Below are 453972 nucleotides of genomic sequence, written 5' to 3'. Positions count from 1 at the left end.
AGACCATGGGGCTGACGGGGCGAGCCTCACGCAGCCGGGTGATCTGGCGGGGCGGGTCGAAGGGGCCTGCGTCGCGTTCGGTCAGCAGGCCGTGCGGGACGGGGACCGTGTGACTCATCGAATTTCCTTTCGTGGCGGCTGTTGCGACCACATTCGCCGACGGGCCTGACACACGACTGACACGGCTCTGACACCGACCACGCCCGAGTCATGGTCGGTGGCGGGATCACCGCCCGGCGGTCTCGGAGGCCGTTCCTCGACACCTTCTACGCCGCGTCAGCAGCCGGAGAGCTGCCCATCGCCCGTGGCAAGATCGGCCGGGTGCAGATCGGGATGCTCGGATCATTCGAGGTTCGCACGGATGACGGAATCCTGGCCGACGTGCCCGGCGCCCGGCTGCGCGCACTGTTGATCGCCCTCGCGCTCGAACCAGGTCACGTCGTCCCGAAGGCCACGCTCGTCGACTGGATTTGGGGTGAGCGCCCGCCCGCCGACGCCGCGAATGCCTTGCAGCGCCTGGCGTCCCGGCTGCGCAAGGCGCTGCCGGAAGGGGCGGTCGAGGGACAGCCGAACGGCTATCGGTTGACGGTGGAACCCGACGCCGTCGACGCCGTTCGGTTCGAACGCCTCGTCGGCCAGGCCCGCAATGAGGACGATCCACGCCGGTTGCGCGAGGCCCTCGCGTTGTGGCGTGGTGCGGCGATGCAGGACGTCGGTCTGCAGGACAGTGCAGCGTTCGACACGGCGGTCACCCGGCTCGAGGGGCTACGCCTGGCTGCCATGGAGGATCAGTTCGATGCGGAGATCAGCCTCGGCCACGGCGCGAAGCTGGTCACGGAACTGACCGACTTGGTGGCCGCGCACCCGGTACGAGAACGGCTCGTCGCCGCGTTGATGCGTGCCCTCGTCGCCACCGGTCGCGACACCGAGGCGCTGCTCGTGTACCAGCGCACGAGGGAAACCCTGGCCGACACGCTCGGCGTCGACCCCTCACCGGAGCTGTCCGCGTTGCATGTCGCGCTACTGCGGGGCGAGGTGGGACGGCGGGAGGAGAACCGGAAGACCAACCTGCGGGCCGAGCTGACCAGCTACGTCGGCAAGGACGCCGATGTCACCGCGGTTCGCGACCTCATCGCCGGACATCGGCTCACCACCCTGACCGGGCCGGGCGGCTCGGGGAAGACCAGGCTGGCCACGGAAACCGCGCGCACGCTGCTCGGCGACCTCCCGGACGGGGTCTGGTTGGTGGAACTCGCAGCCATCGGCGCGGACGGCGACGTGGCGCAGTCGACGATCGCCGCGCTCGGCCTCCGGGATGCTCTGCTCGGCGGCGCACCGAGCGCGGAGCTGACGGACCGACTCGTCGCCGCGATCCGGGATCGGGAGGCGCTGCTGGTTCTGGACAACTGTGAGCACGTGATCGAGTCGGCGGCGGCCTTCGCCCATCGGGTGCTCGGGGAGTGCCGACGGCTGCGGATCCTGGCGACGAGCAGGGAACCGCTCGGCATCACCGGTGAGGCACTGTGGCTGGTCGAGCCGCTGGCCTTACCGGAGGCGGACGCCGGCCCCGGCGAGATCGAGTCCTCCCCGGCCGTCCAGCTGCTGCGGGACCGGGCAGGCGCGGCCCGCAAGGACCTCGTGGTCGACGACCACACCCTGTCGACGATGGTGCGCGTCTGCCGGACGCTCGACGGGATGCCGCTGGCGATCGAACTGGCCGCGGCCAGCTTGCGCACCATGTCCGTCGATCAGCTCGCCCACCGGCTCGACGACCGGTTCCGCGTGCTCACCAGCGGTAGCCGTACCGCGTTGCCGCGGCACAAGACGCTGCGCGCGGTGGTCGACTGGAGCTGGGAGTTGCTCACCGACGCCGAACGGATGGTCCTGCGCAGGCTCTCCGTGTTCACCGGCGGCGCGAGCCTGGAAGCGGCCGAGCGGGTCTGCGCAGGCGATGCTGTCGAGGCGGAGCAGGTACTCGAGTTGCTGACCGCGCTCGCCGAGAAGTCGCTGCTGCTCACCGAGGGCGACGGCGCGCCGCGCTACCGGATGCTCGGCACGATCAAGGAGTACGCCGGCCAGCGGCTCGCGGAGGCAGGGGAATCGGATCTGGCCCGCCGCGCGCACCTCGCGTACTTCACCGAACTCGGCGAGACCGCCGAGCCACATCTGCGCCGCGCCGAGCAGTTGGAATGGCTCGCCACGCTCGAGGCCGAGCACGACAACATCAGTGCCGCGATGCGCGGTGCGCTCGCGGCTGGTGAGGCGCAGGGGGCGATGCGGCTCGCGGCGGCCGCCGGCTGGTACTGGTGGCTCGGCGGGCGCCGGGCCGAAGGCATCGAGCTGATGATCGCGGCCACCGACGTCCCCGGCGAGGTGACCGATGACGTCCGGGCCATGACGTACGCAATGGTGGTGCTCTTCGTGACCTCCGGGCCGGGCGGTGAACACCAGGGCGCGGAATGGATCCACAAGGCGTACCGGTTCGGCAGGCTCAGTCAGCGCCACAACCCCGTGTTGGACCTGGTGGTGCCGCTCGAACGCATGCTGCGGGCGCCGGACTCCGCAGTGTCCGCGTTCGAGTCGTTGCTGGACAGCGAGGACCCCTGGGTACGCGCACTGGCCCGCTGGCAGGTCGGCAAGATGCTGATCATCATCGGGCAGGGCGCGCAGGACACGGAGACGCACCTGGAGACGGCCCTCGCCGAGTTCCGGGCGCTCGGCGAACGGTTCGGGATTTCGATAGCCCTGTCCGAGCTGGGTGACCACCTCGCCAAGCGTGGCGAGTTCGCCGGTGCCTGTGAGCGTTACGAACAGGCCGTCGCGGTCGTCACCGAGGTCGGTGCCATCGAGGATGTCATCAGCCTGCGGACCAGGCAGGCCCTGCTGTACTGGCTCGACGGTGACCGGGACTCCAGCACGGACGCCATCGCCGAGGCCGAGCGGATCTCCGCAGGTGTCACCTGGCCGTACGCACTGGTCGAGGTGGCGCGCGCCAAGGCGGAGCTCGCTCGCTGGGGCGGTGACGCCGAGGAGGCCCGCCATCAACTCGGCCTCGCGACCGTCCTTCTGGGCGACGACGCAGATGAGCCGACCATCCGCGCGGGGATACACGACGTGCTCGGCTACCTGGCCGACGATCTCCGTGAGGCCCGTACCCACCGCGTCGCTGCCTGGCAGGCGGCGACCGAGGCGGGACACGCGTTCTTGATCGCCCAGATCCTCGTCGGGATCGCGGACCTGGCGGATCGTCTCGGCCTGTACGAACAGGCGGCGCGGTTGCTCGCGGCAGGCGTCGGCGTACGCGGACTGCCGGATCGCTCTCGCCCGGACGAGGCCAGGATCGAACGGGACGCGCGGCGTCACCTCGGCGAAGCACGGTTCGCCGAGGTGACGCGGGAAGGTACGCAGGCGAGATGGTCGGAGCTGGTCGAGGTCACGCTCGCTTCGTGAGGGTCAGCTCGCTGCGCGTTGGATGATGATGTCGCCGTGCCGCGTGCGAGCGTGGACCATGACCTTGTCGTCCGACGGGCCGGCATCTCCCTGCGAGACGAAGTTGTGCACCGCCCCTCGATCGCTGTTGACGTCGATGGAGGCAGCGGTGCCCTCGCTGATGCCGACCTCGATGTCTCCCGATCCGTTGATCAGCTTCGCCCGGCCGCGCGTCATCCGGCCGATCCGAATGGCACCGCCGGCCTGCGTGGCGGTGATGTTGCCGTCGGCGCGGTCGATGTCGAAGTTGCAGCTGCTGCTGCTGAGATCGAGGTCGGTGCAGGCGTGGCCGATCCAGACCTGCCCGCCCGAGGTCGAGAACCCGACCGTGCCCTCGACCTCGCCGATCCGCATCGCGATCGCCCCGCCGTCGATGTTGGCGCACCCGGCGATGTGGCCGATCGTGACCTCACCGGACGCGATGCTCGCCTGCAGTGCGTCGACGCGATCCAGCTGGACCTGACCCGACGCCATGTGCAGCTCGCACTCGCCGAACGAGCCGTCGGCGTGCACGGCCGAGTACGCCAGGTACGTCGCCAGGTTGGAACCGGTGGGCAGGTCGATCGTGATGGCGACCGACCCCTTCTTGCTCCCGGAGACGGTCGTCTTGATCGACAGCCGACCGTCGGCGAACTCGACCTTGGTCCTGTCGGCCACCTTGACATCCGACCGGTTCGACTCGTCGATGGGCTCGACCAGCACCACGGTGTCGGTCCGGTCGCTCGCGGTGACCCGCACCTCCGCTCCGGCGACCTCCACGGTCGCGGCGATGGGACCCGGCGTGGCGAACTCGAAGGGCTTGCGGAGTGACGAAGCTGCAATCGCTGAAGTTGTCATGCGACTACTGTCATCGGCCGGCCTGACACCGACCTGCCCCCGACCTGACACGACTCCTGACACCACTCCTGACACGGCGGGCGCCGCCTACCGAGGACTGCCTGATCTGAACGACACCACAGCAAAAAACCCTCTCGCTCGTGTTGTGAGCGAGAGGGTTGCTCTGCGTGTAAATCCGCAGGTGAGAACGCGAGAATCGAATTCCTGGTGGAGCTGAGGGGAATCGAACCCCTGACCTACTCGATGCGAACGAGTCGCGCTACCAACTGCGCCACAGCCCCGGCGTCCGTCGTTCCCGCCGGACGTTGAAAGCCTACCAGTCGGTCATTCGCCCACCGCATGCCGGTAGTCACGTCGGGCCGGGCCGGCGAGATCGTGCAGCTCGGGGTCGTCCTCGGTCGCCTCGACCAGTGCCGTACCCGCAGGGAGCGGCGGGGGCGGAGCCGGGCGCAACCGGGGCAGTGCGGGCTCGCCCTCCACGGCGTCGGCGGATGACTCACCACGCACCCGCTCCCGGCGTTCGCGGCCATGGTCGTCGTCGTGGTCGTGATCGGCGTCGTCGTGATCGGCGTCGTAGCCGTCGGCCTCGTAGCCCTCGTCGTCGTAGTCGTCCTCGTCGTACCGGTCGTCCGCCGGCCGACGGCCGGCCTCACGGCCTCGGCGGGCCCACTCGTCGAGGTCGGGGTCATCGGCCGCGCGCGGACGCCGCGTACCCGCCATCCGCGAGGCTCGGCGCTCCCGGATCGCCTCCTCCAGCCGCACCTGGCGGCGCAGGTAGATCAGGTACCCGATGAGCAGGACGTCGACAGCACCGTGCAGCCACCAAGCACTGGGAACTGCGATCGCCGCGATCACTCCACTGAGGATCGCCACGATCAGCATCGAGAGCACGACCCGCTGCCGGAACGCGTAGCGGGCCTTGGCGGCGACCGCGGCGGCCTCGGGGTCGAACCCACCACGACCGGGCCGGTATCGCGGCGGCGGGCGCTCCCACCCGTCGTCGCCGCGGACTCCGGGGTCGTCGTCCGCCTCATGGTCGTCGTCGCGGGACTCGGGGCCGTCGTAGTCGTCGGCGTCGTAGTCGTCGGCTTGGTGGTCGGCTTGGTGGTCGTCGAGGCGGTCGTCACGGCCGTCGCTGTAGGCCTCGCCGGGCCGGTCGCCGTCCCTGTCGTCGCTCCCGCCGGCGTCCCGGTCGTCCCGGTCGTCGATGTCGTCCGGATCGTCGCGGTCGTCGTGGTCGGTCCGAGTCGCCGTGGGGTGCCCCTCGTCCACCTGGTCCACGTCCTCGTCCACGTCCACCTCCAGTTCGCTGTCCACATCCGGACCATGTCGCCGCCGGGGCCGCTCGAGAACGCGGCCGGATAGCGCCGCCACGGTCGGGCGCGCCACCTCCTGACGGTGCCGGGCGATCGCGGGGACGAGGATCAGCAACCACAGGACAACCAGGCTCGCGAAAATCATCGAGCTCGGCACGGCTGCTTCCTCCCCACGGCGCAGTCCGGTCGCGATCCCGGTCTCCCCGGCCGGAATCACACCCCAAACGGCAACGGTAGTGAGCGAGAGCGAGCGACGGGCGGCGACGCGCCGTAAGGGATGACATCACTGCTGAGCAGGAGGTGATCGCTGTGACAGTTGTGACTATTGTGAGGTGGGAAACCGGCGGGAATGGTCGCGGAGTGTGGTCAGACCCTTTCGGCCCGGCCCTCCATCACGAGCCGGGTGGTCAGGCCGCCCGTCTTCTCGAGATCTTCCACGGTGAGCGCGTAGCAATAGTGGTCGCGCCATGCGCTGTCGACGTCGAGGTAGCGCCGGAACAGCCCTTCCTTGCGGAAGCCCAACTTCGCCAGCACGCGGATACTCGCGAGATTCTCCGGCCGCACGGTCGCTTCCAGCCGGTGCAGCCCGACCCGGCCGAAGCAGTGGTCCACCACGAGTGCCACCGCGGCCGTGGTGACACCGTGGCCGGCCACGGAGGAGTCGACCCAGTACCCGACGTAGGCCGAGAGCAGCGGCTCTCGCACGATGTTGCCGACCATCACCTGCCCGACGAACCGCCCGTCGAGGGTGATCGCGAACGGCAGCACGGCCCCCCTGCGGCCGGCCCCGCGCAGCTGGAGCCACCGCGCAGGCCACTCGCTCGCGGCGTGTCGCTGGGCCCAACCGCCCGGCATGCTCGGTTCCCACGGTGCGAGATATCGCTCGTCGCGGATCCGGATGGCCGACCACATCCTGCCGTCGCGGAGACGCACAGGCCGCAGCGCCACCACACCGGCAGAGACCCGGAGGCCCCCGAGCGAGGCAGGCCAACCGGGGTGGCGCCCCGCGATCGGCGCCGGGTAGGCATGGGCCATCGCCGACTCAGGCGGGGGCCGGCAGGAACGCCACGCTGACCACCTCGTCCACTGTGGCCTCAGTGACGTTCTCCGGCAAGACGATCAACCCATTGGCCTCGGAGATCGAGGACAGCAGGTGCGTTCCGGACGTGCCGAGCGGCTGCACGAGGTACTCGCCGGTGGCCTGCTCGCGCAGCAACCGACCGCGCAGGTAGCCACGACGCCCCGATGGGGAGCTGACGGGCGAGGTGAGCCGGGCCGAGAGCAGGCGCCGGTGCGGGTCGGTACGGCCGAGCGCGAGGCGAAGCAGCGGGCGCACCAGCACCTCGAACAGGAGGAGCGCGGTGGCCGGGTACGACGGGAACAGGAAGGTCGGAACGCCCTCAGGGCCCAGCCGGCCGAACCCCTGGGAGGAACCGGGATGCATCGCGACGCGGGTGGTGTCCAGCTCCCCGAGATCGGAGAACGCGGCGTGCACCTCGGCACCCGCGCTGCCGCCGACGGCCCCGCACACGACGATGACGTCGCTGAACGGGAGCCGGCCCTGGATGGCTGCGGTGATCTCGCGGGCGTCGCCACGCACGAGACCGGCCCTCGACGTCTCCGCCCCGGCCTCACGGGCGGCCGCGGTGAGGGCGTGCGAACACACGTCGGCCACCTGCCCGGCGCCCGGGGTGCGGGCGAGGTCCACGAGCTCGTCGCCCACGGAGATCACCGAGACCCGCGGCTTGGGGTGCACGAGCACCTTGTCGCGCCCGGCGGCGGCGAGCAGGGCCACCTGGGCCGCCCCGATCACCGCGTCCCGGCGCACGGCGACGTCACCGGGTTGAACGTCCTCCCCGACCCGTCGCACGAACGCGGCCGACGGCACGCCCTGGTGCACGGTGAGGCGGGCGCTCCCCGCGTCGGTGTAGCCGACCGGGACGACCGCGTCGGCCAGTGTGGGCAACGGCGCCCCGGCCGTGACCCGCACGGCCTGCCTCGGCTGCAGACGCAGCGGCTGCCGCGACCCTGCCGGGATCTCCCCCACCACGGGCAGGGTGACCGGCTGCATCTCGGTCGCACCGGCCAGGTCGACGCTGCGCACGGCGTAGCCGTCGATCGCCGCCTGGTCGAAGCCGGGCAGCGGCCGTGCCGTGACGACCTCCTCCGCGCACCGCAGCCCGTGCGCCTCGGAGATCGCCACCCGGACGGGCGCCGGCTTGACCGCACTGGCCAGCACCCGCTCGAGCTGCTCGTCGACCGATCGCACGGGTCAGCCGTTCAGGCGTGCAGCCAGCCAGGCGCGCAGGTCGGGACCGTAGTCCGGATCCTCCAGCGCGAAGTCCACGAACGCCCGCGCGTAACCACCCGGGTTGCCAAGGTCATGCCGTCCCCCTCGATGAACCACCACGTGAACAGGGTGCCCTTCGGAGATCAGCAGCGCGACGGCGTCGGTGAGTTGAAGCTCACCCCCTGCACCCGGCGTGATCCGGTCGAGCGCGTCGAAGATCGTCCGGTCCAACAAGTACCGTCCGGCGGCTGCGTAGGTCGAGGGTGCCTCGTCCGGTGCCGGCTTCTCGACCATCCCGTGCACGCGTTTGACGTCGTCATCGGCGGTGTCGGTGACCTCGAACACGCCGTAGGCCGCGATCTGCTCGCGCGGCACGTCGAACGCGCACAGCACGCTGCCCCCGTGCTGCTCGCGCACCTTCGCCATCTTCGCGAGCACGCCCGTTGGCAGGACCAGGTCGTCGGGCAGCAGGACGGCGAAGGCCTCCTCGTCGTCACCGATCGCGTCGCGTGCGCAGCCGACCGCGTGGCCGAGGCCCTTCGGCTCGTCCTGCGTGACGGTGCGCACGGTGATCAGCTCGTGGGCGCGGCGGACCTTCGCGATCAGGTTCTCCTTGCCCCGGGCCTGGAGCTCCTTCTCCAGCTCGGAGGAGTCGGCGAAGTGGGCCGCGATCGCGTCCTTGCCGGGGGACGTGACGATCAGCAGCTGCTCGGCCCCCGCCTCGGCCGCCTCCGCCGCCACCAGCTCGATGCCCGGGGTGTCGACGACCGGCAGCAGTTCCTTGGGGACGGTCTTGGTCGTGGGCAGGAATCGGGTGCCCAGACCCGCGGCCGGAACCACGGCCGAGCGAAACGGCCGAGCCGCTTGTGCCGATGGTTCGGTCGAAGCCTCTCTCATGGTCGGCGAGCCTATCGGCGCCGGTAGCGTGGCCGCGTGACGGCACGCGCGAATCGGACCGAACGGGCGGTCGTCGCCGCGAAGGTGGAGTGGCGGGCCCGCCTCCTCGCCGCGCGCCGGGCCATCCCGCCCCACGTGCGGACGGAGCGGGCGGTGGCGCTGGCGCGCAGCGCGGTGGACCTGGCCGCCACCACCGGTGGACCGGTGTGCGCCTACCTCCCGGTGGGCATCGAACCGGGCTCACCCGAGCTGGTGGCGGCCCTGCACGCCGCAGGCCACGAGGTGCTGCTGCCGGTTGTGCCCGCGGTGCCCGGTCCGCTCGACTGGGCCCGGTACGACGGCCCCGCCGCCACCGCGGCAGGCCCGCTCGGGCTGCAGGAGCCGACGGGGCCGCGGCTCGGCCCTTCCGCCGTGGCCACGGCCCGCCTGGTGCTGGTTCCCGCGCTGGCCGCCGACCGCAGTGGCCGCAGGCTCGGCCGGGGAGGCGGCTACTACGACCGCACCCTCCCGCTGGTGGCCGATGACGTGCCGCTGGTGGTGGTGCTCAACGACGACGAGCTCGTGGACGAGTTGCCTGCCGAGCCGCACGACCGGCGGGTGACCGCCGCACTCCTCGCTGATGCCGGTCACACTCCGCTGAGAGGCGATCCTCTCGGGAACAGGAGCTGATCCCCGCAGGTTATGCTGGCACTCAGTGCGTTCGAGTGCCAGCTCGTCCAGTGCCAGTCCGGAGGGACACGTGCCGACCTACCAGTACGCCTGCACCGCCTGCGACCACAGGTTCGACGCGGTGCAGTCTTTCAGCGACCCCTCGCTGACCGATTGCCCCGTGTGTTCCGGGCGCCTGCGCAAGGTGTTCTCGTCCGTCGGCATCGTGTTCAAGGGCAGCGGGTTCTACCGCACCGACAGCCGTTCGGGCGCCACCGTGCCCGAGACGAAGACCGAGACGAAGAGCGAGAGCAAGTCCGAGTCCAACGGCTCGGCCGCCTCGTCGAGCAGCAGCAAGGAGAGCTCCTCGAGCACCTCCTCGTCGACCAGCTCCTCCTCGTCCAGCAGCACGCCAGCCGCAGCTGCGTCCTGACCTCCGGGGCAGGGTTGTCCACATCCCGGACCGGTTGTCCACAGGATCGGTGATCGCCCCGTCGTGAGGGCCTGCGCGACCTAGCGTCGAGGCCATGACGACGGTCCGCCTCGGCACGCTCCTGGCGCGTCCGGGGTGGCGCAGGCTGGCCCTGCTCCGCCGGGTGGCGGCCGCGGTGCTCGTAGCTGCCGCCCTCGTGCTGGCCCTTGCGCCGCAGCCCGCAATGAGCGGCACCCCGGTGGTGGTCACCACCGCCGACCTGCCAGCGGGCTCCATCCTGCGGGCCGAGCACCTCACGGTCCGCCAATGGCCTGCCGCCCTCGCTCCCGCAGGCGCGGTAGGTGAGATCCCGGTCGCCGACGGGCGTGTGCTCGTCGGGGCCGCACGCGCCGGTGAGCCTCTGACCGACGTCCGGCTGGCCGGAGCCGGCCTCTCCCCCGCCGGGTCCGCCGGCGCCACGGCCGTACCGGTCCGCTTGGCCGACGCCGGGGTCGCGGCGATGCTCGTGCCCGGCAGCCGCGTCGACGTCGTCACCGTCGGCGCCCGCACCGACGAGCCTGTTGTGCTCGCCGCTGCCGCCACCGTGCTGGCAGTGCTTCCCGAGGACGGCGGCACGTCCGGGCGGCTGGTGCTCGTCGCCACGGCGCCGGGCCAGGCGGCACGGGTGGCGGCCGCTTCGCTCACCGAACAGGTCGCCGTTACCCTCCGCGCGTGATCAAGGGTTTCAAGGACTTCGTCCTTCGCGGCAACGTCGTCGAGCTTGCCGTCGCCGTGGTGATCGGCGCGGCGTTCGGGTCGATCGTCACCGCCTTCACCAACGGCATCATCCAACCGTTGATCAACACGGTCACGCCGCCGAGCAGTCCCGGGTTCGGCGTGCAGCTCGTCACCGGCAAGCCGAGCACTTACATCGACTTCTCCGCCGTCGTCACTGCTGCGCTCAACTTCCTCATCGTCGCCGCGGTGGTGTACTTCGTGATCGTCTACCCGCTCAAGACCATCCAGGAGCGGCGCAGGCGGGGCATCGAGACCGGTCCGGCCGACCCCACCGACATCGAGCTGCTCACCGAGATCCGCGACCTGCTCCGCGAGCGCCCGCGCAGCTGACCACCGCCGAGGCCGGTCCGTCAGTCCCGATCGTGGTGCGGCGGCCGGTTGGCGAGCAACTCCTCGTCACTGGTCGTCGACACCGGCTCGTCGCGGGCGTCCCGCTCGTCGGACGTGGTGGTCGGCAGCACGTCCCCGAACACCTCGTCGAGTCTGCGTCGTTTCCGATCCGGAGCGTCTTCCATCCCGCCATCCTGCATCTCTGGTGCGACTATGGGGCGATGGGACTCACGGAGAAGGCCAAGGAGTTCGCTGACCGCCTGTTCGAGAAGCTGGAGTTGTTCGGGGAGCGGGCTGCCACCAAGGTGGCCGAGTTCTCGGGTGTGGCCCGGGAGAAGGCCCCCGGCTACCTCGACCGCGCCGCCGATATGGCTGGTAAGGCCGTCGAGAGCACCGCGGCGCGGGTGGACAAGGCCACCGGCGGCAAATACCACGACAAGATCGAGGGTGCCAGCACCAAGGTGAGCCACACGCTCGACCGCACCCCGGGCACCGCAGCGCCCGGCAGCGCCACACCGAGCGCACCGCCGGCGTCCGCGGCGGGAGGGCCGGTGCCCCCGGCGACCACCACACCTGACACCACCAAGCCGGATGAGCCCGGCACGACCAGGCCCGGCGGTCCCGGCCCTGGCACCATCCCTGGCCCGACGCGCTGACCTCCGGCCTGCAGGGCCGAGCGCTCAGTCGAGCCCGGACAGCTCCGAGATCACGTGCCCGACGAGCGGCGTAAGGGTGGCCATACCGTCCCGTACGGCTGCACGCGAGGGCGCGAGGTTCACCACGAGCGTGCTGCCCGACACCCCGACGAGCCCACGGGACAGACCGGCATCCACCGCGCCCGCCGCGAGCCCGGAGGCGCGGATGGCCTCGGCGATGCCCGGGATCGGGCGGTCGAGCACTCCTGCGGTCGCGTCGGCGGTGACGTCGCGCGGTGAGACACCGGTGCCTCCCACGGTGACCACGAGGTCGACTCCACCGATCACTGCGGTGTTGAGAGCGTTGCGGATCGCCACCGGGTCGCCGGGAACCACGACCACCGCGTCGACGACCAGCTTGGCCTCCTCGAGCAACTCCGTGACGAGAGGTCCGATGGCATCCTCGCGTTCCCCGTGGCTCACCCGGTCGTCCACGACCACTACGAGAGCTCGTCCGATCTGGGGCGGTGCCATCTCCATGGCGCTCACCGTAGCGGGGTGGACCGGGCCGCCATGGCACCCCTTCTGCTTACTGACCGCGAACGGCGACTGACCCCGCGACCCTGCTCAGCTCTCGGCACCGGCCGTGGTCGCCAGCGGGAGGAACACTTCGAACCGGCAGCCTGGCCCGTGGTTGCAGGCATGAATGTCACCGTCGTGCGCTTTGACGAGCCCGCGGGCGATCGCGAGCCCGAGCCCGCCGCCAGAGCGTTCCTCGGGAGTGCGGGCCGTCACCCCGCGGAACGCGACGTCGAAGACGCGGTCCAGGTCCTCCTCCGGGATCCCGCCGCAGGCGTCGTCGACTCGCAGCCACGCCTTGTCGCCCGACACACCGGCCATGACGACGACGGAGCCGTCGGGCGGCGTGTGCCGGATCGCGTTGGAGAGCAGGTTGCGCACCACCCGTGCGAGCTCGGGATCGCTGCCCCGCACCACCGGCCAGGTGCCGTGCACATCGGCCCGCACCACGACGCCCTTGCGGGCAGCGGCGACCCCTTCGACGGCCACGGCCTCGGACACCACGTCGTGCAGGGGGACGGCGGACAGCGTCAGCTGGAGCGCGCCTGAGGTGATCCGGGACAGCTGGAACAGGTCGTCGACCATCCCGGACAGGCGCACGGTCTCCCCACGGATCCGCCGCGCGTAGTCGGCGACCTCGTCGGGCTCGGCCACCACGCCGTCGGCGAGCGCCTCGCTCATCGCGCGGATCCCGGCGAGCGGGGTGCGTAGGTCGTGGCTGATCCAGGCCACCAGCTCGCGGCGGGAGGCCTCGGCCGTCCGCTCGGCGTCACGCGCCTCGTGCAACCACATGACGTCGCTGGCGATGCCCCGTCCGAGCATCATCGCCGCGGGCACGGTGACGACCGCAACTGCCGCGCAGACGACGACGGCGCCGGCGAGCAACGGGGTGTACATGAAGCCGCTGACGCCGATCACGCCCACCAGCGCGGCGAGCACAGGTACCAGCACGAGCACCGTGACCGCTGCGGTGATCGAGCGGCGACGCATCCGGTGCAGCACCACCGCGCCGAGGGCGGCGACCGGCACCGAGAACGCCAGCGCCACCGCCACAACGACGTGTGGCTGCTCATTCACGGGGAGCTGTGCCCGTCGTAGCGGTAGCCGACCCCCCAGACGGTCGAGATGCGCGTCGGCTTCGTGGGGTTGGCCTCGATCTTCTCCCGCAGCCTGCGCACGTGGACGGTGACCGTGGACTGGTCGCCGAAGTTCCAGCCCCAGACCTGCTCCAGCAGCTCGGCCCGCGTGAAGACCTGGCCCGGCCTGCGCACGAGGAACGCCAGCAGGTCGAACTCCCGCACGGTGAGCGCGAGCGCGCGGTCACCGAGCGACGCACGTCTGCCCAGGACGTCCACGCGCAGGTCGCCGTCCTTGACGTGCGCGGCTTCCGCCTCGCGCACAGCAGGCACTTCTCGCGACCGGCGCAGTACCGACGCGACCCGCAGCACCAGCTCCCGCGGGCTGAACGGCTTGGTGACGTAGTCGTCGGCGCCCAGCTCCAGGCCGAGCACGCGATCCTCTTCCTCACCGAGCGCGGTGAGCATCACGATGGGCAGATCGGCCGACTCGCTGCGTAGTCGCCGGCAGACCTCCAGACCGCCGAGGCGGGGCAGCATGAGATCGAGGATCACGATGTCGGGGACGCGCCCGGCCACGGCGTGCATGGCCTGCTCGCCGTCGCCTGCTACCTGGACCAGGTAACCCGAGCGGTCCAGGTAGCGCGTCACCACGTCCCGCACCATCACGTCGTCGTCGACGACGAGGGCGAGCGGCTGGTCGGTCACAAGAATCCCCGCACAATACGAGGCTAACCGTACGAGCGGGCCACGGACGGCGGCTCGAACGACGTCACGGATCGGTAAGCGTCACCGGTTCCTGAATCGCGCCGGCGCTGGGAGGGGGTGCCGGCGCCGACGCGATCCACTTGTCCCGGCTGCGGGGCACCGCAGGCGGGACTTCCGGAACGGAATCATCCCCACATGGGTCTCGTCAACCACTGCGAGCACATGAGCGGTCACTGTCAGGACGCCGCGCCGAGTGTCACGGAGACCGACCGATCGGCGAGCTGGATCTCAACTACCTCACCCGGTGCGCGAGACCGTACCGCGGCTTGCAGTCCGTCGCCCGCCAGAATGCGCTGGCCGTTGAAGCCGATCACCAGGTCACCGGCCTTGATACCGGCGGCTTCGGCGGCGCTGCCCGGCGCCACGCCCTGGATGCGGGCCCCCGACACCTGAGGGTCGTTGCTGACGTTCACGCCCAGGACCGCACGGGATGCCTTGCCGGTGCGTTGGAGCTCCTCGGCCACCCTTTTGGCCTGGTTGATCGGCACGGAGAAGCCGACGCCGATCGATCCGCCCTGCTCCCCGGTGGTGGCGATCGCGGAGTTGATCCCGATCACGCGGCCCTGCATGTCCACCAGCGGGCCACCGGAGTTGCCGGGGTTGATCGCGGCGTCGGTCTGCAGCGCGTTCAGCACGGTCGCCTCGCTGGCAGCCTGGTCGCCGCCCACGCTCACGGGACGGTTGAGCGCGCTGATGATGCCGGTGGTCACCGTGCCACCCAGCCCGAGCGGCGAACCGAACGCCACGACCTGCTGGCCGACACGCACGGAGTCGGAGTTGCCCAGCTCGACGGTGGTGAGCCCGTTGACGCCCTGGGCCCGGATCAGCGCGAGGTCGGAGCTGGGGTCGCGGCCGACGATCGCGGCCTGCGCGGTGGCGCCGTTCTGGAACACGGCGGTGACCCGGCCCCGGTTGGCCGCCGGTTCCACGACGTGGTTGTTGGTGAGCAGCAGCCCGTCGGCGCTCAGGACCATCGCCGAGCCCTCACCGCTCGAACCCGCGCCCTCCACGCGCAGCTGGACCACGCTCGGCAGCACTCGTTCGGCGACGGCCTCCACCGGGCCCATCGGCAGCGCGTTGTCCGCGACCTCCGGGAGCGGGGCACCGAGCACGCCGCTGGAACCGCCGGTCTGCCTGCTCTCGGCGAGCGAGTAACCGACCGATCCCCCGACACCTCCGGCGAGCAGCACCCCGGCCAGGCCGATCGCCACCAGCCGGCCGGTGCCCCACTGGCGCGGCGGCGGGGACGGCGGCGGGTAGCCGGGCCCGTTTCCTGCGGGGTAGCCGACCGTGCGGTAGGGATCGGTATGCGGGTCACCGTGGTAGGTGGGCCCTCCGCCGTAACCGCCCACCCCGACCGGCGGCACGCGATCATGCGGCCCAGGGGGCGTCGCGTGGGGGTCGGGGGTCTCGTTCGCCATTGGTCCCACCGTGTCCGAGAGTTCCGAGTTCGTGACGGTCGAGCCTATGAGGCAGCCGGGAACTCGGCGAGGTGAGGCCGTCAGAAGCGCGGTTGGCGCCCCGGCAGGCGCACCGCCAGCAGGGCTCCGCCCTCCGGGGCGCGTCCGGCCCACACGGCGCCGCCGTGCCGTACCGCAACCTGGCGGACGATCGCCAGGCCGAGGCCCGAGCCGGGCATCGTGCGTGACGTGGCCGCACGGTAGAAGCGGTCGAAGACCCGCGGTAGGTCCTCCTCGGCGATGCCGGGCCCGGCGTCCGCGACCTCGAGCACGATCCACCATTCGTCGAGCGGACGCATCTGCACCCGCACCCGGCCCCCGGGAGGGCTCCACTTCGCGGCGTTGTCGAGCAGGTTGAGCACGGCCCGTTCGAGCGCGGTCGAGTCGCCCACGAGCGTCCACGGCACGAGCATCGGCACGAACTCGACGTCCCCGGCCCGCCGGCGGGCCCTCTCCAGCGCGCGGAGCACCACGTCGGTCAGCTCCAGCGGCTCGTGCACCACCAGGGGAACGTCGTCGCGGGCCAGTTCCACGAGGTCACCGACGAGCGTGGACAGCTCGGCCACCTGAGCCTGCACGTCCTCGAGGATCTCCGCGCGATCGGAGTCGGGAAGCGTGGGTGCACCAGGCCTGCTGGCCGCCGCGAGCAGTTCGAGGTTGGTGCGCATCGAGGTCAGCGGCGTGCGCAGCTCGTGGCCGGCGTCGGCGACGAGGCGGCGTTGCTGTTCCTGGGACGCGGCGAGCGCGCCGAGCATGTCGTTGAAGCTGCGGGTGAGCCGGGCCAGCTCGTCGGAACCCTCGACGGGGATCGGCCGCAGCTCCCCAGTGGCGGCCACCCGCTCGGTGGCGGCGGTGAGCCGGTCCACGGGCCGCAGCCCGGCCCTGGCGATGAAGAAGCCCGCGAAGGCGGCGAGCACCACGCCGATCCCGCCGACGATCGGCAGGGCCACGCCAAGCTTGGTGAGCACCTGCTGGGTGGAGTCGAGCCGCTGCGCGATCACCAGGGCCTGCCCCGGGCCTGCCTGCACGGCCACCACGCGGTACTGGATCCCGTCCTCGGACGCCGTGCGGGCCGAGGATGTCTCGACACCCTGCGCGACCGCCAGCTCGTCGACCCCGAGGGGCGGTGCCGACGCCTGGCCCTCCGCGGAGCTCGCCCGTCCGTCGGAGAGCAGGAGGGCGAGCCGGATGTCGCCGGCGCCGAGCACCTCGGTGGGGATGGTGGCCAGCTGCCGGGGGTCGGCCAGCTCGCTCTGGGCGGCGGCGGACGCGCGCTGCAGCAGGTTGGCGTCGAGGGTCTCGAGGATGTTGGCGCGCACCGTCACGAATGCTGCGATCGACACCAGCACCACTGCGAGTGCGGCCACCAGCGCGGCCAGGATCCCGATGCGAGCGCGCAGTGACACCTGGTCGAGCGCGGCGATGCGCGGGATGGAGCCGTCCGGACGGCCGTGGCGCATCGGACCGGTGGGGGCGTTCGCTGCCGCGTGCTGGTCGGCGGGCGGACGCGCGGCCGCAGGGCGCGGCCGTACGCGGTCGCTCAGCGCGAGGAAGTACGCCCGCGCGCGCTCACCGACCGTCGCGATGCCTGGCCTCACGGCGGCGTGTCACGTAGGACGTATCCGACGCCCCGCACGGTGTGGATCAGCCGGTGCTCCCCGTCCGCCTCGGTCTTGCGGCGCAGGTATCCGATGTACACCTCGAGCGCGTTGCCGGTGGTCGGGAAGTCGTACCCCCAGACCTGCTCGAGGATCTGGGCGCGGGTGAGCACCCGGCGCGGATGGGCGAGCAGCAGCTCCAACAGGGAGAACTCGGTGCGGGTGAGGCTGATCGACCGGTCTCCACGACGAACCTCGCGGGTGTCCTGATCGAGGCTCAGGTCGGAGAACTCCAGCGTCTTGCCGTGCCCGTCGGCGAGGGCGAGCTCCTCGGGGGTGCGGCGGCGCAGCAGCGCCCGCAGCCGCGCGAGAAGCTCCTCCAGCGCGAACGGCTTGGGCAGGTAGTCGTCGGCGCCGGCGTCGAGCCCGGCCACGCGGTCCGAGACGGCGTCGCGCGCGGTGAGCACGAGGATCGGCAGGTCGTCCCCGCCGCCCCGCAGGCGACGGCACACCTCCAGGCCGTCCAGGCGAGGCATCATCACGTCGAGCACCATCGCGTCCGGGCGTTGTGCGAGCACGGCGTCGAGCGCGGCCTGCCCGTCGTTCGCAAGCTCGACCTGGTAGCCGTTGAACGCGAGCGAGCGGCGCAGCGAGTCGCGGACGGCCCGGTCGTCGTCGACAACGAGGATGCGCATGCAGCCAGTGTGACCTGCGCGTCTGAGACGCGCCTGAGAGGTACTTGTGCAGAGCACCACGTGTTCGCGCCCGCCGTCCGGTATTCGGTCACACGAGATTGCGGCGCCGGTAGAGCCACGTTGAGCCCGAGGCGGCAACAGCCAGGATGCCGACCGTCCACGCGAGCGCCACCCAGCCCTGCCCGCCGATCGGCGTGCCGGTGAGCAGGCCGCGGACCGTCTCGATGACGGGCGTTATCGGCTGGTTCTCACTGACGGCCCGCAGAACCGACGGCATCGTCGCCGTCGGCACGAACGCGCTGCTGAGGTAGGGCAGGAACAGCATCACGAAACCCAGCACACTCGCCGACTCCACGCTCTTCGCGATGAGTCCGATCCCCGCCGCGACCCAGGACAGCGCGAGCACGTACAGCAGCACCAGCCCGGCCGCGAGCACCCAGTCGGTGAAGGAGCCGGTGGGCCGGAAGCCCATGGCGACCGCGGCCAGGACGACGATCGTGGTGGAGACCGCGTTGCGCAGGACGCTGGCGGTGACGTGCCCGGTGAGCATCGCCGAGCTGCGGATCGGCAACGACCGCAACCGGTCGACCATGCCGCTGGCGCGGTCGGCGGCCACCGACATCGCGGTGTTCGCCGCGCCGTAGCCCGTGCACAACAGGACGATCCCGGGCACCACATAGTTGATGTACTCCGTGCCGGTCTCGATCGCCCCGCCGAAGACGTAGACGAACAGCAGCATCATCAGCAGCGGCAGGGCGATCGACACGATGAGGGTGTCGAGGTTGCGCCGGGCCAGGCGCACGTTGCGCCCGATCAGGGTCGAAGCGTCGCTGAACGCGTTCGTGACTCCGCCGTGGGCCGGCGACAGGGCTGTGGACGGGGCTGTCGTGATGGTCGACGTGGTCGTCATGGTGGTCCTCCGGTCGGGGTGGTGGTCAGGCGGGAACGGCGGCACGGGTCTGCTCGCCGGTCGGGGCGGTCACCGCGAGGAACACGTCGTCGAGGGTGGGCCGGTGCGAGGTCACGCGCGCGACCGCGATCCGCCCGCCGCGCAGTTCGTCCAGCACCCGGTGCAGGTGCTCGGCGCTGCCGTCGGAGGCGACGCTCAGCACGAGTCGCTCCGGATCGGTCGGGCTGCCGCGCCCGGCGAACAGGTCGGCGGCGCGGGCGAACTCGATGGGGTCGTCGAAGTGCAGGTCCACCCGCTCCCCTCCGACCTGCGCCTTCAATGCGTCGGCGGTGCCGGAGGCGGCGACCCGCCCCTTGTCGAGCAGCACGATCCGATCGGCGAGGCGGTCGGCCTCCTCGAGGTACTGGGTGGTGAGGACGATCGTCGTCCCGGCCCGCACCAACTCCGTGATCGCTGCCCACATCGTGCTGCGGCTGGTGGGGTCGAGGCCCGTGGTGGGCTCGTCGAGGAAGATCACCCGCGGCGCGGCGACGAGGCTCATCGCCAGGTCGAGCCGGCGGCGCATGCCCCCGGAGTAACCCTTCACCGGCCGGTCCATCGCCTCGACGAGGTCGAACCGTTCGATCAGCTCCAGTGCGCGCCGGCGGGCTCCCGCCCGGCCGAGATGCATCAGCCTGCCGATCATGACGAGGTTCTCGCGGCCGGTCTGCTCGTTGTCCACGGCGGCGTACTGGCCGGTGAGGCTGATCGCCGCGCGCACCTTCGCCGCCTCGCGGACGACGTCGTGGCCTGCGACCGTCGCACGGCCCCGGTCCGGCCGCGAGAGCGTCGTGAGGATGCGGACGGTCGTGGTCTTCCCCGCTCCGTTGGGGCCGAGCAGGGCGAGCACGGAGCCCTCCTCCACCTGCAGGTCCAGCCCGTCCAGGACCACGGTGGGCCCGTAGGCCTTGCACAGCCCCGATGCTTCGACGATCATCCCGACCCCCTTCTGCGTATGAGATACGCAAGAAAGCGTATAGCCTACGCAGTAGCGAGCGGAAGCCCCTTCCTAGACTTGGCATCCGGCCGGCGAACGAGAGGGCGACATGGCGGACGACACGGACCTGCCGGAGGAGGTCGCCCTGCTGTGGGGACTGCGCGAGGCGCCCCGCAAGGGGCCGAAACCCACCCTCACGGCTGCCGACATCACGCGCGCGGCAGTGGCGGTTGCAGACGCGGAGGGCCTGGCGGCCGTCTCGATGTCCCGGGTGGCGTCCGAGCTCGGGAACTCGACGATGGCGCTCTACCGCCACGTGCGCAGCAAGGACGAGCTGCTCGTGCTCATGGCGGACGTCGCGCTGGGAGACCCCCCGGACCTGCCCGCCGACGGTGACTGGCGATCGGGTCTGACGCTCTGGTCGCACAGCATCGTGGCCGTGGCCAAGCGTCACCCGTGGTTCGCCCGGCTACCGATCACCGGACCGCCGGTCGGCCCGAAGAACCTCGCCTGGTTCGAATCCGCGCTGGCTGCCCTCTCCGGAACCTCGATCGAGGAGGGCGAGAAGGTGGGCATCGTGATGAGCCTTCTGACCTATGTGCACGGTCAGATCCGGCTCGGCTCCGAGCTCGCGGCGGGATACGCGGAGAACCCGGACGCGTTCAGCCGCCAGTACGCCGCCGTGCTCGCCCGCGTTGTGGACCCACGCCGGATGCCTGCGCTCAGCAGGGTGGTGGCGGCCGGGGTGTTCGACGTCGACTCACTGCTCGACGAGCAGGATGCCGACGCGGAGTTCGACTTCGGACTCGTGCTCTTCCTCGACGGAGTCTCCGGCTACCTCGCCGGGCACGACCCGTCGTCGACGGTCAGCGCGCCCACTCCGTGAGCACCTCCTGCGCGTCGCCGACCACACGGGCGTGGAAGGCGGGGTCGAGGGGGCCGTCGGGGTACAGGTCGACGTTCACACAGTAGGCGCCCGCCTCGCGGGCGGTGGGCGCGAGCCAGGAGGCCGGGGCCACCCGGCCCGAGGTGCCCACCGCGAGGAAGAGGTCGCACTCCGACGCGAGCTTGCGTGCCGTGGTGAGGGCCTCCGGGTCGAGCATCTCGCCGAACAGGACCACCGCCGGACGCGCCGGCTCCGCGCACTGCGGGCACTGCGGCGGATCCGTGCGCTCGGCCTCCTCCCGCGGGCCGATCCAGCCGCAGAAGTCCTCGTCGAGACAGCGGGCCCGCCCCGCGGAACCGTGGATCTCCACGACGTCATGCGACCCCGCCCGCTGGTGCAGCTCGTCGACGTTCTGCGTGATCACCGAGGCGCCCGCGTCGGCCAACGCCCGGTGGGCCGCCGTGGGCCCGGAGCGGGCGGCGACGTGGAACATGCCGCCCCAGACCGACCACAGGGCGTCGACGTTCGAGGGCAGGAGCTGCGCGTGCATCGCCCGCTCCATCTCCGGCGAGAGCCGCCACAGGCCGTCCGGCCCGCGAAACGTCGACAGGCCGGCCGCCACGCTGATCCCGGCGCCGGTGAGCGCGCAGACCCGGGTGAACCGGTCGCGCGGCGCAACCTCGACGAGCGTCTTGACGTCCACGAGCGCTTCGGCCTCCTCTTCATGCCTGCTTCGAGCAGGCCCTACAGGGATCATCCCATTGTGCGAATCATGGAACGCCCGTTCGAGGAGCGGTGCCGTCGTCAGGACGTCCGGGAGATGGTCTGCACCAGCAGCACCGGAACGGTCGTGCTCCCACCGATCTGCGTCTTGTACGTCAGCGACCCCATCACCGTGACCTCCGCGGTGAACTCGTCGTCGACCACGATGTCCTCGAGGTCGGCAGCATCTCCGCCCAGCATCGTGTTCGTGTCGTAGTCGTGGGCCTGCTTCTGCCGCACCCCGTCCACCGACGCGCGGAAGGCCGTGGTTCCTGTCGCCGCGTCGAACTGCGTGACCCGCCCGTGGACGATCACCCGCTCGCCGACGTGAGCGTCGGGGTTCTTCGCGATGACCAGCCAGTCCCGTGAGCTGAGCTTCCGGTGCGACTCCGCGGGCGCCGAGGGCGGCGGCGCAGCCGGAGCCTCGGGCTGCAGCGTGACGTGGACGGGGTCACCTGCCCGCTGCTTCGTACCCGCCGCCGGGCTCTGACCGATCACCGGCTGCGTCATGAGGGCGTCGTTCCGGGCGAAGGTCACGTTCAGTACCCCGGCGGCACCCAGAGCCTCCGAGGCCGCGTTCCCGGTCTTGCCCGACAGGTCCGGGACCGTGACCGGAACGTCAGCGGCGGTGGGAGCACGACCCGCGGCCGGGACGAAGCTGTCCGCGGCGGCGGCATCGGCTGCCCGCCGGGCAGCTCCGTCGACGTTGACGGCCACGACGACGACGCTGCCGACGACCACCAGGCCCGTGAGGATCGCGACGACGACCGGCCAGGCTCCACGACGCAGCAGAGGCGGCCTGCCGCCTTGCGCCGGCGCCGCCGACCCCTCGGTCGGCGGATCGATCTGTGGGTGCTGCGGCGTCCACGGTGCGGTCATGGCGAGGGTGTCCCTGGGAGTCGCGGTCTGTGCCTGCCTCCTTGTCGCGGCCCTGATCGCCGCCTGTTACCCGGCGCTCACGGGATCATCAGCCCTGATGAGCACGCCGGGCACGTGACATCCCGCGTCTGCACGCCGTGCTCGATGCGGTCGCGTTCACAACCCCGACGCCCCCTGGACCGGGGCACCTGCACCTGGCGCCGCTACGATGTTCATGGCTGCGCCCTCGTAGCTCAGGGGATAGAGCATCGGTTTCCTAAACCGTGTGTCGCAGGTTCGAATCCTGCCGGGGGCACCAGGCGCTATCAGCGAGAATCGGCCCCCTACCTGCTGAACAGGTCGGGGGCCGATCTTGTTGTGTCCGGTACTGCCCGGCCGTGGTCGGGCGGTTGCGGCCATCCGTGCCGACGGTTGTGCCCGTGTCGTGCCCGCGGCACGAGATCCCTGTCATCGAGGAGTCTCTGGTCGAGGAGGCGTGATGGGCGGGAGGGCCGACGGCCCAAGCTCTCGCCGGCACGTTCCCTGACGCGGCCCTCGGCACACGTTGGGCACTCGCCGAGTGCGGCATGCGCCCCGAATTTCGCTGGGTAAAGCGCCGACGCCGACGGACGGGTCCCGCAGCTCGGACGAATCTCGCAGGGATCGAATACCTGGCGTCCGTCAGCTGTCCGAGCAGACGGTCCCGGCACAGTCGAGGCACGAGCACCCTGTCGCTCTCAGTTGCCCGCCCCTCCGGTCGCGAAGGCGGCAGGGGCTGTAGTGCCTGGCTGTTCAAGGTTGCAGACGGTGCCGTCGGCGGGTAGGACGCCGTCGATCAGGGTGGCGTCCACCGCGGCGTCGACACACGGGACGGTGCCGTAGGACCCGTGACCGACGCCCTCTCGCGTGAGCAGGACCGCGGAGTCCAGGGTCTCGACCATGGACTCGGCCCAGTGGTGTGGGGTGACAGGGTCCAGCCGGCCGCCGACCACCAGTGCCGGTGGGGCGCCGGCGGCCGTGAGCGGCGCGGTGACACGGTCCTCGTTCGGCGCCGGCCACAGGGCGCAGTTGAGCGCGCTGTAGGCGGCGCGGGTGCCGATCCGCTCGGCCGCCGCGACGACCTCGGTGGCAGCAGCCGTGTGCGCGGCGACGTCGGTTGGCGTCTGCCAGTCGGCGCATCGCACCGCGGTGTGGACCTCGTGCATGGCGGTCGGGACCCCGAAAGGTGAGACCGTGATGCTGGTCCACAGGAAATGCAACAGCGTGCCGTCACCGTTCTGTGCGCCCAGCAGGGCCGAGGTCAGCACCGGCCAGGTGGCCCGGTCGCCTGCGAGGCCCCGGGCGGCCTCGAGCGCCATAGCGCCATCGAGTATGCCGCCCGGTGTGACGCCCTCGACCGGCGCCACCTGCAGCGGCTTCGCCTCCAGCGCGACGATCAGCGCGTCGAACGCCGCTTCCGGGTCACCGCCGCCGAACGGGCATACTGCCGCACTCTCGGTGCGGCAGGTCTCGAACCACGCGTTGAGCGTCCGCTCACTGGCCACGGCGACCTCGTTGAGAAACTCGAGGGAGTCGCCGAACCAGAGTCCGGTGTCGACGGGCGCGTCGAGCACCATCTGCCGGACGCGGTCCGGGAAGAGCGTGGCGTACACGGGGCCGACCACGGTGCCGTACGAGATGCCGTAGTAGGTGATCTGGTCCTCGCCGAGCGCGGCCCGGATCCGGTCCATGTCGCGGGCGACGTTGTCGGTGGACAGGCTTGCCAGGAACTCGATGCTCTGGTGCGCCGCGCAACCATCGGTGAACGCGGTGGCGTCGGCCAGCAAATCGGGCAGCGGCTTGCCCCCGGGAACGGCCGGGTCGGACCCGGTGCCCGCTGCCTCGGCGCGCTGCTCATCGGTGAGGCAGCGGACGGCACCGGACTGCCCGACGCCGCGGGGATCCATCGCGATGACGTCGAACCGGGCGAGCAGGTCGGGCGAGAACGTGCCCGGGGCGCCTGCGGTGGCGGGCATGTTCCGCAGCGTGTCCGTGGCGGCGACCCCCGGCCCGCCCGGGTTGAAGAACAGGCTGCCGATGCGCTGCGTCGGGTCGGTGGCCCGGTGCCGCATGACCGCGAGTGGGATCTGCGCGCCGTCGGGCTCGGTGTATTCCAGCGGCACCTCGACGGTGGCGCAGTCGAGGTTCGGTCCGCACTCGTTCCACGCGATCGGATCGGGGGCCGAGATGGACGAACTGGCGTCCGGCATCGTCGCCGATGCGGCACCGGCCCCAGCGGCCCCACCGGCGCACCCGGTCAGGAGCAGCGCGGCGGCGGCGACGGCCGCGCCGCTCCGGGATACCGCCCGTCTAAAGGGCAACATGATGCTTGCTCCAGTCATGGTGTCGCGCGTATCGATAGGTGATCCGGCTCGGGACGATCTTCGCCATTCCCTGATCCTCATTGGTCGCCGGCTCAGCGCCACTCGCTTCCGTGCAGAGGGGTCAGGAGCACCACCTTCCGCGGCCCGGCGTACATCGATTCGCTGGCCGCGGCGTACTCCCGGTAGAAGTCGAGCCCGAGGACCTCGTTCTGGAAGGTGTCCCAGTCGGACCAGCTCTCGACGAGCTGGATGGTGTCGGGATCGTCGACGGTCTCGTAGACGTAGAGGTATCGGCACTCCGGCAGGGCCCGCGCCTGATCGATGACCTTGTCGAGAGCCTCGCGGTACTCCTCGCGGCACTCCGGACGGATGGAGAGAGTGACGTGCATGGCAAACGGCTTCCGCATGGTCACCTTGTTCTGTGGATGCGAACAACATGTCAAGCACGACCGAACACCCGGCCGTCGCGGCACACTCCAGCCCATGAGAGCGGGACCACACGCCACGGCTGCCGGGCGCGCGCCGACCTCACCCGAGCGGGCCGCGGTGTGCCGATCCGGCGCTCACCCGGAGCCTCGGCGCGCCGCGATCGATGCGAACAGCGCCGGTCGCAGGCCTGTCAGCTCCCGGTCGATCCGCTGAGCCAGCGCACGTACCGCAGGCCTGTGCGCCCGCAGCTCACGCCACCCGAACATGGTGTTCACGTTGCCGTCGATTGCGAGCACGGCCAGCAGGGCCTCCTGGAGCGGGACCGCCGCGGGACCCGTGCCGGCTCGGACCACCTCCCGTACACGCGCCCGGAGCGCACTTACCGGCCCGGGATCGGGGACCTCGATCCGACGTGTCGGGATCAGCCTCAGGATCCGGCGACGCTCGACCCTGACGACCCCCGCGGCGGCGAGCTGATCGCAGACGGTCCCCTCGGCCTGGTGCCATCGCCGCTCCAGCACCTCGAACCAGCGGCGCGGACGGTCCTGAGGAACGTCGCCGAGCACCTCGGCGAGGAACGGGTGCAGCGGCGTTGCCACCGTCGCGTTCGTCCGCTCGGCCCGACCGTCCAGGTCGCGCAGCAGCCCGGCGATGCGCAGCTCCGCGATCGCGGCGGCCCGCAGCAGCGACCCGCGGACCGCGGCACTGGCATCGTCCAGCCTGGCTCTGGCCGGGTCGTGGCTGAGCAGGAAGAGCTGGTGCGGCAACGGAGCCTCCGCCGCGGACCACGGCCGGCCCGGGTCGGAGGCTGGGTCGGAGATGGACACCCCTGCATCTGACACGTGGACGTCGCGGCACAGTCCAGTCGGTGGCCCGGTCCGCGGTCGGTGATCCGGGCCACAAGCACGACGAAGGACGTCCAGGACATAAGGGACTTCTACCGACGCGGACGCACCGCCGACGACGCGAGCCTTTCGAGGTGGCAGGTACGAGACGCCGCACGTCATCCGCCAGAGAGGCCATCATGTCCGACACCGACCTGCGGGAGCTCTCCCAGCACTCCATCGAGGAGTGCGTCGGTGCAGCCGCAACCGGTGCCACGGTCGAGTACGCCGGGTACCCCTTCCACGAGGTCCGTGACGGACGGGCGCTACCAGGAGATGAACCACCTGATCGACACCCCGGCCGTGCGACGACAGCCGGGCGTCTGCCGACAGGGCGCGATCGACCGCGGTCCGGCGCCCTTCCGGTGCTCCTGTTGGTCGCCCTGTCGTCCGGGTCCGCGTCGGCCGATCGGCACCGGCCGGCCGGCTTCGCTCACCTACCCCGGACACCGCGTGGTGCCCGATCGGAGTTCGGTGGCCTGATGCCACGCGGCCGGCGTGCCGAACGGTCGCGCGGCACCCGGGCTTGACCGTGCCGTCGCGGCACGATGTGGGATGGAGCCATGTCCTGGAGCACCCGTGAGCTCGCCGAGCTGGCCGGGACCACCTTGCGGGCGGTGCGGCACTACCACGAGCTCGGCCTGCTCCCCGAGCCGGAGCGGCGCGCCAACGGATACAAGCAGTACGGCGTACGGGACCTCCTGCGCCTGCTGCGGATCACGCGCCTGGTCGGCCTCGGCTTCTCGCTGGCCCAGATCGCCGCCATGGGCGAGGACGAGCACCCGCCGGCGGAGGCACTGCGCGCCATCGACGCCGAGCTGGCCGCCACCATCGAGCGGTTGCACAGTGTGCGGGTGGAGCTCGGCCTGATCCTGGGCAACCACGCGCCCGTCGACCTGCCGTCCGAGGTCGGGCCGGCAGCGGACGGGGTGGCGCTGTCGGATGCCGACCGCGCACTCGTCACCGTCATGACCCGGGTGGTGGGGTCACATCGTCTGGCGGCCTACACCGAGCTGCTGCGCAGCGTGCCGACCGACCCGACCGACGCCGAGTTCGACGCCCTGCCCGCCGACGCCGACCCTGCGGCGCGGCAGGACCTGGCCGCGCGGATGCTCCCCCACATCCGCCGGATCCGGGCCCAGCACCCGCTGTTGATGACGCGGGCCACTGGCGCCCGTGGCGAGGAGCGACGGGTCAACGAGACGGCCGCGGCCGTCATGGCGGAGTTCTACAACCCGGCGCAACGCGATGTCATCCGCCGGGTGAGCGAGCTGTTGCGGGACGAGTGACCCCGGCCAGATCGGGGCCGTGATCTGCTCATCGTCGTGCATCGCCCGCGCGAACTCGCCGATGGCGGTGGTGACGTGGCGCCTGCCGCAGCCCAGGGAGCCGCGGAAGTTGACCTGGAGCACGGCGTAGCCGGGGTTGGCCAGGAACCGGAGCCTCCGGGATGTAGCCCGAGGTGCGGGGGACCCGTCCTGCTAGCGGTTTGTCGTCGCACGGTGCGGGCAGCTCACCGGGACCGGGCGAAGGCCCGGAACCGCAGCAGCCAACCGGGCACCCGATGCAGGGGCACCGGCCGTGGCCACTCACCCGCACGCAGCCACGCCTCGGTGCCGCCGTCGACGACGATGACGCTTCCGCACAGGAAGGCCGCCGCGGGCGAGAGCATCATCATGACCCACTCGGCGAGGTGTCCCGGGTCACCCACACCGCCGACAGGCACAGGCAGCGAGCGGAACGCCGCGGCCGCCGCCGGACTGAGGTGTGCCCGTTCCCCGTCGAGCAGCGGGGTCGCTACCGGACCGGGCGCGAGCACGTTGAGCCGGATCCCGGCCCCGGCCCACTCCGGGGTCACGGCCGCGCGTCGGGCCCACTCGGCCACCGCGGACTTCGACGCGGCATAGGCGATGTTCGGCGCCACCGGCCCGGCCAGCCGCAGCGTCCGCACTGCCCGGTCGACCTTCCCGGCGAGGAGCGCCCGGACGACGTGCCGGGGGACGCCCGGGGTGATGGTGGCCGAGTTGCTGCCGAACACCACTGCCCGGGCAGCGCCGGTCGCCGCGAGCGCGGGCCGCAGCGCCGCCAGAAGCTCCACAGTGCCCAGGTGGTTGACCTGCATGATCCGCCGCGGCCGGTCGGGCCCCGGTACCGGACTGATCCCGGCCGCCAGTACGGCGCCGTCGAGCCTGCCTCCCGACCACTCCAGCACTGCCTCGGCTGCGGCCGCACGGCCCTCCGGCGTACCGAGGTCGGCGACGACGTCGACGTCGCGCAGATCCACCCCGATCACCGGTCGCCCGGTGGCGCGCAGCCGCTCGACAACCGCGGCACCCATCCCTGACGCCGATCCCGTCACTACGTACCCGCTCAGCGGAGCCCCCGTCACGTCCCGGTCGACCCTGCGCCGACACCACCACCCGACACCGTGCCGCCGCGGCACACACAAGCCGGACACAGCGACCACGGGGTGTGGTGCCTCACAGCGGATTGAGCATGCCGTGGCGGCACGGCCTTCCCTGGTCCCCGAGACGAGCGACGACCTGGGAAGAGGACATGTCCCCGACCGACCGGCACCCCGACGACGTCGAGCCCGACGCCCCACCCGACGACACACCCCCGACCGCGCCCCTCGCCGCGCTGACCTCCGCAGCGGGCGAGCCGGGACCGACCGTGCTGGACCGCATGGGCGGTCCGATGGGTGTCCTCCACTCCGCGATCCCGGTCGTCGTGTTCGTAGCGGCGAACGCATTCCTGTCCCTGCCGTTGACGATCGCCGTCTCGGTCACCGCCGGTCTCGTCCTGTTCGGGTTCCGCCTGGCGCGTGGGGAGCGGTTCACCGTGGCGATCGGGAGCGTGCTCGGTGTCATCGTGGCCACGGGTCTCGTGGCGCTGACAGGTACGGCGCGGAACTTCTTCGCGATCGGGATCTGGCTGGCGCTGGCCGGCATGGGGACACCGCTGACGGTGCTGGCGGCACTCGTCATCCTGTGGGCGTCCCGACGCAGCACCAGGCGGTTGATCACACCTGGTCCATGACCGCCGAGGCCGCGCCGGACGCCTGCGCGGCCGGGTTCTCGGTGCGCAGAACACCCTGCTGCTCGCCGCCGTCGGGCCGGCGGGGCTGCGTTTCGCCGGAGTACTGCTGACGGCACCGGCCTCGGCTCAGATCGACGTCGTCGCGTCGAGGACGACCCGATCGACGTCGGTGCCGATGGCCTAGTCTCACGACCAGGTGCGGAGGGCTCGGCCTGAGTCGGACGGGGCATGGATCTGGCGAAGCTGCTGGGCCGGCGCGCCGAGCGCGAGGCCGTCGAACACCTGCTCACCGAGGCTCGGGCCGGGCGCAGCGGGGTGCTGGTGGTGCGCGGGGAGGCGGGCATCGGCAAGACCGCGCTGCTGGAGCACACCGTGGCGACCGCGACCTCGTCGGGGTTCCGGGTGGAGCGCGCGTGCGGCGTCGAGTCCGAGACGCAGTTCGCGTTCGCCGGTCTGCACCAGCTGTGCGCGCATCTGCTGGACAGGACTGGTGCCCTGCCCGAGCCGCAGCAGGCTGCCTTGGGTGTGGCGTTGGGACTCCGCAGCGGTACCGCACCGGACCGGTTCCTGGTCGGGTTGGCCACCCTGAACCTTCTCGCCGAGGTCTGCGAGGACGGGCCGCTGCTGTGCCTCCTGGATGACGCCCAGTGGTTGGACCAGGCGTCCGCCGAGGTTCTCGCGTTCGTGGCGCGGCGGGTGGTGGCCGAGCGGGTCGGGCTGGTGTTCGCGCTGCGCGACCCCGGTGAGAGCGACGTCCCGGCGCTCACCGGGCTTCCCGAGCTGCGCCTGAACGGGCTCGGCGAGGCTGACTCGCGGGCGCTGCTGGCCGCCGCGGTCCGGACACCGCTGGACGACGAGGTGCGCAACCGGATCATCGCCGAGGCGCGCGGCAACCCCCTGGCGCTGCTGGAACTGCCCCGGAGCGCGGAGCACGCGCGGCTGGCCGGTGGGTTCGGACGGCCGGACGTCCTGGACGTCCCGCGCCGCGTCGAGGACGCCTTCCGCCGCCGCTCCGGTGATGTGCCCGCCGAGACCCGGTTGCTGCTGCTGGTCGCCGCGGCCGAGCCGACCGGTGATGTGGCGCTGCTGTGGCGCGCAGCTGGACACCTGGGGGTCGGACGCGAGGCAGCCGGGCCGGCGGAGACGGCCGGGTTGGTGGAGATCGACACCGTGGTGCGGTTCCGGCATCCACTGGTGCGTTCGGCGGTGTACCGGGCCGCGACGCCGACCGACCGGCGCCGCGTGCATCGTGCGCTGGCCACCGCCACGGACCCGCGGTCCGATCCCGACCGGCGGGCGTGGCACCGTGCGCAGGCGGTGTCGGGCGTCGACGAGGAGGTCGCCACGGAGCTGGAGCGTTCAGCAGGTCGGGCCCGCGCCCGGGGCGGGCTGGCCGCTGCGGCCGCGTTCCTGCAGCAGGCAGCCGAACTGTCGTCCGAACCCGCCCGCCGTAGCCGCCGGGCCTTGGACGCCGCGCACGCCAAGCACGAGGCCGGAGCATCTGAGGCCGCCTCGAAGCTGCTGGCGATCGCGGCCGCCGGGTCGCTGGACGCCCTCCAACGCGCTCGTCTCGAGCTGCTGCGCGCCCAGATTGCGTTCCACCTGACGCGCGGCGGCGAGGCGCCGGGCATGTTGCTGGACGCCGCCAGGACGCTCGCCCCGCTGGATGCCACGCTGGCCCGCGAGACGTACCTGCATGCGCTCGACGCGGCGATCATCACCGGCCCCCTCCGGTACGGCCGCGGGGTGCCGGAGGTGGCCGAGGCGGCACAGGCCACGCCCGCTGCTCCAGGGTCGCCAACGCCGATCGATCTGCTGCTCGATGGACTGGTGACGACATACACGCAGGGGTACGAGGTGGGCGTGCCCGGGCTACGCCGGGCGCTGGATGCGTTCGGCACCGACAGCCGTCGCTCGCTGTGGCTGGCAGGCCGCACCGCGGCAGCGCTGTTCGACGACGAGCTGGTCCACATGCTCGCCGGCCGGAACGTCCAACTCACACGCGAAGCGGGCGCGCTGGCCGAGCTCCCCGCCGCGCTCATCTTCCAGTCCGCCGCGCTGGTACTCGCGGGCGAACTCGCCCACGCCGCCGAGCTCGCAGCCGAGGAGACCGCGATCACCCGGGCGACCGGCGCTGTTCCGCTACGCCACGCCCGGCTCCTCCTGGCTGCGTGGTGCGGCCGCCGAGCCGAGGCCGCGGAACTGTTCGCGGCCAGCGTCCAGCAGGCGACCGGACGGGAGGAGGGCACCGAAGTCACGTTGGCCCACTACTCGATGTCCGTGCTGTACAACGGCTTGGGCGACTACGCGGCAGCGGTGGACGCCGCCACGCGGGCGTCCCAGTCCTACGAGTTGTCGCACCGCAACCTCGCCCTGCCCGAGCTCATCGAGGCGGCCGCCCGCGCCGGCCAACCGGAGCGGGCGGCCGCTGCCGTGGAGCAACTCACCTCGCGAGCCCGCGCCAGCGCCACCCCCTGGGCACTCGGGCTGGCCGCCCGCTCACAGGCGCTGACCAGCACCGGGACCACCGCCGACGAGCATTACCGCGAGGCCATCGACCGGCTCGGAAGCTGCCGGATGGCCACCCACCTCGCCCGCACCCACCTCGTCTACGGCGAGTGGCTGCGCCGCGGCGGCCACCGTCACGACGCCCGCGAACACCTCCGCATCGCCCACGACATGCTGTCCGACATGGGCGCCGAGGCGTTCGCCGCCCGCGCCGCCCGCGAGCTCCGTGCCACCGGCGAGCACCCGCGCCACCGAACCGCCCGACCCGCCGACGCACTCACCGCCCAGGAGCTGCACATCGCCAGGCTGGTCGCCACCGGAGCAACCTCCAGAGAGGTCGGCGCGCAGCTGTTCCTGAGCCCACGCACGATCGAAGCCCACCTGCGCAGCATCTTCCGCAAGCTGGGCATCACCTCCCGCCGGCAGCTCAAGGAGATACGGCTCCCCTGACTACGGTCCGGCTCGGCTTCAGCTGATGCCCGCTGCGTCCAAATGACGTCCAAACGACCGACCAGTCCGACCGACCAGTCGCATCGTCACAGGTCAGAACCGCTCCGGCAGCTTCCTGCGCGACGATTTCCTCAACCGTGTTTCGCAGGTTCGAATCCTGCCGGGGGCACCGACACCAGCTCGCAGGCCGGCCGGCGGCAGGCGGCGCCGGCGGAACCGCCACGCCGGTCGCGATCGGCACCGTGAAGTCGATCTCCGGCTCCGCACTCACCCTCACCAACTCCGCCGGGGCGGTGGTCACCGTGACGGTGCCTCCGACCGCGACCGTCACGGCCACGTCCATCACCAGCCACCGGACCGGCCCTGCTCTCCACAACGCACAACCGCAGGATCACCGTGACCGGGTTTGCACCCGCCGCCCCTCCACCGCGGCGCGCGGGACCCGGCGGCGGACCCCGGACCGATCCCCCGTAGCGGCAGAAGATCACTGACTTCCTGCAGGCCGCGGGCATCGCGGTGCCGACGATGGATCCGACCGGCTGGGTAACCATTGGAATGCCGTGGGGCGGGAGCCTGATCACGATCGCGGCTCCCCTGGTGATCAGGTCCCCAGCCGCGAGGAGCTCGCCGCCGGGGTTTCCGGCTCGAGACCGCCGGCCCGGATGATCAGCAGGTTGGCCGCGACGACCAGCACGAAGAGCATGCCCAGGACACGGTGGTCCAGGTTCCACAGGGCCAGGCCTGCCAGGCCGAAGACGGCGATCTTGACGATCGCGGCCACCACCGGGCCGCCGTAGTTGGCGGTGGGCGCGGCGAAGAGTCCCCAGATGACTGCCGTGAGGACTGGCAGGCCGACAGCGAGAAGCAGCCGGACCGGGGTGCTGCTGCCGAAGCGCCACCCCCAGAACGCGAAGATGCCGAGCGCAACCAGCTCGACCACGAAGGCCAGCCCGAGATTGCTCCAACGCCAGAGTTCCTGCATCGCCCGCACCCCTTACCGAATTCAGAGAGCACCGCTCTCGGCTACGACCACCGTAAGCGATGGCAACGAGAAGCGCCAGAGCACTGCTCTCTAAAATTATCACCGCTCCGTGCGCGTGTCGGCGAGCTATGCGCCCGTCGAGGGAGCCCTGGACGTGCTGCTCGCCGCCAAGCAGTACGACCTGGGCAACCCGCGGCAATGGCGCGCTCTGGCTCCACGCGGCGCAGCCGGACCTGCGGCCAGGCCGAGACCCCGCCCAGCGGTTTCGCTGCGTGTGCGCGTTCAACCCGGCAGCGACCCGATCTCCGGCAACCGGCACCAGCCGACCGAGGTCGTGCGAGCGGGCGGGGACCGGGGTTGGCCGAGACGGCCGCCGGAACCCGCACCGCAGAAGTACTTGGCCAGGGGCGCGCAGGATCGCTTGTGGGCGCGGACGTTGTCGCTAGTGGTGGCCCGTTGAGTACGGCAGCGTTCAAGCTACGCCGACCGGCGGCGGCGCCTTCCCGCCGGGGGCGATCGCGGAACAAGCACTCAGCAGGATCAGCCCGACCAGGACGCCGACGACCACCTTCGACCACTTCCTTCTCGATTTCGGCGGCGGCCCGCAGTTGTACGACACATGCTGCTCCAGGTAACTCGGACTCGACATTCTGCGTCGCCTTTCGGTCGCTATCCCAGAGGAGTTGTCGGCCGGGTTGGATCTATAGGTCCGGCGCGGGTGCAAGTGTGGACGAGTTCACCAGCGCAGCAGCCTGCTGCCCCGCCATATCAACGAGCCAGCCCAGCTCCGGTTCCGATATAACACCTTCGATCGACTGCAGAACCGCGGACCTGACGTTATCCGCCAAGTTCTTCCATAGTGGATTCCCCGACTCGATCTCTCCATTACGGAGATCACACTCGGCGGCAAGCGCGAGTAGTTCCACGACGACATGTTCGTACTGTTCCCGCATCCTCGCCTCTTTCCGAGATAACAACAGCGATCTATCGGCACACTCATCTTGACCAGCGGGGCGTCGAACAATCCTCGTCTCTCGGACAGCGGCCCCCAGCCCCGTCCCAGGACGCCGGCCAGGCCGGAGTCGCCGCCTCTGATTTGCCTGTGTCGCCGTGGCCGTCACGGTCGGATCTGCTGGAGTCATCGCGGCTGGAGTCGTTGCTGCTCGAGCGGCCGGAGTCGTCATCGGAGCCGGCGTTGAACGAGTCGGCTACATCGCTACCGGGCGCATCGCCGCCGGAACCGCCCTCCGGCGCGATGACGCCTGGGCCGAGAATGCCGGGGAGGAGACCGCCGGGCGTTGGCGAAGCGGAGCCGGCGCCCAGGGCCGGCGCACTGCTCGCGCCGGTCGCTCGGGGGGCGAGAGCGACAGGTTCAGCAGAGACGGTTTCCGCTCCCCCCGGTGGCGCCGATCCCCCGGCCCCGCCGAAATCGGGTGCCGCGGCGTTGCGCAGATGGCCGGACCCGCCACGACCGATCCCCGAGCGCGACGTGATCGGGGGCGGGAGGGATGAGCCGACTCCCGGTGTGGTCGCCGCGGACCGCTCGGCCACGGACAACGTGACCCCCTGCGCGTCCACCCACCCGCCGTCCAACGACGGCACGACGCGCTGGGCCCCGACGACGTTCTCCACGTCGGCAGTCGTGAACATCGCTGCGACGGCGAACAGGACGCCTGCGGCGGCCGTGGCCCTGTACAGGACGTTCCACCGTGGGGGTTGGAGTGGCCCGACCGGAGGTCGAGAGTGTCCACGCGGCTGGAGCGGCCGGTCGGCCGCATGGGGGGCGCGACCCTCGCGGCGCAGCAGGGTCCCCACCGAGACCGATGCCGGCGGCCCGTAGTCCACGCCTACGGGAGAGTCCGCGCGCAATTCGCCGCAGCAGGTGATCAATTGGGCGACGGAGACCCTGTTCGAGGATCCATGACGGTGTCGGTTCGAGTGGGCGGGCGATTCCACGTCGGGGCCTCTCCGAGATGGGCGAGCTGTCGGTGGAGATGTCTTGCAGTGGGGGTCGTCTTCCTACCCGCGTTCGTCATTCGCCTGCTAGGTGCTATTGGTCCGCTCGTCGCCTCTCACCTGAACAGCGGAGATGACCACTCGTCCCACATGGAGCGCCACTCACCGCTCAGGATGCGTCAGTCGTCGACCGTGCGCGTGTTCTTACCGGGCCATACGGCGTACTCCGAGGCAGGAATCGCACCGTTGGCTGTCGGCGGCAGATCGTTCGCGCGGCGACCCGCCATGACAGTGGGTGACGGGTCTCAGGGCCCATCTGTGCGACAGCCGCAGGGTCCGGGGCGCAGTGATTGAGTCCGACAGGGCGGCTCCAGTTTCAGCGCGGCTGATGTCAGACAGCACCCCAGTGCCCCGAACGACCCGTGGTCGGCGAGCACGGCCCTCACGGGCCGGCCAGTCGCAGACTCCATGCACCCGCCACCGGGGTGGCCGACGCAATACCCAGAGACAACCTGACCAACCCGAAACCGTTCATCCGGACCGCCACCACCGAAGAGATCCTCGCCAAGGTCCGCATCCTCCAGGTCGACACCAAGAGACTCGTCGACAACAACGCAACGTAACGACCGCAGAATCACGAGGCACTAACGGGCGAACCTCCGCCCGGCACGTGCGGGAACGATGCGTACAGGACCAGACGGTCCATGACACGAACGAGTGGTCGACCGACGATTTCGGTAACACTCATCTCGGCCGATGCGAAAAGCCGACGTAAACGTCCCCCGCACATGATCTCGTCCGGTTCGACCTCCGACGAACCGGCGCTCTCCCCAATCATGATCGCCGTGCGGTCTGCCGGCGGACGTGAAAGGACGATGACCCGTATGACCCGAACAGTCGGATCAGGCCCTGCTGTCGAATGTCCGTCCCCAACTCGAGCGGTCGACGCGGTGCCGCGGCTCTCTGTCGGCGTCGCCACGCGCGACGAAGCAGACAATGTGACTATGGGGGGATTGGTGTGACCGAACAACTGTCGGCGCCGATTCCGCACGGCATTTCCACGTCTGCTGACCGGCCGCGTCCATTCGTCGACGTCGAGTTGATCATACCTGCCCTCAATGAGTCGGCCAGGTTGCCGCGCACGCTCGCGCACAGTGTCGAATTCCTCCGCGACCAGCCCTGGTCGTCCCGACTCGTCATCGTGGACAACGGCAGCGTCGACGACACCCCGGCCGTGGCCCGCCGCGTCGCCGCCGAGCTCGCCGGCGAGGTCCCCGTCGAGGTCGTCGGCTGCTCCCGTCCGGGAAAGGGCGCTGCGGTGCGCCGAGGCCTGTTGAGTAGCAGCTCCCGATTCGTCGGCTTCTTCGACGCCGATCTCGCCACTCCGGTCGAGACCCTCAGCACGGCGGTCGAGCACCTCGAGGCCGGAGCCGCCGCGGTGATCGCGTCGCGCCACCTGCCCGAATCGAGCTTCGTGCGGCCCCAGCAGTTCGGCAGGCGAGCCGGCGGCGCAGCCTTCCGGCTCCTCGCGCGCGGTGTCGTCCCTGGCGTCCGCGACACGCAGTGCGGATTCAAGCTCTTCGAACGGGACGCCGCGATACGTGCGCTCGTCCGCTGCCACACGGAGGGTTTCGCATTCGACGTGGAACTGCTGCACCACGTTCATCAGAGCGGGGGAAGAATCGTCGAGCTGCCGATCGCGTGGACCGATTCCCCGGACTCCCGGTTTCATCCGATACGTGACGGCGTTCCGAGCTTCGGCGCGATCCTGCGAATGCAGAAAGCGATGTCCGCGTGAATGCCGTGCACGGGACCGCGGTCGAGCAACTGGTGGGCGCACGTGTCCTGGTCCTGAACTGGCGCGATGTGCGCCACCCGCTCGCCGGTGGGGCGGAGCAGTACATCCATCAGATCTCCCGCCGCTGGGTGGCCGCCGGGGTGCACGTCTCGTGGCTCACCGCCCGCCCGAGTGGGCAGCTGGCGCGCGAGACCATCGACGGGATCCACGTCACGCGCGCAGGCGGAGATCTCACCCTCTATCCCCGCGCGGCCCTGCGCCTGCGGCGCCTCCGTGGCGGCGTCGACGCGATCATCGACTGCCAGAACGGCATCCCGTTCTTCGCGCCGGCCTTCTCGCATCCGGATGTGCCGATCGTGCAGGTGGTGCACCACGTTCACCAGGACCAGTTCGCCACGCGCTTCGCCCCGCCGATGGCCGCGATCGGACGCTTCCTGGAGGGCCGCGTCGCCCGTGCCGTGTACGGATCGCGGGCGACGGCCGCCGTCTCGCCGTCGACGCGGGTGGAGCTGCGCCGCAGACTCGGCTTCACCGGACCGATCTTCGTGGTGCCCAACGGCACGATCGACGTGCCCACACTCAGCGGTCCGCGCGACCCGGATCCCACGCTCGTCGTCGTCACGCGGCTCGTGCGGCACAAGCGGGTCGACCTACTGCTCGGCGAGATCGCCGGTGTCGCGCGGCAGGTGCCCCGGCTGCGGGTCGAGATCGTGGGCGACGGGCCGGAGCTCCGGCGGCTGCACGGCCTCGTCGTCGACCTCGGCCTGCAGCGGACCGTGACCTTGCACGGCTACCTATCCGACGCAGAGCGGGACGGGCTGCTCCAGCGAGCCTGGCTCACCACGTCGACGTCGGCAGCCGAAGGCTGGGGGTGCTCGATCATCGAGGCGGCAGCGTGGGGCGTGCCCTGCGTGGCGCTGCTCGTTCCGGGCGTCCGGGACTCCGTGGTCGACGGGGTCACCGGCTGGCTGGTCGAGCGCCCGGCACAACTCCGGGACGTCGTGGTGGCAGCGCTGCGCGAGCTCGCCGAGGAGGACCGGGCACGCGAGATCGTGGCGGCCTGCCAGGCGTGGGCGCGCTGCTTCAGCTGGGATCGCAGTGCGGAGCTGCTGGCCGGCGTTCTGCTCGACGAAGCAGGCCGGGCCGCCCGCGCCAGGACGGGCGCACCGGAGCGGCGCAAGGCGCGCTCCGACATCGCCACCGTCGCATCGTTCCCCCGCCGCGACACGGTGGACTGGCGAGAGCGGCTACGGATCACCGATCAGGTCGTGGTCGACGACGATCGAGTCACCCTGCTCCTCAACGGCTGCGACGACTTCGACGCCGCCGCGCTGCTCCGCCGCCACGGCGTCCTCGACGCCACCACGCGGCTCGCCACGCGCGAGGACCTCCTCGCTGGGCCGGACGTCGCGCCACACGGCCGGTTGGGCCGCGATCGGACGGCCACAGGCCTGCAGTGACACTGACAACGGAACAATCTGCGGTCCGGAAGGCCGAGGCGGCCAGGCCACGGCGGCCGCGGGACGCGGGCCTGGGCGTTGGCGTGGGCAACGTCGCGCAGCACAGCACGCTGCTGGCGGTCTCCGCGGGCGTCGTCGGCGTCCTCAGCTACGCCTGCAGCCTGCTGATGGCCCATCTGCTCCCGCCCGCGGACTACAGCCGGTACTCGGCGGCGGTGATGCTGATCGGGATCGTCGGCATCGTGGCGAACGCACTCGTCCCGCTCCCGCTCGCCAACGTGGTTCGCCGCTTCGCCCGCCGCTCCGACGAGCGCCGGGACGGGATGGCCTTCGCCGTACTGGTCTCGCTGATCACCGGAGCAGCTGCAGCGGTGGTGACCGGCGGCATCACCGCCGCGTTCGCACCGGCGACGGTCGCGATCGCCGCCGCGCTGGCTGCGCTGGTGCTGTTCGCCGTGGCACCCGCACTGGGCTGGCTGCAGGGCGAGCTCCGCTTCGTGCGCTACGCCGTCGTGTCGATCCTCGAGGTCACAGTACGGCTGATGTTCAGCGTGCTCGCGATCGCTGTCGCGTGGGGCACCCCGGGTGCGCTTCTCGGGTTCGTCGTGGGCGCACTGGTACTGCTGTCCGGGCCGGGTGCGCTCGCGCGCGACATCGCCTGGCGCCCCGGCGTGCTCCGCGAACAGGCCCGGTGGGCAGAGACCGGCGACATCGCACTCACCCAGTTCGTGGTGTCCGCGCTGGTCGGCGCCGACGTCGTGCTCCTGGCGTTCGTCGGCGACGGGTCGACGACCGACGCGGGCTACCAGGCCCTCTCGACGCTCGCGAAGGGGCCCGTCTACGTTGCCGCGGGCACCGTGCTGGTGGTCTTCCCACTACTCCGCTCCGTCGGTGCGCGCGTGGACGAGATCCTCGACGCCGCCCTGCGCTCCTTCGGCAGGCTCGCGCTGCTCGCGGCGTGCGTGCTGGCCACCGTGCCCGCCGAGCTCGTGCTACTCGTCCTGCCCGCGCGATACGCCGACTCGCTCGAGCTGCTGCCCTGGCTCGCCGCGGCCGGCATCGGCTACGCGGCGATCACCGTGCTGACCACGGTGCTCCTCGCGCTACGGGCCTACCGACGCAGCCAACTCGCGCTCCTCGCCGCAACGCTGCTCATGGCCGCCGGGTTCGCCGCAGGCTGGCACCTGGGCGGGACGTACGGCCTCGCGATCGGCTCGGCCGTAGGCGCACTCGCGGCAGCGGCCGTGCTCACCGCCATCGCCGCGCCCTACCTGCCGCCGGGCATCGGCCGCGCCACCGTCATCGGCGCCACAGGCTGCGCGGTCCTGACGGCCGCGCTGCTCCTCGCCCGCCCGTCCCCGGCGGTGTGGCTGGTGATGGCAGCCGTCGCGGGCTGGGTGACGTTGCTGTCCGGGCAGCGCCGCGATCGGTCGGCCGTCCCGGCGCCTGCCGCGCCGCCGGTCGATCGGGCCACGGGCAGTCCCGGGCTGCGCATCCTCCATCTGGCGACCGCGCACAACATCGGAGGGCCGCCGGCCGGCCACCCGCTCAACCGGCGTATCGCGAAGTCCCACTCCGTCACCGTGCTCGCGCCACGGGCGCCCGGCCGCAGCGCTCGCGTCCGCGACGGCGTGCAGTACCTGTACGCCGGGGGAGGCAGCCGCCCGTTCACCCGCGCCCTCGGCTTCCTGACGGCCGTCCCGGCCGCCGTCCGCCGGTACGACCCCGACCTCGTCGTCACTGACCTCGAGACCCTCGGCTCGCTCGCCACCCTCCTCGTCCGCGGCCGCCCCACGGTCGGCGTGACACCGCGGGAGGAGGCCCCGCACGCCTCCCTCGCCGTCCGGCTGGCCGCCCGCCGACACACTCGGGTCGTGGCCCGGCCGGACCAGCTCGACCAGCTCCCGGCTTCGGCCCGTCACCGCGCGATGCCGGATCCGGACGACCGCGAACACCGGGCAGCGCTGCACACCCGCCCGCGGCTCGGCTGCCACGTCCTGTACCTCGCCGGGGACGGCAACCGGTGGGAGACGAACCTCGTGCTGGCGGCGTGGGCGAAGGTCGCCCCCCGGGTCGACGGCGACCTCGTCCTGTGCACGGGAAATCGTGACCTCGTCGAGGCGGCCACCACAGTGACCACGCAGCTGGGGATCGCCCACCGGGTGCGCGCGCTGGCCCCCACAACCGGGCTGCTCCGGCTCGAACGCCTCGCAGCGGCTCGCGTCGTCGTGCCGGGAATCGCGTCCGGCAACCGCGTCGCGCTCGCGCTGGAGGCGCTCGCGACCGGAACGCCCGTCGTGGCCTTCGACGATCCGGTGCTGCGCCCGATCGTCGGGCCCACTTGCGGGGTGCTGGTCCACCGGCGCGACGTCGCTGCGCTCGCGACCGCCCTCACCGACGTCTACACGGCCGAGAAGCGCATCACGGCGTGGGCCGGCCGGGCCCGGAAGCTCGCCTCGGACCGGTTCTGCGACCTCGTCGCCGCCCGCCGGCAGGAGGTGTACGTCGCCGCCGCGGCTGCTGCCGACGCCGAACCGGACCCCGCGCCCGCGGCCGAACCGGCGCGCGCTGCTGCAGAGCCGGACCACCGGGAGATCCTGAGGAGAGCGTGGACCCGGCATCGTGTCCTCGCCGTGCTGGCTCCGCTCGTCGTGGTGCTCGCCGCCTTCGGGGTACGCGCGGTCGGGGTGACCCGCAGCTTCGAGCTCTGGGTCGACGAGATGCTCTACGCCGAGCTCGGCCGCTCGGTCAGCCTCGGCCAGCTCCCGAACCTCCCGGACGGGCCGTTCTTCCTCCACCCACCCGGCGCGTTCCTCCTCGAAGGGATCGTGATCCAGCTCTTCGACCTCACCGGCGACAGCATGAGTCTGGTGTTCCAGCTGCGCTGGCTCACCGTCGTCCTGGGGGCGGTGTCCGTCGCGCTGGCGTTCCTGCTCGTACGCCAGACCACCGGGCCGGCATTCGCCTGGACCGCCGCGGCCGTTCTCACCTTCGAACCATTCGTCCTACGCAACAACAGCCGCGTCTTCCTCGAAACCTCTGCCACGGCCCTGGCCCTGGCCGGAATGCTCGTCCTGGTCGTCGAACTCACCCGGGGCCGGGGCCGGCCGCGACCACCGGCGCTCCTAGCAGCAGGCCTGCTGCTCGGCTTCGCCGTCCTCACCAAGGACGTGATCGCGCTGTACACGATCGCCCCGGTGCTGCTCGCCGCGCTGTGGCGCCACACCCTGGACCGCCGGACGGCCGGGGTCATCCTCGGAGCGGCAGCGCTCCCGTATGCGCTGTACCTGGCCGCGGTGCTGGCAAGCGGGCACTGGGCCGACTGGTGGACCCAGAAGTTGGGCGGCGTCGCCCGCGCGTCCGGGGCGGTGCAGGACACGGGGTTCAACGCGCCCGGTTCGCCCAGCCTCGTCGAGAGGCTGATCGACCAGGTCGGGCAGTTCGGGTCCAGCTACCTGCTGCTGCTGGCATGCCCGGTCGCCGGGCTGCTCGCCTGCTGGAGCACACGCCCGGAGCGACGGCTGGTCGGACTGGCGGCGCTGTGCATCGGCGGGTTCGGTCTCTACAGCGCCGCGTTCGGCACGTTCGAGGAGCAGTACGGCTACCCGGTGATGATCGCCGGTGTCGTCGCGCTCGCCGTGGTCGCGGCCGAGTACCTGGAGCGCAGGCCGGCGCGTGTGCCGGCGGTCGCGACGGTGGGCGCGCTGTTCACCGGGCTCGTCGTCCTGCTGGGTGTGCGCGCGGAGACCACTGTGGACGACGGCTTCGAACAGGCACGCCTGTGGGTGGAGGCGAACCTCCCGGCGGACGCCAGGGTCAGCGTCACCAACAGCACCGGTGAGTTCGCCTTCGCCTCCGACCCACGCTTCGGCGTGTGGCCGTCGGCACCGCTCATGGAAGCGAACGGGGCCGAGTACATCCTGACCCAGAGCCACCCCACCGAGCAGGGCTACGGCTACGCCCAGCCCGAGATGCTCGACTGGCTCACCGCGAACGCGCAGCCGGTCTTCCGCGCCGACGGGCCAACGAACGGAAGCACCGTCATCTGGCACGTGACCCCGCAGGCCATCGAGCAAGGCGCCCTGCAGGACGTCGGCGAGCCGTCACGCACCTACGAGACGGAACGGTAGGCGCCGGTGAACCTCCTTGCCCTGCTGCTCAGGCGGCCGCTCTCCTCGATCCTGGCGCTGCTGCTGGCGACGGCCGCTGTGGCGTTCTCGATCGGGGCGGCCCGGCAGGCCGACGGGATGCGCTTCGGCGTGCTCGGGTCCGGCTGTGCCGAGGAGCGGGTCTCACAGCTCGCTGCGGCCGACGTGGACCTCGCCGTCGTGGACGTGCGGTGGGACCGGTTCGAGCCCACCCCCGGACAGATCGACCCCGGCTACGTCCACGCCCTGACGAGCGCGGTCGAACGCTGCCGGGACGCCGGCGTCGGTGTCGTCCTCGGTCTAGGCCTGCAATACGCGCCGGCATGGGTTGGTGCCCTGCCGGGCGGCAGGTACCGCAACCAGTACGGGATCGACCGGACCGGGAGCGTGCCGAACGTGATCTTCAGCGCCGAGGTGCGCAGTGCCGTCGACCACTACGTCGAGCGGCTCGGCGCCACCGTCCCGTTCGGCGAGATCACGGCGATCCGGGTCGGCACCGGAGAGGCGGGCGAGCTCGGTTTCCCCGGCCGCGTCTACGGGAGCGACTCCGACAACTCTTTTTGGGCCTTCGACGACGCCGCGCAGGGCGGCGCGGGCCTCGCCGAGGGTGTCGAGCCGACACCTCTTCCGGGTTGGCGCCCCGGCGACCGGACACGCGACGGAAGGGACGTCACCGCCGAGGACGTGGCCGGCTGGTTCGGGTGGTACACCGAGTCGGCCGCCGAGGCGATCGTCTGGCAGATCGAGCTCCTGCGCAGGCACGGCTTCGACGGAGAGATCCACATCCCCCTCGCGGGCCGGGGCGTGCTGCCTGCGGATCTTTTCCAGGCCGTCGGCACGCGCCTGGACGGCACGGCCGACCGGGACGGCAGCCTCGAGCGTGGCCTGTTCTACCCCGACCAGCTCGACCGGCTGGGTGCGCTCGCCGCGGACCTGGGCGGCGGGGCGATCTTCGCGGACGTGACGGGCATCGGCGACGCGACAGCTGTGCAGGCGCGCCGGTTGAGCCCGCCGCAGGACACCTGCCGGCCCGAGGACGCGCGCGAGGACCCGCGGCACGCGCCGGGCGTGGCGGACTGGTCCGCGTTCCGGTGGACGGTCGCGAACGCCAGGCACGCGGGCCTGGGCGTCGTCGGGGAGAACCCGGGCTCGCCGGACGCCCCCGGTACCGGAGGCGACGACGACTCCGAAGGACTCGCCGCGCAGATGCAGCACGCTCCCCGCTACGCCGCCGAATGCGGGCTAACGGCCTTCTTCTGGGCCTTCGAAGACGACTTGTTCAGCGGCCCCGGCGAGGTCGACATCACCACCTACGCCACGACGATCGGGAGCTACCGCAATGGCAACTGACACGACGATGCGCATCCTGCACTTGGGATTCGAGGATCCCCGCATGCCCGGAGCGGGCGGTGGCTCGGTCAGGACGCACGAGATCAACCGGCGGCTCGTCGCCGCCGGGCACGACGTCACCGTGCTGACCACCGGCTACCCGGACGCCGTGGAGCGGGTGCAGGACGGTGTGCATTACGTGCCCGTCGGCGCCGGGCGGGGAGCGAACCGGCTCAGCCGGCTCGCCGGCTACATCACCGGGCTCCCGGCGGCCGCCCGCCGGTACCCGGACGTGGATCTGGTGGTCGAGGACTTCTTCGCGCCCTTCTCGACGATGGCTGCGCCATTGTGGACCGGGCGGCCGACCATCGGGATCGTCCAGTGGCTGCACGCGCGTGAGAAGGCACGCCAGTACGGACTGCCGTTCCACGTCGTGGAGCGGGCCGGGGTCCGCAGGCACCACCACCTCATCGCGGTCTCGCACGGCACGGCCGAGCGACTGCTGGCGATGAACCCACGGCTGCGCGTCGACGTCATCGGCAACGGGGTCGACCCGCAGGCCTTCGCGACCACGCAGCGCATCGGTAGCGACATCCTGTTCCTCGGCCGCCTCGAGCTCGTCGGCAAGGGCCTCGACCTCCTCCTGGACGCCTGGTCGAAGGCCTGCGCCCACGTCGAGGGTCGGCTGATCGTGGCCGGCGGCGGCCCCGACGAGACACGGGTCCGGGCACGGGTCGCGGAACTCGGCCTGTCCGACCGGGTCACGTTCACCGGATGGGTGTGCGGAGCGGAGAAGTTCCGGCTGCTGGCGTCGGCCCGGTTCGCCGTGGTGCCGTCCCGCCACGAGACCTTCGGCCTCGTGGCGCTCGAGGCGTTGGCCTCGGGCACGCCCGTGATCGCCTTCGACATCCCCTGCCTGCAGGAAGTGGTGCCACTCGGCGCCGGCTGGCGGATACCACCGTTCGACGTGGAGGCGCTCGCGGACCGGATCGTCGAGGCCCACGCCGACGACGACCAGCTCGCCGCGGCAGGCCGCACCGGGCGGGCGTTCGCCGCGGGATACGACTGGGATGTCCTCGCCTGCCGGCAGGCGGACGTGTACCGAGCCGCGCTCGACGCGGCGCCCGTCCACTGAGGACCGAGGATCGACCGTGCCGCTTCCTCCTCATCTCGCCGCGTCGTCGTCCATCGACTCCGCATGGCTGTTTCTCTCCCCGCACCTCGACGACGCCGTCCTGTCGTGCGGGGCGTTGATCGCCGAGTTCGCGCCACGCCGCCCCATCACCGTCGCCACGATGTTCACCGCGGCCGGTCCGGCCCCGCACACACTCGCGGCGTGGTCGTTCATGCGCCAATGCGCGGCCTCCGACGCCGCCACGCTGTTCGAGGACCGCAGAGCGGAGGACCGCGACGTCATCCGTGAGATCGGCGCCGACCCCGTCCACCTCGGCGAGACCGACGCTCTGTACCGGAGGCGGTCGGTGCCCGAGTCTGTGGAGCGGTTGGGGGCACGCGTGCCCGAGCTGGTGCACCGCTACCCGACCTTCCGCTTCGACATCGCGAAGGGACGGGTGTCCCGCGGCGACCGCACGCTCATCCGGCAGCTGCGTGCGCGAGTGGCCGAGCTGATCTCCCAGACCGCTTCCGAACTGGTGTTCTGCCCGGTCGGCGTCGGCAGGCACGTCGATCACCTGATCACCCGCGCCGTCGGCGACGTGGCCGGTGAGCGCACCATCTACTACTCGGACTTCCCCTACAACCAGGTCGCACAGGCGGACCAGGCCTTCCTCACCAGGCGCGATCTCATGCCGTGGACGTGGGACGACGGGATCGGAGCCAAGGAACGGCTCATCCGCGGCTACCGGACGCAGGCCGACGCCCTTTTCCCGGCCGGTCATGTTCCCGCGGCAGCCGAGGTCTACTACTGCCGACGGCGACACATGCTCGGCTAACCGCCCAACGGCAGTGCCGACGCGCAGCCAGACGCAGGATGAGCACCGCCGGGTCCAGCGCGTCGTGCAGGTCGGACACGCGAAGTCACATCGTCAGGCCGAGGGCGCCGAACCGTCGATCGCGCCAGATGCTGCGGGACCGCTCCTCCGGGTACCGAGCGACGCTGGACCGAGCGTCATACACGCGCGCGTCTCGCTCGTGGGGTGTGTAGCGGGCCCAGCCGGGATCGCCGGTGGCGGCGAACGACAGGTGCTCGGCCCGCATCAGTTTCGACAAGCCACGGGCCTGCGCCACGGCGTCCGAGCCTGCTTCCGTGAGCCCCGTCTCGATTTCGGCGGTGCCGAAGACGAGCAGGGTGTCGAGGCTGTGCGAGGCGCCGAGGGAGTTGAACCCCCAGCAGAGCTCGTAGAGCCACACCCGAGCTCCACCGGCGTGGGCAGCCTCGGCGAGGTGGAGGGCCGGCATCCGCCACAGCCAGTCCGACATGGCCGTATCGCGCAGCTCGATCGGAGGGACGAACGGGTAAGCCGCTCGGTACCGCTGCACGCCCGGCGTCGGTGTCAGCACGTTCAGCAGCGTGTCCACCTCGGCGTCGTCGACGGGCGCCTCGCCGAGGCGGGCGGCGAGCAAGCTGAACTCGTCACGGGTGTGCCCGACAAGCAGATCGACATCACGCGCCGCGCCATCGGCGAGCGCGGCCCACGGAGACGCCGGCAGGACCTCACCATCCACCACCGGGGAGAACGGCGTAGGCGTGTACGCCACCGAACCCCACCGGCCCACGCGCTGCGGAAGACGGTCGGTCACGGAGCGGGCCGCCACGACGAGATCATCGGGTGCGACGGCAACCAGGTCCCCGACCCGGGGCGAGCAGCCGAGTTCGGCGCTGACCTCCGTCGCGACGTCCGCAGCGAGATCGGGAGCGAAGAAGGTGCCCGGGAGGCTCTGCAGGATCGCGCGACGGAACAGGCCGACCGCCTCGGGCATCACCAGCAGCGCAGCGATCGAGCCCGCTCCTGCGGACTGCCCGAAGACGGTGACGTTGCCCGGGTCACCGCCGAAGGCGGCGATGTTGTCCTGTACCCACCGGAGTGCGGCTACCTGATCGAGCAGACCGCGGTTGTCCGGCGCGCCGTCGAGCCGGGCGAAGCCCTCGGCCCCCGTTCTGTAGTGGGCGCTCACCACGACCGCGCCGTCTCGAGCCGGCTCCGCGCCCGCGAGGTGCGGGTTAGCGGTGTCGCAGTTCAGGTACGTGCCACCGCTGATCCACACCAGGACCGGAAGGCCGGTCCGACCCGGATCGGGCGTCCAGACCGCGAGGCTCAGCCAGTCCACTCCCTCCGTCGGCCGGCCCGGCTGCGGCGGGGGCGGGCCGAACCGAGTGGCATCACGCACCCCGTCCCACGGGACGACGAGGCGGGGGGCGGCGAATCGGTTCCGCCCGACGGGGGGCGCGGCGAAGGGCACGCCGCGGTACACGGCTACCCCGTCTTCCCAGCTTCCTCGGACCGTCCCGGCGGACGTGCGTACCTGAGTGGTCATGATCTGCACCCTCACACCGCCTTCTGGCCCGGTCACGCGGATTTCGCGCGGCGGACGCAGGTGGCGCCCGCGAGGTCTATTCAGTCCAAGCCGCTACGAGACGACCTCTGTGGCGCAAGAAATGCATTCCAGCACCGCTGCGCCAGGCAGTTCCGATGCCAGGATGAATACGTACTTGGTGCCGGAGTCCCATGCCGCCGAATGTGGCGTCATGACCTCGAACGAAACCGCACCGGAGTCGGCGACGGGTATTACCACCCAGCCGACGCTGACCACCGCCGGCATGATCACGGTGCTGCTGGGTGCGGCATTGCCCGTCATCGACTTCTTCATCGTCAACGTCGGATTACCGACGATCCAAACGGACCTGCACGCGTCCACGGCGACCTTGGAACTGGTCGTGGCGGCCTATGGGGTCGCGTTCGCCGTGCTGCTCGTCCTCGGTGGGCGGCTCGGCGACGCCTTCGGGCGCCGCCGCCTGTTCCTGCTCGGCCTCGCACTGTTCACGCTCACGTCGCTGGTCTGCGGGATCGCGCCGAACGGGGTGACGCTGGTGCTCGCCCGCGCCGCGCAGGGTGCAGCTGCAGCGCTGGTGATGCCGCAGGTGCTCTCGATCATCCAGGCCGGCACCACGGGCGAACACCGCTCCCGCGCTCTCGGCTTCTACGGCGCGACCAGCGGCATGTCCTCGCTGGTCGGCCAGCTGTTCGGCGGTTCGCTCGTGGCCGCCGACCTCTGGGGCACCGGCTGGCGACCGATCTTCCTGGTCAACGTGCCCATCGGGCTCATCGGTCTGCTCCTGGCCCGGCGCACCGTGCCCGAGAGCCGTGCGACGAACCCGGCCGGCGTCGACCGCTGGGGCACCGCGCTACTCGCCGTGTCTCTGCTGTCGCTCCTGATCCCGCTCACGGAAGGCGGCAGTCTCGGCTGGCCGTGGTGGACGCTCGTGTTGCTGGTCGCCTTCCCGTTTGCCGCGTACGGGTTCTTCCGCGTCGAGACCCGGCTGGAGGCCCGGAGCAGGATGCCATTGCTGCCGCCTGCGCTGCTGCGCACGGCGAGTGTGCGCCACGGACTGGCAGTCGCGATCCCGTTCTTCTGCGGGTTCGGCGCGTTCATGTTCGTTTATGTCGTCGCCCTGCAGGACGGCCTGCACTTCGGCCCTTTCGACTCGGGCCTGGCGCTCGCACCGAATGCCGTGGCGTATTTCTCGATGTCGCTGATCAGTAGCCGCCTGGTTGCCCGTTACGGCCAGAAAGTGGTGGTCGCCGGCAGCGCGATCGGCGCACTCGGTTTCGCTGCGCTGGCCGGCACTGGCCTTTTGACCTGGCCCAACGTAGCAATATGGGAGCTGGTCCCGGCGATGATGGTCATCGGCCTCGGCAACGGGCTGGCGCAGACCACCCTGTTCCGCGTCGTGCTCTCCCGCGTTCCCACCGACCTCGCGGGCGCAGGCAGCGGCGTGCTGACCACGACGCAGCAAACGTCGATGGCACTGGGTGTCGCGGTATTCGGCGGCCTGTTCGCCGCGCTGAGCAGCGGTGGACCGCTGGATTTCGAAGGCGCGTTCGCCCTGACGTTCGAGGTGCTCGCCGTCTTGCGAGTGGCCGTTGCCGTGCTCGCGCGCAAACTTCCGGACCCCCGGCAGAACGGTGGCGGGCCGGCCTGAGGCCGCCGGGGTCAGCCGAACGTGCGGGGCAGCTTGGCCGCGGTTTCCCCGTCGGCCGGCGTATAGGTGGACACGGTGACCTCCGAACGGCTGCCGGCGTAGAGGTGCGCGACCGTGAACGTGAGCAGGCCCGCTTCGGGGTGCTGGTAGCGCTTCTCCCAGACCGGCTCGCCGGTGACGTCGTGCCGGGTCCACAGTCGCTCGAAGAGTGGCGACTCCGCGCTGAGCCGTTTGACCAGCGATTTCCACGATGGTTCGGCCACGTGCTCTGCCATTGCCGCGCGGAATCCCGCGACGACCCGCGGCACGTGGCTCTCCCAGTCGAGCGTTCGCGCGCGCCAGGCCGGGTTGAGCAGGCACTGCACGAGGACGTTGCGGTCCTCGAACGGGATCGCATCGACATCACCCATGAGCCAGGTGTAGCCGCGGTTGCATCCGAGCAGGTCGCAGCGTGCGTTGCGGACCACGACGGGGTACGGGTCGAGCTTCGCCGTCATCATCCGCATCGATGGTGTGATGGCGTTGCACACGCTGTCCGGCGGCGGCTCCGGCGCGCCCGCCAGTGTGAAGAGGTGCGCGTGCTCGTGCGGATCCAGGCGCAGGGTCCGTGAGATCGCCGCGAGGACCTGCTCGGAAGCGTTGATGTCGCGCCCCTGCTCGAGCCACGTGTACCAGGTGACCCCGACGCCGGCGAGCTGCGCCACCTCCTCCCGGCGCAGGCCGGGCGTGCGACGGCGGCCGCCGACGGGCAGGCCGACCTGTGCGGGCGTGATACGGGCGCGCCGGCTGCGCAGGAACGCGCCGAGCTCACCACGGCGGACACGTTCTTCGACGGCGGAGTTCATCGCCCCAGATAAGCACCGCCCGCATCCTGGTACCAGGTGGTTGCAGTACCAGGATGAACCCGCTCTCCCAGCGCACACGCGCCATGTACGACCTGCCCGCCGGGGCAGACGCTGCGCGGCCCGCTCCACGCATTATTCCGAACCCTCAGCTCGTCCGACTGCAGGCTGACATCTGAGAGCGCATATCGGGGAATTTGTCGGATCCTAGGGGCGAACAGAGAGCGGGCCAAGCTTTTCGTGAGCGCGATCACTGTCGCCCGTGCGCGTCTATGTCGATTTCCGTATAGATTTCCATGCGCGTCACGAACCCCGTTGTATCGTCATTACAGCCAGAAGGCGGAGGTGCGACGCGTGACGCGTGGCGATTCGCGCTTCCGTTGGCCTGGACGAGGTCGTACGGAGGGGCAATGACCATCATTAACTCGAACAAGCTGACGCTTTCAGGAGTCACGTCATCGGCAGATTTCGAGGTATTTCTTCCCGAGCTCGACGGTGACCTGCTCCTCGACCAGGACGAGGAGTGGTGCGAAGTACTGGTCGACGGACGGCGCGATCGCATCCGGTTCCACGACTACCACCGCATCTACGACATCCCCGGAATGTATGAGCGCCTCTTCTACGACATGCTCGAATGCGTCTCCCCCCGCCTGGTCCGCGACCTGCTCGCCACAGCACTGGCCGACCACGCGATGAACCCCGAGAACCTGCGCGTGCTCGACGTCGGCGCAGGCAACGGCATGGTCGGCGAAGAGATCCGCACACTCGGCGTCGAGACCGTGCACGGCGTCGACATCCTCGAAGAAGCCGCCGCCGCTACCCGACGCGACCGCCCGAACGTCTACGACGACTACCTCGTCGCCGACCTCACCGATCTCACACTCGAACAACACGATGTCCTCGTCCACGCCGACCTCAACACGATGACCACGGTGGCCGCCCTCGGGTTCGGCGACATCCCACCCGCAGCCTTCGTCGGCGCCTTCAACCTCATCGAGACACCCGGCCTGCTGGCATTCACCATCAAGGACGACTTCCTCCGCGACAACGACCCGAGCGGCTTCAGCCGGCTGATCCAACGCATGCTCGCCGAGAAGACGATCGTGCCCCTGGCCGTCAAGCACTACCGGCATCGACTGTCGGTGCACGGCAAGCCGCTGGACTACATCGCCTTCGTCGCACGCAAGACGGGCGACGTCCCGGTGGCCTGGGTCCGCTGACCGGCCGCTGCCCCGCTCGGACGTCCACACAGCGCTGTTCACGCAGAGGTGGTGGGGGTCAGCGGCGGAACCGGGCCGCCAGCGCCTCCGTGCTGTCGCGCCGGCCGTAGGCGACGATCGCGGCGAGCACCAGGACAACTGCGGGTAGCACGGCCAGGATCCCGCCGCCGATCGCCAAGGTGATCGTCACCGCACCGATCATCAGCAGGACGAAGCACAGGGCGGCCAGCCCGGTGAGGCGTGGGATGAACATCGCGATCGCACCGGCCAGCTCCAGCGCGCCGATGATGTACATCCCGGGCATCCCGAGCCCCATGGCCTCGAAGCCCGCGACGTTCTGCGCCTCGGCGGTGAGCTTGCCGAACGCCGAGAAGGCGTAGACGGCGGCCAGGACGACCTGCAACGTCCAGAGTGCGATGTTCCCGGCGCGACTGCGGTTGGTGGTGGCGGTGGACGTCGAGCTCGTCATCGGTCTGCTCCATCGGTGTGGTTCGTGAACTGCGGTCGTCGTCAAGACCGGACAGAGCGGACAAACTCATCGGAGCTTGCTCGGGCGAGGTGATTGCCCAGGTCGTGCGGGTGGTCACGGCAACGCATGTGGCGCGCCGGCGCGGGGTCATCGCGGTCCCGTGGTGGTCCACGCTTGCCATGGGGCGAGCGTCAATGCGCAGCCGCTGGGACCATGGCTTCCCCGACGGCGGGAGGCGCAGAAATGTCCTTCGCACCCGGAATGATCGCCCTGAAGCCAGGCGAGGGTCGTCGCGTTGATGCGATTGGCAACGTTCGCATCAACAAGGCCGTTGGCGCCGACACGGGCGGCGCGTGGGCGCTGGTCGAGGTGCAGGTCACCGGCGATGGTCCGCCGCTGCACACGCACGATCACGAGGACGAGGCGTTCTACGTGCTGGAGGGCCGCGCGCGGGTCTGGGTCGGCGATGCGGAGTTCGAGGCCGAGGCTGGCAGCTTCGTTCTCGGACCCCGCGGAGTCCCGCACACTTTTGCGGGACAACCGGGCGGCGACCTCAAGCTGCTGGTCTTGATCGCGCCGGCGGGGTTCGAGCAGATGTTCGACGAGATCGCGCAGTTGCCCGGAGATGAGCAGCAGGATCCGTCCGTGCTCGGCCGAATAGCCGCGCGCTACGGAGTGCAGATCCTCGGCCCACCCCGTCGATAGCGGCGCACGCAGCGAACGCTGGGGACGGCCGGAAAATCCGTGGACGATCGCTGTCCCCGTCGTCATCGTGGGCGCCGTGCGACAGGAGGACATCTGGGACGTCGAGACCGCTCAGCGTTACGACACGCCGGGCACCGGGATGTTCGCTGCCGACGTCGTGGGGCCGACCGTGGACCGGCTCGCCGAGCTCTCCGCTGGTGGGCGGGCGCTGGAGTTCGCGATCGGAACCGGCCGCGTGGCCGTGCCGCTCGCCGAACGAGGAGTGCCCGTCACCGGCATCGAGCTATCCCGCCCGATGATCGACCGGCTGCGAACGAAGGTGGACGAGGCGACGATTCCGGTGGTCGTCGGCGACATGGCCACGGCAGTCGCCCCCGGCTCGTACACATTGGTCTACCTCGTGTTCAACACGATCGCGAACCTGCTCACGCAAGCCGAACAGGTGGCCTGCTTCCGCAACGCGGCCCGCCACCTGACGCCCGGTGGCCGGTTCGTGATCGAGCTGTGGGTTCCCGAGCTGCGAGCGCTCCCCCCAGGTCGGCAGGCCACGGTCGGCCATAGCGAACCCGGCTACATAGGACTCGACACCTACGATGTCCTGAACCAGCACGTCGTGTCGCACCACTTCCGGTTCTCCGACGGACGGCAAGCGGAGCTGTTCCGCACCCCGCACCGCTACATCTGGCCCGCCGAGCTCGACCTCATGGCCCAGCTCGCCGGTTTCGAGCTGCAATCGCGCCACGCCGATTGGGCCGGGTCGGAGTTCACGGCCGAGTCTCCATCCCACGTGTCGGTCTATCGTCTTCCGCCGCACGGGACCGGGCGAACCTGACGATCGTCGACTTCGGGGTCGTCGCACCGATACGGACGACCTGAGCCATTTATCCGATCGCAGTTGCATGACCGGCTATTCGCTATGAGCGCGAGCGAGGGTACTCGCAGCAATAGGCACACTTCGCCGGTAAACCTTCCGTTCATCGAGAATGCAGCCTAGTCTCAACGCTACTAGCAACTCGTCGCATCCAGCTCCGGCTAGCGATGCGAATGGCGCTGCACTCTGGATGTAGAGCGTCGTTTCTGCTTGCGCGATCGACCGCACAAGCGGTGATTCGTGCGTTGCCGGAACGATCGGCGTGGTGGTCGGGGATACACCGGCGACTTGCCTCGATCGCAAAGGAGAACTGATGTACGCGGTAATTGCGACCGGGGCCAACGAACCGCTGTCCTTCGTGGAACGTGACGTGCCCACGCCCGGCCTCGGTGAGGTGCTCGTCCGCATGACCGCGTGCGGGGTGTGCTTCACCGACCTCAACCTGACACGAGGCCACTACCCGTTCGCTCGCTTCCCCGTAGTTCCTGGTCACGAGGTCACCGGCGTCGTGGAGGCCGTCGGGTCGGCCGTCACGTGGCCGACGGTGGGCACAGCCGTCGGGGCACAGTTCCTGTACGGCTCGTGCGGGCATTGCGACTACTGCGTCCGAGCCGAGCAGATCCTCTGCCCGGCCAAGCGGATCACCGGCATCGTGACCGACGGCGGATACGCCGAATACGGTGTCTTCAAGGCGGGGTTCCTCACTCCGTTGCCGGACGGGCTGGACCCCGTTGCGGCAGCTCCGCTGATGTGTGCGGGCATCACCGCGTTCAACGGGCTGCGGCAGGGTGGGATCCGCGCGGGGTCCCGCGTTGCGGTCATCGGCGCCGGCGGGATCGGCACACTGGCGATCCAGTACGCCGTGGCCATGGGGGCACGCGTCGCTGTCGTGGGCTCGTCACGACGTGCGGAGGAGAACGCGCGGGCACTCGGCGCGGAACGGTTCATAGTGACCACCGAAAACGATCCGGCCGCCGAACTCAAAGCCTGGGACGGTGGTGCGAACCTGATCCTCAATGCGGCTCCGACCACCGCGGCGGCCGCAGCGGTGTTCGGCGGCCTCGCCCCGGACGGCACGCTCGTCCTGTGCGGATATGACAACGACCCGTTGGTTCTGCCGACCCAGCCGATGATTCTCAATCGGCTACGTGTCGTTGCCAACCCCTCGGGCTCGCCGCATGACCTGCGCGACACCCTCGCCTTCTCCGCGGCCCGAGGAATCGTGCCCGACGTCATCCCCATCCCACTCAAGGAAGCTCCCCAGACTCTGGAGGCAATGGCCTCCGGGGGCTTGAACGGCCGCAGGGTCATCGCTTTCCAAGGAGTTGCGTAATGTCGGTCGACATCAATTCGGGCAGGCGCGGCATGCTGATCGGCGGCATGGAGATGCCGGCCGCTTCCGCCCGCACCACCGACGACATCAATCCGGTGACCGGTGATGTCTATCTGACGGTGCCTGCCGCGGACGCATCCGACGCGTTGGCGGCCATCGAAGCGGCCGACGTCGCATTCCCCGGCTGGGCCGCCACCGCGCCGTCGGTCCGCCGCACTCTGCTGACCCGGGCGGCCGACCTGCTGGAGCAGCGCGAGGAAGAATTCGCCGAGATCCTTGTTCAGGAGACCGCCGGCACCCGCGTGTGGGCGAAGTTCAACATCCGGATGGCCGCGGAACAGCTCCGCCAGGGCGCCACGATGGCGACCAGGCAGACCGGCGAACTCCTCGCCACCGACGTGAGCGGCGAGTGGTCGATCGCGGTCCGCGAGCCTGCCGGTGTGGTCGTGTCGATCGTTCCGTGGAACGGGCCGCTGATCCTCTGTGCCCGGGCGATCGCGGTGCCGTTGGCCGTCGGCAACACCATGGTCATCCGGCCGAGTGAGGACGCCCCGGTCACCAGCGGGCTGTTTCTTGCCGAGGTACTGACGGCCGCCGGACTGCCTGACGGGGTCGTCAACGTGGTCACCAACGATCGAGCGGACGCGCCGGAGGTCATCGAGGCGCTGATCGCTCACCCCCGTGTGCGTCGATGCAACTTCACCGGATCGACAGCGGTCGGAAAGATCGTCGGGCGGCTCGCCGGCGAGCACATCACTCCCGTCCTTCTCGAACTCGGCGGCAAGAACCCGATCCTCGTACTCGACGACGCCGACGTGGACCAGGCTGCCGAGCAGTCTGCCTTCGCCCGGTTCATGAACTCCGGCCAGATCTGCCTGTCGGTGGACCGGATCATCGTCGACCGATCCATCGCGGCGCGGTTCACCGAGAAGTTCCTCGAGCACGTCGCCGCTCTCGCCAAGAACGGCCCGGATTCGCCCGACGCCATCATCGGGCCGATGATCCACGCGCGAGCGGCTGCCCGCGTCGCGGAGCTCGTCTCCGATGCCGTGGTCAAGGGTGCGCAGATCCTGTTCGATGCGGGCCCTGTCGACGGGGCGTTCCACCCGCCGACGGTCCTGACCGGCGTCACGCCGGACATGCGGATCCACTCCGAGGAGATCTTCGGCCCGGTGGCTGTGATCTACACCGTCGACTCCGAGGAGGAGGCGATCACGCTGGCCAACGACACCGAGTACGGACTGTCCAGCGCCGTCTACACCGAGAACGGCACACGCGGGCTGATGGTGGCGCGGCGGCTGCGCCACGGCTCGGTCCACATCAACTCGCACACCATCGCCGACGAGCCACAGGCTCCGGTCGGCGGGGTCAAGGACAGCGGTTTCGGCCATTTCGGCAGCGACTGGGGCGCAGAGTTCTTCACCGAGACCCGTTGGGTCACCGTGGCCGCTCCACGTGCCGGGACGCGGTAGTCGGCCCGAGCCCCTGTCCGGGACGAGGCGCCATCGAGTCCGGCACTTTCGGCGGTGAAGCCCCCCGTAGGACCCGCTTTCACCCTTGGTGGGCGGGTCCCGGGCGGTCGCAGCGGTAGAGCATCCCGACGGGGAAGGTCCCCATCGACGAGCCGCGACGCCGACGCCGAACCGTCCGGCCGATCCCGGGAGGCGCCATGTACCACGCCGACAACACCCGCAGGCCAGGACCGAGCGGGCTCGCCCGCTGGGCCATGGCGGCTGTGCTCGCGTGCATCGCAGTTGCGGGGTGCGCTCCCGGCGCCGCCCCGCCCCCGGCGGCGCCGCCGGCCACCACCCCGGCTACGGCTGCTCCTCCCCCCGCGACGTACTCCGCGACGCTGTGTGCAGCAGCGGCGCAGTTCCAGTCCGCCGCCAACGCCATCGTGGAACTCGACGCCACCAAGGTCGGAACGGAAGGTGTCAAGGCGGCTCTGCAGAACCTCGGGTCCGCCGGGCGCAACCTTGCCAGCGAGGCCAAGGAACAGTTCGGCCCGCAGGTGGACAACCTGAACCAGGCGATCGAGACGCTGCAGGTCACGACCGCCGGGCTCAGTGACCAGAACAGCCTGTCGGCCAAACTCGGCGCACTGACCGCCTCGGTCAGCGGTGTCGAGCAGGCAGCCAAGCCGATCATGGACAGCATCCGGACGGGTTGCCCCTCGGTGCCTCCGGTCGTGACGCCTACCGGGTGATGACGCTTCGGCCTGCGGTCACGCCTGGTGGGCCGGCTGGTCGCGGTGGATGCCGAAGGTGAGCAGGTCTGCCATGCCGAAGCCCGATCCGGTGACGGGCAGGGCCGGCTCCCAGTCCGGTTCCAGGCTCAGGTAGCTCGCCGGGTCGGCCCGCAACAATCCGATCAGGACCTCCGCCACGATCCGTCCGCCGACCGGGCCGAGCCGATCGCCGGCGCCGCGGTGCTCAGCCTCCTTGAGGATGTAGAACCACAGTGGAGTGCCGTGCGGCCAGGCCTGCCCCAGCTCGTCGTCGGTCAGCGGAGTCACGCCGAGGAGCCGGGCGACCGTCTCGCCGCTGGGCAGCCCGGTGGTCTCGCCACGCAGCAGGTCCCGTACCGCCAGTGAGCGGTAGGCCGCGGCGTCGACCTCGCCTGTGACCTGCTCGGGCAGTCCGATGAGGCTGGCTGCGAGCCGGCCGTCGATGCGTTTGGCGCGCTGCGCGGGCGGGCGGCCGGGCACATCGAAGACCTGCGTGAGATCCAGGCGCCGGTCGGCGGGCAGCGGACCGAACCCGACCAGGTCGGGAAAGAGCGGCAACGCGGGACCGTCGTCGACGAGGCGGTAGGTGTGCCGGATCTGGCCGTGGCCGTAGCGGAAGGCCGCGTCGGCGAACTCCAGCGGGATGTACGCCTCCAGGGACGGCGGCGCGAACCACCGGCAACCCTCGGCAAGCACCTGCTCCACCAGGCCCGCCCCGACGAGCCGAGGCAGGAAGTCGTGGACCACGATCCACTGGTAATGCCAGGTGAGGGTGATCCGCGCCCTGTCGAAGACGTCGGCCTCGGGCACCCCGTTCTCCCGCAGCCAGTCGACGATCCGATTGTGCGCGTGCAGAAGGGCGACGTGCAGGCTCAATGAGAACAGATGCACGTCGTTGCGGGGGTCGCCGATCAGAGCCACGCCCTGCTGGTTGCGCGGCACGTCGCCGCCGTCCGGCCCGAGCAGGAACTTCGCCGGGTCGCCGTGATCGAACAGGTAGGGCGAGCCGATCGGACCGTCCGAGTAGACGATCTCCAGGTTCAGCTTCGGAGAGCGGGCGTTGCGCAGTTCCTCGGGACCGACGCCACCCGTGATGGGAGAACGGTCGGCGGTGATGTCATGGGCGATCAGCTGGCCGAAGAACGGCCACCCGGCTGCCTCGGTGGCGTCGTCCCCGTCGGGGCTCAGCTGGTCCAGGACCGCGGCGGCGTCGCAGATCCCGCCGTCGCTGCCCGCGCGCATCAGCAGCTGCGGGTCGGTGCCCAATGGCTCCAGGCCCGGGAACATGCGCCCGTAGCGGGCCGCCCCGGTGGGCCGGTCCACGGCACGTACCAGGCTGAGGCAATGGTCGCGAGCGGCCACGCGGCTTCCGTGGTGGTGCGACGGAGCGCTGCTCACCTGCGGAGCGTATGCCCGGGTGGCGCCCGGATCAGGCCTTTCGGGCAGATGCCCACCTGATGTGACGCTCTCGGGCGCCTCGGTCGGTGGATGGTCGCCGGGTCGGGCGCCACCTTCCGGGGCCTCCACCGCGCCGAGGCCGAGCTCATCGAACGGCGGGGGCGTCGTCGCGTCCGGATCCTCGACGTGATGGGAGAGGTGGTCGACGGACATGAGTGCTCCCAGCTGTTCGGGCGGTGCTCCGGAGTCACCGGCTCCAGCTAGGACAGGACGACCCGCGGTTCTGTGACAACTGGCCGCGCTTTCCGGACCGAGACGGGTGGTGGCCTCGGTCGCTGTCGCGTTCGCGACCACGACCACCAGAGGAATTGGGCTGCTCGCCCGCCCATTAGAGACGTACCTACTAAACTCGCGACGACGGGTGGCAGTGATCGCCCCTGAACGGAGCGCTAGGAGTAGCAGGTGGTCACCCGAGCGAGACGGAACGAGACCGACCCTGATCTCGGAGTCCTTGCCGGGCGTCTGCTCTTCGCGGTGCAGAACGAGCTCTTCACCTCTCTCGCCAAGGAAGGCTTCGACGACCTGCACCCGCGCCACGGCGCCGTTCTCGCTTACCTCGACGAAGGCGGAGTCCGCGCCACGGAGTTGGCCCGGCTCTCAGGCCAGCACAAGCAGGTCGTCGGCACCATGATCGACGAGCTCGAGGCTCTCGGCTACGTCGAGCGCAAGCCCGATCCCGCGGACCGCAGAGCCAAGCTGGTCTGCCCCACAGAGCGCGGACTGGCGCAGGCACGTGCGGCCGACAAGATCATGTCGGCGATTCAGGAACGGCATGCGCGTCGTATCGGCCGCGACACCTTCACGATGTTCAAGGCGGCACTGATCGACGTCACCGATCATCAGCGCCGGCAACAGGCCCACTAGCGATCCGTCGCCTGCGGCGGCCACTGCCTCTCTGAACGTTTCACCCCGTTTGTTCGGCCCGATCCGACCGCGGAACCTCTCATTCAGGCGCTGATCCGTGCGTCGCGGTGGTCAGCCGTGACCCGCAGGGCGACGAGAACACCGACGGGAGCACACATCGCCAGGACGGCCCAGGGCACCGGGAGCCCCACCGTGGTTGCGGCCGCGATACCGATGAGGACGGCGCAGGCGGCGAGAACGTAAGCGGTCTTGCGGGCGAGCGCGGGATCGAGCGGCGAGTGCAGCGTCCAGGTGAGCAACAGGAACACGCATACGGGCACCGCGACCGCGAACCCCACCAGCCCGGCAGAACCGGCGATGGGATGGACGAGCATCTCAGCCACCACCTCCAACCCGGCACCGAGCGCCGCGAGCGCGGCGAAGATGCCGTAATGGCCGTAGCTCCACCAGAACGCGCGCTCCCGATGCTGAGCGAGCCCTATGCCGGCTGACGTGCGGAAGTACAGCCACCAGCAGCCGAACAGCAAGATGAGGCCACCACCCCCCACGAGCACGGTGGCGAGGTCGACACCCGCTTCCACGGCAGGAGCGAGCGCGCGGGAGGACGCAAGCACGCTCTCGCCGAGGACGATGAGCGTGAACAGGCCGTGGCGCTCGGCGATGTGGTCCGGATGCCAGGTGATGCCGTTACGCCGTTCCGCCCAGACGGGCACGGCCAGCTCCGCGGCGACCAGCACGAAGAACCCGACGATGCCGGCCGCCTCCGGTAGCGCCAGCCGGGCGATCCATCCGACCTGCACCACGGCGATGCCCGCGGCGTAGCGGTGTGCCGTCGCCCGGTGGGCAGGGTCGTCGTGTGCTGCGCGCAGCCACTGCACCACCATCGCCACGCGCATGATCACGTAGCCGATCGTCACAGCGGTCCAGTCCTGCTCGTTCAGCGCTGCGGGGACACCCGCGGCGAGCACGAGCACTCCGCCCATCTGTAGCAGCGTCACCAGGCGGTACGGCGTGTCGTCGGAGTCGTAGGCGGAGGCGAACCAGGTGAAGTTCATCCAGGCCCACCAGATCGCGAAGAACACCATCAGGTAGCCGAGCAGCCCCTGCGCCGCGTGATCCTCCGCGATCGTGTGTGCGAGCTGCGCCGCGGCCGCAGCGACCGCCACGACGAACGTGAGGTCGAACAACAGCTCCAGCGGCGTCGCCGCCCGGTGGCGCTCACCGGTGTCCCTGGCAACCATCGGCACCCGCCACGGACGACCACCACTGCGTGGCGACACCGCCGCCGAACCGTCGCTCATCGTGCACACCGTCCTCTCCACCAGCGGGGCACATCCAGCAGCAACCTGTTCCTGGCGATGGCCGGGACGGGGCTACCCGAGCACAAACCTGCTTGCGCATCCAAGCGGAATGGGCCGCCACCGGCTCGGCAGCTGGAAGCGCCTCCCTCCCCTGACCTCGAAATCGACCGAACTCGGCACCCTCACGGCGTTTGTGCCGCGCCGGTCACTTCGTCGTACTCGGCCCGGTCACTCTAGTCAGCACCAGTGATCGTCATGGAAACGGACCAAGTCGCCCAGTCGACGAGAAACACCTTGCCCGACCCGTTCCGCCGCTGCCCGTATCGTGCCGATGGTGCGTCGCGCGCGTCGTGTGCCGGCGGGCACGGTCAGGTGGGTGGGCCGTTGAGCGTCACGAGCCGACTCGGGGGGTACGGATGAGCGAGAGCGATCCTCATATCCACGTGCAGTCGAACCTCAGCGCCGACGCCGCGGTCCGCAACAAGATCGCATCGATGTTCGGCCTCGCGAGCGACCTCCCGAGCGTCGTCACGACAGGATGCGAGCTGCGGGTGCCCCGTGCGATGACGTCTCCACTCCCGGCGCGGGTCACGTGCCTGGCGTGCCGCGAACACGCTCACCGACAGCACCTGCGCTCCGCCGAGCAGCTCGAACACCTGAGCCGCATGCCGGGAATGAACGCCAGCAGCGCACAGGCACAACAGGCTGCGGGCTGGCATCGCGACCTCGCCGCGAAGTTCTCCGCCACCGGTACCTGACGGGACCGAGGTGAGCGCAGCCACGTCGCAGCGCACGTGGTGACCTCGCAGCGTCCCGGCCTGCTGCGAGGACACGCGACGGGCTGCGACGTCGCTGCGCCTGTCCCACGTGGTCACCGCCACTTATTACCCTCGCAACAAAATCCGGGGTCGTCCGACCTGGCGCTCCGCCCGTACTTAGACTCGCGCGCGGTGTCGGCGAATCGCCCGGCACAGGGGGCAGGAGAAGGAATCTGGTGACCGGTTTCGGGGGCCGGCCCGTGCGTTCTGTGTGGGTCGGATATGTGGTCATCGCAGTCGTCGTCGCCCTGTGGGCAGCCCTGGTCGCCTGTGGCGACCGCGGTGACCACACGGGGCCGGCTGCGACCGACTTCGTGGCGATTGCGGACGTCTCGGTCGCGGCACCGGCGGCGGCACCGGAGAGCGGCGGCTCGACCGGCACATTCCGTGAGGACTGCGGTCGCAACCAACGGGGCATCCACAACTCCGACAACGTCATCATCTCGCCCGGGGTGACCGGTGGCGCCCACCACGCGCACGACTACGTCGGCAACGTCTCGACGAACGCCTTCTCCACCGACGCGAGCCTTGCCGCGGCCGACACCACCTGTGCGGACGGCGACCGCTCCACCTTCTTCTGGCCGGTGTTGCTGGCACCGGGGGGATCGGCCGGCCAGAACAGCTCGGGCCACGGTGGCAACCTCTGGATCCAGGTTCCGCAGTCGGTGCTGATCGAGTTCCGCGGGAGCCCGGTGAGCAACGTCGTGGCGATGCCACGCTTCCTCGACGCGTTCACGGGCAACCCGCACGCCGTCACGGAAGGCGGTGCAGGCGCCGAGCACGTGCAATGGAGCTGTTCCGGCGATCGCACGCGCGTCACCCGGCAGTACCCGCTCTGCGACGAAGGCCAGCAGGTGATCCGCATCTTCGACTTCCCGAGCTGCTGGAACGGCAAGACACTCGACAGTCCGAACCACAAGTCCCACCTCGTCTACCCCGACGCGGGCGGCGCCTGCCCGGGCGCGACGTTCCCCGTGCCGCAGCTGCACATCGAGCTCGCCTACGCGGTGCCGACGGGCGCCCAGTACGCCGTCGACTCGTTCCCGGAGGAGTTGCGCAACCCGATCACCGACCACGCCGGGTTCATCAACGTCATGCCGGATGAGCTCATGACAACGGTGGCGGAATGCATCAACTCCGGGCGCCAGTGCAGTTCGTGAGTGCGCACCCGGAGTTGATCAGAAGCTTGCTGCCATCCCGGACCTGTCAGTAGCCGGAGCTACCACCGGAGTCCTGCCCGTTCCCCGACTGGTCGTTTCCGGAGGCCGGCGCAGGCTGGGGTCCCCCGTCGGACTGCTGCGAGGACTGCTGCACGGCGCCGGTCTTGCCGCCCTTCGGGTTGATCGCGAACCACGTGTCGCCGACGCCCTGGCCCTTGATGTCGCCGGGCTGCTGGTCCTTCGAGAAGTAGTACACCGGCCATCCGGCGATCGTCACCTGGCAGGTGCCGTCGGGGCGCTCCACGTAGCCGACCGTGGACGCGTCGACTCCGACGTTGTAGATCTGCCCGGGGGACTTGACCAGCAGCGGCGGCCAGGTCTTCGCGCAGTCGCCCTGGCAGTTGGACTTCGACGGCTTCGCCGTGTCCTTGTCGAAGCGGTACAGCGTCATGCCGTCGTTGTCGCTGACGTACGTGCCGATCTGGGCGTTGACCACCGCCTGCAGCTGGATCTTGTTCGAGGCGTGGTCGGGGGACAGCGTGATCTGGGTCGTGGAGGCCCCACCGTAGATGTCGACCTTGCCCTGGGTGCGCACCACCTGGGGCGCCTCGGTCGCGATGACCTGACCGAACTGCGACCCGTCGGCAGGCGCCTGCTGCTCGGCCGACGGGGCCGGCGCGACCGCTGCGGGCGGGGCGGCGGCCTGAATGGGGGGCGGCGCCGGGTTGCCGCAGGCGGCGAGGGCGGCGAGGCCGGCAGCAACGATGACGGCCTGGCGGGCGAGGGAGCGGAGCGCCATGAGGATCTTCTCTCCGGGGAGGTTTGCGGGCCGGTCGCTCCGACCCGTTCGCGCTAGCACACGGAACCGAAGCCCAGGTGGTTCGACTAGTGATCCATCCCACGCCACGCGGCAGGTAGAACCCGGACTCTCCCTCACGCCCCAGGGCCCGGCTCCGTGGCGAACCCGCTACCGGCAGCGATGCCGACTGCGCCGGAACCGCGACAAGCAGGTCGAACCGGACCGCCGATCACGCGACCAGCGGTCCGTCCTCCTGCTCCGGGCTGCGGCAGCCAGAACGAGCACGCCCTTTGGTCAGGAAAACGTGGGTCAGATCATCCAGTCCTGAACCCGCGCTCCGAACGAGCCGTGTGGTGTGCGGAAGTCGATCTGAAGCTCGTCGGCACAAGCGAGGTGGTCATGTCCTGCCAGTTCTCCCGACGGCGTTGCCGCCGTACGGCACATCGCCGCTCCGGCGGTGGTCGGGGGCGTTCTGCTCCGCCAGGCAGTACGACGAGAAAGCCGCCAATAATTTCGCGAAGATCCAGTGAACCTCACCGACCCCAGCGACGTGTCCTGGGTGGCCGGCGCTCCCGGCTCGGGTTGTCGAAGGTGAGGGTTTCGGTAGATGACGGTGTTCACGCCGCAGTCGGCATTCGAGGCCGACCCGCCGCCCACGAGGGCGGCTGCAGCGGTGTGTATCGCCCGCCCGGGCCCGAACCTCGTCGAACAGCCAGAGCGCCTGTGCCTACGGGGATACGTCGTGGTTACCGCCGACGTGGCCGGCGGAGCTCCCACTTCGTGGGGCGCGGGGAAAGGGAAACGTGCGTGGTCGGGATGAGAACGGCGCGTCGGCCAGGGGGCGCCGACGAAGCCCTCGTGCGCTCCCTCTTCGAGGAGCACGGAAAAGCGATGCTTGCCTACGCGACGAGGCTGACCAGTGACCGCGCCGCCGCTGAGGACGTCGTCCAGGAGGCACTCGTGAGAGCGTGGCGACATCCGGACTCCCTCGTGAACGGGAAAGGTTCGGTACGCGGCTGGCTGCTCACCGTGGTCCGCAACATCGTCACCGACCGGATCCGAGCCCGAAACGCGCGACCCGCCGAAGTGCCGGAGTCGCCGACCAACGTCCCGGTCGAGCGAGATCATGCGGACCGTGTGGTCGACACCATGGTCGTGCTCGATGTGCTGGGCCGGCTGTCCGCCGAGCATCGCGAGGTGCTCGAGCAGGTCTATCTGCAGGGGCGGTCGGTCGACGAAACTGCCAAGGAGCTAGGTATCCCGCCCGGCACCGTGAAGTCCCGGTCGCACTACGCGCTGCGGGCATTGCGCCAGATGTTTCCCGAACGGCGAGTAGGGATGGAAGGAGCTGCCTGATGAACGCGGCACGTGACCATGCAGACATCGATTCCTACGTCGCGGACGAACTGGGCCCGGAGGAGAAGAAGGTCGTCGAGGACCACCTCGGCACCTGTTCCGAATGCAGGGAGGAGGTCGACGTGCTTCGCGAGCTCCAGCAACTGCTGGCAGACGTACCCCCCGAGGTGCTGTTGGACGGCCCACCTGAGGACGCGGACCTACTTCTGCAACGGACACTGCGGCAGGTGAGAGCAGAGTCCTCTCAAGTCGAGGGCCGGCGCCGATACCTGGCCGCCGCGGCGGCCGCGGCAGTGGCGGCCGTAGCGCTCGTCGGGGGTGTTCTCGTCGGCCGGGTGACTCTGAGTGAGAACGGGCAGAGCATCGCCGCAGGTCCGGCTCCTGGCTCCACGACGGCCGCGCCTGCCACCCCCGGCACCCGCTACGCGAGCGCTACCGATCCGTCCACAGGTGCCCGGGTGACCGCTGCCATCGTGCCTGCGGCCGGCTGGGTTCGCGTCAGCGCGGCGGTCACGGGCATTCCCGCGGGGCAACGCTGCCAGCTCGTGGTGGTGGCCAAGGACGGCACCCGCGAGACGGCGGGCGGCTGGCTGGTCTCGGAGCAGGGCTCCACCGGCGGAACCACGCTCGACGGGTCGGCGTTGATCGCCCCCGAGGACGTGGCCGGTGTGGTCGTGCAGAACACGGGAGGGAAGCAGTTCGTGGAGGCTAAGGTCTGACGCGTGGCAGATCAGCTCGTCCCCGATGACTTCGTCGTCCCGACGGGCCTGATCACCGAGCGGTTCCGGCTGGAGCCGCTCGGGCCGGAGCACAACGCGTCCGACCACGCCGCCTGGACCAGCAGCATCGACCACATCCGGGTGACTCCGGGGTTTCCTTATGGGGACTGGCCTCCGCTCTCCGGCATGACACTGGAGGCGAACCTCGCCGACCTGGAAGGCCACGCGCGCGACTTCACTCAACGCACCGGGTTCACCTACACCGTCCTCGAACCCGAGGACGGTGAGGTGATCGGGTGCGTCTACATCTACCCCTCCCGGACGCCCGGCTTCGACACGGAAGTGCGCTGCTGGGTCCGTGCGGACCGGGCCGAGCTGGACGGGCCGCTGGCGCAAGCGGTCGAAGGGTGGCTGAGCAGCGCGTGGCGTCTCGGGAGTCTCGACTTCCGCGGGCGCTGAGGGTCGCTTCCTCGCTCAGAACCGTACGAATCACGCGAAACACACTTGTGCGCGCCCCGGCCCCGCGTAACCGAGCAAGCAATCCGACGATCAGTGGCCGAAATCGGCAATACCCACTCCCGGTTTGTCAACCGCCGCTCAGGGCTCTCTCGGCGGCCGCTGCCGACGTTTCTTGATCGGGTTTTGTTCGACCTTTTCCGGGTATGCCCGCCTGCCGGTTGCGGGCCCGATGTGCCGGTTCTAACCTTGCCCAACCTGCGCCTAAGTCCGAATCAATTGTCCTCAGCCGCAGAACGGGTGGTTCCCGTTCGTCGGAAGAGCAGGAGATCGACATGGCCACACCGGACGAGAGCGGCACCTCGCGAACCGATGTCGGTTCCCCGCCCACAACTCCCGGCATCCCGCAGCAGCGACCTCCGAGCGAGACCAGGACGCCCGCTGGGACTGCGCCGGAGCAGAGAACTCCCGCGGGTGGCGCCGGCTACGCACCCGACAGCGGTGCAGCACAGGGCCCACCTGCCGGCCGCCACGCCGCGGTCGACAGTGCGTCCGAAGTGCCGGCGGGGCGCGACCGCGTGCGCTGGGGCCCGGTATGGGCCGGCGTCATCGTCGCCCTGGCGGTGTTCGTCGTGCTCCAGCTCTTCTTCTTCGCCGTGGGCGTGCTCGGGCCGGGCTACGGCGGCAACACCACGGGCGGGATCGTCAGCGGCATACTGGCGTTGATCTCGTTCTTCATCGGAGGCCTGCTCGCCAGCGCCTCCACCGCCTGGCGAGGCGCAGGCGACGGCCTGCTGCACGGCGTGCTCGTCTGGGCGTTGAGCATGCTCGGGATCCTCATCCTCGCCTTCATCGGCGGCAGCTCGGTGCTCGGGCCGCTGGCCGCCCTCCTGGGCGCCCAGCAGCAGGGCATCGTCATCGACCCCGTGCTGGTGCTCAGGTCCGCACGGTCGGCAGCGGGCTGGGCAGCGCTCGGCCTCGGGCTGTCGGTCGCCGCAGCAGCGATCGGCGGAGTGGTCGGCTCGAAGCTCTGGCCGCGCCGGCCGAAGTCGGTGGAGGGCGAGCTCAGTCAGCGTGGATGACAGTCCCGACGTTCTTGCCGGCGAGCGCGAGCGTCAGGTTCCCGGGAACGAGCCCGTTGACGACCTGGATCTCCCGCACGTGCTTGGCGCGCGTCATCAGCTCCAGCACGAGCGGATCGACGGGCAGTTCCGCTCGGTCTCGGCCGAGTAGCTCGCCGACCGCGATCCTCGTGCCGGACCCGTTGGTCCTCCCGCCTGCCGGCCCGTCCGCATCCTTGACGTAGACGAGCTGCGCGGCTCCATAGGCGTCGGCCAGCAGGAACGCACCCGCGTCGCTGCGGTGCGGCGGGATCTTGCCCACGGGAGGCGGGAACTCGTGCACCCCGTAGGGCGGGTAGCCGTTGGCCACCACGGCCCGGCTCGCCGACAGGTGCGTGGCCAGTTGGTTGGCGACCGTGCCGTGCGGCAGGTAGGAGACACCGTCGGCCGCCAGGAGGGCGGCCAGCAGGTGCGCGTTCTGCTCGGCCTCGGTGGCTGCCAGGCCACCGAGCACGCCGGTGGGCATGCCGAGGTCCAGACCCACGCCGAGGATGTGCCGCGCCCGGACCCCGGCGCCCGTCAGGATCAGCATCCGGTGCTCGGCGAGTGCGGCGCGCAGCTCCCCCACGAGCGGGATCACGGCATCGCGCCCCCTGTCCATGATCGTGGTGCCGCCGATGGCCACCACCCGCAACCAGGGCAGCACCCGGATCACCGGCCCGTCGACCGGCCGCACCAGCTCGCGGTCCAGCAGTGTCTGGCGCATCAACAGCGAGGGGACGTCCTTGGCCGCGACCGGCTCGGCCGACGTGGCGCCTGGCTTGGTCATGGGGTGCTCCGTGGGTGTCATGCGGCGGTGATGATCGAACCGACGTGCTCGCCGTCGAGCGCGCGGCGGACCAGTTCGGGCCGCAGGCCGTTGACGATCTGGACCTCGCGCACGTGCCGGGCGTGTCGCATCAGCTCCAGCACCGGACGCTCGATGACCAGGTCGGGGAGGTCCATCTCGATCAGCTCGTCGACCGTGGCCCTCGGGATGAACGTGGCGGATCCGTCGTTCTTGGGGTTGGCGCTGTAGAGCCCGTCCTCGTCCTTGACGAAGATCATCTGCTTGCAGCCGTAGGTCTCCGCCACCAGATAACACCCGGCGTCGGTCCGGTAGGGCGGGATCACGCCCTCACCCGGGACCCGCTGCCACAGGTCGTAGGGCGGCATGCCCGAGAAGATCACCGCTCCTGACTCCGCCATCTGCAGGGCGAGCACGCCGAACGCCGACGGTCCGACCGTCGGCACGCCGTGTTTCGCCATCAGGTAGCCGAGCATGTGCGCGTTCTGGCCGGCGACCGCGGCTCCGACCTCGCTCAGCACGCCGGTCGGCATGCCCAGCTCGGCGGCCAGCGCGTAGACGTGCCGGGCCCGCGTGCCACCGCCGGTGCCGATCAACATCTTGTGGGTCCGCTTGGCGGCCACGAGTTGGTCGACGACGGGGAACACCGCGGCGCGTCCCCGATCGATGAGGCTCTGGCCACCGATCTTGAGCACGCTGACGTCGGGCAGGATCGCGTGATCCTCGACGGCCTCGGTCGCACGATGTAGCTCCGGGTCGCTCAACGAGCGCGACATCAGTAGCTCCGCCAGGGACGCGGCTCCAGTCATGAACCCTCCTCGACCGCCCGTTTCCGCAGGTCAGTGGGCACTGTAACCACGACTCCGCAGGATTGACGACACCCGCTTCGGGTGGCCGGACCGAATATGCGGACCGTCACCCGGTGTGCCGGACGCAGCAGCGCGGGCATCGAGCAACGCGTTCCTCGGCGGCGACTTCCCGCCGCATTCGGGTGGATCCGGGGCAGCCGCCGGGGCGTCGTACGGTACGGCGGACAGAAGGGACGATCATGGCCGAGCCGTACCCACCGATCGAACCGTACGAGCACGGGATGCTCGACGTCGGTGACGACAACCTCGTGTACTGGGAGACCTGCGGCAACCCGGACGGCAAGCCGGCACTGTGGGTGCACGGTGGCCCCGGCGGCGGCTCCACCGCCAACGCGCGCCGGAAGTTCGACCCCGCCCGGTACCGCGCCGTGCTGTTCGACCAGCGCGGGTGCGGGCGCAGCCTCCCGCACGCGAGCGACCCGGCCACCGACATGTCGGTCAACACCACGGACCATCTGATCGCCGACATGGAACGGCTGCGCGAGCACCTCGGCATCGACCGCTGGCTGCTCTGCGGGGGTTCGTGGGGAAGCACGCTGGTCCTCGCGTACGCCGAGCGGTACCCGCACCGGGTGTCGGAGATCGTGCTCGTCAGCGTCACCACCACGCGGCGTTCGGAGATCGACTGGCTCTACCGCGGGGTCGGGCGCTTCTTCCCCGAGGAGTGGGAGCGGTTCCGGGACGGTGTGCCGGAGGCCGACCGCGACGACGACCTGGTCGGGACCTACGCACGCCTGCTGGAGCACCCTGACCCGCTCGTCCGGGAGCAGGCCGCCCTCGACTGGAGCGCATGGGAGGACGCGGTCCTCTCCCTGGAACCGAACGGCAAACCCGCCCCGTTCAGCGACCGCCCGTCGGCCGACATGCTCGCCCTCGTCCGCATCTGTGCGCACTACTTCGCCAACGGCGCATGGCTGGAGGAGGGTGCCATCCTCCGTGACGCCGGGCGGCTCGCCGGCATCCCCGCAGTCCTGATCCACGGGCGCCTCGATCTCAGTGGGCCGCTCGACACCGCATGGGAACTCGCCAAGGCATGGCCGGACGCGCAGTTGCACGCGATCAGCGATTCAGGCCACAAGGGCAGCGACACCATGAGCGACCGCCTGCTCGGCGCTCTCGACGACTTCGCCCGATAGACGAGGCGGCGGCGTGCTCGAACTGCTGAAGGTGCTCATCGAGACCGTGACCAAGGCACTTCCCGCGGCGGGTTCCGCGGCGCGGCAACGGCGGCTGAACGAGATGGGCGCCGAGCTGTTCATGCTGTACGCCCAGCTCAACGAGGCGATGCTCTGCGCAGAGGACATCGTCCAGAACCTCCGGGCATACGTCAGCAGAATGACGCAGCACCTGGAACACGGGAACGATCCGTACGCCCTCACGGCCGGCACCTGGATCCGCGATGTCGTGCAGCAACAACGTTTCACCCTCGGCCGGATCGGCTCGACGATGAACCGGCTGAGCACGCAGCTGAACATCCTCGCCCCCGGATCGATCGCGCGGCTCGCGCCGCTGCTGCGCGGCAAGGCCAACGCGCTCGACAGCCTGTTGACCGTCATGTCGCGGGGCGGGTTCCCGATGACCGAACCGTCGGCGGAGCAGCTCGCCCGGCTGCAGGAGCTCGGCCACGACGACGCGGCGTTCGACGAGCTCGACGCCGTGCGGTCGGTGCTCGAGCGAGGGGCGGTGTCGACGCTGCAGCGCTGGGACGAGCCCGTCTACCGCGAGGTCGTCCGGTACCTGGCGCACGAGCGCCCCGAGGAGCGCGTGCGCGAGATCCGCGCGCTCCTCGAAGAGATCAGGCAGGTGCTCGACAGCACCTTCTCGCTGCAGGACGTACTGCTCAAGGTGGGAGACCGCCGGTTCCGGACAGACTACGACGGTGACCACTTCTCGGGATGAAGGTGACTCCCACTAGTCTGCGGCGCGAAGACCGCCGATCCGCACCTAGAGGTGAAAATGCTCGATCTGAGCGTCTCCGCGATTCCGGACGGCACGACGAAGCGCGGTGAGCTGGCCGCCTGCCCCTCGTGTTCCGCCCCGGCACCTCCCGCGTTCATCCGGTTGACGGAGCTGCCGGTGCACGGCACCGCGGTGTTCGCCAGTGCCGACGAGGCCCGCGCCGTCACCACGGGAGACCAGGAGCTCGCCCTCTGCGGCACCTGCGGCGTCGTGTTCAACCGGGCCTTCGACATGTCCAAGCTGGACTACACCGGTGAGCACGAGGAGTCCCAGCACCTGTCTCCCCGCTTCGCCGCGTACGCCGCCGAGCTGAGCGAGCAGTGGGTGAAGCGCCACGAGCTGCTCGACCAGCACGTCGTCGAGATCGGCTGCGGCGCAGGCGACTTCGCCGCCGAGCTGCTCCGTGCCGGGGTCGGGAGCGTCACCGGGATCGACCCGCACTTCGGCCCCGAGCGCGTTCCCGCCGACCTCGCGCAGCGGCTGCGCGCGGTGCCCGCGTTCTACTCCCCCGAGATGGTGGAGCCCGGCACCGCCGCGGTCGTCTGCCGGCACACGCTCGAGCACATCCCCGAGCTCGCCGTGTTCGGGGCGGACATCCTTCGCGGGATGCGCACCGCCGGCGTTCCCGTGCTGCTCGCCGAGGTGCCCGACCTCGGCCGCATCCTCACCGACGGCGCGTTCTGGGACCTGCAGTACGAGCACTGCTCCTACTTCACCCCCGCCACCCTGGGCGGCTACCTGGGCCGGCTGGGGTTCGACGTGCTCGACGTGCGCACCACCTACACCGACCAGTACGTGGTGGCCGAAGCCGCGCCCGCGACCGGCGACACCGCAGGCGAACCCGGCCCGGCCGCCGAGCTGGACCGGCTGCACCAGCTCTGCGAAGGGTTCGCCACGCACACCATCGGGCGGATCACCCACTGGGGTTCGTGGCTCGACGACCGCCGCGCCGCAGGCGACACCGTCGTCGTCTGGGGTGGTGGGGCCAAGGGCCTCACCTTCCTCAACATGCTGCGCGAGCACGCCGACGCGGTGTCCGCGGTGGTCGACATCAACCCGGGCCTGCAGAACCACTACATCGGCGGGCTGGGGCTCCCCATCGTCGCGCCCCGCGATCTCGTGTCGGCACCGCCGCGAACGGTGCTGCTGATGAACCCCGTCTACGTCGACGAGGTGCGCGCCCTGCTCGACGAGCTCGGCCTGCAGACCACCGAGCTCATCACGGTCTGACGCTCCCGGCTCCTCGGCACCTGCCGTGCGGCGGATCGTGGCGGCCAACGCCACCCCCGCCGCACCGAGTCGCCGAGCGAGCCGGCCTTCCCGCACCTGCTCGGCATTGCCGTATCGCGATTCGCGATTCGATCCAGCGCGTTGCTTCGTCGCGGCGGATGGTGGCGCGATCGCACGCTGGAGGCATGTCTCCTGGTCGCCGCTACGGCTTCGGCTTCTGGTCCGTCGCTGCTGTGTTCCTGACGGTCATCGCGTTCTCGACGGCCCCGGGCCCGCTCTACACGCTCTACCGTGAGCGGGACGCCTTCTCGGCGTTGGTCGTGACGATCGTCTACGCCGCCTACGCCGTGGGCGCTGTGGTCAGTCTCGTCCTCGCCGGGCACCTGTCCGACTCGCACGGCCGACGGCGTGTGATCGTGCCGGCGCTGCTCATCGAGATCGCGGCAGCCGTCGTCTTCCTCTTCTGGCCCGCACTGCCCGGGCTGATCGTCGCGCGGTCCCTGACCGGACTCGGGGTCGGCGCCTTCACCTCCACGGCGACGGCGTGGCTGGGCGAGCTCCATGCCGCTCACCGTCCCCGGGCGACGAACCGCCGGGCCCAGGTGGTCGGTACCGCGTCGAACATGTGGGGCTTCGGCGTCGGGACGATGCTGTCCGGTGCGCTGGCCCAATGGGCAGGCCATCCGTTGACCGTCCCGTACCTCGTGTTCGTCATCGCGCTGGTGGTCGGGCTTCTGCTCGTGCTCGCTGCGCCGGAGACCCGGGCTCCGATGAGGCCGCGAACCCGGTACCGACCCCAGCGCGTGTCGGTACCGCACCACGTCCGCGGCCGCTATCTGGCGGCTGCGACCGGCATGTTCGTCGTCTTCGCCGCGTTCGGTTTGTTCACCTCCGTCGCGCCGAGCTACCTGTCCGGCCCGCTCCACCACCCGTCGGTCGCCCTCGCCGGCACCGTGACGTTCGTGGTCTTCACCTCCGCGGTCGCAGCACAGCTCGCCACCTCGATGATCAGCGTGCCCCGCCTCCTGACCACGGGGATCCCGATCCTCCTGGTCGGGCTGGCGCTGCTGGTGGCCGCGGTGTGGCTGCCCACGCCGAGTCTCGCCGGCTTCCTCACCGGTGGGGTCGTCACCGGACTGGGTGGGGGCATCCTGTTCCGGGGCACCCTCAGCACGGTCGTGACGCTGGCTCCGGAGAACGCCCGCGCCGAGGCGCTCGCCGGCCTGTTCGTGGCCGGCTATCTCGGCCTGACGATCCCGGTGATCGGCTTGGGTCTGCTGATCCGCTACAGCACCCCGCAGGTCGGTCTGCTGGTGTTCGCGACGGCCCTCGCGCTCGCGGTCATCGCCACGGCGCCGGCGCTGCTGTGCCGCACCGGCGTCGCCGACGAGAGGACGCCCGCCCCGCTTTTCTCCGAAGTCTCAGCATTCTCGCTGGCCACAGCCGTTCGAGACGGCCACGAGCGGTGATTTCAGGTATGCGAGGCTTCGTCACGGCCGTGTATGCAGATCGCTAGACTCCCGCGAAGCGATCATCGCGATTGACATGTGGTCGTCGACGAGGCCGCCGTTGGAGGAGAACCGTGATGGCTGGCCGGGCAAACAGAACCGGCAACGCAAGCACGTACGGCGTGCCGGACATCGATCGGACCAAGGCTTCGATCGCGCGTGTGTACGACTACATCCTCGGCGGCAAGGACCACTTCGAGATCGACCGGCGGGCCACCGATGCGATGTACGCGGTGGATCCGAACGCCGGCCAGCTCGCGAAGGACAACCGCAACTTCCTGCGCCGGGCTGTGCCCTATCTCGTGCGCGACGTCGGCATCCGGCAGATCATCGACATCGGCTCGGGCCTGCCCACCGTCGGCAACGTCCACGAGATCGCACATCGCATCGACCGCAACATCCGCGTGGTCTACGTCGACAACGACCCTGTCGTGATCGTCCACGGACGAGCCTTGCTCAGCCGGGAGAACACCAGCACCGTGATCGCCGCCGACGCCCGCGTCGCAGAGTCGATCTTCGACGATCCGGACGTCGCCGAACTGATCAACTTCGACGAGCCGCTCGCGGTGATCGCAGCGAGCGTCTTGCACCACCTGACCGACGACGACGTCTATCCGGCAGTGGAGGCGATCCGGGAGCGGCTCTCCCCCGGCTCGCACATGTTGATCAGCCACTTCCTCGACGACGACGAGGAACGCGCGAAGGCACTCGAAAAGGCCTTCCTCGAAGGCGGCCTGGGCACAGGCCGCTTCCGCACGTGGGAAGACCTGTACCGCATGTTCGAGGGGCTCGAGATGCTCGAGCCCGGCCTGGTGTACTGCAACGACTGGCACGCCGACAGGCTCACGCCCACCGACAGCGCCGTGCACACCCTGCTCGCCGCAGGTCTGGCCCGGAAGCCGGGCTGAGCCGGCTCAGTCGTCGAGGAGCTTCTTCCGCAGGATCGCCTTCGTCTCGGCCGGAGTCTCGGCCTGCACGCTCACCCGCTCCATGACGGCGAGGTAGTCCTCGACCTCCGGGCGCTTGTCGAGGTAGATCGCACTGTTGAGCTGCTCGAGGTAGACGACGTCGGGCAGGTCGGCCTCGGCGAACCGGAGAATCGTGAAGGGACCGCCTGCCGCGGCGTGGATGCCGAACTCGAACGGGAGAATCTGCACGGTGACGTTCGGCAGCGACGTCATCTCGAGCAGATGCTCGATCTGGTCGTGCATGACCCGCCGGCTGCCGAAGGGCCGGCTCAGAGCGGCCTCGTCGATCACGGCCCAGAGCTGGGGTGCCCCCGGCTCGGTGAGCATCTTCTGGCGGTTCATCCGCAGCCGCACCCGCCGGTCGATGTCGTCGGCGGACTCGTCCTGGTGACCGACCAGGATGACGCTGCGCGCGTACTCCTCACTCTGCAGCAGGCCGGGCACGAACTGCACCTGGTAGGTGCGGATGACGCTGGCCGCCTGCTCGAGCCCGAGGTACGTCTCGAACCAGCTCGGCAGGAGGTTGCTGTCCTGGTGCCACCAGCCCCGCGAGTTGGCCCGCCGGGCCAGGCTCAGGTACTCCTCGCGCTCCCCGGCCTCGGTGACGCCGTAGAGCGAGAGGAGGTCGACGATGTCGCGTTCCTTGAAGCCGACCCTGCCCAGCTCCAGGCGGCTGATCTTGGCGTGGGAGGCCCGGATGGCGTCGCCTGCAGCTTCGCGCGTGATGCCGTTGGCCTCGCGCAACCGCCGCAGGTGCGTGCCGAGGACGATGCGCAGGACGGTAGGCCCACCCTGCTGGATGGGATCGGGCGGACCCAGTGGAGATCGGCCTGTCGGCTCTGCTGGCACAGCTCACCTTTCACGACGAAACTGCATGATCCGGCCTTCCGTGATCGACGAGCATAGACCGTCCTTGTCGACCGTGACCGATCTCCTGTGGATCAAGCTATGAGGTCGTCGAACTCGCCGTCCTTGGCTCCTCGGATGAAGGCAGCGATCTCCGCCCGCGTGTAGAGGAGCGCAGGGCCTCGCGGGTCGCGCGAGTTGCGGACGGCGATGGTGCCGCAGTCGAGATGAGCGAGCTCGACGCAGTCGCCGTTGGGGTTGCTGGCCTGGCTCTTCCGCCAGGCGACGGAGCCGAGGAGATCAGCAGCGACGCTGCTCCCGTCGTGGTGGTGCATGTCCGACCCTCCGACTGGTTCGGGCCTCCCCCGCGTCTCCGCCGGGGAGCGTGCCTTGCAGATGCACTTGCAGATGCTGTTGCAGACAGCTTTGCAGATGCTGTTGCAGACACTCTTGCGAATGCAAGCGTGACGGTGCAAACTGATCTTGGACGACGTGCTCTCGGGCACATGCGGACGCAACTGTGTGCGGACGGGGGGCCGTGAACAGATCACACCAGTCGACGGCAGTCGGCGTGTTGTCGATGGCGACGACCGTCTCGGTCACCTGTGTCACCGACGGGCGCGCTCACGCCGTGCCGGACAGCGAACTCACTCAGGGCGTGGCCCACGACAGCGGCTACTACTCGGCGGTCTGCGGCCACATGGTCGCTGCTGCTCCGATGTGTGCCCCGGACGGCGAGCCATGCCGCTCATGCAGCGACCTGTGGGACAAGCGCAACGCACGTCGCCGTCCCCAGCGGTCACGCTTCTTCTTCCGCTGATCGCCGCGAACCCCGCCCGAGCACCCTTCGCGGGGCGATCGCGCCGGTCGCGCGGTGATCGCCGCTAGCCCTTGAGCGCGCCGCTGAGGCCCGCACTGCGCAGGAACGTCCGCTGGAACACCAGGAACAACACCATCGGGATCAGCGCCGAGATCGTCAGCGCCGCGAGCAGCACGTCCAGCTCGGTGGAGCGCGCCAGGGTCGGCAACCGCACGGAGAGCGGCTGGACGTCCGGGTCGGGCAGCACGAGCAGCGGCCAGAGGAAGTCCTTCCAGGCCGAGATGAACGCGAACACCGACACCACGCCGAGTATCGGGCGGGACATCGGTAGCAGCACCGACCAGAAGACCCGGTACGGGCCGGCCCCGTCGATCCTGGCCGCGTCGAAGATCTCCTGCGGCAGGTTGTCGAAGAACCGCTTCGTGAGCAGCACGTTGAAGGCGTTCGCGCCGGCCGGTAGCCACACCGCCCAGAACGTGTTGATCAGCGAGACACCGAGCAGCGGTGGTTCGAGCACGGTCAGGTAGAGCGGCACGAGCAGCACGACCGCGGGGACGAACAGAGTGCTGAGCACCAGCCAGTACAGCACCGGCCCGTACCGGGGTCGCAGGATCGAGAGCGCGTAGCCGGCGGTGGTCGCGACGACCAGCTGCACGAACCATGAGCCCGAGGCGATGATCAGGCTGTTGGCGACGTGCAGGTCGATGTGCACCCGCGACCACGCGGTGGCCAGGTTCGCCCAGTCCACCCCGCTGGGGAACAGCGCCATCGGGCTGCGGAGGGTGTCCTGTGTGGTGCTGATCGAGGCCTTGACCAGCCACAGGATCGGCCCGAGCCCGATCACCAGCAACAGCAGCAGAACCACCGTGTGGATGACCCCCAGCGCGAGCCGCACCGAGGGCGTCCGGCGCTCGGCGTCCGAGACGATCCCGCGCGGCGGCTGCTCGGCGGCCCGTCGCAGCGCCCTCCGGGCCGGCCGGCGGCCGGCGGCTTCGGCAGCAACGGGCCGCGGGCCGCTCGAAACCGCGGGCCGCGTGCTGGTCGGCGTGCTCATGAACTGCTCCAGGATCGGGTTAGCCAGAAGTAGAGGGCGGACAGCGCAGCCAGGAACACCGCGAGCATCAGGCTCAGTGCGGTGGCCGCCCCGTAGTCGCCGCCGAGGCTGGAGCCGAAGGCATAGTTGTAGATCAGCAGCAGCACGGTGAGGGTCGAGTTCGCCGGCCCGCCCCCGGTGAAGAGGAAGGGTTCGAGGAACACCTGCGAGGTGCCGATGATCTGCAGGATCAGGGTGACCAGCAGCACCCCGCGCAGTTGCGGCAGCGTGATGTGCCAGATCTTCCGCCAGATCGACGCGCCGTCGACGTCAGCGGCGTCGTACAGGTCAGCGGGCACTCCGATCAGCGCGGCCAGATAGATGATCACCGTGCCGCCGGCCGCCGCCCACGTGGCCTCCAGCACGAGGGACGGCATCGCGGTGGTGGCCGACTGCAGCCACTGGTACGGGCCCAGGCCCACCCAGCCGAGGATGGTGTTGAACACCCCGTCGGGGCGGGCGTCGTAGAAGAACTTCCACATGAGCACGGCCACCACGGGCGGCACCACCATCGGCAGATAGGCGATCGCGCTGAACAGCCCGCGGTACCGGCGCACCTCGCTCATCAGCACGGCCAGCACGAGCGGGAGCGGGTAGCCGAACACGAGCGCGATGAGCGCGAACATCCCGGTGTTCTGCACCGCGGTCCAGAACAGCGGATCGCCCAGCACCGACTCGAAGTTCTGCAGCCCCACGAACTCCGGCGCGGTGACCAGGTTGGTCTGCTGCACGCTCATGACCGCTGCCCGGACGATCGGCAGCCACGAGAACACGCCGAAGATCACCAGCAGCGGCAGCAGGAAGACCAGCGTGCTCAGGCCACCGCGCCGGACCCAGGTGCGCATGCTCAGCCTCGGTCGATGATCGCCTGGACATCGGAGTCGGCCGTGCGGAGCAGCGCGTCGATGTCGGCGCCCTGGTCGGTCAGCACGGCCTGTACGACGGAGTCCAGCACGGCGTACATCTCCTGGGTGCGCGCCGTGGGCTCACCGGCGAGGTCCTGGTCGAAGATCCCGTCGGAGAAGAAGCGCATCTGGTCGAGCGGCACGTTGACGTACTGCTTGATCCACTCGTTGTACTGGTCGAGCGTCGCTCGGTCGAAGACCGGCAGCTCCGGCAGGCCGACCGGCTGCTCGCTGTCGGCCAGTGTCTTCGCGTCGAGCACCGCGGCGTCCTGCTTCAAGTACTTGGCCATGTAGTAGAAGTCGATCCACTTCGCCCCGGCGGCCTGCTGCTCGGGCGTGGCCTTGACGTTCACCGCGGCCAGCGTGCCGCCGCCGAGCAGGCCCGCCGAGCTCCCTGGCGCGAGTGGCAGCACCGAGAGCCCGTAGTCGTCCGGGTTGATGTTGTTCTGCTGCACCAGCGACTCGTAGATGTCGGACCCGCCCATGATCATGCCGATCCGGCCCGCGGCGAACTCCTGGTTGATCGTGCCCCAGTCGTAGAGGAAGTTGCTCCCCATCGAGTTGTCCTGCCAGCGCATCTCACGCAGCCGGGTGAGCGCCTCACGCGCGGCCGGGTTGTCGATCGTGGCCTCCACCTTGTCGCCGTCGACCTCCTGCATCCGGCCGCCGAGGGCGTAGGTGAGCGAGGTCAGCATCCAGCCGCCGGTGTTCTCCTCGGTCATCTGTGCGTAGCCGGCCTGCCCCGTGCGTTCGGCGATCTGCCTGGCGTAGCTGCGCACCTCGTCCCAGGTGGTCGGGGGCTTGTCCGGGTCGAGCCCGGCCTGGGTGAAGAGGGTGCGGTTGTAGTGCAGGCCGACGCCGTAGGCCGCCGTCGGCACGCCGAAGATCCCGCCGTCGGCGCTCTGCCCGGACCGCAGCACGGTCTCGTTGAACTTGTCGGCGTATCCGAAGCCACGGACGTACTGGGTGAGGTCGGCGAGCTGGCCGCGCTCGATCAGCGCGCTGCCGTCGGTGAAGGGCACGGTGAAGACGGTGGGCAGGGTGCCCCCGGCGAGCTGCGCGGTGAACGTGGGGCCCGTCCACTCGTACTCCTGGCTGGTCACGTCGATGTCCGGGTTCGCGGCCTCGAACTGCCTCACCTGGTTCTCGAAGGCATCGAAGGCGGCTTGCTCGCTACCGGGCTTGAGGCTGACGACCGAGATCGCCGTCTTCCCACCGGCGCTCGGATCGTCGGTCGAGCCACTGCATGCGGCCAGGAGACCTGCGACGACCAGCGCCGCCGATGCCACGGTCGCGGTCTTCCGGATGGACCTCATCGTCACTCCCTCTCGTTGCGCAGCCAGGCGGCCGTGTCGGTGGGTAGCTCGCCGTTCGGCAGCGGTGCGCTCGACAGCAGCACCGCGGTGTGCCCGGGGAGCGCCACCGGCCCGGGCGAGAGGTTCACGACGCAGGTGAACGACGGGCCGCGCCGGAACGCGAGCACTCCGTCGGCGGAGGACAGCCACTCCATCGGGCCGTCCCCCAGTTCGGGTTCGTCGCGGCGGATCCGCAGTGCGGCCCGGTACAGCGCGAGCATCGAGCCGGGGTCGGCCTCCTGCGCGGCGACGGTCAGCGCCGCCCACTCCGCAGGCTGCGGCAGCCACGTGGCCTGGGTCCCGGGCGGGGAGAATCCGAACGGCGGCCGGTCGCCCGCCCATGGCAGCGGAACCCGGCAGCCCTCCCGGCCGGGGTCACGGCCGCCGGAGCGCAGGTACATCGGGTCCTGCCGCAGCTCGTCGTCGAGCTGCTCGAATTCGGGCAGGCCGAGCTCGTCGCCCTGATAGATGTAGAGCGACCCGGGGAGCGCCGCCGACAGAAGTGCGGCCGCCCTCGCGCGCCGCACGCCCAGCTCGGGGTCTGTCGGAGTGCCCGCCCGCTTGGCCGCGAACGAGAATCCCGACTCCGCACGGCCGTAGCGCGTGACCGGCCGCGTGACGTCGTGGTTGGACAGCACCCAGGTGGCGGGCGCGCCCACCGGCGCGTGGGCGGCCAGCGTGGCGTCGATCGACGCGCGCAGCTGTGCGGCGTCCCAGGGACGGGCCAGGAAGTCGAAGTTGAACGCCGTGTGCAGCTCGTCGGGTCGCAGGTAGCGCACGAACCGCTCGACGTCGGGCAGCCAGATCTCGCCGACCAGGATCCGGCGGCCGGGGCCGTGGTCGGCCGGGTACGAGTCGGCGATCTCCCGCCAGCCGCGGTAGATGTCGTGCAGTTCGTCGCGATCGGTGTTGGGGTGCTCGCCCGGTCCCGGGTCGGCCGGGATCTCCGGCAGCGCCGCGTCCTTCACCAGCAGGGCAGCCGAGTCGATCCGCACGCCCGCGACGCCGCGGTCGAACCAGAACCGCAGCACGTCCTCGTGCTCGCGACGGACGTCGGGGTGGCTCCAGTTCAGGTCCGGCTGCCCCGTGCTGAACAGGTGCAGGTACCACTCGCCCGGGGTGCCGTCGGCGTTCTTGGTGCGGGTCCAGGTGTCACCGGCGAACATCGACGGCCAGCGCGTCGGCATCTCGCCGCCACCCGGACCACGGCCGGGACGAAACCAGAACCGGGCCCGCTCGGGCGAGCCCGGCGCTGCGGCCAGCGCGGCCTGAAACCAGGGGTGCTGGTCGGACACGTGGTTGGGGACGACGTCGACGATCGTGCGGATGCCGACGGCCAGCGCGTCCCTGATCAGGTTCTCCGCCCCGGCGAGCGTGCCGAACGCCGGATCGATCATGCGGTAGTCGGTGACGTCGTAGCCGCCGTCGGCCATCGGCGAGAGGTACCAGGGCGTGAACCAGATGGCGTCCACCCCGAGATCGCGCAGGTAGCCGAGGCGGGACCGGACGCCCGCCAGGTCGCCGACACCGTCGCCGTCGGCGTCGGCGAAGCTGCGGGGATAGATCTCGTAGATCACCGCATCGCGCCACCACTGCCCGTCGCGCGCAGCCCACCCGTCCATGCGCCCCCGCTCGCATCACCCGATCGTGTGCGAGGACGGTAGCGACGGCCGTCAGAATCCAGCAAGAGTTCGACGATTTCGAGTCGATTTCTCTACATGATCATGGCTTCACCGGTCCGGTCGAGGAGCGGACCACCAACTCCGGCTCGTACATCAGCTCGGCGGTGCCCACCGCGCTGCCCTCGATCTGGTGCACCAGCAGGTCGACGGCAGCTCGGCCCATCGCCTCGATGGGCTGGCGGATCGTGGTGAGTGCAGGGTCGACGCAGCTCATCAGCGCAGAGTCGTCATATCCGATCACCGAGAGGTCGCCGGGCACCGACAGTCCGCGCCGGCGTGCCGCCCTGATGGCGCCGAGGGCGAGCGGGTCGCTCGCACAGATGACCCCGGTGACGCCCCGGTCGAGCAGCCGCATCATCGAGGCCTGCCCGCTCTCCAGCGAGAACATCGCGTGCTCCACCAGTGCGGCCTGCTCGGCCTGACCGGCCCTGGTGTTGGCAGTGACGAACGCGGCGAGCTTGCGCTGCGACGGAACGTGCGAGGCCGGCCCGAGGAGCAGTCCGATCCGCCGATGACCCAGCGCCACCAGGTGGCTGAACGCCTGCTCGACGGCCGCACCGTCGTCACAGGACACCTGTGGGAGACCCAACGCGTCGACGGCGGCGTTGGTGAGCACGGTGGGCAGCTTGCGCTGCAGCAGGAGCCGGTAGTGATCGTGCTTGGCGTCGGCCTCGGTGTAGAGACCGCCTGCGAAGATCGCGCCGGACACCTGCTGCTGGAGCAAGAGGTCGACGTACGCGGCCTCACTCACGCCGCCTGCGGAGCTCGTGCACAGCAGCGCGGTGAGGCCCTGCTGGGCCAGTGCACCCCCCACGACCTCGGCGAACGCCGGGAAGATCGGATTCTGCAGCTCGGGGAGGACCAGGCCGACCAGGCGGGCGCGTTCGCCGCGCAGGCTGGTGGGCCGCTCGTAGCCGAGCACGTCGAGCGCGGTGAGCACAGCGTCGCGGGTGGCCTCGGAGACTCCGGGCTTGCCGTTGAGCACCCGGCTGACCGTGGCCTCGCTGACGCCGACCTTCTTCGCCACCACCGCCAGCCGCCGCGTCATGCCGCAACCCTAACGCATGATCTTGCAAGACCTTGCAAGACTTACGTGCTCTTGCAGACCCAGGGCCGGCGCTCTCCGGTCGTCGGGTTTCGCGCTGACGAGCCAAGAGTCCGCGCTTTCGGAACGGAATTCGGCCTGCCACTCCATCAGGCTGAGGAAGAAATTAACTTCTGAACAGCGCCGACACCCAACAGAAGAGGAATTGATCCGAATGGCTGTGAATCGGGCAGGAACGTACACCCTGCGGGCTTCGACCGAATTGGCAAGGAAGTACCGAGCCGGCGGCAGGTGGCGGGATACCGGTCTCATCAACGATCTTCGAAAATGGCGTGACGCCACTCCCGATGCGGTGGCGATCGACGCCTTCGGATCGGAGGGGCGGCGAACAACCGTCACCTACGGTGAGTACGCGCATCTGGTGGAGAGATTCGCCGCCGCGCTGTACGAACTCGGCGTCCGGCCCGGCCAGGTGGTGGCCATGCAGTTGCCGAACTGGTGGCAGTCCTGCGCCATGTACCTGGCGGCAGCCCGGCTGCGCGCGGTCATCGCTCCCGTCATGACGACGATCCGGCGACGCGAGCTCGAACGGCTTCTCGCGCGGGTGGACGCCGACGTATTCGTGACCATCGACGAGTGGGACGGGTTCGACCATGCCGCGATGGCACGATCGGTCGCCCCGCATCTGCCCGGACTGCGCAAGCTGGTGGTCCTCGGCCGGGCCGAACCGGGCGCCGAGATCGAGTTCGGCGAGTTCTTCGAGAACACGCCGTGGGAAGAGCGCCATCCCGTTGCGTTGGACGACGCGGAAGAGGATCCGGACGCGGTGTCCATCGTCCTTTTCACCTCGGGCACGTCGGGGCAGCCCAAAGGGGTCCTGGGAACCCAGAACACGTGGTACGCGGGCTCATCGGGACTGGCCGAGGCCGAATCGATCACCGCGGCGGACGCCGTCTTCACCCCGCACAGCGCGATGTACAGCCTCGGAACCGTCTTCTCCCTTCACATCCCGTTGCAGACCGGTGCGCGTGCCGTGCTGCTGGACACCTGGTCGGGGGCAGCGGGCCTGGCGGTGCTCGAGCAGGCCCGGGTCGCGGTCATGATGGCCGCGCCCAGCTACCACGACCAGCTCGTGGCCGCGGCGTCGGAGCGTCCGACGAGGTTGCCGTCGCTGCGGGTCATGGCCGCCACCGGCACGAAGATCCCCAGCCGGGTCGTGAAGAGCGTGATCGAGACCTTCGGAATCGGCCTGCGTTCGGAGTGGGGAATGACCGAGGTCGGCTGTGCGACCATCACGAGGGCCGACGACCCCATCGACTGGACACTGCAGAGCGACGGGCGACCCTTCCCCGGCTACGAGCTCGACATCCGCTCCGATGCGCCGGTCACCGTGGAGCAGCCGGGCCGGTTCTTCGTCCGTGGCCCGGCGGTGTGCCTGGCCACCGTGCGAGGCGAGGACAACCAGCTGACCGTGATCAGGGAGCATGACGACGGCTGGTACGACACCGGCGATCTCGCGACCTGGGACGGGCACGGTGGAATTCGCCTGATGGGAAGGGTCGCCGACCGGGTCGGCGGCGCATTCATGATCCCGATCGCCGACGTGGAAGACCTGTTGATGCACCATCCGGCCGTCGAGGACGTCGCGGTGGTCGGCTACTTCGACGAGCACGGTGCCGAGCTGGCGTGCGCCGTGATCATGGTCCGCGGTGAGATCGCGCCGACCCTGGAGGAGCTGCGGAACTACCTCAGCGCGCAGGGTATGACGGACTGGTATCTGCCGACCCGGCTCGAACGGCTGGACCGACTGCCGAGGAACTCGACCGGAAAGGTCCGCAAAGAACTGCTGAGAGCGTGGTTGAACGGTGCCGCGGACGCGCAGGATCTCTCCTGGCGATCCTTGTAAGGGGATTGTAAGAACACCGTCCTGGATTAATGGATCACGCTCCCACCACTATCACAAACACGGGGTGCCGGTTCAGTAGCGTGCGTGCGTAGCATGACATGATGGCCGACAATGATCTGCTGGCTGGGGATGCGGCGGCGGAGTCCTGGCAGCACACCACTGATTTCACCCAGGCCGAGATGTGGTGTGGGTCGGCGTTGTATCCGCACCAGCGGCTGTTCCGGCTCGGTGATCCGGAGCAGTTCTTCCTCCGGCAGTGCATTGTCGACGCCGGCCCGATCACGATCAGCGACATCACCTTCGGCGCCGACGTACGAATGGACTGCGGCTCGTTCCACGGCACCTACCACGTCAACCTGCCGCTGTCCGGCCGAATCCAGTCCGAGCATCGGGGTACGCAGGTCGTGATCGATCCGACGCGGGCCGGGGTCTACATACCCGACGGCGACACGTCGCTGCCGCGATGGGGAGCCGGGAGCCGACAGCTGTGTGTGAAGATCGACCGGCTCGCGGTGGAGGAGGCGCTGGCGGCCCAGCTGGAGTACGGAAGCGCGCCGGTCGACCGGCAGCTCCTGCTCTCTCCCTCCCTCGACATCACCCGGGGCGCCGGCCGTGACTGGGCCCAGCTGGTGCTGCTGCTGCGCCGGCAGCTGGCCAGGGACGACGGTCTGGCCCGCGAGCCGCTGATCGCCCGGCCGCTGGTCGACGCGCTTATCCATGGCCTGCTCCTGGCCACCGACCACGGTGGGCGCGCGGCGCTGGCTGAGGAACCGGTCGCAGCGGCCCCCGCAGCGATCCGGGCCGCGGTCGAACTCATTCATGCCCTGCCCGCAGAGCCGTGGACCACCGCCGGATTGGCCGGCCGCTGCTTCGTGAGCGTGCGCTCCCTGCAGGAGGGCTTCAAGCGCCACCTGAACACCTCGCCGATGGCGTACCTGCGCGCGGTACGGCTACGGCACGCGCACGAGGAACTGCGCGCGGCCGACCCCGCCCTGGTCACGGTGACGTCGGTGGCCACCAGGTGGGGCTTCGCCAACCTGGGCAAGTTCGCCGCCGCGCACCATGCCCTCTACGGAGAGAACCCGCGCGAGACCCTCCGCCGAGCCAGATAGGCGACACCTCGCGCGTCCGAGGCCGACCAGCCCGCGAACGTGGCTCAGCGGCGCGCGCGGAACCGGAACCGGTCGCCGTTGCTCTCCACCTCGGCGTCGGTGAACCCGGCGGCGGCGAGCCGGGAGGGCAACACATCCGGGTCGACGGGGTTGAAGATGTCGTCCACGTGCAGCGCCCGCCGGGGCGGGGTGTCCTCGCCGTCGGTGCCGAGCAGCACACCGCCCGGCCGCAGCACGCGGGCGATCTCGGCCAGCGCGCGGTCCTGGCTTTCGGCGTCGGGAATGTGGTGCAGCATCGTGAAGCAGAACGCCGAGGAGAACCGGCCGTCCGGCAGCGGCATCGCGGTGGCATCGGCGGTGACCACGTCCACCGGCTTGCCGCTCATGCGTTCCCGCAGCGCCGACGCCAGTACCGGGTCGATCTCCACCGCGGTGACGCGCGGCGCGCGCTCCACGAGCAGATCCGTGACCAGGCCGGGGCCGGCGCCGATCTCCAGCACGTCCTCCCCGAGCAGGAGGTCCTCACCCAGCACCCAGGGCAGCAGGTCGTCGGCCACGAGCTGGGCCCACTCGGCGCTGGCGCACAGCCGCAGGTGTTCCTCGTTCACTACGCCATGACCCCCCGCCCGGCGAGCTGCCCTGCCAGCGCCGCGGCCGCCTGTTGCAGCAGCGGAACGGTGCGTTCCACCACCGCCCACGTCACGCGGGTCTCCGGGCCCGACACGGACAGCGCGGTGGTGGAGCGCCCACCGGGAACGGCGACGGCGACGCAGCGCACGCCCACCTCCTGTTCGGCGTCGTCGACGGCGTAGCCCTGGTGGCGGACGCGGTCGAGCTCGCGGGCGAGCCGGTCGGGATCGGTGATGGTGTGGGGGGTCTGGGCAACCATGCCGGCGCGCATCAGCATGGCCTGCACCTGTGCGGGTGGGAGCTGTGCCAGCAGCACCTTCCCCACGCCCGTGCAGTGCACCGGCACCCGGCGGCCGACCTCGGTGAACATCCGCATCGAGTGCCGCGACGGGACCTGCGCCACGTAGACCACGGCGTCGCCGTCGAGCATCGCGAGGTTGGCCGTCTCGCCCGCCTGATCCACCAGCTGGGCAAGCTGCGGGCGTGCCCACTCCCCCAGCATCCGGGACGCGGCCTCACCGAGCCCGATCAACCGCGGGCCCAGGCCGTAGCGCCGGGACGGCAGCTGCCGGACGTACCCCGACGCCACGAGCGTGCGGACGATCCGGTGGATCGTGGGCAGCGGCAGCCCGGAACGGACGGCGAGCTCGGAGAGCGCGACGTCGCCGCCTGCGTCCGCCATGTGCTCGAGCAGGGCGAACGCCCGGTCGAGGGACTGCACGCCGCCACTGCGGTCGGGTTGCGCCACACCAGCCATGGTTCTCCGGTTCAGGATCCGCCGAGTTGCGGGACCTGGCAGGTTATCCGCCAGGCCTCATTCCCCTTTCCACGTTGCACGCTCCTTGGCCCCGAAGGAGCGAACCGCGGCCTGGAAGTCGGCGCTGCCGTACACCCGCGCCACGATGTCGTCGCCGTTCGGGAGCCCGGCCCGGCGCAGCCTGACGAGCGACTGCTTCGTGGCCCACATGCTCAGCGGGGCGTGCGACGCCAGCGCGTCGACGGTCTCCGCGAGGGACGTGTCGAGAGCCGCGGTGTCGTCGGCGAGCTGGGTGACGAACCCCGCGGTGTGCACCTCCTCCGCGCTCAGCAGGCGGGCCCGCAACAGCATGTCGAGAGTGCGCGCCGGGCCGAGGTGCCCCAGCAGAAGGGCGTAGGTGTCCATCGACAGGCAGTTGCCCAGGGTGCGCGCGACCGGCACCCCGAACCGTGACGCCGCGGTGGCGATGCGGAGATCGCAGGCGGCGGCGAGGGCGAGGCCACCACCGATGCAGTAGCCGTCGACAGCAGCCACGGTGGGCACGGTCGTGTCCTCCAGCCTGCGCACGACGCGGCTGATCCGCTCCTCGTACGCCACGCCGGTAGGCCCGTCGAAGCCCTCGAACTGGGCGATGTCGGTGCCCGACACGAACGCCCGGCCCCCGGCGCCACGCAGCACCAGCACTCTGACGTCGTCCTCTGCGTCCGCCCGCTCGCAGGCGTCGTGCAGGCCCTCGTACATGGCGAACGTCAGGGCGTTGTGCGACGCAGGCCGGTTGAAGGTGACGCGCAGGACGGGTCCGTCGCGGTCGACGAGCAAGTCACTCATGGCGCCATCGTCCCGAGCAACGCATCCATCTCGGCGTCGGTGTACCCGACCTCACCGAGGACGGCGCGTGAGTCGGCCCCGAGCGCCGGGCCCGCACCACCCCGCCGGGCCGGCGTGGCCGACAGCCGCATCGGCGAGCCGAGCTGACGGACCGGGCCGACATCGGGGTGCTCGGCGTTCCAGAAGAAGTCTCGGCGCGAGAGGTGGGGATCGGTGAACACCTGGCCGTAGTCGTTGATCGGCGCGCACGGGACGCCGGCGATGTCGAGCGCCGCGACGACGTCGGCGGCCGTCAGGGCCGTGGTGGCCTTCTCGATCTCGGCGACGAGCTCCGCGCGATGGGCGTGCCGGCCGTCCGAGTCGACGTAGCGGGGGTCGGCGTGCAGGTGCGGCAGGTCGAGGGCCGCACAGAGCCCGTTCCAGGTCTTCGGCGTGATCGCGCCGACCGTCACCCAGCCGTCCGCGCACCGCACCGCCTGGTACGGGGCCTGCGCCTGGTGCGCGGAGCCCAGTGGCCGCCCCACCTCCCCGGTTGCGAAGTACTTCCCGGCTTCCCACACCGCGAGTGACACGCCCGACTCCAGCAGCGAGACGTCGATCTGCTGGCCCCGGCCGTCACCGTGCGGCTGGTCCCGGTGGTGCAGCGCGGCGGTGACCGCGAGTGCCGTGTAGAGCCCGCAGACGAGGTCACAGATCGGCACGCCCACCTTCACCGGGTCGCCGTCGGGTGATCCCGTGATGCTCATGAGCCCCGAGCGCGCCTGGGCCATGATGTCGAGCCCCGGCAGTGCTGCCAGCGGCCCGTCCTGCCCGAAGCCGGACGCCGAGGCGTACACGAGTCCGGGGTTGAGCTCGGCGAGCTCGTCCGGTCCGAGCCCGAGGCGCCGCATCGCACCGGGCCGCAGGTTCTCCACGAGCACATCGGCGCCCGCCACCAGCCGCAGAAACGCTTCGCGGCCTGCCTCGGACTTCAGGTCCAGCGCCACCGATTCCTTGTTGCGGTTGAGCCGCGCGAACGGCGAGCTGTGCCGCGAGGAGTCGGAGCCCTCGAGGAACGGGCCGGTGGAACGGGTGGGATCAGGGGCTGCCGGGTTCTCGACCTTGATGACCCTGGCGCCCAGGTCGGCGAGCTGCATGGTGGCGAAGGGGCCGGCCATGAAGACGCCGATCTCGAGCACCGTGACGCCGGCGAGCGACCCCTCGGACGCGCTCTCGTGCTGCATGCCTACAGCCAACCCGGCACCACCAACAGCAGCCACGTGATGGGCGGTGCGACCGCGACCATCGAGAAGCCCCACCGCATCAACCGGCGGTAGACGTAGTCGCGCCGGTCCTCCGGGGCGTTGGCCGTGACCAGCGCACCCGAGGTGGAGAACGGGCTCGAGTCGACCACCGACGAGGAGATCGCCAGCGCGGTGATGAGACCGATCGCTCCCACCTCACCCGCGAGCAGGAACGGCACGGCCAGCGGGATCAGGGCGCCGAGGATGCCGGTGGTGGAGGCGAACGCCGACACCGCGGCACCGATGTAGCAGACCACCAGCGCCGCGAGGAGCGGCACGCCGATCGCGGCGACCTGGTTGCCGAGGAAGTCGACGGTGCCGATGTCCTGCATGAGGTTGACGTAGGTGACGATTCCGCAGATCAGCAGCACCGTCGGCCATGCGACCTGGGCCACCGCGCCCTTGTAGGTGTGCGGGGCGAGCAGCGAGAGCAGTACCGCGGCGGTGACGGCGAGCAGGCCCACGTCGAGCTGGAAGGCCAGCGCCCCGATGGCCACGCCGATCAGCGCGACGAGCGTGAGCGAGCGGTTCAGGTCGAGCGAGGTGACCGGCGGGTGCTCGCCGTCGGTGAAGCTTGCCCCCGTGGCGCCCGAGGTGGTGGCCCGCGCGGCACCCGGCCCGTCGGAGGCGCTCTCGCTGGTGCCGGGTTTGCGAAGGGAGACCGCCGCGGCGTCAGCGGTCTCGTCCGTGGTCCCGCCGCTGGTGTCCGCGACTCGGCCGAGGAGCTCGCGGCCACCGAAGAGCAGGAACACGACGATGTTGAGCAGCACGTTGAACACGAGGCTGCCGAGGAACAGGATCAGCGGGCTGCCGGGCAGGTTGTTGTCCGCGACGACGCCGTTGGTGATCACGCCGAAGATGCTGAGCGGGGAGAACCCGCCCGCGCTGGCCCCGTTGATGATCGACAGGCCCATCAGCACCGGGTTGATCTTGTGGCGGACCGCGAAGCCCATGCCGACCGGAGCGATGATCGCGACCGCGGCGGGCACGACGGCGCCGAACGCCGTGAGCAGAGCGGTGACGAAGAACATGATCCAGGGGATCAGGGCGATCCGGCCGCCCACGCCCTTCATGGCCACGTGCACGAGCCAGTCGACGGTCCCGTTGGCACGGGCGATCGCGAACAGGAACGTGACCCCCACGAGGATCACGAACAGGCTGCCGGGGAAGCCGGCGAAGATCGCGTCGGCGACGTCGTCCGGACTCCCGGGGATCGCCAGCGTCCCGATGACGAGCGCGGCGACGAGCGAGATCGCGCCGAGGTTGATGGGGAGCACGGTGGCGAGGACGAACGCCGCCACCAGCGCGAGGATCGATATCACCTGGTAGGACATGCCACTTCCTCACGACAGGGACGCCAATGTTCCGTAATGCGGAAGACGGTTTCCGTGTTGCAGTATGGTTCGGGTCACACTGCCAGGTCAAGGGCTGGCACGCACGATGAGCAGTGGTGGTGGGAGCACGCACATCCGTCACACGAACTGTCACCCCTGCCCGCTATGCGGTAGATGTCTTCCGCAAAGCGACAACGAGGACGCACCTGGAGGCATCGATGAGTCCGACCGGCGGGCGTCACTTCCTGCAGATCCCGGGCCCGACCAACGTGCCGGACCGGGTGCTGCGGGCGATGGCGGCACCCACGATCGACCACCGCGGCCCGGAGTTCGCCGAGCTCACGAAAGCCCTGCTGCCGGCGCTCGGCCCGGTATTCGGCACCACGGCGCCGGTGGTGATCTACCCGTCGTCCGGCACGGGCGCCTGGGAGGCGGCCCTGGTCAACACGCTGAGCCCCGGCGACCGCGTGCTCATCGGCGAGACCGGCCAGTTCTCGACGCTCTGGGCCGAGCTCGCCGGACGGGTCGGGCTCGACGTCGAGGTGATCCCGGGCGACTGGCGCCGCGGCGTCGACCCTGCCGCTGTCGGCCAGCGGCTGGCCGCCGACCCCGAGCGCACGATCAAGGCCGTGTGCGTGGTGCACAACGAGACCTCCACCGGCGTCACGAGCCGCGTGCCCGAGGTCCGAGCCGCCATCGACGCCGCCGGGCACCCCGCCCTGCTGCTCGTCGACACGATCTCCTCGCTCGCCTCCATCGACTACCGGCACGATGAGTGGGGCGTGGACGTCACCGTCGCGGGCTCGCAGAAGGGCCTCATGCTGCCGCCCGGGCTGGGCTTCAACGCGGTGAGCGAGAAGGCCCTCGCGGCGTCGCGCTCGGCGGGGCTGCCGCGCAGCTACTGGGACTGGGCGCCGATTCTCGAGGCGAACGCCCGCGGGTTCTTTCCCTACACACCCGCCACCAACCTGCTCTACGGCCTGCGTGAGGCGCTCGCGATGCTCACCGAGGAGGGCCTGCCCGCCGTGTTCGCCCGCCACCAGCGCCACGCCGCGGCCACTCGTGCCGCCGTGCGGACGTGGGGGCTCGAGGTGCTGTGCGCCGACGAACGGGAGTACTCCGGCTCGCTGACGGCGGTGCTGCTGCCCACCGGCCACGACGCCGACGCGGTGCGCCGGATCATCCTCGAGCGCTTCGACATGTCGCTCGGCACCGGGCTCGGGCGGCTCGCCGGCACGGTGTTCCGGATCGGGCACCTCGGCCACTTCAACGACCTGACGCTGGCCGGCACGCTGGCCGGTGTCCAGATGGGACTGCAGCTCGCCGGGGTGCCGATCAAGCCGGGCGGCCTCGACGCTGCGCTGGAGCACCTTCGGGATGTCGCATGAACGAGCTTGCAAGCGAATCAAGGTCACAGCGCGAGCTTGCGCAGGCACTTTCCCGGGAGATCGAGGGTGAGGTCTCCTTCGACGACTACACCCGCCACCTCTACTCGCGCGACGCGAGCATGTACTCGATCACGCCGCGCGGGGTGGTGGCCCCGCGGCACGCCGGCGACGTCGTGGCCGCGGTGAGGCTGGCCGCCGAGCACGGGGTCGCCGTGTTGCCCCGCGGGGCAGGCACCAGCCTGGCCGGGCAGACGGTCGGCGACGCACTGGTGCTCGACTTCTCCCGGCACATGAGCACGATCCTCGACCTCGATCCGGAGGCCCGTACCGCACGCGTGCAGCCCGGGGTGGTGCAGGACCAGCTCAACCGCGCCGCGGGCGAACACGGCCTGATGTTCGGTCCCGACACCTCCACGTCCAACCGCGCCACGCTCGGCGGGATGATCGGCAACAACTCCGCGGGCAGCGGCTCGGTGCGCTACGGGATGACGATCGACCACGTCCGCACGCTCGACGTGGTGCTCTCGGACGCCACCACCGCGCACTTCGCCCCGGTCGACGGGGCCGAACGCGCCCGCCGCGCCACGGCCGCCACCTTGGAGGGGCGGCTCTACCGCGACCTGCCCGCACTGGTCGAGGAGTTCCGCGACCCGATCGCGACCGGGTACCCGGGCTTCTGGCGCCGGTCGGGCGGATTCCGGCTGGATCGGCTGGCAGCCGCCGCGAGCTCCGACCCCGCCACCTTCGACCTCGCCACGTTCGTGGTCGGTTCGGAGGGCACGCTCATGGTGGCCACGGAGGCGACAGTGGGCCTGGTGCCCAAGCCGAAGCACACCGTGATCGCGGTGGGCCACTTCCGCTCCACGCCCGCCGCGATCGCCGCCACTGAGGACGCGCTGAGCTGCGACCCGTCGGCCGTCGAGCTGATGGACCGCACGATCCTCGACCTCTCCCGGGAGCGCATCGAGTACGCGGCCCTGGGCACGATCCTGCAGGACGACCCCGACGCGCTGCTGTTCGTCTCCTTCACCGGTGACGACCCGGCGGAGCTCACCGGGCAGCTCGACCGGCTCACCGCCCTCTGGGAGCGCCACAACCACGGCTACCACACGCTTCGCGCCGAGACGCCCGCCCAGCAGGGGGCGCTGCTCAAGGTGCGCAAGTCGGGCCTCGGGCTGCTGATGGCCGCGGGCACGGGCACGAACCGGCCGCTCGCGTTCGTCGAGGACACGGCGGTCGATCCCGCGAGGCTCGCCGAGTACACCGAGCGCTTCGCGAAGGTGCTCGACCGGCACGAGCTGCGGGCCGGGTTCTACGGCCACTGCTCCGTGGGCTGCCTGCACATCCGCCCGTTCGTCGACCTGTCGCGGCCCGACGAGGTGGTGCGCATGCGCGCGGTGGCCGAGGAGATCCGCGACCTCGTCACGGAGTTCGGCGGCGTCAACTCCTCGGAGCACGGCGACGGGCTCGCCCGCAGCGAGTTCAACCGGGCGCTGTTCGGTGACGACCTCTACGAGGCGATGCGCCGCGTGAAGGGGATCTTCGATCCGGAGAACCGGCTCAACCCCGGCAAGATCGTCGACGCCCCGTCGATGACCGAGAACCTGCGCGACGCGGCGCTGACCCCGGCGCCCTTGCTGCGCACCGCGCTGGACTTCACGGTGGTGGCCGGCGGCTCGGGTGGCATGCGGGGCGCCGCCGACCGGTGCATGAACATCGGCGTGTGCCGCAAGAGCGACGCCGGCGTGATGTGCCCGTCGTACATGGCCACGCGCCGCGAGCACGACTCCACGCGCGGCCGGGCTAACGCCCTGGTCAAGGCGTTGTCGGAGCCGGACCCGCGAGTCGGGCTCACCGACGAGGGCCTGCACGACGCGCTCGATCTGTGCCTGATGTGCAAGGCCTGCAAGAGCGAGTGCCCACTGTCGGTGGACATGGCCACGCTGAAGAGCGAGGCCCTGCACCAGGCGCACCAGGTCGAGGGCACGCCGCTGCGCTCCCGCGTCTTCGGCGCGATCCGGCGGCTCAACCGGCTCGGCTCGGCCACCGCACCGCTGTCGAACCTGCCCGGCCGGGTCCCCGCGCTGCGCACGCTGATGGGTCGCACCCTCGGCATCGCGCCGCAGCGCCCCCTGCCGGTGTTCGCCCGGCGAACCCTGCCCCGCTGGTTCCGGCGGCGGCCTGCCGCAGCGCAGACGAACCGGGGTCCGCTCACCTTCCTCGCCGACTCGTTCACGAGCTTCACCGAGCCCGCGGTCGGGATGGCCGCGATCGAGCTGCTGGAGCGCGCCGGCTGGGACGTGCGCCTCGAGGACTCCGGCTGCTGCGGACGCGCGGCCTTCTCGAAGGGCCTGCTCGACCAGGCGAAACGTCAGGCGTCCGGTCTGGTCGACGCGCTCGGCGCAACGTCAGGGCCGATCGTGGGCGTGGAGCCGTCCTGCCTGCTGACGCTGAAGGACGAGCACCGCGCCCTGCTCGGCGACGACCCGCGCGTCGCGGACGTGGCGGGCCGCGCGCGGCTCGTCGACGAACTGCTCGTCGAAGCGATCGACAGCGGGGCCCTGAAGCTGCGGGAGAACGCCTGGCCCGCGGGGCAGCGCATCCTCTTCCACGGGCACTGCCACCAGAAGGCCGAGGTGGGCACCGCGGCCACGGTGGCGCTGCTGAAGCGGATCCCGGGGGCCGACGTGGTCGAGCTCGACGCCGGGTGCTGCGGGATGGCGGGATCGTTCGGGTTCGAGGCCGAGCACTACGACGTCTCGATGCAGGTCGGCGAGGACCGCCTGTTCCCGGCCGTCCGAGCCGAACCCACGTCCACGATAGTGGCCGCGACCGGGGTCTCCTGCCGCCAACAGATCGCCCACGGCACGACCCGCAAAGCCCACCACCCGGTAGAACTCATCAGGGCAACCTTGGCCCCTTGAGTTATGGAGCCGTAGAGCTGTCCGGGACGGCCTCCCGACAGCACTACGGCTCCGTTCTGCGGGGGCTCGTCAGTCGCGGGACAGCACGGCGGTGAGTGCTCGGCGTAGGTCGGCGCCCGGGTCGTCTGCCAGCGCGGCTGCGCGCCAGGCCACGTGGGTATCTGGGCGGACCAGCACGCAGCCGTCCTCGCCGACCTCGCGGGCGCGCGCCCAGTCGTCGTACAGATCGATGTACTCCCGGCCCGGTCCGATCACGTGCGCGACCACCTCGATGCCCAGCTCCTCCGCAACCTTCGCCGCCGCCGTTGCCCACTCCTCGCCCGCGATGCCGGTGAGCAGGCAGAACCGGCCCTTGCCGGCCAGGTCGTGGGTGGAGACACGGCGCCCGTCGCGGCCCAGCCACGCGTGCGGCAATCGGGCGCCCGGCCAGGTCGTCGGGTGGTAGTACAGCTCGCGGTCGCGGGTGTACTCCGGCTCCGTGGTGCCGTCAGGCGCCACCGCACCGGACACGTACCGCTGGCCCAGCTCCACACCGTGCGCGTTGAACTCGTAGTTCTTGAGCTCCAGCGCCGCCCGCAGATCTGCCCGCTGCCGGGCCGCCTCCGGGGTGTTCGCCGCCCGCGCGTCGATGTGTCGGCGCATCAACTCCGGATCCGACTCCCCGGTCAGCCCGAGTGCGTCGAAGATCGGGCCGAACTCCTCGATGCTCTTGTTCGCCCGCAACACGATCTGCTTGCCGACCGGCGCGCGCTCCACGTCGTAGCTGTCGAGCAGCGCCTCGCCGGCGGTTCCGCGCAGCACGTAGGCGAGCTTCCACGCCAGGTTGTAGGCGTCCTGGATCGAGGTGTTGGACCCCAGCCCGTTCGACGGCGGATGCCGGTGCACCGCATCCCCCATGCAGAACACCCGCCCCGCCCGGTACCGCGTGGCGTACATCTTGTTGTTGCCCCAGAGCGAGACCGAGCGGATCGTCACCGGGATCGTGTCGTCGCCGATCAGCTCGTGCGCGATCCGGCTGGCCATCTCGTCGTCGACCTCGGGTGGCGGCTGGGTGATGTCGTAGCCCCAGACGATCAGCCACTCGTTCCACGGCCGCACCATCCGCACCAGGCCCAGCCCGATGCCACCGACCTCCGCGCCGGGCTGCAGCACCCAGTACAGGACGCTCGGCCGGTGCTCGACCAGGTGCGACAGGTCCGCGTGGAAGACGATGTTCATCGAGCCGGCCACGTCCATCTGGCCCTCGAACGGCAGGCCCACGTCGGCTGCCACCGCGCTGCGCCCGCCGTCGGCGCCGATCACGTACTTGGCGCGGATGTCGTACTCGCTCCCGGTCACGCGATCCCGCACTGTCACCGTGACGCCCTCGTCGTCCTGCACGAGTCGCAGGTACTCGGTGTCGAACCGGATGCTGCTGCCGCGGGAGGCGGCGTGGCCGATCACGATCGGCTCGAGGAAGGTCTGTGGAATGTCGCAGTTGGGCGACGGGCTGGCCAGCGTGTAGTCGGCCTCCCGCGCCGGGTGCGTACCCCAGGTGCGGACCCGTCCGATCTCGTCTCCGGCGAGGCTGGTGCAGAACACCGTGTCGCCCATCAGGTCGTGCGGCGTGCCCTGCGCCAGTACGTCATCCTCGATGCCGAGATCGCGGAAGATCTCCATCGTGCGCTGGTTGGTGATGTGCGCCCGCGGAGTGTTGGCCGTCCAGCGGTACTTGGTGACGACCATGTGATCGACGCCCAGCGTGGCCAGGGCGAGTGCGGCCCCGCCGCCCGCCGGGCCGCTGCCGATCACCAGGACGTCGGTCCGCAGGGTCTCGCTCATGGCCTCGCCTCCAGGACGATGTCGAAGTTCAGGCTGGTCCAGGCGGTGTCGAGGACCCGGCCGTCGGGGGCAGCGCCTGCCGGGTGCTCGGCGAACTCGACGACCAGGCTCTCCTTGACGCCGAACACCGCGTCGCGGTCGAGGTACGGATCGCCCGCAGCGAAGACGTGCGTGATCAGGGTGCGGTGGCCCGGCGCGTCGACCTTGAAGTGCAGGTGTGCCGGACGCATCGGGCCGCGGCCGGTGGCGGCGAGCAGGTCGCCGACCGGGCCGTCGTCGGGGATCGGGTAGGGCGACGGGCGCACCGACCAGAACGCGTACTCCCCGTCCGCCCCCGAGCGCAGCCATCCGCGGCCGGCCGACCGGTCGCCGTCGTACTGCACGTCGTAGAAGCCGTCCTCGTCGGCTTCCCACACCTCGATCCGGGCCCCGGCGAGCGGCGACCCGTCCGTCGAGCGGACGCTGCCGGTCACCCGGCACGGGGTGCCCTTCGCGCCGCGGGCGATGTCGCCACCGATCGGCACCTCGGGAGCGCCCTCCACGAAGAACGGCCCGAACACTGTCGACTCGGTGGCCCCCGGCGAGGCGGGCGCGTTGATCCCGACGGTGAGCATCGAGAGCCCGAGCACGTCGGAGAGCAGGATGAACTCCTGCCGCTTGTCATCGGTCGTGTGCCCGACGCGGGTCAGGAAGCCGATCCCCGCCTCCCATTCCTCCTGCGTCAGCCGGACATCCCGCGCGAACGCATGCAGGTGCCGCGTGAGGCTCTGCACGATCTCGCGGAGCCGCTCGTCCTTCGTCCCGGCGAAGCTGGCGACGACCTCATCGGTCACCGCCTCCTCCCGCTCCTGCTGGGTCACGTGTCCTCCCCACTCCACGCGGCGCGCACAAGCCGCCGCAGTGCCCCGCCACCGACCGGCACGGGGTTGTCTTCCGGTACCGCGGGCTCGGTGAGCGCCGCGACCTCGTCGATCTGCTCCTCACCCAAACCCAGCTCACGCAGGCCCCGAGGCACGCCCATCTCGTCAGCCAGCTCCCGCAGCCCGCCCACCGGATCATCGACACCCAGTGCTCGCGCGACCCGCGCCACCGCATCGGGTGCTCCGGGTGCGTTGAACGCGAGCACGTGCGGCAACACCACGGCATGAGTGCGCGCATGCGGCAGGTCGTAGGTGCCACCGAGCACGTGACACAGCTTGTGGTGCAACCCCGACCCAGCAGCCGCGAACGCGCTGGCCGTCAGCCAGGCGCCGCGCAGCAACGCGACCGGATCGTCTTTACGCAACCCGACCACGATCGCGGCGATCCCGTCCTCGGCAATGGCGGTACTCACGGGATTGCGCCGCGGCGCCCAGAACGCCTCGACGCCGTGCGCGAGTGCGTTGAAGCCACTCGCGACGGCCAACCCTCGCGGGAGCGAGGCCGTCAACTCCGGGTCGTAGACGACCACCCGAGGCAACACGGCGGGATCGACGCCCGTGGTCTTGCGACCATCCACCGTCAGACCCCAGACGGGCGTGACCTCCGAACCCGAATACGTCGTCGGCACGGCGACCACCGGGATACGGGCCGTGAGCGCCACGGCCTTGGCAGCGCCGGTGGTCGACCCGCCACCGATGCTCAGCACGCCATCGGCCTTCACGGCTGCGGCCACTGCCCGTGCGGCCTCGGCAGTGGCAAGCGGTACGTGCTCGCGCACCGCGGTGAACGTCGCAGCGATGCGATCGCGGAGCGGCGCGACGAGCGAGCGGACGCGCTCCGCGTCGCGCTCCGAGGCCACGAGCAGCAGTCGGGTGGCGCCGAGCCTGCCGACCTCGTCGGCGAGCCGGGTGCGCGCCGCGCCGGCCCCGAAGACGATCCGCGCGGGGTGCGCCTCGTAGGTGAACTCCCGCACCGTATGCCTCCCAGCCTCGCCTCGTCGCACGGGTCACAGTGAGGCCAAATCTGCTATTCGTCCAATACCGGTTATGAAGGCCGGCCATACGATGAACTATGGACCTGCGACAGCTCCGGTACTTCCTCGCAGTCGCAGAGGAGCGCTCCGTCACGCGGGCGGCCACGCGGCTGCACCTCACGCAGCCCCCGCTGTCGGCTCAGCTCGCACGGCTGGAGCACGAGTTGGGTGTTGCGCTCTTCGTGCGGCACCGGCGGGGCGTCGATCTCACCGAGGCCGGCCGGCACCTCGTCGACCACGCCCGGCGTGTGCTGTCCGATGTGGATGCTGCGGCGGAGTCGGTGCGGCGCACCGGGCAGGGCCGAAGTGGACGGCTGGCGCTCGCGTTCGTGCCGGCGACGGCATGGTCCGTGCTGCCGCCGCTGCTGAGCCGGTTCCATGCCGCGCGACCCGACGTGGAGTTGCGTTTCCTGGAGGGCCACACCGACGCCGTCGCCGAGCACGTACGTTCTCGCCGCGCGGATCTCGGCTTGGTGCACCTTCCGCCCGGTGGGGCCGCGAGCGGCGTCGGGCCCGACCTCGACGTCGCGGTCGCGCGCCGGGAACCACTGGTCGCCGTGGTTCCGCGGGCCCGCGCGGATGCTCTCGGCGACCGCATCGACCTCGGCGACCTCGCCGGCGAGCCGTTCTTCTGCCCGGGACGAACCGTGTGGGGCGGTCTCGCGCCACACCTGCTGGGAGCGTGCCGGCTCTCGGGTTTCGAGCCCGCGCTGCACGAGGTCGACCTCGTCCAGTCCGCGGTGGCACTCGTCGGCGCGGGTCTCGGTGTCTCGGTGCTACCGGCATCCGTGGAGCGCGTGTGCGGACCGGACGCGGTGACGCGGCCGCTGACCCGACCCGTCCCGGTGGTGGAAACGGGTCTGCTGCGCCGGCGTGCCGACGCCCCCAGCCCTCCGGCACAGCGTTTCCTGCGGCTGGCACTGGACACTCCGGAACCCGACGTACTGGGCCCCGCATTCGCGCGCACCCGCCGGCAATGAGGTGCCCGGCGGTGCTCACCGCCTCACTCGGCGCGCCGTCCTCGCCAGCCACCCGGAGCGTTTCCGCGACAGCTTGGGCACCGGCATCTTCCGACGCCACCTGCGCCCTTCCTTCCGCAGGCCCTTGCGGACGTCGCGCGATCGTGGGAGCAGCAGCCGGAACCCCACGCCGTAGAGGCGCAGCGCGGCGAACCCCAGCAGCAGGCCGACCGGCATGAGAAGGACCGTGACGCACAGCACGAGCGCGACGACGAGGAGAACCGTCGCAACGAGCCAGAGCAGGACTCCCCCGAACACCCGGAGCACCCTCATCGCCACCGCCATGAACTCGGAGCCGACCGCGTTGATTCGCGTAAGCGGAATAACCGCTGGTCTCGCCGCCTAATCCAGGCATTTCGCCCGATACCGACGGTACTTTCGCTTCATCGGCCCGCCCGAGAGTGCCGCTCATGCGGCAATCGGGCCGTGATCCATCCGTACCCCGCGGATGGCATGATCGCCCCGTCGTGGCCGTGGGTTCGCCCCGTGCCGGCAACCGCGATAGGAGCTAGTGGGGCGTGCTCGGACACCTCGTGCGGATCTCGGCGGCCGGCCTCGCGGCCCTGCTGCTCGTCGTCGGCCTCAGCGGCTGCACGATCACACCCGTTCTCCCCGACGCCCGGCCCGTCTCCACGGACCAGGCGCATGCCCAACTCTCGGCACTGGTCGAGCGCGCGCCCGCGTCAATGCGCGGCTACTCCCGCGATCGGTTCCCGCACTGGTCGAGCCAGGGCAAGGGCTGCGACACCCGTGACCTCGTGCTGGAGCGCGACGGCACCGACGTCGTCGTCGACTCTCCGTGCAAGATCGTCAAGGGCACCTGGCACTCGCCCTACGACGATGCGACCTGGACGGACCCGGCGGATGTCGACATCGACCACGTCGTGCCGCTCGCCGAGGCGTGGCGCTCCGGCGCGGCGGACTGGGACGACGAACGACGCGAGGCGTACGCCAACGACCTGGACGGCCCCGGGCTGCTCACCGTCACCGACAACGTCAACCAGGCCAAGGGTGACCAGCCGCCGAACCTGTGGAAGCCCAAGCTCACCGAGTACTGGTGCACCTACGCGGAACTCTGGATCGAGACCAAGTCGAAATGGGATCTTTCGGTAACCTCCGCCGAACGCTCCGCGCTCCTCGACATGCTGAACAGGTGCTGACGATGTCCTCTGAGCACAGTTCCCTCATCACCGCACCACCAGGCGGTGTCTGGACCGACGACGTCGGCGTGATCACCGGCGCCCTGGAGCTACGCACCACCTGCGCCGACGACGGCGAGGTCCAGGTCAGCGTCCGGTACGAAGAGGCCGACGAGTGGTACACGGTGCGCGGCGGCAAGGCCGAGCTGCACGACCCGGCCGATGCCGAGGTCCTGCACTCCGTCCTGGCCGCCGTGCTCGACCGTCCCGAGGGCTGACCTTTCTGTTGACACCCGAGGTCCACCCCTCGCACTGTGTGCGCCAACAGTGCCCACACGAACGGGGGACAGCGGGTGGACGCGGAGAGAACGCCGGCCGTAGCTGCTGCCGAAGTGCAGTCCGAGCCGGAGCAGCTGCGGCGGGTGGCACTCGCCAGCGCGGTCGGCACGACGATCGAGTGGTACGACTACTTCATCTACTCCACCGCCGCGGCGCTGGTCTTCGGCTCGCAGTTCTTCTCGACGCTGTCGCCCGCCTCGGCCACGCTGGCCTCGTTCGCCACGTTGGGCGTCGGGTTCCTCGCCCGTCCGGTCGGCGGGATCCTGTGGGGCCACTTCGGCGACCGGATCGGCCGCAAGGCGATGCTCGTCGCGTCGCTGGTGCTCATGGGTGTGGCCACGGTCGGGGTCGGGCTGCTCCCGACCTTCGACCAGATCGGCGTGGCCGCGCCGATCCTGCTCGTGTTCCTGCGCCTGCTGCAGGGGCTCAGTGCTGGTGGTGAATGGGGCGGCGCCGCACTCATGGCGGTCGAGCACGCTCCGGAGGGGCACCGCGGCAAGTACGGGTCCTATTCACAGGTCGGAGTACCGGCCGGGCTGATCCTCGCCCAGCTGGTGTTCGTCGTCATCGACGCGACCATGGACGACCAGCAGTTCGCGAGCTGGGGCTGGCGGTTGCCGTTCCTGTTCAGCATCGTGCTCGTCGGCGTCGGCCTCTTCATCCGCCTGCGCATCGAGGAGAGCCCAGTGTTCCGGGCGCTCAAGGCCGAGCAGGTGCGCGCCCGCCTGCCCATGATCGACGTCCTGCGCGAGCGTCCGCGGGAGCTGGTGATCGCCTCGGTCAGCTTCATCGCCAACACGGCCATCGGCTACGTCTTCCTGGCCTACCTGCTCTCCTACGGCACGTCGGTGCTCCGCGTGAGCCGCACGACGATGCTGGTGGTCGTGATCGTCGGCAGCATCTCGTGGCTGGTGAGCATCGTGGTGTCGGCGATCTGGTCCGACCGGGTGGGCCGCAAGCCGGTCTACCTCGTGGGATCAGTGCTGCTGGTGGTGTGGCCGGTGCCGTTCTTCCTGCTGGTCGACACCCGCTCGACCGCCCTGATGATCATCGCCGTGATCGTGCTGACGATCGGGCTCGGCGCGTCCTACGGACCGCAGTCGGCCCTGTTCGCCGAGATGTTCGAGCCTCGGTACCGCTATAGCGGCGCCTCGTTCTCCTACGCCGTGGGTGCGGTGCTCGGCGGTGGCTTCGCGCCGCTCGTCGCCACCGCGCTCCAGACCTCCACCGGTACGTCGCTGTCTGTGTCGGCCTACATGGTGGGCACGGCCCTGATCAGCCTCGTCGCCGTGCTGGCCATCCGCGAGACCTGGCGCGTGGCGCGGTAGCGGCCGGGCTAGAGCGGATCGGTGGAGCGGCCGAAGTAGGTCGAGTCGGGCTGGGCCGGCACCGGGATCTCGTGGAAACCCATCCGGCCGTAGAACGCTCCCGCCCGGGTGTTGGTGCTGGCCATGCCCAGGTGCACGGCTGTGATCCCGGCCCGGGCCAGTGCTGCGAGGAAGGTGGTCATCAGTGCCCGTCCGTTGCCTGCGCCCTGGTACGCGGGCAACAGGTCGATGTGGAGGTGGGCCGGGTACGCCGCCACCTCGGGCACGAGAATTCGCTCGGGCTGGTGCAGGAGAGCGATCATCCCCTCAGCCCGTGTCGCCGGACGGCCGGTCGGCGGCGGGTAGCGCCGGCTCAGCGTGGGCAGCCACTCCCGCCGGAGCCACGTGACGTACGCCGGTGTGTCCGACGTCCCGAGCACGTAACCGACGGCCTGGCCGCCGTCGTCGACGACGAATGCGAGCTGCGGCTCGTACTCGACGTAGGGCAGGGCGAAGATGTTCGCCAGCAGCTCGGGATCGGGGTACAGCGCGCGGGCGTCCTCGCCGGCATCCCCGGTGCGGACGCAGATGTCGACCAGCGCGCTGCGGTCCGCCGGCCGGTAGGGGCGGACTACGGGCATGTGCTCACCGTAACGGCTTACGTCACTCCACCTCGTCGTCGGCCGGGCTTCCCCTTCCCAGAAGCGCGAGCGCCTCGAGCGCTGCGGCCAGCACCGGCACGGGCGGGGCCGCGAGTGCGAGGCGCACGGCGCTCGGCGCATGAGCCGCGCCCACCGCGAAGGCCGCCGCCGGGGTCACCGCGATGCCGCGCCGGGCCGCCGCAGCCACGAACGTCTCCGCCCGCCACGGCGCGGGGAGCTCCCACCAGCAGTGGTAGGAGGAGGGGTCTGTGCGCAGCACGAACCCCGCGAGCCGCTCGGCGACCAGCGCCTGCCGGGCGGCGGCATCGGCGCGCTTGGCCGTCTCGATCGCAGCCACCACCCCGTCGGCCATGAAGCGGGTGGCAGCTTCCAGTGCGAACGCCTGGGGCGTCCATCCGCCGGACCGCAGTGCGACGGCGATCCTGTCGTGCACGGCAGCGGGCGGCACCACGAACCCGAGGGTGAGACCGGGTGCGACGCGCTTGGACAGGCTGTCGACGAGAACGGTCCGCTCCGGCGCGAACGCCGCCAGCGGGGCCGGGGCGTCCCGCAGGAACGCGTAGATCGTGTCCTCCACGGCCATCAGATCGCGCTCGGCGAGCACCTCTGCGAGCGCAGCGCGGCGAGCGGGCGTCATCGTCGTGCCGAGCGGGTTGTGCAGCGTGGGCTGGAGGTAGACGGCGTCGAGCCGCCCGGCGGCACGCACGGCGTCGGGCAGCAGGCCGCCGTCGTCCGTCGGGATCGGGACGAGCTGTATCCCGAGCCGGGCCGCGATGCCCCGCACCACCGGGTACGTCAGCGCCTCGACGCCCAGCCGTCCGCCCAGTGGCACCAGCGCGGAGACGGCCGCGGCGATCGCCTGCCTGCCGTTGCCTGCGAACAGCACGCCGTCCGGCTCCGGGGTCCAACCCGTCCGCGCCAGGAGAGCGGCTGCCGCCCCGCGGGCCGTGGGGGTGCCGGTCACCGTGGTAGCCGTGAGGGAGGCGCCGAGCACGCCGGGTCGGAGCAATCCCTCGATGATCGGTGCAAGCATCTCCCCCTGCTGCGGGAGCACGGGGATGTTCATCTCCAGGTCGACCCGCCCTGCGGCGGCGGGCTCGGCCAGTGCGAGACCGGGCGCGGGAGGGGCTGCGCGCACGAAGGTGCCGCGGCCGACCTCGCCCGTCACCAGGCCGCGGTGCGTCAACTCGGCGTACACGCGAGCGGCTGTGGACACCGCGATGCCTCGGTCGCGGGCGAACCGCCGCTGGGTGGGCAGCCGGTCACCGGGTCGCAGCCGGCCCGCCCGGATGTCGGCGGCGACGGAGTCGGCGAGCCTGAGGTAGCTGTCCACAGTATTGCTCCGAGGCTATTGAAAGTATTGAACGCCGATATTGCACCGGGCAGACTGCGAGCGTCAACGAGAGGAGCGACGATGCGCACCATCGGCCTGGACCGTGTGACCCTCGCCTACGACGACGCAGGTCCCGAGCGCGGCACTCCGCTGCTGCTCGTACACGGGCACCCCTTCGACCGGACGATGTGGCGCCCGCAGCTGGAGCGGTTCGCGGCCGAGCGCCGTGTGATCGTCCCCGACCTGCGGGGCTACGGGGCGAGCCCCGGAGCGGTGGATGGTTGGGCCGACTTCGCCGACGACCTCGTCGGCCTCCTCGACGGGCTGCGCGTACCGCGTGCCGTGGTGGCGGGCCTCTCGATGGGCGGCCAGATCGTGCTGGAACTGCAGCGCAGGCACCCCGGCCGGGTGGCGGGGCTCCTGCTGGCCGACACCACGGCTGCGGGCGAGCCCGACCGCGATCAGCGCCTGAGCATGGCCGGCAGGCTGCTCGACGAGGGCATGGATCCGTACTCGGTGGAGGTGCTCTACCGGATGGTCAGCCCGCAGGCCTCGGGCGCTGTCGCCGACCACGTGCTCGCCATGATGCGGGCCACCGACCCGGTCGGCGCGGCGGCGGCCCAGCGCGCCCGGGCCGACCGGCCCGACCATCTCCCGCGGCTCGGGTCCGTGGCCGTACCGACCGTGGTGGTCGTCGGGGCCGAGGACGAGTTCACGCCCCCTGCCGATGCACGCGCGATCGCCGAGCGCGTGCCGGGCGCCGAGCTGATGGTCATCGACGGAGCGGCCCACTTGCCCAATCTCGAGCAGCCCGACGCGTTCAACGGCGCATTAGGCCGTCTGCTCGAGCGTGTGGACCATTCGGACGACCGATCGGCGATCGCCGGCGACTGATCACCGGCGGAATGATCGAAAACGCCACGCGGTCCGAACCCTGCCCCCTAGCCTCTGACCTGCTCCAACCCCGGCTGCGGAGGTCACGCTGATGCAGGTTCCACGGTGGATGCTGCTCGTCGTCGCGGTGGTCGTGTGGGCGGTTCCCATACTCGGTGCCGACAGCGCCGACGCAGCGCGCTCCGACGCCGTTGCCCCTGCCGCTGATCCCCGCAAGGACGCCACGTCCGACTCCGCGAAGCGGGAGGCCTCGCGTGACTCCGACGGGGAGGAGTCCTCTCCGAAGGCGGAGGCAGCGGAGCAGGAGGCGGCGGCCGACGAGAAGACCGAGGACGCCACGTCGGCCGACGACTCCGGGAAGCAGGTCGCACCGGTGGGCGCCGACCTGTTGGCAGTGGTCAAGGGCCGGGGTGCCACGACGAGCGTCACGGACACGTCCGAGCTCGAACGGGCATTGGGCGCCGCCCGGCCCGGCGACACGATCCGGATGGCCGCCGGCACCTACGAGCCGGTCGTCATCAGCCGCTCCGGCACCGCGTCCGCGCCGATCACGCTCACCGGCCCCAAGGGCGCCGTGATCACCGGGAGCGGCAAGGGCTACACCGTGCACCTCGACGGTGCGAGCCACTGGCAGCTCGTCGGCTTCGCCGTGTCCGGCGGCGGCAAGGGGATCATGACCGACGGCAGCAAAGGCCTTCTGCTGGACTCGCTCACCGTGAGCGACACCGGCGACGAGGCGGTGCACTTCCGCGGCGGGTCCAGCAACAACACCATCCAGCGCTCGACGATCCGCAACACCGGGCTGAACCAGCCCCAGTTCGGCGAGGGCGTCTACGTCGGGAGCGCGAAGAGCAACTGGAAGAAGTACAGCGGCGGGCAGCCGGACCTGTCGATGAACAACCGCGTCGTGGGCAACACCTTCCAGCGGATCACCGCCGAGAACGTGGACGTCAAGGAGGAGACCCGCGGCACGCTGATCGCCGGCAACCGGTTCGACGGGTCGGCGATCAGCGGCGAGAACTTCGCCGACTCGGTGGTCGACGTGAAGGGCTACGACAGCACCATCACCGGCAACGTCACCACGGGCAACGCTCCGGCGCTGAAGAACATCATCGAGACGCACGTGATCACCGAGCCGGAGACCTCGGGCTGCGGCAACCGCATCGAGAACAACCGCGTCGAGGGCTTCCGGCCGGCGGGTGCGCTGGTGGCGGTCGACAAGAAGTGCGAGTGAGTCGTCCTGCCGTCCATCCCCCCAGGACGCTGTCTCAGCCGCGCGCCAGCACCGCGCGCAGCACCCGGTGCAGCTCCGCCGCCGAATCCTCCACGAGGCCTGCCGAGCGCCACGCGACGTAGGCATCGGGCCGGACGAGCACGCACCCGTCCTCCTCCACCTCTCGCATCCGCGCCCAGTCGTCGTACAGATCGATGTACTCCCGGCCGGGCCCGATCACGTGCGCGGCGATCTCCACACCGAGTTCCTCGGCCGCCTTCGCCGCCGCACCGGCCCACTCCTCGCCCGCGATGCCGGTGAGCAGGCAGAACCGGCCCTTCCCGGCGAGATCGAGGGTGGAGACGCGGCGCCCGTCGCGCCCGAGCCAGACGTGGGGCAGACGCGCCCCCGGCCAGGTGGTGGGGTGGTAGTGAAGCTCGGGGTCGCGCGTGTACTCCGGCTCCGGGGTGCCGTCCTGCACCACGGCCGCTGAGGCATACCGCTGCCCCATCTCCACGCCGTGGGTGTTGAACTCGTAGTTCTTGAGCTCCAGCGCCGCGCGCAGCTTCGTGCGCTGGAGCGCGGCTTCCGGGGTGTTGGCCCCGCGCGCCGCGATGTGTCGGCGCATCACCTCCGGGTCGCTCTCGCCGATCAGGCCGAGTGCGTCGAAGATCGGGCCGAACTCCTCGATGCTCTTGTTCGCCCGCAACACGATCTGCTTGCCGACCGGCGCGCGCTCCACGTCGTAGCTGTCGAGCAGCGCCTCGCCTGCGGTGCCGCGCAGCACGTAGGCGAGCTTCCACGCCAGGTTGTAGGCGTCCTGGATCGAGGTGTTGGAACCCAGCCCGTTCGACGGCGGATGCCGGTGCACCGCATCCCCCATGCAGAACACCCGCCCGGCCCGATAGCAGGTGGCGTACATCCTGTTGTTGCCCCACAGCGACGTCGAGCGGATCGTCACCGGGATCGAGTCGTCGCCGACCATCTCATGGACGATCTTGATCGCCATCTCGTCGTCGACCTCGGGCGGCGGCTGCGCGATGTCGTAACCCCAGATCACGAGCCACTCGTTCCACGGCCGGACCATCCGGATGACACCCATGCCGATACCGCCGACGTCGGCCCCCGGCTGCAGCACCCAGTACAGGACGCTGGGCCGGTGGGCCACGTACTGCGACAGGTCGGCGTGGAACACGATGTTCATCGAGCCGGCGAGGTCCATCTGGCCCTCGAACGGCAGCCCGACATCGGCTGCCACCGCGCTGCGTCCGCCATCGGCGCCGATCACGTACTTGGCACGGATGTCGTACTCGTGACTGCTCAGCCGATCTCTCACCGTGACGGTGACCCCGTCGGCATCCTGCACGAGGCCGACGAACTCGGTATCGAAACGGACCCGGCTGCCCCGCGACGCGGCGTGCCCGATGACGATCGGCTCGAGGTAGGTCTGCGGGATGTCGCAGTTGGGTGAGGGGCTCGCCAGCCTGTAGTCGGACTCGCGTGCCGGGCTCGTGTACCAGGTGCGGACCCGTCCGATCTCGTCGCCCGCGAGGCTGGTGCAGAACACCGTGTCCCCGAGCAGTTCGTGCGCGGTGCTCTGGGCAAGTACGTCGTCCTCGATGCCGAGATCGCGGAAGATCTCCATCGTGCGCTGGTTGGTGATGTGCGCCCGCGGAGTGTTGGCCGTCCAGCGGTACTTGGTGATCACCGTGTGATCGACGCCCAGCGTGGCCAGGGCGAGTGCCGCACCGCCACCGCCCGGGCCACTGCCGATCACGAGCACGTCCGTCTGAAGATCCTCGGTCACGAGCGCGACCCCAGCACGATGTCGAACTGCACCGAACTCCCGACGGCCGCGTCCGTCAGAGCTCGCTCGCGATTTTCCCGTTCGCTCACTGCCATTCCCCTGTCAGCGCCATTCCCCGTCACGGCCGATCTCAATTCCCTTCGCCTCCCCATGCGGCACGCACCAATCGCCGCAACGCCCCCGTGTCGGCAGGCACGGGGTTGTCCTCCGGTACCGCGGGCTCGGTGAGCGCCGCGACCTCGTCGATCTGCTCCTCACCCAAACCCAGCCCACGCAGGCCCCGAGGCACACCCATCTCGTCAGCCAACTCCCGCAGCCCACGAACCGGATCATCGACACCCAACGCTCGCGCGACCCGCGCCACCGCATCGGGCGCTCCAGGCGCGTTGAACGCCAGAACATGCGGCAACACCACGGCATGAGTACGCGCATGCGGCAGGTCGTACGTTCCACCGAGCACGTGACACAGCTTGTGGTGCAACCCCGACCCAGCAGCCGCGAACGCACTCGCCGTCAGCCACGCACCACGCAACAACGCGACAGGATCGTCCTTACGCAACCCGACCACGATCGCCGCGATCCCGTCCTCGGCAACCGCCGCGCTCACCGGGTTGCGCCCGCTCGCCCAGAACGCCTCGACCCCATGCGCCAGCGCATTGAAACCACTCGCAACGGCCAACTCCCGCGGGAGCGACGCCGTCAACTCCGGGTCGTACACGACCACCCGAGGCAACACGACCGGATCCACGCCCGTGGTCTTGCGACCATCCACCGTCAGACCCCACACGGGCGTGACCTCCGAACCCGAATACGTCGTCGGCACGGCGACCACCGGGATTCGGGCCGTGAGCGCCACGGCCTTGGCAGCACCGGTGGTGGACCCGCCACCGATGCTCAGCACGACATCCGCATCGGCCTCGGCCGCGGCGGCGCGGGCGGCTTCGGCCGTGGCGAGCGGCACGTGCTCGCGCACCGCGGTGAACACTGCAGCCACCCGCTCTGAGAAGGGGGCGACGAGCTCCCGCACCCGGGCCGTGTCTCGTTCGGATGCCACCAGCAGCACCCGCCGGGCCCCCAACCGCTCGATCTCGGGCGCGAGCCGGGTGCGCGCCGCCCCGGAGCCGAACACGATTCGTGCAGGAAGTGTGTTATAGGCGAATTCCCGCATTTTCGCTCCCCCACGACACGAGTTGCCTTCACCATGCGCGATGGCCGGCCATCCGTCCAATACAGGTTCGGATAGCCGGCCATGGATGCGGCATAAATCTGCAGAAACTGCGGTGCGCGGGGTGGGAATCGTCCAGATCGGCGCGGACTACGGCGTGGCTCGCCGGATCGCGAGCCAGCCTCCGCCTCCGAGCACGATCGCGATCACCAGCGGGTAGACCACCAGCAGCAAAAAGATCGACTGGTCGGTGAAGAACGAGCCGACCACGGGCCACCAGCGCTGCCAGGTGACGACGATCGCGACGCCGGCCAGCACCAGCACCGTGCCGACGGCCAGCGCGTAGACGCCGGGCTGGCCCCATCGCTTGAAGACCACGCCGATGAACACGCCGATCGTGGAGAGCGCCACGAACGGAACGGTGTACACGAGCCATTGTGCAAGCAGGTTGTCCTGAACCAGGAACGGGAGGGCGAAGAACTTGACGTTGACCCCCCACCCACCGGTCGCTGTCTCGATGCGCCCCATGATCAGCAGAAGCAGACCGAAGAGCACCGACTGCGTCCCGACCACGAGTCCCGTGCCGGCATAGAAGGCCCGCCGGGTGACGCTGAGGCCGAGGGCGAAAGGAAACACCTGCGTCATCGTCTGTAGGTGCGCCATCAGCATCACCATGTAGATCGACAGCACTGCCCCCGTGGTGCGGCCTTCCGGCGGCGTCACGTCCCCGATGGCCGCGAAAAGCCCCACGTTGAGTACCAACACCAAGAGGAGCAGCAGCGGCGGAAAGGCGAAGATCCAGAACCAGTTGACCGTCTGGATGCGTGCGACGTCGAACACCCGCTTCATCGGGCACCCCCTTCTCCGGCGCCGGCACCCACCGGCTGCCCGTTGCGCGGAACGTTCTGCTGCGTCGTGCGGACCACGAGCTGCTGCAGCGACACCGGCTCGAAGTCGAGGCCGCCCACGCTCGGACGGTCGGGAATGCCGGAGACCGTGGCGCGCAGGAAGCCGCCCACCTCCTCGCGGTGGAGCACGGTGCGCCCGGCGACGAACGACTCGACGGAGGCGCGCGGCCCGGTGACGGTGACCGCGCGGGAGCGCAGCGTCTCGGCGTCCTCGTCGATGAGAATCCGCCCCTTGTCGATCAGGACGACGTGCTCGATGAGATCACTGACCTCGTCGATCAGGTGCGTGGACAGCACGACGGTGCGAGGGTGCTCGGCGTAGTCGGCGAGCAGCCGGTCGTAGAACATCTGCCGCGCCACGGCGTCGAGGCCGAGGTAGGGCTCGTCGAAGAACGTCAGCGGGGCGCGCGAGGCCAGCCCGATGATCACCCCGACGGCCGACAGCATCCCGCGCGAGAGCTTCTTGATCGTACGGTTGCCCGGCAGGGCGAAGTCGGCCATCAGCTCGGCGGCGAATGCGGCGTCCCAGTTCGGGAAGAGCAGCTCCGCGGCGCGAATGGCGTGCTTGACGCGGAAGGTGTCGGGATACTTCTGGCTCTCCTTGATGAAACACACACGGTTCAGCACTGTGGCGTTCTCGTAGGGATGCTGTCCGAAGACCTCCACCGTGCCGCTGGTCTCGAAAGCCTGGCCCGTGAGGATCTGCATCACCGTGGTCTTGCCGGCTCCGTTGCGCCCGAGCAGGCCGTGAATCTGATTCTCGGCCAGCTCCACACTCACCCCGTCCAGCGCGGTGACCTGGCCGTACCGCTTGGTGACGCCATTCATGCTGATGACGCTCATCGCTCGCCCTCGCTGCGCTCGGCCGGCCCATCAGGAGACGTCACCGTGCGCGGGCGCTGTGACACTGATTCGCTCGCAAGCTCGCTCATCCCTGGTCCCCCCAGACATCGATCATCTTCTTGATCTGCTCGGCGTCGATGCCGAGCTTGCGGGCCTCCACCAGCAGCGGGGCCAGGTATTGACGCGCGAAGTCCTCGCGGCGGCGCTCCAGCAACTGCGTCCGGGCCCCGGTCGCGACGAACATTCCGATTCCTCGTCTCTTGTAGAGCAGCCCGTCCGCCACCAGTTGGTTGACGCCCTTGGCTGCCGTGGCCGGGTTGATCCGGTGGAAGGCCGCCAGATCGTTGGTCGAAGGCACCTGTGCTTCCTCGGCCAGTGATCCGTCGACGATCAAGCTCTCGATCTGCTCGGCGATCTGCGCGAACAGCGGCCGCCCGTCGTCCTTCACGCCGACCACCGACCTCGTCGGTCCGTCGGTTCATTACTCATGTAGCTAACCATGACGGTAACGGGGCGCCTTGTCAATCGAGAACATGAGAGATCAGCGGCGCGGCCGGACCCGCAGCCGCCGCGGGCCCCTGACTTGCTAGGAGCGTCCGTCCCGCCGCACACCGACCACCGAGCACCCGGCGGCGAGCGCCGCAGTGAGCAGGGCGTCGCCATGGTGGACGGGCACCCGCACGACGAGCCAGCCCGGTCCGGTGCGGCAGTCGTCCACCGGCGGAAGGCGGCTCAGGACGTCGGCCGCGCCGTCGGGACAGAGCAGCTCCACCACCGTGTGCCCGATCGCGTGTACGTCGCTCTCGGCCGTGGCCGGGCTCAGCATGCCGTCGGCGAGACGCAGCACCGTGGCCGCGGGCAGCGCGCCCGCACGTCCCGTGTGGTCGGCGACGAGCATTCCGGCACCGCGGGCGAGCTCGGCGCCGAGCCGGGCGTCGAGCGCCGCGGCCGCCGACGCGTCCAGGTTCGACCACGGCTCGTCGAGCACCAGAAGCTCTGCACGGCACGTCAGGGCTTGAGTGAGGCCCACCTTCTGCGCGTTGCCCGTGGAGAGCCGGGCGACCGGAGCGTCCAGGTCGCCGGTGAAGCGGAGGGCGTCGAGCAGCTCGTCGGCGTCGCGTGCGGCGTCCTCGGGGCGAGTACCGTGCAGCGCCGCCATGTGGCGCAGGTACGCCCGGACGGGCATCCGCGGGGATGCCGGGAAGGCGCCGGGCAGGAACCCGACGACCTTCGGCCGGCCCGAGACCGTTCCCGCTGTCGGGGCGGCGCACCCGGCGACGATCCGCAGGAGCGTGGACTTGCCGGTGCCGTTGCCGCCGACGACCGCCACGGGGCGCCCCGGCGTCAACTCGAGGTCGACGCCGGCGAGGACCTCGAGCCTGCCGCGGTAGCGCTTGCGGACACCGGCAAGACGGATCATGTGCGTTCAGATGTCCGCACGCCGCTCCACGAACGTCTGTGCCACCTTGGTGAGCTTCATGTTCAGCGACTGCGAGGCCGAGCGCAGCAGGTCGAACGCCTCGTCTGCGGAGATCTTGCGGCGCTCCATGAGAATGCCCTTGGCCTGGCCGATGATGTCGCGCGTGTTCAGGGCCTCACGCAGCTGGGCGGCCTCCAGGTCGGCGGCCGTGCACGCCAGCGTGGCCGCGAGTGCTGTGGAGGCGTGCGCCGCCAGCACGAGCGCGATCTCCCGGTCCTGCTCGTCGAGGCCACCGACCTCGTGCGAGTAGATGTTCAGCGCGCCCATCCGCGGAGCGTCGCCGCCGTGGGGGAACATGCCCACCGCGAGGATGCTGCCCACACCCATGCCGACGGCGGCGCGCCCGAACCGCGGGAACTCGGGGCAGTCGCCGAGGTCGGAGCAGTAGGTCATCCCGAGCCCGGCCATCCGGGTGGCCTCCACGCACGGACCCTCGTCGAGGCGGTACTGCACCTCGTCGAGCTCGGTGGCCAGCGGATCGGTCTCGACAGGCGTGTGGAAGCCGCCCGGCGCCCGCAGCGTGACGCTGACGAGGTCGGCACCCTGCACCGCGGATCGAGCAGCCTCCACCACTCGCTGCAGCACACCGTGCACCGACGCCTCGCCCACGAGCTTCGCGGCGAGATCCACGAACTCTCGCGCGAGCGGGCCCGCGTCCGCGAGGTCCGCGGAACCGTCCGAACCGCCGGCGGCGAACCGCTTCCGATCCTCGGCCCACTCCTGCTCCGTCGTCACGTCCACCTCGATCATCCGGCTGGCTGCCGGCCCGAAACGGCAACCGGCGCGGAAGCTTGACCCAGAGCGCGGTGGCAGGGCAAGCCGGGGGGCAGAGTGGCCGACATTCGGACGCACCTGCGCCGCCGAACGGTCGAACATGCTGGTCAGGAAACGAGGGCACGGGCGCGAATCCGACGCACCACGAGGATCACCAACCCGACGACGAGGAGCCCGAGCACCACGTAGCCGATCGGCCCGAGCCAGCCCTCCACGTGGTCCCAGTTCTCGCCCAGCACCCACCCGAGCCCGATGAACACCGCGTTCCACACCCCGCTGCCGATCGCCGTGAGCAGCACAAATCTGCCCAACGGCATGCCGGAGACGCCTGCGGGAATCGACACGATGCTGCGCACGAGCGGGACGCACCGGGCGAGCAGCACCACCTTGCCCCCGTGCCGCTCGAACAGCTGGTGCCCGCGCTCGATGTCCTTCCGGCTCGCGAGCACGAACCAGCGACGGTCGGCCAGGCGGTGGAGACGGTCGTAACCGAGCCAGGCGCCGAGGCCGTAGAGCACCAGCGCCCCCAGCACCGAACCGGCGGTCGCCGCAGGCCACACGGTGAGGACGCTCAGCGCTCCGGTGCGCGCGCGGAACCCCGCCAGGGGAAGGATGACCTCGGACGGGATCGGCGGAATCAGGTTCTCCAGCAGGATGAGGAGCCCCACACCGACTGCCCCGAGACGGTCGACGATCCCGAACACCCAGTCGGCCACATGTCCATGATGCCCGATAGATCCCACTTCAACCGTCCGCGCGAGGGCCGTCCACCCGGCCGTGCCACACCGAGCGGATCTCGTCGCGAGCGCCATACTTCTGCGCGTGAGCGTGCGGACAGTCGGTGTCGAGGAGGAGTTCCTGCTGGTCGACCCGGAGACCGGTCGGCCGCGCGCGGTCGGCAATGTGGCGCTCGCCGTCACCGACTCCGACGAGGACGAGCTGACCGGCGAGCTGCACCGCGAGCAGCTGGAGACCGGCACGAAGCCCTGCCACACCCTCGACCAGCTGGGGGCGGAGCTGCGCTCGGCCAGGGTGACCGCCGCGAGCGCGGCAGGTGACGTCGGGGTGGCTCTCGCCGCGCTGGCCACATCCCCGCTTCCGGTGGAACCGACCGTCTCCCCGTCGCGCCGCTACGAGGAGATGGCCCGCCGCTTCGGACGTACCGCCTACGAGCAGCTCACCTGCGGGTGTCACGTCCATGTGGCGATCGAGTCCGCGGAGGAGGGCGTCGCCGTCCTGGACCGGATCCGGCCCTGGCTGGCCCCGCTCATCGCGGTGAGCGCGAACTCTCCGTTCTGGCTCGGCGAGGACTCCGGCTACGCCAGCTACCGCAGCCAGGTCTGGCAGCGGTGGCCGTCGGCGGGCCCGTACGGGCCGTTCGGCTCCGTTGCCGCCTACCGGCAGTTCGTCGACTCGGTGCTCGCCACCGGGACGGTGCTGGACGAGGGGATGCTCTACCTCGACGCCCGCCTGTCGCGGCAACACCCGACCGTCGAGATACGCGTGGCCGACGTGTGCCCGGAACCCGACGACGCCGTGCTGGTCGCGGCGCTCACGCGCGCGCTCGTCCAGACCGCGATAGGAGCGTGGCGGGCGGGCGAGGAGCCCGACCCGGTGCGCACCGAGGTGCTCCGGCTCGCCGCGTGGCGGGCCGGACGCTCCGGGATGGAGGGCGACCTGCTCGACCCGGGAACCTGGCGCCCCGCTCCCGCCGCCGACGTGGTCGGACGGCTGATCGAGCACGTGCGACCGGCACTGGTGGACGCAGGCGACCACCACACGGTGCACAAGCTCCTGAAAGGCCTGCTGGATCGGGGCACAGGCGCGAGGAGACAACGCGAGGTACTGGAGCGCACCGGCGACCTCGCTGCCGTCGTATCCGATGCAACGAGCGGCACTCTGCCCCATTAGGTTCGGGCGAGAGTGCCGCTCGTTCGACGCGTCAGGCGGCGTCGGCCGTCCGCTTGCGGAGGCTCTCCGGCACCTGGAAGCGCTCGCCGTACTTGCGTGCGAACTCATCAGCCCGCGCGACGAAGCCGGCCACGCCACCCGGGTAGCCCTCGACGTACTGCACGACCCCGCCCGTCCAGGCAGGGAAACCGATGCCGAAGATCGCGCCGATGTTGGCGTCGGGCACCGAGGTGAGCACGCCCTCGTCAAGGCACTTCTGAGTCTCGATCGCCTCGACGAAGAGCATCCGCTCGGCGAGCTCGTGCAGGTCGACGTCGTGGTTCGTCGCCCCGAGCTCGGTACGCAGACCCGGCCACAGCCGCACCCGCTTGCCCTCGGCGTACTCGTAGAAGCCCGCACCCGAGCTCTTGCCCTTGCGGTCGAACTCCCCGACCAGCCGGTCGATCACGGCCTCGGCCGGGTGCCCCTTCCACGTGCCGCCCGCAGCCTCGAACGCGGCGCGCGACTCGTTGCGGATCTTCTGCGGAAGCGTGAGCGTCAGCTCGTCCATCAGCTGGAGCACCGGGGCCGGGTAGCCGGCCTGCGCCGACGCCTGCTCGATCGTCTGCGGGTCGATGCCCTCACCGAGCATCGCCACGCCCTCGTTGAGGAAGGTGCCGATCACGCGGCTGGTGAAGAACCCGCGGCTGTCGTTGACGACGATCGGGGTCTTCTTCAGCCCGATCGTGACGTCGAACGCCTTGGCGAGCGTGGCGTCGGACGTGCGCTCGCCACGGATGATCTCGACGAGCGGCATCTTGTCCACCGGGGAGAAGAAGTGCAGCCCGATGAAGTCGCCCGGGCGGTCGACACCCGCGGCGAGCTCGGTGATCGGCAGCGTCGAGGTGTTGGAGCACAGCAGCGCGTCGGGCTCGATGTACTTGGCGGCCTCGCGGAAGACCTCCTGCTTGAGCTGCACCGACTCGAACACCGCCTCGATCACGATGTCGCAGCCCGCGAGGTCGTTGTAGTCGCCGGTCGGGGTGATGCGCTGCAACAGCGCCTCACCCTTCTCCAGGGTGGTCTTCCCGCGCTTGACGCCCTTGGCGACGAGGCCCTCGGAGTAGGTCTTGCCCTTCTCCGCCGCCTCCAGCGAGACGTCCTTGAGCACGACCTCCCAGCCCGAGAGCGCGCAGGAGTACGCGATGCCCGCGCCCATCATCCCGGCGCCGAGCACCGCGACCTTGCGCGGCTGCCACTTGTCGTAGCCCTCGGGACGGGACTTCCCGCCGTTGATGGCCTGCAGGTCGTAGAAGAACGCCTTGGTCATGTTCTTCGAAACCTGACCGGTGACCAGCTCGACGAAGTAGCGCGCCTCGATGCGGAAGGCGGTATCGATGTCGACCTGCGTGCTCTCCACCGCCGCGGCGAGGATGTTGCGCGGGGCCGGCATCGGGGCGCCCTTGAGCTGCTTGCGCAGGTTGGCGGGGAACGCCGGGAGCATCGCGGCGAGCTTCGGTGTGGCCGGGGTGCCGCCGGGCACCTTGTACCCCGGCTTGTCCCACGGCTGTGCGGCGTCGGGGTTGGCGGCGATCCAAGCCCGCGCCTTGTCGAGCATCTCCTCGTGGCCGGAGGCGAGCTCGTCGATGATGCCGATCTCGACCGCGGCAGCGGGCTTGTGCCGCTGGCCCTGCGCAAGCACCTTCATGAAGCCGTCGGCGATGCCGAGCATCCGGGTGATCCGCACGACCCCGCCGCCACCGGGCAGCAGGCCGAGCGTCACCTCGGGCAGCCCGTAGACCACCTTGGGGGCGTCGAGCCCGATGCGGTGGTGGCAGGCCAGCCCGATCTCCAGGCCACCGCCGAGGGCGGTGCCGTTCATCGCCGCCACCACCGGACGGCCGAGTGTCTCCAGCCTGCGGAGCTGCTTCTTGACGGTCATGGAGTTCTCCATGACCGCCCCGGCGTCGGCCTCTGTGGCCTTGCTCATCGAGTCGAGGTCGCCGCCTGCGAAGAACGTCTTCTTCGCCGACGTGATGATCACGCCGGTGATGTTCTCCTTGTCGGCGACGAGCGCGTCGACACACGCGCCCATCGCCGCGACGTACCGCTCGTTCATCGTGTTGGCGCTGCGGCCGGGGTCGTCGAGGGTGACGACGACGATCCCGTCCTCGCCGCGCTCCCAGCGGACGGCCTGTGGCTCGGTCACGGTTGCAGGTTCCCTTCTCAGGAGATGCGCTCGACGACAGTGGCGATACCCATGCCGCCGCCGACACACAGCGTGGCCAGGCCGTAGCGGAGATCCCGGCGCTCGAGCTCGTCGACGAGCGTGCCGAGGATCATCGCGCCGGTGGCACCCAGCGGGTGGCCCATGGCGATCGCGCCACCGTTGACGTTGACCTTGTCGTGCGGGAGGTCGAGATCGCGCATGAACCGCAGCGCGACGGCCGCGAACGCCTCGTTGATCTCGAACAGGTCGATGTCCTCGACGCTCAGGCCGGCCTTCGCCAGCGCCTTGCGGCTGGCCGGCGCCGGGCCGGTGAGCATGATCGTGGGGTCGGCTCCGGACAACGCGGTGGAGACGATGCGGGCACGCGGAGTGAGCCCTGCGGCCTTGCCGGCGGCCTCGGTGCCGATGAGGCACAGCGCAGCGCCGTCGACGATGCCCGAGGAGTTGCCGGCGTGGTGGACGTGGTTGATCTTCTCGACCCAGTGGTAGCGCTGCAGCGCCACGGCGTCGAACCCGCCGGCATCGCCGATCATCGCGAACGACGGCTGCAGGCCCGCGAGGCTCTCCAATGTGGAGCCTGCCCGGATGTGCTCGTCGCGGTCCAGCACGGTGACGCCGTTGCGGTCCTTCACCGGCACCACCGAGCGGGCGAAGTAGCCGTTGGCCCACGCCTTGGCCGCGCGGGTCTGCGACTCGACCGCGAAGGTGTCGACGTCCTCGCGGGAGAAGCCTTCGAGCGTGGCGATGAGGTCGGCGCCGATCCCCTGCGGCACGAAGCCCGTGTCGTAGCTGGTCTCGGGGTCCATCGCCCAGGCGCCGCCGTCGGAGCCCATGGGCACCCGCGACATGGCCTCCACGCCGCCGGCGAGGACCATGTCCTCCATCCCGGAGCGCACCTTCTGCGCCGCGACGTTGACGGCCTCGAGGCCCGAGGCACAGAAGCGGTTGAGCTGCACCCCCGCCACGGTGTGCGGCAGCCCGGCCGTGATCGCCGCGGCCTTGGCGATGTCGCCGCCCTGGTCGCCGATCGGCGACACGACGCCGAGCACGACGTCGTCGACGGTGGACGGGTCCAGATCCGGGAACCGGTTCCTGAGCTCGTGGATCAGGCCGACGACCAGTGAGATGGGCTTGACCTCGTACAGGGAACCGGATGCCTTGCCGCGGCCGCGCGGCGTGCGGACGGCGTCATAGATGTACGCCTCGGGGATCTCGCTCATGCGAACCTCTCATCGACGGCCGAGCTCATTTCCACTTTTGTTACAGTAGCACTGTCACATAGGTCAAGCCGTGACGTAATGTGACGCCATGGTGGCCACCTTCGGTCCTGATCAGGGCGATCTCATGACCATCGACCAGCTGGCCGAGCGCTCGGGAATCACGGTGCGCAACATCCGGTTCTACGCCGGGCGCGGGCTGATCCCGCCGCCGCAGCTGCGCGGGCGCACCGGGCTGTACGGGCCCGACCACCTGGCCCGGTTGGAGCTGGTGAGCGAGCTGTCCGCGCTGGGGTTCACGCTCTCGGCCATCGAGGGCCACCTGGAACGCCTGCCGGCGAGGGCGGGCGCGGCCGAGCTCGCCCTGCAGCGCGCCCTGCTGGCTCCCTGGGTGCCCGAGGAGATCGAGGAGATCGATCGCGCCGAGCTGGACCGCCGCGCCGGGCGCACCTTGTCCCACGACGAGCTCGCAACGCTCGTGGAACTCGGCGCCGTCACCCCGCTCGACGACGGCCGGGTGCGGCTGCACGGCACCACCGTGCTCGGCATCGGGGTCGCCGTGCTCGATTCCGGGCTGCCCACCGAGCTCTGGGAGCACGTTCACCAGCTGATCGAGCAACACACCACGGCCCTCGCCGAGGACCTGATGAAGCTGTTCCAGGACGAGATACTGCAGCCCTACCGCGACCGCGGCCGTCCGGCGGACGAACGCAGCCGGCTCGCCGCCGCCCTCTCACAGCTCAAACCCCTCACCATGCGCGGTGTCATGACGGCGTTCGGACGGGCGGTCAACAAGACGATCCGCGAGCGCATCGGGTAATCCCTCGGGCCATGGACGATGATCGGGCCGCACACCACGCCATCGCTCATGACGACGAGAGGAAGGACGGACGATGAGCCGTAATCCGTACGACGAACTGCCCGAGGTCGGGTCGTTCACGGTGACGAGCAGCGACGTCACCGACGGTCAGGCGCTCGACAACGCCCAGCTCAGCGGGATCATGGGAGCCGGTGGCCAGGACGTCTCGCCACAGCTGGAGTGGAGTGGGTTCCCGGAGGGCACCCGTTCCTTCGCCGTCACGGTGTACGACCCCGACGCCCCCACCGCCTCCGGCTTCTGGCACTGGGCGGTGCTCGACATCCCCGCGTCGGTCACCTCGATCCCGAGCGGCGCAGGCGACGACAACGGCTCCGGTCTGCCCGACGGGGCCATCCAGCTGGCCAACGACGCCGGCGCGAAGCGCTTCATCGGCGCGGCCCCGCCGCCCGGACACGGCCCGCACCACTACTACGTCGCCGTGCACGCCGTGGACGTCGACAGCCTGGGCGTCCCGGAGGGCGCCACTCCCGCGTTCCTCGGCTTCAACCTGTTCAGCCACACGCTCGCCCGCGCCGTGATCGTCGGGACCCACGAGAACAAGGGCTGAGGTGGGCGAGCTCTTCAGCCACCCCGTCGCGGTCCGCTACCTGGAGGTCGACGCCCAGGGCGTGGTCTTCAATTCCTGGTACCTCGCGTACTTCGACGACGCGATGACCGCGTTCCTCAAGGCGCGGGGCCTCCCCTACAGCACGATGGTGGAGGCCGGCTACGACGTGCAGCTCGTGCGCTCGGAGATCGACTGGCGCTCCGGCGTGCGCTGGCAGGACGAGATCGAGGTGGTCGTGGCCACCGCGCGCATCGGGCGCACCAGCTTCGCCCTGGACTTCGAGGTGCGCCGGGACGGCAGCGAGGTCACCTGCACGGGCCGCACCGTCTACGTGGTGATCGCCACGGACGGCTCGGGGAAGCGGGAGATCCCCGCGCTGATCGCCGACGCGCTGGGCGAGCCCGCACCGTTGCGCGCCTGACGCGCGTCAGGGCAGCTCGTAGTCGAACGTGTAGGTGTGCTCCCCTTCGGGAGTCTTGACGATCGAGAGCTCGCCGCGAAGGCCCCTGAGGTCGCCGGTGGCGGAGTCGGGCACCACGTCCACGCGGAAGTCTCCGCCGCCGGCACTCCCGGCCGCCGAGTGTCGGAACACGAAGGTGCCCTTGCGGCCGTCGATCTCGCCGCGCACCCGCTCGATGCCGACGTAGGCCGCCGAGCCCTCCTGCGCAAACGCCTGCAGCAGCTCCGCGTCGCTCGTGCCGGCGATGCCGCCCTCGAACGTCTTCGAGTTGCTCACCCGCACCAGCTTCGCGCCATCGGCGTCGTCGATGACCTCTTCGTCCCAGCGCGTGAGGTCGAACCGTCCGCTCGTGCTCGTCATGCCGCGATCATGCCCACCGTGTTCGCGTCGGGATTGGACGAACGCGACAGCCGCACGGTCAGTGTCGGGCACGGGGTATCGCAGCATCCGAGCGACCCCTCACGCTCGGGCGGCCGGACTGCCCCGTGCCCGACAAGCTCTCCTTCGCTGTCCCAGGCTGAGAGCGCAGCTCGGACCGACCCGGAAATGCGGTTGATCCATACGCCACCGTATGGTCTCACCGTACGCTAGCGTACGGAGGTGGCAGAGCGAAAGCGGCTGACCGCGGGTGACTGGACGGTGGCAGCACTCGACGCCCTCTCCGAAGGCGGGCTCGCCGCTGTGGCCGTGGAACCCATCGCCGTTCGCCTGGGCACCACGAAGGGCAGCTTCTATTGGCACTTCAGCAACCGGGACGCGCTGCTCGAGGCGGCGTTGCTGCGATGGGAGCGGGTCAACACCGAGGAGGTCATCACGCTCATCGATGCGGAGCCCGACCCGCACAGCAGGCTCCGCAAGCTCCTGGACCTGACACTGGCGCACCCCGCTGACCAGCCCGTCGACCGGGCGATGCTCACCCTCCAGGCCAACGCGAGCCACCCGCTGGTGGCGCCCGTGTTCGCCCGGGTCACCCGGCGGCGGATCGACTACATCACCGGGCTGTTCGCTGCCGCAGGCTTTCCGCCCGACCCGGCCCGCAGGCGAGGCTTTCTCGCCTACACGGCCTTCCTCGGGCACGTGCACCTGGCCTCCACCACCCCCGAGCTCGTTCCCCAAGGGGCCGACCGGCGCGACTACGTGGAATCGGTGGTCGCCACGCTCACCAGACCGTGACGACCCTCACTCACCCCCGCGTGACGGACTCCAGGTAGCGGGCCGTCCAGCCGTCGGCGGCGCGACGGCTCCACAGCTCCGTCACCGCCGCGGCCTCGTCGGCGTACCGGGAGGTGCGCTCCAGGGCGTCACGGCGCAGCTGCGCCTTCGTCAGCGCGAACGTGTCCGGTGGCACCTCCGTGGCCATCGCCCTCGCCGTGGCGACGGCCTGTGGGAGCACCTCCTCCGGCGGCAGCACGCGGTCGACTAGCCCCATGGCCAGCGCTTCGGCCGGCGAGTAGGTCAGGGCACCGATCGTCAGCCTGCGCGCCGCCACGTCGCCAACGGTGTGGCGCAGCACCTCGATCGCGATCCGCGGGAACGGTGGGCCCACCCGGGCCTCAGGCACCCCGATCCGCCCGCCGCCCTCGGCCATGAGCCGGACGTCCGCGCAGGCGGCCAGCACGCAGCCCCCGGCGATCGCATGTCCGTTGAGCGCGGCGACCACGGGCTTCGGCAGCTCGAACACCGCCCGGAACGACTCGCACAACGCCGGCAGGAACCGCTCGACGTACGGCCCGCCACCGGCCAGGAACCGCTTCAGGTCGACACCTGCCGAAAAGGCGCGGCCCGTTCCGGTGACGACGACGGCCCGGACGGCGCTGGTGGCGAGGGCGCGGAACCGCTCCGCGATAGCGTCACACAGCTCGACATCCATCGCCCCGACCGGACCGTGGTCGAGCCGCAGTACCGCGACGCGAGCGTCACCGCTGCCGTCATCCTCCAGTTCGATCACGCCCGAAACCTACGCGCCGTCCCATCCCATGGCACGCTGCGCAGGAGACCGTCCAGAGCAGAGAGTCGAGGGAGAACATGTCGCAGAAGGTGCGCGGGGTCGTCGCTCGCAAGAAGGGCGAGCCGGTCTCGCTTGAGACGATCATCGTGCCGGATCCGGGCCCGGGTGAGGCCGTGGTGAAGGTGCAGGCCTGCGGCGTTTGCCACACCGACCTGCACTATCGCGAGGGCGGGATCAACGACGAGTTCCCGTTCCTCCTCGGCCACGAGGCGGCCGGGATCGTCGAGTCCGTGGGCGAGGGCGTCACCGACGTCGAGCCGGGGGACTTCGTGATCCTCAACTGGCGCGCCGTCGACGGCACCTGCCGTGCGTGCCGCCGCGGTGAACCCTGGTACTGCTTCTCCACCCACAACGCCTCCCAGAAGATGACGCTGGAGTCGGGCGAGGAGCTCACCCCCGCTCTCGGCATCGGCGCGTTCGTCGAGAAGACGCTGGTCCACGCCGGGCAGTGCACGAAGGTGAATCCTGCGGTCAAGCCGGAGGCGGCGGGCCTGCTGGGCTGCGGAGTGATGGCCGGCATCGGCGCCGCGATCAACACCGGCAAGGTCGGGCGCGGCGACTCGATCGCCGTCATCGGCTGCGGCGGCGTGGGCAACGCCGCGATCGCCGGTGCGAACCTGGCCGGAGCCAGCACGATCATCGCGATCGACGTCGACGACCGGAAGCTGCAGTGGGCGAAGGAGTTCGGCGCCACCCACACCATCAACTCGCGGCAGCAGGATCCGGTCGAGGGTGTGCAGGCGCTGACCGACGGCAACGGCGCGAACGTCGTGGTCGACGCGGTCGGCCGGCCCGAGACGTTCAAGCAGGCGTTCTACGCCCGCGACCTGGCCGGCACCGTCGTGCTCGTCGGCGTGCCGACGCCGGACATGACGATCGACCTGCCGCTGATCGACGTCTTCGGCCGCGGCGGAGCCACCAAGTCGTCGTGGTACGGCGACTGCCTGCCCAGCCGCGACTTCCCGATGCTCGTCGACCTGCACCTGCAGGGACGACTGCCGCTCGACAAGTTCGTCAGCGAGACGATCGGGCTCGAGGACGTCGAGGCCGCGTTCGAGAAGATGCACAAGGGCGAGGTGCTGCGATCGGTGGTCGTGCTGTGACGCCCCCCGGCCCGATCGACCACGTCGTCACATCCGGGACGTTCTCGCTGGACGGCGGCACGTGGGAGGTGGACAACAACGTCTGGATCGTCGGCGACGAGAACGAGGTGCTCGTCATCGACGCGGCCCACGACGAGGAGAAGATCGGAGCGGCCGTCGGCGGGCGGCGCGTTGTGGCCGTCGTGTGCACCCACGCCCACGACGACCACGTGAACCGGGCGCCCGCACTGGCCGACCGGTTCGCCGCCCCGATCCTGCTCAACCCGGCCGAGGCGCCGCTCTGGGAGATGACCCACCCGAACCGGGCGCCCGACCGGGAGCTCGCCGACGGTGACGTGCTGACCGCGGGCGGGGTGGAGCTGCGGGTGCTGCAGACGCCCGGGCACTCCCCCGGGTCGAGCTGCCTGTACGCGCCCGAGCTCGGCACCCTCTTCAGCGGCGACACCCTGTTCCAGGGCGGGCCGGGAGCGACCGGGCGGTCGTACTCCAGCTTCGACACGATCATCGAGTCGATCCGGGAGAAGCTGCTGACACTGCCCGGCGACACGGTCGTGCGCACCGGCCACGGCGACCCGACCACGATCGGCGAAGAGGCCCCCCACCTGGAGGAGTGGATCGCGCGGGGTCACTAGCCCACCCCGACCGTCGTCGCAGCCTGTCGTGCGACCTCGCAGCGTGTCGGCGCGCTGCGAGGTGACCACAGGTGCTGCGACGTGCGCAGAGTCCGATGTAGCACTCTAGTGCTACATTTGTTGCGTGGGTGACCCTGAGAGCATCGGCATCCGCGAGCTGCGTCAGCACGCCTCGCGGTACGTCGCCATGGCCAAGGCCGGGAAACGGGTGCCGGTCACGGTACGGGGCGAGCTGGTGGCGTATCTCGTACCGGCCGAGGAGCCGACCTCGATCCTCGACCGGCTGGAGGCGGCCGGGCAGCTGCGGCGAGGCCGCGGGAACCTGATGGCTCACATGCCACCGCCGCCGGCTCCGCCGGGCACTCCACCCCTGAGTCAGGTACTGCAGGAGATGCGCGACGAGGAACGCTGGTGATCTATCTGGACACCTCGGCATTCCTGAAATCGGTGTGGGAGGAGCGCGAATCCGCCGCGCTTCTGGACGCCATCGCGGACCGACCGACCATCTCGAGTGCCCTCCTCGCCATCGAAGCGCGACGCAGCACCGTGCGAGTTGACGCCGCGCTACTGCCGCGAACGGATCTCCTGCTCGGCGAGGTGACGCAGGTCGACCTGTCACCTGCGGTGCTCGAATCGGCAAGTCGTATGCCCGATCCCCGCCTGCGCACGCTCGACGCCATCCACCTCGCCACGGCGCTGCTCGTGCGGGAGGAACTCTCCGTCCTGCTGAGCTATGACGAGCGGCTCCTGGACGCGGCCGCGGCTCACGGGATCCCGACGGCAGCCCCGGCCTGACCAGTCACATACCGGGACGCCAGACCCGCTTCTCGGTGACGACAGCCGTGACCAGGTCGGCAGGCGTCACGTCGAACGCCGGGTTCCACGCCGCGCTGACCTCCGGGGCCATCTTCACGCCACCCACGACGAGAACCTCCTCGGCGGCCCGCTCCTCGATCTCGATGGCGGCGCCGTCGGGAGTGGCAGGGTCGAGCGTCGACTCCGGTGCCGCAACGACGAACGGGATGCCGGCCCGCGCCGCGGCCAGGGCCAGCGGGTAGGTGCCGATCTTGTTGGCGACGTCACCGTTGGCAGCTACCCGGTCGGCGCCGACGACGACCGCGTCCACGAGCCCGCGGGCGATGATCGAGGCGCCTGCCCCGTCCACCACCACCCGGAACGGCACCCCCATCGCCGCCAGCTCGACGGCGGTGATCCGCGAGCCCTGCAGGACCGGGCGGGTCTCGTCGGCGACGACGTTGGCGACCCGGCCCGCCTCGTGCAACGACCGCACCACGCCCAGGGCGGTGCCCCAGTCGACGCAGGCCAGTGCACCGGCGTTGCAGTGCGTGTGCAGGCGCAACGGCTCCGGGCCGCACAGTTCGGTGAGCAGCTCGGCGCCACGGGCACCGATGGCGCGGCAGGCTGCGATGTCCTCCTGGAGCACCGCTTGCGCTGCCGCGAGCACCGCCTCCGGGCCGTCGGCCGCGGCGGCCATGGCGCGCCGCACCCCCACCGCGAGGTTCGCTGCGGTCGGCCTCGCCGCGGAGAGCCGGGCCGCCACGGCCGCCAACTCGGCACCCGCAACGGACCTGGCCGCGAGCGCGACCCCGAGAGCCCCGGCCGCACCGAGCGCCGGGGCGCCACGCACGACGAGCCGGCGGATCGCGTCGACGAGCTCGTCGGCATCGTCGATGTACACGATCCGCAGCTCCGGTAGCGCTGTCTGGTCCACCAGCGCGATACGGCCGTCCACCCAGTCGATCGTCCGCGGCAGCACCGATCGAGCGTAACGGTCCACGGACGTGATCGGGTTACCGTCGAGAAGTGTCCTGGCCCGATGCCGACTTCCCTGCCGACCCCTACCCCGGCGCCGTCCCACCGTCCTCCTTCGTCCATCTCGACGAAGTCTCGTATCCGGTACGCCCTGATCCACGGGCCGGTTGGCTCGTCTCCACCGTCGGCGAGGCGCCACTCGACACATGGCTCGCCGGCCACGGCTGCGCGCCCGCCGCGGAGCGCGTGCCCGTGCTCACCTACGGCTCGAACCGCTGCCCGAGCAAGATCACGTGGTTGCGCCGCGAGCTCGGGCTCGGGCCCGACCCGGTGGTGGTCCTGCGCGCCCGCACCCGCGACGTCGCCGCTGTGTGGGCCGCCGGGCTCCGCCACCGCGACGGGCAGCGCCCCGCGGTGCTGGCGGCATCCCCGGGGACGGTCGAAGATCACGCTGTGTGGCTCGCCACGCCGGAGCAGATCGCGGTGCTCGACCGCTGCGAGGGCCGCGACGAGCGATTCCGCCTGGCCCGGCTGCGCACGGGCGAGGTGGACCTCGAGGACGGCACGCGCTTGGACGCCCCGTGGTGCTACCTCGGGCACGCCGCCATCCGCCGCCCGCTGCTCGTCGACGGGACGGCTGTGCGCTGCGCGGACGTGTCGCAGTTCGCTGCCCTCGATCTGACGGGGGACGCCGCTCCGGGCGACGGCCTCGACGCCTTCACGGTGCACGGCGAGCCGCACCCCGACGAGTGGCCTGCCGCGCTCTTCGCCTACGGCCTGCTGCAACCGGGCAACCCGTCGTGGGACCGCCTCGCCCCCCACGCGGCGGGCGACCCCGTGCGCGGCACTGTCAACGGCACCGTGCTCGACACCGGACGCGGCTTTCCGGCGCTGCTCCCGGGCACCGGCGACCGTGCTCCCGGCTGGCTCGTGCCACTGCGCGATCCGGTCGCCGCGTTCCCCGCCATCGACGAGTACGAGGGCCCCGAGTACCGGCGCATCCGGACAGCGGCGGGGCCGGAAGAGCGGTCCTGCTGGGTGTATGCGTGGCAGGCACCGTCCCACGGAATGCCCCGGCTCGCGGCGGGATGGCCTCCGAACGACTGACCTGTGGCCGCCGTCCGTCCTGCATCGACGATCCCTCCGGGCTAGCGTCGGGCGCCGTATGCGGATTTGGGCGGTGAACAATGAGTGACGACGAGCGACCGGATGTCGCCGATCAACCGGATGTACGGACGGTGCGGCGGGCCGTGGCCGGCGCGGCCATGGGCAACGCGGTGGAGTGGTTCGACTACGCCATCTACAGCTACCTCGTCACGAGCATCGGGCTGAACTTCTTCCCCGAGGCCAGCCCCGCGGCACAGACGATGCTGGTCTTCGCCGGTATCGCCATCCCGTTCGTGCTGCGCCCCTTCGGTGGGGTGTTCCTCGGCCCGCTCGGCGACAAGTTCGGCCGCCGCCGCGTACTGGCCGTCACGATCCTCATGATGTCGGGCTGCACGTTCTTCATCGGCCTCATTCCGAGCTACACCACGATCGGCATCGCGGCGCCCATCCTGTTGCTGCTCGCCCGGCTCATCCAGGGCTTCTCCACGGGCGGCGAGTACGGCGGCGCGGCGACGTTCATCGCGGAGTACGCGCCCGACCGCAAGCGCGGCTTCTACGGCAGCTTCCTCGAGTTCGGCACGCTCACCGGGTACGTGCTCGGCGCGGGCATCGCCACCACCGTCCAGCTCTCGCTGTCGGACGAGGCGCTGAACTCGTGGGGCTGGCGCATCCCGTTCCTGATCGCCGGACCGCTCGGCCTGATCGGGTTCTACCTGCGGAACCGGCTCGAGGACACCCCTGCATTCCGCAGCTGTGAGCGCGCGGGCGAGACCACCCAGGCGCCGTTCAGCGAGGTCCTCAGGACGTACTGGCCGCAGATCATCAACCTGATCGGCTTCGTGATCCTGCTCAACGTCGCCGACTACACGTTGCTGACCTACATGCCCACGTACCTGACTCAGGTGCTGGAGATCAGCGACACCGAGGCGTTGATCGTCATCATCGGCGTGATGATCGGGATGATGCTCGTGATCGCGCCGGTCGGCGCGTTGTCGGACCGGGTGGGCCGCAAGCCTCTGCTGCTCACCTCGGCGGTCGGGTTCCTGGTTCTCGCCTACCCGGCCATCGCGCTGGTGGGTATGCGCGACCCGCTCCCGGTGACGGGCGGAATGGTGATCCTCGCGGTGCTGCTGGTGCTGATGCTGGGCACGATCGGCTCGGCGCTGCCGGCGATGTTCCCCACGCGCAACCGGTACGGGGGCTTCTCCATCGGCTACTCGGTCTCCACGGCGTTGTTCGGCGGCACCGCCCCGCTGGTCATCACCGCCCTGATCGACCGCACCGGCAACACGGCCGTGCCGGCCTTCTACCTCATGGGCGCGGCGGCGGTCGCGATCATCCCGATCCTGCTCATGCCCGAGACCGCGCGTATCTCGATCAGCCACCCCACGCAGATCCCGGGCACGGAGCCCGCCGACTCGGGCAGCGCTCTCGTCCGGTGACGCCCCGAAGGCGCCGCTCGCACAGGGCGGCGTGCTTGGGTGACAGGTGTGGATCACACAATGGGCTCGCGGCTCAGCGCCGCACGTGTTCTCGTCACGGACGCCGCGCTCGCCGACGGGCATTCCCCCACCCTCGTTCCGGGCGTGTGGCTCCTGGCGGAGCACGGAACGGTGACCGGCCTGTGGACCGAGGGAGACCATCCGGATCCTCGATCACTCGGCGACGTCACGGTGATCGACGGCGCGGGCACGTCGATCGTGCCGGGCATGGTCGACTCCCACGCGCACGTGTCGATGCCCGGCGGGGCCCGCTGGATCGAACGCGGCGGGGACCCGCTGGACGAGCTGCTCGCGGTCGGTGAGGAGAACGCCGAGCTGATGCTGCGTGCCGGCATCCGATGGGCCCGGGACGTCGGCTCACCCCGCAGGCTCGACCCCGGGAGCGGCGACGAACGGGCCGTGAGCCTGCTCCTGCGCAACCGGTGGCAGGGCAGGCAGGATCGTCCGTACATCCGCGCGGCGGGCACCTGGGTCAGTCGCAAGGGCGCTCTGCCAGAGGGTCTGACCGTCGAGGTGGAGCACGGCGCCGACCTCGTCGGGGCGGTGCGGCAGCAGCTCGACGAGGGCGCCGACCTGGTCAAGCTGTACCTCGACGGGCCCGACCTCGATACTGCCCCGTTCACCGTCTCCGAGGTCGGCGCGGCGGTGCAGGTGGCCCACGATCGCGGTGCCACGGTCGCCGCCCACGCCACGGCTCTCTCCGGCAACCGCGTCGGCGCGGAGGCGGGGGTGGACAGCCTCGAACACGCCTACGAGCTCGACGACGACACGGTGGCCCTCATGAAGGCGGGCGGCGTCGCGATGGTCGCCACGCTCTCCGTGCTGTACTCCTGGTCGACCTTCGCGCAGACCACGGCCATCCCCCGGTTCACCGAGGCGGATGCACGCCGGAAGATCCAGGACCGCCAGGAGGTCGCACGGGCGAGCGTGCGGCTCGCCGACGCCGGCGGCGTCACGATCGCCGCGGGGTCCGACTTCGGGGGTGGCTCGTTGCGTGCCAACCAGCTCGCCTGGGAGGTGGAGGCGCTCGTCGCGGCAGGGGTCTCCCCGCAGACGGCGCTCGCGGCGGTGACGTGGCGCGGAGGCGACCTGCTCGGGATCCCTCACGCCGGGCGGCTCCGCGTCGGCGACCCCGCCCACTTCAGCCTCGTGCACGGCGACCCGCTGTCGGACCCGACCGCCCTCTGGCGGGTCTGGCTCACGCGATGACGGCAACGAGCGGTCTCCGGCGCTGCGGTCAGGCGCCTGCTGCCGCCGTGGCCGGGACGCTGCGGCCGATGCGGTACAGGCGCGCCGCGTTGCCGCCGAGCACCGCGCGCTTGGCGGCCGTGTCGAAGCGCGGGTAGCGATGGCGCAGCTCGTCGGGGAACCGGTACCCCGCGAGCTCGCGCACCAGCCGGCCCGGCCGCACCAGCGGGTACCCGCTGCCGAAGAGCAGCCGCTCCGGCCCGTACGCCGCGAGGAGCTGCCCGAACGCGTGGGCGAAGTCGAGTGAGTCGGTCCACGGCAGGATCTCGGTGAGCAGGACGTAGACGTTGGGCAGCTCCGCCAGCCGGCAGAGCCGGGGCCCGGGCAGGCACCCCGCGCCCAGCACGAACCGGATGTCCGGCAACGCCCGGGCCAGCTCCCGGAACTGCGCCACGTCGAACCCGGCGGGTGCCACCCGCTCGGCCGCTCTCGTCCGCGCCGGAAGGGCGGAGCCCGCCCGCACGGGCTCCGCCCATCCCGGCACCCGGGGCGGGCGGTCCCGCGCCACCCCGGGCGGTGATGTGGGGCCGCTGTCCTCGCGCCGCCACGGCGCGGGCAACGTCGAGGGCCCGACACCGATGTGCACGACGTCCGCCCCGGCCGCGCCGCACCGGGCGAGGGTGCGGCGCAGCCATGGGTCGCCCAGCCGTTGCCAGCCCGCAGGCCTGCGCCGTTCGCACAGCGTCAGCCCTCGCAGGTCGAACCGCCGCACCCGTGGACCGAGCCCGCGCGCCCCCGGCTGCCCGCCGCCGGGGTCGAGCTCACCGCTCAGTACGAACCGCCCGGGCATCCACCCGGCGACCTCCGCGTGCCACTCCAGCGGGCTGAAGCCCAGCACGAAAAGGTCGCCGAGCACCACGGGCTGCAGCACCGCCCGGTCGACGTAGCCGCCCTCGAAGACGTCACGCGTCAGGCTGTGCTCGGAGACGCGCTCGACGTCGTGGGGCGGCAGGCCCGCACCGTCGAGCTCACGGTGCCTGCGCAGCAGGTCCGTGGCATAAGCCTCGCCGTCGGGAATCGCCTGGTTGTGCGGGCTCGCGTCCCACACGTGCACCTGGGCGTCGATGACGAGGATCCGCTGGCCCCCGACGGTGAACATGGCGCGTCTAGCCGACCGACGGGCCGAGGCCCAGCGACTGCGGTGTGCTGGAGTCGGGAGACGGTTGCGGGATGCCCTCGTCGAGCGGCCCGAACTCCGTCATCAGCGACTTGTTCCAGGGCGTGACCTCCTCGGCCACCAGCGAGTTGGTGGTCAGGATCAGCCCCGCGACCGATGCGCCGTTCTGCAGGGCGGAGCGCACGACCCGGAGCGGGTCGATGATGCCCATCTCCACCATGTTCCCGTAGCGGCCCTCCAGAGCGTCGAAGCCCTCGTCGACGCCCATCGCCGTGACCTGCTTGACCACGTCGTCGCCGTCGTACCCGGCGTTCGAGGCGATCAGGTGCACGGGCTCGGTGAGCGCCTGGCGCACGATCTCGACGCCGATGCGGTAGTCGCCTGCGACGTCGAGCTTGTCGAGCACGGGCTCGGCATGCAGCAGCGCCGAGCCACCGCCCGCCACGATGCCCTCTGCGATGGCCGCCCGCGTGGCCTGCAACGAGTCGTCGACGCGGTGGCGGACCTCCTTGGCCTCCGCGTTGGTCGGGGCCCCGACCCCGATGATCGCGGCCTTGCCGGAGAGCCGGGCGATGCGCTCCGAGAAGAAGTCCTCGTCGGTGCCGATCGTCGCGCGGGACAGCTCGGCGCGCAGCTGCGTGAGCCGCAACTCGAGCGCCTCACGGTCTCCGCCGCCGCCGATGATGGTGGTGTTGTCGCTGGTCACCCGGACCTGGGTGGCGCGGCCGAGGTGCTCCACCGTCATCTGTTCCAGGGAGAACGACGAGCTCTTGCTGTGCACCTTGCCGCCGCACAGCGCGGCCATGTCCTCCAGCAGGTGGATGCGCTTCTCGCCGAACCCGGGCGCCTTGATCGCGACGGTCTGGAAGACGCGGTTGACGTGGTTGTGCACGAGCATCTGCAGCGCGGTGCCCTCGACCGTCTCCGCGACGATCACCAGTGGGCGCCGCTCGGCACGCATGATCTTGTCGAGCACCGGCATGATCGACTGGACGTCCTTGATCTTCTCTGCGGAGAAGAGGATGTACGGGTCCTCGACGATCGCCTCGAGCGTGCCGGGGTTCGTCACCATGTACGGCGAGACGTAGCCGTTGTCGAACTCGAAGTCCTCCACGAACGACACCGACAGGCCCAGCAACGGCGAGTCCTCGACGGTGACGACTCCGTCGTCGCCCACGGTGTGCAACGCCCGTGCGACGGCCCGGCCGATCGCGTAGTCGTCGTTGGCGGAGATCGCGGCGACGCGCGCGTAGTCCTCCTCGGACGACACGGGGTGCGCCACCTCGGCGAGCCGCTCGACGAGGGCGGCGACCGCGGTGTCGACGCCGCGCTTGACCAGCACCGGGTTGCCGCCTGCCGCGATGGCCTTCATGCCCTGCCGGACGATGGCCTGCGCCAGGACGGTGGCGGTGGTGGTGCCGTCGCCGACGGTGTCGTTGGTCTTGACCGCGGCTTCCTTCACCAGCTGGGCGCCCATGTTCTCGAACGGGTCGCGCAGATGGATCTCGCGAGCGATGGTCACGCCGTCGTTCGTGACCTCGGGGGACCCCGTGATCTTCTCCAGGATGACGTTGCGGCCCTTCGGGCCCAGAGTGCTCTTGACGGCCTCGGCGAGCTGGTCGACGCCGGCCTGCAGGAGGCGGCGACCTTCCTCACCGAAACGCAGTTCCTTGGCCATAACGGGGACCTCCAGAGACGTTGGTCTGCGGCGCGGGTGCGGATCAACGAAAGAGCCGGGCCGCCGCCGGCGACTCCGGCGGCGGCCCGGACCTGGTTACGAGACGGGCTTGAGGTCGAAGTCGATGTACTCGGCCGCGTCCTCGGGATTGGCGAACATGATCGTGCGGTCGTCGAGGTGCACCATGCGTCCGTAGTGGGTGGACATGGCCTCCTCGAACTCGGCCGCGTTGAACCAGCCCTCCTCCTCGCCGGCTTCCTCGTCGACATCGGCGTAGATCAGGTCGAACTTGCCCTGGCCGTCGACACGGATCATCGACGGCAGGGGCGTCACCTTGACGTTGTCGATTCTGGTCAGCACGTTCGAGATGAGGACGCCGACCTGGCTGTTCATCAGGGTGAAACCGCACATGTTCGACGCGGTGTTGTTCGATTGGAAGCGGCTCTCGGCCGCGCCGGTCGTCGGTGTGGTCGTCACTGCTTCAGCTCCTCGGGGGTCTGGAGACCGAGATCGCTGCAGATCCCGGCAAACCGGTTCTTGGCCCTGTCGAGGCCGTCTTCGAAGCGCGGCGGCTTGTGATCGACGGACGACCAGAGCGGCTGCATCGTGCGGGCCGCCTCGAGCGCCTGCGGCACCCACTTGGTCAGCCAGCCCGACATGAGCTGCCTGTTGTGATCGGCGAACTCACGGTCCTGCACGAGCGGCCCGAAGCACGAGACCGTCCAGCGCAGGTCACGCTGGGCGTAGTCGTACTCCCCGGCACCCATCACCGTGGGGGTGACGAAGTCGCCGTGCGGCGCCGCGGACTGCATCACGAGGTTGCTGCGGAACAGCTCGCCCACCAGCGGCTCGAACACGACGTTGGCGGCGAAGATCGCCTCGCCCCAGTCGTCCTCGACAGCCGTGAGCGCCTCGGTCAGCTTGCGGGCACCCTGCCACTCGTCGTCGTTGTTCCACGCGTCGAGATGCGCGACGCCGTCGAACCCGTCGATCTCCTCGGTCAGCGTGAGGTTGTACAGCGCCAGATCCTGCGCGAACCGGATCTTGTGCGCGCTGTTCACCGCCATCGCCGTGTTGTGCATGTTCGTCGGGCCGGAGCGCTCGTTCGACGCGAACACGTAGAGCCCGAGGATGTGCTCGATGTGCATCCACGCACCGACGTGACGCTCGACGAACCGCACCCAGTTCGGAGCCCAGAAGTCGAACGCCTTGGCGTTGCGCGCGTTCTCGACGTTCTGGTTCAGCTGCCGGACAACGTTGGCGTTGTACCGGTAGATGGTCTGTTCCCACTCCTCGTTGGGGTCGCGGAACTCGTGCCAGCCGTGCGCAGGCCAGTTCTCCACGGGCAGGCCGCCGGTGCCGATCCCACGCTGGGGCTCGGGCAGGTCCACGCCCCAGGCCTTGAGCTTGGTCCAGTGCAGCGGGTAGCCGGTCTCGCCGTCGGCGAAGCCGTAGATCCAACCCTGCGTCAGGTAGTGCCGCGGGTCGGGCTGCACCTCGACGGTGACGTCCTCGTAGTGGGTCTGCTTGCGCTTCGCGGGTGAGAAGTAGTTGTACCGACGGGCGCTGGCGCCCGAGTCGGGGAACTCGCGCGCCCCAGCCTCTGCGTCGGTGAAGACGGGCTTCGGGACGCTGCGTTCTGGGCGCTCGGTGGTGGTCATGGGCCGTCCTCGCCTTCCGGTTCACCAGTGGTGGTGAACTTGTCGTAGAAGATCTGGTTCTCACTCACTCCCAGCGCGGTCAGCGTTGCGATGGCCGCATCCACCATCGGCGGCGGACCGCAGACATAGGCATCCACTCCTCCCAACCCGGACTCACGGCTCTTCACGACCTCGGTGATCAGGCCCGTCGCCCCACTCCACTCGTCGTCCGCCGCCGGCTCGGACAGCGCGGGGACATAGGTGAAGCCGGTCAACCGGCCCCCGAGTTCGGCCAGCTCCTCGGTGAAGCAGAGGTCGCGCAGCCCACGAGCGCCGTAGTAGAAGGTGACCTTGCGCTCGACCCCTCGTTCGGCCATCGACCTCAGTAGTCCGAGCATCGGGGCCATCCCCGCACCGCCGCCGACGAACAGCAGGTCGGACGTGCGGCTCTCGCGGAGGGTGAAGGTGCCGAACGGCGCCTCCACCTGCAGACGGTCCCCGACCTCGACCTTCTCGGCGAGGTACTCCGAGAACAGCCCGCCCGGGTAGATCTTGATGACGAACTCCAAGAGACCGTCCCGATTGGGCGTGTTCGCCATCGAGAACGACCGGCTCTCGTCGGTGCCCGGCACCTTGAAGTCCATGTACTGCCCGGGGAAGAACTTGATCTCCTCGGGCTCGACGAGACGCACGACGAGGTGGCGCATGTCGTGCGTCACCGCCTCGTTGGACACCACCTCGACCGTTCCGGTGCGCAGCGGGAGCCCGCCCCGGATGATCTCCTCGTCGTAGTTGAGGAGCTCGATGACGAGGTCCTCGTAGGCGTGCGCCCGGCAGAGCAGCGTCTGCCCCTCCTCCCTCTCGAAGTCCGGGAGCGCGAAGGTCGAGTACTTGTCGAGCTCGATGTCCTCACCTTCGAGGACGAAGGACTTGCACGCCGCGCACTGGCCTTCCTTGCAACCGTGCATGAGCTGGACACCCTGCTCGGCCGCAGCCCGCAGGATGGTTTGGTCCTCGTCGACCTCGATCTCGATGCCGACCGGTTCGAACCGGACGACGTGCTTGTCACCCAACTGATCTCAAGCCCTTCGGCTCGTGGGTCGGTGCTCAGGAACGAGCAGGGAACGAGCAGGGCCAAGCAGGGGGAGGGCCGTTCGCGCGACCCTCCCCCCTCGCCTGACCCGCGCTCAGGCGTCGGTAGGTGCCGGACGTCCGGCCGGCCCCTGGCGGACGTAGTCGGCGTGGAACGCCTGCCGCTCGTCGTCGCTCATCTCGTTGAGCACGACGTTCGGGCTCAGCAGCGGGGGCATCCGCCGCATGTGGTCGAGCGTCCACATCTTCTTGGGGTCGAGATCGAGATGCGGCTGCGCCGTCATGGTCTTGCCGTCGTCGCGGACGAAGCCCATGTCCTTGACCACGTCGGCCCAGTTCCACCCGTGGTAGAGCGTCTCCCACTCACGGTGGCCGACCAGCCGGCCCATGTTCGGCGTCTCCCGGCCCTGGTAGACCGGCCGGAAGGCCTCGACGTCGGTCCACCGGCAGACCTCGTGGCAGTACGTGCGCCACTGACCGTTGACCTCGGCCATGACCATGTCCTCACGCACCAGGCACGGGACCATGCAGGTCCAGCAGCGGTGCGGGTAGACGTAGTCCACGTCCTCGGCGACGATCGCGTTGTGCCCGTTGGGCGTGGCGAGGCGGGAGTAGTTCTCCCACCACTTCCCGTACTTGTCGTACCAGCCCGGGTACTTGTACTCGAACCACTCGAAGTCCTCGTCGGTCATCGCGTCGATACGCCAGTAGTTGGCGAGCCAACCGGTGGCGAAGAACTGCGCGACCTCGTGGACGTAGCCCTTCTCCCAGATCTGCTTCCACGCCTCTTCGACGAGGTCGTGCGGGATCGTCAGGCCGTACTTCTCCAGCGGCACCAGGTAGGACCGGTAGTAGTCGTCGTAGATCCAGCGACGCCACATCTCCGCGTAGGACTCGCGGTCCTTACGGCGGTCCTTGGTGCCGTACTCGATGAACGTGCCGATGGCGGCGTCCACCACGCGGTGGTTGTTCCACCACGCATAGCGCAGGTCGCGCTCGAGAAGCTGGCGGTTGTCCTCGTCCGACAACGCCATCAGCAGGGTGGCGTAGCCGTTGGAGATGTGCCGCGACTCGTCGGACTGCACCGAGTGGAACACCGTGGGTAGCAGATAGTCGCCGTTGGCCGCCGCCTCGGCCGGCATGGCCACGAACAGCGTGTTCGTGAAGGCCGTCTCGGCGACGATCGTCAGGTAGATGCTGGCCGCGGTGATGGCGTCACCGGTGATGAATCCCTCGGCGAACTGCCGGCCGATGGTGCCGCAGTAGTCGCTCTGGAAGTTGCGCAGGCTGTTGTTGAAACCCGCCGGGTCGATGTAGTTGTTCATGTAGAGCCGCTTGAGGTTCTGCTGGATCGTGCTGTGCCGAACCTCGTCGATCATCTGGATCGCCTGGCCGTTGTGCAGCTCCGGGTTCGGAACCACGTGGAACAGCATCGGCATCGATCGGGCGGCAGAGATCTCGGGCAGCGGGATGATGGACAGGAACAGCTTCTGCCATTCCAGCCACCGTTCCTGGACCTGGCGGAACATGTTGCCGCGGATGGCGCCGTCCTGCGCGCCGTACACGCGGTTGTCCTTCTCCTCCTCCATGGGGAAGTAGGACCGAAGAACCTGCTTGAGCGGGTCCTTCTTGGCGGCCTTCCGGAAGGTGTAGTCGGTGCCGTACTTCATGTACGGCTCGTGGTACTGCGGCTCCCAGGCGAGTTCCTGGATCTTCTGATGAGCCTTCGCCAGACTCTGCCGACTCACATCGACTCCTCACGTTGTGGTGGGCCGCGGACCGGCGTACGCGCCGTCCGCCTGCCCGGAGTCACCCGGACGGGCGGGAGCACACGCCGCTCCCCGTGGTCTGCCCCCGTTCCGCGGTGCCGGTCCGTGCGCGGGTGGCGCCGGCAGCGGAGGTGGACCCGAGCCGCCGGTCCGGGCCCGGCCGCGCGGGCACCCCGAGTCCGAACCTTCGCCTCGTGCCCGGAATCACACCGCCCTGGCCGTCACCCAGAGGTCTCAATATGAGACGGTTGCCGATTGCTCCCCCCAGCCCGTCTCACTGCTGCGGTACCTTCGGCGAGACGCAAGGTTCCGCATCGTCGCGAGACGCCCGCTGCGCCAAGGGAGAGCACGCGCTTGGTCCGATCGAACCACGCACTCCCGCCTCGACGGACCGATAGGTCCGCCGAGGTACTCGTGCGTGCACGCACGTCCTTCCTGGTCGACGACCATGTGGAAGAGGGAACGGTCCGCGACACGATCCTCGCGTCGTGGACTCGCTCCAGAGAGTGGGACGTCGCCACCGACAGTGTCGAACTGTCGTGCGATTTCGACACCGAGCCCGACTCGCCGCTCGTCCGGGCCGCGGCGCCCATCATGGCCGACGTCGCCGACCAGCTGGCCGGGGAACCGGTGAGCCTCATCCTCACCGACGCCGACGGCGTCGTACTGGAGCGGCGCACCGGCGACTCGGGGCTGAACCAGCACCTCGACAAGGTCTGGCTCGCCCCCGGTTTCTCCTACGCCGAGCGCTTCATCGGCACCAACGGGATCGGCACCGCCTTGGAAGGGCGCGGTCCCGCACAGGTGTTCGGCCACGAGCACTACGTCGACCACCTCGCCGACCTCGCCTGCGCGGGCGCCCCGATCTGGCATCCGGTCAACGGCAAGCTGCTCGGCGTCGTCGACCTCACCTGCTGGCGCCCGGACGCGGGTCGTTTCATGTCCACCGCGGTGGCCCGGATCGCGCGCCAGATCGAGAACGCCCTGCTGGACCAGTCCGGCCCGCGGGAGCTCGCTCTGCTGCACGACTACCTCACCGCATGCCGGCGTGGCCGCGGGGCGGTGCTGGCCGTCAGCCCCGACCTGGTGATGCTCAACGACAGCGCCCGCGCGCTGATCGACCCCACTGACCAGGTCACACTGCTCGCCGGGGCCACCGAGGCGCTGCGTTCCGGCCGCCGGCTGCTGCTCGTCGACCTCCCGAGCGGGGCCGTCGCCCGCGTGCACTGCCGTCCGAGCTGGTCGGACCGCGACACGGCCGGCGGCGTCCTGACCGTTCAGCTCGCCGCGCCCGAGATCGCCCGTCCCCGCCAGGGCCCGACGCCCCCGACGTCGTCGCAGCTCGCCGTCGGGACCGGGGTGCTCTGGATGAAGTGCTGCCAGGCCGTCGACCGCCACTTCCGCAACCGGGAGTGGCTCGTGCTGGAGGGCGAGCCGGGCGTCGGGAAGAGCACCATCGCCCGGGCCACCCACCAGCGGCGCACCCCGGCCGCGCACCTGCGCCTGCTCGACGCCGACGACTACGGGCCGCGGTGGATCGCCGAGATCATCGACGAACTGGAGAACGGCAGCGGCACGCTCGTGCTCTCCCACGTCGACCGGCTTCCTCCCGATGGGCTGCAGGCTCTCGTCGACGCCCTCGAACCGCACCGTGAGTCCACCGACCCCGAGCGCCCCTGGGTCGTGGTCACCGTTGGCCCCGGCGGCCTCGACTCGAGCGCCCTCCTGGAGTCGTTCCCCCGCACCGTGGTGGTGCCGCCGCTGCGTCACCACGTCGAGGACGTCGCCGAGTTGGTCCCCCACCTGCTCGCGCGGCTCACGCGAGGAAGCGACCTCACCTGTTCGTCGGAGGCCATGCGTGTGCTCATGCGGCACCGCTGGCCCGGCAACGTCGAGCAGCTCTACCAGGTGCTGCGCAAGGCCGTCGCCCGTCGCCGGTCCGGCGTGCTGGCGGCGGCGGACCTGCCCCCTGAGTGCCGGGCGATCACCCGCCGGGTGCTCACGCCGCTCGAGGCCATCGAGTGCGACGCCATCGTCAACGCTCTGCTGGACAACGACGGCAACAAGGCAGAGGCGGCCCGTCACCTGGGGATGTCGCGCGCCACGATCTACCGCAAGATCCGCGGCTACGGGATCTCGACGCCTGGTCTCGAAGCCGGAAGCCGGGGTTGACCCGGACGATCAGACGTGACCGTCGCCGGTGGCGCCGCCGTAGGTCGCGATCTTGTACTCGGTGGCGGCCAGCGACAGCGTGAACTCACGGATCTGGCGCCGGACCGTGTCGCGGTGTTCGAGCAGCATCTCCAGCCGCTCGGGCACCGTGTCCTCCCCTGCGTCGACCAGCTCCACGTAGTGCTGCAGGTCCCGGATCGCCATTCCGGACAGCCGCATGCGCGTCAGGAACACCAGGCGCCGCACCACCGCAGGCTCGTAGACACGGTGGCCTCCCGCGTCCCGGCCGACCTCGATCAGACCGATCCGCTCGTAGTAGCGCAATGTGTGCGGCGAGAGGTCGAGCAGGTCGGCCACCTCGGCGATCGACATCGGCTCCTCGACGCCGGTGACGTCGACGAGCCGGTGGATCACCTCTACCGACATCGGTCCGTCCACCTCGCCGAGCGCGCTGAGCGCCCTGCTCATCAGGTCCTCGGTTGCCATCGTGGTCAAGATTAGATCGGCCGGACCGAGGGCACGGCGTCGGCGAAGTCGGCGCCGACCGCGGCCTGCCGCCACCGCTCGAGCTCGTCGAGGCCGCGGCGGTAGGACGCGGAGATCCGCTCGACCGCCTCGCAGCCGAGTGCAAGCCGCAGCGGCAGGTCCGAGCCGTGGACGAGGTCGACCAGGATGTCGCCCGCGCGGGCCGGGTCGCCCTGCTGCATCCCGTCCGCGGCTGCCATGTCCACGCGAACCGCGGCGAGGACGCCTGCATAGGTGTCGCTCGCCTCAGCGAAGCCGAGGACGCCCGGCGCGTTGAACGACGTGCGGAACCGGCTCGGCTCGACGATCAGCACGCGGATACCGAACGGCGCGACCTCCCCGGCCAGCGCCTCCGACCATCCCTCGAGCGCGAACTTGCCGGCCGAGTAGGCGCCCACGCCGGGAAACGACATGCGTCCGCCCTGGCTGCTCATCTGGACGATGGTGCCGCTGCCCTGCTCCCGCATGGCAGGCAGAGCGGCGCGCACGAGCGCGGCCGGGCCGAACAGGTGCAGGTCCATGAGGTCACGCAGGGTTGCCTCGTCCACTTCCTCGGCAGCCCCGACGAGGCCGCGTCCCGCGTTGTTGACCAGCACGTCGACGCGGCCGAACCGGTCGAGTGCGGCCCGGATGACCTCCGGCGCACGGGCGGTGTCACGGACGTCGGCGGCGATCGCGGCGAACCGGTCGGGGTGGGCCGCGGCGAGGTCGGCCACCGCGTCCGGCCGGCGGACGGCGGCGACGACGCGGTCCCCCGCAGCCAGCGCGGACTCGGCCAGCCCGCGGCCGAGGCCCTGCGATGCGCCGGTGATGATCCAGGTCGATGGTGTCGTTCCAGGGGTTGTCATGCCGGCGAAGCTAGGTCTTCGAGCGCGCTCGAACGCAAGCCGCGACGTCCGACGGCTGCGCGTCTCACGACGGCGAAAAGCGCCTTGACCGACCAGTAGGGTCACTCGCGTGCTGGACATTGGGGGGATCTCGAAGCGATTCGGATCCCGGCAGGCACTCGCGGACGTGACCTTCGCGGTGCGGCCAGGCGAGGTGTTCGGGTTCGTCGGCAGCAACGGGGCCGGCAAGACCACGACAATGCGGATCGTGCTCGGCGTGCTCGAGGCCGATGCGGGCGAGGTTCGCTGGAAGGGCTCCCCCATCGACGCCGAGCTGCGCAGGCGCATCGGGTACATGCCGGAGGAGCGGGGCCTCTACCCGAAGATGCGAGTGGGCGAGCAGCTTCGCTACCTCGCCCGTCTGCACGGGCTGAGCGCCGCCGAGGCCACGGCTTCCGTGCAGCACTGGACGGAGCGGCTCGGGGTCGCCGAGCGGGTCGGCGACGAGGTGCAGAAGCTGTCGCTGGGCAACCAGCAGCGCGTGCAGCTCGCCGCGGCGCTCGCGCACGACCCTGAGGTGCTGGTGCTCGACGAACCGTTCTCCGGTCTCGACCCCACGGCCGTCGGCGTGATGAGCAGCGTGCTGCGGGACAAGGCCGACTCGGGCGTGCCCGTGATCTTCTCCAGCCACCAGCTCGACCTGGTGGAACGCCTGTGCGACCGGATCGGGATCATCGCGGCCGGACGGATGGTCACCGTCGGCACCGTCGGGGAGCTCCGGGCGCGCGACGGCATCGTCATCGACGTGTACGGGCCGCGCCCCGGCTGGGCAGACGCCCTCTCCGGCGTCGAGCTCGTGGCAGGCGACGACATCGACCACACGCGGGTGCGCCTCGCCGAGGGCGTCGACGACCAGGACGTCCTGCGCGCGGCACTGGCAGCAGGCCCGGTGCACGAGTTCCGGCGCTGGCGACCCCCGCTCACCGAGCTCTATCGCGACGTCGTCGAGGCCGGACCCACCGCCACGACCGAGCCCGGGGATGTGCCCGCGGCATGACGGCCCCGCTCGGTCCCCGGCAGGTGGTGCTGCTCGTCGCGCGCCGCGAGTTCGTCTCCCAGGTCAAGTCGCGCGGCTTCGTGATCGGGATCGTGATCACGATCGTCCTCTTCGGCGGCCTGTTCCTGCTCTCGGCGTACATCAGTTCCGAATCCGACAGCAAGACCCTCGGTGTCACCCGGCAGACGGCGGCGCTGCAGCCGGAGCTGGAGCAGTCCGCCAAGGCCCAGGGCATCGACCTCACGGTGCGCACGGTCGACGACGGGGCCGGCAGGCAGCAGGTGGACGCGGGTGACCTCGACGCCCTGTTCACCGGCGAGTCCGGCGGCTACGAGCTGCTCGGCCTCGACTCCGTGGACAGCAGGCTGCAGTCGCTCGTCTCGTCGGCCGTGCAGCAGCAGACCCTGACGTCGGCCCTCACCGGAGCCGGGATCGACCCGGCACAACTCACCGCCCAGGCGAAGGTGAGCGTGGACACGCTCCAGCCGGTGGACCCCGAGTCCGGGCAGAAGCTCGCACTCGCACTGGTCGGGGTCATCCTGTTGTTCTTCACGCTCAGCGGCAACGGTCAGGTCGTGGCCACGGGAGTGGTGGAGGAAAAGCAGAGCCGCGTGGTCGAGCTGCTGCTTGCCACCATCAAGCCCTGGCAGCTCATGGCCGGGAAGATCATCGGGCTGGGTGCCGTCGGGCTGCTGCAGCTGGTGATCCTGAGCGCGATCAGTGCGGGGAGCGCCAGCGCCGCAGGCCTGCTGACCGTGCCGACCGCCGCCGTGGGGATGTTCGTCATGGTGGTGGTCTGGTACCTGCTGGGGTTCTTCCTCTTCGCGGCCCTCTACGCCGCGATCGGGTCCACCGTGTCCCGCCAGGAGGAGCTCAACTCGGTGGTCGCACCGATGATCTTCCTGCTTCTCATCCCGTTCGTACTGACCCTGAACCTGCTGCCCAACGACCCCCGCAACGGCGTGGCCGAAGTGCTGTCCTTCGTCCCGTTCTTCTCCCAGACCGTGATGCCCGCCCGCTATGCCCTCGGCGTGGCACCGCTGTGGCAGGTGCTGGTGTCCGCGCTGATCGCGCTGGCCGCGATCGTCGTGGTGGTGCGCCTGGCCGGGCGGGTCTACCGGAACTCCGTGCTGCGCACGGGCGCCAGGGTGAGCCTGCGCGAGGCACTGACCAACCGCTCCTGACCCCGCCCGCTCCCGAGCCGGGGCCGAGTCAGCTCTCGGTGCGCTTCTTCGGCGCCCATTCGGTGAACCCGGCCGCCTGGGCGTCCGCCGCGGAGCGGAACCAGATCTCCGCCTTGGTGCGCCGGAAGTACGGGCTGGCGGGCGAGTGGAAGAGCAGGGAGCTCGTGCTGGCCTTGATCGTGTACTCGGGGTCGGGCGCCGAGCCGTCCGGGCCCGCGGCGACCGCGCCAGGGGGCAGCGTGGACGTCTGCGGTGACGGCGACGGCTTGCGCCGGCGCGGCGACGGCCGGTCCGATCGGGGGGTGGCCCTCCGCGGAGGCGCCGGAGTGAAGAGCGAGTGCGGCTCCGGCTCCACCGGCCGCGCCCACGAGACGGCGGGCTGCACCGGCAGGAGCTCGGTCTCTGCGTCGTCGGGCGAGGTCGTCGAGCCGGTCGTCGCATCCGCGGCAGGAGCAGCAGGTGCAGCGGGAGCGGCAGGAGCAGCAGGAGCAGCGGGCTCGGCAGGAGCGGCGGGCTCGAACATCGAGGCGGCCGTCTCGGACGCGGGCGGCGTCTCCGGACCCGACGTGTCTGGCGCCTCTTCTGCGGCCGGAGCAGGCACGACCGGCTCGTCCGGCACGGGCACCGCCTCGGCGGCCTGGGCCACAGAAGCTGCACCCGGCTCGGGCTCCACCGGCGCCGCCGGAGCGGCCGGCTCGCTCGCCTCGGGCGCCGCCGGGACGGTCTCGGCCGGCTCCACCGGCTCAGCTGCAGCCGCGGCCACCGGGGCGGGCGCCTCGGGCTCCACCGGGACGGCTTGTGCCGGGGGCGTCGAGGGCGCGTCGGTCGTCGTATCGGAGCCGACTGTCACCGGAGACGGAGCGATCGTGGCACTCGCGCGCGGTGGGGACCGAAGCGGCTGCACAGGCGCCGGAGGCACCAGCGCGGGCACGGGTTGCACTCCCGGCCACGGTTGCACGCGGGCGTTGGCGGCGGCCCGACGGGACCGGACGAACCAGATGGCAAGACCCAGCAGCAGCACGACCAGCCCGAGCCGACCGCGACGCCGCGGCGACCGCCTCACGTCTTTCCCGGCCATCGCCCACCCTTCTTGTCGCTGTGTTCCGAAGGGTAAGGTCGTCGCCCATATGGAGCAATTAAGCGGGTCGCGTAGTAGTTCCCCGCGGGCTCCGGATCAGCCTCTCGTGGCCTTCACCCGCTCGTAGCGCGCCAAGGCCTCCTGTCGCTCGGCCTTGTGGTCGACGATCGGCTCCGGGTAGCCGTCCGGCACGCCGCCGGGCAGCGTCCACGGTTGGTGAACGGCCTTTCCCGCCACATCTCGTAGCTCGGGGACGAACCGCCGCACGTACTCGCCGTCCGGGTCGAACTTCTCCCCCTGCAGCACGGGGTTGAAGATCCGGAAATACGGAGCCGGGTCGGTGCCGCTCCCGGCCGTCCACTGCCAGCCGTGCTGGTTGGACGCCAGGTCCCCGTCGACGAGCAGCTGCATGAAGTGACGCGCACCGCGCCACCAGGGCAGGTGCAGATCCTTGACGAGGAAGCTCGCCACGATCATCCGCAGCCGGTTGTGCATCCACGCCTGCTCCCGGAGCTGGCGCATCCCGGCGTCGACGATCGGGTAGCCGGTACGGCCCTCGCACCAGGCATCGAACCGTCTGTCGGCCTCACGGCCGGACGCGAGCGGCAGCGCGTCGAACGCGCTGTCGTAGTTCGCCCTCGCGGAGTCGGGGCGCTGGAACAGGACGTCGGCGTAGAACTCCCGCCACGCCAGCTCGGTGCGGTAGGTATCGGCCGACGCGGAGCGCCGGGACGCCAGGTCGGCGAGCATCGTGCGCGGATGGATCACCCCGTACTTGAGGTACACCGACATCCGCGATGTGCCCTCCTTGTCGGGCCGGTTCCGGTCGTTCCCATAGCCGGACACCCCTGCGTCGAGGAACTCGTGCCACCGGGCGAGCGCGGCGTCCTCGCCCGCGTCAGGGAGATCGGCGTCCACCTGCTCGTCCTTCGGGACGCTCACCGTGCGAGGGCCGCCACGCCGCTTCGCGGGGTCGAGCCACGTGACGGTCGAGGCGTCGGTGTCGGCAGGCGAGCGCCATCCGTGCTCGGCCCAGGCCCGCCGGAACGGCGTGAAGACCCGGAACCCCTCACCGTCGCCCTTGCGCACACGGCCCGGCGCGACCGCGTACGGCGACCCGGTACGGACGAGCTCGAGACCCTCGGCGACCAGCGCCTTCTCGACCGCCTCGTCACGTCGCACCCCGTACGGGCCGAAGTCGGCCGCGATGTGCACGGTGGCCGCGTCGACGGATGCCGCGACCGCGGGCACGACGTCGGCCGGGTCGCCGCGCACGACGAGGAGCCGCCCACCGAGATCCCGGTCGAGCGCGCGCAGCGACCGGTAGAGGAAGGTCCGGCGCGCCGGGCCGGACGGTCCGAGCAGCGCCGGGTCGAGCACGAACAGGGCGAGCGACCGGCGCGCGGCCGCGGCCGCGGCGAGGAACGTGGGCTGGTCCCGTACCCGCAGGTCACGGCGGAACCAGACGACGGCTGTGTCACCCATGGGCCGACGCTAACGGCGGAGAGCACATCCCGCGCGTCGACAACCGCCGAACGCCGACGGGGCCGGATCGCTGACGCCGGACGTCAGCGATACGGCCCCGCTGGTGTGGGAAATGACCTCAGCGGTTACCCATCGGAACGTAGGGACGCTCCGAGGAACCGACGTAGAGCTGGCGAGGGCGGCCGATCTTGGTGGTGGGGTCGTTGATCATCTCGCGCCAGTGGGCGATCCAGCCCGGAAGGCGACCGAGAGCGAACAGAACCGTGAACATCTTGGTGGGGAAGCCCATGGCCCGGTAGATGACGCCGGTGTAGAAGTCGACGTTCGGGTAGAGCTTGCGCTCGATGAAGTAGTCGTCGGCGAGCGCGCGCTCCTCGAGTGCCTTGGCGATGTCGAGAAGCTGGTCGGTGACCCCGAGCTTCTTGAGGATTTCGTCGGCGCTCTGCTTGACGATCCTCGCCCGCGGGTCGTAGTTCTTGTAGACGCGGTGCCCGAAGCCCATCAGGCGGGCACCCTTATCCCTGTTCTTCACCCGCTCGACGAACGCGTCGACGTTGCCGTCCTCCACGTCGCGAATGCGCTGGAGCATCTCCAGCACGGCCTGGTTCGCGCCGCCGTGCAGCGGACCGAACAAGGCATTGATGCCGGCCGAGATGCTCGCGAAGAGGTTGGCCTGCGACGACCCGACGAGCCGCACCGTGGACGTCGAACAGTTCTGCTCGTGGTCGGCGTGCAGGATGAGCAGCACGTCGAGGGCACGTGCGAAGTCAGGGTCGATCTCATACGGCTCGGCCGGGAAGCCGAACGTCATCCGGAGGAAGTTCTCGACGAGACCGAGGGAGTTGTCGGGGTAGAGGAAGGGCTGCCCGACCGACTTCTTGTAGGCGTACGCCGCAATCGTCGGCACCTTGGCGAGCAGCCGAACTGTCGACAGCTCGACGGCGTCCTCGTCGAACGGGTCGAGGCTGTCCTGGTAGAAGGTGGACAGTGCGCTGACGGCGCTCGAGAGCACCGGCATCGGGTGAGCGTCGCGCGGGAATCCGTCGAAGAACCGTTTGAGATCCTCGTGCAGCAGAGTGTGGCGGCTGATCTTGTTGGTGAAGGCGTCGAGCTCGGACTGGGTCGGCAGCTCCCCGTAGATGAGCAGGTAGCTGACCTCGAGGAACGAGGAGCTCTCGGCGAGCTGGTCGATCGGGTAGCCCCGGTAGCGCAGGATCCCGGCGTCACCGTCGATGTAGGTGATCGCCGAGCTGCACGCTGCGGTGTTGCCGTAGCCGGAATCGAGTGTGACCAGCCCGGTGGAGGGCAGGAGCTTGCTGATGTCGAACGCGGACGCGCCCTCGGTACCAGCGTGAATAGCCATCTCGTGCTCACCGCCGGGGTGGCGCAGAACAGCGGTCGTGGTCTCGTCGGCCATGTGGAGGTTCCCTCGCACTCTTCGTTTCGTGGTTGGCCGCAACGCTAGTGCTCGATCGGGTGAGTGCGCCCGACGAAACATGTGACGTGGGGCGCTCAGCCCTTGGTGAGCCGTTCGGGGTCCACGTCCACTCTGCCGACCACGAGATAGTTGATGACCCAGAGTGCTGCGCCCACCGCCAGCAGGATCCCAGCCAGCGCGAACTGCTGCAACGGCCGACCGGACAAGGGCGTGGCCAGGAAGCCGCAGAGCACGATGCCGACGTAGGGGCTCCAGGTCGGCGCGCGGAAGTGGTTGTGCTCCACCTTGTCCTTGCGGAGCACGAGCACCGCGATGTTGACGACGGTGAAGACGGCCAGCAGGAGCAGGGCCGTGGTGCCGCCGAGCTGCGTGATGTCGACACTCCCCACCAGGATGATCGCGATGACGCTGGTGAAGACGATCGCGAACCAGGGCGTCCGGCGGCCCTCGTGCACCCTGCCGAACACCCGCGGGAGGACCCGCTCGTTCGACATCCCGTAGAGCAGGCGGCTCGCCATCAGCATGTTGATCAGCGCAGAGTTCACCACCGCGAACAGACCGATCACGGCGAACACGCCGAGCGGGAACCCGGGCGCCCCCACCTCCAGCACGCGGAAGAGGGCGCTGCTCTTCGCCGCGGCGAGGTCGTCGGCCGGCACGAGCATCGAGGACAGCACCGCGATGATCACGTAGATGGCCGCGGCGACCGCCATGCCGAGCAGCATCGCCCGCGGGAAGATCCTCGGCGGGTTGTGGCATTCCTCGGCCATGTTGACGGAGTCCTCGAAGCCGACCATCGCGAAGAACGCCAGCGATGTGGCGGCGGTGATCGCGATGAACGCGGTGGTCTCCCCGGTGTTGATCTCCACGAGCCGGGACGGCTCCCCCGCTCCCCCCGCCACCGCGACGATGCCCACACCGATGATGAGCAGCAGGCCGGACAGCTCGATGAGGGTGAGCACCACGTTGGCCTTGACCGACTCCCCGACCCCGCGGAAGTTGATCAAGGCGAGCCCCACGATGAAGGCCGCGGCCACGGCCCAGGTGGGCAGCTCGATGAACTGCCGCAGATAGGTGTCGGCGAACGCCTTGGCCGCGGTGGCGGCGGACGTGACCCCGGACGCCATCACCGTGAACGTCACCATGAAGGTCAGGAAGTTGATGCCGAACGCCTTGTGCGTGTAGAGCGCCGCGCCGGCCGCCCTCGGGTACTTGCCGACCAGCTCGAGGTAGCTGAATGCCGTGATGAAAGCGACGATGAAGGCCAGCAGGAACGGCACCCACAGCGCGCCGCCGATCACGCCGGCCACCGATCCGGTGAGCGCGTAGATGCCGGTGCCGAGGATGTCGCCGATCACGAAGAACAGCAGCAACTTCGGACCGATCGCCCGCTTCAGAGCCGGCTGGCCAGTGACCGTGCTCACATCAGTCATACGATGATGGTGACTGCTGATGCGCCCTACGTCATCCGGTGGCCGTCCGGTTTGTCAGGATCGAGACCTGCCCGTCATATGGTTCACGGCCGATCGGCGGCCACCGGCGCGCGGTAACGCCAGAACACGGGGAACACCGCGACCACGACGATCGCGAACACGATCGTCGCGAAGCCGCCCGCCGCGACGGCCGCCGAGGGGCCCACCGCGGCCGCGGCAGGCCCGTGCCAGAGATCCGCGAGCCGCGGTCCGCCGACCACCACCACGGTGAACACGCCCTGCATGCGGCCACGCATGTCGTCGGTGGCGACCGTCTGCAGCATCGAGTTCCGGAACGCCGAGCTGACCATGTCGCCCGCGCCCGCCACGGCGAGGAACAGCACCGCGAACCACAGCGAGCCCGACAGCCCGAACAAAGCGATGCCGACCCCCCACGTACAGATCGCGAACGTGACCGCCACGCCCTGCCGCCGCACGTGCGTCAGCCAGCCCGAGAACAGGCCGGCCACCACCATGCCGATGGGTATCGCGGCGAACAGCAGCCCGAGGGCCGGGCCACCGGCGATCGGGTCGCCGAACACCGTGTGCGCCATCTCGGGGAACACCACCCGTGGCATACCGAAGCCCATGGCAACGACGTCGATGAGGAACGACACCAGCAGGACCTTGTGCAGTGCGACGTAGCGGAACCCCTCGATGACCTGGCGGGCCCCGGCGCGGCGTGTGACCGCCTTCTCCGGCGGGAGCGAGGGGAGCCGCCAGGTGGCCCAGAGGGTGGCGAGAAGCGCGATGGCGTCGATGAGATAGAGCGTCGGCAGCCCCACGACCGGGATCAGGACGCCGGCCAGGAGCGGGCCGGCGATGGCGCCGACCTGCTGCACCGTCATGTTGAGCGCGTTGGCCGCCGGTAGCTGCTCGGCGGGCAGCAGGCGAGGGATCACCGCGTTGCGGGTGGGTTGGTTGATGGCGAGGAGTGCGGTCTGCACGGCGAACAGGACCAGCACGCTCCACACGCCGCCGACGCCGCTCGCCGCCGTCACCCACAGGGCGAGCGACGACAGCGCGATCCCCCCGCCGGAGGCCAGCAGCAGGACGCGCCGGTCCATCACGTCCGCGATGGCGCCGCCCCAGAGCCCGAAGACGACCAGCGGCACGAGCCCGAACACGCCCGTCAGCCCGACGTACGCCGACGAGTCGGTGAGCTGGTAGATCTGGGTCGGGACGGCCACCACCGACAACTGAGAGCCGACCACGGTGACCACGCCGGCACTCCAGAGCCGCCGGTAGGCAGGCGTACGCAGCGGGCGGGTGTCGGCCAGCGCGCTACGGGCGATCACGCGCAACCGCTGAGTGGTGAAGGCGGTGCGCCGCGTCGGCGCGTCGGGGCCTGTGTCGATCCGCCCGGTTGGAGCTTCCGGACCCAGGCTGCTCGGGCGGGTGGGTTCGTCGGGTCCGGGCATCACTCGGATACGAGTACCACCTCTGTACCGAGAGTTCCGACCAACACCTCAACCGGACAAACCGCCGGCTGCCCTCGGGCCGAGCCCGGAACGCGACCTTCACCTGCGCATCCACGAACGACGAGCCGTGTCCCCGGATCGCCGGGCCCGGATCGCGCGGGCGATGAGTGCCGAGGATCACGGTGGCCGGTGTCCCCCGGCCGGCGTCACGGCGCCAGGCGGCGCACCCTCCAGCTGCGATCGTGACCGTCGACCTCGAAGCGCAGCCGGTCGTGCATCCGGTTGGCGCGGCCCTGCCAGAACTCCACCTGCTCCGGCACGAGCCGCCAGCCGCCCCAGTGCGGTGGCGCCGGAACCGCGGCATCGTCGGCGAAGCGGCGCGTGGCGGCTTCGAGCGCGTCGTCGAGGGACCGGCGGTCGCGCACCACCGTGGACTGTGCCGACGCCCACGCGCCGAGCTGCGCCCCGCGCGGCCGCGTGGCCCAGTACTTCTGTGTCTCCTCCGGCGCCACGAGCTCGACGGGACCACGGACGTGGACCTGCCGGTGCATGGTGTACCAGGGGAAAGTGACCGAGGCGTAGCGACTGAACCGCAGGTCGTGGCTCTTCTTCGAGGTGTAGTTGGTGTAGAACACCACTCCCCGCGGATCCACGGCCTTGCACAGCACGGTCCGCGACGACGCACGGCCGTCCGCACCAGCTGTGGCCAGCACCATCGCATTGGCTTCCGCTATTCCGGCCTCCTCGGCCTCGACGAGCCAGCGGGCCAGCTGCTCGTGCCAGGTCGGAGCCAGCGCGGCGACGTCGAGCTCCGCGCTGTCGTAATCAACACGCATCGTCGCCAGTTGCTCCGCCATGCCGCGCCTCCCCGGGTTCTACGAGGTCACGCTATGACCCGGCGGTTTGGTCCGATAGATCCGGTGACGGATCCCACCCCGTCTGCCCGTTGCCTCCGTAGGCTCGCCGAAGGCAAGGTGACGCGACCGCGTCGACCGTGCACGTCAACTGTGCCGGACGGCCGCGATCGGCGCGCCGGCCCGGACGCACTCCGCCGGACGGCGAGCGAAGCCCGGCCGATGACGCCACCGGTGCCTTCGGCCGGTGAACCCTGTCGGGCACCACGACGAGGAGGACGCGGTGACCACTGCGCCGATCCCATTGGGCACGACCCCTTCCGGCACCGCGGAAGCCTCGAAAGCGCCGGCCACGGCCGACCATGAGATACCCCCGCCACCGCCGGGTTTCACACCAGGACTCGAAGGCCACGTCGCCTTCCGCACGGAGATCGCGGAGCCGGACAAGAACGGCGGTGCCCTGCGCTACCGCGGCGTCGACATCGAGGACCTCGTCGGCAAGGTGACGTTCGGCAACGTCTGGGCACTGCTCGTCGACGGCCGTTTCGGACCGGGCCTGCCTCCCGCCGAGCCGTTCCCCATCCCGGTGCACACGGGTGACGTCCGCGTGGACGTGCAGGCCGCGCTCGCGATGCTGGCGCCGTACTGGGGCTACCGCCCGTTGCTCGACATCACCGAGGACGAGGCCCGCGAGCAGCTCGCAAGGGCGTCGGTGATGGCCCTGTCCTACGTGGCCCAGTCGGCCCGCGGGATCGGCGTACCTGCGGTGCCGCAGTCGCGCATCGACGAATGCAGCACGATCACCGAGCGGTTCATGACGCGCTGGCGCGGCGAGCCGGACCCGGCGCACATCAAGGCCGTGGACGCGTACTGGGTGTCGGCGGCCGAGCACGGGATGAACGCCTCCACCTTCACCGCGCGCGTCATCGCGTCCACCGGTGCCGACGTCGCAGCGTCGCTGTCGGGGGCCATCGGGGCGATGTCCGGGCCGCTGCACGGCGGAGCCCCTGCCCGGGTGCTGCCGATGCTCGAGGCGGTCGAGCGGTCCGGCGACCCGAAGGCACTGGTCACGGGCATCCTCGACCGCAGGGAGAAGCTCATGGGCTTCGGGCACCGGGTCTACCGGGCCGAGGACCCGCGGGCCCGCGTGCTCCGTCGCACGTGCCAGGAGCTGAAGGCCCCGCGTTACGAGGTGGCGGTGGCGCTGGAGCAGGCAGCACTGGGTGAGCTGCGCTCCCGGCGCCCCGACCACCCGATCGAGACCAACGTGGAGTTCTGGGCCGCGGTGATCCTCGACTTCGCCGAGGTGCCGCCGCACATGATGCCTGCGATGTTCACCAGCGCCCGCACGGCCGGGTGGTCGGCGCACATCCTGGAACAGAAGCGCGAGAACAAGCTCGTGCGCCCGTCCGCGCAGTACATCGGCCCCGGCCCGCGCAGGCCGTCCGAGGTCGAGGGCTGGGACGAGATCAAGCACAACTGACGGCCGCGCCGGCCCCGGGTCACGCCGGGGCCGGCAACGGCATCCGTCGCACCAGCAGCGAGAGCACGCCTGCCACCACCGCCAGCGCTCCGCCGACGTACCAGGCCATGTCGTACGCGCCCATCTCGTCGCGCACGATCCCCGCGCCGAGCGCCATCAGGGCCGCCCCGACCTGGTGGGAGGCGAACACCCAGCCGAACACGACGGGCGCGGACGCGCCGAAGAGCTCCCGGCACAGCGCCATCGTGGGCGGGATCGTCGCCACCCAGTCGAGCCCGTAGAACACGATGAACGCCACCATGTTCGCCTGGATGTCGGGCCCGAACAGCCACGGCAGCGCGAGCAACGAGAGCCCGCGCAGCACGTAGTAGGCGAGCAGCAGCAGCCGGGGATTGACGCGGTCGGTGAGCCAGCCCGACGCGATCGTGCCCGCCACGTCGAAGATCCCGACGAGCGCGAGGAGCCCTGCCGCGGTCGTCTGCGGCATCCCGTGGTCGTGAGCTGCGGGGATGAAATGCGGCTGGATCAACCCCATCGTCGTGGCGCCACAGATCATCATCCCCAGTGCGAGGTACCAGAACGGGCCCGTCCTGGCCGCGGTGGCCAGCGACCGCACTGCCAGCCGCGCCGCGCCCGACCGCACCGGGTCCACGTCGTCGGCCTCGGTGCCGCCGTAGGGCGCCACGCCGACGTCGCGCGGGCGGTCGCGCAGCAGCCACATCACGAGTGGGGCCACCGCCAGCGCCGCGGCCGCCACGGCGAGAGCGGCGGGTCGCCAGCCGTACGCCGCGGCGAGCTGCGACACGAGCGGAAGGAACACGAGGCCGCCCGCCGCGCCGCCTGCCGTGAGCACGCCGGAGACGAGCCCGCGACGGGCGACGAACCACCGTCCGGTCACGGTCGCGACCAGCGCGAGCGCCATCGAGCCGGTGCCCAGGCCCACGAGCACGCCCCAGCACAGCACGAGCTGCCAGCTCGCCGTCATGAACACGGTGAGACCGCTGCCCGCTGCCACCACGACCAGCGCCACCGTGACCACGGAACGGATGCCGAAGCGCTCCATCAGTGCGGCCGCGAACGGCGCCGTCAGCCCGTAGAGGGCCATGTTGACGGCGGCGGCGAGCGAGATCGTCGAGATCGACCAGCCGAACTCCATGTGCAGCGGGTCCATCAGCACGCCGGGGACGGCCCGGAAACCCGCGGCGCCGACCAGCGCCAGGAACGTCACGGCCGCGGCCCACCAGGCGGGATGGATGCGACGCGTGCGCGCCGGCGTACTGAGTTCGGTCACGCCGGTAAGGATCAATGCTGCACACTCACGACGAAAGTGGCCCGATAGCCATCATGTGTAAGGATTCGGCCATGGCCCTCCCCAACGGACAGGCCCGCTCCGACGTCCATGAGGTCGCCGTGCTCGCCCTGCCCACCGTCGTGGCGTTCGAGCTCGGCCTGCCCCACCGGCTGCTCGGCGGGGCCGTCGACGACGACGAGCGCCCGCTCTACAAGGTGCGCGTCGCCACGCTGGACGGCGGACCGGTCCGCACCTCGGCCGGCTACCAGGTGCTGCCCGAGCACGACGCGTCGATCCTGCGCACGGCCGGCACCGTGGTCGTCCCCGGGATCTACGGCGGCACCGCGCGGGAACGCGGCGAGCTCGAGCCGGAGCTCGCCGCCGCGCTGCATGGCCTCGACGCCCGCATGGTGTCCATCTGCACCGGGGCGTTCGTGCTCGCCGCGGCAGGCCTGCTCGACGACCGCCCGGCCACCACCCACTGGATGCACGCCGCGGCGTTCCGGGCGATGTTCCCGGCGGTGCTGCTCGATCCCGACGTCCTCTACGTCGATGACGGCGACGTGCTGACGTCCGCGGGGAACGCGGCCGGAATCGACCTGTGCCTGCACATCGTGCGCCGCGACCACGGCGCCTCGGTGGCCAACCGCGTGGCACGGCGCAGCGTGGTGGCTCCGTGGCGCGACGGTGGGCAGTCCCAGTTCATGGAACCGCTCCCCGACCCCGACGGTCCCGGCACCGCCCCCACCAGGGCATGGGCCCTGGAGCGCCTCGGCACGCCCCTCGCCCTCGCCGACATGGCCGCGCACGCCGCGATGAGCGTGCGGACGTTCACCCGGCGGTTCCGCGACGAGACCGGACTCAGTCCCGCACGCTGGCTCGCGATGCAACGGGTGGCCCTCGCGCGGCGGCTGCTGGAGACCACCGACCTCCCGGTGGAGCGCGTCGCGGCCGTGGCGGGGTTCGGCACCGCCACGTCGATGCGCCTGCATCTGCACGCCGCCATCGGGGTGTCCCCGCTGGTCTACCGGCGCACATACCGCGGCGACGGCGTCGCCGCCCAGGACGATCAGCACAGGTCCGGACGGGTGTCCCGTCACGATTCCGTGAGTACCCACACCCGGCTCGACACGCCAACGGCTGCGACACTGGAGCGGTGACAGCCTCGACGACAACCGACCTGAAGATCCCCGCCGAGCTCAAGCCCGCCGACGGGCATTTCGGCTGCGGCCCGTCCAAGGTTCGCCCAGAGCAGCTCGCCGCGCTCGCCGACGCCGGCGCCGCTGTGATGGGAACGTCGCACCGGCAGAAGCCGGTGAAGTCGCTGGTCGGGCGCATTCGCGCCGGGCTCGCCGACCTCTTCTCGCTACCGGATGGCTACGAGGTCGTGCTCGGCAACGGCGGCACCACGGCGTTCTGGGACGCTGCGGCATTCGGCCTGGTACGGCAGCGCGCCCTCCACCTGGCCTACGGCGAGTTCTCGTCGAAGTTCGCCGACTCCACCGGCGGCGCCCCCTTCCTGGGCGACCCGGTCATCGTCAAGGCGGACGCAGGCAGCGCCCCCGCCCCCACCTCGGACCCGTCGTGCGACTTTCTCGCCTGGGCCCACAACGAGACCTCCACCGGCGTCGCCGTTCCCGTCGTGCGTCCGGACGGCGCCACCGACGGCCAGCTCGTCGCGATCGACGCCACCTCGGGTGCAGGCGGGCTGCCCGTCGACATGAGCAATGCCGACGTCTACTACTTCGCGCCCCAGAAGGGCTTCGCCTCCGACGGCGGCCTGTGGATCGCGTTGATGAGCCCCGCCGCCCTGGAGCGGGTGGCCGAGATCGCGGCCACCGACCGGTGGATCCCGCCGTTCCTGTCGCTCGCCACGGCCGTCGACAACTCGGGCAAGGACCAGACCTACAACACGCCTGCCGTCGCCACCCTGTTCCTGATGGCCGACCAGATCGACTGGATGCTCGGGCTCGGCGGCCTCGACGCCTGTGTCGCCCGCACCGCCGACTCGTCGGGGCGGCTCTACACCTGGGCCGAGAAGTCCTCGTTCGCCACGCCGTTCGTCGCCGACCCGGCACACCGGTCGCAGGTGGTCGGCACGATCGACTTCGCCGACTCGGTGGACGCGGCGGCGGTCGCCAAGACGTTGCGGGCCAACGGGATCGTCGACACCGAGCCTTACCGCAAGCTCGGGCGCAACCAGCTGCGCATCGGCATGTTCCCCGCGGTCGAGCCGGACGACGTGCAGGCCCTCACCTCCTGCATCGACTGGGTAGTCGAGCAGATGGCCTGACCGTCCACCGGTCGCGTCCTGTATCGATCTCCATCGGTAACACTGGGTAGTCGAAACCGTAATGTCGGATCAGTGCGCCTCTGAGGCGAAAACGTGCAATGCTGCGCGCGGGGGAAGCGCTGACCGGGGCAGCGTCGACGTGAGGCGACGTTGCACCGGCCCGGCGCGCCTCCACCTCAGGTTGCGATTCGGCAACTACCGTCACCCAGACGGGGAGAACGAGAGCGGGGAGGCCGTCGATGCGGGCGCTGCGGGTCGTCGGGATCACCGAGAGCGGCGGTGAGATCTCCGTCGTTCTCGAGGATCCTGTTCGCCACGAGCGCTTCACCGTACCGGCGGATGAGCAGTTACGTGCTGCCGCACGGGGAGACCTCTCCCGGCTCGGACAGATCGCGATCGAGTTGGAGAGTCAGTTGCGCCCTCGCGAGATCCAGGCCCGCATCCGTGCCGGAGCATCCGTGGAGCAGGTCGCCACGGCCGCAGGTGTGCCACTGCAGAAGATCGAACGCTTCGCGTACCCGGTGCTATTGGAACGTTCCCGCACGGCGGAGGTGGCGCAGCGCGCCCATCCGGTGCGCGCCGACGGACCCGACACACGCATGCTCGGCGACGTCGTCGCGCACACCTTCGGGCTGCGCGGCCAGAACTACGGCGAGGCCGAGTGGGACTCGTGGAAGGGCGAGGACGGCCGCTGGGTCGTCGCGCTGTCCTGGCGCGCGGGCCGGTCGGACAACCGCGCGCACTGGACGTTCCAGCCCGGGGCGAACGGCGGCACGGTCACTGCTGTGGACGAGCACGCCAGCGACCTGGTCGAGGGGTTGCCGGCGCGGCCGCTGCGCACCGTCGGACCGGTCATCGAGCTCGGCCGCACCGAGGAGGTCCCGGAACCACCCGCGCCGAACCACACCGAGGAGCTGCGCGCAGCCGCCTCTGACACCGTGCGCGCCAGCGGGCGCATCGACAGCGGTCGCGACCACACCGCTTCCGAGACGTCACGCGCGGCTGAGCGCCCTCTCGCCCGCCCCGCGCCCGAGCCTCGCCGGGCCGCGCCGCCTGCTCAGCGCCAGCCGCCGGCCGAGCCCCGCACCACTCCTCCGCCGGCTGCCCCGGCTGCGAAGCGCGAGCAGCCTGCTGCGCCCCCGCGGTCCGAGAAGCCGGTGGCCGAGCCTGCCACCGAGCAGCCCGCGGCCGAGGAGCCGGCCGCGAGCCAGCCCGCGCCCGAGGCGCCCGCCACGAACCGGCGCACCAAGAAGGGCAAGCCGGTGATGCCGTCCTGGGACGAGGTCCTCCTGGGAGTGCGCGGCCAGCGCTGATCGCCGGCCGTTCAGCCCAGCAGCCCCAGCAGCAGCACGAGCCACGCCGCCACCAGGCCTGCCGCCGCGCCCATCGACGGCCAGCGCCAGAACGGCGTGGCCCGCAGCAGGTATAGCGACGGGGCCAGGCCGAGCCCGACGAGCAGGTTGGCCGGCACCCACAGCAGCCCGAACGCCTCGGCGAACGCGCGGCTGAGCGCGATGTCGGCGAACGCGATGAGCACCGCGCAGAACGCGGAGACGGCGAGTCCCGTGGCCCAGGGCGTCGGTCCGGTCGGCTCGCCCGACGTCCGCGGGATCGGGCCGGTGGACCCCACCTGGATCCACTCGACCTCCCCGGTGATCGGATCGGTGAATTCCACGGAGCGGCCGAGGTGGTCGGCCACGCGCGACGCCAGCTGACGCCCGCGGCGTTGTAGAAGCTCGAGCTCGCGTGGGCCACCGGAGCGCGTCACCGACACCGCGAACGCCGCCCACTCCCGCAGCGCCTCCTGCAGATCGCGTGGCAACGCAGGGTCGCCCGGCTGTCGTTCCCCGAGTACGACCCGGCCCCCCGCGACGAGCTCCACGGCCTCACCCTACGACCGATCCCACGGCGTGGAAGGCGACGGCGGCCGCGGTCGCGACGTTCAGGGAGTCCACCCCGGTGGTCATCGGGATCCGGACCCGCAGATCCGCCGCGGCCAGCGCCTCGTCCGAGAGACCGGGGCCCTCCGCGCCGAGCAGCAGCGCGACGCGCTCTCCCTGCAGCCCCGACGCCGTGATCGGCACGGCGTCAGCTGCCGGTGTCAACGCGGCCACCCGCAGGCCCGCAGCCCGCAGCACGTCGAGCGACGCAGGCCAGGGGCCGGGCAGCTCGGTGAACGGCACCCGCAGGACGTGTCCCATCGAGACGCGCACGCTGCGCCGGTAGAGCGGGTCGGAGCAGCGCGGCCCGAGCAGCACCGCGTCGACGCCGAGCGCGGCCGCGTTGCGGAACAGCGCGCCGAGGTTCTCGTGGTCGTTCACACCTTCGAGCACCGCCACGAGACGTGCGTCGCGCACCAGCGCCGCCGGGTCGGGCGGCGCCGCCCGATCCGCCACCGCGAGCACCCCCCGGTTGAGATGGAAACCGACGACCTCGGCCATCGTCGGGGCGTCGGTGGCGTAGGCAGGCACCTCCAGCCCGGCAAGATCGGTTGCGAGCTCGTCGATCCGCCGCCGCACGCCCAGCAGCGAGCGCACCGGGTACGGCGAGTCGATCATGCGCCGCACCACGACGACCCCTTCGGCGATCACGAGGCCGCGGCCTCCCGGCCGGTCCGGGCGTCGGTCGGCGGCCGTGAGGTCCCGGTAGTCATCCGCCCGTGGGTCACCCGGATCGTCGAGAGTGATGATGGTCGCCACGCTCCGAATCGTCCCAGCCGCGGCGTGTCGGCTCCGTCATCCGGTCGGCCGTAGCGGCGGGTTCACCCACCGTGTCACGGTTGACAACCGCCCGGAGGCGCCCGCCGCCCGAGGACTGCTCGGTCCGAGCATCGAGACACTCCGGCTCGGCCCGGGGGCAGGAGGCACCGCACGCATGGGCCAGGACGTCGACCGGCGAACGTTCAGTCGACGGGACAGACAGCAGTACCGGGCGAAGGTGCAACGCTGCCTCGACGTCCTCGCCCTGATGCTGCGGGAGCACCCGTTCGCCCGTGACGAGCCGATGACGGGGATCGAGGTGGAGCTCAACCTCGTCGGCCGCGACTTCGAACCATCCCTGACCGGTGCCGACGTGCTGGACGCGATCGGGTCGTCGGAGTTCCAGTCCGAGCTCGGCCGCTGGAACCTCGAGCTGAACCTGCCTCCCCGGCCGCTTCCCGGCGACCAGTGGCGCCACCTGGAGCACCAGCTCCTCGACGAGCTCGCCGTCGCCAGGGCGAAAGCACGGGACTGCGGCGCCCTCCTGGCCGTGATCGGCATCCTCCCCACCCTCGAACGCCGCCACCTCGTGCCCGACGCTCTGTCGCCCGACCAGCGCTACGAGATGCTCAACGAGCAGATGCTCAACGCCAGGGGCGAGCCGATCCGGCTCGACATCGCAGGCGACGACCCGTCTGGCAAGCACGGGGTGGAGCCCGAGCACCTCACTGCCGACTTCGACTCCATCGCCCCCGAGGCGGCCTGCACCTCCATGCAGCTGCACCTGCAGGTGCACCCCGACTCGTTCGCCGGGTACTGGAACGCCGCGCAGTGCCTGGCAGGCGTGCAGCTCGCCGTCGCCGCCAACTCCCCGTTTCTGCTCGGCTCCCGGTTGTGGGCCGAGACGCGGGTCCCGCTGTTCGAGCAGTCCTGCGACGTGCGCACACCCGAGCTGCGCAACCAGGGCGTACGGCCGAGGGTGTGGTTCGGCGAGCGCTGGATCACCTCGATCCTCGACCTCTTCTCGGAGAACGGGCGGTACTTCCCCGCGCTGATGCCCGTCACCGAGGACACCGACCCGATGGCCGAGCTGCACGACGGTCACGTACCCGGCCTCGACGAGCTCCGGCTGCACAACGGCACCATCTGGCGCTGGAACCGGCCCGTGTACGACGTCGCAGACGGGATGCCGCACGTCCGCATCGAGAACCGCGTGCTGCCGGCCGGACCGACCCCGATCGACATGGTGGCCAACGCGTTGTTCTTCTACGGGCTGCTGCGTGAGCTCGTGGAGGCCGAGCGGCCGCTGTGGAGCTCGATGTCGTTCGAGGCCGCCGAGGAGAACTTCACCACCGCAGCGCGGCACGGCATGGAAGGCCCGCTCTACTGGCCGGGTAGCGGCTGGATCCGTCCCGACGAGCTCGTTCTGCGCAAGCTGCTTCCGCAGGCCGCCCAGGGGCTCCGCCGGTGGGGCGTCTCCGCCGAGGTGAGCGATCGCTACCTCTCGGTGATCGAGCGGCGCTGCCTCAACCGGCGCACAGGGGCGGCCTGGCAACTCGACACCGTGGCTGCTCTGGAGGCCCGCGGCGCCGACCGGCACACGGCGCTGCGCGGCATGCTCCAGCGCTATCTCGACTCCTCAGCGGCCAACGAACCGGTGAGCGACTGGCCCGTCCCGGCCTGACCGGTTCGGCCCGTTCACCATCGCAAAGCCCTTTCCCGTTCCGCCCCGCGGCGCTGCGCCCCGCTCCTAGTGTCGATCCCGTTCCGATCGCGGCCGATCCCAGATAGCCGCAGGTCGACCGGCCGATCCGGTCGTCCTCACCACTAGTCCGCGCGCCCCGGCGCCCCGCTGCGGGTGCGATCTCGCGCGCCCGCAGAACGGGGGGACCATGCCCGATCGACCCCATCCAAGCCTTCGCAGGCGCGGGGCCGCGCTCCCCGGCCACGGCCGGTGACGGCCGTGGCCCGTTTCCGGCTCTTCGGCCGCGCCCCGACGCCGGCAAGTCCGTCGCCCGCGCCGCCCGGCCCCGGGGCCTGGCCCTACGGCCCTCCGGGTCCCTACGGGCCGCCGCCCCCCTGGGGTGCCGCCGGCCCACCACCGGTCGGTGCGGGTGCCCCCTGGCCCGCTCAGGTCGCCGGACCGGCCACGCGCGCGGCCCGCCCGGTGCCGCCGCGAGGTGCGCTACCACCCGCGGATCCCCCGACCGATCCCTACGGCTTCCCGCCGATCCCCGCCGTCCCGGCTCCCCGACCACCCGCACCCCAACCGCCCGACTGGTGGGGGCAAGCAGCGCCACCGCCGCCCGGCCCACCCACGCCCCACCCGGCCGAGGCGGCCGCTCTGGCCGGCGCCTTCGCCGTCGACTACCTGTCCTGGGACGAGGAGGACCCCCAGCGACGGGGACGGGTGCTGCAGGACTATCTGGCCGCCTCTGGCGCCGACCCGGCGCATCTGGGCTGGTCCGGCCACGGGCGGCAGCGCGCCGAGTTCGCGCTGCCCGGCCGGGTGAGCCCCGACGGCGAGGGGCGGGTTCTCGTCGACGTCCGAGTCCGGGTCACGCCGTATCGCTGCGTGGGCGAGCGGGAGGCCGACCGGGCCACGGGCACCGGTCCGGAGCCCGGGAGCACCGTCGGCACACCCGCGTCCGCCCCCGCTCCCACCGGCCGCGGCTGGCGCGGCCTCCCGTCGTCCTGGATACGGCTGAGCGTCGCCGTGGTGTCGGAGGGCGGCCGCCTCGTTGTCGACGCCGGCGAGGAGACGCTCGGCGAGGAGCCTGAGCCGCAGCCGTCGGCCGCCATCGCTGCCGACGACCACACGCTCGCCGACGACGACCCGCTCAGCGAGCCCCGTGCGGCAGGTGCCTGGTGAGCACCGTCCGCAAGCCCGTCATCGTCGGGCTCGCCGCGGGCGACGGCGCCACCACGCTCGCCGCCGCCCTGCACGCCCACGACGGGGGGCGGCTCGAGGCACGCGCCGCCCGCGGAGCCGACATCGTGGTGTGCCGCCGGGCGTCGCTGCGGCAGGCCGCCACCCTCGTCTGCGCCCCGGCCCGCCCACGTCCCATCCTCGCGGTCACCCTCGGGCCGGGCGACGAGCCGGAACCGGCAGATGGCCTCCACCACCCGCTGCACCAGCGCTTCGAGACCGTTGTGGCGCTCCCGCACGTGGCCGAGTGGCACCACCTGACGAAGACCCACTATGACGCCGCCGCCGTACTGGCCCAGCCCCCGGAGCAGCTGACCAGCCCGCTGCGCGAGCACGCCGCAGCGCTGCGCGCGCTCGTCGCGGCCCTCGTCGGGTCGGGCCTGCTCGCCAGGCCGGTGCCGCCGCTGCTCGCCCGGCCGAGCACAGATCTGCCGAGGGCGATCCCCGTCCCGGTCATGCGGCCGGTCGACCGAGCGACGCAGTTCCAGCCCGTCCTGATCGCCGCGCCACGCCCGGTCGTCCCGGTGCCCGTGTCACGCCTCGAACCGGACCTGGAGCCCGACGACGAGGCGCTCGAGGCCGAGGCCATCGGCGAAGCCGTCGCGGTGGGACGAGCGGGGTGAGCGGTGACACGATCGTCCCGGGTGCCCGGCCGAGTGACGCCGGTCCTTCTCGCGCTGGCAGGCCTGCTCCTGCTGGGAGCTGCGCCGGCGCCCGTGCCGCCGTCGGTGTCGGGTGTGGCCGTCGAGCGCGTGCCTGCGCTCGCCCGCGAGTCGCTCCCGCTGATCACCGAGCTGACCACGACGCAGTGCCCCGAACTGCCACCGCTGTGGGTGGTGGCCCAGGTTCAGGCGGAGTCCGGCTGGGACCAGGCGCTGGAGTCCGAGCGCTCCGGCGGACCGGCCGGGCTGTACCAGTTCAGCCGCGGCAACTGGGAGGCCGCCGGTGGGCAGGCCTGGCGGTCGGACCCACCCCACCCGGACGACCAGGTCCTCACGGCGCAGGAGCATCTCCGGGTCGCGGTGCCGTGGGTCTGCGCGAACCTGCGAGCCGTCACGGCGCACCTGAAGTCGACCGGCAAGCAGGCCGCCCCGCTCGACGCCATGCTCGTCTGCCACATCGCGGGGTGCGGCCGGGTGACGAACAGCGCCACCGGCATACCCGCGGCCGGGGAGGCCGGCTGCGGCGAGCGGTGCGCGCAGGTGGTGCGGCGCTACATCGCCGCGGTCCACAGCAACCTGGAACGGTTCGCCGCGCCACCCCCGCCCGCCTCCGCCCCGGTGCCGGCCCCGGCCGCTGCTCCGGCGGCGTGGACCGGTGGCGCCACCGCCTGCCGGCCACCCGACCCCACCGGCGACGGATGTCTCACCGGGGCCACGCGCCACGGTCTCGAAGCCGCCGCGGCGGCCTTCGGCAGCTGGTCGGGCGGCCCCCTCATCCACTCGGCGGGCTGTTGGGACAAGCACGCCTGGAACCCGCGCAGCGACCATTCGCGTGGCCGCGCGTGCGATCTGTTCCCCACGTCCGCGGGCACGTTCCCCAAGGGGGCCGAGCTGGACAACGGCTGGCTGGTCGCCAACTGGTTCCGCGCCAATGCCGAGCCGCTGCGGGTGAAGTACCTGATCTGGCAGGGCCGCTACTGGGACCCGAGCGTCAAGGACGACGGCGGGTGGGGCCGGCGCTACACGGGCGGCGGTGTCTACGACGTCCGCGATGCCACCGGCGGCCACTTCGACCACGTTCACGTGAGTTTCCGGGAGTGACGCCGTGAAGCGTGGAGACCGCCGAGTGCCCCTGCTGGCCGCATTCGCCGCCGCCGCGGTGGCCGTGATGGCGCTGGTGCTGGTGGGAGGCGCGGCCGCCGGTGTCGTGCCCCCGTCGGGCGACCCCCCTCTCGGCGGCACGCTGAGCGAGGACGACCGCGTCGCGCTCGACGCGCCGACCGTGCAGCGCGGCGCCCCGCCCCTCCCGGTCGACCCCGGCGTCGACCTCACCGATCCCGAGGCCGTCGCCCGGGCCTACCTCGCCGCCGCCCACTCCGTCACGCCGGCCGACACGGGCCGCACGCACCGGCGCGCGGCGGGCTACGCGGCGCCGGACACGGCGCCGGGGGCCGTCGGCGAAGTGGTGCTCGATCCGCCGCCTCCGGGCGCTCTGCGCACCGCCGCGGCCACCGCGCTGGAGCTCGTGGCCGTCGACCACGACGACGTGCGGCGCGGTTACCGCGCCGAGGTCGGCACGGCCACGGGGCCGCCCGGTGGCGAGGTCGTGGTCGAGCTCGTCACCCGCTACGTCGTGCTGGCCCGCCAGGCGGACGGCCGGTGGCTGGTGGCCGCCGACTCCCCTGCCACCCCCGATCTCCCCTCCGGGGAGCACTGATGCGACAGGAGTGCCCGTCATGAGCTTCCAGGAGCTCGAGGAGCTGGTCCGGAAGTACCTGTCGACCGGCATCGCCGTGGTGGTCATCCTCGTCGCGCCCGGCACCGATGCCGCCACCGGCGACGCACTGCCGTCGGAGCCGTCGATCAAGGTCATCGAACCCGGAGTGAGCGACTCCCTCGCCGCCGCTGCCGACGGCGCGGAGCCGGCCGACACCACCCCGGACGAGCGCACCGGCGCCGCCGGTCGCGACCCCGAGCGCAGCAGTGATGCCGATTCCGGCGACACCGGATCGAGCGGCAGCCCTTCCGGATCCGGCTCTCAGGACAGTGGCGACGACCCGTCCGAAGACACCACGGACAATGCTCCGCGCTCCACCGACGGCTCGGACGAAAGCTCGGCCGAGAACGACGACGACACTCGGGACGACGACCGGAACGACACCGGCGACAACGACGCCAGCAGCAATACCGGCGCCGACAACGACAGCAATGAGAGCGACAGCAGTGAGAACGACAGCGACGAGAGCGACATGAGCAGCAGGTCTGGCGACGAACGCGGCGACAGCGCCTCCGACTCCGATACCGACAGCAAGAACAGGGGAAACGAAGCCGACAGCGATCGCTCCGGCACCGCCTCCCGCTCCGGCAGTTCCGACTCGGACTCGGACTCGGGCTCTTCCGACTCAGGCCATTCGGACTCCGGCTCCGACAGCGGTTCCGGTAGCCGCGCCGACGGCTCCCGCAACTCGGTCGGAGCAGGCTCAGCCACCGGATCGAGTGCAAACGAAGGCACCACAGCGGCGGAGCAGCACGGCTGGGGCACTCCCAACCGGGAGGACGACTTCTCCAACGGCACCGACCAGTGGGACATCTACGACGGCCCCGGCCACGGCGGGAATGGCACCCGCTCGCCGTCGGCCGTCTCCGTGGAGGACGGGATCCTCACGATCACCGGTGATTCCTCCGGCACCACGGCCGGAATGGCGTGGAACCCGGGCCAGAAGTACGGCAGGTGGGAAGGCCGGGTGCGGGCCCCGGTATCGGATCCGTCCTACAACGCGCTGCTGCTGCTCTGGCCCGACGCCGAGGACTTCCCGGTGGGCGGAGAGATCGACTTCATGGAGATGATGGACCACACTCGCCAGAAGACCGACATCTTCATCCACTACGGCAAGGACAATTCGCAGGTGAACGGCTCGGTCGAGATCGACGGCACCGAGTGGCACAACTGGGCGGTGGAGTGGACGCCGGAGGCGATCACCGCATACGTCGACGGCGAGGAGTGGTACCGCACCACCGACAGCAGCATCTTCCCGCCCGGACCGATGCACCTGTGCATCCAGCTCGACTGGTTTCCCGAGGGCGACACCCCCAAGCAGTCGATCATGGAGGTCGATTGGGTGCGGCAGTATTCCCTCGACGGCTCCACGAGCGATACCGGCACCACCGGTAAGCGCAGCAGCGCGAGCGAAGACGACGACAACGGCAACGAACGCGGCTCGGCAGACGACAACAGCCAGAAGAGCGACGAGCGCGATGACAGCGACGAGGGGGACCACAATGAGAGCCCGGTGCGAGAACTGCTCCGTCGGCTGTTTTCGTGGCGGTGACCCGTTCGTGACCCACTCTCAGCATTCGCACAGTGGTGTCACATTACGGTTTCCGGCGTGGCCGACACGCAACAGCTGACCATGCCCGACCCACCGGACACTCCACCGCCGACGGTCAAACGCCGGACGGCCATCGTCATGGTGGCCGTCGCGGTGGTGGCCGCGTTGCTGGGAGTGCTGATCGGCGTCGCGGTCAGCCAGGGCGGGGGTGACGGCGGGCAGACACCGGCCGCCGCACCGGCCGACGAGGGCATCGACACCCGCGACCCGATTCGCCCCGAGGGCCGCTCCACCCTCGACCCGAGCACCCGTTCCGACACCGAGGCCGCGATACGGAACAACTGGCCGCTCGTGGCGAACGACGAGTTCGACGGCACCGCGCTGAACACCGACCTCTGGTCCGCCTACAGCGGGGAGACCACAGGTGGCGTCGGCCAGCACGATCCGGACAACATTTCAGTCTCGAACGGAACACTGAAGATCACCAGCCACGGCTACTCCTCCGGAGGCATGGCGTGGTCGCAGGGCCAGCAGCACGGACGCTGGGAGGTGCGGGCCCGTGCGCAGCAGGGCACCGGCTACGGCGCGGTCATCCTGCTCTGGCCGGACGCCGAGGACTGGCCAGAGGGGGGCGAGATCAACTTCATGGAGATCCCCAAGGGACAGCGCAACGAGAGTCACTTCGTCCTGCACTACAGCGAGGACAACAGCCAGATCGGCACCACCACACCCGGCGACTTCACCCAGTGGCACAACTACGCCGTGGAGTGGGGTCCCGACCACGTGGCCGGTTTCATCGACGGTCAGGAGATCTTCCGCAGCACCGACCCGAAGACCATTCCGCCGCGCCCGATGCACCTCGCGATGCAGCAGGACATCGGCCCGTATGGCAAGGACTGGATCCCGCCGATCGACGACACCACCCCAGCGCAGGTGCAACTCGAGGTCGACTGGGTGCGTATCTACGCCCCCTGAGACGGGCGGACCGAACCCAGAACGTGCGTCGGGGCCCTGGCCTGTAGGCCAGGGCCCCGACGCGATCCCGAACTGACGCGTCACTCCCACCACGAAGCGACGTAAGGAAGGTTAGCCTGCCCTTCCTCGGATCGCAAGGGCTCTACACGCCGAACAGTCCCCGCAGCGGCCCCACCGCGAAGTAGCCGGCGAAGGCCACGGCCACCACCCACATCAACGGGTGCACGGTGCGGACACGGCCGGTGGCCGCGGCCAGCACGACGTAGGCGACGAAGCCCGCTCCGATGCCGTTGGCGATCGAGTACGTGAACGGCATGACGACGATCATCAGGAAGGCCGGCAGCGCCACCCGGAACTCGGTGAAGTCGATCTGGGTGATCTGCCGCATCATCAGCGCCCCCACGATCACGAGCGCCGGCGCCGCGGCCTCGATCGGCACGATCGAGTAGAGCGGGGTGAAGAACATCGCGAGCAGGAAGAGCAGGCCGGTGAGCACGTTGGCCAGGCCGGTGCGTGCACCCTCCGCGATGCCGCTCGCCGACTCGACGTACACCGTGTTCGACGACGCCGAGGCCGCGCCACCGACCACCGCGCCCATGCCCTCGACGATGAGGGCCCGGCCGACACGGGGCAACTGACCGTCCGGCCCGACGAGCCCGGCCTGCTGGCCCAGCCCGGCCATCGTGCCCATCGCATCGAAGAAGTTGGCCAGTACGAGCGTGAACACCAGCAGCACGACCGTGATCAGGTCGAGGTGGACGAACGCGCCGAAGGACACGGCCCCGACCAGCGAGAGGTCGGGCAGGCCGATGATGCTGTCGGGCAGCGTCGGCACCGACAGTGCCCATCCCTTCGGGTTCGTGCCCGCCGACGGCCCGGCGTGCACGATGGCCTCGACGATGATCGCCACCACCGTGGTGCTGATCACCCCGAGCAGAATCGCGGCCCGCACCCGGCGCGCCACGAGCACGGTGGTGATCAGCAGCCCGATCACGAACACGAACGTCGGCCACGACGCGATCGAGTTCTGGATGCCCAGGCTCACCGGCACGGTGGTGCCGGCGGCGTCGGATATGCGCCGTACGAAGCCGGAGTCGACCAGCCCGATGAACGCGATGAAGAGCCCGATCCCCACGGCGATCGCCGCCTTCAGCTCCGGCGGCACGGCGTTGAACACCGCCGTGCGGAACCCGGAGGCGGCGAGCAGCACGATGATCACACCGTCGATCACGACGAGACCCATCGCCTCCGGCCAGCTCATGATCGGAGCGAGCGTGACGGCGACGAGCGAGTTGATTCCGAGTCCGGTCGCGATCGCGAACGGATAGTTGGCGACGAGCCCGAACAACAGCGTCATGATCCCGGCGACCAGCGCGGTGACCGCGGCGACCTGCGGGATACCGAGAACGTTGCCCAACGCGTCCGGCTTGGCACCCGGCCCGCTCGTGGCGATGCTGCCGAGGATCAGTGGGTTCAGAACGATGATGTAGGACATCGTCACGAAGGTGACGAGCCCGCCGCGCAGCTCACGACCGACGGTGGAGCCACGCTCGGACACGTGGAAGAGACGTTCGAGCACGCGCTCACCGTAGATCGCCAGGCGGACGGACGTAGGCTGGAAACATGGTCGAGCCACCGCCGCTCTCCCCACGGCTGAGCCATGTCGGCACCGTGGCGGTAGTGGGCACGACGCTGTGGCTCGTCGGGGCCGTGGTCCTGCTCGCCGCGTGGGCCCTCACCGGCCGGCCGCTGGACATCTGGTTCGCCACATGCGTCGCCGGAACGCTGCTCGGCGCGTTCGGATACGGGGTCTACTCATGGCAGCGGGCGGCCGTACGGCGGGGGTCGCGCAGCGCCCAGCAGGGCCTGGAGTGATCTTCTCCCACCGCATTAGGCTCGGGCCATGACCGACCGACCCATCGCCGTCGTCACCGGCGCCAGCTCGGGCATCGGGGCCTCCACGGCCTACGCCCTCGCGAAGGCCGGCTTCCACGTCGTACTCGGAGCGCGCCGCGTCGACAGATGCGCCGAGATCGCCGCCGCGATCGACGGCACGGCGGTGCGCCTGGACGTCACCGACCCCGAGTCGGTCGCTTCGTTCGCCGCCGCGGTTCCCGTCTGCCGGCTGCTGGTCAACAACGCCGGTGGCGCCAAGGGCCTCGAGCCGGTCGCGGAGGCCGACGAGGAGGACTGGCGCTGGATGTTCGAGACGAACGTGATCGGCACCCTGCGCGTCACCAAGGCGCTGCTGCCTGCGCTGCTCGCATCGGGCGACGGGCACATCGTCACGATCACCTCGATCGCGGCCATCGAGGCCTACGACAACGGCGCGGGCTACACCGGGGCCAAACACGCACAGGCGATGCTGCATCGCACCTTGCGCGGTGAGCTGCTCGGCCAGCCGGTGCGGCTCACCGAAGTCCTGCCCGGACTCGTGGAGACCGATTTCTCCCTCGTGCGTTTCGACGGTGACGCGGACCGGGCAGCGGGCGTGTACCGCGGCATCGAGGCGTTGACGCCCGACGACGTCGCCGACGTGATCGCGTTCGCCGCCACCCGTCCGAGCAACGTGAACATCGACCAGATCGTCGTCAAGCCGCGCAACCAGGCGAGCGCCATGCGGATGAAGCGGGAAGGCTGATACCGATGCTGATCGAGTCCGGTGCCGCGCTCGAGAAGGTGGGTTCCGGAGCCGTCTGGGCCGAAGGTCCGGTGTGGCTGGCGGAGAGCAGGACGGTGCGCTTCAGCGACATCCCGAACAACCGGATCCTCGAGTACTCGGAGCACTCCGGCGAGCTCAGGGTGTACCGCGATGACGTGGAGTTCACCAACGGCCGCACCCTCGGCCTCGACGGTTCGGTGGTCCAGTGCTCGCACGGCAGGCGCGCCGTGGAACGGGAGCGCGACGGCGTCGTCGAGACGATCATCGACAGGTGGGCGGGGGTGCGGTTCAACTCGCCGAACGACGTCGTCGTCAAGAGCGACGGCACCATCTGGTTCAGCGATCCCTCCTACGGGATCCAGAAGCCGGGTGAAGGCCACCCTGGCGAACTGGAGTACCGCGACCACTACGTGTTCCGGTTCGATCCGCGGGACGCGTCGGTCACCCCGGTCGTCATCGACGTCGAGATGCCGAACGGGCTCGCGTTCTCGCCCGACGAGTCGCTGCTGTACGTCGCCGACTCGGGCGTCTCGCCGCCCGACGGCCACCGCGACCCGAACCGGCCGGGTGGCCATTCGATCCACTGCTACGACGTGTTCGACGGCAGGCGGTGCAAGAACGGTCGCGAGTTCGCCGAGGTCGACCCCGGGCTGCCCGACGGGATTCGGGTGGACGAGACCGGCAACGTGTGGACGTCGAGCCTGGACTCGGTGCAGGTGTTCGACCCGGCCGGCAATCGGGTGGAGCGTGTGCCCGTGCCGGAGAAGATCGGCAACCTGTGCTTCGGGGGTGAGGACGGGCGCACCCTCTACATCGTCGCGACGTCGAGCCTGTACCGGATCCGCACCACGGTGCGGGACGCCGCGGCGGTGCTTCGCGGAGCGGCCGAGGGCCGGTAGCCGGCCCCCGCTACGTCGTCTCCTCGGAATGCCTGCGCTCGGTGGCCGCGTCGGCGGGCGCATTGCCCTCCACCGCGTCCACGACCCGCTCCTCGGAGTCGCGCAGGATCTCGACGGCCGCGGCCCGCCGGTCCTCTCCGCCGCGCTCGACCGCCAACTCCTCGGGGAGGGGTTCGGCGCGGGTGATCGCCTGGTCGCTCAGATCATCGGGACGCATGCCGGCGCGTACCCGCACCAGCCGGGAGCGAACCGCCACTAGCGTCGCGTTTCCTCGGCGCTAGAGGGCGGAGAGCTTCTTCCACTGGTCCCAGCTGAGCGTCCAGTCCCAGATGTCGCCGTCACGCGCGGAGAGTTGGACGGGAGTGCCCGTGACCTCGACCGGGTCGCCGTAGAGCGCCGTGTCGTAGTAGGCCTTCGCGTTGTCGATCGAGAGGTTGACGCAACCGTGGGTGACGTTGTCGGAGCCCTGTGCTGCCGCCGATGCCGGGTTGGCGTGGATGAACTCGCCGTTGTTGCTGATCCGCACCGCCCACTGCTCGACCGTGTCGTAGTTGTACTGCTGGCTGACCATCCGCTTGTCGGTGAACTTCTCGCTCACCACGTGGATCCCCGAACGCGTGTTGCGGTTGGGGTCGGTGCCGAGCCCGTAGCTCGCCGGGAAGTCGGCGATCTGGTTGCCGTCGCGCATGACGATCATCCGGTGGCTGTTGACGTCGGCCTTGACGATCTGCGCGCGACCGATCTCGAAGGTGGACGTGACGTCGGCGGCGCCGTAGGCACCCTGCCCGTAGGCCACGCCGAAGAGGTCGGCCTTGACGGTGACCGTGGTGCCGCTCGGCCAGTACGCCTTGGGGCGCCAGTCGACTCGCGAGCCGCCGCCCTCGTCGGGCAGCCAGCCCCACGAGCCCTCGACGGGCACCGACGTGCTGACCGACAGGGCGTGCTCGACCGCGGCCCGGTCGGCGACGTGGCCGTTGAACTGGATGCGCACCGGTGCCGCGACGCCGACGGTGCGCCCGTCACCGATGTTGAGCGTGCCGCGCACGGTCTTCGCGGGCGAGAGGGTGGAGAACGATCCGTTCACCGGCGCGGACTTGCCGTCGGTGCCGACGGCGCTGCCGCTCCAGGTGTAGGTGGTGCCGTAGGCGAGGGGATCCGCGGTGGTCCACTCCGTGTGCTCGCTGTTGAACGAGCCCTTGACCGCCTTCCCCTTCGGACCGGTGAGGGTGACGTCGTCGAACTTGCCCTCGCGGACCGTGGCCGTGGCCTTCGCCGTCGGGTTGGTGCTGTCCGAACCGGCCGCGGGCGAGAAGGAGACCTTGGCCACAGGAGCGACGTCCTGCGGAGGGCCCGGCTCCGGCTGCGATGCACTCGAGACCGTCTCCATGGCCTGCCGTCCGGCCGCGGTGGCCGCGGTGACCACACCCAGCGAACCGATCAGCACCACTGCCAGGACCAGCAGGATCCTCTTCATGAACTTCCCCTCACAGCACTTCCCGCAGGGAGAGAGACGCCCGGACCCCCCGTCCGGTTGCCCTACAACGCTGCTATGCGGAGCGTACGCATCGATCAGATCCGGCAGCCGACCAGCACCGGCTCCGGCACCAGTTCGATCCCGAACCGTTCCTGCACACCACGCCGCACGTCGCTCGCCAGCGCGAGCAGGTCGGCGGTGGTGCCGTCGCCTCGGTTGGTGAGGGCGAGCACGTGCTTGTCGGACAGCGCGACGCGCCCCCCGGGCCCGGGATGGCCCCTCCGGAACCCGGAGTGCTCGATCAGCCAGGCCGCCGGGACCTTGACCAGTCCGGGACCGGCCGGCCAGCGCGGTGCGCCCTCCGGCGCCTCGGCCTCCGGGACCACGGGGTTGGTGAAGAACGAGCCCGCGCTCCAGGTGTCGTGGTCGGTCGCGTCGAGCACCATGCCCTTGCCACGGCGTAGCTCGAGCACGGCCTCCCGCGCCGCCGCAGCCGGAACCCGCGAGCCGGGCTCGACGTCGAGCGCCCTGGCGAGTTCCGGGTAGCGGATCGGCGCGCTCGTGGCGTCGGTGGAGAGGGTGAGACGGACGCGCAGCACGATGGCGTCGTCGCGGCCCTTGAGAGCGCTCGTGCGGTACCCCAGGCCCAGTTCCTCCGCAGGCACGTGCTCGCGGACGATTCCGGCGCCGCGGTCGTAGAGGTCGACGTCGACGAGCAGTTCGGCGATCTCCACACCGTAGGCACCGACGTTCTGCACGGGGGTGGCGCCGGTCCGGCCGGGGATCCCGGAGAGGCACTCCAGCCCGCCCAGCCCATCGGCCACGCAGGCCGCGACGACCCCGTCCCAGTCCTCGCCCGCCTCGACCGTGAGCACCACGGAACCGTTCTCGCCGTGCTCCACGGCCCGTCCGGTGCTGGCGATCCGCACGACGGTGCCCTTCCACCCCTCGTCGGCGATGACGACGTTCGATCCGCCGCCGAGCAGCAACAGGGGCTCCCGGGATGTGTCGGCCGCTCGCACGGCCTCGACGACTGCCTCGGCAGAGGGCGCGGCGACGACCGTGCGCGCCGGACCGCCGAGCCGCAGCGTCGTCAGCGGGGCGAGCCGCGTGGCCACTTCAGGTACCGGCACGAGGGTCAACGGTAGCCTCCCCGTATGCCACGGGAATTCGACTACCGCTCGACGTGGCCGTACCCCGCCGACGAGGTGTACGCCACGATGACCGACCCCGAGTACCTACGCGCGCGGCTGGCGAAGATCGGGGGCCCGGGCGCGGCACTCCTGGAGCACCACCCCGATGCCGACGGCGTGCGCTACCGGCTGCGGCACGGCCTCGACGCGCAGGACATGCCGGCCGCGCTCCGCACGGTGCTGCCGGGAAACATCACCATCGAGCGCGCCGAGAGCTGGAAGAAGCAGGGCCCCGGCCGCTACGACGCCACGGTGGCGGTGACGATCCACAACACGCCCGCGTCAGCGGCAGGTGGCATGCAGTTGCACGACGCCAACCCGGGCAGCGAGCTCCTCCTGCGCCTCGACATCAGCGTCAAGGTTCCCCTGATCGGCGGCCGGATCGAGGACGTCGTGGTCGGGCGGATCGGTGAGCTGTTCGACCTCGAGACGCAGTTCACGCGCGAGTGGCTGGAGCAGCGACACTGACCGCTCGGGCCCCCACCCGGGCGCGGCGCCGCCGGAAGGCGGTGTCCACCAGCCAGAACGCAAGCCCGATCGCCGGCAGCACCCCGCCGAGCACCGACACCCCGAGCCAGCCGTTGCTCGCGTAGGCCGCCGCCGACAGGCCGCTTCCCACCGCGCCGCCGAGGAAGTAGAGCGTCATGTAGGCGGAGTTGAGCCTGCTGCGTGCCTCGGGCCGCAGCGCGTAGACGATCGCCTGGTTGCTGACGTGCACGCCCTGCACGCCGAGGTCGAACAGCAGCAGCCCGATCGCGAGGGCCACCACCGCGCCGGCCCCCGGACGGGCACCCTGGCCGATCAGTAGCCAGGCCAGCGTCGAGACGAGCAGGAACCCGCCAACCGCGTGGTGCGCCCAGCCGCGGTCGGCCAACCGGCCTGCGAACCGTGCGGCCGCCGCCCCCGCCACGCCGAACAGGGCGAAGAGTCCGATGGCGCCCTGTTCGAAGTTGTGCGGCGGCGCGGCCAGCATGAAGCCGATGCTGGTCCAGAGGGCACTGAACGCCGCATAGCTCGTCGCGCTGTAGACCACCCGCCAGCGCAGCACCGGCTCCTCGCGCACCAAGCTGACGACCGAGCGCAGCAGCGCGAAGTAGTGCATCTTCGTGGCGGGCGGCAGCACCGGCAGCGTCCGCCACAGCAGGATGACCGCCACCGCGGTGAGCACGGCGCCGAGCACGAACACCGCACGCCAGCCGAGCGCTTGCGACACCAACCCCGCCACGACCCGCGAGACCAGCACGCCGATCAGCAACCCGCTCATCACCGTGCTGATCGTCTTGCCCTGCTGGCCCTCCGGAGCGAGGTGTGCGGCGAATGGGACGAGCACCTGCGCGGCCACCGTTGTGAGCCCGACGAGCGTCGCGGCCGCGCCGAGGACGGTCAGCGACGGGGCGATGGCGACGACCACCATGCCTGCCACGGTCATCGAGAGCATCGTGACGACGAGCTTGCGGCGTTCCAGCAGGTCACCCAGGGGAACGATGGTGGCGAGCCCGAACGCGTAGCCCAGCTGGATGAGCGTGAGGACCACGCCGACCTGCGACGAGGTGGCGTGGAACGCCTCGGCGAGTGCGTCTTCGAGGGGCTGGGCGTAGTAGTTGTTGGCGACGATGACGCCGGTGGCGAACGTCATTGCAGCCACTGCGCGACGCCGGGTGCCGGCTCTGTCGTCGGTGCCGTTTGCCCGTGAAGTCACGGAGAACAGGATGCTCTGCGGCCGAGCCGCCGAGGGCATGCCGTCTGCCACACCGCGACGGCCACAAGGCACGATCCCCTTGTGGATGCGACCGCCGACCAGCGCTATGTGATCACCTTGAGCTGTCCCGACACCACCGGAATCGTGGCGAGGATCGCAGGCTTCCTCGCAGACGCCGGCGGCTGGATCACGGAGGCGGGCTACCACTCCGACCCGGACACCGGATGGTTCTTCACCCGCCAGGTCGTGCGCGCCGACTCGCTCCCCTACGGCGTCGACGAACTGCGGGACCGCTTCGCCGAGGTCGCGGCAGAGCTCGGCGGGCAGACCGACTGGACGGTCACCGACACCGCGGTGCCCAAGCGTGCCGTGCTCCTGGTGACCAAGGAACCGCACTGCCTGCACGACCTGCTGGGCCGCGTCGCGGCCGGTGAGCTGCCGGTGCAGCTCGACGCCGTGATCGGCAACCACGACGAGCTGGGCGGGATCGTGCGCGCGCACGGCGTGCCGTTCCACCACGTCGAGTTTCCACCGCCGGGCAACGTGCGGTACGCGGTGGAGAAGGAGAAGGCGTTCGACGAGCTGAGCGGGCTCGTCGAGGGCTACGACCCCGACGCGATCGTGCTCGCCCGCTTCATGCAGATCCTTCCGGCACAGGTCTGCCGGGCGTGGGCCGGGCGGGCGCTGAACATCCACCACAGCTTCCTGCCCTCGTTCGTCGGCGCCCGGCCCTACCACCAGGCGTACGCACGCGGGGTGAAGCTGATCGGCGCCACGTGTCACTACGTCACGCCCGACCTGGACGCCGGCCCGATCATCGAGCAGGACGTGATCCGGGTGGACCACAGCGACACCGCGAGCGACATGGTGCGCCGCGGCCGTGACATCGAGCGGCTCGTACTGGCCCGCGGCCTGCGGTGGCACCTGGAGGACCGGGTGCTGGTGCACGGCAACAAGACGGTGGTCTTCCGCTGACGACGCCCTGAACGCACGAACGGCGCTCCCGTCCGTGAGTATCGGACGAGAGCGCCGTTCGTTGGGGGTAGGGAATCAGGCGGCGGTAGCCACCTGAACCGGCTCGAGAGCCAGCTTCAGGACCTCGGCGACGTCTGCCACCGGGTGCACCCGCAGCTCACCGCGCACCGACTCCGGCAGATCGTCGAGGTCGGGCTCGTTGCGCTTCGGGATGATCACGTCGGTCAGCCCGGCCCGGTGCGCGGCCAGCAGCTTCTGCTTGACCCCGCCGATCGGCAGGACCTTGCCCTGCAGCGTGACCTCACCCGTCATCCCGACGTTCGACTTCACCGGTCGCCCGCTGGCGAGCGACGCGAGGGCCGTGGTCATCGTGATGCCGGCGCTCGGCCCGTCCTTCGGCACGGCGCCCGCCGGCACGTGGACGTGCAGCTTGCGCGACGCCAGGTCGCCGGCCAGGCCGCGGGAGCGCAGGTAGCTCAGCGCGATCGACACCGACTCCTTCATGACGTCACCCAGCTGGCCGGTCAGGGTCAGACCAGGCTCGCCCTCCATCGAGGTGGCCTCGATGAACAGCACGTCCCCACCGGCACCGGTGACCGCGAGCCCGGTGGCGACACCAGGCACGGACGTCCGCTCCGCCGTCTCCGGCGTGAACTTCGGCCGGCCGAGGTAGCCCACCAGCGCGTCCGCGTCGATGTGAACGGGCCGCTCGACGTCTTCCCCGTGCGGAGCGTCAGCGGAGCGCGCATCGGCACGGGCGTCGATCTGCACGGCGACCTTCCGCAGGACCTTCGCCAGGCCACGCTCCAGCTGCCGCACACCCGCCTCGCGCGTGTACTCGGCGGCGATCATGCCGAGTGCGACCTCGGAGAACTCGACGTCGGACGGCTCCAGGCCCGCCTTCTCGACCTGGCGCGGCAGCAGGTGGTCGCGCGCGATGGCGACCTTCTCCGCCTCGGTGTAGCCGTCGAGCGTCACGATCTCCATCCGGTCGGCCAGCGGGCCGGGGATGGCCTCGAACACGTTGGCCGTGGCGAGGAACAGCACGTCCGACAGGTCGAGGTCGACCTCGAGGTAGTGGTCGCGGAACGTGTGGTTCTGCGCAGGGTCGAGCACCTCGAGCAGCGCCGCGGTCGGGTCGCCCCGGAAGTCGCTGCCGACCTTGTCGATCTCGTCGAGCAGCACGACCGGGTTCATCGAGCCCGCCTCGCGGATGGCCCGCACGATCCGGCCGGGAAGCGCGCCGACGTAGGTACGCCGGTGCCCGCGGATCTCGGCCTCGTCCCGCACACCGCCCAGGGCGACGCGGACGAACTTGCGGCCCAGGGCCCGCGCGACCGACTCACCCAGCGACGTCTTACCGACACCGGGCGGGCCGACCAGCGACAGAACGGCACCGGACCCGCGGCCGCCGACCTTGTCGAGGCCACGGCGGTTGCGCCGAGCCCGGACGGCCAGGAACTCGATCAGCCGCTCCTTGACGTCGTCGAGGCCGGCGTGGTCGGCGTCGAGGATCGCCCTGGCGGCCACGAGGTCGTCGGTGTCCTCGGTGGTCGTCGTCCACGGGATGTCGAGGACGGTGTCCAGCCAGGTACGGATCCAGCCCGACTCCGGGCTCTGGTCCGACGCGCGCTCCAGCTTGCCCACCTCGGTGAGCGCGGCCTTGCGCACGTGCTCCGGCAGGGCGGCGTTCTCGACCCGCGTGCGGTAGTCGTCGGCGCCCTCGGGCTCGTCGTCACCCAGCTCCTTGCGGATCGCGGCCAGCTGCTGGCGCAGCAGGAACTCGCGCTGGGTCTTCTCCATGCCCTCGCGGACGTCGTTGGCGATCTTCTCGGAGACCTCCTGCTCGGCGACGTGCTCGCGCGTCCACTCGATCAGCAGCTCCAGCCGCTTGACCGGATCGGTCTCGGCGAGCAGCTGGGACTTGTGGTCCAGGTCGAGGTAGGACGCCCAGCCTGCCGTGTCGGCGAGCTGGCCGGGGTCGGTGATCTGCTGCACCGAGTCGATGACCTGCCAGGCACCCCGCTGCTGCAGGATCCCGATGACGAGGGCCTTGTACTCCTTGGCGAGCTCGGTCGCCTTGCCCGTGACGGGCGGGTCGGGGATCGGAGTCGCCTCCACCCACAGCGCGGCACCGGGGCCGGTGACACCGGACCCGATCTGCGCGCGGCCTTCACCGCGCACCACGGCCGCGCGCTCCCCGCTGGGGAGCCTGCCGACCTGCTCGAGGACGGCGATCGTGCCCACTGCGGCGTACTTACCGTCGAGGCGCGGAACGATCAGGACCTTGCGATCGACGCTGTTCGCTGCATCGACCGCCGCCTGCACATCCGGCTCGTCGAGCCGGACGGGAACCACCATGCCGGGCAGCACCACCGAGTCGGCGAGCGGAAGCACCGGCAGCTTCAGCGTCTCTGTCATGCCCCAGTCAACGCTTACACCGTTGAACGAATTCCAGCTCTCAAGTAAGTCCGCCAGCAGCGAACACAGGAAGCTTGAGCCGCTTCCGCTCAACCCACCCGACGCACTATGGAGCCGTAGAGCGGTCGCAACCCCCCGCCCGGCAGCTCTACGGCTCCGTAGTGCGTTTTCCCAGGGCTTCCAGTACTTCTGCATTTTGCAGACGGGTCGTCAGCTCTCCGGGAAGGGCTAGCTTCGAGTGCCGCACGCCGCTCCCGATCACGACGGCAGGGGCCGCTGCCACCGCTGCGTCGACGAGCACCGGCCAGTCCTCGGGCAGGCCGATCGGCGTGATCCCGCCGTACTCCATGCAACTGCGCGCGACGGCGTCGTCCATCGGCGCGAACGAGGCCTTGCGGGCGTTCAGCCGCTTGCGGACCAGCCCGTTGACGTCGGCACGCGTGGTGGCGAGCACCAGGCAGGCCGCGTAGCGCGTCTCCTCGCCGCGCCGACCGGCCACGACCACGCAGTTGGCCGAACCGTCGAGCGGGGACCCGTAGGCCTCGCAGAATGCCGCTGTGTCGGCCAGCCCCGGGTCGATCTCCGCGACACCGACCAGCGCGGCGTCGGCAGGATCGAGCAGCTTGAGGGCATGGGCTACGGGCTCACCCAGCAGATCGGGACGGTCGAGCGCGGGGACCGCCTCCAGCGAGCCGAGGACGGACCAGGCACTCACCAGCGATTACCGCCGCCCTGCACGCCCACCACCGCGGGCTTGACGTCGACGATGTAGACGAGCACGGCTACTAGAGCCGCCAACCAGAACAGGGTGCCGCTGCTGCGCGGACCTCCCTGGAACACGACCAACACCAGCACACTGGCACCGGTGATCCCGAGCCAGGCCGGCTTGGTGAGCTTGTCGGCCGCGGTGAACGCGTCGGCACGCTGCATCAAGGCGTGAATGAAGGCGTAGGCACCCACGGGGATGGCCAGCAGCCACAGCGCCCACAGCACCCAGTCATCGAGGTCGTACAGCAGGCTCACACGGGCAGCCTACCCTGGACGACCACGACACAGCGCCCCCGAGGAGCAGGAGAACCTCGGGGGCGCTGTGCGGATCGGGTCAGCTCTTCGGACCCGTGCCGTTCGTCGTGCCGGTCCGGCGGGTGGCCGGGCGGCGGGTGGCGTCCTTGGGAGCCGTGCGGTTGGCGGCCCTGCGGGTGGCACTGCGGGCGTCGTGGGCCAGCTCGTCGCCGGCCTCGTTGATCGCACCGGCCGTCTCGGCACCGGCCTTGGTCACGGCCTTCGACGCATCAGCGCTGACGTCGGTGACCTTGTCGGCGGTGCGCCCGCTGATGCGCTTGCTGGCGCGGGCCACCCGCTCGCCGGTGGACCGGGTCTGGGTGGTCACCGTGGCCAGGGCCTTGGTGGCGGCATCGTGGGCGTCGTCGACCAGGCCGTCGACACGAGCGTCGAGCTTCTCCGTGTAGGAGCCGAACGTCGCGAGTGCCTGCTCCACCTGGGGCTGCTTGCGGATGCGTCCCCAGGTCTTCTCACCGCGCTCCGCGAATCCTGCGTAGGCCTGCTCGGCCTGCGCACGCAGCTCGGCGACGGTCTTGCGCAGCTCCTCGGAGGACAGGCGCTGCGGCAGCTCGGCGACGCGGTGCTGCACGTCCTCGGCCTGAGCCGTGGCACGCGTGCGGGCCACCATGGCGCGGGCACGAGCAGCCTCGGCGGCCTTGGACACAGCGGCGACGGCGATCTCGCCTGCGCCCAGGACGGCGAACAGCGGGGTGCGGGCGACCTCGGCACGCTCGGCGGCGCTCTTGGTGGCCTGCTCACGGGCCTTACGGACGTCCGCGGCGGTAGGTAGTGACACGGGCATGATGATCACTCCTCGTCAGGATGGTTCGGTGGTGTGGCCGGGGGCGACGTGCTTGCCGCCCTCCTGCCGGAAGGATTGGTAGATCTCGAGGAGCACCTGCTTCTGGCGCTCCGTCAGGGTCGGATCAGCGAGCACGGCGTCGGTGACGTCGCTCGCCGGCCTTTCGTCGAGAATCCCGGCCTTCACGTACAGGGCCTCCGCGGAGATCCGCAGACCCTTCGCGATCTGCTGCAGGATCTCGGCCGACGGCTTGCGCAGCCCCCGCTCGATCTGGCTGAGGTAGGGGTTGCTGACGCCGGCAGTGCGAGCCAGCTGACGCAGCGACACCTGAGCGCTCTCCCGTTGACTGCGGATGTAGCCGCCGATGTCGTCGACGGCCTGGCCGACGGCCTGGCCCGCCTGCTCGACGACCTGGCCGACATGCTCGACCGCGTGTCCGACGCGCTCCCCGGGCCCGTCCTGTCTTGGGGCCCTCGGTACTGGCACGTCCGATCACCTCCCGTTCGCGCAAGCGACTTTACCCACGAACGCTAGCTGTTGCAAGCACAGAGCTTGCACGTTGCGTGGCCTTCGTCACCGGTTCGAGCAGCGCGGACTCACCGCAGGCCGAATTAGGTGTGCTTGCTAAATACTGCACCTATACGACGGGAGATCGCTGTGTGCGATCTGACAATTGCGGAGAGCCACCAGCGCTACGAGCCGAACGCCAGCTGACCGACCGTGTAGATGACGAGCCCGGCGAGCGCACCGACGACCGTGCCGTTGATGCGGATGAACTGCAGGTCACGCCCCACCTGCAGTTCCACCTTGCGCGAGGTCTCCTCTGCGTCCCAACGTTCGACGGTGTCGGTGATCAGCGTGGTGATCTCCGCCCGGTAGTGCCGCACGACGTAGCCGGCCGCGTCGGCCAGCCAGCCGTCGACCTTGTCGCGGAGCTCCGTGTCGTTGCTGAGACGCGTGCCGAGTGCGATGAACCCGTCGCGTACCCGGTTGCGCAGCGCGCTCGATGGATCGGCGGCGGCGTCGAGGATCATCACCTTGACCGTGCTCCAGGCCTGGCCGATGAACTTCTGCACGTCCGGGTGCCCGATGATCTGGAACTTGATCCGCTCGGCGCGCTCGATCGTCTCCGGGTCGCGCTGCAGGTCGGTGGCGAACTCGACGAGAAAGCGGTCGACCGCCTTGCGTAACGGGTGCTCGGGGTCGGTCTTCACGTTCCACGCGAAGTTCTGCACCTCGAGGTACACCCGGTCGGCGATGAGGTCGTCGACGAACCTGGGCGACCACGACGGCGCCCTCTCGTGCACGACCCGCAGGACCATGTCGTGGTTGGCCGTGACCCAGTCGTATGCGCGGTCGCACACCAGATCGACCAGGCGCAGGTGCGACCCGTCGGCCAGAACGCCCTCCAGCACCGTGCCGAGCGGCGGCCCGATCGGGCGTTCCAGGAGCTTCGGCACGAGGATCTGCTCGATCACCTCCTGCACGTCCTCGTCGCGCAGCACGGTGACGACACCACGGGCGGCCGTGGCGAGCTCGGCGGTGATGCGGGAGGCGTTGGCCTCCTGGCCGATCCACGCACCGACCCGCTGCGACACCTGGACGCGGGCGAGCTTGTCGCGCACCACGTCCTCGGACAGGAAGTTCTCCCCGACGAAGTCGCCGAGGCTGTCGCCGATCATGTCCTTCTTCGTCGGGATGATCGCGGTGTGCGGGATCGGCAGCCCCAGTGGGCGCCGGAAGAGCGCGGTGACGGCGAACCAGTCGGCGAGCGCGCCCACCATCCCTGCCTCGGCCGTGGCGCGGACATACCCGATCCACGCCGGCCCGTCATTGACCTCCCACCAACGGGACACCAGGAAGATGACCGTGGCGAGCAGCAGCAGTCCGGTGGCGAAGCGCTTCATCCGCCGCAGGTCACGCGCGCGGGTGGCGGCGTCGATCCGGCCGAAACCCAGGCCGACCTCGACGACAGGTCGCGGGAACGAGCCCGCGGGGCGCTTCGCCTCCGGCGCTTCCGATCCGGGGCTCTCCGAGATCTGCACGAACCCATACTGCCTGCCCGACCGCAGTCTCGTTGTCCGGAACTGGGTCTGGCCGGGGTCGATGGTGTTCCACCGACCCCGGCCACGTTCGTGGTGCGGCCGCACGGCGAGGGATCCCCCCTGGGACTAGCCCCCCTCGGGCGCCACACCACCGGCGAGCCCGGGTCCCCCCGGCGCGGCGCGACGAGCCGCGTCAGCGGGAGGTGAGCCGGGTGCCGGCTGCGCGGTCCGTCAGAACCGCAGTCCGACCGCCATCGCACCGGCGGGCCGCTGGGCGCCCGGGTGCAACTCACGGTCGGCCCGCCACCGAACGGCATCGGCGGCGGCATGCACGATCAGGCCCGGCGACGGCACCCGGTAGCCGGTGAGCGCGGGCGCGACCCGCCAGTGCACCCAGCCGTCGGGCACCTGGGACGGCGGAGCCAGCACCGCGGCACCAGCGGTGTGGAGGGCGACGCCGGCGGTCTCGCTCAGCTCATCCGTGAGCGCGCCACCGGTGGCGACCGGGAACCACCACGACCCGGTGGGCGTGGCCGCGACCGGCACGACCGCTCCCGCGGCGCGCAGCTGTGCGCAGACCTGGCGCCCACAGGCCGCCGGTACCTCGATGACATCGAGGGTTGAGCCGGTGATCAATAGGAGCGACGTGGCCGACTCCTCCACCACGGGCCACCCGTGGTCGACGAACTCGAGCGCCGCCGCACGCAGCTCCGCGCCGTACACCGCGCGGTAGCTGTCCCAGCCCGGCATCTTTGACCTCCGATGGTGTGCGAGCCCGCCCGGTTGGCGTGTCTCTGTGAGGCTCAACACTGAGCATGACGGCTCCGACACGCGTTTCAGAGCCCGCAGCGGCGACCGAGCCCGACTCCGAGACGAGCGGGAGCGCCTCCGGACGTAGTCCGTTCGGCCCTCGTGAACGGCGGGCGACCGGTAGGCGTCGGGGGATCGACGGCTGGTCCGTGTGGAGGTATGTCGCTTGTCGCCGGTTATCGTCGGCCAGCGGCTGGAACGATGCTCCGGTGCTGATGATCACCGGTGGGACGGGCTATCTGGGGAGCGCACTGGTCGAGCTGGCCGTGCGGGAGGGGCACGACGTCCGCGTGCTCGTGCGAGACCAGGCGAAGGCGGCGGAGCTCCTACCCGATGGCGTGGACGTCGTGGTGGGCGATCTGGCCGACACCGATGCGGTGCGCCGCGCCGTGCACGGCTGCCACGCGGTGCTGCATCTCGCGGGCTCCGTGGAGAGCTCGGCCGAGGCGACCCGCAGGGCCAACGTCGAGGGCACACGCTCGGTGCTGGCCGCCGCGACGGACGCCGGGGTGGCGCGCTTGGTCTACACCAGCAGCAGCGCGGCGGTGATCGACTCCTCGGGACTGGTGGCCGAGTCCCCGACGGGGGCGCACGCCCTCACCGACCCCTATTCCGTGAGCAAGGCCGCCGCCGAGGAGCTCGTGCTGACGGCCGCCGCAGGCGGCATGGGCGCGGTCATCGTCAACCCGGTGAGCATCTACGGCCCGAGCCCGCGGGGGCCGTTGTCCTACAACGGTCTGTTCATCGCGGCCGCTCGTGGCGAGGTGCCGGCCGTGGTGGACGCCGCCGTGGGATGGGTCCTCGCAGAGGACGCGGCAGCCGGGCACCTGCTCGCCCTGGAGCGGGGCGAGCCGGGCCAGCGGTACGTGCTGAGCGGAGAGGTGGCCACGTTCGGCCGCGTCCTGCACGCCTTCGCCGACCACGTGGGTGGCACGCGGGTGCGCACGCTGCCGCCGGGCTCATCACTCGGGGAGGACGCCGACACGTACGCCCGCCGCTCCGAGGTCTACGGGCACCTGCCGCCGGTGCGGGTGGACGACGCGGGCGCGCGGGCGCTGGGCTTCTCACCGGTCGGTGTGGACGAGGGTGTGGCCCGCACGGCAGCGTGGGCCGGGGGCAGCTGACCGACCGACCTAGTGCCGAGGAAACGAGGTCGTCTTACCCGCCTCCGACGCCCAGACGGCGCCTCGCGGCGTTGTCGTCGGCCCCGATACAACAGCGGTATCGGCGCCTCCTCCGCCTTGCGATCCATCCGCCTGGACACCGGATCCGGGCAAGGAACCCCGTTTCCACGACACTGGAGACGCCGATGCCGGCGCCCATGACGGGCGCCGGCATCGAAGCTGCGATCCGAGAGAGGCTCTCTCAGATGGGGCGGACCGTGTCGGCCTGCGGGCCCTTGGCGCCCTGGCTCGCCTCGAAGGAGACGCGCTGGTTCTCCTCCAGGGTGCGGAAGCCGTCCGACTGAATGGCCGAGTAGTGGACGAAGACGTCCGGGCCGTTGTCGTCGGTCGCGATGAAGCCGAAGCCCTTCTCGGCGTTGAACCACTTGACGGTGCCCTGCGGCATACCTGTTCTCCATACGTGAAGCGGACCCTGCCGGCACTGTGCCGACTGGGGGCTGCACGGGAACACCGACGAACGCTTGAAACCTCTGCATCGCCTGTGAAGCCCACCGTCACTCTCCACGGACGCTTCACAACGATCGAGGAAGACACGACTGCAACCGCGGCAGAACCTATCACGGGGGCCTGCGAGCGCGTGTAAGTCGATTCGGCCGATGGTTGGTTCGCATGGCCAAAGCGAAAGCCGCCCGTTGCCGTACCGTGACCTTTGTTCCCCGGCCCTGTGACGAAGCGAAGGATCCACATGCCCCCTGTCCTGCAGGAACGCCCGCCGGCCGCCGCCCTCACCGAGGGCCGCAAGTCCGACACCGAGCAGGCCCTCGTCATCGCGTTCATGGTGATACCGCTGCTGGCGGTGGCCGCCGCGGTCCCACTGGCCTGGGGCTGGGGACTCAGCTGGCTCGACGTAGGCCTCGCCGCGGCGTTCTACGTCCTGAGCGGGCTGGGCGTCACTGTCGGGTTCCATCGCTACTTCACACACGGTTCCTTCAAGGCGAAGCGACCGTTGCGGATCGCCCTCGCCGTGGCGGGGAGCATCTCGTTCCAGGGCAGCGTCGTCGGCTGGGTGGCCGACCATCGGCGCCACCACGCCTTCTCCGACAAGGACGGCGACCCCCACTCACCCTGGCTGTTCGGCACCGGTCCGGCGGCTCTCGTCCGCGGCTTCTGGCACTCCCACATGGGCTGGCTGCTGGGCCGCGACCGCACCAACGCACGCCGCTTCGCGCCCGACCTGCTGGCCGACCGTGACATCGCGGCGGTCGACCGGAGCTTCATCGTGCTGACGCTGGCGAGCCTCGGCCTGCCTGCCCTCATCGGCGGTCTGGTCAGCTGGTCGTGGTGGGGCGCCCTGACCGCGTTCTTCTGGGCCGGCCTCGTGCGGGTGGCGGTGCTGCACCACGTCACCTGGTCCATCAACTCGATCTGTCACATGGTGGGCGACCGCCCGTTCGCCGCACGTGACCGCTCCGGGAACGTGTGGTGGCTCGCCGTGCTCTCGTTCGGCGAGTCGTGGCACAACCTGCACCACGCCGACCCGACCTGCGCACGGCACGGGGTGAAGCGTGGGCAGGTGGACATCTCCGCCGCCGTCATCCGGGTCTTCGAGAAGCTCGGCTGGGCCCACTCCGTGCGCTGGCCAACGGCTCGCAGGCTGGAGCGGCTCTCGCGGTGAGCCGACCCGGGGCCGGCCCCGCTACCGGGCCGGCTCCGGCACCAGGCCGCTCTCCAGCGCGCGGAAGACCACGTCGAGCAACTCGTGCAGGTTGCCGCCCTCCGTGAGCCAGCGCTCGTAAGCGGCCAGCGCCACGCCCAGACTGGCGTGCCCGATCGTCTGCGGCACGAGATCATCGGGCGACAGGCCGAGTCGCGATGCGGCGTACTCCGCCACCACCCGACGCCATTTCGCGTAGCGCAGTGTCGAATGGGCCTGGAGCGCAGGTGTGTCGAGGATCAGCCGCAACCGCCGCCTGTGCCAGGGTTGCTCGTCGGGATGCACCTCGTTGAAGTCGAGGACCGCGCGCCGGACTCCCGCCATTATCGGCAGATCCGAGGGAAGCGCAGCGAAGGTCCGGCGCATCCGTTCGAGCTCTTCGTCGAACGCACCCCACGGAATGTCGTTCTTCGAGCGGTAGTAACGGAAGACGGTGCGACGCCCGATGCCCGCAGCATTGGCAATGTCGTCCACCGTGGTGGTGTCGAAGCCGCGTTCGCTGAACAGCTCCAGCGCAATGTGTTCGATCTCGTACCGCGTGGTGACGGGACGGCGGCCGGCTCTGCGGGCCGGAGCCGTGTCATCCATCGGGTGTGCGGACATGTCGAATTCCTCGGCGGGCGCGAGCACTAGCGGCCACAAACCGCCTGATCGTCCCACGGCGAGCCGATGGGCACCGGGCCGCGCCGCCGCAAGCCCCGGCCGTCAGGGGCGGCGATACGGCGAGGGCCGCGCGGTGCGAGCCCCTCCCGGTGCGCTCGGCACGGCGGAGAGCCCCATCCGCACGGTGTTGCGACCGGCATGCTTCGCGCAGTACATCGCGGCATCGGCCACCTCGAGCAGCCGCCCCAGCTCGTTGCCGTCGGCCGGCATCATCGCGCCGCCGATGGAGACGCTGAGGTGGTCGATCACCGCCTGCCCCACCGGGTCGGCGAGGTCGACCCGCAGCGCCCTGATCCTCCGGCGGATGCGCTCCGCCACAGCCTCCGCCCCGGGGTGCCCGTCCTCACCGTCGAGACCGGGCAGGAGGACGACGAACTCCTCGCCCCCGAAGCGCCCGACGATGTCGTCGTCACGCACCTCACTGCGCACCGCAGCCGCGACGGTGGCGAGCACCTGGTCGCCCACGAGGTGTCCGTACCGGTCGTTGACGTGCTTGAAGTGGTCGAGGTCCAGCACCAGCACGGTGGCGTGCCCGCCCGAGCGTTCGACGCGTCGCAGCGCCCGGCTGGCCTGGTCGTGCCAGGCAGCGGCGTTGAGCAGCCCCGTCTTGCCATCGGTGCTGGCGGCCTCCTCGAGCTGGCGCACGAGGACGGTGCGGTGGAGCACGATCAACGGGGGGAGCACCAGCACCGCATACCCAGGTCCGAAGGACGCCATCGCGCACGCGGCGAGCGCCCCCATGGAGAGCGTGGCGAACTCCAGAACGGCATCGTCACCGTGACAGAGCGTCTGCAGGAACGTGGAGAAACGGCGGTTCGGGCCGCACAACACGATCACCGCGACGACCAGGGTCATGTTGACCGCTGCGTACACCACCAGGGCGAGCAGCACCGTCAGCAGGCCACCGACGGTGCGGAAGAGAACGGTGGGCTCGCTCAGCGCCATCACGGCCGCGGCGGCCTGCACGGCGAGCACGACGGTGGCCGTGCTGAACAAGGCCCGGTGGGGTGGCACACCCGAGCGGCGCCACACGCGCGCGTAGATGTGCAGACAGAGCACGAGCGCCACGGCCACGGCCAGCGGTGCAGGAAGCAGCGCGGCAGCCGCGAACGTCCAGACCGAGCTCAGGTCGATGTGCGGCCCCTCGTCCGACTGGCGCCTGACGCGCTCGACGCCCAGCGAGGCTTCGGTGCTGACGATGCCCGCCGCGGTCAGCACGGCCAGGATGAGCGCCCACGAGTGCGGTAGATCGCCGATGCCGTGGCGCAGGCTCATGACGAATGTGCCGACAGCCACCAGCTCGACGAGCAGGATCACGGTGAGTACCGGTGCGGGTAGCGACCACACGCCCCAACGGGTGAGGCCCACAGGGCCGCGCCGTGGCAGTCGCATTCCCGAGAACCCTTTCGAGCGGGCTGTCGTCACGTTCACATGCCCCCCATCCCCCGACGGATGGTAGCCGGATGACAACCCTACGTCAGCGGCTCGGGCGAACTGATCCACCCGCCGAGCGGTGAGCTGCCGCAGCGAGGCCGGCAACGGCACACGCCGCGTATACATCCAGGGGGCCGCGCTCCCAGCCTTTCCGGCAGGCCGAACGAGACATGGCCAGGCCAGGATACCTGGCCTGCCGCCACGGAGCAGGAAAGCTCGTGATGCCGAGCGCTGCAGAAGTTGTGGCCAGGGGCGGGGTCGAACCGCCGACCTACCGCTTTTCAGGCGGTCGCTCGTACCAACTGAGCTACCTGGCCGAACCGGCGGTGTGCCGGAAGGTGGAGCGACCCAGACGGGACTCGAACCCGCGACCTTCGCCGTGACAGGGCGACGCGCTAACCAACTGCGCCACTGGGCCTTGCTGTACTGCATCGTACGGTCGTGCCGGTGAAACGTACCCCCAACGGGATTCGAACCCGCGCTGCCGCCTTGAAAGGGCGGAGTCCTAGGCCGCTAGACGATGGGGGCTTGGACCACCAGGGCAGTCCCCGCCCGCAACGGCTGTCCGTTGGGAGCCGCATAAGCATATGACAGGGTCTGGAGGGCCCCACACCCGGGGGTGCCTATCGAGCCGGACCGGCTCGACCGCAGGTCACGGCCGAGCCGGCGGGCCATCAGCGGGTGACGGGCGGTGGCTGGTCGGGGTTGGCCGAGATCAACCCGAGCATGTCGAGCAACTGCCGGAGGTCGTCGGAGTCGGCCGAGTTGCGCGCGACCACCAGCCTCGCGCGGTGGAGCTGGTCGTCGGAGACGCGATAGGCGTCCGCAGCCGTGCGCTGACTCGGGATGGCGCCCCCCGGCGCCATCCGTTCCTCACCGATCTCCCGCCGTGCACTTCCGATACCACTCATCGACGCCTCCCCGTGCGGTCGCCACCAGGCCCCGACCGATCGGGGGCGCGCAACCGCGGACATCGCCGTCCGCAGGACTCGGTCGCCTTTCCCGGCGCGGGTACCCCACCCCGAGCCGGAACGCCCCGTAGCCACCCCCGTGGCCGTGACCGGCACGTTACCTACCGCCCTTCCGCGACGCACCCCCTCTTAGCGGGAGAAGATCGGACTCGACCGTGACGGAGCGAACACAGGAGACTCGCGAGAGTCGCCACGCTTCCTTACCCCCTGGCCGTATTGTCACCACCGGAATCGTGAACGGCGTGGGCCGGGCGGGGAGCGGATGCCGGTTCTGCCACCATTCGACCCACATCCGAGGAGGCCCTGCATGTCCGTCGAGGCACCGTTCCGCACCCAGGTCACCGTCGCCGGGATGACTTGCCAGCACTGCGTGATGTCCGTCACGGAGGAGATCAGCGAGATCCACGGCGTCGACGCCGTGGAGGTCAGCCTGGAGAGCGGGGCCGTCACGGTGCTCGCGGACCGCGAGGTCGCCCGTCACGAGATCGCGGCGGCCATCACCGAGGCCGGCTACGACCTCGTCGACTGAGTCGAGCCGACCATGAGCGGAGCGGTTCCCCTGGCCGTAGCGTGTGCTCGGCGATCTCCGGCCATCCCCCGGTCGTAGGCTCCGCGCATGCCTCCGCCCCGCGATCGCTCCCGCTCGCGCCATCGCGCACCGGCTCCCAGCGGGAGAAGCCCGGTCGCGAAACAGCCGGATGATCCCGTCGTCGAGGACGGGGAGCTCAGCTCGTACCTCGCCGCACTCTCGGGCGACGGCCAGGGTTCCACCGAACTGACCGGCCGCTTCGGGTCCGCTCAGGTCTTCCAGCTCCGGCTGCCCGCGTTGCGGATCGAGCAGTTGAGACGCATCGCAGCGGACCGCGGCGTCTCGCCCGGCGCCTTGGCCGTGGACTGGGTGATCGAGCGGCTGAACAGGGAGGACACGGCCACCGGGCCGCTCCCCGTCGTAACCGACGAGGACGAGGACGGCAACGAGGACCGCCCGCGGCGCGGACGGGGCTGGTTCGGGCTGCGGTAGGCGTTCCCGCTCAGTCGCGCTCGGGGGTGAGGCAGGGGCTGCCGGTGAGCAGGTCCCGGTCCACCGATTCCGCCAGCGCGCGGTAGCCCGCAGGCGAGAGATGCAGACCGTCCCCGGCGTCGAACTCGGGGGCGAGGCGGGTGGGGCGCGCCGGATCGGCCACCGTGGCAGCGAAGTCGAACACGCCGTCGGCGTACTCCCGCCCGTGCACCCGCACCCAGGCGTTGACGGCAGCCCGGTTCGCGACGGCGGAAGCGGTGCCGTGGGCACCGGCGCCGGACGGGGTGATCGTCGTGAGGTACACCCGCTTGCCCGCGTCCCTCGCGCGCTCGGCGAACTTCTGCAGGCCCTTGATGATCTCGGCCGCGGGACGGCGGGCCGCCACGTCGTTGGTGCCGATGTGCAGGACGACGTCGGTGGCCCCGGTCGCGCCCTCCACGTCCCGCTCGAACCGGGTGAGCGGCGAGTCCCCGCCACCGACGGTGTCGTCGTTGAGGAGCCGGTTGCGGGCGATCCCGGCGTTGAGCACGGACATGACGTTGGTGCCGCCCGCGGTGGCGAGCCCGGCCGACAGGGCGTCGGGCCAGCGCTCGTCGAGGTCGGGGGCGCTACCGACGCCGTCGGTGATCGAGTCGCCCATCGCGACCACCGCGTTGACCGGGCGGGGCGCCAGCACGTCCACGCCGGTGAGCACGAGCCACGAGAGGATCCGCGTGGGGAAGGCGGATGCGTCGCCGAACGTCCAGTCGCCCTTGCGGGAGATGTAGGACGTCTGCAGCGCCACCGAATGCTGCGTCATGACGGGCGGGGCGGCGGGCAGGAACATGCTGACGGCCAGGGGTTCGCCTGCCTCGACCTCGAGCGGCACCTGGTCGCTCTCCACCTCGGCACCGGGCGGGATCACGACCGACGTCTTCCCGCCGAACGCCACGGGCTCCACGCTGCCCGACAGCAGGCCCGCCCGTCCGTCGGAGCGGGCGGCCGACGCCGCGCCGACGGTCAGCGGCACGGCGCCGTAGGCGTTGGAGAGTCGGATGCGGACCTCGGACCCGGAGATCTGCGGGCGCACGATCATGCGAAGGGTGGTGCCGGCGAGGCCGGGGTTGCCGGGCGCGGGCTGCGCAGCCGTCTGCCAGGCGGTGACCCAGGTCGGTGACGAGCAGGCGTCCTGCGGCCGGAGGGGACGGACGTCAGCCGCGGCTCCTCCCGCCCCGGTCGTGCCCACGGTGAGCCCGATGGCCAGTACGACGGCCACGGCGATCGCGAGGCCCGACGGAGCGTGACGACTCCAGCGCGGACCCTGCCCCCGAAGGGCGAGCAAGCGGCGTCCGAACCACATCGGCCTGCTCCCCCGTCCGCCTGCAGCACGAAACCGAACCGAAGGTGCGGCATGACGCCCCGACGTCTGCCGAACCGCTCGCAGAATCTTCATCTCCCGCCCCCGCCGTTTCGCTACAGGACGCGCCGCACGAACGGGTAGTAAGCGACCCGTCACACGGAGTGGAACGAGCGCGTGCCCCTTCCGGGAGTCGGCCGATCGGGTGGTGACTGCACGTAGCGTGGATCGCCGCCCGCCGTCGCCGGACACGACCGTGGAAAGCCGCGCGCCTCTCCACCCGAACAGGTGGAGATAGGGCACGTGGCGCAGTGGGCCTGCCGACGTCACCCGTCAGCGCTTACTGTCACGACCGGCCCCCGGGCCCGGGCCGCCGGGATTCGGGCCCGTGACCGACCAGGGGCCACAGGGCAAGGAGGCCAGTCGTGGGCGAGTACGAGGACATCTTCCGCGCCAGCACCGACGACCCGGAGGCGTTCTGGCTCCGGGCGGCGCAGGCGATCGACTGGCACAAACCGCCGACGCGAGCGCTCGACGACTCGCGGCCGCCGTTCTACCGGTGGTTCCCCGACGGGGAGCTCAATGTGTGCCACAACGCGCTCGACCGGCACGTGGAGGCCGGGCGCGGCGCGCAGCCTGCGCTGATCTACGACTCCCCCGTCACCGGCACGACGCGCACCTACACCTACGAGCACCTGCGTGACGAGGTCGCACGCTTCGCCGGGGTGCTCGCGGGCCTCGGCGTCGGGCGCGGGGACCGCGTGGTGATCTACATGCCGATGGTGCCCGAGGCCGCCGTGGCCATGCTCGCGTGCGCCCGGATCGGCGCGGTGCACTCCGTGGTGTTCGGCGGGTTCGCGCCCAGGGAGCTCGCCGTGCGCATCGACGACGCCGCCCCGTCGGTGATCGTCTCGGCGTCGTGCGGCATCGAGGGCAAGCGCGTGATCGAGTACAAGCCGCTGCTGGACAGGGCGATCGAGTTGGCGGACAACAAGCCCTCCCGCTGCGTGATCCTGCAGCGCCCGCAGGCCGAGGCGGCGATGGGCGAGAACGACGTGGACTGGGCCGAGGCGATGGAATCGGCCACCCCGGCCGACTGCGTGCCGGTGGCGGCGACCGACCCGCTCTACATCCTCTACACGTCAGGCACGACCGGGAAGCCCAAGGGCGTGGTGCGCGACAGCGGAGGCCACGCGGTGGCACTGCGCTGGACGATGCCGAACGTCTACGACGTCGACACCGGAGAGACGATCTTCACGGCGTCCGACGTCGGCTGGGTGGTCGGGCACTCCTACATCGTCTACGCGCCGCTCCTGGCGGGGGCCACCACGGTGCTCTACGAGGGCAAACCGGTGGGGACACCGGACGCCGGGCAGTTCTGGCGCGTCGTCGCGGACCACGGCGTCAAGAGCGTGTTCACGGCACCGACGGCGTTCCGCGCGATCAAGAAGGAGGACCCGAAGGGCGAACACCTCGCCAAGTACGACCTCTCGACGCTTCGCTACCTCTTCCTCGCCGGTGAGCGGCTCGACCCCGAGACCCAGCGCTGGGCGTCCGACCTGCTCAAGGTGCCGGTGATCGACCACTGGTGGCAGACCGAGACCGGCTGGCCCATCGTCGCCAACCCGGCAGGCATCGAACTGCTGGAGATCAAGCCCGGATCGCCGACGAAGCCGCTGCCCGGGTGGGACGTCCAGGTGCTCGACGAGGCCGGGAAGCCGGTCGAGGCGGGCACCGACGGCCCGATCGTGGTCAAGCTGCCGATGCCCCCTGGTTCGCTGCCGACCCTCTGGAACGACGACGAGCGGTTCGTCTCCTCCTACATGTCCGCATTCGACGGCTACTACCTCACGGGCGATGGGGGGCGCATCGACGAGGACGGCTACGTCTTCGTCATGGGCCGCACCGACGACGTGATCAACGTGGCCGGGCACCGGCTGTCCACCGGCGGGATGGAGGAGGTGCTCGCTTCCCATCCGGACGTGGCGGAGTGCGCCGTGATCGGCGTGGCCGACTCGATGAAGGGCCAGGTCCCACGCGGGTTCGTGGTGCTCAAGGCCGGCGTCGAGCGGGACGAGGACGAGCTACGGGCCGAGCTCGTGCAGCTCGTGCGCGACCAGGTCGGCGCGGTCGCGAGCCTCAAGGACGTCGCCGTGGTCGCGGCACTGCCCAAGACCCGCTCGGGCAAGATCCTGCGCAAGACGATGCGGGGTATCGCCGACGGCAACGACGAGCCGGTGCCCTCCACCATCGACGACCCCGCGGTGCTCGACGCGCTGCGCCCGGTGCTCCGCCGCGGGTAGCCGCAACCCCGTCCACATCGAGCGGCCCACTGCTCCATACGTGGCGCTGCACGCATCGAGCGGCCCGCTGCTCCATACGTGGCGCTGCACGCCCGCCGAATGGAGCAACCAGTCGGCGGGCCCGTAACGGGCAGTGCGCGAGAGGAGATGACTCGGAAAGGCCGACGCCCCCCACGACGGCCTCCGATCCACCGAGAGGACCCCCAACTCTCATGACTCTCTCCCGACGTACCTGCGCCGCAGTTTCCGCCGCGGCGATCAGCGGCAGCCTCGTCGCCGGTATGGCCGGCACCGCGCTGGCGTACGACAACCTCGACTGCGCCGACTTCAGCTACCAGGAGGACGCCCAGGCCGCCCTCGTCTCCCGCCCTTCCGAACCGCACCGGCTCGACGACGGCGCCGACGGCATGGCGTGCGAGTCTTTGCCGAACAGGCAGTCCGAATCGCCTGTGTCGGACCCGGAGGCCTCGGTCCCGGAGACCACTCCGCAGATTGCTCCCTCGCGGCGGTGACCCGGCATCAGGCCGGAACGGCCGCGGTAGTGAGGGTCACCTGAGTATCGGTATGCCCGCGACCGGTGCACGATGTGTCCATGAAGGTCGTGGTCGACTTCGATCTGTGTGAGTCCAACGCCGTCTGCATGGGCATCGTCCCGGAGGTGTTCGAGGTGAGGGAGGACGACTTCCTCTACATCCTCGACGAGAACCCGCCCGAGTCGATGCGCCCGAGGCTCGAAGAGGCCGTCGCCGCCTGCCCACGGGCAGCGATCAAGCTGGTGGAGTAGGGCTCGGGCCGGGGGCGACCGGCCCGCGGCACAGGTGATGTGCCCACTTGCGATCAGGTCGTCGGTGATGTCCGATCGGCATGTCGACGGTGGATTCACGCATGATGTCGGCTGTCGCCGCCCCGAGGAGCCTTCGATGACTGCTGTCTGGGACACCCCGCTGACCCCTCTGGCCTTCCTGCGCCGCTCCGCAGAGGTGTTCCCGGACAAGACGGCGATCATCTACGGCGATCGCCGGCTGAGCTATCGCGAGTTCGCCGCCGAGGCCACGCGGGTGGCACACGCCCTGCGTGGGTCCGGGATCCAGCCCGGCGACCGCGTCGCCTACATGCTGCCGAACATCCCCGAGATGCTCGTGGCGCACTTCGCGGTGCCGCTCGCCGGCGCGATCCTCGTCGCGATCAACACCCGGCTGTCCACGCAGGAAGTGCGCTACATCCTCGACCACTCCGGCGCGAAGATGCTGGTGGTCGACGCAGCCCTGCATCCGGTGGTGGCTCCGGTCGCGGCCGGATTGAAGACCGTCGACGAGATCATCACGGTGATCGACCCTGCGAACCCCGGCGACGGCTCCGGCAGTGGCGTCACCTACGACGACCTGCTCGCCCGCGGTGGGGACGAGCCGCTGCCGTGGGCCGTCGAGGACGAGACCGGCTGCATATCGATCAACTACACGTCGGGCACGACCGGCAAGCCCAAGGGCGTGCAGTACTCCCACCGCGGCGCGTACCTGAACTCGTTCGGCGAGGTCGTGCACTCCGGCCACACGTTCGACAGCGTGTACCTCTGGACGCTGCCGATGTTCCACTGCAACGGCTGGTGCACGCCCTGGGCCGTCACGAACATCGGGGGCACGCACGTGTGCCTGCGCGAGGTGCGCGGCGACGTGATCTGGCGACTCATCGACGAGCACCGCGTCACGCACCTCAACGGGGCACCCACGGTGGTCACCATGATCATGCGGGCTCCCGAGGCCCGCCGGCTCGACTACGTCCTCACGGTCACCACGGCGGGCGCCCCGCCGAGCCCCACCACGATCATGCAGATGGAGCAGCTCGGCTTCCGGGTCGTGCACGTCTACGGGCTGACCGAGACCTACGGCCCGTACTCGGTGAACCAGTACCAGCGTGCCTGGGACGACCTCGAACCCGGGGAAAGGGCCCGGCAGCAGGCCCGGCAGGGCGTCGGGATGGTCTGCGCCGATGCCCTGCGCGTGGTCGACCCCGAGATGAACGACGTCCCCGCCGACGGCGCGACGATGGGCGAGGTCATCATGCGCGGCAACAACGTGATGCTCGGGTACTTCGACGATCCGGCGGCCACCGACAAGGCGTTCGCGGGCGGATGGTTCCACTCGGGTGACCTCGGTGTGCTGCATCCCGACGGCTATGTGGAGCTGCGCGACCGCGCCAAGGACGTGGTGGTCTCGGGCGGGGAGAACATCTCGACGATCGAGGTGGAGCAGGCCATCGTCTCCCACCCGGCGGTGGTCGAGGCCGCGGTGATCGGGGTGCCCGACGAGGAGTGGGGCGAGCGGCCCAAGGCGTTCGTGGTGCTCGCCGAGGGGCAGGAGGCCACGGAGCGCGAGCTGATCGAGCACGTGAAGGGACTCATCGCCCGGTACAAGGCTCCCAAGGCCGTGGAGCTGGTGGCCGAGCTGCCCAAGACCTCCACGGGCAAGGTGCAGAAGTTCGAGCTGCGCGAGAAGGAGTGGGCGGCGGAGGCCGGCCGCATCCGCGGCTGACCTCCGCTCTGTTTCAGGCGCGGCCGGGAAGGATCCGGCCGATGTACCAGCCGTTCCAGACCATCAGGCCGACGAAGGTGGCGACGAACAGCGCCTCAGAGGCCCCGACGCCGATCTCGACCGGCAGCAGGAGCACGAGCGGTATCCGCAGCACCGCCTCGGCCAGCAGACCGACGCCCCACACGACCGACGTCAGGCGGAAGGCGCGGCGCACCTCCAGATCACCGTCGTGCATCTCGGCCAGCGCCTCGGACCTGGCCGGCATGAAGCTCTGCGCCGCCGCGAGCGTCAGCGGCCGCATGCCGCGAACGGCGGTGACGAGGAAGACCGCGCCCACGGCCGCGGTGACCAGAGAGCTCTTGAGCAGCAGCATCCTGGGGTCCCCACTGACGAACGCCAGCAGCAGTCCGATGCCGTAGACCAGCAGCATCACCGTGGCGAACTGGTTCAGCGTTCTGTGCCGGACCACTCCCCAGAGCGTTCGCGCCGCCGCCACCGCGGTGGCGGCGAGCAGAGCGACCCAATCGGTCGCGCCGGCGAGATGCAGCGCGTAGTAGGCGGCAACAGGCAGCCCGACGTCCCAGGCCAGACCCCGAGCCATCGAGAGGAAGGCGCCGCGGCGGGAGTGGTCGGTGCGCTCGACCGCGGGCAGGGGCTCGGTCGGGGAGGTGTTTGACGCGATGTTCGGCACGGGAAGAAGAGTGCACCCGCCAGATCTGACATGTCAATACTGACATGTCAGATACGTCTGCAATGCGGATCACCCTGAACGGGGACATCTGACCGTTAGCATTGCTCAAGTGACGAAGGCGACGCGGGCTGCTGTCGGGGCCGTGACGACCACCACCGTCGCCGTGCTACCGGTGTTCCTCACCGGCGCACTGGCCGTGCAGATCTCCGCAGAGCTCGGGTTCGATCCCGCCGGTCTCGGGCTCGTCGTGGCACTCTATTTCGGGATCAGCGCGCTGGCCTCACTCCCCTGCGGCTGGCTCGTCGAGCGTTTCGGCTCCGGGCCGACCAGCCGGGCGGCAGTGATCGGCGTGGCCGTCACCATGACTGCGGTCGCCGCGTTCGCCTACTCCTACGCGAGCCTGATCGCCGTTCTGCTCTGCAGCGCGTGGTGCAACGTGCTCGGCCAGCTCTCGTCCAACCTGACGCTCGCCCGGTACGTCCCCGCCACCCGCCTCGGCCTCTCCTTCGGGATCAAGCAGTCCGCGATCCCGCTGGCGACCCTCCTGTCCGGAGTCGCGGTGCCGGCCGTGGCCCTGACGGTCGGTTGGCGGTGGGCCTATGTGATCGGCGCCGCGCTCGCACTGGCCGCGCTCCTGGTCGCGCCGCAGGACACGGCGGGACGGGAGCGCACCGTCCCCGCGCCCGGGGAGCGAGCCACGGCCGCGCTCAGCGTGATCGGGTTCGCCGGTGCGTTGGCCGCGGCCTCGGCCAACGCGCTCGGCATCTTCCTCGTGGCGTCGGCCGTGGAACGCGGCATCAGCCCCGGCATCGCGGGCCTGACCTTGACGATGGGCAGCGTCGTCGGGCTCACGCTGCGGCTGACGCACGGCTGGCTGGCCGACCGGAGGTCGGGTGGTCACATCGCGGTGGTGGCCGGGAGCCTGCTGCTGGGCGCGGGCGGTCTCGCCCTGCTCGCGGTGCCCGGCACGCCGGCGCTGGTGATCGGCACCATTCTGGGCTTCGGCCTCGGCTGGGCCTGGCCGGGCCTCCTGCAGTTCGCGGTGGTGCGGCTCAACCCGTCGGCGCCCGCGGCGGCGACCTCCATCGTGCAGGCGGGGGTGTACGCAGGCGGGTTCATCGGACCGGTCGGGTTCGGGTTCATCGCCACCCATGCGTCGTTCCCCACGGCGTGGATCACCGGCGCCGTCACGATGGTGGTGGCCGCGGCGTTGATGGTGCTGGGCAGGCGGATGCTCGTGGCGCACCGCTCCGCCCGCGAGGCGGCCGCCGCACGCGCCGGGTAGAGCTGGTCAGCTCCGCGAACGCCGGGCCTCCGGCAAGGCCCCGGACGTGACCTGATCAATCGGACGACAGCCGCTCGGCGAGGGCGATCGCGTCATAGGGCGCGTGGACCTTGACGTCGTTGTCGAAGTAGACGAACACGTCCCGGCCCTCCGGCCGCCTGGGCGCCGCCGGGGCCAGGGTGTGCTCGCCCGTCGGCGCCTCACCGGCCTGCCACGTCCGGACCTTCGCCGCCCAGGCGTCGAGGGCGTCCGGCGTGTATCCGCTGGTGTAGAGCTCGGAGTCGCCGTGCAGCCGGACGTACACGAAGTCCGACGTCACGTCCTCGAGGAACGGCCACGTTCCCGCCGTGTCCGCCACCACGAGCGCGACGTCCTGCCCGCGGAGGAGCTCGACGAACGCCGGCGTGCAGAAGCTGGGATGGCGCACCTCGAGGGCGTGGCGCAGAGGGCGGTCGGCGTCGGTCTCCGTGTGCGCCCGCCCGTCGAGCCGCTCGTCGTGGTGCGCGGCCAGCTCCGCGGCGGCACCGGTGGTGCGCGGCAGCATCGTGAGGAACGCCTCGACCCTGCCTGGGTCGAAGCGCAGACGTGGTGGGAGTTGCCACAGCAGCGGCCCGAGCTTCGGTCCGAGAGCGAGCACACCCGAGGCGAAGAAGTTCGCCAGCGGTGTCTCGACGTCCCGCAACTGCTTGAGATGCGTGATGAAACGGCCGCCCTTGACGGCGAACAGGAAGTCGTCGGGGGTCTCGGCGGCCCAGGCACGGTAGCTCTCCGGACGCTGCAACGAGTAGAAGGACCCGTTGATCTCGATGCTGTTCACCCGCCGCGACAGATGCTCCAGCTCCCGGCGCTGCGCGAGGCCACGCGGGTAGAACGTGCCGCGCCACGGCGGGTAGCGCCAGCCCGACGTCCCCACCCGGGTACCAGCCACGTGTGTGAGCCTCCCACCCGGGAGGCAGGATGGCCCGTGTGGACGACGAGGCAGCAGTAGTGGTGACCGGCGCGGCCGGAGCCCTCGGGCATGCGGTCGTGGCCGAGTTCCTGGCCGGCGGCAGACCTGTGATCGCCCTCGATCGCGCCGGGGCCCGCCTGGACGAGCTCGCCGAGCGAGACGGGGTGTACGCCGTGCCCGCCGACCTCGCGGGCCGCGACGCGGTGCACGCCGCTTTCGCCACGGCCGACGCGCTACCCGTGGTGCCGTCCGCGCTCGTGACGCTCGCCGGTGCGTTCGTCCCCGGCAAGCTGACCGACGTGGACGAGGAGGGGCTGGACTCGCTCTGGCGCTCCAACTTCGGCTCGGCGCTGTGGTCGGCGCAGGCGATCGCGCCGCGCCTCGCCGCGCGCGGTGGTGGCGCGATCGTGACCGTCGGCTCCAAGACCGCAGTGCACGGTCCCGCGCCGGTGGCACACGCGACGAGCAAGGCCGCCGTCGTGCGGCTCACCCAGCTGCTGGCCGACGAGCTGCGCCACGACCGGATCCGCGTCAACGCCGTGCTCCCCTCGGTGATCGACACACCCGCCAACCGCACCTGGATGTCGGCCGATCTCGCGGCACGGGCGGTTCCGCCCGCCGCGATCGCGAAGATCATCGCTTTCCTGTGCGGGCCCGACGCGGCCCCCATCAGCGGCGCAGCGATTCCGGTGTACGGCGATGCCTGATCTGCACAGCGCGGTCGGGGACGTGCTCGACTGGCCGGTCGACCACGCCGCAGCCGCCGTTGTCGCGGCCGACGGCACGGTGCTCGCCACGGCCGGTGATCAGGACCGGGAGTTCCGGCTCGCCTCGGTGACCAAACCACTCGCTGCCTACGCCGTGCTCATCGCGGTGGAGGAGGGCGCGGTCGAATGGGACATGCCGGCGGGCCCCGACGGCTCCACTCTGCGTCATCTCGCTGCCCACGCCTCCGGCCTCGCGCCCGCCGAGCGCGTCGTGCAGGCGCCCCCGGGCACGCGCCGCATCTACTCCAACGCCGGGTTCGACGTGCTGGGCGAGACGATCGCCGCGGCGACAGGCATACCGTTCGCCGAGTACCTGCACGAAGCCGTGTTCGAGCCGCTCGGAATGACCGCGAGCAGGCTCGACGGCTCCCCGGCAGCCGACGCCGTCAGCTCCTGCGCCGACCTCACGCGGTACGTCGCCGAGCTCCAGGATCCGACGCTCGTCCATCCCGACACGCTGGCCGAGGCCACCAGGGTCGCGTTCCCCGGCATCGACGGCATCCTGCCCGGTTTCGGCAGGCAGCGGCCCAACGACTGGGGCCTGGGGTGGGAGATCCGCGACGGGAAGTCGCCGCACTGGACCGGCGCCAGCAGCTCACCGCGGACGTTCGGGCACTTCGGGGTGACCGGGACTTTCCTCTGGGTCGATCCGGACGCCGGCGCCGCCTGCGTGGCGCTCACCGACCGTGACTTCGGGCCGTGGGCCATCGAGGCATGGCCGCCGTTCACCGACAAGGTTCTGGCCGCGCTCTGACCTCCGCGATGTCGTTCACCGACTGGCTCCGCGCGCGGGAATGATCCGGAGGGGTGGCCCGTTGTACCGGCTGTCCGAACCGAGCGACCTGTGTCCCCGGGTCTCACCTAACAAGAGCCGCCGCGGAATACCGTCCGGCAGGAGCCGCGGTGTGCCACTCGCCGCGAGGCGACCAGCGCTCGGTTCGGACACCCTTGGCCTGCTGCGCCCGGCGATTCCCGCCGCCGGGCGCGGCTGCGCAGGCGGCGCCGGCCCTCGACGGCGCCGCCCCTGATACGGCCGACCGGGAACAAACGTCCGGTCCAAGCCGTTGGTTGATTTGTCCGAGTCGAGCGACCTGTGTCCCCGGGTCTCACCTGACAAGAGCCGCCGCGGAATACCGTCCGGCAGGAACCGTGGCGTGCCACTCGCCGCGAGGCGACCAGCGCTCGCTTCGGACTCCTATCCCGTCCACCCCCACTTGCCGCGCCCGGCGGTCCCCCCGCCGCCGGGTGCGGCTGCCCGGGGGCGGCGCCGGTCCCCCACGACGCCGCCCCCGCATCTCCTCGATCGGGAACAATCCGCAGGTCGAGGCGGTTGGAACAATTGTCCGTGCCGGGCGATCCGTGTCCCCGGGTCTCACCTTCTGCCACCTACGGGTGCGCCACGCGCCGAGAGGCGACCGGCGCCCGGCCCGGACATCCCTGTCGCACTCCCAGCAGAGGACCGATCAACAGAGGACGGCGAGAGCAATGAAGGGTGACCGGGTCGAGATCGTGATCGACGCAGGCAGCGGTACCACCCGTACGTACGAGGTCACGGCCACCCGCGCGGGGCGGCGCGTCAACGTCACGCACGGCCGCGGAGTCGTCGAGGTCAGCGAGACCACCCGCGGCGGCAGCACCGTGCGCACCGCACGCTTCCTGGCCAGCCGCGTACTCGCTCTCGTCGAGCATCCCGCCGCCGACCAACCGGTCGCCGACGAGATCAGCCCCACCCTGCGCTCGGTCTGAGCGCCGACGCCAGGCAGACTCCTTTCACGATGTCCTCTCCAGCGGCCCGAGCCACTGACTCGCGTCCCGAGCCGGTCGACCCGTCCGCCGGCGCCGTCACGTCCCGCGACGGTGCCGCCGATGCCGGGAACACCGGGCGGGGCGCCTCCGACCTCCCGTCTCGCGATTTCGTCGAGGCACGGGACGGGAACGCTCGCGCCGCCGACCGTCGAGCCCGGCGACCACGTCGGCGCCGGCCCCGGTCGCGCGAGGCCGACGTCCTCGACACCTCCGGCTCGCCGACGTCCGTTCCGGCCGAGCCCGCCGTACCCGTCTCCGACGCCGAGATCGACGCGCTCGCCGAACGTCTCCCCTCGCTCTCTCTCCTGGACGAGCACCGGCTCGGCCGCCGCATCGCCACCGCGCGACGCACCCGGGATGTGAGGGCGCGCGCGAAGGCGGTGGCCGACATCACCTCCGCGGTCGACGCCGGTGAGCGGCGCACGGCCGCGCGCAGGGCCGCCGTGCCCACGATCCGTTATCCCGAGGCACTGCCCGTCAGTGCCCGGCGCGACGACATCGCCGCCGCGATCCGCGACCACCAGGTCGTCATCGTCGCCGGCGAGACCGGCTCCGGGAAGACCACGCAGATCCCGAAGATCTGTCTCGAGCTCGGCCGAGGCATCCGGGGGCTGATCGGGCACACCCAGCCCCGCAGGCTCGCCGCCCGCACGGTCGGCGCACGCATAGCGGAGGAGCTCGGCAGCCGCCTGGGCGACCTCGTCGGATGGAAGGTGCGCTTCACCGACCACGTCGGGGAGAACACGCTCGTCAAGCTGATGACCGACGGCATCCTGCTCGCGGAGCTCACCGGCGACCGGATGCTGCGCCAGTACGACACGCTGATCATCGACGAGGCCCACGAGCGCAGCCTCAACATCGACTTCATCCTGGGCTACCTGACCCAGCTGCTGCCGCGCCGTCCCGACCTCAAGGTCGTCATCACCTCGGCGACGATCGACCCGGAACGGTTCGCCGAACACTTCTCCCAGGCACTGGGCACCACGGTGCCGATCGTCGAGGTCTCCGGGCGCAGCTACCCGGTCGAGCTCCGGTATCGGCCGATCGTCGACCCCGACGATCCTGACGCCGATCCCGATCGCGACCAGCTCGACGCCATCGGCGACGCCGTGGCCGAGCTGCAGCGCGAGGGCGGTGCCGATGGCGGAGGCGACGTGCTCGTGTTCCTGCCCGGCGAGCGCGAGATCCGCGAGACGGCCGAGGCACTGGGCAAGCGCAACTTCCGGAACACCGAGATCCTCCCGCTCTACGCGCGGCTGTCGACTGCCGAGCAGCAGCGGGTGTTCGCCCCGCACCCCGGCCGCCGTGTCGTGCTCGCCACCAACGTCGCCGAGACCTCGCTGACGGTGCCGGGTATCCACTATGTCGTCGACCCGGGCACCGCGCGCATCTCGCGGTACTCGCGCCGGCTCAAGGTGCAGCGGCTGCCGATCGAGAAGATCTCCCAGGCCAGCGCCAACCAACGGGCGGGCCGCTCGGGTCGTGTCGCCGACGGGATCTGCATCCGGCTCTACAGCGAGGACGACTTCGACGCCCGTCCCGAGTTCACCGACCCGGAGATCCTGCGCACCAACCTCGCCTCGGTCATCCTGCAGATGATCTCGCTCGAGCTGGGCGAGCTCACCGAGTTCCCGTTCGTCGAGCGTCCGGACGCCCGGGCCGTCGGCGACGGTCTCGCCCTGCTGCAGGAGCTGGGCGCGCTCGAGGCCGACCGGCGCCTCACCCCCGTCGGCCGCGCGCTGGCGGCGTTGCCCGTCGACCCTCGGCTGGGCCGCATGCTGGTGGAGGCCGACCGCACCGGCTGCCTGCGCGAGGTGCTCGTCATCGCCGCGGCGCTCTCCGTACAGGACCCCCGCGAGCGTCCCACCGAGCAGCGCCAGGCCGCCGACCAGAAGCACGCGCGCTTCGCAGGCGAGTGGACCGCAGACGGCTCGACGCTCGATGCCGGTGGTTCGGACTTCCTCGCCTTCGTCAACCTGTGGCGCTACCTCGCCGAGCAGCGCGAGGCGCTGTCCGGCAACCGCTTCCGGCGGCTGCTGCGCGAGGAGTTCCTGCATTACCTACGCATCCGCGAGTGGCAGGACCTGCACTCGCAGCTCCGCTCGGCCGCGCGCAACGCCGGCATGACGCTGAACGACACCGAGCCCGACCAGGACCGCATCCACATCGCGGTGCTCTCCGGGCTGCTCTCCCAGATCGGACTACGCGAGGAGCCCACCGGCAAGGAGCGCGGCGGTAAGGAGCGTGGCGGCCGGGAGTACCTGGGCGCCCGCGGCGCCAAGTTCATGATCTTCCCCGGGTCGCCGCTGTCGAAGGCGCAGCCGCGCTGGGTGATGGCCGCCGAGCTGGTGGAGACCTCCCGTCTGTTCGCACGCACGGTCGCCCGGATCAAGCCGGAGTGGATCGAGCCGCTGGCCGGGCACGTGGTGAAGCGCTCGTACTCCGAGCCACACTGGTCGCGCAAGCGGGCGGCGGCCGTCGCCACCGAGCGGGTCACGCTCTACGGGGTCCCGATCGTCGTCGACCGCCGGGTCGACTTCGGACGCATCGATCCCGACCTGTCGCGCGAGCTGTTCATCCGGCACGCGCTCGTCGAGGGCGACTGGGACACCCGCCACCGGTTCTTCCACGCCAACCGCGAGCTGCTCGAACACGCCGAGGAGTTGGAGCACCGGGCGCGGCGGCGAGACCTCGTCGTCGACGAGGAGACGCTGGTCGGCTTCTACACCGAGCGGATCCCGGCCGACGTGGTGTCCGGGCGGCACTTCGACTCCTGGTGGAAGAAGGAGTCGCGCCGGCAGCCGGAGCTGCTCGACTTCACCGAGGAGATGCTCCGCACGGCGCAGGCCGCCGACGTGGACCGCGCCGCGTACCCCGACCACCTGGAGGCGGGCGGGCTCACGCTCCCGCTGTCGTACGCCTTCGAACCGGGGGCACACACCGACGGCGTCACCGTCGACGTGCCGGTGGCCGCGCTGCACCAGGTCGACCCCACGCCGTTCACGTGGCAGGTACCCGGCCTGCGCGAGGAGCTGGTCACGGCACTGATCCGCACCCTGCCCAAGCAGCTACGGCGGCTCTACTCACCCGCACCCGACCACGCGAAGGCCGTGCTGGCGCGCCTGCAGGCCGCGGCTCCCGGCAACGGAGGCGGCGAACCGCTGCTCGACGGCCTGGAGCGCGAGTTGGGCCGGATGCGCGGCGTGGACATTCCGCGCGACGCCTGGGAGCTGAACCGGCTGCCCGAGCACCTCACCGTCACCTTCCGGGTGGTGGACGAGGCCGGCCGCGAGGTGGCCACCGGCACCGATCTCGACGCGCTGCGCCGCCGGCTCGCACCGAAGGTGCGTGAGGAACTGGCCGCGGCGGGTGCCGAACTGGAACGCACCGGGCTCACGACCTGGTCCATCGGCACGCTCCCCCGCGAGCTCCCGGTGCGGCGGGGAAGCCATGTCGTCACCGGCTACCCCGGCCTGGTCGACCGCGGCTCCACCGTGGACGTCCGGGTCTTCCCGACGGCAGCCGAGCGCGACCCCCAGACGTGGCGCGGCGTGCGCCGACTACTCCTGCTCGACACGCCCTCGCCCGTGAAGCAGGCGCAACGCGGCCTGGACAACGCCGCCAAGCTGGCGCTCTCCCGCAACCCGCACGGCTCCGTCGCAGCGATGCTCGACGACTGTGTCACCTCCGCGGCCGACGCGCTGATCACCGCGGCCGGCGGCCCTGCGTGGGACGAGCGCTCCTACGTGCGGCTGCGGAAGCTCTTCGCCGACCGGCTGGCCTCCACCACGCTGCAGGTGCTGCAGGCCATGCGGGGTGTGCTCACCGTCTGGCACCGGGTGCAGGCACAGCTCGCCGATCTGCGGGCACCGGTGCTCGCTGCCGGCGTCGCCGACATCACCGCGCAGGTCGACGCCCTCGTGGGGCCGGGCTTCGCCACCGCGGCGGGTGCGTCCCGGCTCGCCGACGTCGCCCGTTACCTGGAGGCGGTGGAGCGGCGGATCGAGAAGCTGCGCGCCGACCCCGCCCGTGACGCTGCCTGGACCGCGGAGGTGCGGGTGGTGGCCGACGAGTACGCGGCCGAGCTGGCGGCGCTCCCGCCGGGCGTGGAACCGTCGCCACAGCTGCGGGAGATCCGCTGGCTGATCGAGGAGCTACGCGTGGGCCTCTATGCCCACCCCATGCGCACCCGCTACCCCGTGTCGATCAAGCGCATCCAGAAGGCGATCGACGAGCTGCCCCGCTGACCCTCGGCCGGCGATTGCGCTTCGACGGCTCGAAGGAAATTTCGCGATACGCCGATATCGCCGGATATCGGCACGGAAAAATTTCCAGTGCGGCACTTTCATACGGCGAATTCCAGCCCCGGGGACGGGTCGCGTACGTTCGTTGTGGATAGCCGAAATCAAATGATCGTGCAGCACAGCAGAATGGGTGGTTCAGTGGGTCGACACAGCAAGATCAGAACGCGCCGATGGGCCGGTTCGGCGCGGGCGGCAACGCTCGCGGGAGCACTCGGCGCCGGGATGCTGGGGACATTCCTCGGACCGCTGACCGGGCCGGTCGTTGCCAACGCGGCTACCCCGGCTGCCTCCCCGACAGCTCCCCGTGCCACGACTCCGTCCGGTGACACCTCACAGCAGGTGCCGGGAACCCCGTGCACCGCGACCGCGAAGGCGTGCATCGATCTCGCCCACAATGAGGCCTGGCTCGTGAAAGACGGACACGCCGTGCGCGGTCCGGTAGAGATCAACCAGGGCGCCCCGGGTGAGAACACCCCCACTGGCACCTTCGATGTGCAGTGGAAGGACCTGCACCACCGCAGCAAGGAGTTCGACAACGCGCCGATGAAGTACTCGGTCTTCTTCGCCCCCGGCGGGATCGCCGTACATCAGGGCAACGTGCACAAGAAGTCGGCCGGTTGCGTGCACATGTCGGCCGCCAATGCGGCGGCCTGGTACAGCTACCTGCACGTCGGCGACCAGGTCCAGGTCCGCTGACAGGGATCAGCTCACCCGCATGAGGATCGTCGACTCGTCCGAGCCCGTCCATGCAGGGATGCAGGTCCACCCCGGAGATGCCAGGCGACCCGGTACGCAGACGCCTCGTTTCGCCTAGGGTCGCGATCATGCCCGAGGACGACCGCACCAGGCCTCTGCCGCCCGACCTCAGCTACCTCCGTTCGCTCAACGCGAGCACGGAGCGGGCCGTGCGGGACGCGGAGCCCATCAGCTCTGCCCACAAGGGCGCGCCCGACGAGGTGCGGACCGCCGTCCAGGACGCCGCCCGCCGCAACGACGACGAGCTCGTCGCACTCAGCCGCGACCTGCACGCCCACCCCGAGGAAAGCTTCACCGAGCACCGCTCGGTGCGCGCGGTGGCACAGCTGCTCGAGCGGCACGGGCACGAGGCGCAGGTCGGGGTCGGCGGGCTGGAGACGTCGCTCGTCGCGAGCATCGGTACCGGCGGGCCGCATGTCGCGGTGCTCGCCGAGTACGACGCGCTGCCCGGCGTCGGCCATGCCTGCGGCCACAACATCATCTGTGCCACGGCCGTCGGTGCGTACCTCGCCGCCGCGCAGGTGCACGACCGCGTGGGCGGACGGATCTCGCTGATCGGCACGCCCGCCGAGGAGGGCGGCGGCGGCAAGGAGACGATGGCGCGAGCCGGCGTCTTCGACGACGTCGACGCCGTGGTCATGCTCCACCCGTTCTCCCACGACATCGCCATGCACCCGTTCCTGGGTCGACGGCAGGTCGAGATGGTGTTCCACGGCGTCGCCGCGCACGCATCGGCGCAGCCGTTCATGGGCCGCAACGCACTCGACGCGGCCGTCGCCGCGTACCAGGGCATCGCCGCATTGCGGCAGCACCTGCCCAGCACCGACCGGGTGCACGGCATCGTCACCGACGGCGGAGCCCGGCCCAACATCGTGCCGGAACGAGCCGCGTTGCTGTTCTACCTGCGCTCCGCGGCACCCGAGACCCTGCGCGACCTCGCCGCGCGCGTCGTCGAGGTCGCCCGCGGCGCGGCGGCGATGACCGGCTGCGGCGTCGAGCTGCACTGGGACCCGCTGCCCCCGTACCTGCCGATCCGCTTCAACCACACGTTGAGCGCACGCTGGGCCGTGAACCAGGAACCGGTGGGGCGCCGCGCGCTCCCCACCGGCGTGGTGCCCGAGTTCCTCACCGGCTCCACCGACCTGGGCAACCTCAGCTACCGCATGCCCGCCATCCACCCCATGATCGCGGTGTCGGAGCCGACCGTCGCGCTGCACACCTCCGAGTTCGAGACGGCGTCCGGCGGGCCGGCCGGCGACCGTGCGGTGCACGACGGCGCGGTCGGACTCGCTCTCACCGCGGTCGACTACCTGGCCGACGCAGAGCTGCGCGAGGCCGTGCACGCGGAGTTCGCGGCGGCAGGGGGCCCGCTCGACGTCCCCGCGTACTTCGACTGACCGGACCGACCGGCCTTCATGCCTCGGAGCGCGTCGCGCCACCCAGCCCGGCGCGCCGGGCCAGCGCGCCGGCCTGGGCACGGTCGGCGACCTGCAGCTTCGCGAAGACGTTCGACACGTGGTTGCGCACGGTCTTGCCGCTGAGCCCGAGCCGCGCCGCGATCTGCGGGTTGGTGAGGTTGCGGGCCACGAGGTCGAGGATCTCCCGCTCACGGACGGTGAGTTCGGGGAACACCGGCGCCGCGTCCGACGTGGTGGAGAGGAAGGCGGTGAGCCGCGCGGCAACGGACGGCCCGAAGATCGCCTCGCCCTCGGCCACGGCCCGGATGGAGCGCAGGATCTCGGAGCGGCCCGCTCCCTTGAGGAGGTAGCCCCGTGCTCCGGCCCGCAACGCGGCGAGCACGGAGCTGTCGTCGTCGGACATGCTGAGGACGAGGATGCGTACGTGCGGGCTGGCACGGACGATGCACTCGGTGGCGGCCACCCCACCCATGCCCGGCATCGTCAGGTCGAGCAGGACGACATCGGGCTGCCGCGCCGCCACGGCGGCCACGGCCTCCTCGCCGCTCGCCGCCTCCCCACAGACCTCGACGTCGGGTGTGGACGTCAGCAGGGCGCGCAGGCCGGAGCGGAAATGCGCGTGGTCATCGACCAGCAGGATGCGGATGCGTTCCACGCTCCCCCTCCGCTCCGCGGTCCTGCGCCGGGAACACCGCGGGCAGCTCGGCGCGTACCGTGCTCCCGCCGACCTCCCCCGCGGTGACCGTACAGTCCCCACCCAGCTCGGCAGCGCGTTCGCGCATCGACGCCAGGCCGACGCCGTCACGGTCCGACGGCCGCCGCCCGCGTCCGTCGTCGACCACCTCGACCACGAGCCGGTCGCCGCGCCGGACGACGCGCACCGTCGCGGTGCTCGCGCCCGCATGCCGGACCACGTTGTTCAGCGCTTCGACGACGATCCAGTAGGCCGCCACCTCGGTGGCCGCAGGCAACCCGAGGAGGTCATCGGGCACGTCCAGCGTCACCGCTGGGGAGCCCGCCGGCAGACCCCCGAGGTGGGCCTTGACCGCACCGACCAGCCCCATCGCGTCGAGTGTCGGGGGGCGTAGGCCCTCGACCAGCCGCCGGACGTCGGCCACTGCCGACTGCGCGCCGTCCACGATCTCCGCGAGGAGTGTGCGGGCGAGCGCGGCGTCGTCGACCGCGAGGGCGGTGTCGGCGCGCATCGTGAGTCCCGCGAGCGTGGGTCCGAGGCCGTCGTGCAGGTCCCTGCGCAGCCGCCTGCGCTCCTCCTCGCGCGCCATCACGAGCCGCTCCCGCGATTGCTGGAGATCGGCTGCGAGCCCTGCGGCGCGGTCGGCCGAACGCACCGCACGCACGGCGCCTGCGATCGGCCGGGCCAGGTCGTGCAGCAGCCGCAGGTCGCGACGGCCGAGCGCACTCTCGCCCGGCCGCGGGCCGAGCTCGAGCCGCCCCACCCGCTCCCCGCCCGCCACCAGGGGAATCTCGACGAGCACCGCGGGCTCCTCGCCGAGTGCGACTCGACGGCCGCCCGCCACCTCGATGGCGACGTAGGACAGTTGCAGCGCCTCCCGCACGGTCTCCGCGCTCCGCCTGAGCAGCGTGCCGGCGTCCTGCACGAGTTCGAGCTGACGCCCGAGCCGGGCGAGCACCCCGTAGGGGTCTCCGCGGTCGCCATAGAGCGCCCGATCCACCCGGCGCTGCAACCGTGTGCGCAGCGGGGCGAACAGGACCGCAGCCACCCCGACCCCGACCAGCGCCGCCGGAAGCTCGGTGGACGGACCCAGCGCGGGCCACAGCACGACGCCGACGACGGCGACCACCGCGAGGTAGATCCCCACCACGGCGCCCGAGAGCCCGACCAGCAGAACCGTGCGGCCGATCAACAGGTCGATGTCGAACAGCCGGTGGCGCACGATCGCGACGCCGACGGCGAGCGGCAGGAGAGCCGCCGTCCCGCTGCCCACCAGCTCCCAGAACACGCTGCCGGCCGGCCAGATCGCCGAGGCGCCGTCGTCGAGCAGCCCGGCGACGAACCGGCCGAGCACGGCGAGCGCCGCCAGCCCGGCCGCGTAGGCCACCCACTCGACCTGCTGGCGGCGCGGCGCCGACAGCCCCGGCAGGTTGCGCACCAGCCCGAACCCGGCGGCCACGAACACCACCCCGGCTGCGCCGGTCAGCAGAACGGCGGCGGTGTCGGCGACGGGTCCGAGGCCGGGCACTCCGAGTGGGTTCGGCCGTCCCGGGACGCTGAGTTGCACGTCCGTACCGGGGCGGATCGCGTTCAGCACGGCCGTGACGACGGCGAGGACACCCAGGCCCCACACGATCGGGAGCCACCGCCGCGACGGCACCCGCCCGTCCGGGAAGAACACCGGCACCACGGCGAGCAACGCGTTGGCCGGCACCCACAACCAGGTCTGCGGCCAGCCCAGCGCGACCGCGACGAGCGAGGGCGGGTCGCCGTCATGCAGCGCCAGGCGCCCGCAGGCTTCCAGCAGGGCGAACGACGCTGAGCTGCCGAGCAGCAGCCAGCCGACCGGGTTGCCCGGCTGGTGGCGCGCCACCAGACCACCGGTGAGCGCGCACGTCACGACGAACATCAGATGGCTCAGACCGGCGGGCGGGGTTCCCGCGGCCAGTGCGAGACCGGCCCCGATCCCGACGAGCACGAGGATGGCGAACGCCAGCGGCGCCGCCACCCTCCGCGCCCCCTGCGTCAGCATCCGGCGGACGATAATGCCCGGCACACCGAGAGTGGTCAGCCCGAGCGCCGGGCGGCGCGCGCGAGCACCAGGCCCGCGACCATCATCCACAGCCCGCCGGGCAGCACCGAGATGTACTGCACGGGCAGAAGCTGGGTGACCGCGACGACCAGCGCCATCAGCACGCTGAACACGGCGAGCCCGCGGCCCACCGAGCCGTGGCGCAACCCGCCGAACGCCACCGCACCCGCGGTGAGCCCGACACCTCCCCACAGCCAGGCCGTGGTGTTGTAGATCGCGACGTGCGCGCCAATCGTGTCAGGGTCGAACGGCTGCGGGCCCGTCAGCGCCCAGAAGAGCTCCGTGCCGATACCGCCGCCGACCAACAGGGCGACGGCAGTGAGCCCGAGCCCGGCGGCCGCCACCCCGGGCACGAGGCTTCCGGCGGGCTCCTGCGCGACGAGATGGCGGCGCAGCCCGGCGGCGAAGACCACGACACACACGGCCGTGATCACGGTGATCGCCTGGTTGATCCACACCAGTGCGGCCCGGCCGGCGACGGCCGCGGCGAGCACGGTGTTGTCGGCGACGGCGCCGGTCTCGGCGTCGTAGAGGTCGCCCGTGACCATCAGGCCGACCACGCCGATCAGGCCGCCTGCAACACCGGTCCAGGCCCACGCCCAGGGCGGCGGGCCGATCCGGATCGCGGTCGTGGTGTCGGCGGCGGAGTACCCGGCGGGGTCCGAGGTGCGCACAGCTGCTCCCGGTGGTCGGAGATCGATGACGACCAACGGTGGCCGCGCACCCGTCCCGCACACATGGGTCAACGTGTCCCGACCGGCCGGGACATCGGGGCCCGGGCCGGGGCGCTCAGCGCAGGGCCGAGCGCGCCGTGGGTTCGAGCTCCAGCACCTCCAGGCCCGGCTCCTGGCCGAGCGGATGGGCCGCCAGCCGCTCCTGGGCAGCGGCCGCCTCCCCCGCCCAGGTGTAGGAGGCGAACCACACCACGGCCTGCTCGTCGCGCACGGGAAGGGCCGGGTAGTCGTTGACGTACGGCGCGGTGCGGGCGAGCACCGGCGCGACCCCGAGCAGACGCTCCACAGTGGCCGTGTCGGGCTCGGCACCGCCGCCCGTCCACACCACGGCGAGCACCCGTGACGGCCCGCGCCGCCCCTTGCCTATCGCCGCGCGCGACGTGACGGAGAACCCGTCGCCGACCGCCTCCAGCAGCAGCACGTCGTCGAAATGGATCATCGTGGCGTTGGCCGCGTCGCGGTGGCGCATCCAGACCGGCCCACCGTAGAAACCGGTGAGCGCGGCGTGCCGGCTGGCCATGTCGTCGAACGCGCGGATCCACACGAACCGATCCGGATCGGTGACGTCGCGGAACGTGCCCACGACCCGCGCGCCCAACTCCTCCTGGGCCTCTACGAACTCCCGCTCGAACAGCGTGATCAGCTCGTCGCGGCGTCCAGGGTGGAGGGTGTACTGACGCAGCTCGAGAACCGTCACCCGCCGCAATCTAGACAGTCGCCACGACAGCCCGCAGCCGCGGTCGGTTATCCAGCGCGCGATGCGGGAGTCGGCGTCGCGCGGGCTGTGACCAGCGACGCCTGCCCCTCGCCGCGATCATGCGCGACGCCTCTCCGGCGGCCGCGGCTCCGGGTCAGTGTTTCCCGGGCTGCACCTGGATCTTGCGCCCCACTCCAGCCCGGAACTGCTCGAGCGCCTGCGGGTACTCGTCGAGGCTCATCCGGTGGCTGATCATCACCTCAGGGCGCAACGCACCCTCGGCGAACAGCTCCGCGGCCCGCTCGAAGCTGTGCAGCACTGCCATCGAGCCGACGATGCGGATCTCCTCGTTGTAGATCCGGAACGGTGAGAAGCGCGCTATGGCGTCCTCATTGGCCACGCCGAACTGCTGGAACGTCCCGCCCCGGCCGACGCGGGTGAACCCGTCCTCGATGGCGGCGACCACCCCGGTGCAGTCGATCACCACGTCCCAGCCGCGCGGGCGGTCCAGCTCGTCGGCGCTGCCCACCGTGGCGGAGCAGCCGAGCTGCTCGGCCGTCTCCAGCCGGGCGGGGTTGAGGTCCACCATGCTGACGCTCGCCGCCCCGGCCCGCTTCGCGAGCTCCATCATCATCAGGCCCATCGTGCCGGCGCCGTAGATGAGGTAGTGGTCGCCGAGCTGCGGGTTCAGCACGTCGAAGCCGCGCACGGCGCACGAGAGCGGTTCGATCAGCGCGGCGTCCGCCGTGGTGACCCCCTCGGGAAGGCGCACGCAGTTGGCGACCGGCGCAACGGCGAACTCGGCCGCCCCGCCGGTGGTGGTGACGCCGATCGCGGCCCACCGCTCACAGAGGTTGCCGCGGCCCCTGCGGCAGTAGTAGCACTCCCCGCAGTGCAGCGACGGGTCGACGGCGACCTGGTCACCGACCCGCAGTTCCGTGACGTCCTGGCCGATCGCGACGACCTCGCCTGCGAACTCGTGACCCGGCACCACCGGCAGCGTCGGAGCGAACTCCCCGTCGGCGATGTGCAGGTCCGTGCCGCAGATCCCGCAGCCCGCGACGGCCACCACCACCTCGCGCCGCCCCGGTGTGGGGTCGGGCATCGACTCGACGGTGACGGCGTCGGTGCTGATGACGGCAGCCTTCACTTGATCGCTCCCAACGAAAGGCCCTGCACGAGCTTGTCCTGCGCCGCGAATCCGGCGATCAGCACCGGGAGCGACACGATCACGGAGGCCGCGCACACCGTGGCCAGGAACAGGCCCTGGCTGGTGACGAAGCCGGTGAGGAACACGGGCGCCGTCTGCGCCACGGTGGCGGTGAGCACCCGCGCGAACAGCAACTCGTTCCAGCTGAAGATGAAACAGATCAGCGACGTCGCCGCGATGCCAGGCAGCACCATCGGCGTGACGACGGAGCGCAGCGTGCGCGTGAGGTTGGCGCCGTCGATCGCCGCCGCCTCCAGTACCTCGACCGGAACCTCGGCGAGGAACGACCGCATCATCCACACCGCGATCGGCAGGTTCATCGAGGTGTACAGGATGATCAGCAGCCAGATGTTGTCGAGCATCCCGATGTTCTGCGCGATGAGGTAGATCGGCAGCAGGCCCGCAACGACCGGCAGCATCTTCGTGGACAGGAAGAAGAACAGCACGTCCGTCCACTTGCGCACCGGCCGGATCGACAGCGCGTACGCCGCCGGAATGGCGAGCACCAGCACGAACGCGGTGGACAGGATGCTCGCCGTCAGCGAGTTGAGCAGCGACGGCCATGGGCTCGCGCCGGTCTGCGCGCCGAAGAAGTTCGCGTAGCCCTCGAGCGTGAGTGGCGCGAAGATCGACGGCGGGTTCGTGGCGGCGTCGGTCTCGCTGTGGAACGAGGTGAGCACCATCCACAGCACCGGGATGATGAAGAGGACCCCGACGATCCATGCCACGACGGTGAGCAGGGTGCCGGTCGGGTTCCTGCGGTGCACGGGCGCCACCGGCGGTGCGGTGCGCGGCGCTTCCAGGGTCGTGGTCATCGGGCCCCCTCCTCACGGAACAGCGACGACACGGTGCGCAGCGCGAGGGTGGCGATGATGATCGTCCCGACCACCACGACCACGCCCGCGGCGGACGCCCGGCCGTAGTCCTGCGCGTTGTAGAAGGTCTGGTAGATCGTGTACGGCAGGTTCGCCGTGCCGAGGCCGCCCGAGGTGATCGTGAAGACGGCGTCGAAGTTCTGCACGATGTAGATCGACCCGAGCAGTGCGCCCAGCTCCAGGTACTGGCGAAGGTGCGGCAGCGTCATGTACCGGAAGATCTGCCAGCTGGAACAGCCGTCGATCTTGGCGGCCTCGATCACGTCGAGCGGCTTGCTCTGCAGACCGGCCAGGATGATCAGCATCATGAACGGCGTCCACTGCCAGACCAGCGACGCCACGATCGCCGTCAGCGGCATCGTGGATATCCAGTCGGGCTGAGGCGCGTTCTGGCCGAAGATCCACGTGAGCACGCCGTTGAAGAGGCCGTACTCCGGGTTGTAGAGCGCGTGCTTCCACACCAGCGCGGCCGCGACCGGCACGATGAGGAACGGCGTGATCATCATCGTGCGGACGAACCCGCGACCGCGGAACGCACGGTCCAGCAACAACGCGATCAGCAGGCCGAGGATCAGGCTGACCACCACCACCCCGACCGTCAGCTTGATGGTGGTGATGATCGAGTCACGCGTGTTCACATCGGTCAGCACGCGACGGTAGTTGTCGATCCCCGCGAACCCCCGCTCGTCGGGGTAGTACGCGTTCCAGTTCATGAACGAGATGATCAGAGTGACGACGAACGGTAGCTGCGTCACGATGATCAGGAAGATCAGTGCGGGCATGAGCGGGGCGCGCCGCGCCCAGTCCCCCGCGCGCCGCAGCGTCTCCCTCTCCTCCGCCGACCGGCGCCACGCCGGACCCGTCTGCGGCGGTTCCACAGCGGTGCTCACCGTGCGGCCTCGCTTCCCTCGGCCGACGCTTCGCGTAGACGCTGTATCGATGATTCGCTCGCAAGCTCGCTCATGAGTTCCCCTCCGCCCGCGACCGGTACCGCTCCGCCACGTCGTCCGCCAGTTGCTGACCGCGATCCAGTGCCTGGTCCACCGTCACCAGCCCGGCGATCGCCGAGCTCACGTCCTGCGACACCTGCGTCCCGAGGTCGGGGAACTCCGGGATGTCGACGAACTGGATGCCGATCGCGGGCCGCGGCTGCACACCGGGGTTGCGCGGGTCGGCACTTTCGATCGCCGCCTTCGTCGGCCCGGCGAAGGCCGAGGCCTGAGCCAGGTAGTCGGGGTTCTCGTACGTCGACGCCCGCTTGCCGGCCGGCACGTCGGACCAGCCGACCTCCTTGCCGACGAGCTGCTCGTACTCCTTGCTCGACGCCCAGGACACGAACTTCCACGCGGCGTCTTTCTTCTCGCTCGCCGCCTGGATGGCCCACGCCCACGCGTACAGCCAGCCGGAGCTGGCGGTCTTGACGACGGGCGCGGGTGCGTAGCCGATCTTGCCGCGCACCGGGGAGTCGGCCGCCTCGAGCGAACCCGCCGCGGACGTGGCGTCGTACCACATCGCGGCGTTGCCCTGGATCAGGTTGTTGAGGCACTCGGTGAACCCGGCCTGCGGGGCACCCGCCTCGCCGTGCGCCCGCACGAGGTCGACGTAGAACTGGGTGGCCTGGCGGAACTCCGGCGCGTCCACCGCGGCCTGCCAGTCGGCGGTGAACCAGGTGCCGCCGAAGGTGTTGACCACCGTGGTCAGCGGGGCGAAGACCTGCCCCCAGCCCGGCTGCCCGCGCAGGCAGATCCCGGCCATACCCGGCTGTGCACCGTCGACGCGGGCGGCGATGTCGGCGACCTGCTGCCAGGTGGGGTGCTCCGGCATCGTGATCCCGGCGGCCTGCAGGACGTCCTTGCGGTACATGAGGAACGACGACTCGCCGTAGAAGGGCTCGCCGTAGATCTTCCCGTCGGCGCCGCTGAGCGAGGTGGTCATCGGCGCGAGGATGTCGTTCTGGTCGAACGCCGGGTCGGCGGCGATGTAGCCGTCCAGCGGGGCGATCCAGCCGCTGCGCGCGTAGATGGGGATCTCGAAGTTGGAGAGCGAGGCCACGTCGTACTGGCCCGCCTGGCTCGAGAACTCCTGGCTGATCTTGTCCCGCACGTCGTTCTCGGGCAGCACCGTGAAGTTGACGGTGATCCCGGTGTCCTTCGTGAAGTGCTCAGCGGTGAGCCGCTGTAGATCGATCATCTGCGGGTTGTTGACCATGAGCACGTTGATGCTGTTCGCCCCGCCGCTGCCGACGCCACCGCCCCACCCCGCACAGGCCGTACTCGACAACAGCACCACGAGAGCGAGCAGCGCAGCGCGCATGCCCGTTCGCTTCATCACGCCCTCCCGGCACCCATGGGCATGCTCAGATGAGCGCCGCCCTGATCACACGATGAGCCTGTGGCACCCGTCACCTTGAGTCAATGCTTTGTGCCAGAATGGGCGTTAGCCCGCTCAGATGAGCGGCCAAGGAGGGTGTCACGGTGGTCGCGGCCAGAGGCAGCGGAACGCGCGGACCGGCCCAACTCGTACTCACCGCATCCGTCGCCCGCCGGTACTACCTCGACGGCCGCTCGAAGGTCGAGATCGCCGAAGAGTTCGCGCTCAGCCGTTTCAAGGTCGCCCGGCTCCTGGAGGACGCCCGCAGTACGGGGCTCGTGCGCATCGAGATCGGCCACCCCGGCGTGATCGACGTCGAGCTCTCCGCCCGTCTGATGGAGACCCTCGGCCTGCAGCACTGCGTCGTCACCGACACCCCCGACGACCATCCGGCGTCGCTGCGCGAGCACCTCGGAGCAGCGGCCGCGGAGCTGTTGACGGAGGTCGTCACGCCCGACGACGTGCTCGGGCTCTCCTGGGCCCGCTCGGTGAGCGCGATGGCCACCGCACTACAGCGCCTGGCCAACGTGCCGGTCGTCCAGCTCACGGGCGCGCTCGCCCGTCCGGGCGTGGACGACAGCTCGATCGAGGTGGTCCGCGACGTCGCGCGCGTCGCGGGCGGGCCCGCCTACTTCTTCTACGCACCGATGGCCGTACCGGACGCAGCCACCGCCCAGGTCCTGCGGCACCAGCCCGAGGTCGCGCGAGCATTGCGCCGGATCGGATCCGTCACCCGCGCTGTCGCCGGCGTGGGCGCTTGGGCGCCGGAGCAGTCCACGCTCTACGACGCCACCGGCGATGCCGAGCGCCGCGAGCTCGGGCGCCGCGGGGTCGTCGCAGAGATCTCCGGCGTGCTCGTCGACGCCGCGGGCGTGCCCGTGACGTCCGACCTCACGGAGCGGATGATCGGCATCACGGCCGAGCAGATGCGTGCGGTGCCCGAGGTGATCGCGATCGTCTACGGCACCGCGAAGGTGCGGGCGGTGCTCGCCGCCGTCCGCGGCGGGATGGTGGACAGCCTGGTCACGCATTCGACGCTGGCGGAGGAACTGATCCGCGCGGCCGAGTCGTGATGGTCGGGGTGCCGCGACCGGGTCGAGCAGACACCGCAGGGAGCGGGTCCGGTCACAGGGCAGGAGTGTGACGTGGAGGTGCCACTGCTCGGCGGCACCGCCAACCGTGGACGCGTGCATCGCGTCGGCGACACCGTCCGGCGGCCGCTGCGCCCCACCAGCGCCGCCACGCACGCCCTGCTGCGCCATCTCGAGGATGTCGGGTTCGACGGGGCGCCGCGCGTGCTCGGGGTCGACGATGCCGGCCGCGAGGTGCTCAGCTATGTGCCCGGGCAGGCCGTCACCGCCCCGGCGCCGGCGTGGGGCCTCACCGACGCGGCACTGTGGAGCGTGGGACGGCTGCTGCGGCGCTTCCACGACGCGGCAGCCGGATTCGATCACGAGCCGCACCTCTGGTCGCACCCCGCGCCCGCGCCTTACGACGGCGGGGGGATCACCCACAACGACCCCAACCTCGACAACGTGGTCTTCCGTGACGGCCAGGCCGTCGCGCTGATCGACTTCGACCTCTCCGGCCCCGGCTGCGCCGTGTGGGACGTCGCGGCGGCCGCTCGCCTCTGGGCACCGCTGCGCGACCCCGTGGACACGACCGACATCCGGCGGGGACGGGAGCTGCAACGGCTGCGGATCTTCGTCGACGCCTACGGGCTGGACGACACCGGGCGGGTCGATTTCCTCTCCGCGCTGCGCGACAGCCACGACTGGATGTACGAGATCGTCCGGACCGGCGCGGAGGACGGCACGCCCGGATTCGCCGCGTACTGGACACCGGAAACCGCAGCCCGCACCGACCGCGCACGCGCCTGGTTCACCCGCAACGCAGGCGCGATCAGGGAGGCGCTTCGCGTCGGCCGGGAATGATCCGCCTGCCGCGCAGATCGCCGAGCAGCCCCAGCAACACATCCGGTGCGATCGCCACCACCGCACCCTCCCAGCCGGCAGACCAGACCACACCAGATCAGGGCTCTTCCCCGGGCCCGCGCAACACTCACCGCCACCGGGCCGGTCCCAGTCGGCGGCCCACTCGGCGCATGATCGTTCCCAGATTCAGGTTTCCGCCCCGACGAGGGCGCACAACCTCATCTCGCGGCGATCATGACGGCGATCACCACCCGCGCCTTCACATCGAGGGGCCGCACCGCCATCCACCCAGCCCCAGCCGGCAGGACGACCCACGGCGTGATCGTTCCGAGATCAGGATTTCCGCCCTCCCCAGGGCGCGTAGCCCTATCTCGCAGCGATCTTGGCGCGTTGATCGTTCTGAGACGGCGGATCGGTTGATTTCGTCGCGATCTTGATGGTGGCGGACCGTTGCCGCTACCGACCAGGGCCGCAGCAGCATCTCGACCGCGCGGAACCGGAGGGCGTCCCAGCCGCAACGGGTGAGGTATCTGCCGGTCGAGGTCGCGCAGGGCGCGTTCCGGGATGGGGTGTTGATCAATCAAGCCGCTACCGCCAGCATGGCGCAAGCGTTCCCGAGCCGATCACCAGTCTGGAGAGCCGCATGCCCACCAAGGATCGCTCGCGGTCCAGTTCGCCTGTCCGGAAGCTCGTCTTCGGACTGATCGGCGTCGGGGTGGTCGTCGGCGCCATTGTCGGGGGCATCGCGCTCACGTCGTTCTCCCGCACCGACGGTGGAACGGCCATGGTGATCCGGAACGGCGGGCCGTTCGACTCCCAGGACGTCCGTCAGGTGCTGCCGCCCGCGAGCCCCCGGACGTACTCGGGGATGTTCTCCGACGAGCACCCTTACCCCGCGCAGCAGCGGTTCTACGACATCGTCCCGGGCGGTGACGACACCCCTGGCGTCAATGCCTACCGCACGCCCACGAGCGATGGTGTGGACGTCGGGCTGACCGCCCGGTTGAACTTCCGCCTCAACACCACGGAACCGGTACTGCGCGCGTTCGACGACGCCTACGGCACCCGGACGTTCCAGGTGCCCGGCACGGACGAGCGGCTGGCCGTATGGGACGGCGATGAGGGCTTCGGCGCATTCCTCGACGTGATCATCAAGCCCGTGCTGGAGGAGACGCTGCGCCAGCAGATCGGCACAGTGGACTGTGCGGAGCTGCAGGCGTCCTGCGCGCTGGTGCAGAACTCCACGCCGGAGCAGCTGTCCACCGCGGTGGCCGCCGGGCAGGGCGCGAACAACGCAGAGGTGCTCCAGCGCATCCAGACCAACGTGCAGACCGCGCTCGCCACCAACATCAACCGCGCGCTGGGCGGCGACTTCCTGACCAACATCAGCTTCTCGCTCACCGGCGTCGATCTCCCGGCGCAGTTGCGAGAACGCATCGAGGCCGCGCAGGCCGAGTTCGCCGGGGCGTCGGCCGCGCAGGCCCGGCTCAACCAGGCCCGGCTCGACGCCGACGCGAACGCCGAGCGCCAGCGTGGCTACCTCGCGTGCAACGTCTGCGCGCAGATCGATCTCGTCCGCGAGCAGGGCGAGGCCCAGCGCAAGGCCAACGAGGCACTGAGCGGCTCGGGCGTGACGGTCTACGCACCCGGCGGCGGCACCGGCATCAACGTCAACGCGCCGGGCTGAGCGGCGCCGCCCCGCCCCCACTCTTCGTACTTCGTCACCGTCTTGACAGTGACAGGTCGAGGCCGCACGATCGTCACCGGTCGAATGGTTACGGCGCTTCTGCAGTGCGAGGAGAGTCCTGCATGGAAACGGGATCGATCGCCGCCACGCTCACAACCGACGAGTACCTCTACTTCCTCGCCCGAGCCTTCGACGGGATGCTCGAAGCGATGGACGAGCTGGACGAGGGCGCGATCAATACGAGGCCGTCCCTGCCGGGAGCCAACAGCCCCTACGCGATCGTGCACCACTGCGTCGAGATGTCCGACTACTGGATCGGACACGTGGTCGCCGGCCGCCCGGCGCGCCGGGACCGCACCGCCGAGTTCAGCGCCACGGGCAGCCTGGACGACCTCCGCCGCCGAGTCGCGGACGTCCGACGCCGGCTGCTCGACGACCTCGCGGGCGCCGACCTGCAGGGTGACCCGAAAAACGCCCCAGCCGGCGACTACCAGGGCCCGGAGCGGCCGTTGACCTGCGCCGGGGTGCTCCTGCACGTACTCGAGGAGCTGGCCCAGCATCACGGCCACGTGCAGCTGAGCCGCGATCTGCTCCTGCACGGGGCACCGCGATGAGCCGGCCCGCCGGGTTCCGGCCCACCGATGAGCTGTTCGACGACCTACCCCTGGACGAGCTGCGCCGACGGCCCGGCGTGAAGTGGCAGCGGGTCGATCCGGACGTCCTTCCGGCGTGGGTCGCGGACATGGACTTCGCCGTGCCCCCAGTGGTGGCCAACGCGATCGAGCACACCGTCCGCCGCGGCGATCTCGGCTATCCGAGCTGGCAGGACGGCAGCCCGCTCCGGACGGCCTTCGCCGACCGGATGCAGGAGCGATACGGCTGGACGGCGGCGGCGGATGCCGTCCGAGAGCACACCGATCTGCTCCAGGCCCTCCAGTTCGTGCTCCATCTGGCGACGAATCCCGGCGACGCGGTGGCCGTGCAGACTCCCAACTACCCACCCTTCCTCGCCACCCTCGAGACCATGGGACGTCGCGGAGTCTGCTCGCCGTGGACCAGGACGAGCGCGGGCTGGACACCCGATCTCGCGGGCCTGGCCGACGCCGTGGTCGCGCACGACTGCCGGGTGCTCCTGCTTGTCAACCCGCACAACCCGACCGGGCGCGTCCTCACCCGTGACGAGCTCACCGAGATCGCGGGGATCGCGCGGCGCCACGACCTGCTCGTGTTCAGCGACGAGATCCACGCCGAGCTGACCTACGAACCGCACCGTCACATCCCGTTCGCCTCGCTCCACGAGGACGCCGCCGCCCGCACCGTCACGTTGACGTCGGCGACCAAGGCGTTCAACCTCGCCGGGCTCCGGTGCGCGGTGGCTCACTACGGGCCCGAACGGCTTCTGGCATTGCACGACTCACAGCCGCCGGACCTCTACGGCACGGTGTCCACGCTCGGCGTGACCGGCACACTCGCCGCCTGGCGACACGGCACCGAGTGGCAGGACCGGCTGCTGCGCGTGCTGGACCGCAACCGGCGGCGAGTCGCGGAGGCACTCGCCTCCTTCACCGGCGACGACCGCTGTCCCATGCCCGAGGCGACCTACCTCTACTGGTTCGAGGCCGACGTCCTCGGGGTCGGCGACGAGCCGGTCGACGAGGTTCGCGCTCGCGCCCGGGTGCTGCTGGACGGCGGCGCGGGCTTCGGTCCCGACGGGCAGCGCTACCTGCGGCTGAACTTCGCGACGAGCGCCCCGCTGCTGGAGGAGATCCTCACCCGACTGGCGTCACTCGCCCGCCGCTGAGCCGTCGGCCCGCCTCCCGCGCTGCCGGCGTCGGTACTCGGCGGCCTTCATCCGGTTGCCGCACTCGGCCATGCCACACCAGCGGCGGGGCTTGCCACGCGAGTCGTCGACGAACAACCGCGTGCACTCCGGGCGACCGCATTCGCGCACCCTGTCGAGTTCCGGTGAGCCGATCAGCTCGACGGCGTCACGCGCGACGGTCGACAGCACAGCGGTCAGGTCACCCTGGCGCTCCAGCACACCCGTGGCAACGAGAACCGACCGCACGGGCGGCGGGTCGGCGAGGGCCTGCAGTTCTGCGGCCTCCACGTGACGCTCCGGTTCGGTCCTCGTCGCCGCGTAGACGAGCTCCCGCAGCCGGCGGATCTGCCGGAGACCGGCCGCGTCCACCTCCGGCGGGTGGGTCAGGAGGCCGGCCTCCACCACCCACTCGGCGACGTCCGTACCGTGGGCCAGCAGCTCCTCCTGCTGGTGGCGACGCCACTTGAGGGTGCCGGCCAGGTCCAGCGACACCCGCCCGCTCACGAACACATGCACGTCACCATATTGACGGTGACGGGAGGGCTCCCACAACAACACCGGCAACGGCGCGGGAGCCCGCCTCATCCGACCCCGCCTCGGGGTCAGGCTCCGACACCCACCTTGCCCACCGCGCCTCGCAGCCCCACACAGCCGATGCAGCCCACGCAGCCTTCGCAGTCGACACAGCCGATGCAACCCACGCAGCGGCGGCAGCCGACACAGCCCAGGCACGCGATGCAGGAGAGCAGTCCGATGCTCAGGATCGTCAGTACGCTGCCGACGATCCCGGCGCTCCCGGCCGTCGCCACACTGCCGGCCACACCTGCGCTGCCTGATGTGGCGACGCTGCCGGCGACCGCCACGCTGCCCGCCGTCGCCACGCTCCCCGCCACCGCCACGCTGCCGCCCGTCGCGACGCTCCCCACCACCGCACGGCTGCTGGACGTGGTGACGCTGCCGGCGACCGCCACGCTGCCCGCCGTGCCCACGCTCCCGGCCACGGCCACGCTGCGGTCCGTTCCCACGCTCCCCGCCACCGCGCGGCTGCTGCCGGATCGGACTTCCTCGACCTCGTCCACGTCGTTCCTCCCGTTCGCCGTCGGCCCACAGCATGTCGCACGGGCCTTCAGCCCGGGATGATGCGGCGCCTGCGCAGATCGTCGAAGAGCCGCAGCAGCATCGCTTCCGTGTCCACATAGGAGTGGAAGCCGAACCGTCGCGACTTGGACGTGTCGGCGAACATGTCGTAGTCCCACGAGAGGACGAAGTCGCCGAACGCCCACGACGACACGTCGCTGTACGGCGTGGGCGCGAGCGCATGCCGCGCCACCATCGCGTCCCACACCGGCTCCTTGTCGGCCATCACGTCCGCGAGCGACATCGGCAGCGGCGGCGCGACCTCCAGCCCGAACGCGCCGGCGATCACCGGCCACATCCGGTTCCAGCGGAACAGGTCACCGTTGGCGATGTTGAACGCCTCGTTCGCGCACCGCGGGTCGGTGGCCGCCCACACCGTCGCCTCGGCGAGCAGCCCGGCGTCGGTGAGCTCCAGCAGCGCGTCGTACGCACCGGGACGGCCGGGGAACCGCAACGGGATACCCAGCTCCTTGCTGATCGAGGCGTAGACGGCCAGCACGACCGCGAGGTTCATCGGGTTGCCGAGTCCGAACCCCGCGACGACCGACGGCCGGATCGCCGACCACGTCCAGCCCGCCTCCGCCGCCCGCGCCTCGACGAGCTGTTGCTGGTCGACGTTGAACTCCGGCGGCATGTGCGGCGGGTCGCTCTCGCGTGCCGGGGTGGCGAACGGTCCGAGGTGGGCGCCGTAGACCTTGTATCCCTGCATCAGGCTCACGTGCTGCAGGTCGGGAGCCGTCACGGCCATCGCGTCGAGCACGTTGCGCAGCATCGTGACGTTGGGCTCGACGAGCGCGGACCACGTAGGACGGTCCTGGTAGGCCGCATAGAAGAGGTGCGTCACCTCCGGGTGCGCGCGCAGCGCCTCCCGTAGACCAGAGGGATCGAACAGGTCGGCGGCGACGTGGCGGACCTTCCCGCCCGGCGGGCCACCGCGCCGCGAGAGCCCGACCACGTCCCAGTCGGGGAGGCCGGCGAGATGGTCGGCGAGAGTGCCACCGATGACGCCGCGGGCGCCGACGACCAGTGCGGTGTTGGTCATGCCGGCATTCCCGGGGCAGCGTTGTGGCGGCGGTCGAGCCCCACGGCGACCAGAGCGACGGCGAGCCCGGCAGCAGCCATGATCGCGCCGACTATGTCCGGCGAGGTGAGGCCGAAGCCTGCGGCGATGGCGACGCCACCGAGCCACGCACCAGCGGCGTTGCCGAGGTTGAACGCGGCGATGTTGGCGGCGGACGCGAGCGTGCCCGCGCTCCCCGCAGCCTCCATCACACGGGTCTGCAAGCCGGGCACGGTCGCGAACCCGACGAAGCCCACCGCCGCGAGCGTCGCGACGGCCGGGATCGGTGATGCCGCGGTCACGGCGAAGATCGCGAGCACCGCCGCGAGCGCGGCGAGGAGCACGACCAGCGTCGGCATGAGCGCACGGTCGGCCGCCCGCGCGCCTGCGAGGTTCCCGACCACGAGTCCCGCGCCGAAGACGAGCAGGAGCCAGGTGAGTGCGCCGGCCGGGAAGCCCGCAACCTCGGTCATGATCGGCGCGACGTAGGTGAACGAGGCGAACACCCCGCCGAACCCGAGCGCGGTCATCCCCAGCGCCAACCACACCTGAGGACGGCGGAACGCGGCCAGTTCGACGCGCAGGTTGGACGCCGGATCGGCGGGCCGATCGGGCACCAGGGCGAGGATCCCGAGGGCACCCACCACACCGAGGGCGGCGACCATCCAGAACGTGGCGCGCCAGCCGAACGCCTGGCCGACGACCGTACCCAGCGGGACGCCGAGCACGTTGGCCACGGTGAGGCCGGTGAACATCATCGCGATCGCGGCGGCCCGGCGCTGCGGCGCCACGAGCCCCGCCGCCACCACGGAACCCACCCCGAAGAACGCGCCGTGGCACAGCGCCGCGACGACCCGGCCGGCCATCATCTCCGTGTAGCTACCGGCGAGCGCCGAACCGACGTTGCCCGCGATGAAGAGCCCCATCAACCCGAGCAGGACGGGTTTTCGGCGCAGCTTCGTCGCGGCCGCCGTGAGCAGCGGCGCGCCGATCACGACGCCGAGTGCGTAGCCCGAGACCAGCAGCCCCGCCGTGGGGATGTCGACCGCGAAGCCGGTGGCGATGTCCGGCAGCAGGCCGGTGATCACGAACTCGGTGGTGCCGATGGCGAACGCGCTGATCGCCAGGGCCAGGAGGGCGAGTGGCATGACGCTCCTTATGCAGACGCGGGTTGCACGCTTCTGCAACAGTTGCACACGCCTCCTAAAAGCGCCAACCACGTATGCTGTGGCCCACAGAGGAGGTGCCGGGTGGCCATCGCAGACGATGCGGTCGAGGTGCGAGCCCAGGGCTGGCGGACGCTGGCCGCGCTGCACGGACGGCTCGAGGAAGCGCTGGAGAAGGCGCTGCAAGCCGGGTTCGATCTGTCGGTCGTCGAGTACACGGTGCTCGACACGCTCGACCGCCAGGACGGCTGGCACATGCGCATGCAGCAGCTCGCCCGCGCGGCCGCGCTCTCGCACAGCGCCACCACCCGGCTCGTCACACGACTCGAGAACCGCCGGCTGCTCAGCCGCTTCCTCTGCGAGGACGACCGGCGCGGGATCTACAGCACGCTCACCGAAGAAGGCAAGAAGCTGCTCGAGCAGGCACGACCGGTACACGACAGGACGCTGAAGGAGAGCCTCGACGCCGCACGCGCCGTCCCCGAGCTCGCGCCGCTGGTCGACGCCCTGCACGGACTGCCGCGCCTCTGATCACGCGCCACCACCAACGCCGACGACCACGGCCGACTGCCGCCCGTCGGACCCCTTCGCAGACGCCTTGCCCTAGGAGCAGCCGGTCACCGTGCTGGGGCTGCCGCAGTTGTTCGGCTGGTTGCCGGCCACGGAGGTGGCGCTGAGCGTGACCGCGCCGTCGGCCTGGAAGATGCCGCCGCCGGTGGCGCCGCTTCCGACCGCTCGGTTGGTGACCACCGAGACACCTTGCAGGGTGGCGGTGCCGAACCCGTTGTAGATCCCGCCGCCGCGGGCATTCGTTCCGATCACAGCATTGCCGATGATCGGACTGTTGGTGATGTTCAGCGTGTCGATGTTCCACACGCCGCCGCCTTGCGCGTCCGGACCGTTGGCGATGTTGTTGAGAACCGGACTGCCGGTGAGCGTGAGGGTGCCACCATTCACCAGACCTGCGCCGAGGCTTTGCTCGCCGGGCCCTCCCGAAAACGTCGCATCGTTGTCGGCAATGCGCGTGTTGTTCACGATGACCGACCCCACAGCATTGTTGATGCCGCCGCCTACGGCTTCACCGATCACATGATTGTCGATCACGGCACTGCCGTTGAATGTGGCATCGGCCAAGATGTTGAAGAAGCCACCGCCTTGAGTGGCGGTGTTGTTGCTGAGGGTGCTGTTGTTGACCGCCACCGTGCCGTCGAAACTGTAGATCCCACCCCCGGCCCCGACGGTGGCGGTGTTGCCGGTGACGGTGCTGGCGGAGAGGGTCAGCCTGCCGTCGACGCCGACGCGTATCCCGCCGCCGTTGTCGGCGCGACCGTTGGCCAGCGTCAGCGCGTCCAGGGTGAGGTTGCCCGTTCCGGTGACCTGAAAAAATCGGAAGTCCGTGGCCGAGGCGCGGGTGATCGTCGCTCGGTTGCCGTTGATGCGAATCGGCGTGGTGATGACGGCCAGACCGTTGTCGGCGTTGTCGGGCGCGGTGAGCGTGTAGGTGCATGCGGGAGTGAGGTTCAGCGTGCCACCGCCGGCTGTATTGGTGGCAGCGACCGCGCTTTGCAACGCGGGCCCGTTGCACGGCACAAGAGTTTGTGCGAATGCGGTCGCGGGCAGGCTCACCAGCACGCCGCCCACCACTACTGCCACAGCCAGGATTCGACGAGCACGCATCGAGGACCGTCTTTCGTGGTTCAGGGGCGCGCGGCAGTGCGCGCCCGACGATCAATCAGATCAGAACGATCAGAACGATCAGGACGTAACGGACTTTACGCACATGATCTTTCTCGCCCGGTGCAGTCATTCGATCGAAACCCCGGTTCAACCCCACCGGGGGACTACATGGGTGCTCGACGGCGCCAAGCGCCGGATCGGCAACGGCACGATCGCCGACCTCAGGGTCGTGCCACCACGAGGCGGCGAGCGATCAAGGCCTCGTTCGGAATGCCGCCGCCGACGTCGAGTCCATCCGCACCTTCGAGGGCACCGGCACCGCGATCGCCACCTCACGTGACGGCGGTGCCGAACACCTTCTTCCAGGCCTGGTAGCCACCGTCGAGATCCGTGGCGTTGCGCAGCCCGATGTCCTGCAACGACGCCGCGGCAAGACTCGAGCTGTAGCCCTCCGAGCAGACGACGATCCAGGTCACGTCGTGGTCGGTGGCCTCCGGGATCCGCGCATCCGAGGCCGGGTCGAGGCGCCACTCCAGGTGGTTGCGCTCGATCACCAGGGCTCCGGGCAGCTCGCCCTCCTGCTCGCGCTGCCAGCCCGGGCGGGTGTCGACGAGGATCGCCCCCTGCCCCACCATCGCCGCGGCGCGATGCGGGTCGGGACGGTCCAGCCGTGCCCGTGCGTCGGCCAGCAGGTCGTGCACGGTGCGCTGCTGCCCCGACGTTCCGCTCGCAAGCTCGCTCATCCGACTCCCTCCGATGACCCCGACTCCACGAGGACGCTGCGGGTGCGCCGCAGCCGGTGGCCCGGCTCCACGGCGTAGTACGACATGGCGGTGAGCGGGGGCGAATAGGCATGCACGCTCACGGCCGGCTCCACCGCCGGGTTCCCCACGTCGTGCACGTGCCCGAGCGGGAAGCCGACGCTGCGCCCGGCCCGCAACCGGCGTGGACGCAGGCCGTCCCTCGTCCAGCGCTGTTCGACGAGACTGCCGGACACCACGGTGAGCGCACCGAGCGAGCCGGCATGGTCGTGCAGCTCGGCCGTCTGCTCGGTGGCCCAGCTGATCAGCCACACATCGACATAGCTGTCGCTGCGCAGAAGCCGGTACCAGCGGCGTTCGGGATCGATCGTGACGGGATGCAGGCCGGCGTGCACCTCGGTGGCGACCTCACTGGTCAACGCGGTGAGATCGGCAAGGACGAGCGGCGTGGGGGCGTGCAGCAGCACGGACGTACTCCAGTGGCGGAAGCGGACGAGCGGGGAAGGACCTCAGCTCGGGCAACAGCACTGGTCGAAGCTGTCGGCGCGCCGAGTACCCCAGATCTCTCCGAGGACGGCGGCAGGCGACACAGCGACATCTGAGCACACTCGGCTCCCCGCGTGCCACTTCGTCCCACGCCGCGAGAGCCGAAGCCGCTATGGCGATGAAATGTCCGACATCCACGTGCCCGCCGACCTTGCGCCGTGCGTCACACTGCGGTCGTGGCGACTCTCCTCGACGACGGCAGCTGGGAGGTCCAGGGCCGCAGGCTCACCCTCCCGGTACGGATCACCGACGCCTCCGCGGCGCTGGCGACGTACCTCGTCCGCACCTCCGCGGCGAGCACGCTCGTCGAGGACACCGGGCTCTCGCTGGTGTCGATCGCCGGGCGCACGCCGTTGGTTCTGGGGTTCATCACCTACCGGGCCGGTGACCTCGACAGCTACCACGAGGTCGCCGTCGCCCTGCTGGCCCGCCACCGCGGCCGCGTCGGCCCCTACATCCGGCAGATGGCGGTCACCGAGTCGTTCACGCTGGAAGCCGGCCGGGCGCTGTGGGGATTGCCGAAGTGGCTGGCCCGCGCGGAGCTGAACCTCACCGGCCGCACCGCCACCTGCCGCCTCACGGAGACCTCCGGGGCACTCGTGCTCACTGCCGCGCTCCGCACCCTCCCGTGGCGGATCCCACTGACCCTGCCCGGCACCCTCACCGCACTCGCCCCGCGCGACGACACCGTGCTGGCCAGCAAGCTCCGCGGCCGGGTCAACGGAATCCGCTTCGGCCTCCGCGGCGCCGAGGTCACGCTGGGCACGGGCAACCCCATGGCCGACGAACTGCGAGCCGTCGGCCTCCCCCGCCGCCCGATCACAACCCTGACCGCCGACCACCTCGAATTCGCCATGGCAGCAGCAACCCCCCTCCCCCGCTGACCTTCGCCTGGCGAAACCAGGGTTTGCGCCCCCGAGAGGGCTGATCAGCAGACCTCACGGCGATCACCACCACCGACCCGGTCCCAGCCGGGGCCGCCCGGCACATGATCGCTCCGAGATCCGGGCTTCCGCCCCCAAGAGGGCGCGGAGCCCCATCTCACGGCGATCTTGACCAGATGATCATTCCGAGAACCGAGTTTCCGCCCCCGAGAGGGCCGATCGGCAGATCTCGCGGCGATCACGACCACCAACCCTCCCCGCCAGCAGATCGGACCGCACCAGATCCGTCTCGCCGCGGGGCCGCGCGGCGATCACCCCAACCCGCCCAGCCAGCCACAGCCGGCAGGCGGACCGGCGGCATGATCGTTCCGAAATCCGGGTTTCCGCCACCACGAGGGCGCGCAGCCCCATCTCACGGCGATCTTGGCGCGGCGAGCGTTGCGAGATCCGGGTTTCCGCCCCCGCAAAGGCTGATCGGCCGAACTCGCGGCGATCACCGCCGCGAAACCGCATCCCCGCCAACAGCCCGGACCGCTCCAGATCCGGGATCTTGCCCCGGGGCCCTGCGGCGAGCACCACCATCCGCCCGCTCCCAGCAAGCCGGCCAACCGCCGGATGATCGTTGCCAGATCCGGGTTTCCGCCCTCGCCAGGGCGCTCTGCCTCATCTCGTGGCGATCTTGGCGCGATGATCGTTTCGAGATCCGGGTTCTCGCCCTGGCGAGGGCGGATCGGCCGATTTCGTGCCGATCTTGACGGTGGCGTCCGAAATCAGCGGTCGAGGGCTCGGCGGACTGTGGCCGCTACCGACCAGGGCCGCAGCATCACCTCGACCGCGCGGAACCGGAGGACGTCCCAGCCGCAGCGGGTGAGGTAGGCCTGCCGGTCGAGGTCGCGCAGGGCGCGTTCCGGGGTGAGGTGGTCGCGTCCGTCGTACTCGACGGCCAGGCGGATCGTCGGGTACGCCATGTCGAGGCGGTACGGGCCGACAGGAAACTGCAGCACCGGTGCCGGCAGGCCCGCGGCACGGATCGCGAAGCGGATGCGCGTCTCCATGGGCGACTCTGCGCGTGGGTCCGCCATTGCAACCACCGTGGGCAGTTGCGCGCTGCCCCGAGCCCCGAGGTGGCGGTTTCCGAACGGCACCAGGTCAGCAGGGGCGAAGCCGTGGACGTTGGCCAGGGCGTCGACCGCCACCACCGCGTCGACCAGGGGTGATCGCCGCGCCAGGTCGTACGCGGTGCGCAGCGGCGTGGTGACCACGACGCCGTCGGCCAGTACCGTGATCTCGTCGGGCGAGAGCTGGTCGCGGCGGACCCTCAGGCCAGGTCGGCCGCCACAGCCACCGCTCGCGACGACGATCTCGGCGGGTGCGCCCTCGGGACCGCACGATGCCCCGAGTAGCTCAGCCGCCGACCATCCCCCCAGCGCCCCGCAGCCGTGGGTCAAAAGGAGCGCAGCACGCGAACGGAGCGCGAGGTCCACCTCGACGTCGGCGGCGACGAAGATCCCGGTGAACAGGCGACGGAAGCGGGGCCCGCGCAGCGCCTTGGCCGTGACGAACCCGGCGGCGACGGCATCGGACCCCCGGAACGGCGAGCGTAGGTCGATCGGCACGGCCACACCGACGGCAGCGAGAGCACGTCGGTTCCCCTGAGATCACGATCGCCGCGAGATCCGCGTTTCGGCCCTCAGAAGGGCGAACAACCAGATCTCGTGACGATCAACGGTGGGCGTCCAGCCACTCCCGCAGATCCGACAACGGACGCTCACGCTCGGGCTCGTTGTAGATCTCGTGCCAGAGACCCTCGTACCAGCAGACCGTCCGATCGGGGGAGCCGACGTTCGCCTCCAGCAGCCGGGAACCGGACGGATCCACGAGCCCGTCCAGAGTGCCGTGCTGGATCAGGACGGGGAGCCTCAACTCGCGGGCGCGCTCCGGCAGCACGGCGAACTGGCCGTACAGCGCCGAGGACAGGCCGAGGGTGGGGCGGCCGTGGTGCACCAGCGGGTCGGCCAGATAGGCGTCGACGACGGCGGAGTCCTTGCTGATCTTGGTGAAGTCGATCCCGGCCGGGCGCAGGGTGGGGGCCACCTTCGCGAATGCCATCAGGACGGGCACGGCAGCTCGGGGCAGAGCGTTGGAGGCCAGCGCGGGGGCTGAGAGCACCAGGCCTCTCAGCGCCTGCTGGTGCTCCAGCGCATACGCCAGCGCGATCTGCCCGCCCATGCTGTGGCCGAGCAGGAACATCGGCAGCCCGGGATGGCGGGTGACCACCAGGCGGCGGAAGGTGTCCAGGTCGGCGAGCCAGTCGTCGTAGCGGACGAGATGGGCACGGCGGCCGCCGGAGCGCCCGTGGCCGCGGTGGTCGATGCCGTAAACCGCCCACCCGTGAGGGACGAGCGCATCCTCGACGTAGCCGTAGCGGCCCGAGTGCTCACCGAGACCGTGGCACACCAACAGCACGCCGGTGGGGTCTCCCGCAGGCAGGCGGCCTTGCCAATAGAGCTCGACACCGCGCAGCCCGCCCAGCCGTCCCTCGACCCGCCCCGTCCGTTCCGGGGCGTCGAGCCCGTCGCTCACAGCTGCCCGATCGCGAACTCGTCGTCGTCCGGGCTGTACGCGGCCTGCACGCCTGCCGGCTCCAGCTCGACGTCGTGGCGCAGGTCGGCCTCGTCGGGCACCTCGATCAGGACGGCGATCGGCTCGCATCCGGCGGCCACGACGGACAGGCCGTACTCGCCCGCGGCGATGTCGCCGATCCGGTACGAGCCATCCTCGTCGGTGTCGGCCGAGTCGACGACCTCGCCGTCCTGCACCAGGGTGACGCGCGCACCCGCGATCGGGCCGTCCTCGCCGTGCACCGACCCGTACAGCGACGCCGACCGGACCAGCAACACCTCGGCCTCGATGGGCGCGTCGGCCACGGTGATCGCCGCAGCGCCGGGCTGGTGGCCACGGGCGGTGCAGACGAGGACGTAGCCGCCGGGTGCGGGTGCCAGCACCTCGCCGCGTCCGTCGGGACCGGCCTTGTCCTCCGCGACGGTGCGCCCCTTGTCGTCGAGCAGCATCACGGCGACCCCCTCGGCGGGGACGCCTCCGCGGCGCATGGCACGGAACCGGACGGGCTGCTCGGCTCCGGGAACGGGTTCAGGAGAAGGGTCCTGCTGGCTCATCAGCGACACCACCGGGGCGCTGTCCGGCCGCAGGCTCGGGTCTGCGTAGCCGAACGTCCGTAGTAGAGCCAGGTCGGCCGCGGCCTGCTCGGCTGCCCGCTCGTCGGCCGACTGGCGGCTGCGTGAGGTCGCGGTGCGGTCCGGAGCGACGCCGGAGGCAGCCGACTCCTCTACCGGCCGCTCGGCAGGGTTCACGGAGGTGGGCGGCACGGGGCTGCGCGGGGTATGGGGTTCCGCAGTGGACGCAGTGGCGAGCCCCGCGGCAGCACGTGAATCGGCCTGAGAAGACTGAGCAGTCTCGCGACCGGCGGCAGCCGAGCCGGCAGCCGAGCTGACAGAAGAATCAGAGGACTCAGCTGCAGCGGAGTCGGCGGCAGCGGGCTCGGCGTCAGCAGATCCGGCACCGAAGGACTCAGCAGAACGCTCGCTGACAGGAGGCTCAGCCGTGGCGGGGCCGGCGCCAGACGACTCGGCAGCAGGAGACCCGGCCGAGGTTCCGGTAGCGGCACCGTTCTGGTCGGCGCCGCCGGACGGCTCCTTGCCGGCTGCGGCCGTCCCGAACCGCGGGTCGGGCATCGGCTGGACCGGCTCGGCCCGGGCGTCCTCCTCCGCGTCGACGTCGGCCCAGTCCGCCCACCCGGCCCAGTCCTGCGAGCGCGTGCCCGAGGAGCGGTCGGTCGGCGTCTGAGGCGACAGCAGGCGCAACGGGACGATCTCCACCGACTCAGGCGCCCGCCACGCCCCGGGCTCGCCGCCGCCGGAGACCATCCGGGCCGCACGGCCCCACGGCGTGTCGTCGACGGTGGGGACGAGTCCGGTGGAAGGCTCCTCCGTGGACCGAGCCTGTTGCGGAACATCGACCGTGGGCGCCGGGGGTTCGGGCGGCGCCGCCGCACCGGTTGCCGCAGCACTCCCGGTGTCGCCCGTCGGCGGAGCGACGGGCGGGGGCACGTTCGGTGCCGCGACCGGCGGAATCATGTTCATGACGGGGAGAACCGTGGCCGACCCGGCGACTGGCGCATCCCGGCCGCCGGTTCCTGCCCCGACAGCGGCGGGAAGCGCAGCCTCGGTGCTCTCGGCACGTAGCTTGACGAGGTCGGCCACCGTCTTCGGGCGGTCCTTGGCGGCGGGTCGGCCGCGGCGGAGCAGGACGAGACCCACGATCACGGCGGCGATGGCCACTGCGATCAGACCCAGCGTGCTCATTCGGCAGTCTCCGCTCCGTCACCACCCGCCCCCCGCGACGGGCCGATCATGCGGCCCGGACCACTGTGGACGTACGTGCGGTGCGGAACCGGGCGAACAGCTCGCAGCTCAGGAACCTAGCACCCTCGGGAAGCCCTGATCGGGTAACGGTGGTGGGTTCGTTACCACCCGTAATCTCATCGCGATGTGTTCAGCACGGACGTGCATGCTGGATCTCCCCCGTATCGGGGTAGATCCAGGGCGCTGTGGGAACGGAGCGGTGTGGACGCTGAGCTGAGGGAGTTGGCCGCCGCACACGGTGTGGCTACGGAGTATCGGGACGGTGAACGGCGGCCGGTGCAGATCGATCCGGAGGTCGTCGTCCGGGTGCTCGGTCTGCTCGATGTGGACGCCGTCACTCCCGAAGGGCGGGAGGCCGCGCTGGCGGCGGCGCGGGCTGCCGCGGCAGCCGGGAGGCTCCCCGACACGATCGCCGCACGCACCGACAGCCCGCGCGCGCTGCCCGGGCCCGGCGTGCTGGTCGACGAGTTCGGCGCGCGGCGGGAGGTCACCGAGATCCCCGCCGGTCTGGAGCCGGGCTGGTACCGGCTCCAGACGGACGACCGGGAGGTGACCGTCGTCGTCGCCCCGCCCGCGCTCGAACCCGCTCCACGGGCCTGGGGCTGGATGCTGCAGCTGTACGCGCTGCACTCGACGGGCTCGTGGGGCATCGGAGACCTCGGCGACCTGCGCGAGTTCACGACGTGGACGGGAAGCGAGCACGGCGCGGGCGCGGTGCTGCTGAACCCGCTGCACGCGATCACCCCCGTGCCACCCGTTCAGCCGTCGCCGTACACGCCGTCCAGCAGGCGCTTCGGCACACCGCTCGCGCTGCGGATCACCGACCTCGATGCCTATCGACGCGCGGACGGGCCCACCCGCACGGAGGTCGACGCGCTGCGCCCCGAGACGGCGGGCGGGCGGATCGAGCACGACCGGGTCTGGGCGGCCAAGCGCGCCGCTCTCGAGCTGCTCTGGCGGTCCGAAGGCCGTCCCGATCCGCATGACGCGGGCGCGGACCTGTGGGAGTTCGCCACGTTCTGTGCGCTCGCGGAACGGTTCGGCGGCCGGTGGAGCCGGTGGCCGGAGGAGCTGCGGCACCCGGACGCGCCCGGCGTCGCCGCCATGCGCAAGGAGCTCGCGCCGCGGGTGGCGTTCCACGCCTGGGTGCAACAGCAGGTGCAGGCCCAGCTCAACGGCGTGCGGGAAGCCGCACGGGCCGAGGGGGTGCGGGTGGTGCACGACCTGGCCGTCGGATGCGATCCCGAAGGTGCCGACGGGTGGGCGCTGCAGGACGTGCTGGCGCTCGGTGTGCGGGTCGGCGCTCCACCGGACGCATTCAGCCAGCAGGGGCAGGACTGGGGGCTGCCGCCGTGGCGGCCGGACCGGCTCGCTGCCACCGGTTACGCCGCCTACCGCGACCTGCTGCGCGCGCTGCTCCGGCAGGCCGACGGGCTGCGGATCGACCACGTGGCGGGGCTGTGGCGGCTGTGGTGGGTGCCGCCCGGCGAGTCCCCGGACCGCGGCACCTACGTGCACTACGACGCCGAGGTGATGCTCGCCGTGCTCACCCTCGAGGCGTACCGGGCGGGGGCCATGGTGATCGGTGAGGATCTCGGCACCGTGGAGCCCGAGGTCACGGAAGGGTTGGCTGAGCGCGGGATGCTCGGCTCCTCGGTCCTGTGGTTCACCCGCGATCTCGACGCACCGGGCGAGCCGCTCCTGCCGCCGGACCGGTGGCCCGAGGAGTCGGTGGCCACGGTGTCCACGCACGATCTGCCCACCGCGGTGGGCTTCCTGCGTGGCGAGCACGTGCGAGCGCGCGCCGAGCTGGGCCTCCTCGACGACGTGGCGGCGGAGGAGGCCAAGGCGAAGGTCGACCGGCTGGAGCTGGTGGAGCTGCTGCGCGCCGAGGGGCTCGTCACCGGTGAGGAACCCGGCGAGGACCAACTGGTGGTCGCGATCCACGCGCTGCTCGCCCGGAGCCGGTCGCGGCTCGTGCTCGTCTCGCCCTACGACGTCATCGGAGAAGTGCGCCAGCCCAACCTGCCGGGCACGGTCGACGAGTACCCGAACTGGCGGCTGCCGCTGCCGGTCTCCCTCGAGGAGCTCCGCGAGGACCCCCGTGTCCGGGTGGTGGTCGATCAGCTGCGGCTGCGCCGTCCGTGAGTGAATACGACCTTCCGGAGCGCTCGCACGACCCCACGGAGGACGGATGTCGGCAGACGAGATCAGCCGGGAGACGCACATCGCGGCACCTCCGCAACGGGTCTGGGACGTCGTCACGCAGGCCGAGCACGTCTCGCGCTGGTTCGGTGACGCCGGGGCCGAGATCGACCTCCGTCCCAGCGGGCTGATGCTGGTGCGGTGGGCCGAGCACGGCACGGCCGTCTGCCGGATCGAGAAGGTCTCGCCGATCGATCTGTTCAGCTTCCGCTGGGGTCGCGAGGTCGACGCCGAACCCGAGCCCGGCAACTCGACGCTGGTGGAGTTCCGGCTCTTCCCCGACGGGGACGGCACGCGGCTGGTCGTCACGGAGAGCGGCTTCTCCACGCTCGACGACACGCCGGAGGGACGGGCCCGCTACCGCGACGGGAACGTGGAGGGCTGGGCCCACGAGGTCGGCAAGCTCGTCGCGTACATCGCCACGGTCGACGCCTGAGAGCCGCGAACGCGCTCGCAGAAAGCGCCACGGCAGGCCATCATCGGGGCGTGGAGTCGACCCGAATGGACCGCTGGCTGTGGGCGGTGCGGCTGACCAAGACACGCCCGGACGCCGCCGCTGCGTGCCGCGGCGGGCACGTCCGGGTGAACGACAAGCCGGCCAAGCCGGCCACGCCTGTGCAGGCCGGCGACGAGATACGGGCCCGGGTGCACGACACGACGCGGATCGTGGAGGTCGTGCGCGTGATCCAGAAGCGGGTGGGAGCCGCCGACGCCGCCACCTGTTTCATCGACCGCACCCCGGCTCCCCCGCCGGAGGCGGCGATCCCGGTGGCCAGGCGCGAGCGCGGGGCCGGGCGCCCCACGAAGCGCGAACGACGTGTCCTCGACCAGTTCCGCTCAGGGGCGCTGTAGCGGCACGAGTGGTCAGGACACCGGCTCGACCTGCACCACCGGCTTCGGCGCCCGCTCGCGCAACCCGAGCGCGGTGACCGCCACGACCACAACGGCCAGTCCGAGCCACTGCGTCGGGCTCAGCTCGGTGCCGAGCAGGCCGACCCCCAGCAGCGCCGCGGTGACGGGGAACGCGAGCTCGGCCAGCGTCGCGCGGGCGGCGGCCGTGGAGCGCAGCCCGATGTAATACAGCGTCAGCCCGAGCAGGCCGGGGATGAGGGCCAGGAGCACCAACGGGCCGAGCTGCGCCGGCGTCACAACGACCGGCGCGCCCTGGGCCGCGAGCACGACCGCGCTGGCGGGCAGCCCGATCGCGAACCGGAGCACGGTGACGTCTCGGCTGGCGATGCGCACGCTGACCATCCGGCCGAGGACCGTGCCGACGGCCCACAGCGCTGCCGCGGCCACCGACAGCAGCGCGGCTGCGGCCGCCCGAGGTGCTGCCGAGAGCGGATCCGCGAACGCCATCAACCATGCCCCGGCGAGCGCGGGTACGGCGAACAACCAGTACCGGCGGCGCATGCGTTCCCCGAGCAGCAGCGCTGCCGCCACGACGGCGATCACCGGCTGCAGCTTCTGCAGCACGAGCGGCGTGACGGGATCGCCGAGCTGGAAGGCCTGCGTGAACAGCGCCGTCGCGAGCGCGGAGGCGCCTGCTCCGATCAGGACCAGAGCGGTGCGTTCCTTCGGCGTGGCAGCCCGGAAGGCTCGCGCCGCGGAGGGCAGGAACGGCACCAGCACCACGACGATCAGCAGATGCTCCCAGAACACGATCGTCGCTGCCGGGAGCTGCCCGGCGAGCGGCTGACGGAGGAGTCCGTCGGTACCCCACAGCGCCGCCGCGACGGCGATCAGCCAGGTCCGGTCGGGCACGGCCGCACGTTGATCCACGTCCGCCCCAACGCATGTGGATCGCGATCCATACCCACGAACCGGTCATCCGTCGCCCGACAGACCCGGCAACCTCGTTGTGGGGTCAGACGATCGTCAGATCGTCGTCGAGGCCGGTGATCGCCAGCAACTGCCGGCAGCGAGGCGTCGGCCCGACGAGGCGAAATCGCCCTGATTCCGCACGCAGGCGATGATCGCAGCGGACGAAGGCGCTCAGACCGGCTGCGGCGACGAACGTCAGGCCGGAGATGTCGAGGTCGATGTCGCAGTACCCGTGGCCGCGGAGCCGTTCCAGCTCGCGCTCGAGGTGGGGCGCCGTGAGCATGTCCAGCTCGCCGACGGCGCGCACGGTCGCCCGTGGAGGTGCGCCGGTGATCTCGAGCGCGAACCACGAATGGTCGACGGCCGGTGGCCGTGACGAGACCTGCACGGGCGCGACCCCCTTCCCCGACAGCGCCCGGCCGCGGTGCGGTCCGGCGACTGTTGAAGGGCCCGACGAGTTTCGAACCGTACCGCAGCGCGTGTGGGAGACGCGGCGTCCGATTGGGCGCTCCCGGCACCGGGTAAGCCAGGGCTGTTTACCGGAGATCCTGCCCCGGATCTTCGCACCGTGGCACGGATGCCGACCCGGGAGTGATCGATGTCTGCGGCCGCACGACCGGAACCGCTGAGGCTGCGCCTCACCGGATCGGCGCTGCCGTTTCAGCTGTCATCGGTGCGCGGCCGCGTGGCCGCGTGGGCGGAGGGCCTGGGCGCACCACCCGAAATGGTGGACGACCTGGTGCTGGCCACGCACGAGGCGCTGGCCAACATCGCCGACCACGCCTACTCCGACAGAGCCGACCTCGACGGCCGGATCGGGTCGGCCTTGCTGGACGCGGAGCTGACGACGGGCGGGGAGATCGTGGTGATGGTGCGCGACGAGGGGCGGTGGAGGCCACCGCCGGCCGATCCGGGATGGCGCGGCCGTGGCCTGCTCATCATTCGCGGGCTCAGCGATGACGTCGAGATCGCTCACGACGACTCGGGCACCAGGGTGCAGATGCGCTGGCGGCTGCACAAAGCCGCGGATTCACTGAAGCAGCAGGAACACGGCTCTGGGCAAACGGGTCTGCGGTAGCGGCAAAAACGAACGGGCGGGGGCCGATCGGCCCCCGCCCGTCAATTGGTTCCCGTCGGTCAGCCGGTGACCGGGAGGGAGGCGTCCATGACCTGCGGCGCGGGGGCGACGCCCACCGCGGCGACCTCGGTGGCGTCATCGGCATCGCCGTTGTCGTCGCCGTTGTCGTCACCGTTGCCGGCGCCGTCGTCGTCACCGTTGCCGGCGCCGTCGGCGTCGCCGTCACCGTCGCCGGCGCTGCAGGTGGCCGAGCCGACAGTGATCGTCTGCACCGGGCGGGACGGGTCGACCTGAACGCCGAGGCCCTCGGTCACGCCGTTGACGAGGTCACCCACGGTGTTGACGGTGGGCAGCTCGGTGCCGAGCAGGCCGGTCAGCTCCGGCAGCGCCGCGCGCTCGTCGTCGGTGAGCACCCGGTCCAGGTTCTCGCCGGCGCCCGGCAGAACCGTGAGCTCGATGCCCGTGACGGTGAGGGAGCCGTCCTCGTGCCGAACCTGGTCGTTGAGGGTCAGCTTCACCAGCGGCGAGACATCCAGGACCTGGCTGGGAACGGGCGTCTCGGGCAGGTCGCGGCCGAGGAGCGTGCCACGCACGATCTCCATGCCGCCGTCGCCGTCCTCGCAGTAGGTGCGCACCAGGTCGGCGCGCAGCAGCTGCAGGAGGTTGAGCTTCGTGACCGAGGTCTCCGAAGCACCACCCCGGGCCTCGGCGGTCAGCACGCCGACGCCGATGGCGCTCTGGTTCTCACCCAGCACGTCCCCGATGCCCGCGAGCTGGTTCTCGGCCGCGTTGCCGTCGGTCGACTCCACGTAGGAGATCGGGTCGATGTTCAGAAGACCGGAGGCCGACAGCGCGTAAGCGGAGTCAGATGCAGCCTCCTGCGCAACCGCAGCGGTCGAGCCGAGGAGCAGAGCCGTCACCGCGGTGGCGGCGGTGAACGCCGCCGCTCCCGCGCCGGCGAGCTTCTTCGTGTTCACAGTGGTGCAAACCCCTCAATCTTCGTTGATCATCACGAGGGTGCCGAGCGGCACCCTGGTCAGTTGGTCCAGAGCGTCCGGTGGCACCCGGATGCAGCCATCGCTGGTCTCGGTGCCGTAGACGTCATCGGTAGGCCAGGTGTGGATGGCGACGGTTCCGGGACCGCCACCGAAGGTGTCGTGCGTCGGGCTGTGCGTCCCGAGCGGGAGGATCACCGGTGAGTAGCTCTGCTTGGCGTCCTTGAACGCGCCGAGCAGGAAGGTGCGGCCCGCCGGCGTAGGAGCGGAATCCTTGCCGATGCCGACCGTCCACTCGCCGACGACCTTGTCGTCGCGCAGCAGTTCGAGCTTCTTGGACTCGAGGTGCACATTGATCAGGTAGGGCGTGTTCGCACGCTCCACGTCCTGCGAGCGCAGCCAGCCCGTGGAACCGTTGGGCTTCGACGGCAGCAGGACCTGCACCCAGCCCTGGTCCTCGCCGATCACGGGGAGCCAGGTGTCGCCGATCTGCGTTGTCTCCATCCGGGCGACAGCGCGCCCGTTCGGGGCGTCGTGCACGGGCGTCTCCCGGATGGGGTGCACGACGATCCCGCTGGTCTTGGCGTCGACCGCGTTGTCCTGAGGAGCACCGTCCACTGTGGTGTAGGTGCTGCTCAGAGGAAGCTCGCCGGCGGCGGGTGCGAGTTCGCCCGCCGCGATGCCGGACGGTGATCCGTCAGGCGGGCCGCTCAACGCGGCGAAGCCGATTACCGCAGCCAGGATCACGACAACGCCCACGATCGCCCCGATCAGGAGCGGCTTGCGGGACGTGCGTGGTCGATCTTCGGGTGGCGCCACCTGATGTGGCGAGGTGTGCTGTGGCATAGGACCCAAACCGTGCGAATCAGACATGGATGGCCGCGTCCGGGTGACACTCGATCGAGGGCCCCCCGGCTACAGCGCGCGCAAAGTACAAACGAGACAGACGCCAACCGGGTTACGACCAAGATTTTTTTTCACGTTCCGTCTAACGACGGTTACATGAAGTGAGCGGACGTTGCTCAGTCCGGGTGGATCTCGCGGAGCGAGAAGTCCTCGATGTCGAGCACGAATCCCCTGATGACGGTGTCGGGGAGCACGAAGGGATCGCGCCGCAGCCGAGCCATTCCGCGGCCGACGTCGACGGCGGGATCGGCGAAGGTGCCGATGCGCCACGGCGGGAGCATTCCGGTGTCCTGCGCGAGCTCCTCGGAGAACTCCGCGTCGGTGAACGAGGCGAGTCCGCACCGGGTGTGCTGGACCACCAGCACCTCACGGGTGCCGAGCTTGCGCTGGCTGATCGTCACCGAGCGCACGACGTCGTCGGTGACGACTCCGCCCGCGTTCCGCAGGGTGTGCACCTCGCCGACGGTCAGCCCGAAGAGCCCGAGCACGTCGATGCGCGTGTCCATGCACGTCACGACGACTGTGTGGAGAGCAGGAATGGAGCCCATTCCCTGCGCCGCCGACGCGGCGAGCCTGCCGCCGTCCGCCGCGTGCCGCCTCAGCAACTCCTCACCACTCACGGGCAGGAGACTAGGGGCCGGACCGTCGCCGCGCATGATCAACGTCCCCATCCGTGAACACGAGTCGCCCGATCCACACGCGATCTCCGGTGCGCACCCCGCAAGATGGGCCCGTGACGAGAAGCATCCATCCGATGACGCTGGTGAAGTTCCGTCCGGCCGCGCTGCCCGGGACGGGCGCATGAGGGCCGCCGTACTGCGGGAGCCCGGCAGCCCGCTTCAGGTCGAGAACGTGGAGCTGGACGACCCGCACGCCGGCGAGGTGCGGGTGCGGGTGGAGGCGGCCGGGGTCTGCCACACAGAGCTGCACTACATGTCGGGGGACATCCCCTGCCCGCTCCCGATCGTGCTCGGCCACGAGGGCTGCGGGCTCGTGGAGGAGGTCGGCGCAGATGTCGACGCCGTCTCCGTGGGCGATCGGGTGGCCTTCACCTGGCGCCCGCGCTGCGGCTTCTGCGAGTTCTGCGTCACCGGGCGTCCCGTGATGTGCATCTTCGGCCGGGTGCAGGCTCGCAGCGGAGGCCTGATGGACGGCACCTCCCGTCTGCGCCGCGGCAGCGAGCAACTGCATCACTTCCTCGGTGTCTCCTGCTTCGCCGAGCAGGCGGTGGTCTCCCAGCGTGCCGTGGTGCGCGTGCCCGAGGACGTGCCGCCCGCCGTGGCCGCCGTCGCGGGCTGCGCGGTGATCACCGGTCTCGGTGCGGTGGTGAACGTGGCAGGTCAGGTGGCGGGACGTCCGTTGCTCGTGATCGGTGCGGGCGGTGTCGGGCTCTCGGCCGTGATGGGCGCGACGCTCGTGGGGGCCGATCCCGTGGTGGTGATCGACGTGGCCGCCGACAAGCTGGCCCTGGCACGGCAGCTCGGCGCCACCCACACCGTCGACGCGTCAGCGCTCGATGCGGCTGAGGTGGTGGCTGCCGTCCAGGATCTGACGGGCGGGGGCGCCGAGGTTGCCGTCGATGCGGTCGGCGCGCCGCAGACGCTGCGCCAGGCCTTCTCTGCGCTGCGACCCGGCGGCACCGCGATCGCCGTCGGCCTCGCGTCGGTGGACGCCACCGCTGCCGTGCCGATCAACGAGCTGGTCCAGCAGCAGAAGCGCCTGGTGGGAAGCCTGTACGGCTCGGCCAACCCACCCGTGGACCTGCCCCGGATCCTCTCCCTCTACAGCTCTGGACGTCTCCCGCTGGACGTACTGCTCGGCGGGCGGCATTCCCTCGACGAGGTCGGCGAGGCCTACCGCGCGCTCGGCTCGGGCGCCACGGGTCGCGCCGTCGTGATCCCCGCGGAAGTCACGGCCGGGTAGGCCGCGAACAGAGCGCCGATCTCAGGGGCCTTCCAGCCGGCAGTCGTACCGTGCGTCCGCCTGCGAGCGGCACCCGGCGGCCGTGACCTTCCACCCGTCACTCGTCAGGGTCAGGAACACGGTGTCGCCGACGAGCTGTACCTGGGCCTGGTCTCCCGACACCGTCGAGGAGACCACCGCACCCCTGGGCAGCGAGAGCTGCGACATCGCCTGCACGCACGACTCGGCCTGCCTGCCCTCCAGCGCCGAGGCCGTGGCGGGCGCGAGCATCTGGCACCGGGCGGACGGGTCGGCCCCCGCGAACGCGGAGGCCACCTGCTCGACCTCCGGTGGCTCGAGGCCTGCGCACGCGGACAGGAGCAGCGCGGCGGCCGCTATCGCCGCGGCACGCATGAATCGGCGTGCCTGCCCCCTCGGCCTGGCACCGCCGTGCCCCGGCCCGTCCGCCGGCAGAACCTTCACTCTCACCAGGGTGCCGCGTGATGTCGTACTCGTGCACAGACCGGACGCGGCGACTAATCCCTCCGGTCTGGGCCCTCTCCGCCGGTACGCGCCAGCGCTGTGGCCGCCCGGTCGAGGAGCAGCGTCCGCTCACGCCCGTTCGCGGTGAGCGTCGCCGCGCGCGCGAACTCCGCGTGGGCCTCGCCGTGGCGGCCCAGCTTCACCAGCAGATCGCCGCGGACGCTGGGCAAGAGGTGATAGTGCGCGAGGGCAGGCTCCCCGCCCAGCTGGTCGAGCAGTTCGAGCCCCGCGGTGGGGCCGTACGCCATCCCGACGGCGACGGCCCGGTTCAGTTCGACCACTGCCGACCGCGCGAGCTTCGCGAGGATGTCGTAGAGCGCAGCGATGCGGACCCAGTCCGTGTCGGCAGCGGTGAGCGCCCGGGCGTGGCAGGCGGCGATCGCGGCCTGCACCGCGTACGCCCCGTGCTCCCCACGCCGGTCGCCCAGCTCTTCCGCGCGCGACAGCGCGGCGAGGCCGCGGCCGATGAGGACGTGGTCCCAGCGGGAGCGGTCCTGGTCGAGCAGCAGGATCGGCTCCCCCGTCGGCCCCACTCGCGCCCGGATGCGGGACGCCTGGATCTCCATCAGCGCGACGAGCCCGTGCACCTCGGGTTCGTCCGGCGCCAGCCCGGCCAGCACCCGGCCGAGCCGCATCGCCTCCTCACACAGGGACGGACGGATCCAGTCCTCCCCCGCGGTAGCCGAGTACCCCTCGTTGAACACCAGGTAGACGACCTCGAGCACGGACGGCAGCCGCTCCGCGAGCTCGTCGCGGGCGGGCACCTCGAACGGGACGGCAGCCTCCGCCAACGTCCGCTTGGCCCGGGAGATCCGCTGCGCCACGGTCGGTTCCGGCACCAGGAACGCTCGCGCGATCTCCTTGGTCGTCAAGCCGGCGAGCACCCGGAGGGTCAGCGCGACCCGTGCCTCGGTGGAGAGCACCGGGTGGCAGGCGACGAACACGAGGCGCAGAAGGTCGTCGTCGATGTCGCTGTCGGCTCCGTCGGTCTCGGCTCCGAGGTTCCGCACGTCCGTCGCCTGCCGCACCTCCAGGTCGCGGCCGAGCTCGACGATCTTCTGCCCGAGTCGCACCTCTCGGCGGACCAGGTCCACCGCCCGGTGCTTGGCGGTGGCCGTCAGCCACGCGCCGGGATTGCGCGGTACTCCGTCCTGCGGCCACTGCTCGAGCGCGGCGACGAGTGCGTCCTGTGCGATCTCCTCGGCGAGCCCGACATCGCGCACGATCCGGGTCAGACGGGCGATGAGCTTCGGCGACTCGATACGCCAGATCGCCTCGATCGCACGGTTCGTCGGGGTTCCCGTCACGGCGCCGTATCAGAGCATCGTGACGGGACGCCCGGCAAGGAGCCCTTCAACCGACCCGCTCGCCGTAGAGGCGGCTCGCCCGGTCCAGTGCCCATTTCCGGGACCTCATCGCGCTTGCTCCCGCACAGCACGGTGGGCCTCGCCGACCGCGTCCTGGTCGCCGAACTCGGCGATGCGCCGGACCTCGACCACGGCCTCCTCGTCACCCTGCACGGCGAACTCGACCGGGCACCGGGACGCCCACTCGATCGCCTCCTCCCGCGACGAGACCTGCAGGAGGTAGTAGCCCGCCACCAGCTCCTTGGACTCGGCGAACGGCCCGTCCACCACCTTCCGGCTCCCGCCGGAGTAGATGACCCGCGCCCCCGACGTCGCGCTCGGCTCCAACCCCTCGCCAGCGAGCAGCACCCCGGCTTTGTGCAGCTCCTCCCCGTACTTCTGCATCGCGCCGATGAGCTCGTCGCTCGGGCGTGCGTCGGCGCCCGGGTCACCCTTCAACAGGAGCATGAACCGCATCTCGTGCCTCCTCGATGTCCGCATGTGCGGAGCCGGGCTTCCGGCTCCACCCCTGCGTCGAACGAGGTGGCTCGACTTCGACAGACCTCCGGAGATTTTTTTGCGAGGCGGCCCTAGGCCTCCGTCCCCTCCTCCTGCAGGACCGCCCAGACCGACTTCTCGCCGTCGACCGTGGTCACGCCCCAGTCCCTGGACACCGCCGCGACCACCTGCAGCCCTCGCCCCCGCGCCGCCGTCACGTCCACGGGCTGCAGCTCCGGCAGCTGCCGCGGGGCGAAGTCCCGCACGGTGATGCGCAGCCCGTCATGATCACGGCTGAGGATGAGGACGCACGGCGTCTGCGCGTGGTCCACCGCGTTCGCGACGAGCTCCGTGGCGACGAGGAGGGCGTCGTCGCACGTGTGGTCGTCCACCCGCCAGTCGCGGCACGCCACCCGGACCGTCTCCCGTGCGGCTCTGGTCGAGCCGAGCTCCGCGGGCAGCGTCCGATGCCGAACCCGCCCGTCCAGCCCGCCGTTCGCCACCACGAAGTCGGCTTACCCCGCCGCCGGTCGGCACAACCGATTCTCCCACTCGTGGGATCCGTCGGCCGAATGCCGGAAAGGTGCGAGCAACCGGCTGACACGGATGTCCCCACCAGTAAGCATCCACTTATCGGGCCTCCGATGCTGTCGTACGCTCACCGGACGGGACGCCCCTGACGTGCGGATACGAGAACGAGGCTGCGGTGGGCGCTGATGACGAGCAGGCACGGATCGCCCCGGTCCAGGACGCCCGAGACCTGGACCGGCTGGCCGCCGTGGCGCGCTACGAGATCCTCGACGCGCCACCCGATGGCGCCTTCGACCGCATCGCGGCGCTGGCCGCGCGCTGGTTCCACGCACCCATCGCGACGGTCACGATCGTCGACAAGGACCGCGTCTGGTTGACGGCGGCGCACGGGCTGGAGGGAGTCCGCCAGCTGGGTCCGGAGCCGGCGCTCTGCGCGTCCGCGGTGCTGCCGAAGGCGCCCTACGTCGTCAGCGACGTGCTGCTCGACCCACGGGCCTCCGACAATCCTCTGGTGCGGGCGGCGATGGGGGTGCGCTTCTACGCCGCGGCCCCGATCGTGACCCGCGACGGGCACCGGCTCGGCACGATCAACGTGCTCGACGTCGAACCCCGTGAGGTCACGGCTGCAGGACTGGCGGCGCTGCAGGACCTCGCCGAGATCGTCATGGACCAGCTCGAGCAGCGCCTGTCCGCGCTGCGCACGGTACGGGCGGAGCGGCAGCTGCGCAGGCAGGCCGACGAGCACCGGGCTGAGATCGAGCAGTTCGCGGGCACGCTCCAGCGCACCCTGCTGCCGCCCGCGCTGCCCGAGGTGCCGGGCCTGGAGCTGGCCTGCCACTACCACACCGCCTCGGCTCGGGACGTCGGCGGCGACTTCTACGACGTGTTCGCGCTGCCCGACGGACGGTGGGCTTTCTTCCTCGGCGACGTCTGCGGGCACGGGGCACCGGCCGCGGCGCTGACCTCGATGACGCGCTACAGCCTGCGTGCGGCCGCACTCCACGATCCGGACCCGATCCGGGTGCTGTCGGAGGTGAACGGCGTACTGCTCCAGGACCCCGCCACCGAGAACCGGTTCGCCACAGTGATCTACGGGATCCTGGAGCAGGACGCGGGAGTGCCGGACGGCGTCCTCGTCACCCTCGGCACCGGCGGTCACGAACCGCCGCTCCGGCTCCGTGCCGGGGAGCAGGGGCTCGACGTCGGCTGCACCTCTGCCGTCGAGGCCGGGCCCCGGCGCGTGGGGATGCTCGTCGGCGCCGTGCCCGATGCGTACTTCATGACGTGGCGGCTGACGCTGCGGCCGGGCGAGACGCTCCTGCTCTACACGGACGGGCTCACCGACACCGCGGTCGGCGGCGAACAGCTCGGCCAGGACGGTGTGGCCCGGCTGCTCAGCACGGGGCGTGGCTGCACGGCCGCCGATGTCGTCAGGGACCTCGTGGCGCACATCGCCAGGTTCGACCCGCCACCCCGCGACGACATCGCGCTGCTGGCGCTCGGCGTTCCGGGCGGTTGATCGCAGTCACCCGGAACGCAGGCGGATCAGCGCCCAGACCGTCTTCCCGTCGGGGTGGTCGGTGACCCCCCACTGGTGGGCCACGGCGTCGACGACGTGCAGGCCACGGCCACCGTTTCCGCCGATGATGCGGGGACGCGGCCTGGGAGCGTGTCCGGGACGGTAGTCCCGGACCTCGATCCACAACCCGCGATGATCCAGGCCGATGCGCAGGCGGCTCGTGCTCGCAGCGTGCACGACCGCGTTGGTCACGAGCTCGCTGGCGACGAGTGCGACATCCTCGTACAGGTCCACCACGCCCCAGTCCAGGCACACGTCGGACACGAACATCCGCGCCGCACGAGGTGCACCGGAATCTGCCGGCAGCTCCCGGGCCCGTGTGACGCGGTCGGGCCTCTCGAGCACGCGACGTTCGGCGTCGGCACGGGTGAGCACGACCGGGACCGTCCGCTGAACGTGCAGGGCCTGCAGGTTCGAGCTCATCCACTCGTCGGCCCCGAAGAGCACCAGCCGGGCGGCGGGCCAGCCCCCTGCGTCGGTCAGGGCTGACGGGAAGACCTGAACGGCAGGCTCCCATTCGAGCCGGATCCGGGACAGGTCGATGAGGAGACGCTCGTGGTCGGCGAGCAACTTGATCAACAACCGCCGCACGTCCGCCATCGTGCCGAGGCGCAGGACGCCCGTCAGCTCGACGAGTGCGTGGTCGTCGCGCACCTCGAGGCGGTTGAGGACTCCGCTCACCACCACGCCACTGACCTCCTCCCGCGGAGGATAGGCGAAACCGGTGCATTCCGGGCAGGTCTGCTCCGGCCGGTCATCGGCCGCCTACGCGATCACCGCGCCCGTCCTCGCCACCCGCGTCGCGAGCGTCCACGCCGAGGTGATTCCCCTCCGGCCGCGACGCACCCCTCCGATGTGTGCTGATCGCTGCCGAGCCCGGACTACGGTGCCCGACCGTGATCGGACCGGACTTCCTCCAGGCAACCCGGGCGTCCTACGACGCCGTGGCCGACGGCTACGCCGAACAGTTCCGCGAGGAGTTGGCGAGCAAGCCGCCCGACCGCGCACTCCTCGGCTGGTTCGCCGAGCTCACGCAGGACGCGGGGCCGGTCGCCGACCTCGGATGCGGACCCGGCAGCGTGACGGCGCACCTGAACGCCCTGGGCGTGACGGCGTTCGGGATCGACCTGTCACCCAAGATGGTGGCGGTGGCCCGGCGGCTGCATCCGGGTCTGCGGTTCGAGGTGGGCTCGATGCTCACCCTGGACCTGCCCGACGGCGGCCTCGCCGGCATCACGGCCTGGTACTCGACCATCCACGTGCCGGACGAGCGGCTACCGGAGGCGTTCGCCGAGTTCCACCGCGTGCTGGCCCCGGGTGGGCACGTGCTGCTCGCCTTCCAGGTGGGCGACGAGCCGGTGCACCGGACGGAAGGACTGGGACACGCGCTGTCGCTCGTCTTCCACCGCCGCCGCCCTGACCACGTCGCCGAACTGCTGACCCGGGCCGGTCTGTCGATGCGGGCCACCATCCTGCGTGAACCGGAGGACTACCGGGGAGGCGTGGAGAAGACGCAGCAGGCCTACCTGCTCGCCCGCAAGCCCGCGTGACCTGGCGCCTGTGATCACGGCACCGTCACCGGTGCTGGTCTGCCTCGCGCGGCGTCAGCGCGGAAGCCGGGACGAGCGCGGCCAGATGCTCCGCGACGACGGCGCCGTACGAGTCGCAGACCGCGAAGTTGACCTTGCCGAACCACCGGCCGTCGACGGCACGCGCCCACCACTTCAGCAGTCCGGGCACGCGGCCGGTGGCGACGAGCCACCCACCGGGCGGCGGATCCTCGGCGCCGGCGACCGAGTCGTCCGGCGGGCCGTAGAAGGCCGACAGGTCCACCCAGACCGGCCGGTCCAACGGCTGCGGCGGCCTGCCCGTGGTCGACGCCCACGACTGGTACACGGCTTCCTCCACCGACGACGATCGACGGCCGGGGGAAGCGGCCAGCTGATGCGTGCCAGGATCGCACGCCTGCCGGGACGTACCGCGTCAGCGTGGCCGCAGGGCCTGCATGATTTCCGCGGCGCGGTCGGTGGCCGCCGCGACCGGGGCGTCGGGGTTGCCGATCTCCGGATCCCAGTTGAGGTCGTAGAAGACGTCGGTCAGGCCCTGCTCACCGAGCCACGCCACGTCCTCACGGATCTTGTCGGCGGGGCCGGACAACCGTTTGTCCGGCGGGCCGTCGAGGCGCACGACTCCGCGGCACACGAATTTGAGGGCCGATGGGTCCCTACCGGCCTTCTCCGCGGACTCGCGGATGGTGTCGATGTCCTTGCTGATGACGTTCAGGTCGGTGGCGCTGGCGCTGACCCACCCGTCGGCGATGCGGCCGACGCGGGCGAGAGCAGCGGGCGCCTTGCCGCCGAGCAGGACCGGTGGCCCGGGGCGCTGAACCGGCTTGGGCTCCATCCGGCTCGGCGACACGGTGTAGAACTCGCCGTCGAACCGGCTCACCTCGTCGTCCCACAGGGTGCGGAGAACCTCCAGGTACTCCACGGTCCGGGGCCCCCGCCGCTCCATGGACGCACCGGCTGCCGCGAACTCCTCGGCCGACCACCCCAGTCCGAGACCGAGATCGAGCCGCCCCCCGGACAACCGGTCGAGCGTCGCCGCCTGCTTCGCCATGTACGCCGGGGAGAGGAACGGCAGGTTGATCACCGCCACCCCGAGGCGCACCCGCGATGTGCGCGCGGCAACGAACGCCAGCGCCACCGTCGGGTCCAGCACGCTCTGGTACACCGGCGCCAACTGCTGGTTCTCGCCGACGAGCAGACGCTGGAATGTCCACAGCGACTCGTAGCCGAGTTCCTCCGCCTCGACTCCGAACCGAGCAAGGTTCTCCGGGGTGGCCCACGCGCCGGAGATTGGCGCTCCGATACCGATCTGCACACACCGAACCTAACGCGCGCCGCTCGGCAGGGCAGGAGATCGGCGTCACCCACGTCTTCCCGGCGGGCGACATGGACACATGACGCGGAATCGGCTCGCGGCCGAACCGCGACACGTGTCCATGTCGCCGCGGGAGCGCGCGGTTACCGCGCGAGCCGTGCCACCAGCCTCTCGGACACCTCCGGCCACTCCTCGGCGATCACCGAGTAGACGACGGTGTCGCGCACCGTGCCGTCGGGGCGGATGCGATGGCCCCGCAGTACGCCCTCCCGCTGTGCACCGAGACGCTCGTTGGAGCGCTGGGACGCCTCGTTGCGGATGTCGGTCTCCAGCGACACCCTGTTGGCTCCGAGCTCCTCGAAGGCATGGCGCAGCATCAACAGCTTCGACTCGCTGTTGAGCGGGGTGCGCTGCCACCGCTTGCCGATCCAGGTGTGGCCGATCGAGAGCACCCGGTGGTTCGCGTCGATCTGATAGAAGGACGTCGTACCGGCCACCTCCCCGGTCTTCGCGTCGACCTGTGCCCAGGCCAGCCGACTGCCGTCGGTGAGGATGCTGTCCACGAGCTTGCGCATCCCCCCGACGTCCTCGGGTTGGCGGGCGGCGAGCCAGGTCCAGATTGCGGGGTCCGAGCCCGCCTCATGGAGACCTTCGGCATGTTCAGGGGCGAGGGGCTCGAGCACGACGTGCTCACCGGACAACGTCGGGCGGTGCTTCCAGGCGTCGGTCACGGTCGCGACGCTACCGCATACTGTATGCGGTATGGTAGCGATCAGCGTAAACTCGGCGCACCTGGGCCGCGAACTGCGTAGTCCATCGCCGCCGACTCGTCGTCCAGGTGGGCGTAATCACGTCCGCAATCTGGGCGTTTCGGATGGATCCATACGTACCGACTTGCACTACTCAATTCGGCGGCGTGCACTGGATGCACGAGCTTCACCGGGTCGCAGGCCCAGCCCCGTCGGGAACAGCGTGGCTCCGAGAACCAACAGGAAGGCCACGATGCCCGTCCGAGTGGTCGCACACTGGTACTGCGCGTCCTGTGATGTGGAAGGCCGCGATGCAGCCGTCGAGCCGACGTGCTGGAACTGCGGCAGCAGCGTGACCGTCACGGCTCAGCCGTCGGTGGAATGGGCCGGTGATCCGCACCGGGCCGGTCGGACGCCGATCGACGGCGGCGGGGCCAGCGCGGCCTGAGTCGTTACGGCCCGGCCTCCGCGTAGTGCCGCGCGCCGTTCATGGGATCGATCCACACACGCATCACCCGGCCGGTTGCCGGATCGCGGAACAACTCCTCGGTGGCCCTGCTCGGCGTCGCTGACCGGGCCGTCGTCGGCGTCAGGCATCGAGCTCGACGACCACCGCCGTGCCGACACAGCTCCGGCCAGCGACATGACCCGGAGGGCACCGCCGGATCGATCACTTTCCGGCAACGTGCCCGCTACGTCGGTTGCCCGGCACTCCCGCGGAGCGCGCTCACTCGTCGGCCATCCGGCCCGGGAAGCGGCGGGTCGGCGGCTCCTCGGCCGCGGTGTACGCGAGCCTCGGGCACCATCCGCCCGACGTGGTGCTGTACCGGCGCCTACCGATCGGCGGGATCCGATCGCCATGGAGGGTTCCGTCCGCGGCCCAGTGGAGGAAGTCCTCCTCCCAGGGCCGGTCGAGCAGCTCCCGCCGCTGCTCCAGCTCGTTCAAGTTGCAGAACGCAGCGCGGACCTTGTCGATCAGGCCACGAACCCGCCCGGCCATCGTCGTCATCCCTTCCAGAGCGTCGAACCGCTACGTCAAGGCTGCCGCGACGCGACTCCGCAGGGAACTGGCAGGACTGACTATCTGCGTAAGAATTCTGCCAAGATTCCGGGCCGCTTTATCACGGCAGCGTAAGCACTCACCCATTCGCCCGCCCGGCCTACGCCGCTCACCGGAATGCGAGCACGGAAGCCTCGCCGCCTTCAGCTGCGAAACCTGCGATCAACGTGTTGTGCGTCACACCTTGTGATGAGTGCGGCCGGTGCCCGAACCCCGGGCCTGCTGCCGTGCGGCGGCGGGTTCGACCTGGTACGGGGCAGCGACGGGCGCCGGCGAACCTACTGAGCGTGACGATGCAAGCCGACCTACCCCTCGGTCGAGTGGACTTCGGGGATGTAACTCCGACGGCTTTGCGCCGTTTGAGTAACGGGGACGTCTTTCCTGGTTTCGGGCGTTCCCACGATGGGGGGAAAGTGATCGAGCTCGAGGCCGTCTCCAAGCTCTACCGCACAGGACCGATCAAGGTTCATGCGCTGAGCGCGGTCGACCTGAAGATCGACGAAGGCGACCTCGTCGCGATCATGGGCCCGTCCGGGTCGGGCAAGAGCACGATGATGAACATCCTCGGCTGCCTGGACGTGCCGACGTCCGGCAAGTACATGCTGAACGGGATCGACGTCAGCAGGCTCAAGGAGAACCGGCTCGCCGAGATCCGCAACCAGCAGATCGGGTTCGTCTTCCAGTCCTTCAACCTCATCGCGCGGACCTCGGCGGTGCGCAACGTCGAACTGCCGCTCGTCTACGCGGGGGTCGGCCACCGGAAACGCCGGGCGCGGGCTCGCACGGCGCTGGAGCGGGTGGGGCTCGGTGAGCGCCAGGGCCACATGCCCAACGAGCTGTCCGGCGGCCAGCAGCAGCGCGTCGCGATCGCGAGGGCGCTGGTCACCGACCCGGCGATGATCCTGGCCGACGAGCCGACCGGCAACCTGGACTCGGCGTCCACCGTCGAGATCATGAAATTGCTCGTGGAGCTGAATGACACGGGACGCACGGTCGTGCTGATCACCCACGAGGACGAGGTCGCCGAGTTCGCCAAGCGGGTGATCGAACTGCGCGACGGCAAGATCGTTCGCGACGTTCGCAACCGCGTGCGCAGCGGAGTCGGGGCCGAAGGATGAACCTGCTCGAGACTGCCCGGATCGCGATGCGCGGTCTCCGGGCCAACCGGCTCCGCTCGGCGCTCACCACGCTCGGCATCGTCATCGGCGTGGCCGCGGTGATCATCCTCGTCGCCCTGGGCAACGGCATCCAGTCCGGCTTCAACGACATCTTCGGATCGCTGGCCACCCAGATCACCGTGAACCCGACCCAGGGCAGCGCGCCGAGCGGCGGACGCGCCCGGGATCTCACCGACGCCGACCTCGAGGCGCTTCAGGACTCGGCGAAGGCGCCGAACGTCGAGTCGGTCACGCCGGTCGTCGGCGGCACCGGGCTGCTCCAGCTCGTCGGAGGTGGCCAGTACCGGACGTCGATCGTCGGAACCACGGCCGACTATCTCGAGGTCAACGACCGTGACCTGCAGGTCGGCCGGAACTTCAACGAGTCGGAGGTCCGGACGAAGGCCAAGGTCGTGATCCTCGGCCCGAACCCGGCCACCGAGCTCTTCGGCGCCAGCCCGGCCACCGCGCTGGGCAAGGAGATCCGGATCGGCCGCACGATCTTCCGGGTCATCGGGGTCGCAGAAATCAGCGGCCAGCAGGACGACGTGGCGATCATGCCGCTGGGGGCCGCGCGCAGCTACCTCCTCGGCGGCGGCGACAGCCTGAGCAGCATGATCGCCAGGGCCGACTCCGTGACAACGGTGCCGGCGGCCACCGAGCAGATCACGAACATCCTCTCCGCCCGGCACGGCATCCGGGAGGCGGCTGAACGTGACTTCAACGTCCAGGCACTGCAGAGCCTGCTCGACCAGTCCTCGCAGTTCCTGACGTTCCTGACGCTGTTCACCGGCGCCGTCGCGGGCATCTCGCTCGTCGTCGGCAGCATCGGCGTCGCGAACATCATGCTGGTCACCGTCACCGAGCGGACCCGGGAGATCGGCATCCGCAAGGCGATCGGCGCGCGCCGCGGGGTGATCCTCCAGCAGTTCCTTCTCGAGTCGATGTTCCTGAGCGGGCTGGGCGGCCTGGTCGGGATCCTGATCGGCGTCGGCGCGTCGCTCGCGGGTGCCGCGGTGCTGCCCCAGCTCGTCCCGGACTTCCCACCACCCGTCGTGTCTGTCGGCTCGGTGGTCCTCTCCTTCTCGATCAGCTTGCTGATCGGCCTCGTCGCCGGCGGTTATCCGGCGAACCGCGCGGCACGGCTGCGCCCCATCGAGGCCCTCCGCTACCAGTGAACGTGACCATGGCAGGAGCTCTCATGTCCCGATCGACCCGGCGGCGTGCCCGGGTGACGCTTTCGATCGCCGTGATGGCGGTGGTCGGCGCAACCGCGTGCACGGCAGAGCAGCCGCCTCCGCCCACCCTGCGGGTGGATCGGGGCACCGTTGCGACCACGGTGTCGGCGTCGGGAACGCTTGTGGCGATCACGCAGCAGAACCTCGGCTTCCCTCAGGGGGGCAAGCTCAAGGACGTGCTCGTCGGCGTCGGCACCAAGGTGGAGGCCGGTCAGGAGCTGGCCCGGCTCGACGACTTCGCCCTCCAGCAGACACTCGAGCAGCGCAAGGCCGGGCTCGCCCAGCAGCAGGCGCAGCTGGACAAGATCCGCAACGGCAACTCGATCGGCGCGGCCCAGGCGACGCTGGACCAGTCCAAGAACATCCTCGACGCCACCGAGGACTCGGTGGAGGCCACGAACAACGCGAACTACTCGGCCACGGACCGCGCCCAGAAGCAGCTCGACTTCGACCGCAATTCGCTCGACCTGGCCGAGGATCGGCTGGACGACGACAAGAAGGCCTGCGGATCCAGATCCTCGAAGCCCAGCGACAACGGGCACGATGACAAAGCGGCGACCAAGAATGAGGGGCAGTCCACGTCGACCGGGCTTCTCGGTACGGCCCCGGCGGCGCAGCCGCCCCCGACCACACCACCCCCCAACCCGGCGTGCGAGCGCATCACCGCCGACAAGCAGGCGGTGGAGGACGCCAAGCGCGTGGTCCTCTCCTCGCAGACGGCGCTCGACGCGGCCAAGGAGCGCGAGAACGTCGACGAGGCGTCGGGGCGCCTCTCGATCGAGAACGCCAAGCAGAGCATCGTCTCCGCTCAGAACGAGCTCGACGGCGCCGGCAGCGACAAGCCCGCCGACACCTCCGCCCAGGAGGCCGCCGTTCGTGACGCCGAGGCGCAGGTGGCGCTGGCCCAGCGCGACGTCGACAACACCGTGCTGCGGGCTCCCATCGCCGGTGTCGTCTCCGTGATCAACGGGGCGAAGGGCGAGTTCGTCGCGGCGGCGTCCGGAACCACGGCCATGGCGCCCGGGAGCAGCGCGGCGCTGCCGGAGGTCGCGGCGTCGGGTGGCGCCGGGGGCGGCGGGCCGAGCCCCGCGCCCGGCGCAGGGACGTTCATGGTGCTGAACAACATCGACTCGTTCCAGCTCGTCGTGCCGTTCGAGGAGTCCGACGCGTCGCGCGTCGCGCCCAACCAGCGGGTCGAGGTCACCGTCGACGCCGTGCCGGACCTGCGGGCGGACGCCACCGTGCTCGCGATCGCGCCGTCGGGCAACTCCGGCACCGGGGTCGTCCGGTACTACGCGACGATCGTGCTCACCGAGCACGACGACCGCCTGCACGACGGGCAGACCGCACTCGCCAACGTCATGGTGCAGGCCGTGGACAACGTGCTGCGGGTGCCGTCCGCCGTTACTCGCACCGACGCCGGCCGCTTGGTCGTCGACCTGCGGGGGCCGGACGGCGCGCCGATCCCGACCCCCTTCCAGGCCGGGCTCGTCGGCGACGAGTTCACCGAGGTGGTCTCCGGGCTCACCGAGGGTCAGGAGCTCGTGCTGCCGCAGGGGCCGTCCACCAGCTGATTCCGGCAGTGGTCGCCGACGGGGCCCGTCCGTTCCTCAGGGAGCCGACGGGCCCCGTCGGAGGCGCTCCACTCGGGCACGCCGAGGTGCAGGTGGGCTGATCACGATCACCTCCGTGCCCGGCGAGTCCCCCTCCTCGCCACGGCGGATCATGACCTCGGCGGCGAGCGCAGCGATCGCGGCCAGCCCGTGGCCGCGGTGCTGCTGCTCGGGGTTCAGCGGCTTCCACCGCCCGTCGTCCGCCACTCGCACCCGCACCCGCCACAGTTCCTCGTGGTCGCCTTCGGCAGCGCGCACGGGGAAGGCCTCTGCCTCGATCGTGATCAGCCCGTCGGAGTTCGCCGGGGGGTAGGCGTGCTCGGCGGAGTTGCTGACGGCCTCGCTCACGATGTACTCGACGTCGTCGACCCAGTCAGCGGGGAACTGCAACGCCTCCAGCCAGCCCCGGATCCGTGCCCGCGTCTGCCAGGCGGAGGTGACGTGCGCGGCGACCCGGAAGGTGAACGTGGTCTCCGCGATGGACGCGGCGGCAGCCGCCGAGCTCGCCAGGTGTGCTGGGCTCGGCGACGGGTCCGGACCGGCTAGCGGCCCCCATCCCTCTGGGTCGACGTCGCAGGGGGGCGGCATAGCGGCCAGTGTGCCGTCTGGGTGTGGCCTGCGCCGACCGGGGCTTTCACGTGCTGCCCGTCACTCGGAGACGTCGACCTCCGGCCGGCCGCTCAACGCATCCTCGACGTCGTGGAACAACGTGAGGATCCGGTCGAGACCGGACAGCTGCAGGGGCCGGATGACGGGGCGGGTGTGGTCGACGACCACCCGCAGCGGACTCGACGCACTCGCTTCCCGGTGCGCCTCCACCAGCGTGCTCAGCCCTCGGGAGGCCAGGAACGTCACGCCGGTCAGGTCGATCACGAGCGGATGCGGCCCGGCCTCAGTCAGCGCCTCGTCCACCGCTCTGCGGAGCACCGATGCGGTGGCGACGTCCACGTCGCCCTCGACCGTGAGGACCACGGCCCGCCCGCGGGTGGCTCGGCGGACCGAAATCAACTCCTCGGGCGGTGGCATTCCGTCCTGACCGCTGTTCACCAGTCCAGACCGTACCGGGGACGGGTGGCGTGGTTCACCGCGGCGCGGATGACCCGTGGCCGTCAGATGGCCGCGGCACCGTCCGGTGGAATGTTGAGGTTGAACCGGACGGTGTTCCGCTTGTCGTATCGCGCCTTGACGGATCGGAGGCGCGCATAAGTGGGCTCATCGAATGCGATGCAAGTGCCCTGCACCGTCGCGTCGACGGGCGTGAGGAAGTTGGAGATCTTCCGCTCCGCGAGCCACGGCGCCAATCGATCCATCAGGGCCGCTCCGGATGCCGGCAGCCCGTTCGATCCGCGGTTTTTTGCGCTCCGTGCGCGGACGGCACCACCGGGTACGGCCGATCAGTCGGCCGTCAGCGAGGTGAGAAGCATCTTCAGCGCCGCGGCCGCGAAGGCCTCCATGTTCGCCTCACGGTCGTCGCTGCCGGTCAAGAGGTGCTCGGCGCGCAGGTATCCGTCGGGCCCTGCGACCGCCACCCATGTGTGCCCCGCCGGATCCCCGTACCGATTGCCCGACGGTCCCGCCGCGCCTGCCTCACTCACGGACCAGTCCGTACCGAGCTTCGCGGCCACCGACGCCGCGAGGTAGCGCGCGTACGGCTCGCACGCACCTCGATCGCCCGGCTCCATGTCGGTTGCGCCCGAGAGCAGCGCCGCGACGCCGTCGCTGGTGTAGGTCACCGTGCCGCCGCGGTAGTAGGCCGAGGCACCGGGGACGGAGAGCAGCGCGGCCGAGATCAGCCCTCCGCTGGAGGTCTCGGCGACCGCGACGGTCTGTCGGCGCGACGTGAGCTGCTCCGCGATCCGAGCGGCGAGGGTGACAAGCGATGTGGACGGCATTCGGCCAACCTACGACGGTCGCAAATGTTGCGACGCCACCGCAGTGGTGCACGACACGGGACGTCCGGCAGAATCCGCAGGTAAGAATGTAGTGCAGGGGACCGGTGAGATCCGAACTTACGGGACGAACGCCTCACCACCTTGTGAAACCCAATCGGACAATAGAACCCATGGTCCATGTCCATAATGCCGTTGTCGCCCGTCTTTTCTGACAGACCGTCACTTTCGACCCCCGAACAGGACTCGATGCGCACGTCCCCCCAGCACGGCTTCGGCCGGGTCGTCACCTCGATCGTCCTCACCGTCCTGGCAACGTGCCTAGCTGGCTGCGCGACGCCGGACGCCGGGGTGCAGGAGGAGTGGAAGGCCAGGCAGTGGCGGGTCACCTCGTGGACACCTGTTCACGACGTGGAGAGCGGCGTCACGGCGTCACTGCTCGGTCCGGTGCCGTCCGACGCCGGCCTCCCGATGTTCGCCTACCGCTCGACGGAGGGTCCGGTCGAGGTCGAGACGCGCATCACCATCGTCCGCAGGCCCGACGACATGCTGGGGAAGCCGGTCACGCATGCGGACCTGCAGCGCTCCGCCGAGCTCTCCGCCGAGATCTACGACGGCCTCCTCATCAGCTCGCAAGAGCTCACCATGAACGACTACCCCGCCACCGACGTGCGTATCCGGTACACCGACAACAGCCTCAAACGGAAGCTGGCGTTGCAGCGCCAGGTGTTCCTGCCCGAGCACTTGGTGATCCTCGAGAGCACCGGGGCCGCGGACGAAGAACGGGTCGTGGGGCAGGTGCAGCAGCTGGCCGTGGAGAAGCTGTTGCTCCCGTAACCCGCCGCGCCCCCAGAACGCTCCCCGAGCTCGTCAGCACGGGGAGCGTTCTGCAATTCTCGATCGACTCGGATCTCGCAGCGATCAGTTCCCGGTGAGCAGGCCGACCACCATACTGATGATCGCGGTGTTGTAGACGAACGCGAGCAGCCCGTGGCAGAGCACGATTCCGCGCGTGCGGGTGGAGCGAACCTCGACGTCGGACGTGGCGAACGTCGTTCCGACCGCGAATGAGAAGTAGACGAACTCGAGGAGCGTCGGCGCCGGCGTTTCGGGGAATGAGAACGGAGGCTCGTCGGCATTCAGGTAGAGCTGGGCGTAACGCTCCGCGTAGCCCAGGTGCAGGATCGCCCAGGCGAGCAGCACCATGACCACCCCGAAGAACTGGACGATGGTCTGGACGTCATCGCTGCCTTCGACGGTCGCGATATCCAGGCCGGCGCTGAACAGGGTGACTGCCGTGGCCAACGTGATGAGATAGCTCGTCCGGCGGCCTGCCAGCCGCTCCGGCCAGCGCTGGTCTCCACGTCGCGCTCGACGCACCCGCGACACCCGGATCCCGATGTAGCACAGGGCGACGAGAATCCACGCCACGCTCGTGAGCACGTAGGCGGAGTAGTCCACCGCGGGGTCCTCGGGGTTGAGGATGGTCCCCAGGCTGGCCAGGAGCAGCAGGACGTCGACCGTACGCGTCACCCATCGGCCCGGTGAGACCTGTTGGGCGCGGGAGTCCGACGGATGTTCGGCAGCGTCCGGTTCGGCGGTGGCCACAGGCGTGATCTGCTCGTTCACTTATTGTTTCCTTGTTCATCGCGGATCGAATTGGATGACGAGGTGCTGCAGTCTGCCTGCCGTCGTCAGCCGCGCCGATCTTGACCCCGCTTTTCGACGAGACGCGTGTCGAATTGTTGCCGACCGGTTACGCTCGGGCGTTTTCGGGTGCGTGTGCTAGTAGTTCAGCGCGACGTCCGGCGCTGCAGGGGTCGATCCGTCGACGCATGCAGCGGCGAGTACGTCTCCCAACAGGGGTGCGAACTTGAACAGGTTCTCGCCGTACACCGCCAGGATCGGCCCGTTCCGGCGGAACTCGAATCCGTCGCCCAGATCGGGAGTGGTCACGCAGTACAGGCTGTCGACGATGCGCGGCTCGACAGCGAGGTGCCGGCGCGCGTACGCGAGCACGGCGTCACGTGACGCGGTGGTGGCCGCCTCGGGACCTACCTCCCACGCCGTCAGTGCGGGATCGAGGTGCCCTCCCACGGCCCAGCGTCCGGGTCCGGTCTGATGTTGGTAGGTGCCCAGGTCGGTGGGGGGCGTGTCGATCCAGCACTGCCACGTCACCGGCGAGTCGAACGGGAATGTGAATCGGACGTGGTGCGCCAGCGCGGGCGGCGTGTAGATGCCGACCTGCGCGGCGAGCGGCGACGTGCCGGCTCCCGCCGCCAGCAGGACCGCGTCGAATCGGGCGTCTCCGGCCGAGCTCCACGCGGTGGCGCCGCCACGGGAATCCTCGAGCGCGTACACCTGCGCCCGGAGGACAGCTCCCTTGGTCAGCTCCGTCAGATGGGCACGCACCGCGTCGACGTCGATCACGCCGCCGGCCGGGTCGAGCAACGCCTCGGACGGCGGTGTGAGCGCGGGGAGCCGAAGTCCGTCCGATGCTCCGTCGACCACCTCGTGCACCGCACCGGCGGCAGCCATCGCTGCCGCCCACACCGGCATCTGCTCACCGCTGACCACACAGCCGCTCCGGCCGATCAACGACGTGCCGCTCGCGTTCTCCCACCGGCCGAATCCGGCCCGGGCCACCGCGGCGAGCCGCACCAGATCCGGCACGGCATGAGCCAGGCGGAAGATGCGCGACGACCCCGCGGACCGCTGCGCCATCGGCTCGCCCGCCTGCTCGTAACACACCACGTCCACACCGCGCTGGAGCAACGCGGCCGTGGTGGACAGCCCGACCACTCCGCCGCCGACGACCGCGACCCTCACCGAACTCAGCGTACGGCGCGCATCCCACGTGATCGAGTCACGAGGCCACCGTGGCGTCCCCGGGCGTTGCCGCACCCTGGGACTGCACCACCACGGGCAGTCTGAGGAGTTCGGTCAGCACGCGTATTTCCCGCTTCACCGGTTGCCGGGCTATGAACAGCAGGTCGAGCGGGTACCAGAGACCGACCCAGGCCACCACCAGGAAGACGCCGTTTCCGAGCAGTTCCGCCCAGAACTCGTCCTCCCCAGGACGGGTGAAGCCGAAGGAAAGCACCACGCCCACGAAGAACAGCAGCGAGCCGCTGACGAGCGCACGCATTCCGCTCCGCCAGATCACGGCGCCCTGCCGTTTCGCCCGCTCGATCCGTAGCCGGCAGTAGCGGCGCAGAGATCCTTCGAGGCTCGCGACCAGCTCGGGGGAGCATTCGCCCGCCATCTCGAGCACGATGCGGCGAGTGCGGACCTTCTTCTTCATGGCCAGGAACAGGTCCACCAGTTCCTCCACCCCGCTCTCCAGTCGGCGCGAACCGAAGAGCAGCGAGCGGGGGTCGGCCGCGAAAAGCTCCTCGGGAGTGTCCAATCGGATCACCACGTCGCCGCGGGGCTCGCGTTCGTCAGGCCGCTTGGGCACGGGGTTCACCTTCCTCACTGCAGAAGAACGAATTCAACGGTCCAGCCGACCCTGCCACACGACGATTCCTGCGGCTTGTAGCCCAATGGGCGACAAGCACGGACCGGCCTGAGCTGCGACTCCAGCCGTTCGACGTCGGCGCCTTCTCGACTTCAACCGACGGGACGCGAAGGGACCGGCCACGACGGGCCGGCAGGGTCGTCGACCCACAGCGTGTGCGTTCCATCGGCGGTGACCGTCAGCCCCAGCCGTTCCCACTGCGGCTGCCCCGCCTGCATCCACTGCTGGTAGCCCCATTCGACGTGGCGCCACAGCGGGGTCGGACCGCCCTCGGTCACAGTCTCGTCAGTACACGACCGGCGAGCCCACGACCCGTCGCGGGCGGCGAGTGTCGAGGCGGCCGGCTGCCGGGTGGCAGGGTCGAGGTCGAACCCGAACGTGATACCGGCGGGCAGTTGCAGGTGGGCGAGGAACCAGGCAGCAGAGTTGGCGCTCCACGGGGTCGCCGGGATATCGGTGAAGCGGGTGCGGGCCTCGGCCACACGCTTGGCTCGAGGGGCAGCCGCCACCGGTGTAGCGGCGCGCATTCCCATGAACGCCGCCCACCGCTGCGTGAAGTGGCCCTCCAAGCGGTCCTCGACCCGTTGGAGCAGCACCAGGCTCCCGGCGCTGACGCCCAGCTTGATGTCCACCAGGATCGCGCCGCCGGGGGCGAGCTGCTCGGCCCAACAGCGGTGCGGGCGCCCGGGGTGGCGGCAGTTCGTCGACTGCGAGCGGGTGACCTGACGATCGCGTGGTCATCGTCGGGTCGGGGACGACGATCGTGAGCATCTTTGGCTCACCTGCTTGACGGCCGCGTCGATCGGGCAGTGGGGTTGGACGAGACGGACGTTCAGCAGGCGATCTTCCAGGCCGTGTGAGACTCGCGGTATGGCTGCCCGCAAGTCATTGGCGGCAAATCGAGGATCGACCTGACGTTATCCGAGATTACTGCCGTGCAGGTGAAGGCGCTCTCTTGGCGGCGCCGATTCGAGCCTCTTCGGCCCTAGGAATTCGGCGGTGTTCGGCCGTAGCTCTCTGACTCGATGATTGTCCGGATCTCCTCCTGCACTCGGGCAGGGTCGACGACCTTTCCCAGGGCCATGGTGGCGATCGCCTTAGGATCGTCTAGAAGTGCCAGCATCACATGCTCGGTGCCAATGGTGGTCATACCGCGACCCCGGGCGAGCTCCTCGGCCCGCTCTAGAATTCGCCGCATTCGCGGACTCAAGGAGAAGTCTGCCACCATCTGACCCGCCTTTTCCCAGATTACGGCCACCGACGGATGGGCTCCCATTGCCACTCGGGGTTGTCGCCCATCACGTATGTGCACTCCCAAACCCAGCCCTCCCAGACTACCTGGTCGCCGTCTCGCCCGGCCCAGCACGCTTCCAGGGGCTGGCCCGGAGGCTGCATGATCGCGCCTGGAGCGAGAGTCGTTCCGCCCGCGAGAGGGCTGACCGGCGAGGCGTTGGCGAAAGCAGTGGGGCCAAGGAGAGCGAATCCCGCAACACTGACGAGGACGGCGAGCGCAGAGCAGGTCTTTTTCATAGGTACCCTTTCTCTCGATCTCGATGTCACCGGGCGTTGCACTGTAGCGAGATCATTTGTATTCTCACTCGCGCGGCTCAAGCAGCGACACTCTCCGTGGCTCCGAGGCCCCCGAATGGAGGATTTCGCGAGTCCGTGGTGCATGGGACCGTCCTTGATCAGCCTTCATCTGGCGGTATTCGATGCGCCTCGCGAATGCCGACGCCTGTTGCGACGGCGTGCTCCATTGCGGCCCGTTCTCATCTTTTGCGGGAGAAGCCGAGGGACTGGCCCAATAGTGGCTCAGAGTGGGGATTCGAGAAGTTAGCTTCGAGGTCGGCGAGTCTACGGTCTTGGAATCGGAGGTTGGAGCGGGCGGCATGGAGACGTTCGTCGAGGATCCGGTTCTCCTGGGTGAGCTGGTGAATGCGCTGCTTGAGGGTGGCGTTCTCGACCTGGAGGTGTTCCGCAGAGCCCCGGGGGTAATCGTGTTCGAGGTCGCGGATCTCGCCCATGAGGGTGCCGATCCGGGATCGCTGGGTGCGGATCTCCTGGTGCGCGGCGGTGAGGGCCTCCTCGGCGTTGAGGGCGCGTTCTCGCCAGGACCCGTCCTGCGCGAGGACGCGTTCGCGAGCTACCCGCCCCCGGTCGGTGCCTGCGCGGGTGATGGCCTGCTCGACCAGCGCCCGGGCGTCGGGGTTCTCGTAGAGGAACGTTCGGGAGACCGACGCTCGCCGGGCGACCGCGTGGAAGGTGACGTCAACGTGCTCGCGGCGCAGCGCCTTCAGCGCGGTGCGGACGTGGTCGATCTTGGCCGCAGTGCTGCGTCGCCGGGCCGCCAGCGCGGCGGTGGTGCGCGGTTGCGCCGGCGTAGTCACGCCGGTTGCTCAACTCGTCGGTCGAGCTCGCCGTTGCCGTCACCGTCGCCATGGGTTCCGGCGCGGGCGAGGTTGGCGGCGGGGAAGCCGACGCTCCAGAGGCGGTGGAAGTAGTCCTGTGGGCGGCGCAGGTCCAGTGCGAGGGCGTCGTCCAGCAGTCCGAGCCCGGCCAGGGCATTCTCCAGGCCCTCGATCGCGCGGGCGGTGGGCTCGAAGACCTGGTGCAGGTAGTCGGCTGTGGCGTCGTCGGGTGCGCGTTCGGCGATGGAGCGCCACTGCTCGCGTTTGCGGCGCCAGTAGAGCAGGTCCGCGCCTCGCGTTCGACGCGTTGCGCAACCAGGGTCTCATCATCGGCCTGCCCGGTTCCGGCTGGTACGTCCGACCCCGCCGCCCGGTGATGCGACTGGCCCGAAACCGCCTCAGCCGCGCCGAACGCGCCGCCGGCCGGGGGACCTTCACCAGCGATGCCCACACCGGCAGCTGGGCTGCCCGGGTCGAAGTGGACATGCGCGTCGAGCCTGCGGGAGACGAGGTCGCAGCCACACTCGAGATCGAGCAGGGCGCCGAAGTCCTCGTGCGCGATCGTGTCATGTTCGCCGACGACGAGCCCGTGCAGCTGGCCACCAGCTACCTGCCGCGCGACATCACCCGCGGCACCGTCATCGAGAACGAGGACACTGGCCCCGGCGGCGTCTACGCCCGCCTGGAGGAAAGCGGACACCAACTCGTGCACTTCCAGGAAGCCGTGCGCATCGGTCTGGCCGCCGAGCACGAGGCAGCCCTGCTCGACATCGCGCCAGGTGCCCCCGTCTACCGCATCCGCCGCGTAGCCCATACGGCGGCCCGACCAGTCGAGGCAAACTTCATCACGGCGATCGGCGAGCGTTACGAGCTGCTCTACGAGCTACCAGCTGAGTGACCGCGCGCTCACTACACCTGGGCGATGAAGGTCTGCACCTACACCCGTGGGGTCCTGGTCGACCTGAACGCTCCGCCGCCGATGACGGCGGCTCGGCCGACATCGGCCGCTAACATCCGGCGAGTGGATGGCCTGGTAGCGCTCCTGATGACCCTGGCCATCTTCGGCGTTGTCCTGGCCGGCCTGGCATGGATCGCATCTCGTGTTCGCCGCCGCGGCGGTGGCGGGTCGCTCATGGGGCCCTTCGACGAGATCTGGCATCCCGCCGCCAACCGGGCCCGAATCGAGACCGACGTACAAGAGGAGCGTCCGGCGCCGAGCCCGTTGCCCGGCGACCGGTTGCTCTGAGGGAGCGGCACGCCCGGGCGGCCTTTCGCACCTTGACATGCTGATGGCGGTGCGTTCCTCGTGTTGGGCATGATCGCCTACGGGTTCGTCATCACACGAGTCGCCCCGATCGACGTCGATCGACGTTGACGAGGCCGCACATGTGACGAGGAGGCGGGATGGCGCTGGAGAGCGAAGACCGACCGTCGGACTCGCTGTACATCTCGCGGGTGTGGCGCGGCCGCAGCTCCGGCGTCGAGCGGATGACATCAGTGGCGACGTCGAACTGGGAGCTCGTCGTCTGGCAGCAGCACGGCCGCGTCCACGTCGGCGTCCGTGGCCCGGAGACCGCGGCGAGCGTGGCCGACGTACCCGACGAGTCCGAGTCCTTCGGGATCACCTTCTCCCACGGGACGTCGATGCCGCACCTACCGGCGGCACGACTCGTCGACGCGCACCTGGACAGCCCGCACGTCACCGCCAAGGCCTTCGTTTGCCGGGGTGACGAGTGGGCACTCCCCGACTTCGAGAACGCAGAACAGTTCGTCGCCCGGCTCGTGCGGGAGGGCGTGCTCGTGCGCGATCCGCTCGTCGATGACGTGGTTGCGGGCGAGCAACCGAGGATCGGCGCACGCACGGTGCAGCGGCGTGTCGCTGCGGCGACCGGTCTCACGCAGGGTGCGATCCGCCAGATCGAGCGGGCCCGCCAGGCGGCGATCCTCCTCGGGGAAGGTGCCGCACCCCTCGACGTCGTGCACCGGCTCGGCTATTACGACCAGCCGCACCTGTCCAGGTCGCTCACGCGTTTCATCGGCCGCACCGCCACGCAGCTCCAGCGGCGGGAGGCCGCGGAGCCCCTGTCGCTCCTGTACAAGACCGAGGGCTGATCGGGCTCATACCGTTTGCGCCAACGCACTCGATCACACGGACAAGGGAATCGCCACCACCATGGGCAAGATCGTTTCGAACTTCTTCATCGCTCTCGACGGGGTTGTCGAGGCTCCCGACCAGTGGCACTCCCCGTACTTCAACGACGAGATGGGTGCCGTCGTCGGCGCCGGGATGGAAACGAACAAGGCGTTCCTCATGGGACGCAAGCTCTACGACGAGTGGGCCGCGTACTGGCCGGAGAGCACCGACGAGCCGTTCGCCACCTACTTCAACACGATGCCGAAGTACGTGATCTCGAGCTCACTCGAAAAGCCGACCTGGAACAACACCACGGCACTCCCCGGCGACGTCGACGAGGTCCGTCGGCTCAAGGAGACCATCGACGGCGACATCTGCATCACGGGCAGCGCCACCACGGTTCGGTGGCTACTCGCGAACGGGCTGCTCGACGAGCTCCGCCTCCTCGTGCACCCGATCGCGGTCGGCCGCGGTCAGCGCTTGTTCGACGACACGACCACGCACCGACTCCAGCTCGTCGACAGTGCCGTGCTCTCGACCGGCGTACTCAACCTGAGTTACGCGCCCGCCTCCTGACGCATTCGACCGCGGTCCGGTGGTCAACGCGCTAGGTCTCGAGACGGAGCTTCATTCCCTCGTGCGACGCCACGAACCCCAGGCGTTCATAGAAGCGGTGGGCATCGGTGCGGCGCTTGTCGGTGGTGAGCTGGACGAGCGCACAGCCCCGGCGCTTCGCCTCCTCGATCGCCCACTCCATCATCTTCGTTCCGATGTTCCTGCCGCGGGCCTCCTCGTGCACCCTGACGGCCTCGATCTGGGCCCGCCACGCGCCGCGCCGTGCCAGTCCCGGGATGAAGCTGAGCTGCATCGTGCCGATCAGACGCAGATCGTCGACGGCCACGACGAGCAGGTGGGCCGGGTCGGCGGAGATGGCTTCGAAGGCGGCGCGGTACGGCTGAAGCGCCGCGGGCGAGCGCTCGGCGGTCTCGCGGTGGACGCCGAGCTGGTCGGCGGCGAGCAGCGCCACCAGGTCCGGTAGGTCGTCAGCGGCCGCGAGCCGGAGCGTGACGGCCCCGCCGGGAACGTCGAGCAGTGCGAGTCCTTGCATGCTGAAGACTCTGCCCGGAGATCGGCTCAGCGATGAGCCCGGGGGCGCTCGGGCTCGCGCAGGTACGCCCTCCGAGATCGTGCGAACGCGGAGAGACCGGTCGGGGGCACACGGTGCGGGTGGTGACGTGGAACGGCTGGCCCATCGTCTGGAGACGGGCCGGTTGACGGTGTCTGGCCATCCGATCACGCGGCTGTCACCGTCGAGTTGGCCGACGGCCCCACGACTCCCTGACGTCCACCGATCGCGATGAGGATCGCGGTGGCGGTCCGACCCATCTGGGACGATCGCCTCATGGAGCACCTTCCGTACATCGACGAGCACGCCGTCCCCACCGGCGCATCCCGCGACGCGGTGTGGTCGGCGTTGATGCACGTGCTTCACCACAAGATGACCGGCGCCACCCACTTCGCGCGCCTGCTCGGCGCCGACCCGGCACGCGGCACGCCGACGTTCGAGGGCCGACCCGGCGAGACGGTTCCGGGCTTCCGCGTCGTCGACGCCGAGCCGGGCCGTCGCCTCACGCTGCAGGGACGCCACCACTTCTCGCGCTACCGGCTCACGTTTCTCCTCGACGACGACCGCCTGCGCGCCCAGAGCCACGGGGCCTTCCCCGGCCCGCACGGCGCGCTCTACCGCGCCGCCGTGATCTCCTCGGGCGGCCACCGGATCATCACCCGAGGCATGCTGCAGCAGATCAGCAAGCGCGCCCGGCAGGCGCAACGCGAGAGGCCGTGAGGCGCGATCAGGAGGAGACCCCTTCGCCCAGGTAGGCCTCCTGCACCCGGGGGTCGGCGAGGAGTTCGGCACCGGTGCCCGACAGCGTGGTGCGGCCCAGGTCGATCACGTAGGCGTGCTCTGCCAAGGCCAAAGCCGCCAGGGCGTTCTGCTCGACCAGCAAGACCGTGGTGCCCTCGGCCTGCAAGTCCTGCACCGTCTCGAAGATCATCTGCGTCATGATCGGTGAGAGGCCCATCGAGGGCTCGTCGAGCATCAACAGCTTCGGGCGCGACATCAGCGCCCGCCCAATCGCCAGCATCTGCTGCTCCCCACCGGAGAACAATCCCGCCTTGTTCGCCCGCCGCTCGCCCAGCACCGGGAACAGGGAGTACACCCACGCCAGGTCGTGCTGCATCCCGGCCTCATCGAGGCGGGTGTGGGCCCCGAGCAGCAGATTCTCCTCCACCGTCATCCGCGCGAACACCCGTCGGCCCTCAGGGCTGTGCGCCACCCCGCGCGCCAGGATCTCGTGCGCCGGCAACCAATGGATCGGCTCCCCGTTCAGAAGGATCTCCCCCGACTGCGGGCGCAGCAGCCCGGAGATCGTCCGCAGGATGGTGGTCTTGCCTGCTCCGTTGCTGCCGATCAGCGACACGATCTGGCCGCGCTCCAGGGAGAAGGACACTCCCCGCACCGCCTGGATCGCCCCGTAGGCCACGGTGAGGTTGCGGACCTCGAGAAAGCTCACTGGTGGTCTCCGCGGTGCAGTTGGGCCTCGACCTCTTCCGGCGGCGCCCCCAGATAGGCCTCGACCACCCGCGGATCCCCTCGCACCTCGTCCGGGGAGCCCTCCACCAGCACCTCGCCCTGAACGAGCACCAGCACCCGGTCGCACAGGGTGAAGATGAACTTGGTGTCGTGCTCGATCACCACCACTGATACACCCAGATCCCGGATCGCGAAGATCAACTGCCGGGTCGCCTCGGTCTCCTGTGCGTTCATCCCGGCCGTCGGTTCGTCCAGCAACAACACGGACGGATCGGTGGCCAGCGCCCGCGCGATCTCCAGCCGACGCTGATCGCCGTACGGGAGGTTGCGAGCCAGCTCGTCGGCGAACCGCGTGAGCCCGACGAACGAGAGCAGCGCCTCCGTGCGCTCCGCCGCCTCGGCCTCGCTGCGCCGGAACCCCGGACCGTGCAGCAGCGACGACAACGGGTTCTGCCGCATCCGCACGTGCCGCCCGACCAGCACGTTCTCCTGCGCGGTCATGCTCGGGAACAGCCGGATGTTCTGAAACGTCCGCGCCACACCTTGTTCGGTGACCTTGGCCGGGTCCTGCGGCAGCGTCGTGCCCCGCATCGACACCGAGCCCGACGTCGGCGCGTACAAGCCGGTCAAGCAGTTGAACAGCGTGGTCTTGCCGGCTCCGTTCGGCCCGATCAGCCCGATGATCTCACCTTCGGCCAGCCCGAACGACACATCGTTGAGTGCCCGCAACCCGCCGAACTGCATCGTCACCCCGGCCGCACGCAGCATCGTCTGCTCGGCGCCCGCCTGCTGCGGACGCGCCCACTCCGGCGTCGACCTGGTCATGCCGTTCTCGCCTTCACAATTTCCGCGCTATCCGATTATCGCTCGCAGCCAGGCCGATGGACATTCGTTCACGACACGCCGCCCGAAGCCTCCTGACGTCACCGGCTCACCGACGTTCCACCGTCCGGATCATGTGACGGTCGCTGGGCCCGCTAGTGCTCGGCCGCCGAGTCGCCCCGGAGCTGTCGACGGTGGGCACCGGCATCGTCGCGGGTTCGCTCACGGGTGCGAGCTCCGCGCGGCGGTGGCGGTCCGGCACCAGACCCTGAGGCCGGAACCGCATGATCAGGATGAGGGCGATACCGAACAGCAGCAGCCGGTAGTCGGAGAATTCTCGCAACTTCTCCGGCAAGACGAACAGGATCGACGCCCCCAGTACCGCACCCGGGATCGTGCCCATCCCACCCAGGATCACCGCCGCCAGCAACGTCACCGATTCCAGGAACTGGAAGCTGTCGTAGGAGACGTTGGCGGTCTTGTGCGCGAAGAACGCACCCGCGAACCCCGCCAGCGTCGCCCCGATCATGAAAGCCAAGATCTTGATCGGCCCCGTCCGGATGCCCATCGCCCGGGCAGCGTCCTCGTCCTCCCGGATCGCGATCCAGGCCCGGCCCAGCCGCGAGTTCTTCAGGTTCGCGAACACCAGCATGACCGCGGCCACGATGAACACGATCAGCACGTAGTACAGAACGCCGGGCGGCAGTTGCAGCCCACCGACGTGCACCGAGTCGTTGAAGTCGGTGCCGAACAACGACACCGGCGGAATCCCCGGGATCGCGTTCGCGCCACCGGTCAAGCCACCGATGTTGTTCTGGGCGCTGCGGACGAAGATCTCGCCGAACGCCAGCGTCACGATCGCCAGGTAGTCCCCGCGCACCCGCAGCGTCGGCGAGCCCACGATCGCCCCGAAGATGCCGGCGACCACCCCCGCGATCACCATCACCAGCGGGAACGGCAACTGGATCCCGATCCGGGACGCCGCGGCGCCGGAGAAGTTCGCGGCCACGAACGCGCCGATCCCCAAGAACGCCACGTAGCCCATGTCCAGCAGCCCGGCCAACCCGACGACGATGTTCAGCCCGATCGCCGTGGCCGCATACACCCCGATGTTGGCAGCCACCGTCATCCAGTACTCGGTGCCCGCACCGGTCAACGGCAGGAGCAACGCGGCGACCAGCAGCACGATCACGCTGAACACCCGGCGCCGCTCGGACACCGCGCCGATCCACGTGACCACGCCAGAGGCGTGCAACGCCCCCAGCAGCCCACCGACCGCACCCAGGAACGACAGGAACACCGCGCCGGCGTAGACGTTGGCGGCTCCGCCCTGCCCGCCACTGGTCAACACCGCCGACACGAGCAACAGCAGAAGGCCGAAGGTGACCAGCAGGATCAGCCATTCCACGTACCGGTTGAACCGCCATCTCCAGACGGGCACGGGTGAGAGCCCGCCCGCGGTGGCGCCCAGGATGAGCAACACCCCGCCGATCAGCGCCACGACCGCGCCGAACGCGACCCCGTTGCCGGCGGTGATCGCGCCGAGGCCACCACCGTCCACAGTGATGTAGAGGCCGTTCACCACGGCGACCGCGACCACACCCCACCCGACCGCCCGCAGAATCCGCTCCCGACCAGGCACCCTGACCAGTGCGATCACGATCGCGGCCACCCCGAACACGGCCAGATGCAGCCGGAACCCGGTGACCGCGAACGGGGCGGAGAACAACGCCAGTGTCGACTTCTCCGGATACGGACCCTCGTTCAGCACGAACGTGGCCCACGGCAGCAGCGCACCCACCAGCGTGAACACGCCACCGGCGATCCGCAGCACGGTCACGAACCGAGACAGCTGCGCCGGCCAAGATCTCAGCACCGCTCGGACGACCGCACATTTCGAAGGCTTGTCGAGCGTGCTCACCCGCGTGGCCGCCCAGCCGTACATTTCTCCAGAGTGGTCATGCCCGTACGCGCTCCGTCTCGCCGAAGAAGCCCTGTGGCCGGAACACCAGGACCGCGATCAGCACCACGAAGATCCACACGTAGTCGTATGCCGACCCGCCGGGCAGGTACTGCCCCGCCAAGGCCCTGATCAGCCCGATCGACAGACCGCCGACCACCGCACCGCGAACACTCCCGATCCCACCCAGAACGGCCGCCGTGAACGCGAAGATCCCGTTCTGGAAGCCCATGTCGATGTTGACGGTGTTCAGGTAGACGCCGTAGAGCACGCCGCCGATCCCGGCCAGCGCCGCGCCGAGCACGAACGTCAGCACGATGACGCGGTCCGGGTCGATACCCATCAACCGGGCCACGTCACGGTCCTGGGCCGTCGCCCGCATCGCGCGCCCCATCCGCGACCGGTCGATGAACAGCTGCAACGCCACCGCCAAGGCCAACGACACGACGACCAGCAGCATCCCCGAGTACTTGATCGGCACCCCATCGCCGAGGGGGATGATCAACGTTCCCTGCACGAAGGCGCCGGGAAAAGGAAGAGCCGCAGTGGCGCCCGGGTAGAACACCCGCACCGCCTCCTGCAGGGCCACCGACACTCCCAGCGCGGTGATCAACGGTGCCAACCGCTGGGCGTTCCGCAACGGCCGGTACGCCAGGCGCTCCATCGCCACCCCGACCACGACCGATACCGCAGCCCCGGCGATCATCAACAACGGCAATGTCAGATACCAGCGCTGCTGTATGAACGTCGGCAACAGATATGTGAACGTGGCCAACCCGCCGTACGCGCCGACCATGAAGATCTCACCGTGGGCAAAGTTGATCAGCTGAATGATCCCGTAGACCATCGTGTAACCCAGCGCGATCAGCCCGATCAACGAACCGATCATCAACCCATTGATGATCTGGGACAACAACGTGGACAGCAAGCGGGCGGTCCCTCCACATACGCCGGGGGCGGAAGTCCCGCCCCCGGCATGTCGTCATCGCATGTGCCGACCCGGACCCCAGGGGTCAGTGCGAGGCCTGCGGATCGAAGGTGCCGGTCTCGACGGGCACGAAGGCATCGCCCTTGACGGTGTACACCGTGAGAATCTTGTTGGTGGTGTCGCCGAACTGGTCGAACGACACATGGCCACTGATGCCGTCGACGTTCGTCTGCTGGACGGCATTGACCATGTCCTGGCGGCGGGAACTGCTGAAGTCCCCGCTGCCGACCACCTTCTTCAGTGCATCGATGATCACGTTCGCGCTGTCGAAGGACAGCGCCCCGTAAGGACTGTACGACTCGCTGTAGCCTGCGGCCGTGTAGTCGTCGATGAACTTCTTGGAATCGGGCAGCGACTCCACGGGAGCTCCGATGCCGGTGGCCAGGTCGCCTTGCCTGCCGCCGAGGGCGACGTACTGCTTGTCGGCAATGCCGTCTCCGCCCATCACCGTAACGGGCAGACCGGCGTCGGCGAGCTGCTTCGACAGCGGTCCGGCCACGGGATACTCGCCCCCGTAGTACACCGCATCCGGGTTCATGGGACGAATCTTGGCAATGACGCTGGAGAAGTCGGTGTCGTGCTCCCCCACCCGCTCCCGAGTCACGACGTCAGCGCCGAGCTGCTGCGCCTCCTGCACAAAGGAGTTCGCAATACCGACACCGTATGTCTTACCGTCGTCGATGACCGCGATCCGCTTCTTACCGGCCTTCTGGATCAGATACTGGGCACCGTACGGCCCCTGCAGCAGGTCGGTGGTCGCCACCCGGAAGTACATCGGGAACTGACGCTTGGGCGCAGTGGTGGCATCCGGCCCCATCGAAAGAACCGGGTCGGTGTTTCCTGGCGACACCTCCACGATGTTCTGCTGCGCGAGAATCGGAGCGACCGACTGTGCCGTCGAAGAGTTGTAGGTGCCGATCACGCCCGCGATGTTCGGATCGGACGCCAGTTCGGTGGCCGCCTGCGCAGCGACCTGCGGAGTCGCCTGGTCATCCTCTGGCTGGAGTACCAGCCGATACCCCGGCACCGCACACGTCTGGTTCGCCTGCCGTACCGCTAGGTCGGCCGAGTTCCTGATGCCTAACCCGTAGGCCGACAGGCCGCCCGACAAGGGTGCGATCACGCCGATGACCAACGACCCCTTACTGGTGTCGCACGACGACCCACCGGCGCTCTCGCTCGATTGGTTGGTGCTACAAGCCGGAAGCAGCATCACTCCGGCCACGGCGAGGCCTGCCCAAGCGACTGCACGATTTCGACTCACTCCCACTCCCTCTCCTATCGACGCATTACGTGTCACGCATCCGGTCATGGGCCATCCGCGCACACATTGCACCCCGAACCAACTGTGCCAGTGCTGGACCCTGTTTCAAGAACGACCGGCTCCGTCGCCTCTGAGGAGCGTTCGCGCAATCGCCCACTCTGACCCGTTCCGCTGGAGAACGACACAACTCGCACTCGTTGCACGAGCCGACCAGAGCAGCCCAAGACCTGCAAATCTCCGCCGATGCCGCAACAGGGGAGCCTGCGGCACGACAATGTTGGAAAGACTGACCCGCCGGTCAATTGACCGGACAGGACCACATCCATGCCGACAGCCGGGCGTCACACTCGTCAGCATATGAACATTGTACTTTTCGAAACGCCTAATGGACATGTCTTCCCTGCTGATATTACTGGCACTAAGCGAAAGCCTTGGGAAATGTGATGATCGAGCGTACCGCCGGAAATGTCCTGGCACGATAGGCCGCGGCTAATACGATATGCACCACTCGGGGCGCGAGCACCCGTTGGCCGAATCACATCGATCGACCGCGTTCTCGACGCACCCACCCGCTTGGAGACGCTTGCACGGTCGCACACTTCTGCACGGAGATCAGCGTCCAAAAGACTGATCTGAGCAGACTTGTGGCCTTCATGGCGACCGATCCCGTCGCGACAAGGGTGAACCTCGCGTTTCTACACATCACGGGCCGATGTTCGCGGTGCCGAGTACGCGTTTGATCGTCGGCATGGGATCGCCGAGGTCAGCACGCAGGGCAACCGATCAAAGCAGGTGAGAGTGAACCGGGACGCCGATCTCAGGACGTTCCAGCCCCACGGATCGTTCGATCGAGAACGGGGACAACCGCGCCTTCACCGTGGCCCGCGACGTTCGGCCGATGATCGAGGCCTGCCGTTGGTCGAGGCACCCGAGGCCTACGCACGCTTGATGGCCGTCGGCATGGGGGGCCTGACAGGACGATCGCCCCATAGGCTGCGCCCGTGGCGTCGATCTCTGCATACCGGCCGATGGGAGCGGGGCACGTCAACCCGACGCTGGGGATCGTCGCGGAGCTCGTCCGCCGCGGCCATGAGGTCACGTACTGGGCGCCGGCGCAGTTCGCCGACCGGATCGCCGAGACAGGTGCCCGTTTCGTGCCGATCACCTCCACCTGGGAAACCATGGGCCGTGACGCGCTCCCGCAGATGCACGGCAAGGAACTGATTCGCGCGATCGACCTGCTCCTCGGCGAGACCAAGGCGCTCGTACCGATACTCGCCGAGGCCGAGCCGCCCGATCTGGTCGTCCACGACGGCACCCTCGCCTGGTGGGGACGCATCCTCGCGCGCAGGTGGGGAGTGCCGTCCGTCGAGACGTGGCCGAACCTGGTGAGCAACGGGCATTGGTCGATGAACGCCTATGCCCGGATCAACCCCCTGAGCCCGCGGTTCCTACGGACGCTGCTGCGCACCGGCCGTTACCTGCGACAGCAGGGCATCACCGATATCGAGGGCTTCATGCAGGGAAACACAGCCGCCCTGCGGATCGTCACCGTTCCCCGGGCCTTCCAGTACGCAGGCGACACCTTCACCGACGGCTACACGTTCGTCGGCCCCTGTCTCACCGAGCGCGCCTTCCAGCCCGATTGGACGCCGCCACGCGCGGACGTACCGGTCCTGCTCGTCTCACTCGGTACCGCCTACAACGATCGCCCCGACTTCTACCGCATGGTGGCCGCTTCGGCGGCCGGCCGCCGCTGGCACGTGGTGATGGCAGTCGGTGATCTGCTCGACTCCGCTTCGATCGGTCCACTCCCCCCGAACGTCGAGGTGCACGCCCAGGTCCCGCAGCTGGCCGTGCTCCGGCACGCCGGCGTGTTCGCCACCCACGCCGGGATGGGCAGCACGATGGAGGGCCTCTACTTCCGCGTCCCCCTGGTGGCCCTGCCCCAGATGGCCGAGCAGCGGGCCAACGCCGACCGGATCACCGAGCTCGGCCTCGGCCGGGCTCTGGATCCTGACGGCCTCACCGCTCCGACCTTCTGGAACGCGGTGGACGCCGTCGCCGACGACACCGCCATCCGCGAGCGGCTCGCCTGGATGCGAGGAGAGATCGACACCGCGGGCGGAGCCACCGCCGCCGCTGACGCCATCGCCCGGCTGCTCTCTCATCCGTGAAGGCCGATCGTCGCGCGAGGTCGACACGTCGGATCAGCCACGCTGGGCCGGTCCGGAAACTCACCGAACGTGTCCAACCGATGGCGAAATGTGGCCTCTGAGGGCTCCGCACTTGCGCGAGCAGTCGGGCCGGCGTAGGCACGCGGAAGGTGCATCCGACCAGGTGGAGGTGTCGGATGGGGGCAGGCGGGGTGCAGCCGGGCCGGGATCCGCCCGCTCCGGCCGAGGTGCTGCTGCACGAGTGCGCGCGCACGCGGGTGACGCGGCTGTTCCTTCCCGGGCGCACCGTTGTCCGCAAGGAACCGCTGGGAGCGGACGCGGACCGTCAGCTGCGGCACGAAGTGGCGATGCTGCAGCGGTTGCGCGGTGTCGCGGGGGTTGCGCAGTTGGTGGAAACGCCGCGGTACCCGGGGTCGGTCCTGCTGGTCGATGTGGGTGGCACGAGTCTGGCCGGTCGGGCGATGCCACTGGGTGTCGACGAGCTGCTCGGGCTGGCGGTGGGGCTGGCTCGGGCGGTGGCGGGAATGCACGGCCGGGGCGTGCTGCACCGGGATATCACCCCGGCCAACATCGTGATCTCCGACGGGGGCATTCCGCTGCTGGTGGATTTCGCGTTGGCGACCTCGTTCGCCGAGATCCGTCCGGAGTTCACCCATCACAGTGAGATCGTCGGGACGTTGGCGTATCTCGCTCCGGAGCAGACCGGGCGGACCGGCCGGTCGGTGGATCAGCGGGCGGATCTGTATGCGTTGGGTGCCACGTTGTATGAGGTGGCAACGGGTGATCCGCCGTTCGGTTCGGGTGATCCGTTGCGCCTGACCCACGATCATCTGGCCCGGGTGCCGGTGGCGCCGGTCGAGGTGAACCCGGCGGTGCCCGCGGCGCTGTCGGAGATCGTGATGCGTCTTCTGGAGAAGGAGCCCGATCACCGGTATCAGACCGCGGAGGGCGTGATCTACGACCTGGAGCGGGTGCGCGACGCTCAGACCCGTCCGCGACCGGCTCGGGTGCGTATCGGTGAGCACGATGCGCCGCTGCGACTGCTTCCGCCCTCGCGGCTGGTGGCTCGTGATGCCGATGTGGCGGCGCTGCAGGCGGCGTTCGAGGACGCTCTGTCGGGGCGGTGCCGGGGCGTGCTGGTCGGTGGGGCACCGGGGGTGGGCAAGACAGCGTTGGTCGATCAGCTGCGACCGGTGGTGACGGGCCGGGACGGCTGGTTTGTGGCCGGCAAGTTCGACCAGTACCGGCGGGATCTGGAGTTCAACGCGGTTTACCAGGCGTTCCGGGCGTTGGGCCGGATGCTGTTGGCCGAACCGGAGGACGAACTGACCGAGGTCCGCGAACGCGCCCTCACAGCGCTCGGCCCGAACGCGGGCCTGCTGAGCGCGACGATTCCGGAGTTCGCGACGCTGCTGGGAGTGCCGCCCGATCCCGGGAATCCGCTCACCGCGCAGGTGCGGGCGCAGCGAGTGGGCATGCAGGGGCTGCGGGCCGTTGCGTCACGGAAACGGCCGGTCGTGGTGTTCCTCGACGACCTCCAGTGGGGCGGGCGCACCCCACTCGGCTTCATCGATCTCGTGCTGACCGAGGAACCGGTCGACGGCCTGTTGCTGGTCGGCGCCTACCGAGAAGCCGACATGGACGCGGCACATCCGCTCGCTGCGCTGCTGTCCCGGTGGCGCGACCAGAGCGGCGTTCGACAGCTCCGGCTGGACAACCTGCCGGTCCCGAGCCTCTCCACCATGGTCTCGGAGATGCTGCACTCCAGCCCGGCCGCCGCGGCGGGCCTGGTCGAGGTGATCAACGGGCACACCTTCGGCAATCCGCACGAGACGGTGGAGCTGCTCAACGCGCTGCGCCGCGAGGGCGTGCTGATCCCGACGACCGCCGGGTGGCAGTGGGACGACGCGGTCGCGCGTGCTCGTCTGGGCGAGTCGGAGGTGGCCGGGCTGCTCGCGGCGCGGGTCAGGGCCATGCCGGCGACCTCCCGCGCGGTGGTCGAGGCGATGGCGTGTCTGGGCGGGCGGGCGGAGGTGAGCCTGCTGCAGACCGTCAGCGATGTACCGGCGGGTGTGGTGGAGCAGCGGTTGGCGCCCGCTCTCGATGATGGGGTACTGGTGGTGGAGCCGGGGCTGCGTGAGGCGGTGCGGTTTCGTCACGACCGGACCCGTGAGGTCATCCTGCGCGGGCTGGATCCGCGGCGCCGCCGCGCGCTGCAGCTGGACATGGCGCGGCGGTTGTCGGGTGTGGCGGAGTTGTACGCGGTCGCGGCCGAGCAGTACCTGCCGGTGATCGACGCCGTCACCGACGCAGCCGAGCGACAGCAGGTGGTGCGGCTGTTGCGGCGTGCTGCCGAGCAGGCGTCGTTGATCGGGGAATACGGCCTGGTGAACGCGCTCTTGGCCGGCGCCCTGCAGCTCATCGAGCCGAGCAAGACGGCCACGCTCATCGAGGTGCACACCGGCCGCCACGCCACCCTCTACAGCCTGGGACGACTCGACGAGGCCGACGAGGAGTACCGCACGATCGAGCGGCTGGCGCCCACCTGCCTCCAAGGTGCCGACGCGACGGTGGTGCAGGTGCGCAGCCTGACCCACCGGAACCGCTTCGCCGAGGCGATCGGTCTGGGCCTGGAGTCGCTGCGTGCTTTCGGCCTCACCGTCCCCGCCGCCGACCGGCGGGGCGCCGAGCTCGACAACCAGTTCGAGTATCTGTACCGATGGCTGGACCACACCGAAGCCGCCGACGACCTGGCGCGACCGGAGATCACCGACCCCGCGCTGCTCGCCGCGACCCGCCTGATCGACGCGGTCCTGCCGGCTGCCTACTTCGCCGCCGACCACGCGATCCAGGCGTGGATGAGCCTGGAAGCGCTGCGGATCTGGCTCGAGCAGGGCCCAGGGCCCACCCTGGTCAGCCCCGCCTGCGTCGCCTCCTTCCACGCCGTGGCGCAGCGCGGCGACAGCGTCGCCGGCTACAAGGCGTTGCGGCGGATCCTGGCAGTGGGTGAAGCCCGCGGCTATGAGCCCGAGACCTCGCACGCGCGCCGGGTGTTCGGCATCCTCAGCTGCTGGTTCGAGCCCATCGAGAACGGCGTCCACGCCACCCAGCGCGCCCGCGAGGGGCTGATCGCCGGCGGCGACCTGGCCTACGCCGGCTACACCCACCACCCGACCGTCTACTACCTGCTGGACTGCGCGCCGGCGCTCGACAGCTTCACCGCGGCGGTGGAGGCGGGGTTGGCCTTCGTCCGCCGTACCGGCAGCGAGCAGGGCGGACAGTGGCTCGACAGTCATCTGTGGCTGGCCGATGTGCTGCGCGGCGAAAGCTCGGCCGCGAGCGCTACGCCGGTTCCCACCGACAGGTACGCGGACAACCCGCTCGCGCTCTTCCACGCACATCTCAACCGTGCGATCGCCGCCGCCGTCTTCGGCAATGCGGTCGACCTGGCACGGCACACCGAGGCCGCGATGCCGCTGTTACCGGCCGTCCTGGGCAACTACCCGACCGCCGTGGCCCACGTGCTGCGCGGGCTGGCCGTCGCGAACCAGGCCCGCGCAGTCCACGGTGACGAGCGAACCGCCTTGCTCTCCGAACTGGACGAGGTGTCGCGGTGGCTGACCGCCCGAGCCGCGGACGCGCCCGACAATTTTCTGCACCTGCTGCGGCTGATCGAAGCCGAGCGGGCCTGGGCGATCGGCGACTTCCGCGCCGCCGTGCTGGCCTTCGACGCCGCACGGCACGAGGTCGCCCGGCGGCGGCGCCCGTGGCATCGCGCCGTGATCGCCGAACACGCCGCCCGCTTCTACCTGGCCCACGGCGTCGAACAGACCGGCTACGACCTGCTCGCCCAGGCCCGCCAGGAGTACCTCGCCTGGGGGGCGACGGCGAAGGTCAGCCAGCTGGACTGGGCGTACCCGATCCTGCGACGACGCCCCGACGCGACCGCAGAGGAGCGCGGCGACCAACCCGGCGACGTTCTTCATCAACGGGCCACCGTCACGACCGGGACGCTCGACCTGCTCGGCATCCTGTCCACGTCGCAGGCGCTGAGCTCGGAGACCAGCATCCAACGCCTGCATGCCCGCGTGGTCGACGTGCTCGGCGCGATGACCGGCGCAACCGGCGTGCACCTGCTGCTGTGGAGCGACGACCACCACGACTGGCTGCTGCCCACACCCGGCGGCGGCACCGCGCCCGTCAGCGGTGGCGACCACGAAGACGCGGTGCCGCTGTCCGTGCTGCGCTACGTCCAGCGCATCGGTGAACCGCTCGTCGTGGCCGACGCCACCCGGGACGACCGGTTCGCGCGCGACCCGTACCTCAGCGACCTCGAGTGCTGCGCCCTGCTGGCCGTCCCCATCCTGAGCCGCGGCACGCTACGGGCACAGCTGATACTGGAGAACCGCCTCATCCGCGGCGCATTCACCGCTGAGCGGCTCGACGCCGTCACGCTCATCGCAGGCCAGCTCGCCGTCTCGCTCGACAACGCCCAGCTCTACGCCGAGCTCACCACCTCCCGCGCGCGGATCGTCGCAACGGCCGACCAGATCCGCCGACGCATCGAACGGGACATGCACGACGGCGCCCAGCAACAGCTGGTCTCCCTGGTCCTGCAGGCGCGTGCGGTGCACGCGATGGTGCCCACCGAAGACGTCGCACTGGCCGCACAGCTCGACGACCTGGCCACCCAGGCAACCATCGCACTCGACGAAATGCGCGAACTCGCCCGTGGGGTCCATCCGGCGGCCCTCGCCGAAGGCGGCCTGCGCCCCGCCCTCAAAGCTCTCGCCGGCCGCTCCCGCGTCCCTGTCGAGCTGGACGTGCAGGCAGATGGCCGGCTACCCGAACAGATCGAGATCGCCGCCTACTACCTCGTCGCCGAAGCGCTCACCAACACCGCCAAACACGCCGATGCCTCGGCCGCCCACGTCACCATCGACACCACCCGCACCGCTACCGGCAACGCGCTGCGGATCTGCGTGCGCGACGACGGCCGAGGCGGCGCCAACCCCGCCGGCGGAACCGGCCTCGTCGGAATCAGGGACCGGGCCGAGGCACTCGGTGGTCACCTCTCGATACAGAGCACCCCCGGCGCAGGCACCACCCTGCAAGCCGAACTCCCGCTGTCCTCCAGCCACACGGGTTCCGGCTGAGCGAGCCGTCGCCCGGATATCGACCTTCGCGCCAGGGTCGGGTGTGCCCGGTGCAAGGCTGCCCCCATGACCGACTCGGATCCGAAAGAACACCTCCACCGCTACCTACAGGTCGCTCGCGAGGCACTGCTGTGGAAACTCGACGGCCTCTCGGAGTACGACGTCCGGCGGCCCATGACACCGACGGGCACCAACCTGCTGGGCCTGGTCAAACACGTCGCAAGCGTCGAGCTCGGGTATTTCGGCACCACCTTCGAACGCCCTTCCGAGGAACCACTGCCCTGGTACGCCGCCGATGCCGAACCCAACGCGGACATGTGGGCGACCGCCGACGAGACGCGCGAGCAGATCATCGGCCTCTATCACCGAGCGTGGGCGCACTCGGACGCCACCATCGAGATCCTGGCGCTGGACGCCGTCGGCCATGTCCCGCACTGGCCGGACGACCGAAGCGAGGTGACGCTGCACCAGATCCTCGTGCACGTGATCTCCGAGACGCATCGGCACGCCGGGCACGCAGACATCATCCGCGAGCTCATCGACAAAGCCGTCGGACTGCGGAAGGACAACGACAACATGGGAGCCGGCGACCAGCAGTGGTGGGAGAACTATCGCAGCCGGCTGGAGCGCGTTGCGCAGGAATTCGACCGGCACTGAGCAGTCACGCGCAGCGCCGGCGCCCCGCGAGCGGCTGCGGACCTCGGCGCACCGGACCGATCTGCGCCGAAAATGCCGCGCGCACCGATCGAGCGCTGCGATCGGGCCAAGAGGAGTAGGAAGGGGGCTATGGGCCCACCTCGCGTCAACCGTTCGTCGAGCTGAAGTGCCGATTCCACATGGGACAACAGAGACGCTGATGCTTCTCGACGCCTCTCGGCTGCACGTACTGGTCGAGGTCGCACACGCCGGCTCGATCGCCGCCGCTGCCACCCGCATGGGGTTCACGCCGTCCGCCTTGTCCCAGCAACTGACGAAGCTGGAGCGCGAGGTCGGTGCGCCGCTTGTCGACCGGGGGCGCGCCGGCACGACACTCACAGGGTTGGGCCGGGTCCTGCTGGAGCACGGTGAGCGGGTCGTCGGCGAGCTTCGCGATGCGGAGCGGGCCATCCAGTCGGCGATCATCGATCAGCCGCAGCAGATCGCGGTCGGTGCCTTCTCATCGGCGGCCCGCACAGTGCTTCCGCAGGCACTCGCGGTACTCCGGAAGCGGCGGCCGGGGATTCGGTTCTCCCTCGTCGACGTCGAGCCACCGGACGGGTACGGCCTGGTCGTGGCCCGGGAGCTCGATCTGTTGATCACCCACCATTACCCCGGTGCTGTGCTGCCTGCGGCAACGGGCCTGCGCCGGCAGCTCTTGTTCCGGGATCCCCTGCGTCTGGTGCTCCCGCCAGGCCATCGGTTCGCGGGATCGGCGGAGGTTGCCATCGCCGAGCTCCAGGACGAGGACTGGATCTCGGGCGCTCCAGGCGTGCCGCACCGGATGTTCCTCGAGTCCCTGGGCTCGGTGCACGTCGCCTACGAGACGGTGGACTACGAGGTCACGCTCGCGCTCATCGCAGCGGGCCTCGGGATCTCCCTCGTGCCGGCCAGCATGTTGGGCCGGCACGAGGCGGTCATCGTGCGTGACCTGCGCGCGTCCGCGCCAACGCGCGAGATCTACATCGTGCATGCGTGCCGTCCGTCTCCCATGGTCGCCGAGCTGATCACCCAACTCCGCGCTACCCGGACCCAGCCCGTGTGACTGCCAGGGCAGCCGTACGGAGTCGGAATCATTAGCGTTTCTGATATGCCGTGAGAGTTCCGCGCTTCAGCCTGACGACCGGTCAGCGCATGCTGAGCGCATGGCACACCTCCCGACCTCTGCCGATCCCACCGCCACCGCCGATCGGCTCGCGTCCCACAAGGTGCATTCCGGTCTTTTGCCGAACTCATTGTCGGCCACGACGTCGGACAAAACTCCGCCCTGACCAGAAACTACCGTATCCTCGCTGTTCCGGGGCATTCAGCAACCCGGACACACACCGCCCTCGGCTACGGCGAACTTGAACCCAATTCGGCCCAGCCTGCACAAACTGCTTTCTGTATGATCCAGATCGGAGCCGACCCGGAGGCGTGCCGACCTCACTGCACGGCGCTCGCGTAATCACCACGTCATCCCGTGATCCGAAGGGGAACGGAAATGGGCAAGACGCAGCTCACTACCGCTCGAGTGGGAACCGTTGGCGGTCGCGGTTCACACGCGCCTTTACCCGGCGACAAGAGAAGAACCTACAAGGCGCTCTTCGACTCGTTCACGCAGGATGCCCAAGGGAGAATCTCGCCGTTCGAGGTGCTCACCCGACTGAAGAGCGCGGGAATCCGTCCGGACGACCGGCGAATACAGGAGGCGTGGAGCGCACTCGACAATCCGGGCCAAGAGACCGGCCGCCTCGACCTCGACAGGTTCATCGCCATCTGCCAGCGCAACAGCGGCATCATCTCGCGGGCCATCAGAGGCGAACTGGTGATACCCGACTTCCCACGTTTCACGCAGGACATCGAGTCGATGTATCAAGAACTGCTGGAGGAGCGGGGCGGTGCGGTAGCGGACTACATACCGCAGTTGGGGAGGGTCGACCCGGAGCGGCTCGCCATCGCGATCTGCACCACGGACGGTCAGCGACACTCGATAGGTGACCACAGCGTGAACTTCTGCCTGCAGTCGGTGTGCAAGCCGATCAACTACCTGCTGGCCCTCGAGGAGCACGGCGCGGACACCGTTCACCGGCATGTCGGCTGCGAGCCGAGCGGCGTCCGATTCAACGAGTTGTCACTCAGCGATAAGGGCATCCCGCACAACCCGATGATCAACTCCGGGGCGATCATGTGCAGCTCGCTGATCCGGCCGTCGGACATGATGGCGGACCGGTTCGACTATGTCGCCGACATGTGGCGACAACTCGCGAGCGGCGGGCGCGTCGGGTTCAACAACCCGGTGTACCTGTCCGAGCGCGACAGCGCCGACCGGAACTTCGCGCTGGGCTACTTCATGCGGGAGAAGAACGCCTTTCCGAAGGGCACCGAGCTCGTCAACACACTGGAGTTCTACTTCCAGTGCTGCTCCATCGAGATCGATACGGAGTCGCTGGCGGCTGCCGCCGCAGCGTTGGCCGCAGGCGGCGTCTCGCCCCTGACCGACAACCGGCTCTTCCGCACGGAGAACGTGCAGAAATGCCTCTCACTCATGTCCTCATGCGGCATGTACGACTACTCGGGAGAGTTCGCGTTCCGCATCGGCCTGCCCGCCAAGAGCGGGGTCTCCGGGGCTCTGATGATCGTCGTCCCGCAGGTCATGGGAATCGCGGTGTGGTCACCCCGGCTCGATGCACTCGGAAACTCGGTGCGCGGGATCAAGTTCTCGCGGATGCTCACCGAGAGGTACAACTTCCACGCCTACGACGGGCTTGTCGGCAACGACGAAACAGGTAAACGCGACCCCAGGCGCCGCAAGAACCAGACGACAGCCGACGGTGTGGTGCGCCTGTGCTGGGCAGCCAGCCAAGGCGATCTGGACGACGTCCGCGCCGCGATGGCGTCGGGCATCGACCCGAGCGCCTCCGACTACGACGGCCGCACCGCCCTGCACCTCGCGGCATCGGAAGGGCAGCTCGAGGTCGTGCGCTACCTGCTCCATCAAGGGGCCAACCCCGACGCCCGTGACCGCTGGGGCGGAACCCCGGCAACTGACGCCGAACGCGAAGGCCACCCCGCAGTCGCGCAGTTGCTCACCCAGGACTTCCCGGACCAGAAGCCTGCCGCAGTTTCCTGATCCCCCACCCGCACATGACATCCGTCCACAGGAGGACTGAGAAATGCTCAACGCGGGCGATACCGCCTGGGTGCTCGTCGGCGCGGCGTTGGTGATGCTGATGACGCCAGGGCTGGCCTTCTTCTACGGCGGCATGGTCAGGAGCAACAGCGTCCTGAACATGCTGATGATGAACTTCATCTGCCTGGCAGTGGTCGGCGTGATCTGGATGGCCTTCGGCTACAGCTGGTCGTTCGGCAACGACGCGTTCGCCGGCCTGTTCGGCGGCAACGAGTTCGTCGGTCTGGGCTCCACGATCGGTCACTTCGTCGGCGTCGCCGGGCCGCCCGGTGTGCCATGGCCGGGGCCGGACGCGCTGCCGGCGACGGCGTTCGTGATGTTCCAGCTGATGTTCGCCGTCCTCACACCGGCGCTGATCTCAGGTGCCGTCGCAGACCGGGTGAAATTCTGGTCCTGGACGTTGTTCGTGATCGTGTGGGTGGCCGTCGTCTACATCCCGGTGGCGCACTGGGTGTTCTCCTTCGACGGTTTCACCGGCCCGGCATCGCACGGCGGTTGGATCGCGAACGTGCTCAAGGCCGAGGACTTCGCCGGTGGCACCGCGGTACACATCAACGCAGGCGCCGCCGCGCTCGCGCTGGCCATCGTGCTGGGCCGCCGTACCGGCTGGCCGCGGGAATCGATGCGTCCGCACAACCTGCCCTTCGTGCTGCTGGGCGCCAGCCTGCTGTGGTTCGGCTGGTACGGCTTCAACGCCGGCTCCGCGCTCAGCGCAAACGACCTGGCCGGCGTCGCGTTCACCAACACCACCGTCGCGGCCTGCACCGCGGTGCTGGGGTGGCTGCTCGTCGAGCAGATCCGTGACGGCAAACCGACCCCCATGGGCGCGGCATCGGGCGCCGTTTCCGGACTGGTGGCGATCACACCGGCCTGTGCCTTCGTGACCCCGTTGGGTGGGCTCGTGATCGGCGTGGTCGCCGGTGTGTTGTGTGCGCTGGCGGTGGGGTTGAAGTACAGGTTCGGGTTCGACGACTCCCTCGACGTGGTCGGTGTGCACCTGGTCGGCGGAATAGTCGGCACGCTGCTGATCGGTTTCCTCGGCACCAGGAGCGTCAATCCCGCAGCCCTGGGCGAGAACGGCTTGTTCTACGGCGGCGGCGTCACCCAACTCGCCCGCCAGGCCGCCGCCGCCGGCGCGGTGATGGTCTACTCGTTCGCCATGGCCTTCGCCATCGGCATCCTCATCAAGAAGACGATCGGCTTCCGGATCGAGGAACACGCCGAGATCGCCGGCATCGATGAACAAGAACACGCACAACGCGGCTACGACTACTCCAGCCTGACGTCCCTGCTCACCCACAGCCCCGACGGTCACGAAGCCGTTCCCGGCGCCGAGACCGGCTCGTCGCGAAGGCCCGTCGCCAGTCACGAGAGCTGAGCCGAAGCGGTTCCCGGCTCACCGGCACACCGATCGCAGTCGCCCGAGCAGCCCGTCCCGATGGCAGAAGCAGGGACGGGCTGCTGTGGGCGCTGGTCGGCCTTGCGGCCGCGGCGATCCGCCCAGCCGCCGGTGGCGGCTGGAGCCCGTGTCATCTGCCCGTCGCTTCGCCATGTTCACGCTCGAGTGTCGGGCCAGCCGTACCGTTGCGGCCAGTGGCACCTTTGCCAGAGCTGCCGGCACAGGGATGAGGGATCAATCGTCCGCGCCACTGCGTGCACTGTGCGCAACCCGGACGGCTTCACGGCGCCGCGCACAGTCGAGGGCCTGTCGGCGAAGCTCACCCGAGAGCGTCTCCAGACCTTGGATCTGGGCCCTCAGAGCCTCGATTCGGCTGGACGCGGCGGCCTGGTACATCGCCACGCGTCCCAGCAGGTCCTCGGTGGCCGCTTCGTCGGTGCCGCGGTCCGCGGCAAGAGCGTCAGTGGTGGCGAGCAGCTCGCGCATCTGCTCGAGCGAGAAATCGAGCGGCTTCAACGTCTTGACCAACGCAAGGCGCTCGATATCAGCCTCGGTATAGAGCCGGAACCCACCGGTGGATCGCGCAGAGGGCATGACGAGGCCGACCTCGTCCCAATGCCGGATCGTGCGCAGCGACAGGCCGACTCGTTCCGCCGCCTCACCGATCTGCATCATCGCCTCTACCTCGCATGCTCAGCGCCAGTGCTCCCGACCTCGCTTCGGTCGATTCTCCAGGCGATTCCAGGGAATGTGACACGCAGGACAGAGCAGGGTGCAACTGCCACTGCCGCCCTTGTCAACCGCAGACCCATGCTACGCAGACACCTGATCCGCCAGCCGCAGCGCCGCGTCGTTCGCGTTGATCGACGTTGCCGCGATCACATGGCCGCATATCTCCTCTCTCGTGAGAGTAAGGTTCGCGACTCGAGCCCCAGCGCGTGTGGCTCCTCCCTTTCTCTGTGGAAAGAAGCGATGACCCGTCCTGCCGGCTTCACCCTGCGCTTTGCTCGCCCCAGCTGGTTCTCCCCCCGGGTACTACGCACCGAGGTCCTCGCCGGCCTCGTCGTCGCGCTCGCCCTGATACCTGAGGCGATCGCGTTCTCACTGGTCGCCGGCGTCGACCCACGGGTCGGGCTCTTCGCCGCATTCACAATGGCGGTGACCATTGCGTTCGTCGGCGGGCGGCCGGCGATGATCTCGGCGGCGACCGGCGCGGTCGCACTCGTCGTTGCACCGGTGGCCCGTGAGTACGGCGTCGAATACCTGTTCGCCACCGTCGTGCTCGGCGGGCTGCTGCAGATCGTGCTGGCCATGGCGGGCATCGCGAGGCTGATGCGGTTCCTGCCGCGCAGCGTCATGGTCGGATTCGTCAACGCACTGGCGATTCTCATCTTCATCTCACAGCTGCCCTACCTCATCGGCGTGCCGTGGCCGGTGTACGCCCTGCTGGCAGCCGCACTCGTCATCATGGTCGGACTTCCGCGGCTCACCAGGGCCGTGCCGGCCCCGCTGGTGTCCATCGCCGTGCTGACCTTGTTCACCGTCGCCGTAGGGATGGCGGTGCCGACCGTGGGCGATCAAGGCGCGCTGCCCGACAGCCTTCCGATGCCGGGGTTGCCCGCGGCGCCCTTCACGTGGGAGACGCTGGGCACCATCGCGCCCTACGCGCTCGCCCTGGCAGTGGTGGGACTCATCGAGTCACTCATGACTGCGAAGCTCGTCGACGACATCACCGACACGCACTCCGACAAGACCCGCGAATCCTGGGGCCAAGGGGTCGCCAACATCGTCACGGGCCTCTTCGGCGGTATGGGCGGCTGCGCGATGATCGGTCAGACCATGATCAACGTCAAGGTCTCCGGCGGCCGGACACGGTTGTCCACATTCCTCGCCGGGGCGTTTCTTCTCATCCTCGTCATCCCGCTCGACGGCGTCGTCGCAAAGATTCCGATGGCCGCGCTCGTCGCCGTGATGGTCATGGTGTCGGTCGGGACCTTCGACTGGCACAGCATCCACCCGAGGACCCTTCGCCGGATGCCCAAGAGCGAGACCGCCGTCATGCTCTCGGCTGTCGCCGTCACCGTGGCCACCAGCAACCTCGCCTACGGCGTGGGCGTCGGCGTGATAGTCGCGATGATCCTCTTCGCACGGCAGGTAGCCCGGGTCGTCCAGGTCACCAGCGTGCTCGACCCCGAGGGCACGACGAAGATCTACAGAGTCGACGGTCAGCTCTTCTTCGCCTCCAGCAACGACCTCGTCTTCCAGTTCGACTACGCCAACGACCCCGACAACATCGTGATCGACCTGTCCGCGGCCACCATCTGGGACGCCTCCACGGTCGCCGCACTCGACGCCATCACCACCAAGTACTCGTCTCGGGGAAAAACGGCGACGATCACCGGTATGAACGAGCCGAGCAGGCTCCGGCACGCTGCCCTTGCGGGCAGCCTCACGCCCGCTCACTGATCCGTGAACCTCCCCTCACGTGAGGGGAGAGTTCCAGCGTCCGGGACGACGCGGACGACCGTGGACGCCCGGGCTCAGCGTTGCCGCAGTGTTCGGTGGATGACCCGGCCGACCACCAGGTAGACGATCGCCGCCAGTCCGTAGTTGACGATCAGGCCTATCGTGGCATCGCCCGGAGTGAAGACGTCCCCGAAGCCGAACACGAATATCCTTGCCGCACCGTAGACGAAACCGACGATGCCGCTGTTCGGATTGGCCCCGAACAACGTGAACACGATGTGCAGGACGAAAACGAGCGCGATGAGAGCCGTGGCCACACGAATGGTGTTGGCGATGAGAGTGGTTCGGTCGGAGCGGCGATCGCGCTCACGCTGGTACTCCAGCGGCGATTCCTCGGGCTGCCGATACGCGTGGCCGCGGTAGTCACGCGACTCCGGCTCGTACGGCTCAGCCGGAACCTCATACCGCGCCGGCGGCCGCTCGCGCTGGTACGGCTCGGGCTCCGGCTCGTACGGCGTGGGAGCAGGCTGCTCGTAGTACCTCGTGGGCGGGCTCGCTTGACGAACCGGTGCCGTCGGCGGTTCGGCGAGACCGGGCGGTTGCATGTGTCCGCCGGGGCCTTGAGGCCGTGATGGATACCCACCGGGCCCCCGGGGGGGCTGTTGATACGCGCTGGGGTCGGGCGGCGGTTGCGGGTGACGCCCACGAGCCTCGCCGGGATGCGGTTGATCCGGTCGGCGAACTGCCGCCGGACCACGGCGAGGCGGCGGCCCCGGCGGACCTTGATACCGGTCGTAACTCATGCCTCGGCATTCTGACGACACGGTCGGGTGTACGTATACCCCCCGAGGGCACCAACGCGCTGCGGGTCGGGTAGGGATCCGGTCCTCGCCCTGGAGGGGGCTCACGCTGCCGTGCTACTACGCGACATCGGGCCGCTGGACGACCGTCCACCCAGCGGCCCGATCAGCGCCGGTCAGGGCTATTTCAATTTGCCGGCGTGAAACCGGAGACCCGGCATCAGCCCGACGAGAATTCCGGCGATAACGCCGGTCAGGACCACCAACATCTCGACCCACGGGCGTCCCATCGCCTCCGGGACGGTTACCGCCAGGACGGTCGCCGTGAGCGCTCCGAGCGCCATGCCACCCAGAGCCCCGACAGTCACGAAACGGGCGTCTCGGCGTGCCCGCTCGCTATCTTCTTCCTTGATCCTGGACCGATACCAAGGGAGTGTGGGACCGCCCTGAGGGGATGGGATCTCCGACAAGGGCGAGGCGGCCCCTCTGTCGGTGCGCCCCCCGTCAGGCTTGGACCAGAGATCATCTGTCATGGATGCAGAACCTCCAGGAGGGCAACAGCCGATCATGGCCCGACCACTACGTTGGGCCGGGCCACACGGAGGTTGCCGACGCGCGTCACCACGATCTCCTCGTTTCGTCCTCACAAGAAAATCGCCTGGTCAGAACAGCTGGATGAGCAAGGACCCGGCCACGAGCAGGAGCAACCCGACCCCGCGGGCCGCGGTGAAGGGCCGCTGCGGCATTCGGAACAGCCCGCGCGTATCGATGAGGGCGGACATGAGTTGCTGGCCCGTCACAGTGAGGGCCACCGTGACAGCTGCGCCGATCTGAGGCAGCAGCATGAAGGCGCCGGTCACGTACCCCACGGCGCAGAGGCCGCCCAGCCATCCCCACCAGGGCATACCGCCGAGCCGGTCGAGCTGTGGTGTGGGCGTGCGGCCGGTCGTCCGCAGCACCGCGAACACGATCGTGATCGTCAGTGCGGCGACAAGGAAGCTGACCAGGGCCACCACGATCGGCTCGACGACGACGGTCCGCAGGCGTGCGTTGACCGCACCTTGGATCGGCAGCACAGCCCCGGCGATCAGCCCGAGCAGAAGCCGGCCCGGCGTGACGCCCGCAGGCGCGAATGGTGGTGACGCGGGCGCGCCGGCAGGACGTCCGAGGCCGACGGCAGCCGGCACCTTCACGCGCTGGCCACGGACGATCGCGGTGATGCCGGCCAGCACAGCGACGGATCCCACCAGGGTCCCGGCGCCCAGAGTCTGCCGTGCGATTCCGAAGAGGCCGAAGCCGTCCAGCGCGATCGAGGCGAGCATCTGACCGGTGACGAAGAGCCCGCCGGCGGCCAGGGCGCCGATCCGGGGGAACAGCAGGATGCCGCTGGTGATGTACAGCGGCGACGCGAGGCCACCGAGCAGGTACCACGAGGGCACGTCGCCGAGGCGCGTCAGGGCGACGAACGTCCCGGTCGCGACGGCGAGAATCCCGAGCAGCCCGGCAGCCACCCACAGCTGGAGCGCGGCGGCGCCGTAAGGCGTGCCGACCGCCTTCGTGAGCTGGAGGTTCGCTGGGGCCTGGACCGCGAGCAGACCCCCGATCATGAGGGCGCAGGTCAGGAGAACCGCGATCATCACCCCTCCACCCTTTCCGTCAAGTGGACGTCGTGTCCGGTTCACGGTAAACGTAACCGGACGCCGTGTCCAGATGTAGGGCGCTCTGGGGTACGGTTCGGCGGTGCGGGATACGGGTGTCGACCACTCCGAGGAGACGTCGAAAGCGTCACCTCCCCCACCGCAACGCCGGGAACGAGCGGACGCCGCGCGCAACCGGGCGCTGGTACTGGCCGCGGCCGCCGATCTCTTCGGGACCCGGGACCCGCGCACCGTGACGATGGAGGACGTGGCGCGCGCGGCCGGCGTCGGCCGGGCAACCCTCTATCGCCGCTTCCCCGACGTGCAGTCCATCGCGATCGCCTTGCTGGACGACCACGAGCGCGACCTCCAGGCCCGCCTCCTGGCCGGACCTCCGCCGCTCGGCCCGGGCGCACCACCCGCCGATCGGCTGGAGGCGTTCTACCGGTCGATGGTCGACCTGCTCGAACAATTCCTTCCGCTCGTGCTGGGCGCCGAGACTGGGAGCGCTCGGTTCGAGATCGGCGCCTACGGCTTCTGGCACGCCCACGTCCAGGCCCTGCTCGCCCAGGGTGGCGCCCCCGAGCCGGCACGGCTCGCCGACGTGGCCCTCGCCCCCCTCAGCGCCGAGCTGTACCAGCGGCAACGCGAGATTCTCGGGCTGACCCCGGAGCAGATCGGCGATCAGCTGGCCTGGCTGGCCCACCGCATCCTCACCTGAGACGGTCAGCCGGCAGGTGTGCGCGCCGCTCGCTAGCTCGGATGTCCGGGTTCGGTGGCTCCGTGACCGGCGTGGGCGGCCGCGACGATGTGCTCCAGCGCAGCGGCGTGCTGCTGAAACGCGTGCCGCCCTTGCGGAGTGAGCTGCACGGAGGTGCGCCGTGCGCGGCTCTGCTGGTCTTTGCGGACCGTGACATATCCGGCCTCGGCCAATGCTGAGACGTGCTTCGACAGTGCCGAATCGCTGGTCCCGATCGTGTCCCTCAGGAAACCGAAGTCCACCCAGGCGGCCGGTGCCAGCAGGGCGACGATCGACAACCGTGCCGGGACGTGCAGGAACTCGTCGAAACGGGGGTCCATCAGGCGCGTCCGCCGTCGCGCAACACGACGGCCGCGAAGGCCCGGCGGATCAAGGGCGTCACGGCGACATAGGTGACGGCTGTGGCAGCAGCGGCGACAGCGGCCTGCGACAGCAGTCCCTGCGGCTGAAGACCGAACAACACCCAGCCGGCGATCCGAAAAATGCTGAACAGCAGCATGAGCCCGGCCGACAATCCCACCCAGAACAGCCACTCCACGCCGGTGGGCTTTCGCTTCACGAGGGCCCGCCGTTCGTGCACGATCCCCACTCCGACGAAGAGTCCGAACCCCAGCAGGAACGCGACCGTGCGCCACGGGTTCTCGAGATCGATGGACGCCAGCCCGACCAGGAGTCCCAAGGCCGCGAGCAGGACGTTGGAGCGGGCGAAGCTCTGGCGGACGACCTGCTCCCGAGTCCTGTCCTGGAGGCGCCGGATGTCATCGAGCGAAGACTGGGCGTCGTGAGGGTGCATCGGCCCCATCCTTGATCTTTGGACTGCTTTCCTCTAGGGAAAGTAGCACACTGCTTTCCCCAGAGGAAAGCAGTCGTGCGAGGCGAGGGCCGCGGAGGACCCAGACGCGCCCGCCGAACCGGGACCCCCTCCGCGCCGCCGCGACAACAAGCCAGCCGGCGAGCCCTCAGCGGCGTCACGGCAAGATGGTGGAACTACTGAACTCACGCAGTCATGCTCGTTAGCATCTCTTCATGCTGAACGTGCCGCGATTGCGAGTCCTGTATGAGGTCGCAAAGGCCGGCTCGCTCACAGCCGCAGCGAAGGAGCTGAACTACACGCCTTCTGCGGTGTCACAACAGATCGCCCTGCTGCAGCGCGAGACCGACTCTCGGTTGATCGAACGGCATCGGCGTGGGGTGCGGTTGACCGAGGCCGGACGTCAACTTCTGCGGCACGCCACGATCGTGCTCGCCGAGCTCCGTTCTGCCGAGGCGGCGCTCGCCGCGGTAGCTCGCGGGGAAGGCGGCCGGATGCGACTGGGCTCGTTTCCAACCGCCAACGCAACCTTGATGCCCCGAGCAGTTGCCGCGTTTCGCGGAGACCACCCCGCGGTCGAACTCGAGCTCGTCGAGCTCGACCGCGACGAAGGCCTGGCGCAGGTCGCTGACCACCACCTCGACATCGCACTGGTCTACGAGTTCCCGATGATCCCGATGGGGGACACGCCGGAGGTGGAGGCCATTCCGCTGGTGGTCGACCCGCTGCACATCATGTTGCCGAGTGATCACCCCATGGCGAGCCGGAGCAGCATCAGGCTTGCGGAGCTGAGCACGCAGCACTGGATCCAGGGCGTGCGGCACGGTTCGACGATCGAGGTGCTGCCTCAGGCGTGCCATGCGGCCGGCTTCGAGCCCGACATCGTCTTTCGGACCGATGATCAGATGGCGGTGCGCGGGCTCGTCGCCGCAGGCATAGGGATTGCACTCGTGCCTTGGCTGGCACTCGCGACCGTGCCGCCCGGCGTCATCGTCCGACGCCTCGACGAGCCGAGTCTGACCCGGACGGTCATGGCCGCGGTGCCGCCTGAGTCCCGGCGCCTGCCGGCGGCGTCCGCGATGGTCCAGTCGCTCCGCGAGATCTGTGTTCAGTTGGGCACGCCTCCGACCCGCGCCCGACCGCCCAGCATGGGGCTGGACCTCGATGAGTGAGTTCGTCACTTAAGCGTTCCTTAACGCTTCCATCATAAGACTTCAATTGCACTTACTGACTCTGAGTGAAAAACTCGGCCCGGTCGAGCGCGGCAAGTCGATGCGGAGGCGACCTGGTGAAGCAAAATCTGTTGGCCACAACCATCCCCAGCAGCTTTGGCCAACCGTACGAATTGGTACTCGTCGAGAATCAGATCGTCCCGGGCGACACGGCTCGAGTCGGTGTACATGCGAACGCATTGGCGTATGGCACCGGTACGTTCGAGGGTATCCGCGCATGGTGGAACGAGGAGCACGAGCAGCTGTACATGTTCGAAGCGATGGCGCATTACGCCCGACTGGAACGATCAGCACGGATTCTCGGCTTGCGGCTGCCGACTCCACCGGAGACCCTCGTGGAAATGACAGCGGAGCTGCTGCGTCGCAACGACGTTCGGTGCGACGCTTACATCCGCCCACTGCTGATCCAGTACGGCGACGTATTGCCGGTTCGAATGCACGACGTGCAGACCAGGCTATCGGTCGCGGTCACACCCGCACCGGGCGACTACATCAGCCCTCACGGCGTACGTTGCATGATCAGCACATGGCGTCGGGCGCCGGATTCTTGCACACCGAATCGGGCGAAGGTCACCGGTACGTACACGGGTCCGTCGCTGGCCAAGACTGAGGCGGTGAGCCACGGTTTCGACGAGGCGATCATGCTGACCGTGGACGGGTACGTCGCGGAGGCGACGACATCGAACATCGCGATGCGAATCGGCTCCGAATGGGTAACACCTGCGGGCACCGAAGACATTCTCGAAGGGATCACCCGGGCACAAGTGATGGTGCTTCTGCAGGAGGCCACCGGCTCAGCCGTGGTCGAGCGTCGTATACATCGATCCGAGCTCTACTGCTGCGACGAGATCCTGCTTTGCGGAACTGCCGCGGTGGTCGTCCCAGTGGTCGAGGTCGACGGGCGGAAGGTCGGGGACGGGAAACCGGGCGAGGCCACTCTCGCGCTCAACTCGGGCCTCCGGGCGATTGCGCGCCGCCACGACAGCCGCCATCCCGAGTGGACAACACCAGTTTATGGGGAGGAACCGAAGGAATGAGCACTTTTGGTGAGCTCGAGAGCCTGCCTACCAAGGAGATCTGGAACGGCGTGATCGCGCGGGTGGTCCAGAGCGAGCTGATCACGATGGCTATCGTCGAACTCGAGCCCAACAGCGTTGTTCCGGAACATCACCATGTCAACGAACAGCTCGGATTCGTCATCGAAGGGTCGGTAGTGTTCACGGTCGGCGGAGAGCGCCGGGAATGTACTCCGGGCTCGACATGGCGCATCCTCGCCGACGTTCCACACGATGTGCAGGTCGGCCCGGAGGGAGCGGTCGTCGCCGAGGTGTACTCACCTGTCCGCGCGGACTGGGCCGCGCTTCCGGAGCAGGCCCCGCAACCACCCCGATGGCCGGACCTGCAGTGACGGCTCAGGCGGCGACAGAGGGCCAACACGCTGATCCGTGCCGGGCAGGTACGTGCGGCCGGTCGCAGGCCTCGGGCGCGTTCGGCAGCGCCGACAGCCGGGTTGGAAACGGCTCAGTGGCGGTTGAGCGTCGTCAAGGTCGCGGGCGCTGCCACCACCATGACGAGGGGGGCCGGACCGCGCTTGCGGCCCGGCCCCACCCCCCACGGGCCGGGGGTCAAGCGGCGACGCGCTCTCGGTGATCGGCCCCCCAACCCGGCTCGCGTCTGCCTGAACCCTCATCGGCTGCGCAGTCAGTCGACCAGTCCGGACCCCTCAACGTGTGCAGCGATTCCTGCTCGGCACCACGCATTTCCTGCAGCACGGACATGGGAATGGCAGGGAGGCTCGTCCGTGTCACGCAGCAGGTACCCAGAGCAGCGGATGGCCGGAGCCAGCGGCCGGCCGGACTTGCTGGAGCGCATGAACAGAACCGAACCAACCACGCTCAGCGGTCATTTGCCGGACCAAACATGCGATTTGCGGCGGCCCCATCTGCACGATCGGTTGACTGCACCCAAGCTGAGACCATGACGCTGGCCCTGGAACCCACACTGAACGAGGATGCGAAGTTCCGTAAAACGCTTGGCTTCTGGTCGTTGGTGGCCACCGGGCTAGGCAGTGTGATCGGTTCCGGGTGGTTGTTCTCGGCGATGTACGCCGCACAGTCCGCCGGGCCGGCCTCGTTGATCGCCTGGGTGATCGGCGGGGTGTTGATGTTGACGGTGGCGCTGGTGTTCGCCGAGTTGGCCATCGCCCATCCGGAGTCCGGTGGGCTGGTTCGCTACCCGCTGTACTCCAATGGCCGGTTCGCCGCCGGCATCGTCGGCTGGAGCATGTGGGTGTGTTATCTGGGCAACCCGCCCACTGAGGCCGCCGGAGCGCTGCAGTACGCCAGTTCCTATCTGCCCGGTATCTATCAGGGCGATCAGCTGACCGGTCTGGGAATTCTGCTGGCCATCGTGCTGATGGCCGTCTTCGTCGGCATCAACTACTTCGGCGTGCAGCTTTTCGCAAAAACTAACAACGTGGTCACCGCGATCAAGGTGCTGGTCCCCACGGTCACCGTGGTGCTGTTGATCGTCTCCGGATTCGACGGCAGCAACATCAGCCAGCACGGTGGGTTCGCCCCCTACGGCTACGGGGCGGCGCTGGGCACCATCGCCTCCGCCGGCATGGTGTTCGCCTACACCGGGTTCCGCAACATCGTCGAGCTCTCCGGCGAGGTTCGCCATCCACGCAAGCACATTCCGAAAGCGCTGGTCACGACACTGCTGGTCACCATCGTGCTCTACCTCGCACTCCAGGTGGCGTTCCTCGGCGCGGTGCCCAGCAGCATGCTCGTCGGCGGGTGGCACGGGGTGAACTTCGACTCACCGTTCGCGCAGCTGGCCATGCTGCTCGGGCTGAGCTGGCTCTACTGGACCCTCATCGCCGACTCGATGATCTCGCCGTCGGGAGCGGCCATCGCCTGGACCGCGTCGAACGCGCGAAACGCCTACGGGCTGGCCAAGAACCGGTTCTTCCCCGGCTGGCTGCGCACCGTGAACGATCGATGGGGTGTGCCGACCCGAGGACTGATCACGAACTTCGTGGTCGGCATCCTGTTCCTGTTGCCGCTGCCGAGCTGGCACGAGATCGTGTCGGTGACCAGCACGCTGGTGGCCTTCACCTTCTCCGTCGGCTCGATCAGCCTGCTCGCGTTCCGGAGGACCGGTGTGACCGGGCCGGCGAACCGGCTTCCCGGCATGGCGGTGATCGCGCCGCTGGCCTTCGTCATCAGTGCGCTGGTGATCTACTGGGTCGGCTGGCCCGACCTGACCAGGACCATCCCGATCGTGGCGGTTGGGCTGGTGTGGTTCGCGGTGACCTGGGTGCGACAGAACCAGGGTGTCGGCGAGCTGTCCGGCGGCGTGTGGTTGATCGCCCACTTGGCCTTCCTGTACCTGATGTCCGCGCTGGGCAGCTTCGAGGGGGCGGGCCTCATCCCGGCGCCATGGGACTCGGTGATCGTCGCGGTGGTGTCGCTGGGCATCTACTTCTGGGGTGTCGCGAGCGGCACGGCCTACCTGCGGGCCCACCCCGGAGTCCTGCACCACGCCGACCAGCCGGTCGAGGCGGCGGGCTGAACCTGGTGCGGCGGTGGCCGGTTGGTCAGGGCCGCAGTTCGTAGACGAGGTTGAACGGCAGTGCCAAGGGAATGGCCATCGCCCCGCCCGCGTCGGCGATGATGCGCCCGGTCGGTGCTGGTCATTCAACCCCCTGGTGAACAAGCCAATGCGTGAAACCCCGTGCCCGCGGCGGCCGGATATGCGTCATCGCGTTCGACGGATCAGAGGCCGGCGTAGAGCGCTTTCTCGAACTCGACGTTGATGGCCAGCATCTCCGGGTCGGCGAACGGCAGGAACTGGCTGTAGATCGCGGCGGTGACGCCTGCGGTGCGGTCGATCCAGTAGTAGGTGTTCATCGCCCCGGCCCACGCACCGCTGCCGGCTCGGCGCATCCCGGGGGCGTCGGTGGTGTTCAGCATCAGCCCGTAGCCCCACTTCAAGCCGGGGCCGACGGTGAAGTCGCAGCTCAACCGAGGGTCCGACGTGGGGATCGACGCCGGGATCTCGAGATCACCGATCTGGTTGGTGAAGGCCGCCTCCACAGTGGCGGGTTTCAGGATCGGGGTGCCCTCGAACGTGCCGTCGCCCAGCAACACGCGCTGGAGCTTCAGGAAATCACGCGGCGTCGAATACAGCCCGTATCCTCCGCCCCAGAACTCCGGAGAAGCGGAGAACGGGTCGTCGATCTCCACCCACTCACCGCTCTCCCCCCTGACGTGGAGCGCCGAGAGATTCAGCCGCTGCTCATCCGTCGGGGCGAACCTCGTCTCACGCATCCCGAGAGGGCCGGTCACCCCCCGCTCGAACACCACGTCGAGCGTCACCCCGGACACCGCCTCGATGACCCGGCCGAGCCAGTCGGTACTGATCCCGTACTCGAACCTCGTGCCCGGATCGGTTACCAGGGGCGCCGTGAAGATGATCTCCTTGCCGGAGCTGAAGTTCGGGGTGCCGGTCACCTTCTCCCAGCGGTCGATGTCGGCGTTGAAGGCGAAGTAGCCCAGCCCGCTCGTGTGCGTGACCAGGTGCCCTACCCTGGCCCGGCGCGCCGGTGGGCGCAGCCGAGGCGTGTCGCCGTCGAAGCCGTCCAACACCTGGATCTCGGCGAACTCCGGCCGGTAGGTGTCGACGGGCGCGTCCAGATCGAGCGCGCCCTGCTCCACCAGTTGCAACGCGGCGACCGTCGTCACGATCTTCGTCATCGACTGCATCCGGTAGACGGTGTCGGCCGACACCGGCTCTCGAGCACCGGGAACCCGGGAGCCGGCCGCCCCCTCGTAGGTCACACCGCCGCGGTCGGCCGCGATCGCGACCAGGCTGGGCACTGTCCCGGCGTCGACCGCCTTGCGGAGAAGGGCGTCGATCGCCTCGGTGTCGATATTCGAGGCGTCAGAAGTGGGGCTCACCCGGAGATCCTTCCCGTGCAGATTTGGTTCTTCCCACCCTCATTCTGATGCAGCTCGACGCAACGGTCACGCGCCCGCCGAGAAGTCGGCATTCAGACGGGCAGGAACAACACCAAGGTGAGATCTACCCGCTCTCCACCACCGTTCACGTCGACGCTCATCCCCCTCTTCTCGCCATCTCTCGCTTTCCACACCCCAGGTGCAGACCGTGCGCGAATCAGACATTTCCGGTGGAGCACGTCCGCCTCCCGATCGCCGATCGTGAAATCGCCACTACGGCTTACGGATGGCCAAAATGATCGTCTTCCCGAACCCGACCCGGTCACCCAGTCGACCGCACCGAACCTTTTCAGGACGGGCGTTTTCTCGTCCACGGAGGAGGCGTTTCTTCCCCGAGGTGAGCAGACCGGGAGCAGCAACGCTCACGGCGCCGACTGCGAGCCCGTGGTATCACGCGTTACTGCCTTGCGCTTGTGGTCGCCGGCGAGGCCGACTCTCCCGAGCGCGATTCCGGACGCCCGTCGCCGGTCAATTCGTCGTCAGCGTCGACTCCGACCAACCTCCTCAGGAGGTGCTTCAGCTGCGCCTGCTCGCTCGGGGTCAGGCGGGCGAGTATGAGGTCTTCTGCGGCACGTGCGTCCGGCATCGTTCCCCGGACCAGATCCAGCCCCTTCTCGGTGATCGTGATCAGTTTGCGGCGACGGTTATCCGGGTCGACGACCGTGGCGACGAGTTTGTCCCGCTCCAGACGTTTGATCAGGTAGCTGCCGGTTGAGCTGTCCAAGCCCAGACGTTGACCGATCGTGGCTTGGTCGAAGTCTTCGTCGTAGGTGATCAGGACGTCGAGAATCGCGAACTGCGGAGCGGTCATGGTCGTGGAGACCGTGGCGCTCCAGCAGGCCGTCACATGCTGAAAGGCCCTTCGCAGGAGATGTATCGCCGACGTGGTCGGCACCCAGCCGCCTGTGACTTGAGACACGAAATCCATCCCTCCCAGGCCGTTGACCCTCGCCAATACACAAGCCTAGCGTCAATAGTACGAGCTCGTACAGTCAGCCGGCTGACCCGGGCTGTGCACCGATACGGAGAAGCTCCGTATCGCCAAGGAAATCTTCGCGAGCTGCACCGGATCACCGAGATCCCGGAGAGACGCATCCGAAGCCGAAACCGCTGTAGATCAACTGACGACGCCCCGCGCGATGTGCCGCGCGGCCGGACGACAGCACGACGGAAGGCAGGGGGCATCAGAAAAGGGAAAGGAAGCGAAACCGTGAATCAGTCGAGCCATTTCTCCGTGACCGCAGAGACCAAGCGGCTATGGCGCGTGACGTTCGACAGCCCGCCGATCAACTTGGTCACCCCGGAGATGCTCACCGAGCTCCCGGAGCTGATCGACCAGATGGAAGCCACGCCCGACCTGCGCGTGGCGGTGTTCGAGTCGGCGAACCCGGACTACTTCCTGAACCACTACGACACCTCCCGGGTCGCCGAGACACCGAAGGGCCTGGGAGCCACCGGCTACCCACTGGTCATCGACGCCGGCGTGCGGCTGTCGCGCCTGCCTGTGGTGTCGATCGCGAAGATCCGAGGGCGGGTCAGGGGGGTCGGCAACGAGCTCGTCCAGGCGATGGACATGCGCTTCGCCGGCGAGACGGCGCTGTTCGGCCAGCCGGAGACCGCGAACGGCAACCTGCCCGGCGCCGGAGGTCTTGAGCACCTGCCGTTGCTACTCGGCCGGGCGCGGGCGCTGGAAGTGGTCCTGAGCAGCGACGACTACCCTGCCGGCCTGGCCGAGCGGTACGGGTGGGTCAACCGCACCGTCCCCGACGCCGAGTTGGACGGGCTGGTGGAACGCCTCGCCGGGCGGATCGCGTCCTTCGACAAGGAGTCGATCACCGCGGTCAAGGAGCAGGTCAACCGGTACACGCTGCCGTCCGCGGAGGACATCAAGTCCTCCTACGACATGTATTTCGCGTCCTTCGACTGGCCTGGTTCCAGGCGCAGGCTGCCCGCCGCGACCGCGGCGGGACGCAACCGGGCGGGCGACTACGAGCTGCGCATGGGCTACCACCTGGGGCGGCAGCCGGAACGAAACCCACGATGAAGCCAGTCGAGATCACGGGGATCGGCACCCTCCTCCATGCCGTCATCGGCGAGTGAACCAGCCGCGACGTGGCATCGATGCACTGCGCGTCCGTCCGTGGGCAAGCCACCACTGACCCCTCGCATGCGCGGGGGCGACCGTGAGGAGATCTCGGATGTCCCTTCAACCACCCGACGAGTCGGCCATTACCGCCGTGGCCGAGAGCTACGGATTCGGGCTCCACGAGGCCGACGTGGCCTCCTTCGCTCCGCTGGTGCAGGGTGTGCTCCGGTCCTGGGATGCCGTCGAGAAGCTGCACGACCAGGTGCGACCGAAGGTTCCGGAGCGGGCCTGGAGCCGTCCGAAGCCCGCGGACAACCCGCTCGGCGCGTGGTACGTCACCTGCACGGTGACCGGAAGCGACGAGGGCCCGCTCGCCGGACGCACGGTGGCGGTCAAGGACAACACGGCCGTGGCCGGTGTACCGATGATGGTCGGCTCCGCCACCATGACGGGCTTCGTTCCCCGCCGTGACGCCACGATCGTCTCCCGGCTGCTCGACGCGGGCGCCACGATCGCCGGTAAAGCCGTGTGCGAGGACCTCTGCACCTCCGGCGGCTCGCACACCTCACGAACCGGGCCGGTGCGCAACCCGTGGGACCCCACCCGCACCTCCGGCGGGTCCTCCAGCGGCAGCGCAGCTCTGGTCGCAGCCGGCATCGTCGACTTCGCCACCGGCGGGGACCAGGCCGGATCCATCCGCATCCCCGCGTCCTTCAGCGGGATCGTCGGCCACAAGCCCACCTACGGCCTGGTGCCCTACACCGGCGCGTTCCCCGTCGACTTCACGATCGACCACGTCGGGCCCATGACGCGCACCGTGGCCGACGCCGCCCTGTTGCTCGGCGTCATGGCCGGCCGGGACGGACACGACCCGCGTCAACCTGCCGACCTCGCCGTCGAGGACTACGTGGGCGCGCTGGCCCGCCCGGCCGACGGGCTGCGCGTCGGCGTGGTCAGCGAGGGCTTCGGCCACTCCGACTCCACCGCGGCCGTCGACGACACCGTCCGCGCGGCCGTCGAGATCCTGCGCGCCGCGGGGCTCACCGTCGACGACGTCTCCATCCCCTGGCACCTGCACGGCAAGAACCTCTGGATCGTCATCAACGTCGAGGGCAGCACCGCGCAGATGGTGGACGGCAACGGGTACGGCCTGAGTCAGCGAGGCCTCTACGACCCTGAGCTCATGAGGTTCTACGGCACCAAGTGGCGCGAGGACGGCAGCCAGTTCTCCGAGGTCGTCAAGTTCATGCTGCTCGCAGGCCGCCACATGCTCAACCGCCACCACGGCATGCACTACGCCATGGCACGCAACCTGGTGCCCCGTCTGCGGGCGGCCTACGACGAGGCACTCGACCGCTACGACGTGCTGGTCATGCCGACCACCCCGATGCAGGCATCGATCATCCTGGCCGCCGACGCCCCGCGCGAGGAGGTGATCGCCCGCGCCGTCGAGCCGGTCACCAACACCTGCCCGCTGGACGTGTCGGGCCACCCTGCGTGCAGCGTGCCGGCCGGACTGGTGAACGGCCTGCCGACCGGAATGATGATCATCGGCAAGCACTTCGACGACGCCACCGTGCTGCGCGTGGCCCACACGTTCGAGCAGGCCATCGGGGGTTTCCCGGCTCCGGCCGCGGCGACGGTCACAAGCGTCTGAACGACACATGGTTACTGCGAACGTTTCCCCGACGCCCGACCCGCTCGTCACCGATCTGTTCGCGTCATTACCGACTGATCGAATAGTCACCGACGCCGACCTCGTGGCGCCCTACGAACACGATGTGGCTGACTGGGTGCCCCATGGGAACGCCGCGGCAGTGGTGTGGCCGTGCAGCACGGCGGAGGTTGCGGCGGTGGTCGCGGCGTGTGCTCGGCATGGCCGCCCGGTCGTGGTGCGCGGTGCGGGCTCGGGTATCTCGGGTGGTGCGAACGCCGTGGACAGATGTGTGGTGCTGTCCACGGAGCGGATGCGTGAGGTCGTGGAGATCAACGCGGACGAGCGGCTCGCCGTCGTACAGCCGGGGGTGCTCAACGACGACCTGCGAGCGGCGGCCGCTGCGCAGGGTCTGTGGTATCCGCCTGATCCTGCGAGTGCTTCGTGGTCGACGATCGGGGGCAACGTTGCCACCAATGCGGGAGGCCTGTGCTGTGTGAAGTACGGGGTGACCCGCGACTACGTGCTGGCGCTGGAGGTCGTCATGGCTGCGGGTGACGTAGTACGCATGGGTCGGCGCACGGCCAAAGGGGTGGCTGGGTATGACCTCGTCGGGCTGATGGTGGGGTCGGAGGGCACGCTCGGGGTGATCACCGAGGCCACGGTGCGGCTGCGTCCGCTGCGCACGAGCCGGCCCCGGACCGTCGTGGGGTTCTTCGACGATCTCGCGGCCGCAGGTGACGCCGTCTCCAGGGTCAACGCACGTGGAATCCAGCCGGCGGCGTTCGAGTTGATCGATCGCTTCTGCCTGCAAGCGGTGAACAAATGGAAGAACGCAGGGCTCCCGGAAGACACGGCCGCGCTCCTGCTCGCTCAGACCGACATCCCGGAGCCCGGTGCGCTGGACGAGGCCGAGGCGATTCACGCCGAATTCGTGGCGGCCGGCGCCGGCGAGGCGATGATGTCGACCGATCCGGTCGAGGCCGAGGCCCTGTTCGACGCCCGTCGGCTCTCCGGTCCGGCGTTGCTGCAACTCGGCCACGAAATTCTCATCGAAGACGTCTGCCTACCGCGCACCCATCTCGCTGAGATGATCCGCCGCATCGAGCAGATCGCGCAGCGGCACGCCACATTCATTGCCACCATGGCGCACGCAGGAGACGGCAACCTGCACCCGGTGATCCTCACGCCCCCCGGTGACGAGGACGCGCGACGGCGGGCGCAAGCGGCGTTCGAGCACATCATCGACGCCGCGCTCGCGCTCGGTGGCACCATCACCGGTGAACACGGCGTCGGGCTGTTGAAGCTGCCTGGAATGCGCCGTGAGCTCGGCCCACAGGTCATCGCAATGCAGCGAGCTGTCAAGGCGGCCCTGGATCCGCAGGGAATCCTCAACCCGGGCAAGCTGGTCGGGTGAAACGCCTGCTTCCACCAACTCAAAGCCCCCACGGAAGGGTCGCAACCACGACCAAAAGAAATGGAGGAAACACCAAGAGGACCAACATTCCGTCCGCGATGAACTTGGCGTCGTCGAGCACGAAGCCGACGAGAAGTAGCGCGAGCGACAGCGCCGCGCACGACCAGGTGATCCGCGCGAGAATCGTCAGTCCCGCTGACGCGACAGGTGGACCATCCAGCCGCTCTGCCGGCATCGGAGGGAGATCGGAGTGCGTAGTCTCCATGTATGCACGATTCACCCACTGAGGAGAGACGACCACGGGCTGACGCCTCGCTTATCGTCGGGATCGGCTCACAGACGGCGTGAGCCGCATCGCCCGGCCGGCGCGGCTCGAGAGCAGACCTGGTGCGTGCGCGCCACCGACGCCCACTCTGCGTCCGACGGCCGGCCCCGCGACCGAGTGCAGGCCGAGCCGGTCGCCGAGTGTCGTGGAGAGCCCTGCGACAGCAGCGGCGCCGTCGGCGATCACATGTTCCACGAACCCCGCTACCAGGTCATTCTTCGATGATTCTGTTGAATCCATCGCAATCCTCGGGCGTGCTGTCGATTCGGCGCGCAGGGTGGCCTGGTGCCGGTAGCCGCGGGCGATTTTCGGGGAGCCGTAGTGCTGCCCTGTCCGTCCCCCACTGACAGCACTACGGCTCCCGTGTCCGGGTGACGCGGCACCCGCCCCTCGGTCGAGTGCCGCTCTCCGAACCTGTTCAACGCTGCTGCCCGCGGCGAACACTGTCCAATAGACGTTCGGTAACCACTGATAGGACTCGGCGATCAGTCGTGGACGTGGAGTTCCGACATATCCGTTATTTCGCGGCCGCGGCGGAGGGAGCTGCACTTCCGCCGCGCCCCCGAGCGTCTGCACGTGGTGCAGCCCGCGCCGAGCCGACAGATCGCGCGCCTGGATCAGGAGCTGGGTGTATCGCTGCTCACGCACAGCAGGCGCCCGGTCACCCTCACCGACGCCGGACGTGCGTTCCTCGAGAACGCCCGGGACCTCCTCGGCGGTTGCGAGTGGGCTTCGTCGGAGCGCACACCCACAGCGCGCTGCACCTGGCGATCCAGGCTCACAGGGTTCTCCCGGCCCGCTGTGATACCCCCAGGATCACAGCGGGCCGGCGGTGCCCGCGGCCGCCGGTCAGAACGGCGCCGTGGTGCACTGCGCGGTGCCGACCTCGACGAACCCGCCACCCGATGTCTTGGCGAAGAAGGTCAGGCACATCAGCTCACCGTTCTTGAGCGTGGTCGGATTACGGAACGAGCCTCGGGTGAAGTAGGTGTGGTTCGCCGACGTCGTCGGGCCGGTGGCCAGCATCCCGCGCGGCCCGCGGGCTTCGAAGAAGCCGATCACGTTCTGCAGCCTGCCAATTTTCTGGGCCAGCACCTGATCCACCCGGCCACCGGAGCCATCCGTGGTGTTGCAGAACGACGCGTTGCAGGCCGAATCAGCGAACGCCGGTCCAGCGAAAACCAGCAGGGCGGTGGTGGTCAGCGCCGTGATGGTCGCCATGGCGGAAATCCTGGTCGATCTCGTCATCCCGATACCTTTTCCTTGTCCTCGGTCAGTCGCCGTAGCCGATGTAGCCACCGATTCCGGCGCCACCGAAAGCGGCCCGTCGCATGCAGCGGATGGTGAGCTCGGCATTTGGCCGGCACCGTTCCCATGTTGTGAGCGCCGTAATCGCCCGCGTTGAACCAGCGCGATGGCGAGAGCGCCCTGTAGCGTGATCAGCTTGCGCCCCGCCGCTAGCCGACCTCCAGGTTGCTGTAGAAGAAGAGCCAGTTGCCCGTCGACGGGTAGTAGGTGCACGGGGTGACCGTGTAGCCCGCGGCCGCATAGTCCGACCGCTTGATTTGGCACTCGAAGTAGTTCTGTCCGCCGGCCTGGCCGGCCGCGGCCGGCGCCGGTGTGGTGGCTCCGACGACACCGGCAATCACGATCCCGGCCAACACGGCCGCTCGCTGCACGGTGCGCTTTGCGCTTCTCGCACCCTGGATCTGGGTTCTACGCACGACACTCCTCGGAAGGACTCGCTGGTGATGCCCCGAACAGTGGCAGCCACCGTCGCGGTTCGCGTCCTACTCCGGCTGGGTGTTCATGATCCGCCCCCGGGTGGACGACGCCCGGTGATCACACCCGGAATGATGCGGTCATGGCGGGTGCCCTGAACGAGTCCGAGTGGCGCTGGCGGGCCCAGGACGTCGCGATTGCCGTCGGTGGCTGCGCACTCGACCTGATCGGGTTCTCGCGGGTACTGGCGGGTCCGGACGTCTTCCCGGCGTGGGTCGCCGCCTACGCCGCGGTGGGATGCGTCGCGCTGCTCTGGCGGCGTCGGTGGCCGCTGGGGGTGTTCGCGGTGATGTGGTTGCACAGCGCGATCGCGTCGGTCGCCATCCCGTCCTACGGTCCGGTGGTCGCGCTGATGATCGCCCTCTACACCGTGGCGAACCTGGCGCCACGCCGCGCTGGGCTGTGGGCACTGGCGTTGACCTTCCTACCCACCGGCTTCCAGGCCGCGGCCGAGGTGGCAGGCGCCCCACCGGAGATGGCGATCACCGCCCTGGCGGCGTCGTTCACGTTCCTGACGCTGGTCAACACCGGGGCATGGGCGGTCGGACGGTGGGCACGCGCCCACCGTGAGCAGCTCGAGCTGCTCGATGACCAGCGCCGCCGCACCGCGCTGGAGGCCGTCGCGCTCGAACGCACGCGCATTGCGCAGGACCTGCACGACGTGATCTCGCATTCCGTCGGCGTCATGATGCTGCAGGCCGCTGGTGCGCGGCAGGTGCTCGCCGGTGGCAAGATCGACCGTGCTGCGCAGGCACTGGCCGACATCGAGGGTGCCGGCAGCCAGGCGATGACGGAGCTCCGCCGCATGCTCAGCGTCTTGCGCGTCCACCAGCCCGCGGATGCCGACAATGCGGAGGGCCCCGCCGATGGGACGCGGCCGATGCCCGGACTACACGAGATGGACGCGCTCGTCGACGGCATCCTCGCGGCCGGCGTGCCGGCCAGGCTCGTCACGCACGGCGAGCCCCGCGACCTCGATCCGGGAGCCGACCTGTCCGCCTACCGCATCGTCCAGGAGTCGCTCACCAACGTGATGAAGCACGCCGGACCCGGCGTGCCCACCCGCGTCGAGCTGAGCTGGAGCGAGGGTGCACTGGAGCTGTCGATCACGAACGAGGCCCCGATGCGCCCGCCGGCGCGCAAGCCCGGAGGGGGCCACGGCCTGATCGGGCTGCGGGAGCGCACGGCCGCCGTGGGCGGGCACCTCGATGCCACAGCGCAACCCGGTGGTGGCTTCCGCGTCACGGCCACTCTGCCGACCGCCGTCACGTCCGGCGCTGGGCAGCGCTCGTGATCCGCGTGCTGCTGGCCGACGACCAGCTACTGGTCCGCAGCGGCCTGGCCATGCTGCTCGACGCCGCACCCGACGTCGAGATCGTGGGAGAGGCAGGCGACGGCGCTCAGGCGGTGGCCGACGCCCAGCGGCTCCAACCCGATCTCGTGATCATGGATGTCCGGATGCCGGTGATGGATGGCGTCGAGGCGACGCGGCGCATCACCGACGACAGCTTCGCCCGCGACCCCGACGCCCCGGTGAAGATCCTCATCCTCACCACCTACCACGTCGATCGCACTGTGCACGACGCACTACGTGCTGGGGCGTCGGGCTTCCTGCTCAAGGACTCGGCCCCCACCGACCTCCTCGCGGCGACACGCGCGATCGCGGCCGGTGACGCCTGGCTGCAGCCCTCCGTGGCCCGCGACCTGATCGCCGAGTTCGCGGCGAGACCCGAACCCAAGGCACCGGCCCCCGATCTGCTGGCCCGGCTCACACCGCGCGAGAACGAGGTGCTGGTGCTGATCGCGCAGGGGCTGACCAACTCCGAGATCGCTGAGCAGTTCCACGTCAGCGACGTCACGGTCAAGACCCACGTCGGCCGGATCTTCATGAAGCTGGAGCTCCGCGACCGCGTGCACGCCGTGATCACCGCTTACGAACACGGCCTCGTCGTGCCTCGGGGGCAGTGATCGAAGCCGCCGGCCTCACTGCGAACAGGATTTCGTGAAGTAGCACCAGTTGACCGGATCCGGGTTCCCCGGCCCACCGGCAACCAGCGAGCTGTGGGGCACCGAGGACCCGCCCACCGACACAGCGAACGGCGCAGCTACGGCCCCTATGCAACTGAGCACCACCGCGACACGCAACATCCTTCGCCTCATCACGCCCCCCACATCCTGACCGGAGCCCGATTTCCGATCATTGTCAGGAATACCGTAGTGGCCTTTCCGCAGCGACCGGAGACCTCCGGGCGCTGTGCGCGCTTGCGGTCGTGACCGGAGGGACATGCACGACGGCGGTTGGACGCCGGGCGCGCCGGGATCGATCTGCTCGCGATGGCGCTGCGGGACGTCACACCCTCCGTGCGGGGCGGGGCCGGACCGGAGGACGAGCCACGCCTGCCCACCCGGGCTCACGCCGGTTCTCACCACGGGTGGCACAGTTCTGACGACGCCCGGTAACGACCGGGTCGCTTTCACCGAGCGCCGACGCGGGCGTAGTCCTACCATCGCCCCGATCTGAGCCGTTGTTGTCTCAGGAGCGTCATCATGAGCAACCGGATCGAGTTCGACCGGCGTCGGTTCCTCCAGGTCACGGGCCTGGCGGCGCTAGGGGGTGTGCTCGTCGGCTGTGGCGGCGCAGAACCGGGCGGCGGTGTCACCGTGCCCACGCAACCTGCCCCTGCAGGGACGTTCACCGAGCCGGCCACGCCTTTGTCCGGGGGCCTGTCGATCCTCATGTGGAGCCATTTCGTCCCGGCACACGACGCGTGGTTCGACCCGTGGGTACGGGACTGGGGGTCGCGGGTCGGTGTGAACGTCACCGTCGACCACATCAACTACGCCGAACTGCCCGCTCGCACCCAGGCCGAAATCCAGGCGAACCAGGGCCACGACGTGATCATGCACATCGCCCCGGTCCCGCAGTACGAGCCGAGCATGCTCGACCTGACAGACGTGGTCACCGAGGCGGACAACCGCCACGGTACCCAGCTGGACCTGTGTCGCAGGTCCAGCTACAACCCGACGACCCGGAAGTTCTTCGCCTATTCGCCGGCTTGGGTGCCCGACCCCGGGGACTACCGGCGGAGCCTGTGGGCACCGGTGGGGCTTGGCGAGGGGCCGAGCACGTGGGACGACCTGTTGCGCGGCGGCGCCGAGATCAAGCGCAGCCAGAACATCCAGCTGGGCGTCGGGATGTCGCAGGAGATCGACTCGAACATGGCGGGCCGCGCCCTCTTGTGGTCGTACGGCGCCTCCGTCCAGGACACCGCCGAGCAGGTCGTCATCAACTCGCCGGGCGCGGTCGAGGCCGTCGACTTCATGAGCCGGCTCTACCGCGAAGCGATGACACCCGAGGTCTTCTCCTGGAACGCCGCGTCGAACAACCAAGGCCTTGCCGCCGGGCAACTGTCGTTCATCCTCAACTCCATCTCGGCCTGGCGGACCTCTCAGGAGACCGACCCCGAGGTGGCCAACGACATTTTCTTCACCCCGGCACTGCGTGGCCCGGCGGACGCGCGTGCGGCGAGCCACGTCATGTACAACTGGATCGTCCCGAAATACGCCGCCAACCCGGATGCGGCCAAGGAGTTCCTGCTCCACTACACGGCAAACCTCGACGTAGTCGCCTGGCAGTCGCGGCTCTACGACTTCCCGGCCTATCCCGCTGTGGTGCCCGACCTGAACAAGTGGCTGGCGGTCGACCCGTACGGATCCCAGCCTCCGGACAAGCTCGCGCTGCTGGAGAACGCGGTCGCTTGGAGCACCAACGTCGGCTATCCGGGCCCATCGAACACCGCCGAGGGCGAGGTGTTCGCGACGTTCATCATCCCGAACATGTTCGCGAGGGCCGCGCGCGGTGAGGCCACCCCCCAGCAGGCGGTCGCCGACGCCGAGGCGAAGATCCGCCCGATCTTCGACAACTGGCGAGCCCGTGGCCTGATCGGAAGCGGCGGGGGCTGACGAATGTGGCGAGGGCATGAGCCGCGCAGACGTCGGAGCTGACACGGAGGCGTCATGAGCCGCGCGGACAGAGGTGTTGACGCGGAGGCGCCATGAGCACCGTGGAGGTGCGCGACCTGCACAAATACTTCGACGCGGGTCGGGTGCGCGCCATCGACGGGGTCGACGTGACGACCGGTGATGGCGAGTACCTCGTGCTGCTCGGCCCGTCGGGCTGCGGCAAGACGACGCTGCTCCGGACCATCGCCGGCCTGGAGGCGCCCTCCAGCGGCGACGTCCTGATCGACGGGCAGGTGGTCACCGGGCTGCCCCCGCGGGCACGGCGGATCGCGATGGTCTTCCAGAGCTACGCGCTTTACCCGCACAAGAGCGTGCTGGCCAACATCGTGTTCCCGCTGCGCGCGGCCGGCGTCCCGCACGGCGAGCGGGAGGAGCGGGCCCGGCGCGCGGCCGAGATGCTGGGGATCACGCACCTGCTCGACCGCAAGCCGCGTCAGCTGTCCGGCGGCGAGCGGCAACGGGTGGCGCTGTCCCGTGCACTGGTGCGGGACCCCTCCGTGTTCCTCCTCGACGAGCCACTGTCCAACCTCGACGCCAAGCTGCGGACGAGCGCGCGTGACGAGCTGAAGCGATTCCAGCAGGACATCGGCGCAACAACGATCTACGTCACGCACGACCAGAGCGAGGCCATGGGGCTCGGGGACCGCATCGCGGTGATGTCAGAGGGCCGCGTGCGGCAGATCGGCGCGCCGAACGAGGTCTACGACCACCCTGCCGACACGTTCGTCGCGACGTTCATCGGCTCGCCCCCGATGAACCTCGTGCCCTGCGGCGACGTGCTCGTCGGCGTCCGCCCCGAGCATCTGCTGCCCGTCGAGAACGTGAACGGCGAGCGGGTCACGATGACGCTCGAGGTGAGGCGCATGGAGTATCTGTCCGGTGATCGGCACGTCTACGGCATCGGCGATCTCGGCGCCGAGCCCACCCGGGTGATCGCCCGGCTCCCGGCGACCGACGACACTCCGATCACGGTGGGCGAGCGATACGACTTCGCGGTGCCGCAGCGACGGCTGCGGTTCTTCGACCAGGACTCGGGGTTGCGCACCGAGCCCGTCCGGATCGGGGCGTGAGGACGATGGCTCGACGGCGAGGGACACCGGCAGGACGTGCCTCGACTCTGCCCGGGGCGCCCGAAGAACCTCCGCCGAGGGCCGGCGGGCAGGCGGGGCGCGCACTCGGGGGACGCCGGCTCGCCGACCGCGAGGGAGCGCTCGCCTGGTTGTTCCTGACGCCCGCGGTGGTCTACATCATCGCGCTGGTCGGGCTGCCGTTCCTCCTGGCGGTGGCGTTCAGCTTCTCCGACGTGACCGGCGGTGACCCGAGCTTCGACTGGGTCGGTCTGCAGAACTTCGAGCGCATCTTCACCGACCCGGTGTTCTGGCGGTCGCTGCGCAACACGTTCGTGTTCACGGCGATATCGATGCTGCTCATCGTCGTGCTCGGCAAAGTGCTCGCCAACGTCTTGATCGCTGACTTCCGCGGACGCTGGCTCGTGCGGTTTCTCGTCCTGCTGCCCTGGACGACCCCGGTGGCCCTGTCCACGATCACCTGGCTCTGGATGCTCGACTCGGTGTTCTCCCCGTTCGACTGGGTCCTGCGTCAGCTCGGCCTGATCCAGACCAACATGTTCTGGCTCGGCAGGCCCACGCTCGCGATGGCGTCGGTGATCGGGGTGCACGTCTGGCGACTCGTACCGCTGGCTGCGGTGATCATGATGGCTGGACTGCTGTCGATCCCGAAGGACCTGCAGGAGCAGGCCCGGGTGGACGGCGCGGGGTACTGGCGGCGGATGGTCGAGATCACGATCCCGCTGACCGCCCCCGTGATCGCGATCTCGGCGCTGTTCGGCGCCATCTTCACGTTCACGGACATGGCCGTCGTCTATGTCCTCACCCGGGGAGGGCCGACCAATGAGACCCAGGTGCTCACCAGCTGGGCGTTCTTCCGGGGCATCGAGGGCAGCGACATCGGACAGGGCGCTGCGATCGCCCTATTCCTGTTCCCGCTGCTGCTCGCGGCCGCGATCGCGATCCTGCGCGTGGTGCGGCGGATGGAAGTGAGCTAGTGGCGACACGAGCGATGACGGAGCCGGTGCGGCTGGTCGTGACCGACCGCGACCGGCGCTGGTACGCGCGACGGCACCGGCTCGGCCGGGTGGCTCTCTACGTGCTCGCCGTCGTGTCCGCGCTGGCCGCCGCGGCCCCGTTCATCTGGGCGGCTGTCACCATGTTCAAGCAGGACAGCGACCTGTACCGGCGTCGCAACAACCCGTTCATCTTCAATGAGACACCGACGGCCACCCACATCGACCTGCTGTTCCACCGGACCGCATTCGTGACGTTCGCATGGAACACGCTGTGGGTCGGCGTCCTCGTCGTGCTGATCACGCTCGTGCTCGCGCTCCCGGCCGCCTACAGCCTCGCTCGGCTCGATCGGCCCTGGGCAGGGCCAATGGGGATCGCGATCTTCTTCGTCTATCTCGTACCGCCCACCCTGCTGTTCCTGTCACTCTCTCGACTGGTGGTCGCGCTCGGGCTGCAGGACTCCACATGGTCGCTCGTGGTGATCTACCCGACGATCACCGTGCCGGTCTCGGTCTGGCTGCTGATCGGGTTCCTCAAGACCATCCCGAAGGACATCGAAGAGCAGGCGATGGTGGACGGCTACAGCCGCGTGGGAGCGATGGTGCGCGTCGTCGTGCCGCTGTTGTTCCCGGGCATCGTCGCCGTGGTCGTGTTCGCCTTCACGTTGACGGCGAGCGAGTTCATCTACGCGCTCGCGTTCATCTCGCCCAGTTCGGAAAAGGTGATCAGCACCGGGGTACCGACCGAGCTCGTGCGTGGTGACGTGTTCTTCTGGCAGTCGCTGCAAGCCTCCGCAGTATTCGTCGCGGTGCCGATCGCTCTGGTGTTCAACCTGTTCCTCGACCGCTTCATCGCCGGGTTCACCCAGGGCGCGGTAAAGGGCTGAGAGCGTCTCGGCCAGCGCCTGATCCCTGTCGTAATGTCGAAGCACGCGACCCAGGTCGCAGATAGTCGGACAGCACCTGCATGGCCGGACTGCGGGAGGGTTCGGGGCGGGCGTTTTCTCGTCAGCGGAGGAGGCAATTTCTCCTCAATGGAGGAGGAGATCCGGGGTGGCGATATTCACGCCGCCAGGCGGCCGGCGACGTCCCGTACTGCCGCCGGAACGCCCGTTCGAACGTACTGAGATCGAGGGATCCGGCGGAAGCGGCGATGCTCGATATCGCGAGACGGTCATCGGGTCGGACAGCTTGGTGCGGGTCGTCGACCTCGGCCCTCCCCAGCGCGACCGCGAGAGTGTCACGCCCGCGTCCAGTTCCTGCAACGCCACCCGCGCGCGAAAGTCGAGGCCCCTCCGGACGATCGCCGACATGAAGAACTCACTGGCGATGTCTTCGAACTCCTCGCCGGCGAACTCGTGGACCTGCACGGGCGCGAGACCAACTCGCAGCGTTGCGAGCCGCAAATATCGAGTTGCGCCGCAAAGATGGAGGAATCGACGATTTACTCGCTTCGTTCCACCGATCGGCGGAAATCTCGTCAATGCGACTGCGGCATCGCGCGGCCCCAAGAACGACGATCGTGGGCGTCCACATCCGCATAGCTCGAATCAGGCCAGGGGTTCGGTGCCGGTCCGCGAGGTATGGTTGTTCAGGCTCGCCGCGTTCGTCGTATACGCATAGGACGGTTTCGGTGATCTCAGCGGCGTGGCGGACATATGAGGGAGTAGCACGCATGAACACTTCAGCGCTGGACGGCTTCGACGTGATCCATGTGATCAGCAGGTATTTTCAGTTCTGCGACGCCAAGGACTTCGACGGAATGCGCTCACTGTGGACGGATGTGGTGACCGTCGACTACGGGGGAGTCTTCCCGCTCGAGGGCCAGGTCGAGGCCGACGCGCTGAAGCGCACCATGGCCGAGGTGATCGGCCCGATCCCGCTGACGCAGCACATGGTCACCACGCCTGTCGCCGACGTTGAAGGAGATACGGCCACGGTCCGGTTCCACCTGGAGGCCCTGCACCACCACCCCGACCTCGGCAGGGACGAGCGGACAAACGACTGGACCCTGTACGCCCGCAATGTGATCGGCCTCAGGCGGATGCCGGACGGGTGGAAAGTGTCCTCCGAGCACCTGACCCTGGTCCATCAAACCGGGAACACGGACTTCGTCTCCGATCTCATGCGCCTGGCGGCCGGCCGGTCTTGACCACGGTGCCCGACGGCTCGGTTCCGCGAGCACGCACCCGCCTACGCGCAGTACAAGCGGTTCACGGGAAAGGCGCCGCGCGAGCGGCTCGCCGGCGACCACGGCGTCAAGGTGGCCGGCACCGGCAACGTGGCCCGTCGACCCGGCCGCCATCCGCTCAGCCCTCGCGAAGCAGGCGACAGCTCAGCTTCCCGTCGCTCCCCAGGTCGTCGGCCGCGTGCGGGCAGCGTCTTGCAGCCAACGTGGCCGGGCCCTGCTCGTCACGACAACAGCCTCCAGGGGAGACGAAGAGCACTCATAGTGCTCCTACCTGGGAGGATGGCCGGAGCTAGCCTCGATCCGGTGCAGGTTTTCGACTACTCCGGTGAGGAGTTGGAACACCTCGCCCGTGAGTTCTTCCTTCCGGTGAAGGTCAAGACGGGTCCCGGCTTCCGCGGGCGGGTGACGATTCAGGAGCTCGACAAGACCCTGACGCTTTCACGGTCGTATTCCGGGCAGATGTCCACGGTCCGAACCGACCGGATGGCAGCGGAAGCCTCGGCCGACAACCTGATGGTCTTCTGCATATACATGGACGGCCGGGGCAGCGTCCGCCAGCACGACCGCTGCGCCGAGCCGGCGGCCGGTGCCGGAGTGCTCACCGAGGCGCGCAGCCGCTACGAGCGGACCTCGTCGGCCGAGATTCACCGCATGAGCTTGTGTTTCTCCCGCGATTCGCTCCCGCTCCGGACCACCGAGATCACCGAGGCGTGTGCACGCAGCATGGACCCTGCAGCCCCGGCCATGCATGTCTTGTCCGGCTACCTCGGGCGGCTGTTCGAGGTAGCCGACGAGCTCACCGCGAGGCAGCGGCTCGACGCCGGGCGGGCCGCGATCGACCTGCTCGCCATGGCCCTGCGGGACGTCGTCCCCTCGGTACCGGGCGGCGACGGCCCCACCGCGGTGTTGCTCGAGATGATGCTGGCGCACGTCCGCAAAAACCTGACCGACCCGAACTTGCAGGTTGGCGAGCTGGCGCGTCGGCACCATGTGTCGGTCCGTCGCGCGTACACCCTGTTCGAACGGATCGAGACCACGCCCGGTGCGTACCTCCGCGAACAGCGGCTGCTCGCGGCGCAGACGATGCTGTCCGACCCCAGATACGCCTCGTTGGAGATGTCGAGAGTCGCGGCCGCGGTGGGGTTCGGCAGCCTCAGCACGTTCGAACGGGCGTTCCGGCGGAAGTACGGGACGACGCCGGCCAGTTGGCGGCGTGACCACCTTCACCCCGGACTGCTCCAGTGACCGTGCTGGGGGCCTGGGCTGGTCAACTGTTTGCACAGCACTCCCGCCGACGGCCCGAGAGATGATCACGGCTCGCGCCGTGATCAATTGGTGACACCGGGCGCAACCTGAACCGATCGACGGTGGCGACCGCCCCGGCCCGGCAGCGCCATCCGCTTACCTTGATCGTGCGGCCTCCGTCACTCGGATATCCGATCTGCCGGGATGTCCAGGGCATGCAGGAATGCAGCGGCGGCCGGCGAGGGGCGCAGGCGACTCCAGATCACGTGCTCCACTCGTGTCGGTGGATCACGGAGCTCGACGACATGCACGTTGGGGAGTTCGGTGACGAAGGCGGCCGGCATCATGCCGATACCCAGGCCGAACCGGACCAGCCGCGCCACGAGATCCGCGTTCGTCACCTCGAAGGCGACCTCTCGGGTGACGCCGGCGGCGGCGAACGCCTCGTCCGACTGAGCACGCGCCGCCGTGCCGGCGGGATAATCGACGAACACTTCCTTCGACAGCCGGTGCAGGTCGACGTCGGCTACGTCGGCGAGCGGGTGGCCGGGCGCGACTATCGCGACCAGCTCGCCGCGCGCCAGAGCGCGGCCCCGGACGCCTTTCGGTTGGACGCTCGGCGGCAACCCGAGAAACGCGATGTCCAGGTCGCCCTGCCGGACCCGTTCGGCCAGCTCGTCGCTCGAGCCCGCGCGCAGCGTGATCCGTACGTGCGGATGGCGGACCTGAAAGCTCTTCAGCGCGCTCGGCAGATCGACCGCCGTAACGGTGGGGATGGTGCCGATGGCAAGCCGGCCGCGAAGCTCACCGGAGACCGCTGCGACCTCGGCGCTCGCTCGTTCGGCGGCGTCGAGTGCCTGCCGGGCGGCGGGCAGGAACGCCTCGCCGGCCGGTGTCAGCCGGACCCTCCGGCTCGTGCGATCGAAGAGCCGGGCACCCAGCTCTCGTTCCAGCCGGGCGATCTGGTGGCTGAGCGCGGACTGGACGACCCGACAGCGCTCGGCGGCACGGGTGAAGTTCGCCGTCTCGGCCACCGCGACGACGTAGCGCATTTGCTGCAGCTCCACACATCCATCGTGATTCACGATCGCTGCTCTGACAACGATGTGTTGGACTCATTGATCGTCAACAGCCGAGGCTAGGGGCATGACGAACGCTGCCGGGTCCGGCACACCGCGCCGTACGACACACCACGCGGCCACCGATGCAGCGGACGGCGGCGCGGCGCTGAGCCGCGGGCTGCTGCTGCTCATGGCCGCGGCGACCGGGCTCTCGGTCGCCAACAATTACTTCGCCCAGCCGCTGCTGGACCTGCTCGGCCGAGAGTTGCAGCTCAGCACCACGGCGGCCGGAATGATCGTCACGGCTGCGCAGGTCGGTTACGGGTTGGGGCTGCTGCTGCTCGTCCCGCTCGGTGACCTGGTCGAACGCCGGCGGCTCGCGGTATTGCTGTACGCGGCGACAGCGATCTTCCTGCTGATCTCGGCGACCGCACCGAACGGCACCCTGCTGCTCGCCGGGACCGCGCTCACCGCGTTCACCTCGGTGGCCGCGCAGGTCGTGGTGCCCTACGCCGCCACGCTCGCGCCACCGGGCCGGCGCGGCCGGGTGATCGGCACGGTGATGAGCGGACTTCTGCTGGGTGCCCTGCTGTCCCGTGCGGTGTCGGGCGCACTCGCCGAACTCGGCGGCTGGCGGACGGTCTACTGGGTGAGCGCGATCCTCACCGCTGGGATGACTGTTCTGTTGTGGCGATTCCTACCGCGGCTGCACACCCCGAGCGGGCTCTCGTATCCGGCGCTGCTGCGCTCGACGATCGCGCTGTTCCGCCATGAGTCGGTGTTGCGGTGGCGGGCCGGTATCGCCGCCCTCTCGCTCGCATCGTTCAACGTGTTGTGGACTGCGGCGACCTTCCTCCTCGCCGGCCCACATCACGGCTGGTCAGAGGCGATGATCGGGCTGTTCGGGTTGGTGGGCGCGGTGGGCACGGTGACCACGACGATGGCCGGCCGGCTGGCCGACCGCGGCTACGTGCAGTGGGTCACCGGTATCGGCACCGCCGCACTGGCGGCGTCCTGGTTGTTGATCGGCGCGGCCGAGAGTTCGCTGGCGTGGCTCGTCGGTGGGGTGATCGTCCTCAACGTGGCGCACCAGGCAGTGCTCAACAGCAACCAGAACGTCATCTACGCGCTGCGCCCGGAGATCCGCAACCGGCTCAACTCCGCGTTGCTGACGGCCTTCTTCGCCGGCGGCGCCGCCGGATCGGCGCTGGCCGGAATGGTGTGGGTGTATGGCGGCTGGCCGGGAGTGAGCATCCTGGGTGGCTTGCTGGCCTCCGGAACTTTCGTCCTATGGGTGCTGGAACGAACCAGGGTTTCTCGACCACACGATTCCCGGGTATCGGCCGGCCCGCCGAACTGACCCCCGCAGTCCCGCACACGTTGAAAGGAAGAACCGGGATGACCGTCAATATCACCGTCGTCTACTACTCGGCCACGGGAAACGTATACGCGCTCGCCGAGGCACTGGCCGACGGCGCACAATCCGAAGGCGCACAGGTCAGACTGCGTCGAGTCGCGGAATCGGCTCCCGCATCCGCGATCGCCGCCAACCCTGCCTGGACCGCCCACCGTCAGCGGGTTTCGGCGTACGTCCCCGAGGTCAGCCACGACGACCTACTCTGGGCGCACGGGCTGGCCTTCGGCACCCCGGTCCGGTTCGGCAACATCGCCTCTCAGCTCAAGCAGTTCCTCGACACCTGCGGCGGCCTGTGGGCTGCGGGCCAACTAGCCGACAAGACCTTCACCGGCTTCGTCAGCGGCCAGTCTCGACACGGTGGCCAGGAGTCCACCCTGCTGGCCCTCTACAACTCGGCCTACCACATGGGCGCGATCCTCGTGCCGCCCGGATACACCGACGACGCCGTGCACGGCGCGGGCGGCAACCCCTACGGAACAAGCCACCCGAGCGGACCTGACGGCCTGCTGCCCCCGCAGGCAACGCTGCATGCGGCCCGCTACCAAGGCGGACGTCTGGCCCAGCTCACCGCCCGCGTGCACTCGTTCACAACGCGGGCCACGGCGGCGTTCACTGGTTCACAAGATCAAGGACGTGCTCAGGCTGCTGCCGAAGCCGGCGCATCCAGAGCAACAGCGACACCAGTGAGTGCGGCCGCAGCCTGCTGAAACAGATCCAGTAGACGATCGCCGCCAGTCCATAGTTGACGCGCGGGGTCGCGGCGAGCCGGTCAGCAGCACGTCGCGGCCAAAGCTGCTGACCGCACGGCGTGATCATCCCCGGGTAGTAAAGGCCGCGTTCCGGTCGGCTTGACGTGGGTCGATCAGAGCTTGTCCACCGCGTGCTTGACCAGCACACCGACCCGGTCCTTGTCAGCGGTCGCCGGACCGCTCACTGCCAGCATCACCGGTGTACCGCTGACGATCTTCACGGCCGAGAACGTCGAAGTCCCCTTCTCGTCGGCGTAGTAGACGGCACCATCACCGATCCCACTGACCCGCTCGGCGCCGGCGTACTTGTCCTGAACTGCCTTGATCATCTGCTCAGGGGTGACCTTGTTGCCCTCGAACACCGAGGCGATCAGCGCGGCCGCCTCTTTCCCGCCTGCGGTGTAGGCACAGACGTAGGCCTGACCTCCGTTAGCGAGCTTCTGCGGCGGCACCTCTTTTCCGGTAGCCCCGGAGACCGAGAACGCCTCGTCGACTTCGCTGGTCTCGACGAGCGGACATGCCGCCGTGATCTCCGCCGCCGTCCGCGGGCCGCTCGAGCTCGACTGGCTGCTCGCGCTCGGAGTGGGCTGCGTGGTCACCTGCGTGACCGCCCCGGGGGATGCGGCGGGGTCGCTCCCAGAGCATGCCGACATCAACGGCAACGCTGCTGCCACGACCACCAATGTGGCCCAGCGGACGGAAGGCCTGACACTCTTGAACACGGATACTTTCACCACTATCGGTCAGTTCGGACGTGGAACTCCAGCAACGTACGCCTCGCGATCCACTTGCCATTCCACCGGTTCAGCCGCGGCAGCGTTGGTGGCGGACGTCGTCGAACAGTTCGGGGTTGTCGCAGCGATACGGCGTCGGCGCAGGTAGACGCGATATCCATAGGCCTTGTCGGCCAGGACCCGCCGCCCCATCAAAGTGTCGCTACCGACCGTGCGAAAGGGTTCGATCCACCGATTCGTGATAAAGCTCATGATCGTGTAACGCTATTGTCAGATGTGATCGAGGTCGATGAACATGTCATCGGCACATACTGTTTTCGCAGGTCAAGGTTGGGCCACAGTGAATCGGGCCCTGAACTCGCGGTCAAAAGCAGCCCCGCGGCACGCTGCCGATCCCCGGCGCTGACGGCGCGCGTCGGCCGTCAGCATGCGGGTCGGTCGCGCGGACGAGAGACCTCGCGATCCAGCAAGCCACCGGTCTCGGCGACGACCAGCTCACCCGGCTGCCCGGTGTGCTGATCGGCTCACCGCGTGAGATCGCGGACCGGCTGTTGCGATGCGGCGAGGACGCACGTAGCCACGTTCGTCGAGGTCATCAAGCATCTGCGGTGACACTGGCACCGGCCCCGATGCCCGTGACAGCCGCCGCTGAGACTGTGATCTGCGATTGCAGACGTGTCGGCTTCGGCTTCACAGCCGACGGGGCCTCACAGGCGATGGGCAGCACAAGCGATGGTCTCCCACACGTCGAGGTCCTCGACAAGGTCGGCATGCCGGCCGATCTGCACCTGCGGGCCGTACCGGAAGATCAGCCCTGTCGCGCCGGACTCGAACCAGGCCGTGAGTCGCTGGGCGATCCGAGTGTGCGAGCCGACGAGGAACACCTGGTCGACGAACTCGTCCGGCACGGCGGCCAACGCCTCGTCGTACCGGCCCGCTCCCGTCAGCTCGATCAACCGATCGCAGAGTCCTGCGAAGCCCAGCGCCTCGGTCTGGAGGCGCATCTGCTCGGCCCACTCCACCACGTACGGCCTGAACCGGTCGAGCCCCGCCCGCACGTCGTCGCTCACCACCAGGTCGACGAGCGCCCAGATGTCGAAGTCCTCGCGGCGCTTGCCGGGTGCGCGCTCGAAGCCGGCCGCCAGCAACGGCTCGAACGTCGGCATCATCCCCGGCGCGAAACCCCAGGGGAACCAGCCGTCGGCGATCTCGGCGGCCAGCGCGATCATCTGCGGTCCGACGGCGGCCAGCACGACGGGCGGCTCGGGCCCGCGCTCCAGAGCGCTGACCCACGGCCGCACGCCAAGCGCCCCCTCCCCGGCGTACGGGATGCTGATCTCCGTGCTCTGGCAGTGGACAGTGCTGCCCAGCCTGGCCCGAGTCGACTCGGCGAACAGCTCGGTGGTTTCGATCACTTCACCGTCCGCTGCGTAGGACCCGGCGGTACGGAACACCTGACGCAGCACGTCGACGTAGTCGCGCATCCGGCGAACCGGCCTGCCCCACGGCCGGCCGTGCCAGCCCTCGCAGGAGCTGGGGAAACCGCCGCCGACGCCGGCGATCACCCGACCGCCTCCGGCCATCGCGTCGATGGTGCCCAGCGCCTGGGCGAGCACGGTGGGCGGCCGCGCGGTCACGGTGGCGATGTGCGTGCCGAGGCTCAGCCGCTCCGTGACCGCCGCCAGATAGCCGAGCGGGGTGAGCCCGTCGTTACCAACGCCCTCGGCGGTGAACACCGCATCGAACCCGAACCATTCGCACCGGCGGATGCGCTCGAGCGGGATCGTGAATCGGCGGTCCTGCCAGGGCACCTCGGTGGCGAGTTTCATCGTGGGCTCCCCGCGATCGACTAACGACCCACGATGCCGGGCCGGCGCACAACGGCACATCTGTCGATCGACAGAGTCGGTCCTCCACCGTTCCGCAGAGTCCCAGCCACTGGCCGGATGCTCGCGTAGGTTGATCCGATACAGATCATGCGTGGCTCGGCCCAACTATCCGAGGGGAGACATGGACGTAGACGGAAAGAATGCACATAGCGGTATCGCAGCCGGGCTGGGCACGAACGCGCTTCTCGATGCGATCATCGAATTCCGGACGACGTCGTCGGCGCGGGCACTCGTGGAACAGGCCCCGGAGGCGATCGCCCACCTGGGGTTCGACCGGGTGCTGGTCTCGCGGATCGACAACGGCATCTGGGTGCCGGAGTCGATGTTCGTCCGGCGCGATCCGCAGTGGGCGGCGGCGATCCTCCAGGCCGGCCGGGACCAGCCAACGACTCTGGAGTCGGTGGTGGAGACGGACGTGGTCGACTCGGGCAGAACCTTCGTCGTCGACGAGGTCCAGACCAACCCGAGGGTCTGCCGGCCGATCGCCGCGATGTCCCGGTCGGAGAACTACGGCGTGGCCCCGATCACCGTCGACCGCACGGTGATCGGCATGGTGCACGTCGACTGCTACCTCCAGCGGCGGCCGGTGCACCGCGAGAAGTGCGTCACGCTGGCCGTGGCGGCGGAGAGCCTGGCCGCGCAGTTGAGCCGGCTGCTGCTGCTCGAGCAACTGCAGGCGGTTCAGGGCACCGTCGGACGATCATGGTCGACGACGTCCACCGTCATCGCGTCGGACGCCGCGGGCCCCGGGATTAGGGCGCACCCCGAGCTCACCCCTCGCGAAATGGATGTCCTGCGCCTGATGGCCGCCGGGGAGACCAACTACCAGATCGGCCGGAAACTGATGATCACCGTGGGCACGGTGAAGACGCACGTTTCGAGCATCCTGCGCAAGCTCAACGCCGCGAACCGCGCCCAGGCCGTGTCGCATTGGTTGAGCGTCCAACCCACCTGACGGAATACTGTCGGGCCGCCGGGGCGGGGTTCTGTGAGGGCCGTGGACTACAGCTGGTGGCGAGAGCCGTGCTGGTGGAGGTCCGGTGGCCGTTTGCATGCCCACGACTCATAGCGCGCATCTCCGTCGAATTCGGCACCTCGTGCCACGTGGTCGGATCTGGAATCGGTGCGCAGGCATCGCACGGTCGGTCTCGGATGGTGCTGGCCGGGTGCCTCGCGATGGCCAGCACGGTGGCGTGGATGCACTGCCACACGGCTTGAGTCCCGGCATCTCGTGCCGTCTCGACGAAGAGCCTGCTTGAGCCATCGACCAAGCGGGCGAAGGTGGCGGCGGTCGTTCGGCTCGATCGGCGGGTGCGCGCGATCGCGGAATCACCCGTTTCAGACGAGGTATGCCGAAGCCTCGTCGCCCTAAGTTCCTCCCGGTGACGCGCGTGGACATGACGGCGCGTGAGTTCCGCAAGCTCTTTGACGCGGTCTCGAACTGGGACCGTTGGGACGGCGGGGAGCGCGGGGCTCTGCACCACCTCACCGCTGCTCGCGCCGCGGCCGCGGCAAGGCTCGTTCGCAGTGGAGTAACGGTCACGCTCAGCCGGCCCCTCACGACCGAGCCGCGAATCGATGTGCCGGAGCCTGCCGACCACCACATGACGATGCTGACCGACGTCGACATCGGGTCCGGATCGGTGCGGTTCGCCAAGGACTACATCGGCGTCGATTACCACAATGAGGGGCACAGCCACATCGACGCCCTCTGTCACGTCGCGTTCGATGGTTCGTTCTTCGACGGGACGCCGGTAGGGGCGGTGACCGCTCAGGGCGCCCAGACGGGCGCGATCGATGCCCTCGAGAACGGACTGGTCGGTCGCGGTGTCCTGCTCGACGTGCCACGATCACGCGGCGTTCGCTGGATCGAGCCGGGCGACCACATCTTCCGCGAGGACCTCGAGGCTGCGGAGCGCCAACAGGGCGTACGAGTGGGGCCCGGCGACATCCTTCTCGTCCGCACCGGTCACGCTCGCCGGCTCAGCGAACTCGGCCCCTGGGACACCCGCGAGGCGAAGGCGGGCCTACACCCCACCGCAGCGATGTTCCTGGCGGAGCGGCGTATCGCCGCACTCGGCTCGGACGGCAACAACGACACCGCCCCGAGCACCACGGAGGGGATCGGCTTCCCGATTCACGTCCTGGCGATCAACGCTATGGGCGTCCACCTACTCGACTACCTCCAGTTCGAGGACGTCGTGCCGCAATCCGAAGCGACCGAGCAGTGGGAGTTCTGCTTCGTCGCTACTCCGCTGCGGATCACCGGCGGGACAGGTTCGCCGCTCAATCCGATCGCGATTTTCTGAGACGGGATGCCGCAGCTTGCGATCGGCGAGGACCTCGAGGATCTCGGAGTGGCGCGGAACGTCGCGCTTGCCCAAGATGTGCACACCGGGCACGGCCTCCTCACCGCGGAGGTCTACGCGGAGTCGACCGACGCCGTGCTCGAGCGGCTCGTGAGCAGCGGGGCGACCGAGGAGGACATCAAGCTCGCGCGGCTCGACGAGGTTGGGCCGATCAAGCTGGGGCGCACGGGAGCCTGATCCGGGCCGACGTGCTGGGGCAGGCCCGGGCAACTCCCGCCCGGTCGCGCGCTACCTCGCCTTCCTGATTGCCAGCACCCCCCAACGGTCACCGTCACCCGCGACGTCCCGGCACCGATCACGCTCCCCGACATCAACATCGACGTGCCCGACATCGAGGTGCCCGAGGTAGCACGAGATAGAAGACGACGAACACGTAGTCGATCGCGGTCGTGTCGAGCCGTGGCCGGCGGGGTTCCTGCGGGTTCGAAGCTAGAACGGCATTTGTGGCTGCAGGCCGAGCCGCAGGCGGCCGACGTTCTCGAAGGTGCGCTCGGACTGGAGGGTGACGTGTGTGCGGATCATGTTGAGGTCGCGGAAGTAGCGCTCGGTCCGCCGGCCCCGGTTGGCCGCACTCGAGCCACCGGTGCGAAAGATCGTCTCGACCGCCTTTGCCGCCAGTTCGACGACCTGCTGCTCGATGAGGACGAGGCGGCGATCGTCCTCATCGCTCACCAGCACACCGGTCTCCATCGAGCGTCGTGCCAGCTCTGTCCACATGTGTGCGGCCTGATGCAGCATCGCCTCGGCGGTGTCTGCATAGGCCGTCACTTCCCCCAGCAGGCGTTGAAACAGCGACAGCTCCGAGCGCTTCGGCGACGTCGGCCCCCGCTGGTGCCTCTCCGTGAGGCTCTCGATGTACGCGTCGATCGCTGCGTGCGCGATGCCGAAGCAGACCGCGGTCGGTTGGGAGATGAGCAGGGACGCGACCGGCCCGTAGAACATTGGGTTCGGGTGCAGGCCGCGCCCTTGGACCTCCACGATGGGCCGAATCGGGTTCGGCGACGGTGCCGTGTGGTGGTCGGGGATGAACAGATCCTTGACTGTGACCCGGCGTGAGCCGGTGCCGCGCATGCCGAGTGTGTTCCAGTTGTCGATGATCTCGAACTGGTCCCGGCGTATTGCCACGAAGCGCGTGTCGACGACCTAGCCGCCCGGCTCCGTCACGACGGCCGCACTGCCGATGAAATGTGTTGCCACGTCGCAGCCGGACGCATAGTCCCACCAGCCGGTGATCCGGTAGCCGCCCTCGACCTTGAGCACCGGGGTCGCGAGCGCGGAGCCTGGGCCGCGAAAGTCGCCGTCCCCGAAGAGCTCGGTCTGCCCCGTTCCTCGAAAAAACTGATGATGACGGTGTTGGCGGCCGTGAGCGCGAACACCCAGCCGCTCGACGGGCAGCCGCGGGACAGTTCGACCGCGAGCCGCAGGAACGTATCCAAACCGAACTCGTAGGCACCGAATCGTCGTGGCTGCATGACGCGATGGAAGCCGGCGTCGAGGTAGTCATGCAGCGTCGAGTCGGGGAGACGACCCAGTTGCTCGCACTCGTCCTGCCGCTCGCGCAGCTTTCCACGCAGCACCGCAGGGCGGGCGATCAGTGCGTCCGGGGTGAGGTGCGGCTCCAGCGGATCGATGGTCCGGGTATCAGCGTCCTGCAGCGCCATGGGGCTCTTCTCCCCGGATGAGGTCGGCGGCTCGTTCGCCGATCACGACGCACGGTGCCATCGTGTTTCCGCTGGTGATGTCCGGCATGATCGACGAGTCGGCGATGCGGAGGTTGTCGATGCCGTAGACCTTCAGTTCGGCGTCCACCACCGACATCGGATCGCGTCCCATCCTGGCGGTGCAGGACTGGTGGTAGAAGGAGACGGCGGCGTTGCGTACGTAGTTCTCCAGGGCATGGGCGTCGAGCTCGCCGGGCAAGGCCTCCCGTTTCACGATCCTGGTGAAGGGAGAGCTGTTGCCGAGTTCCCGGCACAACTCGATGCTGGCGAACGCCGCCGTCAGATCGTCCGGATGAGACAGCATGTTGGCGTCGATCAGGATCGGATCATCTGGGTCAGGCCCGGAGAGATGTAATTCGCCCCGGCTCTTGGGATGGCCGATTCCGGCGAACATCGTCCACCCGTGTTCCGGGACGCCCAGGGCCGCGGTCTCGGTGCTGGGAACGGGGAACTCGACCTGGCAATGCAGTATGTCCGGCGTATCCAGGCTCGGGTCGCTCTTCCAGTACAGAGTTGCCTCGGAGCCCGAGTTGCCGACCCGCTGCGGCTCCCTGTACTCGAAGATGCAGTTGAACGACGCGTGATCCTGGTGATTGCGACCGACGCCGGGCAGGTGCTGTGTGATCGCGATACCGTGTCGGCGAAGCTCGTCCTGCGGGCCGATGCCGGACTGCATGAGCACCTTGGGCGTGTTGATCGCACCGAGCGAGAGAACGACTTCTCGGCCGGCCGTATACCGGCGCACTTGCGAGCCCTGGATGACCTCTACGCCGACGACCGTGGATCCCCGCAGGATCAGCTTGCTGACGAGTGTTTGCGTCAGGATCGTCAGGTTGGGCTGCCCCAGCAGCGGATACACGTACGAGCGGAAGATCGAACAGCGCTGTCCGTTCCGGATGATCAGATCGTCGATCGCGGCGCCCCCGGCACCGTCCATCATCACCCCGTTGGGGCTGTCGTAGGTCGGTAGGCCCAACGATCCGGCCGCTTCGATCATGGCGAGCGCTACGGGCGAAGGGTCGACGCACGGTGCGACGTGGACGGGCCCGCCCTGGCCGCGGCGCTCCGGGTCGGCGGCGCCCTGCCAGTCCTCGATGCGGCGGTAGACCGCGAGAATCGATTCGTAGCCCCACCCCGGGTCGCCCGATTCGGCGGCGAAGTGTTCCCAGTCGTTCTTGTGGCCTCGTGCCCACACCATGACGTTGATACTCGAACCGCCGCCGAGCACCTTGCCCATGTTGAGCGGAATGGCCCGGCCGCTCAGGTGAGGGTTGGGCTGCGCGAGGAATGCCCAGTCGCGCTCCGAACCCAGATTCGCGGGCCACTGCGCCGGCGTCATGACCTCGGGAACGTCGTCGCATCCGCCGGCCTCGATCAACAGCACCCGCACCTGCGGATCCTCGGCGAGGCGCGCCGCCACCACCGAACCCGCGGATCCGGCTCCACACACGATGAAATCGTAACTTTCCTGTGCCGTCCGGTCGGCGACACGCGGCAGCGTCATCCTGAACCCCCCTCTGCGGACCTATGCAAGTCTCCAGCCATCCTCCCGAGCTTACGGGATGTCACGGTCAATGCCGGCCAATCGAGAATCGTTCATTGGGAACTCTCTTGGTTGCCTCTGCGGCGGGAGCCGCCGAATGTGAGATCATTTGCCTAGTACATGCAATTGGGAAATGGTGGAGACGGCTGCCGACGCGAAACGGAAGTGTCCACCCGGATCGGCCGCGCACGACGTGGCGGCCGCGCTGCGTGTGCCTGCAATGCCCACCACGCCCCTCCCGAGCCCATGAGGCCTCTCGTCAGGCGGCGGTGACCCGGACCGGGATGCTCGCCCACCCGCGCAGCATGTTGTTGAGCTTCGGGACCGGCTCCCCGTCGAGCTCTAGGCAGGCGGCGCGGCGGGTGAGCGCGCCGAGCACGAGTTCGGCTTCGAGCCGGGCGACCAGCTGGCCGACGCACTGATGGATTCCCGTGCCGAACACGACGTGCCCGCTTGCGGCGCGGTGGACGTCGAGCTCCTCGGCGTTCTGGCCCCAGTGTCGCGAGTCGCGGTTGGCCGAGCCGAGGAAGAGCAGGACCTTCGTGTCCTTCGGGATGGTGGTGCCGGCGACCTCGGTGTCGACGCTGGTGGTGCGGAAGAAGGTCTGGAACGGCGACTCCCAGCGCAGCGCCTCGTCGAAGGCGAACTTGGTGAGCTTGGGGTCGGCGTGCAGCGCGGCCCACTGCTGCGGGTGGCGGGCCAGCGCGTACATCGCGTTGCCCAGGCCGATCACGACGGGGTCGAAGCCCGCGGAGAGCACCGATCGGACGACCAGCGGCGCCTGTTCGTGGGTGATCTCCCCGCGGTCCGCGGCCGCCCAGATCTCCGCTCCGAGGCTCTGGGGTGCGAGCTTGTCGCGCTCGCAGTGGGCGCGCACCCACTCCTGGGCCTCGGCTGCTGCCGCGAACGCGTCGAGCAGCAGCTGGTTGCGCGGGCCGAGGGCGTTGGTCGCCAGCTCGCCGTAGCGCAGCAGGTTCTGCCTGCCCTCGGCCGGGAGCCCGAAGGCATCCGGGAACACCCGCAGCGGGTAGACCTCGGCGAGGTCGGTCACGGCGTCGAAGCGACCCCGTGCCACGAGGGCGTCGGCCAGTTCCTCGGCGAACGGCGCGAACCTCGCCCGCATCCCGCGCACCGCGCGTGGCGAGATCACCGCGTTCAGCACGGTGCGCACGGCCGTGTGGTCCGGCGGGTCGGCTTCCAGGATGGGGCTGGGCGGGCGCCACGGTTTCTCCCGGGCGAAGTCCGACAGGCCCGCCCCCCGGCCCGACACGAACCGCTCCCAGTCGGTGAGCGTGGCTTTGACCTCCGTGTAGCGCCCCATCGCCACGAGGCCGTCATACCGTGGCAGGCGCACCACCGGCCCGGCGTCGCGCAGGCGCCTGTGGAACTCGTACGGGTCGGTGAGGATCTCGGTGCCGAAGGGGTCGTCGTCCAGGGCGGGCACGTTCTGCGTGGTGGTCACCATGACGGACTCCCGTTCGGTGGTGGGTGGCTCAGAGGTCGAGCACGAGCATGGGGCAGGCGGCGCGGGAGACCCAGATGAACATCGTGTCGTTCGCGGCCTTCTCCTTGTCGGTGAGCAGGGAGTCGCGGTGGTCGACGTCTCCGGCGAGGACGGCGGTCTCGCCGGTGCACGCAGGAGCAGAGCATGGGGATGCCGGCTCCCTGGACAGTCTCGAGTTTACGAATGTCAGGGTCAACAACGCTATTCGATAATCTTTCAGTGAGAGCTCTCCTCGCCTGCCTCCGCGGTGGACCCTGCCGAGTTTGAGATCCTTTGCCCAATACATGAAATTGGGAAATGATGAGGTTGTCATCGGAGGCCTTCGACGCCTGGGGACGAAACGGAAGTGGCCCGGGTCGGCCAGGCAGGAGTGGAGAGAGGTGCGGCTGGTCTGAACGGTGGCAGCCGCCGTGAGCGCGCGTGCGGCAGATCCTGCAAGCGTCTGAGCTGCAAGTGTCTGGCCCGGACGCGACGCTGCCCGTGACCGCACCGGCCACGACCTACCCCCAGCGACAACTGACGCGATAAACGTTGATCGACCCCAACTGCTACTGACTGCTCGACGATGGTGTCCGCACGGGCTGTTGATGAGGGCGCTTTGTGTTACTCCGCTGTGCCCATCCAGGAGTCAGCGACGATGAAGGACCAACACCCCACGTCCAGCCATAGCTCGGACGCATCCCAGCGTCTCGAGCAGCTTCACCGCGCGCGGGACTGCACGCTTCAACGCGCCACTCAGGATGAAGTGAACCTGCCGGATCGTCGACGCGGCCCGCTGCCGGCACACGTGCGGATGGCAACGCTCGTCACACTCGTGTGGGCGCGCCGTCCCGTGCTCGACGTACGGCCGTCGGTCGCAGTGGCTCCGGCACCGGCGCAACTCGGCGTAGACAGAGACGGGCAGCGACCCGCTGGGGAGCTCCTCGACGCTGCCTCGCGGTCGCTTCTGGCGCGTGCGCCGAGCTGCCACGACCGGGAGCGTGCGAAGTACTCGCACCACGTTTGATCCCATAACGGCGAGCGCGGTACGGCCTCGTCACACGTGGTGGGCCCCGAGGGGATCGAACCCTGAACCCGCGGATTGAAAGAGGATGGCTCGACACCACACAGAGCCTCAGCCAGCAACTACGGCATCGCTTCCCGCCGCACTGACCGCGACGACCTCGGCAGCCAACTCGTTTTCGCGTCATGGCTCGTGTCACGCGCGAGCAGGCGCTTGTCAGCACCCATGGCACGGATCAGCACAAGCATCGCGACCAACAGGCGATCCCTCGCAGCGTCCCTGCCGATCGCGGCGCACATCGCCCCTGCTCGCGCCGCGGACCCACCCCGCTCGCGCTCGTCCTGTAGACGATCGTTTACGGGACGGTCGGCGCAGGTGCCCAACCCACCCTCGGCGGCCTGCCGCGAGCCCGCCAAGTGCGATCATCGGCGCGGTCATGGAAGGCCCACGAAGGGCCTCGACCGCGAGCGAGCGCGAGAGCTCATCGAGCGCGTCGGCGCATAGCACCTTCGAGGTGGTGGGGCGGCTGCTCGTTTGTGGCCCGGCCCCTGCTCATCACGACAACAGCCGTCCAGGTAGCACTTAGAGCACTCCTAGCGCTCCCACCTGGGCAGATGGCCGGAGCTAGCCTCGGGGCCGTGCAGATCCTGGAGTACTCCGGCGAGGAGCTGGAAGACGTCGCCCACGAGCGTTTCATGCCGGTGATCGCCCGGGCGCGTACCAGCTATTGCGGGCGAGTGGCGTTTCACGAGTTGGACGAGGCCCTGGCTCTGACTCAGTGGCGGCATCGGGGGCAGACGTCGGTGGTCCGGACCGACCGGATGGCAGCGAGGGCGTCGGCGGACGACCTGATGCTCTTCAGCGTATATATGGCCGGCCAGGGCCACGTCCGCCAACACGACCGCTTCGTCGAGCTGACGGACGGTACGGGGGTGCTAAACGAGACGCGTAGCTCCTACGAGCGGGTCTCGTCGACCGAGACCCGGAGCCTGACCCTGCGCTTCTCTCGCAACCTGCTCCCGCTCCGTAACGCTGAGATCACCGAGGCCTGTGCACGCAGCATGGACCCCGCAAACCCGGCCATGCAGGTGCTGACCGCCTACCTCGGGCGGCTGTTCGAGGCCGCCGACGGCCTTACGGCGCCGCAGCGGCTGGACGCCGGGCGTGCCGCGGTCGATCTGCTGGCAATGGCGCTGCGGGACGTCATCCCCTCGGTGCCGGGCGGGGACGGCTCCGCGGCCGTGTTGCTCGACATGATGCGGACGCACGTTCGCAAACACCTGGCCGACCCAGAGCTGCGGGTCGAGGAGCTGGCGCGGCGGCACCATGTGTCGGTCCGTCAGGCGTACATCTTGTTCGAACGGATCGGGGCCACCCCCGGTGCGTACCTTCGCGAACAGCGTCTACTCGCGGCACAGACCATGCTGTCCGACCCGAGACACGACCGTCTCGCGATATCGAGCATCGCCGCTGCCGTCGGGTTCCTCGACCTCAGCACGTTCGAACGGGCGTTCCGGCGGCAGTACGGAACGACGCCAGCCAGTTGGCGGCGTGAGCACCGTCGCTCCGGACCAACCCCGTGACCGTGCTGCAGGAAGCTCATGGTTCCGAACAGGAATCGCTGTGCACGCTGAGGGCAATGGGCTGGTCGACCGTCTGCGCGAGGGGCCAGGCAGATGCGAACCGCGTTGGGGGCCGATCACCAAACTCGATTCTTGGAGTTGGTGACACCAAGTCCTCTCGCGGGGATTGCCGACTGGTTGGACGGTGTGTCACACGACTGATCGGCAACGCGCCCGCCCGCGCGGTTTCGGTTTTGGACCGTTCCCGAACCCAGGGTCTCGGCCCGGCGGAGGTCGTTGCCGGTGGGGTCACGCGGCTGCCTTCGTGAGCGGGAGCGTGTCATCCACGCCGACCCAGACCGTTGTCAGGCTCTTGTTGACGGTCCGCCTGCGGCTCGGCGCGGCACCGACCTTACGGATCAGTCCCGCGCGGTGTGCGGCGGCGAAGGCTGCGCCCCAGCGCCATGGTGGTCTGCTCTTCGAGGCCGAAGCGTTCTTTCACGTCGGCAGCCTGGAATCGTTCACCGGTGCGTGCCATCTCCGCGGGTGGAAGATGAAGTCGGGCCGATCTACATGGAAGCGGCTGCAGTTTCCTGGCAGCCATCGCAGACTGGTCAGTTCCGATCGCCCGCCAGCCACGAGACTGCTCCAGCAGCAAGAGCGGGGAACAACAATACCCTATAAACTTCCAAGACTGAGGAACGCTACATCTACAGGGAAGGTCGGTTGATGACTACTCGTTCGGATTCGTATGACTTCGTGAGCGTTGGTGCTGGTACGGCCGGTTATGCTCGCGTCCCGGCTGCCCAAGGACGCCATACCGCCCAGCTCCCGCGCCGTGCTACGACGCCTGGGAACAGGCCGGCACCTCCGTTCCGGTTGGTTTTCCGACGCTTTAAGCAGATGACCAAGAGCGTGAGGGACGCGCTCGACGTCATCCTTGATTTGACGGGCGAGGCTGACCGGCGCCCAGTCCCTGCTCGTCACGACAACAGCCTCCGGGTGGGACTAAGCGTGTTCGCAGCTTCTACCTGGGCGGATGGCCGGAGGGAGCCTTGAGCCGTGCAGATCCTCGAGTACTCCGGTGAGGAGTTGGAAGACCGCGCCCGTGAGATCTTCTTCCCGGTAACTGTCAAGGCGGGACCCGGCTTCCGCGGACGGGCGGCCATTCAGGAGCTGGGCGAGACCCAGACACTCTCTCGGTCGCATATGGGGCGTATTTCCGCGGTCCGAACCGGCCGAATGGCAGCGGAAGCGTCGCCCGACAACCTGCTCCTGTTCTGCATATACATCGACGGCCATGTCCGCGTCCGTCAGCACGACCGCTTCGCCGAGCTTGCGGCCGGTGCCGGAGTACTCACCGAGGCGCGTAGCAGCTACGAGCGGGCCTCGTCGACCGAGACCCAGCGCATCAGTTTGCGATTCTCCCGCGAGCTGCTCCCGCTCCGGTCCGCCGAGATCACCGAGGCGTGTGCGCGCAGCATGGACCCCACAGCCCCGGCCATGCGAATGTTGTCCGGCTACCTCGGTCGACTGTTCAAGATTGCCGACGAGCTCACCATGCGGCAGCGGCTGGACGCCGGGCGTGCCGCGATCGAACTACTCGCCATGGCGCTGAGGGACGTCACCCCCTCGGTACCGGGCAGCGATGGCTCCGCGGCGGTGTTGCTCGACATGATGCTGACGCACGTGCGCGAGCACCTGGCCGACCCGAACTTGCAGGTCGGCGAGCTGGCGCGGCGGCACCATGTGTCGGTCCGTCGCGCGTACACCTTGTTCGAGCAGATCGGGACCACGCCCGGTGCGTACCTCCGCGAACAGCGGCTGCTCGCGGCGCAGATGATGCTGTCCGACCCGAGGTACGCCCTGTTCGGGGTGTCGAGAGTCGCGGCTGCGGTCGGGTTCCGCGACCTCAGTACGTTCGACCGGGCGTTCCGACGGCAGTACGGAACGACGCCGGCCAGTTGGCGGCGTGAGCACCTTCGCCCCGGATTGCTTCTGTGACCGTGCTGCAGAAAACGCATGGTGCCGGTGATGAATCGTTATACCGGCTAAGGGTCCTGGGCTGGTCGACTGTTTGCACAGCCGACGAGAAGACGGGCCGATGCGAACCGAGTCGGGGAACCGATCACCGAGCGCCTCGGCGTTGATCCTCGGCCCGAGGGGGGTGGGGCCGGGCTGCACACGTGGCCCGGCCCCTGCTCGCCGCGGCAGTGGCACCGGGGTACTGCACGAAGGTCGGCGTAGCTGGATTGATCGGGCAATCCGTCAAGGATCCCGGCAATCGTGTGGAGCGCCCACACTTCAGTTGCGTCACGATCGCCCACCGGCCGGACCCGGTCGTACTTACGTGCGACGCGGCTTGCCGGTCCGAGTCGGGCACGCCGCTCATCACGTACCGCTCGCAGGTTTTCCACAGGACGCCACTCGGCTTGAAGCGGCGCAATTCTGTCCGATAATTCCGTTTATGGGACGACGATCGGTATCGTTACCACTCCGGCCGACCTCATCGACACCTACCTCGAATCGCAAAGCCGCAAACCAGGCGTCGGTCATGCCACCGTCATTGAGGTCCGCCGAAGTTCCCGCCCGGTCCGCGCGAGGATCGTCGACGACGAAGCGGTGGTCGACGGCGGGCCTCACGGGTCGAAGGCCGACCGGAGTCGGTCGAGAAGCGAACCGAGTTCCACCTCACCGTCCCGCGTCTGGCCGCCCATCTGCAGGAATGCGGTCATGGCGGCTCGCGCGGCGTCGGTTTGCAGGAGTTCCTCGAACAGCCGGGCCTCCTCGATCAACCCCTCGCGCAGCGTGAGTTCTTCGGCGTTGAGGACCGACCGCTTGGCCCGCACGAGGGCGTCGACGGGATGGCTCGCGATGCTGTGCGCCAGGTTGTCGACGTGCCGGCGGAGCTGGTCCGGCTCGACGGCCGCGTTCAGATATCCCCACCGCTCAGCCGTCTCTGCGTCGAGGTCCTGGGCCCCGAGGATCATCTCCATCGCCCGGCCGCGCCCGATCAGCCGGGGCAGGCGCTGGGTGCCCGAGCCGCCGGGGAGGATGCCGAGTGCGACCTCCATCTGATTGACGACCGTGCGGCCGATAGCGCCGAATCGCATGTCGCAGGAAGCGCTGAACTCGCTTCCCCCACCCCCGACCCGTCCCCCGATCTCGGCAATTGTCACCTTCGGCATGGTGCGCAGCCGTTCGCACATCTGTTGGAACAGGCTGAGCTCGTTCCCCGCAGAGATGGGCTCCTCGCTCGCCGATAGCTCCAGCAGAAGCTCGACGTCGAAATGCGCTATGAAGAACTCGGGGTCGGCGCTTCGGAACACCACCACGCGCACGTCGTCCTGCGTCGACACCGAGGTGCAAAACCGTCGAAGCTCGCGAAAAAGCTCACGGCTCATGACGTTGATCGGCGGCGCGTCGATCGTCACGGTCGCCACCCCGCGGTCCAACACGGTCGTGATCAGGCTCTCGTCGCTCACGGTTCCTCGTCTCGGCGGGATCGTCCGGATCGGCGTTGCTCGGGGTCCGGTGGTGTCTGCCGCCCTCACCTGCCAGCGAGCGTACGTCGTGATTCTGCGCGTGGGTTTCCACCGCGGTGCGCCAGTGGTTGGCACAGTCCGACTGCACGAGGTAGTCCCGGCCGTGGTGCCCGAACAGGCTTCCCAACGCGGACAAGGCGGTGATGGCGATACGGTCCGGTTTCTGATTCATCACGGGTGCACCCCTGCTCGGCGACATCGACAAGAAGCAGGGCTGTCTGCCCCGTCCTCCTGGGGTGGCGGGGTGCTGTCCCCCGCCACCCCAGGAGCGACCGGCACAGCCGTGGAGGCTCGACGTCAAGGGCGGCCGCCTGCCGTCGCCGAAGGCGATCGCGCATCGACCGTTGACGTTGAGTGAGGCCCCGCGAAGCTCAGGGGCCGACCGGCCCCCGTTCGGAGCCGTGTCACGCGCTCGGCTCTCGCTAGAGCCAGGCCAGCAAAGGCACTGGTCACAGCTGGTGGGCCCCCAGGGGATCGAACCCTGAACCCGCGGATTAAAAGAGGATGGCTCAACGCCACACGGGGCCTCAACCAGCAACTATGTCATCGGTCTCTACCTCGACGACCTCCACGACCACTCCAGGCGATTCGAATTCGTGTCATGACTCGTGTCACAGCTAGGCGGGATGCTCGCCGCTGCGGACTCAGCCGCTCGAGTCGGTGCCTCGCTACTCGACCGCCAGACGATCACAGACGCCAGGCGGGGCCGCATAAGAGGTCACAAGAACAAAAGCGCGTTGTGGACGCATCAGAGACCGATGGCTTGCGAAATCGCCTCGGCCGTCTCTCGCACGACTTCTATCAGCTCTTGGCGACGGGCATCGTCGACCCGGAACGCGAGACACGGCGCAGAGACCGCGGCAACGACCGTGCCGTCCGAGGACACGGCAGCGGCCGGCGCCCACACACCCTCGTCGATCTCCTGATTGCTGATCGCCCATCCGCGCTCGGCGTCACGCTCGACCTCGCGCAGGAACCCGTCCCGACCGCTGACCGGGGGCCGCGCACCGGACTGCAGGGCCCGATCGACGTAGCGTTCTCGCTCATCGCGGTTGAGCCCTCCGAGGAGGAGCCGGGCGCTGGCTCCTCGTAGAGGCGGGAGCGGCTGGCCCGGCTCGAAGGAGAGGCGGAACCTGGTGGCCGCATCGACGCTGTGGATGCAGACCGGCTGGCCGTGCACCAGGCGATTCAGCAGGACCGACTCCCCGATTCGGTCTGAGAGCTTGCGCATGTAGGGCTCGGCGATGTCGACGATCGGGGTGGCCCGCCGTGCAGCACGAGCGAGGGCGGTGACGCGCATCGTCAGGTGGTAGCGGCCTCGGGAACGCTCCTCGATCAGGCCCATGTCGCGCAACATCGCCACATAGCGGTGCACGGTGGGCGTCGGGATGTCCAGCGCCTCGGCCAGGTCGCGAACCGAGGCCACCGGCCGCTGCTCGGTGAACGCGAAAAGCAGGTCCAGTGCTCTCCGTGCGCTGTCGGCGCCCGCCCGAGCGGTTGTCACGTCCTTCGCCCCCATTGACGTCCTGTCGGACCCGATCTAGCCTATCCGAATCATCTAGCGATAATGAATCTATCACAGAGTGATAGGAGCGGGGAATGGCTGTCCAGAGTCGGACAGATGAGTCAGCCGGGGGCGCGGCGCTTCCCGCGACCGCGAGGGCGAGCGTCGCCCTTCCAGGTAGCGGCTCGGAGATCCGGCGGCTGCCGATCACGCGGGTTCGCGAGGACGGCGGCTGGCTGCGGGTCACGTCCTCGGGGATCTGCGGCACGGACGTCGGTCTGTACGCCGCGGGAGTCGCCGCCCCGACGATCTTCGGGCATCACGTGGTCGGAGAGATCGCGACCGTGGGCGCGGACGCCGCCCGGCGCTGGGGGGTCGACGCCGGGAGCCGGGTTGTCCTCGAGGAATACCTTCCGTGCGGGACCTGCTCCACCTGCAGAACCGGGCCGTACCGGCTGTGCCCCGAGACCGACATCTGGGGCGGCGGCCGCCGTATCGGCACCATCCCCGTGGCCGAGGCACCGGGTCTCTTCGGAGGCAATGCGGAGTACCTCTGCCTGCCGCCCAATGCGGTGGTCCACCCGCTCCCGGACGGCATGCACGAGGACCTGGCCGCATGGGTGCTCCCCTACGCGAACGCGTTGGACTGGACAACGGACGCCGGGCGCTTGGCCCCGGGCGAGACCGTGGTCGTCCTCGGACCCGGCTACCACGGACTCGCTGTCGTCGCGGCGGCCGTGGCGGGCGGCGCGGGACGAGTCGTCGTCTGCGGGCTCGCGCGGGACGCCGAACGGCTCGCCATGGCGGAGGCCGTCGGCGCCGTCCCGGTTGTGCTCGACGGAGCGAACCTCGCCGACCACGTGCGGGGCGGCACCGTCGACCTCGTCGTCGACGCCGTCGGATCCGACGCCGGCGTTGTCGGGCCGGCGGTCGACCTGCTCGGATACGGTGGGCGACTCGTCCTGACCGCGCCGAAGAAGCCCCTGCAGATCGGCCTGGACACCAGCGCGATGATCCGGCGCAGCCTCACGGTGCGTGCGGTCCGCGGCCGGGCACCGGAAGGGATTACCGCCGCCATCGCATCGCTCGCCGACGGCAGCTCGCATCTGGATCGGGTCCCCACCGTCGAGGTGTCTCTCGACGGTGTCGGCGACATGCTCGCCCGCCTCGCCGCGGGCACAGGACCCGAGTCCCCGCACATCGTCGTCCGTCCTAATGCCTGAGCACCCCACCACAAAGGAGCAATCCCCGTGCTGACCCGCGAGCAGAACGAACGGCTGGTACGCACCAACCGCGGCACCGAAATGGGCACGCTGCTGCGCCGCTACTGGATCCCCGCACTCCTGACCGAGGAAATCCCCGAGCCCGACTGCCCGCCCGTACGCGTGCAGCTGCTCGGAGAACGACTCATCGCCTTCCGCGACACCAAGGGCCGCATCGGAATTCTCGACGAATTCTGCAGCCACCGCACCGCATCACTGTTCTTCGCACGCAACGAGGAATGCGGACTGCGCTGCGGCTACCACGGCTGGAAATACGACGTCGACGGCAACTGCGTCGACATGCCATCCGAACCACCGGAAAGCCGGTTCCGGGAAAAGATCAAACAGACCGCCTACCCCTGCGTCGAACTGGGCGGGGTGATCTGGACATACATGGGCCCGCCCGAGCTCCAGCCCGCCCTGCCTGAGCTGGAGTGGGCGGCCCTGCCCGCGTCCCAGGTCTTCGTCTCCAAGCGCTTGCAGGAGACCAACTTCATGCAGGCTATGGAGGGCGGGATCGACTCCAGCCACGTCTCCTTCGCCCACCGCTTCAACATCGACGACGACCCAATGCACTCCGGGACCGAGGGGCTGGCTTACCTCAAGGCCGACACCCGCCCGAAATTCGAGGTCATCGAGTCCGACGGCGGCCTGCTCATCGGAGCCCGCCGCAATGTCGACGACGAGCAGTACTACTGGCGCATCACCCAATGGATCATGCCCTGGTACACGATCATCCCGCCCTTCGGCACACACAACCCGCTCGGCGCCCACGCCTGGGTACCGATCGACGACGAGAACTGCTGGGCATGGAGCATCAACTACCACCCCACGCGGGAGCTGCGTGAGGACGAGCTCGACTCGATGCGCCGAGGGGACGGCATTCACGCCAAGTACATCCCCGGCACCTACCGCACTCTGGCCAACAAAGAGAACGACTACCTCATCGACCGCGACGCTCAACGCGAGAAGCGCAGCTTCACCGGGGTCGAAGGCATCGCGGCACAGGACTTCTCCCTGCAGGAAAGCATGGGCCCCGTCGTGGACCGCACCAAGGAACGTCTCGGCACCAGCGATGCCGCGATCATCCTCGCCCGCCGCCGCCTGCTCGCCGCCGCCGAGGACGCCGCCGAGAACGCCGAGTCCGTGCCCGGTGACCAGACCGCGCACCACCAGGTGCGATCCGCCTCGATATTGCTGCCCAAGTCCGTTCCCTTCCAGGACGGGGCTCGAGACGCCCTCATCGTCCAACCCGGCGAAGAGTTCGTCTCCATCTGACCCGCGCCCGACCCCGAAAGCAGAAGGGAGCGACGCCGTGGCGACGATCTCGTGGACCCGTCGATCCTACGAAGCCACCGTCCTGCTGATCCCGCTCGACGCCGAAGCCCGCACCTGGATCGACATCCAGGGCGCGACGGCGCTGGAGGGCATCACGGTGGCCGATGCCGGCCTGCTAGCCCGTCAGGGCGCTTTCCGGCCGCAACCGGTACCAGCGACCGGGGAGGGCACCGCGACCAGCAGCCCGATCGACCTCGCCATCGACGACGCCGACGCCGTTGTCGTGCTGTGCCGGGATCTCCCCGCGGTCGACGTGCAAACGGTGATGGCCATCGGCGACGCTGCTCGCGTCGCCGGCACCCTCCTCGGGGCCGTCATCATCACCCCGGATGCCCGATGGTCCGGCCACGCCGCACAACGCGGCGCAACGGCAATCCGGGAAGCGGCTGACAACGTCATCCTCCTCAAGGACTCGGCCCTGGCCCTCGCATTCCTGCACGTGCTGCGCGGCGGAACGCACGACGGCGAGCTCGCCGGAGCGACCCGATGAACGGCACCTACACCGTCGCAGTCACTCAGGTCCGCTGGGAGGCTGAGGGGGTCATATCCATGAGGCTTCGTGGTGCCGCCGGCGAACAGCCGCTGCCCGCGTGGAGCCCCGGAGCGCACATCGACGTCGTGCTGCCCTCCGGACTGGTCCGGCAGTACTCCCTGTGTGGAGATCCCGGCGATCCCGAATACACCATCGCCGTACTCCGCGAACCCAACGGACGCGGCGGTTCGGCCGAGATCCACGACAGCGCGCTCGTCGGGCGGCAGCTACGGATCCAGGGGCCACGGAATCGTTTCGAGCTCGAACCGGCCCCGTCCTACGTCTTCGTCGCCGGCGGCATCGGGATCACCCCGCTGCTCCCGATGATCCGCGAGACCACGGCGCGCGGGCTGCCATGGCAACTGCACTACGGCGGGCGGCGACGCGACACCATGGCGTTCACCACCGAATTGCACGCGCTCGCCGCCCACCCGGGTGCAGAGCTGACCTTGTACTCCGACGACCTCGACGGCCCTCTCCCGCTCCCGGCGATCCTGGATTCGGCCCCGCGCGATGCGGCGTTGTTCGCCTGCGGCCCGGCGGGGATGCTCGCGGCAGTCCGCACCGCTGCTGAGCAACACCGGCCGGGCCTGCAATTCCGCTTCGAGCAGTTCTCCGCCGAACCGTCCGAGGTCGAGAATCCCGCGGAGCCGGCCACCGAAGACGCGCCTTACGAGGTCGAGCTCAGCCGGACCGGAGAGACCGTCATGGTCCAGCCCGGGCAGTCCATCCTCGACGCCGTTCGCCCATTGCGTCCGGAGATTCTTTCCTCCTGCGAGGAAGGTTTCTGTGGCACCTGCGAGACCAAGGTGCTCGAAGGCGTCCCCGTCCACCGCGACACCATCCTGAGCGCAAAAGAACGCGCGAGGAATACCTCGATGATGATCTGCGTCGGCGGCTGCGCATCGGCGCGTCTCGTGCTCGACCTCTGACCAGCCCCAGTCCCTGGAACTCCCACCACTGCGCGGAGCGCTCTCGCGCGCCCGCCACCTCTTCCCACCACGGAGGCTCAGCGATGAGCACACCTACCGTCGGCCGCGACCTTGCCCTGTCGCCCTATCGCTGGGCGGTTCTGTTCGCATGCTGGATGTCGTTCACCTTGACCTCGGTCGATCGGTCAACCTGGGGGCCTGCGTCGGTGTTCGTCGGCGACAGCCTGGCGGTGCCCGTCGCCAGCCTGGGCGCCTTCGCCACGGCGTACTACGTCGGCTACGTGATCTCCAACGCGCTCGGAGGGATCGGCACCGACCGGTTCGGAGGGCGGTGGATGCTGTCGGTCTCGCTGTTCGGGGCCGGCGCATTGATGATGCTGTTCGGGTCCACCACCTCTGCGACGCTCGGCATCGCGGTGCAAGCTCTTGTCGGCCTGTTCGCCGGAGCCGACTATTCCGCCGGAGTCCGACTCGTTGCTAGTTGGTTCCCGTCGTCCAAACTGGGCCTCCCTCTGGGCATCTTCACCACTGCCACCTCACTGGGGACGGCCATCGCAAACGCCGTGGTCCCCGCATTGATTGCGTGGCATGGCTGGGGGACCTCATACCACATTTTCGGCGCCATTTCGATGGCTCTCGCGGTCGCCCTGTTCTTCTTACTCCGCCCAGGACCGATGCTCGACCCAGCCGAGGCCGCACCTCAACGGGAAAGCTTCTCGACCGGCCTCAGGTCGCTCGCCCGCAACCGCAACCTCGTCCTGACCTGTATCGCAGGATTCGGCGGCTTCTGGGGCCTCTATGGTTTCATCACCTGGGCCAATGCTCTCATGATCAAGGGCCATGCAATCTCGCCCGCGACAGCGGGCGCCGTCGTCGCCATCTTCGCCATCACCGCAGTAGCCATCAAGCCCGTGATCGGCTATGTCAGTGACCGATTCTTCGGCGGGGCCCGTCGAACGCCCTCAGTCCTTCTCCTCGCGCTGTTCACCATCACCCTGGTCGCGTTCGGAAACCTCAGCACCGCAACCAGCTTCCTCTGGCTCGCTCCCCTACTGGGCGCCGCCGCCTACGGCTGGACCCCACTGCTGGTCGCTCTCGTGCCACGGCTAGTTCCCGGCGCCATCACCGGCTCAGCATCAGGCTTCGCGAACGCAATCTGGCAGCTCGGCAGCGTCATCGTGCCCCTCGCCGTCGGCGCGTCCTACTCCGCCACCGGATCATTCGCGGCGGGCTTCCTCACCCTGGCCGCCGGACCCGCCCTCGGCACTCTGGTCATGCTGACCGTCAGAGAACGCACGACATCGGAAGCGCCAGCCTCCCTCACCCTCACAACTGCTAGCCAAAACCCGCCCGCTTAAGCACACACTACGAAGGCAGCAGGCAGGCTGGCCGCCGAGCAGGCTGCCGATCGCCGGCGGCGAGCATTGACCTGCTGCCTCTGTTGGACGTTGACGGCGGAGTCCGCAGCCAGCGCGGCGATCAATCCGTCTACACTGGACGCTTTAAAGCACGTCCGGCCGGGCTGGCCGTCGCCCGCACCTCCACGGCGGAAGCGCGTCACCAACGCCGCTTTCGCAACAGGGGTGACCTGCCCGGTAACAGACCGTAACGCTGCCTGTGGGACTGTCGACTTCCACTTCGGCACCCACTGAGAGGCAGGCAGGGGTTGGAGCGGTCCGGACGGTTTGTCGGCGTTGGCATCGACACCTACGAGATCCTTCCGAAGCTTGAGCACGCCGTCGCGGAGGTCACGACTGTGGCCGAGCACCTGCGTCCGGCCTTCGTGGGGGACCCCCTGGTTGATCCGGACCGCGCAGAGGTCGACGTGTACCTGAGGGCGGTCAGGGGGTCGGCGGCGGCGGCCCCGCTGCTCTTACTGTGGTGTGGGCACGGAGTGCAGTCCGGGGCGAAGCTGTGGCTGCAGACGCGCGATGAGGACGGTGAAGTCAGCGTCGTCGAAGTGATCAAGCGGTGTGTCCGTTCGGGCGCGAATCAGCTCTTGTTCGTTCTCGACACCTGTTTCGCCGGCGGTGGGATTCCGGACGCTGCGGAAGTGGCCGCGGCCCTGCTGGAGGAGATACCTCCGAATGCGGAGCACGTGTGGTTCGGGGTGCTCGTCTCCTGCGCCGCCCGGGATCCGGAGGGGGCAAAGGACGGGGCGTTCGGCGCGGTACTGATGCGGCTGCTGGAGCGCGGGCCGCGGTCTCCGGACATGCAGCGGCGCTGGTCGCGGCACGACCGGATGATCCGGGGCGAGGACCTTGGTCAGGCGCTGCTGGAGGAGTGGACCGAGGAAGACCAGCGCCCGGATTTCCTGCGCAGGGGCAGCGCCTGGTACATGCTTCCCAACCCGCTCTGGGACGAAGGCGCCCCCGAGGTGGTCGTTGAGCACCTGCTGCTCGCCGCACGCGGCGGGACGGACGCTGACGATCGATCCTGGTTCATGGGGCGCCAGGCCGAGGTCGACGACGTGGTGTCGTGGGCAACGGCGGCCGAGCCCGGGATACGGGTGGTCACCGGCTCGGCGGGAACCGGCAAGTCGGCGATCGTCGGGCGGGTGGTGTCCCTGTCGACCCCCAATGAGCGTCGGCGGCTGTTGGACGGAGGGCCGCTGCCGCACTGCGACCCAGGCGTCCGCTCGATATCCGCGCATGTGCATGCACGGGGCCTGACAGCGGACCGGGCCGCAGAGCTGCTCGACGGGCAACTTGTGCGGGCCGGGATGCTGCGCGCGCACGAGCACGGCCGGCGCAAGGCCGCAGAGCTTATCGGGGCGCTGCAGCGCGTCGCAGACGACCGCGGCCAGCCGCCGGTGCTGGTGGTCGACGGCCTGGACGAGGCGCGCGCGGAGGCGTTCGCGATCGCTGACGACCTTCTCGTGCGGCTGGCGCCCTACGCCTCAGTCGTGGTATCCACCCGGAAAGTACGGCAGGACGATCCGCCGCGAGCACTCGTCGAGGAGCTGCGGCCCCGGGCAGTGCTCGATCTCGACGACACCGCATCGCGGGAGTCGGGCCGGGCAGCGCTCCAGGACTACGTGGTGGCACGGCTCACCGGAGTCGACGAGGCCATGGATCCATCGATCATCGCCGAACATATGGTGGCCGGTGAGTCGTCGCCGGTCGACCAGCGGCCGTTTCTGCTCGCCCGGCTGGTGACCGATCAGCTCCGCGCGGCGCCGATCGACACGTCGATGGCGCACTGGGCCCGCCATCTGGCGGTCTCGATCGAGACGGCGTTCGACGTCGACCTTGCACGGGTGAGACCACCCGGATTCGGGCAACCCCGTGACCCGGCGACACCGGACCTGAGTCGCCAGATGCTGATCGCGCTGACGTGGGCGTTCGGTGGCGGCTTCCCAGAGGAGGAATGGCTGGCAGTCGCCAGCCAGCTGGCCGGGCACGCGCTGGGCCGTGAGCATGTGAGTTGGGTGCTCGACGAGCTGGGCCGCTACGTCGTGCAGGACGGTGAGGGCGGGGTGGCGGTCTATCGGGTGGCGCACCAGAGCCTCGCCGACCATCTGCGGCTGCCCTACCGACGCACTGGCGAACGCCCGTTCGATCACGGAGCCGAGGCGGTGTGGGAGGCACTGGCAACGCGATACCGCACCCTGCTCAGCGTGGGGTTTCCGGCCACCGCCCCCAGCTACCTCTGGCGGTATGCGTACAGACACGCCACCGCAGCGGGGCTACCGGCCTTAGATCGCCTACGCGAGCTCGTGGACGTCGCCGACGAGCTACGGCCTGACCTCGCCTACGCCGCGCTGGGAGTAGCAGACTTAGCGGCGGCCTGGGGCCGCAGTTCCGACGCGGTGCCCCCCACCGAGGAAGCCGTCAACATCTACCGCGACCTCGCCGCCGACAACCCCGCCTTCCTCCCCAACCTCGCCGGCGCCCTGAGCAACCTCGGCGGTCGCTACAGCGAAGTAGGCCGTCGCGCCGACGCCCTGCCCCCCATCAAGGAAGCCGTCGACATCGACCGCAGCCTCGCCGCGGGCAACACCGCCTTCCTGCCCGACCTCGCCGCCGCCCTAACTAACCTCGGCAGCCGCTACGGCGAAGTAGGCCGCTGGGCCGACGCGCTGCCCCCTACCGAGGAAGCCGTCGACATCGACCGCAGCCTCGCCGCCGAGAACCCCGCCTTCCTTCCCAACCTCGCCGCCGCCCTGAGCAACCTCGGCATCCGCTACAGCGAAGTAGGCCGTCGCGCCGACGCCCTGCCCCCCACCGAGGAAGCCGTCAACATCTACCGCGACCTCGCCGCCGACAACCCCGCCTCCCTCCCCAACCTCGCCGCCGCCCTAACTAACCTCGGCGGCTGCTACGGCGAAGTAGGCCGCTGGGCCGACGCGCTGCCCCCCACCGAGGAAGCCGTCAACATCTACCGCGACCTCGCCGCCGATAACCCCGCCTCCCTTCCCAACCTCGCCGCCGCCCTGAGCAACCTCGGCGGCTGCTACGGCGAAGTAGGCCGTCGCGCCGACGCCCTGCCCCCGATCGAGGAAGCCGTCAACATCTACCGCGACCTCGCCGCGGGCAACCCCGCCTTCCTGCCCAACCTCGCCACCGCCCTGAACAACCTCGGCGGCCGCTACAGCGAAGTAGGCCGCTGGGCCGACGCCCTGCCCGCCACTGAGGAGGCCGTCAACCTCTACCGCAGCCTCGCCGCGAGCAACCCGGCCTTCCTCGCCGACCTAGCCGGCGCACTAACTAACCTCGGCGGCCGCTACAGCGAAGTAGGCCGTCGCGCCGACGCCCTGCCCCCCACCGAGGAAGCCGTCGACATCGACCGCAGCCTCGCGGCCGACAACCCGGCCTTCCTCCCCAACCTTGCCGCCGCCCTCAACAACCTCGGCATCCGCTACAGCGAAGTAGGCCGTCGCGCCGACGCGCTGCCCCCCACCGAGGAAGCCGTCCAGCTCCGCCGCGGCCTCGCTGCGGACAACCCGGCCTTCCTGCCCAACCTCGCCGGCGCCCTGAACAACCTCGGCGGCTGCTACGGCGAAGTAGGCCGCTGGGCCGACGCGCTGCCCCCCACCGAGGAAGCCGTCAACATCTACCGCGACCTCGCCGCCGACAACCCCGCCTTCCTCCCCAACCTCGCCGGCGCCCTGAGCAACCTCGGCGGCCGCTACAGCGAAGTAGGCCGTCGCGCCGACGCGCAGCCCCCCACCGAGGAAGCCGTCAACATCTACCGCGACCTCGCCGCCGACAACCCCGCCTTCCTTCCCAACCTCGCCGGCGCCCTAACTAACCTCGGCGGCTGCTACGGCGAAGTAGGCCGCTGGGCCGACGCGCAGCCCCCCACCGAGGAAGCCGTCAACATCTACCGCGACCTCGCCGCCGACAACCCCGCCTTCCTGCCCAACCTCGCCGCCGCCCTGAACACCCTGGCTCGCCTTTGCGCAGAGGCCCGCGATCCCGATCGGGCCGACAGGGCTTGGGAGGGGGTTCTGGCCGATCATGGGATGGAAGGCCAGGCCGTACTTCTGTACTTCCGGGCGACGTTCGTCAGACAAGGCGACCTGCGTTCCGTGGCTTGGCTCGTTGAAAGCTGCCACACCACCGACCGAGGACTCCTCGCCGCTGTCCGCGGCGAGGCCCGACGTCACCGAGCGGGGAACCCGCCAGCCTGGGACGAAGTCTGGTCTGAGGCCACCGGGAAGACCCCGCCCGGCTGGCTCAGCATCGACCCTGTACTCCTCGCAGCCGCCGAGGGGTGGGTGGGCACCGCGACCTACCACGACGAGCAGGACCACCTGGCCGCGCACTCGGAACTGCTCGACCCCGTCGCTGAGGCAGCGGTGGAGGAGGCGCTTCTGCCGGTCGCGCAACTCGAAGCCGACCGCTACCGACAGCTCATTGCCGAAGCCCGTATACATGGCGTAGACGCCGCGTACCGACCGCTGTTCCTGGCGCTCCTCGGCCGTCGGTTCGTCGCAGCACCCGTCGCCGAGCAGCGAGCCCTGCTCAACGACCGCCGCGCAGACCTGCTCGAGGACGATGTCCGCGACTACGTCGCCGACCACTCATCCGGGGACCAAACCGGCGCGACAAGTCGGGCCGTCGCCCTGCTCGATCTCGCCCGCGCGGGCGATTCGGCACTGCAGGCCGCGTTCGATGCCCTCGAGGACCCGGACCGCTTCACCCCACTGCTCAACGAAATCGCCCACGACCGCCCAGCAGTCCTCGAGCCACTGGCCGCGCTCGCCCTCTCTGTAGCCAGCACCTCGACCGCGGGCGCCACAGCCGCGATCTACCTCGGTGTCGCCGCAGCCCTCGCCAGCGACACCGACCGCGCTACGGCCGCTGTACGACAGGCCCGCGAGTGGAATCCGGACAGCACCCAAGCCTGGATCACAACCTTGGCCAGCCTCGGAGCGACACACGCGGCCGTTCTTCCCCTCATCCCCGTTTTACTGGAGGCGCCAAGCGATGGCGAGCACTGACCTGGTCGTCGTTCTACCCGGCATTATGGGCAGCACCCTGAAAGACGAGAACGGCCACCTGGTGTGGGCGCCGTCGGCCGGCGCGGCGCTGCGCGCCATCCGCACCCTGGGCCGCAATCTGAAGGCACTGCAGCTTCCGAGCGGAATCGGAGACGGACATCCCAGGGACGGCGTCGAGCCCGTCGCGCTCATGCCCGACCTGCACGCCATCCCTGGCATCTGGACCCCGCTCACCGGCTACGACGCGCTCGTCCGCCGCTTGGAGAAGCTTGCCACGGCAGGCAAGATCGGCAACGTGCTGCCCGTCGCTTACGACTGGCGGCTCTCCAACAGGTACAACGCCGACCGACTGGCCACGATCGTCGAGCCCGCGCTCCAGCAATGGCGCGAGAGCAGCCCGCAACGGGCCGAAGCTCAGTTGGTGTTCGTCTGCCACTCAATGGGCGGCCTGGTCGCCCGCTGGTACGTCGAGAAGCGCGGCGGCGCCGGCCACACCCGTAAGATCATCACCCTCGGTACGCCGTACCGCGGAGCGGCCAAAGCCGTGGAGCAACTCGTCAACGGTGTCCGCAGAGGCATCGGGCCGCTGTCGGTGGACTTACACGAGTTCGCCCGCAGTCTGCCGTCACTACACCAGCTCCTCCCGGACTACGCCTGCATCGACCACAGCGGGGCGCTCCACCGCCTGGACGAAATCGCCGTGCCCGAGCTGGATACCGCTATGCGCGACGACGCGCTAGCGTTTCACGCCGAACTCGCCGCCGCCGAACGCGCCCGACCGGCCAGCCTCGCCATGACACACGCCATCGTCGGTATCGAGCAACCAACCTGGACCTCCCTGAAGGTCGACGGCGCCCGCGTGGAACCGCTCGACACCATCGCCAGCGACGACGACCGTGGCGACGGAACCGTCCCGCTCACCGGCGCGCTCGGCCACGAGCTCCCAATGGACACCAACGTCATCCACCGCATCGTTGAGCAGCACGGCCACCTCCAGGCCCACCGCGGCGCCCTGGACGCGGTAGCAGCGGTACTTGGCGCGATGCCCGAGCGCCGACGGGGAGATGACAACGTGGCGCTACGCGTCAGCGCTCCGGACTACCTGCTGGCCGGCGAACCACTGCAGGTTCGCGTCGACATCGAACGACAACAGCAGCACGGGCTGCGGATCGAGGTGCTCCCTGAGCGCCCGCCAGGCGCACAGCAGACAGCGGTGGCGGTCCGCACCCCGCCCGTCCGCGACGGCCACATTGAAACCGCCTTCGCTGACCTCGGGCCCGGGGCGTATGAAGTCCGAGTGACCGGAGTGGCGCCGGGCTCCCCTGTCACCGCCGTAACCGCTACCACGCTGGTGTGGACGCACGACGAGTAAGACACGGGGCCGCGGCAGCCATTGGGCTCGGTCCCGGCTGACCGCTGGCCGCTGGCCACTTGCCGTTGGTGGGTCCCGGCGACGGACAGCTCACATGTCGGCATGGTGAAGGGGGCCGGTTGGATGTAGTTAACACGAGTGGCTTGAGCTGGTCTGTCCGTCGGTCAGGCGGGCGTAGCCAGGCCGCGCCGGTGTCGGGGGTGCAAGGCACGCTCTTCGCCTTGCGGCCCTGGCGGCGGTGGGGCATCCCTCGTGGCGTCTGAGTGGCGGACAGACCAGCGACCCCCGGACCCGCCCACCCCATCGCAACGTTCGAGATCCTCGGGCCTGTCCGGAGTGATGGCCGGGTCCGGGCGGAGCCCGGGTGTCTTTGGTTCTTCTAGCGCTCCTTGTTGTCGTCCTTCCGGCCGCGCGCTCCTGATGATCAGGGCTGGTCAGAGGCACGTGGTGTGCCTCGTGACGCAAGCGGTCGGCGACGCCCGTTGCGCCTAACGGGTGACGTCGCTGAGTGACCGCAACGTGGCGTGCGCAGGAGCGATTATGTGGGCAGGGCTGTGCACAACTACGGTTGTGCCCGCCGTTCGCGGGGAGGGGGAACCATGAGCGCCAAGTACACCGCTAGCACGATCGCAAAATGGTTCGTTGCCTGGGCCAACGCTGAGGAAGCGGACCTGTCGAACCTGAAGTTGCAGAAGCTCCTTTACTACGCCCAGGGCCACCACGTCGCCAAGACTGGCGCACCCCTCTTCAGCGACACGATCAGAGCCTGGTCGCACGGCCCCGTCGTCCCCGCCGTCTACCACGTCTACAAGCAGTACGGGTCAGCTGACATCCCCGATGATGAGACGTTCGACTGGGGCGACGTCGACGAGACGACCACTCAGTTCCTGATCCAGGTGTGGGACACCTACGGCGGCTACGGGGCATGGAAGCTCCGGAACATGACCCACGACGAGTCACCGTGGCAGCGGAACTTCCACGATGACGGCTACAACCTGGAGATTCCGCTCACCGACCTCGAGCAGCACTTCGCCAGCGTCGCCTGACGTTGGGGAAGAGCAAGGCCAGCGGGAAGCAGCCGGAGCGTAAGCATGCGGGTCTCCTCGCGGCGCCGCCACTGCTGGTCAACTATGACCTCCAAACCCCGAAGTTCTGCCTTCGACACCTTCAACCGGGGTTCGACATCGCGGAACTCGACGCGGCGGGCAAAGCATCGTTCGCGGAGGCGCTGTTCAAGCGTGCCCGGATGAACTGGAGCGAGATCACGACCGCGCCGAAGCACGGCCTGGGGTCCGAGTTCATCCCGGCCGGGCGGATCAAGCCGTCGATCCCGGAGGCGTTCCAAGACGCTGACCGGTTCCTGGTGCTCCGCTACGACGGCAAGCTCCCCATGGCCGGCATCCGGGCACTGGATGTCCTCCACATCCTGTGGATCGAGCGGACCTTCAACACGCTCTATGACCACGGCAGCTGAGTTCCGCATCCTTGGCGCGACCATCGGTGACTCGCGTGCACGGCGCTTGGCTACAGGTCGTCGACTCGTAGATCGTGTCGCACCCGCCGGAATGTGGCTGGATGCCGCCACACAGGCCGACCCCGCACCACGTCCACTGCTGCGTCGACGGCGAGCTCCACAACGAGGCTCGGTTCCACCCGCGTGTATTCGACGGGAGCGGCGTCTCCGAACCTCGCCGGCGGCAGAACCGCGGGCCACGGATGTTGCTGCCCGGCAGGGCGCAGGAGGGCACCCAGGGCCGGTCTGGTGTCGCGTGGGAGTGGCCCGGTGCGCCCGACCACCCGCAGAAGTCCGGTCTTGTCGTAGCGGCCGAGGACCAGAGACACCGGGGTGGCGACCGACCCCAGCACGCCGCCAACTACGGCCTCTGCGCTGATTCTGGTCTTGATCTTCCGCCAGGCCCGCCGGGCCGGTAGGTAGCTGTGGTCGAGGCGTTTCGCGACGACGCCCTCGATTCCGGCGTCGAGGTGCCCTGTGAGCCATACCTGGGCGGCGTCGCCGTCGGTGGTCATGGGGACGACCGCGAGCGGCGGTGCTGCGTCGTCGAGGAGTTGCAGGAGCAGGGCCCGGCGGATCCGGTACGGGTGGCTGCGTAGGTCAGTACCTCCTGCGGCGAGCACGTCGAACACGACAAACGTGGCGGGTGCTTCGGGGGCAGCGCGCCGTCCGGCGGTGAGGCGGCGCTGCAGGGCCATGAAGTCCAGCCGACCGGCCCGGCAGATGACGAGTTCGCCGTCGAGCACGACGTGGCCGGCGAACTGGTCGGCGATCGCGTCGACGATCTCGGGGAAGTAGCGAGTCAGGGGCCGGTGCTGGCGGGAGTGGAGTCGCACGCGCCGCCGGTCGGCGGTGGCGATGGCCCGGAACCCGTCGAACTTCGGCTCGAACGCCCACGGCCCTGCGGCGGGCAGTTCCGGCGCTGGTCTCGCGACCATCGGCTGAACGGGAGGGCGGAGCACCTGGGGACGGTAAGCCGGTCACAGAGCGCTGACCTGCCGCGGGCTCTCCGCAGTGAGATCTCCTGGCCTGGTGTCAGGTTGGACCGAAGGGAACGCGAATCTACGTACCCGTGGCCCGAACATTGGGTCAGCCTCGGCCAGCTTATCGTCCGTGACCCACTACGGCTCGGCTGGCGACCGTGGAGCTTCCCTGCTGCTGCGGCCACGAGGATTGTCTCGGGGTGGCGGTCGGCTCGTGCGGCTGTCTGGGCGGTGGTCATCCAGCTGGTCACCTCGGCCTGCGTGGCTGGTGCTGCAGGTGAACGCACCCGGACGCTTCCGACCGAGCCCGCTCGCCGAGATCCATTACCCATGCCTCGAGCGCGGCTGGGGAGAAGTACCAGCGGCCGCGGCGGCGCCGCTGGTGGCCGTGTAGCGAGCCGTCCTCTGCGGCCAGCCGAATCGTGACGGGGTGGCGGTGAACCTTCGAAGCGACCTGGGCGGTGGTCACCCAATCGGTCATGAATTCACTTAACAACGCGCTGCGCGGTGTAGCCCATCGGTGGTGAAGCACGACTCGTGGAAGTGTTGTGGGGCTGCGGAGGGGGTCCGTGCGGATAGGAAAAGAAGGGAGCGTGTGGTGGCGTGTTGAGGGAAAAGAAGGGCTAGGTCGAAGAAAGTGGTTACGTAATTGTCTGGTTGAGGTCGGGGACGCGGCTTGGTCGGCGGCTGGTGGACGCTGAGGTTGGTGTGCGGGATGGGGTGCATGTCGGACGAGGGGGAGCTGGCGCAGCCTGAGCCTGTGATCGACCTTGAGCACCCTGACCCTGAGCGGCGGCTCACGCTGGAGCAGTCGTTGAAGCTGATCGAGGCACGTTATGACCGCGCCATCGAGCTCCTCGGGAAGCTTTGATCGAAGCGGCCCAGCCAGCTGGTGCCGGGGCGACAAGGGAGAGCCCCCGCCCGCGTCAGGTGGACGCAGACAGAGGCTCTCTGGGATTTCGTTGCCTCGGGTCAGCTAGCCGGGAGCGGGCTCGCGGGGACGAGCCTCCAGATGACGTACACGATGACGATGAGGACGACGGTGAGGGCCTGGCGGATCCAGGGGTACCACCGTTCGCAGTAGAACGCCGGGTTGACCAACAGGGTTGTCAACATGGAAACGCCGCGGCGGTTGTTGAAGTTCGGTGTTGACTCGGGGAACATCACGGCTGTTCGGCCCTTCGGTTGTTCTGGACGAGGAGCGGCGAGGAGCGAACGGGCAAGCGACGGGGTCCCCCGGCCAGGGGACCCCGTCCCCGTCTTCTCTGTGCCGAAGAGAACGCTAGCGCCGGAATCGCCCGGTTCCGGTGACCGACACCCGCCCCGCGTGTCTCGGCGCGTCGTTTGATCCTCTGGCGCTGGTTGACAGGCGTCTCCACGGCGTGGTTGGTGCTGCCCCCTTTGGGTTGAGGTCGACGGGGTGTTGGTGACGGATCCGTATCGGGCGGCGCCTCCGCCGGCGCGGTTGTGCTTGTCGCCGGGTGACTCCACCCGCGGGTGGCCGGTCAGGCTCGTAGACTCCTGTGTTGCCGCGCTTCCCCCGCGGCCCTAGATCCATCTCGACGAGCGCGGGGGTGCGCCATGGGCGCCGACAGCAGGTACGACCGGATCCGGCCGGTGGGCGATCGTGAGGCCGCCGAAGCGCGGGCGCTCCACACAATCGCGGAACTCCTCGACGACTGGTCCGGGATCAGCTCCCGCTCCGTCGCGCTCCAGCTGGCCGGCGTGTTGCAGGCAACCGCGGTTGAGCTCGGCAACGGCAGACCCGTTCCCGTCGGGGTGCGCCGCGCCATTCGTGGATTGGCCGACGCGTTGCGGCAGGAGCTCGATCCGCGGTGACCTTCAGCCTCGCCCCATCCCCATGCCGAGGATCGCGGCGATGATGAGCGCACCGCCCGCGGGCAGCTCACCCGAGTCGCGGGCTCGCGTCTGCTCCCACACACGGGACCAGGCGACACCGTCGCGGTTAAGAGAGCCGAACGGCCCCCTGAACGCGGCCGCGCTCGAAGACGAGGCGGGGGAGCCCACCGCCACGCCTTCGGTCAACGAGACATGTCGGTTTGGGCAGCGGTGGGAGCAGCTGGCGACCCCCGCCGCCGGGTCCCGCTGTTGATCCGCATGGTCGCCGCAAACGATCGCTGGCTCGACGGTGGGTCGGAGCGGCTGCTCAAGGTCCGGGTAGCACCTGCATCGATGGGTGCCCGGCGCGCCGTCCTCGTAACAGGTGGGGATCTCCTGACGACAGGCTGTTCGCCCCTCCGTTCTCCCCCTGGAGCACTCCCTAGATGACCATTGCAGTGGCGATCAACGTCGGAGATTCGTTGGTGCTCGCGAGCGACAGCGCAACGACTCAGCAGTGGGTGACACCCGCCGGCCATCCCGACACGATCAACATCTGGAACAGCGCGAACAAGGTCTTCAACCTTCGGAAGGGCCTCCCGGTTGGAGCGATGACTTGGGGCCAGGCCAGCATCGATGGCGTTTCAATCGGGACTCTCATGAAGGACCTGCGACTACGGTTGACCGGTCAGGATGCGGCGTGCAAAGACTGGGCGCTCGATCCCGACTCGTACACCATTCGGGAGGTAGCGGATCGGGTTCGGAGCTTCCTCTACGATGATCGGCCAGCGCCACAGCCGAGCGGTCCACTCGGCCTCATGATTGCGGGTTACTCGGCCGACTCGTCGCAGGCGGAGTGGTTCACGATCTCTGTTGACGCCTCGGGCTGTGCCGGCCCGATCGAGGTGTTGCCAGGCGGTGAGGCTGGGGTTGCCACGTTCGGGCAACCGGAAGCGTTCACTCGCCTGATCCGGGGGGTCAGCACGGACTTGCCGCAGGCGCTGGTGAACCTTGGAGTCGCCCCGAGCGAGGCTGGCCAGTACGCGGAGGCGATAGCTGCTGAGGTCTCTCGGCCGATCGTGTTCACCGGCATGCCTATCGGGGAGGTCATCGATCTGGCAGACTTCCTGGTAGAGACCACGATCAGGTTCGTTCGGTTCACTCCCGGCGATGCGACTGTCGGAGGCCCCATCGAAATCGCTGCGCTGACCAAACACGAGGGCTTCAAGTGGGTCAAGCGCAAGCACTACTTCCCGGCCAGCCTCAACCCGACGCAGGAGTCCATGTGACTGCAGGTAGCGCAAGCTCGGCAAGCGCCAAGGTTCACAAGGCTCGGTCGACGGGTGGGGCCGTGAGGAGGGCCCCCGCATCAGTGCTGGCTGGCTCAGTCTCCCGGACCGGGCAGGCGCCGCTCGTCCCGAAGCTTCCGCCGCTCCGGCTGCGCGTCAAGGAAGATCGGAAGGTGTAAGGGCGGCTCTGATCCGTCTCCCCACACCCTCCGGCGTCCGGTCGGCAGTAGGCCGCGGCGTGCCCACCACACTCGCACATACGCCAGCCGTAGAGGCGGCTGTAAGGCGCGTGATCGCGTCGACAGGTGGTGCGCGGAACGAAAGTGAGCCAGTCGCACTGCCCGTCCACTGACCCGGGACGCCATCAGGGGCCGTTGAAGACCAAACTTCCCCTGGAAGGAGGGCGTCCAATTTGTGATCATGACGCTACGGTTCGTGATCACAAGGTCAACCGCTCCAGTTGTCAACGCGGAGCGGTACACGCGGTCACGCTCGTTCGTCCGCGCTCGCGCGCTCAGGAGACGAGCGAACGGGAGGTCATCGCGCTGCTGCTTGTCGTACTGCCGGGGGGAGCGACGGTAATGGAGCAGTTGTCGATGTTCGGGTCCGCCGATGATGCTCCGGCGGCGAAGCCGGGCGACGACCGGCCGCGGCGGCTCCGGGTGCTGATCACGGTCAAGGCGGCCCCGAACCCGTCGGAGCGTTACGGCGAGACTGTGTGCGTGGCCGGCTTCAACGCGGCTCCGGACAGCCCAGGCTGGGTCCGCTTGTACCCGATCAACTTCCGCGAGCTCGGCGTGGACGAGTCGTTCAAAAAATACGACATCGTCGAGGTCGACGCGGTACCAGCCCGCCAGGACCTGCGGCACGAGAGCTGGCGGCCACGAATGAACACGCTACGGGTGACCGATCGCCTTGAAAACTGGAAAGCCCGAAAGCCATGGCTCGACCCGTTCATCGAGGGCTCCATGTGCAGCCTCTACCAGAACTGCAAACACTCCGCCGCTGCGAAGTCCCTCGCGCTCGTGCGGCCCCGAAAAGTCATCGGACTCAAGGTAGAGCGCCACCCCGGATGGACCTCGGATCAACGCAGGAAGATTGATCAGTACATTACACAGGAGCAGCTGTTTCAGGAGCGCGACCGCACACCACTGGAGGCGCCCCGCTTCCAGGCGCGTTATCACTATCTGTGCCACGCCGAAGCGTGCAAAGGCCATGAACAGGGACTGCTCGACTGGGAATTCGTCGCTTTCCAACGGCACCATCTGCGACACCTCGACGATGAGGCTGCCATAGTCCGGCTGCGTGAGCAGTTCTTCGACATGATGTGCGCACACAAGCGACTACCTGCGTTCTACGTCGGAAACCAGGCCAAACGCGCGCACGTGTTCAGCGTCCTCGGCGTGTACTACCCGGAGCGGTAAAGCAGCTACACCGCGCCGACCGAGAGCCGCTCGTCTGCGCAGAGAAGGTCCGCGAGGATCAGGCTCCGATGACAACGGGACTCGTCACTCTCGAAGCACAACAGAGCTACCCTGGCACTTCTCGCCAGATCTCGGATCTCGTCGACGGCAGACCTTGCCCCACCCGTCGAGAGCACGGTGGTCAGGAACGTCTCGCGAGCAGTCTTTAGCTCTGCGACCGACCCACCGAACCCACCCCTGTTCCATTTTGGGTTGCCAAGCGCCGGAAAATGGCGGTAGCCCACACCTACAGCACGCAGGTTCGACGACAGCGCGGTCTTGCTGAGGCCTGGCTTGCGCGACAGCGGTGTCAGGCGAACATCGCAGACAAGTGCTACACCGTCAGCGGTGAGGTTTTCGCAGATCTGCGCCACACTGAGGCCTTGATATCCCACGCCCACTACATCCACGCCTGCCATTTTCACACACTTCCTTCTCAAATTCAAATAACTCCGAGTATGGGTGCGTCACGAAGTGCTCACCTGCTCAACGATCGCCTGCCGCACCTCATGTGGGTCGGCAGGCGATCGTTATTACCCCGATATCGAGCAGGTCAGGACTGGGATCAGGTAAGACTGGTGACGACGGCCCGGATCAGCCACTCCGCGGCGGGTGGAGTGACGGCGTTGCCGAGCTGGCGCACCTGCTCGCGGCGGGTGCCGCGGACCCTGTAGTCGCGTCGGAAGGCCATCGCCGCCTGGATCTCGGCCGGCTCGAGCATCCGGAAGGTGCAGTCCTCCACCACGGGGACCTCACGCTGCCAGCCGACCAGCGACTGGTGTCCCGCTGTGGTGAACGTGCGGGCGGGCTCGCTGGCCGGGGTGCACATCTCCCCGCCGTCGCCCTTGCTCGAGTTGTGGCGGACGAGCATGTGGTGGTTCCCAGACGCCGTCACCGTCGCCAGGGGTTCGGTGACAGGGCGATGGTCGGAGCCGCCGCCGCGCAACTCCGCGATGAACGCCACCCCGAACCGGTCCCGAGTCGACACGGTGTGCAGCGGCTCGTCGACCGGATGCGCGACCCCGGTCCCGTAGTACGGCACGACCAGCGCTGTTTCGGCACGAGTCGACTGCGTCCGCAGCGGCACCGCCACCGGGCTCGCGGTCTTGCCGTCACGGCCCTCCACCGGCACCACCAACGCCCGCGTCTCCGTCGTGGTCAGCGTCGCCGTGGGCTGGTCGACCGGCCACGCCCGCGCATAGACCGGAAGTCCGTCCAGGCCGGTGCGCACAAAGGTGTTGCCGCGGGCCTCGAACGTCAACGGTCGCGCGTACCTGACCAACCCGGCCCGGATCCGGTCCATGGTCTTCGCCGACAGCGGCCTGTCCCGGTCCCCGATCCGCTGGCCAGCCAAGCTCCAATCGATCGCCGCCGCCGCCGGATCGGCGTAGGGCTCAACCACACTGTGCCGGCACTCCACACGGGGACAGCGGTAGAGGTACTGAGCGCGGTAGCGACCCCAGCGCTCCCGGTCCGGTCGCTTCCACGCCTGGATCGCCGACACCTCGACGCGGCACTGCTCGCACCACGCGGCTGGCCGGACGTCAAGGTCCGGGGTGCGCTGGTTCTCGCACCAGAACACCACGTACAGCCGGTCCCTCGACTGCGGCGCGCGGGGTGCGGCGATCGCCGGCGCGTGCATGCTGTTGAGATAGACCACCCGGTGCCGGTAGCCCAGCAACCTCATGGCCTGCAGCCAAGCCGGCCACATCACCCACCGGGCCGCATCCACCACGTTCTCCACGATCACGGCCCGGTAGCGGTGATGCTCGGCGAACCGCGGAACGTCCCACATCGTCGCCCGCGACCGCTCGGCGGCCTCGTCGGGCAAGGTCTCCCCGAACAGGTCCGGCTGCGCCGACTGCCGCTTACGGCCCTTGGCCACCGAGTGGTTCGTGCACTCCGGACTGGCCCACAGGATGTCCGTGCGGGGCGTGCGGCGCGGGTCGACCTGCGAGATGTCCGCGACGTCGTGGTCCACCTCAGGGAAGTTCTGCGCGTGAGTCTCGACCGCGGTGCGCCAATGATTGGCCGCGTAGCGCAGCTGCACCCCGGGCACCATCGCAGCGCCCAGCGCGGAACCGCCGGCGCCGCAGAACAGGTCCGCCACCGTGATCACCGCACACCCCCGGCCGCCAGACCGTGCCGACGCAGCAGCACCAGCCCGGTGACCTCGATCGGTGTGCTCATCGGACGCCACGCCGGTTGTTGCGCGCACGGCGAGCCGTCACGGCAAGGGTGACCGCAACGGTCACCGCGGTCCCGGCCGGGATCTGCAGCTGGTGATGCGCGGCCTGGTCCAGCAGCATCCGCCCGTTCACCCCACCGGCAGCCCGGTCGTGGAACCCGCGTTTTCCGGTCATGTCCGCGAAACGGGCGAGCAGGCTTCCGTCGTCGATCACCGCGTGAAGCACGCCCTCAGCCACGGCACCGGCCAGCTGCGCGATCACCGGCACCCGCGCCCCAGCGACCTGGTAGAACACTGATTTGGTGACCGCCTGGGTGAGCGCGTAGGTCGCCGCGTGCACGGCCAGCGCGGTTCGGCCCGTCCTCGTGCGCTGCTGCTTGTGGCGTGCGCACCAGTCCGGTTGCACGAGGTAGTCCCCGCCGTGGTGCCCCAGCAAGCTCCCCAATGCGGTCACGGTCGTGATGGCGGTGCGGTCCGGCCTGAGATCATCCACGGGTGCTCCCTCGTCGGCGGCATCAGTGCGGGAAGGGCCGGTCGGCCCCGTCCCCCTTGGGGTGGCGGGGTGCTGTCCCCCGCCGCCGTAAGAGCGGCCAGCACGGCCGTGGAGGCTCGACGTCAAGGGCGGCCGCAGGCCGTCGCCGCAGGCGATCGCGCAGCGACCCTTGACGTTGAGTGAGGCCGTGCGAAGCTCAGGGGCCGACCGGCCCCCGCCGGAGGCGGTCCATCGGCAGTTTCTCGGCCCGCGCGGCCGTGAGCGCCTCCTTCACGGGAGCGCGGCCGACCAGGGCGGGCCCTCTGACCCGCGTGCGACCGCATCGAGCAGCAAGCGAGCCTCCGGCCATCGGAGCGCCCACGCCGCCGTTCGCGGGTAGGGGTTCCGGCAAAGCCGCGATTCCTGATCAGCGGGGTATTCACCGCCGCCCCCAGCGGGACGCAACACGCCACTCCGAGATTCGCTCCCCAGGACGAGCGGATCCGCTCGCGTCGTGTACGGTGATCGGGCGAGCGGATCCGCTCGCCCGAGCGAAGGGAAACGACATGGCGGGACCGTGGGGCGGTCATTTGCACACCTTGGCGCAGCTGGCGCATCGGGCCGGAATCTCCGAGAGCCGTGCGCGCGGGCTATTCCCCGCGAAGCTCCCGCCACCGGATCGCCACGACGCCGGTGGCCGACCGCTGTGGTGGAGCGCGACCATCGATGCCTGGTGCGCCGGCACCGGTCGCATTGTGAACGACGATGCACTATGGCTGTTCCAGACCAAGGATGCCGAGACCACGCCGGTAGAGCTGGTCCGCGGCGTGGTCGAGCTCCCCGGCTACGGGAACGAACAGGTCAAGTACTACGCGGTGGTCTGGGACACCCCGCATGGACACGTGATCTACCTGATGCCGATCGGGGAGTGGCACCACCCGGACGGGGTGGCACACCGAGCGGCGAGCCTGATCGAGCCGCGATGGTGGAGCGACGCAATCGTGATCATGCCGTTTCCCGAGGAGCTGGCGGAGCTGGTGCGGGAGCACGCCGAACGTGACCCGACCGTCTATATCTATCGACTGACCACCGAGCCCAAAACCGTGCCGGAGCGCTCGACCAGGGCCCCGGCCACCCGGGCGGCCGGATCACCGTTCGACGGCATCCGACGCTGGTTTGCCAGCCTGACCGAGGACGCCCGCGATGACCCTGGGAACCCAGATACCCGCCAGGCTGCTAAGTCTCCGCGGGCAGAGTGGGTGACCAGCCTGTCGATGTCTGAGGTCGCTCGACCGTTGGGAGCTCCACTCCCGTTGTGGATCAACGGGACGCTCAGCGAGGCGACCGTGACCCGAAGCCTCGCCTACGCCGGCACCGTGACCGTGCCGGATAAGACAACTGGCTGGCCGGGCGTCCAGAACCGCGTCGAGAATGCCCTGAAAATCGACCTGGCAGGGGATTACCCCGGGGCCTGGGCAGTGCTTGCCGTGGACGCCCGACAGCGGCTCGAGCAGATCCGTGCCGCCCACGCCGCCCTGCCTGACTCAGCCCCCGGGTGGCAACTGATGGCGCGACCCGCAAAACCGCAGGTTCCGTTGGGCTTGGAGACCCGACTCACCGTGGCCACGCTGGCCGAGAACCCCGAGCAGGTCGCCGCCGAGCTGACAGCCCTGCGCGACGCCGTCGCAGATCTCACCGTCGACGATCCGCAGGCCGATGTCTACACCGAGGCGATCAAGTTGCTAACGCTGCAGCTGAATCACCACCTCAGACAACAGGGAGCCGTCAGGCGCAGCACCGATGTGTTGGGGAACGAGCTCGCCGCGGTACTGAACCACACCACCGTGCCGTTCTCCGCGCCATGGCAGGGATCGGTGATCGAGGAATGGAAATCCACGCTGACCCCCGTCGCGGACATCGCCGCCGCGTTGCGCCGACGGCGTCTTGTCGACCTCCTGCGCAGCGAGCAGGACCTCGACCCGCAAACGATCGCAGCGATCTACCAGGACCGCCACGGCCACTATGTCGTCGTACCCACCGAGGAAGACGAGGATCGGCGCATCTTCGAAGCAGAGTGGCCAGTAGACCTCGACGCAGTCAGCACCTGGAACGAGCACACGGTGATCGCTGCCGACCACGTGCACCAAGCCACCGCGCTGCTGGCGCTCACTCCCACAGAGGACGGCAGAATGCGAGTCGACCCGGTGCCCGTCCCCGAGCCCCAGGGCCACCGCCAGGCCTTCGCGTACGGCTACCCCGGCGGCACACCGTCCACCACTTACAGAGCGCTGGTCCGCTGTGCCCTGCCCGACGAGCACGACAACGTCAGACTGTTGGACTTCAGGGAAAAGCTGTCCGCCGAACAGGAACCACCAGTCTCCGAACTCTGGGACGCCCTCGTGACCACCCGCAAGCCGCTGCGGCTGAGATGGCCCGATATCCAGCGGTGGGCCCGGGCCGACCTCGCCACCAGCACGGCGCTGCGGCCTGGCCTCCGTCTCGCCCACTCAAGGCCCACGACGGATGGTTAACCACGATCGACCTGCTTGAGAGGACCGACTGTCGACGACTCTGCAACGTTGAATCCGCCCTCGAACCCAGGGTTCCGTAGGGGGTCAAGGTTCCAGAGCCGTCGACAGCCCGCCCGGTGTTGCCTAAGGACCCGGCGCATTGATCGGGACTTCGGGGTGGGCTGCTCCCCCCGCCAGGACGACCAGGTCCGGGCGGAGCCCGGATTCTCCGGATTTGTCGCCCTGAAATGGAACGATAAGAACGTGACCACGGTCGGCACACAGCGCATCCCGGCCTGGGTCGTGCCTGCCTCCGACGAGCTTGCCGAGGCATGGCGCGTCGCGCGCAACACCCACGGCCGCGATTACACCGACAGCCGTGACGTCGGTGTCCACGCTGCTCTCATCTGGCTCGTCCTCGGTGAATTCACCCCGATGACGGGCCGGACCGATGGCGACGGTCGTGAGATCGCCCGCTCTGAATCCTGGGTGGCCCTGTGTGCCGCTGCCGGCCGGGAGCCACCGACAGGGCAGGATTGGGCCCGGCTGGGTGTAGCGCCTCGGGCGGTGCGGCCTGAGATCGCCGGAGACCGCGAGTTCGCCTACGGGGTGTGGCGGACTCTGGCCTGGCTGCTGGGTGTCCGGGAGGACTGGCCGATCTACACATCCTGGCACCGCGCCGCCGGCATCCCACGCGAACGCGCCCACGTCCTCGTTCCTGTAGCGCGGCGCCGGACTGGGGCGTGGAGGGCAGCTGCCCAGGCAGCGCGGGAACGGGCGGAGCAGGACGCTCTGCACCACTGGCGCCACGTGCGCAGGCTCGCTGACCGCTGAACGACAGAGGACCCCCGCCACGTCGGCAGGGGTCCTCGCTCCGGTGCTGTGTGCTCAGGACATCGCGGCCTTCGCGGTGTCCCGGTCGTTCACGTCCTCGTCCTCCCAGCGCGCCACGTCCACGGGGCCGCCAGCATCGACGACCTTGTTCTGTTCTCGCTCGGCACGGACGCGCGCAAGCGCTTCCTGTGCCTTCGCCACGGTTGCCCGCATGTCCTCAGGCTCGTCGGCCGACATCTCGCCGAGGTCAGCAGTGATCTCCGGGGCGTCGCTGGCACCAAGGGCGTCGACGTCCTGGTCGTCGTCGGCGAGATCCTCCTCGACGATGTCCCGGTCGACGTCGTCTTCCTGCCGGGCCTGCCGCTCCGCCTCCAGCCACTCATAGGTGGTGACCTGTCCGGCGGGGTCGTCGATGTCGACACCGCGGGACTCCAGCTCCGTCCGCGAGCGCTCCGCCATCTCCCGGCTCGGTGCGGTGTGCTCGTACCACTCTGCGCGTACCCCGTCGACGGCCTCGAGAAGTTCGGCGTCGTGCTGCGCCTTGGCGGCCTTTGCCCGCGCCTCCTCGCTGGCCGCCCGTAGCTGCTCGGCCTCCTCCGGAGTGGTGGCCGCGGCGGCGCGTGCCGCCCACAGCTCCGCATCGGCCGTGGCGTCCTGCGCGACCCGATACGCCTGCTCCAGCTGGTCGCCGACATACGCCGGACCCCACACTTCCTGGCGCTCGTAGGCGCGCACGCGAGCCCGCAGCGCGCCGTTCGTGAGGCTGCCTTCCTCCGCCCCGGCCTCCGGCAGGTCCAGGGCGCGGTGTGCGGCGTGCCAGAGGCTGTGGTGTTCCGCGAGCCGGGCTCCGGGGCTGACACCGAGCGGCACGGTGTCGTGGTTGTGGCCGGACAGTTCCCGGTAAGCGGCGCCCCACCCGGCGCGGTGGGCCCACTCTTCGCGCTCGACCACGTCCTCCGGCACGTCGCCGAGTGCTTCGATCGCCCACTGCGGCTTGTCAGCGGCGGCGCGCTCGCCGAGCTCGCGGCGGCGGTCGTCCGCGGCGTCCGCCAATCCCTCAAGTCGTTTCCGGATGGCCTCCGGGACTCCTCGCGGGATCAGGTCCCGGGCACTGGTGAGTGCCGGGGTCAGCCTCCCGCGCAACGACTCGGTGATCCGCGAGTGCAGCACCTGCGCGACGCTGCGGGCGCTGGCCAGTCCACCCCGCTCGACAGCGTGACGGAGCACGGCTGCGGGGTCGTGGCCGGCTACTTCAGCAGTGCGCATCAGCTTGTCGAGATCCTGGGTGGCGGGATCGATGGCAAACCTCGTCCTGTCGTTCTCTGACAGCGTGCCCTCGACGGCGAGCATGTCCAGTTGCGCCGACACCCGGCCGGCAGTGGCAGCGTCGGACTCCTCGGCGAGCCGGTTCACGGCCACCATCACCGACTTCGCCGCCTCGGCCTCCCGCTCCGCCAGCGTGGTGGCGGACAGGTTGTCGTCCCGGTCCCGGCCGAAGCCGAGGATGTCGGCGAGCACCGCGCGAGCGCTCCGTTCGTGGACGTCGTGGGTCTCCCCGGTGTCGGCGTCTGCAGCGACCTTGCGGGTGATCGTCCAGAAGGTGTTGCCTTCTCGGCCGCGGGAGCCAGCCACGTAGGCGGCCTTCGAGTCGGTGCTGGTGCCCACGATCGCGTGTGCAGTGTCGACGGTGGCGCCTTGCCCGCCGTGGGTGGTCGAGCAGTAGGCGAGCTCGACGTTCTGGCGGACGTAGTCGCCCGGCAGCGACAGCTCGACGCGATCGGTACGGCGCACCCGCAGTCCGCCGTCGTCGCGGATGGCGAGCACCTCGAAGTTGTCCCGGTTGACCGGGGCTTGGGTGTTGCCGTCGTACCCGGCGAGATGCCAGGCATTGTGGCGCGCCTGGATCCGGTCGCCGACTCCGACGGTGATGCCCTGCCAGCCCTCCCGCTCAAGGGTGACGCCGTGCTCCTGGACGCGGCCGAGGCGGACGAGCTCGGCGCGCAGCTGTGCGGAGACCCGGGCGGCCTGCTCGTTGGTGCCGACTAGCAGGAGCGAGTTCTTGCCGGCAAGGGTGTCGGCCAGCCACGCTCGAGACGCACCGGCCTCGGTCTGCTCAGCAGTGCCGCCCTCCCGCAGCCGGCCGCGCTTGCTGTACTCAGCGAGGACGGTGGTGTCCCCGTCGCGGAGCCGCAGCGACGCCGGGCCCTCCCACGCCTCCTGGAAACGGCGCACCTCGGCCAGGTGGTAAGTCAGACCCCGCTCGGCGATGTCGGCGAGCGCCCCGCCGGGGCCGACCGCAGCCAGCTGCCGCGGGTCGCCGGTCAGCAGCACCTTCGCGCCGGCGGCACGGGCCCGCTCGTACACCTCGGCGACGTGGTCGGTGCGGGCCATCCCGGCCTCATCAAGGATCACCAGGTCCCCGGAACGCAGCCGCCACGCCTCGTCACCCCCGACGGCGGAGCGACCGGCGGGGGTGGCATCCAGCCGGCGTTGCGCACCCAACCAGCGATCGACATTCGTCGATTTCTCGATGCCCTCCCCCGCCAGCACCTGTGCGGCTTTCTGAGATGGGCCGAGCCCGAACACCCGACGGCCGCTGCCGGTCCACGCCTCCGCCAGCGGGCCCATCGTGAACGACTTCCCTGCTCCCGCGGCGGCAACGAGCGTCTCGACCCGGGCACCGGAGGTAGCGATCCCCCGCACCGCCGCGGCCTGCGACTCGCCGAGCTTGCGGCCGTTGGTCGCGTACCGGTCGAGCACCGCGTCGATCTCCTCCTGGGTCAGCCGGTCCGCACCCCGCTCGACCGCGGCCTTCTGCAACTCCCGCTCCGCGCCGAGCTGGTCGTCGAACGCGAACTTCGCGGCACCCGGCTTATCGTAGGGAGACTGGCCGCCCTTCCGCAGCATCGCCGAGTCGAGTCCTTCGGTGGACTCCACCGGAGAGAGCCGCTGCACCTGCTGCGCCATCGCCTTGTCGGTCAGCCGCTCCAGCAACTCCCGCACCTCGGTCGGGTCGATCCCGAGGTGCCCCGGCAGGGCCGCGTCGAGCGCCGCAGTCAGGTCCGACCGCGACCAACTCGACCCCTGAGTGGTCAGGGCGGCCCGGGCGCGGTCGATCACGTCGTCCTCGTCCCAGGTGGCCGGGGAGTCGATCTGCTGCCGACGATCGAGCACCATCCGAGCGACGTCTGCCAGGCCGGTGGACAGCTTCTCCCGGATCTGCCCCTCCCACCGGTCCAGGGCTTCCGCCCGGCTCTCCCCGTCCGCGGACTTCGACTTGCGCGTCAGCAGCGTGGCCTGCTGCGCGAGGTGCGCCCGCTCGATGTTCGACGGCGGCCGGCTGTGCCGTTCCTCGTACTGGCGAATCAACTCCTGGGTTTTCGGGGTGATCGCCCGGCGGCGGGATGAGAACAGGTCGAGCACGTCTTTGCTGATGCCGAGAATTTCCCGCGCCTTGCCGTCCGGTCGGGTTTCGAAACGGATGCCAAGCAAGTTGGTCAGGCTGACTTCCGTCACGCGCTCCGCGATCGCGGCGGCAGTGCCGCGGAACGCGCGGATCACCTGACCATCAAGGGCACCCCATTCGCCATCTTCGCGCTGGACCCGGTTGAGAACGATCTGGTGAACGTGGAGTTGTGGGTCATGGTCGCGCGAATCGTGTTGCAAGAATTGCCCGACGGTCCAGCCGTTAGTGTCGGCCCATCGGCCAGCGCCACCACCATGGCGGCCGACCCTGGTGACGCCGGCGACGTCCTGGAGGTAGTCGATGCTGGCGCGGGCTCCCTCCATCACTGCCTGCTCTACCGCCTCCAGGTGCGTCTGGTATGCGGCGGCTGTCTCCAGGTCTCCAGCCTGCTCAGCCTCGTTGGCGGCCCGCTCGAACGCCACCGCCAGCACGGTCACCGACTTCTGGACGCTGTAGGTGATGTCTTCGAAGCTGACCGCCTGGCGGGCTCCAGCCTCCGCGAGGGCCTGGAGCTCCACCCTGCGCTCCGGGGTGGAGTTTGGCTCCTTCGCGAGGAGCTTCTCTAGGCGCTCCTCAACCGTGGCGAACTTCTTGTCCGGCTTCCCCAGGGTGGAGGTCACCTGGCCCCAGGCGGAGCGTGATCGCGACGCCCGGTCCCGCGGGTCGAGTTTGTGGGAGTAGATCGCCTCCAACAGCTCCGGGTCGATCTCCCCGGTCAGCCCGAGCATCTCCGCGCCCGTGCCGTACCAACGTCCAGGAGGCTCGCCGTGAACGTTCGTCGCAGAGACGTAATAACCTTCGCGGCCACCCGTGACGGCCTTGACGTAGTAGTCGACCGAGTGGCCGGCGTTGACCTTCAGCACGAGGGATCCCCTCCCAGACGGAAGGAAGGGCCGCAGCGGGGCAACCTCGCTGCGACCCTCCTGCGTGAGCTTTGTTGATCATGAAAACGGGGAGCACTGGCTGGAGCCGCGCAGCGGCGGAGGCAACCTCGAGATCGTGATGCATCGGTGTGTTCGTCTTGGTGATCTTGATCCCCGCTCCCCGTTTCTCCGCCGCTTCCCGCTACCTCCCCACTCCTGCGTCTGCTTCCTCGATCTCACTTCTCACCGGTGCTGGTACCTCGTGCTCAACTGCCCAGTGCCCTGCCACTCTCTGGCTGGCGCCCTTCAACGCCGCTGATCGCGCCTTCTGAGCCTTGCCCATCACATGCTTGGCCAGCACACACCCGCCGTGCCGCTTCTTGATCCGCTCACTGACCCGGGGCCTGTGCCTGTCATGCCAATCCACCGCAGCTGCCGCGTTCGCTCGCTTCCCCGAGTACGCGTCCCAGTGCGCCACCCTCAGCGCGAGAAGTTCCTCCACCGCATCTGGATGCCAGAGCCAACAGACCGGCAACGCCGAGTCCGGGTACGCCAGGTACACCCGCTCCAGCCACGGCACCAGGTTCGCCATGGCGATCTGCGCCACCGCGGGGTCCTCCACCTCCAGCCACGAGACCAGCGCCGGCGGTTCGCCAGACTCGTCACCGTCCCCAGCTCCATCCCTGGCGGTTTCGCCAGCTCCAGGGGTGGCGGTCTCCAGGGCCCTGGAGACGTCGCCAGCAAGCTCCTTCACCAGGCCCCGGACCTCCAGGAGGGCGCCAGCCTGCTCACGCAGCTGCAACTCCAGCTTCGCCACCGTCCGGCGGGTGCGCTCCAGCTCCCGGCCGCCGGCTCCGTTCTCCTGCTCAGCCACGGCACGCCACCGCCCGGTCACCGTCGTTCGTGTCGTCCCGCCATGCCGCCTCGGCGGCTTCCTGCTGCGCCCGTTCCTTTTCGACCTCGGCCGCTTCGGCTGCGCGCCGCTCCTGGTATTCGACCGCCTCTGCGTCGTTGTACGCCTGATCTGGTGTCGCACCCTCGCTTATTGCCTGCCAATAGGCGGACCGCCCGGCTGCACTCATTTGTTCTTCGACAATTACGTCGGTAAGCGAGCCTGCCTCCTCGTGCTCCGCGCTCGCGTCAGGGGCGGCGATTGCGGCATCGACTTCCGCCACGTCGCGTAGCTTCGCCGCCTGCTCGTCGTAGAAATGGGCGTAACCGTTGAACTCCCGCGCGCGGCCATCGAGGCTCGATTCGTGGGCCTCCTTCGCCCACGCCCGGTAGGACATGGCCAGCTGCTCATAGCCGTCGGCTGAGGGACCGACCTCGGCACGCTGCTCGCGGGGCGCCTCGGCCGCGGACTCCGACTCCGCGTGAGCAGCCTCCGGACCGGCGGGCGCGTAGTTCGGCGCCGAGTACTTGGCGGGTGTGTAGATGGCCCCCCGGTACTCGCTGACTGGGTAGGGGTGCTCCCGCTCCTGCTCGCCCACCTCCTCGGCCTCCCGCCACTCCCCGACGCGCTCGTCGTGGCGTTCCTCCGCCTCCCGCTGCTCGACGAGCGCGTTCATGAGCCGCGTCTGCCGGTCTGTGCGATCGTCCCCGAGGCCGGACAGCCGCTCGATCGTTGCGTCACGCGTCTCGGCCGGCGGCACGTAGATCTTCGCGGCAGCGATGTCGTCGGCGTCGAGCCTCCAGCCATCGACAGGCTCGCCGTGCTGGGCGGTCATCGCGTCGAGGTAGCGCTGGACCATGCCATCCGCTTCGTCGCCGTACCCCTGTGCGCGCAGCTGTTCGGCCGCCTGCTCGGGCGTGTGCAGCTGGTAGCGGCCGGACTGGCCGTACTCGTTGCTGGCGGCGGCCGGAGCCTTCTGCTCCCCGCGGGCACGGGCTTGCTCGACCCCGCTGAGCACCTGGTTGATCTTCTGCATGATTCGGGTGATCAGTCGGTCCGTCTCCGGTGTCGGCGTCGATGCGGGATAGGCGTCGATGACGTCCACCGCGTCGGGCCGTTCGGTCATGGCCGCCGTGATGGCGTGTCGCTCGTCGGCGGCGGTGACGGTCACGTTGTCGTCGCGTCCGAGCTCATTTTTGATGTGGACGTGATACGTGGGCATGGCTACTGGTTCCGTCCGTTCGCGGCGACGGGCTGGGCCTCGCCGGTGCTGTTCACCTCAAAAACTGTCGGATCGCGATGCACCACCGCGGGCGCGTCGACCGGTTCGCCGCGGCGAACCCGGGTCAGCGCGCAGGCGACGGCAGCCGCCGTGGCCTCTCGAGCGGGAGCGAGCCGTGTCGACCACTTCGCTGCCCGGACGTCCCACCGCTTCCACGTGCGCGGCGTGCGGCCGATGACCGGTGGCATCCCGTTCGGGATCACTACCGCCTGGAACTCGGGCAGCGCCCGAAGCTGGGCCGGGGAGATCGCCGGCACCAGCCGGGTCGACCGCGAGACCACCTCACCGTTGGCCTTGTGGCTGAGAACCTCTTCCTCGCGTTCGCCGACGAGCTTGGTCCAGCGCTCCAGCCCACCGGCGGAGGCGGTGCCGCCGAAGACGAGGATGGTTCCGCCGTTGTCCGACACCCGGTCGGCGCCGTGGTCGCCGTACATCTCGTACAGGTCCGACATCGACTGGACGCAGACCGTGATCTGGATGCCCGAGCCGCCGGCGTCGCCGGACCAGTCCGGCAACGGCACCGACGCTGCCCGCGCCGCCTCATCGAGAATGATCGACAGCGGTGGATCCAGCCGGCCACCCTGGTCTGCGGCGATGTTGCGCGCCACCCGGGCCACGTAGCCGACGAACGCGGCGACCAGCGGCGCCGTCCCGGCCTCCCGACGACCGAGAGCGTGCAGATCGACCCGGCCGGAGCGGATCATCTGCTCAACGTCCAGCGGGCTGCCCTGCGTGGACTCCCACGCCGGGGTGAACGCCAGCCAGGCCAGCGCCGGGCGCATCGTCGTCGTGATCGACGAGCGGGTGTCCAGGTTCGCCGTCACGTACTGGTTGAAGCTCTGCTCCAGCGCCTCCCACGACAGTGACCGCGACAGCAGTGCCCGAACCTCGTCCTCAGTGCCGTCCGGGTTCGCCATCCACGCCTGCACGTCGAGCATCGACCCGCCCTTGAGCGCGGCGGCGTGCATCAGCACGGCGAGCACGTCGCGGGCCAGGCCGTCCCAGTGCCGTCGCTCGCTGCTGCCGTTCTCGGGGATCATGTCGCCGGCCCGGCGGATCGCCTCGGTGGAGTCTTCGCACCCGCGGATCGGGTCGAACGTGACCGTGGACGGCAGGCCGCCGAGCCCACCGGGGTTGTAGATGTGGATCGTTCGCCGCTTCGCGCGGCGCAGATCCTGCGTGTCGCCGAGGACGTCGAGCCGGGTGGACGTCGTGAGGACCGACCCGGGCGCGTCCAGGACCAGGCCGCCGAGCAGAGCCGACTTCCCCTTGCGCGGCCCGCCCACGATCAAGAACACGTCCTGCAACGTGACGTGCACCCACTGCACCCCAACCCGCACGACCCGCATGCCGTACTCGGTGACCGACACGCGGAAGTAGCGCCGCCACCACCCAATCGACGGGCGGACCCGCTTGCCCTTGCGACGCATGGCCCAGGAGCTGCCGTGAAGCAGGATCTGCCGGCTGGTCGCCATGCCGTTGCTGCCGCGGAGCTTGCGTCCACGTCGGGCGACCACCGAGCTCGACCGGCTTCTCAGCACCTGCCCGACCACCACGGCCAGAGCGGCAACTGCGGCGAGCAGCGCCCACCGCGCCCCCGGCTCAAGCGTGGACACCCACCAGCCAAGAGCGGCGGCCGGAAGGACACCCACGATGACGACCCGGCGGACCAGCGCGAGCAGCCGGGTCACCTTCGGCCAGACCACCCACATGCCCGCGGCGAGGGCGGCTGCGGCAACAGTGACGAAGAAGGCGTTCATGCTGCGGCCCCCTTGTAGGCGGCGGCGAGCTCGCGAGCCGCGTGCGCGGACACCCCGAGCTCTTTGATGAGGGTTCCGCGGCCGGCACCCTCGGCGAGCAGGGCGACGGTGCGGTCGTGGTCGAGGTCGTACTTCGCGGTCAGCTCGGCGAGGTTCCCGGCCGGTCGCTGCGGCTGTGCCGCGCAAACGTCCGAGCGCGGCTCCCTGGTGGGTTTGACCTCAGGGTCAGTGACCACCGCCAACGGCGCTGTGTCCCACATCCGAGACAGACCGTTCTCGTCGAGCAGCCGGCTCCACTCTGCGTCGGTCGGGGTCGTCTCCTCGGCCGGCTCCAGCGGCTCCAGCTCCGATTCGAGACCGGTGTCCCCGCGCGGGATCCGGGCGGGCTGGTCGGTCGTCTGGGCGGCTCGGGTCGAGTCCGTCTCGTGGTCGCTCATCGACAGGAGCGCGAACCCGGAGATCGTCATCAGGCCATCGATCACGAGCGGTCCGACCGCCGCGCCGATCGCGTCGTACCCCCACTCCAGCAGAACCGCATTCAGGTGGCCGTAGGAGATGATCGCGGCGCCCAGCGCCACCAGGCCGGCCCCGCCATACCGGGCCAGCTTCCATTGCCACCCCGCGCGCCACCGAACCCGCGACAGCGTCTCCACCGCGAGTAGCAGAGCCACCGGCCACGCGGCCGAGCCGATCTGGGCAGGAATCGACGGTGCCCACCCCGCCGGCGCGACCCACGTCCTCGGGTCGACGCCCTCGGGCGGGTGCGGGATCCAGGTGTAGAGGACGTTCGCGGCGATCGACATCACCGAGCCGAACGCGAACCCGGCCCACGCGACGAGGCGGCCCCCGGCTGGGGCGTTCACTGCCACCAGCGGCTCTTGTGTCCGCGGCGCCACCGGTGACGGCCCTTCCGGAACAGCGCTGTGATCCAGGCGCGCATCACTCACCTCGCCCTCCCGGCCGGGTAGGGCTCGCCGTAGCCGATGAACGCGCCGAGGAGACGGCGCCAGCGGGGCAGCGACTCGATGTGGCGGATATTCGCGGCGACTTGCATCGCCAGCTTCGTCTCCGCCGAGGGGATATCCGCCCACGGTGTGGCGCACAGGGACAGCACGTTGCTTGGCGGCCCGGCGGGCTGCATGGATGGAACGCCAGGAGCGCTCACCGGAGCACCCTCTGTGCCGGATGGAGCGCCGGAGACGACGTGCAGCGTGCCCGCGTAGGCCGGCTGCACGAACTCGGTGCGGCTGGCCGGGGCGGCACTGTGCCACCCGTGCCGCAACATGCCGAGCGCCTGAGTGTCGGTGGGGGTATCTGTGTTGTGTCGGGCCGGGGCAGACTTCGCCATGGGCCTTCTCCTCTGTCCTCTTCATGGAGTGGGGTTGGTCAAGGGGGCCGCCGGAGGTCCAGTCCGGCGGCGCCCCGCATTCACAGCCGTTCTCACGCCGATGCAGCGACGTGCGCCGCGGCGTCCCGTGCACGCCTGCGGCCCGCGGCCAAGCCACGGCGCTCCTCCGCCGTCAAACCACCAGCGATCCCATGCGGCAGCTGGGTAAGCGCGAACGACAAGCACTCCGCTCGCACCGGGCACTGCGCGCACACCGCCTTCGCCCGCGCGATCTGCGCCGCGCACAGCGGTCCCACCTCGACGACTGGGAAGAACAGCTCCGGATCCATCGACCGACACGCGGCCTGCGACCGCCACTCCCGCCGCGCCGTCATCCCACTGCCCCCGAACCGGCCTGCGGCGCCGAGTCGGTGAGCACGGGGGTCGTCGTCTCGTTCAGCTTGGACACGAAAGACCCCACCGCATCCGGAATCCCCTGCCCGAGCGGCGTGCCGATGAACAGCACGGCCGCAACCAGGGAGAAGACCACCGCACCGGCCGCGACACGCGCCTTGGCGCAGATCGCCGCACCGACGATCGCGAACACGATCAAGACACCGACGCTGTCCACCGCTCAAACCCCCTCGGGCGTGTAGGAAGCGGCGTCAACGACGGACCGCTCGGCCACCGCGGCATCGACCATCGCCTCGAGCGCCTTCGCCGGGACGATCAGCCGGCCGCGGATCCGCACCGCCGGGAACTCGCCGGCAGCGATCGCCCGGTAGACAGTCATCGCCGACATCCCGAACATCTGCGCCACCTCGGCGACGCTGTAGAAGCGCGGCACTGCCCCGACCTCCGCGCTCTCGGACTTCTGCTTCACCCATGCCTCCCCTGCTCGGGTTCAACTCTGACTAATTTTAGCACTATTATTAGCACTCAGACTAGCTGCAGCCTCATGGCGCTCGTGGTTCACACGCGGCGTCTCGGTGGCCGGGGCTAACCTCAGGCCCAACATCGGCCGCCGGAGAGGTGCACGTGGCGAAGGATTGGGACGCCGTCGCAGCCGCGATCAGGAGCCGGCTCAACGAGCTGGACATGACGCAGGCGGAACTGGCAGCGCGCGCCGGCGTCGCACTCATGACTGTCCGCGAGTTGCAACACAACTCGCAGCCCCGCCGCCGCAGTCCCCGGACACTCACCGCCGTCTCAGAAGCCCTCGGCTGGCCCGGCGATCAGCTCGCGCGCATCCTCGAGGGCGAACGCTTACCCGACGTGGATGCCGACGATCCCGTGCTCGCCGAGCTCGACGCGGTCAAGGCGGACCTTGTAGCCGTCGTTCGGCGGCTCGACGCCATCGAGCGTCGCCTAGGGATCGCAGACGCGCAGTCCTGAGCCGGTCCACCCGCTTCAGCACCGCAAGCACCTCGACGCGAAGTTCGATCAACTCGCTCCGAATGTCAGGTTGCTGTGGTGCACTGTTGTTCATGGCGTTGACGATCCCGGCGCCCGACCGGAAATCTCAGGTCGGAGGGGCGGCAACACCGGGCATCTACCCGGCAAACCTGCAGAGCACAGCGTGACAGCGGGAGGGAACGCAGTGATCGCGGAGCCAGCCGCCCCCGACGAACCGTGGGGCGTTCAGCTCCGACGCTGGCGCGACGAAATCATGCGATGGTCCCAGCAAGACCTGGTCGACAACATCGTGAAGCTGGCCTTCGAGACCAAAGAAGATCGCGGAACCCGGCTCGACACACGGCTCGTCGGTCGCTGGGAAAGCGGCACCGTAAGCCGACCCCAGGCCGTCTACCGCCGCCTGCTGGCCCAGCTCGGCGCACCGCTCCCCGTCGCATCGATGCGGGTCGCCACCCGAACCGCACCCCGTCTGCCCCCTGAATGCCCTGCCCCACAACTCGCGACCGCCGTAGCGTCGCCGCCGATCGATCAGGCGATAGCGGTAACGGAAGAAGGCGAGTCATCGGTGCAGCGTCGAGATTTCCTCCGCGCAACCTCCGCGGTAGCCGTCGGCGGCCTACTCGCCTCGGCCCTCGGCGCCGACGCCAGCGCGCGTGCCTCCACCGACGTCGTCAATGAACTCAGACGGCGCCTCGTCCGGCTACGCAAGCTCGACGACCACCTCGGCGGCGCAGACACCTATGACCTCTACGCCGCCGAAGCGCAGGTCTCCGAAGGCCTACTCCGCGCTGGCGTCAACCGGGAGTCCGTGCGCCGCGAGCTTCTGGCGCTGCACGCGGAGCAGTCCCAGCAAGCCGGCTGGGCCGCGTTCGACGCCGGTTGGCACGACCTCGCCAAGGCCCACTACCAACAGGGCCACACCGCGGCAGCGGAGGCCGAAGACGCAGGCCTGGCCGGCAACGCCCTCGCCTTCCATGCCTACCAGCTCATCGCCCTCGACCAGCCCGCCCGCAACATCTCCGAGAAGTCGATTCACGCCGCCCAGCAGAACGGCGTCGACCCCGGCGTGCGCGCCCTCCTGCACTCCCGAGCGGCGTGGACCTTCGCCCTCGACGGGGATGCAGAGGCCACAGCCCGCAACCTCGGCCTCGCTGAGGAAGCCCTCGCCCAGAAGAACGGCCAGACTCCCGACTACGCAGCCTGGGTGGATGAGACGGAACTCGCGATCATGACCGGCCGCTGCTGGAGCGAGCTCCGCCGGCCGCTGCGCGCCGTCCCGGTCCTCGAGTCAGCTCTGGCCCACTACAGCGACGCACACGCCCGAGATAAGGCGCTCTACTCCTCCTGGCTTGCCGACTCCTACATCGACGCCGGAGAGGTCGAGCAAGCCGCCGCGGTCGTCACCTCGAGCCTGCAGATCATGGGAGATGTCGCCTCCGTGCGTCCGCGGCAGCGGCTCGCCGCAGTGACGAGCCGCCTTTCCGAGCACTCAGACCTAACGCTTGTGCGGGATCTGCTGAGCAGTCACGCGCTCCACCCACTCGACGTACCGCGCTGACGCCCGCGCCAAGGGCACCGCCGTCACCTCCGGGTTGCTCCACTCATGGTTCGCGACCAGGTGTGACTCAAGGTCCGGGTAGCGAGCCTCCGTCGTCTTGAACGACACCTTCCACTCCTCACCCTTCCCGAACTCACCCTCGTGCCAGAAGAACGACGTCGTGGGCCCCGAGACCTGCCCACCAGCCGCGAGCCCAGCCCCGATCGCGGACTCAGCAAGCCGCAATGCGGCCTCGCGAGTTGGGGTAGCGGTCGACACCTCGAGCACCTTCGTCATGAGCCTGAGCCTACGAGTCCCGGCGACCACGACCAGCGGTCGGAGCCAGACCCGTGGTCTCCGTCATGCCCGTCTCCGGACGACACGCCGGCCTACACGTCGGGCACGAGGCACGGAGTAACACACCGTGGGGCCTGCTCGACTTGATCCGTTGGCAGCTCAAACCTGACCCTTGGAGCCCTACACTAGTGCACATCGAACGAATCATCCTTGACGGATTCCGCTGCTTCGGCGATAAGACAGAGATCACGCTCAATAAGTCCCTGACAGCTTTCGTGGGAGCAAACGGCACTGGAAAGACCGCAGCGATGCAGGCGCTACTAAGAGTTTTCGGAAATAATTCCAAGCTGAGAGAAATTCGCCGTAGCGACTTCTACAGTTCGCCAACATCCAACTCGGCTAGAACTCCTGGAACGACCCGAAAGTTAACAATTGAGGTTCATTTAGCCTTTCCAGAATTGGCTGACGGGAATGGCGGAAAGGCGACCGTTCCAGCCTTCTACAACCAAATCAGCTGCGCGCATGATGGGCGAGTGGCCTGCCGAATCCGCCTCGAAGCCGACCTATTGGAAGACGGCGACCAGGGCCAAATAGATTCAAAGCTTCACGCGATCACGACATTCACCCAAGAGATCCCCGAGGATGCGCGAATTCCGATCGGAGCAGCGGATCGGAGCTTTATCCAAGTCGTATACGTCCCGGCATCCCGCGATGCAATTACTCAAGTAGATGCCCTTCTGCGAGGGCGCCTATGGCGCGCAATTAAATGGTCCGACGAGGTCAAAACCACGCTTGAGAGCACCGGCAAAACACTCAATGACGCATTCGGCAAGGAGACAGGCGTCTCGGCATTTGTCACCGCAATGGGCACACGATGGAAGCAAGTCCACGCAGCAAACACAGACAGCACGCTTTCCGTGCAGCCCCTCGACGTTCGTCTGGACCAATTCGTTCGGAATGTTGGATTCCACTTCCAGCCTAACGAGGAGGGCGGCAGCAGGGAAGTAGCGGAACTAAGCGATGGACAGCGCTCATTATTTCACCTCGCAGTGACGGCGGCAACAATCGACATAGAACACAAAATCGCCACCAGCCCGAACAGTGGGTTCAACACGGCACTGCTTCCCCTGCCCGCCCTCACCGTTGTCGCAGTCGAAGAGCCAGAAAACAATCTATCCCCATTCTATCTCTCAAGGATCGTCGATCAGCTGCAGGATCTTACTACGAGGACAAGCGCGCAGGCGCTCATCTCTAGCCACTCGGCTAGCGTAATTTCAAGAATCGACCCGAAGCAGGTGCGACATTTCCGGTTAGAAAGCCCTCAACGAGCGCTCGTTCGACAGATCCCAATTCCCGACGAGCCTGGAGAAGCTTCCAAGTTTGTTCGCGAGGCAGTAATGACCTATCCTGAATTGTATTTCGCCACGTTCGTCGTTCTCGGCGAAGGAAGTTCTGAGGAAGTTGTACTCCCAAGACTGGGTCAGGCAATGGGAGTATCCATCGACCGGTCATTTATCGCGATAGTTCCACTCGGGGGCCGACATGTCAAGCACTTGTGGAAGCTTCTGAACGCCCTAGGGATTCCGCATGCGACTTTACTCGATCTGGACCTAGGTAGGTTTGGAGCTGGCAGCGGGAGAGTCAGAAATGTAGTAGACGAGCTAATAAATAACGGTATGCGCGCCGAGGACATATATCAGCCAGGCCTTCTGAGTCAGGCTGCTCTCGCGGCCACCGCACCTACGGAGGCAGGCTACCGAGCACTGCTTGAAGCCTGGCTACTCCACCTGAGGAAGTTCAACGTATTCTTTTCAGCCCCTCTCGACCTCGATATGTCGATGCTGACCGCCTTCCACGACGAGTACGCCAGCGTAGAAGGCCGAGGCCCGTCAACCCAGGGAGATGCCAAGGAGGCGGTTTTAGGCAAAGGCTATGAAGGACGCGGCGCCCACGATGATCTGGATTATCCGATGTACAGGTATCTATTTCTTGGAAGAGGAAAGCCAGTTACTCACGTACGAACGCTGGTCCGGATGGATGACTCACGGATCGCGGCAGCGGCCCCCGAGGAGCTTCGAGCTCTAATCAACACAATCATCAAGCGGGCGAGCCTTCCCGCCAAAGTATCGAAGCCGGCCGGCGACGAGTGATGTATATGGACCCGTCGACATGGAAGCCGTCCGGTATCGAGTTCCTAGAGCCAGCTGCGCTCACAGCCGTCAGGCTGACAGCGAGCGCTTGCATTACAGCCGGACCTGGCGCAGGGAAGACCGAATTCCTCGCACAGCGCGCGGCCTTCCTTCTTCAAACTGGCATATGCCCCGCACCCCGAAAGATTCTAGCGATCTCTTTTAAGCGAGATGCGGCACGCAACTTGGGTGAACGGGTGAGGCTAAGATGCGCACCCGCCGAGTCGCGGAGATTTATATCGCTGACGTTCGACGCATTTGCCAAGAGCATCGTCGACAGATTCGGGGTATGTCTGCCCGAGGAATGGCGCCCAGCGCGCAACTATTCGATACACTCATGGGATCGCAGAGTTTATGGCCCATTCCTTGACGCGTTGGGTACCACAGAACTAGTTGAGGAGGAGAGCCCAAACCCGCTCGACGCGTCGACCTTTGAAGCGAACCATCTAGGAACAAATCGCATCCCCATCGATGGCGATATTCTCACCCCGTCGGCCCATGCCGCGCTTGCATGGTGGCAAGAAGTCTATCTAAGCAGGCCAGAGCAGCGTCTGTCCTTCACTATGATCAACAGATTAGCAGAAGCTACTCAGCGTCTCAATCCGGAAGTCGGGTCAGCTATACGGGCAACGTTCCCGTATGTCTTCGTAGACGAATTTCAGGATACCACTTACGCACAGTTCGACCTTCTCCACTCGATCTTTGGGCAATCCGATGCATGCATCACAGCGGTCGGCGATGATAAGCAGCGAATCATGGTTTGGGCCGGCGCGCGAACTGACGCATTTGACGAGTTCAAATCCACATTCGGAGCAAGGTCCTATCCGCTTAGGTACAATTGGCGATCATCTCCTGCGCTAGTTGCTATTCAAGAGGTGGTCGCCCGCACACTCGAGCCGAAACACGCCGAGGTGCAGTCCCAGGCCATCGCGGAGATCGACAGTGACCATGCTCAGGTCTGGTTATTCTCGTCTAAGCCAGCAGAGGCTGAATACATAGCCTCGTGGCTCGTCAAAGACATGAGAGCTAGGGGGACGTCGCCGAAAGACTATGCAATCCTTGTGCGCCAGACCGCAAATCGCTTCGAGGAGGACTTGTATGCCGCCTTCACGCAAAGAGGACTGAAGCTTCGCAATGAAAATCGCAAGGTCGGAGGGGTTGCGCAGCAAGATCTGATGTCGTCACAGCTCTCCGCAGCTTTCCTGCCACTGTTTCGACTTATCACACTTGGCCGGCAGCCCATGTCATGGGTGAAGGCGGTAGATACCCTATGCGAGCTCCGCGACGTCGAAGATGGCGACGTTGAGAAGTCGCGCAAGGTGCAGCAAGAAATAAGCTCATTCGCGCGCGCATGGTACGAAAAGCTTCGGCAGTACCGCCCGAATCCCGACCGTGGACGAGCTCTCGCAGGCGCAATACTTGACTTCCTGAACCCCGACTGCCTTCGCAAGGCATATCAAGAGTACAGTGGCGTTGGCACACTCGATCTCTATTGGAATGCTCTTGTAGAGTACATGGGAACGTGCACCACCGGGACAAAGACATGGGCGGGAGCCGTCGCCGCGTACCAGGGTGATGGAACCATTCCAATTCTTACAGTCCACAAAAGTAAAGGCCTAGAGTACGACACTGTCGTCCTGATTGGCCTCGATGATTCAACTTGGTGGAGTCATACTCCAGAGAGTACCGAGGGAACCTGCACGTTCTTCGTCGCCCTGTCTCGCGCAAAGCAGCGCGCCATGTTCACCTACTGTGGCAGCCGTGGGGGCTCAGATAGAGTAGCAGATCTATATGGCCTCCTGCGGGATGGCGGGGTGCCCGTGCTCGATCTTCAATAACTGTTCCGCTTGCGCACGTTGGCACCCACTCAAAGAGTCGGGCAGTGAGACTATCGCACACCGAATGGCACTTTACACTCAGCCGCAGCGTGTAACCTGCACGCCGCTGCCTGGGATAGTTCGGACGTAACCCCATCGTTCCAACAATTTCACCGCGCGCTGCATAGTAGCCGCCGAAAGGTTCCGTTGGCTAGCCAGCTCCTTAATAGGGGGAAGGAAGTTGCCAGCTGGCCATGCCCCAGCGTCGATCCCCGACCGCAGGGCGACTGCTACCACCTCATATGGATAGCGCGGCACGAAGGCGGGTGGCGGCGTATCGGCTGGCGCCAGTGCGGGGCGAACGGGCATCCGAGCGAAGAGGCGCGTCGACGCGCGCTGGTCTGATTCCGACACCCACGCTGTGTAGACCCGCAACGTCGTTGTTCCGCTACCGCCGTGCCCAAGCCGTCCTGCCACGGTGCGGACGTCGACCCCAGCAGTGATCAGCTCGGTGGCCGAGTAGTGCCGCAGCTTGTGGATCGTTGTCCGAATGCCAAGTCGACGGGCGAGCTTCCCGTACCGCTGGCTGACCGAGTCTGGGAGCAGATGGGTTGACCCGTCGGGCGCCAACGAGAACACGAACGCGCCGTCGGACAGCTCGACGCCCACAGCCTCCGCGCGAGCCTCGAACCGGCTCCGGTGCTCGCGAAACAGCCCCACTGTCTCCCCGTCCAGGGCGATACGGCGCTGTTGATGCGACTTCGTGTCCTTCTCCCACGTCACACCACTTCGCTGCGCGATGCTGCGTTCCAAACGCAGCACCCCGGCATCCAAGTCCAGATCCCGCCACCGAACGCTGCACAGCTCCCCACGGCGCAGCCCGGTCACCATGACCACCCAGACCAACAGACCCCAGTCCGGATCCTTCCACGCCTCCGCCAGGATCCGGGCCGCCTCCTGCGAGCTCGGCGGCTGCGGCCTCGGCTTCGGCGCCGCCGGCGGCTCGGCCTCGCCGATCGGGTTCGAGGCAATCCACCGCCACCGAACCGCACGCTTCAACGCACCGCTGAGGATGAAGTGGATCTGTCGGATTGTGGACGCCGACAGTGACCGACACACGTGCGGCCGGCAGCGCTCGTCGCACTCGTGCGGACGTGACGTCCGGTGCTCCACGTACGGCCGGCGGTCACAATGGCTCCTGCAGCGACGAAGCTCAGCGTAGAACGAGTCGAACACGTCGCCACCCAACTCGCCGACCTTGACCTTGCCGATCAACGGCCGAATGTGCCGGTCCGCGTACCCGACGTACGTCACGACCGTGTTCCGCTCGAGATCGACCACTTCGAAGTACCGGTCGAGCATCTGATCGACAGTGGCGCTCGTGCGCGGACTTCGGCGCTCGTCGACCTGGTTCAGCAGCCGGGTCCGAGCCGCCTCCGCCTGTGCAGCGGCCTTCGGGCCCGGTGGAATCACCTCGATGAGGTCGTGCCGGCGCCCGGTGACCGGGTCCTTCCCCGCGTAGACCCGCACCCGTAAGGCACCGCTTGGCAGGAGATCGATGCTGCCGCGGCTGCGCCGTCGAGCGCCGTTGGTGCGCGTCATGTCTAGGAGCGTATGAGCCCTTGGTGTCACGAAGCGTGTCACGCGATCGGCTCCGATTTGCGGCGGACCAGCAAACCTACTGGTCACGCCTAGTGGGCCCCCAGGGGATCGAACCCTGAACCCGCGGATTAAAAGTCCGCTGCTCTGCCGATTGAGCTAGAGGCCCCTGCCGCCGCTCCCGCAGGGCACGACAGCCGCACCAGACTACGACCCCCGCCTCTCAGCCCGTGCACTCACTCGGTCGTGGTACGCCGGGGAGATCGTCGTCACTGCACGTCAAGCGCCAGTCTCGTCCCATCCGCGCCGCACGTCCCATTCTCACCGGCCTCCCCGCCGCCTGCATCACCGTGCAGTTCCGAAGGCGAGGACAATCGGACAGCGTGAGTGCCCCCACTGTCGCCTCCACGCGCCCGAAGCCGCTGCGTATCGGCCCGCACGCGTCCGACACCCCCGTGGTGCTGGCGCCGATGGCCGGCATCACGAACGCAGGCTTCCGGCGCTTGTGCCGTGAGCAGGGCGCGGGCTTCTACGTCTGCGAGATGATCACCTCGCGCGGGCTGGTGGAGAACAACCCGCTGACCTTCCGCATGATCGCGATGGATCCGGACGAGCAGCCGCGGTCCATGCAGATCTACGGGGTGGATCCTGCGACGGTCGGCGCCGCCGTCCGGATCGTCGCCGAGCGCGACCTCGCCGATCACGTGGACCTGAACTTCGGGTGCCCTGTACCCAAGGTCACCCGCCGCGGTGGTGGCGCGGCGCTGCCGTACAAGCGCCGGCTGTTCGAGGCGATCGTGCGTGCCGCGGTGGACAACGCCGGCCGGATCCCGGTGACGGTCAAGATGCGCATCGGCATCAACGACGAGCACCGCACCTACCTCGACGCGGGACGGCTCGCGGCCGACGCCGGTGTGGCTGCCGTTGCGTTGCACGCCCGCACCGCCGCGCAGCGCTACTCCGGCACGGCCGACTGGTCCGCGATCGCCCGGCTCCGTGAGTCCCTGCCCGCCGAGCTGCCCGTACTCGGCAACGGCGACATCTTCTGCGCCGCCGACGCCATCGCGATGGTGGCGGCCACGGGGTGCGACGGTGTGGTCGTCGGGCGCGGGTGCCTCGGCCGCCCGTGGCTGTTCGGCGACCTCGAAGCGGCCTTCGCCGGTCGCCCGCTGCCTGCTCCCCCGACGCTCGGGCAGGTGGCGGCCACCATGCGCCGCCACGCCGTGCTCCTGCAGCAGCACATGGGCGTCGACAAGGGCATCCGTGACATGCGCAAGCACATCGCGTGGTACCTCAAGGGCTTCCCGGTCGGCTCCGAGCTGCGCCGCAGGCTCGGCCTGGTCGGCAGCATCGACGAGCTCGACGAGCTGCTCGGACAGCTCGACCCGCACCAGGAGTTCCCCGCCGACGCCGATGGGCCGCGCGGACGCCAGGGCTCGCCGGGACGCGTGGTGCTGCCCGAACACTGGCTGGATGACCCCGAGGATCCATCCGTCCCGCTCGGGGCGGAGCTGGAGCACTCCGGCGGCTGACGCGCCGACGGGTAGTGACATGATCACGCACAGCTAACGGCCCGGTCGGGTGGATCACCCCGCGAACGGGTGCGGCCACCTCAAGAGCACCAGGCGTCCCGTCGACACCACCAGCAACAGGAGGTGAGCGGTGGTAACGGTACGTACAGCTGCGCACTCGGGGACGCGTGGCGAGGTGCCGCCCCAAGAGGCGCCGGCTCTGGCGGAGCCCATCACCACCACGGCCTACACGGCGGCCCGGCACACCGCGATCGCGGAAGAACTCGCGGACGCCGGACGCTGGGAGCAGGCCTACGAGCACCTGCGCACCGCCATACGGCTCATGCACGGCCAGCGCCTCCCCGACGAGCTCGACCGGCTCCGCCGTGAGCACGCCGAGGCCCGCGAGCAGAGCCGCCGGGATGCCCTCACCGCCAGCTACAACCGCCGCTACCTCGACGAACGCCTCGTCGCGCTGTTCGAGGACCAGGCCGGGACGGCTGACATCTGCGTCGCTCTCGTGGACGTCGACCACTTCAAGCAGGTCAACGACACCTACGGTCACCCCTTCGGTGATCGCGTGCTCCAGCGGCTCGTCACGGAGCTCGACGCGGGCCTGCCCGAGGGCGCGTTCTGCGCTCGCTACGGCGGCGAGGAGTTCGCTCTCGTGTTCCCCGGTCGCGACCTGGTGGACGTCGTGCGGATCTGCGAGGCCGCACGCCACCGCATCGACCGTCACGCCTGGCACGAGCTGCACCGGGATCTCCGCGTGACGGTCAGTATCGGCGTCGCCCACACCTCGGGTCCGGTCAGCGGGTTCGAGCGGCTCGTCGGCATGGCGGACGCTCTGCTGTACGGCGCCAAGCACGCCGGCCGCAACGCCGTCGCATATCGGGACGAAGGGAACGGAACCGTGTGTCTCGCAGGTCCAGCGGCCGGACGCCGCTCACTGCGCTAAAGGGGCACGCTCGCCGACACCCACTTGTGATCGAACCGGTCGATCTACGTAAGCTCGCTCCGCTGACATCAAGGGGGGCGGGACCGGGTGACCACCCGTGCCCGCCCTTTGTTCGTGGCGGGAGGTGGCGTGGAGGACGGTCCGGACCGTGCTCGGCGCTCCCCCACATCCGGCGGCCGCAGGCGCGCCCCCGAGACCCCGTCGGGAGGACGTCGCCGAGCCCCGGAGCCGGAGACGCCCGACGACGTCCTTTCGCGGTACGGACTGCTCGGCTCCGCTCCCGAGGAGGACGTTCCCCCAGCTCCTCCGGCCCCGCCGGGGAGCCGAGCCGCCCGGAGGCGCGCCGAGGAGGAACGCGAGGCGGCTGCAGCCCAACCCGCTCCTCCCCCCACTCTCGGTTCCCGTTCGCCGGGAGGCCGAGCAGCTCGCAGGGAGGCGGCCGAGGCCTCTGGCGCCGGATACGCCTCGCCCCCGCCCGCTCGACCCGACTCCGGCCGCCGCGCGCTCGACCCCGAGCAGGCAGTGCCACGGCACGGTGGCAGCACGTCCGACTCGGGACGCCACTCGGCCAGGGGGATCCCCCCGGTCGACGCGGGCCGGAGCATGCCGCCGCCACCGGCGCCGCCTGCCCCGGCCCCGCCGCGAGCCGCTCGCGAGCCGGTGCGCCCCGACACCCCGGCTGGCGACGCCCCGAGGCGCCGGCGGAGCGCGCCCGATCGGCCCGGCGTCCAGAGCGCCTTCGACGCAGCCGGCCCCGTCTCCGACTCCGGCCGCCGCTACGCCCAACCCCCCGCACCCGACGCGAGCACCCGCCGGCGCGCAGCCCCCGACGCACCCGGCCCCATCGCCGACTCCGGCGGCAGGCGTGCCCAGCCCCCGGCGGCCACCCCCGAGGCCACCACCCGCGTCCGCGCGGCCGCCCCGCGCTCCGGCGCCGACGCGCCCATCCCAGAATCCGGACGCCGCCGCGCCCGGCCCCCAGCAGCCCCGCCGGAGGCCACTCGCGCACCCGCCACGGGCTCGCGCTCCGTCCCCGGACCGGACGCCCCGGCCGCCCCCTCCGGACGTCGCCACGCCCAGCCCCCGGCGGCAACGCCCGAAGCGACCACCCGCGTCCGCGCCACCGCTCCACACCCCGGCCCCGACGCGCCCACCTCGGGCCCGGGAGTGCGCCGTCCGCAACCTCCGGCAACCGCTCCCGAGGCCACCACCCGCGTCCGCGCCACCCGTCCGACCGCCGATGCGGACGCCCCCGTCTCCAACCCCGGGCCACGCCGCCCCCAGCCTCCGGCCGCTCCCGAGGCCACCACCCGCGTCCGGGCAACCCCGCCGCGCCCCGCCGCTGACCCTGCCGGGCCCATCTCCCATCCGGTACCTCGCGTGCCGCAGCCCCCGGCGCCCGAAGCCACCACTCGCGTCCGCACCGCCAAGCCCACCGGCGACGCGTCCGTCTCCGACTCCGGCCGCAGCCAGGCCCAGCCACCGGCGGAGGCGACCACCCGCGTCCGCGCCCCCGGTTCGAGTCAGGCACCCGACCGCAGCGAACAGGCCGAGCTCACGCGGCGCTCGGAGCGGGAGTCCGTCTCGAACCGTGCGACACACATCGACGAGACGCTGACGCGACTCACCGCCGCTCACGCCGGTCTCAACCTCCCGGCCCGCGAGGGCTCCGCGGCCGCGGAGGCGACGGCCGCGCCGAGGCGCCGTGTGCGCATCACGGTGGGCAGGGTGCTCGGTGCAGCGGCCGCCCTGATCGTGTTCGCGGCAACCACCGCGGGCTGGGGCGCGAAGGGCTGGCTCGAGACCTCCATCCACAACGCCGCTGCGCTCGATCCCGAGTCGAGCTCGGTCGTCGACGCCGCTTCTCAGCAAGGTGACGAGAACGTGCTGATCGTCGCGTCGGACGGCGACACCGCTGCCCCTGCCGCTCCGGGTGCCCCCGAGGCAGCGCCGGCAGGCGCCGACACCGTCACGGTCGCCCACATTCCTGCGGGCGGCGGCCCCATGGTCGTGTTGTCGGTGCCGAACGACCTGGAGATCAACCGCCCGCCGTGCGAACGCTGGGACGGCGAGTCGGCGTCCTACCTCGACGAGACCGTGCGTGCCGAGGCCAGAACGCAGTTGCTCTCGGCGCTGGACGTCGGTGGGCCCCGTTGCGTCACCCGGGTCGTGCAGCAGTTGACCGGCCTCGCGATCACGAAGTACGTCGGCGTCGACCTGGCCGCCCTCGGCACGATGGCGGACGCCGTGGGCGGGGCGAACGTCTGCGTCACGAAGCCGGTGATCGACGGCGCGCTCGGTCCGGTCGTGCCGAACACGGGCGCCACCACGCTCTCGGGAGTGCGCGCCGCCGACTTCGCGCGTGCCGCCGACGTGCAGGGCGACCCCCCGTCGGACTACGGGCGGATCGAGCGCCAGCAGCAGTTGCTCGCCTCCGTGCTGGAGAAGGCCGTCTCCGGGACGGGGTTGCTCGACATCTCGCGGCTCTCCGCGCTGCGACCCACCCTCGGCAACGCCGTCGTCACCGACGGCGCCGGGCTCGACGAGGTGCTGGCGCTGGCCCTGTCCCTGCAGAAGCTGGACGCCGACGGGGTCGCGTTCGCGGCCGTGCCCACGACCACCGACCCGAACAACCCGGACCGTCCCGTGCTCCGCGACACCGATGCCGCGAAGCTGTTCACCGCCGTCCGGGAGGACTCCCCCCTGCCCGAGCAGGAAGGCGACCCACACGGAGTCCCCGGCGGGCCGGCGCCGAGCGACCTCGAGGTCGACGTGCTGAACGCGTCGGACAAGGCCGGGCTCGCGGGCAAGGTCGGGGAGACGTTGGGTTCGCTCGGCTTCGGGGTTGGCGAGGTCGGCAACGCCGATCAGCCGACGCCACAGACGGTCATCCGGTTCTCGCCCGACCAAGCCGCCGCAGCCGCGTTGCTCGCCAGCACCGTCCCATCGGCGACGTCGGTGCCCGACCCCGGCACCACCGGCGTGTTGCAACTCGTGCTGGGCCGATCGTTCGACGACGTGGTGCGCGCTCCGGCGGAACCCATTGCGCTGCAGGCAGATGGCCCTCCCGTCACCGCAGAAACCGCAACATGTTCGTGACAGTGCGAGCTGTGTTCACCATTGATTCATCTGCCCACCGCGCCGAATGTCCGACTCAGCTCTACCCTGCCTATATGCGTGACGCTTACCAGGAGCAGCTGGACGAGTTGGCTGACGCGCTGGCCGACATGTGCAACCAGGTGGCGGACGCGATGAGCAAGGCCACTCGTTCCCTGCTCGAGTGCGATCTCCAGCTCGCCGAGGAGGTCATCTCCGACGACATCCGGGTCGACGAGATGCGGGCAGCCGCTGAGGAGAGGGCGTTCGCGCTGCTCGCTCTACAGGCGCCCGTGGCCACCGATCTGCGGATCGTGGTCTCTGCCATCCACGGGGCGGGTGACATCGAGCGCATGGGCGACCTGGCGCTGCACGTGGCCCAGGCGGCACGGCGCCGCCATCCGCTCCCGGTGCTTCCCGCGGAGGTCGCACCGTACTTCGCGGAGATGGGGCGCGTCGGCGTTGCGCTGGCGCTGAAGGCAGGCGACGTGATCCGCAGCCGCGATCTGGGCGCTGCCGCGGAGCTCGAGACCGACGACGACGCGATGGACGACCTGCACCGGCACATCTTCACGGTGCTGATGGACCGCCACTGGAGCCACGGCGTCGGGCCGGCCGTCGACATCACGCTGCTGGCCCGCTTCTACGAGCGGTACGCCGACCATGCCGTGGCCGTCGCGCGCCGGATCGTGTACGTGGTCACGGGCCGGATGCCCGGCCCCCTCGCGGTCTGACAGGCGCCCTTCATCACTCGTTCACGTCCGATCCGCCCGATAGGCCCTACCCTTCGCTCATGCCGCCCGTGCCCCTCCCTCAGCAGCTGCATGAGCTCGCTGACCTGCTCGGAGAGATGTGCACGGCTGCAGCCGGAGCGTTGAACCGGGCCACCACGGCGATGCTCGACGGTCGCGTGCGCCTCGCCGAGCAGGTGATCGCGGGCGACGCCCGGATCGACGCGATGCGGGCCCAGCTCGAGGATGTCGCCACGGATGCGCTGTTGTTCCACTCGCCGGTCGCGGGCGACCTGCGCGCGGTGGTGTCGGCGATCCGCGCCGCCGGTGACATCGAGCGGATGGGCGACCTCGCGCTGCACGTCGCCCAGGTGGTCAGCATGCGCCACCCGCGCCCCGTACTGCCGCCCGAGGTCCGCGAGGACTTCACGCAGATGGGTTCGCTCGCAGTGCAACTCGCGCTCAAGGCGGCAGAGGTGGCGCGGTCGCGCAACGTGATCCTGGCCGTGGAGCTCGATGCCGACGACGACGCGATGGACAAGCTGCACCGGCACATGTTCACGGTGCTCATGGACCCGTCGTGGCCGCACGGCGTGCCCGCGGCCGTCGACGTCACGCTGCTCGCGCGCTACTACGAACGCTTCGCCGACCACGCGGTGGTGGTGGCCAACCACACCGTCTATGCCGTGACCGGCGAGGAACCGGACGCGATCCCGATCTGAGCGCGTCCGGTTCCGGGGCCGGGAATCAGCCGAAGCGACCCGAGACGTAGTCCTCCGTGGCCTTCTGCCTGGGCTGGGAGAAGATCGTCTTCGTCTCGTCCATCTCCACCAGGTGCCCCGGCTTGCCGGTGCCCTCGATGTTGAAGAACCCGGTGAAGTCGCTGACCCGGGCGGCCTGCTGCATGTTGTGCGTGACGATGACGATCGTGTACTCGGTCTTCAGCTCGTTGATCAGATCCTCGATCGCGAGCGTCGAGATCGGGTCGAGCGCTGAGCACGGCTCGTCCATGAGCAGAACGTCCGGCTGCACCGCGATGGCGCGCGCGATGCACAGGCGCTGCTGCTGACCACCGGACAGGCCCGAACCCGGCTTGTCGAGGCGGTCCTTGACCTCGTTCCACAGGTTCGCGCCGCGCAGCGACTGCTCGACGAGCGCGTCGGTGGCTTCCTTCTTCATCTTCTTGCTGTTCAGGCGCTGACCCGCGATGACGTTGTCGTAGATCGACATCGTGGGGAACGGGTTGGGCCGCTGGAAGACCATCCCGATCTGCCGGCGCACGCCCACCGGGTCGATCCCGGGGCCGTAGAGATCCTTGCCGTCGAGTTCCAGGCTGCCCTCGACACGGGCACCCGGGATGACCTCGTGCATCCGGTTGATCGACCGCAGGAAGGTCGACTTGCCGCAGCCCGACGGGCCGATCAGCGCAGTGACCGTCTGCGGGCGAATGGACATCGAGACGCCCTCGACGGCGAGGAAGGAGCCGTAGTAGATGTTCAGGTTCTTGGCGTCGATCGCTTTGCCCACGGTCGTACCTCTTATCGGGTCTTGGGGGCGAACAGCCGGGCAATCAGCCGCGCCACGAGGTTGAGCACCAGCACGATGATGATCAGGACGAGGGCAGCGGTCCAGGCCCGGTCCAGGTAGGGCTCGCGCGGGACACCGGGTGCCGCGTACGAGGTGTAGGCGAACACCGGCAGCGTGGCCATCCGGCCCTCGAACGGGTTGAAGTTGAGGGCGGTGGTCAGGCCGGCGATGATCAGCAACGGCGCCGTCTCACCGATCACACGGGCGATCGCGAGGGTGACACCGGATGCGATGCCGGCGATCGAGGTGGGGATCACCACCTTCATGATCGTGCGCCACTTCGGGGTGCCGAGTGCGTACGCGGCCTCCCGGAGCTCGTTCGGCACGATCTTGAGCATCTCCTCGGTGGCCCGCACCACCACCGGGATCATGAGCACGCTCAGGGCCACCGACCCACCGAAGCCGAGCCGGATACCGGGGCCGAAGAAGAGCGCGAACAGCGCGAACGCGAACAGGCCCGCCACGATCGACGGGATGCCGGTCATGACGTCGACGAAGAACGTGATGGCCCGTGCGAGCCTGCCCTTGCCGTACTCCACGAGGTAGACGGCGGTGAGCAGGCCGACGGGGATCGACATTACCGCGGCCAGCGCCGTGATGAGCAGCGTGCCGATGATGGCGTGGTAGCCGCCGCCACCCGCGCCGATCACACCGCGCATGGACGAGTTGAAGAACTCGGCGTCGAAGCGGGCCATGCCGTTGCCGACCACCGTGATCACGACCGAGACGAGCGGGGTCAGCGCGATGAGGAACGCCACCGTCACGACGATCGTGACGACACGGTCGGTGGCCTTGCGCCTGCCCTCCACGACACGGGAGATCACGTAGGTGGCGATGGCGTAGACGACGGCCGATGCGACGAGCAGGCCGCCGATGCTGAACGCGCCGGTGGCCGCGAGCAGCACGCCGATGACGACCAACGCCCCACCCAGCACCGCCCACGGCATCCATCGGGGCAGCTCCGCGCTGACCAGTGACGGTGCCTGCGCAGGAGCTTTCGTGGCCTGCGCGCCCTCAGAGCGCTCGGTGTCGATCGACATCAGTTGGCCCCCGAGAACTCACGACGACGGTTGATGATGTAGCGGGCGAGCGCGTTGACCAGCAGGGTGATCACGAACAGCACGAGGCCCGACGCGATGAGCGTGTTGACGGCCAGACCCGTGGAGTCGGGGAACTGCAGCGCGATGTTGCCGGCGATCGTCGACGGGTTGTCGGAGCTGATCAGGTTGAACGTGACGGCGCCGGAGGCGGACAGGATGATCGCCACCGCCATCGTCTCGCCGAGCGCACGCCCGAGCCCGAGCATCGAGCCGCTGATGATCCCCGACCGGCCGAACGGCAGAACGGCCATCCGGATCATTTCCCAGCGGGTGGCGCCCAGTGCGAGCGCCGCCTCCTCGTGCAGCTTGGGCGTCTGCAGGAAGACCTCGCGAGCCACCGCGGTGATGATCGGCAGGATCATCACCGCGAGGGTGACGCCGACGACCAACATCGTGCGGCCGGTGACCGACACCGGGCCGGCGAAGAACGGGATCCACCCGAGGTAGGTGTTGAGCCAGGTGGACACACCGATCGTGGCGGGCGCGAGTACGGCCACACCCCACAGGCCGTAGACGATGCTGGGCACCGCGGCGAGCAGGTCGATCAGGTAGCCGAGGCCCTGTGCGAGCCTGCGCGGTGCGTAGTGCGTGATGAACAGGGCGATCGCGACGGCCAACGGTGTGGCGAGTACGAGCGCGATCAGCGCGGCGAGGATCGTGCCGAACACCAGCGGGCCGATGTAGGCGACGAGGTTCTTCCCGCCCGGCAGGTCGGCGGGTGACGCGACGATCGCGGGCATGGCCTGCAGGATCAGGAATGCGGCTACCCCGGCCAGCACCACAAGGATCAGGATTCCGGCGCCCTTCGCGGAGCCGGCGAAAATGCGATCACCCAGCTGCAGCACCGGCTTGGGCGGCGCCTTCGGAGTGACCTTCTCAGTTGTCGTGGTCACGGCATCCCCTCTGCGGGTGGTGCAAGGAACACCGACAGGACCGGGTGGCTGTCATGGTGACAATCACCCGGTCCTGTCGGCTATGTGATGTACGGCTCAAGATCCCGCGGCGATGGCGTTGATTGCCGGGGTGATCTGGCTGCGGAGGGAGTCGCTGAGCGGAGCGGCCCCGGCCTTGTCGGCGGCGAGGGACTGGCCGTCAGCGCCGACCACGTAGCTCAGGTAGGCCTTGACCAGGTCCGCCGTGGGGGCGTCCGGGTACTTCGAGCAGGCCAGGAGGTAGGACACGAGCACGATCGGGTAGGTGCCCGACGCGGTGGTGTCGCGGGCGAGCTTGTAGGCGAAGACGGACGGGCCCTGGCCCTCGACCCGCGGAGAGGCCTCGAGCACGGCGGCGGCGGCCTCGGGGCTGGCGCCGACGTACTCCGAGCCCACCTTCACCTTGACCTGGCTGATGTCGCGAGCCTGGCTCTCGTCGGCGTAGCCGATCGAGCCGTTGCCTGCCTTCACCGCGCCGACGACACCCGAGGTGCCCTGGGCGGCCTCCCCGCCCTGTACGGGCCAGCTGTCGCTGACGTCGTACGGCCACGACGAGGCGGCGGCCACCTTCAGGTAGTCGGCGAAGTTCTGCGTGGTGCCGGACTTGTCCGAGCGGTTGACCGGCGTGATCGCCAGGTCGGGCAGCGAGACGCCGGGGTTGTCGGCGGCGATCGCCGGGTCGTTCCACTTGCTGATCTTCCGGTCGAAGATCTGCGCGATCGTGGCCGGGGCGAGCTGCAGGTTGGTGACGCCCGGGACGTTGTAGATAACGGCGATCGGCGAGACGTAGGCCGGCACCTCGACGACGTCGCTCTTGCAACGCGTGTTGGCCTGGGTGATCTCCTCGGGCTTGAGGTAGGCGTCGCTACCGGCGAACGCGACACCGCCACCGAGGAACTGGGTACGTCCCGCACCGGATCCACTGGGGTCGTACGTGATGTTCGCGTCGGCGTTCTGGCCCGTGAAGGTGGCGATCCACGCCTCCTGGGCGGCCTGCTGCGAGCTGGCGCCTGCGCCTGCAATCGTTCCGGAGACGCTCTGCGCAGCCGACGCACCAGCACCGCCCGACGGAGCCGACTCGTTGGCGGCTCCACAGCCGGCGATCAGCATGGCGCCGCTGGCGGCAATGCCCACCGCGGCAATTCGGGCACGCGAGCCGTGCCGCACGGTCTTCACCTGAGTTCCTCCGTCATGAGTTCCCGTGACCGGGCACGCGCGGCTCGGGGTGGCCGCACGAGGCGACGGTAAGGAAGCGGGGTGGCCGCACTCCCCCGTTCAGGTAAACGGGAAATGAACAGCAGATAGGCGCCAGGTCATGACTCTCTCAAGAACCGCGCCGTGATCTAGTCGTGACCTGCACCAATGTGATCGGCTGCAGTGCCGCGTTGGTTGCCACAGGGTGAACGATTGTCACCGCGCGTACGAAACATCGGTGTTCGAGACGGCGAAGCCGAGGCGCTCGTAGACCCGCACTGCGGCCGTGTTGTCGGCCTCGACGTAGAGCATCACCTGGGTCAGGCCGCGGTCGCGCAGATGGTGGAGCCCGGCCAGGGTGAGCGCCTCACCGAGCCGCCTGCCCCACGCCGCGGGGTCCACGCCGAGCACGTACACCTCACCGATCGGTTCGGGTCCGTGCTCTCCCGGGCCGTGCACCTTCGTCCAGTGGTAGCCGAGCAGCCGGTCGGACTCGTCGACGGCCAGCAGGAACCCCGCGGGATCGAACCAGGGCTCGGCCTCGCGCACCTTGACCTGCTCCACGTCCCAGCCGCCCTGCTCGGGGTGCCAGTCGAACGCCGCGTTGTTGACGCGCAGGAACTCGGCCTCGTCGGCACCGACCACGAACGGGCGCACCCGCACGTCGTCGGGGAACGTCGGCGTGGCGAGCGGGGTGAGCAGGCTGCGGCTCATCTGCCACAAGGTGCGCGCCGGGCTGAACCCGAGACGGTCAGCGATGGCCACCGCGCCGGGGAGCTGACCGTGGGCCCACACGCGCAGGTGGCCCCCGGTGCGCTCCAGCAGCGCCTCGACGATGCGGGTGCCCAGTCCGGCGCCGCGGTGGTGGGGATGCACGGTCAGTTCAGCGACGCCGCCGGTCTCCGTGTCATCCGGGCCGGCCGGGTCGAGGTGCGCGAACCCGACGACCTGACCGTGCCCGTCGCGAGCGAGCAGGTGGACGGTGGAGTCGTCGGACAGGTGCAGGAGCACGTGCTCGCCCAGCGGCGCGACGCCGTCGGCGTCCATGGCCGCGGTGGCGAGAGCGGTGACCTCATTGATCTCCGACCCGGTCAATCCGGCATGCCACGACAGCTCGGTCATGTCGCCCGACGCTACCCCTGAGACCACCGCCGCAGTGGGGCTCGCGGCCCCGCGATGATCACGCCATGCCGGCGACACCCGACACCCGGCCCGGGACCTGGTCGCTCTCCTCTGCGTCGTCGCTGCCACCGTCGTCCTCGACGACGCTGACCGCGGACGCTCCGCTCAGCGCACCACGGCTGGGCCGGACGAACTTGTAGCCGACGTTGCGCACGGTGCCGATCATCTGCTCGTGCTCCGTGCCGAGCTTCGCCCGCAGGCGCCGCACGTGCACGTCGACGGTGCGCGTACCACCGAAGAAGTCGTAGCCCCACACCTCCTGCAGGAGCTGCGCACGGGTGAAGACCCGTCCGGCGTGCTGCGCGAGGTACTTGAGCAGCTCGAACTCCTTGTAGGTGAGCTCGAGGAGCCGGCCGCGCAGACGCGCCGCGTACGTGGCCTCGTCGATCACCAGCTCGCCGAGCACCAGCGCTCCACCCTCGCGGCCGTTGTCGCCGCCAGGGCGCGACTTGAGCAGCCGCAGGCGGGCGTCCACCTCGGCCGGGCCGGCGCCGGGCAGCAGGATCTCGTCGACGACCCACTCCCCGGAGACCGCTACCAGCCCACCCTCGGTGAGCACCGCGACGACCGGGACGTCCATGCCCGTGCTGCCCAGCAGCCGGCACAGGCTGCGGGCAGCCACGAGGTCGGTGCGCGCATCCACGAGCACGGCGTCGTGCGGACCGGCGTCGAGGAGCGCCGCCACCTCGGGCGCTGCCGTGCGGACCCCGTGGGGGAGCAGGGTGAGAGCCGGCAGCACGGACCCGGGATCGGGATCGGCGGTCAGCAGAAGGAGTTCCACGTGGTGCCTCCTTTCCACACCGGAAGTCGAGGCGCCCGGTGCGGCGCCGCTCGACCGTTCACGGCGGGCGCCTTTGACGCACCGTTCACACCCGCGCGACCCGGTCGGAACACACCACGCGGATCGATGCAGGATAACCGGGTGAGGGCCGATGGCACGAGCAGCGCGGCGGAGGTCACGCCGCATGCGGTGGACGTGACCAGTGCCGACGGTGTACGCCTCGCCGGCATCCATCTCCCGGGTCCCGGAGGAGACACGGCGATCGCGGTGTGCCACGGATTCACCCACCACACCCGCCATTCCTCCACCCGGCCGGTGCTCGCGGCCCTGAGCCTCCACGCCCCCGTGGTGGCCGTTGACATGCGGGGACACGGGCGGTCCGGAGGCCGCAGCACCGTGGGCGACAGCGAGCTGCTCGACCTCGACGCAGCAGTCAGGTGGGCCCGCGCCGCCGGCTACGCGCGAGTCGCGACGGCCGGCTTCTCCCTGGGTGCCGCCGTGGCGCTGCGGCATGCCACGACCACGGGGACCTCGGGGCCCGACGCGGTCGTCGCGGTCAGCGGCCCCGCCCGCTGGTACTCCCGGGAGACCCAGGCGATGCGGCGCGTGCATTGGCTCCTGGAACAGCCACACGGGCGGGCCGTCGCACGCCTGCTCGGCGTCCGCCTCGACTCGGGGTGGGAGGTGGTCCCGCCGTCCCCGGTGGAGGTCGTCGCCGACGTCGCACCCGTGCCGCTGCTGCTGGTGCACTTCACCGGTGACCGGTACTTCTCGGCCGCCCACGCGCAGGCTCTGATGGCGGCTTCCGGCGGTCACGCGCAGCTGTGGACCGAGCCCGGCGCGGGCCACGGTGAGAGCGGCACCGGCCCCGAGCTCGCCGCGCGGATCGCCCGATGGGCGCTCGCCGCGGCGAGAACAGGCAGCCCGGGCGAACTCACCAGGAGCGACGGCTCTACGGTCGGACCCCGCACCCCGGCAGAACGCCGGGCACCAGGGTCGGAGGTCGGATGAGGCGGGTCGTCATCGGGCTGCTCGTACTGGTCGGGTTGCTCGTGGCCGTCGACTACGGGTCCGCCGCGCTCGCCGAGTCGGCCGTGTCGCGTCAGATGCGGGAACAGATCGGGCTCGCTGACGACCCGTCCGTCCGTATCAACGGCTTCCCGTTTCTCACGCAGGCGGTGTCCGGCCACTACCGCAGCATCGACGTCGACGCGACCCGCATCCACCTCGGGGAGCTGCAGGAGCTCGACGTCTCTGCGCAGCTCCGCGACGTCGAGGCGCCGCTGTCGATGATTCTGGGCTCCGGCCCGAAGACGCTACGCGTGAGCGAGGCGGAGGGCACCGTGCGTGTCTCGGCCACCGACGTGCAACGGCTCCTTCCCGGCATCAAGGACCTGCGCATCGACACGCTCGACGACGAGGCGCTGGAGCAGGTCGTCGACGACGGCGGCGACGCCTCACTCGCGGATCTCGACCCCGACCACGCCGCGCGGTTCTCCGGCACCGCCACGTTCCTCGGCCAGAAGGAGGACGTGTCGGTGATCGCGGTCCTGCAGCTCGAGTCCGGCCAGGCGGAGATCATCCCGCGCGACATCCGGCTCGGTGAAGACCAGAAGCCGCTCCCGCAGGCCCAGCAGCGCACGCTGCAGCAGTTGTTCACGGTGCGCATCGATCCCGGCTCGCTGCCCCTGCAGATCACCCCGACGTCGCTCAAGGCGGACAACGGCACGTTGGAGATCAGCGGCGAGGCCAAGGACCTCACCCTCGGCGCCGGCAGCGCCCCAGCGTCCTCCTGAGGGCCGGCAACGCTCCTTTCGGGAGTAAACGAGCACCACTGCCGCGTTGGGGACGGACGTGATCGACGCGGCAGGAGTCTGGGCGCTCGTCACCACGCTCGTGCTCGCCACGGCGGTGGGCCTGGTGCTGCGTTCCCGCAACGGGCGGTTGCGCACCGGTGGCATCGCCGCCGGCGGGTGGGCGCTGGCGGGAGCCTCCTCCAGCGGTTCGGACCGGGTGCTCCTGCTGCAGCTGTCCTCGCCCGTCTGCAGCCCGTGCCGGCAGACGGCCGCGCTGCTGACCGAGTTCTCCGCCCGCCGCCCCGGCGTCGTCCACCGCGAGATCGACGTGGCCGAGCGGCCGGACGTCGCCCGCGAGCTCTCGGTGATGCGGACGCCCACGGTGGTCGCCTTCGGACCCGACGGGTCCGAGCTGCTGCGCGTCTCGGGCGTGCCGCGGCTGCCGGAGCTGGAAGCCGCGATCGCGCCCGGCCTCGACGGTGATCCTCCGGCATAATGTCCGGACATTTGCTTTCGTCCTCGGAGCGCAGCTCCCGAAAGTGGCCGACCTCGGCTACCCTCGCGTCCGTGTGCTGGCCGCTGACCCGACGACGCGCAGTTGACCTGTGCCGCGTCGGGAGCTGCCTCTGTCGCACCTCCTGAGATACGCGTTCATTCGCACCGTCCTCAGGAGCATTCTCTTGCCCACATCCGCCACCCCCGCGCGCCGCGACCCACCGGTCGATCCGCGCGGAGTCCGATTCTCGGCGGCGCTCACCACCGTCGTGCTCGCACTGGTGCTCGTCAGCGGCAGCGGCTGGCTGCTCGCCGCCCAGGCACTGGTGTTCGCACTCGGCTCGGTCGCCGGTCTCCGGTTCGCGCCGTACTCGGTGGTGTTCCGCAAGCTCGTAGCGCCGCGGCTCGTCGCGCCCACGGAGAAGGAGGAGGCCGCTCCTGTGCGGTTCTCCCAGACCGTCGGGCTCGTGTTCGCCGTCGTCGGCGCCGCGGGGTACTTCGCGAACCTCACCGCGCTCGGCGTCATCGCCACCGCATTCGCGCTGGCCGCCGCCTTCCTCAACGCCGCCTTCGGCTTCTGCCTGGGCTGTGAGATGTACGGCCTGATCGCCCGTTTCCGGAAGAACAACCAACAGGGAGCCACCGCATGAGCCGCCAGGACGTCCTGGTCACAGCAGACTGGGCCGAGAAGAATCTCGGCACCGAGGGGATCGTCTTCCTCGAGGTGGACGAGGACACCACCGCCTACGACGGTGGGCACCTGCCGGGCGCCATCAAGGTCAACTGGACGAGCGAGCTCCAGGACCCGGTGCGCCGCGACATCGTCAACAAGGAGCAGTTCGAGCAGCTGCTGTCCGCCAAGGGTGTCGGCAACGACGACACCGTCGTGCTCTACGGCGGCAACAACAACTGGTTCGCCGCATACGCCTACTGGCAGTTCAAGCTCTACGGCCACCAGGACGTGAAGCTGCTCGACGGCGGGCGCAAGAAGTGGGAGCTCGACGGGCGCCCGCTCACCTCCGACGTCACCGAGCGCGCCGCCACCAGCTACACCGCCCAGGAGCCGGACAACTCGATCCGTGCCTTCCGCGACGAGGTGGTCGAGGCGATCGGCGGCAAGAACCTGATCGACGTGCGCTCACCCGACGAGTTCTCCGGCAAGATCCTCGCCCCGGCGCACCTGCCCCAGGAGCAGTCCCAGCGGCCCGGCCACATCCCCACCGCGATCAACATCCCCTGGAGCAAGGCGGCCAACGAGGACGGCACCTTCAAGTCCGACGACGAGCTCAAGAAGCTCTACGGCGACGCCGGCTACGACGAGAACCGCTCGACGATCGCCTACTGCCGCATCGGCGAGCGCAGCTCCCACACCTGGGTCGTGCTCCACGAGCTGCTCGGCTACGGCGACGTCAAGAACTACGACGGCAGCTGGACCGAGTACGGCTCGCTCATCGGCGTGCCGATCGAGCTGGGGGCGGGTCGCTGATGTGCGGAGCACCTGACCAGGCCGTCGCCCTCCCGCCGGGCACCGACCTGACCAAGGAGACAGTGCTCACCGGACGTGTGCTGGCCGAGGGCCAGCCGGTTGGGGGCGCGTTCGTCCGGCTCCTCGACGGCACCGGCGAGTTCACCGCGGAGGTCGTGGCCTCCGCCAGCGGGAACTTCCGGTTCTTCGCGGCACCGGGCACATGGACACTGCGCGCGCTGTCCCGCTCGGGCAACGGCGAGACCGTGATCAACGCCGACGGGCCCGGTCTGCACCAGGCCGAGGTGGCCGTGGCGTAGGGCCACTGAGCATCGGGAAGAGCCCCGTGCACGCGACTCGTTCGCGGCTCGGGGCTCTTCCCGTATGGCGGGCCCGGCCCGCCGGCGTCGCACGCACTAGGCTGCCCGCCCGTGAACTGGTTCTTCTCCGGCCTGCTGATCGCGGCGAGCGCCGGCATCCTCGGGTTCACCGGCTACCTGCTCCGGCGGCTCTTCACGACGGAGCCGGGTACCCCGGACGTCAGCAGGGAGGTCGGCCCGTGACAGGACCGGACGCCGAGTCCCCACAGACGATCTCCGGGCCGGCCAACGCCGCGCCCGACTCACCTCGCCGCAACCGGCCGCGGTTCGAGGACCTACCGGTCCCGGACGACACGGCGAACCTACGAGAAGGCCCCGACCTGCACGAACAGTGCCTCGGTCTGCTCCCGCTGATCGGCGTGTGGCGCGGCGCCGGCGAAGTCGTCTATCCGACGATCGACGGGCCGTTCGCCTACGGGCAGCAGCTCGTCTTCGCCCACGACGGGCGCCCGTTCGTGTCCTACGAGGCGAGGGCGTGGCTGCTGGGACCGGACGGCGAGGTGCTGCGGCCCGCAGCGCGAGAGGTCGGCTTCTGGCGGCCACAGCCGGACGGTGAGCTCGAGGTGCTCATCACACACGCCACGGGGATCAGCGAGATCTTCTACGGCCGCGCCCGCAACCTGACGTCCTGGGAGATCGAGACCGACGCGGTGGTGCGCACGGCGTCCGCCAAGGAGGTGTCGGCCTCGCACCGGCTGTACGGGCTCGTCGAGGGCGGCGACCTCGCCTACGTCGACGAGCGAGCGATGGAAGGACAGCCGCTGCAGCCGCACCTCTCGGCCCGGCTGAGCCGCATCGCGGGGTGAGCCCTACCTAGTTCAGCGGCGAAGTGGGCGTCACCAGGGCACGCACCTCGTCGACCGGGAGGCCGGCGAGCCGGGCGAGCTGCTCCGGGCGCAGGCCACTGCCGGCCAGCCGCTGCAGCACATCCTGGAGCTGGGTACGGCACGCTTCCAGCTCGGCGGCGGCACCGACCGCCCGTGCCGGATCGTCGAGGAGCACGGCGAGCAGCCGGTCCCGTGCATCGGCCCGCGCAAAGGACGGCTGAGCCAGGGCTGGTGGGGCGGACGGCGCAGGCGGGGGCGGCGGGGGCGGTGTCGACGCGTCCGAGGGCCCGGCGTCCGAGGGCCCGGGCTCCGACGGGGACGAGCCCCTGTCCACGCTGCCCAACCGCTGGTCGATCCGGTTGCCCTGGTCGGTCCCGTTGATCTTGTCGTCGATCCCGCTGCGATGCTCGATCCCGTTGCGCTTGGCCGCCGCTGCTCGCACGGCGAACGCCTGCGCGACCGCCGCGGCCACCGAGCGGCCGGACCCCGCAGTGTCGGCCGGGGAGGACCGTCGGCCCGAACCCGTGTGCCCGTCCGGATCCTTGCCGTTGGCCGGCTTCCAGGTCTTGCGACCGACGGTGTCGATGCCGTCGAGGCCGTCCAGCCCGGTGACGAGGTCCGGGGCGTCCGCCCCGACCGCGCCCAATCCGACGACGGCGGATGCCTCGGCCGACGGCCGGTCCGCCGGACGAGCGACGGTGTCAGCTCCCGGGGTTCGGGTGAAGGTGTCCGACGGCGTCAGCGCATCGGGTCGCCCTCCCGCCACCGTCGTGGCCTGCTGCGCCGCCTGCGCAGCCGTGGCCGCGGCGACCTCCGCCGCCGCGAATGCCGGCGCCACGAAGAGGGGCGCCGGCTCCTGACGGCTCGGCCGGTCGAGGAACGACGGCGGCATCAGCGACGGCTCGGAGCGGACGGCGCGGTGCGCGGTGGCGCCGGGCCAGCCGTTCAGGCTCGGGTGTCTCAGGGGCGCGGCGCCGAAGGGACGTCTGCGGCGCAGCGCGACCAGGATCAGCAGGATGATCGCGACGGCCACCATCACGGCCACACCCGCCGGGACCAGCCCGTTTGCCATGGGCAGTTGCATGACTGCGCACGGTAGTACTTACCGGGTCACTGTGCGCAATCGTTGTCAGCCGGTGCGTGACGCCGACGGAGATCGTCCCGAGCGGTCCGGACTACCCGCTCCACCGGGGCCTCCGTCGCCGCGCATGCCGTCCTTGGCCTCGTCCGACCGTGGGTTCTTCTGCTCAGCGCGGTTTGGAGGTGCCCCTGGCGGGGAGCCGAATCGCCCTGCGTCCTGCGCCCCCGGAGGGCGAACCGAATTCACCTTGACGGTTGAGTCCACGGGGACATTAGTGCGCCCCTGACCGTCGGTGACCGGAGCCGTCCCGGACTTCTCGGGTGGGCGGACTTGCGGCACCGCGGTGGTGCGTTCCGAGGCCTGCTGTTCGTCGCCAGGACGGCCGGCGACCGGACGGAACAGGTCGCCGGGCTCCGGCTCGGGCTCGGTGCTGGGACGCATCGATCCGGACTGCTCGACGGATGACACGACCGCCTGATAGCCGCCGGTCGGCAGGCGGTGGGCCGCCGTCTTGCCCTGCGAGGGAGAGGACGAGGAGCCGCGATCGGCACCGGAGGAGGCGTTCGCACCGGACTCGCCGCGCGCGGCCGCGGGCGACGAGCTGCGCGAGTCGCTCTGTGCCGCAGCCGGCTGGGCCTTGGGGCTCGCAGGCGCGTCGGGGCGGGCCGCCTGCCGGTTGGCCGAAGGGTCACCCCCGTCCGGAGCTGCCGACCCGCTCCGGACCGGGGCGGCGGGCGGACGGGACGGACCCCCCTGCGTGGGACGTGCGGGACCGCCGTCGGCCGGCGAAGCACCGGCGCTGCGGCCGGCCGGAGCAGGCGACGGCGAGGCGGGGCGGGCACCGGAGGCCGGGCCGCCCGTGGGAGACGCCGGCGCCGGGCCGGGCTTGGGCGTGCCGGAGCCGTCGCGCTGCCGGGCCGCCGGGGACGGGGCTCCCTCACGAGGCGGGAGGGTGATCCGGGCAGTGGGCGCCGCGAGCAGGCCCTCGAGCTGGCCACGCATGCGGGTGAGCTCTGCGAGCACCGCGTCGCGCTGGCGGACCATGTCGGCGAGCTGTGCCCGGACGGTCTCCTGCTCGGCGCGTGCGGCGGCGTGGGCCTTCTTGCGGATCTCCGCGGCCTCGTCCTCGGCGGCCTGCAGGATGCTCTGCATGCGATCGGTGAAACTGCCGATCATGTCCGGCGACTCGCCGGGCGGCACGGGCCCGCCGGGCCGCGGCCGTGGCGTGGGGCGCGGCCGCGCGCCGGGCGGAGCCTGCTGGCCCGGCCCGGGGTGGCCGCCGCCCGGCTGCGCAACGACCGGGAGAGGCTGGCTGCGCGCCAGTTCCAGGTCGGCCCGCATCCTGGCGATGACGCGCTGCAGACGGGCCACGTGCTCGTCCACCTGCCGGCGGTCGTAACCGCGAAGGACGACATCGAACCGTGGGGCGCCAGGCGCTCCCGCGTCAGTCGTCATCGTCGGCCCCTCCCGAGCGTATGGTCACCCTGCATTTCGCCGAGGGTAGGTAGATGGTCGCGGTCAGACTTGTCCGTTCACCCCTACGGAGTATACCGGGAGCGGAGACTCTCCCCGGGTGGGCGGTTCGGGGGCGACAGTGCGCGGTGTCCGAAACCACGACGCCGCCGACGGCCTACCATCAAGTTGATGGACACCCCGTCGATGCTCGATCCCGCCGGCGGATCATCGGCGCTACGCCGGACACTCCACCAGCGTGGCCTCCGAATGACCCCGCAACGGCAACTGGTGCTCGACGCCGTACGTGAGCTCGGGCACGCCACGCCGGAGCAGATCTGCGCACAGGTCCAGCGGGCCGCGCCCGCGGTGAACATCACCACGATCTATCGCACGCTGGATCTGATGGAGCGCATCGGGCTGGTGCGGCACACGCACCTCGGCCACGGCGCGCCCACCTACTCCGAGCAGGAACACGAGCACGTCCACCTGGTCTGCCATTCGTGCGGCACGGTCACCGAAGCCGCCACCGACCTGATGGACGACCTCGCGGAACGGCTGCGCAGCGAGATCGGTTTCGAGCTCGACGCCTCGCACATCGCCCTGTCCGGCACCTGCAGCGACTGCCGCCCCACATCCCCGGAGTTGTCATGAGCGCGCATGAGGAGACGCTTCCCGGCGCCGACTCCGACCCCCAGGTTCCCGCCCACCGCGGCGATCCGCTGGCAGAGCAGCGGGCCATGGCCCGAACGGCCGCCGTGGTCGACCGTGGGCACCGCGGCGTCATCGCCGTCACGGGCGAGGACCGGCTGAGCTGGCTGCACCTGCTGCTCACCCAGCACGTGAGCGAACTGCCCGCCGACACCGGCACCGAGGCGCTCGTGCTCGACATCAACGGGCGCGTGCTGCACCACATGGTGGTCGCGCACACCCGCGACACCGTCTACCTCGACACCGAGCCCGGTGACGTCCCCGAACTGCTCGCCTACCTCCAGAAGATGGTGTTCTGGTCGAAGGTCGAGCCGCGCGACGCCACCGACGAGCTGGCAGTTCTCAGCGTCGTCGGACCGGCCACGGCCGACGTGCTGGCGGCGGCGGCGGGGGTCGACGTTCCGGAGACACACGGCGCACTCGCACTGCCCGACGGGGGCGTGGTGCGGCGGATGCCGTGGCCGGGCACCGACGCGGCAGATCTACTCATTCCGCGGGACGCCTCGTCCGCATGGTGGGAGCAGCTCGTGGCCGCCGGCGCGCGACCTGCGGGCACCATGGCGTTCGAGGCGCTGCGCGTGGAGGCCTTGCGACCCCGGCTGCACGTCGACACCGACGACCGCACGATCCCCCACGAGGTGGGCTGGATCGGCTCGGCCGTGCACCTGACGAAGGGCTGCTACCGCGGCCAGGAGACGGTCGCGCGGGTGGCGAACCTCGGCCGCCCACCGCGCCGGCTCGTGTTGCTGCACCTCGACGGGGGTGACGAGCGCCTGCCGGTGCCCGGCGACCCGGTGGTGCGCGACGGCCGACCGGTCGGCCGGGTGGGCACGGTTGCACTGCACCACGAGCTCGGCCCGGTGGCGCTGGCTCTGGTCAAACGGTCGGTTCCGGTGGACGCCGAACTGGTGGCCGGGGTCGACGACCGGATCGCACCGGCCGCGATCGACCCCACCTCGGTGCTGCCGGAGGACGACACGCCCCCACCTGGGCGCGCGGCCCAGATCAGAGGCGGACTACGGGGCTGACCAGGGCGAACGTCCGCTCAGTGCGGCGTCCCACAGTCCATACCTTGGGAAAGCCCTCCTGGCCAGCGGGACGCCCGCGTACGGTCGGATCGCGTGGGGGCGGACAGCGGGTACCGGTGGGTGGTGCTCGCGGTGGGAACCGTCGCGCAGGCCGCCACAGCCACCTACTTCCTCGGCCTTTCCGCCGTCACCCCCGCCCTTCGTGACCACTTCGGGCTCGGCCTGGCCGGCGTCGGCGCGCTGATCGGCGCGATCTCGGTCGGTCTCGTCCTCACCCTGATCACGTGGGGCGGCGCAGCCGACCGGTTCGGCGAGCGCGGTGTGATGACCATCGGACTGCTCGGCTCTGCCGCCGCGCTGGGCGGCACGGCCCTCGTGAGCAACCCGGTCGTCGCCGGTGTGCTCCTCCTCCTCGCGGGGGCGTCCGGCGCGAGCGTGAACGCCGCCAGCGGCCGGGCGGTGCTCACCTGGTTCCCGACCGCCCGCCGGGGCATGGCCATGGCCGTCCGGCAGACGTCGGTGCCCATCGGCACGGCGCTCGCCGCGGTCTCGCTGCCCCCGATCTCGCGCGTGTGGGGCGTGCCCGCGGTGTTCGTGGCTCTCGCCCTCACGTGTCTCGTCGCCGCGGTGGCGGTGGCGATCTGGGTACGCGAGCCGCCCGGACGGCCCGCCCGTGGCACCCGGCCGACCACGAGCACCCTGGCCGTGATGGCCGACCGGCGGCTGCTCCGGCTCAGCCTGAGCGGGCTACTGCTCGTCGTGCCGCAGTTCCTCGGCTCGGTGTTCCTCGTCGAGGTGCTGCACGACGGCGCGGGCCTGTCTCTCGGCCTTGCCGGGGGGCTGCTGGCACTCGCCCAGGTGCTGGGGGCGGCGGGGCGGCTGGGCAACGGCCTGTGGTCGGACAAGGTGGCGAGCAGGCTGGGACCGTTGCGCATCATCGCGCTGGCGTCCGCACTCGGGTTCGGCCTGGCCGCGGCGCTGGAACCAGGCCCGGCGCCACTGCTGGCCGCCATCCTGGTGCCCGCGGCCGCGACCGCTATCAGCTGGAACGGCCTCGTCTTCACCGCGGCGGGCGAGCTGGCGCCGCCGGACCGGGCCGCCACCGCGATGGCCGTGTCCAACACCGCGAACTACGTCGGGGCGGCGGCCGCGCCCGCCCTCGGCGGCCTGGTCGCCGAGTTGGCCGGTCTGCCCGTGATGCTGGCGATGGGTGGCGCCGCTGCGCTGGCCGCGTTCGTCACACTGCGCCGGCTGGCCGAGCCCGTCATGCACAGCCACGCCGACGCCTAGCAGCCCGGCGGCTTCCACCTGCGAACATCGCCCCATTCGTCCTGCCGTGGGTTATCCATGGCGCTTCGCGTCCCGCCGACATGGAGCGTCCGAAATCACACAACCGGTGCCACATCGCACACCGGCCCGTCCGCAAGGTACGGTGGTCACCAGGACATTGATGAGATGTGAATGGGGCCGCCGAGCTATCCGGCCGCCCCTTCCCTGTTGTAAGGGGGACCAGCCATGGGGCGCGGACGAGCCAAGGCCAAGCAGACGAAGGTGGCCCGAGAGCTCAAGTACAGCTCCCCCACCATGGATCTCGACGCGCTGCAGCGCGAGATCGGGAGTGGGACGGCGGCACCTCGCAACGGTGGTGGTGACGAGGACGACTACGCCGACCCGTACGCCCCCGAGGCGGACGACGAGGACGAGGCCCCGAGCCGCCGGTACCGCTGACCGCCGGGCCTTCGGGCCCTGTCCGTGGTTCGGTCGAGCACCCGGTATGTGCCCGACCGAGCCACGACGGCTACGCGGAGCGGGAGTGCGTCACGTCGAGAGCGTGAGCTCGAACGCATAGCGGGTCGCGCGGTAGATGTGAGAGCCGTACTCAACTGCTTGACCGCTTGCATCCCATGCCGTGCGCGTCATGGTGAGCAGCGGCGCACCTCTGACGTCGCCGAGCATCCTGGCCTCGGCCGTGGTGGCGACTCTCGCCCCCACCACCTGGCTAGCCATGCGTGGCGCGTACCCCGCTGCCCGCAGCAGCTCGTAGAGCCCGTGCTCCTCGAGGTCGGCGCGACTCAGCGGTAGTACGTCCACCGGCACGGCGTTGTGCATGATCGCCAGCGGCTCGCCGTCGGCGAACCGCAACCGCTCGATCCATGTCACGTGGGCGTTGCCGTCAAGACCGAGTGCCTCCGCCACGTGGTCGGGCGCGGGCCCCACCCGGAGCGTCTGCACCTCGGTGCGTGGCTTCTGTCCCGTCTTGGCGAGATCGTCGTAGAGGCTCGTCAGTTCGACCGGGCGGCGGACCTTCGGGTGGACGATCTGCGTGCCCGCACCCCGTTTGCGGACGAGCACGCCCCGCTCCACGAGGTACTGCACTGCCCGGCGGATCGTGGGCCGGGAGACCCCGAGGCGCTCGGCCAGCTCCACCTCGTTCTCCAGCCGGCCGCCGACCGGCATCTCCCCGCTCTCGATCAGTTGCTGCACCCTGCTCGCCACCTGGAAGTACAGCGGGACCGGACTGGTCCGGTCCAAACCCATCTCCGGGACCAGGCTTCCTGGCGCCGAACGCTCCACGCCTCAGCACTCCTTAAGACCTCTATGTCAGGACAAAGTGTTGACAGGTTTCGCGGGTCAGAGTACATCTGTCCGAGTGTTCCGGGTCACTCTCGGGCCACAACCCGAACGGGAGGACAGCGACGATGACGCCGGGGCCGACGCGGGGCCGGGACCGCCATACGCCGGGAACGACCGCATGAGCGCCCTCGAGGTGCTCACCATGGGGCGGATCGGGGTGGACATCTACCCGCTCCAGATCGGGGTTTCGCTGCGCGAGGTGCAGACGTTCGGCAAGTACCTGGGGGGAAGCGCGTCGAACGTCGCGGTCGCAGCGGCCCGCCACGGCAGACGCAGCGCGGTGATCACCCGGACCGGGGAGGACCCGTTCGGAGAGTTCCTGCACGACGCCCTACGCGGCTACGGCGTGGACGACCGGTACGTCACGGCGGTGCCCGAACTGCCGACCCCGGTGACGTTCTGCGAGATCTTCCCGCCTGACGACTTCCCGCTCTACTTCTACCGTCTCCCCAAGGCTCCCGACCTGGAGATCCGCACCGACGAGCTCGACATGGACGCCGTGCGCGCGGCCGACATCTTCTGGGTGACCGGCACCGGTCTCTCGCAGGAGCCGAGCCGCGGTGCCACCCTCGCTGCGCTACGAGAGCGGAACCGGCGCGGGATCACGGTTCTCGACCTGGACTACCGGCCGATGTTCTGGCCCTCCCGGGAGGAGGCCCGCCGGTGGATGCAGGAGGCACTGCCGCACGTGACGGTCGCCGTCGGCAACCTCGACGAGTGCGAGACCGCGGTCGGAGTCAGCGAGCCCCACGCCGCCGCGGAGGCACTGCACGATGCAGGCGTCGAGCTCGCCGTCGTCAAGCAGGGCCCGGCCGGCGTGCTGGCGTCGGACGGCTCCGCGAAGGTGCAGGTGCCGCCGATGCCGGTGGAGGTGGTGAACGGCCTCGGAGCCGGCGACGCCTTCGGCGGCGCGCTGTGCCACGCCCTGCTCTCCCGGTGGGATCTCGAGCGGGCGATGCGGTTCTGCAACGCCGCCGGTGCGATCGTCGCAGGCAGGCTCGCCTGTTCCGACGCCATGCCCACCACCGATGAGGTCGAGGCCGGGCTGCGGGAGGCCATCGGTGCGTGAGGACCAGCTCCGCAACCTGATCGACAGCCGCGTGCGCAGGCCACAGGCCGTGGCCGAGGCCGCGGCTCACCGCCGCAGGCCCGGCTCGCTGCTCGGCGAGCACGGCAGGCTGATGATGATCGCCGCCGACCACCCGGCTCGGGGCGCGCTGCGGGCCGGTGGCCGTGCGCTGGCCATGGCCGATCGGAGTGATCTGCTCGACCGGCTGTGCCTCGCCCTGTCCCGTCCCGGCGTGAACGGGGTGCTCGGTACTCCGGACATCCTCGAGGACCTCCTGCTGCTCCGCGCCCTCGACGACAAGGTCGTGGTCGGTTCGATGAACCGCGGTGGGCTGGCCGGCACCACGTTCGAGATCGACGACCGATTCACCGCCTACGACGCGAAGAGCCTCACCGCGACCGGGTTCGAGGGCGGCAAGATGCTCATCCGCATCGACCCGGAGGACCCCGCCACGGCCGCCACGCTGGAGGCCGGCGCGAAGGCCATCGGCGAGCTGGCGAAGCACGGCCTGATGGCGATGGTCGAGCCCTTCATCTCCCACCGCGTGGACGGGCGCGTCCGCAACGAGCTCACGGCCGAGGCCATGATCCGCGCGACGTGCGTGGCGGCGGGGCTGGGCGCGACGTCCGCGTACACGTGGCTGAAAGTGCCGATCGTCGAGGAGATGGAGCGGGCGATGGCCGCGACCACACTGCCCGCGCTGATCCTCGGTGGCGAGGTGACCGAGGACCAGGACGCCGCCTTCGCGAGCTGGAGCAAGGCGCTGACCCTCCCCACGGTGCAGGGCCTGGTGATCGGGCGTTCGCTGCTCTATCCACCCAACGACGATGTCGCCGGCGCAGTGGATGCGGCGGTGAGCCTCCTGTGAACGAGCTTGCGAGCGAGACCCGCACCGTCGGCCCCGTGGTCCGCAGGGGCGAGACGGGCGACGACACGTTCTCCCTCGTCATCACGCCGGAGAACGCGGGTTGGGGCTACAGCAGCCTGCGCGTGCTCGAACTGCCGGCGGGCGGTCGCGCCACCTTCGCCACCGGCGAGGACGAGATGGTCGTCCTCCCGCTCTCCGGAAGCTGCACGGTCGAGTGCGACGGCGAACGCTTCGAGGTCGCCGGGCGCGAGAGCGTGTTCTCGCGGGTCACCGACTTCGCCTACGCCCCCCGCGACGCGCAGGTGACCGTTTCCTCGGCATCAGGCGGCCGTTTCGCGCTCCCCGCGGCCCGCGCCACCCGCCGGCTGACCGCCCGTTACGGCCCGGCCGACGGCGTCTCCGTCGAGCTGCGCGGGGCCGGGCAGGCCAGTCGGCAGGTGAACAACTTCTGCAACCCGGAGACCTTCGACGCCGACAAGCTGATCGCGGTGGAGGTGCTGACCCCGGCCGCGAACTGGTCGTCCTATCCCCCGCACAAGCACGACGAGGAGCGGGAGGGCGAGGCTCAGCTGGAGGAGGTCTACTACTTCGAGGTCGCGCCGGGCCCGGCCGGCGAGGGCATCGCCTACCAGCGCGTCTACACGTCCGGCCCGGGACGCGAGATCGACGTCTGCGCTGAGGTCCGCAGCGGAGACACCGTGCTCATCCCGCACGGCTGGCACGGGCCGTCGATGGCCGTGCCCGGCTACGACCTCTACTACCTCAACGTCATGGCCGGGCCGAGCCCGCAACGGGCCTGGCTGATCTGCGACGACCCCGCCCACGCCTGGATCCGCGGCACCTGGGACGAGCAGGAGATCGACCCCCGGCTCCCGCTGACGACCACAGAGGAGCGCTTCCTATGAGCGAGCTTGCGAGCGAATCATCGACACAGCGGCCCCGCGCGGTGTTGTCTCCCTATGGGCTGACCGAGCGCAGCGAGGGATTGCGATGACCGTTCGGTTGACCGTCGCCCAGGCGCTCGTCCGGTTCCTGGCCGCCCAGTACAGCGAGCGCGACGGGATCGAGCAGCGGCTGATCCCCGGCTGCTTCGGCATCTTCGGGCACGGGAACGTGGCCGGCGTCGCGCAGGCGTTGCTGGAGTCGGCCCAGGGTGACGGCACGGGCTCCGATCTCCCCTATCACCTGGCCCGCAACGAGCAGGGCATGGTGCACTCCGCCGTCGGCTACTCGCGGATGCGCAACCGACTGCAGGCGATGGCCTGCACGGCGTCGATCGGGCCGGGGTCGACGAACATGCTCACCGGGGCGGCCCTGGCCACCACCAACCGCATCCCCGTGCTCCTGCTGCCGTCCGACATCTTCGCGACGCGTGTGGCGAGCCCGGTGTTGCAGGAGCTGGAGCAGCCCTTCGGCTACGACGTGTCGGTGAACGACGCGTTCCGGCCGCTGTCACGCTTCTTCGACCGGGTCTGGCGCCCGGAGCAGCTCCCGTCGGCGCTGCTCGGCGCGATGCGGGTGCTCATCGACCCGGCCGAGACCGGCGCGGTGACGATCGCGCTGCCGCAGGACGTGCAGGCCGAAGCGCACGACTGGCCCGAGGAGCTGTTCGCGAAGCGGGTCTGGCACATCCCGCGCCCGGTTCCGGAGCCTGCTGCGCTGGCCCGGGCCGCCGACATCATCTCCTCGGCCCGCCGTCCGCTGCTCGTCGCGGGTGGCGGGGTGCACTACAGCGAGGCCACCGAGGCGCTGCGCCGGTTCGCCGAGGCCACCGGCATCCCCGTCGCCGACACGCAGGCCGGCAAGGGCGCGCTGCCGTGGGACCACCCGCAGGCCGTCGGCGGTGTCGGGTCCACGGGTTCCCCGGTGGCCAACGCACTGGCCCGCGAGGCCGACGTCGTGATCGGCGTGGGCACCCGCTACAGCGACTTCACCACGGCGTCCCGCACCGCGTTCCAGCACCCGGACGTCCGGTTCGTCAACGTCAACGTCGCGGCGTTCGACGCGGCGAAGCACGCCGGCACGATGGTCGTGGCCGACGCGCGAGCGGCGCTGGACGCACTCGTCGACGCGGTCGAGGGGTACCGCGTCGACGAGGCGTACACCACCACCCACCGTGAGCACGCCGAGCGCTGGAACCAGGTCGTCGACGAGGCAGCGCACCTGGGTCACCAGCCGCTCCCGGCGCAGACCGAGGTGCTCGGCACGCTCAACGAGGTGATGGACGCGCGGGACGTCGTGGTGCAGGCAGCCGGCTCCATGCCCGGTGATCTGCAGATGCTCTGGCGGGCCCGCGACTCGAAGCAGTACCACGTCGAGTACGCCTACTCCTGCATGGGCTACGAGATCGCCGGAGCGCTCGGGGTCAAGATGGCCGCACCGGAGCGTGAGGTGTTCGCCCTGGTCGGCGACGGTTCCTACCTGATGATGTCCCAGGAGCTGGTCACCGCGGTGTCCGAGGGAATCAAGCTCAACCTCGTCATCGTGGAGAACCACGGGTTCGCCTCGATCGGCTCGCTCTCGGAGTCGGTGGGCTCGCAGCGCTTCGGCACCGCGTACCGCTACCGGAACCCGCGGACCGGGCAGCTCGACGGCGACGTCCTCCCGGTCGACCTCGCCGCCAACGCCGCGAGCCTCGGTGCCGACGTGATCCGGGTGCGGACGATCGAGGAGTTCCGCGACGCGCTGGCGCGTTCCCGCGCGTCCGTCCGCACGACGGCGATCCACATCGAGACCGACCCGCTCGCGCCCGTCCCGTCCTCGGAGAGCTGGTGGGACGTGCCGGTGTCCGAGGTCGCCCAGCTCGACAGCACGAAGCAAGCACGTAAGACCTACGAGGCGCGCAAGGCGGAGCAGCGACCCCTGCTGCGGCCGTCCGACGCGTCCGGCTCCCAGGAGGGATCGTCGTGAGGACCATCACCCACTGGATCGGTGGCAAGCCGGAGCCCGGCACCTCCACCCGCACCGGCCCGGTGTGGAACCCGGCCACGGGCGAGCAGCAGGCCGAGGTGGCGCTGGCGAGCTCGGCCGACGTCAGCGCGGCCGTCGCCACCGCGGCCACCGCGTTCGAGACGTGGTCGCAGTCGTCGCTCTCGACCCGCACGAAGGTGCTCTTCGCGTTCCGCGAACTGGTGAACGCGCGCACGCTGGATCTCGCCGAGATCATCTCCGACGAGCACGGCAAGGTCGTCTCCGACGCCCGGGGTGAGGTGCAGCGCGGGCTGGAGGTCGTCGAGTTCGCCTGCGGCATCCCCACGCTGCTCAAGGGCGAGTACTCCGACCAGGTGTCCGGCGGCGTGGACGTCTTCTCGTTCCGTCAGCCCCTCGGCGTCTGCGCCGGGATCACGCCGTTCAACTTCCCGGCGATGGTGCCGATGTGGATGCACCCGGTGGCGATCGCGTGCGGCAACACGTTCGTGCTCAAGCCCAGCGAGCGCGACCCGAGCGCGTCGATGCTGGTGGCGGAGCTGTGGGCCGAGGCGGGGTTGCCCGACGGCGTCTTCAACGTCGTGCACGGCGACAAGGAGTCCGTCGACGCCCTGCTCGACCATCCGGACGTCGCCGCCGTGTCGTTCGTGGGCTCGACGCCGATCGCGCGCTACATCCACGAGCGCGCGTCGGCGAACGGCAAGCGGGTGCAGGCGCTCGGCGGGGCGAAGAACCACGCGGTGGTCCTTCCGGACGCCCCGCTGGACTTCGCGGCGGAGCACCTGGTCGCGGCCGCGTTCGGGTCGGCCGGTGAGCGCTGCATGGCCGTCTCGGCGGCCGTCGCCGTCGGTGCCGCCGCCGACGACCTCGTCGCCGCGGTGAGCGAGAAGGCCCGCGCCGTGAAGGTCGGCCCGGGACGCGCGCCCGAGAGCGAGATGGGTCCCGTCGTCACGGCGGCGGCCCGCGACCGGATCGTCGGCCTGATCGGCAGCGGAGCCGACCAGGGCGCCACGCTCGCCGTGGACGGCCGCGGCCTGACCGTCCCCGGCTACGAGAACGGCTTCTTCGTGGGCCCGACGGTGATCGACAACGTCGGGCGCGACATGGACGTCTACCGGGAGGAGATCTTCGGCCCGGTGCTCTCGGTGGTGCGCACCGGCTCCGTGGACGAGGCGATCGCGCTGATCAACGCCAACCCGTACGGCAACGGCACCGCCATCTTCACCTCCAGCGGGGAGGCCGCCCGGCGGTTCCAGCGCGGGGTGAACGTCGGGATGATCGGCATCAACGTCCCCATCCCCGTGCCGATGGCGTACTACTCCTTCGGCGGCTGGAAGGACTCGCTCTTCGGCGACAAGCACGTCCACGGCCCCGAGGGCGTCTCGTTCTACACGCGAGCGAAGGTGATCACCTCGCGGTGGCCGCATACCGAGCGGAGCGAACGCGGAGCGAGCATCGACACCGCGCACGCGACCGGTGCCTCCTACCACTTCCCGACGGCGACCTGATCATGGCTGCCCTCGACAAGCTCACCCTCGGCACCGCCCCCGACTCGTGGGGCGTGTGGTTCCCGTCCGATCCACACCAGGTGGACTGGAAGCAGTACCTCGACGAGATCGGGCAGGCCGGCTACACCCACACCGAGCTCGGCCCGTCCGGGTTCATGCCGCAGGACCCCGGGCAGCTGCGCGACGAGTTGCAGGCCCGCAACCTCACGCTCTGCGGGGGCACGATCTTCGCCGGGCTGCACCGCGGTGCCGATGCGCTGGACGAGGCGGTGGAGGCGTGCCGCAAGGAGTCGCGGCTGCTCACCGCCCTCGGCGCCCGCCACCTCGTGCTGCTGCCCGAGCAGTACACCGACATGCACACCGGCGCAGCCACCGATTCCGGCGACATCGATCCGGAGCAGTGGAAGAACCTCACCACCGGCTACGACAAGCTCGGGAAGCTCCTGCACGAGGAGTTCGGCGTCGACCTGGTGTTCCATCCGCACGCCGACACCCACGTCGACACGCAGGTGCGGGTGGAGCGGTTCCTCGCCGACACCGACCCGCAGTACGTGAACCTGTGCCTCGACACCGGGCACGTCTCCTACTGCGACGGCGACAACATCGCGATCATCCGGCGGTTCCCGGAACGCATCCTGTACGTGCACCTCAAGCAGGTCGACCCCGCTGTCCGCGACCGCGTCCGCGCCGAGAAGCTCTCGCTCGCCGAGGCCGTGCCGCTCGGGGTGATGGTCGAGCCGCCGTACGGGGAACCGGCGATGCCACCCCTGCTCGACGCGCTCGCCGCGCTCGACACCGATCTCTACACCGTGGTGGAGCAGGACCTCTACCCGGTGGAGCCGCACGTCCCGTTGCCCATCGCCGCCCGCACGGCCGGGTACTTCGCCGGCTGCGGTCTCGGCCCGGTCCGGCGGTGGCCCTACTGACCCATCCTCAGCCGCCGCTGGCGCCGGCTGTGACTGGAAGGAAACTCGATGAGGAGTACCCGGAAGTCCATGCGGCAACTGGCCGTGCTCGCGGCGCTGGGGGTCGCCCTGGCGGCGTGCAGCAGTCAGGGCGGGGCGAGGAACCAGGCCGAACAGGCAGGCGGCGCTTCCGGCGGCCGCACCTACACCATCGCGATGATCACGCACGAACAGGCGGGCGACACGTTCTGGGACAAGATCCGGGCAGGTGCTGAGGAGGCGGCCCGGGTGCACGGCATCGATCTCAAGTACTCGAACAACGAGCAGGGCCCCGAGCAGGCCACGCTCGTCCAGAACGCGATCGACAGCAAGGTCGACGGCATCGCCGTGACGCTGTCCAGCGCCGACGCGGTGATCCCGGTGGCGAAGAAGGCGGCCGACGCCGGCATTCCGGTCGTCGCGTTCAACCAGGGCCTCGACCAGTACAAGCAGGCGGGCGCGAAGATGTACTTCGGGTCGGACGAGGACCTGGCCGGACAGTCGGTCGGTCAGCGGATCGCCGCGGAGGGCGACGGCGGCAAGACCCTCTGCGTCATCCAGGCCCAGGGCTCGGTCGCGCTCGAGACGCGATGCGCCGGCGTGAAGAAGGCGTACCCGAATACGGAGAACCTGCAGGTCAACGGGGCCGACCTGCCGTCGGTGCAGCAGACGATCGGCGCGAAGCTCAGCCAGGACCCGTCGATCACCCACATCGTCACGCTCGGGGCCCCGATCGCGATGGCCGCGATGCAGGCCCAGGCCGACTCGGGCAACACGGCGAAGCTCGTCACGTTCGACCTCAACCAGGACGCCGCCAAGGCGATCCAGGACGGGAAGATCGACTTCTCGGTCGACCAGCAGCCGTACGTGCAGGGTTATATGGCTGTCGAAGGGCTGTGGTTCGAGCTGACCAACGGCAACGACCTCGGCGGTGGCAAGCCGGTGCTCACCGGGCCGTCCTTCGTCGACAAGAGCAACATCGACCAGATCCTGCCGTACACCCAGAACAACACGCGCTGACCGCGTCCCCCGGGGAAGCCGGTCGACCGGCTCCTCCGGGCCCAGCAACTCCTGGAGCAGCCATGACGACGACCCCAGTGGCGACGAAAGAGCCGCCCAGAAGTCCCGGTACAGACGGTGCGCAACGACCCACCCGGTCGCTCATGGCGCGCATCCTCACCCGCCCGGAGATCGGCGCGGTGGCGGCGGCGATCGCCATCTTCATCTTCTTCTTCGCGATCGCCCCGCCGTTCCGGACGTTCCCGTCCTTCGCGACCGTCCTGTACGCGAGTTCGACGATCGGCATCGTCGCGGTAGGTGTGGCGCTGCTGATGATCGGTGGTGAGTTCGACCTCTCGGCCGGTGTCTCCGTGGTGACGTGCGCACTGACGGCCGCCCTCATCACCTACCAGCTGAGCCTGAACGTCTGGGCGGGCGTGCTCATCAGCCTGCTGGTCGCGCTGGTCATCGGGTTCGTCAACGGCTACCTGGTGATCAGAACGGGGATCCCGAGCTTCCTGATCACCCTGTCCACGTTCTTCATGCTCCGCGGTGTCAACCTCGGTGTGACGAAAGCCGTGACCGGCACGGTCGCAAGCGACAACGTCTCGGAGCTGGACGGTTTCGGCCTGGCGCACGCGATCTTCGCGTCCGACATCAACCTCGGGTTCATGACGGTCAAGATCACCGTGCTCTGGTGGTTGCTGTTCGTCGCCATCGGGACGTGGGTGCTGCTGCGGACGCGCGTCGGAAACTGGATCTTCGCTTCCGGTGGCAACGCGGCAAGCGCTCGCGCGGTGGGCGTTCCGGTGGCCAAGGTGAAGATCGGCCTCTTCATGGCGGTCGCGGTTCTGGGGTGGTTCCTCGGAATGCACCTGTTGTTCAACTTCTCGTCGGTGCAGTCCGGCCTGGGAATCGGAAACGAGTTCATCTACATCATCGCCGCGGTCGTGGGCGGCACGCTGCTCACCGGTGGCTACGGATCGGTGATCGGCGCGGCCGTCGGCGCCTTCATCTTCGGGATGACGACCCAGGGCATCGTCTTCGCCGGATTCGATCCGAACTGGTTCTACACATTCCTCGGCGCGATGCTCCTGCTCGCGGTGCTGGTGAACCTGTACGTCAAGAACTACGCGCTGACGAGGAAGTGAGGGCGGCCATGACCGACACGATCGCCGAGCACGCGGCAGCGAATCTGAAGGCGGGCACCCCGCTCGTCGAGATGGCAGGCGTCGGCAAGGCCTACGGCGCCATCCGGGCGCTGGAGGACATCAACCTGACGGTCAACGCCGGTGAGGTGACCTGCGTCCTCGGGGACAACGGCGCCGGGAAGTCGACGCTGATCAAGATCATCTCCGGGCTCCACCCGCACACCGAGGGCGTGGTCAAGGTCGACGGCGCGGAGGTGCATTTCGCCTCACCGCGCGAGTCGCTCGACCACGGCATCGCCACCGTCTACCAGGACCTGGCCGTCGTCGGCCTGATGGAGGTGTGGCGGAACTTCTTCCTCGGGTCGGAGATCCGCAAGGGCAAATACCCGCTCGCCCCGCTGGACATCAAGGGAATGCGGGAGATCGCCGACACCGAGCTCAAGAAGATGGGAATCGCGGTCAAGGACATCAACCAGCCCATCGGCACGCTGTCGGGCGGCCAGCGCCAATGCGTCGCGATCGCGCGAGCCGTGTACTTCGGGGCCCGCGTGCTCATCCTCGACGAGCCGACCGCCGCACTCGGCGTCAAGCAGTCGGGTGTTGTGCTCAAGTACACGGCCGCGGCTCGCGACGCCGGCCTCGGCGTCGTGTTCATCACCCACAACCCGCACCACGCGTTCATGGTGGGCGACCACTTCTGCATCCTGAAGCTCGGTCGCTGCGTCCTGGACAAGAAACGCGCAGAGGTGACCCTCGACGAGCTCGCCGCGGAGATGGCGGGCGGGCAGGAGCTCGCCGAGCTCTCCCACGAGCTCGAGCGCTAGCCAGCGCACCCCACACACCAGGAGAGGAAGCGACGTGACTCTAGGCGTCGGCGTCATCGGCGTGGGCATGATCGGCCAGGACCACATCAGACGGCTCACCCACGTCCTGTCCGGGGCGCGGGTCGCGGCGGTCACCGACGTGGACCTCGACCGCGCGCGGACGGTCGCGGACGACCTCCCGCGCGCCACGCTGCACGCCACCGGGCAGGACCTCATCGCCGATCCGGACGTCGACGCGGTGGTCGTCACGTCCTGGGGGCCGACGCACGAGGAGTACGTCCTGGCCTGCATCGAAGCGGGCAAGCAGGTCTTCTGCGAGAAGCCACTCGCGACCACCGAGGAGGCCTGCGCCCGGATCGTCGACGCCGAGGTCGCCGCGGGGCGGCGGATGGTCATGGTCGGCTTCATGCGGCGTTACGACGAGCAGTACCGGGCCATGAAGCAGGTGGTGAGCAGCGGCGAGATCGGGCTGCCGCTGCTGATGCACGCCGCGCACCGCAACCCGTCGGTGCCGCCGCACTTCACCAGCGACATGATCATCAACGACAGCACCGTGCACGACATCGACGTCGCCCGCTGGATGTTCGACGACGAGATCGCCGCCATCACCGTGTTCAAACCGCGGGTGAGCAGCAAGGCCGCGGCCGGCTTCAACGACCCGCTGCTCGTGCTGCTGGAGATGACCAGCGGTGTGCTCGTGGACATCGAGGCCATGGTGAACGCGGGCTTCGGCTACGACATCCGCGGCGAGGTGGTCTGCGAGGACGGCACAGTCGAGCTGTCGGAGAGCGCGGGCGCCCTGGTCAAGAGCGCCGGACAGGTCAGTGGCCGCGTGCCGGGCCACTGGCGGGAGCGCTTCGTCCGCGCGTTCGACACCGAGTTCCAGGCCTGGATCGACGCCGTCACGGCCGGGGGCACCACCGGCCCCAGCGCGTGGGACGGCTACGCGGCCACGGTCGGGTGCGAGACGGGCCTGGCTGCGCTGCACTCCGGCGGGCGCGTCCCGGTGGTGCTGCGCCAGCGCCCGGACCTCTACAAGGAGCCCACTCCGTGAAGCTCGCGGTCGACCCCTACATGCTGCGGAAGACACCGCTGCTGGAGCTGCCGGCGCTGGTCGCGGAGCTCGGCTACCAGCACATCGAGCTGTCCCCGCGAGAGGACTTCCTGCCGTTCTTCGTGCACCCGCGGGCCGACCGGGCGACGATCGCCGCATTCCGCAATGAGCTCGCGGGCGCCGGCGTGGAGATCGCCTCGGTGCTGCCGCTCTACAAGTGGTCGGGCCCCGACGAGGACGAGCGCCAGGCCGCGGTGCGCTACTGGCGCCGGGCCATCCAGATCGCCGTCGACCTCGGCTGCGGCGTCATGAACTCCGAATTCAACGGGCGCCCCGAACAGGCGGCGGCGAGCGAGGCGCAGTTCTGGCGCTCACTGGAGGAGCTGCTCCCGATCTTCGAGCGGGAGGGCGTGCGGCTCGTGCTCGAGCCCCATCCCGACGACTTCATGGAGGACGGGCGGGGCGCGGTCGAGCTGATCCGCGGGATCGACAACGAGCTCGTCTCGTTCCTGTACTGCGCGCCGCACACGTTCCACCAGGGCGGCGACCTCGCCGACGTCATGCGGTACGCCGGGCCGCTGCTCACCCAGCTGCACATCGCCGACACGTTCGACCACACCGGCTCGTCCGGGCTGCGCTACATCGTCAACCCGCCGGGGTCGACGGCACGGGTCCATCAGCATCTCGACGTGGGGCAGGGCGAGGTCGACTGGGACCTGTTCTTCGCCACGCTCGCCGAGGTCGGGTTCGACGGGATCGCGACGGTGTGCGTCTTCGCCTGGGAGGAGCGGGCGCGCGAGTCGCTGCGCCTCAACCGGGAGAAGGTGCAGGAGTACCTGGGCCGTCACGCCGTGGCCGGCGCATGAGCCGCCGCGTCGGCGTCGGGCTCGCCGGGCTCGGGCGGATGGGACGGATCCACGCGCGGAACCTGGCGTCGCGCTGCGCCTCCGCCCGGCTGACGTGCCTGTACGACGCGGACACCGCGGTCGCCCGGCAGCTCGCCGAACAGCTCGAGGTGCCCTGGACGGCGAGCTTCGACGAGCTGCTGGCCGACGGGGGTGTCGAGGCCGTGGCGATCGCCACCTCCACCGGCTCGCACGCGGAACTGGCGGTGGCCGCCGCCGCGGCGGGCAAGCACGTCTTCTGCGAGAAGCCGATCTCGCTGGACCGCGACACCACGCTCGCCGTGATCGACGCCGTCGCGCGGGCGGGCGTGGTGTTCCAGGTGGGGTTCCACCGCCGTTCCGACCCCGACTGGGTGGCCGCCGCGCAGCGGATCCAGGCCGGCGAGCTGGGCGCGGTCACCCTGTTCCGCACGTCGTTGCGGGACATGACCTCCCCGCCGCCCGCGTACCTCACCGGCTCGGGCGGGTTCTTCGTCGACGTCACCGTGCACGACCTCGACGTCGCCCGCTGGCTGGTGGGCGAGGTCGTGGAGGTCAGCGCGCACGGGGCGGCGTCCGACCCCGCGTTCGCCGCGCTCGGCGACATCGACACCGCCGTCGTCGTACTGCGCTTCGAGAACGGCGCCCTCGGCGTGATCGACAACGCCCGCTCGGCCCGGTACGGCTACGAGTGCTCCACCGAGGTGATGGGCAGCGCCGCGACCGTCCGGATCGACGCGCCGAGGCGGCGCCACTACGAGTGGCGCACACCCGGGCTCGCGTCCCACGAGATGCCGCGCGACTTCGAGGAGCGCTACCCGGAGGCCTACACCGACGAGCTCGACGCGTTCGGCCGCTGCGTGCGCGACGGCGGCGCGCCCCGGGTGACCGGCCACGACGCGCTCGCCGCGTTCGACCTGGCCAGGGCGGCACGACGGTCGTGGGAGACGGGCCTGCCCGTCGGCGTGAAGCCACAGCGGACACCGCATGGCGTGCTGTACGAACTGGAGGAACCACCGAAGTGACTGACCAGAGGATCGCCGGGGCACCCATCTCCTGGGGGGTGTGCGAGGTGCCCGGGTGGGGTTTCCAGCTGCCACCCTCGCGGGTGCTCGCGGAGATGCGGGACGTGGGGATGGCCGCCACGGAGCTGGGACCCGACGGCTTCCTCCCGGCCGAGCCGGGCGCGATGGCCGAGGTTCTCTCCCGCCACCACCTGCAGGCCGTCGGTGGGTTCACACCGCTGCTGCTGCATGTGGCGGGCCACGATCCCGTGCCCGAGGTCGAGAAGCTGCTGCAGGCCTACGCGGCGACCGGGTCGGACGTGCTGGTGCTCTCGGCCGTCTCCGGTCTCGACGGGTACGACACCCGTCCCGCCCTCGATGACGCCGGGTGGCTCACTCTGCTGACCAACCTGGACCGGCTCACGGACCTCGCCGCCGAGCACGGCGTTCGCGCGGTGCTGCATCCGCACGTCGGCACGATGGTCGAGAACGGCGAGGAGGTGCAGCGGGTGCTCGACGGCTCCTCGATCGCGCTGTGCCTGGACACGGGCCATCTGCTCATCGGCGGCACCGATCCGGCCGAGCTCACCCGCCAGGCGCCCCACCGGATCGCTCACGCCCATCTCAAGGACGTGGACGCGCGGCTGGCCGGGCAGGTGCAGTCGGGCAGGCGCACCTACACCGAGGCCGTCGGTGAGGGCATGTACCGCCCACTCGGCCAGGGTGACGTCGACATCGAGGCGATCATCGGGCACCTGCGCGGCCACGGCTACGACGGTTGGTACGTCCTCGAGCAGGACACGATCCTCACCGAGGAACCGCGGGGCGAAGGCCCGCTGACCGACGTCCGAGCCAGCCTGGAACACCTGCACACCCTGCTCCGCCGCTGACGATCGGTCCTCGCAGCCCGCCGCAGTCTTCGCATATGGAACAAACCGGGCGAGGTCTTCGTCGGGGTGCGGGACCCGCGACAACCGGTCGAACTGAGGGCGTACCTTGTTGCGGAGGCCTATGCCAACGGCGGCACATCAGTGCCCGTCCAGGCGATGGCCGGGGGGTTACAGCGCGGGGCCTGCCGGTGCCCGTTACTACAACAGCCATCGGGAAAGCTACCGAAGTGATCAACATTTCCGTCTCGGCTCGCTCGCTGGCCGCAGCCCGAGCGATCGACCCCGACGTCTCACCCGCCGCGGTCCGCGCCGCGGTGGAGGTGGCCATCGCCGAGCACCTACGAGAGCTCAAGCGCTCGCGCGACGCCGGGCGCATCGACCCCACGCCCTCCGCGGACTAGTCGGCGACCCGACCTAGCGACGTGGCGGTCCCGTCGTCCCGCGGACGACGAGCCGTGGCGTGAGCACGACCTCTCGTGGCGCGGCGCGGATGCCGTCCAGGCGTTCGACGGCAGCCTCCACGGCGTGCACGGCCTGCGCGCCGGCCTCCTGGCTCACCGTCGTGAGGTCGACATGGGCGAGCCGCGCGAAGGCGCCGTCGTCGTAGCCCACCACCGACACATCGCGTGGCACCTGCACGCCTGCCCGCAGGAAGACGTCGAGGAGGCCGATCGCGCTGCGGTCGTTCGCCGCGATCACCGCGGTCGGGAACGTGGGCTCGGCGAGCAGGAGGTGGGCGGCCGAGGCACCCGCCGCCTCGTCGTAGCCACCGGGCAGCACCTGCGCGGCATCGAGGCCGTGGCGGCGGGCACCGGCGAGGAATCCCGCGCGCCGGTCGACGGCCATGGACGCGTCCGCACCATCGACGTGAACGATGTGGCGGTGCCCGAGCCCGACCAGGTGGTCGACGGCCTGCCCGACCCCCTCATCGTCGGCCACACGCACCACGTCGAAGCCCGCGGCCTCGATGTGGCGGCCCACGACCACCATCGCGATCCGCCCCCCGAGTTCCGCGAGCACGCCGACGTCGAGCTCGGGGGAGAGCAGCACGAGAGCCTCACACCGCAGGTCGAGCAGGGTTTCGGCCACGCGGGCCTCGTCGTGCACCGGGGTGACGGCACCGAGTGCAACGGAGTAGCTCCGCTCGTCGGCGGCGAGCTGCACCTCCTCGGCCAGCTCCGCGCGGAACGCGTCGCGCAGCATGACGGGCACGCCGAGCAGATGCGTGCGCCGGCGGGCCAGCAGGCTCGCGGTGCGGTCGGGCCGGTAGCCCAGACGGGAGGCGGCCTCCAGCACGCGCTCGCGAGTTTGCGCACTGGGGCCGGGAACTCCGCGCAGCACGAGCGATACCGATGCGGTGGACAGCCCGACGGCAGCGGCGACGTCCTCCAGCCGGGGCCTGCGACCCGAATTCGCGACGCTCAGGACGACCCCCGCTCCCTTGACAGCTCCTGGTGTCGAATCGCATAGTACTCGGGGTTAAAGCGCTTTAAGCTGCCGCCCGCAGCCGCCTCGAGGAGGACCGCGGTGACGACACTCAGCCCTCCGGTCGTCTACAACCCCTACTCCGCCGCCTTCAAGGCCGACCCGTGGCCGGTCTACCGCCTGCTACGCGACAAAGCACCGGTCTACGTCAACGAGAAGTGGGGCTTCCACGCCCTCTCCCGCTTCGACGACGTCCGCGCCGCGGCCCGCGACCACGAGACCTTCCTGTCGTTCGAGGGCATCGACATCGACGACACCGCGAAGGACATGAGCGCACCGGGCTTCCTGCCCGACATCGACAACCCGCGCCACGACCAGCTCCGCCGGATCGTGCAGCGGACGTTCCTGCCGCGGACGATCGCGAAGCTGGAGGACGACGTCCGCCGTGTCGTCACCGGCCTCGTCGACCGCATCGCCGATGCCGGCGAGGCCGACATCGCGCAAGATCTCTCCTGGCCCATCCCCTATGCGGTGTTCTTCGACGTGCTCGGACTGCCCACCACCGGCTCCGACCGCGCCGACCTCGAGCGCTGGTCGCACGGACTCAAGGACCGCGAGAACGACGACCCGCGGCTCACACCCGTCGCCTGGGACGCGTTGCACAACACGAAGGACTACCTCGCCGAGGTCCTCATGGAGCGGCGCCGCAACCCGCGTGAGGACCTGCTCAGCACGCTCGTCACAGCGGCCGTCGACGACCACGGCGGAGCGCCGTTCGCCCCGCCGGTGATCGATCGCGACTCCGAGATCGTCGGACTGGCGTTCGTGCTGTTCATGGCCGGTGTGGAAAGCACCGCGGCCCTGCTGTCGACGGCCTTCCGCGAGCTCGCCCTCAACCCGGACCAACGCTCCTTGCTGCTGACCGACCCGTCGCTGATCCCCGCGGCCGTGGAGGAGGCGCTGCGCTTCGACGCGCCGCTGCAGGTGGCCGGCCGGACCACCACCCGCGACGTGCACCTGCACGACACCACGATCGGCGCCGGGGAGCGCGTGTTCCTGATCTACGGCTCCGCCAACCGCGACGATCGCCAGTACGAGGACCCGGACCGTTTCGACGTGACCCGTCCCCAGCGGCGGCACATGTCGTTCAGCGAGGGCCTGCACGGTTGCCTCGGCGCCCCGCTCGCCCGGCTGGAGGCCCGCGTGGCCCTGGAGGTCGCGCTTCCACGGCTCGGCAGCTACACGATCTCCGGGCCCATGCACCTGTACCGCAGCACACCGAACATGCGCGTGCTCGACCACCTGCCGATCTCGTTCACACCTACCGGGAGGACGACGTGACAACGGACGTCACCCTCGCCCCCCGCACCGCGGACGACGCGCCCGAGTACGAGCTCGGACGCGGAGGCTCGGCGCACATCCACGACGCTGTGCATCCCGGCTCCCGCGTGCGGGTGCGAGGCCCGCGCAACCACTTCCCGCTCCTGCCCTCGCCGAGATATCTCTTCATCGCGGGCGGCATCGGCATCACCCCGCTCCGCACGATGGTCGCCGCGGCGCAGGCCGCAGGCGCGGAGTGGGAGCTCGTCTACGGCGGGCGGACGCGGACGTCGATGGCGTTTCTCGACGAGCTGGGCGGCGACCCGCGCGTCACGGTGCGTCCACAGGACGAGACCGGGTTGCTCGACCTCGAGAGCCTGCTCGGTGCGCCGCGGCCCGGCACCCTCGTCTACTGCTGCGGGCCGGAGCCGCTGCTCGCCGCCGTCGAGGAGCGCTGCGCGAGCTGGCCCGAAGGGTCGTTGCGGGTGGAGCGCTTCTCGCCGAAGCCGGTGGACGAGCCCGTGCTCTCCGGATCCTTCGAGGTCGAGCTGGCCCGCAGCGGCCTCGCGTTGACGATTCCCCCGAACCGCTCGATCCTCGATGTCGTCGAGGAGGCCGGGGTGGGCGTGCTCTCCTCGTGCAGCGAAGGCACGTGCGGCACCTGCGAGACCGCGGTGCTGGCGGGCGAGCCGGAGCACCGTGACTCCGTGCTCACCGACGAGGAGCAGGCGGTGAACGACTGCATGATGATCTGCGTCTCCCGGTCGCGCTGCCCTCGTCTCGTGCTGGATCTCTAGAGGGGATCGCCCGATGAAGCTCGGTGCGTACACCGCCTGCCTGCACGACAGGCCGCTGTCCGAGGCACTGGGGGTGCTGCGCGACCTGGAGCTGGACGGCGCCGAGATCAACTCCGGTGGCTTCCTGCCCGCGCCGCACCTCCCGATCGCCGCCGTCCGATCGAGCCACGACGCCCGCGAGGAGTACCTCGGCCAGTTCGCCGCGGCCAGGATCGAACTGACCGCGCTCAACTGCAACGGCAACCCGCTGCATCCCGACCCCGAAGTCCGCGACAAGCACGGCCAGGACGTCTTCGACGCGATCGAGCTCGCCGCGCTCCTCGGCGTCCGCCGGGTCGTCACGATGTCGGGGCTCCCAGCGGCCGAGCCGCAGGGGCAACTGCCGTCGTGGACCGTGCTGCCGTGGGACAGCGCCTACCTCGACGCCCGTGACCACCAGTGGAACGACGTGGCCGTGCCGTACTGGCGCACGGTCCAGGCGCGCGCCGCCGACGCCGACGTCATCGTCTGCGTCGAGATGCACCCGCACAACCTGGTCTACAACCCGGCCACGATGGTGCGGCTCGCCGAGGAGATCCACGCGACGCACGTCGGCGCGGAGATGGACCCCAGCCACCTGTTCTGGCAGGGGATCGACCCGATCGCGGCGCTGGGGGCGCTCGGCGGCCTCGTCCAGAACGCCGCGGCGAAAGACACCCGCATCAACGAGCACGCGAAGATCAACGGAGTGCTCGACGACCGGTTCGGCCGTGTGCGACCCGACGAGCCGGGAGCCGTGTCGCTCGGCGGCCGCTACACGCTCAGCCGCTGGCCGACGAGCTCGTCGTGGGACTTCGTCGCCGTCGGGCGCGGCCACGACGTCGCCTTCTGGAGCGACTTCCTCGCCGCGCTGGAGAAGATCGACCCCGACATGGCCGTGAACATCGAGCACGAGGACCAGGAGCTCGACCGGCTCGACGGGCTGCGCTTCGCGGCGCGGGTACTGCTCACCGCCTCCGATCGCGCCTGACCCCGCCACCACCACCGACGCCCCCGCAAGGAGGACGAGGATGCCCAGGATCACGCACGCCACCCGAGGCCGGCTGACCGTCGAGGACTGCCGGATCGAGGATCTCGCCGCCCTCCTCGGCGAGCCCACCGAGCCCTGCCGCTACCCGCACGCCACCGCCGTCGAGCAGGGTGTGGTGGTCTACGACGGAGCAGACCTCCTCACCGCCGGCGCGACCGAGGCCGGCCGCTGGGACGTCCGCGCCGAACTGGTCGACGCCTTCACCGACGGGCCCGGGGTCGTGGTCGTCCGCGGCGCCTACCCGGACCGCGGCGTCGTCGACCGCGCCACCGCGGTGTTCGAGGAGCTGATCGCCGGGCAACGGGCGGCGGGAACGGTCGCAGGTGACCACTTCGCGCCCCCGGGCGCGAACGACCGCGTGTGGAACGCCCTGGAGAAGCTCGCGCTGCGCGCCCCGGAGGTGTTCGTCGACTACTACTCGAACGACGTGCTCGCGCTGGTCGCGGAGGCATGGCTGGGCCCCGGCTACCAGATGACCTCTCAGATCAACCTGGTCAACCCGGGCGGCACGGCGCAGGTGGGCCACCGCGACTACCACCTCGGCTTCCTGCCGGGCACGACGATCGAGCAGTACCCGGCGCACGTGCACCGGCTCTCCCCCGTGCTCACGCTGCAAGGCGCCGTCGCCCACTCCGACATGCCGGTGGAGAGCGGCCCCACCCTGTACCTCCCGCACTCGCAGAAGTACGAGCCGGGCTATCTCGCCGCGAACCTGCCGGACTTCCGGTTGTTCTTCGAGGCCCACAACGTCCAGCTCCCGCTGTCGACCGGCGACGCCGCGTTCTTCAACCCGGCGGTGATCCACGGCGCCGGACACAACCGGTCCGCCGACGTCCGCCGGATGGCCAACCTGCTGCAGGTCTCGTCGGCCTTCGGGCGGGCGATGGAGAGCGTGGACCGCGAAGCGATGTGCCTCGCGCTCTACCCCACCCTGCGCACCCGCGGGGCGGACGCCACCGGCAACGCGATCGCCGCTGCGGCGGAGGGCTACGCATTCCCGACGAACCTGGACCGCGACCCGCCCGTCGACGGCCTCGCCCCGCCCAGCCAGGCCGACCTCGTCCGGCGGGCGGTGGCCGAAGGCTGGGCCGACAACACCTTCCGGGCCGAACTGGCGGCCTGGTCCGAGCGCCGGAGGACCGCCTGATGGGGCTGCTGGACGACCGGGTCGTGCTGGTCAGCGGCGGCACGCAGGGGGTCGGCGCCGGCGTGGCCCGAGCCGCCGTCCGCGAAGGGGCGTCGGTGGCCGTGACCGGCAGGCGCCGCGAGCCCGGCGAGAAGCTGGTGGCCGAGCTTCGAGAGGCAGGCGGCCAGGCGCTCTTCGTCCCGGCCGACGTCGCCGACGTCGAGCAGGCGCAGGAGTCGGTCGCCACGGTGATCGCGGAGTTCGGGCGGGTGGACGCGCTGGTCAACGCGGCCGGGCTGACATCGCGCGGCACCCTGGTCGACACCACCCCCGAGCTGTTCGACCAGCACATCGCCGTCAACCTGCGGGGGCCGTTCTTCGTCATGCAGGCCGCTGTGCGCGACATGCTCGGCCGGTCGGCGCCCGGCGCGATCGTCAACGTCATCTCCACGTCGGAGCTCGGCGGACAGCCCTATCTCGCTCCCTACGTCGCCGCGAAGGCCGGGCTGGCAGGGCTCACCCGCAACGCCGCGCACGCCCACCGCTTCGACCGCATCCGGATCAACGGCCTCGACATCGGCTGGACCGACACCGAGGGCGAGGACGACACCCAGCGCACCTTCCACGCCGCCGGAGACGACTGGCGCGAACGCGCCGGGGAGCGGCTGCCGATGGGCCGCCTCGGACGGGTCGACGAGATCGCCGACTTCATCGTGTTCCTGCTGTCCGATCGCAGCGGCGTCGTCACCGGCTCCGTCATCGACTGGGACCAGAACGTCTTCGGAGGACTGGATTGAACGGATCGCTATCGAACGGATCACTGCGCATCGGGCTGATCGGTCTCGGCCGGATCGGCGCGTTCCACGCACAGACGCTCAGTGAGCTGCCCGGGGTCGGCTCGCTCGTCGTCACCGATGCCGTTCCCGCCGTCACGGCCGAGGTCGCCGAACGGGTGGGCGCCGAAGCGGTCGAATCGCCCGCCAAGCTGCTCGCCGCCGGCGTCGACGGGGTGCTGATCGCGGCGGCCACCGACGCCCACCCCGAACTGCTCCTCGCCGCGGTCGACGCCGGCCTGCCGACGTTCTGCGAGAAGCCGCTCGCCCGGAGCGCCACCGATGCCCTCGCCGTGGCCGAGCGGGTACGCGCGACCGGCGTCGCCGTGCAGGTCGGGTACCCGCGGCGGTTCGACCCCGGATTCCTGGCGGCCCGCGCTGCGGTGGTGAGCGGCGAGCTCGGGTGGCTGCACACCGTGCGCTCGACCACGCTCGACCCGGCGCCTCCGCCACCCGCCTACATCGCCGGTTCCGGTGGGATCTTCCGCGACTGTGCCGTGCACGACTTCGACGCCGTCCGATGGGTCACCGGCCGGGAGGTCGTCGAGGTGTACGCGACCGGCTCGAACCGGGGCGAGCAGTTCATCGCCGAAGCCGGGGACGTCGACACGGCGGCCACCGTGCTGACCCTCGACGACGCCACCCTCGCCCTGGTCTCGAACAGCCGCTACAACCCGCGCGGCTACGACGTGCGGCTGGAGCTGCACGGTTCGGCCGACAGCGTCGCCGCCGGACTGGACGACGGGCTCCCCCTCCGCTCGACCGAACCCGGCGTGACGTTCCCGAGCGGCCCACCGCACGGGTTCTTCATGGACCGGCTCGCCGCGGCGTTCCGCGCCGAGCTCGCCGCATTCGCCCAGGTCGTGGCCGGCGAACGCCCCTCCCCCTGCACCGTCGACGACGCCATGGAGGTGGTCTGGATCGCCGAGGCCGCCGCCCTGTCGCTACAGGAACACCGCGTAGTCCGTATCGCCGACGTGCGGAGCTGACGAACTGTGGAGCCGTAGTGCTGTGGGGCGGCCCGCCCGAACAACACTGTGGCTCCGTGGTTCAGTCCGTCAGGCGCGCTGCCCGCGCCAACGCCGAGCGACCACTCTCCCGGACCCGGCGGACCGCCTTGTCGGCCAGACGCCACGGAGCGCCGATCCACCGCGCGCTGCGCCATGGCTCCCTCATCGGCGTCGTCCTGGTCCTGCCACGGGCAGCGTGGCCGGCGCACGGATCACACGCCGCCCGCGCACCCGCGGCGATCAGCGGCCGAGGTGCCGGCCGCGCTGGTCAGGCCGTGGGAGCGGGGCCCCGCGCCGCGCGGCCACGTCGAGAGCACGGAATTCGTCCTCGAGTTCCTGAGAGTACGACGGCGCTCCTCCTGGAACGAACCGGCGGCCGGAGACGATCGACAGAGTGGTGATGAGTACGACGATCCCCGACCCTTCGGCCGGGGGACGAACGAGATCAGCAGGGAGGCGCCGGCGCCGGATATCTGTGTCCAAGCTCACTTGTCAATACATCAGCTTGTTAGGGCAAGGTCGTCCGTTCGTGCGCTCCGGGGCCACCTGTAGCGTCTGCCCGTTCGATCATCTGCCCCTCCTCGTCAGGGTGAGATCCGATGCGTGGCAACCTTTTCGCGGTAGCGGTCGACCTGGTGGTCCTCACCGTGCGCGACGACCGGCTCTGTGTGCTGCTCGTGCAACGGCCGGCACCACCGTTCCTCGATGAACCAGCGCTGCCGGGTGGATTCGTGCGACCACACGAGGACCTCCTCGACGCCGCCACCCGCGAGCTGATGGAAGAGACGGGACTGACCGTCGACCACCATCACCTCGAGCAGCTCGGCAGCTATGCCGGCCCCGACCGCGACCCGCGAGGCCGGGTGCTGACCGTCGGCCACCTCGCGCTCCTCCCCGGTCTCGCCGGGCCTGCGGACGGCTTCGGGGCGTGGCACGCCGTCCGCGACGTCGGGCCGCTCGCGTTCGACCACGCGCGGATCCTCGCCGACGGCGTCGAGCGGGCCAGGGCGAAGCTCGAATACTCGACGCTGGCCACGTCCTTCTGCCCGCCGGAGTTCACGGTGTCGCAGCTACGTCGCGTGTACGAGGCGGTGTGGGACACCACGATCGACCCGCGCAACTTTCAGCGGAAGGTCACCTCCACGCCGGGCTTCCTGCTACCCACCGGCGAGAAGGTGCGCACCGGCCGCGGCCGTCCTGGTCAGCTGTTCCGGAGCGGAGACGCCACGGCCTTGCACCCGCCGATGCTCCGCGAGCCGATCCCGGCGGCCGCTCGTGGCGTGCACGTTCCTGCCCAGGACCGGCGGCCCGAGCCGGTCGGCGCGGGCGTCAGAAGCGGGGGTGGTCTCCCTTGAGGTGCACCGGGCCGTCGACAGGCGCCTCGGCGCCCGCACGTCGCACCTCGCCCAGCACCCACGCGGGGACGTGCCGGGCGGTGAGCACGGCCAGAGCGCGGTCGACGTCGTCGGCCGGCACCACCGCCACCATCCCGACGCCCATGTTGAACGTCTTCTCCATCTCCGCGCGGTCGACGCGGCCGCGGGAGGCGATCAGCTTGAACACCGGCGCCGGAGTCCAGGTGCCGCGCTCCACCACCGCTTCGAGCCCAGCGGGGAGCACCCGTGCGAGGTTGCGGGCCAGCCCTCCGCCGGTGATGTGGGCGAAGGTGCGCACGCCGGTCTCGGCGGCCAGCGCGAGGCAGTCGCGGGCGTAGATCCTGGTGGGGACGAGAAGCTCCTCGCCGAGGGTGTGCCCGAACTCCTCGACGTGCCCGGCCAGCGGCATCCGGGCGATCTCCAGCAGCACGTGCCGCGCCAGCGAGTAGCCGTTGGAGTGCAGGCCGGACGAGCCCATCGCCAGGAGCACGTCGCCCGGGCGCACCCGGTCGGGCCGCAACATCGCGTCGGCCTCGACGATCCCCACGCCGGTGGCGGAGATGTCGTAGCTGCCGTCCTCCATCAGCCCGGGATGCTCGGCGGTCTCCCCGCCCAGCAGCGCGCAGCCTGCCTGCTGGCACCCCTCGGCGATGCCCTTGACGATGGTGGCGACCTGGTCGGGCACGAGGCGCCCGACGGCGATGTAGTCCTGCAGGAACAGCGGTTCGGCCCCGCACACGACGAGGTCGTCGACCACCATCGCCACGAGGTCGAGCCCGATCGTGTCGTGCTTGTCGAGCGCCTGTGCAATGGCGATCTTGGTGCCGACGCCGTCGGTGGACGCCGCGAGCACCGGTTCGGTGTAGCGGCCCATCTTCAGCGCGAACAGCCCCGCGAAGCCGCCGATACCGCCCATCACCTCTGGCCGGCTCGCCTTCTCGGCGAACGGACGCAATGCCTCGACCGCGCGCTCACCTGCGTCGATGTCGACGCCGGCTCCGGCATAGCTGGCTCTCGGTCCGTCGGCTCCCGAGATGGTCGGCGGCATCGTCGCAACGCTCCTGGCGTGACTGGGGGCCCGCTGAAGCGCCCCGGATACAGGTCGGATGGAGGTGTGGGTCAGGGACGGCGCAGTGCGTCGGCGGCACCGTAGCCGACCGACAGCGGGCCGGCATCGCCCGAAGCGGCACCGGACACCTTCTCGTCGACCTCGTCGTCGAGAACCGGAGGTACCAGCTTCTCCAGCAGATGCTTGCCGAGCCGCGCTTCCTCGGGCAGCGGGATCGGGTAATCGCCGTCGAAGCAGGCCGAACAGAGCCGGGTGCGCGGCTGCTCACTGGCGGCGATGAGGCCCTCCAGCGAGACGTAGCCCAAGCTGTCGGAGCCGATCGAGCGGCGCACGCCCTCGGTGTCCAGCGCACCGGCCACCAGTTCGGCTCTGGTGGCGAAGTCGATGCCGTAGAAGCACGGCCAGCGCACCGGCGGAGAGGCGATCCGCACGTGGACCTCGAGCGCGCCCGCTTCGCGCAGCATGCGCACCAGCGCGCGCTGGGTGTTGCCACGCACGATCGAGTCGTCGACGACCACGAGCCGCTTGCCTCGGATGACGTCGCGCAGCGGGTTGAGCTTGAGCCGGATGCCGAGCTGACGGATGGTCTGGCTGGGCTGGATGAAGGTGCGGCCCACGTAGGCGTTCTTCACCAGGCCCTGCCCGTACGGGATGCCCGAGCCCTGTGCGTAGCCGATCGCGGCCGGGGTGCCCGACTCCGGTACGGGGATCACGAGGTCGGCGTCGACGGGGTGCTCGGCGGCGAGACGCCGGCCGATCTCCACCCGGGCCGCGTGCACGGAACGGCCGGAGATCGTGGTGTCTGGCCGTGCCAGGTAGACGTACTCGAACACGCAGCCCTTGGGCTCGGGGGCGGCGAACCGGGAGCTGCGCATCCCGTCGGCGTCGATGGCCAGCAGCTCGCCCGGCTCGACCTCACGCACGATCGACGCACCGACGATGTCAAGTGCCGCGGTCTCGCTGGCCACCACCCAGCCGCGCTCGAGGCGGCCGAGCACCAGCGGGCGGACGCCGTGGGGGTCGCGGGCGGCGTAGAGCGTCTGCTCGTCGGCGAACACCACGGAGAAGGCACCCCGGACCCGGGGCAGGAGCCGCATCGCGGCCTCCTCGACGCCCGTGTCGGCGGCGGTGGCGGCGAGCAGCTCGGTCATGATGTCCGAGTCGGTGCTCGACCGGATGCCCGAGCGGTCCGGCTTGGCGGTGGAGTCGCGCAATGCGGCCACCTCGTCGCGTAGCTCCGCGGTGTTGACGAGGTTGCCGTTGTGGCCCAAGGCGATGCCGCTGCCGGTGGCGGTGGTGCGGAAGGTGGGCTGGGCGTTCTCCCAGGTGGTGGAGCCAGTGGTGGAGTAACGGCAGTGGCCGACCGCCAGGTGCCCCTTGAGCGACGACAGCACCTGCTCGTCGAACACCTGGCTGACGAGCCCGAGGTCCTTGAACACGACCATGCGGTGGCCGTCGGACACGGCGATGCCGGCGGCCTCCTGGCCGCGGTGCTGCAGTGCGTAGAGGCCGTAGTAGGTCAGGTTGGCGACATCCTCACCGGGCGCCCACACACCGAAGACGCCGCACTCCTCGCGGGGTGGGGGGTCGAGCGCGATGGCGTCGAGGGCAGCGCCGTCGGCGGGGGTGGGATGAGGATTGCGTTCGGTCGGGTGCTCGTTCCGGGGGGAACTCGGCACAACACGCTCCTTGCGCAGACGACGACTCAATGCCCGATGCTACGCCGAAGGAGCTCAGGCACCCACACTCCGGGACCGGCATCACCGAACCATCTGCCCTGCCCGATATCGCAGCCGAGCTCGGCGAGCCGTTCGGCCTGAACCGCCGTCTCGACCCACTCGGCGGTCACCTCCAGGCCCAAGGCGTGGGCCATTTCGACCAGGGCACGAACGATCGAGGAGTCGGTGGGATCGGCCGACGGGTTGCGCAGCCCGTCGATGAACGAGCCGTCGATCTTGAGCGCGTGCACCGGGAGCCTGCGCAGCCAGGCGAGGCTCGAGTAGCCGGTGCCGAAGTCGTCGAGCGCCAGCCGGACGCCCGCGGCCCGCAGCGCGTTGAGCGCCTCGAGCGCGACGTCCTCGTCCCCCAGCACGGCCTGCTCGGTGATCTCCAGCTGCAGCAGCCCGGGAGGCAGGCCGCTGGAGCGGAGCGCGCCGGTGACGGCGTGGACCCACCCCGGCTCGGCCAACTGCAACGGCGAGACGTTGACGCTCACGAACGGCGCGTCGGGGCCGAGGTCACGCCACCAGCTCGCCGCCTGACCGCACGCCTCCTCGAGCACCCATCGGCCGAGCGGGACGATGGCGCCGCTGTGCTCGGCCAGCTCGATGAACCGGTTGGGCCCGATGAGGCCCTGCTCGGGGTGCTGCCAGCGGACCAGCGCCTCCGCCCCGCGCACCCGGCCGTCGGCGAGCTGGACGAGCGGCTGGAACGCCAGCCGGAACTCCCCCCGCTCGATCGCGCCGCGGAGCCCGGACAGGAGCGCGAACCGGGCCGACTCGGTGGCGTCACGCTCCGGGTCGAACACCACCCTGCGCCCGCCCCCGAGCGCCTTCGCCCACGAGCGGGCGACGTCGGCGCCGCGGAGGAGCTCTGCCGCAGACCCGCCCGCGGTGGCCGACTCGGCCACGCCGATGCTGGCCGAGACCACCAGGTTGTGCCCGTCGATGTTGAACGGGATCGCCAGTGCTGCCTGCAGCCGATCGGCGAGCCGCCCGACGTCGGCGCAGTTCTCCGGGCCTGCCACCAGCACCGCGAACTCGTCCGCCCCGATCCTGGTGACGAGATGGCAGTCGGCAGCCAGCTGCAACCGGCCGGCCACGGCGAGCAGGAGCCGGTCACCGGTCTGGTCACCCAGGTCGTCGCCGACGGTGTGGAAGTCGTCGATGAGAAGGACGCAGATCCCCACCCGCTCGGGACCGTCGTCGGCGAAGGCGCGGTTCAGCCATTGCTCGGTGACGGTCCGGTTCGGCAACCGGGTGAGCTGGTCCTGGTAGGAGACGTCCTGGAGCCAGGAACGCAGCCGGTGCCGGTCGGAGACGTCCTCGACCACGGCCACCAGATGCGACGGGTTCCCGGCGTCGTCGACGATGGGCGAGGCGGTGACGTGGACCCACACCACCTCGGAGTCGGGACGGACGAGCCGCATCTCCATCCGCACGGCGCCCGGGATGCCGCTGACGAGGCGCTGGAAGCGCTCGACGACGTCGAGCACGTCGTCGGGATGGACGAAGTCGGACACCGGCCGCGGCTGATCCAGCGGCCCCTCCTGCCCGTACATCCGGAACAGGGCCGCGTTCATGTCGAGGACGAGGCCGTCCAGCCCGATGATCGCCATGCCGAACGTCGACTGCTCGTACACCGCGTGGACGTGCCGGCCCGTGACGGCCGCGATCCGGGCCGACGTGGAGCCGTGCTCCGGGTTGGCCTCCTCGTCGGCGCGAGTGCCGACCGTCGCCGAACCGTTCCTGCCGTTGATCTCGGTGCCGTTGATCTCTGTAGCGTTGATCTCCGTGCCGTTGATCTCCGTGCCGTTGATCTCGCTCCCGTTGCGGTGGGCGCCGTTGCGGTCGGCGCCGGTGCGTTCCTGGAGGGAGCCGATGACTCCGGCGAGAAGCTCGTCGAGCACGTCGACGAGACGCCGTTCACCCTCCGCCCCGGGCACGCCGATCGCCGCGGCCGCCTTCTCCCGCAACAGGCGGAGGCTCGGGGCCACCACGTCCTCGACGTAGACCGGCCGGTCCGGCGCACCACAGAGCCCGGTGCTGAGCAGCTCCGCCCCGATCTCCCTGGCGGCGAGCGGCCAGAACGGCTCGGCGCGCAATGTGGCCGCCAGCCTGCGCAGCAGAGTGGCCAGATGGGCGGCGACCCCAGGACCACCGGCCGGTCCGAGCTCGGCCCACTGGGCGGCGAGCTGGTCGATTCGGCCGCGGTCGTAGGCGTCCGTTCGCGCACCCGGGCCGAACTGGGAAGCGGTTGCGTCAGGAAGGCTGCGCGGTGCCACCACGCGGCCACCTCCCGTCGCCCATTCGGTCCGCACTGGCCGTGATCGGACAATTCTCCGTATCAGGCTGTGTTTGCGCCACCACCATGTGTTGGCATTCACCCAGCGGGAGGGCGGTGTTACACCCGGTCAGGAAAGAGGGAGCAAACATGCGATCTCGCTGCTCCTGGACCCGGACGCGTGCAGCGTTCCGGATTGCAGAGCCTGCTCCCACGTCAGCCTCCCGGTCACGAGCGACAGCCAGGTGCGGGGATCGGTCTCCACGACATTGGGCGGGTTGCCGCGTCCGTGTCTAGGCCCTGCGACGCACTGCACTGCGCCGAGTGGCGGCACGCGGACTTCCACACTGCGCCCGGGCGCCGCGGTAGCGACCGCGGTGAGGCTCTCCTTCACCGCAGCACGCAGCACGGCCCGCTCCGGTGGTGCACCCCCGTCGAGCCAGTCCAGGACGGCTCGGAGCGCGCCGTCGTCGATCTCCTCCGGCATGCCGCGAACCTATCCCGCCGACTCCCCCTTGCAGCAAAGTCACTTTTACGCAATGACATTGCCGCAACGTGGCCGTCCTGTGATGCGGGAGGTCCCCGGTCAGCCGAAGAGACCAGGCAGGGTCGCCTCCCACGCCGTGCGCAGCTCGGACAGGGCCAGGTCGGGAAGGCCGGCGACGGACAGCGCGGTACCGCCCGTGGTGCCCAGTGTGGTGACCGGCACACCGACATCGGTCGCCAGCGTCCGGATCCGGTCAATCTGCTCGGGGGCGACGGTCACGAGCACCCGACCCGCCGACTCCGAGAACAGCGCGACGAACGGGTCGAGGGCCGACGGCAGTTCGACGGCGGCACCCTGGTCCCCGACGAGGCACGCCTCAACGAGGGCCTGTGCGAGACCACCGTCGGAGAGGTCGTGCGCACCGCTGAGCAACCCCTCGTCAGCGGCGCTCGCGAGCAGCCCCGCGAGGCGTTGCTCGGCTGCGAGGTCGACGGCAGGCGGACGCCCGCCCAGATGACCGTGCACGACGTTGGCCCACTCGCTGCCACCGAGTTCGTCGCGGGTGTCGCCGAGCAGCAGCACCGTGTCGCCCTCGCGCGTGAACCCGGACCGGACGCGGCGGGCCACGTCGTCGATCACGCCGAGGACACCGACCACCGGGGTGGGCAGGATCGCCCGTTCGCCGGTCTGGTTGTAGAAGCTGACGTTGCCACCGGTTACGGGCAGGCCCAGCGCGACGCAGCCGTCGGCGAGGCCGCGCACGGCCTGCTGGAACTGCCACATCACGTGCGGGTCTTCCGGCGAGCCGAAGTTCAGGCAGTTCGTGACGGCCAGTGGCACAGCACCGCTCGTCGCCACGTTGCGGTAGGCCTCGGCCAGCGCGAGCTGAGCACCGGCGTACGGATCCAGCGCGACGAACCGCGCGTTGCAGTCGGTGGCGACGGCCACCCCGCGCCCGGTCTCCTCGTCGATGCGCACCATGCCGGCGTCGGCAGGCTGGGCGGAGGCGGTGTTGCCGCGGACGTAGCGGTCGTACTGGTCAGTGACCCACCCGCGGCTGCACAGGTTGGGGCTCGCCGCCATCCGGAGGATCTCCGCGCGCAGCTCGTCAGGTGAGGCCGGTCGGCTCAGCCGGTCCGGGGCGTCGGCGACGAGCGTGTCCTGAACGGCCGAACGCTGCACCGGCCGCCGGTAGACCGGGCCGTCGTGGGCCACGGTGCGCGGCGGCACGTCCACCACGGTCTCGCCGTGCCAGTCGATCACGAGCCGGTCGCCGTCGGTGACCTCGCCGATGACGCTCGCGAGCACGTCCCACTTGCGGCAGACCGCCATGAACGCGTCGACGTCCTCCGGCCGCACGACGGCGCACATGCGCTCCTGCGACTCGCTGGAGAGGATCTCGGCGGGCGTCATGCCGGTGGCCCGCAGCGGCACCGCGTCCAGGTCGACGTGCATCCCGCCGTCGCCCGCGCTGGCCAGCTCCGACGTGGCGCAGGAGAGGCCGGCGCCACCGAGGTCCTGGATGCCGACCACCAGGCCGGCGTGGAAGAGCTCCAGGCAGCACTCGATGAGCACCTTCTCCATGAAGGGGTCGCCCACCTGCACCGACGGGAGCTTCTTGCGTCCGGTCGCCGACTCGTCTTCCCCCCCGTCATCGACACTGAAGGTCTCGCTGGCGAGCACGGAGACACCGCCGATGCCGTCCAGCCCGGTGCGAGCGCCGAAGAGGATGATCTTGTTGCCGGTGCCCGAGGCGAACGCGAGGTGCAGATCCTCGGTGCGCATCGCCCCGATGCAGAGCGCGTTGACGAGCGGGTTGCCCAGGTAGCCCTCGTCGAACACGACCTCGCCGCCGATGTTCGGCAGGCCGAGCGAGTTGCCGTAGCCGCCCACGCCCGCGACCACTCCGGGCAGCACCCGGGCCGTGTCGGGTGCGTCGGCCGGGCCGAAGCGCAACGGGTCGGCGACGGCGACCGGGCGCGCGCCCATCGCCATGATGTCGCGCACGATCCCGCCGACGCCCGTGGCCGCCCCCTGATAGGGCTCGACGTACGACGGGTGGTTGTGCGACTCGACCTTGAAGGTGACGGCCCACCCGTCCCCGATGTCGACCACGCCGGCGTTCTCGCCGATCCCCGCGAGCATCCGCTTGCGCATCTCGTCGGTGGTGGTCTCGCCGAAGTAGGCGAGGTGCACCTTGGAGGACTTGTAGGAGCAGTGCTCGCTCCACATGACGGCGTACATCGCCAGCTCGGCATCGGTGGGCCGACGGCCCAGGATCTCCCGGATGCGCGCGTACTCGTCGTCCTTCAGCCCGAGCTCACGGTAGGGCTGCGGGTGATCGGGGCCGGCGGTGGCGTTCTGGACGGTGTCGGTGTGCTGCGCGGTGGCGGCGGACGTCACCGTTCAAGCGTACGTAAGGGCGGCGGCGAGCCTCACCGCTCCTGGTTCGCAGGCGGCGTGCCTGCGATCCCGCGGTGGATGAAGTCGGTCAGGAGGTCGATCGCCTCGTCGTCGCCGACCTGCCGGCCCGTGCCGTCGCCGCCTGCCACCAGCCACGTGTAGGCGAACTGGTCGAGCAGGCTCTGGAACGCCGACACCACGAGCCGCGGATCGCCGGGCAGCGGAATGCCGGCAGCCGTCACGTGCTCGAAGTGTCCGGCCATGTGTGCGCCGTCGGCGGCGAGGATCTCCTGCAACCGCAGGCCGAACTCCGGATTCGCCATCGCGGCCTGCCGCAGCGCCACCATCTCGGGGATGTGCCGCCGGTAGAACGCCCAGTACGCCGCCACATGCCAGCGCACGGCGTCCCGGTCGGTGAAGTCGGGGTTGTGCGCCGGCTGCTCCGCGGCCTCGTCGCCCTCGGCCAGCATGTCCTTCAGCAAGGCGGCGAGCAGCTCGTCCTTGCTGGTGAAGTGGTTGTAGAACGACCCGGCCGCGCGCCCGGCCTCGGCCGTGATGTCGGTGATCTTCGTGTTGACGTAGCCGCGCTCGGCGAAGACGCGCTTGGCCGCCGCCTTCAGCGCTGCCTCCGTCTCGGCCGCCTTCGCCTTGCGGCTCGTGACCGTGCTCACCGGCCGGCCCATCGCCCACCTCCTTGACGCGGACGCTAGCAGCGGACCAAACTGAAGACAGATTCACTGAATATGAATTCACTCAAGGAGACGTCGTGGACACACAGGTCCTGATCGCCGGAGCCGGACCCACCGGTCTGACCCTCGCCATCGAGCTGGCCCGTCGCGGCGTCGGCGTCCGGGTCGTCGAGCGGGCCGCCACGCCCGCCGTCGGCTCGCGGGGCGACGGCTTGCAGCCACGCACCCTGGAGGTCTTCGACGACCTCGGCGTGCTCGACGCGGTGCTGGCCGCCGGCTCCCCGCAGGTGGCGATGCGGGCGTACGCGGGCGGTCGCTTCCTCGGCGAGAGGCGGATGAGCGATTGGCAGGAGCCCAGACCGGACGTGCCGCACCCGAATCCGTGGATGCTCGGGCAGGACCGGACCGAGGGCATCCTCCGCGACCGGCTCGCCGGGTTGGGCGTGCGCGTCGACCTCGCCACCGAGCTCGTCACGTTCGCCCAGGACGGGAGCGGCGTGACCGCCACTCTCCGGCGGCACGGCGCGCAGGAGACCGTGCGGGCCGGCTACCTGGTGGGCGCCGACGGCGGAGCGAGCATCGTCCGCAGGACGCTGGGCATCCCGTTCGAGGGCAGCACCGACGAGTCGATCCGCATGCTGCTCGGTGACGTGCGGGCCGATGGTCTCGACCATGGCAGCGGCTACTGGTTCGCCGACGAGCACGACCTGCGGAGCGGCGTCGCGCTCACCCCGTTGCCCGGCGGTGATCTCTTCCAGTTCGCCTGCCCGCTCGACGCGTCCGACACCGAACCGTCACTCGCCACGCTGCAGGCCGTACTCGACCGGTACTGCCCGGACTCGGCCCCGCGGCTGCGGGAGCCGGCCTGGACCACGGTGTGGCGGCCGAACGTGCGGCTGGCGCGCCGGTTCCGGGACGGCAGGGTGTTCCTCGCGGGCGACGCTGCCCACGCCCACCCGCCCACCGGCGGGCAGGGCCTCAACACAGGCGTGCAGGACGCCTACAACCTCGGTTGGAAGCTGGCCGCTGCGCTCACCGGCCCCGAGGCGGAGGCCGTCCCGCTGCTCGACTCCTACGAAGCCGAGCGCCTGCCCGTCGCGGCCAGAGTGCTGGGCATCAGCACCGCGTTGCTGCGCAAGCACGTCGCGGGCGACGCCGACGCGCACCGTCGTGGCGCCGAGACGCACCAGCTCGACGTGGGGTACCGGGACAGCCCGCTGGTCCGCGACACGCGTACCGAGCCCGGCAGGCTACGGGCGGGCGATCGGGCCCCCGACGCACCTCTGGTCGACGCGGACGGCCGTGCGATCCGGCTGTTCGACCTGTTCCGAGGCCCGCACGCAACGTTGCTGACCTTCGGCGGCACCGCAGCCGATACGACGGTGGCGGAGCCCGGAGTGCCGGTGCACCCCGTGCTCCGCCCCGGCGAACGCGCGACCGGCCCGGCGGTGGTGGACGCCGAGGGTCACGCGTTCAGCGCGTACGACGTGGCGGACGGCACCGCGGTACTCGTCCGCCCCGACGGTTACGTCGGGTCGATCACGCGCTCTCTCGTCAGCTCCCCGTCGGGAGCTTGACCACGCTCACGAAGAAGTGGTCGATCTGCTTGATCGCCTCGATGAAGCCCTCGAAATCGACCGGTTTGGTGACATAGGCGTTGGCGTGGAGCTGGTAGCTGCGCAGCACGTCCTCCTCCGCCTGGGAGGTGGTGAGGACGATCACCGGGATGTGGCGCAGGTCCTCGTCCGCCTTCACCTCCTGCAGCACCTCACGCCCGTCGCGGCGGGGCAGGTTCAGGTCGAGCAGGACCAGGTCAGGGCGGGGCGCATCGGTGTAGGGCTCCTCACGTCGCAGGTAGGCCAGCGCCGCCGCGCCGTCCGTCACCACGTCGAGCTGGTTGTGCAGGTACTCCTCGAAGGCCTCGCGGGTCATCAGCACGTCGCCAGGGTCGTCCTCGACCAGCAGAACGTTGATGATCCGGGGTTGGGGGTCGGTCACTCGTGGGTCTCCTCAGGAGGCACGGGAAGGGTGAACCGGACGGCGGCGCCGGGGCCGGGGGTCTCGACGAGACCGATCCGTCCGCCGTGGAACTCGACGATCTTCTTCGCGAGCGCCAGCCCGATGCCGGTTCCTGGATAGACGTCACGGCCGTGCAGCCGCTGGAAGATCACGAACACCTTGTCGGAGTACTCCGGTTCGATGCCGATGCCGTTGTCGGTGACGGTGATCTCCCAGAAGTCGCCGTCGCGCCTGCACTCCAGGCGGACGACCGGTGGCACGTCGGTGCGGTGGAACTTCAGCCCGTTGCCCAGCAGGTTCACCAGCAGGGCCTGCAACAGGGCCCGGTCGCCGGAGACCACCGGCAGCTCGCCGATGACGATCTCGCCTGCCGCCTCCTCTCGGGTGGACTCGAGCTGGGCGGCCGCTGTGGCCGCGAGCTCCCCGAGGTGGACGGAGACGAAGTTCTCGGTTGTACGGCCCACCCGGGAGAACGCCAGCAGGTCGTTGATCAGCCGCTGCATCCTGGAGGCGCCGTCGACGGCGAACTCGATGTACTGGTCGGCGCGCTCGTCGAGTTTGCCGCCGTACCGGCGCTGCAGCAGCTGGCAGAAGCTCGAGACCTTGCGCAGCGGCTCCTGGAGATCGTGGCTCGCCACGTAGGCGAACTGCTCGAGGTCGCGGTTGGACCGCTCCAACTCCTGGGCCTGCTCGTCGAGGCGGCGGTTGGCCGCCTGGGCCTCGTCGAGGTCACGCAGGATGTGCTGGCGCATCGCCTCGACGTCCGCCCCGAGCCCGACGATCTCGCGCGGGCCGCCGGCGTGGACGGACCGGGTGGCGTCCTCGGACACGACCTGGCGCACCTGTGTCGCGAGGTCCGAGATCGGCCGGATGATCCCCCGCCGCAACCCGATGGCCGCGGCGATGAGGAACGAGGCCAGCAGAGCCGCGATCGCCACGCCGACGACGAGCAGGAACGTCGAGGCGCTCTCGATGCCGTGCCTGGCCGCCTCCCGCCTCGCCTGCACGTCGGCGAGCAGCGCCTGGACCTTCGTCCTGACCTGGTCGAACAGAGCGCGTCCCTGCTCCGGGTTGGACGCCCCGGGCGGACCGGTGAGGACGGCCCCCGCGTACTGGGTGCGCCAGTTCTGCGCGGCCTGCTCCACGGCGTCGATCTGGGCGTCGAGACCGGGAAGACGGCCGCCGGCGGTGAGGCGGCGCAGCTCGGCGATCATCGCTTCCTCGCCGACGCGCCCGTCCTGGTAGGGCTGCAGGAACTCAGCGCGGCGGCCCAGGTCGTAGCCCCGCACGCCGGTCTCCTGGTTGAGCAGCGATCCCGAGAGCTGCTGCGTGGCGATCAACGCGGGGCCTGCCGAGTCGAGCAGCGCGACCCTCGTCTCGGAGAGCCGCCACAGGGCGACGCCACCGAGGATCACGACGGTCACCGCGAAGAGCGCAGCCAGCGACGCACCGAGGGCGAAGATCCGCCCCAGCGGCCAGTGGCGCCCGCCCTCCTCCAGCCGCTCCAGGCGCACCTCTCCACGTTGGTCCGGCGGCGTCAGGTCGAGCGCGGTCATCGCACCGCCGCACCGGACGGTGCCGCGTCGGCCTGAGGCGCGTCCTGCGGTGCGGTGTCCGACGAGAGCAGCAGGATCGCGATGTCGTCGGAGAGCGGGCCGGCGTTGAGGTCGTGCGCACGCTCCACGAGCCGGGCCGGCAGCTGTGCCAGATCGGTGTCACGTTCCTGCGCCAGCATCTCGAGCAGTCCCTCCTCCCACAGCGGCTCGCCGGGGATGGGTCCCCTTCCCTCGATCAGGCCGTCGGTGTGCAGCAGCAGCGCCCATTCGGTGCCGAGCACGAGGCACCCAGGCTCCCACGTCGCATCGGCGGCCACGCCCAGAGGCAGACCGACCGGCGCGGCCGCCGACCGTGGCTCCGGGATCAGGGAGATCGGTGGTGGATGCCCTGCCAGGCGCACGAGCACTTCGGTCTGCGGCCGCCCGTCGACGGGAGTCTCGTCGCTGCGGAACGCGACGGTGCACACCGTGGTGAACAGTGACCTGTCGTGTCGCTCGCTGACCAGCAACTGCTGGAGCTTCGGCAGCACCTGCGGCTCGTCCACGCCGGCCAGCACGAGCGCCCGCCACGACACCCGCAGCAACGCACCCAGCGCTGCCTCGTCCGGGCCGTGGCCGCAGACGTCGCCGACGATCGCGTGGACCGTGCCGCTGGGCCCGAGAACCGCGTCGAAGAAGTCGCCGCCGATCAACGAGCGCGTGCGACCCGCCCGGTAGAACGACCGCGCCCGCACGGGGCTGCCTGCCAGCAGCGGTGACGGCAGCAGCCCACGTTCGAGGCGAGCCGACTCCGCTGCCGCGAGCTGTTCCTCCCGCAGCCGCAGCAGGCTCGCCTCCGCCCGGCGCCGCTCCACGGCGTAACGGACGGCCCGGATCAGCACCTGCCCGTCGACCTTGCCCTTGACGAGGTAGTCCTGCGCACCGGCCGCGACGGCCGCGATGCCCAGGTGTTCGTCGTCGAGGCCGGTGAGGACGCAGACGGCCGGGGCGCCCTCGGTCCGCAGGATCCGGCGCAGTCCGTCGAGCCCGTCGGTGCCGGGGAGGTTGAGATCGAGCAGCACGCAGTCGCAGCGCCCGAGCAGGCCACGCTCGATCACCTCGGACACGGACTCCGCGACCGTCACCCCGAGCCCCGGATCCACCTCGGCGAGCAACTCGCGCACGAGGAACACGTCTCCGGGGTCGTCCTCCACGAGCAACACATGGCGCGGAGCAGCCGGAACGGTTCGGGTCATGCCGAGCGCTCCTCCTTGCGGGCCGCCACAGCGTGGTGCGTCGACGGGACCCGAAAGCCTAGATCGCGCCGCTCATGGTGCGTCCAACCGGGGCTGTCACGAGGCGGACGCCACACCCTGCAGCACCGACCTGAACAGCGCCAACCCGTCCTGTGACGGACCGGTCAGCGTGTCGATCGCGTGCTCGGGGTGGGGCATCAGGCCGACGACACGACCGTCGGCGGAGCTGATGCCGGCGATCGCCGACATCGCCCCGTTGGGGTTCGCACCGGCATACCGGAAGACCACCCGGCCGTCGCCCTCGAGCCGCTCCAGCGTGGCGGCGTCGGCCACGAAGCGCCCTTCGCCCGACTTGAGCGGAACGAGGATCTCCTGGCCCGCGGTGAAAGCACCCGTCCAGGCGGTGGCGGTGGACTCGACCCGCAGCCGCTGATCGCGGCAGACGAAGTGCAGCCCCGAGTTCCGCGTGAGCGCCCCGGGCAGGAGCCCTGCCTCGCAGAGGATCTGGAACCCGTTGCAGATGCCGAGCACAGGCGTGCCGCGGCCGGCCGCGGCCACGACCTCGGTCATGATCGGGGCCATGCTGGCGATGGCGCCGGCACGCAGGTAGTCGCCGTAGGAGAAGCCGCCCGGGACGATCACCGCGTCGACACCCTGCAGGTCACGGTCGGCGTGCCACAGCGCCACGGGCTCAGCCCCCGCGTAGCGCACGGCGCGTGCCGCGTCGACGTCGTCGAGCGTGCCGGGGAAGGTGATGACCCCGATCCTCATGCCCTGGTCACCACCCAGTCCTCGATCACGGGGTTGGCCAGCAGGCTGCCCGCCACGCGGTGCAGCGTCTCGTCGTCGATGGAGTCATCCACCTCGAGCTCGAAGTGCTTGCCCTGCCGCACGTCCCCCACCCCGGCCACGCCCATCCGCGCGAGCGCACCCGCGACGGCCTGGCCCTGCGGGTCGAGGATCTCCGGCTTCGGCATCACGTCCACCACGACCTTTGCCACTTCATCAGCGTACGGCGAACACCATTGCCGCCCCGCGCCGCCGTCCGTGAGGCTCCTCGCATGGGTCGATGGCTGGTGCTGGGCGGCACGCGGTTCCTCTCCCGGGCAGTGGCGGCCACGGCCGTGGCCAGAGGCCACGAGGTGGTGTGCGCGGCGCGCGGGTCCTCCGGTGCCGTTCCCGACGGCGCGAAGCTCCTCGTCGTGGACCGCGACGCTCCCGGCGCGCTCGAGCCCCTGCGTGACGAGGCGTTCGACGCGGTCGTGGACGTCGCCAGGATGGCGCTGCCGTGGGTGCGCTCGGCGCTCGACGCCGTGGGGGCGAACGCGGGGCACTGGACCTTCGTCTCCAGCATCAGCGTGTACGCCGACAGCTCCACGCCCGGCCACGGCATCGGTGACACGCTCGTCGAGCCGCGCACGGACGAGACCATCACCGACGACGAAGCCGCGTACGGCCCGGTCAAGGGGGCGTCGGAGACCGTTGTGCGGGAGCTCGCCGGCGAGCGGGCTCTGATCGTGCGCGCCGGTCTCATCTGCGGCCCTGACGACCTCACCGATCGGTTCGGCTACTGGCCGAACCGGTTCGCACGGGGCGGCCGGGCGCTCATCCCGGGTGATCCGCAGCAGGCCGCGCAGATCGTCGACGTGCGCGACCTCGCCGACTGGATCGTGCGGTCCGGGGAGGAGCACCTCGTCGGGACCTTCGACGCGAGCGGGCCCCGCTCCACGCTGGGCGCGGTGCTCGACGAGGTCGCCGACGCCGTCGGAGCCCCGGATCTGGAGCGCGTGCCCGCCGCACCGGAAGCGCTCACGGCGGCCCGGGTGCAGCCCTGGTCCGGGCCGCGGTCGCTGCCGCTGTGGCTGCCCGCATCGCATGCCGGGATGCTGGCCCGGGACACCGCACCTGCTGCGGCGGCCGGCCTGCACTGCCGTCCGATCGGCGACACCGCCCGAGGGGCACTCGCGCACGAGCGCGCTCTCGGCCCGGACCGCCCGCGCCGCGCCGGACTCACCCCGGACGAGGAGTCGGAGGTCCTCGGCAAGCTCGGCTGACCCCGGCAGGCGAACCATGCACGCCGGGCTACGGGTGGGGACACTGGAGGCCGTGGAGACAACCCATTACGGCCACTCGTGCGTCCTGCTCGACACCGGCGCCGCGCGACTGCTCCTCGACCCCGGGGCGTTCTCGTCCGGATTCGAAACGGTGGGCGGACTCGACGCGGTGCTCGTCACGCACCAGCACTTCGACCATCTCGACACCGACCGGCTCGGTGCGCTGCTGTCGGCCAACCCCGATGCCCGCCTGATCGTCGACTCCGGCACGGCCGGGCAGCTCGCCGGGTTCGAGCACGAGGTGGTGGAGCCGGGGGCGTCGTTCGACGTGGGCGGGGCCCGGGTCGAGGTGCTCGGCGGGGAGCACGCGGTGATCCACCCGGACATCCCGGTGATCCCCAACAACGCCTACCTGATCGACGGCACCCACCTGCACCCCGGCGACGCCTTCACCCCACCGCCGGCACCGATCGACGTGCTGTTCCTGCCCACCGGGGCGCCCTGGCTCAAGGCGTCCGAGGCCGTGGACTACCTGCGGGCAGTGGCGCCGCGCACGGCGGTGCCGATCCACGAGGCCGTGCTCGCCCGCCCCGCGTTGCACTACGGGCTGTTCGAGCAGCTCGGCCCCGAGAAGACCACGATCACGGTCCTCGACCGGGAGACGCCGACCTCGATCTGACCGCCCTTCAGGCGGCGAGTGCCTCCGCCGTGAGGCGGTAGGTGGCGGGGACGGCGCCCATCTCGAGTGCGGCGTCCACCGCCGCCAGCACCGCTGTACGCCGCGCTTCGCGCTTGAGGTCCTTGGCACGGATGTTGATCCGCACCAGCCCGCCGCGCCGCACGGTCCGCGAGACCTCCGCGCTGAGCACCCGGCAGCGCCACGCCTCCGCGGCCTTCCGGTCGTCGGCGAGCGGGTGGCGCTCCCCCGAAGCCCGGAACCCGAGCACCTTGGCCCGCACCACGGCGCCTGCGGCGGCACTCTGCAGGAAGCGCAGGCCGTTCTCGTCGGCGAGCACGGCGAAGCCCTGCTCGTGCAGGGCCTCGACCGTGCCGGGAGACGCCAGCCACCGCGGCGGGACGAACAGGTCGGTGCGCAGGCCCAGCGCCGTGAGAGCCCGACGAGCCGCCGTCAGGCGGAGACCGGCCTCGTGGCGGGGCAACGCGGCGAACTCGGCGCGGCGGCGCACCCGCGGCAAGGCCGACGACTGCCACGAGCCGATCGGTTCGGCGGTGTGGTCGTAGCCGTGCAACACGATGGCGTCTCCGGCCGCGCGCCGCTCGTGCATCCAGCGCACCAGCGGCGAGTCCACCTCCGGCGTTCCGGACGCCGAGCGCGGCCGGAACAGCTGGGACAACGGCACGCCGCGCGCGTCGAGCTCCGCGGCGAACTCGATGCCACGGGTCAAGGACTCAGGAGCCTCGTGCGTCAGCCCGGACAGCGAGACGACCAGGCGGGACGACACGACCGGACGAGGTGCGGTCTGCGTTGCCACGGAGCTATGAACGCACGCCGGTGTGAACAGCGGTTGACCGTGCCGTGTGCCTCCGGCACCCATCACCAGTCGTCGCCGGTGATCCGTTCGTAGACCTCGACATATCGGGCACGCGTGGCGGCGACGACCTCGGTGGGCACCTCGGGCCCGGGCGGTGTGCGATCCCAGTCCAGCGACGACGACCACTCGCGCACGTACTGCTTGTCGAACGAGAACTGCGGGCGGCCCGGCTCCCACGCATCGGCAGGCCAGAACCGCGACGAATCGGGCGTGAGTACCTCGTCGGCGAGCACGATCTCCCCCGCCGCATCCAGCCCGAACTCCAGCTTCGTGTCGGCGACGAGGATCCCGTTCTTGCCCGCGATGTCGGCCCCTCGCGCGTACACCGCGAGCGTCAGGTCACGCAGGCGCGCGGCGGTGTCAGCTCCGAGAGCGGCGACGACGTCCTCGAACGTCATGAACTCGTCGTGCTCGCCGACCGGAGCCTTCGTGGTGGGCGTGAAGATCGGCTCCGGCAGCTTCGAGCCCTCGACGAGCCCGGGCGGCAGCGGCACCCCGGAGACGCTTCCGTGCTTCTGGTACTCCTGCAGGCCGAGGCCTGCGAGGTAGCCGCGCGCGATGCACTCGACGGGCAGCATCGAGAGCCTGCGGCAGCGCATGGCCCGTCCGACGAACTCCGGGGGCACGTCCGACGCCGAGATGACGTGGTTCGGCGTGATGTCGGTGAGGCGGTCGAACCACCACAGCGACAGCTGGGTGAGCAGCACGCCCTTGTCCGGGACGGGCGTCGGGAGCACGACGTCGTAGATCGAGAGGCGGTCGGACGCCACGAGGATCAGGTCGTCACCGTCGGCGTAGACGTCCCGGACCTTGCCGCTGTGCACGAGGTTCACAGGATCGCTCCGGGGACGTAGGCGGCCGCTTCGGGATGGGCGTCGACGACCTGCGCGACGCGGTCGACCACGGCCTGCACCTGCGCGGTGGCAGCACCGGTGAACCGCAGAGGGTCGGCGAGGAGGCCGTCGAGCGCCCCGGCGGGCAGGCCGAGCCGCTCGTCGGCGGACAACCGCGCGACGAGGTCGTTGTCGGTCTGGCCCTTCTCGCGCATCGCGAGCGCGACGCCGACGGCGTGCTCCTTGATCACCTCGTGGGCGGTCTCCCGCCCGACGCCGGCCCGGACCGCGGCCATCAGCACCGCCGTGGTCGCGAGGAACGGCAGGTAGCGGTCCAGCTCTCGCGCGATGACAGCCGGGTAGGCACCGAACTCGTCGAGCACCGTGAGGGTGGTCTCGAACAGCCCGTCGATGGCGAAGAACGCGTCGGGCAGAGCCACGCGGCGCACGACCGAGTCGGACACGTCGCCCTCGTTCCACTGCGCCCCGGCCAGCTCGCCTGCCATCCCGGCGTAGCCGCGCAGCAGCACCATCATCCCGTTGATCCGCTCGGCGGAGCGGCTGTTCATCTTGTGCGGCATCGCCGAGGACCCCACCTGGCCCGGCTGGAAGCCCTCGGTGGCGAGCTCGGCGCCCGCCATCAGCCGGATCGTGGTGGCGAGCGACGACGGTGCGGCCGCGAGCTGGAGCAGGGCGCTCAGCACGTCGAAGTCGAGCGAGCGCGGGTAGACCTGCCCCACGCTGGTGAGCACGGCGGAGAAACCGAGGTGGGTCGCCACCCGCTCCTCCAGCGATGTGAGCTTGTCCGCGTCCCCGTCCAGGAGGTCGAGCATGTCCTGGGCGGTACCCATCGGGCCCTTGATGCCACGGAGCGGGTAGCGCGCACGCAGGTCCTCGAGCCGCGCGTACGCGACGAGGAGCTCGTCGGCCGCGGAAGCGAACCGCTTGCCGAGGGTGGTGGCCTGCGCCGCGACGTTGTGGCTGCGCCCCGCGATCACCAGCTCGGCGTTCTCGGCCGCCCGGCGGGCGAGCCGGGCCAGCATGGCGACCGTGCGGTCGCGGACGTGTTCGAGCGAGAGCCGGATCTGCAGCTGCTCGACGTTCTCGGTGAGATCCCGGCTGGTCAGGCCCTTGTGCACGTGCTCGTGGCCGGCGAGGGCGTCGAACTCCTCGATCCGGGCCTTCACGTCGTGGCGTGTCACGCGCTCCCGCGCGGCGATCGACTCCAGATCCACCTGTTCGACCACGCGCTCGTAGTCGGCGAGCGCTGAATCGGGAACGTCGATGCCGAGGTCGCGCTGCGCGGTGAGCACGGCGAGCCAGAGCCGCCGTTCGAGCACGATCTTGTGTTCGGGCGACCACAGCCGCACGAGCTCGGGGCTCGCGTAACGAGTGGCCAGCACGTTGGGGATCACGTGCAGAAACGATAGGCGCTCCACATCAGAGTGCGCGCATCAGCACCTCGCGGGCGGCCACCCGCGGGTCGGGGTCGGCCTCGATCAGAGCGCTGATCACAGCACCGTCGACGAGCGAGACGAGGTCGCGCAGCGCCACGGTGTCGAGTGGGTGACCGCACCTGAGCAGGATCTCGGCGAGCAATGCGTCCAGGTCGCCACGCAGCTCGCGCATGAGCGGCGCCAGGAACGGGCGCCTGCCCGCACCGACCAGGCGCTCGTAGCGCAGGAGCACGGCATCGAGGCCCCCGTCGCGCGACTCCGGGCCGAGCAGCTGATCGAGCACCAGCTCGACGAGCGCAGGAGTGTCGACGGGCGCGGCGGCGAGCGCGTCGAGCTGCTGCCTGCCCTCCGCGAGCTCGTCACGGCTCGTGCGGTCGACGGCCGCGGTGACGAGGTCGTCCAGCGAGGCGAAGTAGTAGGTGGTGGACGCCAACGGCAGCCCCGCACGCTCGGCCACCGCGCGGTGCCGCACGGCGTCGAAGCCGCCGGAGCGCAACAGTGCCGCGGCCGCGGTCACCAGCTCGTGCCGCCGCCGCTCACCCTTGGCGGTGCCCATCTCGCAAGTCTCTCGCCTCGCGTCAGTGTCTCGGAAACGAGGTTCCTTGCCCGGATCCGGTGTCCAGGCGCAGTGTCCCTGCGGGACACCCGCACCCGGGCGTTCGCAACACGGAGGAGGCGCCGATACCGCTGTTGTATCGGCGCCGACGACAACGCCGCGAGGCGCGACCTCGTTTCCTCGGCACTAAAGACGCGGCGCCAGGTACTCCGCCACGGACGCGAGCCGGCCCGCGAACGGGGCAGGCGCGCCCACCTCGGACGAGCTCGAACTCACGATCACCGTGCCGCCCGAGGCGGTGGGCTCGCTGACCGCACCGGGAGGAAGCGCCGCCTCCACACCCGGGGGCAGGTAGCGCACGCTCAGCAGCCCGGTGGCTCCACCCTCGCTCGCCTCCACGGCGACGCCACGTTCGCCACCGGGGCGGCACTCCATGGTGGTGGCCGCCTCCGGAGCGCCTGCCACCTCGGGCAGCACCTGGTCGACGAGCGCCCGCACCGCGGGGTCCTGCCGGTCGGCGCACTCGGTGTTGCCCGGCCCCAGCGGCGGGCTCAGTGGGCTCGCACCTTCCGCCGCTCTGCCTGCAGCGCCGGCCGAGTCCTGTGGCGCGGCGGGCCGAGGGGCCCGATCGCCCGCCGACATCGGCGCCGCGACCGTGGTGTCGTTGCCGGGGGAACCTGGCAGCGCCACTGCCACCCCGACGCCTGCCAGCGCGAACACGGCGACCGCGCCGCCCGCCATGAGCAGGCGGCGGGTGGTTGCACGTCGGGAGGCTCGCAGCACCGAGTCGTGGTCGAAAGCCGGCGGTGGCGCGCCGGAGTCGGAGGCCGCGGCACGGAACAGTGCACCCAGCTCCTGGTCATCGATGTCGCTCATCCCGTCACCTCTCCCCCTACCCCGTCGCCCGCAGGTCGTCGAGCGAGTCGCCGAGCACCGCGCGCAGGGCCTCGAGCCCGTGGGCGGTCTGGCTCTTGACCGTGCCCTCCGTACATCCCAGCGCCGCAGCGGTGGCCGCGACGTCCAGACCGTCAAGGAACCGCAGCACGAGTACGGCGCGCTGGCGCGCCGGAACCGACCTCAGGGCGTCCACCAGAACGTGCCGGGTGGCCACGGCGTCGGAGTCGGACGGCACGCCCGTGTCGGCGGGCTCGGCGGTGGAGCGCTCGCGGCGCCATGGCCGCCGTGACTCGTCGACCACGGCACGCACGAGCGTGCGGCGCATCCACGCGTCGAGGGCGCTGCGGTCGCGGATCCGGCGCCAGTGGCGGTGCAGCGCGACGAACGCCGCCTGCGCGTGGTCGTCGGCGCGGTGCCAGTCGCCGCACAGCAGGTACGCCGTGCGCCGGACCCCGTCGCGGCGCGCGCGGAAGTACTCCTCGAACGTCACCGGCTCGGATGTCGCCGACTCGGGTGTTTCTTTGGCGAGCTCCCGCTCGCCGGCCTCTTCCACCCGGGCGTTCCCTCCTCCCGTGTCGCCGTGCGCCCCTGCATCGCCGTCTGCGGAGAGACGTAGGGAACGGGACCAGAGGTTGCACGACCGCGTGCCGGTTCACCCGATCGGCCCTGGGTTGTGATGGATTCGTGACCCACGCGCGACCGGCCCGCCGCCTGCTGGTTGAATCGGACGCCGTGCGATCTCCATCGCGAGCCCGGCGGTCAACGGCGTCCGATCGTCCTGTCGACCTCCGCTCCGACACCGTCACCCGTCCCACGAAGCAGATGCGGGCCGCAATGGCGGACGCCGAGGTGGGTGACGACGTCCTCGACCGTGACCCCACGATGCGCGAGCTCGAGGTCCGCGTGGCGGGCCTGCTCGGTGCGGCCGACGCGCTGTGGACCCCCAGCGGGTCCATGGGCAACCTCATCGCCCTGATGCACCACCTCGGCCGTGGCGACGCGTTCCTCGCCCCCGCAGGCGCGCACGTGCTCGACGCCGAACTCGGCACCGCCGCGTGGCTCGCCGGTGGCATGCCGCGCCCGCTGGAGCACGACGCCGGGCCCGGCAAGGTCTCGCCCACCGCCGTCCGTCGCGCCGCGGGTTCGATCGGCCCCTACTACACGCTCCGCACCACCCTGCTGTGCCTGGAGAACACGCACAACGCCGCCGGGGGCACGGTCACCGCACCTGAGGAGCACGCCGCGGTGGTCGCCGCGGCCCGGGGCGCGAAGCTGCGGGTCCACCTCGACGGGGCACGGCTCTGGCACGCGGCGGTGGCGCTCGGCGTGCCCCCGGGAACGCTCACCGTCGGAGTCGACAGCGTGCAGGTCTGCCTGAGCAAGGGTCTCGGGGCGCCGGTGGGCTCTGTGGTGGCCGGGTCCGTCGAGTTCATCGCCGAGGCCAGGCGGCTGCGCAAGATGCTCGGCGGCGGCGTCCGGCAGGGCGGGGTGCTCGCCGCGGCGGGGCTGGTGGCTCTCGACCGGATCGACCGCCTCGCCGAGGACCACGAGCGCGCGAAGCGGCTGGCCACCGGGCTGCGCGAGCGCGGGTGGCTCGTCGGCGAGCCCCAGACCAACATCGTGCTCGTGGCCGTCGCCGACCTGGACGGCACCATCCGCCGTTTCGAGGAGGCGGGCGTGCGGGCGTCCACGATGTCGGGGCAGGTCCGGCTGATGACCCACGCCGACCTGACCGACGCCGACATCACGGCGACGCTGGAGCGGATCGGGCCGGTCGAGCCGTCACGGGCGGCGGGCAGCGCGCCGGCCGCGTCGGGACGCGGAGCGGCAGCCCGCCCCGGACGCGCGGTCCTCGGTCAAGCCGGGAACTGAGAGCCGGATCAGGCCTGGCCGAGCCACCCGGACATTCGCCTCAGGGCTTCCGCGATGTCGTCGGTGGCTCCGGCGAACGACAGCCGGATCCACTTCCCGCCGTCGACCGGGTCGAAGTCGATACCCGGCGCGACCGCGACCCCGGTCGCGGCCAGCAGGCGGTAGGTCAGGTCCATGGAGTCGGTCGTCAGGTGTGAGACGTCTGCGTACACGTAGAACGCACCGTCGGCCGGGGCGAGGCGCGTGAGCCCGAGCCGCGGCAGGCCGTCGAGCAGCAAGCCCCGGTTCACCGCGTAGCGGGCCACGTGCGAGTCGGACTCGGCGTAGCTGGTGGGGTCGAACGCGCCCAGGGCGGCGCGCTGCGCGAGTGCCGGCGGGCAGACGGTGAAGTTGCCGGCCAGCCGATCGGCGGGACGCAGCAGCCGCGGGGGCACGAGCAGCCAGCCCAGCCGCCACCCCGTCATCGAGAAGTACTTCGAGAAGGAGTTGACGACGATCGCCTCGCGCGAGGTGCTCCACGCCGAGGAGGTCGCCGGGGCACCCGCGTAGGAGATGCCGTGGTAGATCTCGTCGCTGACCAGCTGGATCCCGTTGCGCTCGCAGTAGGCCGCCAGCGCAGCGAGCTCGCCAGGCTCCAGCACGGTGCCCGTGGGGTTGGCCGGGCTCGCCACCACCAGCCCACGCACCGGGTCGTCCAGCTCCTCGAGCATGGCGACGGTCGGCTGGTAGCGGGTCTCCGGCCCGCAGGGCAGCTCGACGACATCGCAGCCCAGCGCGGTCAGGATGTTGCGGTAACAGGGGTAGCCGGGCCGGGCCATGGCCACGCGGTCGCCCGCGTCGAACGCGGAGAGGAACGCCAGCAGGAAGCCGCCCGAGGAACCGGTGGTGACCACCACCTGCTCCGGCGGGACGTCGAGGTCGTAGCGGCGGGCGTAGTGACCTGCGATCGCGGAGCGCAGCTCCGGGATGCCGAGCGTGACGGTGTAGCCGAGCACATCGCCGGACAGCGCGGCCACGGCGGCTGCCCGCACGGCGGGAGGAGCAGGGGTGGAGGGCTGCCCTGCGGAGAGATCCACCACGTCACCGTGGGTGCGGCGGCGCTCGGCAGCGGCGGCGAGCACGTCCATGACGTGGAACGCCGGGATAGCGGCACGCGTCGCGATCGGGATCTCTGATGTAGCTGGGTTGGTCACTCTCCGAGCCTAAGCGGCCGACGGCCGTCCCCCCGTGGGAGGACGGCCGTCGAGCACGGCTCAGATCAGGCTGGACACCAGGTCGGCGGCCGAGAACACGTCGCTGATCGCGCTGGCGTCGGGCACGTCGGCCTCGTCCGCGTCGTCGGACTCGTCGTCCGCGTCCGCCTCGTCGGAGTCCTCGTCCGTCGCCTCGTCGTCGGCCGACGCCTCGTCGTCGGCGCTCGGCGCCCCCAGGACGGGCAGAGCCGGCAGGTCGACGTTGACCGGCAGGTCGACGGAGATCGGCAGCTCCGAGAGCGCCGGCAGGTCGACCGGCAGGTCGACTGGCAGGGCGGCGGTCACGTCGGCGGTCACATCGTCGGCCAGACCGGTCACGTCGCCTGCCACGCCGGCCACGGTGTCGACCACGTCGTCGGTGCTCGTCGGCAGCGCGGGCAGCTCGACCGGGAGGGCCGGCAGCTCGACCGGCAGCGCAAGCGCGTCCGTGCTCGGCAGCGCGGGCAGCGCCGGCAGCGCGGCGAGCAGGTCGGTGCCCGGCAGCGCGGTCAGGTCGTCCGTGCTCGGCAGCGCGGGCAGGGCCGGCAGCGCGTCGACGCTCGGCAGGGCGTACGCCGCCGGCAGGTTCAGCTGGAGGGCGCTGAGGTCCGGGGCACCCAGTGCCGGGAGGTCGGCGACGCCTGCGCCCCCGCTGGCGAGGTCGAGCAGGCCCTGGTCGATCCCCTGCAGCTCCAGGCCGTCGGTGGGCAGCCCGTCGGTGGGCAGCGCGGCGAGGTCCGGCGTGGCGACGCCGGGGAGGGCCGCGAAGCTGCCGAAGCCGGCGTCCGTGCTGTCTGCGGTGTCGTCGTCCGCGTCGGCCAGGTGGGCCTCCGCAGCACCCGCCGGCCCGGCGATCGCGAGCAGGGCCATCGGTGCGCCCAGAACACCGATCGCGGCCCGGCCGGCGATGCGCGACACGCGGCTCTGAGCGGTGTGTCGCGGACGTGCGTTCTTCGTCATTCGAGTCCTCAGTTCTCGGGGGAGCGAACGGATGACCCGGAGCAGACCCACGACCTCGGCCATCACGGGGAGCGACGACGATGTGAATCTGGCGGGCAGCGGAACTTTCTACCGCCACCCGTTCGGACGCAAGCCGCTCTTAACGGCGACCGAACGTGGAGGAAGCCCCCCGATCGGCCGCCGAGCACGCACTTTAGGTGGAACGGCGCAGTGAGGAGCGCTACCCAATATCACCCGATCGAGTGACAACCTCGGCACGACGCGGGACCTCGACATCGCCGCGCGAGGCGCGAAGCGCGATGTCGGTGCGGTGGTGGGAGCCGGCGAGGTGCACGCCCTCCAGCCGACGGTAGGCATCCTCGCGGGCCAGCACAAGATCCGTTCCGGTGCCCACGACGGACAGCACCCGCCCGCCCGACGACACCACCGCCCCGTCGTCCCGGCGGCGCGTACCGCCGTGCAGCACACCGTCGGCGTCTGCTCCTCCGACCACGTCACCGGCGCGCGGGAGGCCCGGGTAGCCCTCGGCCGCCACCACCACCGTGACCGCAGCACCGTCCGCCCATTGCAGTGGAGGCTGGGACGCCAGTGCACCGGTGGCCGTTGCGTACAGCAGCCGTGCCAGCGGGGTGCGCAGGAGCGGCAGCACGACCTGCGTCTCCGGGTCGCCGAAGCGGCAGTTGAACTCGATCACCGCCGGGCCCGAGGAGGTCAGGGCGAGCCCCGCGTAGAGCAGGCCGCTGAACGGAGTGCCCCGGCGCACCATCTCGGCTGCCACCGGCGCGACGATCGTGGAGACGAGCTCCGCGACCAGGTCGGGCGACGCCCACGGCAGCGGGGCGTACGCACCCATGCCTCCGGTGTTCGGGCCGGTGTCGTCGTCGCCGACGCGCTTGAAGTCCTGCGCAGGGAGCAGCGGCACCACCGTCTCCCCGTCGACCAGGCAGAACAGGGAGACCTCGGGGCCGTCCAGGTACGACTCGAGCAGCACGGGGTGCCCGTTGTCGAGCAAGGTGCTCGCGTGCGCGCGCGCCACGTCGAGGTCGGCGCTGACCACCACACCCTTGCCGGCCGCCAGGCCGTCGTCCTTCACGACGTACGGCGGGGTGAACCGGGCGAGCGCGGCGTCGAGATGCGCCGGGGTGTCCACGATCTCGGACGTGGCGGTGCGCACACCGGCCGCCGCCATGACGTCCTTCGCGAAGCTCTTGGAGCCCTCGATGCGTGCGGCGGCCGCAGTCGGGCCGAAGCACGGGATGCCCGCGGCGCGCACGACGTCGGCGATGCCGGCGACGAGCGGCATCTCGGGCCCGATGACGACCAGATCGGCGTGCCAGTCGAGCGCCAGCGCCGCGGCCGCCGCCAGATCCTGCACATCGAGCCCGCGCTGCTCGGCCACGGCAGCAGTGCCCGCGTTGCCCGGGGCACACGCGAGCGCCGTGACTTCCGGGTCCTGCGCCAGGGCGAGGACGATGGCGTGCTCACGAGCACCGGACCCCACTACCAGGACGCGCACGACTTCGAATCGTAACGCGCGCCGAGACACCCATCCCGCGGACGCCGGTCGCCCAGCGGCATTGCATGTGCCGTTCACCGACTCGACCGGCACCGGTCATCTCCCGGCGGCAGCGGCATCGTCCGAACAGTGCATCGTGGGTGCACATGTCATCGTCCGTCCGTGGCACTGCCGCGGCCGCTCCCCCCGTTGCGACCCTGACAACCGCCCCTTCCGACGTCCCGGTCGCCGAGGTAGCCACCCGCAGCGCCGAGGCCACGGTGCTCGTCATCGCCCACCGCGGCGCGTCGGGCTACCGCCCTGAGCACACACTCGCCTCGTACGAGCTCGCCGCGAGGATGGGTGCCGACTACATCGAGCCCGACCTCGTCAGCACCGCCGACGACGTGCTCGTCGCCCGTCACGAGTCGGAGATCGGCGGCACCACCGACGTCGCCGACCACCCTGAGTTCGCCGAGCGCAAGGTGACCAGGACCATCGACGGCGACACGCGGACCGGCTGGTTCACCGAGGACTTCACACTCGCCGAGCTCAAGACGCTGCGTGCGAAGGAACGTCTCCCGGCCGTCCGCCAGGAGAACACGATCTACGACGGCCGGTTCGAGATCCCGACGTTCGACGAGGTGCTCCAGCTCCGCGAGCGCCTGTCCGCCCTTCTCGGCCGGGAGATCGGGGTCTACCCCGAGACCAAGCACCCCACCTATTTCTCCTCCATCGGCCACGCTCTCGAGCCCCTGCTCGTCGCCGCGCTGGAGAACGCCGGGCTCAACAGGAAGGACGCGCCGGTGTTCGTGCAGTCCTTCGAGACCACGAACCTGCGGCAGTTGAGCGCAGAACTGCACGTGCCGCTCGTTCAGCTGCTGGGGGCTGCCGGCGCGCCGGTCGACCTCGCGGCCGCGGGCGACCCGCGTACCTTCCCCGACCTCGTGACCCCGGCAGGGCTCGCCGAGATCGCGTCCTACGCCGACGCCATCGGACCGGCCAAGGACATGGTCGTGGCCCGCCACGCGGACGGCACGCTCGGCGCTCCCACGTCACTCGTCGCGGACGCGCACTCGGCGGGCCTGCTGGTGCACGTGTACACCTTCCGCAACGAGAACGAGTTCCTCCCGGCCAACCTGCGCAGCGCCGGGTCGGCCGCCGACTACGGCAACGCGTTCGCCGAGTACGAGGCGTTCTTCGCTGCAGGCGTCGACGGGGTCTTCGCCGACAACCCCGACACGGCGCTGGTGGCCCGCGCCGCCCTGTAACAGCCCAACTGCGAGTGGTGGTCTCAGGAACCCAGGAAACGGGTGAGGAGGGCCGTCGTCTCCGACGGCCGTTCCTGATGGGGGAAGTGGCCGGTGGCCGGCTGGACACGCATCTCGTACCCGCTGCCGGTCCACCGCCGCGACGCCGCTGCGGTGCGGACGAGCAG

The 453972-nt window shown here is 69.9% G+C and carries 425 protein-coding genes, 6 tRNA genes and 1 pseudogene (2 of these 432 cut by a window edge); 213 read left to right on the top strand and 219 right to left on the bottom strand.

Going from position 1 to position 453972, the window contains the following annotated elements:
- Positions 1-118 carry the start of a cytochrome P450 gene (locus tag ACQPZQ_RS04075; RefSeq protein ID WP_433292181.1) on the bottom strand. The gene continues 1109 nt to the left of window position 1, outside the view, so only the first 118 of its 1227 coding nucleotides appear in the window; its start codon is at positions 116-118; its stop codon lies off the left edge, out of view.
- 203 nt (positions 119-321) lie between these two features.
- On the opposite strand from ACQPZQ_RS04075, the gene ACQPZQ_RS04070 reads away from it, so the two are divergent.
- Complete coding sequence (locus tag ACQPZQ_RS04070) at positions 322-3450, top strand: BTAD domain-containing putative transcriptional regulator (protein WP_433298996.1); 3129 nt, start codon at positions 322-324, stop codon at positions 3448-3450.
- A gap of 3 nt (positions 3451-3453) precedes the next feature.
- Here the strand turns inward: ACQPZQ_RS04070 and ACQPZQ_RS04065 are convergent, their stop codons facing one another.
- The 6 genes from ACQPZQ_RS04065 to ACQPZQ_RS04040 all read right to left on the bottom strand — a co-directional run bounded on the left by ACQPZQ_RS04065 (position 3454) and on the right by ACQPZQ_RS04040 (position 8829).
- Positions 3454-4326 (bottom strand): DUF4097 family beta strand repeat-containing protein, encoded by an 873-nt coding sequence (locus ACQPZQ_RS04065; protein WP_433292179.1) that lies wholly within the window; start codon positions 4324-4326, stop codon positions 3454-3456.
- Positions 4327-4531: 205 nt separating this feature from the next.
- Positions 4532-4607: transfer RNA gene (locus ACQPZQ_RS04060), tRNA-Ala, on the bottom strand.
- A 43-nt stretch (positions 4608-4650) separates the two neighbouring features.
- Positions 4651-5799, bottom strand: coding sequence for a divisome protein SepX/GlpR (sepX, locus tag ACQPZQ_RS04055; protein ID WP_433292177.1), 1149 nt, complete (start codon positions 5797-5799; stop codon positions 4651-4653).
- A gap of 209 nt (positions 5800-6008) precedes the next feature.
- On the bottom strand, positions 6009-6677 hold the full coding sequence (locus ACQPZQ_RS04050; RefSeq protein WP_433292175.1) for a GNAT family N-acetyltransferase: 669 nt from the start codon (positions 6675-6677) through the stop codon (positions 6009-6011).
- 7 nt (positions 6678-6684) lie between these two features.
- Positions 6685-7911, bottom strand: coding sequence for a molybdotransferase-like divisome protein Glp (gene glp, locus ACQPZQ_RS04045; RefSeq protein ID WP_433292173.1), 1227 nt, complete (start codon positions 7909-7911; stop codon positions 6685-6687).
- Positions 7912-7914: 3 nt separating this feature from the next.
- Positions 7915-8829: a UTP--glucose-1-phosphate uridylyltransferase gene (locus ACQPZQ_RS04040; RefSeq protein WP_433292171.1), complete on the bottom strand. Its 915-nt coding sequence runs from the start codon at positions 8827-8829 to the stop codon at positions 7915-7917.
- 36 nt (positions 8830-8865) lie between these two features.
- Here ACQPZQ_RS04040 and ACQPZQ_RS04035 point away from each other — a divergent pair, with 36 nt between their 5' ends.
- The 4 genes from ACQPZQ_RS04035 (at position 8866) to mscL (ending at position 11017) form a co-directional block, all read left to right on the top strand.
- Positions 8866-9498, top strand: a complete 633-nt coding sequence (locus ACQPZQ_RS04035; protein WP_433292169.1) for a 5-formyltetrahydrofolate cyclo-ligase — start codon at positions 8866-8868, stop codon at positions 9496-9498.
- Between the two features lie 70 nt (positions 9499-9568).
- Positions 9569-9910: an FmdB family zinc ribbon protein gene (locus tag ACQPZQ_RS04030; RefSeq protein WP_433292167.1), complete on the top strand. Its 342-nt coding sequence runs from the start codon at positions 9569-9571 to the stop codon at positions 9908-9910.
- A gap of 94 nt (positions 9911-10004) precedes the next feature.
- Entirely contained in the window at positions 10005-10625 is a 621-nt protein-coding gene (locus tag ACQPZQ_RS04025; protein WP_433292165.1) for an SAF domain-containing protein, read from the top strand.
- Entirely contained in the window at positions 10622-11017 is a 396-nt protein-coding gene (gene mscL / locus ACQPZQ_RS04020) for a large conductance mechanosensitive channel protein MscL (RefSeq protein ID WP_433292164.1), read from the top strand. Before ACQPZQ_RS04025 ends, mscL begins: the two co-directional genes overlap by 4 nt.
- Positions 11018-11037: 20 nt before the next feature.
- Here the strand turns inward: mscL and ACQPZQ_RS04015 are convergent, their stop codons facing one another.
- Positions 11038-11202: a hypothetical protein gene (locus tag ACQPZQ_RS04015; RefSeq protein ID WP_433292162.1), complete on the bottom strand. Its 165-nt coding sequence runs from the start codon at positions 11200-11202 to the stop codon at positions 11038-11040.
- 36 nt (positions 11203-11238) lie between these two features.
- Here ACQPZQ_RS04015 and ACQPZQ_RS04010 point away from each other — a divergent pair, with 36 nt between their 5' ends.
- Complete coding sequence (locus tag ACQPZQ_RS04010) at positions 11239-11673, top strand: antitoxin (RefSeq protein ID WP_433292160.1); 435 nt, start codon at positions 11239-11241, stop codon at positions 11671-11673.
- Positions 11674-11697: 24 nt separating this feature from the next.
- On the opposite strand, the gene ACQPZQ_RS04005 is transcribed toward ACQPZQ_RS04010, so the two are convergent.
- The 8 genes from ACQPZQ_RS04005 to ACQPZQ_RS03970 form a co-directional block, all read right to left on the bottom strand.
- Positions 11698-12186: a MogA/MoaB family molybdenum cofactor biosynthesis protein gene (locus ACQPZQ_RS04005; protein WP_379659193.1), complete on the bottom strand. Its 489-nt coding sequence runs from the start codon at positions 12184-12186 to the stop codon at positions 11698-11700.
- Positions 12187-12279: 93 nt separating this feature from the next.
- Positions 12280-13308, bottom strand: coding sequence for a sensor histidine kinase (locus ACQPZQ_RS04000; protein WP_433292158.1), 1029 nt, complete (start codon positions 13306-13308; stop codon positions 12280-12282).
- Positions 13305-14015, bottom strand: a complete 711-nt coding sequence (locus ACQPZQ_RS03995) for a response regulator transcription factor (RefSeq protein ID WP_433292156.1) — start codon at positions 14013-14015, stop codon at positions 13305-13307. Before ACQPZQ_RS03995 ends, ACQPZQ_RS04000 begins: the two co-directional genes overlap by 4 nt.
- A 236-nt stretch (positions 14016-14251) precedes the next feature.
- Complete coding sequence (locus ACQPZQ_RS03990) at positions 14252-15496, bottom strand: S1C family serine protease (protein WP_433292154.1); 1245 nt, start codon at positions 15494-15496, stop codon at positions 14252-14254.
- 80 nt (positions 15497-15576) lie between these two features.
- Positions 15577-16995, bottom strand: a complete 1419-nt coding sequence (locus ACQPZQ_RS03985) for a sensor histidine kinase (protein WP_433298994.1) — start codon at positions 16993-16995, stop codon at positions 15577-15579.
- A gap of 134 nt (positions 16996-17129) precedes the next feature.
- Positions 17130-17828: a response regulator transcription factor gene (locus ACQPZQ_RS03980; RefSeq protein WP_241042630.1), complete on the bottom strand. Its 699-nt coding sequence runs from the start codon at positions 17826-17828 to the stop codon at positions 17130-17132.
- 88 nt (positions 17829-17916) lie between these two features.
- Entirely contained in the window at positions 17917-18738 is an 822-nt protein-coding gene (locus tag ACQPZQ_RS03975; protein ID WP_433292151.1) for an ABC transporter permease, read from the bottom strand.
- 25 nt (positions 18739-18763) lie between these two features.
- Positions 18764-19714 (bottom strand): ATP-binding cassette domain-containing protein, encoded by a 951-nt coding sequence (locus ACQPZQ_RS03970; RefSeq protein ID WP_433292149.1) that lies wholly within the window; start codon positions 19712-19714, stop codon positions 18764-18766.
- A 109-nt stretch (positions 19715-19823) separates the two neighbouring features.
- On the opposite strand from ACQPZQ_RS03970, the gene ACQPZQ_RS03965 reads away from it, so the two are divergent.
- Positions 19824-20600, top strand: a complete 777-nt coding sequence (locus ACQPZQ_RS03965; protein WP_433292147.1) for a TetR/AcrR family transcriptional regulator — start codon at positions 19824-19826, stop codon at positions 20598-20600.
- Here the strand turns inward: ACQPZQ_RS03965 and ACQPZQ_RS03960 are convergent.
- Positions 20581-21303 carry an SIR2 family NAD-dependent protein deacylase gene (locus ACQPZQ_RS03960; RefSeq protein WP_433292145.1) on the bottom strand — a complete coding sequence of 241 codons (723 nt, stop codon included), beginning with the start codon at positions 21301-21303 and terminating at the stop codon, positions 20581-20583. The two genes, ACQPZQ_RS03965 and ACQPZQ_RS03960, sit on opposite strands and share 20 nt — an antisense overlap.
- Before the next feature lie 101 nt (positions 21304-21404).
- Complete coding sequence (locus tag ACQPZQ_RS03955; protein ID WP_433292143.1) at positions 21405-22241, bottom strand: PASTA domain-containing protein; 837 nt, start codon at positions 22239-22241, stop codon at positions 21405-21407.
- 222 nt (positions 22242-22463) lie between these two features.
- Here ACQPZQ_RS03955 and ACQPZQ_RS03950 point away from each other — a divergent pair.
- Positions 22464-22539 (top strand) — tRNA-Arg (locus tag ACQPZQ_RS03950).
- A 418-nt stretch (positions 22540-22957) separates the two neighbouring features.
- Here ACQPZQ_RS03950 and ACQPZQ_RS03945 read toward each other — a convergent pair.
- The 3 genes from ACQPZQ_RS03945 to ACQPZQ_RS03935 form a co-directional block, all read right to left on the bottom strand.
- Positions 22958-24601 carry an alpha/beta hydrolase gene (locus ACQPZQ_RS03945; RefSeq protein ID WP_433292141.1) on the bottom strand — a complete coding sequence of 548 codons (1644 nt, stop codon included), beginning with the start codon at positions 24599-24601 and terminating at the stop codon, positions 22958-22960.
- A gap of 74 nt (positions 24602-24675) precedes the next feature.
- Positions 24676-24990, bottom strand: coding sequence for a putative quinol monooxygenase (locus ACQPZQ_RS03940; protein ID WP_433292139.1), 315 nt, complete (start codon positions 24988-24990; stop codon positions 24676-24678).
- A 156-nt stretch (positions 24991-25146) separates the two neighbouring features.
- Complete coding sequence (locus ACQPZQ_RS03935) at positions 25147-25839, bottom strand: GOLPH3/VPS74 family protein (protein ID WP_433292137.1); 693 nt, start codon at positions 25837-25839, stop codon at positions 25147-25149.
- A gap of 620 nt (positions 25840-26459) precedes the next feature.
- Here ACQPZQ_RS03935 and ACQPZQ_RS03930 point away from each other — a divergent pair.
- The gene (locus tag ACQPZQ_RS03930; RefSeq protein ID WP_433292135.1) at positions 26460-27185 is read left to right on the top strand and encodes a MerR family transcriptional regulator; all 726 of its coding nucleotides are present in this window, start codon (positions 26460-26462) and stop codon (positions 27183-27185) included.
- A gap of 224 nt (positions 27186-27409) precedes the next feature.
- Here the strand turns inward: ACQPZQ_RS03930 and ACQPZQ_RS03925 are convergent, their stop codons facing one another.
- Complete coding sequence (locus ACQPZQ_RS03925; protein ID WP_433298992.1) at positions 27410-28255, bottom strand: SDR family oxidoreductase; 846 nt, start codon at positions 28253-28255, stop codon at positions 27410-27412.
- A gap of 197 nt (positions 28256-28452) precedes the next feature.
- Here ACQPZQ_RS03925 and ACQPZQ_RS03920 point away from each other — a divergent pair, with 197 nt between their 5' ends.
- Together ACQPZQ_RS03920 and ACQPZQ_RS03915 are read left to right on the top strand one after the other, a co-directional pair.
- The gene (locus ACQPZQ_RS03920) at positions 28453-28935 is read left to right on the top strand and encodes a DUF3159 domain-containing protein (RefSeq protein WP_433292133.1); all 483 of its coding nucleotides are present in this window, start codon (positions 28453-28455) and stop codon (positions 28933-28935) included.
- 228 nt (positions 28936-29163) lie between these two features.
- Positions 29164-31893: an ATP-binding protein gene (locus ACQPZQ_RS03915; protein WP_433292131.1), complete on the top strand. Its 2730-nt coding sequence runs from the start codon at positions 29164-29166 to the stop codon at positions 31891-31893.
- A gap of 601 nt (positions 31894-32494) precedes the next feature.
- On the opposite strand, the gene ACQPZQ_RS03910 is transcribed toward ACQPZQ_RS03915, so the two are convergent.
- Positions 32495-32875, bottom strand: coding sequence for a YrdB family protein (locus ACQPZQ_RS03910; RefSeq protein WP_433292129.1), 381 nt, complete (start codon positions 32873-32875; stop codon positions 32495-32497).
- Between the two features lie 109 nt (positions 32876-32984).
- Here ACQPZQ_RS03910 and ACQPZQ_RS03905 point away from each other — a divergent pair, with 109 nt between their 5' ends.
- The 8 genes from ACQPZQ_RS03905 to ACQPZQ_RS03870 all read left to right on the top strand — a co-directional run bounded on the left by ACQPZQ_RS03905 (position 32985) and on the right by ACQPZQ_RS03870 (position 45518).
- Complete coding sequence (locus tag ACQPZQ_RS03905; RefSeq protein WP_433292127.1) at positions 32985-33335, top strand: hypothetical protein; 351 nt, start codon at positions 32985-32987, stop codon at positions 33333-33335.
- A 1981-nt stretch (positions 33336-35316) separates the two neighbouring features.
- On the top strand, positions 35317-35454 hold the full coding sequence (locus ACQPZQ_RS03900) for a hypothetical protein (protein WP_433292125.1): 138 nt from the start codon (positions 35317-35319) through the stop codon (positions 35452-35454).
- Positions 35455-35849: 395 nt separating this feature from the next.
- Positions 35850-36629 carry a glycosyltransferase gene (locus ACQPZQ_RS03895; protein ID WP_433292123.1) on the top strand — a complete coding sequence of 260 codons (780 nt, stop codon included), beginning with the start codon at positions 35850-35852 and terminating at the stop codon, positions 36627-36629.
- Positions 36626-38089, top strand: coding sequence for a glycosyltransferase family 4 protein (locus ACQPZQ_RS03890; protein WP_433292121.1), 1464 nt, complete (start codon positions 36626-36628; stop codon positions 38087-38089). Before ACQPZQ_RS03895 ends, ACQPZQ_RS03890 begins: the two co-directional genes overlap by 4 nt.
- Positions 38090-38172: 83 nt before the next feature.
- Positions 38173-42219, top strand: a complete 4047-nt coding sequence (locus ACQPZQ_RS03885; RefSeq protein WP_433292119.1) for a glycosyltransferase family 39 protein — start codon at positions 38173-38175, stop codon at positions 42217-42219.
- A gap of 6 nt (positions 42220-42225) precedes the next feature.
- Complete coding sequence (locus ACQPZQ_RS03880) at positions 42226-43587, top strand: hypothetical protein (RefSeq protein WP_433292117.1); 1362 nt, start codon at positions 42226-42228, stop codon at positions 43585-43587.
- Complete coding sequence (locus tag ACQPZQ_RS03875) at positions 43577-44701, top strand: glycosyltransferase family 4 protein (RefSeq protein ID WP_433292115.1); 1125 nt, start codon at positions 43577-43579, stop codon at positions 44699-44701. Before ACQPZQ_RS03880 ends, ACQPZQ_RS03875 begins: the two co-directional genes overlap by 11 nt.
- Positions 44702-44717: 16 nt before the next feature.
- Complete coding sequence (locus ACQPZQ_RS03870; RefSeq protein ID WP_433292113.1) at positions 44718-45518, top strand: PIG-L deacetylase family protein; 801 nt, start codon at positions 44718-44720, stop codon at positions 45516-45518.
- Positions 45519-45603: 85 nt separating this feature from the next.
- Here ACQPZQ_RS03870 and ACQPZQ_RS03865 read toward each other — a convergent pair whose 3' ends face one another.
- The gene (locus tag ACQPZQ_RS03865) at positions 45604-47061 is read right to left on the bottom strand and encodes a carboxylesterase/lipase family protein (protein WP_433292111.1); all 1458 of its coding nucleotides are present in this window, start codon (positions 47059-47061) and stop codon (positions 45604-45606) included.
- A gap of 211 nt (positions 47062-47272) precedes the next feature.
- Here ACQPZQ_RS03865 and ACQPZQ_RS03860 point away from each other — a divergent pair, with 211 nt between their 5' ends.
- Positions 47273-48727, top strand: a complete 1455-nt coding sequence (locus ACQPZQ_RS03860; RefSeq protein WP_433292109.1) for an MFS transporter — start codon at positions 47273-47275, stop codon at positions 48725-48727.
- 11 nt (positions 48728-48738) lie between these two features.
- Here the strand turns inward: ACQPZQ_RS03860 and ACQPZQ_RS03855 are convergent, their stop codons facing one another.
- Positions 48739-49572: a helix-turn-helix transcriptional regulator gene (locus tag ACQPZQ_RS03855; protein ID WP_433292107.1), complete on the bottom strand. Its 834-nt coding sequence runs from the start codon at positions 49570-49572 to the stop codon at positions 48739-48741.
- 407 nt (positions 49573-49979) lie between these two features.
- Between ACQPZQ_RS03855 and ACQPZQ_RS03850 the strand changes: the two genes are divergently transcribed.
- Positions 49980-50789 carry a class I SAM-dependent DNA methyltransferase gene (locus ACQPZQ_RS03850; RefSeq protein WP_433292105.1) on the top strand — a complete coding sequence of 270 codons (810 nt, stop codon included), beginning with the start codon at positions 49980-49982 and terminating at the stop codon, positions 50787-50789.
- A gap of 58 nt (positions 50790-50847) precedes the next feature.
- Here the strand turns inward: ACQPZQ_RS03850 and ACQPZQ_RS03845 are convergent, their stop codons facing one another.
- Positions 50848-51258: a DoxX family protein gene (locus tag ACQPZQ_RS03845; protein WP_433292103.1), complete on the bottom strand. Its 411-nt coding sequence runs from the start codon at positions 51256-51258 to the stop codon at positions 50848-50850.
- A 243-nt stretch (positions 51259-51501) separates the two neighbouring features.
- Here ACQPZQ_RS03845 and ACQPZQ_RS03840 point away from each other — a divergent pair, with 243 nt between their 5' ends.
- The 5 genes from ACQPZQ_RS03840 (at position 51502) to ACQPZQ_RS03820 (ending at position 56373) form a co-directional block, all read left to right on the top strand.
- Positions 51502-51963 (top strand): cupin domain-containing protein, encoded by a 462-nt coding sequence (locus tag ACQPZQ_RS03840; RefSeq protein WP_433292101.1) that lies wholly within the window; start codon positions 51502-51504, stop codon positions 51961-51963.
- 139 nt (positions 51964-52102) lie between these two features.
- Positions 52103-52795, top strand: coding sequence for a class I SAM-dependent methyltransferase (locus tag ACQPZQ_RS03835; RefSeq protein WP_433298990.1), 693 nt, complete (start codon positions 52103-52105; stop codon positions 52793-52795).
- A gap of 352 nt (positions 52796-53147) precedes the next feature.
- Entirely contained in the window at positions 53148-54167 is a 1020-nt protein-coding gene (locus ACQPZQ_RS03830; RefSeq protein ID WP_433292099.1) for an alcohol dehydrogenase catalytic domain-containing protein, read from the top strand.
- Positions 54167-55639 (top strand): aldehyde dehydrogenase family protein, encoded by a 1473-nt coding sequence (locus tag ACQPZQ_RS03825; RefSeq protein ID WP_433292097.1) that lies wholly within the window; start codon positions 54167-54169, stop codon positions 55637-55639. Before ACQPZQ_RS03830 ends, ACQPZQ_RS03825 begins: the two co-directional genes overlap by 1 nt.
- Positions 55640-55836: 197 nt before the next feature.
- On the top strand, positions 55837-56373 hold the full coding sequence (locus ACQPZQ_RS03820) for a hypothetical protein (RefSeq protein WP_433292095.1): 537 nt from the start codon (positions 55837-55839) through the stop codon (positions 56371-56373).
- An 18-nt stretch (positions 56374-56391) separates the two neighbouring features.
- On the opposite strand, the gene ACQPZQ_RS03815 is transcribed toward ACQPZQ_RS03820, so the two are convergent.
- Complete coding sequence (locus ACQPZQ_RS03815; protein WP_433292093.1) at positions 56392-58005, bottom strand: peroxidase family protein; 1614 nt, start codon at positions 58003-58005, stop codon at positions 56392-56394.
- Between the two features lie 249 nt (positions 58006-58254).
- On the opposite strand from ACQPZQ_RS03815, the gene ACQPZQ_RS03810 reads away from it, so the two are divergent.
- The gene (locus ACQPZQ_RS03810) at positions 58255-58716 is read left to right on the top strand and encodes a MarR family winged helix-turn-helix transcriptional regulator (protein WP_433292091.1); all 462 of its coding nucleotides are present in this window, start codon (positions 58255-58257) and stop codon (positions 58714-58716) included.
- 83 nt (positions 58717-58799) lie between these two features.
- Here ACQPZQ_RS03810 and ACQPZQ_RS03805 read toward each other — a convergent pair whose 3' ends face one another.
- Positions 58800-60017, bottom strand: coding sequence for a low temperature requirement protein A (locus tag ACQPZQ_RS03805; RefSeq protein WP_433292089.1), 1218 nt, complete (start codon positions 60015-60017; stop codon positions 58800-58802).
- 416 nt (positions 60018-60433) lie between these two features.
- Between ACQPZQ_RS03805 and ACQPZQ_RS03800 the strand changes: the two genes are divergently transcribed.
- Positions 60434-60775, top strand: a complete 342-nt coding sequence (locus ACQPZQ_RS03800; protein ID WP_433292087.1) for a hypothetical protein — start codon at positions 60434-60436, stop codon at positions 60773-60775.
- Positions 60776-61011: 236 nt separating this feature from the next.
- On the top strand, positions 61012-61995 hold the full coding sequence (locus ACQPZQ_RS03795) for a DUF1996 domain-containing protein (RefSeq protein WP_433292085.1): 984 nt from the start codon (positions 61012-61014) through the stop codon (positions 61993-61995).
- A gap of 46 nt (positions 61996-62041) precedes the next feature.
- Here the strand turns inward: ACQPZQ_RS03795 and ACQPZQ_RS03790 are convergent, their stop codons facing one another.
- The gene (locus ACQPZQ_RS03790; RefSeq protein WP_433292083.1) at positions 62042-62794 is read right to left on the bottom strand and encodes a hypothetical protein; all 753 of its coding nucleotides are present in this window, start codon (positions 62792-62794) and stop codon (positions 62042-62044) included.
- Between the two features lie 816 nt (positions 62795-63610).
- Here ACQPZQ_RS03790 and ACQPZQ_RS03785 point away from each other — a divergent pair.
- The 4 genes from ACQPZQ_RS03785 to ACQPZQ_RS03770 all read left to right on the top strand — a co-directional run bounded on the left by ACQPZQ_RS03785 (position 63611) and on the right by ACQPZQ_RS03770 (position 66407).
- Positions 63611-64150 carry a sigma-70 family RNA polymerase sigma factor gene (locus ACQPZQ_RS03785; RefSeq protein WP_433292081.1) on the top strand — a complete coding sequence of 180 codons (540 nt, stop codon included), beginning with the start codon at positions 63611-63613 and terminating at the stop codon, positions 64148-64150.
- A complete protein-coding gene (locus ACQPZQ_RS03780; RefSeq protein WP_433292079.1) occupies positions 64150-64869 on the top strand; it encodes an anti-sigma factor family protein in 720 nt (239 codons plus the stop codon). Before ACQPZQ_RS03785 ends, ACQPZQ_RS03780 begins: the two co-directional genes overlap by 1 nt.
- A 3-nt stretch (positions 64870-64872) precedes the next feature.
- Entirely contained in the window at positions 64873-65328 is a 456-nt protein-coding gene (locus tag ACQPZQ_RS03775) for a GNAT family N-acetyltransferase (protein ID WP_433292077.1), read from the top strand.
- 332 nt (positions 65329-65660) lie between these two features.
- Positions 65661-66407: a hypothetical protein gene (locus tag ACQPZQ_RS03770; RefSeq protein WP_433292075.1), complete on the top strand. Its 747-nt coding sequence runs from the start codon at positions 65661-65663 to the stop codon at positions 66405-66407.
- On the opposite strand, the gene ACQPZQ_RS03765 is transcribed toward ACQPZQ_RS03770, so the two are convergent.
- A complete protein-coding gene (locus ACQPZQ_RS03765) occupies positions 66391-67215 on the bottom strand; it encodes a molybdenum storage protein subunit alpha (RefSeq protein WP_433292073.1) in 825 nt (274 codons plus the stop codon). The genes ACQPZQ_RS03770 and ACQPZQ_RS03765 overlap by 17 nt on opposite strands.
- A gap of 17 nt (positions 67216-67232) precedes the next feature.
- The gene (locus ACQPZQ_RS03760) at positions 67233-68042 is read right to left on the bottom strand and encodes a uridine kinase (protein ID WP_433292071.1); all 810 of its coding nucleotides are present in this window, start codon (positions 68040-68042) and stop codon (positions 67233-67235) included.
- Positions 68043-68281: 239 nt separating this feature from the next.
- Here ACQPZQ_RS03760 and pip point away from each other — a divergent pair, with 239 nt between their 5' ends.
- The 5 genes from pip to ACQPZQ_RS03735 all read left to right on the top strand — a co-directional run bounded on the left by pip (position 68282) and on the right by ACQPZQ_RS03735 (position 73707).
- Positions 68282-69238, top strand: coding sequence for a prolyl aminopeptidase (gene pip, locus ACQPZQ_RS03755; RefSeq protein WP_433292069.1), 957 nt, complete (start codon positions 68282-68284; stop codon positions 69236-69238).
- 13 nt (positions 69239-69251) lie between these two features.
- Complete coding sequence (locus ACQPZQ_RS03750) at positions 69252-70001, top strand: hypothetical protein (protein WP_433292067.1); 750 nt, start codon at positions 69252-69254, stop codon at positions 69999-70001.
- A gap of 57 nt (positions 70002-70058) precedes the next feature.
- A complete protein-coding gene (locus ACQPZQ_RS03745) occupies positions 70059-71291 on the top strand; it encodes a class I SAM-dependent methyltransferase (RefSeq protein ID WP_433292065.1) in 1233 nt (410 codons plus the stop codon).
- Between the two features lie 185 nt (positions 71292-71476).
- Complete coding sequence (locus ACQPZQ_RS03740) at positions 71477-72760, top strand: MFS transporter (RefSeq protein ID WP_433292063.1); 1284 nt, start codon at positions 71477-71479, stop codon at positions 72758-72760.
- A gap of 116 nt (positions 72761-72876) precedes the next feature.
- Positions 72877-73707, top strand: coding sequence for an SAM-dependent methyltransferase (locus tag ACQPZQ_RS03735; RefSeq protein WP_433292061.1), 831 nt, complete (start codon positions 72877-72879; stop codon positions 73705-73707).
- A gap of 6 nt (positions 73708-73713) precedes the next feature.
- On the opposite strand, the gene ACQPZQ_RS03730 is transcribed toward ACQPZQ_RS03735, so the two are convergent.
- Together ACQPZQ_RS03730 and ACQPZQ_RS03725 are read right to left on the bottom strand one after the other, a co-directional pair.
- On the bottom strand, positions 73714-74616 hold the full coding sequence (locus ACQPZQ_RS03730) for a helix-turn-helix domain-containing protein (RefSeq protein WP_433292059.1): 903 nt from the start codon (positions 74614-74616) through the stop codon (positions 73714-73716).
- 92 nt (positions 74617-74708) lie between these two features.
- Positions 74709-74948, bottom strand: coding sequence for a DUF397 domain-containing protein (locus ACQPZQ_RS03725; protein WP_241038629.1), 240 nt, complete (start codon positions 74946-74948; stop codon positions 74709-74711).
- 245 nt (positions 74949-75193) lie between these two features.
- Between ACQPZQ_RS03725 and ACQPZQ_RS03720 the strand changes: the two genes are divergently transcribed.
- Positions 75194-75433: a hypothetical protein gene (locus ACQPZQ_RS03720; protein ID WP_433292057.1), complete on the top strand. Its 240-nt coding sequence runs from the start codon at positions 75194-75196 to the stop codon at positions 75431-75433.
- 64 nt (positions 75434-75497) lie between these two features.
- Here the strand turns inward: ACQPZQ_RS03720 and ACQPZQ_RS03715 are convergent, their stop codons facing one another.
- From ACQPZQ_RS03715 to ACQPZQ_RS03695, 5 genes are all read right to left on the bottom strand, one after another.
- The gene (locus ACQPZQ_RS03715; RefSeq protein ID WP_433292055.1) at positions 75498-76487 is read right to left on the bottom strand and encodes a carbohydrate ABC transporter permease; all 990 of its coding nucleotides are present in this window, start codon (positions 76485-76487) and stop codon (positions 75498-75500) included.
- Complete coding sequence (locus ACQPZQ_RS03710) at positions 76484-77371, bottom strand: carbohydrate ABC transporter permease (protein WP_433292053.1); 888 nt, start codon at positions 77369-77371, stop codon at positions 76484-76486. Before ACQPZQ_RS03710 ends, ACQPZQ_RS03715 begins: the two co-directional genes overlap by 4 nt.
- Before the next feature lie 2 nt (positions 77372-77373).
- Positions 77374-78747, bottom strand: a complete 1374-nt coding sequence (locus ACQPZQ_RS03705; protein ID WP_433292051.1) for an ABC transporter substrate-binding protein — start codon at positions 78745-78747, stop codon at positions 77374-77376.
- Positions 78748-78749: 2 nt separating this feature from the next.
- Entirely contained in the window at positions 78750-80408 is a 1659-nt protein-coding gene (locus ACQPZQ_RS03700) for a glycoside hydrolase family 13 protein (RefSeq protein WP_433292049.1), read from the bottom strand.
- 100 nt (positions 80409-80508) lie between these two features.
- The gene (locus tag ACQPZQ_RS03695) at positions 80509-81516 is read right to left on the bottom strand and encodes a LacI family DNA-binding transcriptional regulator (RefSeq protein ID WP_433292047.1); all 1008 of its coding nucleotides are present in this window, start codon (positions 81514-81516) and stop codon (positions 80509-80511) included.
- Between the two features lie 16 nt (positions 81517-81532).
- Between ACQPZQ_RS03695 and ACQPZQ_RS03690 the strand changes: the two genes are divergently transcribed.
- Both ACQPZQ_RS03690 and ACQPZQ_RS03685 read left to right on the top strand, forming a co-directional pair.
- The gene (locus ACQPZQ_RS03690; RefSeq protein WP_433292045.1) at positions 81533-83419 is read left to right on the top strand and encodes an AMP-binding protein; all 1887 of its coding nucleotides are present in this window, start codon (positions 81533-81535) and stop codon (positions 83417-83419) included.
- A 101-nt stretch (positions 83420-83520) separates the two neighbouring features.
- The gene (locus ACQPZQ_RS03685) at positions 83521-84531 is read left to right on the top strand and encodes an AraC family transcriptional regulator (RefSeq protein WP_433292043.1); all 1011 of its coding nucleotides are present in this window, start codon (positions 83521-83523) and stop codon (positions 84529-84531) included.
- A gap of 44 nt (positions 84532-84575) precedes the next feature.
- On the opposite strand, the gene ACQPZQ_RS03680 is transcribed toward ACQPZQ_RS03685, so the two are convergent.
- Genes ACQPZQ_RS03680 through ACQPZQ_RS03660 form a run of 5 tightly spaced genes read right to left on the bottom strand, consistent with a single transcriptional unit; the run spans position 84576 to position 89363 of the window.
- Positions 84576-85139: a class I SAM-dependent methyltransferase gene (locus ACQPZQ_RS03680; RefSeq protein WP_433292041.1), complete on the bottom strand. Its 564-nt coding sequence runs from the start codon at positions 85137-85139 to the stop codon at positions 84576-84578.
- Positions 85139-85918 (bottom strand): IclR family transcriptional regulator, encoded by a 780-nt coding sequence (locus ACQPZQ_RS03675; protein ID WP_433292039.1) that lies wholly within the window; start codon positions 85916-85918, stop codon positions 85139-85141. The genes ACQPZQ_RS03680 and ACQPZQ_RS03675 overlap by 1 nt, the downstream gene beginning before the upstream one ends.
- A gap of 57 nt (positions 85919-85975) precedes the next feature.
- Positions 85976-86746, bottom strand: a complete 771-nt coding sequence (locus ACQPZQ_RS03670) for an enoyl-CoA hydratase/isomerase family protein (protein WP_433292037.1) — start codon at positions 86744-86746, stop codon at positions 85976-85978.
- The gene (locus ACQPZQ_RS03665) at positions 86743-87969 is read right to left on the bottom strand and encodes a CaiB/BaiF CoA transferase family protein (protein WP_433292035.1); all 1227 of its coding nucleotides are present in this window, start codon (positions 87967-87969) and stop codon (positions 86743-86745) included. Before ACQPZQ_RS03665 ends, ACQPZQ_RS03670 begins: the two co-directional genes overlap by 4 nt.
- 2 nt (positions 87970-87971) lie before the next feature.
- The gene (locus ACQPZQ_RS03660) at positions 87972-89363 is read right to left on the bottom strand and encodes an SLC13 family permease (RefSeq protein ID WP_433292033.1); all 1392 of its coding nucleotides are present in this window, start codon (positions 89361-89363) and stop codon (positions 87972-87974) included.
- A 218-nt stretch (positions 89364-89581) separates the two neighbouring features.
- Between ACQPZQ_RS03660 and ACQPZQ_RS03655 the strand changes: the two genes are divergently transcribed.
- Positions 89582-90751, top strand: coding sequence for a pyridoxal-phosphate-dependent aminotransferase family protein (locus ACQPZQ_RS03655; RefSeq protein WP_433292031.1), 1170 nt, complete (start codon positions 89582-89584; stop codon positions 90749-90751).
- Positions 90748-93675 carry an FAD-binding and (Fe-S)-binding domain-containing protein gene (locus tag ACQPZQ_RS03650; RefSeq protein WP_433292029.1) on the top strand — a complete coding sequence of 976 codons (2928 nt, stop codon included), beginning with the start codon at positions 90748-90750 and terminating at the stop codon, positions 93673-93675. The genes ACQPZQ_RS03655 and ACQPZQ_RS03650 overlap by 4 nt, the downstream gene beginning before the upstream one ends.
- 69 nt (positions 93676-93744) lie before the next feature.
- On the opposite strand, the gene ACQPZQ_RS03645 is transcribed toward ACQPZQ_RS03650, so the two are convergent.
- The 3 genes from ACQPZQ_RS03645 to ACQPZQ_RS03635 are packed head-to-tail and all read right to left on the bottom strand — an operon-like array spanning position 93745 to position 97390.
- Complete coding sequence (locus tag ACQPZQ_RS03645) at positions 93745-95496, bottom strand: FAD-dependent monooxygenase (RefSeq protein WP_433292027.1); 1752 nt, start codon at positions 95494-95496, stop codon at positions 93745-93747.
- The gene (locus ACQPZQ_RS03640; protein WP_433292025.1) at positions 95493-96356 is read right to left on the bottom strand and encodes an intradiol ring-cleavage dioxygenase; all 864 of its coding nucleotides are present in this window, start codon (positions 96354-96356) and stop codon (positions 95493-95495) included. The genes ACQPZQ_RS03645 and ACQPZQ_RS03640 overlap by 4 nt, the downstream gene beginning before the upstream one ends.
- Complete coding sequence (locus ACQPZQ_RS03635) at positions 96353-97390, bottom strand: maleylacetate reductase (RefSeq protein ID WP_433292023.1); 1038 nt, start codon at positions 97388-97390, stop codon at positions 96353-96355. Before ACQPZQ_RS03635 ends, ACQPZQ_RS03640 begins: the two co-directional genes overlap by 4 nt.
- Before the next feature lie 98 nt (positions 97391-97488).
- Between ACQPZQ_RS03635 and ACQPZQ_RS03630 the strand changes: the two genes are divergently transcribed.
- Entirely contained in the window at positions 97489-98430 is a 942-nt protein-coding gene (locus tag ACQPZQ_RS03630; protein ID WP_433292021.1) for a LysR family transcriptional regulator, read from the top strand.
- Positions 98431-98445: 15 nt separating this feature from the next.
- Here ACQPZQ_RS03630 and ACQPZQ_RS03625 read toward each other — a convergent pair whose 3' ends face one another.
- Positions 98446-98742: a hypothetical protein gene (locus ACQPZQ_RS03625; RefSeq protein WP_433292019.1), complete on the bottom strand. Its 297-nt coding sequence runs from the start codon at positions 98740-98742 to the stop codon at positions 98446-98448.
- Positions 98743-98987: 245 nt separating this feature from the next.
- Between ACQPZQ_RS03625 and ACQPZQ_RS03620 the strand changes: the two genes are divergently transcribed.
- The 3 genes from ACQPZQ_RS03620 to ACQPZQ_RS03610 all read left to right on the top strand — a co-directional run bounded on the left by ACQPZQ_RS03620 (position 98988) and on the right by ACQPZQ_RS03610 (position 101275).
- Complete coding sequence (locus tag ACQPZQ_RS03620; protein ID WP_433292017.1) at positions 98988-99629, top strand: HNH endonuclease family protein; 642 nt, start codon at positions 98988-98990, stop codon at positions 99627-99629.
- A 2-nt stretch (positions 99630-99631) separates the two neighbouring features.
- Complete coding sequence (locus ACQPZQ_RS03615) at positions 99632-99886, top strand: hypothetical protein (protein ID WP_433292015.1); 255 nt, start codon at positions 99632-99634, stop codon at positions 99884-99886.
- Between the two features lie 75 nt (positions 99887-99961).
- The gene (locus tag ACQPZQ_RS03610; RefSeq protein WP_433292013.1) at positions 99962-101275 is read left to right on the top strand and encodes an MFS transporter; all 1314 of its coding nucleotides are present in this window, start codon (positions 99962-99964) and stop codon (positions 101273-101275) included.
- A gap of 8 nt (positions 101276-101283) precedes the next feature.
- Here the strand turns inward: ACQPZQ_RS03610 and ACQPZQ_RS03605 are convergent, their stop codons facing one another.
- Together ACQPZQ_RS03605 and ACQPZQ_RS03600 are read right to left on the bottom strand one after the other, a co-directional pair.
- Positions 101284-101895, bottom strand: coding sequence for an N-acetyltransferase family protein (locus ACQPZQ_RS03605; RefSeq protein WP_433292011.1), 612 nt, complete (start codon positions 101893-101895; stop codon positions 101284-101286).
- Positions 101896-101917: 22 nt separating this feature from the next.
- Positions 101918-103249: a PLP-dependent aminotransferase family protein gene (locus ACQPZQ_RS03600; protein ID WP_433292009.1), complete on the bottom strand. Its 1332-nt coding sequence runs from the start codon at positions 103247-103249 to the stop codon at positions 101918-101920.
- Between the two features lie 81 nt (positions 103250-103330).
- Here ACQPZQ_RS03600 and ACQPZQ_RS03595 point away from each other — a divergent pair, with 81 nt between their 5' ends.
- Positions 103331-104143, top strand: a complete 813-nt coding sequence (locus ACQPZQ_RS03595; RefSeq protein WP_433292007.1) for an alpha/beta fold hydrolase — start codon at positions 103331-103333, stop codon at positions 104141-104143.
- Between the two features lie 91 nt (positions 104144-104234).
- Complete coding sequence (locus ACQPZQ_RS03590; RefSeq protein WP_433292005.1) at positions 104235-105377, top strand: right-handed parallel beta-helix repeat-containing protein; 1143 nt, start codon at positions 104235-104237, stop codon at positions 105375-105377.
- A 34-nt stretch (positions 105378-105411) separates the two neighbouring features.
- On the opposite strand, the gene ACQPZQ_RS03585 is transcribed toward ACQPZQ_RS03590, so the two are convergent.
- The 8 genes from ACQPZQ_RS03585 to ACQPZQ_RS03550 form a co-directional block, all read right to left on the bottom strand.
- Positions 105412-107163 carry an FAD-dependent oxidoreductase gene (locus tag ACQPZQ_RS03585; RefSeq protein ID WP_433292003.1) on the bottom strand — a complete coding sequence of 584 codons (1752 nt, stop codon included), beginning with the start codon at positions 107161-107163 and terminating at the stop codon, positions 105412-105414.
- A 130-nt stretch (positions 107164-107293) separates the two neighbouring features.
- On the bottom strand, positions 107294-108331 hold the full coding sequence (locus ACQPZQ_RS03580; protein ID WP_433292001.1) for a maleylacetate reductase: 1038 nt from the start codon (positions 108329-108331) through the stop codon (positions 107294-107296).
- A gap of 147 nt (positions 108332-108478) precedes the next feature.
- Positions 108479-109177, bottom strand: coding sequence for a hypothetical protein (locus tag ACQPZQ_RS03575; RefSeq protein ID WP_433291999.1), 699 nt, complete (start codon positions 109175-109177; stop codon positions 108479-108481).
- On the bottom strand, positions 109174-110079 hold the full coding sequence (locus ACQPZQ_RS03570; protein WP_433291997.1) for an ABC transporter ATP-binding protein: 906 nt from the start codon (positions 110077-110079) through the stop codon (positions 109174-109176). Before ACQPZQ_RS03570 ends, ACQPZQ_RS03575 begins: the two co-directional genes overlap by 4 nt.
- Before the next feature lie 85 nt (positions 110080-110164).
- Positions 110165-110527 carry a GntR family transcriptional regulator gene (locus ACQPZQ_RS03565; RefSeq protein ID WP_433291995.1) on the bottom strand — a complete coding sequence of 121 codons (363 nt, stop codon included), beginning with the start codon at positions 110525-110527 and terminating at the stop codon, positions 110165-110167.
- A 138-nt stretch (positions 110528-110665) separates the two neighbouring features.
- Complete coding sequence (locus ACQPZQ_RS03560) at positions 110666-111499, bottom strand: ATP-binding cassette domain-containing protein (RefSeq protein WP_433291993.1); 834 nt, start codon at positions 111497-111499, stop codon at positions 110666-110668.
- 6 nt (positions 111500-111505) lie between these two features.
- A complete protein-coding gene (locus tag ACQPZQ_RS03555) occupies positions 111506-112294 on the bottom strand; it encodes a GAF and ANTAR domain-containing protein (protein ID WP_433291991.1) in 789 nt (262 codons plus the stop codon).
- Between the two features lie 146 nt (positions 112295-112440).
- Entirely contained in the window at positions 112441-113049 is a 609-nt protein-coding gene (locus ACQPZQ_RS03550; RefSeq protein ID WP_433291989.1) for a DedA family protein, read from the bottom strand.
- 106 nt (positions 113050-113155) lie between these two features.
- Here ACQPZQ_RS03550 and ACQPZQ_RS03545 point away from each other — a divergent pair, with 106 nt between their 5' ends.
- Positions 113156-114244 (top strand): glutamate--cysteine ligase 2, encoded by a 1089-nt coding sequence (locus ACQPZQ_RS03545; protein WP_433291987.1) that lies wholly within the window; start codon positions 113156-113158, stop codon positions 114242-114244.
- A gap of 31 nt (positions 114245-114275) precedes the next feature.
- Here ACQPZQ_RS03545 and ACQPZQ_RS03540 read toward each other — a convergent pair whose 3' ends face one another.
- Positions 114276-116432, bottom strand: coding sequence for a 3-hydroxyacyl-CoA dehydrogenase NAD-binding domain-containing protein (locus ACQPZQ_RS03540; RefSeq protein ID WP_433291985.1), 2157 nt, complete (start codon positions 116430-116432; stop codon positions 114276-114278).
- 17 nt (positions 116433-116449) lie between these two features.
- Positions 116450-117673, bottom strand: a complete 1224-nt coding sequence (locus ACQPZQ_RS03535) for an acetyl-CoA C-acetyltransferase (RefSeq protein WP_433291983.1) — start codon at positions 117671-117673, stop codon at positions 116450-116452.
- 88 nt (positions 117674-117761) lie between these two features.
- On the opposite strand from ACQPZQ_RS03535, the gene ACQPZQ_RS03530 reads away from it, so the two are divergent.
- From ACQPZQ_RS03530 to ACQPZQ_RS03520, 3 genes are all read left to right on the top strand, one after another.
- Positions 117762-118490: a MerR family transcriptional regulator gene (locus tag ACQPZQ_RS03530; RefSeq protein WP_433291981.1), complete on the top strand. Its 729-nt coding sequence runs from the start codon at positions 117762-117764 to the stop codon at positions 118488-118490.
- Positions 118491-118563: 73 nt separating this feature from the next.
- Positions 118564-119097 carry a YbhB/YbcL family Raf kinase inhibitor-like protein gene (locus ACQPZQ_RS03525; protein WP_433291979.1) on the top strand — a complete coding sequence of 178 codons (534 nt, stop codon included), beginning with the start codon at positions 118564-118566 and terminating at the stop codon, positions 119095-119097.
- 1 nt (position 119098) lies between these two features.
- Positions 119099-119518 carry an acyl-CoA thioesterase gene (locus tag ACQPZQ_RS03520; protein WP_433291977.1) on the top strand — a complete coding sequence of 140 codons (420 nt, stop codon included), beginning with the start codon at positions 119099-119101 and terminating at the stop codon, positions 119516-119518.
- Between the two features lie 6 nt (positions 119519-119524).
- On the opposite strand, the gene ACQPZQ_RS03515 is transcribed toward ACQPZQ_RS03520, so the two are convergent.
- On the bottom strand, positions 119525-119917 hold the full coding sequence (locus tag ACQPZQ_RS03515; protein ID WP_433291975.1) for a DUF3224 domain-containing protein: 393 nt from the start codon (positions 119915-119917) through the stop codon (positions 119525-119527).
- 240 nt (positions 119918-120157) lie between these two features.
- Between ACQPZQ_RS03515 and ACQPZQ_RS03510 the strand changes: the two genes are divergently transcribed.
- The gene (locus ACQPZQ_RS03510; protein WP_433291973.1) at positions 120158-120730 is read left to right on the top strand and encodes a TetR/AcrR family transcriptional regulator; all 573 of its coding nucleotides are present in this window, start codon (positions 120158-120160) and stop codon (positions 120728-120730) included.
- A gap of 10 nt (positions 120731-120740) precedes the next feature.
- Here the strand turns inward: ACQPZQ_RS03510 and ACQPZQ_RS03505 are convergent, their stop codons facing one another.
- Positions 120741-121505, bottom strand: a complete 765-nt coding sequence (locus ACQPZQ_RS03505) for an enoyl-CoA hydratase/isomerase family protein (protein ID WP_433291971.1) — start codon at positions 121503-121505, stop codon at positions 120741-120743.
- Positions 121506-121582: 77 nt separating this feature from the next.
- Here ACQPZQ_RS03505 and ACQPZQ_RS03500 point away from each other — a divergent pair, with 77 nt between their 5' ends.
- From ACQPZQ_RS03500 to ACQPZQ_RS03485, 4 genes are all read left to right on the top strand, one after another.
- Positions 121583-122668, top strand: coding sequence for an S-(hydroxymethyl)mycothiol dehydrogenase (locus tag ACQPZQ_RS03500; protein ID WP_433291969.1), 1086 nt, complete (start codon positions 121583-121585; stop codon positions 122666-122668).
- Positions 122665-123300 carry an MBL fold metallo-hydrolase gene (locus tag ACQPZQ_RS03495; RefSeq protein ID WP_433291967.1) on the top strand — a complete coding sequence of 212 codons (636 nt, stop codon included), beginning with the start codon at positions 122665-122667 and terminating at the stop codon, positions 123298-123300. The genes ACQPZQ_RS03500 and ACQPZQ_RS03495 overlap by 4 nt, the downstream gene beginning before the upstream one ends.
- A gap of 124 nt (positions 123301-123424) precedes the next feature.
- Positions 123425-123715 carry a type II toxin-antitoxin system Phd/YefM family antitoxin gene (locus tag ACQPZQ_RS03490; RefSeq protein WP_433291965.1) on the top strand — a complete coding sequence of 97 codons (291 nt, stop codon included), beginning with the start codon at positions 123425-123427 and terminating at the stop codon, positions 123713-123715.
- The gene (locus tag ACQPZQ_RS03485; RefSeq protein ID WP_433291963.1) at positions 123712-124095 is read left to right on the top strand and encodes a type II toxin-antitoxin system VapC family toxin; all 384 of its coding nucleotides are present in this window, start codon (positions 123712-123714) and stop codon (positions 124093-124095) included. The genes ACQPZQ_RS03490 and ACQPZQ_RS03485 overlap by 4 nt, the downstream gene beginning before the upstream one ends.
- A gap of 4 nt (positions 124096-124099) precedes the next feature.
- On the opposite strand, the gene mtnA is transcribed toward ACQPZQ_RS03485, so the two are convergent.
- Positions 124100-125074, bottom strand: a complete 975-nt coding sequence (gene mtnA / locus ACQPZQ_RS03480; protein WP_433298988.1) for an S-methyl-5-thioribose-1-phosphate isomerase — start codon at positions 125072-125074, stop codon at positions 124100-124102.
- 50 nt (positions 125075-125124) lie between these two features.
- Between mtnA and ACQPZQ_RS03475 the strand changes: the two genes are divergently transcribed.
- The 3 genes from ACQPZQ_RS03475 (at position 125125) to ACQPZQ_RS03465 (ending at position 128891) form a co-directional block, all read left to right on the top strand.
- A complete protein-coding gene (locus tag ACQPZQ_RS03475) occupies positions 125125-126180 on the top strand; it encodes a gamma-glutamylcyclotransferase family protein (protein ID WP_433291961.1) in 1056 nt (351 codons plus the stop codon).
- An 80-nt stretch (positions 126181-126260) separates the two neighbouring features.
- Positions 126261-127622, top strand: a complete 1362-nt coding sequence (locus ACQPZQ_RS03470) for an MFS transporter (protein WP_433291959.1) — start codon at positions 126261-126263, stop codon at positions 127620-127622.
- Between the two features lie 48 nt (positions 127623-127670).
- Positions 127671-128891, top strand: coding sequence for an amidohydrolase family protein (locus ACQPZQ_RS03465; RefSeq protein WP_433291957.1), 1221 nt, complete (start codon positions 127671-127673; stop codon positions 128889-128891).
- Between the two features lie 28 nt (positions 128892-128919).
- On the opposite strand, the gene ACQPZQ_RS03460 is transcribed toward ACQPZQ_RS03465, so the two are convergent.
- The 6 genes from ACQPZQ_RS03460 to ACQPZQ_RS03435 all read right to left on the bottom strand — a co-directional run bounded on the left by ACQPZQ_RS03460 (position 128920) and on the right by ACQPZQ_RS03435 (position 136190).
- The gene (locus ACQPZQ_RS03460; RefSeq protein ID WP_433291955.1) at positions 128920-130029 is read right to left on the bottom strand and encodes an amidohydrolase family protein; all 1110 of its coding nucleotides are present in this window, start codon (positions 130027-130029) and stop codon (positions 128920-128922) included.
- Between the two features lie 7 nt (positions 130030-130036).
- Entirely contained in the window at positions 130037-131725 is a 1689-nt protein-coding gene (gene groL, locus ACQPZQ_RS03455; protein WP_433291953.1) for a chaperonin GroEL, read from the bottom strand.
- 96 nt (positions 131726-131821) lie between these two features.
- Positions 131822-132202 (bottom strand): propane 2-monooxygenase effector subunit MimD, encoded by a 381-nt coding sequence (gene mimD / locus ACQPZQ_RS03450; protein WP_433291951.1) that lies wholly within the window; start codon positions 132200-132202, stop codon positions 131822-131824.
- Positions 132199-133386 carry a toluene hydroxylase gene (locus ACQPZQ_RS03445; protein ID WP_433291949.1) on the bottom strand — a complete coding sequence of 396 codons (1188 nt, stop codon included), beginning with the start codon at positions 133384-133386 and terminating at the stop codon, positions 132199-132201. The genes mimD and ACQPZQ_RS03445 overlap by 4 nt, the downstream gene beginning before the upstream one ends.
- Complete coding sequence (locus tag ACQPZQ_RS03440) at positions 133383-134438, bottom strand: FAD-binding oxidoreductase (protein ID WP_433291947.1); 1056 nt, start codon at positions 134436-134438, stop codon at positions 133383-133385. The genes ACQPZQ_RS03445 and ACQPZQ_RS03440 overlap by 4 nt, the downstream gene beginning before the upstream one ends.
- 114 nt (positions 134439-134552) lie before the next feature.
- On the bottom strand, positions 134553-136190 hold the full coding sequence (locus tag ACQPZQ_RS03435; RefSeq protein ID WP_433298986.1) for a methane monooxygenase: 1638 nt from the start codon (positions 136188-136190) through the stop codon (positions 134553-134555).
- Between the two features lie 450 nt (positions 136191-136640).
- Between ACQPZQ_RS03435 and ACQPZQ_RS03430 the strand changes: the two genes are divergently transcribed.
- Positions 136641-138398: a sigma-54-dependent Fis family transcriptional regulator gene (locus ACQPZQ_RS03430; RefSeq protein WP_433291945.1), complete on the top strand. Its 1758-nt coding sequence runs from the start codon at positions 136641-136643 to the stop codon at positions 138396-138398.
- 9 nt (positions 138399-138407) lie between these two features.
- On the opposite strand, the gene ACQPZQ_RS03425 is transcribed toward ACQPZQ_RS03430, so the two are convergent.
- Positions 138408-138884 (bottom strand): MerR family transcriptional regulator, encoded by a 477-nt coding sequence (locus ACQPZQ_RS03425; protein WP_433291943.1) that lies wholly within the window; start codon positions 138882-138884, stop codon positions 138408-138410.
- An 11-nt stretch (positions 138885-138895) separates the two neighbouring features.
- A complete protein-coding gene (locus tag ACQPZQ_RS03420; RefSeq protein WP_433291941.1) occupies positions 138896-139771 on the bottom strand; it encodes an SDR family NAD(P)-dependent oxidoreductase in 876 nt (291 codons plus the stop codon).
- 109 nt (positions 139772-139880) lie between these two features.
- Between ACQPZQ_RS03420 and ACQPZQ_RS03415 the strand changes: the two genes are divergently transcribed.
- Both ACQPZQ_RS03415 and ACQPZQ_RS03410 read left to right on the top strand, forming a co-directional pair.
- Positions 139881-140807 (top strand): ABC transporter ATP-binding protein, encoded by a 927-nt coding sequence (locus ACQPZQ_RS03415; protein WP_433291939.1) that lies wholly within the window; start codon positions 139881-139883, stop codon positions 140805-140807.
- Positions 140804-141991, top strand: a complete 1188-nt coding sequence (locus ACQPZQ_RS03410; RefSeq protein ID WP_433291937.1) for an ABC transporter permease — start codon at positions 140804-140806, stop codon at positions 141989-141991. Before ACQPZQ_RS03415 ends, ACQPZQ_RS03410 begins: the two co-directional genes overlap by 4 nt.
- Positions 141992-142019: 28 nt before the next feature.
- Here ACQPZQ_RS03410 and ACQPZQ_RS03405 read toward each other — a convergent pair whose 3' ends face one another.
- The 6 genes from ACQPZQ_RS03405 to pdxH form a co-directional block, all read right to left on the bottom strand.
- Positions 142020-142841 carry a sunset domain-containing protein gene (locus ACQPZQ_RS03405; protein ID WP_433291935.1) on the bottom strand — a complete coding sequence of 274 codons (822 nt, stop codon included), beginning with the start codon at positions 142839-142841 and terminating at the stop codon, positions 142020-142022.
- Between the two features lie 324 nt (positions 142842-143165).
- Positions 143166-144554, bottom strand: a complete 1389-nt coding sequence (locus ACQPZQ_RS03400) for a cryptochrome/photolyase family protein (protein WP_433291933.1) — start codon at positions 144552-144554, stop codon at positions 143166-143168.
- A 118-nt stretch (positions 144555-144672) separates the two neighbouring features.
- Positions 144673-145971 (bottom strand): citrate synthase, encoded by a 1299-nt coding sequence (locus ACQPZQ_RS03395; RefSeq protein ID WP_433291931.1) that lies wholly within the window; start codon positions 145969-145971, stop codon positions 144673-144675.
- 95 nt (positions 145972-146066) lie between these two features.
- Positions 146067-147425 (bottom strand): APC family permease, encoded by a 1359-nt coding sequence (locus ACQPZQ_RS03390; RefSeq protein WP_433291929.1) that lies wholly within the window; start codon positions 147423-147425, stop codon positions 146067-146069.
- Positions 147426-147508: 83 nt separating this feature from the next.
- The gene (locus ACQPZQ_RS03385) at positions 147509-148885 is read right to left on the bottom strand and encodes an MFS transporter (protein ID WP_433291927.1); all 1377 of its coding nucleotides are present in this window, start codon (positions 148883-148885) and stop codon (positions 147509-147511) included.
- A 206-nt stretch (positions 148886-149091) separates the two neighbouring features.
- Positions 149092-149742 (bottom strand): pyridoxamine 5'-phosphate oxidase, encoded by a 651-nt coding sequence (gene pdxH / locus ACQPZQ_RS03380; RefSeq protein WP_433291925.1) that lies wholly within the window; start codon positions 149740-149742, stop codon positions 149092-149094.
- A 364-nt stretch (positions 149743-150106) separates the two neighbouring features.
- Here pdxH and ACQPZQ_RS03375 point away from each other — a divergent pair, with 364 nt between their 5' ends.
- On the top strand, positions 150107-151222 hold the full coding sequence (locus ACQPZQ_RS03375) for a citrate synthase 2 (protein WP_433298984.1): 1116 nt from the start codon (positions 150107-150109) through the stop codon (positions 151220-151222).
- 19 nt (positions 151223-151241) lie between these two features.
- On the opposite strand, the gene ACQPZQ_RS03370 is transcribed toward ACQPZQ_RS03375, so the two are convergent.
- Positions 151242-152513, bottom strand: coding sequence for an MFS transporter (locus ACQPZQ_RS03370; RefSeq protein WP_433291923.1), 1272 nt, complete (start codon positions 152511-152513; stop codon positions 151242-151244).
- Between the two features lie 71 nt (positions 152514-152584).
- Between ACQPZQ_RS03370 and ACQPZQ_RS03365 the strand changes: the two genes are divergently transcribed.
- The 3 genes from ACQPZQ_RS03365 to sepH all read left to right on the top strand — a co-directional run bounded on the left by ACQPZQ_RS03365 (position 152585) and on the right by sepH (position 156119).
- Positions 152585-153673, top strand: coding sequence for a GlxA family transcriptional regulator (locus tag ACQPZQ_RS03365; RefSeq protein WP_433291921.1), 1089 nt, complete (start codon positions 152585-152587; stop codon positions 153671-153673).
- Entirely contained in the window at positions 153670-154806 is a 1137-nt protein-coding gene (serC, locus tag ACQPZQ_RS03360; protein WP_433291919.1) for a phosphoserine transaminase, read from the top strand. The genes ACQPZQ_RS03365 and serC overlap by 4 nt, the downstream gene beginning before the upstream one ends.
- A gap of 239 nt (positions 154807-155045) precedes the next feature.
- A complete protein-coding gene (sepH, locus tag ACQPZQ_RS03355; RefSeq protein WP_433291917.1) occupies positions 155046-156119 on the top strand; it encodes a septation protein SepH in 1074 nt (357 codons plus the stop codon).
- Positions 156120-156130: 11 nt separating this feature from the next.
- Here the strand turns inward: sepH and ACQPZQ_RS03350 are convergent, their stop codons facing one another.
- Positions 156131-156688 (bottom strand): DUF2537 domain-containing protein, encoded by a 558-nt coding sequence (locus tag ACQPZQ_RS03350; protein WP_433291915.1) that lies wholly within the window; start codon positions 156686-156688, stop codon positions 156131-156133.
- A 4-nt stretch (positions 156689-156692) separates the two neighbouring features.
- On the bottom strand, positions 156693-157505 hold the full coding sequence (locus ACQPZQ_RS03345; RefSeq protein WP_433291913.1) for a TrmH family RNA methyltransferase: 813 nt from the start codon (positions 157503-157505) through the stop codon (positions 156693-156695).
- 175 nt (positions 157506-157680) lie between these two features.
- On the opposite strand from ACQPZQ_RS03345, the gene ACQPZQ_RS03340 reads away from it, so the two are divergent.
- From ACQPZQ_RS03340 to ACQPZQ_RS03310, 7 genes are all read left to right on the top strand, one after another.
- Complete coding sequence (locus ACQPZQ_RS03340) at positions 157681-159189, top strand: glutamate--cysteine ligase (protein WP_433291911.1); 1509 nt, start codon at positions 157681-157683, stop codon at positions 159187-159189.
- A 279-nt stretch (positions 159190-159468) separates the two neighbouring features.
- Positions 159469-160377, top strand: a complete 909-nt coding sequence (locus tag ACQPZQ_RS03335; protein ID WP_433291909.1) for a hypothetical protein — start codon at positions 159469-159471, stop codon at positions 160375-160377.
- Entirely contained in the window at positions 160374-161057 is a 684-nt protein-coding gene (locus tag ACQPZQ_RS03330; RefSeq protein ID WP_433291907.1) for a hypothetical protein, read from the top strand. Before ACQPZQ_RS03335 ends, ACQPZQ_RS03330 begins: the two co-directional genes overlap by 4 nt.
- A 21-nt stretch (positions 161058-161078) precedes the next feature.
- The gene (locus ACQPZQ_RS03325) at positions 161079-162197 is read left to right on the top strand and encodes a hypothetical protein (protein WP_433291905.1); all 1119 of its coding nucleotides are present in this window, start codon (positions 161079-161081) and stop codon (positions 162195-162197) included.
- 4 nt (positions 162198-162201) lie between these two features.
- Positions 162202-162813, top strand: a complete 612-nt coding sequence (locus ACQPZQ_RS03320; protein WP_433291903.1) for a hypothetical protein — start codon at positions 162202-162204, stop codon at positions 162811-162813.
- A gap of 19 nt (positions 162814-162832) precedes the next feature.
- Positions 162833-164425, top strand: a complete 1593-nt coding sequence (locus ACQPZQ_RS03315; RefSeq protein ID WP_433291901.1) for a family 16 glycosylhydrolase — start codon at positions 162833-162835, stop codon at positions 164423-164425.
- Between the two features lie 57 nt (positions 164426-164482).
- Positions 164483-165400, top strand: coding sequence for a glycoside hydrolase family 16 protein (locus ACQPZQ_RS03310; protein WP_433291899.1), 918 nt, complete (start codon positions 164483-164485; stop codon positions 165398-165400).
- Positions 165401-165542: 142 nt separating this feature from the next.
- Here the strand turns inward: ACQPZQ_RS03310 and ACQPZQ_RS03305 are convergent, their stop codons facing one another.
- Positions 165543-166979: an NCS2 family permease gene (locus tag ACQPZQ_RS03305; protein WP_433291897.1), complete on the bottom strand. Its 1437-nt coding sequence runs from the start codon at positions 166977-166979 to the stop codon at positions 165543-165545.
- Positions 166980-167023: 44 nt separating this feature from the next.
- Between ACQPZQ_RS03305 and ACQPZQ_RS03300 the strand changes: the two genes are divergently transcribed.
- From ACQPZQ_RS03300 to ACQPZQ_RS03290, 3 genes are read left to right on the top strand one after another with little or no spacing between them, the layout of a single operon-like run.
- The gene (locus ACQPZQ_RS03300; RefSeq protein ID WP_241038479.1) at positions 167024-167275 is read left to right on the top strand and encodes a DUF2530 domain-containing protein; all 252 of its coding nucleotides are present in this window, start codon (positions 167024-167026) and stop codon (positions 167273-167275) included.
- Between the two features lie 28 nt (positions 167276-167303).
- A complete protein-coding gene (locus ACQPZQ_RS03295; RefSeq protein WP_433291895.1) occupies positions 167304-168041 on the top strand; it encodes an SDR family NAD(P)-dependent oxidoreductase in 738 nt (245 codons plus the stop codon).
- Positions 168042-168046: 5 nt separating this feature from the next.
- The gene (locus ACQPZQ_RS03290) at positions 168047-168961 is read left to right on the top strand and encodes an SMP-30/gluconolactonase/LRE family protein (protein ID WP_433291893.1); all 915 of its coding nucleotides are present in this window, start codon (positions 168047-168049) and stop codon (positions 168959-168961) included.
- A 10-nt stretch (positions 168962-168971) separates the two neighbouring features.
- Here the strand turns inward: ACQPZQ_RS03290 and ACQPZQ_RS03285 are convergent, their stop codons facing one another.
- From ACQPZQ_RS03285 to ACQPZQ_RS03275, 3 genes are all read right to left on the bottom strand, one after another.
- Entirely contained in the window at positions 168972-169217 is a 246-nt protein-coding gene (locus ACQPZQ_RS03285) for a hypothetical protein (protein ID WP_433291891.1), read from the bottom strand.
- 21 nt (positions 169218-169238) lie between these two features.
- Positions 169239-170435: a L,D-transpeptidase gene (locus ACQPZQ_RS03280; RefSeq protein ID WP_433291889.1), complete on the bottom strand. Its 1197-nt coding sequence runs from the start codon at positions 170433-170435 to the stop codon at positions 169239-169241.
- Between the two features lie 95 nt (positions 170436-170530).
- Positions 170531-171568, bottom strand: coding sequence for a UDP-N-acetylmuramate dehydrogenase (locus ACQPZQ_RS03275; RefSeq protein ID WP_433291887.1), 1038 nt, complete (start codon positions 171566-171568; stop codon positions 170531-170533).
- Positions 171569-171592: 24 nt separating this feature from the next.
- Here ACQPZQ_RS03275 and ACQPZQ_RS03270 point away from each other — a divergent pair, with 24 nt between their 5' ends.
- On the top strand, positions 171593-172096 hold the full coding sequence (locus ACQPZQ_RS03270; protein WP_433291885.1) for a DUF2505 domain-containing protein: 504 nt from the start codon (positions 171593-171595) through the stop codon (positions 172094-172096).
- Here the strand turns inward: ACQPZQ_RS03270 and ACQPZQ_RS03265 are convergent.
- Positions 172065-173327 carry an MFS transporter gene (locus ACQPZQ_RS03265; protein ID WP_433291883.1) on the bottom strand — a complete coding sequence of 421 codons (1263 nt, stop codon included), beginning with the start codon at positions 173325-173327 and terminating at the stop codon, positions 172065-172067. The genes ACQPZQ_RS03270 and ACQPZQ_RS03265 overlap by 32 nt on opposite strands.
- An 81-nt stretch (positions 173328-173408) precedes the next feature.
- Between ACQPZQ_RS03265 and purU the strand changes: the two genes are divergently transcribed.
- On the top strand, positions 173409-174302 hold the full coding sequence (gene purU / locus ACQPZQ_RS03260; RefSeq protein WP_433291881.1) for a formyltetrahydrofolate deformylase: 894 nt from the start codon (positions 173409-173411) through the stop codon (positions 174300-174302).
- 75 nt (positions 174303-174377) lie between these two features.
- Here the strand turns inward: purU and lon are convergent, their stop codons facing one another.
- The 7 genes from lon to ACQPZQ_RS03225 all read right to left on the bottom strand — a co-directional run bounded on the left by lon (position 174378) and on the right by ACQPZQ_RS03225 (position 181382).
- Positions 174378-176723, bottom strand: coding sequence for an endopeptidase La (lon, locus tag ACQPZQ_RS03255; protein ID WP_433291879.1), 2346 nt, complete (start codon positions 176721-176723; stop codon positions 174378-174380).
- 148 nt (positions 176724-176871) lie between these two features.
- Positions 176872-177438 (bottom strand): YbaK/EbsC family protein, encoded by a 567-nt coding sequence (locus ACQPZQ_RS03250; protein ID WP_433291877.1) that lies wholly within the window; start codon positions 177436-177438, stop codon positions 176872-176874.
- On the bottom strand, positions 177435-177737 hold the full coding sequence (locus ACQPZQ_RS03245) for a DUF2516 family protein (RefSeq protein WP_241038661.1): 303 nt from the start codon (positions 177735-177737) through the stop codon (positions 177435-177437). Before ACQPZQ_RS03245 ends, ACQPZQ_RS03250 begins: the two co-directional genes overlap by 4 nt.
- 88 nt (positions 177738-177825) lie before the next feature.
- Positions 177826-178587: a hypothetical protein gene (locus ACQPZQ_RS03240; protein ID WP_433291875.1), complete on the bottom strand. Its 762-nt coding sequence runs from the start codon at positions 178585-178587 to the stop codon at positions 177826-177828.
- 15 nt (positions 178588-178602) lie between these two features.
- A complete protein-coding gene (locus tag ACQPZQ_RS03235) occupies positions 178603-178953 on the bottom strand; it encodes a helix-turn-helix domain-containing protein (protein WP_433298982.1) in 351 nt (116 codons plus the stop codon).
- Positions 178954-179279: 326 nt separating this feature from the next.
- Positions 179280-180494: a DUF445 domain-containing protein gene (locus ACQPZQ_RS03230; RefSeq protein ID WP_433298980.1), complete on the bottom strand. Its 1215-nt coding sequence runs from the start codon at positions 180492-180494 to the stop codon at positions 179280-179282.
- A gap of 369 nt (positions 180495-180863) precedes the next feature.
- Entirely contained in the window at positions 180864-181382 is a 519-nt protein-coding gene (locus ACQPZQ_RS03225) for a bifunctional DNA primase/polymerase (RefSeq protein WP_433291873.1), read from the bottom strand.
- A 275-nt stretch (positions 181383-181657) separates the two neighbouring features.
- On the opposite strand from ACQPZQ_RS03225, the gene ACQPZQ_RS03220 reads away from it, so the two are divergent.
- Entirely contained in the window at positions 181658-182566 is a 909-nt protein-coding gene (locus tag ACQPZQ_RS03220; RefSeq protein WP_433298978.1) for an NAD-dependent epimerase/dehydratase family protein, read from the top strand.
- A gap of 241 nt (positions 182567-182807) precedes the next feature.
- Here ACQPZQ_RS03220 and ACQPZQ_RS03215 read toward each other — a convergent pair whose 3' ends face one another.
- Positions 182808-183011, bottom strand: coding sequence for a cold-shock protein (locus ACQPZQ_RS03215; protein WP_142059975.1), 204 nt, complete (start codon positions 183009-183011; stop codon positions 182808-182810).
- A 300-nt stretch (positions 183012-183311) separates the two neighbouring features.
- Here ACQPZQ_RS03215 and ACQPZQ_RS03210 point away from each other — a divergent pair, with 300 nt between their 5' ends.
- Positions 183312-184241: an acyl-CoA desaturase gene (locus ACQPZQ_RS03210; RefSeq protein WP_433291871.1), complete on the top strand. Its 930-nt coding sequence runs from the start codon at positions 183312-183314 to the stop codon at positions 184239-184241.
- A 21-nt stretch (positions 184242-184262) separates the two neighbouring features.
- On the opposite strand, the gene mftR is transcribed toward ACQPZQ_RS03210, so the two are convergent.
- From mftR to ACQPZQ_RS03180, 6 genes are all read right to left on the bottom strand, one after another.
- Positions 184263-184883, bottom strand: a complete 621-nt coding sequence (gene mftR, locus ACQPZQ_RS03205) for a mycofactocin system transcriptional regulator (RefSeq protein ID WP_433291869.1) — start codon at positions 184881-184883, stop codon at positions 184263-184265.
- Between the two features lie 102 nt (positions 184884-184985).
- The gene (locus tag ACQPZQ_RS03200; protein WP_433291867.1) at positions 184986-186335 is read right to left on the bottom strand and encodes a GGDEF domain-containing protein; all 1350 of its coding nucleotides are present in this window, start codon (positions 186333-186335) and stop codon (positions 184986-184988) included.
- A 285-nt stretch (positions 186336-186620) separates the two neighbouring features.
- Positions 186621-186694, bottom strand: a tRNA-Phe gene (locus tag ACQPZQ_RS03195).
- A 27-nt stretch (positions 186695-186721) separates the two neighbouring features.
- Positions 186722-186795: transfer RNA gene (locus ACQPZQ_RS03190), tRNA-Asp, on the bottom strand.
- A gap of 37 nt (positions 186796-186832) precedes the next feature.
- Positions 186833-186905: transfer RNA gene (locus ACQPZQ_RS03185), tRNA-Glu, on the bottom strand.
- Positions 186906-187051: 146 nt separating this feature from the next.
- Positions 187052-187288 carry a hypothetical protein gene (locus tag ACQPZQ_RS03180; protein WP_241038455.1) on the bottom strand — a complete coding sequence of 79 codons (237 nt, stop codon included), beginning with the start codon at positions 187286-187288 and terminating at the stop codon, positions 187052-187054.
- A 367-nt stretch (positions 187289-187655) separates the two neighbouring features.
- Here ACQPZQ_RS03180 and ACQPZQ_RS03175 point away from each other — a divergent pair, with 367 nt between their 5' ends.
- Both ACQPZQ_RS03175 and ACQPZQ_RS03170 read left to right on the top strand, forming a co-directional pair.
- On the top strand, positions 187656-187877 hold the full coding sequence (locus ACQPZQ_RS03175; protein WP_433291865.1) for a heavy-metal-associated domain-containing protein: 222 nt from the start codon (positions 187656-187658) through the stop codon (positions 187875-187877).
- 87 nt (positions 187878-187964) lie between these two features.
- Positions 187965-188369, top strand: coding sequence for a hypothetical protein (locus ACQPZQ_RS03170; protein ID WP_433291863.1), 405 nt, complete (start codon positions 187965-187967; stop codon positions 188367-188369).
- Between the two features lie 10 nt (positions 188370-188379).
- Here ACQPZQ_RS03170 and ACQPZQ_RS03165 read toward each other — a convergent pair whose 3' ends face one another.
- Positions 188380-189708 (bottom strand): GDSL-type esterase/lipase family protein, encoded by a 1329-nt coding sequence (locus ACQPZQ_RS03165; RefSeq protein ID WP_433291861.1) that lies wholly within the window; start codon positions 189706-189708, stop codon positions 188380-188382.
- Between the two features lie 422 nt (positions 189709-190130).
- On the opposite strand from ACQPZQ_RS03165, the gene ACQPZQ_RS03160 reads away from it, so the two are divergent.
- From ACQPZQ_RS03160 to ACQPZQ_RS03145, 4 genes are all read left to right on the top strand, one after another.
- A complete protein-coding gene (locus ACQPZQ_RS03160; protein WP_433291859.1) occupies positions 190131-192008 on the top strand; it encodes a propionyl-CoA synthetase in 1878 nt (625 codons plus the stop codon).
- Between the two features lie 212 nt (positions 192009-192220).
- Positions 192221-192520, top strand: a complete 300-nt coding sequence (locus ACQPZQ_RS03155; protein ID WP_433291857.1) for a hypothetical protein — start codon at positions 192221-192223, stop codon at positions 192518-192520.
- 80 nt (positions 192521-192600) lie between these two features.
- Positions 192601-192792, top strand: coding sequence for a ferredoxin (locus tag ACQPZQ_RS03150; protein ID WP_433291855.1), 192 nt, complete (start codon positions 192601-192603; stop codon positions 192790-192792).
- Positions 192793-192928: 136 nt separating this feature from the next.
- Positions 192929-194536, top strand: coding sequence for an acyl--CoA ligase family protein (locus ACQPZQ_RS03145; protein WP_433291853.1), 1608 nt, complete (start codon positions 192929-192931; stop codon positions 194534-194536).
- 13 nt (positions 194537-194549) lie between these two features.
- Here the strand turns inward: ACQPZQ_RS03145 and ACQPZQ_RS03140 are convergent, their stop codons facing one another.
- Positions 194550-195227, bottom strand: a complete 678-nt coding sequence (locus ACQPZQ_RS03140) for a VC0807 family protein (RefSeq protein ID WP_433291851.1) — start codon at positions 195225-195227, stop codon at positions 194550-194552.
- 109 nt (positions 195228-195336) lie between these two features.
- On the opposite strand from ACQPZQ_RS03140, the gene ACQPZQ_RS03135 reads away from it, so the two are divergent.
- Positions 195337-196512, top strand: coding sequence for an MFS transporter (locus tag ACQPZQ_RS03135; RefSeq protein WP_433291849.1), 1176 nt, complete (start codon positions 195337-195339; stop codon positions 196510-196512).
- Between the two features lie 55 nt (positions 196513-196567).
- On the opposite strand, the gene ACQPZQ_RS03130 is transcribed toward ACQPZQ_RS03135, so the two are convergent.
- Positions 196568-197440, bottom strand: coding sequence for a DUF72 domain-containing protein (locus ACQPZQ_RS03130; RefSeq protein ID WP_433291847.1), 873 nt, complete (start codon positions 197438-197440; stop codon positions 196568-196570).
- 29 nt (positions 197441-197469) lie between these two features.
- Here ACQPZQ_RS03130 and ACQPZQ_RS03125 point away from each other — a divergent pair, with 29 nt between their 5' ends.
- From ACQPZQ_RS03125 to ACQPZQ_RS03100, 6 genes are all read left to right on the top strand, one after another.
- On the top strand, positions 197470-198168 hold the full coding sequence (locus tag ACQPZQ_RS03125) for an SDR family NAD(P)-dependent oxidoreductase (RefSeq protein ID WP_433291845.1): 699 nt from the start codon (positions 197470-197472) through the stop codon (positions 198166-198168).
- Positions 198161-198982, top strand: coding sequence for a serine hydrolase domain-containing protein (locus tag ACQPZQ_RS03120; RefSeq protein WP_433291843.1), 822 nt, complete (start codon positions 198161-198163; stop codon positions 198980-198982). Before ACQPZQ_RS03125 ends, ACQPZQ_RS03120 begins: the two co-directional genes overlap by 8 nt.
- Before the next feature lie 731 nt (positions 198983-199713).
- Positions 199714-199974, top strand: a complete 261-nt coding sequence (locus ACQPZQ_RS03115; protein ID WP_241038437.1) for a hypothetical protein — start codon at positions 199714-199716, stop codon at positions 199972-199974.
- Positions 199975-200003: 29 nt separating this feature from the next.
- Entirely contained in the window at positions 200004-204281 is a 4278-nt protein-coding gene (gene hrpA / locus ACQPZQ_RS03110; protein ID WP_433291841.1) for an ATP-dependent RNA helicase HrpA, read from the top strand.
- A 162-nt stretch (positions 204282-204443) separates the two neighbouring features.
- A complete protein-coding gene (locus tag ACQPZQ_RS03105) occupies positions 204444-205034 on the top strand; it encodes a L,D-transpeptidase (protein ID WP_433291839.1) in 591 nt (196 codons plus the stop codon).
- A 128-nt stretch (positions 205035-205162) separates the two neighbouring features.
- Complete coding sequence (locus ACQPZQ_RS03100) at positions 205163-206491, top strand: M20 family metallopeptidase (RefSeq protein ID WP_433291837.1); 1329 nt, start codon at positions 205163-205165, stop codon at positions 206489-206491.
- Positions 206492-206507: 16 nt separating this feature from the next.
- Here ACQPZQ_RS03100 and ACQPZQ_RS03095 read toward each other — a convergent pair whose 3' ends face one another.
- From ACQPZQ_RS03095 to ACQPZQ_RS03060, 8 genes are all read right to left on the bottom strand, one after another.
- The gene (locus ACQPZQ_RS03095) at positions 206508-207167 is read right to left on the bottom strand and encodes a response regulator (RefSeq protein WP_433291835.1); all 660 of its coding nucleotides are present in this window, start codon (positions 207165-207167) and stop codon (positions 206508-206510) included.
- Positions 207136-209238 (bottom strand): histidine kinase, encoded by a 2103-nt coding sequence (locus ACQPZQ_RS03090; protein WP_433291833.1) that lies wholly within the window; start codon positions 209236-209238, stop codon positions 207136-207138. Before ACQPZQ_RS03090 ends, ACQPZQ_RS03095 begins: the two co-directional genes overlap by 32 nt.
- Before the next feature lie 35 nt (positions 209239-209273).
- Positions 209274-209972 (bottom strand): hypothetical protein, encoded by a 699-nt coding sequence (locus ACQPZQ_RS03085; protein ID WP_433291831.1) that lies wholly within the window; start codon positions 209970-209972, stop codon positions 209274-209276.
- A 115-nt stretch (positions 209973-210087) separates the two neighbouring features.
- Positions 210088-210729, bottom strand: a complete 642-nt coding sequence (locus tag ACQPZQ_RS03080; protein ID WP_433291829.1) for an NIPSNAP family protein — start codon at positions 210727-210729, stop codon at positions 210088-210090.
- Between the two features lie 154 nt (positions 210730-210883).
- On the bottom strand, positions 210884-211879 hold the full coding sequence (locus tag ACQPZQ_RS03075; protein ID WP_433291827.1) for a zinc-dependent alcohol dehydrogenase family protein: 996 nt from the start codon (positions 211877-211879) through the stop codon (positions 210884-210886).
- Entirely contained in the window at positions 211876-212754 is an 879-nt protein-coding gene (locus ACQPZQ_RS03070; RefSeq protein WP_433291825.1) for a carbohydrate ABC transporter permease, read from the bottom strand. Before ACQPZQ_RS03070 ends, ACQPZQ_RS03075 begins: the two co-directional genes overlap by 4 nt.
- Positions 212751-213704 carry a carbohydrate ABC transporter permease gene (locus ACQPZQ_RS03065; protein ID WP_433291823.1) on the bottom strand — a complete coding sequence of 318 codons (954 nt, stop codon included), beginning with the start codon at positions 213702-213704 and terminating at the stop codon, positions 212751-212753. The genes ACQPZQ_RS03070 and ACQPZQ_RS03065 overlap by 4 nt, the downstream gene beginning before the upstream one ends.
- A 70-nt stretch (positions 213705-213774) precedes the next feature.
- Positions 213775-215142, bottom strand: coding sequence for an ABC transporter substrate-binding protein (locus tag ACQPZQ_RS03060; RefSeq protein WP_433291821.1), 1368 nt, complete (start codon positions 215140-215142; stop codon positions 213775-213777).
- A gap of 146 nt (positions 215143-215288) precedes the next feature.
- Between ACQPZQ_RS03060 and ACQPZQ_RS03055 the strand changes: the two genes are divergently transcribed.
- From ACQPZQ_RS03055 to ACQPZQ_RS03035, 5 genes are all read left to right on the top strand, one after another.
- Positions 215289-216257, top strand: a complete 969-nt coding sequence (locus ACQPZQ_RS03055) for a sugar-binding transcriptional regulator (RefSeq protein WP_433291819.1) — start codon at positions 215289-215291, stop codon at positions 216255-216257.
- Positions 216258-216329: 72 nt separating this feature from the next.
- Positions 216330-217118, top strand: coding sequence for a phosphotransferase enzyme family protein (locus ACQPZQ_RS03050; protein ID WP_433291817.1), 789 nt, complete (start codon positions 216330-216332; stop codon positions 217116-217118).
- 643 nt (positions 217119-217761) lie between these two features.
- Complete coding sequence (locus tag ACQPZQ_RS03045; protein WP_433291815.1) at positions 217762-218805, top strand: SPFH domain-containing protein; 1044 nt, start codon at positions 217762-217764, stop codon at positions 218803-218805.
- Positions 218806-218927: 122 nt separating this feature from the next.
- Positions 218928-219419: a DinB family protein gene (locus ACQPZQ_RS03040; RefSeq protein WP_433291813.1), complete on the top strand. Its 492-nt coding sequence runs from the start codon at positions 218928-218930 to the stop codon at positions 219417-219419.
- Positions 219416-220606 (top strand): MalY/PatB family protein, encoded by a 1191-nt coding sequence (locus tag ACQPZQ_RS03035; RefSeq protein WP_433291811.1) that lies wholly within the window; start codon positions 219416-219418, stop codon positions 220604-220606. Before ACQPZQ_RS03040 ends, ACQPZQ_RS03035 begins: the two co-directional genes overlap by 4 nt.
- Here the strand turns inward: ACQPZQ_RS03035 and ACQPZQ_RS03030 are convergent.
- On the bottom strand, positions 220589-221143 hold the full coding sequence (locus tag ACQPZQ_RS03030; protein ID WP_433291809.1) for a CGNR zinc finger domain-containing protein: 555 nt from the start codon (positions 221141-221143) through the stop codon (positions 220589-220591). The genes ACQPZQ_RS03035 and ACQPZQ_RS03030 overlap by 18 nt on opposite strands.
- 237 nt (positions 221144-221380) lie before the next feature.
- On the opposite strand from ACQPZQ_RS03030, the gene ACQPZQ_RS03025 reads away from it, so the two are divergent.
- Entirely contained in the window at positions 221381-221767 is a 387-nt protein-coding gene (locus tag ACQPZQ_RS03025) for a hypothetical protein (protein ID WP_433291807.1), read from the top strand.
- Here the strand turns inward: ACQPZQ_RS03025 and ACQPZQ_RS03020 are convergent.
- The gene (locus ACQPZQ_RS03020; RefSeq protein WP_433291805.1) at positions 221754-222806 is read right to left on the bottom strand and encodes an SDR family oxidoreductase; all 1053 of its coding nucleotides are present in this window, start codon (positions 222804-222806) and stop codon (positions 221754-221756) included. The genes ACQPZQ_RS03025 and ACQPZQ_RS03020 overlap by 14 nt on opposite strands.
- Positions 222803-223972 (bottom strand): MFS transporter, encoded by a 1170-nt coding sequence (locus ACQPZQ_RS03015; protein ID WP_433291803.1) that lies wholly within the window; start codon positions 223970-223972, stop codon positions 222803-222805. Before ACQPZQ_RS03015 ends, ACQPZQ_RS03020 begins: the two co-directional genes overlap by 4 nt.
- A 102-nt stretch (positions 223973-224074) precedes the next feature.
- On the opposite strand from ACQPZQ_RS03015, the gene ACQPZQ_RS03010 reads away from it, so the two are divergent.
- Positions 224075-224521, top strand: coding sequence for a MarR family transcriptional regulator (locus tag ACQPZQ_RS03010; RefSeq protein ID WP_241038410.1), 447 nt, complete (start codon positions 224075-224077; stop codon positions 224519-224521).
- Between the two features lie 72 nt (positions 224522-224593).
- Here ACQPZQ_RS03010 and ACQPZQ_RS03005 read toward each other — a convergent pair whose 3' ends face one another.
- The 3 genes from ACQPZQ_RS03005 to ACQPZQ_RS02995 form a co-directional block, all read right to left on the bottom strand.
- Positions 224594-225643, bottom strand: a complete 1050-nt coding sequence (locus ACQPZQ_RS03005; RefSeq protein ID WP_433291801.1) for a hypothetical protein — start codon at positions 225641-225643, stop codon at positions 224594-224596.
- A 356-nt stretch (positions 225644-225999) separates the two neighbouring features.
- Complete coding sequence (locus tag ACQPZQ_RS03000; protein ID WP_433291799.1) at positions 226000-226410, bottom strand: rhodanese-like domain-containing protein; 411 nt, start codon at positions 226408-226410, stop codon at positions 226000-226002.
- Positions 226407-226895, bottom strand: a complete 489-nt coding sequence (locus tag ACQPZQ_RS02995; protein ID WP_433291797.1) for a cysteine dioxygenase — start codon at positions 226893-226895, stop codon at positions 226407-226409. The genes ACQPZQ_RS03000 and ACQPZQ_RS02995 overlap by 4 nt, the downstream gene beginning before the upstream one ends.
- Before the next feature lie 255 nt (positions 226896-227150).
- On the opposite strand from ACQPZQ_RS02995, the gene ACQPZQ_RS02990 reads away from it, so the two are divergent.
- Positions 227151-227858: an acetoacetate decarboxylase family protein gene (locus ACQPZQ_RS02990; RefSeq protein WP_433291795.1), complete on the top strand. Its 708-nt coding sequence runs from the start codon at positions 227151-227153 to the stop codon at positions 227856-227858.
- Positions 227859-228038: 180 nt separating this feature from the next.
- Here ACQPZQ_RS02990 and ACQPZQ_RS02985 read toward each other — a convergent pair whose 3' ends face one another.
- The 4 genes from ACQPZQ_RS02985 to ACQPZQ_RS02970 form a co-directional block, all read right to left on the bottom strand.
- Entirely contained in the window at positions 228039-228440 is a 402-nt protein-coding gene (locus ACQPZQ_RS02985) for a hypothetical protein (protein WP_433291793.1), read from the bottom strand.
- Between the two features lie 188 nt (positions 228441-228628).
- Positions 228629-229474, bottom strand: a complete 846-nt coding sequence (locus ACQPZQ_RS02980) for a DUF559 domain-containing protein (protein WP_433291791.1) — start codon at positions 229472-229474, stop codon at positions 228629-228631.
- A gap of 106 nt (positions 229475-229580) precedes the next feature.
- Entirely contained in the window at positions 229581-230441 is an 861-nt protein-coding gene (locus ACQPZQ_RS02975) for an alpha/beta hydrolase (protein WP_433291789.1), read from the bottom strand.
- Positions 230438-232240 carry a carboxypeptidase regulatory-like domain-containing protein gene (locus ACQPZQ_RS02970; RefSeq protein WP_433291787.1) on the bottom strand — a complete coding sequence of 601 codons (1803 nt, stop codon included), beginning with the start codon at positions 232238-232240 and terminating at the stop codon, positions 230438-230440. Before ACQPZQ_RS02970 ends, ACQPZQ_RS02975 begins: the two co-directional genes overlap by 4 nt.
- A gap of 261 nt (positions 232241-232501) precedes the next feature.
- On the opposite strand from ACQPZQ_RS02970, the gene malQ reads away from it, so the two are divergent.
- The 3 genes from malQ to ACQPZQ_RS02955 all read left to right on the top strand — a co-directional run bounded on the left by malQ (position 232502) and on the right by ACQPZQ_RS02955 (position 235357).
- Positions 232502-234448 carry a 4-alpha-glucanotransferase gene (gene malQ, locus ACQPZQ_RS02965; RefSeq protein ID WP_433291785.1) on the top strand — a complete coding sequence of 649 codons (1947 nt, stop codon included), beginning with the start codon at positions 232502-232504 and terminating at the stop codon, positions 234446-234448.
- Between the two features lie 46 nt (positions 234449-234494).
- Complete coding sequence (locus ACQPZQ_RS02960; RefSeq protein WP_433291783.1) at positions 234495-234941, top strand: SRPBCC family protein; 447 nt, start codon at positions 234495-234497, stop codon at positions 234939-234941.
- A gap of 65 nt (positions 234942-235006) precedes the next feature.
- Entirely contained in the window at positions 235007-235357 is a 351-nt protein-coding gene (locus ACQPZQ_RS02955; RefSeq protein ID WP_433298976.1) for an RNA-binding S4 domain-containing protein, read from the top strand.
- Positions 235358-235369: 12 nt separating this feature from the next.
- Here the strand turns inward: ACQPZQ_RS02955 and ACQPZQ_RS02950 are convergent, their stop codons facing one another.
- Together ACQPZQ_RS02950 and ACQPZQ_RS02945 are read right to left on the bottom strand one after the other, a co-directional pair.
- Positions 235370-236269, bottom strand: coding sequence for a DMT family transporter (locus tag ACQPZQ_RS02950; RefSeq protein WP_433291781.1), 900 nt, complete (start codon positions 236267-236269; stop codon positions 235370-235372).
- 103 nt (positions 236270-236372) lie between these two features.
- Positions 236373-236717 (bottom strand): STAS domain-containing protein, encoded by a 345-nt coding sequence (locus ACQPZQ_RS02945; RefSeq protein ID WP_433291779.1) that lies wholly within the window; start codon positions 236715-236717, stop codon positions 236373-236375.
- A gap of 210 nt (positions 236718-236927) precedes the next feature.
- On the opposite strand from ACQPZQ_RS02945, the gene ACQPZQ_RS02940 reads away from it, so the two are divergent.
- Positions 236928-237407, top strand: a complete 480-nt coding sequence (locus tag ACQPZQ_RS02940) for an ATP-binding protein (protein ID WP_433291777.1) — start codon at positions 236928-236930, stop codon at positions 237405-237407.
- 59 nt (positions 237408-237466) lie between these two features.
- On the opposite strand, the gene ACQPZQ_RS02935 is transcribed toward ACQPZQ_RS02940, so the two are convergent.
- The 3 genes from ACQPZQ_RS02935 to ACQPZQ_RS02925 all read right to left on the bottom strand — a co-directional run bounded on the left by ACQPZQ_RS02935 (position 237467) and on the right by ACQPZQ_RS02925 (position 239928).
- On the bottom strand, positions 237467-238384 hold the full coding sequence (locus ACQPZQ_RS02935; protein ID WP_433291775.1) for a hypothetical protein: 918 nt from the start codon (positions 238382-238384) through the stop codon (positions 237467-237469).
- A 15-nt stretch (positions 238385-238399) separates the two neighbouring features.
- On the bottom strand, positions 238400-239248 hold the full coding sequence (locus ACQPZQ_RS02930) for a L,D-transpeptidase family protein (protein WP_433291773.1): 849 nt from the start codon (positions 239246-239248) through the stop codon (positions 238400-238402).
- 176 nt (positions 239249-239424) lie between these two features.
- Positions 239425-239928: a beta-class carbonic anhydrase gene (locus tag ACQPZQ_RS02925; protein ID WP_433291771.1), complete on the bottom strand. Its 504-nt coding sequence runs from the start codon at positions 239926-239928 to the stop codon at positions 239425-239427.
- Between the two features lie 181 nt (positions 239929-240109).
- Here ACQPZQ_RS02925 and ACQPZQ_RS02920 point away from each other — a divergent pair, with 181 nt between their 5' ends.
- The gene (locus tag ACQPZQ_RS02920; protein WP_433291769.1) at positions 240110-241231 is read left to right on the top strand and encodes a zinc-binding dehydrogenase; all 1122 of its coding nucleotides are present in this window, start codon (positions 240110-240112) and stop codon (positions 241229-241231) included.
- 21 nt (positions 241232-241252) lie between these two features.
- On the opposite strand, the gene ACQPZQ_RS02915 is transcribed toward ACQPZQ_RS02920, so the two are convergent.
- From ACQPZQ_RS02915 to ACQPZQ_RS02900, 4 genes are all read right to left on the bottom strand, one after another.
- Positions 241253-241693, bottom strand: coding sequence for a hypothetical protein (locus tag ACQPZQ_RS02915; protein ID WP_433291767.1), 441 nt, complete (start codon positions 241691-241693; stop codon positions 241253-241255).
- Positions 241694-241746: 53 nt separating this feature from the next.
- Entirely contained in the window at positions 241747-243060 is a 1314-nt protein-coding gene (locus ACQPZQ_RS02910) for an RNA polymerase sigma factor (protein WP_433291765.1), read from the bottom strand.
- Positions 243061-243165: 105 nt separating this feature from the next.
- Positions 243166-243576: a YciI family protein gene (locus ACQPZQ_RS02905; protein ID WP_433291763.1), complete on the bottom strand. Its 411-nt coding sequence runs from the start codon at positions 243574-243576 to the stop codon at positions 243166-243168.
- A gap of 113 nt (positions 243577-243689) precedes the next feature.
- Entirely contained in the window at positions 243690-244103 is a 414-nt protein-coding gene (locus tag ACQPZQ_RS02900) for an ATP-binding protein (RefSeq protein WP_433291761.1), read from the bottom strand.
- A gap of 200 nt (positions 244104-244303) precedes the next feature.
- On the opposite strand from ACQPZQ_RS02900, the gene ACQPZQ_RS02895 reads away from it, so the two are divergent.
- Positions 244304-245647 (top strand): PP2C family protein-serine/threonine phosphatase, encoded by a 1344-nt coding sequence (locus tag ACQPZQ_RS02895; protein ID WP_433291759.1) that lies wholly within the window; start codon positions 244304-244306, stop codon positions 245645-245647.
- Positions 245648-245653: 6 nt separating this feature from the next.
- On the opposite strand, the gene ACQPZQ_RS02890 is transcribed toward ACQPZQ_RS02895, so the two are convergent.
- On the bottom strand, positions 245654-246394 hold the full coding sequence (locus tag ACQPZQ_RS02890; RefSeq protein ID WP_433291757.1) for an ATP-binding protein: 741 nt from the start codon (positions 246392-246394) through the stop codon (positions 245654-245656).
- A 209-nt stretch (positions 246395-246603) separates the two neighbouring features.
- Here ACQPZQ_RS02890 and ACQPZQ_RS02885 point away from each other — a divergent pair, with 209 nt between their 5' ends.
- Positions 246604-247257: a class I SAM-dependent DNA methyltransferase gene (locus ACQPZQ_RS02885; protein WP_433291755.1), complete on the top strand. Its 654-nt coding sequence runs from the start codon at positions 246604-246606 to the stop codon at positions 247255-247257.
- A gap of 25 nt (positions 247258-247282) precedes the next feature.
- Here the strand turns inward: ACQPZQ_RS02885 and ACQPZQ_RS02880 are convergent, their stop codons facing one another.
- From ACQPZQ_RS02880 to ACQPZQ_RS02865, 4 genes are all read right to left on the bottom strand, one after another.
- Positions 247283-247603: a hypothetical protein gene (locus tag ACQPZQ_RS02880; RefSeq protein WP_433291753.1), complete on the bottom strand. Its 321-nt coding sequence runs from the start codon at positions 247601-247603 to the stop codon at positions 247283-247285.
- An 87-nt stretch (positions 247604-247690) separates the two neighbouring features.
- A complete protein-coding gene (locus ACQPZQ_RS02875; protein WP_433291751.1) occupies positions 247691-248590 on the bottom strand; it encodes a TIGR03619 family F420-dependent LLM class oxidoreductase in 900 nt (299 codons plus the stop codon).
- Positions 248591-248733: 143 nt separating this feature from the next.
- Positions 248734-249321, bottom strand: a complete 588-nt coding sequence (locus ACQPZQ_RS02870) for a GNAT family N-acetyltransferase (protein WP_433291749.1) — start codon at positions 249319-249321, stop codon at positions 248734-248736.
- A gap of 745 nt (positions 249322-250066) precedes the next feature.
- A complete protein-coding gene (locus tag ACQPZQ_RS02865) occupies positions 250067-250348 on the bottom strand; it encodes a hypothetical protein (protein WP_433291747.1) in 282 nt (93 codons plus the stop codon).
- Positions 250349-250812: 464 nt separating this feature from the next.
- Between ACQPZQ_RS02865 and ACQPZQ_RS02860 the strand changes: the two genes are divergently transcribed.
- Genes ACQPZQ_RS02860 through ACQPZQ_RS02850 form a run of 3 tightly spaced genes read left to right on the top strand, consistent with a single transcriptional unit; the run spans position 250813 to position 254368 of the window.
- Positions 250813-251517, top strand: a complete 705-nt coding sequence (locus ACQPZQ_RS02860) for an ABC transporter ATP-binding protein (protein ID WP_433291745.1) — start codon at positions 250813-250815, stop codon at positions 251515-251517.
- Positions 251514-252734 (top strand): ABC transporter permease, encoded by a 1221-nt coding sequence (locus ACQPZQ_RS02855; RefSeq protein WP_433291741.1) that lies wholly within the window; start codon positions 251514-251516, stop codon positions 252732-252734. Before ACQPZQ_RS02860 ends, ACQPZQ_RS02855 begins: the two co-directional genes overlap by 4 nt.
- A gap of 23 nt (positions 252735-252757) precedes the next feature.
- Entirely contained in the window at positions 252758-254368 is a 1611-nt protein-coding gene (locus ACQPZQ_RS02850) for an efflux RND transporter periplasmic adaptor subunit (protein ID WP_433291739.1), read from the top strand.
- 36 nt (positions 254369-254404) lie between these two features.
- Here ACQPZQ_RS02850 and ACQPZQ_RS02845 read toward each other — a convergent pair whose 3' ends face one another.
- The 4 genes from ACQPZQ_RS02845 to ACQPZQ_RS02830 all read right to left on the bottom strand — a co-directional run bounded on the left by ACQPZQ_RS02845 (position 254405) and on the right by ACQPZQ_RS02830 (position 256299).
- Positions 254405-254995 carry an ATP-binding protein gene (locus ACQPZQ_RS02845; protein ID WP_433291737.1) on the bottom strand — a complete coding sequence of 197 codons (591 nt, stop codon included), beginning with the start codon at positions 254993-254995 and terminating at the stop codon, positions 254405-254407.
- Between the two features lie 60 nt (positions 254996-255055).
- Complete coding sequence (locus tag ACQPZQ_RS02840; protein ID WP_433291736.1) at positions 255056-255454, bottom strand: STAS domain-containing protein; 399 nt, start codon at positions 255452-255454, stop codon at positions 255056-255058.
- Between the two features lie 62 nt (positions 255455-255516).
- Positions 255517-255717 (bottom strand): BBE domain-containing protein, encoded by a 201-nt coding sequence (locus tag ACQPZQ_RS02835; RefSeq protein ID WP_433291734.1) that lies wholly within the window; start codon positions 255715-255717, stop codon positions 255517-255519.
- 84 nt (positions 255718-255801) lie between these two features.
- Positions 255802-256299, bottom strand: coding sequence for a CinA family protein (locus ACQPZQ_RS02830; RefSeq protein ID WP_433291732.1), 498 nt, complete (start codon positions 256297-256299; stop codon positions 255802-255804).
- A 246-nt stretch (positions 256300-256545) separates the two neighbouring features.
- On the opposite strand from ACQPZQ_RS02830, the gene ACQPZQ_RS02825 reads away from it, so the two are divergent.
- Positions 256546-257133, top strand: coding sequence for a hypothetical protein (locus ACQPZQ_RS02825; protein ID WP_433291730.1), 588 nt, complete (start codon positions 256546-256548; stop codon positions 257131-257133).
- Between the two features lie 84 nt (positions 257134-257217).
- On the opposite strand, the gene ACQPZQ_RS02820 is transcribed toward ACQPZQ_RS02825, so the two are convergent.
- The 6 genes from ACQPZQ_RS02820 to ACQPZQ_RS02795 form a co-directional block, all read right to left on the bottom strand.
- Positions 257218-257925, bottom strand: coding sequence for a DUF1345 domain-containing protein (locus ACQPZQ_RS02820; protein WP_433291728.1), 708 nt, complete (start codon positions 257923-257925; stop codon positions 257218-257220).
- Between the two features lie 156 nt (positions 257926-258081).
- Positions 258082-259125 carry an FAD-dependent oxidoreductase gene (locus ACQPZQ_RS02815; RefSeq protein ID WP_433291726.1) on the bottom strand — a complete coding sequence of 348 codons (1044 nt, stop codon included), beginning with the start codon at positions 259123-259125 and terminating at the stop codon, positions 258082-258084.
- A gap of 37 nt (positions 259126-259162) precedes the next feature.
- Positions 259163-259756 (bottom strand): hypothetical protein, encoded by a 594-nt coding sequence (locus tag ACQPZQ_RS02810; RefSeq protein WP_433291724.1) that lies wholly within the window; start codon positions 259754-259756, stop codon positions 259163-259165.
- A 152-nt stretch (positions 259757-259908) separates the two neighbouring features.
- Complete coding sequence (locus ACQPZQ_RS02805) at positions 259909-260448, bottom strand: hypothetical protein (RefSeq protein ID WP_433291722.1); 540 nt, start codon at positions 260446-260448, stop codon at positions 259909-259911.
- 353 nt (positions 260449-260801) lie between these two features.
- Complete coding sequence (locus ACQPZQ_RS02800) at positions 260802-261014, bottom strand: Clp protease N-terminal domain-containing protein (RefSeq protein ID WP_433298974.1); 213 nt, start codon at positions 261012-261014, stop codon at positions 260802-260804.
- Positions 261015-261585: 571 nt separating this feature from the next.
- Positions 261586-262203: a DUF6262 family protein gene (locus ACQPZQ_RS02795; RefSeq protein ID WP_433291720.1), complete on the bottom strand. Its 618-nt coding sequence runs from the start codon at positions 262201-262203 to the stop codon at positions 261586-261588.
- 328 nt (positions 262204-262531) lie between these two features.
- Between ACQPZQ_RS02795 and ACQPZQ_RS02790 the strand changes: the two genes are divergently transcribed.
- The 4 genes from ACQPZQ_RS02790 (at position 262532) to ACQPZQ_RS02775 (ending at position 264934) form a co-directional block, all read left to right on the top strand.
- A complete protein-coding gene (locus ACQPZQ_RS02790) occupies positions 262532-263122 on the top strand; it encodes a GntR family transcriptional regulator (protein WP_433291718.1) in 591 nt (196 codons plus the stop codon).
- Positions 263123-263245: 123 nt separating this feature from the next.
- Positions 263246-263470 carry a hypothetical protein gene (locus tag ACQPZQ_RS02785; RefSeq protein ID WP_433291716.1) on the top strand — a complete coding sequence of 75 codons (225 nt, stop codon included), beginning with the start codon at positions 263246-263248 and terminating at the stop codon, positions 263468-263470.
- A gap of 158 nt (positions 263471-263628) precedes the next feature.
- Positions 263629-264336 carry a helix-turn-helix domain-containing protein gene (locus ACQPZQ_RS02780; protein ID WP_433291714.1) on the top strand — a complete coding sequence of 236 codons (708 nt, stop codon included), beginning with the start codon at positions 263629-263631 and terminating at the stop codon, positions 264334-264336.
- Positions 264337-264397: 61 nt separating this feature from the next.
- On the top strand, positions 264398-264934 hold the full coding sequence (locus tag ACQPZQ_RS02775) for a dihydrofolate reductase family protein (protein WP_433291712.1): 537 nt from the start codon (positions 264398-264400) through the stop codon (positions 264932-264934).
- Positions 264935-264965: 31 nt separating this feature from the next.
- Here ACQPZQ_RS02775 and ACQPZQ_RS02770 read toward each other — a convergent pair whose 3' ends face one another.
- Positions 264966-265466, bottom strand: a complete 501-nt coding sequence (locus ACQPZQ_RS02770) for an N-acetyltransferase family protein (protein WP_433291710.1) — start codon at positions 265464-265466, stop codon at positions 264966-264968.
- 261 nt (positions 265467-265727) lie between these two features.
- On the opposite strand from ACQPZQ_RS02770, the gene ACQPZQ_RS02765 reads away from it, so the two are divergent.
- Positions 265728-266204: a hypothetical protein gene (locus tag ACQPZQ_RS02765; protein WP_433291708.1), complete on the top strand. Its 477-nt coding sequence runs from the start codon at positions 265728-265730 to the stop codon at positions 266202-266204.
- A 7-nt stretch (positions 266205-266211) separates the two neighbouring features.
- Here the strand turns inward: ACQPZQ_RS02765 and ACQPZQ_RS02760 are convergent, their stop codons facing one another.
- From ACQPZQ_RS02760 to ACQPZQ_RS02740, 5 genes are all read right to left on the bottom strand, one after another.
- On the bottom strand, positions 266212-266934 hold the full coding sequence (locus ACQPZQ_RS02760) for an ABC transporter ATP-binding protein (protein WP_433291706.1): 723 nt from the start codon (positions 266932-266934) through the stop codon (positions 266212-266214).
- The gene (locus ACQPZQ_RS02755) at positions 266931-267779 is read right to left on the bottom strand and encodes an ABC transporter ATP-binding protein (RefSeq protein ID WP_433291704.1); all 849 of its coding nucleotides are present in this window, start codon (positions 267777-267779) and stop codon (positions 266931-266933) included. The genes ACQPZQ_RS02760 and ACQPZQ_RS02755 overlap by 4 nt, the downstream gene beginning before the upstream one ends.
- A gap of 106 nt (positions 267780-267885) precedes the next feature.
- The gene (locus tag ACQPZQ_RS02750; RefSeq protein ID WP_433291702.1) at positions 267886-269616 is read right to left on the bottom strand and encodes a branched-chain amino acid ABC transporter permease; all 1731 of its coding nucleotides are present in this window, start codon (positions 269614-269616) and stop codon (positions 267886-267888) included.
- Between the two features lie 118 nt (positions 269617-269734).
- Positions 269735-270664 (bottom strand): branched-chain amino acid ABC transporter permease, encoded by a 930-nt coding sequence (locus ACQPZQ_RS02745; RefSeq protein WP_433291700.1) that lies wholly within the window; start codon positions 270662-270664, stop codon positions 269735-269737.
- 85 nt (positions 270665-270749) lie between these two features.
- Positions 270750-271937 (bottom strand): branched-chain amino acid ABC transporter substrate-binding protein, encoded by a 1188-nt coding sequence (locus ACQPZQ_RS02740; RefSeq protein WP_433298972.1) that lies wholly within the window; start codon positions 271935-271937, stop codon positions 270750-270752.
- Between the two features lie 1052 nt (positions 271938-272989).
- Here ACQPZQ_RS02740 and ACQPZQ_RS02735 point away from each other — a divergent pair.
- The 6 genes from ACQPZQ_RS02735 to ACQPZQ_RS02710 all read left to right on the top strand — a co-directional run bounded on the left by ACQPZQ_RS02735 (position 272990) and on the right by ACQPZQ_RS02710 (position 284567).
- Complete coding sequence (locus ACQPZQ_RS02735) at positions 272990-274165, top strand: macrolide family glycosyltransferase (RefSeq protein WP_433291698.1); 1176 nt, start codon at positions 272990-272992, stop codon at positions 274163-274165.
- Between the two features lie 176 nt (positions 274166-274341).
- Positions 274342-279321: an AAA family ATPase gene (locus ACQPZQ_RS02730; RefSeq protein WP_433291696.1), complete on the top strand. Its 4980-nt coding sequence runs from the start codon at positions 274342-274344 to the stop codon at positions 279319-279321.
- A 66-nt stretch (positions 279322-279387) separates the two neighbouring features.
- Positions 279388-279978 carry a DinB family protein gene (locus ACQPZQ_RS02725; RefSeq protein WP_433291694.1) on the top strand — a complete coding sequence of 197 codons (591 nt, stop codon included), beginning with the start codon at positions 279388-279390 and terminating at the stop codon, positions 279976-279978.
- A gap of 199 nt (positions 279979-280177) precedes the next feature.
- Positions 280178-281062, top strand: coding sequence for a LysR family transcriptional regulator (locus ACQPZQ_RS02720; protein WP_433291692.1), 885 nt, complete (start codon positions 280178-280180; stop codon positions 281060-281062).
- A 438-nt stretch (positions 281063-281500) separates the two neighbouring features.
- Positions 281501-283129, top strand: coding sequence for a glutaminase A (gene glsA / locus ACQPZQ_RS02715; protein WP_433291690.1), 1629 nt, complete (start codon positions 281501-281503; stop codon positions 283127-283129).
- 43 nt (positions 283130-283172) lie between these two features.
- The gene (locus tag ACQPZQ_RS02710) at positions 283173-284567 is read left to right on the top strand and encodes an ammonium transporter (protein WP_433291688.1); all 1395 of its coding nucleotides are present in this window, start codon (positions 283173-283175) and stop codon (positions 284565-284567) included.
- 255 nt (positions 284568-284822) lie between these two features.
- Here the strand turns inward: ACQPZQ_RS02710 and ACQPZQ_RS02705 are convergent, their stop codons facing one another.
- Positions 284823-285263: a MerR family transcriptional regulator gene (locus ACQPZQ_RS02705; RefSeq protein WP_433291686.1), complete on the bottom strand. Its 441-nt coding sequence runs from the start codon at positions 285261-285263 to the stop codon at positions 284823-284825.
- Between the two features lie 297 nt (positions 285264-285560).
- Here ACQPZQ_RS02705 and ACQPZQ_RS02700 point away from each other — a divergent pair, with 297 nt between their 5' ends.
- Positions 285561-287054, top strand: a complete 1494-nt coding sequence (locus ACQPZQ_RS02700) for a SulP family inorganic anion transporter (protein ID WP_433291684.1) — start codon at positions 285561-285563, stop codon at positions 287052-287054.
- A gap of 74 nt (positions 287055-287128) precedes the next feature.
- Here the strand turns inward: ACQPZQ_RS02700 and ACQPZQ_RS02695 are convergent, their stop codons facing one another.
- The 3 genes from ACQPZQ_RS02695 to ACQPZQ_RS02685 all read right to left on the bottom strand — a co-directional run bounded on the left by ACQPZQ_RS02695 (position 287129) and on the right by ACQPZQ_RS02685 (position 289491).
- On the bottom strand, positions 287129-287659 hold the full coding sequence (locus ACQPZQ_RS02695) for a hypothetical protein (protein WP_433291682.1): 531 nt from the start codon (positions 287657-287659) through the stop codon (positions 287129-287131).
- A 377-nt stretch (positions 287660-288036) separates the two neighbouring features.
- Complete coding sequence (locus tag ACQPZQ_RS02690) at positions 288037-288198, bottom strand: hypothetical protein (RefSeq protein WP_433291680.1); 162 nt, start codon at positions 288196-288198, stop codon at positions 288037-288039.
- A gap of 318 nt (positions 288199-288516) precedes the next feature.
- Entirely contained in the window at positions 288517-289491 is a 975-nt protein-coding gene (locus ACQPZQ_RS02685) for a DMT family transporter (RefSeq protein ID WP_433291678.1), read from the bottom strand.
- Positions 289492-289594: 103 nt separating this feature from the next.
- Here ACQPZQ_RS02685 and ACQPZQ_RS02680 point away from each other — a divergent pair, with 103 nt between their 5' ends.
- On the top strand, positions 289595-290212 hold the full coding sequence (locus ACQPZQ_RS02680; RefSeq protein WP_433291676.1) for a TetR/AcrR family transcriptional regulator: 618 nt from the start codon (positions 289595-289597) through the stop codon (positions 290210-290212).
- Between the two features lie 32 nt (positions 290213-290244).
- Here ACQPZQ_RS02680 and ACQPZQ_RS02675 read toward each other — a convergent pair whose 3' ends face one another.
- Entirely contained in the window at positions 290245-290571 is a 327-nt protein-coding gene (locus tag ACQPZQ_RS02675) for a winged helix-turn-helix domain-containing protein (RefSeq protein ID WP_433291674.1), read from the bottom strand.
- The gene (locus ACQPZQ_RS02670) at positions 290571-291044 is read right to left on the bottom strand and encodes a hypothetical protein (protein WP_433291672.1); all 474 of its coding nucleotides are present in this window, start codon (positions 291042-291044) and stop codon (positions 290571-290573) included. The genes ACQPZQ_RS02675 and ACQPZQ_RS02670 overlap by 1 nt, the downstream gene beginning before the upstream one ends.
- 233 nt (positions 291045-291277) lie before the next feature.
- Between ACQPZQ_RS02670 and ACQPZQ_RS02665 the strand changes: the two genes are divergently transcribed.
- From ACQPZQ_RS02665 to ACQPZQ_RS02650, 4 genes are all read left to right on the top strand, one after another.
- Entirely contained in the window at positions 291278-292234 is a 957-nt protein-coding gene (locus ACQPZQ_RS02665; protein ID WP_433291669.1) for a LysR family transcriptional regulator, read from the top strand.
- 116 nt (positions 292235-292350) lie between these two features.
- A complete protein-coding gene (locus tag ACQPZQ_RS02660; protein ID WP_433291667.1) occupies positions 292351-293331 on the top strand; it encodes an aminotransferase class IV in 981 nt (326 codons plus the stop codon).
- Positions 293328-293702 (top strand): cupin domain-containing protein, encoded by a 375-nt coding sequence (locus tag ACQPZQ_RS02655; protein WP_433291664.1) that lies wholly within the window; start codon positions 293328-293330, stop codon positions 293700-293702. The genes ACQPZQ_RS02660 and ACQPZQ_RS02655 overlap by 4 nt, the downstream gene beginning before the upstream one ends.
- A 569-nt stretch (positions 293703-294271) precedes the next feature.
- Positions 294272-295870: an APC family permease gene (locus ACQPZQ_RS02650; protein ID WP_433291661.1), complete on the top strand. Its 1599-nt coding sequence runs from the start codon at positions 294272-294274 to the stop codon at positions 295868-295870.
- 203 nt (positions 295871-296073) lie between these two features.
- Here the strand turns inward: ACQPZQ_RS02650 and ACQPZQ_RS02645 are convergent, their stop codons facing one another.
- Both ACQPZQ_RS02645 and ACQPZQ_RS02640 read right to left on the bottom strand, forming a co-directional pair.
- The gene (locus ACQPZQ_RS02645; RefSeq protein ID WP_433291659.1) at positions 296074-297258 is read right to left on the bottom strand and encodes a serine hydrolase domain-containing protein; all 1185 of its coding nucleotides are present in this window, start codon (positions 297256-297258) and stop codon (positions 296074-296076) included.
- Between the two features lie 457 nt (positions 297259-297715).
- A complete protein-coding gene (locus ACQPZQ_RS02640; RefSeq protein ID WP_433291657.1) occupies positions 297716-298129 on the bottom strand; it encodes a MarR family winged helix-turn-helix transcriptional regulator in 414 nt (137 codons plus the stop codon).
- Positions 298130-298528: 399 nt separating this feature from the next.
- Between ACQPZQ_RS02640 and ACQPZQ_RS02635 the strand changes: the two genes are divergently transcribed.
- The 3 genes from ACQPZQ_RS02635 to ACQPZQ_RS02625 all read left to right on the top strand — a co-directional run bounded on the left by ACQPZQ_RS02635 (position 298529) and on the right by ACQPZQ_RS02625 (position 302475).
- On the top strand, positions 298529-299362 hold the full coding sequence (locus ACQPZQ_RS02635) for an enoyl-CoA hydratase/isomerase family protein (protein WP_433291654.1): 834 nt from the start codon (positions 298529-298531) through the stop codon (positions 299360-299362).
- Positions 299363-299516: 154 nt separating this feature from the next.
- Positions 299517-301061, top strand: a complete 1545-nt coding sequence (locus ACQPZQ_RS02630; protein ID WP_433291652.1) for an amidase — start codon at positions 299517-299519, stop codon at positions 301059-301061.
- A gap of 7 nt (positions 301062-301068) precedes the next feature.
- Positions 301069-302475, top strand: a complete 1407-nt coding sequence (locus tag ACQPZQ_RS02625; RefSeq protein ID WP_433291650.1) for an FAD-binding oxidoreductase — start codon at positions 301069-301071, stop codon at positions 302473-302475.
- Positions 302476-302494: 19 nt separating this feature from the next.
- Here the strand turns inward: ACQPZQ_RS02625 and ACQPZQ_RS02620 are convergent, their stop codons facing one another.
- Positions 302495-302740: a hypothetical protein gene (locus ACQPZQ_RS02620; RefSeq protein WP_433291648.1), complete on the bottom strand. Its 246-nt coding sequence runs from the start codon at positions 302738-302740 to the stop codon at positions 302495-302497.
- A gap of 636 nt (positions 302741-303376) precedes the next feature.
- On the opposite strand from ACQPZQ_RS02620, the pseudogene ACQPZQ_RS02615 reads away from it, so the two are divergent.
- Positions 303377-303424: pseudogene (locus ACQPZQ_RS02615) on the top strand (hypothetical protein); the annotation flags it as partial.
- A gap of 225 nt (positions 303425-303649) precedes the next feature.
- Here ACQPZQ_RS02615 and ACQPZQ_RS02610 read toward each other — a convergent pair.
- Together ACQPZQ_RS02610 and ACQPZQ_RS02605 are read right to left on the bottom strand one after the other, a co-directional pair.
- Positions 303650-304021 (bottom strand): hypothetical protein, encoded by a 372-nt coding sequence (locus tag ACQPZQ_RS02610; RefSeq protein WP_433299724.1) that lies wholly within the window; start codon positions 304019-304021, stop codon positions 303650-303652.
- A 236-nt stretch (positions 304022-304257) separates the two neighbouring features.
- Positions 304258-304524 (bottom strand): hypothetical protein, encoded by a 267-nt coding sequence (locus tag ACQPZQ_RS02605; RefSeq protein ID WP_433291646.1) that lies wholly within the window; start codon positions 304522-304524, stop codon positions 304258-304260.
- 140 nt (positions 304525-304664) lie between these two features.
- On the opposite strand from ACQPZQ_RS02605, the gene ACQPZQ_RS02600 reads away from it, so the two are divergent.
- From ACQPZQ_RS02600 to ACQPZQ_RS02575, 6 genes are all read left to right on the top strand, one after another.
- A complete protein-coding gene (locus ACQPZQ_RS02600; protein ID WP_433291643.1) occupies positions 304665-305876 on the top strand; it encodes a sensor histidine kinase in 1212 nt (403 codons plus the stop codon).
- Positions 305873-306550: a response regulator gene (locus ACQPZQ_RS02595; protein WP_433291641.1), complete on the top strand. Its 678-nt coding sequence runs from the start codon at positions 305873-305875 to the stop codon at positions 306548-306550. The genes ACQPZQ_RS02600 and ACQPZQ_RS02595 overlap by 4 nt, the downstream gene beginning before the upstream one ends.
- Positions 306551-307129: 579 nt before the next feature.
- Complete coding sequence (locus ACQPZQ_RS02590; RefSeq protein ID WP_433291638.1) at positions 307130-308545, top strand: ABC transporter substrate-binding protein; 1416 nt, start codon at positions 307130-307132, stop codon at positions 308543-308545.
- A 92-nt stretch (positions 308546-308637) separates the two neighbouring features.
- Positions 308638-309675, top strand: coding sequence for an ABC transporter ATP-binding protein (locus tag ACQPZQ_RS02585; RefSeq protein ID WP_433291635.1), 1038 nt, complete (start codon positions 308638-308640; stop codon positions 309673-309675).
- Between the two features lie 5 nt (positions 309676-309680).
- The gene (locus ACQPZQ_RS02580; protein ID WP_433291632.1) at positions 309681-310670 is read left to right on the top strand and encodes a carbohydrate ABC transporter permease; all 990 of its coding nucleotides are present in this window, start codon (positions 309681-309683) and stop codon (positions 310668-310670) included.
- A 14-nt stretch (positions 310671-310684) separates the two neighbouring features.
- Positions 310685-311575: a carbohydrate ABC transporter permease gene (locus ACQPZQ_RS02575; RefSeq protein ID WP_433291629.1), complete on the top strand. Its 891-nt coding sequence runs from the start codon at positions 310685-310687 to the stop codon at positions 311573-311575.
- A 121-nt stretch (positions 311576-311696) separates the two neighbouring features.
- Here the strand turns inward: ACQPZQ_RS02575 and ACQPZQ_RS02570 are convergent, their stop codons facing one another.
- Positions 311697-311843 (bottom strand): AraC family transcriptional regulator, encoded by a 147-nt coding sequence (locus ACQPZQ_RS02570; RefSeq protein WP_433298970.1) that lies wholly within the window; start codon positions 311841-311843, stop codon positions 311697-311699.
- A gap of 520 nt (positions 311844-312363) precedes the next feature.
- Here ACQPZQ_RS02570 and ACQPZQ_RS02565 point away from each other — a divergent pair.
- Both ACQPZQ_RS02565 and ACQPZQ_RS02560 read left to right on the top strand, forming a co-directional pair.
- Complete coding sequence (locus ACQPZQ_RS02565; RefSeq protein ID WP_433291627.1) at positions 312364-312840, top strand: nuclear transport factor 2 family protein; 477 nt, start codon at positions 312364-312366, stop codon at positions 312838-312840.
- A 342-nt stretch (positions 312841-313182) separates the two neighbouring features.
- Entirely contained in the window at positions 313183-314124 is a 942-nt protein-coding gene (locus tag ACQPZQ_RS02560; RefSeq protein WP_433291625.1) for a helix-turn-helix domain-containing protein, read from the top strand.
- 179 nt (positions 314125-314303) lie between these two features.
- On the opposite strand, the gene ACQPZQ_RS02555 is transcribed toward ACQPZQ_RS02560, so the two are convergent.
- Entirely contained in the window at positions 314304-315191 is an 888-nt protein-coding gene (locus tag ACQPZQ_RS02555) for a LysR family transcriptional regulator (protein ID WP_433291622.1), read from the bottom strand.
- Positions 315192-315270: 79 nt separating this feature from the next.
- Between ACQPZQ_RS02555 and ACQPZQ_RS02550 the strand changes: the two genes are divergently transcribed.
- Both ACQPZQ_RS02550 and wrbA read left to right on the top strand, forming a co-directional pair.
- On the top strand, positions 315271-316545 hold the full coding sequence (locus ACQPZQ_RS02550) for an MFS transporter (protein ID WP_433291620.1): 1275 nt from the start codon (positions 315271-315273) through the stop codon (positions 316543-316545).
- 38 nt (positions 316546-316583) lie between these two features.
- Positions 316584-317309, top strand: a complete 726-nt coding sequence (gene wrbA, locus ACQPZQ_RS02545; protein ID WP_433291618.1) for an NAD(P)H:quinone oxidoreductase — start codon at positions 316584-316586, stop codon at positions 317307-317309.
- A 155-nt stretch (positions 317310-317464) separates the two neighbouring features.
- Here the strand turns inward: wrbA and ACQPZQ_RS02540 are convergent, their stop codons facing one another.
- Both ACQPZQ_RS02540 and ACQPZQ_RS02535 read right to left on the bottom strand, forming a co-directional pair.
- On the bottom strand, positions 317465-317950 hold the full coding sequence (locus ACQPZQ_RS02540) for a DUF3558 domain-containing protein (protein ID WP_433291615.1): 486 nt from the start codon (positions 317948-317950) through the stop codon (positions 317465-317467).
- 842 nt (positions 317951-318792) lie between these two features.
- A complete protein-coding gene (locus ACQPZQ_RS02535) occupies positions 318793-319914 on the bottom strand; it encodes an LLM class flavin-dependent oxidoreductase (RefSeq protein WP_433291613.1) in 1122 nt (373 codons plus the stop codon).
- A gap of 181 nt (positions 319915-320095) precedes the next feature.
- Here ACQPZQ_RS02535 and ACQPZQ_RS02530 point away from each other — a divergent pair, with 181 nt between their 5' ends.
- From ACQPZQ_RS02530 to ACQPZQ_RS02520, 3 genes are all read left to right on the top strand, one after another.
- The gene (locus tag ACQPZQ_RS02530) at positions 320096-320929 is read left to right on the top strand and encodes a LuxR C-terminal-related transcriptional regulator (protein WP_433291611.1); all 834 of its coding nucleotides are present in this window, start codon (positions 320096-320098) and stop codon (positions 320927-320929) included.
- A 427-nt stretch (positions 320930-321356) separates the two neighbouring features.
- Positions 321357-322283 (top strand): cyclase family protein, encoded by a 927-nt coding sequence (locus ACQPZQ_RS02525; protein WP_433291609.1) that lies wholly within the window; start codon positions 321357-321359, stop codon positions 322281-322283.
- A gap of 6 nt (positions 322284-322289) precedes the next feature.
- Positions 322290-322520: a hypothetical protein gene (locus tag ACQPZQ_RS02520; protein ID WP_433291607.1), complete on the top strand. Its 231-nt coding sequence runs from the start codon at positions 322290-322292 to the stop codon at positions 322518-322520.
- A 252-nt stretch (positions 322521-322772) separates the two neighbouring features.
- Here ACQPZQ_RS02520 and ACQPZQ_RS02515 read toward each other — a convergent pair whose 3' ends face one another.
- The 5 genes from ACQPZQ_RS02515 to ACQPZQ_RS02495 all read right to left on the bottom strand — a co-directional run bounded on the left by ACQPZQ_RS02515 (position 322773) and on the right by ACQPZQ_RS02495 (position 327307).
- Positions 322773-323414 (bottom strand): hypothetical protein, encoded by a 642-nt coding sequence (locus ACQPZQ_RS02515; protein WP_433291605.1) that lies wholly within the window; start codon positions 323412-323414, stop codon positions 322773-322775.
- An 89-nt stretch (positions 323415-323503) separates the two neighbouring features.
- Positions 323504-324004, bottom strand: a complete 501-nt coding sequence (locus tag ACQPZQ_RS02510; RefSeq protein ID WP_433291603.1) for a hypothetical protein — start codon at positions 324002-324004, stop codon at positions 323504-323506.
- Entirely contained in the window at positions 323985-325568 is a 1584-nt protein-coding gene (locus tag ACQPZQ_RS02505; protein WP_433291601.1) for a GMC family oxidoreductase, read from the bottom strand. Before ACQPZQ_RS02505 ends, ACQPZQ_RS02510 begins: the two co-directional genes overlap by 20 nt.
- A gap of 298 nt (positions 325569-325866) precedes the next feature.
- Positions 325867-327072 (bottom strand): cytochrome P450, encoded by a 1206-nt coding sequence (locus ACQPZQ_RS02500; RefSeq protein ID WP_433291599.1) that lies wholly within the window; start codon positions 327070-327072, stop codon positions 325867-325869.
- A gap of 28 nt (positions 327073-327100) precedes the next feature.
- Complete coding sequence (locus ACQPZQ_RS02495) at positions 327101-327307, bottom strand: hypothetical protein (RefSeq protein WP_433291597.1); 207 nt, start codon at positions 327305-327307, stop codon at positions 327101-327103.
- 1445 nt (positions 327308-328752) lie between these two features.
- Here ACQPZQ_RS02495 and ACQPZQ_RS02490 point away from each other — a divergent pair.
- Positions 328753-329697 carry a helix-turn-helix domain-containing protein gene (locus ACQPZQ_RS02490; protein ID WP_433291595.1) on the top strand — a complete coding sequence of 315 codons (945 nt, stop codon included), beginning with the start codon at positions 328753-328755 and terminating at the stop codon, positions 329695-329697.
- Positions 329698-330738: 1041 nt separating this feature from the next.
- Positions 330739-331680 (top strand): helix-turn-helix domain-containing protein, encoded by a 942-nt coding sequence (locus ACQPZQ_RS02485; RefSeq protein ID WP_433291593.1) that lies wholly within the window; start codon positions 330739-330741, stop codon positions 331678-331680.
- Between the two features lie 635 nt (positions 331681-332315).
- Here ACQPZQ_RS02485 and ACQPZQ_RS02480 read toward each other — a convergent pair.
- The gene (locus ACQPZQ_RS02480) at positions 332316-333161 is read right to left on the bottom strand and encodes an enoyl-CoA hydratase/isomerase family protein (protein WP_433291590.1); all 846 of its coding nucleotides are present in this window, start codon (positions 333159-333161) and stop codon (positions 332316-332318) included.
- Positions 333162-333969: 808 nt separating this feature from the next.
- A complete protein-coding gene (locus ACQPZQ_RS02475; RefSeq protein ID WP_433291587.1) occupies positions 333970-334725 on the bottom strand; it encodes an IclR family transcriptional regulator in 756 nt (251 codons plus the stop codon).
- A gap of 95 nt (positions 334726-334820) precedes the next feature.
- On the opposite strand from ACQPZQ_RS02475, the gene ACQPZQ_RS02470 reads away from it, so the two are divergent.
- The 9 genes from ACQPZQ_RS02470 (at position 334821) to ACQPZQ_RS02430 (ending at position 348083) form a co-directional block, all read left to right on the top strand.
- A complete protein-coding gene (locus ACQPZQ_RS02470) occupies positions 334821-335948 on the top strand; it encodes an alcohol dehydrogenase catalytic domain-containing protein (RefSeq protein ID WP_433291584.1) in 1128 nt (375 codons plus the stop codon).
- Positions 335949-335975: 27 nt separating this feature from the next.
- Entirely contained in the window at positions 335976-337265 is a 1290-nt protein-coding gene (locus ACQPZQ_RS02465) for a Rieske 2Fe-2S domain-containing protein (protein ID WP_433291581.1), read from the top strand.
- A 37-nt stretch (positions 337266-337302) separates the two neighbouring features.
- A complete protein-coding gene (locus tag ACQPZQ_RS02460; protein WP_433291579.1) occupies positions 337303-337815 on the top strand; it encodes a hypothetical protein in 513 nt (170 codons plus the stop codon).
- Between the two features lie 59 nt (positions 337816-337874).
- Positions 337875-338789, top strand: coding sequence for a PDR/VanB family oxidoreductase (locus tag ACQPZQ_RS02455; protein WP_433291576.1), 915 nt, complete (start codon positions 337875-337877; stop codon positions 338787-338789).
- 83 nt (positions 338790-338872) lie between these two features.
- The gene (locus ACQPZQ_RS02450; protein WP_433291573.1) at positions 338873-340147 is read left to right on the top strand and encodes an MFS transporter; all 1275 of its coding nucleotides are present in this window, start codon (positions 338873-338875) and stop codon (positions 340145-340147) included.
- A gap of 398 nt (positions 340148-340545) precedes the next feature.
- Entirely contained in the window at positions 340546-345237 is a 4692-nt protein-coding gene (locus ACQPZQ_RS02445; RefSeq protein ID WP_433291571.1) for a tetratricopeptide repeat protein, read from the top strand.
- Positions 345224-346609 (top strand): esterase/lipase family protein, encoded by a 1386-nt coding sequence (locus ACQPZQ_RS02440; protein ID WP_433291568.1) that lies wholly within the window; start codon positions 345224-345226, stop codon positions 346607-346609. Before ACQPZQ_RS02445 ends, ACQPZQ_RS02440 begins: the two co-directional genes overlap by 14 nt.
- 599 nt (positions 346610-347208) lie before the next feature.
- Positions 347209-347655, top strand: coding sequence for a Panacea domain-containing protein (locus ACQPZQ_RS02435; RefSeq protein WP_433291566.1), 447 nt, complete (start codon positions 347209-347211; stop codon positions 347653-347655).
- 2 nt (positions 347656-347657) lie between these two features.
- Positions 347658-348083, top strand: a complete 426-nt coding sequence (locus ACQPZQ_RS02430) for a hypothetical protein (RefSeq protein ID WP_433291564.1) — start codon at positions 347658-347660, stop codon at positions 348081-348083.
- Between the two features lie 50 nt (positions 348084-348133).
- Here the strand turns inward: ACQPZQ_RS02430 and ACQPZQ_RS02425 are convergent, their stop codons facing one another.
- Positions 348134-349060: a hypothetical protein gene (locus ACQPZQ_RS02425; RefSeq protein ID WP_433291562.1), complete on the bottom strand. Its 927-nt coding sequence runs from the start codon at positions 349058-349060 to the stop codon at positions 348134-348136.
- A 769-nt stretch (positions 349061-349829) separates the two neighbouring features.
- Between ACQPZQ_RS02425 and ACQPZQ_RS02420 the strand changes: the two genes are divergently transcribed.
- Complete coding sequence (locus ACQPZQ_RS02420; protein WP_433291559.1) at positions 349830-349976, top strand: hypothetical protein; 147 nt, start codon at positions 349830-349832, stop codon at positions 349974-349976.
- A gap of 101 nt (positions 349977-350077) precedes the next feature.
- Here the strand turns inward: ACQPZQ_RS02420 and ACQPZQ_RS02415 are convergent, their stop codons facing one another.
- Entirely contained in the window at positions 350078-350221 is a 144-nt protein-coding gene (locus ACQPZQ_RS02415; RefSeq protein WP_433291557.1) for a hypothetical protein, read from the bottom strand.
- Positions 350222-350686: 465 nt separating this feature from the next.
- On the opposite strand from ACQPZQ_RS02415, the gene ACQPZQ_RS02410 reads away from it, so the two are divergent.
- The 3 genes from ACQPZQ_RS02410 (at position 350687) to ACQPZQ_RS02400 (ending at position 353657) form a co-directional block, all read left to right on the top strand.
- Positions 350687-350944, top strand: coding sequence for a hypothetical protein (locus ACQPZQ_RS02410; protein WP_433291554.1), 258 nt, complete (start codon positions 350687-350689; stop codon positions 350942-350944).
- 446 nt (positions 350945-351390) lie between these two features.
- Positions 351391-352233, top strand: coding sequence for a hypothetical protein (locus ACQPZQ_RS02405; RefSeq protein WP_433291551.1), 843 nt, complete (start codon positions 351391-351393; stop codon positions 352231-352233).
- Between the two features lie 323 nt (positions 352234-352556).
- Positions 352557-353657: a hypothetical protein gene (locus ACQPZQ_RS02400; RefSeq protein WP_433291549.1), complete on the top strand. Its 1101-nt coding sequence runs from the start codon at positions 352557-352559 to the stop codon at positions 353655-353657.
- 5 nt (positions 353658-353662) lie between these two features.
- On the opposite strand, the gene ACQPZQ_RS02395 is transcribed toward ACQPZQ_RS02400, so the two are convergent.
- From ACQPZQ_RS02395 to ACQPZQ_RS02385, 3 genes are all read right to left on the bottom strand, one after another.
- Positions 353663-354115, bottom strand: a complete 453-nt coding sequence (locus ACQPZQ_RS02395; protein WP_433291547.1) for a DUF488 domain-containing protein — start codon at positions 354113-354115, stop codon at positions 353663-353665.
- Positions 354116-354261: 146 nt separating this feature from the next.
- Positions 354262-355815 carry a DNA cytosine methyltransferase gene (locus ACQPZQ_RS02390; protein WP_433291545.1) on the bottom strand — a complete coding sequence of 518 codons (1554 nt, stop codon included), beginning with the start codon at positions 355813-355815 and terminating at the stop codon, positions 354262-354264.
- Between the two features lie 67 nt (positions 355816-355882).
- A complete protein-coding gene (locus ACQPZQ_RS02385) occupies positions 355883-356377 on the bottom strand; it encodes a hypothetical protein (RefSeq protein ID WP_433291543.1) in 495 nt (164 codons plus the stop codon).
- A 545-nt stretch (positions 356378-356922) separates the two neighbouring features.
- Here ACQPZQ_RS02385 and ACQPZQ_RS02380 point away from each other — a divergent pair.
- Both ACQPZQ_RS02380 and ACQPZQ_RS02375 read left to right on the top strand, forming a co-directional pair.
- Entirely contained in the window at positions 356923-358887 is a 1965-nt protein-coding gene (locus tag ACQPZQ_RS02380) for a hypothetical protein (RefSeq protein ID WP_433291541.1), read from the top strand.
- A 243-nt stretch (positions 358888-359130) separates the two neighbouring features.
- Positions 359131-359700, top strand: coding sequence for a hypothetical protein (locus tag ACQPZQ_RS02375; RefSeq protein ID WP_433291539.1), 570 nt, complete (start codon positions 359131-359133; stop codon positions 359698-359700).
- A 54-nt stretch (positions 359701-359754) separates the two neighbouring features.
- Here ACQPZQ_RS02375 and mobF read toward each other — a convergent pair whose 3' ends face one another.
- The 9 genes from mobF to ACQPZQ_RS02330 all read right to left on the bottom strand — a co-directional run bounded on the left by mobF (position 359755) and on the right by ACQPZQ_RS02330 (position 370173).
- The gene (gene mobF, locus ACQPZQ_RS02370) at positions 359755-364029 is read right to left on the bottom strand and encodes a MobF family relaxase (RefSeq protein WP_433291537.1); all 4275 of its coding nucleotides are present in this window, start codon (positions 364027-364029) and stop codon (positions 359755-359757) included.
- A 202-nt stretch (positions 364030-364231) separates the two neighbouring features.
- Positions 364232-364903 (bottom strand): hypothetical protein, encoded by a 672-nt coding sequence (locus ACQPZQ_RS02365; protein WP_433291534.1) that lies wholly within the window; start codon positions 364901-364903, stop codon positions 364232-364234.
- Positions 364896-366143 carry a hypothetical protein gene (locus ACQPZQ_RS02360; protein ID WP_433291532.1) on the bottom strand — a complete coding sequence of 416 codons (1248 nt, stop codon included), beginning with the start codon at positions 366141-366143 and terminating at the stop codon, positions 364896-364898. Before ACQPZQ_RS02360 ends, ACQPZQ_RS02365 begins: the two co-directional genes overlap by 8 nt.
- Positions 366144-366145: 2 nt before the next feature.
- On the bottom strand, positions 366146-367963 hold the full coding sequence (locus ACQPZQ_RS02355; protein WP_433291529.1) for a type IV secretory system conjugative DNA transfer family protein: 1818 nt from the start codon (positions 367961-367963) through the stop codon (positions 366146-366148).
- Complete coding sequence (locus ACQPZQ_RS02350; protein WP_433291527.1) at positions 367960-368832, bottom strand: hypothetical protein; 873 nt, start codon at positions 368830-368832, stop codon at positions 367960-367962. Before ACQPZQ_RS02350 ends, ACQPZQ_RS02355 begins: the two co-directional genes overlap by 4 nt.
- Positions 368833-368906: 74 nt before the next feature.
- A complete protein-coding gene (locus ACQPZQ_RS02345; protein ID WP_433291525.1) occupies positions 368907-369311 on the bottom strand; it encodes a hypothetical protein in 405 nt (134 codons plus the stop codon).
- 92 nt (positions 369312-369403) lie between these two features.
- Positions 369404-369685, bottom strand: a complete 282-nt coding sequence (locus tag ACQPZQ_RS02340; protein WP_433291523.1) for a WhiB family transcriptional regulator — start codon at positions 369683-369685, stop codon at positions 369404-369406.
- Positions 369682-369921 carry a hypothetical protein gene (locus tag ACQPZQ_RS02335; protein WP_433291520.1) on the bottom strand — a complete coding sequence of 80 codons (240 nt, stop codon included), beginning with the start codon at positions 369919-369921 and terminating at the stop codon, positions 369682-369684. The genes ACQPZQ_RS02340 and ACQPZQ_RS02335 overlap by 4 nt, the downstream gene beginning before the upstream one ends.
- Before the next feature lie 3 nt (positions 369922-369924).
- Positions 369925-370173 (bottom strand): helix-turn-helix domain-containing protein, encoded by a 249-nt coding sequence (locus ACQPZQ_RS02330; RefSeq protein WP_433291518.1) that lies wholly within the window; start codon positions 370171-370173, stop codon positions 369925-369927.
- Positions 370174-370322: 149 nt separating this feature from the next.
- Here ACQPZQ_RS02330 and ACQPZQ_RS02325 point away from each other — a divergent pair, with 149 nt between their 5' ends.
- The gene (locus ACQPZQ_RS02325; protein ID WP_433291515.1) at positions 370323-370685 is read left to right on the top strand and encodes a helix-turn-helix domain-containing protein; all 363 of its coding nucleotides are present in this window, start codon (positions 370323-370325) and stop codon (positions 370683-370685) included.
- A 586-nt stretch (positions 370686-371271) separates the two neighbouring features.
- Positions 371272-372264, top strand: coding sequence for a hypothetical protein (locus ACQPZQ_RS02320; protein WP_433291513.1), 993 nt, complete (start codon positions 371272-371274; stop codon positions 372262-372264).
- On the opposite strand, the gene cutA is transcribed toward ACQPZQ_RS02320, so the two are convergent.
- Positions 372202-372540, bottom strand: coding sequence for a divalent-cation tolerance protein CutA (gene cutA / locus ACQPZQ_RS02315; protein ID WP_433291511.1), 339 nt, complete (start codon positions 372538-372540; stop codon positions 372202-372204). The genes ACQPZQ_RS02320 and cutA overlap by 63 nt on opposite strands.
- A gap of 53 nt (positions 372541-372593) precedes the next feature.
- Here cutA and ACQPZQ_RS02310 point away from each other — a divergent pair, with 53 nt between their 5' ends.
- Both ACQPZQ_RS02310 and ACQPZQ_RS02305 read left to right on the top strand, forming a co-directional pair.
- Positions 372594-374690, top strand: a complete 2097-nt coding sequence (locus tag ACQPZQ_RS02310; protein ID WP_433291509.1) for an ATP-dependent nuclease — start codon at positions 372594-372596, stop codon at positions 374688-374690.
- A complete protein-coding gene (locus tag ACQPZQ_RS02305) occupies positions 374690-376567 on the top strand; it encodes a UvrD-helicase domain-containing protein (RefSeq protein WP_433291506.1) in 1878 nt (625 codons plus the stop codon). Before ACQPZQ_RS02310 ends, ACQPZQ_RS02305 begins: the two co-directional genes overlap by 1 nt.
- Positions 376568-376645: 78 nt before the next feature.
- Here ACQPZQ_RS02305 and ACQPZQ_RS02300 read toward each other — a convergent pair whose 3' ends face one another.
- Both ACQPZQ_RS02300 and ACQPZQ_RS02295 read right to left on the bottom strand, forming a co-directional pair.
- Positions 376646-378148: a tyrosine-type recombinase/integrase gene (locus ACQPZQ_RS02300; RefSeq protein ID WP_433291504.1), complete on the bottom strand. Its 1503-nt coding sequence runs from the start codon at positions 378146-378148 to the stop codon at positions 376646-376648.
- Between the two features lie 93 nt (positions 378149-378241).
- A tRNA-Lys gene (locus ACQPZQ_RS02295) sits at positions 378242-378314 on the bottom strand.
- Positions 378315-378528: 214 nt separating this feature from the next.
- On the opposite strand from ACQPZQ_RS02295, the gene dusB reads away from it, so the two are divergent.
- The 5 genes from dusB (at position 378529) to phoU (ACQPZQ_RS02270) (ending at position 385163) form a co-directional block, all read left to right on the top strand.
- Positions 378529-379677 carry a tRNA dihydrouridine synthase DusB gene (dusB, locus tag ACQPZQ_RS02290; protein WP_433291502.1) on the top strand — a complete coding sequence of 383 codons (1149 nt, stop codon included), beginning with the start codon at positions 378529-378531 and terminating at the stop codon, positions 379675-379677.
- Between the two features lie 130 nt (positions 379678-379807).
- Positions 379808-380614, top strand: a complete 807-nt coding sequence (locus ACQPZQ_RS02285; RefSeq protein ID WP_433291500.1) for a GGDEF domain-containing protein — start codon at positions 379808-379810, stop codon at positions 380612-380614.
- Positions 380615-381217: 603 nt separating this feature from the next.
- Positions 381218-383713, top strand: a complete 2496-nt coding sequence (locus ACQPZQ_RS02280) for an LCP family protein (protein ID WP_433291497.1) — start codon at positions 381218-381220, stop codon at positions 383711-383713.
- A 74-nt stretch (positions 383714-383787) separates the two neighbouring features.
- Complete coding sequence (phoU, locus tag ACQPZQ_RS02275; RefSeq protein WP_433291495.1) at positions 383788-384444, top strand: phosphate signaling complex protein PhoU; 657 nt, start codon at positions 383788-383790, stop codon at positions 384442-384444.
- 59 nt (positions 384445-384503) lie between these two features.
- Positions 384504-385163 carry a phosphate signaling complex protein PhoU gene (phoU, locus tag ACQPZQ_RS02270; protein WP_433291492.1) on the top strand — a complete coding sequence of 220 codons (660 nt, stop codon included), beginning with the start codon at positions 384504-384506 and terminating at the stop codon, positions 385161-385163.
- 25 nt (positions 385164-385188) lie between these two features.
- On the opposite strand, the gene pstB is transcribed toward phoU (ACQPZQ_RS02270), so the two are convergent.
- From pstB to ACQPZQ_RS02240, 6 genes are all read right to left on the bottom strand, one after another.
- Positions 385189-385968 carry a phosphate ABC transporter ATP-binding protein PstB gene (pstB, locus tag ACQPZQ_RS02265; protein ID WP_241041903.1) on the bottom strand — a complete coding sequence of 260 codons (780 nt, stop codon included), beginning with the start codon at positions 385966-385968 and terminating at the stop codon, positions 385189-385191.
- An 11-nt stretch (positions 385969-385979) separates the two neighbouring features.
- Complete coding sequence (pstA, locus tag ACQPZQ_RS02260; RefSeq protein ID WP_433291489.1) at positions 385980-387068, bottom strand: phosphate ABC transporter permease PstA; 1089 nt, start codon at positions 387066-387068, stop codon at positions 385980-385982.
- On the bottom strand, positions 387068-388021 hold the full coding sequence (gene pstC / locus ACQPZQ_RS02255; protein WP_344723677.1) for a phosphate ABC transporter permease subunit PstC: 954 nt from the start codon (positions 388019-388021) through the stop codon (positions 387068-387070). Before pstC ends, pstA begins: the two co-directional genes overlap by 1 nt.
- Before the next feature lie 96 nt (positions 388022-388117).
- Positions 388118-389227 (bottom strand): phosphate ABC transporter substrate-binding protein PstS, encoded by a 1110-nt coding sequence (gene pstS, locus ACQPZQ_RS02250; RefSeq protein ID WP_433298968.1) that lies wholly within the window; start codon positions 389225-389227, stop codon positions 388118-388120.
- Positions 389228-389470: 243 nt separating this feature from the next.
- Positions 389471-390376, bottom strand: a complete 906-nt coding sequence (gene mshD, locus ACQPZQ_RS02245) for a mycothiol synthase (RefSeq protein WP_433291487.1) — start codon at positions 390374-390376, stop codon at positions 389471-389473.
- A 58-nt stretch (positions 390377-390434) separates the two neighbouring features.
- Positions 390435-391217 carry a winged helix-turn-helix transcriptional regulator gene (locus tag ACQPZQ_RS02240; protein WP_433291485.1) on the bottom strand — a complete coding sequence of 261 codons (783 nt, stop codon included), beginning with the start codon at positions 391215-391217 and terminating at the stop codon, positions 390435-390437.
- 141 nt (positions 391218-391358) lie between these two features.
- Here ACQPZQ_RS02240 and ACQPZQ_RS02235 point away from each other — a divergent pair, with 141 nt between their 5' ends.
- From ACQPZQ_RS02235 to ACQPZQ_RS02195, 9 genes are all read left to right on the top strand, one after another.
- Positions 391359-392228 carry an alpha/beta hydrolase family protein gene (locus tag ACQPZQ_RS02235; RefSeq protein ID WP_433291482.1) on the top strand — a complete coding sequence of 290 codons (870 nt, stop codon included), beginning with the start codon at positions 391359-391361 and terminating at the stop codon, positions 392226-392228.
- Positions 392225-393013 carry an LmeA family phospholipid-binding protein gene (locus tag ACQPZQ_RS02230; RefSeq protein ID WP_433291480.1) on the top strand — a complete coding sequence of 263 codons (789 nt, stop codon included), beginning with the start codon at positions 392225-392227 and terminating at the stop codon, positions 393011-393013. The genes ACQPZQ_RS02235 and ACQPZQ_RS02230 overlap by 4 nt, the downstream gene beginning before the upstream one ends.
- A gap of 46 nt (positions 393014-393059) precedes the next feature.
- Positions 393060-393509 (top strand): thioredoxin family protein, encoded by a 450-nt coding sequence (locus tag ACQPZQ_RS02225; RefSeq protein ID WP_433291477.1) that lies wholly within the window; start codon positions 393060-393062, stop codon positions 393507-393509.
- The gene (locus ACQPZQ_RS02220) at positions 393509-393655 is read left to right on the top strand and encodes a putative leader peptide (RefSeq protein WP_433291475.1); all 147 of its coding nucleotides are present in this window, start codon (positions 393509-393511) and stop codon (positions 393653-393655) included. The genes ACQPZQ_RS02225 and ACQPZQ_RS02220 overlap by 1 nt, the downstream gene beginning before the upstream one ends.
- Before the next feature lie 38 nt (positions 393656-393693).
- Positions 393694-394158: a DUF4395 domain-containing protein gene (locus ACQPZQ_RS02215; protein WP_433291473.1), complete on the top strand. Its 465-nt coding sequence runs from the start codon at positions 393694-393696 to the stop codon at positions 394156-394158.
- On the top strand, positions 394155-394994 hold the full coding sequence (locus ACQPZQ_RS02210; RefSeq protein WP_433291470.1) for a sulfurtransferase: 840 nt from the start codon (positions 394155-394157) through the stop codon (positions 394992-394994). Before ACQPZQ_RS02215 ends, ACQPZQ_RS02210 begins: the two co-directional genes overlap by 4 nt.
- Complete coding sequence (locus ACQPZQ_RS02205) at positions 394994-395293, top strand: DUF1416 domain-containing protein (protein ID WP_433291468.1); 300 nt, start codon at positions 394994-394996, stop codon at positions 395291-395293. Before ACQPZQ_RS02210 ends, ACQPZQ_RS02205 begins: the two co-directional genes overlap by 1 nt.
- A gap of 111 nt (positions 395294-395404) precedes the next feature.
- Entirely contained in the window at positions 395405-395536 is a 132-nt protein-coding gene (locus tag ACQPZQ_RS02200) for a hypothetical protein (RefSeq protein WP_433291466.1), read from the top strand.
- Between the two features lie 29 nt (positions 395537-395565).
- Positions 395566-396159, top strand: coding sequence for an FABP family protein (locus ACQPZQ_RS02195; protein WP_433298966.1), 594 nt, complete (start codon positions 395566-395568; stop codon positions 396157-396159).
- A gap of 7 nt (positions 396160-396166) precedes the next feature.
- Here the strand turns inward: ACQPZQ_RS02195 and ACQPZQ_RS02190 are convergent, their stop codons facing one another.
- Positions 396167-397264 (bottom strand): hypothetical protein, encoded by a 1098-nt coding sequence (locus ACQPZQ_RS02190; protein ID WP_433291464.1) that lies wholly within the window; start codon positions 397262-397264, stop codon positions 396167-396169.
- A gap of 45 nt (positions 397265-397309) precedes the next feature.
- On the bottom strand, positions 397310-398716 hold the full coding sequence (locus ACQPZQ_RS02185) for a hypothetical protein (protein WP_433291462.1): 1407 nt from the start codon (positions 398714-398716) through the stop codon (positions 397310-397312).
- 189 nt (positions 398717-398905) lie between these two features.
- Here ACQPZQ_RS02185 and ACQPZQ_RS02180 point away from each other — a divergent pair, with 189 nt between their 5' ends.
- The 4 genes from ACQPZQ_RS02180 to ACQPZQ_RS02165 all read left to right on the top strand — a co-directional run bounded on the left by ACQPZQ_RS02180 (position 398906) and on the right by ACQPZQ_RS02165 (position 402180).
- Positions 398906-399367: a Fur family transcriptional regulator gene (locus ACQPZQ_RS02180; protein WP_433291459.1), complete on the top strand. Its 462-nt coding sequence runs from the start codon at positions 398906-398908 to the stop codon at positions 399365-399367.
- Entirely contained in the window at positions 399364-400452 is a 1089-nt protein-coding gene (locus tag ACQPZQ_RS02175; RefSeq protein WP_433291457.1) for a YgfZ/GcvT domain-containing protein, read from the top strand. Before ACQPZQ_RS02180 ends, ACQPZQ_RS02175 begins: the two co-directional genes overlap by 4 nt.
- Before the next feature lie 93 nt (positions 400453-400545).
- A complete protein-coding gene (locus ACQPZQ_RS02170) occupies positions 400546-401742 on the top strand; it encodes an MFS transporter (protein ID WP_433291455.1) in 1197 nt (398 codons plus the stop codon).
- Between the two features lie 225 nt (positions 401743-401967).
- On the top strand, positions 401968-402180 hold the full coding sequence (locus ACQPZQ_RS02165; protein WP_241041888.1) for a DUF3073 domain-containing protein: 213 nt from the start codon (positions 401968-401970) through the stop codon (positions 402178-402180).
- Between the two features lie 90 nt (positions 402181-402270).
- Here ACQPZQ_RS02165 and ACQPZQ_RS02160 read toward each other — a convergent pair whose 3' ends face one another.
- Positions 402271-403026 (bottom strand): GntR family transcriptional regulator, encoded by a 756-nt coding sequence (locus ACQPZQ_RS02160; protein WP_433291453.1) that lies wholly within the window; start codon positions 403024-403026, stop codon positions 402271-402273.
- Positions 403027-403204: 178 nt separating this feature from the next.
- Between ACQPZQ_RS02160 and iolC the strand changes: the two genes are divergently transcribed.
- The 14 genes from iolC (at position 403205) to ACQPZQ_RS02090 (ending at position 417610) form a co-directional block, all read left to right on the top strand.
- Complete coding sequence (gene iolC, locus ACQPZQ_RS02155) at positions 403205-404155, top strand: 5-dehydro-2-deoxygluconokinase (protein WP_433291451.1); 951 nt, start codon at positions 403205-403207, stop codon at positions 404153-404155.
- Positions 404115-405023, top strand: a complete 909-nt coding sequence (locus tag ACQPZQ_RS02150) for a Cgl0159 family (beta/alpha)8-fold protein (protein WP_433291449.1) — start codon at positions 404115-404117, stop codon at positions 405021-405023. Before iolC ends, ACQPZQ_RS02150 begins: the two co-directional genes overlap by 41 nt.
- The gene (gene iolB / locus ACQPZQ_RS02145; protein WP_433291447.1) at positions 405020-405928 is read left to right on the top strand and encodes a 5-deoxy-glucuronate isomerase; all 909 of its coding nucleotides are present in this window, start codon (positions 405020-405022) and stop codon (positions 405926-405928) included. The genes ACQPZQ_RS02150 and iolB overlap by 4 nt, the downstream gene beginning before the upstream one ends.
- Before the next feature lie 85 nt (positions 405929-406013).
- A complete protein-coding gene (iolD, locus tag ACQPZQ_RS02140; protein WP_433291445.1) occupies positions 406014-407933 on the top strand; it encodes a 3D-(3,5/4)-trihydroxycyclohexane-1,2-dione acylhydrolase (decyclizing) in 1920 nt (639 codons plus the stop codon).
- On the top strand, positions 407930-409459 hold the full coding sequence (locus ACQPZQ_RS02135) for a CoA-acylating methylmalonate-semialdehyde dehydrogenase (protein WP_433291443.1): 1530 nt from the start codon (positions 407930-407932) through the stop codon (positions 409457-409459). The genes iolD and ACQPZQ_RS02135 overlap by 4 nt, the downstream gene beginning before the upstream one ends.
- A gap of 2 nt (positions 409460-409461) precedes the next feature.
- The gene (locus ACQPZQ_RS02130; RefSeq protein ID WP_433291441.1) at positions 409462-410385 is read left to right on the top strand and encodes a TIM barrel protein; all 924 of its coding nucleotides are present in this window, start codon (positions 409462-409464) and stop codon (positions 410383-410385) included.
- 48 nt (positions 410386-410433) lie between these two features.
- Positions 410434-411423, top strand: coding sequence for a substrate-binding domain-containing protein (locus ACQPZQ_RS02125; protein ID WP_433291439.1), 990 nt, complete (start codon positions 410434-410436; stop codon positions 411421-411423).
- A 143-nt stretch (positions 411424-411566) separates the two neighbouring features.
- Positions 411567-412553, top strand: a complete 987-nt coding sequence (locus ACQPZQ_RS02120; protein ID WP_241041881.1) for an ABC transporter permease — start codon at positions 411567-411569, stop codon at positions 412551-412553.
- 8 nt (positions 412554-412561) lie between these two features.
- On the top strand, positions 412562-413377 hold the full coding sequence (locus ACQPZQ_RS02115; protein ID WP_433291436.1) for an ATP-binding cassette domain-containing protein: 816 nt from the start codon (positions 412562-412564) through the stop codon (positions 413375-413377).
- A gap of 34 nt (positions 413378-413411) precedes the next feature.
- Complete coding sequence (locus ACQPZQ_RS02110) at positions 413412-414431, top strand: Gfo/Idh/MocA family oxidoreductase (protein ID WP_433291434.1); 1020 nt, start codon at positions 413412-413414, stop codon at positions 414429-414431.
- On the top strand, positions 414428-415297 hold the full coding sequence (locus ACQPZQ_RS02105; RefSeq protein WP_433291432.1) for a sugar phosphate isomerase/epimerase family protein: 870 nt from the start codon (positions 414428-414430) through the stop codon (positions 415295-415297). Before ACQPZQ_RS02110 ends, ACQPZQ_RS02105 begins: the two co-directional genes overlap by 4 nt.
- Positions 415294-416340 carry a Gfo/Idh/MocA family oxidoreductase gene (locus tag ACQPZQ_RS02100; RefSeq protein ID WP_433291429.1) on the top strand — a complete coding sequence of 349 codons (1047 nt, stop codon included), beginning with the start codon at positions 415294-415296 and terminating at the stop codon, positions 416338-416340. The genes ACQPZQ_RS02105 and ACQPZQ_RS02100 overlap by 4 nt, the downstream gene beginning before the upstream one ends.
- On the top strand, positions 416337-417209 hold the full coding sequence (locus ACQPZQ_RS02095; RefSeq protein ID WP_433291427.1) for a sugar phosphate isomerase/epimerase family protein: 873 nt from the start codon (positions 416337-416339) through the stop codon (positions 417207-417209). The genes ACQPZQ_RS02100 and ACQPZQ_RS02095 overlap by 4 nt, the downstream gene beginning before the upstream one ends.
- Positions 417210-417436: 227 nt before the next feature.
- Entirely contained in the window at positions 417437-417610 is a 174-nt protein-coding gene (locus tag ACQPZQ_RS02090) for a hypothetical protein (protein ID WP_433291425.1), read from the top strand.
- Positions 417611-417623: 13 nt separating this feature from the next.
- On the opposite strand, the gene ACQPZQ_RS02085 is transcribed toward ACQPZQ_RS02090, so the two are convergent.
- Positions 417624-418601 (bottom strand): LacI family DNA-binding transcriptional regulator, encoded by a 978-nt coding sequence (locus tag ACQPZQ_RS02085; protein ID WP_433298964.1) that lies wholly within the window; start codon positions 418599-418601, stop codon positions 417624-417626.
- A 135-nt stretch (positions 418602-418736) separates the two neighbouring features.
- Here ACQPZQ_RS02085 and ACQPZQ_RS02080 point away from each other — a divergent pair, with 135 nt between their 5' ends.
- From ACQPZQ_RS02080 to ACQPZQ_RS02050, 7 genes are all read left to right on the top strand, one after another.
- Positions 418737-419975 (top strand): cytochrome P450, encoded by a 1239-nt coding sequence (locus ACQPZQ_RS02080; RefSeq protein WP_433291422.1) that lies wholly within the window; start codon positions 418737-418739, stop codon positions 419973-419975.
- Positions 419972-420751: a PDR/VanB family oxidoreductase gene (locus ACQPZQ_RS02075; RefSeq protein WP_433291420.1), complete on the top strand. Its 780-nt coding sequence runs from the start codon at positions 419972-419974 to the stop codon at positions 420749-420751. The genes ACQPZQ_RS02080 and ACQPZQ_RS02075 overlap by 4 nt, the downstream gene beginning before the upstream one ends.
- 13 nt (positions 420752-420764) lie before the next feature.
- Positions 420765-421760, top strand: a complete 996-nt coding sequence (locus tag ACQPZQ_RS02070; protein ID WP_433291418.1) for a sugar phosphate isomerase/epimerase family protein — start codon at positions 420765-420767, stop codon at positions 421758-421760.
- 40 nt (positions 421761-421800) lie between these two features.
- Entirely contained in the window at positions 421801-422967 is a 1167-nt protein-coding gene (locus ACQPZQ_RS02065; protein WP_433291415.1) for a phytanoyl-CoA dioxygenase family protein, read from the top strand.
- Positions 422967-423743, top strand: a complete 777-nt coding sequence (locus tag ACQPZQ_RS02060) for an SDR family oxidoreductase (protein WP_433291413.1) — start codon at positions 422967-422969, stop codon at positions 423741-423743. The genes ACQPZQ_RS02065 and ACQPZQ_RS02060 overlap by 1 nt, the downstream gene beginning before the upstream one ends.
- Positions 423744-423766: 23 nt before the next feature.
- The gene (locus ACQPZQ_RS02055; RefSeq protein ID WP_433298962.1) at positions 423767-424768 is read left to right on the top strand and encodes a Gfo/Idh/MocA family protein; all 1002 of its coding nucleotides are present in this window, start codon (positions 423767-423769) and stop codon (positions 424766-424768) included.
- A gap of 620 nt (positions 424769-425388) precedes the next feature.
- Positions 425389-426144, top strand: a complete 756-nt coding sequence (locus tag ACQPZQ_RS02050; RefSeq protein ID WP_433291410.1) for an NUDIX hydrolase — start codon at positions 425389-425391, stop codon at positions 426142-426144.
- Here ACQPZQ_RS02050 and purM read toward each other — a convergent pair.
- From purM to ACQPZQ_RS02020, 6 genes are all read right to left on the bottom strand, one after another.
- Positions 426119-427213, bottom strand: coding sequence for a phosphoribosylformylglycinamidine cyclo-ligase (gene purM / locus ACQPZQ_RS02045; protein WP_433291408.1), 1095 nt, complete (start codon positions 427211-427213; stop codon positions 426119-426121). The genes ACQPZQ_RS02050 and purM overlap by 26 nt on opposite strands.
- A gap of 71 nt (positions 427214-427284) precedes the next feature.
- A complete protein-coding gene (gene purF, locus ACQPZQ_RS02040; protein ID WP_433298960.1) occupies positions 427285-428832 on the bottom strand; it encodes an amidophosphoribosyltransferase in 1548 nt (515 codons plus the stop codon).
- A 107-nt stretch (positions 428833-428939) separates the two neighbouring features.
- The gene (locus ACQPZQ_RS02035; RefSeq protein ID WP_433291406.1) at positions 428940-431240 is read right to left on the bottom strand and encodes a putative bifunctional diguanylate cyclase/phosphodiesterase; all 2301 of its coding nucleotides are present in this window, start codon (positions 431238-431240) and stop codon (positions 428940-428942) included.
- Positions 431241-431366: 126 nt separating this feature from the next.
- Positions 431367-431723 (bottom strand): sterol carrier family protein, encoded by a 357-nt coding sequence (locus ACQPZQ_RS02030; RefSeq protein WP_433291404.1) that lies wholly within the window; start codon positions 431721-431723, stop codon positions 431367-431369.
- Positions 431724-431822: 99 nt separating this feature from the next.
- On the bottom strand, positions 431823-434126 hold the full coding sequence (gene purL, locus ACQPZQ_RS02025) for a phosphoribosylformylglycinamidine synthase subunit PurL (protein WP_433291401.1): 2304 nt from the start codon (positions 434124-434126) through the stop codon (positions 431823-431825).
- Positions 434127-434158: 32 nt separating this feature from the next.
- On the bottom strand, positions 434159-434809 hold the full coding sequence (locus tag ACQPZQ_RS02020; protein ID WP_433291399.1) for a TetR/AcrR family transcriptional regulator: 651 nt from the start codon (positions 434807-434809) through the stop codon (positions 434159-434161).
- An 83-nt stretch (positions 434810-434892) separates the two neighbouring features.
- Between ACQPZQ_RS02020 and ACQPZQ_RS02015 the strand changes: the two genes are divergently transcribed.
- Complete coding sequence (locus tag ACQPZQ_RS02015; protein WP_433291397.1) at positions 434893-436392, top strand: FAD-dependent monooxygenase; 1500 nt, start codon at positions 434893-434895, stop codon at positions 436390-436392.
- Here ACQPZQ_RS02015 and ACQPZQ_RS02010 read toward each other — a convergent pair.
- From ACQPZQ_RS02010 to purS, 5 genes are all read right to left on the bottom strand, one after another.
- Complete coding sequence (locus tag ACQPZQ_RS02010; protein WP_433291395.1) at positions 436370-436813, bottom strand: response regulator; 444 nt, start codon at positions 436811-436813, stop codon at positions 436370-436372. The two genes, ACQPZQ_RS02015 and ACQPZQ_RS02010, sit on opposite strands and share 23 nt — an antisense overlap.
- The gene (locus ACQPZQ_RS02005; RefSeq protein WP_433291393.1) at positions 436810-438390 is read right to left on the bottom strand and encodes a sensor histidine kinase; all 1581 of its coding nucleotides are present in this window, start codon (positions 438388-438390) and stop codon (positions 436810-436812) included. The genes ACQPZQ_RS02010 and ACQPZQ_RS02005 overlap by 4 nt, the downstream gene beginning before the upstream one ends.
- Positions 438387-439625 (bottom strand): PP2C family protein-serine/threonine phosphatase, encoded by a 1239-nt coding sequence (locus tag ACQPZQ_RS02000; RefSeq protein ID WP_433291391.1) that lies wholly within the window; start codon positions 439623-439625, stop codon positions 438387-438389. Before ACQPZQ_RS02000 ends, ACQPZQ_RS02005 begins: the two co-directional genes overlap by 4 nt.
- 96 nt (positions 439626-439721) lie before the next feature.
- Positions 439722-440396 carry a phosphoribosylformylglycinamidine synthase subunit PurQ gene (gene purQ / locus ACQPZQ_RS01995; RefSeq protein ID WP_433291389.1) on the bottom strand — a complete coding sequence of 225 codons (675 nt, stop codon included), beginning with the start codon at positions 440394-440396 and terminating at the stop codon, positions 439722-439724.
- The gene (purS, locus tag ACQPZQ_RS01990) at positions 440393-440626 is read right to left on the bottom strand and encodes a phosphoribosylformylglycinamidine synthase subunit PurS (RefSeq protein WP_241041856.1); all 234 of its coding nucleotides are present in this window, start codon (positions 440624-440626) and stop codon (positions 440393-440395) included. The genes purQ and purS overlap by 4 nt, the downstream gene beginning before the upstream one ends.
- 60 nt (positions 440627-440686) lie before the next feature.
- Between purS and ACQPZQ_RS01985 the strand changes: the two genes are divergently transcribed.
- Positions 440687-441679, top strand: a complete 993-nt coding sequence (locus ACQPZQ_RS01985; protein WP_433291387.1) for an NAD-dependent epimerase/dehydratase family protein — start codon at positions 440687-440689, stop codon at positions 441677-441679.
- A 52-nt stretch (positions 441680-441731) separates the two neighbouring features.
- Positions 441732-442358: an MBL fold metallo-hydrolase gene (locus ACQPZQ_RS01980; RefSeq protein WP_433291385.1), complete on the top strand. Its 627-nt coding sequence runs from the start codon at positions 441732-441734 to the stop codon at positions 442356-442358.
- 7 nt (positions 442359-442365) lie between these two features.
- On the opposite strand, the gene ACQPZQ_RS01975 is transcribed toward ACQPZQ_RS01980, so the two are convergent.
- From ACQPZQ_RS01975 to ACQPZQ_RS01950, 6 genes are all read right to left on the bottom strand, one after another.
- A complete protein-coding gene (locus tag ACQPZQ_RS01975; protein ID WP_433291383.1) occupies positions 442366-443172 on the bottom strand; it encodes a DUF2334 domain-containing protein in 807 nt (268 codons plus the stop codon).
- A gap of 62 nt (positions 443173-443234) precedes the next feature.
- Positions 443235-444065, bottom strand: coding sequence for a phosphoribosylaminoimidazolesuccinocarboxamide synthase (locus tag ACQPZQ_RS01970; RefSeq protein WP_433291381.1), 831 nt, complete (start codon positions 444063-444065; stop codon positions 443235-443237).
- Positions 444062-445480 carry an adenylosuccinate lyase gene (purB, locus tag ACQPZQ_RS01965; protein ID WP_433291379.1) on the bottom strand — a complete coding sequence of 473 codons (1419 nt, stop codon included), beginning with the start codon at positions 445478-445480 and terminating at the stop codon, positions 444062-444064. The genes ACQPZQ_RS01970 and purB overlap by 4 nt, the downstream gene beginning before the upstream one ends.
- 25 nt (positions 445481-445505) lie before the next feature.
- On the bottom strand, positions 445506-446078 hold the full coding sequence (locus ACQPZQ_RS01960) for a TetR/AcrR family transcriptional regulator (RefSeq protein WP_433291377.1): 573 nt from the start codon (positions 446076-446078) through the stop codon (positions 445506-445508).
- A gap of 186 nt (positions 446079-446264) precedes the next feature.
- Positions 446265-446954 (bottom strand): hypothetical protein, encoded by a 690-nt coding sequence (locus ACQPZQ_RS01955; protein ID WP_433291375.1) that lies wholly within the window; start codon positions 446952-446954, stop codon positions 446265-446267.
- 16 nt (positions 446955-446970) lie between these two features.
- Entirely contained in the window at positions 446971-447465 is a 495-nt protein-coding gene (locus tag ACQPZQ_RS01950; RefSeq protein WP_241041924.1) for a SigE family RNA polymerase sigma factor, read from the bottom strand.
- 242 nt (positions 447466-447707) lie between these two features.
- Here ACQPZQ_RS01950 and ACQPZQ_RS01945 point away from each other — a divergent pair, with 242 nt between their 5' ends.
- The gene (locus ACQPZQ_RS01945; protein ID WP_433298958.1) at positions 447708-448847 is read left to right on the top strand and encodes a threonine aldolase family protein; all 1140 of its coding nucleotides are present in this window, start codon (positions 447708-447710) and stop codon (positions 448845-448847) included.
- Positions 448848-448855: 8 nt separating this feature from the next.
- Here the strand turns inward: ACQPZQ_RS01945 and ACQPZQ_RS01940 are convergent, their stop codons facing one another.
- The 3 genes from ACQPZQ_RS01940 to purD all read right to left on the bottom strand — a co-directional run bounded on the left by ACQPZQ_RS01940 (position 448856) and on the right by purD (position 452555).
- Entirely contained in the window at positions 448856-449974 is a 1119-nt protein-coding gene (locus tag ACQPZQ_RS01940) for a pyridoxal phosphate-dependent aminotransferase (protein WP_433298956.1), read from the bottom strand.
- A gap of 126 nt (positions 449975-450100) precedes the next feature.
- Entirely contained in the window at positions 450101-451039 is a 939-nt protein-coding gene (locus ACQPZQ_RS01935) for a hypothetical protein (RefSeq protein ID WP_433291373.1), read from the bottom strand.
- A gap of 220 nt (positions 451040-451259) precedes the next feature.
- Positions 451260-452555 (bottom strand): phosphoribosylamine--glycine ligase, encoded by a 1296-nt coding sequence (gene purD, locus ACQPZQ_RS01930; protein ID WP_433291371.1) that lies wholly within the window; start codon positions 452553-452555, stop codon positions 451260-451262.
- Positions 452556-452701: 146 nt separating this feature from the next.
- On the opposite strand from purD, the gene ACQPZQ_RS01925 reads away from it, so the two are divergent.
- Complete coding sequence (locus ACQPZQ_RS01925) at positions 452702-453805, top strand: glycerophosphodiester phosphodiesterase (protein ID WP_433291369.1); 1104 nt, start codon at positions 452702-452704, stop codon at positions 453803-453805.
- A 23-nt stretch (positions 453806-453828) separates the two neighbouring features.
- On the opposite strand, the gene ACQPZQ_RS01920 is transcribed toward ACQPZQ_RS01925, so the two are convergent.
- Positions 453829-453972: the final stretch of an alpha/beta fold hydrolase gene (locus tag ACQPZQ_RS01920; protein ID WP_433291367.1), read on the bottom strand. Its footprint extends 789 nt past the window's final position; 144 of the gene's 933 nt are visible here — the last part of the coding sequence; the start codon falls outside the window, past its right edge; it ends in the stop codon at positions 453829-453831.

The sequence above is a fragment of the Pseudonocardia sp. CA-142604 genome, from assembly GCF_050948475.1.
GTDB lineage: Bacteria > Actinomycetota > Actinomycetes > Mycobacteriales > Pseudonocardiaceae > Pseudonocardia > Pseudonocardia alaniniphila.
This window is presented reverse-complemented; position numbering and strand designations above follow the sequence as displayed.

What these genes read in the sequence shown, in the direction of transcription:
- ACQPZQ_RS02065 (WP_433291415.1), top strand. Translation starts at nt 421,801, where the DNA reads ATGCCCAGGATCACGCACGCCACCCGAGGCCGGCTGACCGTCGAGGAC.
- ACQPZQ_RS02695 (WP_433291682.1), bottom strand. Translation starts at nt 287,659, where the DNA reads ATGCAACCGCCCGGTCTCGCCGAACCGCCGACGGCACCGGTTCGTCAA.
- ACQPZQ_RS02425 (WP_433291562.1), bottom strand. Translation starts at nt 349,060, where the DNA reads ATGGTCGCGAGACCAGCGCCGGAACTGCCCGCCGCAGGGCCGTGGGCG.
- ACQPZQ_RS02855 (WP_433291741.1), top strand. Translation starts at nt 251,514, where the DNA reads ATGAACCTGCTCGAGACTGCCCGGATCGCGATGCGCGGTCTCCGGGCC.
- ACQPZQ_RS02395 (WP_433291547.1), bottom strand. Translation starts at nt 354,115, where the DNA reads ATGGCAGGCGTGGATGTAGTGGGCGTGGGATATCAAGGCCTCAGTGTG.
- ACQPZQ_RS02530 (WP_433291611.1), top strand. Translation starts at nt 320,096, where the DNA reads ATGGACGTAGACGGAAAGAATGCACATAGCGGTATCGCAGCCGGGCTG.
- ACQPZQ_RS02345 (WP_433291525.1), bottom strand. Translation starts at nt 369,311, where the DNA reads ATGGCGAAGTCTGCCCCGGCCCGACACAACACAGATACCCCCACCGAC.
- ACQPZQ_RS03765 (WP_433292073.1), bottom strand. Translation starts at nt 67,215, where the DNA reads ATGACCAAGCCAGGCGCCACGTCGGCCGAGCCGGTCGCGGCCAAGGAC.
- ACQPZQ_RS02515 (WP_433291605.1), bottom strand. Translation starts at nt 323,414, where the DNA reads ATGCGCGGCACCGGCTCACGCCGGGTCACAGTCAAGGATCTGTTCATC.
- ACQPZQ_RS02620 (WP_433291648.1), bottom strand. Translation starts at nt 302,740, where the DNA reads ATGGAGACTACGCACTCCGATCTCCCTCCGATGCCGGCAGAGCGGCTG.
- ACQPZQ_RS02830 (WP_433291732.1), bottom strand. Translation starts at nt 256,299, where the DNA reads ATGCCGTCCACATCGCTTGTCACCCTCGCCGCTCGGATCGCGGAGCAG.
- ACQPZQ_RS02030 (WP_433291404.1), bottom strand. Translation starts at nt 431,723, where the DNA reads ATGCCGGAGGAGATCGACGACGGCGCGCTCCGAGCCGTCCTGGACTGG.
- pip (WP_433292069.1), top strand. Translation starts at nt 68,282, where the DNA reads ATGGCCGAGCCGTACCCACCGATCGAACCGTACGAGCACGGGATGCTC.
- ACQPZQ_RS02300 (WP_433291504.1), bottom strand. Translation starts at nt 378,148, where the DNA reads ATGACGCGCACCAACGGCGCTCGACGGCGCAGCCGCGGCAGCATCGAT.
- ACQPZQ_RS02770 (WP_433291710.1), bottom strand. Translation starts at nt 265,466, where the DNA reads ATGCAAGGACTCGCACTGCTCGACGTTCCCGGCGGGGCCGTCACGCTC.
- ACQPZQ_RS02580 (WP_433291632.1), top strand. Translation starts at nt 309,681, where the DNA reads ATGGCTCGACGGCGAGGGACACCGGCAGGACGTGCCTCGACTCTGCCC.
- ACQPZQ_RS02440 (WP_433291568.1), top strand. Translation starts at nt 345,224, where the DNA reads ATGGCGAGCACTGACCTGGTCGTCGTTCTACCCGGCATTATGGGCAGC.
- ACQPZQ_RS02005 (WP_433291393.1), bottom strand. Translation starts at nt 438,390, where the DNA reads ATGACCGCGCTCGACCTGACGCCGCCGGACCAACGTGGAGAGGTGCGC.
- ACQPZQ_RS03700 (WP_433292049.1), bottom strand. Translation starts at nt 80,408, where the DNA reads ATGGACGGGTGGGCTGCGCGCGACGGGCAGTGGTGGCGCGATGCGGTG.
- ACQPZQ_RS02185 (WP_433291462.1), bottom strand. Translation starts at nt 398,716, where the DNA reads ATGACGACTGACGCGGGAGCGCCTGGCGCCCCACGGTTCGATGTCGTC.
- ACQPZQ_RS03625 (WP_433292019.1), bottom strand. Translation starts at nt 98,742, where the DNA reads ATGAGGGTGCTCCGGGTGTTCGGGGGAGTCCTGCTCTGGCTCGTTGCG.
- mftR (WP_433291869.1), bottom strand. Translation starts at nt 184,883, where the DNA reads ATGTCCGCACACCCGATGGATGACACGGCTCCGGCCCGCAGAGCCGGC.
- ACQPZQ_RS02985 (WP_433291793.1), bottom strand. Translation starts at nt 228,440, where the DNA reads ATGGTGGTGCTCGCCGCAGGGCCCCGGGGCAAGATCCCGGATCTGGAG.
- iolC (WP_433291451.1), top strand. Translation starts at nt 403,205, where the DNA reads ATGAGCGCCCTCGAGGTGCTCACCATGGGGCGGATCGGGGTGGACATC.
- ACQPZQ_RS02690 (WP_433291680.1), bottom strand. Translation starts at nt 288,198, where the DNA reads ATGGCGCTCGGAGCGCTCACGGCGACCGTCCTGGCGGTAACCGTCCCG.
- ACQPZQ_RS03710 (WP_433292053.1), bottom strand. Translation starts at nt 77,371, where the DNA reads ATGCGCACCTGGGTCCGGCGCGGTGGCCTGAGCACGCTGGTCTTCCTG.
- ACQPZQ_RS03840 (WP_433292101.1), top strand. Translation starts at nt 51,502, where the DNA reads ATGTCCTTCGCACCCGGAATGATCGCCCTGAAGCCAGGCGAGGGTCGT.
- ACQPZQ_RS02650 (WP_433291661.1), top strand. Translation starts at nt 294,272, where the DNA reads ATGACGCTGGCCCTGGAACCCACACTGAACGAGGATGCGAAGTTCCGT.
- ACQPZQ_RS03315 (WP_433291901.1), top strand. Translation starts at nt 162,833, where the DNA reads ATGAGCTTCCAGGAGCTCGAGGAGCTGGTCCGGAAGTACCTGTCGACC.
- ACQPZQ_RS03115 (WP_241038437.1), top strand. Translation starts at nt 199,714, where the DNA reads ATGAAGGGTGACCGGGTCGAGATCGTGATCGACGCAGGCAGCGGTACC.
- mshD (WP_433291487.1), bottom strand. Translation starts at nt 390,376, where the DNA reads ATGACCGAGCTGTCGTGGCATGCCGGATTGACCGGGTCGGAGATCAAT.
- ACQPZQ_RS03760 (WP_433292071.1), bottom strand. Translation starts at nt 68,042, where the DNA reads ATGACTGGAGCCGCGTCCCTGGCGGAGCTACTGATGTCGCGCTCGTTG.
- ACQPZQ_RS03790 (WP_433292083.1), bottom strand. Translation starts at nt 62,794, where the DNA reads ATGGCGCTCCGCTCCCTCGCCCGCCAGGCCGTCATCGTTGCTGCCGGC.
- ACQPZQ_RS02115 (WP_433291436.1), top strand. Translation starts at nt 412,562, where the DNA reads ATGACCGACACGATCGCCGAGCACGCGGCAGCGAATCTGAAGGCGGGC.
- ACQPZQ_RS03530 (WP_433291981.1), top strand. Translation starts at nt 117,762, where the DNA reads ATGGTGGCCACCTTCGGTCCTGATCAGGGCGATCTCATGACCATCGAC.
- ACQPZQ_RS03515 (WP_433291975.1), bottom strand. Translation starts at nt 119,917, where the DNA reads ATGACGAGCACGAGCGGACGGTTCGACCTCACGCGCTGGGACGAAGAG.
- ACQPZQ_RS03990 (WP_433292154.1), bottom strand. Translation starts at nt 15,496, where the DNA reads ATGGCGAACGAGACCCCCGACCCCCACGCGACGCCCCCTGGGCCGCAT.
- ACQPZQ_RS03060 (WP_433291821.1), bottom strand. Translation starts at nt 215,142, where the DNA reads ATGAAGCGAACGGGCATGCGCGCTGCGCTGCTCGCTCTCGTGGTGCTG.
- ACQPZQ_RS02670 (WP_433291672.1), bottom strand. Translation starts at nt 291,044, where the DNA reads ATGCACCCTCACGACGCCCAGTCTTCGCTCGATGACATCCGGCGCCTC.
- ACQPZQ_RS03410 (WP_433291937.1), top strand. Translation starts at nt 140,804, where the DNA reads ATGACGGCCCCGCTCGGTCCCCGGCAGGTGGTGCTGCTCGTCGCGCGC.
- ACQPZQ_RS03770 (WP_433292075.1), top strand. Translation starts at nt 65,661, where the DNA reads ATGGCCACACCGGACGAGAGCGGCACCTCGCGAACCGATGTCGGTTCC.
- ACQPZQ_RS02305 (WP_433291506.1), top strand. Translation starts at nt 374,690, where the DNA reads ATGTATATGGACCCGTCGACATGGAAGCCGTCCGGTATCGAGTTCCTA.
- ACQPZQ_RS02150 (WP_433291449.1), top strand. Translation starts at nt 404,115, where the DNA reads ATGAGGTCGAGGCCGGGCTGCGGGAGGCCATCGGTGCGTGAGGACCAG.
- ACQPZQ_RS04005 (WP_379659193.1), bottom strand. Translation starts at nt 12,186, where the DNA reads ATGGCACCGCCCCAGATCGGACGAGCTCTCGTAGTGGTCGTGGACGAC.
- ACQPZQ_RS01985 (WP_433291387.1), top strand. Translation starts at nt 440,687, where the DNA reads ATGGGTCGATGGCTGGTGCTGGGCGGCACGCGGTTCCTCTCCCGGGCA.
- ACQPZQ_RS02955 (WP_433298976.1), top strand. Translation starts at nt 235,007, where the DNA reads ATGGACCGCTGGCTGTGGGCGGTGCGGCTGACCAAGACACGCCCGGAC.
- ACQPZQ_RS02655 (WP_433291664.1), top strand. Translation starts at nt 293,328, where the DNA reads ATGAGCACTTTTGGTGAGCTCGAGAGCCTGCCTACCAAGGAGATCTGG.
- ACQPZQ_RS03785 (WP_433292081.1), top strand. Translation starts at nt 63,611, where the DNA reads ATGAGAACGGCGCGTCGGCCAGGGGGCGCCGACGAAGCCCTCGTGCGC.
- ACQPZQ_RS03865 (WP_433292111.1), bottom strand. Translation starts at nt 47,061, where the DNA reads ATGACCACTCAGGTACGCACGTCCGCCGGGACGGTCCGAGGAAGCTGG.
- ACQPZQ_RS03690 (WP_433292045.1), top strand. Translation starts at nt 81,533, where the DNA reads ATGATCTTGCAAGACCTTGCAAGACTTACGTGCTCTTGCAGACCCAGG.
- ACQPZQ_RS02630 (WP_433291652.1), top strand. Translation starts at nt 299,517, where the DNA reads ATGTCCCTTCAACCACCCGACGAGTCGGCCATTACCGCCGTGGCCGAG.
- ACQPZQ_RS02675 (WP_433291674.1), bottom strand. Translation starts at nt 290,571, where the DNA reads ATGGACCCCCGTTTCGACGAGTTCCTGCACGTCCCGGCACGGTTGTCG.
- purM (WP_433291408.1), bottom strand. Translation starts at nt 427,213, where the DNA reads ATGCCGCCGACCATCTCGGGAGCCGACGGACCGAGAGCCAGCTATGCC.
- ACQPZQ_RS02755 (WP_433291704.1), bottom strand. Translation starts at nt 267,779, where the DNA reads ATGACCAGGTCGACGCCGGAGTGGGCGCGTCCGCAGCAGGCGGGCGCC.
- ACQPZQ_RS03805 (WP_433292089.1), bottom strand. Translation starts at nt 60,017, where the DNA reads ATGAGCGACGGTTCGGCGGCGGTGTCGCCACGCAGTGGTGGTCGTCCG.
- ACQPZQ_RS03655 (WP_433292031.1), top strand. Translation starts at nt 89,582, where the DNA reads ATGAGTCCGACCGGCGGGCGTCACTTCCTGCAGATCCCGGGCCCGACC.
- ACQPZQ_RS02930 (WP_433291773.1), bottom strand. Translation starts at nt 239,248, where the DNA reads ATGCCACAGCACACCTCGCCACATCAGGTGGCGCCACCCGAAGATCGA.
- ACQPZQ_RS03715 (WP_433292055.1), bottom strand. Translation starts at nt 76,487, where the DNA reads ATGAGCACGCCGACCAGCACGCGGCCCGCGGTTTCGAGCGGCCCGCGG.
- ACQPZQ_RS03595 (WP_433292007.1), top strand. Translation starts at nt 103,331, where the DNA reads ATGCGCACCATCGGCCTGGACCGTGTGACCCTCGCCTACGACGACGCA.
- ACQPZQ_RS03340 (WP_433291911.1), top strand. Translation starts at nt 157,681, where the DNA reads ATGGGCCAGGACGTCGACCGGCGAACGTTCAGTCGACGGGACAGACAG.
- ACQPZQ_RS03400 (WP_433291933.1), bottom strand. Translation starts at nt 144,554, where the DNA reads ATGGGTGACACAGCCGTCGTCTGGTTCCGCCGTGACCTGCGGGTACGG.
- ACQPZQ_RS02780 (WP_433291714.1), top strand. Translation starts at nt 263,629, where the DNA reads ATGGCGCTGGAGAGCGAAGACCGACCGTCGGACTCGCTGTACATCTCG.
- ACQPZQ_RS03300 (WP_241038479.1), top strand. Translation starts at nt 167,024, where the DNA reads ATGGTCGAGCCACCGCCGCTCTCCCCACGGCTGAGCCATGTCGGCACC.
- ACQPZQ_RS02800 (WP_433298974.1), bottom strand. Translation starts at nt 261,014, where the DNA reads ATGCGGCGAATTCTAGAGCGGGCCGAGGAGCTCGCCCGGGGTCGCGGT.
- ACQPZQ_RS03575 (WP_433291999.1), bottom strand. Translation starts at nt 109,177, where the DNA reads ATGAAGCGGGTGTTCGACGTCGCACGCATCCAGACGGTCAACTGGTTC.
- ACQPZQ_RS03070 (WP_433291825.1), bottom strand. Translation starts at nt 212,754, where the DNA reads ATGACCACGACCCTGGAAGCGCCGCGCACCGCACCGCCGGTGGCGCCC.
- ACQPZQ_RS02550 (WP_433291620.1), top strand. Translation starts at nt 315,271, where the DNA reads ATGACGAACGCTGCCGGGTCCGGCACACCGCGCCGTACGACACACCAC.
- ACQPZQ_RS03150 (WP_433291855.1), top strand. Translation starts at nt 192,601, where the DNA reads ATGAAGGTCGTGGTCGACTTCGATCTGTGTGAGTCCAACGCCGTCTGC.
- ACQPZQ_RS04015 (WP_433292162.1), bottom strand. Translation starts at nt 11,202, where the DNA reads ATGGAAGACGCTCCGGATCGGAAACGACGCAGACTCGACGAGGTGTTC.
- ACQPZQ_RS02585 (WP_433291635.1), top strand. Translation starts at nt 308,638, where the DNA reads ATGAGCACCGTGGAGGTGCGCGACCTGCACAAATACTTCGACGCGGGT.
- ACQPZQ_RS03955 (WP_433292143.1), bottom strand. Translation starts at nt 22,241, where the DNA reads ATGACCGCACCGTGGACGCCGCAGCACCCACAGATCGATCCGCCGACC.
- ACQPZQ_RS01960 (WP_433291377.1), bottom strand. Translation starts at nt 446,078, where the DNA reads ATGGGCACCGCCAAGGGTGAGCGGCGGCGGCACGAGCTGGTGACCGCG.
- ACQPZQ_RS02435 (WP_433291566.1), top strand. Translation starts at nt 347,209, where the DNA reads ATGAGCGCCAAGTACACCGCTAGCACGATCGCAAAATGGTTCGTTGCC.
- ACQPZQ_RS04025 (WP_433292165.1), top strand. Translation starts at nt 10,005, where the DNA reads ATGACGACGGTCCGCCTCGGCACGCTCCTGGCGCGTCCGGGGTGGCGC.
- ACQPZQ_RS04050 (WP_433292175.1), bottom strand. Translation starts at nt 6,677, where the DNA reads ATGGCCCATGCCTACCCGGCGCCGATCGCGGGGCGCCACCCCGGTTGG.
- ACQPZQ_RS03860 (WP_433292109.1), top strand. Translation starts at nt 47,273, where the DNA reads ATGACCTCGAACGAAACCGCACCGGAGTCGGCGACGGGTATTACCACC.
- ACQPZQ_RS02600 (WP_433291643.1), top strand. Translation starts at nt 304,665, where the DNA reads ATGGCGGGTGCCCTGAACGAGTCCGAGTGGCGCTGGCGGGCCCAGGAC.
- ACQPZQ_RS02455 (WP_433291576.1), top strand. Translation starts at nt 337,875, where the DNA reads ATGAGGCTTCGTGGTGCCGCCGGCGAACAGCCGCTGCCCGCGTGGAGC.
- ACQPZQ_RS04065 (WP_433292179.1), bottom strand. Translation starts at nt 4,326, where the DNA reads ATGACAACTTCAGCGATTGCAGCTTCGTCACTCCGCAAGCCCTTCGAG.
- ACQPZQ_RS03780 (WP_433292079.1), top strand. Translation starts at nt 64,150, where the DNA reads ATGAACGCGGCACGTGACCATGCAGACATCGATTCCTACGTCGCGGAC.
- ACQPZQ_RS03735 (WP_433292061.1), top strand. Translation starts at nt 72,877, where the DNA reads ATGGCTGGCCGGGCAAACAGAACCGGCAACGCAAGCACGTACGGCGTG.
- ACQPZQ_RS03970 (WP_433292149.1), bottom strand. Translation starts at nt 19,714, where the DNA reads ATGATCGTCGAAGCATCGGGGCTGTGCAAGGCCTACGGGCCCACCGTG.
- ACQPZQ_RS02865 (WP_433291747.1), bottom strand. Translation starts at nt 250,348, where the DNA reads ATGACGACGATGGCCGGGCGGGTTCGTGGCCTGATCGACAAGGTCCGC.
- ACQPZQ_RS02730 (WP_433291696.1), top strand. Translation starts at nt 274,342, where the DNA reads ATGGGGGCAGGCGGGGTGCAGCCGGGCCGGGATCCGCCCGCTCCGGCC.
- ACQPZQ_RS03945 (WP_433292141.1), bottom strand. Translation starts at nt 24,601, where the DNA reads ATGACTGGAGCAAGCATCATGTTGCCCTTTAGACGGGCGGTATCCCGG.
- ACQPZQ_RS02505 (WP_433291601.1), bottom strand. Translation starts at nt 325,568, where the DNA reads ATGACGCTGCCGCGTGTCGCCGACCGGACGGCACAGGAAAGTTACGAT.
- ACQPZQ_RS02520 (WP_433291607.1), top strand. Translation starts at nt 322,290, where the DNA reads ATGCCGCAGCTTGCGATCGGCGAGGACCTCGAGGATCTCGGAGTGGCG.
- ACQPZQ_RS03295 (WP_433291895.1), top strand. Translation starts at nt 167,304, where the DNA reads ATGACCGACCGACCCATCGCCGTCGTCACCGGCGCCAGCTCGGGCATC.
- wrbA (WP_433291618.1), top strand. Translation starts at nt 316,584, where the DNA reads ATGACCGTCAATATCACCGTCGTCTACTACTCGGCCACGGGAAACGTA.
- ACQPZQ_RS03705 (WP_433292051.1), bottom strand. Translation starts at nt 78,747, where the DNA reads ATGAGGTCCATCCGGAAGACCGCGACCGTGGCATCGGCGGCGCTGGTC.
- ACQPZQ_RS02920 (WP_433291769.1), top strand. Translation starts at nt 240,110, where the DNA reads ATGAGGGCCGCCGTACTGCGGGAGCCCGGCAGCCCGCTTCAGGTCGAG.
- ACQPZQ_RS03100 (WP_433291837.1), top strand. Translation starts at nt 205,163, where the DNA reads ATGCCCGAGGACGACCGCACCAGGCCTCTGCCGCCCGACCTCAGCTAC.
- ACQPZQ_RS02740 (WP_433298972.1), bottom strand. Translation starts at nt 271,937, where the DNA reads ATGCTGCTTCCGGCTTGTAGCACCAACCAATCGAGCGAGAGCGCCGGT.
- ACQPZQ_RS03830 (WP_433292099.1), top strand. Translation starts at nt 53,148, where the DNA reads ATGTACGCGGTAATTGCGACCGGGGCCAACGAACCGCTGTCCTTCGTG.
- ACQPZQ_RS02590 (WP_433291638.1), top strand. Translation starts at nt 307,130, where the DNA reads ATGAGCAACCGGATCGAGTTCGACCGGCGTCGGTTCCTCCAGGTCACG.
- ACQPZQ_RS03745 (WP_433292065.1), top strand. Translation starts at nt 70,059, where the DNA reads ATGCTCGATCTGAGCGTCTCCGCGATTCCGGACGGCACGACGAAGCGC.
- pdxH (WP_433291925.1), bottom strand. Translation starts at nt 149,742, where the DNA reads ATGGCGGAGCAACTGGCGACGATGCGTGTTGATTACGACAGCGCGGAG.
- ACQPZQ_RS03470 (WP_433291959.1), top strand. Translation starts at nt 126,261, where the DNA reads ATGAGTGACGACGAGCGACCGGATGTCGCCGATCAACCGGATGTACGG.
- ACQPZQ_RS03500 (WP_433291969.1), top strand. Translation starts at nt 121,583, where the DNA reads ATGTCGCAGAAGGTGCGCGGGGTCGTCGCTCGCAAGAAGGGCGAGCCG.
- ACQPZQ_RS03090 (WP_433291833.1), bottom strand. Translation starts at nt 209,238, where the DNA reads ATGCTGACGCAGGGGGCGCGGAGGGTGGCGGCGCCGCTGGCGTTCGCC.
- ACQPZQ_RS03725 (WP_241038629.1), bottom strand. Translation starts at nt 74,948, where the DNA reads ATGCACCACCACGACGGGAGCAGCGTCGCTGCTGATCTCCTCGGCTCC.
- ACQPZQ_RS03975 (WP_433292151.1), bottom strand. Translation starts at nt 18,738, where the DNA reads ATGACGACCACGTCGACCATCACGACAGCCCCGTCCACAGCCCTGTCG.
- ACQPZQ_RS02575 (WP_433291629.1), top strand. Translation starts at nt 310,685, where the DNA reads ATGACGGAGCCGGTGCGGCTGGTCGTGACCGACCGCGACCGGCGCTGG.
- ACQPZQ_RS02845 (WP_433291737.1), bottom strand. Translation starts at nt 254,995, where the DNA reads ATGCCGCCCCCCTGCGACGTCGACCCAGAGGGATGGGGGCCGCTAGCC.
- ACQPZQ_RS03425 (WP_433291943.1), bottom strand. Translation starts at nt 138,884, where the DNA reads ATGGCAACCGAGGACCTGATGAGCAGGGCGCTCAGCGCGCTCGGCGAG.
- ACQPZQ_RS02360 (WP_433291532.1), bottom strand. Translation starts at nt 366,143, where the DNA reads ATGCCCACGTATCACGTCCACATCAAAAATGAGCTCGGACGCGACGAC.
- ACQPZQ_RS02280 (WP_433291497.1), top strand. Translation starts at nt 381,218, where the DNA reads ATGCCGCCGCCACCGGCGCCGCCTGCCCCGGCCCCGCCGCGAGCCGCT.
- ACQPZQ_RS03175 (WP_433291865.1), top strand. Translation starts at nt 187,656, where the DNA reads ATGTCCGTCGAGGCACCGTTCCGCACCCAGGTCACCGTCGCCGGGATG.
- ACQPZQ_RS03740 (WP_433292063.1), top strand. Translation starts at nt 71,477, where the DNA reads ATGTCTCCTGGTCGCCGCTACGGCTTCGGCTTCTGGTCCGTCGCTGCT.
- ACQPZQ_RS01955 (WP_433291375.1), bottom strand. Translation starts at nt 446,954, where the DNA reads ATGAGCGACATCGATGACCAGGAGCTGGGTGCACTGTTCCGTGCCGCG.
- ACQPZQ_RS03280 (WP_433291889.1), bottom strand. Translation starts at nt 170,435, where the DNA reads ATGAAGAGGATCCTGCTGGTCCTGGCAGTGGTGCTGATCGGTTCGCTG.
- ACQPZQ_RS02405 (WP_433291551.1), top strand. Translation starts at nt 351,391, where the DNA reads ATGACCATTGCAGTGGCGATCAACGTCGGAGATTCGTTGGTGCTCGCG.
- ACQPZQ_RS02175 (WP_433291457.1), top strand. Translation starts at nt 399,364, where the DNA reads ATGAGCGCGCATGAGGAGACGCTTCCCGGCGCCGACTCCGACCCCCAG.
- ACQPZQ_RS02020 (WP_433291399.1), bottom strand. Translation starts at nt 434,809, where the DNA reads ATGGGCCGGCCGGTGAGCACGGTCACGAGCCGCAAGGCGAAGGCGGCC.
- ACQPZQ_RS03035 (WP_433291811.1), top strand. Translation starts at nt 219,416, where the DNA reads ATGAGCCGGCCCGCCGGGTTCCGGCCCACCGATGAGCTGTTCGACGAC.
- ACQPZQ_RS03605 (WP_433292011.1), bottom strand. Translation starts at nt 101,895, where the DNA reads ATGCCCGTAGTCCGCCCCTACCGGCCGGCGGACCGCAGCGCGCTGGTC.
- ACQPZQ_RS03670 (WP_433292037.1), bottom strand. Translation starts at nt 86,746, where the DNA reads ATGAGTGACTTGCTCGTCGACCGCGACGGACCCGTCCTGCGCGTCACC.
- ACQPZQ_RS02775 (WP_433291712.1), top strand. Translation starts at nt 264,398, where the DNA reads ATGGGCAAGATCGTTTCGAACTTCTTCATCGCTCTCGACGGGGTTGTC.
- ACQPZQ_RS02070 (WP_433291418.1), top strand. Translation starts at nt 420,765, where the DNA reads ATGAAGCTCGGTGCGTACACCGCCTGCCTGCACGACAGGCCGCTGTCC.
- ACQPZQ_RS03590 (WP_433292005.1), top strand. Translation starts at nt 104,235, where the DNA reads ATGCAGGTTCCACGGTGGATGCTGCTCGTCGTCGCGGTGGTCGTGTGG.
- ACQPZQ_RS02355 (WP_433291529.1), bottom strand. Translation starts at nt 367,963, where the DNA reads ATGAACGCCTTCTTCGTCACTGTTGCCGCAGCCGCCCTCGCCGCGGGC.
- ACQPZQ_RS03460 (WP_433291955.1), bottom strand. Translation starts at nt 130,029, where the DNA reads ATGTTCACCGTCGGGGGCCAGCGGATCCTCGTCATCGACGCCCAGGTG.
- ACQPZQ_RS03570 (WP_433291997.1), bottom strand. Translation starts at nt 110,079, where the DNA reads ATGAGCGTCATCAGCATGAATGGCGTCACCAAGCGGTACGGCCAGGTC.
- ACQPZQ_RS02905 (WP_433291763.1), bottom strand. Translation starts at nt 243,576, where the DNA reads ATGCGGTTCATGCTCCTGTTGAAGGGTGACCCGGGCGCCGACGCACGC.
- ACQPZQ_RS02190 (WP_433291464.1), bottom strand. Translation starts at nt 397,264, where the DNA reads ATGCAACTGCCCATGGCAAACGGGCTGGTCCCGGCGGGTGTGGCCGTG.
- ACQPZQ_RS03240 (WP_433291875.1), bottom strand. Translation starts at nt 178,587, where the DNA reads ATGCCCGTGTCACTACCTACCGCCGCGGACGTCCGTAAGGCCCGTGAG.
- ACQPZQ_RS02850 (WP_433291739.1), top strand. Translation starts at nt 252,758, where the DNA reads ATGTCCCGATCGACCCGGCGGCGTGCCCGGGTGACGCTTTCGATCGCC.
- ACQPZQ_RS02720 (WP_433291692.1), top strand. Translation starts at nt 280,178, where the DNA reads ATGCTTCTCGACGCCTCTCGGCTGCACGTACTGGTCGAGGTCGCACAC.
- ACQPZQ_RS02970 (WP_433291787.1), bottom strand. Translation starts at nt 232,240, where the DNA reads ATGAGCACGCTGGGTCTGATCGCAGTGGCCATCGCCGCCGTGATCGTG.
- ACQPZQ_RS03675 (WP_433292039.1), bottom strand. Translation starts at nt 85,918, where the DNA reads ATGGCTGGTGTGGCGCAACCCGACCGCAGTGGCGGCGTGCAGTCCCTC.
- ACQPZQ_RS02120 (WP_241041881.1), top strand. Translation starts at nt 411,567, where the DNA reads ATGGCGCGCATCCTCACCCGCCCGGAGATCGGCGCGGTGGCGGCGGCG.
- ACQPZQ_RS02960 (WP_433291783.1), top strand. Translation starts at nt 234,495, where the DNA reads ATGTCGGCAGACGAGATCAGCCGGGAGACGCACATCGCGGCACCTCCG.
- ACQPZQ_RS02705 (WP_433291686.1), bottom strand. Translation starts at nt 285,263, where the DNA reads ATGATGCAGATCGGTGAGGCGGCGGAACGAGTCGGCCTGTCGCTGCGC.
- ACQPZQ_RS03165 (WP_433291861.1), bottom strand. Translation starts at nt 189,708, where the DNA reads ATGTGGTTCGGACGCCGCTTGCTCGCCCTTCGGGGGCAGGGTCCGCGC.
- hrpA (WP_433291841.1), top strand. Translation starts at nt 200,004, where the DNA reads ATGTCCTCTCCAGCGGCCCGAGCCACTGACTCGCGTCCCGAGCCGGTC.
- ACQPZQ_RS03155 (WP_433291857.1), top strand. Translation starts at nt 192,221, where the DNA reads ATGACTCTCTCCCGACGTACCTGCGCCGCAGTTTCCGCCGCGGCGATC.
- ACQPZQ_RS03815 (WP_433292093.1), bottom strand. Translation starts at nt 58,005, where the DNA reads ATGTCCGTCGACCACCTCTCCCATCACGTCGAGGATCCGGACGCGACG.
- ACQPZQ_RS03940 (WP_433292139.1), bottom strand. Translation starts at nt 24,990, where the DNA reads ATGCGGAAGCCGTTTGCCATGCACGTCACTCTCTCCATCCGTCCGGAG.
- ACQPZQ_RS03000 (WP_433291799.1), bottom strand. Translation starts at nt 226,410, where the DNA reads ATGAGCGAGCTTGCGAGCGGAACGTCGGGGCAGCAGCGCACCGTGCAC.
- ACQPZQ_RS02565 (WP_433291627.1), top strand. Translation starts at nt 312,364, where the DNA reads ATGAACACTTCAGCGCTGGACGGCTTCGACGTGATCCATGTGATCAGC.
- ACQPZQ_RS02000 (WP_433291391.1), bottom strand. Translation starts at nt 439,625, where the DNA reads ATGACCCGAACCGTTCCGGCTGCTCCGCGCCATGTGTTGCTCGTGGAG.
- ACQPZQ_RS03720 (WP_433292057.1), top strand. Translation starts at nt 75,194, where the DNA reads ATGGCGACGACCGTCTCGGTCACCTGTGTCACCGACGGGCGCGCTCAC.
- ACQPZQ_RS03385 (WP_433291927.1), bottom strand. Translation starts at nt 148,885, where the DNA reads ATGCCCGGACCCGACGAACCCACCCGCCCGAGCAGCCTGGGTCCGGAA.
- ACQPZQ_RS03660 (WP_433292033.1), bottom strand. Translation starts at nt 89,363, where the DNA reads ATGTCCTACCAGGTGATATCGATCCTCGCGCTGGTGGCGGCGTTCGTC.
- phoU (WP_433291495.1), top strand. Translation starts at nt 383,788, where the DNA reads ATGCGTGACGCTTACCAGGAGCAGCTGGACGAGTTGGCTGACGCGCTG.
- ACQPZQ_RS03180 (WP_241038455.1), bottom strand. Translation starts at nt 187,288, where the DNA reads ATGAGTGGTATCGGAAGTGCACGGCGGGAGATCGGTGAGGAACGGATG.
- ACQPZQ_RS02220 (WP_433291475.1), top strand. Translation starts at nt 393,509, where the DNA reads ATGTCCGGACATTTGCTTTCGTCCTCGGAGCGCAGCTCCCGAAAGTGG.
- ACQPZQ_RS03225 (WP_433291873.1), bottom strand. Translation starts at nt 181,382, where the DNA reads ATGCCGGGCTGGGACAGCTACCGCGCGGTGTACGGCGCGGAGCTGCGT.
- ACQPZQ_RS02940 (WP_433291777.1), top strand. Translation starts at nt 236,928, where the DNA reads ATGTCTGCGGCCGCACGACCGGAACCGCTGAGGCTGCGCCTCACCGGA.
- ACQPZQ_RS03930 (WP_433292135.1), top strand. Translation starts at nt 26,460, where the DNA reads ATGTCCTGGAGCACCCGTGAGCTCGCCGAGCTGGCCGGGACCACCTTG.
- ACQPZQ_RS02725 (WP_433291694.1), top strand. Translation starts at nt 279,388, where the DNA reads ATGACCGACTCGGATCCGAAAGAACACCTCCACCGCTACCTACAGGTC.
- ACQPZQ_RS03560 (WP_433291993.1), bottom strand. Translation starts at nt 111,499, where the DNA reads ATGATCCGTCTTGCCGGTGTCCGCAAGCGCTACCGCGGCAGGCTCGAG.
- ACQPZQ_RS02060 (WP_433291413.1), top strand. Translation starts at nt 422,967, where the DNA reads ATGGGGCTGCTGGACGACCGGGTCGTGCTGGTCAGCGGCGGCACGCAG.
- ACQPZQ_RS03220 (WP_433298978.1), top strand. Translation starts at nt 181,658, where the DNA reads ATGATCACCGGTGGGACGGGCTATCTGGGGAGCGCACTGGTCGAGCTG.
- ACQPZQ_RS03420 (WP_433291941.1), bottom strand. Translation starts at nt 139,771, where the DNA reads ATGACAACCCCTGGAACGACACCATCGACCTGGATCATCACCGGCGCA.
- ACQPZQ_RS02230 (WP_433291480.1), top strand. Translation starts at nt 392,225, where the DNA reads ATGAGGCGGGTCGTCATCGGGCTGCTCGTACTGGTCGGGTTGCTCGTG.
- ACQPZQ_RS02665 (WP_433291669.1), top strand. Translation starts at nt 291,278, where the DNA reads ATGCTGAACGTGCCGCGATTGCGAGTCCTGTATGAGGTCGCAAAGGCC.
- ACQPZQ_RS03040 (WP_433291813.1), top strand. Translation starts at nt 218,928, where the DNA reads ATGGAAACGGGATCGATCGCCGCCACGCTCACAACCGACGAGTACCTC.
- ACQPZQ_RS03445 (WP_433291949.1), bottom strand. Translation starts at nt 133,386, where the DNA reads ATGACCACCACCGAGCGCCCAGAACGCAGCGTCCCGAAGCCCGTCTTC.
- ACQPZQ_RS03390 (WP_433291929.1), bottom strand. Translation starts at nt 147,425, where the DNA reads ATGACTGATGTGAGCACGGTCACTGGCCAGCCGGCTCTGAAGCGGGCG.
- glsA (WP_433291690.1), top strand. Translation starts at nt 281,501, where the DNA reads ATGGGCAAGACGCAGCTCACTACCGCTCGAGTGGGAACCGTTGGCGGT.
- ACQPZQ_RS03845 (WP_433292103.1), bottom strand. Translation starts at nt 51,258, where the DNA reads ATGACGAGCTCGACGTCCACCGCCACCACCAACCGCAGTCGCGCCGGG.
- ACQPZQ_RS02410 (WP_433291554.1), top strand. Translation starts at nt 350,687, where the DNA reads ATGGGCGCCGACAGCAGGTACGACCGGATCCGGCCGGTGGGCGATCGT.
- ACQPZQ_RS03650 (WP_433292029.1), top strand. Translation starts at nt 90,748, where the DNA reads ATGAACGAGCTTGCAAGCGAATCAAGGTCACAGCGCGAGCTTGCGCAG.
- ACQPZQ_RS04010 (WP_433292160.1), top strand. Translation starts at nt 11,239, where the DNA reads ATGGGACTCACGGAGAAGGCCAAGGAGTTCGCTGACCGCCTGTTCGAG.
- ACQPZQ_RS03105 (WP_433291839.1), top strand. Translation starts at nt 204,444, where the DNA reads ATGATCGTGCAGCACAGCAGAATGGGTGGTTCAGTGGGTCGACACAGC.
- ACQPZQ_RS03915 (WP_433292131.1), top strand. Translation starts at nt 29,164, where the DNA reads ATGGATCTGGCGAAGCTGCTGGGCCGGCGCGCCGAGCGCGAGGCCGTC.
- ACQPZQ_RS02050 (WP_433291410.1), top strand. Translation starts at nt 425,389, where the DNA reads ATGCGTGGCAACCTTTTCGCGGTAGCGGTCGACCTGGTGGTCCTCACC.
- ACQPZQ_RS02130 (WP_433291441.1), top strand. Translation starts at nt 409,462, where the DNA reads ATGGCTGCCCTCGACAAGCTCACCCTCGGCACCGCCCCCGACTCGTGG.
- ACQPZQ_RS03695 (WP_433292047.1), bottom strand. Translation starts at nt 81,516, where the DNA reads ATGACGCGGCGGCTGGCGGTGGTGGCGAAGAAGGTCGGCGTCAGCGAG.
- ACQPZQ_RS04040 (WP_433292171.1), bottom strand. Translation starts at nt 8,829, where the DNA reads ATGAGAGAGGCTTCGACCGAACCATCGGCACAAGCGGCTCGGCCGTTT.
- ACQPZQ_RS03230 (WP_433298980.1), bottom strand. Translation starts at nt 180,494, where the DNA reads ATGAAGCGCTTCGCCACCGGACTGCTGCTGCTCGCCACGGTCATCTTC.
- ACQPZQ_RS03145 (WP_433291853.1), top strand. Translation starts at nt 192,929, where the DNA reads ATGACTGCTGTCTGGGACACCCCGCTGACCCCTCTGGCCTTCCTGCGC.
- ACQPZQ_RS03535 (WP_433291983.1), bottom strand. Translation starts at nt 117,673, where the DNA reads ATGAGCGAGATCCCCGAGGCGTACATCTATGACGCCGTCCGCACGCCG.
- ACQPZQ_RS02415 (WP_433291557.1), bottom strand. Translation starts at nt 350,221, where the DNA reads ATGTTGACAACCCTGTTGGTCAACCCGGCGTTCTACTGCGAACGGTGG.
- ACQPZQ_RS03015 (WP_433291803.1), bottom strand. Translation starts at nt 223,972, where the DNA reads ATGCCACTCGCCCTCCTGGCCCTGGCGATCAGCGCGTTCGCCATCGGC.
- lon (WP_433291879.1), bottom strand. Translation starts at nt 176,723, where the DNA reads ATGACAGAGACGCTGAAGCTGCCGGTGCTTCCGCTCGCCGACTCGGTG.
- ACQPZQ_RS03985 (WP_433298994.1), bottom strand. Translation starts at nt 16,995, where the DNA reads ATGCGCCACGGCCGTCCGGACGGCTCCATCCCGCGCATCGCCGCGCTC.
- ACQPZQ_RS02450 (WP_433291573.1), top strand. Translation starts at nt 338,873, where the DNA reads ATGAGCACACCTACCGTCGGCCGCGACCTTGCCCTGTCGCCCTATCGC.
- ACQPZQ_RS02825 (WP_433291730.1), top strand. Translation starts at nt 256,546, where the DNA reads ATGCGCACGTCCCCCCAGCACGGCTTCGGCCGGGTCGTCACCTCGATC.
- ACQPZQ_RS02125 (WP_433291439.1), top strand. Translation starts at nt 410,434, where the DNA reads ATGAGGAGTACCCGGAAGTCCATGCGGCAACTGGCCGTGCTCGCGGCG.
- ACQPZQ_RS02380 (WP_433291541.1), top strand. Translation starts at nt 356,923, where the DNA reads ATGGCGGGACCGTGGGGCGGTCATTTGCACACCTTGGCGCAGCTGGCG.
- ACQPZQ_RS02685 (WP_433291678.1), bottom strand. Translation starts at nt 289,491, where the DNA reads ATGATCGCGGTTCTCCTGACCTGCGCCCTCATGATCGGGGGTCTGCTC.
- ACQPZQ_RS01925 (WP_433291369.1), top strand. Translation starts at nt 452,702, where the DNA reads ATGTCATCGTCCGTCCGTGGCACTGCCGCGGCCGCTCCCCCCGTTGCG.
- ACQPZQ_RS03270 (WP_433291885.1), top strand. Translation starts at nt 171,593, where the DNA reads ATGCCACGGGAATTCGACTACCGCTCGACGTGGCCGTACCCCGCCGAC.
- ACQPZQ_RS03645 (WP_433292027.1), bottom strand. Translation starts at nt 95,496, where the DNA reads ATGAGCGAGACCCTGCGGACCGACGTCCTGGTGATCGGCAGCGGCCCG.
- ACQPZQ_RS02340 (WP_433291523.1), bottom strand. Translation starts at nt 369,685, where the DNA reads ATGACGGCGCGGCGGGAGTGGCGGTCGCAGGCCGCGTGTCGGTCGATG.
- ACQPZQ_RS03200 (WP_433291867.1), bottom strand. Translation starts at nt 186,335, where the DNA reads ATGCGACTGCCACGGCGCGGCCCTGTGGGCCTCACCCGTTGGGGCGTG.
- ACQPZQ_RS03825 (WP_433292097.1), top strand. Translation starts at nt 54,167, where the DNA reads ATGTCGGTCGACATCAATTCGGGCAGGCGCGGCATGCTGATCGGCGGC.
- ACQPZQ_RS03850 (WP_433292105.1), top strand. Translation starts at nt 49,980, where the DNA reads ATGACCATCATTAACTCGAACAAGCTGACGCTTTCAGGAGTCACGTCA.
- ACQPZQ_RS02625 (WP_433291650.1), top strand. Translation starts at nt 301,069, where the DNA reads ATGGTTACTGCGAACGTTTCCCCGACGCCCGACCCGCTCGTCACCGAT.
- ACQPZQ_RS03365 (WP_433291921.1), top strand. Translation starts at nt 152,585, where the DNA reads ATGGCCCTCCCCAACGGACAGGCCCGCTCCGACGTCCATGAGGTCGCC.
- ACQPZQ_RS02710 (WP_433291688.1), top strand. Translation starts at nt 283,173, where the DNA reads ATGCTCAACGCGGGCGATACCGCCTGGGTGCTCGTCGGCGCGGCGTTG.
- ACQPZQ_RS03170 (WP_433291863.1), top strand. Translation starts at nt 187,965, where the DNA reads ATGCCTCCGCCCCGCGATCGCTCCCGCTCGCGCCATCGCGCACCGGCT.
- ACQPZQ_RS03875 (WP_433292115.1), top strand. Translation starts at nt 43,577, where the DNA reads ATGGCAACTGACACGACGATGCGCATCCTGCACTTGGGATTCGAGGAT.
- sepH (WP_433291917.1), top strand. Translation starts at nt 155,046, where the DNA reads ATGCGGGCGCTGCGGGTCGTCGGGATCACCGAGAGCGGCGGTGAGATC.
- ACQPZQ_RS03910 (WP_433292129.1), bottom strand. Translation starts at nt 32,875, where the DNA reads ATGCAGGAACTCTGGCGTTGGAGCAATCTCGGGCTGGCCTTCGTGGTC.
- ACQPZQ_RS03820 (WP_433292095.1), top strand. Translation starts at nt 55,837, where the DNA reads ATGTACCACGCCGACAACACCCGCAGGCCAGGACCGAGCGGGCTCGCC.
- ACQPZQ_RS03580 (WP_433292001.1), bottom strand. Translation starts at nt 108,331, where the DNA reads ATGCGGGAATTCGCCTATAACACACTTCCTGCACGAATCGTGTTCGGC.
- ACQPZQ_RS03685 (WP_433292043.1), top strand. Translation starts at nt 83,521, where the DNA reads ATGGCCGACAATGATCTGCTGGCTGGGGATGCGGCGGCGGAGTCCTGG.
- ACQPZQ_RS01935 (WP_433291373.1), bottom strand. Translation starts at nt 451,039, where the DNA reads ATGACGAAGAACGCACGTCCGCGACACACCGCTCAGAGCCGCGTGTCG.
- ACQPZQ_RS02700 (WP_433291684.1), top strand. Translation starts at nt 285,561, where the DNA reads ATGACCCGTCCTGCCGGCTTCACCCTGCGCTTTGCTCGCCCCAGCTGG.
- ACQPZQ_RS03020 (WP_433291805.1), bottom strand. Translation starts at nt 222,806, where the DNA reads ATGACCAACACCGCACTGGTCGTCGGCGCCCGCGGCGTCATCGGTGGC.
- ACQPZQ_RS01940 (WP_433298956.1), bottom strand. Translation starts at nt 449,974, where the DNA reads ATGGACGTGCTCGCCGCCGCTGCCGAGCGCCGCCGCACCCACGGTGAC.
- iolD (WP_433291445.1), top strand. Translation starts at nt 406,014, where the DNA reads ATGACCGTTCGGTTGACCGTCGCCCAGGCGCTCGTCCGGTTCCTGGCC.
- ACQPZQ_RS02500 (WP_433291599.1), bottom strand. Translation starts at nt 327,072, where the DNA reads ATGGTGACCACCACGCAGAACGTGCCCGCCCTGGACGACGACCCCTTC.
- ACQPZQ_RS03630 (WP_433292021.1), top strand. Translation starts at nt 97,489, where the DNA reads ATGGACCTGCGACAGCTCCGGTACTTCCTCGCAGTCGCAGAGGAGCGC.
- ACQPZQ_RS02835 (WP_433291734.1), bottom strand. Translation starts at nt 255,717, where the DNA reads ATGGATCGATTGGCGCCGTGGCTCGCGGAGCGGAAGATCTCCAACTTC.
- groL (WP_433291953.1), bottom strand. Translation starts at nt 131,725, where the DNA reads ATGGCCAAGGAACTGCGTTTCGGTGAGGAAGGTCGCCGCCTCCTGCAG.
- ACQPZQ_RS02100 (WP_433291429.1), top strand. Translation starts at nt 415,294, where the DNA reads ATGAGCCGCCGCGTCGGCGTCGGGCTCGCCGGGCTCGGGCGGATGGGA.
- ACQPZQ_RS03210 (WP_433291871.1), top strand. Translation starts at nt 183,312, where the DNA reads ATGCCCCCTGTCCTGCAGGAACGCCCGCCGGCCGCCGCCCTCACCGAG.
- ACQPZQ_RS03665 (WP_433292035.1), bottom strand. Translation starts at nt 87,969, where the DNA reads ATGCAGCACGAGAGCGCGTCCGAGGGGTCGCTCGCCGGCGTCACGGTG.
- ACQPZQ_RS03025 (WP_433291807.1), top strand. Translation starts at nt 221,381, where the DNA reads ATGCTCAGGATCGTCAGTACGCTGCCGACGATCCCGGCGCTCCCGGCC.
- ACQPZQ_RS03120 (WP_433291843.1), top strand. Translation starts at nt 198,161, where the DNA reads ATGCCTGATCTGCACAGCGCGGTCGGGGACGTGCTCGACTGGCCGGTC.
- ACQPZQ_RS02510 (WP_433291603.1), bottom strand. Translation starts at nt 324,004, where the DNA reads ATGGCGCTGCAGGACGCTGATACCCGGACCATCGATCCGCTGGAGCCG.
- ACQPZQ_RS02205 (WP_433291468.1), top strand. Translation starts at nt 394,994, where the DNA reads ATGTGCGGAGCACCTGACCAGGCCGTCGCCCTCCCGCCGGGCACCGAC.
- pstA (WP_433291489.1), bottom strand. Translation starts at nt 387,068, where the DNA reads ATGTCGATCGACACCGAGCGCTCTGAGGGCGCGCAGGCCACGAAAGCT.
- ACQPZQ_RS03920 (WP_433292133.1), top strand. Translation starts at nt 28,453, where the DNA reads ATGTCCCCGACCGACCGGCACCCCGACGACGTCGAGCCCGACGCCCCA.
- ACQPZQ_RS02210 (WP_433291470.1), top strand. Translation starts at nt 394,155, where the DNA reads ATGAGCCGCCAGGACGTCCTGGTCACAGCAGACTGGGCCGAGAAGAAT.
- ACQPZQ_RS02640 (WP_433291657.1), bottom strand. Translation starts at nt 298,129, where the DNA reads ATGACCGCTCCGCAGTTCGCGATTCTCGACGTCCTGATCACCTACGAC.
- ACQPZQ_RS02420 (WP_433291559.1), top strand. Translation starts at nt 349,830, where the DNA reads ATGTCGGACGAGGGGGAGCTGGCGCAGCCTGAGCCTGTGATCGACCTT.
- phoU (WP_433291492.1), top strand. Translation starts at nt 384,504, where the DNA reads ATGCCGCCCGTGCCCCTCCCTCAGCAGCTGCATGAGCTCGCTGACCTG.
- ACQPZQ_RS03855 (WP_433292107.1), bottom strand. Translation starts at nt 49,572, where the DNA reads ATGAACTCCGCCGTCGAAGAACGTGTCCGCCGTGGTGAGCTCGGCGCG.
- ACQPZQ_RS02470 (WP_433291584.1), top strand. Translation starts at nt 334,821, where the DNA reads ATGGCTGTCCAGAGTCGGACAGATGAGTCAGCCGGGGGCGCGGCGCTT.
- cutA (WP_433291511.1), bottom strand. Translation starts at nt 372,540, where the DNA reads ATGACGAAGGTGCTCGAGGTGTCGACCGCTACCCCAACTCGCGAGGCC.
- ACQPZQ_RS03215 (WP_142059975.1), bottom strand. Translation starts at nt 183,011, where the DNA reads ATGCCGCAGGGCACCGTCAAGTGGTTCAACGCCGAGAAGGGCTTCGGC.
- ACQPZQ_RS02165 (WP_241041888.1), top strand. Translation starts at nt 401,968, where the DNA reads ATGGGGCGCGGACGAGCCAAGGCCAAGCAGACGAAGGTGGCCCGAGAG.
- ACQPZQ_RS03525 (WP_433291979.1), top strand. Translation starts at nt 118,564, where the DNA reads ATGAGCCGTAATCCGTACGACGAACTGCCCGAGGTCGGGTCGTTCACG.
- ACQPZQ_RS03980 (WP_241042630.1), bottom strand. Translation starts at nt 17,828, where the DNA reads ATGCGCATCCTCGTTGTCGACGACGACCGGGCCGTCCGCGACTCGCTG.
- ACQPZQ_RS03835 (WP_433298990.1), top strand. Translation starts at nt 52,103, where the DNA reads ATGTTCGCTGCCGACGTCGTGGGGCCGACCGTGGACCGGCTCGCCGAG.
- ACQPZQ_RS03965 (WP_433292147.1), top strand. Translation starts at nt 19,824, where the DNA reads ATGGCGGACGACACGGACCTGCCGGAGGAGGTCGCCCTGCTGTGGGGA.
- ACQPZQ_RS03800 (WP_433292087.1), top strand. Translation starts at nt 60,434, where the DNA reads ATGAGCGAGAGCGATCCTCATATCCACGTGCAGTCGAACCTCAGCGCC.
- ACQPZQ_RS03395 (WP_433291931.1), bottom strand. Translation starts at nt 145,971, where the DNA reads ATGGCCGACGAGACCACGACCGCTGTTCTGCGCCACCCCGGCGGTGAG.
- ACQPZQ_RS03125 (WP_433291845.1), top strand. Translation starts at nt 197,470, where the DNA reads ATGGCCCGTGTGGACGACGAGGCAGCAGTAGTGGTGACCGGCGCGGCC.
- ACQPZQ_RS02610 (WP_433299724.1), bottom strand. Translation starts at nt 304,021, where the DNA reads ATGGCGACCATCACGGCGCTGACCACCACCGCCCTGCTGGTTTTCGCT.
- ACQPZQ_RS02535 (WP_433291613.1), bottom strand. Translation starts at nt 319,914, where the DNA reads ATGAAACTCGCCACCGAGGTGCCCTGGCAGGACCGCCGATTCACGATC.
- ACQPZQ_RS02180 (WP_433291459.1), top strand. Translation starts at nt 398,906, where the DNA reads ATGGACACCCCGTCGATGCTCGATCCCGCCGGCGGATCATCGGCGCTA.
- ACQPZQ_RS03045 (WP_433291815.1), top strand. Translation starts at nt 217,762, where the DNA reads ATGCCCACCAAGGATCGCTCGCGGTCCAGTTCGCCTGTCCGGAAGCTC.
- ACQPZQ_RS03615 (WP_433292015.1), top strand. Translation starts at nt 99,632, where the DNA reads ATGTCCTCTGAGCACAGTTCCCTCATCACCGCACCACCAGGCGGTGTC.
- ACQPZQ_RS03290 (WP_433291893.1), top strand. Translation starts at nt 168,047, where the DNA reads ATGCTGATCGAGTCCGGTGCCGCGCTCGAGAAGGTGGGTTCCGGAGCC.
- purQ (WP_433291389.1), bottom strand. Translation starts at nt 440,396, where the DNA reads ATGAGGATCGGGGTCATCACCTTCCCCGGCACGCTCGACGACGTCGAC.